Origin of the sequence: Hyphomicrobium nitrativorans NL23, assembly GCF_000503895.1 — a bacterium.
Classification (GTDB): domain Bacteria; phylum Pseudomonadota; class Alphaproteobacteria; order Rhizobiales; family Hyphomicrobiaceae; genus Hyphomicrobium_C; species Hyphomicrobium_C nitrativorans.
This window is the reverse complement of sequence record NC_022997.1, coordinates 3203150-3653837: the sequence shown is the minus strand read 5'-3', so window position 1 is coordinate 3653837 and position 450688 is coordinate 3203150. Positions and strand designations below refer to the sequence as shown.

Sequence of the window (450688 nt, the reverse complement as noted above, 5' to 3'; positions counted from 1 at the left end):
CCCCCATCCTAACCTCCCCCACAAGGGGGGAGGGACTCCAGGAAACGGGGACCGCCGCGAATGACAGCCTTCCTCGCCCAGAACCTCGCGCCGATCATGTTCGCGGCGCTCGTCTTCTTTCTCTTGCTCGGTTATCCGGTCGCGTTCTCGCTCGGTGCGGTAGGCCTGTTTTTCTTCGTCGTCGGCGTCGAGCTTGCGCCTTTTTCGGGCGGCGCGATCACGCTGTCGTGGAATCTCCTGCAGTCGATGCCGGCCCGCGTGTTCGACGTGATGCGCAACGAGACGCTGCTCGCGATTCCCTTTTTTACGTTCATGGGGCTGATCCTCGAACGGTCCGGCATGGCCGAGGATCTGCTCGAAACGGTGGGCCAGCTTTTCGGCGAGATCCGCGGCGGCCTTGCACTTGCGGTGGTGTTCGTCGGCGCGCTGCTGGCAGCGACCACAGGCATCGTCGCGGCCAGCGTGATCGCGATGGGGCTCATCTCGCTGCCCATCATGCTGCGCTACGGCTACGACAGGCGCCTCGCGACCGGCGTCATTGCCGCGTCAGGCACGCTCGCGCAGATCATTCCGCCCTCGCTGGTGCTCATCGTGCTGGCGGATCAGCTCGGCCGCTCCGTGGGCGACATGTACAAGGCGGCTATCGTGCCGGGCCTGACGCTGGCCGCGCTCTATGCCTTCTATGTGATGATGATGGCGCTCATTTTCCCGGCGTCCGCGCCGGGGTTGCCGTCGGAGGACGTGGGGCACCGAGAGCCGGATGGCTCGCGCGGGCTCTTGTCGCTTGGCGTGTTGACACTGCTGTCGGCGGCGTTCGCCGCGTGGGTGCTGTCTGGGTCCCATTACGAAGGGATCGACTACGCGATCCTGTCGATGACGTGGGCGGTCGCCTTCGCGCTTGCCGTAGCGCTTTTGAACCGTGCCCTTCTCACGTTCACCGGCCGCTCGTTCCTTTCGGGGATCGCCGAGCGCGTCACGTTCGTGATGGTGCCACCGCTGCTGCTTATCTTCCTCGTGCTCGGAACCATCCTGATCGGCATCGCCACGCCGACGGAAGGCGGCGCCATGGGCGCCGTCGGTGCGCTCGCTCTCGCCGCGATCAAGCGAATGAGCGACGGCGACGTGCGCCGCTTCAACTTCGACATCGTGCGCCAAGCGACGGAATCGACCGCGAAGCTCGCCGCCTTCGTCATGTTCATTCTCCTCGGCGCGCGGATCTTCACGCTGACGTTCTACGGCGTCAACGGGCACGTCTGGGTGGAACACCTGCTGACATCCACGCCCGGCGGCATGTACGGCTTTCTGATCGTCATCAACATCGCCATCTTCCTGCTCGCCTTTTTCCTGGACTTCTTCGAGCTGTGCTTCATTCTCGTTCCGCTGCTCGTGCCCGCCGCAGAAGCGATTTTTACCTCCGCGCCCGAGGCCGTGGCTCTTGCCAAGAGTTTCGGCATGGAGGTCGTCACCGTCACGGATGCCTCCGGCGTTCCGCGCGAGGCCGTGGCGGACGTGACGCCCTTCATCATCTGGTTCGGCGTGCTTCTGGCCGTCAACATGCAGACGGCCTTCATGCATCCGCCGTTCGGGTTCGCGCTTTACTATTTGCGCTCCGTCGCGCCGCGCCAGAGCTACCGCGATAGGGTAACCGGGCGCGTGATGCCGCCCGTTACGACGGGCGAGATTTACTGGGGCGCGATTCCGTTCCTGTGCATCCAGCTTGTTATGGTTGCGCTTTTGATGCTGCTCCCCTCGATGGCGATCGAGAAGGCGCAGCCGCGGGAAGTGCCGCCCGTCGTCGAGAGAACGCATATGCCACCGAGCGGAGAGGGCGAGCGGGGCTTCGCATTGCCGCCGTCGCCGCCTTCGATCGAGGGGGCACACGATGTCCCGCTGAGCGGGCCCGGCGCGCCGACGCTCGACATGCGGGACTTGCCGAGCTTTTCCGCGCCGGAGCGGGCGGCGCCGCGTGCTGCACCGCCGTGATCGGCGCCGCACGAGAGACGAGCGAAAGATACGCCGCAACACGGATCGGCGTGTCCATCGCGCGCTAAATGAAAGTGGTTCTGAAAAAGCGAATCTCTGCGCTTTATGGGAAGCTTTGCAAGCCATGGGGCCGTTGCGCCACAGTGGCATCATCGGTTACACGTCGTCACAATTTCAGACTGGTGATGCTGTTCACTCTGTTGCTAAGTGAGAAGCGTGATCGGGCTCGGCGCGAGGCGCCATTTCGCACGGCGACGTGGGACAGCGATCAGCTCGCTCGATCATCTTCAGCTCAGCGTACTGCGTCTCACAAGATCAGCGCGTGATCCGAAAGTCATTCATGCGGAAGACAAGAAGGCTCGCGTCCTCGACGCTCAAGACCGAGAACATCGACACCCTCGGAGCTGCCGTTGAAGTCCGCCGTCATCCTGGCGCGCGCCGTTTGACGCTTCGCGTCAGCCGCACGCGGCGCACGGTCATCGTGACGCTGCCGATGCAGTGCGACATCGACGAAGCGGGCACGTTCATCACCCGCAACATCGAGTGGGTGCGCGAACGGCTCGACAGTTTGCCGTCGCCGGTTCCGTTTCGCGATGGCGTTTTCATCCCGCTCAGGGGCGAAGCGCATCGTGTCGTCTTCGCAGGCCCCGGCAAGCGGGGCGTTGTCTCGCGCCGCGTCGCTGAAGATTTCCCCGAACTCTGCATTGCGGGGCACGAGGAACATGCGCCGCGCCGCCTGAAGGACTGGCTCGCGCGCGAAGCCCACCGCGATCTCGAAGACCGCGTCGCCTTTCATGCCAAACGGCTCAACGTCGCTCCGAAGCGCATTGCCGTGCGCGATCAGACGAGCCGCTGGGGATCGTGCTCGACGACGGGCGTGCTCTCCTTCTCCTGGCGGCTAATCCTGGCGCCGCCCGAGATCCTGGACTACGTGGCCGCCCACGAGGTTGCGCATCTGAAGGAGATGAACCACGGGCCGCGCTTCTGGGCGCTCGTCGCCAAAACCATGCCGGCCCTGGAGGACGCCAAGCGCTGGCTGCAGATCTACGGCATGGATCTGCACCGCTACGGCATGCTCGCCGAGGAATAGAGCGGCTGCGCTTGCGCGTCCTGCGTCAGGGAACGGGGATGTCGAAGTGCAGCACGGCTTCACGCGTGCCGAGCTTCGAGTAGAGCGCGATGGCCGCATCGTCTCCGTGGTCCGCCTGGACGAACACCACGTATCCGCCGCGCTCGGCCGCGATCGCTCTCAAGTGGCCGATTAGGTCTGTCGCGATGCCCTGTCTGCGGTTCGTCTCTGCGACTGCGAGGTCGTAGATGTAGAACTCGCTCCGCTCCTGCTCGAACTTGCGTAGCTCATAAGCCGCGAGCCCGCCGACGACGTGTCCGGCCGCCACCTTCACAAGCGCCACGAAACCCGGATCGCCGAGAAGACGGCGCTGATACGCTGCGGAGGGCCGGGCGCGCCCGTACGTATCGCGTTCGCCGAACGCCTCGCCGAACAGTTCCAGAAGGCCGTCCATCAGGCTGAGATCGTCAAGCCCGAGTCTTTGGATCGCCATGCCAACCTCCGCGCTTCTCGCGCCCTGCGCGGCGCTGTCGCCGCGCGTGATGCACGAGGATTGTGTCGTTCAGCGGCCGGCGGGAGGTGAGAAGACGGGCGGTGCGACGACGATCCGTCCGTCCGGCATGACGGTTGTGGTGCCGGAGGGAGAGACGGAGATGGCCCGCGTATCCGAAGGCGCGTCCAGCATCTGTGCGATGAAGTCGTCGTCGATCTGGCCGGCCGGGTGGCGTGGTGTCCCGGCGGTGGCCGGCGGGGCCGGGCGCGCGGCATCGTGCGGCAAGGGCAGCGGACCGCGATCCGCATGAGCCGCCCGCATGACCTCGTGCCAGATCTCGGCGGGCAGCGTGCCGCCGCCAACCCGCTCCATGCGCTTGCCGTCGTCGTTGCCGACCCAGACGCCCGCCGTCAGATGCGCCGTGTAGCCGACGAACCACGCGTCGCGGTAATCCTGCGACGTGCCCGTCTTGCCCGCGACGATGTGCCCGGGGAGCGCGGCGCGCCGGCCCGTGCCGCGCTCCACCACGGCGCGCAACATGTCGTTCATCGCCGCGACGGAGGCCAGCGGGATCGCGGGATCGGAGCGCGCATCGAAGCGCTGAAAAAGCACCCGGCCTTCGGCTGTCCTCACGCGGCGGATCACGTAGGGCTCGTTGACGTAGCCCCCGTTCGCGAACGCTGCGTACGCGCCCGTAAGATCCAGCAGCGACACTTCCGACGTTCCGAGCGCAAGCGACGCGTCGCGTCTGAGTTCCGATTTCATGCCGAGCCGGCGCGCGGTGGCTGCAACCTTGGTCGCTCCGGCGTCGAGGAGCAGGCGCACAGCCACGCTGTTGATCGACTGCGCGAGTGCGTCCCGCAGCGTCACCGGCCCGATAAAGCGGCCGTTTTCATTGCGCGGAGTCCAGCGCCCGGCGGTGATGGGTGCGTCCTCCATCATGCTGTCGGGAGCGAGGCCACGCTCCAGCGCCGTGAGATAGACCACGGGTTTGAACGCCGAGCCCGGCTGGCGGTGGGCCCGCACGGCGCGATTGAACTGGCTGTCTGCATAGGAGCGCCCGCCGACCAGCGCGCGGATGCCCCCGTCGGGTGCGAGCACCACCACCGCTCCCTGGCCCGCCGAGAGCGCCGCACCTCGCGAGGTCAGCGCCGCTTCGACGACTTGGCTGGTCTTGCGCTGTAATTCTCCGTCGAGCGTCGTCTCGATCACGATCTCTTTGGTGTCGGCCCCATCGAATTCGGCCGCGACGTCTAGGACGTAGTCCACGGCATAGGCCATGTCCGCCTGGTTCGGAGCCCGCATCAGAGGAGAGAAATGGATCTCGCTGGAGACGGCCTGTTCGGCGTCCGCGTGGGTGATGAAGCCTGCCGCCGCCATCCGCCCGATCACGACGTGCCCGCGCGCAATGGCCTGCGTGGGGCTCGCGCTCGGCGCATAGCGCGACGGGGCCTTGAGAAGCCCCGCGATAACGGCGCTCTGGCCGAGTGTGAGGTCGCGCGCGGATTTCCCGAAATAGCGCTGGGCCGCCGCCTCGATGCCGTGCGCGCCGCCGCCGAAGTAGACGCGGTTGAGATAGAGTTCGAGGATGTCGCGCTTCGAAAGGCGCAGCTCGATCCAGAGCGCGAGCACCAGTTCCTCGGCCTTGCGCGCGAGCGTGCGGTCGGACGTGAGAAACAGGTTCTTCACGAGCTGCTGCGTGATCGTGGAGCCGCCCTCGACAAGACGGCCCGCCCTCAGGTTCACGAGTGCGGCGCGCGCCATGCCGATGGGATCGACGCCGAAATGGCTGAAGAAGCGTTGGTCCTCGATGGCCACGACGGCGTTGGCGGCCATGGGCGCGAGCATGTCGAGGGGGATATAGGCCCGCGAAACGCCTCTCTCGGCAATCACGCTCCCGTCTGCGTCCACGATGCGGATCGTGGGACCCGTTCCTTTGGGCCGCATCGAAAGCGGATCGGGATAGATCATCGTGTAGACGATGAAGAGCCCGCCCACCGCGACGGCGGCTGCGGACGCGAACACGAGCGGCACCAGGAAAAACAGGCGGATCAGAAGCGGGAGGCGAGAGCGTTTCTTTGCGGGTTCCGGTTCATGCTCGGATTCGTACCCGTACTCGTATTCGTACCCGTCGGGCGGCACCCACGGCGTGTCGTCATGGTAAGTCGGCAGTTCCGGTTCGTACCGGCCCCGCTCGTCTCGACCATCGAAGCCGCCGTTGAACCTCCCGTTGAAGCCCATGCTCCCCAGCCCCGCGTGCGGATTGGCACGGTGATATGCGGCCGGGCGAACGCGCGCGCGGCCGCGTGCATCATGCGGGCACGTCAACTAACGCTGCGTTAACCGATCGGGGCTCAGCGGCGGCTCGTGAATGGCGCAGCGAGGAGGGCCAGGAAGATGCGCGCGCCGATGGTGAAGAACATGAACAGCAACTGGCGCTCTTCGAGCAGGAGTTCGACCCAGATGTTGTATTTAGGTTCGAGGCCGGTGCGTGTGATGAGGCTTTTGAGATCGCGTGCCCATCCGAGCATCATCGAAAGCGTTTCGGGCCAGTTGTAGCCCACCGCGGCCAGCGCGAACGCGCCGAGGATCAGCGACAGGAAGATCGTCCCGGTGCTCAGCAACAGACGCAAAAGCATGTGATCCCCCACCTGCGCCCCCGAACGTGCCGGAAGCACGCTCGAGATCGAGCGTAGGGCCCGCCGAGGTGCGGCACAAGCGCCCGCGTGAGGTGCCTGATTGTTGAGCATTCGGCGCGCGCGAGGCGAGTTATCCACATGCTGTGAAATCCCGGCGCTCAAGTTGCGAAAAACACTGTGGATTCCCCACGGTGGCCATAGTGGAAAAGCCGCGACTCAGCGAAGGGTGAAGGGGAGCCGCCCGTATTGCGGCGAGGTGTTGCGTAGACCAACAGCTCAAGACCCAGGAACGCAATGCTATCGCCTCGCCATGCCCTCCCTCTCGCCGCCGCGCTGCTGCTTCTCGGCGGCTGCTGCAAGGATACGCTGCGCGAGATGACGTCGCTCAAGGATATGGCCCCGCGTGCGCCGCACGCGCAGAAAAGCGCAACGCCCAAGGTCAGCAAGGCAAGCGCCAAGGCGGACACCGCGACTCAAGCCGCTGAGGTCGAAGTCGAGGATAAGAGCGAATCTGCCATCGAAACCGGCTCCGTCCAGAAGCCGGATTCCTGTCAGGGTGCCCACGTCGCCTATCAGGCCACCCGCGAGTACCTTAAGAATTTCGGGCCGAGGCCGGCGGATCGGCCGGGCGAGAAGGGCCCCTGCATGCCGGACGCGCAGTGAGTGCTGGCGGCCATTGAGAATTAGCCCGCCTCGCGGATTTCGCGCGCGGCAACGGCGGCCAGCAGCGCACGCCAGATCTCGACCATCGCCAGCGAATCCCGCTTGCAATACGTGAGCAGGTCCTTGCGCGCCTCCTCCGCTTCGTCGCCTTCGAGATCGCCGGTGACGATGCGGTTCCACGTCTCGCTCGCCGTCGCGCCTTCCTGGATCGCGAGCCCTTGATAGGAAAGCTGCGGAACGAGCGCCGGAAGCACCCACTTGATCGAGGTGCGGCCGCGAAACTTCGGGTGAATGACCATCTGCCCGGTGAAGACGTCCATCAGGTCCACGATGCGCTCGTTCACCGAGTTCAGAAATTCGCGCTCATCCGGCAGCCGCTCCGCAAGTTTCGCGTTGATGCCCCGCTCGAACGGACGATTCCACACCACGATGCTGCCTTCCGCCGGAATCGCATCCTTGAGTGCGCCGATGAAGTACTCGTCTGGGCAGGCGCGGCCGGTGAACAGGAAATCGCGGTGCACCGCCTCGCCGCCGGGGTGCGAGACCACATGCTGCGAAAACTGGAACGGCACGTGGTCGTACGGGCGGAACCTCGCGAAACGCGGCAACGCGCACGGATAGGTCTCGTAGTCGAGAAACGAGATCGGGTATCGCAGCCGGTTGAGGAATTCGCCGAGCGGCGCCACCTCCAGAAAGGCGCGCCCCTGTCGCGCCGCACGCACCTGGTTGGCTTGGTTCACGGTCAGCTCGAAGTCGTCGGGGATGTCGGCGATGTCGAGAATATCTGCGTCGACGAGCGCCCGCAGGCGGCGCGGAGAGGCGCCGATCCGCGTGAGATCGTGCACACTGTATTCGGGCACGTGCCCGTTGATGAAGGAAAAGCTCGTGCAGTGGCTGCTGCGTCCTTTGTAGACGCACGCGCACGGCGCAGGCGGCATGGTATCGAGCGACAATACGTCGTGGGCCGCGTCCATTTCTGCCGCGACCGTCTCCAAAAGCGGCGTCACGCGGTCCGTGAAGTCCTCGCGGGTGAACAGGCGTTGGAGATCGAGCGTGCCATCGGACACGTAGGAGCTATCCAGCCGCACGAGATGAAAGCGTCCGAGCGGCACGCCGCATTCGGTGAGCACGTTCGCCTGAAAGGCGAGGTCGTGGGCGTAGAGGTCGTCCTTCGCTTTACGGTCGTCGCCGCTGGTCGAGGCCTTGACCTCGTAAAGATCGTAGACGCCGCGGTCTTCGCTCCACACCAGCACGTCGCACGCCGTCGTGTAGCGGTCCGTCTCGAACACCGGCTGATAGAGCACACCGTAGCGTTCAGCGACGAGTTGCGCCGTGCCGTCGGCATCTCCGCGCCGGATCAGCACGCCGTCGGGAAAAATATCGCGCGCGCGCGCATCGACATCGTTGCCCGTATCCATGACCGCCTGCTCGAAGACCGACGGAGGGCGGGCGTGGTAAACTTCGGGGCGGTGAATCTTGACCCACGCATTGTGAGCGCAATCGCGGTAGACGAGATAGTTCGTCTTGCTGAGTTTCCGGCTGGTTCGCATGGTTCTGCTCGGCCGCGAAGGCAGCCGCCCCCTCTCCTCCTTGGCCGCACCCCTTGAAAACCGACGCAACCACGCCGAACGTACAGAACGTGGCAAAGTCCGCCAAACCCAGAATGAGGTTTGCCCAGTGCTAATCCGCCAAGCGGATGATATCCGCCCGTACGAAATCACGCCAAAAAGCCTGTATTTGGGCCGCAGGGAGCTGATGACCGGCGGCATCGCAGCCGCGGCACTGGCCATGGCGCCCGGTGATCCGGCGTGGGCTACGGCGCTCGAAGCCCGAAAAGGCCCGTTTTCGACCGACGAGCCGCAAACGCGCCGCGCCGACGTGCTGTCTTACAACAATTTCTATGAATTCGGCTCCGGCAAGGACGATCCCGCCGCGAACGCGGCCTCCCTCACGACGGCGCCGTGGTCGGTCGAGATCGGCGGTCTCGTCGCCAAACCCGCGACGTATGCTCTGGAAGATCTTCTGAAGCCCGCGACGCTCGAAGAGCGCATCTACCGGCTCCGCTGCGTCGAGGGTTGGTCGATGGTGATCCCGTGGATCGGCTTCCCGCTCGCCGATCTCATCTCGCGCGTCGAGCCGCTGGGCAGCGCGAAGTACGTCACGTTCGAAACGCTCGTGCGGCCGGATGAGATGCCCGGCCAGCGCGGCCTTTTCCAGCCGCTCGATTGGCCCTATCGCGAGGGCCTGAGGCTCGACGAAGCGAAGCACCCGCTCACGATCCTCGCGGTCGGCATGTACGGCGAAACGCTGCCCAATCAGAACGGCGCGCCGCTGAGGCTCGTCGTACCGTGGAAGTACGGCTTCAAGAGCATCAAGTCGATCGTGCGCATCGCTTTCGTGGAGGCGCAGCCGAAGACCACTTGGGAAGAGATGGCGTCGCACGAGTATGGCTTCTATTCGAACGTCAACCCGGAGGTGGATCACCCGCGCTGGAGTCAGGCGACGGAGCGGCGCATCGGCGAAGGCAGCGGCTTGCTCGCGAAGCGCCGCCCGACGCTGATGTTCAATGGCTACGGCGACGAGGTCGCCGGGCTTTATGCGGGCATGGATCTCCGTGCCAACTACTGAGCCGCATGGAAATTCCCCTCCCCCCTGTGGGGAGGGGTTAGGGGTGGGGGGACGCCCGACAGCAGACGATCTGCAATCCCCCCCTCCCAACCTCCCCCACAGGGGGGGAGGAGCACGTCTGTCCTGGCTCGGCCCCGGAAGCTGGGCGCTCTACGCGCTGGGGCTCTCGCCCGGCGTTTGGACATTCTATCTCGGCCTCAACGATCAACTCGGCGCCGATCCGCTGAAAGTGCTGGAGCGCACACTCGGCCTTTGGGCGCTGCGCTTTCTCGTGATCGGGCTCGCCGTCACGCCGCTGCGTAAGATCGGCGGGCCGAACCTCATCCGCTATCGTCGCACATTCGGCCTGCTCGCGTTCTTCTACGCGTTGTTCCATGTCGTCGTGTACGTCGTGCTCGACCAGGGCCTCGACGTGAGCGCCATCGTGGCCGACATCGTCAAGCGGCCGTACATCACCATCGGCATGGTGGCTTTTCTCATCCTCGTGCCGCTCGCCGTCACGTCCAACGCGACGATGATCCGCCGCCTCGGCGGACACGCATGGCAGCGCCTTCACCGCTGGGTGTATCTCGCGGCGGCCGCAGGCGCGCTCCATTTCATCATGCTGCTTAAGACGGTGACGTTCGAAGCCGCGTTTTATGCCGCGGCGGTCGCGCTCCTGCTCGCGTTCCGCCTTGTAGGCCGCAGGCCCTTCAACCCACTTCGCCGATGATGAAGTGCTGGATGTTGGCGACACGGGCCGGATCTTCGCCGACCGCCCAATCGCGCACGGACACGCCCGCCTGATGCACGGTGTCGGGATCGCCAGAGACGAGCGGATGCCACCACGCGAGCCCTCGCCCTTCCGCAACGCGCCGGTACGCGCAGCTCTCCGGCAGCCACGCGATGGCCTCGACGTTCTCGGGTCCAAGCGTGATGCAGTCGGACATCACGTTGTGTCGGTTCGTGTAGTCTTTGCAGCGGCAGCGGCCCACGTCGAGCAGGCGGCAGGCGAGACGCGTCAGAAAGACGTCGCCCGTATCCTCATCCTCGATCTTGAGAAGGCAGCACTGCCCGCATCCGTCGCACAGCGATTCCCACTCGCGTTGCGAGAGTTCGTCGATCCGCTTGGTTTCCCAGAACGGCGGCGGTGTCGGATCGGACGCCGCCGAGCCCGCGTCCGCCGCGACCGCAGCCCCGATCAATCGCTCGATCGCCGGGCTCTTCGCGGTGCGACGCGGCTTAGACTTCGCTCTGAGGCGTGACGGGCGTTTGCTCAACGTATGGGCTCATTCTTTGGCATATCGGGTTCGATAGCATGCCATATCGCCCAGATCCTCTGCGGCGTAAACACCGCGCGCAACCGCACGCGCTACGCAATCGGCGGCAATCGAGCCGATGCGCATGAGCTGCATCAGCCGTTCGAGCGGGTCGCCGGGGAGCGCCGCCGTCCCCGTCGCGAGCGTAAAGATCGTGTCGCCATCCACGTGCGAGTGGATCGGGCGGACGGCGCGGGCTAGCCCGTCCTGCGCCATGATCGCGATGCGGCGCGCCTCCGCCTTCGTCAGCGCGGCATTGGTCGCGACGACGCCGATCGTCGTGTTGCCGCCCGGCGCGAGCGGTGAAACGTCGAGCCGTGTGCCCTTCAGCGGATCCCCCGCCGAAGCTGACGGCAAGTCGCCCGGCCATCCGCGTCCGCCGAACTCGCCGTCGAGTTCGAACGGTGCGGCCCAGAAGTGCCCTGTTCCCGGCAGGACGGCCGATCCGAACGGATTGACGGCGATGAGCGCGCCGACCTGGAACGCGCCGTCGATGACGCTGGCCGAGCCGAGCCCGCCCTTGATGTTGCCCGCCATCGCGCCGGTGCCGGCCCCCACGTTGCCGAGCGCGAAGTCGCGGCTCACGGCTTCGCAGGCAAAACGGCCCCACTCGCGGTAAGGCGGCGTCTCGCCCCATTCCTTGTCGCCGCCGTTCGGCAAGTCGAACAGCACCGCGCCGGGCACCACGGGCGAAACGGTCGGCGTCTCGCCAAGCGCGAACCCGCGACCGCGCGCCCCGAGCCACGCGACGACGCCCGACATCGCTTCGAGCCCATAGACCGAGCCGCCGGACAGCACGATGCCGTCCACCGCTTCGACGAGGCAGGTGGGGTCGAGCGCGTCCGTCTCCCGCGTGCCCGGCGCACCACCTCGCACGTCGACGCCCGCGACCGTGCGCCGATCCGGCAGCACGACTGTCACGCCGCTGCGGACATCGAGCGATTGCGCGTTCCCGACGGCAATGCCGTCGACATCGGTGATGAGATTGCGCGGTCCTGGCCGAAGCGACATGGCGTTGTCTCCGATTTTTGCCCGGAGGAGACGGTCTCACGCAGTCGATGAAGAAAACCCGAACGCCCTCGGCCCGTTAACCGTTACGCGTCTTGGCGAAGCCAAGCTTCGCTTGGGTGCGACCCGGCGCGAGCGTCCCCGCTTGGCCCGCAGGGCCCGGGAGCAAGGCGACCCGCGGCAAGTGCCGCGGCCCTCCACAGAGCACCACGCGTTTTGAACGAAGCTTCTCGCAGCTTGCGTACGAGCGCGAAACGCGCCTCTCGGGCGCGTGAGCCACCCCTTCACTTGGCCCGCAGGGCCCGGGAGCAAGCCGATCCGCGGCAAGTGCCGCGGCCATCCACACAGCACCACGCGTTTTGAACGAAGCTTCTCCCAGCTTGCGTACGAGCGCGAAACGCGCCCCTCGGGCGCGTGAGCCTAATAGAGTGGTGCCTCTGGCCCGACTCGAACGGGCACGTTGTTGCCAACAGCAGATTTTGAGTCTGCCGCGTCTACCGGTTCCGCCACAGAGGCAATGTGCGCGTGAGCGCTAGGATGCTGAACGGAGCGTTGTCTTATAAAGCGCGCTCGCCCTGTGTCTACAGCCTCGGTAGCCCCCGAAGGGTGCTGCAGACTCGCAGGCCCTCTCCCTACCCTAAGTAGCGTCCCGCCCGCAACGGCGTTCGCGCGAGCAGCCAAACCATTTGCGTTATCAGGCGTTTGTCAGGTTGAGGCGGCTAAGCAGTCCGCAGTCGAGGCACACGCATGGAGTAAGGTCGATGATGACGATGAACACCACCGACACCGCCACCCCGCAGGCGGACGACCGCACAACCGTCGAGCGGCGCAGCCGGGAGGGCCGCGACGAACTCGTCGTCAGGCTCGATTGGGGCACGCTTGTCGTCGCTGCGGCTACGTTCGCGCTCGGCGTTCTGGTTGGCTTCGCACTTGACTAGGTCGTAGAGCGCCGTTGCACGCTACCGCCAGGAGTACGTCACGCGGCCTGTGCCGTGAACGTGCTCGGCGATGTTTACGACATCCCCGATATGGGGATCGGTCGCCTTTGAGGCCGTCACATGCACATGACGGCCGTCGTGCAGCAGCACATCCACCGCAATGCCGTGCTCGGTCGCGACAGACGATCCGCCGACGAGGGGCCCCACGGCTTCGACGACGCCCGCAACGCGGTGCGTTTCGATAGAGGCGTCGAGGCCGGAGATCCAAAGCCCACCGGCCACGAAAGAGGCAGCCGCGATGCCGAGAGCCGCCTTCTTGAGGCGGGCGATCCTGAGCTGACGGTCGAACTTGAGGCGTATTTCTTCGCGCATGACGGGTTCCCCGGGGACGGCGCCGCAAAGACTGCGGCGTCGAAACGGGAAAGTACTTAGGCAGCGCGGGCTTCCGTATCAACCAGGCGCACGATGTCGGCCATGATATCGTTCAACTGGAAATCCTTCGGCGTATAGACGGCGGCCACGCCGAAGCCCTTGAGCTTCACCTCGTCCTCGGGCGGGATGATGCCGCCGACGACCACGGGGATGTCCGAAAGGCCTTCCTTGCGCATCCTGTCCATGAGTTCCGAGACGAGCGGAACGTGCGATCCCGAGAGGATCGAGAGCCCCACGACGTGGACGCTTTCGTCCAGCGCGGCGCGGACGATCTGGGTCGGCGTCAGGCGGATGCCCTCATAGACGACCTCCATGCCGACGTCGCGGGCGCGAACCGCAATCTGCTCGGCGCCGTTCGAATGGCCGTCGAGGCCCGGCTTGCCGACCAGGAACTTGATGCGCCGTCCGAGACGCTCGGAGGCGGCATCGACAGCCGCACGCACGTCGTCGAGTTCCCCGCTCGCGCGTTCCGGTGCGGCCTGGGCCACGCCTGTGGGTGCGCGGTACTCGCCGAACACGCGCCTGAGCGTCGTGCCCCATTCGCCGGTCGTGACGCCGGCCTTGGCGCACGCGATCGAATATTCCATCACGTTACGGCCTTCCTTGGCCGCGGACTCAAGCTCTGCGAGCGTCTTCTCGACGAGCTTCGCATCGCGCTGCTCGCGCCAGGCCTTGAGGCGGCCGACCTGCTCGGCCTCGACGGCCGGATCGACGACCATGATCGCGCCTTCGCCCGCCGTGAGCGGAGACGGCTCCGTCTCGGTCCACTTGTTCACGCCCACGACGATCAGTTCGCCCGTCTCGATATTGCGCACGCGCGAAGAATTGCTCTCGACGAGACGGCGCTTCATGTAATCGATGGCGGCGATGGCGCCGCCCATGCGCTCGATAGTGGCAAGCTCGGCCTTGGCCTGCTCCTTGAGTTCTTCGACCTTGCGCGTGATCTCGGCCGAGCCGTCGAAGATGTCGCCGTATTCGAGCAGATCCGTTTCGTAAGCCACGATCTGCTGCATCCGGAGCGACCACTGCTGATCCCACGGCCGCGGCAGGCCGAGCGCTTCGTTCCAGGCCGGAAGCTGCACCGCGCGGGCGCGCGCCTTCTTGGAAAGCGTCACCGCCATCATTTCGAGCAGGATGCGGTAGACGTTGTTCTCGGGCTGCGGCTCGGTGAGGCCCAGGCTGTTCACCTGCACGCCGTAGCGGAACATGCGGTGCTTGGGATCCGTCACGCCGTAGCGGTTGACGGTGATCTCTTCCCACAGCTCGTTGAACGCACGCATCTTGCAGATTTCGGTGATGAATCGCATGCCCGCGTTGACGAAGAACGAGACGCGGCCCACGACGCGGCCGAAATCCTCGTCCGGCACTTCGCCCGAAGCCTTCACCTTGTCGAGCACGGCGAGCGCGGTCGCGAGCGCGTAGGAGAGTTCCTGCACCGGCGTCGCGCCCGCTTCCTGCAGGTGATAGGAGCACACGTTCGTCGGGTTCCACTTGGGAACCTCTTTGTACGAAAAGACGATCGTGTCCTGGATCAGCTTGAGCGAGGGCTCCGGCGGGAACACGTAGGTCCCGCGCGACAGATACTCCTTGATGATGTCGTTCTGGATCGTGCCGGTCAGCTTGGTGCGGGAAGCTCCCGTCTTGTCGGCCACCGCGATATAGAGCGAAAGCAGCCAGGCCGCCGTCGCGTTGATCGTCATCGAGGTGTTCATCTGATCGAGCGGGATCCCGTCGAGCAGGTTCATCATGTCGCCGAGATGCGAAACCGGCACGCCGACCTTGCCGACCTCGCCGCGGGCAAGCTCATGATCGGAATCGTAGCCCGTCTGCGTCGGCAGGTCGAAGGCGATGGAAAGGCCCGTCTGGCCCTTGGCCAGGTTCTTCCGGTAGAGCTCGTTCGATTTCGCAGCCGTCGAATGGCCGGCGTACGTGCGAAACAGCCAAGGCTTGTCCCGCTCGGGGCTTTTGCCTGCTGTGGTGCTGTTCGCCTTCTTGTCCGACATGCCGCGCGACCCTCGTAATTTCACGGAATTCCCATAGCGTACCGGCCGCCGGGCGCAAGGCAAAAGTCTAATTCGTCACGGCGGTGAGGGCTTAAGCGGCCAGACGCTCAGACGCGGGCGCGTGCAACCGGATTTGTGGCGGTCTGCCGGGTACGGGTTGCCGCATCCGCGAGCCGCACGAGGCACATCATGAGGAAAAGCGCGGCGATCATGCCGCCTGTCGACACGACGATAGTGTGGACGGCCTCGTCGGGGGTTATGACGATACCGAGCTGGCGCGCGGCATAGAGGCCCGTGAGCCCACCCCAGAAAACGGCCGGTGCGAAAACGAACGCGAGGCTCTTGACGGGCAGCATGGCCCGCATCAGCACGAACGCCACCGCCGTCAGCGTGCCGATCAGCCAATAGCTCATGCTATCGGCCATGGCGATGGAGCGGACAACGTCGAGAATGGGCTCCAGAGACATCGCGTTCGACCTCGTGCTGGCTCTACAAGTCCCTGAGGGGAAGACGTTTCTAACATCCGATCGTTAACTCTTGATGAGGGCTGGGAGCGGCCGAAAACGGCGGCTGGCGGGGGGCCGGACCCCGTGCGGCCTGCGGCGCAAGCGACCCTTTGCTTGCGATCCCGCGACAAGCTCTTTATTGCAGTGCCAAAAAGTGCTTGAAACGGGGCGAAAGGTACGGGAGCCGGGCCCGCGGGGGCAGCAATCGGCCACGCCTTCCGATCCATCTTCTGCGTCAGGGAGAGACGAGAGCATGTCGAGCCAAAGCGCCGCTTCCAAGAGCAGCACCGCCAGTGATCTGGGTGCGCCCGCGGTTGTCGAAGCCAAGAAAGACCTCTACGAGATCGGCGAAATTCCGCCGCTCGGCCATGTGCCGAAGAATATGTACGCCTGGGCCATTCGTGCGGAGCGCCACGGCGAGCCCGACACGGCGATGCAGGTCGAGGTTCTCCCCACCTGGGAACTCGACAGTCACGACGTGCTGGTGCTCGTGATGGCCGCTGGCGTGAACTACAACGGCGTATGGGCCTCGCTCGGCACGCCGATTTCCCCGATCAACGACGTCCACAAGAACCCGTTTCACGTCGCGGGTTCCGACGCGTCGGGCATCGTTTGGGCTGTCGGCTCCAAGGTCAAGCGCTGGAAGGTCGGCGACGAAGTCGTCATCCACTGCAACCAGGACGACGGCGACGACGAGGAGTGCAACGGCGGCGACCCGATGTTCTCCACGAGCCAGCGCATCTGGGGCTACGAGACGCCGGATGGCAGCTTCGCCCAGTTCTGCCGCGTGCAGGATCGCCAGCTTCTGGAGCGTCCCAAGCACCTCACCTGGGAAGAGGCGGCTTGCTATACGCTGACGCTCGCCACCGCCTACCGCATGCTGTTCGGCCATCGTCCGCACGTGCTGCGTCCCGGCCATAACGTCCTCGTGTGGGGCGCTTCGGGCGGTCTCGGATCGTTCGCGGTGCAACTTTGCGCAACGTCCGGTGCCAATGCCATCGGCATCGTCTCCGAGGACGACAAGCGCGACTTCGTCATGCAGCTCGGCGCCAAGGGCGTAATCAACCGCAAAGACTTCAAGTGCTGGGGTCAGCTCCCCAAAGTCGGCAGCCCTGAATACAACGACTGGCTGAAGGAGATGCGCAGCTTCGGCAAGGCCATCTGGGATATCACCGGCAAGGGCGTGAACGTCGACATGGTGTTCGAGCACCCGGGCGAAGCGACGATCCCCGTCTCCGTGCAGGTGGTGAAGCGCGGCGGCATGGTCGTCATCTGCGCCGGCACCACCGGCTACAACCTCACCATGGATGCCCGCTATCTCTGGATGCATCAGAAGCGCGTTCAGGGCTCTCACTTCGCCAACCTCGCTCAGGCGAGCCAGGCCAACAAGCTCGTTGTGGAACGGCGCATCGACCCGTGCATGTCGGAGGTCTTCTCCTGGGCGCAGATCCCTAAGGCCCACATGCGCATGATGCGCAACGAGCACAAGCCGGGCAACATGGCGGTTCTCGTATCGGCTCCCACGACGGGCCTGCGGACGTTCGAGGATGTTCTGGAAGCGAGCCAGTCGCGCTTCGGCGCCGACTGAGCGCAAGCGTCACGACGATCTCATGAAACATGAAAAGCGCGGCACCTGTGCCGCGCTTTTTCATTGCGGCACGCGAAACATGCCGTTTCCGATCTGGCTCCATCGGATCGGAAAACGCTCTACGACACGTCGCCGTCGTGGGTCGGAAGCATGAAGTCGGGATGCGTGCCGTTCGCGAGCTTCTTGAATTCCATGATGCCTCGGTTGAGCTCCGCCCCCAGGATGATGATGACCGCCGTCACCTGGAAGAAGATCATCGCGATCATGAGCTGCGAAAGACCCGCATAGAAGCGCGCGTAATTGCTGATCGAGAGATAGTAGGAATAGAGGCCCGCGATCGTGAGCCACACCACCACCGAGAACACCACGCCCGGGAGCACATCCGACAAGCGGCGCTTGCCGGCTGCGAGCCAGAGATGAAACGCGAGAAGCTGCGCGCCGATCACGATGCCACCGAGCGTGTAGCGTGCGGTCGGTCCCAGCCAGGTGGAATCGAACAGGGTCTTGACCCATGAGGGCTCGATCATCTGCTGGGCGAATGCAGGTCCCACGACCACCGCCCATGTCAGCACCAGCATGGATGCCGCACTGACCAGAACGAGCAGCATGCTGAGGCCGAGGCAGGCGGGATACGAGCGCGTCTCGACGACGCGATAGGCGCCGTTGAGCGCGGCCCTCAGCGTTTCCACCGCGCTCGTGGCGAAGAACAGCGCGAGAAAGCCGCCGAACGTCAAAAGGTCGATGCGCGTGCGGCCCATGATGGCCTCCACCTGCGGCACCAGCGCTTCCGCCACGTCCTGCGGCAGGTTCTGGAACAACTGGTGAATGGCCTCGGCCGCAAGCTCGCGCCCGCCGAACAAGCCTGCGAGCCCGCCGAGAAAGATGCAGAACGGGAAGAGCGAGACCACGAACGCGAACGCCACCGCACCGGCCATGGCGAAGCCCGAGTGCTCGTAGAGCCGGTAAATGGCCGTGAATACGGTGCGAAGACGCTTCATTGGCGGGCGGTTCGGTGGTCGCTTGTGCAAGTCATGAGCGCGCACCCTAGCCATCGAGAGGCGCGAGGTCCATTGCGTCGGCTCAATTGTACGCGCGGAATCGGTTGGAGTTCCCGCATCGGGCTGGCGTTGCAGATGTCCCGAATGGTGCGATGCTGTGGCGCGCATGCCCGACTATGGCTTGACGGAGAGGCCCGGAAATTTGCAGATGACGTCCGGAAACGGCCGAACTGAAGAGGCTGGCGCGCGGACGGAATGTCGCGGAGCGCATCGATCGGAGGAATGGAACCCATGTCGACTGCTGAGCTCAAACCCGAAGGTGGCCTCCTTGCGGCAGGTCCTGCGCAGTTGATCGCGCGGACCGCTGAAGCCGCAGCCGCGGCCGACGGGGTGCTCGCCCTGGCGAAGCAGGGCGTCCGGGCCAGAGTCGCCGAGGCTGGCGGCGTCGATGCCGCGCAGCACGCAGCCCACGGCCTCGCATGGTTCGCCACCACCGTTGAAGCCTTGCGCCAGATGAACCTCTGGGCCGCACGCCTCAACGAAGAGGGCTCGTTCGGCGAGATCGAGCAGCTTCTGCTGCTGGCGGCCTTCGCGGAATATGGTGCACAGATCGCGGGCGGCATCCCGATGAGCCAGCTCGAAATCATTCGCCCGGACGCGCTGGGCATCCCGCGCGCCGCGATCCGCAAGTACGAGGACGAGATTGCCGACATCGTGGCCGAAGGCAGCTCGGAGACGCTCAAGGCCCGCCTCGCGGAATTGATCGAGCACGCGCAAGGCGCGACCACCTTCGGAAACTCCGGCCTCGACGAGACGATGGCCGCCATCCACGAGCAGATGCGCGACTTCTCGGAAGCCGAGGTTGTGCCGCACGCGCATGAGTGGCATCTCGCCAACGCCTACATCCCGATCGAGATCGTCAACAAGGTCGCCGAACTCGGCGTCTTCGGCCTCACGCTGCCGGAGGAGTACGGCGGTCTCGGCCTCGGAAAGCTCGCCATGTGCGTCGTCTCGGAAGAGCTGTCGCGCGGCTACATCGGCGTCGGCTCGCTCGGCACCCGCGCGGAGATCGCGGGCGAACTCATTCACAACAACGGCACGCCGGAGCAGAAGGAGAAGTATCTTCCCAAGATCGCCACCGGCGAATGGCTGCCGACGGCCGTGTTCACCGAGCCGAATACGGGTTCCGACCTTGCGTCCCTCAAGACGCGCGCCGTGAAGGAAGGCGACGTCTACAAGATCACCGGGCAGAAGACGTGGATCACGCATCCCGTGCGCGCCGACATAATGACCGTTCTCACGCGCACCAACCCGGACGAGAAGGGCTACAAGGGCCTCTCGATGTTCATTGCCGAGAAGCCGCGCGGCTCGGACGAGGACCCGTTCCCCGCCCCCGGCATGACGGGCGGCGAGATCGAGGTGCTCGGCTACCGGGGCATGAAGGAGTACGATATTTCTTTCGACGCGTTCGAAGTGCCGACCGAAAACCTGCTCGGCGGCGTCGAGGGGCAGGGCTTCAAGCAGCTCATGAACACCTTCGAAGGCGCGCGCATCCAGACGGCCGCCCGCGCAGTCGGCGTCGCCCAGTGCGCGATGGACCTCGCGCTTAAGTACGCGCTTGAGCGCAACCAGTTCGGCAAGCCGATCTACAAGTTCCCGCGCGTGGCGAACAAGGTCGTGATGATGGCGGTCGAGACCATGATCGCGCGCCAGCTCTCCTATTTCGCGGCTCGCGAGAAGGACGAGGGACACCGCTGCGATCTCGAAGCCGGCATGGCCAAGCTCTTGGGCGCCCGCGTCGCGTGGGCCAACGCGGACAACGCGCTCCAGATCCACGGCGGCAACGGCTTTGCGCTTGAATACCCCGTGAGCCGCGTGCTGTGCGACGCGCGCATCTTGAACATCTTCGAGGGCGCGGCCGAAATCCAGGCGCAGGTCATCGCGCGCCGTCTGCTCGAAGACAAGTAGGAGTGTGGGCGGCGGCTACATCACGAGACGTGGCGTGTTTGCCGAGCGGAGGATCTTGACGAATCCCTCGGCAATCTTGCTGCTGCTGTCGGCCTCGAAGTAGAGGTCGCCCGCGCAGGATTTCAGCACCCGCGAGACATCGTCCGCGCGTGTGCCGGGGTTGCCGAGTTGACTCGGCTGGCCGAGCGTCGCCATGTAGCCCCAGTCGTCCGGCATCGGGATATAAGGCGTGTGCAGAATGCCCACGCGGATGTTCCGGCTCTTCAGCGTCTCGCAGAACGACATATTGATGGGCGCGACCTCGGAACGGTACGACGGCTGATCGACCCAGAAGCGGCCCGGGTCCTGCACGCCGTCGGTTGCGAGAATGACGAGCTTCATGGGGCTTGCCGCGGTCGCGCCGCTTCCGCCCTGTCCGATGGCCGAGAGGACGGAGCCGATACCCTCGTTGAATTTCGTCGCGCCTTCTGTCTTGCCCGACATGGCGGGCGCGGCAGGCAGGTTCCAGCGAAGCTGAGACCGGCTCGCTGTCATCGTTTGCTTGCGGTTGTAGTAGGTATCGAAAGACCAGATCGAAGCCTGAATCGATTTTGCGTCCGGATCGAGTTCGTCGAACTCGTCGATCATCTTCTTGATGCCGGCATTGATCGCATCGTAGCGCAGCGTGATGCCCATGGCCTTCGCGTAAAGATAGGAATTCGCGTAACCTTTTACGGGTGCGTTATCGTGGCAGGCGAACGCGCAGCCGATCTGGCTCTTCAGCAACGCCTGTTCGCGGGCATCGGCCCCGATGGCCATGGAGCCGGACGTGTCGATGAGAAGCGTGACTTCCATAAAGGGCAGGATCGCGGACGAGGCGACGGCATGTCCGTTGATGGTCATTTCGTTGAAGCCGAAAAGGGGCAGCAGGTGGGGGCGAAAGGTCGCCGTATAGGTGACGGAGGACGTAATCTGACCGTTATCGAAGGTCACCGAGACGTTCGCCGCCCCATCGATGCCCGAAAGGCCGGCCATCTGAACGGCGAAGAAATTGGAAGCGCGGTCCTTCGCAGATGCGAGGGCCGTTTCGGCATTGCCACCGCCCGGGCCGCCGTCGAGAAGCGCCAGCCGGGCCGTTGACACACCCGCGAGCGAAGCGGAATCTGTAATGGCGTCGATCTTGGCTTTCGTGCTGTAGGCGCCGCCGGCATCGATGGCCAGGCCGATGAAGAGCAGGAGACCGAGCAACGACGCCGCAAACGGAATCGCCACGCTTCCGTCCCCACGTTCGAGGAAGCGCACGCACAAGGCGCGGGCAGGGACGCGGAAAGAAATCAGCGTGCGGATGAAGTGCGATGGCCCAAAGGTATTCATCATGACGGATATCATTCGTAGACAGATAAACAGCAAACGTATCAATGATGTGAAACGTAGGATGGCAGTCTGAACGTTGCATTAATCGTCCCCCGATCAATCCTTATTCGGAACCCGAAATGAAATCAGTTCACGCCTCGATTGCTGCCGCTTCACTGCTATGCCTTGCGTCCCTTCTCTCGCCCGTCCACGCGTATGAAGACGGACTTCCGGGTGCCGAGGTTTTCGAGGCGGACCCTGGCCGCACGTGGCTCTCCCACTGCGAGTTCCAGCACGATCGCTACATGGTCTGTAAACACGGCGCGAAGCCGGTGATCGATGCGATTTCAAATCCCGAGCAGCCCGGTGCGCCCGGCCCCGCGCTGCAGGAGCACGTGCGCGAGATCTTCGAAAAGAAAGGCTGCACGTTTGCAGCGCCCGCCAATGCCTTCCGCGTGAACGGCATCTTCCTCTCTTTCGATGCGGAAAAGGGTGCAGAGATCAAATGCGAAGGGAAGCCGTCGGCGCTCGTGTTCACACCTCAAGGCGCGAGCTTTCTCGATACGCTCTATTTCTATTTTCAAGGCCCGCCGCAATAGCCGTGCTTTCCTTTCCCGGCCGCTCCCGTTAAATGCGGGAGCATGACCCGTTCGATCCTCATCACCGGCTGCTCGTCCGGTATCGGCCTCGCCTCCGCGCGTCTCATGAAGGAGCGCGGCTGGCGCGTGCTTGCGACGGCCCGCAAAGCGGAGGATCTCGCGATGCTCGAACGCGACGTGGGCGTCACGCCCATTGCGCTCGATCTTGCGGATCCGGTCTCCATTTCCCAGGCTGCGGACGAGGCGTTGCGCATCACGGACGGCCGCCTGACGGCGCTGTTCAACAACGGCGCTTACGGTCAGGTCGGCGCGGTCGAGGACATAACGCCCGAGTGCTTGCGGCGCCAGATCGAGGTCAACGTGATCGGCACGCACGATCTCACGCGGCGCCTCATCCCGGCCATGCGCGCTGAAGGCGAAGGCCGTATCGTGCAATGCTCGTCGGTGCTGGGTTTCGTGTCGGTGCCCTATCGCGGCGCCTACTGCGCGTCGAAGTATGCGCTCGAAGCGCTCAGCGATGCCTTGCGTTACGAGCTTACGGGCAGCGGCATCCGCGTCTCCGTTATTCAGCCGGGGCCGATCCGCACGTGCTTCGTCCCAACCGCGCTCGCAAACTTTCGCGCGAGCGTCGATATCGAGGGTTCGCCTCATCGCGAGACGTACGTCCGGCGCCTTGCCGCGATGGAGCAGGGCGGAAAGTCCACATTCAAGCTGGAGCCGGAAGCGGTGGCCTGGAAGCTCGTCCACGCAGTCGAAAGCGCGCGGCCCAAGCGGCGCTACAAGGTGACGGTGCCGACGTATATCGCCGCTGCCGCGAAGCGCGCGCTTCCCCCGCCGCTCGCCGACTGGCTCATCCAGAGAATTTGAACGGACCGCGCAAGCGCCCTCAGTCGGCGCGCCGGGCCTTGTGCACGAGGCCCGTCTCGCAACCTGCCCGGAACTCTGCGTTCGTAATCTTGCCGTCGCCGTTGACATCGACGGCGGCGAAGTCCGGCACGTAGGGTTGGGCCTGGTCCCGTCCGAGATCGCTCCGCCCCGCGGCCAGATTCCAGATGGCGCGGCAGTCGTCGAGGCTCAGCACGGAGCCCGCCGCACCGCCTTTGTCTGTCGCGTGCGCCGCAAGGCCTCCGAGCACGAGAGCGAACCACACCATAAACATCCGCGTGATCATTGAGCACCTCCCGTAAGAAAACGCGTTTCATTCAAAGAGCTAAGAGCGTTGGCTGCGGCCTGCCGTGATTGCGCCCATCATAAAGAGTCAGCATGTGGCGAATATGCCTCATGTTTGTGCAGTAGCCTCCGTACACGGCCGGAAGACGTCGAAGAACCGATCGGCCGCAACAGGGGAGACTTCCATGGACCTTATCACGGCACTTGCGGTCAGCATCGGCCTGCTTGGCGGTGTTGCGACCTACCTTTTCCTGTCACCGTTCGGCTTCGGCCTTCAGATCTGGGCCGCCTTCATCGCCTGGGCCAGCTTCTATCATGCAGGCGGCGGCACGAGCGGCTTCACGTCGAGCGTTCTCGCAAACCTGTGGGGCGTGCTCTGGGGCGCGATCACGCTCATCGCGATTACGCAGACGGGATACGGGAGCACACTCGGGCTTCCCCTCTGGGCCGCCATTTGCGTTGCGATTGGTGTTGCGCTGATGATCCTCGGCGCAAAAATCTCGCCGTTCTCCGCCATTCCGGCTCAGGTCTACGGCTTTGCTTCGACGGTCGCGTTCACGCTGCTCACGAACACCGCGTTCGCGTTGACGCGTCCCGACTTGTCGAACCCGGCAATCGTCATCGCTTCGTCGATGGTGGTCGGCGCGGTGTTCGGCCTCGTCTCGCAGAAGCTCGCGGGCGCGCTCACGAAGTCCTGAGCCCGGTCTAACTAAAGAGATGGAGCGTTTTCCGATCCGATGATCGGAAAACGCTCCATGTCCCTCACGGCCGGCAGATCGCTCAAGGCCCGATGGGTTTGAACTCCGGCGCCTTGTCCGGGACCACCCACAGATGCACGGCCCGGCCCTCGACGATCTCCGTCCTGTCCGGCGTCCACTCGCCCATGCCGAAATTGTAGGAGAGGATGCGCGTACCGGGCGCGAGCTTCAACAGCTCGGGACGCAGCTTCAAATTGATGGACGTGAGCAGGAACAGCGTGATCACCGTCGCGTCGCCAAGCTCCGTCTCGAACAGGTCCTGCTCCTTGAACACGACCTTGTCGGCGACGCCGGCTTGCTCGGCATTCTCGGTGGCCTTCGCGACCAGGTCTGGATTGATGTCCACGCCTTCCGCCCGGATGCCGTAGCGCTTGGCCGCCGTAATGGGGATGCGACCGTCCCCCGATCCGAGATCGATGAGCACATCGCCCTCTTTGAGATCCGCCATCTCCAGCATGACGTCGACGGCCGCTTGCGGCGTCGGAAAATAGAGCACTTCGGGCGGATGCGCCGTGTTCGCAGGTGCGCTGACGACGGCACCCGCCGCGAGTGCGCAAAAGAGAGCGACTGCTGTGAACGGGGATCGAAACGACACGCGACACTCCTCTGCCGGGAAGCGGGGAGTATAGACCATGATCGCTTCAGGCCCTATCAGCCTGAAGCGTGAATCATCGGTCTGACGAAAGAGACCATGATCGCTTCAGGCCCTATCAGCCTGAAGCGATCATGGTCTCATCGAAAACGTAGAGCGTCCGATTCCATCGGATCGGACGCTCTACGAGACTAATTCGCGAAGCGGAAGTGGAGCACATCCCCGTCGGCGACGACATACTCCTTGCCTTCGAGGCGCATTTTTCCCGCTTCCTTCGCGCCCGTCTCGCCGCCGAGCGTCACGTACTCGTCGTACCCGATGGTTTCGGCGCGAATGAAGCCCTTCTCGAAGTCGGTATGAATGACGCCGGCCGCCTGCGGGGCCTTGGTGCCGCGCACGATGGTCCACGCGCGCGCTTCTTTAGGGCCGACGGTGAAATAGGTCACGAGATCCAGAAGCCGGTAACCCGCGCGGATCAGGCGGTCGAGGCCGGGCTCCGAAAGCCCCATGGACTCGAGGAACTCCGCACGATCCTCAGGCGGAAGACCGGAGAACTCGGATTCGATCTTCGCCGAAATCACGACGGATGCCGCACCCTCCGCTTGCGCCCGCTCCGCGACCTTCGCGGAGTGCGCGTTTCCACTCGCCGCGGACGCTTCGTCGACGTTGCAGACGTAAAGCACCGGCTTCGACGTGATGAGCTGAAGCCCCGTGAAGATCGCGCGCTCTTCCGGCGTGATATCGGCAAAGCGCGCAGGCCGGCCGTCGCGCAGCGGGGCGAGCGCTTTCTCCATCACGGCGAGCTGCGCCTTTGCGTCCTTGTCGCCGCCTTTGGCCTTTTTCTCGACCGTTGCGATGCGCCGTTCGAGGCTCTCCATGTCGGAGAGCATCAGCTCGGTCTCCACCACTTCGGCGTCGGCCAGGGGGTCGATGCGGTTCTCGACATGCGTGATGTCGTCGTCCTCGAAGCAGCGCAACACGTAGGCGATGGCATCCATCTCGCGGATATGCGCGAGAAACTTGTTGCCGAGACCTTCTCCCTTGGAGGCGCCGCGCACGAGGCCCGCGATGTCGACGAAGGTGAGGCGCGTCGGAATGATCTCCTTGGAGCCTGCGATCTCGGCGAGCTTGGCGAGCCGCTCGTCAGGCACGCCGACCTCGCCCACGTTGGGCTCGATGGTGCAGAACGGATAGTTCGCCGCTTCTGCCGCGGCCGTCGCCGTCAACGCGTTGAAGAGGGTGGACTTGCCGACGTTCGGCAGGCCCACGATGCCGCATTTGAAACCCATGGGAGAAAGCCTTCGTGATGGTCGCGAAACCGCGGGCGTGAGCCGTGCTCCGCGAGAGGCCGGCTGGCCTCTTGAGATCGAATACCGTTGCCGGGCGATTACACCGGAGCGCCGCGCCGATCAATGCCGAACGGCGCCGCGGCCAGTGGGCGGGACGTCGAAACGCGCCCAATCGCCCGCAAACCTTCACGTTCAGCGGATCTTTTCCAGCTCGAACGTCGAATAGTTGGCGGGCTTCGGCAGCCTGTCTTGGCCGCTCATGGCGTCCGACAGCGCTTCCGCGAGGATGGCGCCCTCCTCCACGTCCTTCACCGCGATCACCATGAACGGACGCTGCCAGTCGGTCGCGTCCTGGCCGCGCTGGCTTCTCAGTTCGCGATACTGCCCGAGGTTCAAGGCCGAGATCGGAATGGCGGTATCCGGAACGACCTCGGAAACGAACGCGGCCGTACGCTGGGCTCGACGCCCGGCGCGTGCCTTTTCCACGGCCGCGCTGCCCTCCTGCGAGGCCGTGCCCACAGCGATGATCTCGCGCGCGCCCGCAAGCCCGTCGCGCACCTCCTGATCGAGGACGTCACGCGTCACTTCCGCGCCCGAGATCACCCGGCCGTCGCGTTCGAGTTGGTCGGAGCTTCCGCGCACCCACAAATATTGGTTCTTGGCGACGACGACGTCGAAGGTCGCGCGCCGGCCAAACGTGTCATGGCCTTCGATCTCGAAAATCATCGTGCCGCGCGTCTGGCGCACCGGCTCGACGAGCGGCGCCACTTCGACCGGCGTATAGGGTTCCGCATAAGGATCGATGACGACGTTGTGCGCTATCACAGCAGCGGTCGTCACCGCAGCAGTCGCCGTAAGCGCGGTCGCGACGCCCGCATTGGTCTGGAAGAACGAGGCGAACCACGTGTACCAGTCCTGCCAGCTCCGGATGCGGTCGAACCATTTATAGGTTCGCCACGCTCCGCGCGCGCGTCTGCGCCGCTTTTCCTTGGCGTCTTCGATGTCGGCAGTCATGCGGCGCCCCCCTCATGAACTCCAGACCATGATCGCTTCAGGCCCTATCAGCCTGAAGCGTGAATCATCGGTCTAACTCAAGAGACCATGATCGCTTCAGGCCCTATCAGCCTGAAGCGTGAATCATCGGTCTAACTCAAGAGACCATGATCGCTTCAGGCCCTATCAGCCTGAGGCGTGAATCATCGGTCTCCTCAAAGATCCAGAGCGTCTTCCGATCCGATCTCATCGGAAGACGCTTTGGATACGGGTATAGCCCAGATTTCCATTGGAAACGAGACGGCGCTATTCGCTGGGCTTGCGGCCCGCGAGCCATTTCTTGAGGTTTTCCGCCAGCGCGTTTGCGCTTTTTCCCGCCCGTTCGCCGCGAGGATGCGAGCGGGCCTTGGGCTGCGCGGCTGGCGCATCGCCGTCGCCCTTATCGACGTCTTTTCCCGTCTTGCCGTCTTTCCTCGGATCGGCGGGTTCTCCGATCTCGCGCGCCACGTCCGTGAGAAAGCGGGATTGGTCGTCGCGCACGAGGCGCGGCGCGGCTTTCGCGATGGCGCCGAGCAGCGGCTCCAGCCATTCCTGGTCCGCTTTCGCGAAATCGGACAGTACCCAGCGGGCGACGAGTTCGCGCACGCCGGGATGGCCGACGCCGATCCGCACGCGCACATAGTCGTTGCCGATGTGAGCCGACATCGACCTCAAGCCGTTGTGGCCCGCGTTACCGCCGCCCGTCTTGATTTTGAGTTTGCCGGGCGCGAGATCGATCTCGTCGTAGAAAACGACGATGTCCTTTTCGGCGATCTTGAGAAAGCGCGCGGCTTCGCCGACAGCCCGGCCGCTCTCGTTCATATAGGTCTGGGGCTTAAGCAGCAGCACCTTCTCGCCACCGATCTCGCCGTCGGCCGCGAGACCTTGAAACTTGCGCTTCCAAGGGCCGAAGCCATGCGCGTCCGCAATGGCGTCTGCCGCCATGAACCCGACGTTGTGCCGGTTACGGGCGTATTCGTTGCCGGGATTTCCGAGGCCGACGAAAAGCTTCATGGAAGGGCCTCAACAAAAAAGGCCGACACCCCCGTGACGGATGCCGGCCTCTCGCTTCGTGGCTTACTTCTTCGCAGCCGGAGCCTTGGCAGCGGCCGGAGCTGCCTTGCCACCTGCAGCAGGCGCCTTGCCGCCAGCTGCAGCCTTGGCGTCGGCTGCCGGCGCGCCTTCGGTGGCCGACGCGCTTTCGTCTTCCTTCTTGGCGCCCGCAACGGTGGCAACCGTGAAGTCGCGATCCTGGATGACCGGGCTGACACCCTCTGGCATCGCGATCGACGAGATGTGGATCGAGCGGCCGATATCGAACCCGTCGAGATTGACCTCGAACTGCGCGGGAATGCGATCGTAGGGGCAGAACACCTCGATCTCGTGGCGCACGATGTTGAGGACGCCACCGCGCTTGAGGCCCGGTGAAAGCGCGTGGTTCGTGAAGTGCACGGGCACCGCGACGCGAATGATGCCGTCCTTGGCGATGCGCAGGAAATCGACGTGGATCGGGTGATCCTTCACCGGATCGACCTGCACGTCTCGCGGAATGACGAGGATCTCTTTGCTGTCGACGGTGATTTTGATCACGGTCGAGGTGAAATGACCCTTGATATACTGCTTCCACAGATCGTTGCCGTTGATGGCGATGGTCTCGGGGGGCTCCCCGGAACCATAGATGACTGCGGGAACGTTCCCTTCCCGGCGAGCTTGGCGTGCGGCCCCCTTGCCTGCACGCGGGCGCGCCGTGGCTTTGAACTCGATGGTCTCTGCCATGGCATTTTCTCCAATGAAAAAAGGGCCTTGAGCGGCCCATGTCACTGCCTGCGGCCTCCAAGGGTGCCGGACAGGTCTCACGCGTTTGCTTGAGATCGGCGGGTTATAGCCGTGGCGGAGAAGCTTGGCAATCGCCGTTCCGCCGCTGAAGCTGGCCGTCAAGTGGGCCAAATCGTACGTAAAAGTCTGGAATTGGACGGGGAGGGTGCGCCCGCCGCCGTTCGATGGCTATGGGCCAAACGGCGCTTCAATTCGTATTCGAAGCTACATAGGCTACGGTCGGCAAGACTTATGACGATTCCCGAGAACGAGATGACCCGTAAACTGAGCAAGCGCCGTCCGGCGCAGGAGCACGACAAGCTGATCTTCACGGCACTCCGCGAAAGCGCGCGGCCGGTGTCGGCCTACGAGATCATCGACCATCTCCGCGACCGCGCCTCGCTGGCGCCGCAGACGGTCTATCGCTCGCTCGACCGCCTGATCGCGTCTGGCTCGGCGCACCGTCTCGAGTCGCTCAATGCCTTCGTGGCCTGCTGCCATACGTCCGAGCATGAGGGCGCAGCAGTGTTCGCCATCTGCGACGACTGCGGCACCGTTTCCGAGTTTTCCGAACCGCGCGCGGTTGAGGCGCTCGCCGCATGGGCCAAACGCGCCAAATACACGGTGCGCGCCATGACATTGGAACTGCGCGGGCGCTGCTCGGCCTGCTCGGCTAAGGCGTCCTGACCCGCACTCCGCAACAAAAAAGGCGCGTGTCCGGCGTTCGGCCACGCGCCTTTGTCTATCTGCAAGACGGCGAACGGATCAGGCGGCCCGCACCTTGCGCGCCGGTGCGTTGGAACGCGACTTCGATGCCTTGCCGCGCCGGTGCGTCCTGACCACAACCTCGCCCGCCTCGAAGGCCTCCTTGAGCACGGAGACCGTCCGCTGCGGGTCCGCACTGCCGCTCATGAACACGTCGAGCGCAGCATAACCCTCGGCGGGCCAGCTATGGATCGAGATGTGGCTCTCGGCCAGCACGGCAACGCCCGTGATGCCGCCGGTCGGCTCAAGCGGTTGAAGGTGAAGATGGAGAAGTGTCGCGCCCGCGGCTTCCACGCAGCGCTTCAGCGTTCGTTCGACATGCCCGACATCGTCGAGCCGCTTGCCGCCGTAAAGGTCGACAAGCAAATGCTTGCCACCCGCTGGGGCAGTCCCTTGATCCTCACCAGTGCCCATTGTAACGGTGCGCGACACGCGCGCGGGCACACGAAATTCTTCCTTTTGGGCGGGGCTTGAACGAGTCAAGTCCATCCCCAATTGGAAGAGGGTGTCATTAAAGGCCATATGACCCTCCCCAACCAGCAGATAGATGTGACCCGTCCGCTCCTTACCTGGGGGTTTGGGGATCTTGTCCTTGACCTTAAGGGCAGGTGGTCGAACGGAGACAGCTGATATGAGGCAACAGCCCCCCTCCCGCAAGTAGAAAGTGCCCCCTCGACTTCAAAAAATGATGGCCGTGTTGTCGCGGCGTTTGAGCGTGAAGATTTAGGCGTCGAACAACGCGCATGAACCTGGATCGTGACGGCTATCGCGGTCCGAGGAACTGCTCCAGCAGCTTCTTGCCCGTCTGCCGCGCGTTTCCGCGGGCCTCCCCGTCGCTACCCAGCAATCCGTCGACGATCTCGTTCGCGTTCTTGCCCTTGAACTGCTTTCCCAGTTCGCGGATCGCGCCAACGGCTTGATCGGGATCGGCCACCAACCCTGAAAGATCGGGCGCAAACTTCGGATCGTCCCAGGGACCCGTTACGCGAACCGGGATTTCGAGGCCTGACAAGTCTGCCGCGCCGCCTTGCCCCGAGAGGCTGGCGACCAATCGCGGCTTCAGCGTGTAGTCCACCTCGCGCTGAGGCAGGAGCGCACGCCCCGAACCCGTGAGACGCAGAAGGGGGCTCGTGAGCCTGAGATCCTGGTTCTCCGCGACACCGGCGGTCACGGTCCAGGTGGACGTCAACGCGCTGAAGTCCGTCTTGTCGGTCGGGGCCGTTGCGAGCCCGCCGAGATTTCCGCGGCTGAGGTTGCGCAGCATTTCTCCCACGTTGACGCCGAGCACCGCGCCGTCCTCGAAAGCGAACTCGATGCGGCCTGCGAGCGTCTCGACGATCTCGCGCTCGCTCGTCCCGTCGCCTGTCAGGACGACGCCGAGGCGGCCTTTGCCGGTGAGCTTGTCGATGTCGGCTGCATCCTTGAGAAGCGGCAGCGCCTCGATGCCTTCCGTCTTGAGGTCGACGCCGAGGCGCGCCCTGGCTCCGGCCGATCCATCGAGCATCACCGTGCCGCGCCCCACGCCGCCGTAGAGGCGCACCTCGTTGAGCGTCGTCGTCATGACGCGGTTCTTGATCAGCACTGTGAGATCGGACTGGTCGAGCCGGATCGTGTCGACCGTGAGATGGGCAATGGAGAGCTTCGCGTCGGCATCGAGCCGCCCGAGCCCGTCGAGATCGATCGGATCGTTGCTCCACCCCGCACGAGCGGTATAGCCCTGCACGCGCGGCCCGGGAGGCGCCGGCTCGGTGCGTTCGAGAATATCGTCGATCGAGTTCGCGTCCGTTTCGCGCGGGCGCGGCGCCGGTGCCGCCTGCCCGCCCTTGGACCGATAGAGGTTGAGGTCCAGCTCGCTGAGCTTGAGATTGGCTTTGACGAACGGTCTCATGCCGCGCGTGTCGAGGCTCAATTCGCCGTGCGCGGTGGTGCGGTCGAGCACGATCTCCGCGTTTGAGAAGGTGAACTGCTCGCGCGTGCCGCGCAGAAGGCCCTTGGCGGACAGCTGTCCGAAACCATCGGAAGGGCTGAGGTCGGTCCCGAACCACGCGAAAAGATCGCGCGCGGAAGGCGAGGTCGCCGAAAGAATGCCCTCCGTCAGCAGCGCGTCCTGAAGTGTCGCTGAGCCCTCGAACGTGGCCTCGGCCGCATCGGAGGCGAGCGCCACCTTGAGTTTGGCAGGTTGGTTGGCAAGGAACTCGGCAAGCGAGGTCAGCGTGCCGTCGAAGCGCACGGTGCGCCCCTTCCACGCCAGGCTGCCGTCTGCGTTGAGCGGTTGGGTGAGGGCCGCAACCGCGAGCGAAACGTTGATCGCCGAAAGCTCGGCGCCGCCTCCCGTCAGCGCGTTGTGATAGGTGAGCGCGCCGTTGTCGATGCGCACGTCGTCGAGTGCGAGATCTCCAACGCGGAAGTTGGAACCGCGCGGCGTGGTATCGGATACGGGTGCCGCAAAGCCCGGATCGGCGTCCGAGATCGGTGCTCCCGTATTGGCTTGTGCGAAACGGACTGCCGCCGGCGCCCCGTCATGTGCGGCGAACTCCCACGAGCGCCGCCCGTCGGCATCGACTGCGAGGTGGAAGACGGGATCGCGCAGCGCGAGCTTTTGAACGCGCACCTCGCGTTGGAACAGGGGCCACAGCGCGACGCTGACGTCGAGCGCGCTCATTTTGACGAGCGGCGCCGCATCCTCGAAGCCGGGCCCGCCCGAGAGCGATACGTCGCCGAGCGAGATCCCGACCGACGGGAACACCGTAAAGGATGCCGGACCCGCGATCACGAGATCACGTCCCGTCCGCTCTTTGACGGCGACGATAATGCGGTCGCGCACAAAGCCGGCGGGCAGCGTGAACATCGCGATCGCAATGGCGCCGGCGGCCATCGCCATCAGGCCGAGCAGCGCATAGAGCATCATCGTCGCGACGCTGGGGCGTTGAGGCTGGGGCGGCGGTGTGCGCCGCGCCTGGGGGGGAGACGGTCTGTGCTGGCCTTGAGGCGGGTATCCGCCCTGGGGAGCGTAACCGCCCTGCGGCGGAAGCGAACCGGGATGGCCCTGCGGGTGCCCATGATGAGCGTGCGCCGGGCCCCCGGACGCGGCGGCTGGGACATTCCCCCGGGCCGCTCCTCTGCGGGACGATAGCTATCCAGTCTTGGTGGCCGCCCCGGAGGCGGATTTCTGCTCGTCATCGGCTCCTGACTTTCAGGCAGTTGGCCAGCTTTTGTGGCCACGCACGGCCGCAACCTTAAGCCCCTACGCAACAAATGTGTCAGGGCGCGGCCGGTTTTGCGCCCGCTCAGCCACGTTTATCCACGTGTTGCGGGCAGCGGGCCACCACGGACGTGGATCTCGATTTTACGGTCATCTGCAACTTATGCGGGCGGGGGAAGCGGTGAGGGGTCGGTTGGATTTTATGGACTAGGTCAACGAATCGCCAAGTCTTTTTCCAGTTGATGTTTCCCCGTTTCGCCACGTTCGGGTCTGCATTTCGACACCCGACTCAGTCATAAATGCAACCTATGAGTGAAAAAGGTCGTCTTCTTCGTCCTCTCTCGTCCGCCGTTCTGTTTCTGGTCGCGGCGGGCTTGCTCGCGCTTCCCTCGGCGGTTTCCTCCCGCACGGCCGACACCGCTGAAAGCGAAACGTCCGTGGTCAGTGGCCGCGCCAAGGTCCTCGACGGCGATACCATCGAGATCGCGGGCACGCGCATCCGGCTCGAAGGCATCGACGCTCCCGAAAGTGCGCAGATGTGCAGCCGGAAGGGAACGGGGCTCTGGCCGTGCGGCAAGGACGCGACGGAGCACCTGAAGCGCATGACGAGCGGTCGCCATGTCGCGTGCGATGATGTCGGCGAGGATCGCTATGGCCGCACGTTGGGCTGGTGCACCGTGGACGGCCTCGACATCAACGCCGAAATGGTCCGCAGCGGCTTCGCCTGGGCTTTCGTCAGATATTCGACGCGCTATGTGGCCGCTGAGCGGGAAGCGCGCAGCGCCGAAGCCGGAATCTGGCAGGGCGAAGCCGAGCCCGCCTGGGCCTTCCGCGAGCGGCGCCGCAATGCGCGCGTCCGCGATCGGGGTTGAGCCTGCGGCGGTCGATGCCGCTCGTTACTCACGATAACGGACGGATTGACTTCCTCCGGACCCGGAGAGACAGTCGGCCGCGCCGGGAGAATATCCCGCGTGCGTTGCCATTAGTCTTTTCGGTTCGGGTCGAGAGAAGGGAAGCGTCCCCATGGTCCGCCGTTCGGCATTGTCGTCCGTTTTGCTCGCTGCCCTCATCGTCACGGCGTCGGGAACATATGCGTCCGCGGGCGAGAGGTGGGACGAGATCCATGCCGAAGCCTTCGGCGCACGCACGATTCACGACGGCCGCGGCATCGTCGCGCTCACCGCGCCCTATCGCCCCGACGATGTCCGCAGCGTGCCGCTCTCGGCCGAGATCGCGTTGAAGGACGGACGCACCGTTCGCGCGGTCTCGTTCATCGTCGACGAGAACCCGGCACCCGTGGCCGCCGTCTTCCGCCTTGGCGAGGCGCGCAGCGAGATCCGCCTTGCCACCCACATTCGTCTCGATCAGCAGTCGGACGTGCGTGTCGTGGTGGAGGCGAGCGACGGCGCGCTCTACATGGTCGAGCAATTCGTCAAGTTTGCCGGTGGGCAGGCATCGTGTTCCGCGCCGCCGATGGGTGATCCGGACGAGATCGCAGCCAACATGGGGAAGATGAACCTCACGCCCGTCGGCGCGCAGCCCACCGGCTCCCGGCAGGCCGCACGCGCACGCTTTGAGCTCAACCACCCCAACCACACCGGCATGGTGCTCGATCAGATCACGCTGCACTACACGCCGTTGCGGATGGTGTCGCGTATCGAGGTCCGGCAAGGCGACGTGCTGATGTTCGAAATGACCGGCTCGATCACGCTCGCGCAGAACCCGGTTGTCGAGTTCGACTATACGACCGGCAGCGCGGCCGAATTGGTGATCACGGCCGAGGACACGGACGGTGCCGCATGGACGCAGCTCTTTCCGATCGGGCCCGCAGGTTGAACGGCTGATAACGTTATTCGGCCCTTTACCGTGCATCGCGGCACCGCGCGAACGGACATTTCTATTTTCCTGCACGCCCAGAAACGCCAAGGAACCAAAGCTCCGTGGTGTGCGTTCATTCGCCGTCTAAGAAAAACCGTGGAACGTGGGAGTTGGTTCTTTATGGGCAATCTGCTGCACTGGGCCGTGGTTTTTCTCGTGGTTGCACTTGTCGCGGCGTTTCTCGGCTTCGGCGGTGTTGCCGGTACGGCAATGGAAGGTGCGCGTCTCCTCTTCTGGGTCGCGATCGTCTTCCTCGTCGTTTCGCTCGTCCTCGGACTTATCCGTCGCGGAGCGGGCTGACGACGCCTCTAAGCGCCGACACGACAGCTTCGATCTCATGAACCTTGCCGCTCGGCGATGAGCCGGCGCGCACCGGCATGGCTCGAAGCCACAGGAACCACGGTGAAGAACCGATAACAGACAATAACAGACACAGGAGTTCGCCATGAACTGGGACCGTATCGAAGGCAACTGGAAGCAGTTTTCGGGCAAGGTCAAGGAGCGGTGGGGCAAGCTCACCGACGACGATCTGACCGTGGTCAACGGGCGTCGTGAGCAGCTCGAAGGCAAGATCCAGGAGCGCTATGGCTACGGCAAGGATCAGGTCAAGAAGGAGCTCGATGACTGGTCGAACTCGCTCTGATAACAAAAACAGATCCGGCATTAAGCCGGGCGCAAAACAACTTTCAGCCGGTGCGCGGATTGCGCGCCGGCTTTTTGCGGTAAGGCCCCTGCGATGAATGTCGCAATCAGCCGCCGGGGAAGGAAATCAGGATCTTCATGCGCACGAGATCCGGGAAATAAGCTTCGAGCCCTTTGCCGGCGAAATAGAGAATGACGCCGAGAAGGATCAGCGCCGGAATGGCGGCCAGCACGGCCTTGAGAAAGAACGCCGCAAGCTTGACAAACGGCACCTCGAACCGTTGCACGGAAGCCGGGATCGGATCGTCGCCATAGGCAACCGGCGGAATGGAGCGCGCAAGATAGGGGGGCGGCTCGCCCAGCGAGTCGAGCGAGGGGCCATCGCGCTCACGCGTCTCGCGGGCCTTGCGCTCGCGCGCTTCCCGGTCGCGCAACGCGCGCTCACGTCTCAACGTGCGCGGGAGGTCGTCGAAATCGCTGTCCGCCGCCAGCGCAAAGTTTGCATCCGTCATATCGGGTCCTTGACTAGAAAAAGGCCGTGAAAGCCTTGTACGCGGGCCCTTCCCCAGGCGCGTTCTCCTATCCTCTGGCCGAGGTTATTGTTAAGTTGCGCCGCGATTTTGACGGGGAGGTGTTCGTGAGGGGACTTAAAGATTTGATCCGGACGATTCCGGATTATCCGAAGCCGGGCATCATGTTTCGCGACGTGACGACTTTGCTGGGAGACGCCAAGGGCTTGAAGACGGCCGTTGCCGCGATGGCGGAACCGTTCGAAGGAGAACGCGTGGATGCGGTCGCCGGAATAGAGGCGCGGGGCTTCATTCTGGGTGGCGCCATCGCGGACCGGCTCGGCTGCGGGTTTATCCCGATCCGCAAGAAGGGCAAGCTGCCGTGGAAGACGATCGGCCAGGAGTACACGCTCGAATACGGCGTCGACGTGATCGAAATCCACGAGGATGCGCTCGCGCCGGGTCAACGCGTGCTCATCGTCGATGACCTGATCGCGACGGGCGGCACGGCGGACGCGGCCGTGAAGCTTCTGCGCCGCTCGAAGGGCGAGATCGTCGGCGCAACCTTCATCATCGATCTTCCCGAGCTCGGCGGGCTTGAGCTTGTGAAGAGCCATGGCATTCCCTGTCACGCATTGGTTGCGTTCGACGGGCATTGAGCAGAGGCCGCATGGGTTTGACGGCGGACGAGCTTCGCACGTCTCTGGAGGTCATCGCCGCATGGCGGAGCGATCCCGACGCGGCTCACCCCTGCCCCCGGTGCAGCGCGCCTGGCCTGGCTCTGGCCGACCGCTCTGCCCGGCCCTATGCGGAATGGTATCACCTCGCGTGTGCCGGGTGCGGTCTCGACGAGACGATCCATATCCCGCTGGGATCGCCGACGTTGGGCGATGCCGACTGAGACGGAAAATGAGATGATCCTGACATGAAGATCGACGGCGTCCTCTATCGAACCATCTGGCCGAGCGACGACGGCGCATCCGTCGTGATCGTCGACCAGACGCGCCTGCCGCACCGCTTCGAAACGGTGACGCTCGGAACCTTAGAAGAGGCCGCCCACGCCATTCGCGTGATGCAGGTGCGCGGCGCACCGCTGATCGGCGTGACGGCGGCGTACGGCCTGGCGCTTGCGCTGGTCCGCGACGCATCCGATGCGGCCCTCGCGCAGGCGATTGAGCTTCTCGCCGGACAGCGCCCGACAGCCATAAACTTGCGCTGGGCGCTGGAGGAAATGCGAAGCGTGCTTCAGCCTCAACCGCCCGGAGACCGCGCGTGCCGCGCCTTCGCGAAAGCGGCCGAGATGGCGGACGAGGACGTGGAGACCTGCCGCCGCATCGGTGGTCACGGCCTCAAGCTGATCGAGGAGATCGCGAAAACGAAGCCCGCGGGCGAGCCGGTCAATATCCTCACCCATTGCAATGCGGGCTGGCTTGCGTGCGTGGATTGGGGAACGGCCACCTCGCCGATCTATCACGCGCATGACGCGGGCATTCCCGTCCACGTCTGGGTGGATGAAACGCGCCCCCGCAATCAGGGCGCGGCTCTCACCGCATTCGAACTCGGCGCGCACGGCGTTCCGCATACGCTGATCGTCGACAACGCGGGCGGACACCTGATGCAGCACGGGAAGGTGGATCTCTGTATTGTCGGTACGGATCGCGTCGCGGCGAACGGCGATGTCGCAAATAAGATCGGCACCTATCTGAAGGCGCTCGCCGCCCACGATACGGGCGTGCCGTTCTATGTCGCCCTGCCCTATTCCACCATCGACTGGACGCTCTCCTCGGGGCGCGACATTCCCATCGAGGAGCGCGGCGCGGACGAGGTGCTTGTGATGCAGGGGCGCACCGCGGACGGCACGGTCGCCGAGGTTGAGATTGCCGCCCCCGGCTCGCCCGCCGCAAATCCGGCCTTCGACGTCACGCCTGCTCGTCTTGTCACGGGGCTGATCACCGAGCGGGGCATTGCGCTGGCGAGCCGCGAGGGCCTCGCAGCGCTTTACCCGGAGCGTCGGGAGAGCGCAGCATGACGAAAGCCAAGGCAGGCGCGCGCAAATCCGTCGGCGGCGAGGAAAGCCGCCTGCGCGCCGCCGTGATCGAGACCGCGCGCGCGATGAGCAACAGCGGCCTGTCGCCCGGCCGGTCCGGCAACGTATCGGCGCGCTTCGATGGTGGCATGTTGATCACGCCGACAGGCCTCGCGTACGCCGGCATGCGCCCGAAAGATATCGTTTACGTTGCGAGCGATGGCACCGTGCCCGGCAAGCAGAAAACCCCGTCGTCCGAATGGCAGTTTCATCTGTCGGCTTATGCGGCGCGCCCCGACATGTCGGCCGTCGTCCACACGCATTCGCTTCACGCAGTTGTGCTCTCCTGCGCCGGGCGCTCCATCCCGGCGTTTCACTACATGGTGGCCGTGGCGGGCGGCGTAGATATTCCCCTCGTCCCGTATGCAACCTTCGGCAGTGCGGACCTGGCCGCGCATGTCGCGAGCGGCCTCGCCGAGCGGCGCGCGTGTCTGATGGCGCATCACGGCGCGATTGCGATGGGCCGGACGTTGGCCGGCGCGCTCGCGCTCGCGCACGAGGTGGAGGCGCTGGCGGAGCAGTACGTGAAGCTGCTGACGCTGGGTGAGCCGGTCCTGCTTCCCGAGGACGAAATGGCCGTCGTACTCGAACGCTTCAAGACATACGGCCAGCAGCGGGACGGCACCGGCTGACGGGCCTTCGTCTTGGCGGCCTCACTCCGGCGGCAGCATCGTATTTAGGATGTGGTAGACGTTGGCCGGCCCGACGTATCCCGCGATCCGGCCGATCTCGACGCCGTCGCGCACCAGCACGAGCGTCGGCACGACGGTGATCGGGGACGAGAGTTTGAAGCGGTCCGCCGCCCCGTCGTTGAGGTCCATGAAACGTAGCGGTGCCGCTTTCCCGGCGCGGCTGGCCCCATACGAAGGGGCGACGTCACGACGGAAAATGGGACAGTAGGCGCAGCCGGGCGCTTCGAACGCGATCAGTTCCATGCCAGTGGTCCCGGGCGCCGATACAGCCCCTCCGGGGTCCGGCGCGGCGCTGGCCTGCGGCGCGAAGATCGCCAGCAGAAATCCCATTGTGAGACGGGACGAGAACGGGAGACGGGGCCATATCTTGCGCATGAGGCCCCGGCTGCATCTTCGATGCCATGAAGCCCACCTCCGACGCGAGCCTTGCCGTCAAGGTAAAGGACGGCGGTCGCGGCGTCGGTCAGGAACCGGGTCGCGTATGCGCCGATGTGCCATAGGTGCAATCCCGTAAGGGGTGCCTCAACTGGAACCTCGGGTCCAATTCGATGTTAGAATTGTTCGCGCATTTATCATTATTGGTGGTTTTCGGTGCTTCACGACACGATCAGCCTCGCCTTTTTTCCGTCCGGCCGTTCAATTCTGCTCGCGCTTCTCGTGTTGATCGTCTTCTACGTCGGGCGTGCGCTGTGGATCGCGCGGCATGAATGGCGTCACTGCGGCACAGACACCAAGATCCTTTACCTGTTGGTTGCACCCCTCCTGACGCTCGCCGTCGACCTTCTTGCGCTCACCGACCGCCTGTTCTGGCGCAGGCGCGACGAGAAGCGCTCGCGGCATTCCGGCGAGGCCGGCGTTTCTCGCGCGGGCTAGACCATGATCGCTTCAGGCCCTACCAGCCTGAAGCGTGAATCATCGGTCTCGTCAAAGAGATAGAGCGTCCGATCAGATTCCATCGGATCGGAAAACGCTCTAGCTCCAAACTCAAACCGGATAGTATATCGTCTCCGACGGAGGCATGCGGTTTCGCTCGATGCGGCGCGTCACGAGCGCGCCCTCGGGCCTTTTGCCGTATTTCGCCGACCTAGCGTATACGGAGCTAAGTTGAAATCTAGGAACTGATCGCGTGCAGCCCGCAAACGCACCGTACGTCGATCGTATTTCGTCCGGAGCCTGTATGAACGCCGAACCCATCGATAGCCACGCGTTTCGCCGCCTCATGCGAAACGTCGCGGGGCAGGTTTCGATTGTCGCCACGGGAGAGCCGGGGCAGCGCAGCGGTCTGACTGCGAGCGCGGTGTGTTCTCTCACCGATTTACCGCCGATGGTTCTGGTCTGCGTCAATCGAGCGGCGAGCGTCCACGACGTCATCATCGAGAACGGCGTCTTCAGTATCAACGCCCTGGCCTCGGATCAGGAGGCTGTCGCGCGCGTGTTCTCGGGCGTGGAGGGCTTGCGCGGAGAGCAGCGGTTCAGCACGGGCGACTGGTCTGTGGGTGAGAGCGGCGCTCCGATCCTCGCATCGGCAGTCTGCCAACTCGAATGCCGTCTGGCCGATTACAAGCATACGACGTCGCACACCGTATTTTTCGGAGCGGTGATCGCCGGCGCCGCATCGCAAGACGGGAGCCCGCTGCTCTATCATCGCGGTGCATACGTGGAACTCGCCCCCGCGACTCCCTGAAGCCGCGGCAGCGACGCTTCTCGCAGCTTGTGTCCGAACTCACCGAAGCGCGTCAGCGCTCAGGCGCCAAGGGCGCCCGCGGCAAGTGCCGCGGCCCTCCACACAGCACCACGCTGATTGAGCGATGCTTATCTCAGCTTGTGTACGAATTCACCGAAGCGCGTCAGCGCTCAGGCGCCAAGGGCGCCCGCGGCAAGTGCCGCGGCCCTCCACACAGCACCACGCTGATTGAGCGACGCTTCTCGCAGCTTGTGTACGAAGATACCACCACGGCCCGCAGGGCCCGGGAGCAAGGCGACCCGGCGCGAGTGCGCCGGCCATCCACCTGCACTCGGCACGTTACGCGATGCCTATCGCCACTTGTGTACGAAAAAAAATGGTGGAGCCAACCGGGATCGAACCGGTGACCTCTTGCATGCCATGCAAGCGCTCTCCCAGCTGAGCTATGGCCCCTGACCGTTGGGATCCGATGCCTGGGGAGCGAACCGCCCGCCCGAGGCATGGTCTGGAAGACCGGCTCATTAGGCCGATCGCTTCAAAACTGCAAGTGCGAAGTTGGCGGCGGTGCACGGAAATCGGATGCTCGCGCACCGGCTCACCTCGCAATCAGCGTTCCTCGTCGCCTTCCTTGACGGGGCCGCCAATGATGTTCGAGACGTCGCCGCCCTCTTCCTCTTCTTCCTCAAGGAATGTTTCGTCCTCGGTGGCCGAGATCGAATCGTCGTCGTCGCTGTCTTCGACCTCCAGCTCATCGGCGTCGTCGGCGGCCTCTTCGGAAGCGGGTTTGACCGCATAATCGGGCTTGCGGCCGCGGCGGCTGCTGCGCTCCTCGCTGGCTGCGGCAGCGCCGAGCGGAGAGGAGGCCAGCTCATACACCGTGCCACAGATCGGGCATACGATCGGCGAGCGGCCGAGATCATAGAACCGCGCATCGCATTCGCTGCTCTGGCAGGTGCGCTTCGTCCCGCGCGCTTGCTTTGTCGCCATGGCTTTCGTGCTCACAGTAAATTCGGGATAGCGGGGTCTGCCACAGCATCTGGCGGCTGTCAAAACGAAAACCGGCTTGATCCGCAGGGTAGGCGCCGCTGGCATTGACAGGCCCCGCCCGCGGCGGCTCTATGCGAATATTCCCGCATGAAAGATCGATGGCGCGGCGCACGCTTCGGACGTCCGCGCCACGCCAGGAAAAAAGGCCCGTTTCAGCCCGTGACGCATCCCAAGCCCCACGTCGAGCCCGCTGCGCCGCACGGCGACCCTCATCCCCTCGCGGCCCTGAAGTCGGGCCCTCTGAAGGGCGAAATCGCCGTGCCGGGGGACAAATCTATCTCGCATCGTGCGCTCATGCTGGGCGGGCTTGCCACCGGCCGGACACGCATCCGTGGGCTGCTGGAATCCGAAGACGTGATCAATACCGCCCGCGCGATGACGGCGCTGGGTGCTCCGGCCCAGAAAAACGGCGACGTCTGGGAGGTGTTGGGCCGCGGAACCGGCGGCCTCCGCAATCCGGAAGGCCCGATTGATTTTGGCAACTCGGGTACGGGCGCCCGGCTGATGATGGGCGTGATTGCGCCGCACGATGTTACGGTGACGATGGTCGGCGATGCGTCGCTCTCCAAGCGGCCGATGGCCCGTGTTCTGGGGCCTTTGAAGGCGATGGGCGTCAATGTGGAAGGGGAGGGCGACCGGCTGCCGCTCACCGTTCGCGGCTCGTCCAGGCTCGCGCCGATCCATTATGTGCTGCCCGTGCCGTCGGCCCAGGTGAAAAGCGCCGTTCTGCTGGCGGGGCTCGGCACGGCTGGCGAGACGAGCGTCGTCGAGCGCGAAGCGACCCGCGATCATACGGAGCGGATGCTGCGCTATTTCGGCGCCGAGGTTGCCACTGCGCCGGCCCCCGAAGGAACGCGGATTTCCGTGCGCGGCCAGTCAGAGCTGACGGGCCGCGACATCGCGGTTCCGGGCGATCCGTCGTCGGCCGCGTTTCTGGTCGCGGCCGCGCTGATCGTGCCGGGGTCGGAGGTGACCGTCCGTGGCATCCTGGTCAACCCGACGCGGACCGGCCTCTACACGACGCTTCAGGAGATGGGCGGCGACGTGGTCTTCCTCAACCAGCGCGAGGAGGGCGGTGAGCCGGTGGCCGATATCCGGGTGCGCTATTCCGAATTGTCCGGCGTGACGGTGCCTGCGGAACGGGCCCCGTCGATGATCGACGAATATCCGATGCTGGCCGTCGTCGCCGCCTTTGCCCGCGGCGTGACGCGCATGGAGGGGCTCGCGGAACTCAAGGTGAAGGAAAGCGACCGTCTGGCCGCGACCGTGGCCGGGTTGCTTGCGAACGGCGTGACCACCGAGGCATCGGGCGACACTCTCACGGTAGAAGGCAGCGGAAGGGGGGTGCCGGGCGGCGGCCTCGTCGCGACGCACCTGGATCACCGCATGGCGATGGCCTTCCTCGTCATGGGGCTCGCGAGCGACGCGCCCGTGACGGTTGACGACACCGCGATGATCGCGACCAGCTTCCCCACGTTTCAGTCGCTGATGGAAGGGATCGGCGCCCGCTTCGGCGAGGCGACGAAATGATCGTTGCCATCGATGGGCCGGCCGCATCCGGCAAGGGCACCCTGGCCAAGCGGCTGGCCGATCACCTCGGATATGCCTGCCTCGATACCGGCTTGCTCTATCGGGCGGTCGCGCGCGACGTGGCGGCTTGGGGCTTCCGGCTGGAGGATCCCTGGGCTGCCGTTGCCGTAGCGCGCGGGCTCGACCCCGCCCGCTTTGAGGACCCCGAGCTTCGGGGAGCGGCCGCGGGCGACGCGGCCTCGATCGTGGCCCGAATTCCGCAGGTCCGGGCGGCGCTGCTCTCGTATCAGCGCGCCTTTGCCCGCCAGGCGCCGGGGGCCGTGCTGGACGGCCGCGACATCGGCACGGTCGTGTGCCCCGACGCCGACGTTAAGATTTTCGTCACCGCGAGCCCCGAGGTGCGGGCCCGCCGCCGCTTCTCCGAGCTCGACGCCCGTGGTGCGGGCGTTGCCTATGAGACTGTACTGGCGGACATTTTGGCCCGCGATGCCCGCGATGCGGACCGGGCAATTTCTCCCCTCGCGATGGCCGCCGATGCGATGTTGCTTGATACGAGTAACTTGAGTATAGAAGCCGCATTCGACGCCGCCGTCGGATTGATCAAGAGGAAGATCGGCCAATAGAGCCGCATGGCACCCAAAGCGGGCCTCGCGTCTCAATTTTTTACTGGCGGGCTGAGGCCCATCACGGCGGCACCGAGACAAGATCCACATCCCCTGCCGGCAGCAGACTGCCCGAGTGCGCCTTATCGCGCCTTCGGCGCTTCCGCCGTCAGCCCATCGACAAACCCGTCGCACTCTGAAGCCAATGAGGCCGCAGGGTGGGGCGCATCAACATTTCAATCGACCAGGAGCCTTGATGACCACCGAGATCAGCAAAGAGTACACCCCCACGCGCGATGAGTTCGCAGCCCTCCTCACCGAGAGCCTTGCGAAGGACGATGTGTTCGAAGGCAGCGTCGTCAAGGGCAAGGTCGTCGGCATCGAGAAGGACCTCGCCGTCATCGACGTCGGCCTCAAGATGGAAGGCCGCGTGCCGCTCAAGGAGTTCGGCGTCGGCGGCAAGCTGGGTGATCTCAAGGTTGGCGACACGGTGGAAGTCTACCTTGAGCGCATCGAGAACGCGCTGGGTGAAGCCGTCCTCTCGCGCGACAAGGCGCGCCGCGAGGAGAGCTGGACCCGCCTGGAGAAGCTCTCCGAGAAGGGTGAGAAGGTGACGGGCGTCATCTTCAACAAGGTCAAGGGCGGCTTCACGGTCGATCTCGACGGCGCGGTGGCGTTCCTCCCCGGTTCGCAGGTCGACATTCGCCCCGTGCGCGACATCGGCCCCCTCATGCATCAGCCGCAGCAGTTCCAGATCCTCAAGATGGATCGCCGCCGCGGCAACATCGTCGTCTCGCGCCGCTCGGTGCTGGAAGAGACGCGTGCAGAGCAGCGCGCCGACATCGTGGCCCGCCTCGCGGAAGGCCAGATCATCGACGGCCTGGTCAAGAACATCACCGACTACGGCGCGTTCATCGACCTCGGCGGCATCGACGGCCTGCTGCACGTGACCGACATGGCCTGGCGCCGCGTCAATCATCCGTCCGAGATCCTCAACGTCGGCGACACGGTGAAGGTGCAGATCATCCGCATCAACCCCGAGACGCAGCGCATCTCGCTCGGCATGAAGCAGCTCCAGTCCGATCCGTGGTCCACCATCGAGGCCAAGTACCCGATCGGTTCGCGCTTCAACGGCACCGTGACCAACATCGCCGACTACGGCGCGTTCGTTGAGCTTGAGCCGGGCGTCGAAGGCCTGATCCATGTCTCCGAGATGAGCTGGACCAAAAAGAACGTACACCCCGGCAAGATCGTCTCGACCAGCCAGCAGGTCGAAGTCCAGATCCTGGAAGTCGACCCCGGCAAGCGCCGCATCTCGCTCGGTCTCAAGCAGACCCAGGACAACCCGTGGGATGCGTTCCTCGCTCAGCACCCGAAGGGCACCGAGGTCGAAGGCCCGATCCGCAACATCACCGAGTTCGGTCTCTTCATCGGTCTCGAAGGTGGTGTGGACGGCATGGTCCATCTTTCGGACCTCGACTGGCAGAAGGCCGGCGACGAAGTCATCAAGGACTACAAGAAGGGCGACACCGTCAAAGCGGTGGTGCTCGACGTCGACAGCTCGAAGGAGCGCATTTCGCTCGGCATCAAGCAGCTTGGCGGCGACCCGGCCGACGCGCTCGGCAAGTACAAGAAGGGCGACCAAGTTACCTGTGAGGTGATTCAGGTGCAGGAGAACGGCATCGAGGTTCGCATCGCCGACAGCGATCTCACGACCTTCATCAAGCGTTCGGATCTGTCGCGTGATCGCTCCGAGCAGCGCGCCGAGCGCTTCTCGGTCGGCCAGAAGGTCGACGGCGCCGTGCTCTCCGTCGACAAGGCGGCGCGCCGGATTGCCGTCTCGATCAAGGCGCTGGAAATCGCGGAAGAGAAGCAGGCCGTGGCCCAGTATGGATCTTCGGATTCGGGCGCTTCGCTGGGTGACATCTTCAAGGCCGCCATCAACAAGAAGCGTGACGCCGAGGACGGCGAAGGCGACGAGGAAGAATCGGCTTAACGGCCTTCCGAGCCTTGAAAGCACATCATGCGCGGGGTGGAAGCCCCGCGCATTTTTTTACGCCCCGGCTCTAAATGGGGCGGAAACCACCTGTAAGCCCTTTGCCGACGATGGCCGTTGCGTTGGATCGGCGGGTTTCCTAATTTTCGGCCCAACCGGGGCGTCAGGTCGTTAACTCCGCCCGAACCCTCACCGAGGAGCGATCTCCATGTCACTTGAGACCGAAGCCGTCATCGACCGGCGCCGTATGCGCCGGCGGATCAGCTTCTGGCGCACCGCGGCCGTCCTGTTCGTCGGTCTCCTGCTCGGCACCATGATGTTCGGCAGCGAGGACTTCTCGACCATCGGCGGCCCGAACCAGATTGCCCGCGTGGCCATCGAAGGCACCATCACCGACAATCGCGACCAACTCCGCATGCTGGAGCGGATCCGCGACGCGAACCATGTGCGGGCGCTCATCGTGCATGTGAACAGCCCCGGCGGCACCACGACGGGCGGCGAAAGCCTCTATCAGGCGCTGCGCGAGGTCGCGGCGAAGAAGCCGGTGGTGGCGCAGTTCGGCACGGTGGCGGCCTCGGCCGGTTACATCGTGGGCCTTGGCACCGACCGCATCGTCGCGCGCGGCAACACCATCACGGGGTCTGTTGGCGTTCTGGCCCAGTGGCCCGAGGTGAGCGAGATGCTCGACAAGCTCGGCATCAAGTTCAACGAGGTAAAGAGCGGCCGCCTCAAGGCCGAGCCCAACCCCTTCGCGCCCGCCACCGACGATGGGCGCAGGGTGATGCAGGAAACCATCGACGACGGGTTCCGGTGGTTCCTTTCCCTCGTCGAGGAGCGCCGCGGCATCGCGGCCCGCAGCGTCAGCGGCCTGGCCGAAGGCCGCATCTTCTCCGGCCGCCAGGCGCTCGAAGCCAAGCTGATCGACGAGATCGGCGGCGAAGCGGAAGCCGTCCGCTGGCTGCAAACCGAGCGGGGCATCTCGACCGATCTTAACGTTGTGACGTGGCGCCCCCGCGCCGAGAACGCCTGGAGCGCCCTGTCGGGGTCTCAGTCCGGCGCCACCGGAACCGCGCTCGCCGCCCTGGCAGGAAGCCTGTTTAACCTTCCGCGCCTTCCGGCCATGCTGGAGCGAGTTGGCCTTGACGGCCTCGTATCTGTTTGGCAACCTTCCGAAAATTGAAGAAAAACCAATACCTTTTCCGGGAGGCGCGTGCTTTGATCAAATCTGAGCTCATCCAAAAAATTGCAGCATCCAATCCGCATCTCTACCATCGGGACGTGGAGCGCATCGTCAACGTCGTGTTCGACGAGATCGTCGACGCGCTTGCGCAGGGCGATCGCGTCGAGCTCAGAGGTTTCGGGGCGTTCACGGTGAAGCACCGCGCCGCCCGTCAGGGCCGCAACCCGCGCACGGGCGATCCGGTGCCGGTCGCGGAAAAGTTCGTCCCATTCTTCAAGACGGGCAAGGAGCTGCGCGATCGGCTGAACGATGGCGAAGGCTGACCCGGGCAATTGATGTTGCGAGTTGCGTAGCAGACGAGAGGAGCGGGCGTGCTCAAGCGAATTCTTTGGCTGTTGACCGCATTTCCCGCGGCCGCGCTGCTGATCACGCTTGCGGTCGCGAACCGCCATGGCGTTCGTCTCGTGCTCGATCCCTTCCGGCCCGATCAGCCTGCGGTGTCGATCGTGCTGCCGTTCTATGCCTACCTGTTCGGGATGCTCTTGATCGGCGTGCTGCTCGGCGGCGCGGCGACGTGGTTTTCTCAAGGGCGATGGCGCCGCATTGCACGTCAGCGGGCGAGCGAAGCCAAGCGATGGCAGGTCGAGGCCGACCGGCTCATGCGCGAGCGCGACGCGGAAGTGGGCGCCCGCGCCAAGGCCCTCGCCGCACCCGTCAAGCGCGACGCGGCGTAAGCGCTCTCCCGCTGTGCATTTTGGCTTTCCATACGCAAGGCGCGTATGCGAGGTCACGTTCCAATCCGCAATGACACGGCGCTACCGATGTCCACACGCGTAAAAATCTGCGGGATTCGCACAAGCGACGCGCTCGATGCAGCGCTCGACGCCGGTGCCGATCTGATTGGCCTCGTGCTCTATCCGAAAAGCCCACGCAACGTTTCGCTCGACGAGGCCGCAGCACTCACATTGCGCGCGCGCCATCACGGCGGCGCCGACGTCGTGACGCTGCTCGTCGATCCCGACGACGCGCTCGTCGAGGCCGTTGCCGAGAAGATTAAACCCGACCTCATACAACTCCACGGACACGAAATGACCGCACGCGTCGAAGCGGTGCGGGAGCTGAGCGGTCTCCGCATCCTCAAAGCCGTGCCGGTGGGCGATGCCGAGGATGTCGCCGCAGCCTTCGATTATCTGAAGCCCAATGGCACGCGCGCCCAGATGCTCTTGTTCGATGCCAAGCCGCCCGCCGATCCGGGATCGCTTCCTGGCGGCAACGGCTTGACGTTCGACTGGCGCATCCTCGAAGCCGCCAAGGGCCGCGCGCCGTTCGCGCTTGCAGGTGGCCTTACGCCCGAAAATGTCGCCGCCGCCATCGCGCTCACAGGTGCGGCCATTGTCGATGTTTCGTCCGGTGTCGAAAGCCGGCCCGGCGAGAAAGACCCTGAGCGCATCCGCCGCTTCCTTAAGGCCGCAAAGGTCGCTAAGGAGGCATGAATTTTCGCCCCTCCCGGGCGGCTACGCGAGAGGACAGCCTGAGATGGCCTCGAAGGAAGACAAGGCGGCGGACGCCAAGCGCAACACGCTGAGGGCAGGCCCCGATGCGGAAGGCCAGTTCGGCCTGTTCGGCGGGCGGTTCGTTGCCGAGACGCTGATGCCGCTGATCCTGGATCTCGAAACGGCGTATGAAGCCGCCAAGAACGATCCTGCGTTCCAGGCGGAGCTGACGAACCTGCTGCTCCACTACGGCGGCCGCCCGAGCCCGCTCTATTACGCCGAGCGCCTGACCGAACATTTCCGCGACATCGCCAGGGACGCGGGCGGCACCGGCGGCGCCAAGATCTACTTCAAGCGCGACGAGCTCAATCACACCGGCAGCCACAAGATCAACAACTGCCTCGGCCAGATCCAGCTTGCCCGCCGCATGGGCAAGACGCGCATCATCGCCGAGACCGGCGCTGGCCAGCACGGAGTGGCGGTCGCCACCGTGTGCGCGCGCTTCGGCCTTCCTTGCGAGATCTACATGGGCGCGACCGACGTGGCGCGCCAAGCGCCGAACGTTGCGCGCATGCATATGCTCGGCGCCAAAGTCAATCCGGTGACGGCGGGTGCCGGCACCTTGAAAGACGCGATGAATGAAGCGCTGCGCGATTGGGTCACCAACGTGCGCGACACGTATTACCTGATCGGCACCGCAGCCGGTCCGCATCCCTATCCCGCGATGGTGCGCGACTTCCAGGCCATCATCGGCAACGAGGTGCGCGAGCAGATGATGGAGCGCGAGGGCCGTCTGCCCGATACGCTCGTCGCCTGTATCGGCGGCGGCTCGAACGCCATCGGCCTGTTCCACCCGTTCCTCGATGACGAAGGCGTCGCGATCTACGGCGTCGAAGCGGGCGGCCACGGCGTCGAGGTCGAGAACGGCCATGCCGCGTCCATGAGCGGCGGGAGCCCCGGCGTGCTGCACGGCAACCGCACGTATCTGCTGCAGGACGCCGAAGGCCAGATCCTCGAAGGCCATTCCATCTCGGCAGGCTTGGATTATCCGGGCGTGGGCCCCGAGCACGCTTGGCTCAAGGATACAGGCCGCGTGAACTACGTGCCGATCACCGACAAGGAAGCGCTCGAAGCGTTCCAGCTCTCGGCCAAGCTCGAAGGCATCATCCCCGCGCTCGAACCCTCGCACGCGCTGGCCTGGGTCACGAAGCTCGCGCCAACGCTGCCCCAGGACAACATTCTCGTCATGAACATGTGCGGGCGCGGCGACAAAGACGTCTTCGCCGTTGCGGGTTATCTGGGGATCAAGCTTTGACCAAGACAAACGAAACGCGCATCGACCGGCGCTTCGCGGCGTTGAAAGCTGAAGGCCGCGCCGCTCTCGTCACCTTCGTCACCGCAGGCGATCCGGACCTCGAAACCTCGAAGGCTATCCTCGCGGGGCTTCCCGGTGCGGGCGCCGACGTCATCGAGCTCGGCATGCCGTTCTCGGACCCGATGGCCGACGGGCCGGCCATTCAGGCGTCGTCGCTCCGGGCCCTCAAGGCGGGCCACAAGATGCGCGATACCCTCGCCATGGTCCGTGAATTCCGCAAGACCGACAACGACACGCCGATCGTGCTGATGGGCTACTACAATCCGATCTACGTCTACCCGAACGCGGCGTTCCTGGACGAGGCCGCCGAAGCTGGCGTCGATGGCCTGATCGTGGTCGATACGCCGCCGGAGGTCGACGGTGAGCTGTGCCTGCCGGCCATCGAGCGGGGCATCAACTTCATCCGCCTGGTGACCCCGACCACCGACGATAAGCGATTGAAAACGGTACTAAAAAATACGTCGGGCTTCCTCTACTACGTCTCCATCACCGGCATTACGGGTGCCGCCTCGGCCAATCCGGACCATGTCGAAGCCGAGGTTGCGCGCCTGAAACGCGCGACAACGCTTCCCGTGGCGGTTGGTTTCGGCGTAAGAACGCCTGAGCAGGCCCGCGCCATGGCGAAGGGGGCCGATGGCGTCGTGGTGGGGTCCGCCCTGGTGCGGACCATCGAGGACACCTTAACTCAGGATGGCGTCGCGACTGGAAATACGGTCGGCTCCGTCTTAAGTTTGGTCGGTCGCCTGAGCGCGGCACTCCGCGAAGCGTGAGTGCCCGGACGGGATGAGCCGAGGCCCGGTCGCAAGCGGGCGGCTCGCGGCGAACTTTCGAAGACGATGACGGTAGGAATGGCGCTGTCCCAGGAGAGGCGGGACGTGAGGAGCGGTCAAGCGTGAACTGGATTAACAACGTCGTCCGGCCCAAGATCCGCAGCTTCCTCACCACGAAGCGCGAGGTGCCGGAAAATCTCTGGGTGAAATGCCCGGAGACGGGCCAGATGGTCTTCTACAAAGACCTTGAGGCCAATCAATTCGTCGTACCCGGCTCCAACTATCACATGAAGATGGGCGCCCGGCAGCGGCTCGCGCATCTCTTCGACGGTGGCGCGTTCGAACTCGTGCCCATGCCTTCCGTTCCGCAGGATCCGCTCCGCTTCCGCGATGGCCGCCGCTACACCGACCGCATCAAGGATGCGCGCACCAAGACCGGCATGGAGGATGCGGTCCTTGTCGGCGAAGGCACGCTCGACGGCCAGCCCGTCGTCTCCGCCGCGCAGGATTTCGAATTCATGGGCGGCTCGCTCGGTATGGCCGCCGGTGAAGCGGTGATCGCGGGTATGTTGCGCGCCGCCGAGCGCCGCTCGCCGTTCATCCTTTTTGCTGCGTCTGGCGGTGCCCGCATGCAGGAAGGCATCCTTTCGCTCATGCAGATGCCGCGCACGACCATTGCCGTGCAGCGCCTGCGCGAGTTGAAGCTGCCCTACATCGTCGTGCTTACCGATCCGACGACCGGCGGCGTGACGGCCTCGTACGCCATGCTGGGCGACATCCACATCGCGGAACCGGGCGCGCTCATCTGCTTCGCCGGCCCTCGCGTCATTCAGCAGACCATCCGCGAGCAGTTGCCGGATGGCTTCCAGCGCGCCGAATATTTGTTGCAGCACGGCATGATCGACATGGTCGTGCATCGTCATAAGATGCGCGAGACGCTGAGCCGCATTTGCGCGCTGCTGACCGGCAATCCGGCACCGGCCGAGAAAACGGCGTCGTCGCGGCGCGGCAACGGCAGCGCGCAGGCCAACGGAAGCGCGGTCGACGGCAAGCTGATCGAGAGCACGGCGATCGAGCTTGAGCCGGTCGAGGACGCGGAGCGCTTTGGTGCGGCTGCGGAGAGCGCCGAGGACCAACACGACGAGCCGGCGGGAACGGCGAACGCGGAAGACAAAAGGGACGTCCCGAAGACTTGATCGGACCGGCCCGGGCGGGGGGGCGGGGATGTTCCGAGCCGTGGCCCCCGATGTATCCTGACACCTGTGATTTCCAAACGCCCGGTTGACCTCGGCATCACGTCGGGTTTCATGTGGCGAGAAACGCGGCCCTGAGAAGGAGGGGCGTGCCATCCTGACCAGCGACCAGCTTCTCGCTGACCTGAAGTTGTTGCATCCCAAGCTCATCGATTTGTCGTTGGGCCGGGTGGAACGCCTGTTGGCCAAGCTCGGCAACCCGCACAGATCCTTGGCCCCCGTCGTCCACATCGCGGGGACGAACGGCAAGGGTTCGACGACGGCCTATCTCAAGGCGATCCTGTCGGCGGCCGGACTGCGCGTCCACGTCTACACGTCCCCGCACCTCGTGCGTTTTCACGAGCGGATCGCGTTAGCCGGGTCCGATGGCGTCACACGCTCCATCGCCGAAGATGTGCTCGTCGATGTCCTTTCGCGCACGCAGGCCGTCAACGATGGCGACGACATCACCCAGTTCGAGATTACGACCGCAGCAGCCCTCCTGGCTTTTTCGGAGCACCCCGCCGACGTCGTGCTGCTGGAGGTCGGCCTCGGCGGTCGTCTCGACGCGACCAACGTCGTCGAGAAGCCCGTGCTGACGGTGTTGACGCCGATCTCCTACGATCATGCCGACAAGCTCGGAGGCACCGTCGAGCTGATCGCGGCGGAAAAGGCCGGCATCCTGAAGCCGGGCGTGCCGTGCGTGGTCTCGCAGCAGGAAGACGCCGTGCATGAGGTGATCGCGCGCGAGGCGGCGCGCCTCAAGGCGCCCCTTGTCGTATGGGGCAGCGCCTACGATGCCTACGAACAGCGCGGCCGCCTCGTCGTGCAGCGCGCCGATCAGTTGCTCGATCTGCCTTTGCCCGCGCTCATCGGTCCCCATCAGATCATCAACGCGGGCGCGGCCGTTGCCGCCGCTTTGGAACTCGATAGCCTGCTCGAAGGCGTCAAGGTGTCCGAGGACGCGATCGAGCGCGGTTTGACCGAAGCGCGCTGGCCCGCCCGGATGCAGCGCATCGATGGCGGACCTCTGCCGTCGCTTCTCAAGCCCGGCTCGGAATTGTGGCTGGATGGAGGGCACAATCCCGCAGCAGGGCGTTTCCTTGCCGAAACGCTTGCCGATCTCGAAGAGCGCGCACCGAAACCGCTTTATCTCGTGGTCGGAATGCTGGGCTTGAAGGACGCAGCGGGTTTCCTCGGGGCATTCCGCGGTCTTGCGCGCCATGTCGTCGGCGTGCCGATCCCGGGCGCACACGAAAGCCCCTTCCAGCCCAATGAACTCGCAGAAACCGCGCAATCTGTCTCTCTCAATGCGGAAGCGGAAGGCTCCGTCGAGGCAGCGCTGAAGCGTATCGATGCGATTGACCCTGGCCCGAAGCGCATCCTGATCACCGGCTCGCTCTATCTCGCGGGCCACGTGCTCGCGCTGCAGGAAGGCGTCGAGCCGCAAGCTAACTGATCCGCGGCCGGTCCACTTTCAGCCCTGTGCGGGATGAAAGCGTGGTCCCGTCAGTCTATGGTCAGACGCGCGGGTTCGGTCTGCCGGAGCGATCCTGGTGCCAGCGCCCTCAGGACCATCAGGGCCGACACCGTGCCCACGACTTGCGCGAGGAGAAATCCCGGTACGTCGTCAGGTCGTATTCCCGCGAAGCTGTCGGTCAGGGTCCGCGCGATTGTAACCGCAGGATTGGCGAACGAGGTGGAGGCGGTGAACCAGAAGGCGGCCGTGATGTAAAGCCCGACACCGACGGCGACCGCCTGTGGCCTCGCCCGCAGCGTCAGCAGGATCGTGAGCACCAGCCCGAATGTTGCCACGCCTTCCGAGAAGGTCTGCGCAAACCCGCTCCGTGTCGTGGCCGACACCTGCAGGAGCGGCGCGTCGAACATGGCGTGCGCAATCAGGACGCCAGCTACGGCGCCGCCGAGTTGCGCCGCCGCGTAGGCGAGAAACTCCCGGCCGGTCAACTCTCGGCGCAGGAAGAATGCGAGCGACACCGCGGGATTGATGTGCGCGCCCGAGATTGGCGCCAGCATGGTGATCAGAACCACGAGCATCGCGCCCGTCGGCAGCGTGTTTCCGAGGAGCGCGAGGGCCGCGTTTCCGCCCGCCAGCCGCTCGGCCATGAGGCCCGAGCCGACGATAGCCGCCAACAGAAAGCCTGCGCCAAGCGCCTCTGCGACGAACTTCTCCCGCAAGGAAGACGCGCTCAAGTCGTTGGCTCCGATGACATCACCTCGCCTCGCCCGATGTCTTCGAGCCGCCTCTGCAGCGAGAGCTTGTCCAATGTGGCGAGCGGCAGCGAGGTGAAAATGCTGATGCGCTGATACAGCATGCGGTGGGTGTCCGCGAAGGCAAGGCGCCGCTCGCTCTCCGTCCCTTGGGCCGCTGACGGGTCCGGCAATCCCCAATGGGCGCTGATCGGCTGGCCCGGCCAAACGGGGCACACCTCGTGGGCCGCGTTGTCGCAAACGGTGAACACGAAATCCAGCCTCGGGGCGTCCAAGGCCGTGAACACCTCCCACGATTTCGAGCTGAGATCCGACGTGTCGTAGTCGAGCTGCTTCAACAGGTCCATCGCGTAGGGATGCACGCGCCCGCTTGGCTGGCTGCCGGCGCTGAAGCCCCTGAAGCGCCCCGCGCCAAGGCGGTTCATGACGCATTCGGCGATAATCGACCGGGCGGAATTGTGGGTGCACAGGAACAGGACGTTGAGTGGCGTATCGGTCATTGCGGTCCGTCCTTGCTCCTGCAAAGTGACTTGGTGCGCCGGATCGTCTTGCCGCAGAGATCCGGCCGCCCCTGGCAGCAATCCTCGGTCAGGTAGTTCAGAAGCTGGCGCATGGTCTCGACGCTCACGGCGTAGCGGACATAGCGGCCGTCGCGCGTGCCGCGGATGAGGCCGGCGCGGTCGAGTTCCTTCAAGTGGAACGAGGCGCCCGTCGGGCTGGCTTGGACGGCCTCGGCAATCTCCGACGCCGCAAGGCCGTTCGGTCCTTCGAGGACGAGCAGGCGAAAGATGCGAAGGCGCTGCGGATGAGCCAGTGCAGCGAGCGCGGTGACGGCGTGTGTTTCATTCATAAAGAAACGATACAAGGATATTTGAATAATGCAAGTATCTTTATGCGGGGCGACATGGCCGTCCCGATCCGGCTTGCGGAAGGACGCGCTGAAACGATAAGGGCTCCCGCGAGGGAGCCCTTGAACGTTTCGGAATGCATCGTCGCTTAAGCGACGTTGTCGACGTGCTGGCCGAGCCACTCTTCGAGCTTGCGCTTCTGAACGAGCGCGCCGACGTGCTGGCCGGCAACCTCGCCGTTCTTGAAGATGATCAGCGTCGGCATGGCGCGGATGCCGTACTTGGTGGTGATCCCGGGGCTCTGGTCCACGTCGATTTTCACCACCTTGACCTTGCCCTTGAGCTCGGATGCAACCTGCTCGAGCGCTGGCGCCATGGCCTTACATGGACCGCACCATTCGGCGAAAAAGTCCACGAGGACAGGCTCGCTCGACTTCAGGACCTCTTGGTCGAAGGTGTCGTCGGATACGAGTGCGGTCATTTCGGTGTTTCTCCTATTGCGTCATGTGCCGGGGATCTGCGAGCCCGGCTCAAACGGACCGTGAAAGTAGGAATGGGCCCCTCAAGCGTCAAGGCGGAGCCTGTCGACATGCCACAGGTCTTTGGCGTGTGCCTCTAGAATTTCCTCAGGAATTTCCATCAGATGAGGGCTTTCTGTCCAGAGCAGAGCGGCGCGGACCGCTCGGCCGGGAAAGATGTCGCGGACAGCCAGCCGGTAGGCGGCGAGCTGGTAAAGGTAAACGGCGGCGACGGCCGAGTGGTTCACTGGCGCGGCGCGGTTGGTCTTGTAGTCGACGATGAGGATCGCGTCGTCTGTGATTGCGAGTCGGTCGATCTGCCCGGCGATCCGAAGCGGCGGCCCAGGGCTCGCTCCTTCCGGGCGCGGGATGACGGCCACGATCGGAACCTCGGCCCGGCTATCGGGACCGAACACAGGCGCGAACGACGGATCGGAGATCAGGCCGAGCACTTCCGTGGCGATGCTCGCGCGCGTGCGCTCGGGTAGGCCGCGACCCCGCTCCGCGAGGTAAGCTTCCGCCACGCGTGCGCGCGCGTCGGGCGCGATCTGCGGCAGGTGTTCGAGCAGCGCGTGCGTGAGCGTGCCGCGCAGGAAACGGCTCTCGCCGTGAAGGTTGCCCGGACTGAGCGCGGCAGGTTCGTCGCGCGCATCGGGCGATCGCGAGACGCGAAGCGGTTCGCCTTCATCGTCGGTCTCATAAGGCGCAAGCCGTGACGGCGCGAGCGGAACCGTGAGCTGCGGCTCGCGTGGCGCGGGCTGCACGCTCCAGGCCGGCGGTGGAGAAGCATGCGTTTCCGTTTCGGCGGCGTGATCGGGCGCTTTGACCTCCGCCGTCTGCGGCGCTTCGAGCCTGCGCACCTCGCGGCCGCCCTTCAGCGCGATACGCTCCAGACAATCGGCAAGCCCGGCTTCGATGAGATCGTACCAGCAGCCGGTGCCGCGGCCCCGCTTGCCTTCGAAGCCTGCAACGTAAAGCCGGTCGCGCGCGCGCGTCATCGCGACGTAGAGCAGGCGGTTGCGCTCTTCGCGCTCGCGCTGGGCCAATGTCTGGCGCGCACTCTGAATGGCGTCGATCCCGCTCGTGCCCTTCACGGGCCATACGAAGGGTGCTGCCAACCCCGCAGGTCGCGGCATGTCGTCGAGTGTCATCGGTCGCCCACCGCGGCTCGCCGCCGAGCCGACGTTGCACGTATCGGGAAGAAAAACGACAGGCGCTTCGAGGCCCTTCGCGCCGTGAACCGTCATCACGCGCACTTCGTTGCGGCCATGTTCCATGTCGCGTTTGATGTCGCGTTCGCCGTCGCGCATGAAGGCGAGGAAGCCCGCAAGCGACGGCGGCGCGCCGTCGTCGTAGGTGAGCGCGAGATCGAGGAATTCGTCGAGCGGGTCCGCCGCATCGAGTCCCAGCCGCGCGATCAGGCGGCGGCGCACGCCGTCGCGATCCAGGATGTCGGCAAAGAATTCGAACGGCGGGCGGAAGTCGGCCGCCTTGCGCCAGCGCTTGAGCGTTTCGGCAGCCTCCACGAACCGCGGCACATCGCGCGCGGTATCCAAGAGCGCCTTCCACAGCGTGCCCTTGCGCCCGCACGCGAGCGTTTCGAGATCGGTGTCGTCGAGGCCGAAGATCGGGCTTTTAAGCACTTCTGCGAGCGCGAGATCGTCTTCGGGAAGCGTCAGGAAATCGCCGAGCGAGAGCATATCCTGCACCGCGATCTGCTCGGTGAGCCGCATCCGGTCGGCGCCTGCGACTGGAATGCCGCGCGCCTTCAGCGCCTGCACCATCGGCGCGGCGAACGGGTTGCGCTTCTGGACCAGGATCAGGATATCGCCCGGCGTGATCGGCCGGCCGGTGGAGACAAGCGTTTCGCCCGTCGCGATCCAGCTTTTGATCGTGTCCGCGATGCGGTTGGCGAGCCGCACCACGGGCGGTTCCGCCGTCTTGTCTTCGAGCGGAGACCACGCGTCGGCCGGTTCCACGTCCTCGTACTGCTCCGTCTCCCAGAGTTCGACGAGGCCCGCATGGCCGGCGCGTTGCGCAACGTGGGGCGCAGGCGTGACGCCGGGCGTGCGCGACGTATCGGCAAACACGCGATCCACCGCGTCGAGCACGGGCGCCACGGTGCGGAACGACAGCGTGAGCGGGATGCGTTGCCACGTGGCGCCCGCGCTCTCCGTGAGCGTTGCGAAGCGGTCGCCCATGGCCGAGAACATCTCGGGCGCCGCGCCCTGGAACGAATAGATCGACTGCTTCTCGTCGCCGACCGCGAACAGCGTGCGCACGACGTCTTCGCGCGCGCCGGTGCCCGAGAAGAACTCGCCCGCGATGGCTTCGACGACGCGCCATTGCGATGGGCTGGTATCCTGGCTCTCGTCCACGAGAATATGGTCGAGACCGCGGTCGAGCTTGTACAGCACCCATTCGACGGACGAGCTGTTGGCGAGCAGGTTCTGCGCGCGCTGAATGAGATCGTCGAAGTCGAGCGCGGCGCGGCGCACCTTGGCGTTGTGATAGCGCTGCCGCACTGCGTCGGCGAGCCGGATCAGCGCCATCGTCGCTTCGGTCGCGACCGCGCCCTGCCGCTCGCTCCAGAGCGAAAGGAACCGGCTCTGCGCGCGCGCGAGCATAGGTTCGGCTTCCGGGTTCTTTTCCTTCAACGCCTTGGTTAGGAATTTGTCGCGCGGATCGCCGTTGCTCTTGAGAAAGAGCCCGCAAAGCGCCTCCATGCGAGCGCCGTCGCTGGGGGCAGCGAGGGCGGAAGAAATTTTGTCAGCCATCCCCGCGTCGGTTTTCGTGCCGCCCCTCAAAACGTCGCGGAGATGTGCGAACTGCGCACCCGAGAGCAACTCGGCCGCTTCCTTCTCGATGGCAGCCCGCGTGATATCCGAGCGAACGCCGAAGTGACGGCGATAGAGCCGCTCGGCCATGTCGAGGCCCTCTGGTCCTCCCTCTGTATCGGACGGAAGCCGCGCGATCCCTTCGAGCCATTCGCGGCGGCTCACAGCGTCTGTCAGGATGTCGTCGAAGTGATCGTCGGCGGCGTAGGCGATGGCCGCTTCGAGCGCGCGGCCGAGCGTGCTCTTGGGGTCGCGCGCGGCCGCGCCGATGACGTGATCGATCGCGTCCCGCATCAGCTTCTTCGCGGTCGTATCGTCCAGGATCGAGAAGCCCGGCGTGACGCCCGCTTCAAGCGGAAATCTTTGCAACAGGCGCTCTGCAAACGCATGAATAGTGACGATGCCGAGCCCGCCCGGCGTCTCCGTCGCACGCGTGAAAAGCGTACGCGCGAGCAGCATTTCCTCGTCGCTCGGCGCACGGCCGAGGAACTTCGTGAGTGTCTCGCCCAGCTCCGCTTCGGGCAGCATGACCCATTTTGCAAGGCTCTCGAACACGCGCTTCGACATTTCCGCCGCGGCCGCCTTCGTGAAGGTGAGGCACAGGATGCGTTCGGGTGGCGTGCCCGCAAGCAGAAGCCGCAGCACGCGCATTGTGAGCACGTGCGTCTTGCCGGTGCCTGCGTTAGCCGACACCCAGCACGAGGCGAGCGGATCGGCGGCGGCGGCTTGGCGCCGCGTCGTTTCCGCAAGCTCCGCGGCGATGGAAGCGAGAACGGTCATGCCTCACGCCTCCTCTTGCATCGTCGCGCCCGACGACCACTCCGCGACGCGCGCGAGGTGGGCGTAGTCGTCGTAATCGTAGTTGAAACCGGAGCGCCGCAAGGGCCGGTAAGGCGTCGCCGGATCGTCGAAGCGCGCGACATGCCGCTTGAGACCATCGAGTGCCTGCGCGGCGAGAGCGGCCACATCGTCCGCCTTGATGTCGCGTTCCTCGCCCGGCGGTTCGCCGCCCGACGCGCGGATGTAGCGCAACGCGGTGACGGGGAGGTGCGCAATCTTCTCGAAGCCGGGGCCGGTATCGAGCGCGATGGCCGCTTCCAGCGGCAACTGCGGAGACGCACCCGCAAGCACTTTCCTGTCCGTCGGCGGCGCGCCCGTCTTGTAGTCGGAAATCACGAGGCCGTGCGCCGCGATATCGATGCGGTCCGCCCTCGCCGTGAGCTTGAACGGCCCACCCGGCGCGTCGAAAATCAGCTCTCCTGCGACCTCGGCCGTCACCTGCTGCACGCCCTCGCGCCGCGCGGCTTCCGTCTTGGCGAACCACGCGGCGAAGCGTGCGAAGCGCGGCACCCAGAAGGCCGCGATGCGAGGATGCGCGGCATAAGCATCGAGCGTGGCGCGCGCAAAGCGGACGAGTTCGGCTTCCGCATTCTCTGGAAGCGCCGCCGGATACGCTTTTGCGAATTCCGAAAGCGCGTGATGAATGATGCTGCCGCGCAGCGCCGGTCCCGGCTGCTCGCCGAGCGGCGAAAGCGGCTGGAGACCCAGGATCTCGCGCGCAAAAATCGCATACGGGTTCGCGATCCATGTCTCGATCCGTGAGACCGAGAGCTTGCGCGGGCGCGACGCGACCGCCGGGCGGGGCTCGGGCACCGCGAGACGCGGCTCGGGCTTGGCCCGGTCGCGCTCGCGCGCCCAGTGGAGCCAGGGCAGTTTGGGCGTTAGCGCATGCTGGGCGCCCATGCCGTCGAGCAACGCTTTCAGCCGCAGCAGCCAGCGCGACGGCACGGTCGGCACGCCATCCTTCTTCGCAGCGCGCGTCAGCACGACCTCGGGTGCGGCAAGCAGCGTGGCGAAATCGTGCGCGGCTTGCCCGTTCTTTTCCTCCGGCGAGGGTAATCCGAGCGCTTCTCGCATCGGCCGGTTGAGCCACGGCCCGGGATCGGCGGCTTGTGGCCACGTGCCCTCGTTGAGCGAGCCGAGCACGACCACGTCCGTTTGCTGCAAACGCGCTTCGAATGGCCCCCAAATGAACAGCCTGGGATGCACAGGGCCGCGCGGACGCACCGTCTCGGCGGCCGCGAGACTGCGATAGAGATCGGCGTAGTCGGCGGCGGGGAGATCGAGCGGAGGCAGCCCGTCGTCCAGCAGGCTCGCAAAGAAGCGCGCGGCCGTCGCGCCGGCTTCGTCCCGCCAGAGCGGACATTCCGAGGCGGTGTCCATGCCGTCTTCCACCGGAAGCGTCGTCACGGCCTCCGCAACCTTGCAATGCGCATCCGCGAGATCGCGGAGCGTCGCGTCGCCGTCGCGCGCGTAAATCTCGGTGAGCGGCGTGAAAGCGAGGGAGAGACGCCGGATCAGATCGTGTGCGCCTTGCCAGTCTTCGTCCCACAGCCGGTCGACGGCAGGATGCTGACGCACGCCTTGAGCCCGATTGTCGGATGCCCGTTCGAACGCCGCTTCGAGACCTGCGATCCCGTCTCCCAGATAGGGCGTCCGGAACGCCGCGAGTTCGAGCGCACGCGCCGCGCGGCGCACCGCGAACGGGTCGAGACCGAGCCGCGCGAGTGGATGCTTCAAAAGCGAGACAACGGCAGCAGGCGCGAAACGTGTCTCCACCGCATCGATCACGAGATCGAGCAACGCACCAGGCGGCGTCTTGCGGAGCGGGCGCCCGGCGGAATCGTCGACCGTGATGCCCCAGGCTTCGAGCCGCACCGCAACCCGCCGCGCAAGCAGGCGGTCGGGCGAGACGAGAGCCGCCGTACGGCCGGGCGTTTCCGCCGCTTCGCGCAGGATCAGCGCAACCGCCTCCGCTTCGTCCTGCGCCGTCGGCGCTTCGACGAGGCTGAGACCGTGCGGCAGCGCCGTGGCGGGATCGCGGCGCGCTTCGGCGGCGAAGGCTTCCCACAGCGCCGTTGTCCCGGCGGGGCGCATCGCCTCCGAGATCAGCCGCGTCCGCGATCCACCGCTCGACACGTCTCCGAGATGCGCCACGTCGCGCCGGTCGTGTCCAAGCGCGTCGAGCAGCTTCTTGAGGCCGAACTGCGGATGCTCGGGATGCTCGGGCGCGATGCGCGCAAAGCTCGGATCGTCGAGCGCCGTATCGAGCGCCGGCAGCACGATCGCGCCGTTCGGAAGGTCCGCCACCGCGCGCATCAGTTCGACGGTCGCCGGGATAGATCCGGTGACGCCCGCCACGATAACAGGCGCTGTGGGTGGCGCGGTTCGCAGCCGTTCCGCCTCGGCGCGGATCACGGCGTTGCGACGTGCGGCAGCCGACATCAATCCCGTCCCCGCGAGATAACCGGGCCACGCCTGCGTAATTACTTCCAGAAAACGAAGCGTCCGTTGCCAGTGCTCCGAGAAGGTTTCGGGCACGAGTTCGGCAAGACGGTCGAGGTTCACGCCCTCGGTCTCCACCATGTCCATGAGCTGTGCCAGTTCGTGCGCCAGCACCGCGGCCTGGGCAGAGGTGCTGGCGATGACATCGACCGCGAGGCCACCTTCGCCGTCTTGCGCAGCTAACGTCTCCGTCCAGCGCCGGATCAGGCTCGTCAACACGAGGCGCCGTTCCAGTTCGGAAATGGCAGGTGGAATGGCGGCGCTCATCTCGCCGGCCTGCGATGACGCCGCTGCCGTGATGAGCGAAAGATCCTCCTCGCCCTCGGATACGGGCACGACTTTCGGAAGCAGCAGCGCGCGGCCGCCAGCGGCACGCCGAAACGCATCCTGGAGCGCGCGCGTGGCGCGCCGCGTCGGCAGGTAGAGAGTGATGCTCGGGAGATCGAGCACGGACGGTGCGGACCCGCCCGCCCTCGGGAGCGTGCCGTCGAGAATGGCCGCGGCAAGACAGTCGAGAAACGGGCGTCCGGCCTCGACAGTGTAGATGTTGGCGCCTTCCGGCTTGGTCATGGTGATCGGCGTATCCCGAACTTCCGAGCGCGCGAGCCCCTCATGAGCCGCGGGAATCGGAGGCGACCGTACACCCCAACGGTGGGAATCAGACGCCCGCGGCGCGATCTATCCACCGTTCCGCATCATCCACCGCCTGCGGTGTCCCGATGTGCATCCAGGTGCCTTCCAGCCGAAGCCCGAACAGACGCCCGCGTGCCATGGCGCGGTTCCACAACACGTTGAGCGAAAAGGGGGCTTCCGGTGCATCCTCGAACAGCCGCGGATGCGCGATCGAGACGCCCGCGAACACGAACGGTGCTTCCGATCTCTCGCCGCGTCGCGTAAGCGCGCCGTCCGAAGCCATCGCGAAATCGCCGCGGCCGTCATAGCCGAGGCTGTCGGCGCCGAGCGCGAGCAGCAGAAGGCTGTCCATGCGCTCGGGATCGAACGCGCGGACGAGGCGGCGGATGTTCGATCCGATCCCTTCGGCCCAGACGGAATCGGAATTGTGGATCAGGAACGGCGTGTCTCCGAGCAGCGGCAGCGCGCGGGCCACCCCGCCGCCCGTATCCAGCAGCACCCCGCGCTCGTCGGAAATCGTGATCGCGGGAGACGTCCGCCCCGCAACGTGCGCCTCGATCTGGTCGGGCATGTAATGCACGTTGACCACCGCGCGTTGAATGCCATCCGCCGCCAGCCGGTCGAGCACGTGGTCGAGCAGAGGCTTGCCCTTGAGCCGCACAAGCGGCTTCGGCACCGCATCGGTGAGCGGACGCATCCGCGTGCCGAGGCCGGCGGCCAGCACCATTGCAGTCGTCACGGGTTCTTTCATTGAGAGGGGCTTTTCGAATGAGGAAGGTCGGGCACCGCCTGGCGCACCGCTTCCGGAAAATGCCGGTCGAACCATCCGCGGACCGGGGCCAGATCCGGGTGCGCCAGACCGCGCGCAAGATACCCCCATAGGCGCGGGATATGACGCAAATACGAAGGTTTCCCGTCGCGCATCGCGAGGCGTGCGAAAATACCCAGGATCTTGGTGTTGCGCTGGACGCCGAGCGCGGCATAGGCGAAACGGAACGCGTCCGCGTCGAAACCTGGCTGCGTTGCGCGCCGCACGTCGAGGTAGTACGCGAGCAGCGTGTCTGCGAGTGGAGCGGGAACGTCGACGCGCGCGTCCTCCAGCAGCGACACCAGATCGTAGGCGAGCGATCCTGAGAGCGCATCCTGGAAGTCGAGTAGCCCTGCGCGGCGCGCTCCGTCGCGGTCCGGAAGCCAGACGAGGTTCGGCGAATGATAGTCGCGCAGCACCCACCCCTTTGGTTCGGCCGCGAGGCGCGCAAAGACGTCATCCCAAAGGCGCGTGAATTCGTCGTGCGCGCACTCCGGGATCGGCGTGCCGTGGATCGCCGGCCAATACCACTGCGCGAGCAGGTCCGCTTCGATGCCGAGCACTTCGTGGTCCTGCACAGGCACGATGTGAACGCTGCCGTCGGGAAGCGGAATGGCGTTGGGCACGGTCAACGTACTCATCGTGAGCAGCGTATCGACCCCTGCGCGCCAAAGCTCAGCCTGAGACGTTCCTGACACCATCTCGCGCCCGAACACGCGGTCGCCGAAGTCTTCGAGAACGAGAAAGCCGCGATCGAGATCCGCCGCGTAAATCTCGGGCGCGCTGAGGCCTGCCTCGCGTAACGCCGACGCGACCGCCACGAAAGGGCGCACGTCCTCGGCAAGCTGGGCGATGCGGCTGTAAGGCTTTCTGTCCCGGATCGGCGGCCCGTCCGGCTGTCGCGGTTGATCCATGAGGATCGCCGTACGCTCGTCGCTCGATAGTCGCGCGTAAGCGCGCGTCGACGCGTCCCCCTGAAGGTGAAGCGCGCGCGCTGCGTCCCACGGCGGATTGGCGTCGAGGAAATCGGACATCGCCGCGAGGCGGCCGAGGCGAGCCGCCCACGTGCCGTGCCCTTCGAAGCGCGCCGTACGTTCGTCCGCACCCGTGCCTTGAGAGATGTGAATGTCGAGACGGTTCGGCGCCCGAAATCCCGGCGCCCGCTCGGGCCATTCGATCAGAGCAGCGCCCACCGCCAGATGATCGTCGAGGCCGAGTTCCAGAAGCTCGTCCTCGTGCCCGATGCGATAGAGATCGAGATGCATGAGGTCGAGGCGCACCGACGTGTAGGTCTGCACCAGCGAAAAAGTCGGGCTCGGGATTTCGGCATCGGCGTCGGCCAGAACCGCGCGGATGAGCGCGCGCGCGAACGTCGTCTTGCCCGCGCCGAGGTCGCCGTGAAGCGCGAGCACGTCGCCAGCTGCCAGCTTGAGTGCCACATGTTCGGCCAGCCGGTGGACAGCGGACTCCGAGGCGTCAGCCTTCAGCCACGCGTGGTGTGGTGGGGGTTGCGGGGGAACCATCCTGCTCCTGCTCAAGACCGCGTTCCGGGAAGCGTACCGTCACCTTCGTACCCCTTCCAGGCTCGCTGTCGAGCACCATATCGCCGCCGTGCAGATCGACCAGGCTCTTGACGATGGAAAGCCCAAGCCCTGCGCCCCGGTGCTTGCCGCCCTGGCTCATGCTCTCGAAGCGGTTGAAGATGCGCCGCTGCTGTTCCTTCGGGATGCCGACCCCCTGATCCTCCACCGAGAACACCATAGCGCCGGCTTCCCGCCAGCACGAAATGTGGATTACGCCCTCCGGCTTCGAGAAGCCGACGGCGTTCGAGAGCAGGTTGGACAGCACTTGGCGTGTGCGCTCCGGGTCGGCCATGAACGTCGTCGCATCGTCCGCGATGGCGATGTCGAGAGTGAGGCGCGCCCGCGCGGCCCGCTCGCGCACCGCACCGATTGCGCGGTCGATGAGCGCGCGCGCGTCCACGGTTTCGAGCTTGAGCTCGAGTCCGCCCGCATCGATGGTCGCGAGGTCCAGAATGTCGTCGATGATCTGAAGCAGCGTTTTCGACGAGAACGCGATGTCGTCGAGATAGTCTTTCTGGCGCGAGGTAAGATCGCCGAAGATCGGGTTGGCCAAAAGTTCCGAGAAGCCGATGATGTTGGTGAGCGGCGTTCGCAGTTCGTAGGAGATGTGACCGATGAACTGGTTCTTCAGCTTATCGGCCGTCTCCAGCGCCTCGTTGCGTTCGATCAGCGCGCGCTCGTAGCGCTTGGAATCCGTGACATCGACGAACGTGAGCAGCGTGCCGCCGTCCGGCAGCGGCGCGGCCGCATAGTCGATCACGCTGTTGTCCGGCCTCAGCATCTGCCCTTCGACCGGATCGCGCGCATCGAATGACGTCACGATGTGGACGATCTCGGACCATTTTGCAGGCTCGTCGAACAGCACCTTCGCGACACGAACGAACGCGTCGATGTGAGGGTGTTCCGAAAGCTGTTGGGGCGATAGCCGCCAGATGGATGCGAACGCGGAATTGAAGAGCGAAAGCCGCCCGTCGGTCGCGAACACCGCCACGCCCTCTTTGAGCGCGTTCAGCGTCTCCGTCTGCACGTCGATATGCTGCTTGAAATTGCTTTCGAGTTCGAGCCGTTCGGTTTCGTCTTCGTAGAGGTAGGTCACGCCACCGTCCGGACGTTGCGCGGCCATGACGTGCAGCCTGCGCCCGTCGGGCAGATGCCACCAGTCCTCCTGCTCCGTCTCGTCCGTGTAGCAGCGCAGAACCTTCGTTTTCCACTCGCGATAGTTCACGACTTCCGGAAGGCGCCCGAATTCGCGAAGCCGGTCGAGCACCATTCCGTCGGTCGGCCCGCTTTGAAGCCAGTCGGTATCGAGTTCCCAGAGCTTCTGATAGGCCGCGTTGAAGAAGGTGAGCTTGCGGTCCGTATTGAAAATCGCGACCGCCGTCGCAACACGATCCAATGTCTTGTCGTAGGCGGCGACCTGCCGGTCCAACTCGCCCTTCACGCTTTCCACGTCGGCAACGTCGATGGCAGCACCCGCCGTCGCGTCGCCGAGCGGCAGCACGGTCACTTCATGCGACTTGCGCTCCGAGCCGACCACCAGCGGCATACGCTCCTTGAACGTGTCGCCCATTTTCAGCACGCGGGCCACCGCCTTGCGCTGGCGCGTTTCGAGCAGCTCGATTTGCCCGTCCACGACTTCCGCTTCGCTCTCGGCATCCACCGCCTTGATGTAAGCCGCGTTGACCCACGTGAGCCGCCCGGTCTGGTCCCGCAGCCAGGCCGGATGCGGAAGCGCGGAGAGCAGCGCGCGGCTTGCGCGGACGTCCCGCGCCAGGCGCATGTGCTGATCGAGAATGACGGAAAGATCGCGCTTATATCCGGCCACGTCCTTGAAGCGTAGCACCGCCCGTCCACCGGCCGCGCGCCCATCCGCTTCCACGTGTCCGCCCGCAAGTGTCTTCAAAATCAGATTGAACGCTCGGCCCTCGGCCAGGAGACCGTCGAGCGCCGACTTGAGGGCCGTGTGGCTCTTCTGGTCGAGCCAGAAGCCGAACCGGATCAGCTCGATGGTGTTCGCAGGGAAGCCGGGAACGCCCGTCAGGGTATGCGTGACGACGGAAAAGCCCTTGCCCTGCTCCCAGTGCAGCAGCGCCTGCGGCTCGGCCTTGATGAGCGCTTCGGAGGCGGCGAGCGCCCGGCGCAAGCGACGAGCTTCCTCGCGGGAGCGGGCAGCCTGCCGGCGCATGACCGTGAGCGTGCGGAAAAGCAGATAGACGGTGCCCATGCCTGCGACGGCGACGAGCCCGGCCAGCAGCCACGTTCCGCCCGGGAATCCGCCGCCTTCGAGCAGCCGTCGCCCCGATGCGATGGTCGCCGTCAGCACCGTCACGCAGCCAAGACTGGCCGCGGCCAGCATGATGAGCTCGACCCGGGTATTCTGCCGCTCGGGCGTGAGGCTCTTGGTAGGCATGGGTCCCGGGATTCAAGGAAAATGCAGAGGAACGCATGCACGGCACAAAGCGAATCGGTACGGAATTATGGGGAGCTTCGGAGGGGGATGCCAGCCCAAGCGGGGCACAGTCGTGCACCCGAAATGAACACCCGCAAAGAGGCAAAGGGGGGCAGCGCTTTTTTCGCCTCTCCCCGGTGGGGAGAGGCCGCGAGCGGGTGAGGGCGGCGGTCGGTTCTGCCTAGTAGAACAGGCTCGACACGCTTTCCTCGCGCGAGGTCCTGAGGATCGCCTCGCCCAGGAGCGGCGCAATCGACAGCACGCGGATGTTGCGTGCGGCCTGCACGGCTGCCGTCGGCAGGATCGAATCCGTGATGACGAGCGCCTTCAGCCGCGAGTTCTGGATCCGCGACACGGCGCCGCCCGAAAGCACGCCGTGGGTGACGTAGCAGACCACTTCCGTCGCGCCCTTTTCCAGAAGAGCGTCCGCGGCATTCACGATCGTGCCGCCGCTGTCGACGATATCGTCGATGAGGATGCAGCGCTTGCCTTCGACGTCGCCGATCACGTTCATGACCTCGGATTCGCCCGGCCGCTCGCGCCGCTTGTCGCAGATGGCGATCGGAACGTCGATGCGCTTGGCGAGTGCGCGGGCGCGCACCACGCCGCCGACGTCAGGCGAGACGACGACGAGGTTCTCGGTGCCGTATTGGTCTTCGATGTCGCGCACCATGACGGGCGCGGCGAAGAGGTTGTCCGTCGGGATGTCGAAAAAGCCCTGGATCTGCCCGGCGTGGAGATCGACCGTCAGCACGCGGTCGGCGCCGGCGCGCTCGATCAGGTTGGCGACGAGTTTCGCCGAAATGGGGGTGCGCGGGCCGGGTTTGCGATCCTGGCGCGCATAGCCGTAATAGGGGAGCACTGCCGTGATCCGCCGCGCGGACGAGCGCTTCAGCGCATCGATGAGGATCAGCAACTCCATCATGTTGTCGTTCGCGGGGAACGACGTCGACTGAATGACGAACACGTCCTGTCCGCGCACGTTCTCCTGGATCTCGACGAACACTTCCATGTCCGCAAAGCGCTTCACCTGCGAGCGCGCAGGCGGCAGCTTGAGATACTGGGAGATGGCATCCGCCAGAGGCCGGTTACTGTTTCCGGCGACAATCTTCATGGTCTGGCTGCCCCTGGCACTTTCACCACGCGCATCGAATGGCATGGATGCCCTCATGCGACGGTCCGATGACGCGCGTCATAGCGCGCGAGCCCGGGTGTGTAAACCACCCGGGCTCGCCATGTTGAACGGTCTGTGAGGCCAGTGTGGCCAGCGCCCCTCAGCCGACTGCCCCTCAGCCGGGCATGGGGGGCGGAGGGGCCGGAGGGCATCCGCCGGTTAGCCCGGCGCCTGGCCTTGGCCGGGAAGAAGTTTCAGGATGCCTTGCGCTGCGGCGGAGGCCGCGGCGTCTGCGGTCTTGCCCCAGGCCCCGTCGAGCGAGCCTTGCGGGATTTCGTTCTTCTGCGACACCGTGCCCAAGGTCTTGCCCTGCGGGTCCTTGACGTCCCAGTCGATCTGGATCGGCTGCTTCCCGTTCTGGCCCTGGCCGACCACCACCTTGCCCTCGACGCGGTAGGTCTGCGTCGACGGAGCGCCGGTGAGCGCAACGCCGTTCCGGGTCAGCTCGCGCTGAATGGCGTTGGTGAGCGAGACGCCGCCGTCGCCGGGCGCGCCGGAGACGTTGGGGACCAGCGCCGTCACGTTGCCGCGCCCGATGCTTCCGGTTGTCGTGGTTGCGGTTGTGCTCGTCGGAGCGGCAACCGGCGTGTAAGCGCTTCCAGGCTGCGAGTGAGCAACCGATGAAGCGGCGGTCTGCAGGCTACCCGCGACGGCAGGCGAATGCTGCGCCGTGCCCGCCGGCGATCCGCCCATGGCTACCGGCGCCGCGCTTTGCTGCGTCGGAAGCCACGTCGCGAGCGAGCCAACCGTCTTGTTCGAGATCGTGCTCACGACCTGAGGCGTGACGGCCGCCCACGGATCGCTGGAACGCGCACCCGTGATCACCTCTTCGCCCGTGATGCGATTGACGCGCTGTCCGGCAGGATCGGTCACGTCCCAGATGTAGGACACCTTCGTGCGGCCCTGCTCGCGCGCCGACACCACATAGCCGCGCAGCGTGTATTCCGCGGATTCGTTGGCAGACTTGGCGACGGTGATCCGCCGTGCCTCGATATCGGTGGTGAGCTGCGTCTGAAGCTGCTTGGCCACCGCATCCGGCGCGCCGATCACGGGCGCAATGGCGATGCGTGCCGATTGCGAAGCCGTTGCAGCGGGCGGCTGTCCCGCCGCAATGGACGCATTAGGGTCTGAACCGCCTGCAAAAAGGCTGGAGCCCGTCTCGCATCCGGCAAGGCCAAGTCCGATAAAGCCCGTCAGGACTGCAAACGCGACACACCGCTTCCCACGCCATGCCGCAGCAGCATCAATGGTCGTCACGATGACGCCCCCCTATGAATGATCCGCTGTTCTCCGGCGGCCGGCGTACACACTTTGCGGCCCAAGTCTCCTGAACGTTGCCGGTACCCACTCCGAGTCCTGTAGCTATCCCTCCGCCGTGCGTCCAGACGGAATCGAGACGAAAAGGCTGACGTGGCTAATTCTGTCCTCAGGATACACAGCATGGTTGTGGATTTTGCAGTTAGGCCACAACAATGGCGGAGATTTGGCGTCCGTAATCAGGCTCTTTTCGATGTGTCGAGCGCCGGAAGCTGAAGAACATCGATTCGTTCTCGTATGTGCAGTGCGCTTGGCGCTCGATCCCTCTGAGACCGAGCCCGCCGAGTCTTTCGAGAACGAAGGACGGCAAATCGAAGTGCGGCGTCGGGCGGCCCTTCGGTATGGTAAAAAATCGTGCGTTGGCGGCATCGGCCGTCTCGAACTCGGTGACGAACTCCGGCCCCACCTCGTAGGATTTGGGCCCGATTGTCGGTCCGAGCGCCGCGAGAATGCGCGAACGGTCCGCGCCGTTTTCTTCCATCAGCGCCACGGTGGCTTCCAGAATCCCGCCGATGGCCCCGCGCCAGCCAGCGTGGGCGGCGCCCACGACGCCCGCTTCCGCGTCCGCGAACAGCACCGGCGCGCAATCCGCGGTGAGAACGCCGATCACGAGCCCCCGCGTGCGCGTGACGAGCGCGTCGGCCTTGGGCAAGCTGTCGCGCGGTTGAAGGCTGTCGACCGCGTGCGCCGTCCCGCTGTGAATTTGGTAAACGGTTTGAACGTCGTCCATGACGCTGCCCAGATGCTCGGCCACGCGCGATCTGTTTTCGACCACGGCGACGGGATCGTCCTTCGAACCCGCCCCGCAGTTGAGGCTCGTGTAGAGCCCGCGTGAAGCGCCACCCTGCCTCGTGAAAAAGCCGTGGCGGATGCCGGGGAGGATCGAGAGGTTGTCGGCCTCGATGGGGCTCAGCATGGCGTCCTTTGTGTTTCGATGTAGCGTCGCGTTGCGTGAGCCGTATCTAAGCGGTTTCCGTTTCGGATTGAACCGCGAAGCGCCGCCTCATTCAAATCCCGGAAGCACGGGCAGCGCGGCTGAGCGCACGCCGATGGCGAGAAAGCGCGAGCCCATGCCGACAGGCGCCATGAGCCGCTGCACGCCGATCTCGATCGCCCCCGCCTTGTCCGGGTTCGCCGACATGAGACGCGAGGCACGCTCGACGATGCCGAGTTGTCCCAGGAATGCCGCTTGCGGCACGGGTCCATCCACGGCAACGCCCTCCGAGAGCGCGGACGCACGGAAACGCGCGAAATCCACCTGGAACGAGAGATCGGCTTCGCCCGGAGATGCGAGCGGTGAGCATTGTTGCTGGTGCTGTACGGCTTGGAGTGTGTCCGAAGGATGCGAACGCTCCGCCCCGTAATCGATGAAGAGCGCGGCGCCTGGCCGATCCGCCATCAGCCGCTGAAACGGCGCGAAAAAGCTGAAGTCCTGGATCTCGATGCAATCCCCGTCGCATGCGGCGTCTGGGAGTGCGAGATCCGGCGGAGGTGCACGCTCCGGGAGAAGCGTAAAGACAAGATCGCCGTTGCTGTCGAGGCCGACCGCGCGAGGGATCGGTTGGCCATTTTCGACGACGTACTGCTCGGCGGCACAGGTATCGAGAAATTCGTTGGCGATGACGAGGAACGGCGCCGCGCTTTGCGAAAGGGCGAGCGCGGCGTCTCCTGTGCTGCCGTGCCAGACCGCCGCCGCCCCGCTCGGTACGAGGGCCTTCTGCTGAAGCGGAAGGAGCGCGGCGTTGCTTTCGACGAGATGCACCGACAGCGCATCGTGAAACCCCGGCACGATCCGCGTCGCACGAAGCGCGTCGCGCATCAGCGTCCCGCGTCCCGGCCCGAGCTCCACGACATTGAACGAGCGTGGCGCCCCCATCTGCTGCCACACGACCGCGCACCAGAGCCCGATCAATTCGCCGAACACCTGGCTGATCTCCGGCGCCGTGACGAAATCGCCCGCCGCGCCGATGGCGGGCATGCGCCGGTAGTAGCCGTGCTCCGGATCGGAGAGGCACGCCGACGCGAAGTCGGCGACGCTGATCGGCCCCTCGCGGACGATCTTCGCTTTGAGCTTCTGTGCGAGCGGCGTATCGCGTGGCGCGGTCGTCATGGTGCCTGCGGCGCGGCCTCGCGGCGCGCGCGCCAGATCAGATAGAGCCCAAGCGCGAGCATCGGCAGCGAATACATTTGCCCCGCCGTGAACGGCCCGATGTTGAGCGCATGGATGGCATGCGGCTCGCGGAACACTTCGCCGATGGAGCGCGCGATTGCGTATCCCGCGAGGAACGTGCCTGCCACCAGTCCCGGCCTTTTGAGTGCGCCCGCATGATGCGTAAGAACCCTCAGCACGAGGAACAGCACGAGGCCTTCCAGCGCCGCCTGATAGAGCTGGCTCGGATGGCGTGTTGCGGGCTCGACGTCCGGATGCAGCCATTGCGCGCTCGGAAACACCATCGCCCACGGCACGTCGCTGACGCGGCCGAACAGTTCGCCGTTGATGAAGTTCGAGACCCGCCCGAAGAAGATGCCGATCGGCACCGCCGCCGTGCCGAGGTCCATCGTCGAAAGCGCGCTGACGCCGTTCCGCCGCGCAAACGCCCAGGCCGCAACCGCGCAGCCGACGAGCGCGCCGTGGAAGCTCATCCCGCCTTTCCAGATCGCAAGGATCTCCCACGGCTGCGTGAGATAGCTCCCCGGCTCATAAAGAAACACGTAGCCGAGACGCCCGCCGAGCACCACGCCGAGGGTGATGTAAAGCAAGAGGTCGTCGACCTTTTCCACGCCGAACGGCGGCGTCTCGTTGCGCCAGAGGCGCGGCGTGGACAAAAGCCGCCGCACATAGATCCATCCGATGATGAGACCGGCAAGATAGGCGAGGCCGTACCACTTCACGGTGAGCGGTCCGAGCGAAAAGGCAACCGGATCGAACTCCGGAAACGGAAGGGCGAGAGGGGTCATGCGGTGTTCTTCTGGCTCGTTTGGACGGCGCGGTACGACTGCCCAAGGGAGGAGGGCGGCGGGCGAGCGGACGCTGACGGGTCGGGGAAGGCAAGTCAAGCCGAGGCGGCGGCTCGGATGTGGGCAGGTGCGCCGATAATGCCGATGAGGGGCCGCCCCGCTTGAATGGCGGGCGCGAAGTCACCATAGTCCGGGTCGACAGGAGCGGGTTTCGCACCCGCGCACCCGAAGGAACGCCGATGACCCAGACTTCCAATCGCCTGCTGGACGAATTCGCCAAGCTGATGACGGACGCCGCGGGCGCTGCGCAGGGCTTTCGCCGCGAGGCGGAGACCGTCATGCAGACGCAGGCCGAGCGGATGCTCGAAAAGCTGGATGTCGTGAAGCGCGAGGAGTTCGAGGCGGTGCGTGCCATGGCCGAGAAGGCCCGCGCCGAGAACGAGCGTCTATCCGAACTCGTAACGCAAGTCGAAGCGCGTCTCGCCACCCTCGAAGGTCGCGCATAGCGGTTTGATCGGCCGCAGTTGCCAATCGCGGTGTGTCACTCTCCACCCGACATTCGCGCGAGCGTGTCGAGCGCTATCGCGCGCCGTCCACCGGAACGCAGGCTTTTCAACATCGCCTGTGAGTGAACGCCTCAAACATGCCTTATCCCGCGGGAACCCGTGGGTTTCTCCGACATTGCTCGTGGACAATGCCGCCGTCGGCTTGCGACTCGCGCCTCCCTCTGTTTTCGTCGCGACGGCTGAGGAGAAGTCGCGTTTCGCCCCAATCCCGTCATGAGCCGAGCGTGCTGTCGGCGGCGTAATCGAAGCCGCCGGGCGGGGGACGACCGGACCCTTCAAGGGGATCGGCCACAGAGGTTTTAAGGAGCCAGAATGGCATCGTCCGAGAAGAGCCACGAGCGTCTCATTCACCCGATCGATCTCGTGGAGCAGTTGGCCGCAAACTACGATTGGGCGACCGACCGCACCGGCGATGACGAGCTGACGCTCGTGGTCAGCGGCGCCTGGACCGACTATCATGTCTCCCTCAACTGGCGCGACGACTTGGAGGCCCTGCATCTGGCCTGCGCCTTCGACTTCCGGGTCCCCGACGCGCGCTTGAACGAGATGTACCGGCTGATCGCCCAGATCAACGAGCAGCTCTGGCTCGGCCATTTCGATCTCTGGACGCAGGAGGGCTTGGTGATGTTCCGCCATGGCCTCGTGCTCAACGGCGCCGTCGTCACGCCGGGGCAATGCGAAGCGGTCCTCAAGACGGCGCTCGAAGCCTGCGAGCGCTACTATCAGGCCTTCCAGTTCGTCGTTTGGGCGGGTAAGGAGAGCCGGGAGGCGCTCGTGTCGACGATGTTCCAGACCGAGGGCCAAGCCTAAACTGCGCCCCAGGCTTTTCGCGGCTTCGCGGCGCCCGAGCCGGTCAGGAAGCCGATGTCATTCTCATTTGATGGACCGCTCCTTCTCGTCGGAGCTGGCAAGATGGGCGGCGCGCTGCTCGAAGGGCTGATCGCGCGCGGCTTCGATCCCGCCCGCGTGCGCGTGCAGGATCCCTCGCCGCCGAACGACGTGGCCGCCTTGCTCGCCCGTCACGGGATCGCGGCCGAGGCGCGCGTCGAAAACCTGCCGTCGCCGCCGGGGGTCGTCCTTGCGGCCGTGAAACCTCAGATGATGGACGCCGTCTTCCCCGCGGTCGCCGCCCTTGCGGGGCCGGACACGCTGGTGGTGTCGATTGCAGCCGGCCGCACCCTCGAAAGCTTCGAAACCCACCTCGCGCCGGGCGCTGCCGTCGTGCGCGCCATGCCGAACACGCCGGCCGCCGTCGGGCGCGGCATCACCGTGTGTGTCGCGAACGAGAGCGTCACGCCGGCCGGCCGCGCGATCTGCGAGGCGCTGATGTCGGCCGTCGGTGAGGTGGCCTGGGTCGAGGACGAGACCCTGATGGACGCCGTCACCGCCATCTCGGGCTCGGGTCCGGCTTATGTCTTTCTGCTCGCTGAATGCTTGGCGAAGGCCGCTGTCGCAGTGGGCCTCGATGGGGCACTTGCGCGTCAGCTTGCGCGCGCAACCGTCTCCGGCGCGGGTGAGCTTCTCGCGCAGTCCGATCTCGACGCGGCCCAACTCCGCCGCAACGTGACCTCGCCCGGCGGCACGACGGCGGCGGCCCTCGACGTACTGATGGCCAAGGGCGGCATGGAAGACAATTTGCGGGAGGCTGTGGTCTCGGCAGTGGTGCGCAGCCGCGAGCTGGCGAAATGATCATGGCGTGGAACTTCACCACACCCGCGACTGCGTAACCTCTTACCGGATCCGAATGAGCCCGAAGGCCCCGGCGATCGGATCCTCTGGTGCGATCTCGTACGGTGGGGACCGATTCAAGCAAGGAGGATAGCTTGGCGGTCACACGGAGCACTGTGCTTCGATCACGGCCGAGGGCAGGTGGCGGTCCCGCCGTTCGGCTGTTTGGGTATCGACGCCGCTGCAAGTGCAGCATCACCCTCACGACAAGAGTTATGCTATACTGTAACAGTTGCCGCAACAGGGGCTTTTTCCCGATCACGCGTTTGTGTAGTGAAGAGAAAGCGCGCGCGGATAATACGTTTAAGTGATTTGAATTATTATAAAATACGGTATTCGGCCCTGCTCGGTGGCAGGAAGTATTGCCCGAGACGCGACAGATTGGCCGCGCATGCAACTCAGGATATTTGAGATCTAAAGCGGAACGGAGATGATCGCGCGCAGGCCCCCCATGGAGCTTTCGCCGAGCGTGACGTCGCCGCCGTGGCTCTTGGCGATGTCGCGCGCGATGGCAAGCCCGAGGCCGCTGTTGCCGTCGTCCTGATTGCGCGAGCGGTCGATGCGGTAGAACGGCTTGAAGACGTTTTCACGCTCGGAAGCCGGAATGCCCGGCCCGTTGTCGTCCACCTCGATGCGGAGCCATTGCCCCTCGGTGGCGACCCGAATGATGATTTTGTCGCCGTAGCGCACCGCGTTCGAGACGAGGTTGGTGATGGCCCGCTTGAACGCCTGGCGCTTGAGCGGAAGCACGACATCACCGCGCCGTTTGCGGAACTTGAGCTCGATATCCGTTCCGTAAACCTGCGCCTCCTCGTGGATCTCTTCGAGCAGTTCCGTGAGATTGGTGCGTTTGGCCTCCTCGCCCCCGTCGCCGCGCGCGAACGCGAGATAGTCCTCCAGCATGTGCTGCATCTCGTCGACGTCCGCCTTGAGCGACTGGACGTCGGGACTTTCCTCCATGAAGGCGAGTTCGAGCTTGAAACGCGTCAGCACGGTCCTGAGGTCGTGGCTCACACCGGCGAGCATGGTCGTGCGCTGGTCCACGTGCTGGCGGATGCGGTCGCGCATCTCAAGGAAGGCGGCGGCGGCTTGGCGCACCTCGCGCGCGCCGCGCGGTTCGAGGTCGTCGGAGATGGCGCGTCCCTTGCCGAAGTCGTCTGCCGCTTCCGCAAGCCTGAGAATCGGGCGGATCTGATTGCGGAGAAACAGAATGGCGACGGTGAGCAGGATCACCGACGAACCTACCATCCAGAGCAGGAAGATGTGAGAGTTCGAGGCGTACGTCTGCGTGCGCACGGCGAGAAAACGCAGGATCGAATCCGAGTGCTGGACGCGGATTTCCACGTGCCGCGACTGTCCGACCGTATCGATCCAGAACGGACGCTGGACGTGGCGCGAGATCTCGCGCGAAAGGGCGCGGTCGAGCAGGTCGAAGAACGGTTTCGGCCGCGCTTCCGGCAGGTCGCCCGGCGGCATGATCTGCATGGAGAGATTGAGGCGGTCGCGCGCGATGCGGATGATGTCGTCGTACTTGGTGGCGGGCGAGCCGTCGTAGAATTCGATCAGCGCCGCGATGTCGCGCGCCGTCGTCTCCGAAAGACGCCGCGTCACGTTCTGCCAATGCCGCTCCATGAACACGAACGCGATGACGCCTTCGAGCACGACAATGGGGGCGATGATGATGATGAGTGCGCGAGCATAAAGCCCCTTGGGCATCATGTCTGCCAGGAGGCGCACGAACGTGCGGTATCCCGCCCGCAAATGCTTGAGGGCCGGGGCGGAGACCTCCCAGAACGACCTGAAGGCGCGGCCCGCCCGGTCTGACGCGTTCGAGAAGGGGCCCATCAAGTCCACTGGATCAATCCGTGTACAGGATGTAGCCCTTGCCGCGCACGGTCTGAAGATAGACCGGGTTGGAAGGATCGCTTTCGATTTTGCGGCGGAGGCGGTTGATCTGCACGTCCACGGCACGGTCGTTTCCGGTTGCGTCTTCCGTGGCGAGTTCGTGCCGCTGGATCGGCACACCCGGCTTCTGAGCGAACTGCCGCAGCAAGTCGCGCTCACGCTCGGTCAGTTTCACCGTTTCGTTGTTGTTGCGCAACTCGCCCCGCGCGATGTGAAACACGAAAGGCCCCATCTGGATCTCGTCTGCGAGCGTTTGCTGGCTCGGCTGCTGCGTCTGCCCGCGCCGCAGGATGTTGCGCAGGCGGAGCAGCAATTCGCGCGGCTCGAACGGCTTCGGCACATAGTCTTCGACGCCGATTTCGAGCCCTTCGATGCGCTGTTCGGGCTCGGCGCGCGCGGTCAGCATGCAGATCGGGATATCGCGCACGGCTTTGATCTCGCGCGCCAGCTCCAGCCCGCTCTTGCCCGGCATCATGACGTCGAGCAGGACAATGTCGAAATCGAGCCCTCTGAGGGAGGCCTGCGCCGTTTCCGCATCCGACGCGGTCGTGACGCGGAACCCTTGCCCGAACAGATACCGCGCGAGCAAGTCCCGGATCTTGAGGTCGTCGTCCACGATCAACACGTGTGGCGCGTCGTCGGGGAGCGGCTCCGCGCGTTGGCCGGAGAGTGAGGTCATCGGCTGTCCTCCTCGTTCGACTTATCGCCCTCGGGCGCGAACTTGACCAGCGCTTCCACCTGCTGCCGGTCCGCGTCCGCGATCATGGCGAGGAGGAACGCGCGCGTTGCCGCCTCGGCCTCGGGCCCGGCAGCGCTGAGGGCGTCCTCCACCCGCTTCACCTGCAGCGTCGTGAGGCGCTCCGCGAGCCTCGTCCCCTTGACGGTCACGAAAAGCAGCCGTTCCCGGCGATCCTCGGCCCCGGCCTTCTGCACGATGAAACCCTCCCCGATGAGCTGTTTCAGCACGCGCGCCAGAGACTGCTTTGTGATCTTCAGGATGTCGAGAAGGTTGGCAACTCTGAGGCCGGGGTTTCGGTTGACGAAATGCAGGACCCGGTGATGCGCGCGCCCGAAGCCGTATTGCGCGAGAATGGCGTCGGGGTCGCCTGTAAAGTCCCGGTAGGCAAAAAAGAGAAGCTCCACGTGGCTGATGAGATCCGGCCGAGACGCGGTAGCCCCGGCCTCCGAGCGGTTTCGCTGGGGGCCGTTGCGGCGGGAGCGTGGAGGGTCGCGAGTTATGTCAGCCATGTTGACATATTTGAAGGCCATTGATACTCCTGGCAAGTCATTTTCAGGCGGTCGCCGTGCCGAGCGCGAGGGGCGGAAGACCGTTCTTTGCCGTTCTCGCGGCGCCTTGAGCTCCCTGCACAGAGAATGCTGCGGCGAGCCCAGGCCCGCCGTACCTCCTGGGTACGAAGCGTGCAACCTGAACCTGCCCAAACCGAAGAAACGTACCGAGGACGTCACTATGGCCGAGATCGTTCCCTATCATGACCGCGACGGGTTCATCTGGATAGACGGCCGTATGGTCCCCTGGCGCGATGCCTCGATCCATATCCTGACCCACGCTCTGCACTATGGCAGCGCGGTGTTCGAAGGCGAGCGTGCCTACGGCGGCGAGATTTTCAAGCTGACGGAACACTCGCAGCGCTTGATCGACAGCGCCGAGATCCTCGAATTCAAGATCGAGCAGTCGGTCGCCGAGATTGACCAGGCTTGCCGCGATGTTATGGCGGCCAACAATCTCGTCGATTGCTACGTGCGCCCGATTGCCTGGCGCGGCAGCGAGCAGATGGGCATCTCCGCCCAGCAGACGAAGACGCATCTGGCCATCGCCGCTTGGGAATGGGGCTCCTACTTCCCGATGGAGCAGCGCCTCAAGGGCATTCGCATCGGCCACGCGAAGTATCGTAGGCCCGATCCGGCCACCGCCCCGTCCCGCGCCAAGGCAGCTGGCCTCTACATGATCTGCACCGTCGAGAAGCACCGCGCGGAGCGGAACGGCTACGCCGACGCCTTGATGCTCGACTGGCGTGGCCGCGTGGCCGAGTGCACGGGCGCCAATATCTTCCTGATCAAGGACGGCGTGATCCACACGCCCGAAGCTGATTGCTTCCTCGACGGCATCACGCGCCGTACGGTGATCGACCTTGCCAAGCAGCGCGGCTACGAGGTCCAGGAACGCGCAATTCTGCCGGAGGAACTCGGCTCGTTCACGGAATGCTTCATCACCGGCACCGCAGCCGAGGTCACGCCCGTCTCCGAGATCGGACACGTCAAGTATACGCCGGGCCAGATCTCCGAAACTCTTCTCAACGATTACATGGCGCTCGTGCAGCCGAAGCGCAAAGCCGCCGAATAGGCGCTCGCGTGAAATGGCGAAAACGTGAGACCTTCGCGGCCCACTGCGAAGGTCTTTTCGTTTGGAAGGCAGGGTGAGGCGGAAACGCTCGATCGGATCTACCGGACCTCTTGAGCGCCGAGCGGCGTTGCGAAGTTTCTGTCGGACGATGTCGGCATGGGTGGTGCTGGTGCGTCCTTGGCCCAGAACCGGGAGCCGGAGCGGTAGCGCTTGAGAAAGATCTGACGCTGTGACTTGAACCCCTTCGAAAGGATCGCCCATGAAAATCACGGTCGAAACGACAGTCGCCGCCCCCGTCGCCGAAGTCTGGCGGGCCTACACCACGCCCGACGACATCAAGCAATGGAACGCGGCGTCCGACGATTGGCACACGACGGCTGCCGCGGTGGACCTGCGCGAGGGCGGCGCCTTCTCCTCTCGCATGGAGGCGAAGGACGGCAGCATGGGCTTCGACTTTGCCGGCACGTACACGAAAATCGTTGAACACGAGCGCATCGAATACGAGTTCGGCGGACGCAAGGCGGTGGTCGCGTTCGAGCCCGGTCCGGAGGGTGTCACGGTTCGCGTCACATTCGACAGCGAGGAGACGCACTCAGTCGAGCAGCAGCGCGAAGGCTGGCAGGCCATCCTCGACAACTTCGCTCGCCATGTGGAAGGGAAAACGAAAAAAGCGTGATGGCGGTGCGGCGCTCGCCGCGTCAGAAGCGTGCCCCGCGATTGTAGCTGTCCACGAGCTGATTGTAGTCGTGCATCAGCCGTCCGGGAGAGCCTTCGACCATCCACGCGCCGCCGCCGGCATTGAGGATCATTTTCTCGCCCTCCGAATACGGCACCTTGTCTCGCACGCGGCGCATCAATTGCTTCGCGGTGACGAGGAACGACTTCGCGGAGCTGATGAAGCTCGATCCGATTTTGTCGTCCTTGCTCTCGGCGGCGTAGGCGTCGGTCGCCTTGGTGATGGTCTCGTATTCGCCAAGCGTTTCGGTGATTTTCGCGAGGTCGGGCTTGGTCGCGCTTTGCACGCGCATAAGGCGCTTGGCGTGCATCATCAGCGCCTGGATGTGATAGCGCGCCGTGCGGCCCTCGGTGCTTTCGATGTTCGCCAGCTCTTCGACGGCCAACATGTCCTGGACAACGTCGATACCGGAGCGGAGCTTGGTGTCGGCGTCCGCAAATGCGGTCCAGGCGGCGACGAGTTTGGGATGCAGCGCCTTGCCCTTCGCCATCTTGTCGTCCTTGTAGTCCTCCTGCGAATAGTAGTCGTCCGCCTCCTTCAAGAGAGGTTCGAGCGCAACCACTGCCTCCACATAGGCCGACGCTGCGTCCTCCAACTCGCCATTGCGCGGCTCCAGAGTGTTCGCGCGCTCGACGCCGCTTCGGCAGTCGGACGTGTCGTAGATCGTGTACGTGCCGTAGATGATGCGCTCCTTGCCCGTCGGGCCTTTTTTGCCGACCCAGCTGAAGTAGCGTTCCCGGGAATCAAAGGCGCGGCCGGAAAGACGATTGAGGCACCCGACATAAGCGTTGAGCTTTTCGGTGAGCGAGGCGTCGTCGGCGTGGGCAGGCCCAGTTGCGGGCAGGCTGGCCAACAGGGCGGCGCTTGCGGCCAGAGCGAGCAAACGAAAGCGAGGCATGGCGTCTCTCATCGGTAGGGCGTGCGGAAGGATGATGGGGCCAACTGTTTAAATGGGAAATACGCCGGCGGCGTGTGCCGTGCGGCACAGCCGATGCGGGATTGATTAGCCTAATGCCGATGCCTCATTGCCAGCCGCCAAAAAGTGGCAGAAAATTGGCGTTCTCTGCGGGTCGGAGGGCTATGCCCATGAAGATGTTGCGGAAATTGTCGATCGGCGCTGTGAGTGCGCTGCTGCTTTTTGGTGTGGCCGCGTTCCACAGCGGCGCCTTCGCGCAGGAAGGCCCGGGCGGCCTGATCAACCCCGGGCGCGACTGCCAGTCGATCACCACCTGCCGGTTTGCCCCTGGCGGCAGCTATCGCGGCTGCCTCTCGTCCTACAGCTGCCGTGTCTGCCGCTTCGTGCGCTCGGCCTGCACGGCCGGAAACAACCGCGGCCGGAGCTGCCACCGGGTACGCTGTACCTGGGGCTGAGGGGGAAACCGGAGGCGAGCGCCGTTTGACCTCGCGCGCAAGCCCTCTAGTCTGCCCGGCGGCAGCGCATCCGACTGTCGCTTCAAGCGGAAACCGAAACCTTGCATGATGTTGCGATCATAGGCGGTGGCCACAACGGCCTCACCGCCGCTGCGTATCTGGCCGCGGCCGGCCTCGATGTGGTGGTTCTGGAAAAGAATGCGCACGTGGGCGGCGCTGCATTCACGGAAGAGTTTCACCCCGGTTTCCGAAATTCCGTCGCCTCCTACACCGTGAGCCTGCTGAACCCGAAGGTCATCCGCGACCTCGATCTGCATCGCCACGGCCTCCGGATCGTGGAGCGCGCCGTCGCCAACTTCTGGCCTGTCGACGAGCGCCGCGCTCTCGTCATGCCCTATGGCCTTGCGGGCCGTCAGGCCGCCATCGCGGCGTTTTCGGAACGGGATGCCGCGCGCCTCCCCGCCTACGACGAAGCGCTCGACCGCGCGGCCAGTGTGCTGAAAGGGCTGCTGCTCGAAACGCCGCCAAACGCTGGCGGAGGTCTCACCGCATTCTGGAAGAGCGCGCGTCTCTCGCGCGACATCCTCAAGCTGCCACTCGAAGCGCAGCGCGACTTGACGAGCCTCTTCACCGAGAGTGCATCCGATTATCTCGCCCGCTGGTTCGAGAACGAGACGGTGAAAGCCGCCTTCGCGTTCGACGGTATCGTCGGCACCTACGCCGCGCCCTCGACGCCGGGCACCGCCTACGTTCTGCTTCATCACTGCTTCGGTGAGGTGAACGGCAAGGTCGGCGTTTGGGGTCACGCCGTTGGCGGCATGGGCGCAATCAGCGCCGCCATCGCCAGTGCCGCACGCGAAAAAGGCGCAAAAATCCGTATCGACGCCCCCGTCGCCGAAGTCGACGTCGTGAACGGGCGCGCAGTCGGCGTCGTGCTTCAGTCGGGCGAAGTCGTGCGCGCCCGAAGCGTCGCCGCGGCCGTGCCGCCCAAGCTCTTGTTCTCTCGCATGGTGCCGGAAGGCGCGGTCGAGCCTGCGCTGCACGCGCGCCTCGCGAACTTTAAGTCGGGCTCCGGCACCTTCCGCATGAATGTCGCGCTCTCCGAGCTGCCGGACTTCACCTGCCGCCCGAACAGCGGCGGCACCGATCACCTCGCCTCGGGCATCGTCATCGGCCCCACGCTGGACTATCTCGAACGCGCCTGGCTCGACGCGAAGACGACCGGATGGTCGAAAGAGCCGGTCGTCGAGATGCTCATTCCATCCACGCTGGATGACACGCTGGCGCCGCCCGGCCGGCACGTGGCAAGCCTGTTCGTCCAGCACGTCGCGCCGCATCTCCCCGCGCCGCGCAGTTGGAGCGACCCGCGCGAGAAGGAAGCCTTCGCCGATCTCGTCATCGAGACGGTGACGCGCCACGCGCCCAACTTCAAATCCGCCGTCCTTGGCCGCCAGATCCTGTCGCCCCTCGACATGGAGGAACGTTTCGGCATGGTGGATGGCGACATCTTCCACGGCGCGCTGTCGCTCGATCAGCTCTTCTCGTTGCGCCCTGCGCTGGGGCACGCCGACTATCGAATGCCGCTCAAGGGCCTGTACCTCTGCGCCTCGGGTGCGCATCCCGGCGGCGGCGTGACGGGCGTGCCGGGCCATAACGCGGCCCGCGAAATTCTCCGCGACATGCGGGGCTGGTGGCGCACGCCCGCGAAATGAGCCGGGGCACAGGCGTCGCGGCAGGTCCCCTGTAAATCATCAACTATATGATATAGCGATAAAAAATCTCGACGCGCGTTTCAAGTTAACTATTTGCTAACCGAATAAATCGAGCTTTCCAGTCAGGGCAAATCGAAACGCGCAAGGGAATTTCGAGATGGGAAAGCTCGCTGATTTCATGGCCATGAAAAGGGACCTCGCTTTCGAGTTCGAGCGGGAGTTGCGCGCGACGCGCAATCTCATCCTCGGGATCTCGCGGGTGTCGGGGTCTGAGTACACGATCGACTTCGCGAGCGGCGAAGGATTTATCGGCGGCAGCCGCGCCCGTGCGGCGTTCGTCGAAGCGTTCCAAGTGGCCGCGCAGGATGCGTTGCTCAAGTACGCGCAGGATCTCGCACGCGAAGCGCTCAACCACGGCATCGATCAAGACATCGTGAGCAGCGCTCTGAGCGGTGTCTCGCCCTTGGCAGGTGTGGCCGCCGAGAGGGAAGCCTCCGTGCCCGCTGCGGACGGCAACAGTCCGGTTCGTCTCGCCGTCTGCGCCTGAAGATCGGAAAAGAGGGCATTTCAGCCCCGCCGTTCTGACGTGTAGATGACAGCGGGCGTCGTGCTCGGTCTCGGGCATGGCGCCCGGATTTCTTTGCCGCACACCGATCCGACGTGCTTATGCCACGGTCTTCGCGAAATCTGTTAGGATAGCAGCCACAAGGTCGCTGCCATCTTCAGGTCCGAGGGCTCATGCGACTGTTGATTGCCGGCTGGCATGGGCAGGTGGCACGCGCGCTGATCGAAGCCGCGCCGTCTCTGCCGCACATCAAGGCGCTCGCCGCCGGGCGAGCCGCTCTCGACGTCCGCGACCCGCGTTCCATCGAGCGCGCATTCTCCGACATCTCGCCGAACGTCGTCATCAATACCGCCGCTTACACGGCCGTGGACCGCGCCGAGACCGATGAGGAAGCCGCCTTCGCGCTCAATCGCGACGGTGCCCGCCTGCTCGCATGCGCTGCCGCGCGCCGGGATATTCCGGTCCTTCACGTCTCGACACACTACGTCTTCGACGGCACGAAAAAAGAGCCCTATGTCGAGACCGACGCGCCGTCGCCGCAGACGGTGTTCGGCCGCTCGAAAGTCGAAGGCGAAAGGGCCGTCGCGGAAGTAAACCCGCGCCATGTGATTGTTCGCACCGGGTGGGTATTCGGCCCGAGCGGCCGCAACTTCGCGACCAACATCCTCGCGAGCGCCAACGCCAGCGAGCCGTTGCGCGTCGTGGCCGACCAGCACGGAAACCCCACCTATGCGCCGCATCTGGCCGCGCTTCTGCTCGACATTGCCCATCGTCTTGCGGTGGAACGCGCGGATGACGTGTGGGGCACCTACCACGCGGCGGGTTCGGGCGTGACCAGCTGGCACGGCCTCGCGACTGAAATTCTGGCCCGCGCCTGCGTCACGAACGATACCGAGCCGACCGTCGTGCCGATTGCGAGTTCGGACTATCCGACCGCCGCGCCACGTCCGAAAAACTCCACGCTCGATTGCGCCCGGCTTTACGAGCGGTTCGGTCTCCGTCTGCCGCCCTGGCAGGACGGCGTCGCGGCTTGCATTGCCCGTCACCTCGAAAGCTAGCGCCGAGAGAAGTCCGGGCTATACTCGGCGCCGAACTTTTCTCGTCGCCAATCTCCCCAACAGAAAGCCTCATGTTTCCAAGCTCGATCCTGCAACTCGTGCTGGCCTTCTCGGTCATGGCCTTCACGATCCTGGCCTTCGGTGATGGCGCGTCGCCTGCATGGTGGTGGGCCACGATCACGGGCGCGGCGTTGGCGGCGGTCGTCGGTGTCGACGGGTGGGGGGAGCGCAGGAGCCTGCTTGCGCAACCGTTTTCGGGCAAGAGCGCGCTCGGCATCGCGACCCGTCTCGTGCTCCCCGTGCTCGTGCTGGTCGCGGTGGCGGCGGCCTGGGGCACGGGAGACGTGCTCTGGCGCGACGTTGCGGCCGTGCTCGCCGTCGGGCTCGCCATCGCATCGCTTTTATAGAGCGCAGGCTGTCCGAACTCTGCTAAATCCCCGCCATGCTGGAGATCACAGACAAGATTGCGATCGACGAGCGCGAGCTGACGGAGCGGTTCATTCGCGCGTCCGGCCCCGGCGGGCAGAACGTCAACAAGGTCTCGACCGCCGTCGAGCTCAGGTTCGACGTGCGCAGCTCGCCGAGCTTGCCCGAAGCGGTGCGCGAACGGCTCGAACGTCTTGCGGGAAGCCGCATGACGGATGAAGGCGTGCTCATCATCCGCGCCGAACGCTTCCGCACGCAGGAACTGAACCGGGAGGACGCACGCGCGCGCTTGGTCGAACTCGTCGTGAAAGCTCTGTATGTGCCGAAGCGGCGCGTACCCACCAAGCCGAGCCGCGCGGCCAAGGCACGCCGCGTCGATAGCAAGGTGAAGCGCGGCAACGTCAAGAAGTTGCGCCAATCCCGTCCACTTGATTGATGTCCCGTTCGTTCGATTGAACCTCCGCCACGCTACGTCGAGATCGCCATGCCTCGCTTTGCCGCGAATCTGAGCTTCCTGTTCACCGAGCTGCCGTTCCTGGATCGCTTCGAGGCCGCTGCCAATGCGGGCTTCAAGGGCGTCGAATTCATGTTTCCCTACGCGACGCCGGCAGACGAGATCCGCGCGCGGCTCGATGCGAACGGCCTGGAGCTGGTGCTCTTCAACCTGCCGCCCGGTCACTGGGACAAAGGCGAGCGCGGCTTCGCGGCGTTGCCGGGCCGCGAGGATGAGTTCGCCTCCGCCGTCGATCTCGCGCTGACTTATGCGGACGCATTGGGATGTCCGCGCCTTCATGCCATGGCCGGTCTCACGGATCACGGGGCCACGCGCGAAGTCTATGTCGCGAACCTTCGCCTTGCGGCGGCTTGGGCGGCGGAGCAGGGCGTCGACATCCTGATCGAGCCGATCAACACGCGCGACATGCCGGGCTACTTCCTAACACGTACGTGCGACGCAGCCGATGTCATTGCCGAGGTAGGGGCGCCCAATCTCGGCCTGCAATTCGACCTCTACCATCGCCACGTGTCGGAGGGCGGCGTCGAAGCTGCCATCGCGGAGTTCGCCGCGATCACGCGCCATTATCAGTGCGCGGACCCGCCCGACCGGGGCGAGCCCGGCGGATCGGGCGAGTTGGACTATGCAGTCCTGTTCCGCACGGTGGACGCATCGGGCCACACAGGCTGGATCGGCTGCGAATATAAGCCCCGCGGCGACACGCTGGCCGGCCTCGGATGGCCAGCCGCGTGCGGTGTCGCCTTGGCCTGATAGGCCCCGTGACGCCAAGGCCGCACCTTTGCCGTCATGAGCGGCTAAGCCCTCCCGCAGGTTTGTGCCGCGTGGGCAGTTGGTGCAATAATCCGCGCCGGATGGCGCAGGCCCTGAAGGCTGTTCCGCCTAGCTTAGCGTGAGACGAGGGGAGAACCCATGACACGGGGGAACATCGACAGGCGGCAGGTTGTGATGGGTCTTGCTGCCGCGGCCTTCGCCGCGCCATTCGCCGCCCACATCGATCTGTTCACGCCCGCATATGCCCAGATCGTGAGAGACAAGTGGTCGTCCCTCGCTGACCTCTCGGAGGAAGCGCAGCGCCTCGGTCTCTCCGTGCCGCGCATGGGGCTCGCGCCCTCGGCCGCGGGCGAGGATTTCATCGAGCTGCAGACGTCTATCGTGGACTTCATGGATTCGGTCGCGGCATCCGCGCCCGATGCGCCGGGCGCAACGTCGGCCGATGTGGACCGGCTCGTGGAGCGCGCGTCCGATCTTCTCCGTTCGCTGCTCGACGAGGAGCGCGTTCCTCGTGATATCCCGGAGGGCCCGCAGGCACAGCCCATCCAGCGCCCGCCACTCTCGGAGGTGGCCGACGGCTACCGCCAGCTCTTCGCCACATGCCAGATCCGCGCCGACAAGCGCTCCACTGTGCAGTGGTATCTGACGCGCATCACCGATCCCGCGCGCCGCAAGAACTACGAGGCCGTGACCGAGCGCACCTGTGTGCCGTGGTATGTCGTGGCCATCATCCACGGCATGGAATGCGGTTTCGACATGAACTCGCACCTTCACAACGGCGATCCCTTGCGCGCCAAGACGACGCGCGTTCCGGCGGGCCGCCCCGTGCCGTGGCTGCCGCCGTCGGATTGGGTATCGAGCGCGACGGACGCGCTGCGCTACGACAAGCTCGACGAGCAGGCGGATTGGGATCTCGCAAGCACGCTCTACCGCTGGGAATCCTACAACGGCTGGCGCAGCCGTCTGCTCTACAAGATCAACACGCCCTACCTCTGGAGCTTCTCCAACCACTACACCAAGGGCAAGTTCGTCCGCGACAACGTGTGGGACGCGAACGCGGTCTCCAATCAGTGCGGCGCGGCGGTGATGCTGAAAGCGCTTGTCGAAGGCGGCACGATCTCGCCGATCTCGTAGGACGCATTTTTCAAGAATGACGGCTGGGGAGGATCAACCTCTCCGGCCGGTTCTCTTTTCCGCAGGCGCTGCGATCAGCTCGACGGCACGTCGAGACCGACGGCGCGTTGCGCCGCCATCACCTGCTCGCAGTCCGCCGGGACCAGCCCGCCGATCTCGCCGCTCGCAAGCTCGAAGCATCCTTCGACGAACGCATTCGCGGCGTGCGACAGCGTCGAGCTGCGATTGAGTCCGACCGTCATCGCGCGATACGTGATCCGCGCGAGCTTGTAGCGCCCGATGCCGCGCACCGTGACGCCCCGATGCGTGCCGCCCTCGGAGGTGAGGTAGGCCATCTTGTTCAGGATGCCGCTATTGAAGTGCACGCAGCCGTTATCGTTATAGGCGGTGGAGCCGCACATGGTGTCGGCGGGCGTCAGAACTTCGCTGTAATGGTCCGGCTGCCCGCGATTGGCGAGCGAGTACCGCTGCGTCCGGTCGAACATCGATTGGCCCTGCACATTCCGCAAGTTCGGATCGGCGAGGCTGCGCAGCGGCGACGTGACGGAGAAGCCCGGCGTCCGCTCGCCGATCAGCCAGTTCCCGGCCTCTCCCTTGAACTCCAGCTCGATGAGCGCGCCGAAGATGTCGGCAAGAGACTCGTTCACCGCACCCGGCTCGTTGAGATAGAGCAGGTTCTTCTCGTGCACGATGACGCCGTGCGTCATCTCGTGCGCGACGATATCGAGGGCATCCGCATAGCCGGGCCCGTACACCATCACGTTGGCGCCGGGACAGCCATAGGATTTGCCCGTGCACCAGTAGGCGTTTTTTGTCTCTCCGTAGCGGACATAGGCTTCGAGCGGTGCACCACCGCTGCCGTCGTTGTCGTCGAAGCTGTTGCGGCCGAAGGTGATGAAAAAGTAGTCGCGCACGATACCGGCGTTCCGAAACGCAATCAGCGCCTCCGGCGAGAGTTTTTCCGTTCGCCGCCGTTCCTTCTCGTCAATCGCGGTCGCACCCGGGAACGTCGTATTCTGTCCGAGATCGTAGATGCGCCTCAGCATCCCCGATGGCTGATCGCGATAATAGTAAAATGGCTCGCCCGTCTCCGCGTCCACGAAGATGCGGAATGCGTCGATGGAGACCAGCCACGCAAGCCGCGTGCGCCCGCCATCCTGAACTTTTCCGACCAGCGCCGGATCGAACACGATGAGATCGGGCTTTCCGACCTCGACCTTCTCCGGGTTCGGCGCCAGCGGGAATGCACGCGACGCATCCGGCGAGCTGCGCAGCACCTCTGCCAACTTGGCGCGCGCGGCCGCGATGGCCTCGCCTTCCGCAATCTTCGGCGTCGTCGTCTCGATTGCGACGTTGGACGTCGTGCCGCTGTATTTCGTCACCCCGAGCGCGCGCGAGACCGTGAGCTTGGCCTGTGAACCGAACACCGGCACACCGTCGATCCGCTGCTCCACGTCGGCAACGTAGCGATCCGGGAAGTCGGGGTCTTTGCGGCGGCCGAGGTATTCGGAGGTCACGCGCGTGTTCCGCGACGGATGAAGCGAGCCAAGTCCGCCTTGCCCGAAGTAGGCATCGACCGCCCTCTTGACCTCTTCCTCCGTGAGGTCGCCCGTGCGGCCCGCGCCGATGGACGTCGTGCCCGGAAGCGGCGAGATGCCCATGACGGAACTCGGCAGTCCCGTCTTCGGATCGAGCGTAACGCGCAGGTTGGGATGGGTCTTACGCAACTCCGCGATGGCTTTTTCGACGTCGGCGCGAACGGCTTTGGCATCCGCGACGCCGCCTGTCGCGCCACTGGCCGTGGCTGCAAGCGCTGTCGAGGTGCCGGAGCCCGGCGTGACCGGCGTGGCGTCCGCAACTGTGAGATCGGGCCCGATCGTGCGGCGGCACTGCGTGATCGGAGCCGGGTCGAGTTCCGCGACCGTGTAGATCTCGGCTGGCGTCGCAAGGCCGGAAGCGGCGATTGCCGTGCCGAACGGAACTGCCGGATCGGACCAGAAGAGTTCGATCACAGCGAGATCGGTGAGGTCGGCCCCGCCGATTTTCCGCGCATCTCGCGACGCGAGCGCACCATGCCCGCTGCCGTTGAGGTCGATCCTGGGCCAGAAGCACTCGTTGTCGTCGATCACGCCATCGCCGTTGAGGTCCTCGGCAAAGGTGGTGTTGGCCGTTGCTGCCGTCGCGACCTTTTCGAGATGCCGCTGGAACAGCGCGAGATCGTTCGGGCCGACCACGCCGTCGCCGTCGAGGTCGGCTACGAGGCGGGCCTTGTCGGGCGCCAGCGCGACGACGGCGTCGAACGCGTCGATGGTGGGCGCGTTCTCCTCGTCTTCTTCAGGCGGCGTGCCGGTCTCGCGCAGAATGCGCGCAATGTCCGCAGGCGATTTGTCGGGTGCGAGTTCGAAAAGGATGGTGGCGAGCGCGGCCACGTGCGGTGCGGCCTGCGAGGTTCCGCTGCACACGCCGAATGGCATCCGGTTCGCGTCGAGTGTGCTCATGATGTCGACACCAGGCGCCGAGACGTGCCCGCCCGTGTTCGAGAAGTCGGCGCGAAGCCCGTCCCGGTCGATCGCTTCGACGACCAGAATGTTGGACGGCGTTTCGCCGGCCGCCGAGCGCTGTGTGCCGGCCCAGGCGAAGGGAGACGCCCATTTGGCTTCGATGGGGTCCTCGCGGCCGTCGGAATCGTTGCCCGCCGCCACCACGAACAGCACGTTCTCCTGCACCCGGCTCGCCATCAGCCGGATCAGGTTCGCCTGATGCATGATGTGCAACCCGAGCCCCGGCACATCCTGCGGATGCGCGTCGCCGAGCAGGTTCGACGCCACGAAATTGTAGCCCAGGCTGATGTTGATGACGCGCAGGTTGTCGGGTTTCAAAAGGTCCGCATAGACGTAGTCGAGCGTCCGCGCGAGCACATCGTCGAACAGAAGCGCGTGCACCTGCCAGCCCGCGTCGATGCCGACGATGCCCGAATCTCCGACGATGGCGTCGTCGATCGCAATCGCGTCGATGCGCGCGTCCGGAATGATGCCGTCGATGCCCGGCCGCCCGCTCTGGCGTGCGCCGATGATACCGGCGATGTGCATCCCGTGATGCGTGCCGCAACCGGCCTGATGCGTCGCGAGCGGGCGCACGTTCTGCATGGACGCGAATGACACGGCGGGATCGGTCGCGAAACCGCCGTCCACGATGCCGATCTTCGGGCGCAACGCATCCGGATTGGCCTCGCGATGGCGTTTGAGCACGGTCCAGACGGGCGGCACGCGGATCTGTTTCAGTCCCCAGTTTCCGTCCTCGCCAGCCCCTGCGTTCCAGCGCCACGAGAACACTTCGTTATCGACTGTGATCGAAGCCCCGGTCGGGCCGGGAAGATGGCGGGCTTCCATCACCGAGTTGACGAACGCGGCGTCGACGATCTTCTCCTCGCGCAGCTCCTGGATCAGCGGCGGTTCGAGAATGGACTGAAGCTGCGTCTTGGTATCTTGGATCGCAGGCTCCGGCGCGGCACGCGCGGCCTCGCGGCGCACCGCGGCGGGATCGAGTTCGACGGTGAGCACGCCGAGAGGGGCGATCATTTTGGTAACGGTGAGCCCGTATTTCGTGAGCAACGAGTCGATGTCGTCGGCCGCGGCGTCGGGCGCAAGCTGGATGACGTAGCTGTTCGGCTTGGCGACGGGCACGCGGTGGCGGTGACGCTCGCCCGTGCCGCGCTCCGGACGTCGATGATAGCGCCGCCGTTCGCGGTTCCGCTCGGCGCGCCGCTCGCGGGAGCGCTGGCGCACCTCTTCGGTCTTGGAATCCGCTTCGGTCTCTTGCACGGCCTCGGCAGGTTCCGCTCGCGCGGGGCCTTCCGCCACGCGCACGTCGGCCACTTCCGTTTGCCTCGTAGCCCCGCCGAGGCGGGTTGCGAAGAAAGAATAGATCGATTTGCCCCAACTCCCGTCGGAGCTTACGTCGGAGCGCTTCGGGAGAGGCGCGGGCGTCGTCTGCTTCGCCTTGCCGTCGGGCTCGACATAGATGAAATCGCCCGTCGAACCGGACGTGCCGCCGGTGGCGGGCGCTCTCGGCCGTTGCTGCTTCGGCGGCGCGAAGCGCTCTTCGAGCGTGCGCTGCAGCCGGTCGTACTGCGAGGGCGGAAGTTGCGCTTCCGCCGTCGAAAGGATCGGCACAGTAAGCGCCATGAGCATCGCCACGGCGTATCCCGGCGTATGTCTCGGCATCGTTGCGGCTCCTGATACAACGGAAAGGGAAGCGGACAGAGAGGCGAGGCGCTAGTAGCCCAGCCGCTCGCCCCAGTTCTTCTTGATGCGCTCCCACCAGCCGTCTTCGGACGGTTGCGCGGGCGGTGTAGGCTGAACTCCAGAGGCAGGCTCTTGCGAGCCGCCCCACGGCCACCAGCCCTTGATCCAATCCCACCAGCCTTGTTCTTCGGCCGGCGGCGCGGGTTCAGGCTCCGGCGCAGGCGCAGGTGTCGGTTCCGGCTCTGGCTCTGGCGTCGGAGCGGGCTCCGGTTGTGGCTCCGGTTCCGGGGTCGGCTCAGGCTCGGGCTGAGGCTGAGGCTGCGGTTCGGGCTCCGGCTCCGGCGTCGGTGTGGGTTCCGGCTGAGGTTCGGGCTCAGGCGTAGGTCCAGGCTCCGGTGTCGGCTCGGGCTGAGGTTCCGGCTGCGGCGCAGGTTCGGGCGCGGGTTCTGGTTCGGGTGCCGGCTCAGGTTGAGGCGTTGGCTCTGGCTCGGGCGACGGCTCGGGCTGCGGCGTTGGCGGCGGCTTAGGCGCGCCGATTTCGAGCAGGTGGTCGACGGCGAGATTGCCGTCCGCTCCGATCCCCGCTTCGAGTCCCTTCTCGCGCCGGAGCGCCGCGATCAGCGACGTATAGATCGGCACGTAAACCTGCTGCACCTTGCCGCCGACGGAAATCCGCTGACGAACCTGCAAGTGCAGATGCAGGCTCGTGCCGACTTTGCCGCCCATGTAGCGGGAGACCTTGCCGAGCACTTGGCCCTGCTTGACCTTCGCGCCCGTCTTCACGGTGATCGAGCGCGGATGCATGTGGAGATAGTAATAGTCGGTGCCGTCGGGCGCTTTGATCTGCACCGTCGTATTGCTGGTCACGTTGGTGACGGTGCCATCGGTCGCCGCGATGACGTCCCAATGATTGTCCTGCCACGTCGGCGGACGGATGTCCTGGCCCTGATGGCCCGTGCCGCTCGGACACATCGGCATCGCCCACGAGCGCACCTCGCAGAAATTGTCCTGCTGGCGCAGCGGATCGAAGTTGCGCCGGTCGCTTTCCGAGCCGCCCGCCTTGCCTTTGCCGCCCCATCCGCCGCCGCCGTATCCGAAGATCTGCGAGTTCATGTGCGGAAACTGGCCCTGCCCGAGCTTGAGCGGGAACACGATGTTCGGCAGATAGACGTAGCGGTCGCCCACGCGGCCTTGACGCAGATCGTTGTCGTGCATCTTGCCGGGAGGATAGTACGCGAACCCCGCCTGTTCGGGCGTCTGGCCGCCGCTTGAGGGAGGAGGCGTTTCCGGGCCCGTCCCGCCGCCGGGGGGCTCCGGTTCGGATGGCTCTTCGCCCGGCAATGGAAGCAGACTGCAACGCGCAAGCTGCACGCCGTCTGTTCCACCGTTATCGGCAAGACAAGACGGATCGAAAGCGGGTTGACCTTTACGTGTCGCAACACCCGGCATCGTCCCGGCGCCGAGGCCCGGCCCCGCGATGCTCTGGATCAGCGCGTACGTCGCGATATCGCGGCCGATGAGATGAGAGGGCGGTGCGCTGGGCCCTGCCGCATGCGCGCGGTCCTGATGCGTCGGTGCCGAGGCCGCGAGCAACGCGCCGCCGATTGCCACCGGCACGGCGCACAACGCCAGTCCACGAGCTACCCTCACGCCACACCCCCTGTATCCATTGCAGCTTGGCTGTGCATCTGGATCCCCCGCCGGATAATGCCCAAACTGTCTTGCCGTGGCAACGCACGCCCATTTTCGACTGATCTCTAAGGAGACTCTTCAGTCGGATCGTCATTCCTCGGCAGCAGAGAGCGGAGCATATCCCGCGCCTGCGGCGAGAGTTGGTCGGACGGAAGGTTGAGCGCCAGCACACGGCGGATCGCCACTTCGACCTCTGCCGGCGGCGGCTCCGGTGCGGGCTGAAGCGCCTGCGGTCCGCCGAGATCCGGCGCGGCCGAGAACAGGCCCCACCAGTCGATCCCGATGGACGGGCTCGCCCAGCTTCCCGAAATCCGCACGGGGATCGGCAGCGCCGTCGGCGGCGGGATCGCCTTCACGCGGATCTCCTGGTTCAGGCTGCGCGCCGGCACGTTGACCGATCCCGTCGAGTTGATCTCCACCTCCGGGCCGCCCATCGAAAGTCCGGGCCGGCTTTGCATGATGCCGCGGCGGATGTCGTACTGCGCATCGAGCCGTTCGAAGCTCGTGCGTTGCGAGAGATCGAACGTCCAGCTCTTCCACCACTCGAAGATCATGCGCCGCACGTTGAAGCCACGCAACGCGCCCTGCCCCATCTGGAAACGCGCCTTGCCGTCGAGCGTCGCCGTAAGCTGGCTTTGGTTCTGCCCGGCCGCAGTCGCGCTGATCTCGACATTGGACGTGCCGCTGAGCAGCGGATTGCCGGTAAGCTCGATGGCGATCGGTTCGGCCGCCACATTGTTAAGCGTCAGGTTGACGGCGGCTTTCGGCGGCTCTGCGCGCGCGTCGAGATTGAGCGTACCGACCGCGTTGCCCGCACCGACGGCGAGTTCCTCGATTTTCGCGTCGAGCACGCCGTCCGCGATGTCGGCCTTGACCTTGCCGTGCTTCAGGTCGAGTTGGCCGTAGCTCACCTGCATCGCACGGATCGTGACATCGAGATCGACCGCGCGGATCGCCTTGAGATTGAACGGCTGCTCGCTCCACGCTGGCGCGGCCACGGCTGAAGGAGCCGCCTGCGGCGCGGCCTGCGGTCCGGCTTCGAGCGCCTTGAGGTCGGCGAGAAGCTGCTCCCAGCCGGGTGCCACGAGCGGCTCGAATGTCGTCTCGGGTTCGAGCGGCATGAACGAGGTCCGCCGCGTCGTGCCGAGAATGCGGTCGATGTCGATGTGTTCGCTGGCGATGTCGCCCGCGACTTTCGGCCGTTCGCCTGCGAAATAGAGCGTGCCGTTGAAGCGGCTCGCCGTCGTGTTGACCATCACGTCGGTGTCGGTGAACGCGATGTCGCCCGTGGTAGCGACGACGTGCCCTTCGAGCGATGTTTTGAGCGGTTCTCCGCCCGGTGCCGTGTCGGTGCCGACCCAACGCACGAAATCGATGAGCGAGGGCGTCGATGCCGCAAGCCCGCCTATGAATTCGGCGTCCGAGGCGAACGCGGCATCACCGTCGAGCGTAGCTTTGAGGAGACGCGCTTCGAGCGAACCTTTGAGGGACGACGAGCCCCCCGTCAGGGGCGCGTCGTAATCGCCGAGCGCGGCATCGAAAGTCACCGTCTCGCCGCCCGCGTCGAGATTGCCTTTTGCCGTCGCCCCGCCGGTTGCGGGATCGAGCAGCACGGTGCCGTTGATCCGGCTCGCCGCGTGCTGGCTGCTGGCCGCGGCGCTCGCATAAGTGACATGACCGTTTTCCACCGTCGTGACGGAGGGTGGGCGGAACTCCGCAACCGTCGCTGTCGCTGCCTGCGGCGCGACGCCCGGCGCGGTGCCTGGCGATGTCACGACCCAGTTCCGTCTCCCGTCCGCCGCTTCTTCGAGCGAAAGCAGCGGGTTGATCAATGCGAGGCTGTCCAGCCGGACCCGCCCCTTGAGCAGCGGGAAGAACTCGACCGTCGCGCGGGCGGTGTCGGTGCGAAACAGGTCGCGCTCCGCCATTCCGGGTGGGTTCGACACGCGCACGTCTTTGAATTCGAGCGTGAGGAACGGGTTCAGCCGGTAGTCCATCTCGCCGATGGTCACTGTGCGGCCGATTGCGTCGCCCGCGCTCTTGGCGATCTGGTCCTTAATCAGCCCGAGCGGCGGGAAGGCGAGCAGCAATCCCGCCGAGACGACGACGCCGATCAGCACGAGGCGGAAAATCCGCCAGCCTTTGCTGCGCTTTCTGGGTCCCGCTGCCGCCGCCGAGGCGGTTGGCGCTCCGGTATCTTCTACCATGCGGGTCTCCACGCAACGCTTCGTCACGATCGCGCCGAAAGCTGCTGGTACGGCGGAGATCGTGACAGACGACGAGAACTGACGGTGTGCTCCCCCCAATGACGCGAGCCAAGCGGGAGCGGGCCCACGAGAACGCGAGCCTCGATGTCGAGATACTATGCGGGGCTCCACCCTTCAACCCGCCGACGGAACGCGAGCAGCCGAGCGTGGCACGCAAGAGACGATGCCCCTATCGGGCTTGATTGGAAACGGACGGCATGGCTAGACTTCCCGTTGGAAGCGAGCCGGCCGAGGAACTGAGGGAACGAACGCATGTCGATCAAGGGCTTGTGCGCCCGGGTGCAGTCTCTGGCCGCCCCGGCAATCGCCTCGTCAACGCTTGCGATCCTCGCAGGGTCCGCGGCCGCTCTGGCAGCGGGCAAGCTCATCGCGGTCGAGTGGTCCGATCCTGAAATCAAGAGCTTCGTCAGTGCGCATCGCGATGCCGCGGCGCGGTCTCTGGGGCCGACGGCCGACGATCAGCTTGCTAAGCTCAAGCTCCCCGTCCTGGCCTTCGACAGCACGCCAGGCATTGTGGAAAAGACGTTGAACATCGGCCCGCGCCCGGCCGTCGAGCGCGACGTGGTCATGGATGAGGCCGAGCCCGTCTGGTACCAGCTCGTCGAACGTTACGGTGATGTGACGGTTTCGGTCTCCGCCGATCTTCGCGTCCAGCACGAATTCCCGGAAGGCGCCATTGAGCTTTTCACGGACGAGAGCCGAGGCGCGGCGCCGACCGCCGGTCCGGCCGTGTCGGTGTTCGACGAAACCGATTATGGAGGCGAGGAGGGCTTCCTGGCCGAGTACACGATCACGCGCTTCGGCGTACCCTACACGGTGACGGTCGAGTGCTCGGAAGAGGCGAAGGACCAGTGCCGCGACACGACGCAGATTTCGAAGGATAGCGAGCTGCTGACGCTCATCCGCGCCAATCCTCCGGCCCCGGCCGAGCCGCAGGAGTAAAAAGCCGCGCGCTACACCGCAACGTTGCCGCTGACGACGATGCGTGCGGGCGGCTGCGCGTCGGCGGACGCAAGATCCGGCCCGTGCGGAACGGCGTGGTCCATGGTCCTGATCGCGCCATTCTGCGTGCGGGAAATCATGTTGTTGCTGATCAGGCACGCGCCGCCTGCCGCGTCGGACGAGACCGCGATCCCGATACCGGCGTTGCGGATCAGGTTCCCCGTAATGGAAACGTCGCGCAGGTAAGGCCCCCAGCCCGCGCTGATCCCTGCTGATGGCGCGTTCTCGATTACATTGCCGGAGACGACTGTGTCGGCCTCGATCCCGATCCCGATCCCGCGCACGTCCACGATCTCGTGCTCGCGCCGGAACAGGTCGCGGATCAGGTTGCCCTGCACGACAGCGAGGCGGCCCCCCTCGTTGAAGTTGGTCACGGAAATGCCGCTCGCGGCCTTCTCGACGACATTGCCGGAGATCAGCGCGCCCTCGAAGGCGAACTCCGCATAGAGCGCCACCTCGCCGGCCTTCGAGCACGAATTACCGATCATCTGGATGTTGTCCGCGCCGTTGCCGCGGATGGCGGTATAGGCGCAGTCCGTGATGCGGTTGTTCGCGACCAGCACCCCGCCCGCGCGAAAGACGTTGACGCCGTTTCCGTTCTGTCCGGTGCCGCCGCCCTTTGCGGCGATACGTTCGATGCGGTTGCCCGAGATGATGGTGGCATCGTCGCCGGGCGCGCTGCGCCAGACCTGGATGCCGTTGTTCGCGCAATCGGTGACGAAATTGTGCGCGATATCGAGGCCGCGAGCGTCGAGGCTGAGAAGCCCGGCGTCCGACATGCCGGCAATCGTGCAGTCGTTGACGCGGCCGGAGCAGCGCGTAAGCCCGATGCCGTTGAGCAAACCCTCCCGCACGACAACATCCGAGAGCACGAACGCCTCGCAATCGACGAGCGCGATCAGCGAGGTCGCACGCGCCGCGTCCATCGCCAGCCGGTCACCGTCGACGACAAGGCCTTCGAGGCGCACGTCGGGCGCGCCCTCGGCGGCGAGAAACGTTGCGCCGCCGATGAATTGCAGCACGCTCTGGCGCGGCGTCCCGATCAGGTGGCTCCGCGGCCGCAGCGTCAGCGCGCCGACTTGGAACCGCCCCGGCGCGAGAACCACGGGCACGCCGCGTTCGGCCGCTTTGTCGATGGCGGCCTGCACCTCTGCCGTCTGGTCGCCGCTCGTCGGCGCAACGGATAAGACCGATGGAGCCGTCGCCTCAGGGCGCGCACGCGGCCCCGCCCCCGCCGAAGCGGTCGTTGCGGCGAATCCGGTTGCGATAAGTCCGGTCGAAAGAAGCGTGCGCCGATCGAGGGGCATAAGGGTGATCTCCAGACGCGAGATCATGCACCGGAGCCGGTTAAAGGACGTTAACGCGCTTTCGCCCGTGGGTGACGCCTGGGCGGGGGGCGGCCGAGGCAGGTTCGGATGATTTCGAGCCCCCCGGTGAGCGCGGTGCCCCAGTCGAAGCGCAACTCGTTCGTCTTGCCGGGCTTGGCCTGCGCCGCCGGGATGACGCGCGGAATATGGAAGAAGCCGACGACGGGCGGTTCCCGAAGCTGGTTGGCGACGAACAGCGAGCGGTAAAGCAGCGCATTGCAGAGGTAGCCGCCCGCATCGTGGGATGTGACGATGGGCACACGAAGGGCGAGGAGACGCTCGACGATGTCGTCGGCCGGGAGCTTCGCGTCGAGCGTGTCGGAGCCGCCCTGGATGACGACGTCTGCGGGCGGCAACGCCCCGGCCGCGTCTTCTGCCGGCTTGCACGTGTTGCGGGCGATACCTTCGAGAACATACGAACTCGCGTCCGCCGACACGCCGAAATGCAGCACCAGTTTCGGACGTTCCCGCTCGTAGAGCGCTTCCAGCCGTTGCGGCGCGCGCTCCCACTCGGTTGGCAGGACGCGCGCCACCACCCGGTGCGCGCTGAAGCGGCGGGCGGCGAGGTGCGCGAGCTTCGAAACGAAGCGTTCGCTCACGTTCTGCGCTACGCCCGGAAAAGGACCGAATCCCGTCAAGAGGATGGTGTCTCTCTGCCGCATTGGTTTTAGGACCGCTCAGATTAGCTGTGCAAAAAGCGGGCAGGGGAGGTGCCGCGCGCCCGCGCGATCTCGTTGATCTGTCGTGCGTTCGGGCCTAGGCTCCGCCAGCTCTCGATGGTGACCACGCGAAAGACCTGGGAACGCGATGGCAATCCTTCAATAGCGGCGTCGATGAGCAGGGTGTGGAGGGAGTTGTGCGCAGATTTGGGTTGCTGGCTGTATGTCTCGCGGCATTGGCCCTGGCGTCGTGTGGCGAGGCGCCCAATCGCTCTGAAGCCCCGGACCCGCCAACGGCGGGTTCGCCGCCGCCGGATGTGTCCGGCGCGCCCGATAGCGGGGGCATGGACGATACGGACATGATCGCCGAGCCCGCACCCGCGCCCGTCCCGTCGCCGCCGCCCGCGACCGACTATAACCAGCGCCAGCGGTTCGATCCGAAAGGCGGCGGACAGCCCGCACCTTCATTCCGTCCGGCGCCGCCCCCGCGCGCAGGCGCGGCTCCGCCTCCTGCCGGTCGCGTACCTCTGCCGCCCCCGCCGTCTTCGGCCGAGTACCAGCCTCCTGCCGAAGCCGCGCCTCCGCCGCCACCCGAGGTCGCAGGCGCCGCCGTCGGCGAATGGGACGTGGTTCCGGTCTACTACGGTACCGACCGCGCGGAGAGATCCACAAAGGACCGCCTCGATTACGGCACGGATCGCGGCCGCCGCCTCGAACTCGGGCGCGCGCTCGTCACGGTGCCGAAGGCGCACCGCGAGCCGTTGATCGAACGGCCGTGGGCGATCCGCGTTTTCAACATCACGCTGTACGAGGAAGCGGAGGACCCGAACCGCCACTTCACCATGCAGGAGGTGAAGACGCTCTCGGAGGAGGATTTCCTGACGGTGGTGCGCGAACGGCTGGCCGCGTCCAAGCGCTACAAGGACCACGCCTTCATATTCGTACATGGCTACAACACGAGCTTCGATTACGCGATCTATCGCACCGCGCAGATCGCCTACGATCTGAAGTTCGACGGCGCACCGTTCGCCTATAGCTGGCCCTCCGGCGGCGGCATCGCGAGCTACACCTACGACCGCGAAAGTTCCGGCCAGGCCGAGCCCTATCTCCGCGAGTTCATGGAGATGGTCATCAACAAGACCGGCGCGAAGTCGGTCAGCGTCATCGCGCACAGCATGGGCAACCAGCCGACGCTCCAGGTTCTGCGCGAATTGCGCCGCTCCAAGCCGGACGACGTGCGCATCAGCCAGGTGATCCTGGCAGCGCCCGACGTTGACCGCGACAACTTCGAGAACATCGCGCGCGAGCTCAAAGGCCTCGCAAGCGGTGTGACGCTCTACGCGGCCGGCAACGACCGTGCGCTCATCGTATCGCGGAACTTCTACGGCGGCATCCCGCGCGCGGGCGACGTGCCGGTGACGGGGCCGCTCGTCCTGCCGGGCATCGACACCATCGACGTCACCGCCGCCAGCATGGATAGCCTCGGGCTCAACCATTCGGGCTACGCCGAAAACAACGCGTTGCTCGACGACATCGCGGTTCTGATTGAGCGGGGAATTCGCCCGCCCAAGCTGCGCACGCCGCGGCTGGAAGAGGTCACGACCGACCGCGGCGCATACTGGCGCTTTCCCGCCGGGAGCCGCTGAGGCCGGCAGCATTTCGTTAACCCGGCTTTGAGAATGTCCTAAGGCGTGGCGCGAATTGCGCCGGACGACAATCTCAGAGCGGGATGAGACCATGAGAAGCGTTGGGTTGGTGCGTTCGCCGTTCGTGGTTGTGGCAGCCCTTGCGACGCTCGCCATTCTTCCTGCCGGCGCCGGTGCCGTCGAGGAAGCCGAGAAAGCCGCGCCGCCCGCTGCATCGTCGGAAGTGGATTATTACACCCGCCGCGCCAGGTCGGTGCTCGAAGCCGAGAAAGCCTTACTCCCAAAGCCACACGCGCTTTCGGCCTCGTATCCCGGCAAGGAGATCGTTGTCTGCGAAGCGGGCTGCGCCGACACCCGCGCGCCGCAAGTCGTGTTCGTTCGTCCCGAAATCCCGCCCGTGGTGGAAACGAGCGAAAGCATGATGGTCCCAACGTCGACGAGCGACGGCCGCTCCGTGCCGCTCGACGAAGTCGCGTGTGTTGCCGGTTGCTATGGCGCTGTCGCCTCCAAGGTCGCCGCACCGGCTCCGGCGCTCGTACCCCAGCCTGCGGAGCCGGCCGTCTCCGTCGAAGACTGGACGCCCCCGATCCGCCTGCGCGAGAGCATCGACGACAAGCTGTCGCCGGTTCGCTGAATACCGCTTTCAGGCCGTCACGCGCCGAGTGCGGCGCGCACCTTCTCCGCGTTGGCCGCGAGCACGGCCTGGTCTTCCATCGTGTCCGAATGCCGGCCGAGCGGCACGCCCTCGTGACGCGGCACCACATGGATGTGGAGGTGGAAAACGCTCTGCCCGCCCGCCGCTTCGTTGTATTGAAAGATACTGACGCCGTCGGCCGTGAATGCCTCCTTCACCGCGAGCGCGATTTTCTGTACGAGGGGCAGCAGCTTTCCGAGCACGGCAGGATCGGCATCCAGCAGGTTGCGCGACGCGGCTTTGGGCACCACCAGCGTATGCCCAGGTCCCTGAGGCATGACATCCATGAACGCGATCACGTCGTCGTTCTCGAACACCTTGTGACACGGGATCTCGCCGCGCAGGATCTTGGCGAAGATGTTGTCGTTGTCGTAGGCCATCGCGTGTCGCTCTCTCTTGCCTGGATACCGCCTTTCTAAGAGCACCCGCGACCGCGCTCCGCAAGCCCCCAATGCCAAGGGCCGCGCGTGCACCTACGCCGGCTCGTCCTTCTTGTACGGTCCGCGATCCCGCAGCACGGCCTTGACCGTCTGGATCTCGCGCCGCTCCTCCGCGAGATAGCGCGCAACCGCGGCTTCAAGCCTGGGATCCGCGATCCAGTGCAGGGAATAGGTCGTCTCGGGAAGGTAGCCGCGCGCGAGCTTGTGTCCGCCCTGGGCACCGGCTTCCGCGCGAGCCAGACCGTGCGCGATCGCATAGTCGATGGCCCGATAATAGCAAAGCTCGAAATGCAGGAACGGGTGATGCCGCGTTTCGCCCCAATAGCGCCCGTAGAGACAGTCGCCGCCGATGAGATGCAATGCGCCCGCGATGAGGTCTCCACCCTCGCTTGCGAACATGAGCAGGCAGCGGTCGGCGAGCGCCGCGCCAAGGAAAGAGAAAAATTCGCGGTTGAGATAGGGTCGGCCCCACTTCCTCAGGCCGGTATCGATGTAAAAATCGAAAAATGCATCCCAGTGCGCGTCTGTGATGTCGTGTCCCGTGACGCTCACGATCTCGACGCCCGCCTGTGCTTCGGCGCGCTCTTTGCGGATGGCCTTGCGCTTGCGTGAGGAGAGCGTTGCGAGGAAATCGTCGAAAGTCGCGTAGCCCGCGTTCGTCCAGTGAAACTGCTGTCCTGTCCGCTGCAGAAACCCCGTCTCGCCGAGGCGGCGCCACTCGCCCTCGGTGAGAAAGGTCACGTGCACCGACGACGCCTCGACCCGTTCGGAAACCGCGACCGCCGCCGCGGCGAGGATGTGCTCGACCTGCGCTTCGTCCTGCCCAGGCCGCACGAGAATGCGCCGCCCTGGAACAGGCGTAAACGGCACGGAGCACTGAAGCTTCGGATAGTAATGCCCGCCCGCCCGTTCCAGTGCGTCGGCCCACGCGTGATCGAACACGTATTCGCCGTGACTGTCGGTCTTGAGATAGAGCGGCATGACGCCTGCAATCGCGCCGTTCGGCCCTTCGAGCACGAGGTGCTGAGGATGCCACCCCGTGCCGTCGCCGACAGATCCCGACTGTTCGAGCGCGTGAAGAAAGGCATGGGAAACGAACGGATTGTAAGCGAGCGTCTCGGGATTAGCGCACGCGTCCCACGCATCGGCGGCAATCGTCTCGATCCGCCCCGCCACCTTCACGATCATCTGTTCGGCGTCGCCCATGCCAAACTCCGTACCGTCTAACCCCTCACCCGGCGCTCGGGCTCGCGCCGGCGCGTCGACCTCTCCCTATGGGAGAGGTGAAGAGAAGCACGCGCCCGCTTCCGGGTGAGGGGGCACGACGCCAAGCGTGGGGAGCACGCTATGTCTCCGCGGGCTCCCGCGCCGCGATCCACTGCCCGAGATCGGCGAGCGCGCGCCGCGACATGAGGCGCTTCTTTTCCGCGCCGCGGGCTTTCCCTTTGAGCTTCCGACCGTCGGCGTCGGTCGTTGGCGCCTCGTCCAGCGGCGGCAGCAGGCCGTAGTTGATGTTCATCGGCTGGAATGAGGAAGATCCGCCGTCGCTTCCGTCGAGCAAATGGCCGCCGGTGATGTGCGCAAGCAATGCGCCGAGCGCCGTCGTCGCGGGCGGCGGACCGGCATCGCGCCCCGTGCGGTCGGCGGCTGCAAACCGCCCGGCGAGCAGTCCAATGGCGGCGCTCTCCACGTAGCCTTCTACGCCGGTGATCTGTCCCGCAAACCGCAGACGCGGCTCGGCCTTGAGCCTGAGCCCTCCGTCGAGCAGCTTCGGAGAATTGAGGAACGTGTTGCGGTGAAGTCCCCCAAGCCGGGCGAAGTCGGCGTCCTGCAAACCCGGGATCATGCGGAACACGCGCACCTGCTCGCCATGCTTCAGCTTGGTCTGGAACCCGACCATGTTCCACAGTGTCCCGTGCGCGTTATCCTGCCGGAGCTGCACGACGGCATAGGGCCTCCGCCCTGTGCGTGGATCGGTGAGCCCGACGGGTTTCATGGGCCCGAAACGCAGCGTGTCGCGTCCGCGTTCCGCCATCACTTCGACGGGCAAACAGCCGTCGAAGTAGGGCGTGGAGGCTTCCCACTCCTTGAAGACGGTCTTCTCGCCCGCGAGCATGGCATCGATGAAGGCCTCGTACTCGTCCTTCGACATCGGGCAGTTGAGATAGTCGGCACCCGTGCCGCCGGGGCCCGCCTTATCGTAGCGCGACTGCCGCCAGACGATGGTCTGGTCGATGCTGTCGAGATGGATGACGGGCGCGATGGCATCGAAGAATGCAAGTTCGCCTTCGCCCGTGCGCGCGCGGACCGCCTCGCTCAGCGCAGGTGACGTCAGCGGCCCCGTCGCGACGACGACGTTGTCCCAATCGGCAGGCGGCAGCCCGGCGACCTCGCTCCGCACAATGGTCACGAGCGGATGCTCGGAAAGCCGCGCCGTCACGTCCGCCGAAAACGCGTCGCGGTCCACCGCGAGCGCGCCGCCCGCCGGAAGCTTTTGCCGGTCGCCCGCCGCCAGGATGAGCGAATTCATGCGCCGCATTTCTTCGTGCAGCAGCCCGACGGCATTGGTCTCCCAATCGTCAGACCGAAACGAGTTCGAGCAGACGAGTTCGGCAAGCCCGTCGGTCTTGTGCGCGTCCGTCGTGCGAACGGGGCGCATTTCATGGAGAATGACGGGAACGCCCTGATGGGCGATCTGCCAGGCGGCTTCGGATCCGGCAAGACCGCCGCCGATGACGTGAATGGGGCTGTTGATGGTCATGCGCCGGAACCTATCACAACGAGGCGGAAGGCGCGCGAGGCCCGCCGCGTGAAAGCGCCGCGCCGGGGCTCCGAACCGGCCACGCGGCACTCAAGATCCCGTGCAGTGGCCGCCCTCGTTAAGGAAGGTCTTGAGATCGTCTACGCTGTCGAATTCGCCCACGGGGCCGATCTCCTTGCTGCCCGTGCCGTCGAACAGCCAGTACCAATCGAAGCTGCCGCCGAGTTCGAAGTAGCGATGCTGCTCGGCCACGATGGCGCCTGCGAGCTTTTCCGAGGTGCACCAGGAGAGCACGGCATAGGCATTGGCCGGGATGATGTAACGGGTCGACGTGTTTTCGAGTGTCATGGCGTGGAGCGCGGCTGACGTCGTCCATGCGGGCGAGAGGAAGTAGAGCGTGCCGCCGTCGGCCGAGAACTGTTTATCGAAAAAGCCGCAGAGGGCATCGGTCGGCTCGGTGCCGGGTCGCCCCGTCATGAGCAGCGTATCGTCGCCTCCGTCGATCCGGATACGCCTCAACTCGTCTGGTGTGGAAAGCGCCGTGCAATCCGGAAACTCGTCGTCGTCCGTGCGCTTGCCGGCCTCGGCCGTTCGCGTGAAATAGACCCATTGCCCATCTGGCGAGAGCACGGCTTCGCTATCGCGCGCTTGGTCCGTTAGCGGAGTGCGGCTGCCGTCTTTCGTCAACACGATATTGCCGCCCTCGATCTCGACGGCAACTTTGGCCTGCGTATGCGCGGCTGTCGGCAGACCGGCAACGCCGAACGATAACGAAAGGACGGAAGCTGCAACGGTGCGGATCAATGGTAGCCCTCGCCGGCTCGGACTTTTCCCCGGAACGTATAGTAGACGAACACGGTATAGGCCAGAATGATGGGCAGCAGGATCAAGACGCCAACCAGCATGAAGAGCTGAGACGAGGGATGCGCCGCGGCTTGCCAGATGTCGACAGACGGCGGCACGATGAACGGCACGTTCGAGACGCCAAGGCCGAAGAAGCCGAGCAGGAAAAGCCCGATCGTGGAGACGAACGGCCGCTTATCGTCGCCTTTGTGCAGTCCCGACCAGCATGACCACGCGGCGAACGCGGTCAGCAGCGGGATCGGGGCCAGCACCAAGAAGTTCGGCAGCGTGAACCAGCGCTCGAAAATGCGCGGGATGGCGATCGGCGTCCACAAGCTCACGACAGCAAGGGCGATGAGAACCACCGGCAGCAAAAGCTGTGCGTGAACCCGCGCGCGGGCCTGCACTTCGCCGTCCGTCTTCATCACGAGCCACGTCGCGCCGATCAGCGCATACCCCGCAACCACGCCGACGCCCGTCAAGAGAGAGAAGGGCGTCAGCCAATCGAAGGTGCCGCCCGCGTAAGCGTCGCCCTGGACCTGCGGGCCCTGCAAAAGCGCGCCGAGGATGACGCCTTGCATGAACGCGGCAACGATCGAGCCGCCCGCGAACGAGAGATCCCACATCTGATGACGAGGTTTGGCGACCCAGCGGAATTCGAAAGCGACGCCGCGGAACACGAGCGCCAGCAGCATGATCAGGACCGGCAGATAGATTGCGGGCATGATGATGGCGTAGGCCATCGGGAAGGCGACGAAGAGACCGCCGCCGCCGAGCACGAGCCACGTTTCGTTACCGTCCCAGAACGGAGCGACCGAGTTCATCATCTGGTCGCGGTCGGCTTCCGCCGGATTTGCGGGAAACAGGATTCCGATCCCGAGATCGAAGCCGTCGAGCACCACATAAAGCGCGACGGCGACGCCGAGAATGAGAAACCAGATCACGGGCAGCCAATAGGATGTGTCTTCCATGGCTCACCTCGTCCCTTCGATGGCTTCGTGGGTGGCTTCCTCGGCTGCCGACAGCGGCCGCGACGGCACACCGCCCGATGGCTTGACCGCCGCGCCCGTCGGGCCCTTCTCGATGAGCCGGTTGATGTAGTAGATGCCCATCGAAAACACGACGGAGTAGACGATCACAAACAGGATGAGCGTGGTCAGCACCGCGCCCGCCGCCACGGGCGAGGCCGCATCTTTGGTGCGCAGGATGCCGTGCGCGATCCACGGCTGACGCCCCGTTTCCGTGACCCACCAGCCTGCGAGGATAGCGACGAAGCCTGCGGGCCACGAAATGGAAACCGCCTTGAGGAACCATCCCGCCTCGAACAGGCGCCCGCGCCACCAGAGGTACGCGCCGAACAGCCCGCCCGCGATCATCAGCATCCCGAGCCCGACCATCACGCGGAACGCGAAGAACACGGGCGCAACCGGAGGCCGGTCCTCCACCGCAAAATCCTTGAGGCCGGGGAACCGGCCTTCCCAGTCGTGCGTGATGATGTAGCTCGCGACGTTCGGGATCGAGATCTCGTAATGGTTGGTCTCGTCCTTGTCGGAGGGCAGCGCGAACAGCACCAGCGGCGCCGGTTTGCTGCTGTCCCAGTGCGCTTCCATGGCGGCCACCTTGGCCGGCTGATGCTCCGCCGTGTTGAGGCCATGCAGGTCGCCGATGACGAGTTGGAGCGGGGCCAGCAGCGCCACCATGCCGATGCCCATCCGAAGCATGGTCCGCGCTTCTTCGTTGAATCGATTGGTCAGGAGATAGCGCGCGCCTACCGCAGCCACCACGATCGATGTCGTAAGGAACGCGGCCGTGAACATGTGCGAGAAGCGGTAGGGAAAGCTCGGATTGAAGATGATCGCGAGCCAGTCCACCGGGTAGGCGATGCCGTCGCGCACCTCGTGCCCCGTGGGGGTGTGCATCCAGCTGTTGGCCGCCAAAATCCAGAACGCGGAGAGCGACGTGCCGATGGCGACCAGCACCGCCGAGGCCACGTGCAAGTTGGGCGAGACCCGGTTCCAGCCGAACAGCATGATGCCGAGGAACGAGGCTTCGAGAAAAAATGCGGTCAGCACTTCGTAGCCGAGCAGCGGTCCCATCACGTTGCCGACGACGTGCGAGAAGCGGCTCCAGTTGGTGCCGAGTTCGTACGAGAGCACGATGCCCGACACCACGCCCATCGCGAAGCTGACGGCGAAAATCTTCGTCCAGAAGCGGGCGAGCCGGTGCAGATGGTCTTGCCCCGTGATGCGCCAGCGCACGAGCAGTGTCGCGATGAAGGCCGCGAGCCCGATGGTGAAACTGGGAAAGATGATGTGAAACGAGACCGTGAACGCGAACTGGATACGGGCCAGCATTGTTGCGTCGAGTTCCATGGCCCTTCGCCTCAAGAGTTGGGCGCCCAACACGCGCGCGATCACGTAAAGCGCGCGCATTGTGGCGAAAGCCGCTGCCGCCGTCGAGCCCCTAAGGAATGGAAAGGGAGCCGTTCCTGGCTCAAAAGGGGAAAGCGTGCTATGAATCGCGCCCATATTTTTCTGAGCACGGAGGACTACGCCATGGACACGAAAGTTGTCATTGCCGTCGCCGCCGCGATTGCGTTGGCCGTGATCGCCTACGTCGCGTTTACCCCGCAACCCGTAACGGACACGCCGTCGGCGACACCCGAGGCGACGACGCCGAGTGCAGCGCCCGAGCCGACGCCGTCTGATCCTGCACCGGCTCCCGAGCCGACGCCGGCACCCGATGCCGCGCCGGAACCGTCTCCATCGCCGGCAACGCCTTAAGCCGCGACGAAACCTCAAGAAAGAACGCGTAGCGCTGCCCGGGCAAATCCACCCGGGCAGCCTGCATTTTTTGCGCCGGGCATCTCGTGCGAAAGCGCGCGCCTCATCGGCCACGTTCCTGACACAGCCCCCGCGAACACTAAGACCTGGATGATCAGAGTTCAGCGTAAGGCAGGAGCCTCAGCCGCCGCTTCGATGGCTCCGTCAACGACAACACCCCGCAGCAAGGGCCGTCCCCCGCATGAGAAGTTATCGCAAACGTATCGAACGCGATCTCGCGCGATGGCGCGAAGCGGGCTGGGTCACGCCGGAGGGCGAAGCCGCCATCCGTCGAGATGTCGCGAGCGGGGCGCACGGCTTGGGCCTCGCAAACGCGCTCGCCATCCTGGCGGCGGTGTTGATCGGCTTCGCGGCCATGAGCTTCGTCGCAGCGAACTGGCAGGAAATGCCCCGCATTCTGAGAATCGGAATGCTGATCGGCGCGCTGTGGGCATCCTACGCCACCGCGCATGCGATGGCGCAACGCAATATGACGGCCTTCGCCGATGCAGCGATCCTGCTCGGTGTCGCCATCTTCGGCGCGAGCATCATGCTGATCTCGCAGATGTACCACATGGACGGCAGCCCGGCCGACTTCGTGCTGGTCTGGGCGGCGGGCAGCTTCCTCGCAGGCGTCGCCCTGCGCTCCAATCCGGCGCTCGCCTTCACCATGGTCCTGATCGTCGTCTGGGGTGTGATGGAAGCGTTGCGGCTCGAACGCGTGTTCTGGCCCTTCCTGCTTCCGTGGGCGCTGATCTCGGCGGCGTTCTATTGGCAGCGCTGGCGGCCCGGGCTCCACCTTTCTGGGATTGCGCTGTCTGGCTTTCTGATCAGCCTCGGCTATCGGCTCTTTGACGGCCACGCCCACGGCCTCGTCGTTGCGCTGGGCCTCGGCATTGGCGGCATCGGGCTTGTGGGCGAGCAACTGAAGCCGGATCTACGGGCCCTGTGGCACGGCATCCTCAACTACGGTCTCGTGATCGCGTTCGCTGGGCTTCTGGCGCTCCAGTTCGTGGAGAACCCGGATCTCGATGTCTTCATCCTGCTCGCCGTGCTCGCCCTCGCGCTGTCCATCGCGGCGATTGCCTGGGGGCTCCATTCCGGCAACCGCGGCGCTCTCTGGCTGGGCTATATCGCCTTCTCGGTGGAGATCCTTTCGATTTACAGCAAGACCGTCGGCACGCTGCTGGATACGTCCCTGTTCTTCCTGGTTGCGGGCGTCATCGTGGCTGGCCTCGCAGCCCTTGCCTATCGAATCCACGCTCGCCGCGTCGCGCTTGCTGAGGGAGTGTCCGCATGATCCGCATGTCGCCCAAGTCGTGGATCGCGGTCGCGCTCGTCGCCTTGATCCAGACCGCCGTGCTTGTGCACATCATCTACGGCCGCATATCCCTTCTGCGCGACGGCCGCGAGATCGTGGCCGAAGTGATCCCGGTCGATCCGCGCGACATCTTCCGCGGCGATTACGTGATCCTCGGCTATGGCTTCAGCCAAGGCGGCAACGTTCCCGTGCCGAACGAGACGCGGCAGGGCGATACGGTCTACGTGACGCTGATGCCCGGCGAAGGTGAGGGCCGATGGGAAGTTGCGAGCAGCGCTCTCAGCCTCGCCACGCCCGCCAATCCGGAGCACGTCGTCCTGAAAGGCATCGTGAACTCAGTCTACAATAGGCCAGGGCAAGGCCCGATCGCGTCCGTTCGTTATGGCATCGAGAGCTATTTCGTGCCGGAAGGCACGGGCCGCGAGCTTGAGAAGAAGGTGCTGGAAAAGAAGATCTCGGCGGTTTTGGCCGTCGGCACCTCCGGCGAGGTGGCGATCAAGGCCCTCGTCGTCGACGGCGAGCGCGTCGTGGAGGAGCCTCTGCTTTAGCGACGTCATGCCCGGCGGGCCGCCTGCGATTTGATTCGGCCGGGTGCGGCAGGGGCTTCCGCCGGTGTCGCGTTGCCGAGAACGGCCGCACGCGCCAGCTCACGTCGGTGTGCGCCGCGGTAGAGATTTGAAAAGAAAGCGGTATTCCTCACAGACTTTAGAAGCGCTCCAAACGTCTTGTGCTCCTTGTGTCCATGTTGCCACTGAAGGTGTCTTTTGGCATGGTCCCGCGCGAACTCATGTGAGATCGCAGCCAACGAGCTGGCCAGATAGGGGACTGTTTCAATGACAGAGATACTTTGGGGGATCATCGCCTGCGGGGCGTTGGCGATCCTCTATGCCGTCTTCACGATTCAGACGGTCATGAAGGCCGACGCGGGCAACGCGCGGATGCAGGAGATCGCCGGCGCCATCCGTGAAGGTGCGCAGGCCTATCTCAACCGCCAGTATCAGACCATTGGCGTCGTCGGCGTTGTCATCTTCGCGCTTACCTGGGTGCTCCTGGGTCTCCCCGTCGCCGTCGGCTTCCTGGTCGGCGCCGTTCTCTCCGGTCTCGCGGGCTACATCGGCATGCACGTCTCCGTGCGCGCCAACGTTCGCACGGCCCAGGCCGCCACCGTCTCGCTCGGCCGCGGCCTCGACATCGCATTCAAGGCGGGCGCAGTCACCGGCATGCTGGTTGCTGGTCTCGCCCTGCTCGGTGTCGCCATCTACTATTACATCCTCACCGAGATTCTGGCCTACGCCCCGTCCGATCGCACCGTGATTGACGCGCTCGTAGCGCTCGGCTTCGGCGCGTCTCTCATCTCGATCTTCGCCCGTCTCGGCGGCGGCATCTTCACCAAGGGTGCGGACGTCGGCGGCGATCTCGTCGGCAAGGTCGAAGCGGGCATCCCCGAGGACGACCCGCGTAACCCGGCCACCATCGCCGACAACGTGGGCGACAACGTTGGCGACTGCGCCGGCATGGCCGCCGACCTGTTCGAGACCTACGCGGTGACGGTCGTCGCCACGATGGTGCTCGCCGCGATCTTCTTCGCGGGCCAGGCCAACTTCAGCGCGCTGATGGTCTATCCGCTCGCCATTTGCGCCGCCTGTATCGTCACCTCGATCGTCGGCACCTACTTCGTTAAGCTCGGCGCCAACAACTCGATCATGGGCGCGCTCTACAAGGGCGTCATCGCCTCGGGTGTTCTTTCGATTGCCGGTCTCTGGGCGGCGACGCATTACGTTCTCGGCGGGTTCGGTGAAGTCGGCGTCGCCAACGGCGTTTCGATCACCGGCCAGGGCCTGTTCCTGTGTGGCCTCGTCGGCCTTGCGCTGACGGGCCTCATCGTCTGGATCACCGAGTACTACACGGGTATCGGGTATCGCCCCGTGCGCTCGATCAGCCAGTCCTCCGTCACCGGCCACGGCACCAACGTGATCCAGGGCCTCGCGGTGTCTCTCGAAGCGACCGCGCTGCCGACCATCGCCATCGTTGCCGGCATCCTGTTCACCTACAACATTGCGGGCCTCTTCGGCACGGCCATCGCCACCACGACGATGCTCGGCCTCGCGGGCATGATCGTGGCGCTCGACGCCTTCGGTCCCGTGACGGACAATGCTGGCGGTATCGCCGAGATGGCGGGTCTGCCGAAGGAAGTGCGCCGCTCGACGGACGCGCTCGACGCGGTCGGCAACACCACCAAGGCCGTCACCAAGGGCTACGCCATCGGCTCGGCCGGTCTCGGCGCGCTCGTGCTGTTCGCGGCCTACAACTACGATCTCCAGTACTTCATCGCGAAGGCGAACGAGCCGGGCTCGACCGTCTATCAGTTCTTCCGCGGCGTGGAGATCAACTTCGGCCTCGACAACCCGTATGTCGTCGTCGGCCTTCTGCTCGGCGGTCTCATCCCGTATCTGTTCGGCGGCATCGCCATGACCGCGGTCGGCCGTGCGGCGGGCTCCATCGTCGAAGAGGTGCGCCGTCAGTTCAAGGCCAAGCCCGGCATCATGAAGGGCACGGAGCGCCCGGATTATGCCCGCGCTGTCGACCTTCTGACCAAGTCGGCCATCAAGGAGATGGTGATCCCGTCTCTGCTTCCGGTGCTCTCGCCCATCGTTCTGTTCTTCGTCGTGGATGCCATCGGCGGACGCGGCGCTGCGTTCTCGGCGGTCGGCGCAATGCTGCTCGGCGTGATCGTGACGGGCCTCTTCGTCGCCATCTCGATGACGTCCGGCGGCGGCGCCTGGGATAACGCTAAGAAGGCCTTCGAGGACGGCTTCGTCGACAAGGACGGCGTGAAGCACGAGAAGGGCTCGGAGGCCCATAAGGCGTCCGTCACGGGCGATACCGTTGGCGATCCCTACAAGGACACCGCTGGCCCCGCCGTGAACCCGGCCATCAAGATCACCAACATCGTGGCCCTGCTGCTGCTCGCCGTGCTCGCGCACTAAGCGACACGGAAGTCACGAGACGAACGACGAGAGGCCCCGGAGCGATCCGGGGCCTCTTTGTATGAAGAGGGCAATTTGTGGAAGGTGTCGCGTTTTCACGCCTTGGAAGGGTTCACGGCTGCAGAGGGTGCAATGCGTCTTTGCCAGTCGAGCCGCACCGCGATGCGTTTGCCGACCGTCCCGTCCCACTCCGTCTGGAGCCCCGCCGCGTGGAGCGCGCTCACGACGACGCGTCCCACTGCGATGGCATTGACGTCTCCCCCCTCGACATGGCCGTAACTGAGGTAAAGGCCACCGCCTTCCGTGGCGTTGTCTGTGTCCTGTGTGTGATAGAACGTGAAGCCGGTCACATCGATGCCCGCCTTCATGGCCTCGGCGATCTCTTCGCCGATTTCTGCAAAGCCGCAGTTCTGGCAGCACGTGAAGTCGTGGCGTGCGACGATCCCGCCCTCGTTGAGCACGTCGAAGGCGCGGTCGAGCCGGTCGCAATCCGTGATCTTGGGCCACGTCGCCTGCGCGGAGAGATGCTCGGCGAATGCCGCCTCGATTTCGGCCTGCGCCAGACGCTCGACCGTTCCCTGGTCTGCGTCCTCGTGCTCTTCGAGCAGCACCTCGATTGCCTCGTCGAGAATGTCGGCAAACGTCCGGGTGCCGCGCGCCACCTGCGGGCGCACGAACGCACGAATGTCGTCCACGAGATTTGGCCCGGTGTCGTTCGAGCTGGTCATTCGGATCTCTCGTTCAAGCAGGAAACGGCCGCGCGTTTGAAGCGCCTCCGGAAAAGCGGGAGCGGATTTTCCGATAGAAGATCGATAAAACAAAATCTAAGAACCGTTCCGCGGTTCCATCGGATCGGAAAACGCTCTAGTCGCCGAAGATCTGCTTGGTTCCGAGGTTGCGGAAGAGCTGCTTCACGATGCCGTCTTCCTTGCCGCCCGGCGCCGGTGTGGTGCGGGAGACGAAGTCGAACACCTTGCCGTCCTGCATGCCGTATTGCGCCACGCGGTCGACGGTTTGCGTCGGCGTGAAGTAAACCGCGAGCACCTGCCGGTCCACTTCGCTTCCCTTCATGAACGCGACCTGCCGCTCCGTGCTGGAGATGTAGTAATAGGCCGAGCCGTTGCCGATGCTCGTCGTCGTGGTCGGCGTGCCCAGCACGAGGCGCACCTGTTCCTGGCCCATGCCGGGATAGATCTGCGCGACGTCGGATTCGCGGAACTGGTGGCCGCGTTTGATGATTTGCTCGCTGCAGGCGGTGATGAGCACAGTCGACGCGATGAGCAGAGGCATCAGCGCGCGAAGCGCAACCTCTCCCGCCCTGCGGCTCTGCACGCCCTGGCGCGACGCGTCGTGACGGCGCATACTGAAACGACCCCCTGGGAGACTGATGGAAACCCTTAGCGTTCGCCCTTAGCCAAAAGAAGGCCGCGAGGCAACGGTGCGGACCCTGTCATCCCCTGTAGTAAAAACTGGAAAACCGCACGTGCTCGCCTGGTTTAGACGAAGAACTCAAGATCGCCAGACAGCAGTCGACCTTTATGGCGCGGTCGTGGCTGAGGCCCGCCGTCCGCTCATTTTCGAGCGCTTCGGTGTCCAGGATACCCCGGAAGGCCGCGCCGGATTGATCATTTTGGCCCTGTTTCCTGTGCTGGACCGCCTGCAAGCCGGCACCCCACGGGCGCGCCGTGTGGCGCGGCTGCTCACCGAGGCCTACGTGACGGACGTTGACGATTGCCTGCGCGAGATGGGCGTCGGCGATATGGCCGTGCCGAGAAAGGTGAAGAAGGCGGCCCAGGCGCTCGGCGAACGTTGCAAGGCCTATTCCACAGCGGCCCGCGCGTCCGCTCCGGTCCCGGCCCTTGCGGCCGAGCTGGCCTCCACGATCCCGGGCCTTGGCGAAGCGCCCGCCGGCGCCAACGCGCTTGCAGGCTTCGCGCTCGCCACCGTCGAGCGTCTGAAGACAGAGCCGGAAGATGGCCTGCTCGCAGGCCGCATCGCATTCGCGCCCTTATCCGCCGACGATCTTATGGAGACACCCACATGACGGCGCTACGAGACTGGGTCCACGCCCTCGCGGACATCGGCCCGGCTGACGTGAACCAAATTCGTGTGGCCACGGAGGAAGAGCGGACGGAGCTCGCGCGCGAGCTCGATATTCTCTCCTGCGACAGCCTGAAGGCAACATACCGGCTCAAGTCCTTGGGCAGCGGCCGCTACGCTTTTACGGGAGATCTCGATGCCGAGGTCACGCAGGCGTGTGTGGTGAGCCTCGATCCGGTGCCGGCCCATATCCGCGAGGAATTCTCCGTCACGCTCGCCCCCGCGGCTGCGCTCGAAGACGAGCCGGTCGTTGCCGGTGACCGTGAGGTCTCTTCCATTGCCGATATGGCGCCGATCGAGAACGACCGGATCGACGCCGGGAGCCTGATCTATGAGGTTCTGTCGGCGGCCCTCGATCCCTATCCGCGCAAACCGGATGTCGAATTCGATTGGGTCGATCCCAAGATCAAGGAGGACAAGGGGCCGTTTGCCGCACTCGCCCAGCTGAAGCGCGAGACATGAGCCCACGCATCGAGAAAAGGCGCGAGCCAAGACACTGAGCGGCCAGCGTTTCCCCGGTGGCTTCCCGCCCGTCGCCATACGAGACCGGGGCGTTCCGAAAAAAAGTTGTTTCGCAAGCGCAAACGGGTATTTTCCCGTCCGTCCGAACACGGGGTTTGGGACAGGTTTTCCAGGACCACACCGGGCACTTGATCGTCTGGGACGTGAGCGGCATAGCTCATGGTCGGGATGTGGATCGGGTCGGCACGAAGTCGTCTGATCCCGTTCGCAATTCCCGCGATGCGAGTCCCGCCATTTTTCCACGGGCTACGGGAGCCCGGCCGACAAGGTCAGAACGCGCAAGATGGGACAGCAACGAACATTAGCGCTCGACGCTATGGGCGGCGACCATGGTCCCGAGGTCATCGTTCCCGGGGCCGCGATCTCGCTGGAACGTCATCCGGGCTTGAGCTTCATCCTGGTGGGCGACGAGGCGCGTATTGCGCCCGTTCTCGCAGCCCATCCCGCGCTCGCCGCCCGGTCGCGCATCGTCCACACCACGCAGGTCGTGGCCATGAACGAGAAGCCGAGTCAGGCGCTGCGGCGCGGCAAAGGCTCCAGCATGTGGCTCGCGCTCGATGCGGTACGGACAGGCGAGGCGGCTGCGGCCGTCTCCGCCGGCAACACCGGCGCGCTCATGGCCATGGCCAAGCTCATCCTGCGCCCGATGAAGGGAATAGAGCGCCCGGCCATCGCCGCGCTCTGGCCAACGATCAACGCCGAGTGCATCGTGCTCGACGTGGGCGCCAACATCGGCGCCACGAGCCGCCAGCTCACCGATTTCACGCTGATGGGCGCTGCCATGGCGCGCGCACTCTTTCATGTCGAACGCCCCACCGCCAGCCTGCTCAATGTGGGCGTCGAGGAGGTGAAGGGCGCCGAGGAGGTCAAGGAGGCGCACGCGCTTCTGAAGGCGGTGGAGCTGCCGCTCGACTATCGCGGCTTCATCGAAGGCAACGAGATCGGCCAGGGGAAGGTCGATGTGGTTGTTGTCGAAGGCTTTGCCGGAAACATCGCACTCAAGACGGCCGAGGGTACGGCGCGCCAGATCGGCCAGTACGTGAAAGACGCGATGATGCGGACGTGGTTGTCCCGGGCGGGGGCCTTCTTGGCGCGTGGCGGCTTCCGCGTTCTCAAAGAGAAGATCGACCCGCGTCGCATCAACGGCGGCACGTTTTTGGGTCTCAACGGCATCGCGGTGAAGAGTCACGGCGGCACCGACGCCCTCGGCTTTGCGAGCGCCGTCGATCTCGGTTACGAAATGTCGGTAAGCGGGCTGATCGAGCGCCTCGCGGCCGATCTCGAAACCTTCCATCATCGCCTCGACACCGTTTCCGAGGCTCCCCGGCAGGAGGGAACCGCTCCCGCACCTGGGTCCTGATAAGCTCCGGAAAGAAGAAAAGAGGACTTCGTGGCAGTCATTCGATCGGTCATTCGCGGTGTGGGCGCTCATCTGCCGAAGCGCGTGATGACGAATGCGGATTTGTCGAAGATCGTTGACACCTCCGACGAGTGGATCGTCGAGAGAAGCGGCATTCGTCAGCGCCATATCGCGGGCGACGACGAGTTGACCTCGACGCTGGGCGCGGCAGCGGCCCGCCAGGCTCTGGTGCGCGCTGGAATTGATCCCGTCGACATCGACCTCGTCATCTGCGCGACCGCAACGCCCGACCGCACGTTCCCCGCCACCGCCGTCAAGATTCAATCCGAGCTTGGCGTGAAGAAAGGCGCGGCATTCGACGTCCAGGCCGTGTGCTCGGGTTTCGTCTATGCGCTGACGATTGCCGACAACTTCATCAAGGCTGGCCAGTCCAAGCGCGCGGTCGTAATCGGCGCCGAAACGTTTTCGCGAATTCTGGATTGGACGGATCGCTCGACCTGCGTGCTGTTCGGTGACGGCGCAGGCGCCGTCGTTCTCGAAGCGCAGCCCCAGCATGGCGCGCGCGAGGATCGCGGCATTATCTCGACGCTCATCCGTTCCGACGGCCGTTTCGAGGATCAGCTTTACGTCGATGGCGGACCGGGCTCCACCAAGACGGTCGGGCACTTGCGGATGAACGGGCGCGAAGTGTTCCGCCACGCCGTGCAGAAGATCTCGGGCGTCATCGAGGAAACGCTTGTCGCAACAGGTTACGCCGCCGACGAGATCGACCTTTACGTGCCCCATCAGGCGAACATTCGCATTCTGGACGGCATCGCCAAGAAGCTCGGCGTCGCGCCCGAAAAGATCGTTATGACCATCGGGCGGCACGGCAACACCTCCGCCGCGTCGATCCCGCTCGCGCTGAACACGGCGTTCGAAGAACATCGCCTGCGCGAAGGCAGTCTGGTGCTCATGGAAGCCATGGGAGGCGGATTTACGTGGGGCGCGGTGCTGGCGCGCTGGTAAGCCGGCAAACCCGAAAAACCTGCGATAGGCCGAGCAAATCGAGCCTCTGACAAACGCGTCTTTACCAGGATTGCAGGGCTACCCAAATCCTCGTGCGATTTCAGTTGCTTGTTGCGATTCTGGCATTGACCGCCCCTGCGACCCCCGGTAGCATAAGGAAAAATACCTAGCGACGGGAGGCGCGAAACCTATGAGCGGGAAGACGCTGACGAGAGCCGATCTGGCCGAGGCCGTGGTCCGGAAGGTCGGCTTGCCGCGCAACGAGTCGCAGGAACTCGTTGAGCTGGTTTTGAACGAGATCTCCGACAGCTTGGCGCGCGGCGAGCAGGTGAAGCTATCGTCGTTCGGCTCGTTCGGCATTCGCCAGAAGGGCGAACGCATCGGGCGCAATCCCAAGACGGGCAAAGAGGTTCCGATCACGCCGCGCAAGGTGCTGGTCTTCCGCCCGAGCAACATCATGAAGGATCGGATCAACTCCGGCCGCTCGCGCCGCACGAAAGCCGCCGAGTAGCCGCCCGCTTTTCCTATCTTCCAGAGCACAAAGCGATTGAGTGCGCCGCGCTTGAGCGCGGTGCGGGACCGAGAGCAGCACGACGGTCCACCCTCCGCGATTGCGTCGTTTTTTCCTCTCCACCATTGCATCGTCCGGACGTGTGCAGAAGGCGCACGCGCAATTTCGTGCGTGCGTTGAGCACGTTAAAAAAAGCTGTGGCCTTCTCATCGAATTGATCGAGACGCAGACGAGTGTTGGCGGTATCATCAACCCAACTAACTGAAGCGTCGAGTAACCGGTTGGCATCTCTGCAAAGGACGCGAGATGCGAGACGGGCATTTTAATGCCACAGCCGCGAACGAGAATGTGTGGGGCGGGCGGTGCGCATCGGTCATGCAGGAGCCGGCGAAAGCTGGATGATCGAACGACTGGGCCAAGGCATCGAGGGGTAGCGATGAGCAAGGCGGCGGAGGCTTTTCGGACCATCAGTGAGGTCGCGGATGAGCTGGATGTTCAAAAGCATGTTTTGAGATTCTGGGAAGCGCGCTTCCCCCAAGTCCGCCCGATGAAGCGGGGCGGCGGACGCCGCTATTATCGTCCTGAGGATATGGAGCTTCTGCGCGGCATCCGCCATTTGCTGCATGCCGAAGGCTATACCATCAAGGGCGTTCAGAAGATTCTGCGCGAGCAGGGCATCGATTTCGTCAAGCAGCAAGGCCGCTCGGTGACGGAGCGCAACGTTCCCGTTGCCCGCGATCTACCTGCAAATGCGCGCGCATTGCCCGCCAACGTACCGGCTGCCGGTCCGGTGCCGGCAGCGGGACGCGGCCCGGTGGCCGTGGCCGCAACGCGTCGTGGCGGTGGCCGTCAGCGCACGAGCGCGACGGATCAACTGGCAACGATCGAAGCCGCCATCAAGGAGCTCGAAGAGTGCCGCGCAATGCTGCTTGAGACGATCGGGAAAAGCGAGCCGGTGCGCGCGCCGCGCCGCGCCCGGGCCGTCGGAGCCTGATTACAACGCTTGCACAGGTTTCGCTTTTTTCTTTACGCGACGCCGGGCCATGCATTCGTATGGTCCGGCGTCGGCGTTTCGAGCGCGTCCGGTCCGGCGTAGCTTTGAGCTGACAAAGGTGCGACGGAACGGCGATGGCCCACGCGGAACTTTGGTTCGTCGATCTTGAAAAGGCGTCGAGTGCGCTCGACGCGCTGGAATCCGCAACGCCCCGCTTGTCGGATGCCGATAATGCGCGCTTTGCCGCGATGACGGATTCGGCCGCGCGTCGAAACCGCCGGCTTGCGCATATCGCGCTTCGTGCTCTCCTCGAACGCAAATGCGGCCCCGACATTCGGAACACGCCGTTCGTCGTGAGCGAATCGGGAAAGCCTGCGCTGGCGTGCGCGAGCGTAAGCTTCAGCTTGGCGCATACGGCAGCATCGGCTCTGATCGCGTTGTCGGATGTCGGCCCCGTCGGCGTCGATCTTGAGCACGCCCGGAAGGTTAAAATCCCCGCCGCCCGACGCGCGCCCATTGAGCGCGCCGCCGTCGCGCTGGCCGCTGGCGTACCCTTGGCGGAGGGCGATCCGGACACACGGTTTCTCAGGGCATGGGTGCGCATCGAGGCGGTCGCGAAAGCCACGGGGAGCGGCGTAGGGCCCATCCTTGAGCGGCTGAGGCCGCGCCGCGTCCCGGAAGGGGCCGACGGCCTCGCAGTGGCTGCGGGCACCTCCGCGGTCGTCGCCCATGATTTGACGATGACGCCCGGCCTTTTCGCTGCCGTCGCTCTGCCACCTGGGCGTTTGCTGCCCCTGGTGCGCCATCTCCCCGACCGGGTCGCCGCTCTCGCCACATGGATTGCCGAGGGCGAGGCTGCACGTTGACGCGAAACGCGAACGAGACATTGACCAAAGCCGCGATGCCGGACATAAGGGGGGCCGAAGTCGGAGCGTAGCGCAGCCTGGTTAGCGCACCAGTCTGGGGGACGTGGGGGTCGGAGGTTCAAATCCTCTCGCTCCGACCAAAACCCCCACAGCAATCTCAAGTTCTTAGCTGTCTGCCTGTGATGGCGACAGCCACAGAATATCACGATTTAGTATGCGTTTGGTATGCGAAAGCACTCATTCGCATCCAGTCTGGTGCGTCGCTCGGCTGACGCCTCACGACGGTCGCACCCTCGTCGCAGCGAGCAAGCTCGTGCTCCTCGCCCTAGCGGGCTAACGGGTGCTTGCGCTGGCCAGGCTGCGCTACGCTCCGACTTCGGACAGTGATGGACACACATCTCGGTGTTCAGCTTGCCGAGAGGTGGACAACACCAAGGGGTGTGTGGGGGGTGGCCCGCCCCTATCGGGGGAGGAATTACTCGCTCTGATTATCGCGCAGAAATTTTTGAAGATCGATTCTACGAGCAAGAACAAGAGGAGCCAGGGGCTATGCCAAAGCTAGACCCAGCTCTAAGTAGACCAAACACCATCCTGGTCTCGATCAGAGATTTCTCAGCAGCCTAGATGGATCATAAGCAGACTTAGTGGCTATTGCTTCGATTTATTCTTCTCTGTGGTCAAGCCGATCTCAACAAGGCGGCGGATTGCTTCGGCGCGCGTAGGGATGTCTGGCTGCACGCGGCGCCATTCATCAACCTTCCGCCAGAAGCCGGTCGAGAGCCGGATTTGATAAGGTCGTACATCGTCATCCATCGGCGCACTATGCGCCTGTGTCATAGGATGAGGTCAATCCATCATACGCATCAACGATTTAGCATAAATCATTTGTATCATGTATATCGTCAATGTATCTTCCCCGTCTCTGAGGGAGAGGACACATCCTTATGTTTCACGATCACTTCGTGGCCTGTGGCTGGTACACGCCAGATTATACGAAGTGGGTTTCCCCACTTCAGCAACGCCTTGACACCCTCGGTGTCCCTCATGATTTCGTGAAGGTCGACAAGCGGCCCGGTGGCTGGGAAGCGAATACGCTCGCGAAGCCCCTCCATGTCCGGAACGCCATGGAGCGCCACCCCGATAAAACCATCTTGCTCTTGGACGTGGACTGCGACGTCCTATGTACGCGTGACGACTTAGCATCTATCGCCGATATCGAAGGTGACATCGGCCTTTACGCCAAGATCAAGATTCGCCGCAGTGGTAAGCCTGTCTTCGGTGCTCGATCCGGGACGATGGTTCTGCGGCCAACCGAGAACGCTCGCACCTTGGTCACGGAGTGGATGAAGGCTTGCAATGAGGCTACGCCTTTCGCGGTTGACCAAGATATCCTTGTTGCCGCGCTCGGACGGGTACCCCAACTATCAATAACAATCCTCGACATTGCGGCGTGTGCGGTGCCTCAAGACAACGTCGCATCGCCTCTGATCCTTCACGACAGCGCGAGCTTAGGGTCGCGAACGGGGAAGCTGGCCAAACTTGCAAGTCGCGTCTGGGGCTAGCGTCTGCACTCAGCTACGAGACGCCAGAGAGCTTCCTTTGCTCTCCGGTCTTAGTCATCTTTCCTTGTCGTCACGGTGTGGGAGCTGCTTCTGACAGAGACCGAAGGTCGAGACAAAACTCTATGACACAGACAAGACCTCGGCACCCTCACGCTCGGGGCTGGATGCCCCTCGCTCCCGGAGCCTCGTCCTTGTCTGTGTGAGAGGATTTGCAGCTTAAAACGTCACTTTGTATACCACGACCCTTAGGAAGGCTCTTAAGGGTTTTGATATACAAGTTATCTTCTCTTTTGTTTCTTTACCCGGTGCTCGCTTCGCTCGCACTGCTCCCTAACGGGCCCTTCTTTACCCTTCTTTTTTGTGTCTATCACTTCTCTTCACTTGCACCGCAGGTCCACCTTTACGCCGCAAAATCTAAAAGACGAGTTTGAGGAAATGGGTCATCCTCGCTCCCTTCCCCCACTCAACAATCCCGCGCTTCGCCATCTCATCCTGAAATACAAAGTGGTCACGGATGCGGTTCTTATGCATCTGCGGGCTGACTCCAAGCATCTTGCGGTGCTCGGAGAATGACAGTCTGTGATTTAAGTCCGTAGAACCAGCGAAGTACTCATCTATGGCTTCAACGGCCAGCTTGACATGACCGCTTAGTGGCTGTGCCACAGGTTGCCACCGGACAATCTCGCAATCAGGAAAGACGTCGGGCAGTATCTTGGGAATCTGGGTGTTCGCAGAAGCGATGATGTAGGCGTCCATCGGACCGCAACAGTTCTCGGCGCACTTGCGAACCGATCCACGGCAGAGTGCTTGCAGGATTACATGAGCGTATTCGCCCAACTTCAAGTCATCTAGGTCATCATCCCCGATTGGAACATTCACTGGCTTTGCGGCGCACAGCCTATACCGGGCTTCGTAGTCCGAAGGCTGGAAAAACAGCGTACCAGCGAGGATCACGTTCTTGATTTCAACGTACTTGTTTGTTGCGTGATGATCACCCCACGTGATGAACGAGGGCTTTCGGACGGTGTCAGGCAGGAGCGAAGTGATCTCTAAGGCGAGATCGGGGATGTTCCATCCATCTTCTTGATGGAGCACGATCAGCCATTCCTCATTGGGCTTGGTCTTTATCGTTTGAACGATTCCATCGATGAGATCATTCAGTTTGGCCTTCTTGTCACTCCAAGCGCTCTTTCCGCCTCCTGTATCCCAGACATGGATGCGAAGGTTCTTATAGCTCTTAGCTGCCCTAGCGAGCGTCAGGAGGTTTTTTCGGTGCACCTCCCATAGCGCGTACGTCTTGCGAACACGTGCGCTTGCATCGCAGATCAGAACGGGAGCGAAGTCATTAGGCAGGCTCTCTCGATACGTTAGGACAGTCTTGCCCTTCGCATCGTGTGTGATTCTGACGGGCTTTCCAGAGAGCAGACGTAGCGTGCTAGCACTCTCCTTGCTCTTCTTATCTACCTCGTTCTTGTTTCGAGATAGCCATCGCAATGCCTTGCTATGCTCAGCCTCAAAATCCGGTATCTGGTACGTTGATCCGTTGGGGTGACCGTTGACGGCAGCTATCAAATCGAGGAGTCGGTCGGCTAGCCGTCCATCAACCTTGCGAACCATCTCTAGCAGTTTGCCGATGCGATCAAGATTGAGGGTGAGCGCTTCGCCGGGCAGCATCGACTCGTCCCAGATACGAACCGCGCGAGGCTCGTGGCGATAGAAAAACTCATCGAGCACTCGAAAGACATCTACGTTGTGCAAACGGCTATCAACCATTTGCTGTGTCGTGAAGAGAACGCGGGCCTCATTGTGATCTGGGTTGCCCAGACGGATACCCTCCTTCTTCAATCTCGCTTGGCTGTTCTCGCTGACCAATACGCCGTAGGAGCCATCACCCAGCCCCATTTCCTTGACGAGTGATCCGACCTCTTCGATACGAGAAAGGCAAATCAGTACTCCAACATCAGCATCTAGATTGCGGACCGAATGCACTATCGCTTGTGTCTTGCCGACACCAGGATCAAGTGCAGAGACATAGAACATCGGTTTCGCGTTGCCGTTTGCCATCTCAGCAATAGTGCGTACAATGTCTTCAATGGCAGTCCACATGCTAACAGCCGGACGATGACCGTATGTGGAAAATGACTTACGGAGATCGGCTAGTGTTCGGTCGGCGAATGATCCTGTTGTTGGCGGTTTCTTCTCGGTATGAGGAAACCACGAGTCCCAATCGAGACGCTCACTCAGCTGCACCTCCAGCCGTTCGCGCTCTATTCTTTCAAATGTTTTCATGAAAATTATCTCCAATTATTGCGGCTACAAAGATTCGGCCGTTCCTGACTGGCAGAGGAAGCGCGCACAGACCAACCCGTGAGAGCGAGTTCTGCTGCGCACAAGCAGCCAAACGTCGCCCAATCCGTGAGGGCGGGAGCCGTTGTGAACCAACGGGCACCAATCGGATCGGATTGGCCGCTTGCGGCCAGTGGTTGCTGAGAAGGCTTCAGCGACTAGGACTCCGCAAGGCGCTTCGTCCCATTAGCTGCCGCCGCGAGAGGCGCAATCGGCGCCGCGCCTCCCGACGCCGACTGTGTCCGCTCTGAGAGGCATCGCGTCTGCCGATCGAATCCAGATCTTCTCGTGGATCTCAATCGCCTCATAGACCTCGAAGCCAAAGTACCTCACGGTGCTACTAACCCGAGAGGATGAGTATGAGGCATGGATGCACGGCATGACCGATCAGGCATTCGAGGTTGGTGCGGCCCTATCCTGAGAGCTGAAGCGGAAGGTTGAACCAGGCTTGGAGAAGCGTGATATGCGCGTGATCTCTGGTAGAGGCAGAGTGGTTGAGCGTTTTCCAACTCAATTTTATTGCACCGGCAAAACTTCAGCCCTCCGTTCGCGGCTCTCGGTCTCCACCGCTTGGACCCGCTGCCTTTTTGTTCAAGAAGTCGAACGCGGGATGACCAGAGGGGACACGGAATGATGCCGTGCTCTGGGTTCGCCGAAGCTTCAGAAAGCCCGGCCAACGAACATCGTCGATATCAGCGATCTTGCCGTTGCTTTGTGCGCCACTAGCTAGTTTGGCCTTCAGGTCCTGCACCCAAACCGATGGGGGCTCTTGAGTGCGAACCACCGTAGGCAACTGGCCTAGCGCATCGATCAGCCAAACGATATCCCCGCAAAGGGAAAGCATCACCCAATAGCGCTCGCGAGGCCACATAAATGCCGCCGCCGCCAAGTCCAGGTTCTCTCGCTCTTTCGAGAGGACGCGCGGGATACAAGCGCACCAGTGAGAGAATTCCTGTGTCGCCTCGTTGGCCTGCCCGAATACGAGCACAGGTAGGTTCGCCAGCCGATCACCGTACTCAATCTGGGCGCCGTTGGTGTACTCACTGAAGCTCGAAAATGCCTCCGCTATGCCGGGTGGCAGTGCCTCAAAGACGCGAAACTGTGCGGGCCCATCGTCTTGCGCTACCAGATCAAAGGATATGAGCGCCGTACAATCACTTGCTGTGATTGCCGTTCGATCTAAGTAGCCGATCATTAGTTGCCCCGTCGTTTCTGACACCGGCGCCGCGCGTGGCTGCGCTCTATTCGTCTCGTCACGTTGGGGTGGTGAACCAAAGTATTCCGGGACCAGCGTGTTGCCACGGAAATAGTCGGAGACTAACTCTTTCCAGAGTTCCACAGTTAGCCCGCCGTCCACTCTGAAGAGCTTTGTGTAGTCAGCTCGCTTCCCAGCTCGGTCAATGGATTGATCGATACGCGTTACGAAGGCTTCTGTGTCGTACCCTCGGATCGCACCGTCAAAGTGTGTAATCGTCTCTTCGCGAGTGCCGAACTCAGAATGCATGTAGCGACAGCCATAGTAGTCGTTTGAAACACCCAAGCTGGGCGTGTCGCGGATCTCCTCGGCTTCAAACGTTCGTTTGTGCTCGTCCTCTGTCTTCCACCAGAATTGGGTACGATCGATACCCTCGAACTCTTTAAGGCGATCCGATGCCTTGTGTTCGGTGACACCGGCTGGGATTTTGCCGATGTCGTCCGTGAACTTGGGGCCGCGCCAGAACTCTAGCTCTAATGCTGCCCTGGTGTCAGGATAACCCACGATATCGGGATCGAGCCTTAGGCGAAGCGTGACTGATAGTTCACTTTCGGCCAAAGCAGCGAGTCTCGTGAGCAGGTCATTGTTGAGCACGTTGAGACGGGAGAGACTGCGACGCAGATATGGATGGGCGAAAAGCACCACGTCTTTCTCGGGATCGTGGAAGATGCCGGGCCGCATCTCGGGGTATCGACTGCGAAGGTATCGATAATCGACCAAGCCATCCTTATCGACTGTATCGGTACCTACTTCAAATAGGTGAGGATAGAGGGTTCGTGCGAGGTCCGGGCGATATAGTGCGGCACCCCCAGACACATACACGATAGATGCGTTCGCCCCGTCTGTTCCCACTCTCGCGAGCAAATCCGTCCCATACTGTGCTGCTTTCTCGACGCGTAGACGCTCTAAAAACGCTGTTTGAGCGTCCTGACATGCCGCTTTCTCATCGGAAGTTTCGGGCCACCACAATTCACCGATTTGTCTCGCGATGCCTGCCGCCAAGTGTAGCCCTAGCGGAATGTTCCATCCGATTGGTCGCGTCCAGTCGTGCGATATGTACGTCGGAAACCCTCCAAATCCAGTCACGGCGTCAGCCTCGTTAAACGCGCGCTCTATGCTATGCGCAAGGACGTTCGCGGGTATGAGGATGTTCGAGAGATTGATCTGATCGGTGGTTGTTATGCAAATATTGCGCTTCATATCATGCTGTCACCGGATCAAGACTGGTTGCTAAGGCCCGTTCCGCCACACGTTGGGGATCCAGGAAGTCGATCTGATCGGAGATCCACTGCCCGGTTGCGTCCACATCCGCAATCGACGGACGCTGCTTCGTCCACCTTATGTCGAGCGTCGCAGTTAGAGCCACGCGGAAAAGCGGCGGAGCGTAATTCAGCAGGTGACGGCCAGTATCATTGACGAGGAGCCTATCCGGCGGCAACGGGTTCCCGTGCAGGAAATCGTTACGCGCTTGATAGATCTCGCCATACAACAAGCAAGCGAGGTTTCTTTTTGGCGATGTTTTCCTATTGCGATTGTAATAGGCGGCATATACGGCGTTGGAGACCTTCCTGATTTCGTAAGGGGCCTTTTCGAGAAGTTCATAGACCTTGAGAAGATCGGCTTTACCATTTCCGCCGGGGTGCGCCAAGATCTCAAAGGCCGACACCCAAAGGGCCAACGACCGGCCGTAGTCATAGGTAGTCGCATCCATCCCACCAGGAATTGCGCCAGCGCGAAAGGCCATATTAAGCGAACGAAAGAGCGCCGTATGGGCGTGGGTGTCGGCACCAAACAGATGGACCTCATTCCATTTCTGGATGAGGGCGTCGAAAAGCGGTTGATCAAAGTCCCGCGCGCTAAGCGAGCGATCTACGAGCTCCGGTAACATTTGCCCGCGGAAGCGACTGACATCATGCAAGCCACGGATGGCAGGGGTATTACACGCGATGTACTTGTGATCGCGCGTCAGCATCCAGGGGAAGATGCTGAAATAGTCCATCCACTGTGCTGCGGGTGGGTTGCTAGCGATCATCGCGCTGGCTCTAGCGAAAAGCACGTGAGACACGGCAGCCACGTCGCGGAAATTGCATATGGCATCGAACCGCGGGAGGTCGGACTCAGTCGCGGCATTCCAGAGGAGCACGCTCGGTGTGATGGGGTTGTTGTGCGTGTCGTAGAACCGCGACAGAAAGTCTCCGAGCAGCGGATGTTGCTTCACGGCTGCTCCGACGCGTCCATCCTCCGCAGAAGCCATGGCAATCTGCCCGCCCTCGATCGAATTTTCGAGGCGAATGTTGGGCAGCACAGCAATACAAATCCAGGTCAAGACATCCTCGCGGCAAGTCGTTCAAACGTCGGGCTTCGGAACGCGCTCTTTCCAACTGTGGTCCAGGAAATTACCCCATTGGGACAACGTTGCCATCAAGCCCGATCGAACTATCTCAATTCAGTGGTAGGGAGCGCTCGAGTGAGCTGGAACTGATCGCGCAAGCCTGCTGGTTGACGCCGGAAACTGACTCCGTATTCAATCTCTCAAATGCCTTGTGCTACGCTCAGCAGGCTTCGCGCTTGTCCGGTCAGCGCGCCGATCATCGCCTGAAGGGTCGCGCAGACTCGCAGTGGAACGCCCTCTTATGCGGCCTCACTGCCAGCGATGTTGAACTTTGCCACTTCCGCTTCGATCTGCGAGATCGTCTTCTGCCGCTGCTCGATCTCACCAAGCGCTTGGACAGTGCGCGCGCCAGTCCGGTGCTCGATGTAGGCCTGAAGGGGCAACGGCCCCACGAACTGGTTGAGAGCCGGGTACAAGAGCACGGTGAAGCAATCGGTGAATGTCTTGAAGAAGTCGGAAGGGAGCATTTCCGACGCCGGCAAGATCATGCAGCTTGCAAAAATACCGTCCGGCATAAAAGTAGATACCCACGCGCCTTCCGGTGTCCGTGAGAACACAAGCGTGAACGCCGCGGCGTTAGTGAGCAGCTTGCTCAAGCCGGAATCACCAGGTTCAAAGAACGCTTTGCCTTTTATCCTGAGTGGCTCTGTGGAGTTTCCGGGACGGCGCCAAAGGCCCTCGCGAAGGGTTCTCTCGTGCGGCCGCTCCGCGAATGCGGGTCCGAAAAACGCGTGACCAAATCCGACTGCGAGCTTGCAGAGAAAGCGGTTGCCATAGTCCAGATTCCAGGTCTGATTCAGGTGTTGGGTTTGTTTACGCCAACGGGGCAGGAGGTAATGACGCTCGGCGATGGATTGCGATGTCTCGGGCGAAAGGAGCTGAGCGATTTGAGGATCATCGACGGCGGTTAGCAGCCGGATTTCCGCGCCGGGAAACTTCTTCTTGACCGAGAGAACTGCCACCAACAGCCAGTAGGCATTGAGCTTGGTGAGCCCAAAGTACACCCGACCGGGGTCATTCATTTTGCGCCGGATCGGATCCCCGCCGGCATAGGTCTTGAAATCGTCCCGGTCGATCCGATGAATGCAATAGACGGCCTCGCCGCGAGACCCGAGCCAATTCTCGCATATCTCGTCGGCCGAAGGGTTCTCCGTCTGACAACCCATGAAAACCAACGGCAACGCTTGCGGACGCTCAGTGTCGAGGAATGGCATCTCGGCGCTGAGTCGCCACTTGGTTCCAAAGGGCGTGCGCGCGACCTCGGCATCGACGAACTGGCCCATCAGGTGATTGCATTGCTTCGGCTTGCGTGGCTCCCCGCAGCAATCGTTCGTCTTGAACCAATCCGGAGAGGCTCCACCTCCAAAGGTATCCGGCCAAATATGCTCGTAGGATCGGGCGACGGCGGGTTTTTCCCTTCCGCAGTAGATACAGCGAAACGTGTTGCTTTCTTGGGGCATCGACCTTCTCCCGAGATAAAGAAGAAGGTGATCAGCGACGATTCGAGATCGCCCTGCAAGATTGGGGGATGCAACAGGGCAGTGGTGGATGAGATAGGGCCTGAGTGCACTCATTTGCCCGCAGCGCCAGAGGAGCTTCGCCCCCGCTCCCGCGCACCTACACGGAAAACTGACTTGGTTTGGTTAGATTCCCCTGAATCAGCAGGGTGATTATGGGGACACGACGATCATTCTGATTCCTGAATAGGAGTCCTATGCCTTCCTCTGCAGGGAACGGTGGGGCCTTCTTCGGGGAAGTGTCAAGAACACATAGGATTCCTAACCGCCGACCATTAGCGACGGCATAAGCTTGGGATTGCTCCACATAGCCTTGGCAGTCTTGCAGTTGAAGCGTCTTGTCAGTTTCAGCCTTCAGCTCGATAGGCAGCCCCTTAAAGGATAGGTCGGTGATGCCTCCTCCGGCTCGAGGATGTTCCTGAAGGGTTGAACCGACGGAAGGTTCGGACCGCAGATGCCGAAGGGTTTCTGTCTGGAAATCCTTCTCCTTCAGCGGCTGAGGAAAGCGATTGTCTTGCACAGCTTGGCCAGCAAGCTTGCCCAGAGACACGGCAATCTTCAGTGCTTCCGCTATATCGTCCTCGGGAACGCCAGCCATACCCCTCAATTGGTCTCGGATCTGAATAAGTTTGCGATCGATGCTCGTGTACCCGGTCTGAGGGTTGCGCTCCCAGTCAATGGCTTCTAACCGCAATGTCCGCTGCCCAACGACTTCGACTGGCTGTTCTGTTCCTCGAGGTTCAAACTCCGCTGTGTATTTGAATTCGAGAGGCCGGGCGAGAATGGATTGAGCCATCGTCAGGGTGGCGTGCTTATGATCCTGGAACTTGAAGGGCCCATCACCCGAAGGTGCCAGAAATTCAAAGGTTGGAAGTTGGTAAAACGAGGCACTCACGACGCTCACAGGACGCAACACCAGCCGCTCGGCCTTCTCTGGCCAACGAGAAACCCTGACGGTGACATCCAGATCATGGATTTGCATGGGAGCCATGTAGTGCACATCCGCCAAGGGGCGACCATCGACGGTGAACTCCAGAAACGCCACAGCCAGCTTCGCTTTCGCGGATTCGGTATCCGGATCGTGCTTTGTGTGCCGCTCTCTCGGTTCCTCAGGTGCCACATGGTATAGGCCAATCGGAAGAGGCACCTTGGCGAGTTGGGCAACGAAGGCCTTGGCCTGTGCAGTAGTTGAGATTGCTTCGACCAAGTCTGGCAGTTGCTCTAACAAGGGCGGGACCGACTCACCCTTCATAGCCTGGGCACGTTCCTTGGCAGCACGAAGAAAACGGTCGGCCTCAGGAGCTGCATTCAGGACAGCGAGTTGCCACTCACCAAGCAAGCCTGCGATTTCCATAAGTTTTGCGAACGCGTGGTAGATGTCGCCTGTCGGCGCGCTTCCATATCGTGCGGAAGCTTTGGTCAGAGCGTCAGCTGCCGAAGTCAGTGCCGTAACATTGGCAGCCGAAGGTGCCGCCTCTGCGGCGGTCAATGCTTCCACGGCCTCGATTCTAGCCGAGTAGACCTCGGAGAGGATCTCTCCGCTGCTTGTGCGTCGCAAGGTCGACCTCACGTTCCTTGTGGGCTCTCCGCCATCGCTGGCCAACTCCAGCGAGGCCCGCGCTGTCACCAGATGCGATGGCGTGTTCATACTCACACGCAATCATTCTGAGTTCAGCGTCAAGTTTTGCAGGCTTATTCCAAGCCGTGTCTTCAATTGCGGCATAGGCAGCGCGGGCAACATTGAGGACCTTCTCCCCAGCTCCGGCCTCTGAAAGCAAACCAACGATAAAGCCAGAACGTCCTCGGATAACTTGGTTACCCAAGAGCCCGAAGCGCTCAATGGCATTGAGATTGGCTTGAATGACATGGTGAGGCAGTTTTTTCAGTTCCGAATAGAGATTGTCCGCGTGGTATCCGATTGCCTCTCGGTCTTGAAGAAGGTGCAGCAGGAGGTCTCCAAAGCGCGCGTGGTTGCGCAGGCGTCTCCCCCAGAAGCGGATGTCCCGTGACACCTCTGAGGGCTTTGCGCGCTTGAGCAGCGCGAGAACAGTGCTGGCCAATTGTGGCTCAAGTTCCGGACCTGGTTCATAACGACCGCATAGAAGCTCAAGGCAATCGAGGAGAAACCGATCGTTTGAGCGGCTTTGCGCATAGGTCATGACTAAAACGACAAGCGCGTTGCGCGCCTGGGGAGCAAGCGCCTCCGGCAAGGTGAACCGCTCAAGAGCCCTAACTGCGGCTTGGTGAACAATGACAAAAGGATCTGTCAGGAGGGGAACAAAAGCCTCATACACAAGATCAGGAAGGTCGTTGTGACGGCGGCCCGCGAATTCACCAAGGGCAGAGGCAGCCGAAGACCGACATAGCTGGGACCCGCCCACCAATGCGCTATAAAAATCCGGCAGAATCGCGTTGAGCGTTTCATTCCCGCTTATCATTTTGTGCATGTTGCCGATGAAGGCCGCACGCAGATTTTCGCGGTCTTCCGGAAGCTGCCGGAAGAAAGCAAGCACCGTCTCAACGGCAGGCATGCCGCCGGCGCGCGCTGCTTGGCAGGCCCAACGCACGAATGTTTCCTGGAGCCCGCTAAGAGTGCCTTGCCGGTTCCATTGTTCCAGCTCCGCCAATTCCTGCGGCACAGGATCCTGAATCCCTGTGAGAAGCGGCGAGGTTTTTGTGTTCAGCTTGTCGTCCAGCAATGCGGAGGCGCCCAAGAGACTATCGATCTCCTGTGTCGCCAGGGGCGCTAGATCGTAGAGCTCTCCATGGAGCGCGCTCTGGAGGGCTTGCAAAGTTTCCGTACCTTGCATTGATGTCGCTGCCCAGATGAGGCGTTTGAATGCGAGGGCGTGTGCGTTCGTGGGCGGTACTTTCTCCGCACCGAAGCGGCCTCTGCCAAATTGTAAGTCTCGAAAGACCGCATTGTAGATGCTTACAATTGCAGCGCGCCCATCGTCGTCTGCGCCGACTACAAATCCTTGAATGATCTTGTCGACTTCATCGGGACTGTAAGCGAATGCCGCGGCAATCGCTTTACGGATGACGCCGGTCTGCTCAAAATCTCGTTCATCAAGATCTTGTAGTAAGTGATTGGCACGAACGAGTTTGGAAACCAGCGTCGTCGCAAATCCCACTGCAAACGCGGGATCGCTCTCTGAGATAGCCTCAATCCCTCGTGCTGCCGTTTCAACACGGTAGGCCGAGTTGCTATCCAAGATGCGCTCGATGCCTTCCTTAACTGCCTTGGGGTGATGGCGGAACAGCACTTGAAGGGGCCGAGGGTCAACTTGCTGGCGGCCTCCCATGATCGGACAGGGTTTGGGATTTGCCAGGCCAATGAGCGATGACAATGCCTTTGCGATCAACTTCTCATCCGCTGCAGCGGCATGCTTCAAAACCAGAGCGGCCGCCTCGTGAACCGCGTCGTGTGCCCCGAGTGCTTTGAGGGCGGCGTTGCATAGTTTGTCTGCAGGAGCGCCAAGGGCCTCAAGAACCCCAAGGCACGCTTCGCTGCGGTACCACCCGCCTATGTCGAGCAGCTCCATCAAATGGTCCTGTACGGAGGCTGTGAAGTGCTCGGGTGCTACCTTGGCGGTTTCCACCAGTTGAGTAACGCGTTCTGAGGTTGGATTGTGGTCCAGCTCCCGGAGTTGATCGAGCACCGTCGCCTGGACAGGGCTTAATTCTTGGCGAATTGCCTCACGGGCTGCATCACGGCGAGCTAGTTCCGAGGCGACCTTTTCCTGATAGGCCTTGGCCTCCTCTTCTTTTTCCGCCTTCGCCTTGTCTCGCGCCGCTACAAGTTCGAAGATATTGGGAAAGCCGACCGGCTTTCGGTGCGAGCATCCCGCGCAGTTGCGGTCATAGAAATCGACTGCGGCATCAGCCAAATCCCAAGTGGCCATCCCGGCGGCGGCGGCATGTGGGCACTCCAAGGAGTGGTGACCAATAGGCAGTCTGGTCTGCATTTCGATCAGCCCGACGCCTCCCATGCGCCGAACCTTCATATGCGAACACCAGTTGCGGACAAGAAGCATTGTCCTCTGGTTCTTCTGGCCAGCCTCTACCGCTTCCTGGATCCGCTTATCTGTTCTCATGAGCGCGTTTGGGCTTTCCCGCTTCGACGGCCTGCAGGAAACGAGATCCCAATCGCGGCTGAAAAGGCAAGGACATTTCCCCCTTATCCACGAGACCACACCTCCTGCCAGGCGTGGAACTCGTTTGGTGTGATCCTGTACCGCAATGACGAAGGCGACGAGCGCGCGGGGAATGTCTGCATAGAAGATCTAAGCTGACATCGGACTTGAGGCCCTATTCGCCGTTCGCATGCAATCGTACAGGTCAGCTTTCTCGGCCGAGCAACCTACCTAATACGTTGCGTCCCAATTGCGGACATCGGGGGCGCCCAAGGCCCTTCCAAATGTCGCTTTGTCTGGAACTCCGCTCGTAGACGCTGAGCGGACGTTTGAGAATTGCTGTTGATGAAAGCGGATGTACTGGCGGCGAGACTCGCAGCGCGTATGTTCCACCTCCTATCGCAGATCATATTTTTGGGCCACAAGGGCTCAGTGTGAAGCTCAGTCACTGCCATCTACTACAGACACAGACCCGTAAGCTCCCCTGTGAACCGCCGTATCCCCCAAAGGCACTTATGGCTTTCGCGGCAGGGTTGGTTGCGGTAAGTTTTTGTTGCTCGTTGTGATCGAATCCGGATGAGGAATTCGAAGAGATATACGATACTTACGCGCGGTGGGGGGGCGATATGTACACTGCTTTCGTCTGTGTTTTCCCGTTGATCCTGCTCCTGTTTGAGTGGGGCCTTCGCACTATCATGTCGGTTAATACTTTTGAGTTCACGGGCCCTGCGCTGGCCGCCGCCGGTGTCTCGTTCCTTCCGCCGCTAGTCCGTCCGAAGATTATCAACGTCAAGATTCGAAATCGGCCAGACGTCATAGCGGTCTCAAAAGCGGATCATATCCTGACTTCCATAGTATGGATGACTTTGCTGCTCTTCTTGTTCGCCTGGTGTGCGGCCTGCTATGTCTCGATTAAGTTCCCGCAATCAGCTCACCTTTGGATCAATGATCATCTTCTAATCGGTATTGTCGTATACGCGTCGTGTCTGGCCTTCGTATTTGTGAAGGAGAAGGTGTGATGGAGGCAAGTTTTACGCTGTCATTTCTTGCAGGGGTTGTCGCGACGACAGCAGGCCTTTTAGTCTCTTGGATTACATCGAGGGCTTTTGCAGACAAAGTGCTTCGCGAATTGATCGTTTCTAAGCCAGATGGTCGAAAAGAAACCATCAGTGTCCGGTCCTCAGATGATGCCGTCGAGATAGCAAAGAGGATCACCGATGCGCTTGAGTTCGAACAGATGATCAAGGATTCCCTTGAAAGGATCCTGAAGTCAGGTGAACTTCACCGAGGAAACAACGCAGATTTTGTGATTACGCGGGGCGACAAGCATGTCGTTTTAGAAGCGAAGCTTACGCCAGAGAGTCTGACACATGCTGCTATTGAACAATACCTCGCCGATGTGCATGGAGCAGCGCGTTTGCTTCTGGTCACCCCTAAAGAGACTGAAGGCCTTCTATTGCCAAGCGTGATTGAAAGACTTCGGACCGGGGATGTTGTGCATTTGACCGTGTCTGAGGGCAACGTTGACACGCAATTGAAGCAAGCTCTAGCCAAGATCTGAAACAATCTACCTACCGGGGATTTGCATTCTTTCGGCTAGCCCGCTTGTATTCCGCTACGAACTGCGATGCGCCCTCTCGCATCTCGTCTTCCAGATTAGCCCGTTTGAGCTTGTAAATGAATGGGAGGATAGCCGCTTGCTAGTTACGGCGTATGTCGCTTGGCAGGTGCAGAAGAGTTTGGAATCGGTGCCAGCTCACACGAGCTTGTCTAGCAGCTTATCAAACTTCACTTGGTCCAACGGCTCCATGGCGAAGCCATTGCGGACGATGTTGTAAGCGTCCTTCAGGAAGACCATCTCGTCAACCGCGGTCCATTGAGCGTTCTGCGCTGAGTGCTCCATCGACGGTTTGCGAAACTTTTTCTCGGGCCTGCCCGCCCACATGGCATTCTGCGTGCCCACTACACCGACGATAACCTTCCTCAGAGGTGGGGCGCCGAGCCTATCGAGGTTAGCATTGGCGTTCCGGATGGACCGTTGCCACTCCGCGAAGGTCTTGATGGGGTCGAAGAAGGTCTCGTTTTGATATTCGATGACCGACGAACCATCGATAAACCACCATTCGCCGCTGGCCTCGTGGAATGCAGCGACATTCTTGGCGATGTATTGGCCGTCATCCCTCTTGCCTGCGTACCACAGCTTGACGTAGCCGAACTCTACAGCGCCGTAGTTTCCGCTGCCAGTGCCGCCAGACGTAGAGGGCCATAGGTCGTTAGCCAGGCTAGCCACCTCAGTTATGTTAGGAACCTTCCACGGCGCGGGTATAATGCGGACGAAAGACCGCTGGTGGCTGTCAATAATGTGAACCACATCCTCATTCAGGTAGGGGATGGTGAAGTCGAACCTGCGGCCACCCTTCCAGATGGAGGGGTTGGAGGGATCGGCTTCTACCCCTTCAATTTCCGTCGTGGCAGCCTTTACATCTCTGGCGTTGGTAACGATGAGCCTCAGGGCATCGGTCAGCCCGCGAGTTAACCCATCAAGCGCGGACTTCTTTTCCGCTGGCGTTGCGTTGTCGGCAAGCTTGTAGCTCATGACTCGCTTGCCGCGCAGGTCGAACGGCAAGTCGTCGGGCTTGTACTTGGCTTTGTTCACGATGGCGATGATGGCGCCTTGACCCGGCTTGGCATAGGCGTAGCCCAACTCGAAGACAACGTTGGAGTTCGGCATCTTTTTGCCGTTGGGCGCTTCGCATACCGGCGTCAGGTCCGCCACGAAGGCCCTACACTCTCCAATCTTTTTCAACACGGTCGCGGCAATATCGACCATGCCCGGTTCGCCCTTGGTGGCTTCGTCCATCTCGGGACGATCAGCCTCTTCAAGGTCGGGCTCGTTGGACACTTCGGTGATGGCCCGGTCCAATGCGCTGCGGATCAAATGGCGATGCGTGGCGCCCGGCAGGTCGCTCTGCCAAGAATAGAAGACTTTCAAAAGAACCCCCCGTGGGCGAAGTGTGTTGGTACTCTAGACATGGCGGAGTCTGGTGCTATTTTTTCCATAGCAGGCGTGCCGCCACCTTGTACAACGGTCGGTCCCAATGTCGGAAGTTGCGCGCGACTGCGCTTGCTCGGGGACGTGACCGAACATAGTTCTGCTTTGGGTAGTAGCGCGGCCATTGCGTGCCGATGTTTTTGGCCGGTAGGCGCGCAATGCACCGCAGAAACGCGCCGCTCTAGCGCTTGCCGCTCGCGCCGGAAAGAGGTGGTGGACAGTTGCCGTTCCGGTCGCGGCCGTCCTTTCCATTTGCGGCGCGATACACTAGGCTTGTGCTCACATCACACTCTTTCAGCCAGTCATTGCATGACCACAACGCTCGCTCCTCCACGGGTCGATCTGCCGGCAGCGCTGCAGCAATCGGTGCGCAGCCAGCATGTCGTGCTTTTCCTTGGCGCCGGCGCCTCCATGGATGCTCTCGATACGCACGGCCGTCATGGCCCGTCGGCCAAGGAGCTGCGTGCGCAGCTCGGTATACGCTTCTTCAACAATCCGATGGAGGACTACGATCTCACCGTGCTGGCCGAGATGGCGATCCAGGTGCACGGCCAAGCAACGGTTTTCGAGTTCGTTCGCACGCAGCTAGACGCGTTCCAGCCGTCGCCAGCACACAAGCTTCTGCCGGGTTTTCGCTGGCGCGGGCTTGCGACCACTAACTACGACCTACTGGTCGACAAGGCCTATTCGGCGCGCGACCGGCTGCAAACGCTAGTGCCGTTCGTGAAGGACAGCGAACCGGTGGAAGAGCGGCTGCAGCGGGACGCGGCGCCGTTGATGTTCCTCAAGCTGCACGGCTGCTTGAACCACCTGCACGACAAGGACGTGCCGCTGGTACTCTCACCCGAGCATTACAGCCAGTACGAGCGCCACCGCACGCGCCTCTATGACCGGCTGCGCAGTTGGGCTTTTGAAAGCGCCTTCGTGTTCGTCGGCTACCAGCTTGCGGATCCGCATATCCGCAACCTGATCTATGATCTCGCCGCAGACGGCATCAAGCGCCCCGCCTATTACATCGTCACGCCAAAGGCGACCGACTTCGAGGTGCAGTTCTGGGCGAGCCGCAACGTGCACATTATCAAGGCCACCTTCAACGAGTTCATGCAGGCGCTCGACCGCGAAATCCCACCGGCGGCGCGCGCGCTCGCGCCGACACCGAGCACGGTCACCGAACCGGTGCGGCGCCACTTCAAGACCAACCAGCCAACGCCGGCCGCGCTCGCCACCGCGCTCGAGCGGGATCTGACGCTGGTGCACCCGCAGATGCCGCTCGCGGCGCAGGATCCACAGCGCTTCTACCAGGGCTTCGATACGGGCTGGGGTGCGATCGCGCAGCGCCTCGATTTTCCCCGCCGCATCGTCGACAACATCGTGCTTGATGCCGTGCTCGATCCCCCTGCCGGCCCAGAGCTCGACTTCTACGTAGTGACTGGGCCGGCCGGTTCCGGCAAGACCATCGTCTTAAAGCGCGCTGCGTGGGAGGCCGCCGCCGACTATGACGCGCTCGTGCTATGGCTCAACGACAGCGGCGCCATCTCCTTCGACACGCTCGCCGAGTTGCACCGCTTGAGCGGCAAGCGGCTGTTTCTGTTCGTAGACAAGCTCGCACTGCGCGTCGATGTGCTGCACAGCCTCATCACCACCGCTAAGCTGAAGGGTCTCCCCCTCACGCTGATCGGAGCCGAGCGCTTGAACGAATGGAATGTCTACTGCGAAAGCCTGCAACAATCAGGCATGCCTAACGACATGGCCATTCCGATCCTCACCGGGGCCGAGATCGAGGCACTGCTCGACCTGCTGACACGCCACAACGCACTTGGTCTGCTGGCGGGCCAGCAGCGCGACGCGCAGGTGCGAGCTTTCACCGATCGTGCCGAGAGTCAGCTGCTGGTGGCGCTGCACGAAACCACCCTCGGCAAGCCCTTCGAGAAGATCGTGCACGAGGAATACCTCGGCATAGTCCCCGAGCAGGCGCGCCAGCTCTACCTCGATATCTGCACCTTGCACCAGTACGGCGTAGTCGCTCGCGCCGGCACCATATCGCGCATCTCGGGCATCCGCTTTGCCGACTACCAGCAGAATTTCCTGGTGCCCCTGGAGAACGTGGTGCTCAATGACGTCGACCACTATACTGGCGACTGGCACTACATCGCCCGCCACTCCCACATCGCTAAGCTCGTGTTCCAACAAGCCTGCGCCAGCGACGAGGAGCGCGCCGAACAGCTGGCACGAATCGTCGGTGCGCTCGATATTGGCTATAGCTCGGACGCGCGTGCGCTCGACGAGATCACCCGTGGCCGCAAACTCGCCGACGACCTTGCCTCACCCGAAGCGGGGCGCACGATTTATCGGGCGGCGCTTGAAGCCGCGCCTGATCGCGCTTTCCTCTATCAGCAATGGGCAATCTTCGAGCTCAACCACCCGCAGGGCTCGCTCGATGAATCCGACCGCCTGGTGCGCGAAGCCCTGTTGCTTGGTCCCGATGCCAAGCCCATTAAGCACACGCACGCCCTCATCTGCCGCAAGCGGGCCAACCTTGCCACATCGCCGCTCGCCAAGGAGCAATACCGGCGTCTAGCGCGCGAGCGCCTGTCGGAAATGCGCGCCGACCGGGACGCCTATGTACTGTCCACTCGTGTCAACATCACCATAGATGAAATTGCCGACCTTGCGCAGGCCCTCGCCGATCCCCCGAACGAGCGTGACCTCGCCTTCTTCCAAGACAAGATCAAGGATGCCGAGAAACAGCTGGCGCAGTTCCAGCAGCTGTTCCCCGACGACAGCGAGCCGCACAAGGCCGAGGCGCGCCTGCGCGATATCCTCTCCCAGCACAAGCGGACCGTGGCCGCGCTCGAGAAAGCTTGGAAGGCCGGACCGCGCGGCTCCGGCGTGGCGATCCGGCTGGCTCAGTATTATGACGAACACCACGAGCCCGCCCGCTCCGGCGAAGTGTTACGCTCAGCCCTCGAGCGCAACCCCGACGATCGCATGGCACACCTTGAGATGGCGAAGTACCTGCTCGCCAACGAGCCCGACCGCCATCTCGCCATCCAGCAGCACCTCGCCAAGAGCTACGCCAGCAACGACCACAACTACGAAGCACGCTACCTACACGCCCAGTACCTGTTCCTTACCGGATCAGCGCACGAGGCCCAGCAGGTGTTCGTCCAGATAGACCGGCTAGCCCCGTCCCACTTCCGCCAGCGCGCGCCTGCGCGCGACACCATCATCACCAAACGGTTGGGCTGTTACACCGGCACCATCGCCTCGCTCAAAGCCACCATAGCCTTTGTTCAGTCGGCAGCCTACCCGGCCCGCATTTTCACGCATGCCGACAATACCCCGCCGCTGATGTGGAACTCGCTGCGCTCCGGCGATACCGTATCGTTCAAAGTGCGCTTCAACCGCAAGGGCCCGATCGCGTTCGACCTGCTGCATTGACATTCTGGCGCGGAATGCAGAGAGCTTACGTCCGCTTCCAGTCCAGTGTGGCAAGTCGACGGTTCGTCCGCTCAACAGTGAAGTGCGGACGGAGCTGCACAACCCAGTTGCTCACCTCGTCGCCGACGGTCTCATGACCGCTAACTCGGCTAAGCGTTCCGTCAGCTTGACGTGGCCTGAGACTCTCGGACAGTTCCAAAGGCTTCTCGTTGTCTGCCAACCAAGAAGACCTCTGTACGCCTCTCCTAAGTGGCCGGTGTAAGGGTGTTTGGAGCCACTCAGCTTCATGTATACGGATGTGTCTCGGTTCAATCATGGGCGGTCTGACACGCGTCCGGTTCGAAATATCTGCAAACCCAATCCTTAGCGTGGAATGCGCGAGCAAAGAAGTTCTTGGATCGCCACTGATCCTTGGTGGATCGGTATTGGACAATCCATTGCATGCCGTCATGGCAAGACGCGATACGCCACTTGTCGGTGAGGGAGGCAGCCACATATCGATAAGCGTCGTCGCGCTCTCTGTGGCTGGAAACGTGTGGGAACTGACTACTTGGGTAGCTCTCTGCTTCACTATCAATATTTTCTTGTAGCATTTTCTAATCGTCACTTCCTTTCATTTCCAATCGTACTTCTCCGCGATGTTTTCCGCAGTCCACTCTAAGCCGTTCGGGGGAAGGCCCATCTTTGAGACCGCAACGCCTCCCGCATGGAACAGGTCCTTGCGTTGATCCGCCTGTTCCTTGTTGGGTATGAACGCAGGATGCACCTCTCTGCGGCCTGTGCGCGGATCGGGCATGTTAGGGCGCAAAGCGTCTCCGCCCTTACCTCGCACCAATTCTAGGTTCTTACGACGCAGGTCTTTCCGGTCGCTGTTGACGTATCTGACGCGGTGGCCCTTCTTTGCTTCACTGCGCAAGATGATCCGGGCGACAGTCGTGTCGCAGCTTCGGCCGCGGGCGCTTTGACGGTGCCCGGTCACGACGTTTCTGCTGCTATTGAGACGGAGGCGCGGGGAATAGTCGTTGGCAAGGTAACGATCCCAATCGTCTGTTTCGATTATGGCTCGTCCTTGCTTGCCTTCTTTTCCGAGAGGAACGAGAGCGCACATAACGCCCTCAATAGCTTCAAAGTAAGGCTCTCTGCCTTTAGGGGGGCGTTTACGAGGTTCCGTGAAGAGCCCCGCAATAGGTGGCATCTTTACTTTCTTCATCTCCTTCTACCTATGGTTGGATAAAAACAAAATGGCTCTTTGCACCGAGCCGTAAGCCGGTCCGGGCTTTGCTTCACGTTGAGCCGCTACGGCTAGTTTGGATATGGAAACCAGAGACGGATCTGGACTCAAAAATATGCGACAGAAATCTGCCAAGCAGGAGAAGGAGGGGCGGTGCCTCTTCACTGCCAGATTGAGCGGGGGGCTGCTGTGATAGCTATGATCTTTCAGCGTCTTGATTGTGAATCAATTCGCTTGAGACAAGCAATAATGGTGTGTGTTTTTGACGGATTATCTGAGTGACGGCTAGGCATAAAAGGCTGCAAAGCTACTATAGCGCCAAGAGTCCCTTTGCCTTTTCTTTGGTACCATCCCAAAAGTCATCGATATGGGGGCAGGATCGCAGGGCTGGATGCCATGAGCATCAGGGGTTACCTGGATTATGATTTATGCCTTGTGTCTAGCGCGCTGGCCCAGGCCATAATCCCAAGGCGTCCACGCTCTTTCACTCGTGCCGAGCGCCCGACGGATCGACAGACACACAGATACGTACATCCATCGCGGATGCTGCTCAGCCGTAGATCGCCGACTACTCTTGGAGACGGTTAGCTTGCTGACATACAGGCGACCGTGGCCCCCGCTTCAAGGGTCAGCTATGACCATGCATGAACGGCGTTAGCCGCACCTGCCCCATGGTGGATCAGGATTAGAGTTTCAGCATGCCAGTAGGCAATACTTTGCTATCCGCAACGAAGCGGTTTTGCGAGCTATTTCCGCAGCATGCCCACGCGCACATTAAGGGCCGCGTGTTACCCTAAAAACTAGCCGCCAAAAACTCTCCAAAGAGAATTATGAGCGCTATTATAAATAACCGAAATGTCCGGGTTTGTCAATTTGAAAATATTTAAAGCGCCTCCTCCAATCCTACAAGCTGGAGAAAAGCAAAATGGCTCTATTCAACTATTCGAGGCGGCAACCACCCTATCCAAATGATCAGCCCATGCTTGTAGTGCTTCACGTTTATCGTCAGCATACTTGTGCAAATACCAGACTTGATAGGTGCCTTCGAGTGTGCCCGGCGTGTGGTTCAACACCGCTTCGATGATGTGTGGGGGCATCGTCCGGCCTTGGACCTTAATTCCAGACATGAGGCTCGCCCCAGTGCGCCTGAGATCATGGATGCGCCACGGACGTACGACGGCATTAATCTCTGTCGCCCTGGCAAGCATCACCGCGTCTATCTCCTCCTTCGCTTGGGAGAACCCGCTGAGTGGGGAGGTGCCGAACCGACCAAAGATGAAATCAGATTCACCGCTTTTTGGACCTAGAGCCTGTAGCTCGGCCACAGCCTGCCTCGGGAGGGGGACTAGATGCTCCCGCTTATTCTTTGTTCGTGAGCCGGGGATGATCCACTCAGCCCGGTCAAGATCAACTTCCCGCCAGCGAAGGCCGCCGACCTCACAGCGACGTTGCAAGAGCATGAGCAGCAGCCGCCAGTACGCGCCGATTATTGGGAAAGTGTCAGACGCGCACGATGATGCCGACCATAGAGTGACGATCTCCTGGGTATTGAGCTTGTGCAGTCGTCTTGGCGGTGGCGGTGCTTTGAGGTCGGCGCATGGATTGGTAGAGATGTAGTCCTCATGGATGCACCAATCGAAGAATGGACGCAGAGACGCCATGAGAAAGCGGGCTGCACCATAGTGCCCGGCATCGTTGCGCTTCTTGAGCATGGCCTTGATGTCCGCCTTTATCACTGCGTTGAGGCGCGTTGATGCACCTAGCTCGGGGACGTATTGACGATGGAACAGCCCGGCCACCTCGGTCTCGTATCGCGATCCGGGTGTTAGCTTGGGGTTATGCTTCCGGCCATCAAGGTAATCGGCAACAGCTTCTTTGACTGTCGGGCACTGACGGCTTTCGATCTTTGCAACCTTGGCCTGCTTCACCTGCGAGATGACATCCTCACCCTTGGCCAACCGCGCAATGACCTGTCCTGCCTCTATACGAGCTTGATCAAGAGGCATTCCCGGATAGTGGCCTACGACAACGCGCTGTGTGCTTCCTTTGCCCCTGCCGATGGCCTTGCTTGCGATCCAAGTGACACGCCCTGTTGGCGAGATACGAGCGCCGAAACCCCTAAGCTCGCCGTCCCAGATGGCAATGGCCCTTCCGGTCGTCGTAGCTTCTTTGATTCTGGAGAGGATTAACCTATTGGTAATGTTGGAGGATTTGTTGTGAGTAGAGTTGTGGGCAGAGATGGCCATAAGGAATACTCCCCTGAAAGGAGGTTGAAGCATCCTAGGCCGCACTAGAATAACATTATATTTCAGTGGCTTAATGGAGTGGTAGAACCACTGGTATGTGATTCAGACCTACGCCGGGACCACGAAACGGTTCACCCTTGCGAGCCCGTTGGCCTGTCCATCACCTGAAGATCGAAGGGTCAGATTTGGTATGCGCTCGGTATGCGAGAGCAGACTTTCGACCTGTCCAGGCTCAGATGTTGACTCAGCTAAGAGCACGCAAGGGGTTGATATTTCATCTCAGAAAAGACGACATAAGTAATTGATATTACTGGGGGACTGGGGGTCGGAGGTTCAAATCCTCTCGCTCCGACCAATTTATCAAGGACTTAGCGAAAGTCCGTCCTCCCCCAAAAATCCAATAGCTACCACAATCTTACAGTCCCTCGAAAAAAGTTGAGGGAAACTGTGGGTCGGACGTGGTCCCACACATGGGGGTTGTGCCGTTCTCTGTGTTGTGTGCCTGATCTGAGCCCCTTCTCTCATCCAGTCAGAGGGTGAGTCCTGGGCTAAATTTCTGGACCTGATCGTTCGTCACGGCAAGAGCCGGATGGTGCTCGCGGAACTCTTCCGGTGTGCGGTTGGCGAGAGCCGAGCGGGGCCAGAGGCGTGCACATAACCCGCGCAGGTGCAGCCACCACCAGATGGATGATTGAGAGCGCGCGGGCGTGAGGCGATCTCCCCTTGCCTGGCACGGAACGCTTGGCGATTGAGAGTGCCCAATCCTTGAACCAGGAGGCGCGCGACACCTTATTTCTTGACTTTTTTAGTCAAGGTTATAACTAGCCTGCAGTTTCTATGAGGTATTGATCGGTTTTTGCATGGCGGAAGTGCAGCATTTGGGCCGCGGAGAGTTAGTCCAGCTGCCCGCTGAAGCGTCTTGTCATTTTGAACTCGCCCAGTGCGATAGCGGCCTCGTTATGCTCAGCGGCCGCACACAGTTCGACGCCCCGTGCGAATGGACGCACGAGGAAGGCGGCGGCATGTGGTTCGGCGTCGTCCTTCAGGGAGCTGTTGTCGTCGATACCGATGGCACCACCTGTGACTATCTGGCGAGCCTAGACAGCTTTGCGTGGCTTGATACGTCCTCGGTTCCCATGCGCCACATCGTGCCGGAAGCGCAGGATCTGCATACGATCTTCGTCAATGTTCCGGAGGTTATGCGCGGCACGTGCAGCGAGCTGGATGCGTTCTGCGATGCCGCCACGATGTCCCGCCAGCGAAAGGGCGCCATCCCGAACTTCTACAAGTCGCCGGTCGGCACGGACGTTCATGCGATTGCGCGTCAAATCGTGGAATGCCGGCATGAAGGTTCGTTGCGCGGGCTCTATTTGGAGGCAAAGTCGCTTGAACTGCTGGTGGCCATGGTTGATCAGTTCCAGGGCAACGACAGCGGCGCGCAGCAATGCGTGAGTTGCCCACGCGGCGCTACGGGGCGTCGCCTCATGGAAGCCCGCAATATCTTGATCAGCGAGCTTCAGTCGCCGCCGTCGCTTGAGGAACTGGCACGGCGCATCGGCATGAGCACGAGTGCCATGACCGCTGGCTTCCGACGCCTGTTCACGCAGTCGATCTTCGAGTTCGTGCAGGAGCGCCGCCTGGACCACGCCTTCGTCGCGCTACGTGAGGGACATATGACCGTTTCGCAGGCTGCCTATAGTGCTGGCTACAGCCGAGCGCATTTCTCGACGCTCTTTCGCCGTCGCTTCGGGATGACGCCCGGCGAGATCTCGCGCTGCCGGTAGGCTCCCTCACGCGCCTTTTCGCCGCGCGCATGCGTCCAAATCGGCGCCAGTCGAACAAACTTTGGCCGATCTCTAACACCTCCGCGATGGTCTCGTCGCTATTCGAAAACGTAGGTTCCTCCTGAGATTATCCGGTTTTGGGGGACGTCAATGTTCGAACGTAAGCCAGCGCGCGTCGCGCTCGTATCGGCGCTTTTCATCGGCGGGAGCGGAGCGCTGTCGCTGACGGCAACGGCGCAGCAGAGCGCCGACAACGGCGTCGACCTGCCGTCGATTCAGGTGCAGGCACCGGAGCAAGCGGCAGCGAGCGGCGCTCTGGATCTCGACGTCGGCGCACAACCGGCGGCGATCGTGGACGACAACACGGGGCTGGCCGCGGTGAACAAGGCCCAGTCCGCACCCGCCGCGGCAACCGTCGTCTCGCGCCGCAAGATCGACGACAGCGGCGTCTCCTCCCTTGAGGAAGCGACGCGTCTCGCTCCGAACATCCGATTCTCAAGCATTGGCGCACCGCGCTTCACGATCAACACCGTCCGCGGCGTCGGCAACACGATCGCCGACAACTACTTCAACAGCCCGATCGGCATCTACGTCGATGGCGTCCAGATCAGCAACGCGGAGTTCAACCGCAGCCTGGGCGACGCACAGAGCGTCGAACTGCTGCGGGGACCGCAAGGCACGCTCTTCGGACATAACGCGCTCGGCGGCGTGATAAACATCACCTCGCGCGCGCCGACGTTGGAGCCGGAAGGTGAAATCACCGGAACGATCGGCAACAACGGCCAGCGCGGCGGATCGGCCGTCCTCAGCGGGCCGCTCATTGGCGATACCGTAACGGGGCGCGCCTTCTTCGAATACGTGACGCGCGACGGTTTCACCGACTACGCGAACTTCAACGGCAGCATCGACGATCTTGAGAGCTACGTCGGCTCGGGCAGCCTGCGCTTCTCCCCGACCCGGGCTTTTACGGCCACCATCAGAGGTTCCATCGAGCACGTCGACGCGGGCGGCTATGCCTACATGCCGTTCGACGACTACAAGCGCCGCGTTGCCGACCTCATCCCGCCAAACGAGGACGTGCGCGACACGCGGTCGGTAAGCGCGAATGTCAGCTATGACTTCGGTGGCATCGTGCTCACGTCGATTACCGCTGCGCGGGACTACGACGTGAAGTCCAACCAGGATCTCGGCTACAACTGGAATCTTGCCGCCATGGGCGGCGGTCGCGCCATCACCGACGAGGCCGGCCGGCAATTCAGCCAGGAGTTGCGCCTTGCCGGTGGCGAGGGGTCGGCATTCCGCTGGCTCGCAGGCGCGCTCTATCTCACCGAGCGGCACGATTTCGATTACCAGTTCGATGTTCCGGCGTTCGGAGGCGCGAGCCTGCTCGAGTCCGACTACGAGCGCCGCGAGATCGCGGCGTACGGAGAAGGCACGCTCAACGTGACGCGCGGGCTCGAACTGACGGCGGGCGTGCGCGTCTCGGAGGAGCAACACGACTGGGAATCGAGCTACGGCTTTGCGGGCGACGAGTCCTTCACGCTCGTCACGCCTAAGTTCGCCGTCGCCTATCGCTTCGACCCTGACCGGCTGGTCTACGCGTCCGCGACGCGGGGCGCGCGCTCAGGCGGCTTCGACCGTATCGGATCGACGGACGCGGCGTACGACACGGAGTACCTGTGGAGCTACGAGGTCGGATTCAAAAGTGAGTGGATGCAGCGGTCGCTTACCTTCAATGCCGCCGCGTTCTACATCGATTGGACCGACATGCAGATCAAGCAGATGATTGCTCCGGGCATCATCGAAACGACCAACGCCGGCGCGGCCCAGAGCAGGGGCTTCGAGATCGAGGCGAGCTGGCGGCCCGTTTCTGGACTCGAATTCTCGGGCTTCGTCGGCGTGACGCACGGCGAATACGACGACTACCTCTCCGCTTCGGGCGCGAGCTTCGACGGACATAAGCTGATCAATACGCCGGAAATGATGGCGGGGCTGTCGGGGCAGTACCGCTGGCCGGTCGGCGCATTCGGGCTCTACGGCGTGGCGCACATCGACTACGTCTACACCGGCACGCACTACTTCGATCCGGAAAACATCCTAAAGCAGGAGGGCTACGGCCTCGTCAACGCGCGCCTCGGCATCGAGAACGAACGGTTCTCCGCTGCGCTGTTCGCCAAGAACCTGTTCGACCAAGACTACCGCACGTTTGGCTATCGAGACTTTGGTGGAATGGCCGGCCTTTCGACTGAGGTCGCAGCGGCAGGACCGTCCCGCCTGATCGGTGTGACGGTCGGCGTCAAGTTCTGAACGCCAGCGCTGCACGGTGACAAGTTTGGAACGGAATACGGAAAGGGTCGCCGGCGTGGCCGCTTCGGAGGGCTCGGTCGGCGCTGTGTTCGCGGCGCTGCTGCGTCTGATGCGGACCTATCCGGGCCTGCTGGCGCTCTCCATCGCAACAGGGGTTGCGTCCGCTGCCCTCGCGCTCGCTCCACATCTGGCGGTCGCGTACGCAGTGGTCGAGCTTCTTGGGCCAGTGCCGGATTGGCGCAACATTCTAGCCGCGGGCCTCGCCGCGGCTGCTGCCGTCGTCTTGCGCCACGCGCTGTTCGGTGTCTCGACTGCGTCGTCGCACATCGTCGCGTTCTCGTGTCTCTACGATCTCAGGATCGCGATTGCCGAGCGGCTCGCGCGCGTGCCGCTCGGCTTCTTCGATGGCCGGTCAAAAGGACAGATCCGCAGCACGCTGCTGACCGACATCGACTCGCTTGAGGACGGGATAGCCCATCTCGTGCCCGAGACCAGCGCGGCCGTGGTGACGCCGGTGGTCGCTTTCGCCATCATGCTGCTCATCGACTGGAGGCTGGGGATACTGGCACTGCTGCCGACCGTCCTTGGCATTGCGCTCATGGGGCGCCTGATGGCGCAGAGTGAAACTGCGACGCGTCGCCACTTCGCGCTGATGGCCCGGCTCAACGAGGCCGCGACCGAAATGGCCGACGGGCTCACGACGGTGCGCGCCTTCAACCAGGACGGACAAGCCGTGAGGCGAGCCAAGTCCGTATTCCGCGACGAGGTGCGATTATCCGACGAGTGGATCCGCGCCGCCGTCGTGCCCGGCACAACGGCGCAGGTTATTCTGTCTAGTCACCTGCTTTTCGTCGGTCCCGCCGGCCTCCTGATGGTGGCGGGTGGCTTGATCCCGTTTTCGACGCTCGCGGCGTTCCTGTTCGTGGCGGCGGGCATGAACGACCTCTTTGCCGCCATCCAGGGCATCGCCCATCGCGTCGGCCGGCAGGCGCAGATCCTTGAGCGGATCGAGGCCTTGCGCCGCGCCGAGCTGTTGGCCGAGCCGTCTCCGGGAAAGGCCATTTCGGATAGCTCGGTCACCTTCGACAGGGTGAGCTTCTCCTACGGAACACGGTGTGTCATCGACGACGTGTCGTTCAGCGTCGCGCCTGGAAAGAGCGTGGCACTGGTCGGGCCGAGCGGCTCCGGCAAGTCCACGATCGCCAAGCTCGTCGCGCGGTTTCATGATGCCGCTTCGGGCACGGTCTCAATCGGCGGAACGCGTGTCCAGGATTGCGCATCGGACCGCCTGCATGCGCACATCGGCATCGTCTTCCAGGATGTTTTCCTGTTCGGCGGCACCATCGCGGAAAACATCAGGCTCGGGCGCATCGATGCGACCGACGAAGAGGTCAGAGCGGCCGCGAAGGCTGCGCGCGCCGACGTCTTTATCGACCGCCTGCCGCAAGGTTTTCGGACACACGTCGGCGAACGCGGGTACGGCCTCTCGGGCGGCGAGCGTCAGCGGATATCGATCGCGCGGGCCATCCTCAAGAACGCGCCGATCCTGATCCTTGACGAGGCGACATCCTTCGCCGACGCGGAGAACGAGGCGCTGGTTCAGGAGGCCGTCGCGGAGGCGGCACGCGGCAAGACCCTGATTGTCATCGCCCATCGCCTGTACACGATCACCCACGTAGACGAGATCGTCGTGCTCGACCGTGGACGTATCGCCGAGCGTGGTTCCCACGAGGCGCTGCTCGGCTTAGGTGGCCTTTACGCACGCATGTGGCGCGCGCAGGAGAAGACGCGGCATCTGGCCCATGGGCCGAGGGAGGCTGCGCAATGAGGTTGTTTGCGTTCATCGGCTCTCATCTCGTCGGGTATCGCGGGCGCTACCTCGCCGGAACGGCGGCCGTTTTCCTGGAAGGCGCGATGACGGCAGCGCCGATGATTATCGCCGGCCTTGCCCTGGTGGTGCTTACGCGCGCCGATGCGACGCCGGCGGACATATGGCCCTATGGCGCCGCCATCGTTTTGGCCACCCTGTTCCGGATCGTTCTGGTTCGCGTTGCGTGGCTCAACCTGTTCCGTGGCGGCGGTGCTGTGACGTTGAGCGTCCGCGAGCGCGTCGCGGAGCACATGCGACGTGTTCCGCTCGGCATTCTAAGCCGCTGGACGCCGGCACGTCTCGCCAATCTGCTGACCGACGACGCGCGCTGGATCTACGAGGCCTCGACAATTGCCGCCAGCCTGATGCTGGCCGGCATAGTTTCCGGCGTCGCGCTTCTCATCGCGGCTATCGCGTTCAATCTGCCCGTGGGCCTCGCCGCAGCCGGAGCGGCGGCGCTGTCAATTCCGGCCCTCGCATGGGCGGGGCACCTGCTCAGGCGCATGGTACGGCGACGGGTGGCCGACGTGGCTGAGGGAAACCAGCGCATCGGCGAATATGCCGAAGGTATCGCTGTCTTTCGTTCCTTCGGCCGCACGGGGGCCGCGCTTGAGACCTACCGTGCGGCCGCCGCGGACATGCGTGACACCATGATCGGGGGCACGCCGCCGCTCTCTGCGGTGAGCGCGGCTGGCCGCAGCGTGTTGGACATGGGCGTGCCGCTGGCCTTGATCGCTTTGGCGGCACTTCTCGCCTACGGAGAAGGAGCCGTTCCGAAATCGGCTGTTCCCACCATTCTGCTCGTGCTCGCGAGCATCGGCGCATTCTCCGCGGCCCTTGCGCAAGGCGCCCTGATCGGTACGGCGGAGCGCGCGGCACGCGAGCTTGATCGTTTCCTCGCAGAGCCGGTATTGGGCGGTGCGAACGCCCTCGGCCGCACGCAGCACCTGGAGCTCGCCTTCGAGAGTGTGTCGTTCGGCTACGGTGCCGACGAGACCGCTGTGCAAACGCTTGCGGATATCAGTTTCATCGTTCCGCCGGGAACGACGACGGCCATCGTTGGCGCCAGTGGCGCCGGAAAATCTACGATTGCCGCGTTGATCCTCCGCTTCTTCGACGTGACATCCGGGCGTATCACGCTCGACGGCTGCGACATCCGCGACCTGGATCCGTCGGCGTTGCAGGCCGCGATTGCGTTTGTCGGCCAGGATGTGCACCTGTTCCGCGACACGCTCCGCGCAAACATTCTGCTTGGCGATCCCTCGGCGAGCGACGCCCGCCTCCGAGAGGTCGTGGCGGCCGCCCGCCTTGACGAACTCGTCGCGGCGCTGGCGGACGGCCTCGACACCATCGTCGGCGACGGCGGGCGCACGCTGTCGGGCGGCGAGCGCCAGCGCGTCGCTATCGCACGCGCCCTCCTGAAGAACGCCCCGATCATCGTGCTCGACGAGGCGACGTCGGCCATCGATCCCATAACGGAGCTCGCGCTTCAGCGGGCTTTCGCGGTGCTTGCGCGCGGACGCACGCTGATCGTCGTGGCGCACCGCCTGCGCACGATTGCCGGTGCGGACTGCATCGTCGTCCTCGATCGGGGCCGGATCGTCGAAAGCGGCCGGCACGAGCGCTTGCTTGAGGACGGAGGGCTCTATGCGCGGCTCTGGAATGCGCAGGCGCGTGCTGCCGGATGGAGCGTACGATGACCAACGTGACGGACGAACCTGCCGTGGACGAAGAAGCAAAGCGCGAACGAGACGGCCCAATCCTCCTGCTGCTTGGCACGCTCTATGCGGCCCAAGGGCTCCCGATGGGGCTCGCCTTCATTGCACTTCCGGCAATTTTCCGCACGCTCGGCTACTCGCCCGAGGCGATCGGCCTGTTGGCCTTCGTGGCGTTACCGTGGGCGGTCAAGTTCGTCTGGGCTCCGTTTGTCGACCGCACGGGCGGGCGCCGTCTCGGGCGCCGCAGGAGCTGGATCATCCCGGCTCAGGCGCTCACAGCGGCGGTCTATTTCCTGGTCGCGGCCACCTTCGATCAGGCCCGTGACGGGATCTGGCCGATTGTCGTCGGGCTAACGGTCATCAATCTGATTGGCGCAACGCAGGACATCGCCACCGACGGTCTGGCGGTCGAGACATTGCGGGGGCGCGCACTGGTCTGGGCCAACGGGTTACAGATTGGCGCCTTCTCCGTTGGCATGATGATCGGCGGCAGCCTGACGGTTATCCTGTTCGAAAGCGCTGGCTGGAGCGGCAGCTTCACGCTGCTCGGTTTGTTCGTCTTGGCGAGCCTCGCCGTCACGTTGCTGGTGAGCGAAACGCCGCGGCCCGCGAGGGACAGCGCCGACACGCGCGTCGAACAGCCCTCGATCCGCAATCTGTTGCGCCGTCCCGGCGCGATGCTGATGCTCTCCATCGCCGCGCTGTTCCATTTCGCCCACGCGATGACGGGTGCCATGATCGGCCCGTTCCTCGTCGATGCTGGGATGTCGCTCGTGGACATCGGGTTACTCAACGGACTGTCACTGACCGTTATCCCGGTGTGCGGCGCTGCCATCGGCAGCTTGCTTGCGGCGCGCTTCGGCGCTCCTCGCGTTGCGGTCCTCCTCGGGACGCTTGGCGTTGTGGCGCTGCTGCTTTGGGTGATTCCCGCCCGCTCCATGCATACCACGTTCGGGACGGCGCTTGCGATCTCTTGCGCTGTCGGCATCGGGTCGTTCGGCGCCTACGTAGCGTTCTTCACTATCCTCATGCAGTGGTCGTCGGTCAGGCAAGCCGGCACCGATTTCACCGTCCTTCAATGCGCGGAGACGATCGTCGGCATGATGGCCGCGGCCGTGGCCGGGCAGATCGCCGGTAAATTCGGTTTCCTCGCCTTGTTCATCGTTACGCCCGTGATCGGGATAATGGCCATGGCGTGGATATTCGGAGCCCTGCGCCGTCTGAGGTCGATCTGCAATCCAGCTGAGCTGCTCCCCGAAAGACGCGTCGAGCAGGTTCACTCCTGATTGGATCGTATTCGTTCGCTTTCTGGGGCGAACGATCGGCGCGTGAGCTAGCCGCGTCGGCGTTGCAGCGTGAGGCTGTGCGGCGCGACGCCCTTGCGGCGCAGGAAGGCTTTGCTGAAATGGCTGAGGTTGCCATAGCCGCATTCCAGAGCGGCCTCGGTAACGGATCGGCCGTCACCGAGCATCCGCTCGGCATTGTCCATGCGCACGTCGCGCAGATATGCCCGTACGGGCCTGCCGATCACCTCTCGGAAACCCAGTTTGAGTTTGGTTTCGCTCAGGCCCACCGCGCCGGCGAGCCTGCCGATGGTCCAGGGTTCTGCGAACGACAGCTCGATAAGGCGGCGTGCCTCTTCGAGTTTCTCTCGTTCCCTCGAAGACAGTCGTGTTGCGGCAGGCGACGTTCGGCTGAGCAATTCCAGTGTGACGGCGAGCACTTCGAGTGCTTTGCCACGCATGAAGATCTCGCGCAGTTTCTTCTCTTGGATGGCACAGCCGAGGATCGACCGCGCGACATCGAGCAACTCGGCGGACAGCGGAATGGCAAGCAGAAACGCATTGCGGCCCGGGTCGCTGCGGTCGACGGCGAACGCGTTGCGGATTGCGTCGGTCATCGAACCCACGGTGCGGCTGAGATAGTCGGGATGGAAACGGATTTCGACAGTCTCGATCGGATTGCCGCCCCGGATATGATCTCGACCGCTGATGAGGCCGTCACTCCAGAAGAAGATCGCCTTGCCGCTCGTGACATCGAGCCGTTCGCAGCCATCTAAAAGAGTATAGCCCGAACCTTCTACCACGAGCGTGATCGAGAATGCTGCCGGACCGGAGGCGTCGAATGTGATGTCGTCGCCCAGCGTCCCCACGATCGTGGACACGCTCATGTCCGTAGAGCGCAGCTCGGGGCGAATAAGTGTCTGCAGGACTTGCGTCGTGGAAGTCGGCGGCATCTCGATCGGAGCTTGGCACGCCATATCGAGACTGACGAAAGAATCGAGTGTGTCCATTCGGACGCTCCATGGTCGCTGAACGGATTCCGTCAATTTTGAGTCCGACACCGTTAGACGTGATGTTGACTTGAACAGTAAACAATCGGCGTCAAATGGCAACTCGGACCGGAATTTAGAAATGTTCTTAAGATGCAAGCTTGTTCTCGTAGCGGGTGTCGTTTGGGGAGCGTGCTCCGCGCATGCCCAGGACGCAGCGGTCGAGGCCCCCGGCGTTGTCGAGTTGCCGCCGCTCGAAGTGACAACGGCAAACAAGCGCGTGCAGCGAGCCGGGCCCGTGCGAGCTGCTGCTGGTTCCACGGCATCGGGGGCTTCGACAAGCGCCGGAGCGGACGCCGGACTCGGCGACGCGAGTGCGGGGGATGGGAGCGGACAAACGGCCGGTACGGCCGAGGCCAACGTCTCGGTGCGCAGCGCTGCCGAGCTGAAGGATGCGGGCGTCGAGAAGGTTGCGGATCTCGAAAAGGTGTTTCCCGGCCTTACGATCCGCTCGCGCGGGAACCGCGCCTATACGAACTTCACGGTTCGCGGAATTTCGTCCACCGATTCCTACAATCCGTCGGTGCAGATCCTGATCGACGGCGTTCCCCAGGCTGCGGCCGCTTTCACGCAGGATCTCGTGGATGTCGAGCGCGTAGAATTTTTGCGTGGTCCGCAGGGCGTGCTCTATGGCGCCAATGCGTTCGGCGGCGTCATCAATATCGTCACGCGCAAGGCGCGCCAGAACACCGCGACCGTTACGGGGACGGTCGCGAATCTCGAACGGTCCGTCGTCACGACCGGGACGGCGGTGCTCGCGAGGGATGCGCTGTTCCTCGACTGGGGCCTGAAGCGCGGCGTCGATACAGGCGAGATCGACGATATCCTGACAGGCAGGAAAGATATCGACACGGCCGATCTGTGGAGCGGCCGGGCGAGCTTGCGCTACGCCCCATCGCATGGGCGGTTTGACGCGACGCTAACCATCGCCCGTGAGGATCTGGAATCGAAGGAGGAGACCTATATCCGCGATGCGCTTCTCAAACAGCGCGATTTCGATATTCCGATCCCGCAGGGATTTATGAGACGAGAGATCGATACGGCCTCCGCATCGTGGAACTACCGGCTCGGCGACGGCTTCACGTTCACAAGTATTTCCGCCTACCAGAACGTCGACCTTGAGCGCGACACGTTCGGCTTCCCGTTCCCTGAAAGCGAGGAGGCGTTCTCGCAGGAGATACGCCTTGCCTACACGGGGTCGGGGCCGCTCACGGGCGTGGCGGGCTTCTATCTTCGCAACAGCGATTTCACGCGCGAAGGGCCGTCGACTGATCGCAACGAGATCGGCACGGACAGCCTCGCAGGATTTGGCGAGTTGACCTGGCACATGACACACGCGCTGGATCTCACGGCCGGCGTGCGTGTGTCGCAAGATAAATCGACGATCGACTACAGCCTTCCCGCTGCGTTTATCGCGCATCGCGACAGCGAGACGTTCTCTGCGGTGCAGCCCAAGGTCTCGCTCGCTTATCAGGTCGACGACCTGACCCGTGTTTATGCGCTGGTCGCGGAGGGCTACAAGCCCGGCGGCTTCCAGCACGCGGTCAGCAACCCCTTCAATCCGGTCGAGTTCGATCCCTACGACCCTGAGACGGCCTGGAACTATGAGGTCGGGTTCAGCACCCGCCTTTTCCGCACGCTAGATGTGGCGGCAGCGGTGTATCACATCGTCTCGGAGGACAAGCAGATCTACGTTGGCCCGGTCGGCTTGCAGACGATCAAGAACGCGGGCGAGGCGGAAAGCACCGGCGTCGAGATCGAGGCAACTTGGCGTCCGACACGGAATTTCACGGTCTTGACGACCGCAAACTTCGGCCGCTCGAAATTCACCGACTTCGTCGATGCCGGATCCGGCAACGATTACACCGGCAACCGCGTACCGTACGCACCGGACGTCACGGCAACGATGAATGCCCGCTACGCCTTCGATCAAAGCGTGTTCGGTGGCCGGCTCGCGCTGATGGGCAACGTCCGCTATGCGAGCCGCAGCTATTTCGACGAGGCCAACGCGCTGTCCCAGGAAGCGTTCGCCATCTATGACGCCGGGCTCGAACTCGCGTGGGATAACGGGGTCACGGCGAAGCTCTTCGTCGACAACATCTCCGATGAGATCTACCGCGAGTACAGCTTCGAGACTGGCGGAATGCATCTCAGCATCCCGAGCGAAGGCCGTCTTGTCGGCGTATCGCTCACGGCGAAGTATTGAGTATGGCTATTACCGATGTCGGACGCGACGATGAAGCGAAGGTCCTGAGCTTCCCTCGCATCTTCCTCGCCATCGGCGGGATCTATGTGGCGCAGAGCCTGGTATCGGGCCTGACGTTTCAATCGCTTCCCGCGATCCTGCGCCATGCCGGGCTGCCTCTTGAGCAGATCGGCCTGCTCTCGCTCGGCTTGCTGCCGTGGGCGCTGAAGTTCCTTTGGGCGCCGTGGATCGAGCGCTTCCGGATCGGATCGCCCAATGGGTCGCGTGCGATTGTCGCTGTGGGGCAGATCGTCGTCACGGTGGCGCTGCTATCCCTCGCGATTGTTCCGCTGAGCGATTTTCCGATGCTCTTGGCGGTTCTTCTGGTTGCCGCGGCAGCGGCGGCGACGATCGATATCGCCTGCGACGGATTTGCCGTCGACCAGCTTGCCGAGAACCGGCGCGGTTGGGGAAACACCGCCCAGGTTGGCGGCTCCTACCTGGGCTTCATGCTGGGGGGAGGTGCCTATCTGTGGGGCGTGGCGCACGTCGGATTTCCGAAGGCAACTCTGTGGCTCGCCGCGAGCCTGGTGATCCTGAGCCTCCCGTTCGTTCTTCTTGCACGCGATCGGAGGACGGCCCGAGCCCACGCACCGCACATCCCTTCGCTCCGGTTCGCGCTCGTGCGGCCCGAGGTCCGGATCGGGATCCTGCTCGTCCTGATTGGCGGGATTGGTCCTCGCGTGGCCGCGAGCCTTACCGGACCGTTCCTGATCGACCGGGGTGTCGATCTCGGCGTCGTAGGCATCCTCAACGGGACGGCCTCTCTGACGGCGGGGCTGGCGGGAACGGTTGTCGGCGGCGCACTCGTCCACTGGCTCGGCGCCCGCCTCGCTGCCATCGCCGCACTCGGCCTGGACGTGCTGGCCCTCGGCGCTTTGTTTCTCGTGAGCTTCGTCGTCGCGCCGTCTCTTCCGGTTCTGGTCGCCGCTCTCCTCGCCCTGACCACTGCCATGGCGATCGGCTTCGTGGCGCTCTATGCGCTGCTGATGGGAGCGTCTTCGCCCCGCCAGGCCGGTGTCGATTTCACGCTGTTTCAATGCGCCGACGCAACGACGGCAACCATCTCCGGGCTTGCCGGCGGCGTGCTGGCGGCATCGCTCGGCTATTCGGCGGTGTTCGGCCTCGCAGGCGCGATCGCAGCCGCTGTCGCACTCGCCGCCGTCCAACTGACGCGACGCATTGCGAATGTCAATCACGGAGCATGACGTGCAAAAGAAAGCCTTGATCGTCGGAGCTGGCGTTGCGGGCCTTTCTGCCGCCTGGTGGTTGAAAAAAATCGGTTGGCACCCGGTGCTCATCGAGCGCGCGCCGGACCTGCGCAGCGCCGGCCACATGCTGGGCCTTTCCGGGCCAGGGTTCGAGATCGCGCAGCGCATGGGGATCGGACCTCAACTCGATGCCGCCGCCTGCACCGTCAACGAGAACATCTATCGCGACCGCAAAGGACGTGAGCTCCTGCGTCTGCGCTATCGCGAGGTCCTCAAGGATCTTTCCTATGTCGCGCTTCGCCGCACAGATCTTGTCCAAGCGCTTCGGGACGCGTTGCCGGCCGATCTCGATATCCGGTTCGGCGCGGTCGTCGAGAGCATCGACGACGGAGGCGAGGAAATCGCTCTGCGCCTCGCGGACGGCACGGAGATGGCCGGTGATCTTGTGATCGGCGCGGATGGGCTCAGATCCTGGATGAGGAGAACCTGCTTCGGACCCGACGAGGCTTTCTTCAAAGAGCTCGGCTATCGCTTCGCCACCTATGATCTTGAGGACGTGATTGGCCTCGGCAGCGACTTCCTCTCCTACACGGAGCCGGGGCACGTCGCCGAATACTATACGCTCCACGACGGGCGTCTCGCCGCGCTGCATGTCTGGCGAACCGAGGAGACCGGCTTGGTTCCTCCCGAGGCGCGCTGGGAAATGCTGCACCACGTCTCGCGCAACACACATCCGAGCGCCCGGCGGATTTTGGAAGTTGCCGAGCGCGGCCCGGTGCCGCTAATCGACAATCTGACGATGGTCGACATGCCGTCCTGGTCGAAGGGGCGGGTGGTGTTGCTCGGAGATGCCGCCCACTGCTTGACGCTGATCTCGGGACAGGGAGCCGGCATGTCGATCGCGTCGGCTTCGATCTTGGCGCAGGAACTCGCCGAGCGCCCGCTCGCCGACGCGCTCGCCCGTCACGATCAGCGGCTTCGCCCTTCCATTCTCAAGCTGCAGGAGAGAAGCCGCAAGATGGGCTCTCTCTTCATCCCTGCGACACCGCTATCGTTTCACGTGCGAAATTTCATCCTGCGGCATATGCCGCGCGATTGGCTCTCCCGCTATTTTTTGAATGCCGTACAGTCTGAGATCCTTGTCTCTCAGGACATCGTCCAGTCGAAGATTTGAGTCACGGGAGGTCCTTGTTTTGCACACCCATTCGCTCGACCTCTGGCGTCATTCGCACGTCTTTCTCGGCTCAGAACACCACGGCAACGAGCGCCGCGTATGGTTGGTGGTTGCGCTCACGACCGTCACGATGGTGGCGGAGATCGTTGCCGGCAGCATGTTTGGCAGCGTCGCCTTGACGGCCGACGGATGGCATATGGGAACACATGCCGCCGCCCTTTCGATCAGCGGCTTAGCCTACGCGTTCGCACGGCACCAAGCGGGCAATCCGCGCTATTCGTTCGGCACTGGCAAATTCGGCGAGCTGGCAGGGTATACGAGCGCGGTTCTGCTTGCGCTGGCCGCAATAGGCATCGCGTATCAGGCGTTCGGTCGCTTTCTCGATCCGGTAGAGATCCACTATGCTGAAGCTATGCTGGTGGCGGTCGTCGGCTTAGTCGTGAACCTCGCCAGCGCATGGTTGCTCGGCCATGATCATGCCCACCATCCTGGCGATGCCGAGGGACATGTGCACTCCCATCCGCATCACGCCGACGGAAATCGTCGCGCCGCATTCGCTCACGTGATCGCCGATGCGCTGACGTCCGCCCTCGCGATCTTCGCTTTGCTGGCGGCAAGCCTGTTTGGATGGGCATGGATCGATCCGCTTGTCGGCGTCATCGGGGCCGCTCTCATCGCGGTATGGTCGTTTGCTCTCATCCGCGCCACGGCTTCGGTTCTGCTTGACGCGATGCCGAGCGACGAGATTGCGCGCGCTGTACGCACCGAGATCGAGCGGGGAGACGACCGTGTCGTTGATCTGCACCTTTGGCAACTCGGTCCCGGTCACCTCGGCGCAATCGTTTCAATCGTGTCCCACACTCCGCAGCCTGTTTCCGAGTACCGATCCCGATTGGAGAAGATTCGAGGCTTGTCGCATATTACGGTCGAAGTGCAGCAGTGCGGTTAAGTACCTCTCCGGCCGCTCGGCGGCCGTGCGCAGCAGCGTCTTTAGCTTCGAGAACGCCGGATCGATGGGATTGAGGCCGGACAAGCAGGGCGGCAGCCATATTCGGCCACCATGGCATGCGCCCTCGGGCGGGCGCGCGCATTGGCATCGCGCACGTGACTTACAGCTTGTCGATGGATCACTGAGCTGCTGTCTCAGATTTCTGGAACAGGTCCATATTGGCTTCCCCCCAAGCTGAGAGGGAGAGAAGGATCGGGATGAATGTCCGGCCCCGATCGGACAAGCTGTATTCGACCTTGGGTGGCACCTGAGCGTAGACGACGCGATTGATCAGTCCGTCGGCTTCCAATTCCCGCAATTGATTGGTCAGCGTCCGCTGCGTGACCCCAGACATCAAGCGCATCAACTCGTTGAAGCGAACCTCGCCTCTTTCGTGAAGATACCAAAGCGCAACGCTTTTCCACTTTCCATCGATCAGGCTGATCGCGGCCTCTACCGCACAGCCGGGATTGCTATCCAAACTGGTATGGCGCCGCTTGACCATGGCAGTATCCTTTTGTGCACTTAGTGTAATTTTTGTGCGTATTACCGAAACAACATATACGCGCTATCTAGATCTTACCAATACATGGATTGAGAAAAGGTGAGATCATGACCAACTCAATGAAAGCGATCGTCCTCAGCAAATTCGGTGGCTTCGACGCTTTCGAGTTGCGCGATGTTGCCGTACCGGCTGTCGGACCTCGGCAGGTCCGGGTGCGCGTCCACGCCACCGCCATCAATCCTCTGGACTATCAGATCCGTCGTGGCGACTACGCCGACTACGTGCCGCTCCCCGCCATCACCGGTCACGACATTTCCGGCGTCGTGGAAGAGAGGGGGGCGAATGTCACCGAGGTCGACATAGGCGACGAGGTTTACTACACGCCCAAAATCTTCGGCGGCCCCGGCTCATACGCGGAGCAGCACGTGGCCGACGTCGAGCTCGTCGCTCGCAAGCCGCGCAACATCAACCACCTGGAGGCCGCCAGTCTGACGCTGGTTGGCGGCACGGTCTGGGAAGCTTTGGTGAGCCGCGCCCAGCTTGCCGTTCACGAGACCGTTCTGATCCATGGTGGCGCGGGCGGTGTGGGTACGATAGCGATTCAGCTTGCCAAGGCGATGGGTGCGCGGGTCATCACGACGGCGCGCGGCAGCAACCATGACTTCGTACGTTCGCTCGGAGCGGACGAGGTCATCGACCACACCTCCGATGACTATGTCTCAGCCGTGGCGGACCTGACTCGGGGGCAAGGGGTAAACGTCGTCTTCGATACCATCGGCGGCGATACCCTGGCGAGAAGCCCGCTGGCTCTCGCGGATGCCGGACGGGTGGTCAGCATCGTCGACATCGCGCAACCGCAGAACCTGATCGAGGCTTGGGGAAAGAACGCCGCCTACCATTTCGTATTCACCCGCCAGAACCGGGGCAAACTCGATGCGCTGACAAACCTTGTCGAACGCGGCCTGATCAAGCCGGTGATCGGCGCGGTGCTTCCCTTGGCTCGCATGGGCGAAGCGCATGAACTGCTCGAAGGCGGGGGCTCCCGTGGACTTCGAGGTAAGGTGGCGATCGACGTTGTGGACCAGACTGTCGAGCTTCCCACGCCGCGATAGATACATCGATAAGGCAGCGGTATTTCCCCGCGCGGGAGAGCGATGGTGGTGTCGGCAAACAGGTGATTTGCGTCACGTTGGAAGCCATGGCGCAATGCCGACACGAAGAGGAGGTGGCCGCTTCCGCGGTGAGTCCGTTTGCCTGCGGCCACCATCAGGTTCGGCGAGAGGCTTTACGTTTATGATGGAAACGATGCCTCCCCCTCACCCGGCGCGTCATGGCGGAGCCATGCTTCGCATGGCTGGGGAGAGGGACAAGGTGAGGGGGCGCAGCACGCGATTCCATCTAAGTCAGAGCGACTCTAGGTTGGCGGGTCGGACGTGCGTCTCGGCAAGTATCGACCTCAGGGCAGCGCTGTGAAGCGCGTGGTACACTCCGAAATCATTTTCTTTCACCAGCGATAAGCCGCGCGAGGACCATCGTAAGCGCTGGCAACGCCAGCGACGCGGCAACCACCAGCGCAACGCCTTCCGCCCCGCCTGGCCCCGAAACACCGATCGACGCATAAAGCGACGACACACCGATGTTGGCGAGGGTCGACACCCCAAAAACTTTTGCAAACGAAAGCCCTATCGCACCGGATGCGATGACCGACAGCTCGCCCAGGACCGGGATCGGGCGGCAAGCGGCGACGACGATGAGGCCATGGCGAGCGAGGAGATCCGAGACGTAGCCGAAATCCCGTTGCTCGCCTTCATCGTTGGAGAAATCGCGGCCCACAGTCTTGCCGATCCAATATCCCAGCACACACGCAAGGCTCAGCCCCGCGGCCCCGATGATCACGCCGGTGGCCGTTCCGAGCAGATTGCTGAGCAGCGCGATGATCAGCCCGGACGGGATCACGAGAAAGAGATCGGCGACGAGCAGAACGATGCCGATGGCTGCTATAGCCAATCGTGATCGGTCATCGGTGATCGTCTCTTCTGCGATCCGGCCGAAATCGCCGTCGAAAAGAATGTAAGGCAGCGCAGAGATCACTATAAACACTGCAATCCATGACAGATAGACGAGGAACATGCGCACCGACCGCGCGCGTCGTGCCGATTGGGGACGGGCGGGATCATCCCAGGATGAAGGATCTGACTGGTCGCTCACGGGGCGGCTCCGGCATACTTTCATCTCGCGCCCTGGCGCTCGGTAACGGCGCTACGCCACAACGTCACTGAGGCTCTTACTTGCGATGACCGAGCAATGCAAATCTCAGGCGGCCATGGACCCGCGTATCGCGAAAGCCATGCTCATGCTCGAAGAGAGGATGAGCGAAGACCTGCGGATCGAGGACATCGCAAAGATGCTCGGTTTATCGCTCCACCACTTCCATCGCCTGTTTGTGTCCGAGAGCGGAGAAACGCCCGCCGGTTATCTGCGCCGGATTCGCCTCGATTCGGCAGCGCTTCAGCTTCAATGGTCCGATCAGCCGTCCCGATCGATCGGCCATTTACGGGGCTATGCAAGCCAAGCGGCCTTTACGCGCGCGTTTCGAGATCGGTTCGGCGTGACCCCGTTGGAATATCGAAAGGCCTTTAGGCGGCAGCAGCGATGCCATTGCGACACGATCGGCGCGTTCGAAATATCGGTTCGGGAGGTCGAAAGCTTCTTGGTTCTTTCCAGGCGGTTTATCGGGGACATCTCTTCGATCCCGCAGTACTGGGAGAGATTCCTTGAGCAATTGCCGCCAGCGCAGCTCTATCCCGCGTCCGCCGTCTACCTCGGATTGCTGCACGACGATCCTGACGTCACTCCCGAGCATCAGACGAGGTACGATTGCGCGATTACGGTTCCGCAGGATTGGCGAGATCGCGCTTCTTCAGAAAATCTCGGGCTGAACATTACGACAACCAGGGCTGGTCTTTATGCCTGTCTCGATCACGTCGGGCCGCCGGACTCCATTCCAGGGAGCTACGATCTTCTCTGCCGCACGTGGCTCCCGCGAAGCGGATATCACGCCACCGACGATCCCGCGGTCGAATTGCATTATGTGCCGCGCCATCGCCAGAACCCCCAGCAGCGCAGGTTCACGATCCTGTTGCCGATAGAATAGCAACAGTCGCCGATCAAATACCGCCGGACGTACGAATTTTTCGCGCCAATATCAAAAGCGAGCAAACCCCTTCTCGCAATTTTTGTTAGCCGGGACGTGTGCGCCGTTTTTCGGCAAGCGGCGGCTTCGAGAGTGCGAAGGGGAAGACATGGCCACGAAAATCAAACAACGGCCTGCTGGCAGCTCGGCATCCGTTTTAGATGGCCAACGATTTCTTCGGAGCCTGCGCCTAGGCACGGCTGTAGTGACGTGCCTCGCGGCCTACGCGACCCCTGATCGCGCATCGGCGCAGGTCATCGTGACAGGCGACGTCACGCCGGCTGGCGCTCAGTCGCCGGTATGGAACGTGCCCGACGGTATCGATCTCATCGTAGGCGAGGTCGCTGACGGCACGATGTCGATTATCGGAAACGCCCAAGTGCACAGTGAATACGGAATCCTGGGGCGCGCGGCAGGCGCATCGGGCAGCGTGACGATTCAAGGGCTCGGCGCGGCGTGGAACGTTGATTTCCTCACAGTAGGTTGGGAGGGCGAGGGGGTACTGACGGTGGGGCCCGATGGTACGCTGCGGACAGAAGCTGTCGCTGTAGGTTCGGATGCACCCTATCAAGGCATCGTAACAGTCGCCGGCCAAGGCGCCGCTTGGATCAGCAGCGACCGAATCACAGTCGCCTTCAACGGCGGCGAGATACGCGTCGAGAATGGAGGCAGCGTTCGGGCCTATGCTCTGGACATCGCAGATGACGATGATACGCGGGGCTTCGTAAGGGTCGATGGGCCGGGTAGCACGGTAACGATCATCACTGATCTGATAGTTGGTCGGTATGGCGCGGGTCATCTCGTCATTGCCGACGGTGGCGTTCTAACCAGTCAATTTGCGCTTATCGCGAACGAGGATGACAGCGTCGGCTCAATAATCGTATCCGGCGTTGGGTCCAGATGGCAGAACACGACCGAAATGAAAATTGGCGATTTCGGACATGGAACCATGAACGTCGACGAAGGCGGCGTCGTTGTAACGAATATCGGAATCATCGGCGACGATTCTCCGGGCATCGGCGAGGTTGAGGTCACTGGATCGGGCTCGCGTTGGGACAACAGTACGGATCTGACTGTTGGCCGCTTGGGCCGGGGCAATCTAACGGTTTCGCAAGGAGGGCACGTTTCCGCAGCCAGCGTCACGATCGCTTCCATCGCGGGCTCGACGGGCACACTCGCGATCGGCGCGGCCTTGGGCGACGCAGCCACTGCCTCGGGTACGCTCGCCGCTTCCGCGATCAGTTTCGGGGCAGGTACCGGCACATTGGCCTTCAACCACACCGACACCGGCTACGCGTTCGGCGTGGCCATTTCGGGGAGCGGCGCGATCGCGCACGCGAGCGGCGCCACGACATACACCGGAGACGGGTCTGCGTTCTCCGGACTGACCACGGTGTCCGGCGGAACGTTCAACGTCGGCAATGCGACGGGCGGCACACTCGGCGGATCGCTCAATGTCTCGGCCGGTGCGGGACTGGGCGGCATCGGCACCATCGGCAGCGGCGCCGGCAGCCTCGTCACGGTTGCCGCTGGAGGCTTCCACGCTCCGGGGAATTCGATCGGTACGCAGACCATAGATGGCAACTACGTGCTGCGCGGCACGTTCGTGGTCGAGGGCACGCCCTCGGAAACGGACCGGCTGAATGTCACGGGCGCCGCCGACATCGCGGGCGCAACTCTCGAACTCGATCTGTCTCCAGCCACGGCCGGAAGCTGGAGTCCTATCAACGGACCCTTCACCCTGATAAGCGCCGCCTCGCGGACGGGCGAGTTCGCATCCGTAGTTCACAGCCTGCTTTTTCTCGATCACGACATCGAATACCGTGCCGACGGCGTTTTGCTGACTCTCCTTCGCAACGACATCGATTTCGCGTCCGCGGCCGAAACGCCAAACCAGAACGCAGCGGCGAACGCCTTCGACCAACTGGGCGCAGGCCATCCGATCTGGGATCTTATCGCCATCATGACCGACGAAACCGACGCGCGAGCGGCGTTCGATGCGCTCTCCGGAGAGATCCATGCGTCGGCGCTCACCGCCCTCATGCAGAACAGCCATTTTGTTCGTAACGCGATGAACGACCGCCTGCGGGCTGCATTCGGAGGCGGCACGTCGTCCGCGACAACCAATACGGCTGCCATGACGCCGGCCTATAGCCTTGGTGGGCCGGGCCGCGGCACGCGTGGAGACGTGCAGACATCGCGCCCGCCACAGGGCCTCGTCGCATGGTCGACGGCGTTCGGATCATGGGGCGAGCACGATGGCGACGGAAACGCCGCAAGCCTTTCGACGCGCAACGGAGGTGTGCTCTTCGGTCTGGACGGCGACATCGCGAGCGCCCGGGCTGGCCTGTTCGGCGGCTTTAGCCGTACGGACTTCAACTCGCGTGCGCGTGCGTCGTCCGGCGAAAGCGACAACTATCATCTCGGCCTCTACGCCGGACGCATGTGGAGCGCGCTCGCGCTCCGCGCGGGGCTCGCCTATACGTGGCACGAGGTCGAGACGGACCGTACGGTGGCGTTCCCCGGCTTCAACGAGCAGATCGAAGCAAGCTACGATTCTGGCACCTTCCAAGCCTTCGGCGAACTGGGCTACCGGCTTGGCACGCGCGCGTCGTTCCTTGAACCGTTCGCAAATCTCGCGCATGTCAATCTGCGCCGCGACAGCTATGCGGAGACCGGCGGAGCGGCCGCTCTCTCCACAGCAAGCGAGACCCACGATACCACCTTCACGACGATAGGCCTGCGCGCCGAGGCCGTGGTGTGGGCCGGAGCCACGGTTGTGACGGCCCGGGGTCTCGTCGGCTGGCGGCATGCGTTTGGCGACATCGCCCCTTCGGCCACGCACGCTGCGGTCGATGCCGGACCTTTCACAGTGCTGGGCACGCCGCTCGCCGCGAACGCGGCCGTGATCGAAGCCGGGATCGACGCCGTGCTTGCGGACGATGTCACCTTCGGCGTGGCGTACCATGGGCAACTGGCGTCAGATGCGGACGAGCACGGTCTATCGGCTAAGATTGGCGTTCGCTTCTAAACGGACGGCCACGCCCTCCCGAGAGATGGGGCGTGCTCGGCAAGCAAAGCCTTCCGTGTTGAACGGCCGATCCAGCCGATCCGAGCGTTGGGCCTTGTCGTAAACCTCGTAAGCGCCTGGTTGCTCTGCCATGATCATGCCCACCATCCAGGCGATGCTCGGAGGCATGTGGCCTCCCCTGCACATGCGCATCCGCATCACGCCGACGGCAATCGTCGCGCCGCGTTTGCTTGCGTGACGCCCGATGCGCTAACGGCCGCACGCGCGATCTTCCTTTTTTGCTGGCGGCAAGCCTGTTTGGATGGGCATGGATTGATCCGCTTGTCGGCGTCATCGGGGCTTGGATAAGCTGCTGGGCGCGGGGTTCTCTGGTCGGGGCTAAGCCTGCGCGTCGATGCAACTCGTTTTCCCGTGTCGCGGCAAGTAAACTCCCGAGTAGCCGGCGAACGTGTAAGACGCGCGGCGCGGGGAGGGGCTGTGGAAGAGGAAGCGCGCAAAGGCAAAGGCTGGTACGCGACGTTCGCGCTGCTCGTCGTCGTTGCTTTCGTTGCGATCTACGCACTGACCGGCCAGGACGCGCTTGGCGCCGCAGGACGGTTTATCTGGAACGGTCTGGTCGTCGCGGCGAACGGCATCATCCGTGTTGCCGGCAGCCTGGGCCAGATGTTGGCGCGCGGCGTGGGCTGGCGCCGTCTCTCGCGCCTGACGACGGTTTTCACCGGCGTTGGGCTCGGATACGCGGCCAGCGTCATCGTCAGCGACAGCACCGTCGGCAAAGCGCGTGGCTGGCGCGGAAAACTGCAGACGGCCATCAAGATCGTCCGCGAGAAATGGCAGAACCTTCCGCTCGTCGTGAAACTGCTCGTCGTGGTCGGGCTGATCGCCAGCCAGATCTATTTGCACGTCTTCCTGGTCGTCTTTCCGATCGCGTTCCTCGTTCCGGTCGTGCGAAAACTTTGGGTCCGGGTCGCGGATGCCGTCTTCGGAAGCTGGTATTGGAAAACGTTCGGAAGCACCCATCGCTCGACCGTGTCCGCGATGAGGCGGTTGCCGTTCGTACGCCCGATCACGGAAGGTTTCCGGCTTCTTCGCTTGCGCTATCTCTATGCGTGGCGGCTGTGGCGATACCATCCGCGCTATCGCGATCCGGAAAGCAGCACGCGCCGCGTCAGCCTTGTCGAGCCGATACGATTGTGGTGGCGCGGCGAGTTGGATGGCTATGTGGGTCGCCCGCTTCTGTCGGGGCGCAAACGTGCCGTCACGCCCCCCTGACGGTGCGGAGGCGAAGCAATAGGGTTACGGGTAAGCCCGCGACGGCGCGTGAAACGCGCTTTGCAGCTTCAGCGACAGGATGTTGTCGCGACGGCCCGCGAGGGTGCAGTCCGCTTCACGCCGGTCGGCGCTGGAGTAGAGCTTGAGCGGCCCTCTGAGGAGCGCGGGCTTGATGTCGTCGTGCCAAAGCACGATCTCGGCCGTGAGAGGGGAAAGATCGCGGATCGTGCAGGGGCGCGGCATGATGAGGCCGTTGGCCCAAAGGAAGCCCTCTCTCATGCGCGGACTACGACGAAACTGCGCAGGTTCCAGCGATTGGCGATCCGTCTTTCGCTTTTCGGGCGCCTGATCCCGAGAGAGTGTCGAGACCAGTGTTTTCCAGAAGTCCATGATCGCGTCCGTCTGCAAGAGCCATCCGCGACCGACATTCGGCAAAGAGGGTGAAAAATTTCCTAATCGCGGCAGCAGACGGCAGCGCCTCTCCCTTCGCGCAAGGCCGAGACAAAACCCGCTCGTTCAGGGTAACGAATTGAAATCATGCGATCTTATTCGCATCCATTTTTCCTCGCGGAGAGCAAATGCCGGAACTATCGCGATCCCCCGGCGTTCCGAAACGAACGGACGTGGAGGACGAAGCATGGATGACCGCAAGAACATCGATCCGACCGATTCGCGTCAGGCGACGCCCCAACGGATGAACTATCGTGTGCTCACGCGGTCGCTTTTGATCGCGCTCGTCGTGGCCGCCGTTGTCTATGTCTTCTTTTATTCTCAGTCGCCGGGCTGATCGTATCGCAGATCCTAAATCGGCTCTTGTCCCAGCTCGTGTCTCTCAAGCCTGTTCGCGCCGGCTGATCGCAGAAAGTCTTCCGTAGGCTGGCCATCGCACGCGCGTCGTGCGATGAAATTCGTCCGCTCCTTCGTTAGGGCGGATCGCAGCCGCGCGGGAGTGGGATCGCCCGGCGAAGAAAGCCGGACGTGGGGACAATGGACGCGATCGACCTGCTGCTGCGCTTTGTCGGCGCGTTCTACGTTTTCGCAGCCTATGTCGCCGCGCGCGCCAGCCTGATGGCGCTTTTGATCGACCGGGCCATTGCCGCCATTGGCGGAAAGCTGCCGCCGCGTGCGGATCTTCTCAAGGGCTACTGGCTCGTTTGCGCATCCGTTCTTGTGATGATCGGCGGCGCCGCGTTGCTGTTTTTGCTCGATGTGGCCGTGTGGGCCTTCCTCGCGTCCTCGATCGGCCAAGCCGTCTATCTCTTCTATGCCGCGCCGAGATACTTCGATGTCGAGGAACCGCCGGACGAGACGGGCCGCCGCCAAACGTTCAATGCGTTCGTCATTTATCTTCTCGCCACGGCCGTCGTCGTATGGGCGGCCGCAACTGGCCGCCTCGCGGGCATCGCGGAGGTGTCTTGGCCGGTCGTCGTGATACCCGCCACGATGGTCGTGGCGCACGTGGTCTACGTCCTTTGGATGGGCGGGATGCCAAGTGCCGGCAGCGCTGCCGCGTCGCCGTTCGATGCGCCCCTGTTCAGTGGTGCGAACGGTGAACCGCCACGCCCGCTTTCGGAAGCGAAAGCCATCAAGGTCATGACGGACTACTTCACCCACCCGCTCTGGGCGTTGGATCAGGATCTATACGGCGACATTGCGCCCGAAGAGATGGGCCTCTCGGAGGAACTGACGCGCGACCTCAACGATTGGGCGGAGGCATACAACGCGTCGCTCGACAGTGAGGATCCTTCGCAAAGCGTGTGGAGCGAAGAGCGGCATAAGGCGCACGAGGCTATGGCACGGCCGCTCGCGATACGATTGGCGCGCGAGCGGCCGGACCTCACAGTCTACGTACTTGAGCCGGAGGTGGGGTGGTTCCTGTCCGCGCACAGGATGACCTCTGACGAACCCGCATCAGGCGAGCGTCTTGCCGTCCTTTGCGGACGTCACCGCCGCTTCGAGGTGCTGAACCAGCGCATCTTCGAGACCGAGCGTTGCTGCAAGATAACGGAGATAGGCCGTCTCTGCCGGCGTATCGGCTTCGATGGCGATCGACGAGGCGAGATAGACTTCGCTTCGCATTTCGGGCGTAGCGGTGGCGGCGGCAAACTGCTGCGGCGACCAGGGCTGCGCGATCTCACGCTCCAGGAACTGCTGCTCCTCGCCGGATACGCCAAGAGCCGAAAGCCGCCCAAGAATCTGCTGGCGCTCTTGTGCGTCGATGAGCCCGTCCGACAAGGCTGCCGCGATCATCGCCCGCAAGAGCAGCAGCGCATGAGCGTCTTCGGCAGGCGCGCCGGGCAAAGTCGCGCCCGTGCGGGCCGCTTGCAGAAACTCCGCAGCCCGCGTGCCGATCAGAGGCTTGCCGTCGCGATAATTCGAATAGGCCTTGTAGGCGAGCCCGCCGAGCGCTGCGGCCGCGCCGAGCTTGAGCGCATCGCCCGCCAACTCGCGGCTGGATTTGGAGCCGAGCAGCAACGTGGCGAGCGCACCCGCTGCCGCGCCTCCCGCGAGGCCTCCGCCTTGGTTGCGGAGGAAGTCCTTGGCTTGCGAGAGGAGATCCCCGCCTTGCGCCCCCTCCGCCGCGGACGTCACGCCCCGGCCCGCCACCGGCACCGAGCCGGAGCTTTGCGCGGGATCCGACCCGCCGGTTCCATTCAACACCAGATCGAGAAGCCGTGTCGGGTCGATCATCGAGGGTCTCCAAGCCACTTGTCCTGAACGAGGCGTAGATAGGAAGACCAACCCCGACCTCAAGGCCGCGCGGGCGAAATATATCGCCCAAACGTCGGCGGCCTTCACCAGAGATCGCTTATCGATCGGGCAAACTGCCTGCCCCCTGGTCACGGACATCGAAAAAGACAAGGCCGCGTCAAAAACGCCGTCGAGACGCGCTTGTGTGGCCACACGAATATGCGCTTAAACGCCCAGGGGATCGGGGAAAATTCATAGGTCGGGAGTGGGGATGCGGGCGCCCAATGCGATTGATTTCTGGCGGGGTGTCGCGCTGGTGATGATTTTCATCAACCATGTCCCGGGCATGGTCTATTCGCACCTGACGCTTCGCGATTATGCCATTTCGGACGCGGCGGAGCTTTTCGTGTTCCTCGCCGGCTGCTCGCTTGCGTTCGTCGCGGGCGGCAAGGCCGGTACGAAACCGTTGCAGCAGGTGATCGTGCGCCTCCTCTCGCGCGCATTCGAGATCTGGCAGGCGCAGATCGTTATCATCTCCGTCGCCATCGCGATGCTTGCGGCCGGAGCCATTGCGTTCAACGATCCGCTGCTGATCGAGTGGCACGGCGCGGGGCCGGTATTTTCCGACACGGCGCGCGCCTCTATCGGGCTGGTGCTCCTCACCTACCAGATCGGCTATTTCAACATTCTGCCGCTCTATGTTGTCCTCTTGCTGTTGGCGCTCGTGTTCGTCGTCATTGCGCGCCGTTCGCTCGCGGCCGCCCTCGCCGCGTCCTTTGCGCTCTATGCTGCAACACTCACGTGGCAGCTCCAACTGCCGAGCTGGCCCGCCCAAGGCGCGTGGTTCTTCAATCCTCTCTCCTGGCAAGTTCTCGTCGTGCTCGGCTTTGCCGTCATCACGCTGCAACAAACGCATCCCAGTCAGTGGCGGTCCGTTGTCTCGCGCCTATGGCCGGTGTCTCTGGTTGTCGTCGCGATGGGGACGGGTATCGTTTGGATGGACTATCGCCCAGATCCGATGGCCGTTCCCCATCCGCGCTTTTTCTTTCTTTTCGATAAGCAATTTCTCTCGCCCGTCCGCATCTTGAACATCGTGGCCGTCGCGATTGCGTTCTATCCTCTGTTTCCTATACTCGCTCGCTCGACGGCTCCCATGGTGCGTTACTTCAGCAGCTTGGGCCGCAACTCGCTTATCGTGTTCTGTATGGCCTCGTTGCTCGCGCTTGCCGGACAGATCGCGCGTTACGTCGGCGAGCCGGGCTTTCTGTTTGATACGGGGATCGTGATTGTTGGGCTCGTGGTATTGAGAGTGACGGCATGGATCGCCGAATTGCAGCCCTCGTCCTCCTAGCAAGCGGATTTGCAATCGCGCTCGGCTTTCATTTCGGTACCGACAGGGCGACGCCCGAAAGGCAAGCGGCGCCATCCGCGATCTCGCACGGCCCTGCGCCTTTGAGGATCGACGGTGTTGTGGTGGAGGCGCGTGCGCTCTCGGCGCAATGTCGCGTCGCGAGCGCTCCGTTCGAAGGCCACGCGCCGCTTCCTTCCGTGCGTCGGGCGCTCATGGAACAAAGACCGGCCCGCATTGTCTCGCTGGGCCCATCGTCGGTGCTTTCAGCCGACACCTCGTCCCCGATCGCCAGCTATCCGAGCGAACTCGAACGCGACCTTGAAGCGAGCGGCGTTGACGTCGAGATCATTGCGCGCACGCAGGAAGGTGCCGTCGCCGGCGACGCGGCCGAGCGCCTCAAGGCGGAGGTGACCCGGCTGAGGCCGGACCTGCTCGTCTGGCAGGTCGGAACCAACGATGCGGTAGCTCGGCTCGATGCCGATGGCTTCGCCGACCGTCTCCGCGAGACACTGGGCTGGCTCGCCAGCCATAAGATCGACGTCGTGCTCGTCGATCCTCAATACGTGGCGCGCTTATCGGACGACGAAGGATATACCGGCATCGTGGATCGCGTGGCGGCGGTGGCGAGCGAAAAACACGTCCTGCGCGTCAACCGCTACGATGCAATGGCGGATCTCGCGCGCACGCACCCGTCCTGGTCGCATCTCACCGCGGATCGCTTTCGCCTTTCGGACATGGGCTACCGATGCGCGGCCGAATACACGGCCGACGCGATCGTCGCCGGCGTAAACGTGGCAGCAAAGGCAGACGGCGGTTTGACACGATAAGAGTGCCGGGAAGAGCCCGCGCCGCCGCGTGTGGCAGCGGCACGAGCTGCGTCGGTCAGGGCGAGAAGCGCACGACGCTGTCCTCTCCGAGCCGGAAACGCCGCCCGTAGGGCAGGCAAATCCCCGAGCTGACGGACGCGAGATCCTCGATGGGATGCTCGGTGCAATCGCCCGAAGGCCGCGACAGGTAGAACTCCGAGTGGAAGAGCCCCTCCGCTTCCTTGTTCCGGCTGTCGATGCCGAGCGCTTCGAGCTGATGAAGAACTTTGCGGAACTCCTCCTCCGATTGGAAGCGCCGCTGCACGAACGTGACGCCGCTGAGCTTTTCGGTCACGTGTCCGTGCTGATCGAGGAGGCTGGCGAAGCGGTCGTAAGGGAACATGCGAAGCACGAACGACGCGATCCAGGGCCTGGGCTCGCCGATCGCGTCGAGCACGCGTGACAGCGTGCGCTCCGTGACGTAGCCGATGGCGCCTGTCGAGATGATGAGATCGACACCGCGCAACGCATCCCGGCTGGCCTGGGAGAGGTCCTCCTGCTCAAGATTTTGCGTCACGCCGGCATCGATGAGGCCGACCGTGCGCGCGAAGTCGATGGCGGGCTGCGACACGTCGCATCCGACGATCTCGACGTCGTGTTTCGGCCAGGACGCGTAGAAATGGCGATCCAGCGCGATCAGTTCGCGGGTGGAGATTTCCGCGTTCTGAAGATCCATGTAGCGTTGCTGGAGCGAGGCGAATTCCAAGGGAAAACGGATCAGTGCGGCGTTGTTGCCGTAGCTGCATCCGATATCGAGAACCTTGATCGGCCGTCCTTTGAGATCTTCCAGCGCCGCGATCAAGTTACGGAAGATGCCTTTGGCCAAGTCCGGGATGACGTAGTTGAGGCCACCGAGAACGCGATAATACTCCCGCGGGTCCGGATGCGAATAGATGCTGTCGAAGCACGCCTTGGCGCTGTTGGCGGTCCGCACACCGGCGCCGTTTCCGAAATGCTTGACGTTGTTCGTATGCTCCATTGGCCTGTTCTCCCTGCAAGCATATGGGGTGGTGATCGAAGGCGTCTTCGGCCTTCAGGCGAATGCCCTGTCGGGCGACGACCGTCACGAGACGTTCGCAAAAAGTGGGAAGGCGCGGCCGCTCAGGGCCGTTCTGCGATTCCACTAAAATCGGAACGGTTCCAGGTCCGATCAGGGAGGCGCGTAGGAAGGGGACGCGCGGGTGCGCCCGCAGTCTTCACCAGCAGGAGAAGCGCGTGAAAGCTCGCTCCAAACGGAAGGAGGCGGTCGGAGCAGAGAGGGGGGAGTGGGCTCGGTGCCCGGACGTGCGGGGCGCATTTCGAGAGCGTGGTCCAGGAAAAAGTCTACCTGTCCGGCCCCATCGAGCACCACCGTTATCCTTTTAATCTCAAGCTCAACGGGGAGGCCCGGAGGGCCTCCAACCCTGTTCGTCTCAGGATATAAATCCGAACGACAAGATCACAACGGCGGACGCGACGAGAGCGAGATCGAACAGCTTAACTCCGCGAGGCATCGTTCGGCGTCTCCTACCTTAACCGGCGGCAGGCTCGGGGCAACCCGCGATGGACGCGCGACGAAGGCCGTGCGGCCGGGCCGGCGGGACCAGATCGGCCGAGGCCGTGAGCGGTCCCGTGGAATAGGGATCGGAGAACGGCACCACCATGACGTGGGCAAAACCTTGGGATTGGGCCGAAGGCAGGCGATGGTCGGGCACGGCCTCAAGGGGAGCGTGATTCATCGGTTCCTCCGTTGAATAGGTTAATGCCTAAGTTGGTGACGAGGAACTTGGGGGGTTTGGCCCCTGGGCAGCAATTGGCAAGAGTACGTAGATACTCCACGTAGGTATTTTTACGTATTCGTGTGGAGATCTGGCGGGCGGGAAGAGACGTGCGCTGTTCCGTTTGGAGACACGTCAACAATAATCTTTTCATTACAATGAGTTGGTGAAATCATAGCGGATCGGTGCGACACCGGCGCCCGCAATGCGATCCTCAGGCGACGTTTGTGCTCTAAGGGACGGCAACAGGATTCTTGCCTGCGTGCGGGCAAAAAAATGAAGGGAAATTCGGCAGATCCGATGATGGACGCCCGCATTTATCAAAGGCTTCTCATCGGCGTGGCCTTCCTCGCGGCGTACGTGGCGCTCGACTACGTGAGTTTCGTGAAGCCCTATCGCGGGCTCGGGATCACGCCCTGGAACCCGCCTCCCGGCTTGAGTATCGCGGTGATTTTTCTCGGAGGATGGTTTTACGCTCCCTTCGTCCTGATCGCCCCGTTTCTGGCGGATGCCATCGTTCGCGGCTCGGCGCTTGGTGTGGGCCTGGAGCTGGTCCTGTCGCTCGCGCTGGGAGGCACCTACCTCGTGGCCGGGCTTGTCCTGCAGCGTATTACGGCCTTCGACCCCAGATTTCGCTACGTGCGCGACGCGCTGACGTTGAGCGGTGTGGCCGCAGCCGGAGCGACGGTCGCTGCAACTCTTTACGTCCTGATCCTTCTAAGTACTGGGACGATCTTTCAGACTGAGGTGATCGCGGTCGCCTGGCGTGCGGCGCTGGGCGATGTCATCGGCATCCTCGTCATCGCGCCGCTCGTGCTGTTGGCGGTGACGTACCGTCCTTGGCCCACGGTGGGTCCATTGGCCGTGGTCCAGTTTCTCACCCTTTTCCTGATGTTGGCCATCGTCTTCGGCTATCGGGAGGCCACCGCGTTCCAGCTCTTCTATCTGCTCTTCATCCCGTTGCTCTGGATCGCACTGAGCTATGGTCCGCCCGGTTCGTCGGTCGCGCTGCTCTTTATCCAGCTCGGCCTGATCATCGGCGCCGAAATCCGTTTCGGACCCGATCCCGGCCTCGGCGCGCTGCAGGTTTTGATGACGGCGCTCGCGGTTACGGGCCTCATCGTCGGCACCATTGTCGCCGAGCGGGAGGACGCCGCCGCGCGCCTGCGCGACCAGCAGGCCGCGATCAATCGCGCCTTGCGTGTGCGCTCCGCCGGTGAGGTCGCAGCCACCATCGCTCACGAGATCAACCAGCCGCTGACCGCGCTTACCGCGTATTCCGGCATAGCGTCGAAGGCGATGGAGGAGGGCAATCTCGATCTCGCCAAGCGGGCGGTCGGCAAGATCCACGCCGAAAGCGAACGAGCAACCGAAGTTCTGCGCGGCATTCGCGAGCTTCTGAAAAAGGGGACGCTCTCGAAAAATAGCGTCGATCTCGCCGCTAAGCTGGAGGAGCTGGAAACCCTTTTGGGCGAGGATCTGGCGAAGAAGGGCATTCGCCTCTCGTTCGCGATCGCGCCGGGATTCCCGATTATTCGCGCGGACGGGGTTCAACTTCAGCAAGCGACGCACAATTTGATCGTCAACGCGGCAGAGGCCATGCTGGGCGTCGGCCGCGGGGGGACCATCGAGGCAAAAGTCGCGTTGTCGCCGGAGCACGACGTCTTGATCGAAGTCCGGGACGACGGGCCCGGCTTCCCGCCAGGATACGACGTGAACGAGCCGACGCCGTTCACGACGACCAAACCCGAAGGATCGGGCCTCGGCCTTGCCGTGGCCCGTTCCATAGCCGAGGCGCATGGCGGCGGGCTCGCCATTGCGACATCGCCGCGCGGCGCGCGCGTCGTGCTGAGGCTGCCGATGGAAAAGGAGGCCGAGCGTGAAAACAGTAAGCGTCATCGACGATGAGGCGTCCGTGCGCGATGCCGTTTCCATGCTGCTCGAAACGCATGGCCTCGCGGTACGCTGCTACGAAGGGGCCGAGCAGTTCCTTGCTGCCGAGTTCGAGCCGGGCTGCATCGTGAGCGATGTCAGGATGCCGGAGGTCTCGGGCCTCGATCTCCTGCGCACGTTGCAGACGCAGGGCGATCCGCGGCCGGTCTTGCTGCTCACCGGCCATGGCGATGTCGAACTGGCCGTGCAGGCGATCAAGCTCGGCGCCTTCGATTTCGTCGAGAAGCCGTTCAACAACGACCGTTTCGTGGCGAGCGTCCGCAACGCGCTGGTAGCCTCCGAGAGCTCGCTCAAGGAGCGGCTCGAACGCGAGGACCTCCGCAGCCGTTACGAGTCCCTCTCCGAGCGGCAGCGCGATACGATGCGGCTTCTGATTCGGGGGTTGTCCAATAAGGAAATCGGCCAGGAGCTTGGCATCAGTCCGCGGACCGTGGAGATCCACCGCACGTGGGTGATGACGAAAATGAACGCCCGTTCGATTGCCGATTTGGTGCGTATGAGCATGGCGCTCAACATCGAGTGAGTGATTCGCCACTGCTCCAAGTCAGAGGTGTGATGTCTTTACCTCGCGCCGAGGTTTTTCGGCGGGAGACCGTCGAGCGCCGTGCCTGAATCTGTCAGAAATGAGAACATCTACACTGCTTCAGTGGGCACCAGGGAGGCTCGAAAATGAAGACCGGCGCTTATTTCCGCTTCGGTTTTGCAGCGGTCGTGTTGGGCGCGAGTTTTGCGCCGTCGATCGCATACGAGACAGGGTTTTCGAACATGCATTCGCAAGCTCGCGTCGGTAACAAGATGTGCATGACCGATCACACGCACTACGGGAACGGCACCGGCGCGACGCAGGCCGCCGCCCAGCGGGAAGCGATCGCATCTTGGCAGAGCTTCACCGATTTCGAGTACGGCAGCGCGTGGGCGAGCTTTAGAAACGCGGCCGGGCGCGCACAAAGTTGCTCGCGTGGCAGCGGCACTATCAGTTGTTCGGTCGAGGCGCGCCCGTGCCGGCTGATGCGCGCAGCCAGAAAAAGATAGCGAAGGCGTTTTCCGCGCAACCGCAGGCATGGACCCGGGGGATAGCATCCCCCGGACGTGCTTGTTTACGCTTAAACGAGACGGCGGCTGCGATGTCGGCTCTGCCGCTTACGGCGCAAGCAACTTCCCCGGATTGAGAATGCCTTTGGGATCGAGTGCTGTCTTGAGGCGGCGCATGAGTTCGATCTCGACGGGGCTCTTCACACGCACAAGCTCCGCCGCTTTGAGACGGCCGATGCCGTGTTCGGCAGAGATCGATCCGCCGAGCGAGACGGTAACGTCGTGCACGGCGTGCGCCATCGCATCCCAGAGCGCGAGGTAGTCGGCGCGCGCCATGCCGGTCGGCTGCGAAACGTTGTAATGCACGTTGCCATCGCCGAAATGCCCGAAGGGAACCGGACGCGCACCGGGGCAAACGCGCTGAACGGCCTCCCCCGCTTTCACAAGCAACTCCGGCACGCGCGCGATCGGCACCGAGATGTCGTGCTTGATGGAGCCGCCCTCGCCCTTCTGCGCTTCCGACGCGGCTTCCCTGATCTTCCACAGCACCTCGGCCTGGGTCAGCGACTGCGCGACAACGGCATCGCTCACGAGCCCCGCCTCGCTGGCCTCTCCGAGAAGCCGTTCCATCGGCGTCGCCGTGCTGCCCTCCGCGCCCGAAAGCTCCAGCAATACGAACCACGGGGCGTCGTCCGCGAGCGGATGGCGCGTGCCTGGGATGTGCTGTACGACGAACGAAACGATGAGATCGCACATGAACTCGAACGCGGTGAGCGCCGCCCCGGCACGGCGTTCCGCAAGCTGGAAAAATGGGAGCAGGGCGTCGAGGCTCGGCAGCGAGACGAACGCCGTCGTCCGCTCGTCCGGTTCCGGAAAGAGCTTCAGCGTCGCTGCCGTGATGACGCCGAGCGTGCCTTCCGATCCGACGAACAGGTCGCGCAGATCGTAGCCTGTGTTGTCCTTTTTGAGCGTCCGAAGCCCGTCCCACACCTGTCCGTCCGCGAGCACCACTTCGAGCCCGTAGACGAGAGATCGCGTCGGGCCGTACGCCAGCACCTGATGCCCGCCTGCGTTGGTCGCGAGATTGCCGCCGATGGTGGCGCTGCCCTCGGAGGCGAGCCCGAGCGGAAACATCCGTCCGGCCTTGCGCGCGGCATCCTGCACGTCCGCGAGCGTGAGTCCGGCGTCGACCGTCATCGCCGTGCCGGCGGGATCGATGGCTCGAATGCGCCGCATACGCTTCAGCGACAGCACGATGTCGCAGCCGGTCTCGCGCGGGATCTGCCCGCCGACGAGGCCGGTGTTGCCGCCCTGCGGGACGATGCCGACGCCCTCGGCATTAGCAAGCGCCAACACGCGCGAAACCTCGTCCGTAGAGGCGGGCTTAACGATGAGCGGTGTGCGGCCCATATAAAGGTCGCGCCATTCGCTAAGGTAGGGCGCTTGCTCTGCCGGGTCCGCAATGGCGTTGTCGGCTCCGACGATGGCCGTCAGGCGGGAAAGAAAATCGCTTGATGCGGGGCGAACGGAGGACGACATGGACGGACGGTTTCGCGAAAGAACAGATCGCATATTTTATGCCATCTTTCATTTCGATCCCTTTACAGGCTTTGGCCGCCTTCGGCAAAGAGCCGGTCATCTCAGGCATATCGTTCCAGTGATTCTATGCGGGCTCGCGGCCGTTGCCGGCGTCGCCACGCTTGGAGTTGCGACGTCCGCTCCCGCCGAAGCCCAATCGGTCCGCGATCCCATCGTCCCTGGAATTCGCCCCAATCCGCGCCCCGCACCCCCAACTCGGATCACGCCGCGCCCGCAGTTCCTGCCCGCTCCGCGCGTGGAGCCCGGACCTCGCCTTCCGTCCGCGCCCGGCGAGATCAGCCCCGGCGTCGCACGCCCATCCACGATCGGGCGCGACTGCATCGGCCGCTGTGGCAGCCAGTGCCAGTCGGTGTCGTGCGCGGGCCTCAGCGCCTCGCAATGCACCGCCGCCCGTCAACGATGCCGTCTGAGCTGCCGGTCTCAGTGCTAGGCTCCAAACCCAATCAGGATGGCGTCACGATGAGACAAGATTGGCCGAGGGCCAGGAGAAGCGCGAAGAGCGATGCCTACGCATCGGTCGAGCGTTTCGACGCCGCCATCGGCCAATCTTGTCTCACGGCGGAGCCGCGCGGCTCTTTTGCCCGTCTGGTTCATGCCGGAGGCGTGCTTCCAGCACGTCGCAAGGTCTTGCAAACCATAGAGGTTTGCTGCGACCTCGCTCCTGCCAGACGAACAAAAGCCCTCGCGTCGTGATGCCATCCTGATTGGGTTTGGAGCCTAAAGCGAGGCGCAGCCCCGTCTAGCGAGGCGCGGCCGCGCGCCGAAGCCGGTCGTTGATCGCTTCCCCGAGACCGTGATCCGGAATGGGCATCACCGCGATGGCCGCGACGCCCGAGCGGTCGAGTTCGCGCAGGGAAGCGAACAACGCCGCCGCGGCCTCGGCGAGATCGCCCTTCGCGCTGAGATTGATCGCAGCCCCATCCGTCGCCGGAGGGTTCGGTCCGAACGCGAGCAACGCTTCCCCGGGCCGAACGTCGGTCGCGTCGAGCCGCAGCAGCGCATTCGGCGCATAATGGCTCGCGAGCTGGCCGGGGGAGGTCGGGCGTGCCGCGTCCGGCGCATCGTCTTCCGCGAACGGCCCCATCAGCACCGCCTGGAGCGCGCCACGCGTCACCGCACCGGGGCGCAGCAGCCGGATGCCGTCGAAGCGCGACGCATCCACCACCGTGCTTTCGACGCCGTATCCCGTATTGCCGCCGTCGAGGACGAGCCGCACGTCGCTGCCGAAATCGTCCGCCACATGCTGCGCGCTCGTCGGGCTGACGCGCCCGCTGCGATTGGCGGAAGGTGCGGCAAGCGGCTTGCCCGTGGCGGCGAGAAGCGCCTGCGCAACCGGATGGGAGGGCACTCGTACGGCCACCGTGTCGAGCCCCGCCGTCACGAGATCCGACAATCCGCTCTCCGCACGGCGCTTGAGAACCATCGTCAGCGGCCCCGGCCAAAACACCTCCGCCAGAAGGCGCGCGTGCGGCCCCACCACCGCGATCCGCTCGGCGGCCGCGAGATCGGGCACATGCACGATCAGCGGGTTGAACTGCGGCCGCCCCTTGGTCGCGAACACGGCTGCGACGGCGCGTCCGTTGGTGGCATCCGCGCCGAGGCCGTAGACGGTCTCCGTCGGAAAGGCCACAAGCTCACCCTCGTTGAGAAGCCGCGCGGCGTCTTCGATGGCGGTGGGATCGGGTGCTCGCACGGTCATGAGGAATGGGTCGCTGTTGCTCCGTTGCGCGGGCTGGCCTTCCCGACGATGATGCGCCGCACGCCGCAACGGTAAAAAATTCAGGCTCCCCCCGGGAAAGGAGAACCTATGACGTATGAGGCTCCAGTAGACGACATCCTCCTCGCGCTCAAGACGGCGGCGGGCCTTTCCGAAGAGATGGATAAGGGCGCGTATGGCGAGCTCGACGAGGAGACGCTGCGGGCCGTCCTGGAGGAGGCTGGAAAGTTCGCGTCCGAAAAGCTCGCGCCATTGAACGCGGCCGGAGATCGCACACCCTCGCGCTGGGTGGAAGGAAACGTGACGACGCCTCCAGGCTGGAAGGAAGCCTACACGGCGTTTCGCGAGGCGGGCTGGAGCGCACTGCCGTGCCCGGCCGAGTTCGGCGGGCAGGAGCTGCCCGAAACGGTGGCCATGGCCGTCTGCGAGATGTGGAACGGCGCGAACTTGTCGTTCGGCCTCTGCCCGCTGCTCACGCAAGGCGCTATCGACGCGCTCGCAGCCGGCGGATCGGACGAGCTCAAAGCGCTCTATCTGCCACGCATGGTGAGCGGCGAGTGGACGGGCACCATGAACCTGACCGAGCCGCATGCGGGCTCCGACCTCGGCCCCATCTCGACCCGCGCCGAGCGCCGCGACGACGGCACGTACCGCATCTTCGGCACCAAGATTTTCATCACGTATGGCGATCACGACCTGACCGAGAACATCGTCCATCTCGTGCTCGCGCGCTTGCCCGACGCGCCCGAAGGCACGCGCGGCATCTCGCTGTTCGTGGTGCCCAAGCGTCTCGTCGGCGATGACGGATCGCTCGGCGGCGAGAACGACGTCATCTGCGCGGGCCTTGAGCATAAGCTCGGTATTCACGGCAGCCCCACCGCCGTGATGAAGTTCGGAGAGCGGGGCGAGGGCGCCGTTGGCTATCTCGTGGGTGAGGAAAACCGCGGCCTCAACACCATGTTCGTGATGATGAACGCGGCCCGTCTCGCCGTCGGCATCCAGGGCGTGGCGATTGCAGAGCGCGCAACCCAAGCCGCCGAGCGCTATGCCGAAGAACGCCGCCAGGGCCGCGCCTACGGCGTGCGCGCAGGCGGCATGGTGCCGATTGCCGAGCATCCCGACGTGCGCCGCATGGTGCTGACGATGAAGGCGATGACGCGTGCCGCGCGCGCCATCTGTTACGCCACCGCCCGCGAGATCGACACCTCGCACAACGCTTCCGACGAAGCCGCCCGCAGAACCGCCGCCGACCGTGCCGCGCTCTTCACGCCCGTCGCGAAGGCATTCTCCACCGACATCGGCTGCGAGGTGGCATCGCTTGGCATCCAGGTGCACGGAGGCATGGGCTTCATCGAGGAAACGGGCGCGGCCCAGCCCTATCGCGATGCGCGCATCCTGCCGATCTACGAAGGTACCAACGGCATTCAGGCCATCGATCTCGTCACGCGCAAGCTGCCGCTCGGTGAAGGTCGCGTGATCGAAAACGTGATCGCGGAATTCGAAGTGACCGCGCGCCGCCTCAAGGGCGAGAACCGCCCGGAGCTGGGCCGCGCGGGCGAACGCCTCGCCGCGGCTGTCGCGGACCTCGAAGAAGCGACCCGGTGGATGGGCGAGGCGTTGACGAAAACGCCCGCGCTCGCGCTCGCAGGGGCCACGCCCTACCTCCGCTTGTTCGGCGTCGTCGCGGGCGGGCATTTCCTCGCCAAGGCGGCATTGCAGGAACTCGAAGAAAGCGGACACGCCGGCCAGTCGGTCGCGCTCGCCCGCTTTTTCGCGGAGAACATCGCCGTCGGTGCGGGCGGCCTTTCCGCCATCGTAATGTCCGGCGGCCATGCGGTGTTGGGCGCGTCGGCCGATCTAGCGCCCGCCTGACCGCGAAGCGCGAGAGCCGATGAAGCTGGGGTAGGGGAGTGACATGCGCAGTCTGCGATGGGTGATCCTGACCGTTGTGCTCGCCGTCCTCGCCGTCGTGTCCGTCGCGCCGTCCGATGCGCATTGGCTGTCGCGCATCGTTCGCGAGGCGGGCGACGCCGGAGGATCGGCGGGCCTCAAGGCCGGACGGTACGGCCTCGGCGCGCTCGACGAGGCCGTCGCCCACGTCGCCAAGCTGCCGCGCCTTGCGCGCGGCACTGCGCTTGCCGCTCATGTCACGCCCGAGGGCCACTGGCGGTTCGCGACCCGCGAGGGCGAGGTGTTTACGGCCGCGACGCCGGCCGAGATGGCGCGGGTCCGCACGACGCTCGCGCCGAATGCCGCCGCGGACGATCCGCTCGCGCTCTATCTGAGCGCCGACTCCGTCTTTGCGCGGCGCGAACTCTTGCGCGATCTCCCGAGCGCGGATCTCCATCTCGTGGTCGGCAAGGACGCCTATCCGTTGCGCCGCCCAAGCGCGGGTGGCGACCTCATAGCCGAGGTCCGCCCCAACGTGACGGTCGATCTCGGCACGCGCGCCCTGTTCGAGGAAGCCGCGTTTCGCCTCGGCCGGCCTCTCAACAAGACGAGCATCCGCGTGCTCGCGCTGGAGCCCGGCGGCCCGCAGCGCCTCACGACGGCGCCGCGTCGCGACCTCAAGTCCGGCGCAGCCCTCGTCGACCAGATCGATCCTGCATTGCTGCCTGGCGCTCTGTCCGGCCTCAAGGGTCAGACCGCCGTCCTTTCGGGTCGCATCGAGGGAAACCGCATTTCGTTCCGCCCCTCGCGCGGACCCGAGCAGTCGCTCGACATCCAGGATCTGGTGCGCGCTGCTGAAGCCTCCGACGTCAATCTGGTGCTGGTCCACGCCAGCGCCGCGCATCAGCCGGGCGGGCGTAACTGGCTCTGGCAGCGCATCGCGGTCACCGGGCTCGATGAGGCGATGACGCGTGCGACGTTCGCCGATTTTCTCGCAGCCCTCGGCGGGGGCGGCGAACTGGCGGTCCAGGCGTCTCCGGGATCGCTGGGCCGTGTCGTTCTATCGGCTGTTCCCGCACCGGGCATGACAACGCCGATCACGAACACGTTGGGTCCCTGGATCGGCGACATCACCGGCCATGTCGCCGTGCGCGCGGCAACGGTCTACGCCCGCGACGCCACGCACGAGCGCGAGCTGGACGCCCGCATCGTTGCGGGCATTCCGGCCTGGATCCAGTATCTCTATCTCGGCGCGCTTGCGTGCGGCGTGATCGGTCTCGCCGTCACGCGAAGCTGGTGGGCGCGTCTGTGGCCGCCCGAAGACCGCGCCGAATACGCCGGCCGTATCGGGTATTGGGCCGCCCGCACCGCGCGCTTCCTCGCGTTTCTCCTCGTCTTCCTGCCGCTTGCGGGCGTTCCCGCCCTGCTCTGGACCGGCCTGCTCTCGATCTGGGCGCTGATCACGGCCCCGATACGAGGATGGAACTGGCTCCGCGGGCGCAGCGCTTAAATTGAGCCCGATAGCCCTGGTCAGCCTTGGCCTCGTGGCTATCATGGGGGCCAAGAAAAAACGTTTGGAAACGCTCGAAGGCTGATGACACGATGGCGACACTGCTTCTGACCCACCCCGTCTTTGTCGAGCACGATACGGGGCCGGGGCATCCAGAGCGCGCGGACCGGATGCGCGCCATCGACAAAGTGCTGGCGCACGAGAGCTACAACGCGCTCGAACGCGCCGTGGCACCGCTGCGCGACGATGTCGAGGACGCGATCTTAAGAACGCATCCTCCCGATCACATCGCCCGCATTAAGGGCGCGGCCAAGACCGCGGAAACCGAGAGCCGCAACATCCACCTCGACGGCGACACGGTGATGTCGCCCGCGAGCCTCGAAGCCTCGCTCCGCGCCGTCAGTGCGGGTCTCGACGCGGTAGATGCGGTAATGGAAGGCCGCGTCGCCAACGCATTCTGCCAGGTGCGCCCGCCCGGCCACCACGCCGAGAAGAGCCGCCCCATGGGCTTCTGCCTGTTCTCGAACGCGGCCATCGCCGCCCACCACGCACGCGCGAAGCACGGCGCGGAACGCGTCGCGGTGGTCGATTTCGACGTCCACCACGGCAACGGCACGCAAGACATCTTTTGGAGCGACAAGAACCTGTTCTACGGCTCGACGCATCAGATGCCGCTCTTCCCGGGCACCGGCGAGATGAATGAAACAGGCGTCGGCAACATCTGGAACGCCCCCTTGCGGTCCGGCGACGACGGCGAGACGTTCCGCGACGCGTTTTCCTCGCGCATCCTGGCGTCTCTGCACAACTTCGGCCCCGATCTGATCGTGATCTCGGCAGGCTTCGACGCCCACCGCCGCGATCCCCTGGGCGGCCTTCGCCTCGTCGAGGCCGACTTCATGTGGGCGACGGAAGAACTGGGCAAGATCGCGCACAAACACGCCGATGGCCGCGTCGTCTCCATGCTCGAAGGCGGCTACGATCTCGATGCGCTTGCAAAGTCTGTGGCCGTGCATGTCCGCACACTTATGGATCTCGGCAGCTAACCGTTTGATCTGGAAAAGGAAACAAGAGGGGTGCAGATCGGGGCCTGAAGCTCTAAATTCCGCTCCAAAGAATCAGGGGGCCGTATTCGAATGAGCAAACCGGCGAACAAGCATTCCGATATCCGCGAGCTGAGCTTCGAGCGTGCGCTGAAGGAGCTGGAGACCATTGTCAGCCGTCTGGAACGCGGGGACGTGGAGCTTGAGGAAAGCATCACCATTTATGAGCGGGGTGAAGCGCTGCGCGAGCATTGCGACCGCCTCCTGAAGCAGGCCGAGGCGCGCGTCGAAAAGCTCACCGTCGGCACCGACGGCGCCCCGAAGGGCACGGAGCCGTTCGATCCCGAGTAGGGCAGCGCGGAGCGCGTTCTGCCGCATCCTGAGGCGGGAATTGCACGGGATCGGCCTTTCATCTGCCGCCTGTTCGGGGCTAAAGTACCTCGGCGTCCGCCAGGAGACCGTTTCCCGCCTGCGGCATGGCGCCAGGACCTAGGCCATGATCGCTTCGGACCCTATCCGTCCGAAGCGTGATCATCGGCCTCATTAAAGAGTCTGGGTGCCAAGATCGAAGGATGAAGACCTCACCGTGAGCAAGACCCCGCTCCTCGACCGTATCCGCACATCGGCGGACCTCCGCGCGCACCCCGAGTCCGATCTCCGCCAGATCGCCGATGAGCTGCGCCACGAGACCATCGAGGCCGTGTCCGTCACGGGCGGCCATCTGGGCGCCGGGCTCGGCGTCGTGGAGCTGACGGTCGCACTGCACTGGGTGTTCGACACGCCGCGCGACCGCCTGATCTGGGACGTTGGCCACCAGTCCTATCCTCACAAAATTCTGACCGGCCGCCGCGACCGTATCCGCACGCTGCGCCAGGGCGGTGGACTGTCCGGCTTCACCAAGCGCGCCGAGAGCGAATACGACCCGTTCGGCGCGGCCCACTCGTCGACGTCGATCTCCGCCGGTCTCGGCATGGCGGTCGCGCGCGATCTCAAGGGCGAGGCGAACAACGTCATCTGTGTGATCGGCGATGGCGCGATGAGTGCGGGCATGGCCTACGAAGCCATGAACAACGCGGGCGCGCGCGACGAGCGCCTGATCGTGATCCTCAATGACAACGACATGTCGATCGCGCCGCCGACCGGCGCCTTCTCGTCCTATCTCGCACGCGTGACGTCGAGCGACACCTATCTCCAGATCCGCGATTTCGCCAAGCAGCTCGCCAAGCGCCTGCCCAAGAGCTGGGAGCGGCGTGCCGCGCGTATGGAGGAATACACGCGCCACCTCTGGCAGGGCGGCATGTGGTTCGAGGAGCTTGGTTTCTATTACGTGGGCCCCATCGACGGCCACGATCTCGATCAGCTCCTGCCGGTCCTGAAGAATGTGAAGGACGCGACGCAGGGCCCGATCCTCGTGCACGTCGTTACCAAGAAGGGCAAGGGCTACGCGCCGGCCGAAGCGTCCGACGACAAGTATCACGGCGTCGCTAAATTCAACGTCGTCACTGGCGCGCAGGTGAAGCCGAAGCAGAACGCGCCGACCTACACGCGCGTGTTCGCCGACAGCCTGATCGCCGAAGCGAAGAAGGACAAGCGCGTCGTCGCCATCACGGCCGCGATGCCGGACGGAACCGGCCTCGACCTCTTCGGCCGCGAGTTCCCCGACCGCACGTTCGACGTGGGCATCGCCGAGCAGCACGCGGTGACGTTTGCGGCCGGTCTCGCCGCGGAAGGCCTGAAGCCCTTCTGCGCCATTTACTCCACGTTTCTGCAGCGCGCTTACGATCAGGTCGTGCACGACGTTGCCATCCAGCGACTGCCCGTCCGTTTCGCGATCGACCGCGCCGGTCTCGTCGGTGCGGATGGGCCGACGCACGCGGGCTCGTTCGATCTCGCCTATCTCGGCTGCCTGCCGGACTTCGTCATCATGGCCGCCGCGGATGAGGCGGAACTGGTCCATATGGTGGCCACCGCCGCCGCCCTCGACGATCTCCCCTGCGCCTTCCGTTATCCGCGCGGCGAAGGGCTTGGCGTAGAGCGTCCCGAGGAAGGTGTGCCGCTGAAGCTCGGGAAGGGCCGCATCCTCCGCGAGGGCACGGCTGTCGCCATCCTGTCACTTGGCGCCCGCCTCGGCGAAGCGCTGAAGGCAGCCGATCAGCTCGGCGCCATGGGGCTCTCCACCACCGTTGCCGACGCGCGCTTCATGAAGCCGCTCGACCGCGAGCTGATCGCACGTCTCGCCAAGGAGCACGAGGTGCTCATCACCATCGAGGAAGGCGCGGTCGGTGGTTTCGGCAGCCATGTTCTGCAGGAGTTGGCGACGTCGGGCGCGCTCGACCGGGGCCTCAAGGTGCGCACCATGGTGCTACCGGACGAGTTCATCGATCACGATTCTCCCGCGCGCATGTACGAGCAAGCGGGTCTCTCGGCACAGGGGATCGTGACCACCGCACTCGCCGCCCTTGGCCGCGACGCACTCGCGAGCCGCGCGTAGGATCCGCTCTCAGATCGGGCCGACCGCTTCGTCCATCGACACCGCACGATACCCGCACTCCGCATCCGCATCGACCGGAACGCCGATGGCGTCGCTATAGAGCGTTCCCTCGTGAAAGAAGTAGGTGATCGTGGTGCGGTAGAGCCCGATCTGGTCGTGCTCCTCGGTTTTGAGCACGCTCCGTGTCGTCGTGACGAGGCTTTGGATCTCACCGTTCGCAATGGCCTGCTGCAACGGCCGGTCTTCCATGATGTCCGCCAGCACGCCGCACGCAATCGGTGCCAGCTTGTGCCCCACCCAGTTGGCCATGGAGGGGCGCTTGACGAGGGCAGGGCCCGAGAGGCGATGCAGTTCGAGGTTCGACGTGCGCGTCAGCGCGCGTGCCGCCGGGCAATGGGTGATCGACGCATAGAGCGAGCGGACGAGCGAGCCTTCCGGTTCCCACCCGAGATCGCGCAGGCGCTTTTGCTGGGCGACGCTCGGTTTGTCGTCGCCGCGCTCCCAACGCGAAACGGTCCGCTGCGCGACCCCCAGAAGCTCGGCCATGTGCACTTGGCTCAAACCGTGGCGAAGCCGATAGCGCCGCACGAACGTGCGCCAGTCCTCGCTCATAACTCCTCGCTCATGCGCACGGGCCTCCGATAGACGGTCTTAGACGTTGAATGCGCCCCATCGTCTTCCTAGAGATTAATGACGGCGGCAATCGGGCTTGCGCCACAAGCGGGTAAGCGCCGCTCGGTTGAAATAGCACCGTGAGCGCTGAGGCGCTGCCCGATGGCGCCGAAGCGCAAATGCGGGGAGGAACCATCGGCGGCCTGTGCCGCCGGTGGTTCTAAACGCGTTGGATCGGTGAGGGAGCGGCGGAGCCGTCAGCTCATCGCTTCGAGCACGGCGCCGGCGCAAAGAGCGGCAGCCGCCGCCACGGCTGCGGCGGGCTTACCGTAGCGCTCGCCTGCAAGGCGCACTTCCGGCGAGAGCCGCAAGTAAAGCGAGCGCGCGAGCGGACGTACGCGGCGGCGCACTTCGGCGACGCCGCGTCCCAGCACGGTCAGCGCGACGGCGTAATCGTCGATGGCGACGCCCGTCTCCTTGCGCGTCCACTGGCGTTTGTAGTCGTCGGCGGGTGCGAGCAGGTCGTAGCGCGAAAAGCCTTGCTCGAAGCACCACGCGATGGTGCGCAGCATTTGCTCCTGCCCCGGACTTGCCGAGCTGAACTCCGGATCGAACGCCCCGAGATAGGCGATGTAGGTCGCCTCATCCGCAAAGCCGAGTTCGACGGCGACGAGCCGGTCTCCCGCATGAAGCGCCGAGAGGATGCCTTCGCCGGAGAGCACCATGCTGCGCAGAAGCCCTTCCCAGGCACCGCTATCGAACACCGGGCTCGCGATGCCCCGATCCGCCAGCCACGCGCGTTTCCAGTCGAGTGCTTTGTCGAAAGCCGGGAGCGCTTCCTCTCCGCGCAGCACCGCGAACGAGAGCGGCCCGGCGAGGCCTTCGAGCTTCTGCCGGCGCTGGCGGCGATTGCGTCGCGTTGTGCTGGAAAAGGAGGCTTCGTATGCGTCGAGCGTACCGAACGCGGCGAGATCGATGAAGAGCGCGGTCTCGGATGCGCCTTGCGACAGCCCTTTGGCTGAGAGCGCCGCGTGGAGTCCGCTGTCCTCGCGCACTTTGCGCAGAAGCAGCATGTTGACCCCGCGCTGGGCGAGAAGCTGGGTTGCACGCTCGAATTCTTCCGGCGTGAGCGTCGCGCCCGCGGTATCTGCATATTGCGCGAGCGGGTGGACGAGCGCGATGGCGACACGCGCTCCCAGGACACGCTCGGTACGCAATGCGAGCAGCGAGGCGACGTTTCCGTCGCGCCGGAACACGACGACCATGGGCTCGGAGCCGAGGTCGGCCGCAGCCCGCGCCGCATCGCGAACGAGGTCGAACCGCTCGAACGCACCGATGCCGCCATGCACACTCGCCTCGTCCCAGAGAGGGGCAAGCTGTGAAATGGCCGAAGAGCCCGATACGATCTCGATATCGTCCATGAGTATACGGCACCGATGCTGCAGGGTAGCGTCAGCAACACGGGGCAAGGTCGCGGCTGAGAAACTGATACGCAAAGTATCGGCGACGACCGTTGGCATAGGGTTAAGGGACGTCAGTTCCGAAGCAGGGCGACATCGCGCTCCGGTTTAACGCCGAGCAGCGGCGCGATACGGGAAATCAGACGGCCCGCCGTGGGGGCTGCGTTGCGTCCCGCCAGGATTTCTCCGCCCGTTTCCTCCGTGCCTGAAGGCTCGAACAGCAGGATCAGCGTCAGATATTGCGGGTCGTCCATCGGGAATGCGCCGAGGAACGACGAGATCACGGCCTTCTTCTGATAGCCGCCGCGGCCGGGCAGTTCGGCCGTGCCGGTCTTGCCGCCAACCCGGTAGCCCGGAACTTCCGCGCGCCGCCCGGTGCCGTTGGGCTCGCTCACCGTCCGCCGGAGCAGGAGGTTGAGATCGCGGCTCGTCTCCGGCTTCACGACGCGCGCCCGGTCCGTGCCGCTGGTGCGCCCGCTAATGAACGTCGGTGTGACAGCGGTCCCGCCGTTGATGAGGCTCGCCACGGCGGCCGCGAACTGGATCGGTGCCACGGCAAGCCCGTGTCCGTAGGACACGGTGATCTGCTCCACGCGTCCGAGTTTGGGCGGGAGCTGCGGCGGTGCCACCGGCCCCACTTCCGTCCGGATCGTAGCCGTGAGGCCGAGCTTGTCGAGAAACGCCTGTTGTTTCTCGGGCCCTTCTTGCAGCGCGATCAGCCCCGAGCCGACGTTCGATGAGCGGATCAGGATCTCCGATGTGGTGAGCGGACGCCCGGCCGGGTGTGCATCCCGGATCGTGAAGCGGCTCGCGGTCAGCGGCTTCGTCACGTCGAACACGGTATCGAGTTTGGTCTTCCCGCCTTCGAGACCCATCGCGACGGTGACGATCTTGAAGATCGAGCCGAGTTCGTACGTGCCGCCCTGGATCTTGTCGCGCCGCTCGGGATCCATGAGTTCCGCCGGGCTCGACGGATGCAGCCCCGGCAGCGACGAGGACGCCACCATCTCGCCCGTGCGCACATCCATCACAAGCCCCGCCGCGCCTTTCGCCTCGTAGCGGGACATCGCGGATTTGAGTTCTTCTTCCAGTGCGTGCTGCACGCCGAGGTCGATGGTGAGGCGCACCGGCAGGCCGGCATTGAACGGGCGGCCGGTCTGAGGATCGGCGCCGAGGCCCTCGTCGATGAAGCGTTCCACGCCCGCCGCGCCGCGATTGTCGACGTTCACCGCGCCGAGCACGTGACCGCCGAGCCGTTCGAGCGGATACGCCCGGCGCAACTCGGTGCGGAAGGCGAGGCTCGGCAAGCCGAGGTCGTGCACCTCTTGAGCGAGCCTCGGAGAAAGTCCGCGCCGGATCCAGGCAAAGCGGCGGTTGCGGTCGGAAAGAGTGCGCCGGAGTTCGGCCCTGTCGAGATCGGGAAGCACGGTCTGGAGCCGCTCGGTGAGATTGTCGATGCCGCGCACCAGCGAAGGGTCGGCATAGAGCGACGGCATCTCGACGTCGGTTGCGAGCAGCCGCCCGCCGCGATCGACAATGTCCGGCCGCGCGAGGCTGCGCGGCGTCTGCTCGGTGAGCGTCGCGACCATGTCGCCGGTGCCGCTCGCGGCAAGGCGTGCGAGCTGGAAGGTGATGCTGGCGAACGTCATCATCACCGCAAGGATCACGAGACGCGTCCTCATTCCTGCGGTTGCCGAGACGCGAGCATCCGCCGTCATCTGAGGAAGATCCCGCCTCCGCGTTTGCCGGCTACCCCTCGACACGCGCTTCATGTCCGCCCCCACAACGGCCCTATCGGGCGATGGCGCCCGTTTGAATGTCGGCTTCAGCGGCGAAGTCGGCGATTTGGCGGTCGGTGAGCGGTTCGAGCCCCTGTTTGCGCGCCAACGGCGAGATGCGGTCGGGGCGCGCCAGATGGGCCCGTTCCGCCTTCAGCACGGCGATATCGGCGCGCGCCCGGTCGGCTTCGCGCTCCTGTGTGGCGATGCGGGCTTCGAGCTGGCGGGTATCGTAGGAAAGTCCGTAAAGCAGAAAAGCGCTTGAGATGGCGAGAAACGCTGCCGATACCGTAAGCGGATGCATAGTTCTGACCCCAACAGAAAACAAAGGACGTTACGGGTCTGCTCGTGTCTGCCACGCCGGTGCTTCGGTCCGAAGCCCGACGCGGAGCCGGGCAGAGCGCGCCCGTGGATTTGCGTCCGTTTCCTTTTTGTTAGGTGTAACGCCCCGAGTGTTAACAATTCGGAAACTTGAGTCTCGGCGAGGTGCAGTCGGCTCCGGCAAATACCGCGAACCGCCAGCCTGCTTGCCGGATCGATCGTTGAAGAAGCGCTTAACGAGCGCGTCTTCCAGAGAATGGAACGTGACGACCGCGAGCCGCCCGCCGGGCTTCAGAAGCCGTTCGGCCGCCGTCAGCGCCGCTGAAAGCTCGCCAAGCTCGTCGTTCACGTGAATCCGAAGCGCCTGGAACGTTCGCGTCGCGGGGTGCTTGTCGCCCGGGCGGGGCCGGCCGAGCACGCGCTCCACGATGGCCGCGAGCGCGCGCGTCGTGGTGATCGGCGCGTCCGAACGCGCCTTCACGATGGTGCGCGCAATCGCGCGGGAGCGCCGCTCGTCGCCCAATTGGTAAAGAATATCGGCAAGGTCCCCTTCGTCCGTCGTGTTGACCACGTCGGCGGCGGAGAGGCCCTCCTGCGACATGCGCATGTCGAGCGGCCCGTCGCGCAGGAACGAGAAGCCGCGCTCCGCATCGTCGAGCTGCATGGACGAGACGCCGATGTCGAGCACCACGCCGTCCACGGCTTCGCATCCGGCCTGCTGCGCGGCCTCGGCCATGTTCGAAAACGTCGTGGGGACGAGCGTGAGCCGCCCGCCGAACTCCTGCACAAGCGCCTGCCCGGCTGCGAACGCGGAAGGATCGCGCTCGATGGCGATCACCCGGCAATCCGCGGCTTCGAGAATGGCGCGCGTATAGCCTCCGGCGCCGAACGTGCCGTCGATATACGTCTCGCCGTCTCGTGGGCCCAACTGCTCCAGCACCTCTGCAAGAAGCACGGGGACGTGGCGGGCTGCGGTGTTTTCGGGGTCGGAGGATGCCGTCGTCATGGTGACGGCCTTATAGGCCAATTCGGGGCCGGGCGACATTTCGAGCTTGGCCCGGAAATTAAAAAGGCGGCCTCGCGGCCGCCTGAAACGTTCTGGTGTTCCACCGGGCCTCAGTGAAGCCCGGCCTTGCCGGAAAAAAGGTGAAGAGCACGGAACTGGTCACCCGCACGTCCAGGTGCGCCGGTAGACTGGCGCGCCGAGGCGTCAGTCCCGTGCTCCTCCATCACCACCGCCCCCGCGGTGGCCGCTCCCCGCGCCGAAAAGTTTTCTGTGCTCGTGAGCCTTCTCGCGGGCGCGCTCGCGCCGCTCCTCGAAGGCGCGCGGCGCCCAGATCTGAAACTTGTCGCCAAGCCCGACAAATGTGACGTGATCTTCAAGACCGGCGTGGCGGCGAAGGCTTTCAGGAAGGACGATACGCCCGTCGCCATCGATGCCGAGAACCTGGACGTCGCCGTAGAGCGCGACAGAGAGTTCGTCCCGCTCGTCCGAATAGTCCGGCAGGCCCGCGAGTAGCCCGTCGATCTTTTTCGCAAGTCTCTCGCCGCCCGCATCGAGAGCCGGAGCGTCGATTGCGGGGTAGCAGTAAATTCCGCCAAGGCTTCCCTGGCTGTATCCGTCGCGCTCAAGAACGGCGCGGAACGGTGCTGGCACGGAGACGCGCCCTTTGGCGTCGATCTTGTTTGTGAACGTCGAGACAAAGCGGTCCATCCCTTTTTCGAGCTCGCTCTCAAACGCCACAACAACAAAGGAACGCTTCGTTTCACATCGCGCGGGAGCCCTGAGGCTGTCCCGATACCCGTCCGCTCCGGGCTGGGCCGTGGCGGTCGCTCGGCTTCGGCCCTCTCTCGAAGACAAGCGCCACGACCACGGGCCCGTGCCCGGTGCGGTCGGGCTATTATGGGATGACATGGTTCGCTATGGGCGTCAATGGATCGTTAAGGATTCGCAAGGGCCCACGTGCCGCTTTTCCCCACCAACGCGTGGGCGGAGTTATCTGTCGAATGTTCAAAAAGGGAGGGGCTATCGCCAGCCTGCGCGGCACACGATATGGAGCGGAGGAACCGGGATATGGCGAAGGTGGGAGCGAGGTGAGAACACGGGGCCGCCGCTGGAAAGACGTCGCCCTTGGCTTGGTTGCCATTGGTCTTGCGTTTGCGCTTCTGGACCCCGCTATGGCGGCAGCAACCCGCTTGCCGGCGCCTCCGGCGGAAGCGCCGGGCCATCGGATCGAGCTGGCCGTTTCAGGCCATGCGCCCGTGACGCTCTATTACGAAGAGCGGGGAGAGGGTTCGCCGATCCTGCTGCTGCATGGCCTGGGCGAGTCCACCTTTACATGGCACGAGATCGCGCCTCGCCTGGCTGAGGGCCACCGCGTGATCGCGCTCGATCTCAAGGGCTTCGGTCGCTCCGACAAACCCGCCGACGAAGCTTACGGCGCCGACGATCAAGCCGCCTTGGTCGCGGCCTTCCTGCTCGCGCGCGATCTCGACGCCGTCACGCTCGTCGGTCATTCCTTCGGCGGCACGGTGGCCCTCAGGACGGCGCTCGCCGGCGGTATTCGCGGCACCGACCGCATCCGTCGCATCGCGGTCATCGGAGCCCCCGCATTGCCGCGTTCGACGGCGCGCCACCTCGACCTGGTGAAAATGCCGGGTCTCCCCGACATGGTGGCGTCGACCTTGTCGCCCGAGTTGCTCGCGCGCATTCTGTTGAGCGAGGCGATGGGCGGCGAGGCCGCTGTCAGCGATGATATGGTCGAAGGCTACGCCGCCCCCTATCGCGATCCGGATGCGATGCAGTCCTTCCTGGCCACGGCACGCGCCATCGTGAAAGAGGAGGGCGCCAAGGCCATCGTCAAGCGGTATCGCGCCATTCGCCAGCCGGTGCTCGTGGTGTGGTGCCGCAACGATCCGATCGTGCCGCTGCGCGCCGGGCGCCGCTTGGCGGCGGCTCTGCCTTCGGCCACACTCGAAATCCTGGACCGATGCCATCATCTGCCCCAGCACGAGCGGCCGGATGCCTTGCTGGCCGAGCTCGAAAAATTTCTCGCGCGATAGCGGCTTGAGCGACGAGCGGGGATCGAATACCTCTCGCCAACGTTGTGAATGATCGAACGAATTGCGGACAACGGCGAGGAATAGCGAAATGGCGGACGTGCGCTGCATCTGCGCAATTGGTTTGAGCGGTCAGCTCGGTCTCAATGGCGAGCTTCCATGGGAGGGCGATCCGCGCCCGGAGTTTCGCGCCGACGTGGAGCGCTTCTTCGAGATCACGCGCGGGCACGTCCTGATCGCCGGGCCGAAGACCATTTCGGCGGTACCGGACTTCGCGGCGAAGGATCGTACGCTACGCGCGATCCGCTCGCACGAGCGGCCGGAGGATGTGTTGGCCGATTATCCCGATCAGGTGGTTTTCGTCGGCGGCGGGCCGCCGGTGTGGGACGTGTACGCCCCTTACATCATGCACTGGGACATCACGCGCCTGCCCTATGACGGCCCGGCCGACCGCTGGTTCGATCCCAAGTGGCTGCTGACAGGCAAAGGCCGCCCGCCCGTCTGAGCAAGCGGCCTTCGGTCCGAAATCGAACAGTATCTGTGAGCGCAAACCGACGGCTGCGCAGCAGCACGGGAGCGTCTTGGCGGAGCCAAGCTTCGCTTGGACGCGACCCGCGGGTCATGACGAAGCCATGCTCCGCATGGACTGCCGCGGCCATCCACCGTGCACCCGACCCATTATCCGAAGCTCGTCGCCGCTTGTGTCAGGCCAAAATCAAAGGCTGCGCAGCAGCCCGGGAGCAAGGCGACCCGCGGCAAGTGCCGCGGCCATCCACCGTGCACCCGGCCCATTATCCGAAGCTTGTCGCCGCTTGTGTCAGGCCAAAACTAACGCCGCGGACGGCAGCGGATGCTCTCGGAGTAATCGCCGTTCTTGCTCCATTCGCGGCGCACCGTGCAGGGCCCGTCGCGGAAGCGCTCGCGGACATCCTTCCCGTATTGGCTGTAGTGCGCCGAGATGCGGTCGTAGAGGCCGGTCGAGCGCGTTTCCTCGCGGCGCTCATGATCGGCAAGCGCGGGGGCAGCGCCGAGGACCAGGGCGGCGGCAACGGCAGACAGCATCACTCTCATGTCTCATCATCCTTCTTTTTGAAGCGGAGGGCACGTGGGTCAACGCCCAATGCGGCCAAAGGTTGACCATGATGGAATTGTGAAATGCTGAGCGCATGCAAATACCTGGCGGTCCGTGCGTGAAGCAGGACGTCACTTTCGGAATTGCCGTGCCCGTAGCGGGATTTGGGACGCTCGGCCCGCGCAGGGGAGCAAGGCAAACGCGCGCGGCGCGGCGATTCCGCGCGCCGCAGGAAGCGGGCCGTTTGCTGCCGCACGCGGCAACCGGAGAAGGAATTTGTCAGCCGGCCTGTAAGCCGGGTTCTGTCAGGAGGTTTCCCTCCGCGACGGCCATTCATCTGGGACGTCCATCGCTGGACGCCTCAAGCAACCAACCCGGGTGACTGGCGTGAAGACGCGCCTCCGTGCCGGGTTTCCCCGCACGCGGCCACCCCTATTTGGTCTTGCTCCGGGTGGGGTTTGCCATGCCGCTCCTGTTACCAGTCGCGCGGTGCGCTCTTACCGCACCTTTTCACCCTTGCCGCGCTGGGCCGAGGCCCGGCGTTGGCGGTTTGTTTTCTGTGGCACTTTCCCTGGGGTCGCCCCCGGCGGCCGTTAGCCGCCACCCTGTCTCCATGGAGCCCGGACTTTCCTCCACCGCCGTTAGGCGGCAGCGACCGTCCAGCCGGCTGACAGAGGGAATAAGGTATGTTCCGTCCCCTGCGTCAAGGGACGGAATGTACTGCGGCACTCCCAATCAGGTGTTGGGGTGATGAAGCTTCTGGCGGCGGCGCGACAGTTCCACCGCCGCGCGCGTGAGCCCCTGCACGCGCTTTGCACGCATGAACCGCTTCACCGGCTTGTTGGTCTGCGCAATCGGCTGTGCGAAGGGGGCAGCCGAATGTGCTCCGTTAAGCGATCCGGACGCAGGAGCCGCGCCGGCGGCCGCGGGTGCGGCCTCCGTCGGACGCGGCTTCGATGTCGCCTCAGAGGTGTTTCCGGCCATGCGCTGGCCCATTACGATGAGGCGCGCGACGCGCTCGGCCGCATTTTGCAAATACTGACGCGCATTCTGCAACGCGACTTCGAGCGGCATCGGATTGGAGGTCGCCGCCTCGATGGCATCGATGCCGTGATCGAACACGCCGTTCGCGTCGTCGGCAAGTCCGCCGCCGATGGCGATCACCGGCACGCCGTGCCGGCGCGCGACAGTGGCCACGCCCGACGGCGTCTTGCCGAATGCGGTCTGGAAATCGACGCGGCCCTCTCCGGTGAACGCGAGGGACGCGCCCTGCATGTGACGATCCAGGTCGACCGCCTCGATCACGAGTTCGACGCCGCGCTTCATTTCCGCAGACGTAAACGCGAGCAAACCGCCACCGAGACCGCCGCCGGCGCCTGCGCCTGGCGCGTTCGAAATGTCGATGCCGAGGTCCCGCTGAATGATGTCCGCAAGACGTGCAAGGTTCGCATCGAGCTGGGCGACCATGTCGGGCGTTGCGCCCTTCTGCGGGCCGTAAACGGCCGACGCACCCTTGTCTCCGATGTAGGGGTTCGTCACGTCGCACGCGACGCTGATCGAAACGCTAGCGAGCTTTGGATTGATGTAAGTCGTATCGACGGAATGCACCTGATCGAGCTGTCCGCCACCGAGCGGGCTCGTGATCGGCGACCCGTCCGTGTCGAGGAAGCGCACCCCGAGCGCCTGAGCGAAGCCTGCGCCGCCGTCGTTCGTCGCGGAGCCGCCGAGGCCGATGATGATGTTCTGGACGCCGCGATGCACGGCGTCGGCCACGAGTTCGCCGGTGCCGAACGTGGTCGCGCGAAGCGGATCGCGTTCCGAGCGCGGAACGAGCGGCAGGCCGGAGGCCTCGGCCATCTCGATCACGGCCGTCTCGCCGTCGCCCAGGAGACCGTAGGACGCGAGCACCTTCTGCCCGAGCGGGCCCGTGACGGCGCACTTGATAATCCGCCCGCCGGTCGCATCGACAAGCGACTGCACGGTGCCTTCGCCGCCGTCGGCCATGGGCACTTTGACGTAGACCGCATCCGGCCAGACGCGCCGCAACCCCGTCTCGATCTCGTTCGCCACCTCAAGCGAGGTCAGGTTCTCCTTGAAGGAGTCCGGGGCGATGACGATCTTCATGCGGATACTTCCTCTGCTTCCCTGCGCGCGCCGTCCGGTCTCGCGTGTGCCGGTTTTAGGGCGCGCCCCTCCCAAAATGCAACGACAGCCGCCGCGAGGCCAGGGCCGCCCGCCGCGACAGATGATCTTGATAGGGATAAGAGAGAGCCACAAACCAGCACGTTTACGCTTCAAATTCAATTGAAAGCATTAATCACGCGATCCGGTCATCTTTGAGGCTCGCCGCGGCGTGGAGCCTGGTCAGCGTATCGAGCGTGGAGCGGTCGAGACGCCCGTCCGGCCGGGTCTGCCGGAAGTGCAGTTGGAAGGCTTTGACGACGGTCTGCATGTCGGGGTCGAAAGCACCTTCCGGATCGATTTTGTAGCCGTAGGCGGCGAGCAAGGCGCGCGCCCGCATAACGTCCGCACAGCGCGCGCCGAGCGTGAGCCCCGGATCGCTCTCGTCGATTGGAGTTGGTGCAACCCAATGGCCCACGCCGTGCTCGGCAAGCCATGCCCAGCCGAATTTCTCGCCCGGATCGATCTTGCGCCCCGGCGCGACATCGGAATGCGCGAGCACGTGGCGGGCGTCCATCCCGTGGCGCCCGATGATCTCTCGGGCAAGCGCCAGCACCGCCCGCATCTGCGCCGAGGGGAAGTCCCTATAGCCGAGCACGTGGCCTGGGTTCTGGATCTCGATCCCGATGGAGGCCGAATTGATGTCCGTTTCGCCCCCCCAGTAGGAGACGCCCGCGTGCCATGCGCGGGCCTCTTCGGCGACCATCTGGATGATGCGCCCGTCCTCGTCGATGACGTAATGGCACGACACCTTGCAGTCGGGCCGCGAGAGAACGTCGAGCGCGCGGTCGACGGTCGGCAGCCCCGTGTAATGCAGGATTAGCATCGTCGGCCGCATGCCGGGCTTTCGGGGTTCGATATTGGGCGACGGGTGCAGGCCTGAAACGAGGGCGCTGTCGGCGCGTGCGATAAGATCCGTCAAGCACGCTCTCCTTGCAGCTTGCCGCCCACCAACTCGTAAGCCGCGTTGATCGCCGCGAGTTTGACGGTGGCCGCCTTGATGAGTGCGGCCTGTGCCCCGCGCGCGACGAGATGATCGGGGTGAAACCGGCGGACCAGTTCGAGATAGCGCGCGCGGATTTCCTGCTGTGAAGCCGCCGGATCGACGCCAAGCACGTGATAGGGGTCGCTCATATCGCTCACGAAGCGCGCACGGATTTTCCGGAACCGCTCGCAGCTCACGCCGAACGTCTCGCCCACGGTTCTGAGAAACGCCTCCTCGGCCGGATGCAAAACGCCGTCGGCGCAGGCGATCATCAGGAGGCATTCGAGCACATTGATTTTGAGGTCGGGCTCGCCATCCAGCATCCGCGCGATGCTGGCCGCATAAGCTTCGAACCCGGCCGTATCCTGGCTCGCCAGGTTATAGAGGCGCCGGATGCGCGGGAGTTCGTCGGGCGTAGGCTCGAAAAAGCGCTCGAACGTTTCGCATTCGAGCCGGACGGCGACGCCATCGGCTTTCGCCATCTTGGCCGCAAGCGCAATCACCGCGGCGGAGAACGCGGCGGTCTCGTGCGCGGGTTTGGGCCGCAGAATCCGGCTGAGGGCGGGCCACCAGCGCGCGACCCAGTCGGCGAGGCGGGCACGCACGCTCGGACGCAGGTCCGGCGCGAGCAGGTTTGAGAAGCAATCGGACGACATGGAAAGAAATCTACCTGCTTCCTGGCCGCGCTAGAAGCACGTGGACTAAATTTCATGATCCCCTGTTGACGCACCGGCAGGGCGCCGATAGCCACACGGGAAATCGGCTTTTGGGAGCGGTTGGAAGAATGGGGTCGCCCGGGCGCTGGCAATTCTGGATCGACCGGGGCGGTACGTTCACGGATGTTGTCGCCGTCACGCCTGCGGGACGGGTCGAGGCGCTCAAGCTCCTGTCGGAGGCCCCAGGCCAGTACGAAGATGCCGCCATCGCCGGTATCCGCCGCTTCCTGGGGCTCGGCTCCGAGGCTCCCATCCCTGCCGACGCGATAGAAGCCGTCAGGATCGGCACCACAGTCGCGACCAACGCGCTGCTGGAGCGCAAAGGCGCACAGACCGTGCTCGTCATAACCGGCGGCTTTGACGACCAACTCGAAATCGGCACCCAGGCCCGTGCCGACATCTTTGCACGCCGCGTCGTCAAGCCGGACATGCTCTATGCGCGTGTGATCGGTGCCGCCGAGCGCGTGCTCGCAGACGGCACCGTGGAAAAGCCGCTCGACCTGGATCGGCTCAAGCATGATCTCGCAGCAGCCCGTCGCGACGGCATCGAAAGCGCCGCCATCGTCTTCATGCACGGCTACGCTTATCCGACGCACGAGGAGGCCGCAGCCCGCGTGGCGCGCGAAGTGGGGTTCACGCAGGTTTCGGTGAGCCATGAGCTGCCGCTGATCAAGATCGTGCCGCGTGGCGATACGACGGTCGCGGACGCCTACCTCTCGCCCGTGCTCCGGCGCTACACGGACCGTGTGGCCACCGCCTTCACAGGCGACCTCGCGACCCGCCTCATGTTCATGGCGTCCTCCGGCGGGCTCAAGACGAAAGCCAACTTCAACGGCCGCGACGCAATTCTCTCCGGCCCCGCAGGCGGCGTCGTCGGCATGGCCGAGACGGCACAGCGGGCGGGCTTCAGCCGCGTCATCGGCTTCGACATGGGTGGCACGTCGACGGACGTGTCGCATTTCGCGGGCAATTACGAGCGCACCTTCGAGACGGAGGTCGCGGGCGTCAGGCTTCGCGTCCCCATGCTGCGCGTCCATACCGTGGCCGCGGGCGGAGGCTCGATCCTGGATTATGACGGCGCGCGGATGCGCGTCGGCCCCGAAAGCGCGGGCGCCAATCCCGGCCCCATGTGCTACCGCCGCGGCGGCCCCCTCACCGTCACCGACGCCAACGTGATGCTGGGGAAGCTCCACCCGGCATTCCTTCCGGCCGTGTTTGGCGAGAGCGGCGGCGAACCGATTGAACCCGAGCGCGTCCGCGCCGCCTTCACGGATGTCGCGCGCCGCATCGGCGACGGCCGCACGGCGGAAGAGGTCGCCGACGGCTTCATCCGCATTGCCGTCGAGAACATGGCCAAGGCCGTGAAGAAGATCTCTGTCGAGCGCGGCTATGACGTGACGGGCTACGTCCTGAATGCGTTCGGCTCGGCTGCCGGTCAGCACGCCTGCCTGATGGCAGAGACGCTTGGCATGAGCCGGGTGCTGGTTCCGCCCTTGTCCGGCCTGCTGTCCGCCTACGGCATCGGTCTTTCCGCCGTGCGCGCAAGCCGCGAGCGGTCCCTCGAACGCCATCTTGACGACGAGAACCTGGCCGCGGCCCGCGACCTCGCGGAGACGATGGCAAAGGAGACGGCGTCCGAACTCGAAGGCGAAGGCGTTTCGGAGTCCGATATCCAGACCGCTATCCGCCTTCATCTGCGCTATGAGGCGACGGAGGTCGCGCTGCCTGTGCCGCTTGCGTCAATCGCGGAGATGCAGGCGGCCTTCGAAGCAGCCCACCGCCAACGCTTCGGCTTCGTCTCGCCGGAGAAACGCATTGTCATCGCACTGGTGGAAGTCGAAGCGGAAGGCGGTGGCAAACCCGACGCGTTGCCGCCGCCCTCGGTCGGCCGCGTGCCGGGCGAGCCGCACGCACGCACCCGCTTCTATTCGCAAGGCGTGTGGCGCGATGCGGACGTCTGGCGTCGCGACGATCTCGCGCCAGGCCAGAAGGTGGCCGGACCCGCCATCGTCATCGAGCCGAACCAGACGGCAATTGTCGAGACAGGGTGGTCGGCGGCGCTCTCGGAACGCGGCGATCTCATTCTGACACGCGAGGCGGCAAGGCGGGAGATGCACCGAGTTGGACAGCGGGACACTCGTTCGGCCGTGCCCGACCCCGTGCTTCTCGAAGTCTTCTCCAATCTCTTCATGGGCATTGCCGAGGAGATGGGCGAAGCGCTGCGTGCAACGGCCATGTCGGTGAACATCAAGGAGCGGCTCGATTTCTCCTGCGCCATGTTCGATGCGCATGGCAGCTTGATCGCCAACGCTCCGCACGTTCCGGTGCATCTTGGCAGCATGGAGAGCGCGGTCGAAACGGTCATCCGCGCGCGCGGGCCCGCGTTGAAGCCCGGCGACGTTTATATGCTGAACGCGCCCTATTCCGGCGGCACGCATCTGCCGGACATCACGGTCGTCACGCCGGTCTTTTTCGATGGTGCGCGGACGCCTGCCTTCTACGTCGCGAGCCGGGGACACCATGCGGACGTCGGCGGCACCGCACCCGGCTCCATGAGCCCCGATGCAAAGACCATCGAAGAGGAAGGCGTCTACATCGATTGCGTACCCCTGGTGCGCGATGGCCGCTTCCTGGAAGACGAAACGCGCGCGCTTCTGAGCGGCGCGCGGTATCCGGCCCGCAATCCCGATCAGAACGTCGCCGATCTCAAGGCGCAGGTCGCGGCCAACGCGCGTGGCCACGCAGAGCTTCAGCGCCTCGTGGCAGAGTTCGGCGCCGAGACGGTCGCTGCCTACATGGCCCACGTCCAGGACAACGCCGAGGAAGCCGTGCGCCGGCTTATCGGCCGCCTCCGCGACGGGCGCTTCCGCGTGGACACGGACGACGGCTGGGCGGTGGAGGTCTCGGTCACCCTCGATCGCGAGCGGCGCGCTGCAAAAATCGACTTCACCGGCACCTCGCCTCAGCAACCCACGAACGTTAACGCACCCGCACCCGTCGCGCGAGCCGCCGTGCTCTACGTCGTGCGCGTGCTGCTCGACGCGCCCGTCCCACTCAACGCCGGCTGCCTCCGCCCCATCGAGATCGTGATCCCGGAAGGATCGCTCTTGAACCCGCGCTATCCGGCGGCCGTCGTGGCCGGAAACGTCGAGACCAGCCAGGTCATCACCAACGCGCTCTTCGCAGCGCTCGGCGTTCTCGGCTCCGCGCAGGGAACGATGAACAACCTGACGTTCGGCAACGGCCGCGTGCAGTATTATGAGACGATCTGCTCCGGCTCGCCCGCTGGCTTCGATGCAAACGGCGACGGCTTCGACGGCACAGCGGGCGTGCACGTCCACATGACGAACACGCGCCTCACCGATCCGGAAATCCTGGAAAGCCGCTATCCCGTCGTACTGGAGCGTTTCGCGATCCGCCGCGGTTCCGGAGGCAGGGGCCGTTGGACAAGCGGCGACGGCACGATACGCGTCATACGTTTCCTGGACGCCATGCGGGTCTCGATCCTGTCAGGATACCGCAAGGTCGCGCCCTTCGGCCTGCTCGGCGGCGCGCCGGGAGACACGGGTCGCAACACACTTCGCAAACGCGATGGGTCGGAGCGGGATCTCGGCGGCGCCGCAACCGTCCCCGTCGAGCCGGGCGACGCGATTGTCATCGAAACGCCGACCGGCGGCGGTGTCGGCGAGCGGTAGATCCCTATATTGAGATCATGGACGTGGAGCCCGAGAGATTGACGCGAACGCTGCTGGCCGCGATGGCTCTGGTCGCCGTCGCGTCGTCCGCCTGGGCGGAGCCAGCCACCTTGACCGACCGCCGCCGGATGGTCGAGGACATTAAGACCATGACATCCGAAGTCGCCGGCGAGACCGGCATCGCGAGCTTGAGCGCGCGCGTTCTCGACCGGATGGCAGAGGTTCCGCGCCACGAATTCGTACCGTCCGAACAGAAAGCGGCTGCGTATCGAAACCGCCCGCTCGCTCTCGGCCACGGGCAGACGATTTCTCAGCCGTTCGTCGTCGCGCTGATGACCGAGCTTCTCGATGTGAAGAAGGAGCATCGCGTTCTGGAGATCGGCACCGGGTCCGGCTATCAGGCCGCGGTGCTCGCGGGGCTCGTGCGCGATGTCTACACGATAGAGATCGTGGGCCCCCTGGCCGAAACCGCTGCCGCCGCATTCGAACGTCTCGGCTATACGAACATCCACGCAACCGTCGGTGACGGGTATCGGGGCTGGCCCGAGCATGGACCTTACGACGGGATCGTGGTGACGGCGGCGCCCGATCACATCCCGCCGGCGCTGATCGAGCAACTGAAGCCCGGCGGGCGACTCGTCATTCCCGTCGGAGAGATCTGGCAGGATCTGATGGTGCTGACGAAGAACGCCGATGGCACGACGACGAGGACAACGGTCGTCCCGGTCCGTTTCGTGCCGCTCACACGCAAAAAGAATGAGGATGACTAGACCATGATCGCTTCAGGCCCTACCAGCCTGAAGCGTGAATCATCGGTCTAACTAAGGAGACCATGATCGCTTCAGGCCCTATCAGCCTGAAGCGTGAATCATCGGTCTCGCTAAAGTAACCATGATCGCTTCAGGCCCTATCAGCCTGAAGCGTGAATCATCGGTCTGACGAAAGAGACAGAGTGTTTTCCGATCCGATTCCATCGGATCGGAAAACACTCTAGATGCCATTGTCTCAAAGGGGGCGTGCGAGGAGGGTTGCCCATGGCCTGTGTCTCTGCGGTGCTTGCGGTCCCGATGCGGCTCGGGAATGATCGGGGCGCAACCGAAGCGGATGAGCCGCCCGCAGGATGCGGAAACCGGAAGGATCGCAGAACGCCATGATGGCATTGCGCCTGGAGACGAGAGCGATAGTCATCGCAGCGGGTAGTATGACCCTCGGCGTGGCGCTCGCGGCCTCCCACGCGGCCACCGGCGCAAGCAGCGCACCGTGGTCCTCGGCTGTCGCGACGGAGAACGTCTCGCCCGAAGCCGACCTCACTGCGCGCGAGGTCACGCGCATGCTGTTCGAGGCCAAGCCTGGCGAGCGCGTGAACTATGCTGGCCACAAGCTGACTTACCTTGATTTGTCGGGCCTCGACTTCAAGCAGGCCACGCTGACGCGCACCGACCTCTACGGCACAGATTTCACGGGCTCCAGCCTCAAGGGCGCGGACGTGTCCGGGGCGCGTCTCGATCGGGCCGTTCTGATCCGCGCCGACTTCTCCGGCGCCAATCTTCGCGGAGCGACCATTTTCAGGCCGACGGTCTACTCCGACCTACAGAACAGCTTGTCCGATGCGCCACGGTTCGCCGGCGCGAACCTGACGGGCGTGCGCGTCCAGGCGGAGTTATCGGGAGCCGACTTCCGCGGCGCCAATCTCACCCGTGCCGATTTGAGCCCGCTCGAAGCGCGGCCCGGCCAGGGCACGCTCGTCACGCTCGCGCGCAATGTTCTCAAGTCCTGCGATTTCTCTGGCGCCACGCTGCGTCATGCCGATCTGACGCGCACCGTGTTGACGCACGCGCGCCTTGTCGGCGCGGACCTTACCGGCGCGCGTCTCGTTGAGGCCGATCTCGTCCAGGTCGATTTTTCCGGCGCGGATTTCACGGGGGCGGACGTGACGGGCGCGGACTTCGACGGAGCGAACCTCGCGGGCGTCAAGGGCTTGGATACGGCGAAGGGGCTGGATCGGGCCCTCAATCTCGAAAAAGGCGCGCCGCTGATCTCGCCGCTTGCATGCAGCGAGGTCGCGCCCGCGCGCCACCTAAGAGGCTGCGGCATACTCCAGCAGACCGTCCGGAACGATCGGCAGCCGCACGGTGAAGCGTGCCCCGCCTTCGGGAGAGGACGATATCGTCACGTCTCCATGCATTGCACGGGCGATGAGGCGCGCGGTCGCGAGTGTGTCGCCCCGGCCTTCATGGGGTGCAGGACGCGCGAGAAGAACCTCGCGTGCGCAGCGTGGGACGCCCGGACCGTTGTCGTCCACATGAGCGACCATCGCGGAAAGCCCCCGATCCAGCCGAACCGTTGCGCGTGTGCTGCTTCCCACGGCTGTGTCGAGCAGGATTTCGAAAACGCGCGTGAGCACCGGCGGTTTGGCAAGAACGAAAACCGGCCACGGAACGGGAGCGAGCAGCACGCGATCCGCATCGTACCGTCCGACGATCTGCGCGAGGAGCGCGCGCACATCGACCGGCTCTGTCTGCGGTTCCGGGCCCAGCAGGCGGGCCTGTTCCAGCACCTCGTCGAGCACCCACACCAAATGATCGACGCTCGGCAGGGGCACATCGGCCGGCGGAGAGACCTGCACGGAGGCGCATGCAGTATCGCCGAGCGGCCCGAAGACCGTCGTCCTGAACGGATCGAGAATGCGGCCGAGGAAACCCCGCCACCCGTACATCGGGCAACTCCGGAAGATAGTTGCAATCAGAGCGCTGATATTAGTCCCACCACAATGACAAATGCTTACTCCTGAGGATCTTCTCCTGGGAAAATGAGGTGGCTCAGCCTTTCTCGAACCTTAAGCTCAGTCCTGTCTTGGGAATGATCGGAGATCATTCGGAGCTGGCCTTCGCGACGTTGTCGCGCAGCGTCGTGACCTGATCGTGCAGCGTTTCGGCCTCCCTGGCGCCGCATCCGAAGGCCGCGAGCAGGCGCCGCGGCACGTCTGCGAGAGCCGTTTGAAGCGCACGGCCGGCGTCCGTCAGGAAGATGCACACTTGCCGTTCGTCGTCGGCGGCCCGTTCGCGCCGCACGGACCCCGCTTTTTCCATCCGTTTGAGAAGCGGAGTGAGCGTGCTGGATTCGAGGAAGAGACGCTGGCCGATGCTGCCCACCGTCTGGCCGTCGCGTTCCCACAGGATAAGCAGCACGAGATATTGCGGATACGTGAGCCCGTGGGGATCGAGGATCGGCTTATAGGCGCGCGTGACGGCGTGGTTCGCCGAGTAGATTGCGAAGCATAAGGCGTTGTCGAGGTTGAGAGTTTTTTCGGCCATGCGGCGAATCTCCAGGACGTATCGGCGTGCTCCGAATATAATCGCACGCGATTTAATCGCAAGCGCTTGACAGCCGGACAAGGAGGGTCTAAATAAATCGCACACGATTTAATCGTGAGCTATTAATAGGGCTGCGGCCCGCGATCGAAGGAGACACGTCATGACCACCTTCACCACCCGGGACGGCGTTGAGATCTATTACAAGGACTGGGGCAAGGGGCAGCCCGTGGTGTTCAGCCACGGTTGGCCGCTGAGCGCCGACAGCTGGGAATCGCAGATGCTCCATCTCGCGAACAACGGCTTCCGCGTGATCGCCCACGACAGGCGCGGCCATGGCCGTTCGAGCCAGCCGTGGGACGGCAACGACATGGACCATTATGCCGACGATCTCGCCGAGCTGATCGAGCACCTCGATCTTCGCGATGTGATCCTCGTCGGCTTCTCGACCGGCGGCGGAGAGGTGACACGCTACATCGGCCGCCACGGCACGGCGCGCGTGGCCAAGGCCGCGCTCGTTTCCGCCGTGCCGCCGCTGATGGTGAAAACCGCAGATAATCCTGGCGGCCTCCCCATCGAGGTGTTCGACGGCATCCGGGCAGGCTCGATCGCCGACCGCTCTCAGCTCTACCAGGACATCGCCTCCGGGCCGTTTTTCGGCTTCAACCGGCCCGGTGCCAAGGCCTCGCAAGGTGCGATCGACAGCTTCTGGCGCCAGGGAATGCAGGGCGGTCACAAGAACACCTACGACAGCATCAAGGCATTCTCTGAGACAGACTTCCGCGACGACCTGAAGAAGTTCGACGTCCCGACCCTCGTCGTGCACGGCGATGACGACCAGATTGTCCCCATCGACGCGGCGGGACGCGCATCGGCGGAAATCGTGAAACACGCCGAGTTGAAGGTCTATCCCGGCGCGCCGCACGGTATCACCGATACGCACAAGGACCAGCTCAACGCCGATCTCCTTGCGTTCGCGCAGAGTTGACGCAGAGCGATGAAGGATCGAGACCGGCCGGGAGCGGACGCGCGCCCGGCCGTTTCGTTTCCTTAGGTTCCCGATGAGGCTTGCCACGGCGGTCAGGATCCGGGAAAACATCCCATCTCAAGTCGGGAGCCCGATTATCCATGTCGATGTCGCTTCGCACACTCGTCGGACCATCTTGTCAGCGCACCATTGCGGCCGCGTTTGCGCTTCTTGCCTGGGGCGCAATGGCTCAGGCACCCGCTGCTCCGCGCGCTCCGAACCTCGCGGAGGCGTGGAACGGAGCCGAGATCGAATGGCGCGATGTGGGTCCCGGCATCCGGGAAGCGACGCGCACCGGAAAACCGCTCGTGATGGTGTTCCACGCCGAGTGGTGTAAGGCCTGCCGGCGTTACCGCGAGGTTTGGAAAGATCCGGGCGTTGTCGCTGGCTCTCGCAACTTCGTTATGGTGCTCGTCGATGTGGATCGGCGTCCGCAGGATAACGGCGCGTTCGCGCCGGACGGCACGTACATTCCGCGCACGATTTTTTACAGCGCCGAGGGCGAAGTGATGAAGCACGTGCGGGGTAAGGATCCGGAATTTCCGCACACCATCGACATCGAAGACCCCACCGAGCTCAGAACGCTGATGGAACAGGCTTCCGGCGGAACGCCGCCCGCTCCCGCGCCCGAACTCGAACGGCGCGCATCCAACTGACCGGATCGGCCCGGTCCGGCTGGCTTAGCGGCCGATCGCGAGCGCCCGGTCGGCTTGCGTCTCCCAGAAATCCAGCACGTCCTGGCGGATCGTTTCGCGGCAATCGCCCCGACAAGGGATCCACGTCCCGCTCTTGAGTTGGGCTTCGAGGCCGAAACGCGCTTTGCGCACAGGCGCCACAAGGCAACCGTTGCCGTGCTGGCTGCAAGCCTTAACGGATTTGGGAGCGGTATCGCGGCGCGCCTCGGCACCGGGCGCGGACAGCACCGGAAGAAAGCACGCGGCAACGACCATGGCGCATCGCATGGGCTCAGACCTTTGTTATGCTCGCGCGCATCTCACCGCCAGGGGATTGAACGCGCATCCAAACCCGCACATCCTAGGCTCCAAACCCAATCAGGATGGCGTCACGATGAGACAAGATTGCCCGATGGCGGCGTCGCATGGTCTGCCAAACCGTAGAGGTTTGCTGCGACCTTGCTCCTGCCAGCCGAACAAAAGCCCTCGCACCGTGATGCCATCCTGATTGGGTTCACGACCTAAAGCAACCGACCTCACGCACCAACGGAGCAAGCGTGCGAGGCGCGCGCTTTCATCGCCAGAGCCTTTAAACCCGCCGCGTCTTAGCTCCGAGAGCGTTCGTCCATGAGCCTCAGTCAACAGATCTTCATCTACTGCGAGCGCGGACAAGACCCGGCGTTCTGGGCAGAGCCAATGAATGCGTTGACCAATGGCGCGTTCATCGTCGCAGCTGCGGTCGCAACGCGGGATTACTGGGCAGCACCCCCTGAGCGCCGGCATACGTCGGCGGCGTTGCTGATCTTGCTGACGTACACCATAGGCGCCGGCAGCTTCCTTTTTCACACCTATGCAACACGTTGGGCGGCACTCGCGGACACAATCCCGATTGCGCTCTTCATGCTAGCCTACTTCGGATTCGTATTGAGGCGCTTCCTCGGGCTGCACTGGCTGGTGGCGGTGGCTGGTGTCGCCGCCTTCTACGCCACGCTCTGGTACTCCGGCACCATCGAATGCCGATACGATACCCTGCTGCCGATCACCTCGCGAACGGGGGCCCGCTGCTTCAACGGCACCCTGGGTTATGCCCCGGCCTTTTTCGCGCTGATCGGCGCGGCCGCGCTTCTCGCCGCGCTCCGCCATCCCGCTTGGCGGCTCATAGGACTTGCGGGCGTGGTGTTCCTGGCCTCGATGACCTTCCGCACATTGGATCTCGAACTCTGCAACCGCATCCGGCTTGGCGACCTGGTGGTCGGAACGCATTTCCTGTGGCATGTGCTCAACGCCTTGACGCTTTACCTGTTGCTCCGCGCCGCAATCCGCTACGGAAGCTCGGGGGCGAGGCTCAACGGTCCGGCTTGAGCCTGGACGCGGATCGTCGCATAAAGCGGGCCTCCGCGGACGTGGTGGAACTGGTAGACACACAGGACTTAAAATCCTGAGACGGCAACGTCGTGTGGGTTCGATTCCCACCGTCCGCACCAATTCATTTCAATCCAAAAAAAGCTGGCGACCGCTGCGCGGTGATTTGCTGATGACCTTGCCGGGGCCTCTGCCCGGTTGTTGTCGGCGTGGATCTCCTGACAAGGCCGTTCGGCACCGGTTTGCGAAGCTCCGCGCATGAATTTGCGGCAAGGTGGAGTGCCTTCGGGGAACCTAAGCCCGGAGCGTGAGTTAGCGGCTAATCCAGGGGGCGGTGAGAGCGGCCGCTTCTGCGAACCCTGCCAGGATCTGTTTCGTCATTCTTGGCGTTGACAGGCGAGGGTAGGCAGAAGGCGGCGAAGCGTCTTCGGCAAGCTTTGGGTTGCAGCACGGGTTGCGGAGGCTCGTTCAACCGTTATGGAGCGATGGGCACGGCGGTGTGCTGCGCGGCATGTCGGGGAGATTCGCTGCTCGGCGTGAGTTGAAGACAGACGTGCAGGCCCGATAGGCATATCCGCTAAGAGCGTCCATTGCAGAAACCAACATCCGATGCGCACCCATTCCTGACAGGTGGCGGAGAAGTCGCCGACATCATCGCGGCGTTCGATTGGACGGGGACGGCGCTCGGCACGCTTGAAGATTGGCCACTCAGCCAAAAAAGTGCGGTTGGGCTGATCCTCCAATCGCATGTTCCGATCGTGACGCTGTGGGGCGAGGACGGCATCATGATCTACAACGATGCCTATTCGGGATTTGCCGGCGACCGTCATCCCAAACTTTTCGGTTCGAAGGTTCGTGAGGGCTGGCCGGAGGTTGCCGATTTCAACGATAACATCATGAGGACCGGCCTCTCAGGCAAAACGCTCGCCTACCGCGAGTTCCCGCTGACCCTTTACCGCCGTGACGGGAAGCCCGAGCAAGTCTGGTTGGACCTGGATTATTCGCCCCTTCTGAGCGACGAGGGCGTTCCCATCGGCGTCATGGCGATCGTTGTGGAGATCACCGCGAAGATCCAGGCTCAGCGCGCGCTCGAAGCCGAGCGCGAAAGCCTGAAGCGCATGTTCGAGCAGGCACCGGGGTTCCTGTCGGTTTTGAGCGGGCCGGAGCATCGCTTCGTGATGGCCAATCAGGCGTATAAGACGCTCGTGGGTCATCGCGACGTGACGGGAAAAACCGTCAAGGAAGCGCTGCCGGAGATCGTTGAGCAAGGCTTCCTCGATCTTCTGGATCGCGCCTATGAAACAGGCGAGCCATACGTTGGGCGCGGGGTGGCGGTGAAGATCCAGCAGTCGGGCGGCGGATCGAACGAGCGTTTCCTAGATTTTATCTATCAACCGATCGTCTCGGAAGATGGAGAGACGACGGGGATCTTCGTCCAAGGCAACGACGTCACCGAGCAATTTGAGACCGAACGGGCGATCCGTGCCGAATCCCATAAGCTCGCGGTGTTGAACCGCACCGGCGCCGCCGTCGCAGCCGAGCTCGACGTCGACCGTATCGTGGAAATCGTAACGGACGCTGCGACGGATCTCGTCGGCGCCGAATTCGGTGCATTTTTCTACAACGTCGCAAACAAAAAAGGCGAGAGCTACATGCTTTACGCCTTGTCGGGCGTGTCGCGCGACAAGTTCGATAAGTTCCCGATGCCGCGCAACACTGCTGTATTCGCGCCCACGTTCAGCGGATCCGCCATTGTCCGCTCCGACGATATCCCGAACGATCCGCGCTACGGCAAGAGTGCCCCCCATTACGGCATGCCGGAAGGCCACCTTCCCGTCAGAAGCTATCTGGCCGTGCCCGTTGTCTCGCGGACGGGCGAGGTGATCGGCGGGCTCTTCTTCGGCCACGGCGAACCGGCGAAATTCGTTGCAGAGCATGAGGAGCTTCTGGTCGGCATTGCAGGACAGGCGGCGACGGCCATCGACAACGCGCGACTGATCCAGGCTGCCGAGCGCGAAGTTGCGGAGCGGCGCCGGGCCGAAGCGGCGCTCCATACGCTGAATGCCACGCTGGAGCAGCGTGTCCGCGAGGAAGTGGAGGCGCGCTCCAAGATCGAGGAACAGTTGCGCCAGATCCACAAGATGGAGGCGGTGGGCCAGCTCACGGGCGGCATCGCGCATGACTTCAACAACATGCTGGCCATCGTCATCAGCGGATTGAACCTTCTCCAGCGCAGGCTCGCACGCGGCGACACGGATGTCGGCCGCTTCGTTGAGGCGGCGATCGACGGCGCGAACCGTGCGGCGATCCTGACGCAGCGATTGCTCGCCTTTTCCCGCCAGCAGCCGCTTTCCCCGGAGCCGCTGGCCATCAACAGGCTGGTGGCGGGCATGAGCGAGCTCCTGTCCAGAACGCTGGGAGGGAACATCGACGTCGAGACGGTGATCGCAGCGGGGCTGTGGCAGATCAAGGCCGATCCGGCGCAACTGGAAAACGCCATCCTCAACCTTGCAGTCAATGCACGCGATGCGATGCCGAACGGCGGCAAGCTCACGATCGAAGCGCAGAATGTCTTCGTGGACGACGCCTACGCCCAGGAGTACGCGATTGCGCCGGGCCAGTTCGTGATGATCGCCGTTGCCGACACCGGCTGCGGTATGAGCGTGGATCTCATCTCCAAGGCGTTCGAACCGTTCTTCACCACCAAGGAAGTCGGCAAGGGAACGGGCCTCGGTCTGAGTCAGGTTTACGGCTTCGTTCGCCAGTCGGGCGGGCACGTGAAGATTTATTCCGAAGCGAACATCGGAACGACGGTCAAGATCTACCTGCCACGCCACAGTGCCGACGTCGAGGAAGCCGATCCTGTGCCGCCTCTGCCGGTCTACCGTGGCGCAAAAAACGAATCCATTCTCGTGGTCGAGGACGACGACCGGGTCCGCGCCCTGTCCGTCGAGGCGTTGCGAGAGCTTGGCTATACCGTTGCTGAGGCCGCGGGACCTGGGGAGGCGCTTCGCATCTTCGAGCGAGGCGAAAAGTTCTCGCTGCTTTTCACGGACATCGTGATGCCCGAAATGTCCGGCCGGGAGCTTGCCGACCTCGTGCGTAGGCTGCAGACGAACATCAAGGTGCTCTACACGACGGGCTATACGCGCAACGCAATCGTGCACAACGGCATTTTGGATGCGGGCACCGGCCTGCTCACCAAGCCCTTCAGCCTTGAAGATCTCGCGTTCAAGGTGCGAAAAATTCTGGACGAAGGTAAGGGATAAACGAGTTCGCTCCGCCGAGCCGCAATGGTCACGCGAAAGAAAAAGACCCCGGCCGGGGATAGCGGCCGGGGTCGAAGCGCTAAACCTTTGGCGTGCAGCTCATCAGTTGCTCCTGGCCTGCGCCTGCGCCTCGACGATCTGGTCGTAGACACCGCCGTCCTTGAAGTGGTCGTCCTGAGCCTTGGCCCAGCTCTCGAAGTACTGTTCGAGCTTGAACGTCTTGATCGGCGGAAACTGTTCGGCATTGGCCGCAAGAATTGCCTCGCTACGCGGACGGAAGTTGTGCTTGGCAATGATGGCCTGCGCCTCGTCCTCGAAGAGGTAGTCGAGATAGGCCTTCGCGAGTGCGGCCGTGCCGCGATTTGCCGTGACCTTCTCCACCACGGCAACAGGTGGCGCGGCCTCGATGCTGAGCGAGGGATAGACGATGTCGAACTGGTCTCCGAACTCGGCCGCGACGAGCTTGGCCTCGTTCTCGAACGTCACAAGGGCGTCGCCGACATCGCGCTGGGTGAAGGAGGTCGTGGCGCCACGTCCGCCGCCGTCGAGGATCGGCACGTTGGCGATGAGATTGCCGACAAACTCACGCGCCTTGTCGTCGCCCTTGAGGTTCTCCAGCGCGTAACCCCAGGCCGCGAGATACGTGTAGCGCCCGTTGCCTGACGTCTTCGGATTGGGAATGACGACGGAGATGCCGGGCTTCGTCAGGTCGTTCCAGTCCTTGATTCCCTTCGGATTGCCCTTGCGCACGAGAAACACGCTGGTCGAGGTGTACGGAGCCGCGTCGTGCGGGAATTTGCTTTTCCAGTCGGCCGCGATCACGCCCTTTTCGGCGAGATGATCGAGGTCGGTCGGCTGGTTGAGCGTCACCACGTCGGCGTCGAGACCCGATGCGACGGCAAGCGCCTGCTTGGTCGAAGGGCCATGCGACTGGTTGACCGTGACATCGCTCCCCTGCGCCGCTTTCCAATGCGCGGAGAACGCCGGGTTGATCTCTTTATAAAGCTCGCGTGACACGTCGTAGGAGGCGTTGAGCAGCGTTGTGCTATCGGCGTGCGCCGCCAGCGGCGCGACGGCGAGGGCGCCTAGGCCGACGCCGACAAGAGCTTTGCGGAAGAACGTCATCTGTTTGACCCTTTCTCAGACGGAACGGAAAAGAAGAAGCTCGAAAAAGGGGCCGGCTCGTTGAAGCGAGCCGGCCCGAGGCAGAACCGCGGCCGGTGACGACCTGGTCCAGGGAGACACACGGCCATGCAGGATGCGGAGCGACCGTTTGAAGGGAAGAAAAGAAGCAGAAATCCGCGAAATAGGCGGGTCTGGCCTGCATGCCTGGGCAGAGCCATGCAGGCCAGCCCCGAAAGCCGTCATGCAGCCCTCGCCTTCTGCCTAAAGCGGTTTCCGAACTGCGCGATCGCAGCCCGTTCGGCGTCGCGCGGAGCTGAGAAAAGCTTTCCGTCGAGCGGATAGTAGCGGGGCAGGGAGGCATGGAAGCGATAGGTCTTCTCGTTCTCCTGGCGCACCACGATACCGGCGGTCTCGTTGGCGACTTCGATGACATAGGCGTCTGACATAGTCTCGTCCTTTCCCGTTTTCGGCGGGCTAACTCGTGAACGATGTGATGGGTTTCAAATGCCGGATGCGCAGGGTGCATCCAGGCTCATGGCATCAACAACACCGACACGAGAGAGTGCGCGAAAGGCTGGCCGAGAGACGGGCTGCGGCATCTTGGCCGCGAAGGGAAGCGAAGGACGACATGGATGCTCCTTAGCGTTTGATGACGCGGCGCAAGCGAACCTCAAATCACCGCGGCGAGCACGAGGACCGTGTCGCAAGCCCATCAAGCCGTTTCGGGCTTCGAGCGTCAAATAACAAGAAGTGCGAAGGATACAATCCGGAGCGATATAACAAAGGGCAGCGTGAAGCGGGGCGGGGCGCGGCCTGACGCCCCCTCTCTTTTCCGTCACAAAGAGAGAGTTCGCGTTCGTTCATAAGCTCAGCACTTCTTCTTGGTTCGTCGCAAGCAAGCCCACGCCTAGGGTCCTCCCAGTTGATCTCATTGGAGAGGAACCATCACATGTCACTTCTGAAATTTTCCCGCCGAACTGCTCTTGCGCTGGCCGCGTCGGCCGGTGTCGTGGGGCTGGCCGCAGCCTCTTACGCCACCGAGATTTTGAACGTTTCCTACGATCCGACGCGCGAATTCTATCAGGAATACAACGAACTCTTTAAGAAGCATTGGAAAGAGCAGGGCAACACCGAAGACCTCACGATCCGTCAGTCGCACGGCGGCTCCGGCAAGCAGGCGCGCGCCGTGATCGACGGCCTTGAGGCCGATGTCGTCACGCTCGCTCTCGCCCGCGACGTCGACGCGATCCGCCAGCAGCGCCAGCTGCTTCCCGAAGGCTGGCAGTCGCGCCTCAAGGACAACTCAGCGCCTTACACCTCCACCATCGTTTTCCTCGTCCGCACGGGCAACCCGAAGGGCATCAAGGACTGGGACGATCTGGTGAAGGAAGGCGTCGCCGTGATCACGCCGAACCCCAAGACCTCGGGCGGCGCGCAGTGGAACTATCTCGCAGCCTGGCACTACGCCAAGCTGAAGTACGGCAGCGACGAGAAGGCCCAGGAGTTCGTTACGAAGCTCTACAAGAACGTCCCCGTTCTCGACTCGGGCGCCCGCGGCGCACTCACCACCTTCACCGAGCGTGCCATCGGCGACGTGTTCCTCTCCTGGGAGAACGAAGCGCACCTCGCGACCAAGGAGCTTGGCCCGGACAAGTTCGAGATCATTTTGCCTTCGATCTCGATCCTCGCTGAGCCGACGGTCGGTGTCGTTGATGTCAACGTCGACCGCAAAGGCACGCGCAAGGTCGCCGAGGCGTACCTCGAATACCTCTACAGCGACGAGGCCCAGGATCTGGCCGGCAAGCACTATTACCGTCCGCGCAACCAGCAGTTTGCTGAGAAGTACAAGGATCAGCTTTCGCCGATCAATCTGTTCACTATCGACGATGCGTTCGGTGGTTGGGACAAGGCCTTCGAGACGCACTTCAAAGACGGCGCGGTCTTCGATCAGATCTTCGAACAGCGCAGCTAAACACGCCTGAAAGTTAGGGTTCTGCCGCTCCCGCGCTCTCCCATCACTCCTCCCGGAGGAGTTCGGGGGCGGCAGCCCCTGACGATCCCGACACAGAAAGAATGCCCCATGGTCAACGCAACGCCACAGACGAGGAATGCCGCATCGGCACCCTATGTGATGCTCGGTTGGCCGCTCACTTGGGTTTCCCAAGGCAGCCAGTTTTTCCAGGTCGAAATGCTCTGTCGTTCCGTAAAGCCGATCGCCTCGCTCTGTTGACGCTCGCATTGAGTTTGAGCCCTCCAAAGCACCGCAAACGACATTTGGCTTGAAGGATATTCGCCATGACCGCCAGCGACCTTGAACCTACGACCCTTATCGTTCCCGGCTTGAATTCCAGTGGCGCCGCACATTGGCAAACCTGGCTGGAAGAGCAGATCCCCGGCGCAGTCCGCGTCGTACAGCGAGATTGGAAAAGCGCCGACCTCGCAGAATGGTCGAGCCGCGTTCGCCGCGAGATTTCCCGCAGTCCGGGCCGCGTTTTGATCGCGGCGCACAGCTTCGGTGCGCTGGCGGCCGTCCAGGCGGCGGACGACCACCGCCACAGGATCGCGGGTGCGCTTCTCGTTGCTCCGGCAGATCCCGAAAAATTCGGTGTGTCGGACCTGCTGCCGCACGGCCCGCTCGGCTTCCCTGCCGTCGTTGTCGCGTCGTCCAACGACCCGTGGCTGAGCATCGAGCGTGCAGCCCGTCTCGCCGGAGCGTGGGATGCCGATTTCGTGAGCGTGGGAGCGGCCGGCCACATCAATACGGAGAGCGGCTACGGCCCTTGGCCCGGCGGTCTCCGGCTCCTGCAGCGGCTGCTTTTTAACGGGCGCGCGCAAGCAAATCAGTTCACGCTGGGTACGAAGCTGCCCGTTGGCGGCGAGTGGCCGCATGTGCCGTCTGAGCGCGAGGACACCCTCGACCAAGCCCGCTCGCGTCTTATCCATCGTGACCTTTCGACGACCATCGTGGACGCTGTGCGTGTCTGAGCAGCCACCGGCGCATCCAAAATGCAACAGATCTTTGAATTTATGACGGCTGGTGCAGATCAAAGCTTGTGCTTGAAGGAGTGAATCGAGAAAATATCAGTAATATCAATGCGTTATATCAGAATTCGATCTAACATAACGGAGAGTGTCGGATGATTGGGGGTGTGAATTTGAGAAGGGGGTTCGTTGCTGCGACCGCAGCCGGCCTGCTTCTCTCGGTGGGGGCGACGCAAACGTTCGCGGCAGACCTGGGGGGGAATTGCTGCGCCGATCTCGAAGAACGGATCGCCGAGCTCGAAGCCACCACGGCGCGCAAGGGCAACCGCAAGGTGTCGCTGACCGTCTACGGCCAGGTGAACCAGGGCGTTCTGGCCTGGGACGACGGCTTCGAGAGCAACGTTGGTGTCTACACCAACGACAACTCGCGGACGCGCATCGGTTTCCGCGGCAACGCGAAGATCAACAGCGAGTGGTCTGCGGGCTACCGTCTTGAGATCGGCGTCCGGTCGGCAAACTCGAAGCGTTTCACGCAGGACGATCCGACCGGCGAGTCCGGTTTGGATCTGCGTGATTCGCACTGGTACATCGACAACAAGAGCCTCGGCCGGGTGACGGTTGGACGCGGCGGCACTGCGACAGATCAGATCACCGAGATCAACCTGACGCAGACCGCGGACTTCGCGAAGTATTCGGACGTCGAGGACACGGGCCTCGGCCTGAGCCTGCGCAACGGTGCCGGCGCGCTCAGCGGGCGGTATCAGTATCGTCGCCTCATCGGCGTGCACGGCGATCAGCCGGGCGAGGGTGAACGTCGCTTCGATGCCGTCACCTACCGGACGCCGGAACTGGCGGGCTTCACCGCCTCGGCGACGTGGGCCAACGACGACTACTGGGATATCGCCCTGCGGTATGCCGGCGAGCTGGGGCCGTTCAAGGTCGCTGCCGGCATCGGTTACGGCGAGATCACGGACGGCAGCCAGACCCAGACGGCGTGCGCCTTCATCGGCGGCGGCGTGGGCACGAACTCCGACACACGATGCAATCAGTTCGGCGGTTCGGTCAGCATCCTTCACAACCCCACCGGCCTGTTCCTGAACGCGGCTGCTGGCGTGAAGGAAGATGAGTTGGCCTCGCATTCGGCCCTGTTCCAAGGCCCGATCGCGGCGGACGACGAGCAAACGTTCTGGTCGATCCAGGCCGGTATCGAGCGCAAGTGGACGCCGTTCGGCAAGACCACCATCTATGGTGAGTACTACGACTACAGCGGTGGTTCGAACAATCGCACGATCGAGGCGACTTTCGCCGGAACCGGCGCCGCGGGCAACGCCGCCGTCCTTTCGACGGAGCTGAGGTCGGTGGGCTTCGGTGTCGCGCAAGGGTTCGACGCGGCCGCGCTCACGCTTTATCTCTCGTACCGGCATGTCGAGGCGGACCTCACTGCGTCGCAGGTCGTGGGCGGCGTTGCCGCCGGTCCGGCAACCGCTGCGAACCTCGAAGACCTCGATCTCGTCTTCGCCGGCGGTATCATCAAGTTCTGATCCAACCTTCTCCCGGTGATCAGTTGACGGGAAGGGCCGCTCTCCGGGGCGGCCCTTTTTGTTTGCGCGGCACCGCGTCCTTTTCGCGTCCGCGTATAAGAACATCATTTCTTCTTGGTTCGTCCGCTGCCGGTGCTCCGTTACCTTGGCAGCCATGAGAACAATCACAGCATACGCGATGTCACGAACAGAAACCGAAGACGGCGGCCGCCTGGCGGGTGTCTCGCCGGAGGTGCGCCCGCCCGGCGGACCGGCAGGCGCCCGCAATGTCCCGTTCATCGTCGGCGGAAACCTTCGCCGATTGCGCAAGGCGCATGGCTTGTCGCTTGAGCGTCTTGCCGAGCTGTCGGGCGTGAGCCGTGCGATGCTGGGCCAGATCGAGACGGCCAAGAGCGTGCCGACCGTGAGCCTGCTGTGGCGTGTCGCGGACGCCCTCGGCGTCCCCGTTGCAACGCTCGTGGCGAGTGAAAGCGAGCCCCTCGCGGTGGTTCTGAGCCGCAGCGGTGCGAGCCTTCTTGTCGGCAGCGAGGGCCGCTATGCGAGCCGCAGCCTCTTACCCCACGGGCGCGCGGCCTCCACCGGCTTTTTCGAGCTTCACATTGCTGGAAGCCACCGTGAGGCCTGCCCCGCAGCCCCCATCGGCACACGCCATAGCTTGGTCGTGGCGCATGGCAGCCTCACCGTTTCCATCGGTGACGAGACGCCGATTGCGCTCGCCGAAGGGGACGCCGTCGCCTTCGAAGGAGGCACGCCTTACGCGATCGAGAACCCGGCCGGGTCCGAAGCGATCGCCTATCTGGTCGTGGTTTCGCCCACGCCGTGAGCGGCCGCCGCCTTTGCAGAAATTCGAATAACGATCGCAGTTCTTATTAGTTCTGCTTCTAAAGAGGAGACCCTACGGTGCGCGCATACGGTTTGGGGGATGTGACTGTGTCATCGAAACGGATTCAACTGGAGAGGTTCATCTCTTGGACGGCGCTGCTCTGTTCCGTGTCCGTGATCATCGCTCTGACGATTGCACACTGACATAGGAACGGAATCGATGGCATTCGCACGTAAACGCAGCGTTCTGCCTGGATTCGGGCTGTCGCTCGGATTCACGTTGGCATACCTGTCCCTGATCGTTCTCATCCCGCTCTCGGCCGTATTCATCATGGCGGCCGGCATGGGCTGGGACGCTTATCTCGCCGCCGCGACCGCGCCTCGCGTCGTTGCTTCCTACAAGCTGAGCTTCGGCGCTTCGCTCCTTGCCGCCGCCATCAATGTGGTGTTCGGCCTGATCCTGGCGTGGGGCCTGGTGCGCTACACCTTTCCCGGAAAGAAGCTCGTCGACGCTCTCGTAGACCTGCCGTTCGCGCTGCCGACGGCCGTCGCCGGTATCGCGCTGACGGCCATCTACGCTCAGAACGGCTGGATCGGACAGTGGCTCGCGCCCTTCGATATCCGTATCGCCTTCACACCCATCGGCATCGTCATCGCGCTCGTCTTTATCGGTCTCCCGTTCGTTGTGCGGACGGTGCAGCCGGTCCTCGAAGATCTCGATGCCGAGTTCGAGGAGGCCGCTGCGAGCTTGGGTGCGGGGCGTCTCCAGACCTTCATCCGCGTCGTGTTCCCGGCCCTCGTTCCGGCCTTGCTGACCGGCTTCGCACTCGCCTTCGCGCGTGCCGTCGGCGAGTACGGGTCGGTGATCTTCATCGCCGGCAACATGCCGTTCGTTTCCGAGATTACGCCACTCATGATCATCACCAAGCTTGAGCAGTACGACTATGCCGGCGCCACCGCCATCGCATCCGTCATGCTCATTCTCTCGTTCGTCCTGCTGCTCATCATCAACGGTCTGCAGGCTTGGTCGTCGCGCCGTGGAGGGAGGGAAGCCTGATGGCCGGAGCTGTTACACATCTTCACGGGTTCGCCGGTTCCGCGACCCGCTTCGAGAACAACCTCGCCACCCGTGACGAGCGCTGGGTCAAATACCTTGTCCTCGGTACCGGCCTGACGTTCTTCGTGCTCTTCCTTATCCTGCCGTTGATCACGGTCTTCTTCGAGGCATTCCGCAGGGGGTGGGGCGTCTACATCACGTCTCTCTCCGATCCCGATGCGCTGGCCGCCGTAAGGCTCACCTTGCTCGCGGCAGCCATCGCGGTGCCTTTGAACCTGGTGTTCGGCATTTCGGCGGCCTGGGCCATCACCAAGCACAACTTCCGCGGCAAGCAGATCCTCATCAGCTTCATCGATCTGCCGTTCTCGGTATCTCCGGTGGTCGCGGGTCTTGTTTTCGTGCTGCTGTTCGGTGCGCAGGGGTGGTTCGGTCCCTGGCTCCAGGACAACAACATCAAGATCATCTTCGCGGTGCCGGGCATCGTGCTGGCGACGGTGTTCGTGACCTTCCCGTTTATCGCGCGCGAGTTGATCCCGCTGATGCAGGCACAGGGCCGCGACGAGGAAGAAGCCGCCGTCACGCTCGGCGCGTCGGGGCTGCAAACATTCTGGCGCGTCACGCTGCCCAACGTGAAATGGGCGCTCCTCTACGGCGTGATACTCTGTAACGCGCGTGCAATGGGAGAGTTCGGCGCGGTGTCGGTCGTGTCCGGACACATCCGCGGCCAGACCAACACCATGCCGCTGCACGTCGAGATCCTTTATAACGAATATCAATTCGCAGCCGCGTTCGCAGTGGCGTCGCTCTTGGCCTTCCTGGCGATCATTACGCTTGCCGTGAAGACATTCATCGAGTGGCGCGCGAGTGCAGCCTACGCTGAGGAGAAATTGGGATGAGCATTGCGGTCAAAGACATCTCGAAGTCTTTCGGAACGTTCAAAGCGCTCGACAATATCAACCTGACCCTGCCGCCGGGTGAGCTGGTGGCGTTGCTCGGACCCTCGGGCTGCGGCAAGACCACGCTGCTTCGCATCATCGCCGGCCTTGAGCAGGCGGATGAAGGCACCGTCATTCTTTCGGGTGAGGATGCCTCCGCCAAGCACGTCCGCGAGCGACGCGTCGGCTTTGTGTTTCAGCACTACGCCCTGTTCCGGCACCTGACCGTGTTCGAGAACGTCGCTTTCGGTTTGCGTGTCAAACCGCGCAGCCAGCGTCCCTCGAACGCCGAGATCAAGAAGCGCGTCGAGCGCCTGCTTGAACTCGTCCAGCTCGGGTGGCTCGCCGACCGTTTCCCGGCGCAGCTTTCCGGCGGCCAGCGCCAGCGCATCGCGCTGGCGCGCGCTCTCGCCGTCGAGCCGCAGGTGCTGCTGCTCGACGAGCCGTTCGGCGCGCTCGATGCGAAGGTGAGAAAAGAGCTGCGCCGCTGGCTCCGCCGTCTTCACGACGAACTGCACATCTCGTCCGTGTTCGTGACTCACGATCAGGAGGAGGCGCTGGAAGTCTCCGACCGCATCGTGCTCATGAACAAGGGCAAGATCGAGCAGATCGGATCCCCGAAGGAGATCTACAACAATCCGGCGACCTCGTTCGCGTATAGCTTCATCGGCAACGTGAACGAGTTCCGTGGGCATGTCGAAGGTGGCTATGTGCGGGTCGGCAACGATCTGCTTCCGCATGGCCGCACCGATCTTCACGATGGCGCGTCCGTCGTGGCGTTCACCCGCCCGCACGACACGGAAATCGTGAAAACCTCTGACGGAGAGGGCATCGCGGCCCGTGTGAACCGCATCCTCGATAGCAGCGGCGCTGTTACCCGCGTCGAACTGCTTGCAAATGGAGATGCGCGTGGCGGCAAACACGATTATTTTGAGGTCGAAGTGACGGCCGATCATTTGGCATCGCTCGGTCTATCGACAGGCGACAACGTTCGCATCAAGAGCAGGCGCCTGAGCCTGTTCGGAGAAAACGAGAACAGATGAACTTTCAGCAGCTACGCATCATCCGTGAGACTGTAAGGCGAAACTTCAATCTCACGGATGTTGCGAACGCGCTCTATACTTCGCAGTCGGGCGTTTCCAAGCATATCAAGGATCTTGAGGACGAGCTGGGCGTCGAGCTGTTCGTTCGGCGCGGCAAGCGCCTGCTCGGTCTGACCGAGCCGGGGCGCGAGCTCGTGGGCATCGTCGAGCGCATCTTGCTCGACACCCAGAACATCAAGAAGCTTGGCGAGCAATTCGCCAATCGCGACCGCGGCCAGCTCGACGTCGCGACCACGCATACGCAGGCGCGCTATGCCTTGCCGCTCGTGGTCGCAAAGTTTCGGGAGGCCTATCCCAACGTCCATCTCGTGCTTCACCAGGGGAGCCCGGCTGAGATCGCACGCATGTTGGCCGAAGGCGCGGCGGACATCGGCATCGCCACCGAATCCTTGAAGGATGCGCCGGAGCTGGCGTCGTTCCCCTATTACAGTTGGCATCACGGCGTCGTCGTGCGTGCCGGCCACGCGCTGGAAAACGCCGGCAAGCTCACGCTCGAAACGCTCTCCGAATGGCCGCTGATCACCTACAGCGAAGGCTTCACGGGCCGGCCCAAGATCGACAAGGCTTTCGCGGAAGCCGGTATCGTGCCCGACATCGTGCTGTCCGCTCTCGACGCGGACGTCATCAAGTCCTACGTCGAGTTGGGTCTCGGCGTCGGCGTTGTCGCGTCTCAGGCATTCGAGCCTCAGCGCGATCCCGAACTGCGCCTTATCGACGCCACGCATCTGTTCGAGGTAAATACGTCGCAGATCGCGGTACGCCGAGGCGCTTACCTGAGGGGATACGCCTACCGTTTCATCGAATATTGCTCGCCGGCGCTGACGGAATCGGTCGTGCGTGCGAAAATTGAGCAACCCGCCGAGCCACGGGGAGCATAAGGAGGTTTCGGATCCAATTGGTTGGAAGGTTGGATCGCGCGGGCAATCGGGCTCGAACAATTTGGCCAACTGCGCTATTTGAAGCTTCGACGGCGACCGCTCGCATTAAGGTGGAGCGGCCGGATTTCCGCAAGCTTGGGATGCAGCGCCAGGTATGAAACGCTCCTTTTCCGTACGACCGCCCTGGCCCGTTTCCTTTCTCCTGGCCCTATCGATCATAGCCCTCGCGGTACCGCTACTTGCGCTGCTCGCCATGGAGGCGGCCCGTCTCACGGCGTCGGAGCGGGAGCGCCTCGTTGGAGAGGCTGCGAGTTCTGCCGCGCGTATTGCCGCCGACCTCGATCAGACGCTCAATAGCTACATGGCGATCCTCGAGTCCTTGGCCACCACGCCTGCGCTCGCGGAAGATAATTTCGAAACCGTCTATCATCAGGCCGTCGCCGCGCTCAAATCGCGCCGGTTGTTCGCGTTCCTGCGCGACCCAAGCGGGCAGCAGCGCTTCAATACGCGCCTGCCATACGGCGCGCCTCTCCCGAACGCGAAAGGAACGGACGAACCCGTTTTCGAAGACGGGCGTCCGCACGTTTCCGATATCGTCATCGGGCAGGTGGCGAAGAAGCCTGTCATGGCCGTGTCCGTTCCCGTCATGCGAAATGAAGAGATCCGCTACGTCCTCTCGCTCTCGCTGGATCCGGTGCTGATGAAGGAGCTACTCGACCGCCAGAAGCTTCCGCCGGAATGGCGCGGGACGATCACGGATCGCAAAGGCAACGTGATCGCGCGCACGCGTCTCCACGACGAGTTCCTCGGCAAGCCGTTCAAGGAAGAGGCGCTGCGCGACAAGATGGAAGGCGCTCGCCACGGAACGGACCTGGAAGGCCGCGCCGTTATTTGGGGCTCCGCGCCGTCGCGCACCAGCGGTTGGCTGATCTCGGTCTCGGTCCCGGCCGATCTGGTCGAGGCTTCGGCCCGCGAGGCGCTCTTGAGCTACGTTCTGATCGTTGCCGCGTTCACCTGTGCCGGGATCGCCGGCGCGGTCGGCGTTGCGCGCGTCATCACCCGCCCGCTCGGGCTTGCCGAAAAGGCGGCGAAATCGCTCGGCGAGGGCCGGCCTGTCGATTTCCAGCCGACCGTCGTCGAGGAGGCGAACGCGATCGGCACTGCGTTGGTCGAGGCCGCCCGTCTCCGGGAAGAAGCCGAGCAGCAGATCATGCTGTTGATGCGCGAGGTCAATCACCGCTCCAAGAACATGCTGGCCGTTGTGCAGGCCATCGCGCGCCAGATGCCCTCCAAGGAACCCAAGCAGTTCGTTCGCCAGTTCTCGGACCGCATCGTAGGCCTCGCCGCGAGCCAGGATCTTCTCATCGAGAGCAATTGGCAGGGCGTGCGCGTGGCCGACCTCGTGCGGTCTCAGCTTTCGCTCTTTCGCGAGCTGATCGGGACGCGCATCGAGATATCGGGTCCCCTCGTCCGCCTCCAGCCGCCTGCCGCCCAGGCCATCGGCATGGCGCTGCACGAGCTGGCGACGAACGCCAGCAAATACGGTGCATTGTCCGATGAGAATGGGCAGGTCCACGTCTCGTGGGACCTCGTGCCGGGGGCGGAGGAGCGCGAGTTCCGGCTCGAATGGCGGGAACAGGGCGGACCTCCCGTCACGCCGCCCGAGCGGCGCGGGTTCGGGCACACCATCATGGTGGCCATGGTCGAGAAGTCGCTCGATGCCGAGGTCATCGTCGAATATCCGCAGAGCGGGCTCGTCTGGAAGGTCCGCGCACCGGGGCGCTGTACATACGAAGGGCCCGATACGGCAGGCCGTGCCGCAAAGCGCAAAGCAGGCGAGAAGGTCTGAGAGACGCCGCGCGTCTGTCTGGGGGTCGCCCCGCGTTCGCTACTTGCACACCCGGCCGAGCCCGTCGCGCCCGCGCCGCGCCAAGTCCACGTGGAAGTGATCGCGGTGCGCGCGATTGTATTCGGGGCCGAGCACGGTGGTAAAATGCTGGCAGGCCCCGTGATGGGCTGCCCGCAGGAACGCCCGTTGCGCCTGATTGCCGTTCCAGTGGCGCACGAGCGAGACCCGCTCCCCGTTCGAAAGAACGAAGCCGGTGACGTCGAGCGCGTTGGCATAGCCGTGCTCGGAAAGCTTGCCGCCGGACTTGTGGTTGATCGGGCGGCAATTATAGGAGCCCGCCGTCGAGATCTCTTCCACCTCCGCGCCGAAATGATAGAGCGCGGCGGGCGACACATGCTCGCGGATCCACCGCTCGATCTGGGGAATCATGGGGCAGCGAAGAAGGGCGGCCGGTTTGATCCGCACCCGCCCGTCGTCCACGGCCGTGACTTCGTAGGGGCGCTCCGTGCCGCACATGCCGGGTCCGCCGAGGGCGGAGCGGCTCGAAAGGTAGGTCGTGCGCTGGAGCACGCCGGACGCGATGCACGCACTTTCTTCCTGGTCGCGCCAAGGCTCGTATTGGGCAACGAAATTCGGCCCCGAGCTGCACGCCGAGAGCAAGGCCGGAACAAGCACCGGCAACACGAGTACACGACTGAGACGCATGACCTGGGAACACTAAGTCCGTTAGCACTAACGAACGGTGAATGTCCCATCCTCCCTGGCACGGTGTGCCATCACTTTCGGGCGGTTTGCGGCCGGGTCTACGGCTGACCTCGGGCGTATCGGAGGCGTTTTTCCGGCGCCTTTTTCGAGATATCCACAGGGAACGGAGGGGGAGGGCAGAGAATACGTGCACCAATCAATTGAGTGCCTGCTACAATCCGGACTGCCCGGATTTCTGGACGCCGGTCGCTCTCTGACGCAGCATCCAGCCCTCTGAATGGATGGGTCAGGTTCGGCCGAAGCCGGGCAGCGTATGCGTAAGGCGTCACGACTTTTTCGTGCGTCGAGGCCCCGGCCCGTCGTCAGAGTTGCTCGCTCGGCATCCCCCACGATGTTCCCTCGACGAGCAACGGCTGAGACACCGGGGCCTTGTGACTTTCGCGTCGTGCTTCCGGCCTTGCCTAGGGCGCTCGCCCATCCACGCGCGCGAGAAATTCCAGCGCCGCAGCCTTGAACGTCCGATCGCCGACGGCCTTCATATGCTCTCGTCCCGCGATGACGAACGCTTCCGCGCCTGGGATCAATTTGGCGAGATCCGGTGCAGACCCGCCGACGACGTCGTTCTCGCCGACGGCCACCAGCACGGGCGCGCCGATCTGCGCAACGGCGTCTGCCGTGATCGGCGCCCGCGCGGAGCGGATGCAGGCCGCGAGCGCCTTGAGGTCGCTTTTCGTCTGCTCGGCAAACACGCGGAAGGTGCGTGCGGCCTGGCTCTTCACGTCGTCCACGTGAGCGGCTTCGAGTGCATGCGCGATGGGCCCGGTGCCAGCCATTCCCCGCACCATGTTGATGCCGAGCCCGCCGAACACCAGGCTCTGGATGCGCTCGGGATGCGCAAGCGCAAGGAAGGCCGCGATGCGCGAGCCCATCGAATAGCCGATGACGTGTGCACGCGGGATCGCGAGATGATCGAGCAGGCACCGCGCATCTTCGGCCATGAGCGGCGCGCCGTAGTCGTCGAGTTCGTAGAGCTTCTCGCTTGCGCCATGCCCGCGGTTGTCGAACGCGATCACGCGGTATCCGGCGTCGATCAGAGTCCGGACCCAGCCCGTATCGACCCAGTTGGTCGGCACATTCGACGCAAACCCATGGATGAGCAGCACCGGAATGTCGTTCGGCTGCGGCGGGCGCTGGTCGATGTAGGCGATCTCCACGCCTTGGGAGTTGAAGGTCGTCATCGCTGGTCGAGAGGTCACGTCGCTGTCCCGCAAATCGCTTTCACGCTCGTCCGCGCCGAAACGGCGGACGAGGAAGGCAAGGGTGGCAGCAAACGGACATGGATGGCAATGCCTTGCGGCAGGCGGACGCGCCCGCCTTCCGGGACGAACCGTCCTCTGTTCTTTTCGGGAGGCCCCCGCTATGGTCGCCCATCCGAACGAACTGACGCGGAAAGACCACGGCAATGGCCAAGAACGTGACCCCTCATTTCGCAAACGATGTCGGCGCCGAAAAAATCTTTGTCGGTGTCAAGGAGCTGCAGTGCATGGGCGCGCGCGCGCCCTTCGACCATCCGCACGTGTTCCTCGATATGGGCGCCGACAGCCAGGTCCTTTGCCCCTATTGCTCGACGCTTTATGTTTACGATCCGCGCCTTGCCGCGGACGAGAGCGATCCGAGGAATTGCCTTGTCTCCGCGAGCGACCTGGCGGCCTGACGCCATGACGGACGCGCGCCCCCCGCCCGGCCAGATCGTGATCGCAGGCGGCGGTATCGGCGGACTCGCGGCGGCGCTTGCGCTCGCACGGCAAAACATTCCATCCGAAGTGCTGGAGCGCCGCCCCGCGTTCGGCGAAGACGGTGCCGGCATCCAGATCGGCCCCAACGGCACCCGTATCCTGACGGCGCTCGGCGTTGCGCCCATGCTCGAAGCGTCCGTCACGACGCCGGACGCAGTCCACATCCGCGATGCGATGAGCGGCCGGGATCTGGCGCGCTTTCCGCTCGGCCCGTGGATCGCGGAACGTCACGGAGCCCCATACTGGACGCTTCATCGGCGCGATCTTCACAAAGCGCTTCTTGACACGGCCAGGCGCGAGCCTCTGATCCGCATCAGAACCGATGTCGTCGTGACTGCGCTCCGCGAAGAACGAGATGAGAGCGTCACCGCCGTTGCAGCGGATGGCGAAGCCAGCAGGGGGCGGGCGTTGATTGCCGCCGATGGCGCATGGTCCGCCCTTCGCACGGATCCCTTCGGCGGCGGCGCACCGCGCTACACGGGAAAATGCGCCGTGCGTACCGTGCTTCCGGTGTCTGCCGTGCCGGAACCGCTCCGCCGCCCCGAGGTCAATCTTTGGATCGGACCGGATGTCCACGTCGTGCATTATCCCGTTTCGGGCGGGGAAGCCGTTGCGCTCGTGGCGATCTTCGACGACGGCCGCGTCGCGGGGGACTGGAACTCGCCGTGCGACCGGGGCTGGGTAGGCGCGCGCCGGCAGCGCTTCGCACCGCTTCTGAAAGATCTTGTCGGCCGTCCGGACACATGGCGCCGCTGGTCGCTGCTCGCACTTGAAACGTCTCCGCAATTTTCCGTGGGACGCATGGCCCTGCTCGGGGACGCCGCGCACCCGGTGCTTCCCTTCCTCGCGCAGGGCGGCGTCATGGCGCTTGAGGATGCGGTCGTCGTCGCGCGCGCACTTGCTGCCGATCCGCAGGATCCGGCCCGTGCCTTAGAGGCCTATGCGCGCGAGCGCACGCCGCGCGTGCGCCGCGTGGCCGAGGCCTCGCGTGCGAACGGACGCATCTATCACATGGAGGGCGTCATGGCGGCGGGCCGCAACATGGCGCTGCGGCACATTCCGCCCGAGCGTTTCATGAGCCGATACGATTGGCTCTACGGCTGGGCGCTGCCCGCCTGACGATGCGCCTCAGAGAGAGTTGACGAACGCAAGTAAGGCCGCCCGATCCTCCGGCGTCAGCGCCGCATAGGCATCGCGCGCGCGCTGGGCTTCACCGCCGTGCCAGAGGATGGCTTCCTGCACGTCCCGCGCCCGTCCGTCGTGCAGCAGGAAGGTGTGCCCAACGACGGTTTCGGTGAGCCCCACGCCCCAGAGCGGCGCTGTCCGCCATTCGCTTCCGCTAGCATCCCCTTCTGTCCATCCGTCCGCAAGACCTTCGCCCATGTCGTGCAGCAGGAAATCGCTATACGGCCATATTTTTTGACCGCTGAGATGAGGCTGTCCTTCGAACGCGCCGGTCGTAAATGTCGGACGATGACAGGCAGCGCATCCCACATGGTGAAACAGCGCTTTTCCTCTCAGGACGGTCGCATCTTCCGGATCGCGCCGCGCCGGCACGGCAAGGTTCTCCGAATAGAAGACGAGAAGATCGAACAATTCGCCGCCAAGCTCCACGCCGCCCGTATGGTCGGAGTTCCCGTTGGGGGCATCGAGGCAGGCCGTCTGCGCGGGCGTGCAGTCTCCGGATGGGAGCGGCATGAGCGGGTTGGAAAGCCCGATGTCGGTCGCAGCCGCGATGCCGCTTTGGTCGCGCACACTCGCAACCCCCGCCTTCCAGCCGAACCGCCCGAGCGCAACGCGCTGCCCCGAGAGCGACCACACTTCGTTGGTGCGCCCGGAAATGCCGTCTCCATCCGCATCGTCCGGATCGGCGCCCGCGCGGATATCCGCCTCCGGGATCGCTTCGATGAGGCCGAGCCCGATCATCGGCGGCGCCACGCGCGGCGAAAGCCGCACGTCGGGATGCAGCAGGCCATATCCCAGCTGTGTCACGGAATACTCTGGCCGCCTCAGCGTAACCACCTCGCCGCCCGCAAGCGTCACCGGGACGTCCGTATAGGTAACGTGCGGATGGCCCTCTCCCGCGTGCCCCTGAATGGCGACGTTCTGCAGTTGCCGGCCGTAGACGGGTTCTGGAATGAACGTCGCCGTCCTGTCTGCAAGCAGCCGTTTCTGCTCGTCGGTCTCGGGTGGAATGGAAAGCTTGAGGATCATCGAGACGGCCGTGTCGTCCGGCCAGTTCGCTTGGGGTGGCCTCCCGCGCCCGTCCTTGATGTGGCAGTTTTGGCAGCCGCGCGCATTGTAAAGCGGCCCAAGTCCGTCCGAGGCCGTGGTGGAAGACGGTGCGGACACCCACAGCCGCCGGAACACCGAGTTTCCGATGCGGAAGTTCATCTCGCCTTCGAAGCCGATGCCGTGGGAGAAATGCGAGAAGGCATCGCGATTGTCGACGCGCTGCCGTGACGTGGCGCCGCCGCCCGGCCATTCCTCGCCAGCCTCAAGGGTCGCGGGTGTGATCGTGACGGCGGGAGGCGCCTCGTTTCCGGCGAGCACGGCACCGACCGCCAGCGGCACGAGGGCGGCAAGCGCAACGGGAGGCAACATGTCTCTGAGCGTCTTTGCCATCGCCTATGAAGCTCAAAGTCCTGCGCCGATCAAGCGGCGCAGGGTCCCCGTCCCCGGGCACCGAGGACGTCGACGCCGCGCTTTTCCGCGCGAAGCGCCTCTCGCCCACGTCGCGCGCGGGCGTCCGAGAAGGCGAAGACGTGCGCGGCTGAACGCATCGCTCCGCCACGCCGACGACGTCATCTACTGCGCGCCCTCGACGAGATCGGGATTGTCGAGGCTGTCCGACCCCTCGAACGCGATGCCCTTGAGATCGAGCACGGCAATGGCGCGCTCCAGTTCCTTGGCCTGCGCGACCAGAAGGTCGATCGTCTTTTGCACCACGGCGTTGCCCTCCGCGTTGCCGAGCCCGATCATCTGGTCGTAGGCCTCGACGGATTTGGCGCGCTCCACCAGCACGTCCATCTGGCTCATGGTTTTGTCTATGGCGGCTCGCACCGCTTCGTCCGTCTCGGGCGATTTCGCGCGGACGAGGTCGGAGACGGACGGTCCCGAAACCACGCTGCCGTCCGTACGCTTATAGCTGCCGAGGTACACGTTGCGGATGCCGAGCGCGTTGCCGTAGTGAGAATTGTGCGTGTTGTCCGAGAAGCAATCGTGCTCCTCCTCCGGATCGTGGATCATGAGGCCGAGCTTCATGCGCTCGCCCGCAAGCTCGCCGTAGGTGAGGCTGCCGAGCCCCGTGAGCAGGGCGGTGAGCCCGTCCGTCTCGTTCTCGGTAACGGCGGCGCGCGCGTCACCCTCCGGCCCCCACTGTTCGGATATCCAGGCAAGGTCCTCGACGAGCATCCCGGTCACGACGCGGAGATAGGCCGCGCGCCGGTCGCAATTGCCGTTCGAGCAATTCGCGAGGTCGTAGTCGGTATGAGGCCGCTCGCCCGCGCCCGGACCCGTTCCGTTGAGGTCCTGCCCCCATAGCAGGAACTCGATAGCGTGATAGCCGGAGGCCACGTTGGCCTCGATGCCACCCGCTTCATGCAGCGTCTCGCGAATGAGTTGCGGCGTAATCTCCGAGGCGTCGACCGTATTGCCTGCAACCTTGAGTGTGGAATTTGCGATCACGTTCGCGGTGTAGAACTCGTTTTCCGGGTGGTCGCCGCCATAGGCCTCGGCCACGTAGTCGATCAGACCCTCGTCCAGCGGCCACGCATTCACGCGGCCCTCCCAATCGTCGACGATCGGGTTTCCGAAGCGGTAGGCCTCTGTCTGCATGTAAGGGGCGCGGGCGTCGATCCAGGCCTGGCGCGCGGTTGCCAGCGCCTCTGCGCTGGGGCTGTCGAGCAGTGTCCCGATGGTTTTTTGAAGGGCCTTCGCCCGCTCCAGGCTGTCCTCATATCCCGCCTTGGCGATGTCCGCATAGGTGGCGAGCACCGCGTCTGCGGTGGGTGCTTCGGCGTGAACCGTTGCAGAAAAGGCTCCCGCGGCAGGCACAATCGCCGCAAATGCGAGGAAAATCTTTGGAAATCTTAGGGTTGGCTGGGGCAAGGATCGAACTCCTCGGGATCTGGTCAGCGGGCGGACGCGACTGGACTTATTTACGAAAGCAGTCAAGAATGATTGCCGATTTCCGCGCGTAGAGAAACCGGGGCGGCGCCCCTAAGGGCCAAGGGAATATTTTTCCCTGCGCCGGGCGATTTTTTGGTAGTTTGGAATTGATCTAGAATTTTGTTGAGATACAAAACCAAACGGACCCGCGCGAACGGTGGCGCGCACGGGAGGAGAGCTGGATAGACCATGCGCCTAAGCAAGACAACGAACTATGCCATCCGCATTCTGCTGGATTGCGCCGGAGCCGCGCCCGAACTTGTGAAGGTCGCAGAGATCTCCGAGCGGCGTGACATCACGCTCCAGAACACGTTCAAGATCGTTCATCTCCTCTCCCGGGCTGGCTTCATTCAGGCTGTACGCGGCCGCCATGGTGGGGTCCGTTTGGCCCGTCCCGCAGCCGAAATCCGCATCGGCGACGTGGTGCGGTCGATGGAGATCCTGCGCCTTGAGATGGAGACGGAAGACGGTGCCGAAGGGGAGAACCAGGGTCAGCTTGCGGCCCTTGATCAGCTTTTCGACAACGCGCTCGATGCGTTCATCAGCGTATTGGACGAGCACACCCTTGAGCAGATGCTCAAGGTGCAGCGTCCTCAGGCGCCTCGTTCTGTAAAGCCGAAGACACAGCGTCGCACGAAAGCGGTCGCAATTTCGGGTGCCGCCACCCGTCGCTCCCGAGCGCAGCTCTGAAAGCATTTAGCTTTCTGTACTTTGGAACTCTTCAAAACAAAGATTTGAATGATTCCAATAGGCTAGGGCGCGACTGCACCCTTGACTCCAGCCTGAGAAAGAGGCTTGTTTACGCGCAAGGCTGCCCTTGAGCAGCCGGCATACCTATATCCTTTTCGGGGCCTTGAACCTCGACAATAGGAAGGTCGAACGATGCTTCTCGAAACGCACCCCAATTGGGTGTTGCGCGCGGATTGCGTGCCGTTCTCATGCCCGCCTTATGGGCTCGCCTTTCCTTCCTGTCGCTTGAGCGTTCCGGTCCTGTCGCAGATGCGGGAGGTCCTTCATGCGTCGTTCTAGTGCCGCGCGCCCCGTCATTGCCCCGCCCCCGCTGCAGACGCTCTCGGGCGAGCGTGGCGCCGAGCGGCTGATCGGCCTCGGCTTCCGCTACTGGGTCGCCGGATATAAATCCGGCGATATCGACCGCTGGGAAGAAGCCTGGCGCATCTATTCGAGCGCGCTCGGCGCCAATGCCGCCCGCACGGCCGTGTCCGAGCTTTCGGCCTGGGTGCGCGCGGTCAGCGCTGCGGCCCGCCGTGAGATCGAGGTGTGCGCCGGCGACTGCGCGGGCTTCTGTCGCGACGAGTGCCTGGCCGTGTCGATGATCGCGGCCTGCCAGCACAACACCTGCCCTGCGATGCGCGCCTGCGCCTTCGCGCTGATCGAAAGCTCGCTGATCGACGAGGTCGTCCACCACGCCGAGAGCTTCGCCGTCACCATGCGTGGCCTCGATCAGGTGCTCTCGCCGGGTCTGATTGTGAATGCCGCAGCCTATGCGTCGGCCCCGGTGGCCGATCTCAGGCAGTAGCGGCGAGGACGGGAAAAATGATCGTTTGCTCCTGTACGCGCATCTCCGATCACGACATCGAGCTTGCGCTTCTCGACATCCTGAACCAGCCCGAGGCGCCGATCCCGACGCCCGGCGTCGTCTACCGCCACATGCAAAAGCGCATGCAGTGCTGCGGATGCGCGCCGCTGGCCGTCGACGTCATCTACGCGCGCCTCGAAGTGCTGGAGAAGAAGGGCCTCATCTGCCCATACCGCAGCTTCTCGACGCGCGAGCGCCTCATGCGCATGCAGCAGCAGCGCCGCAATCAGAAGGCGAACGTGCCCTTCACGGCGGAAGAAGAGGATTACGTCCTCGCCGAGTGAGGGTGCTTTCGTCCGCCCTCGCGTCGCTCAGCCTTTCGTTTCCTTGCGCCACGGCGTACACATCGGGCCATGGTGTCCCGAAGACCTTTCCGAGTGAATTTCGGCCTGCTCTCAAGAGCAGCAGCGATGGCAGCCGCCGCCGCTGCGTCGGTGATGTTCGTTGGCACAACGGGTAGCTGGGCGGAAAGCGCGCCTCAGCCGAAAACCCAGGCGGCGATGGTTCGCGACGCCGTGGACGAATTTATCTTGCCGCGCATCGACGCTTTCAAGACGCGTGCGAACGTCTTGTCCGAAGCGGTTGGCGAGGCGTGCAGGGTGGAGGCGAAGCCCGCCGCCCTCGCGGTGGCCCAGTCCGCCTTCGTCGAGACGGTGCGCGCGTGGGCGCCGCTCGATTTCGTGCGCTTCGGACCCTCGGCCCGAAACCACCGCCTCGAACGGGTGCTGTTCTGGCCCGACCCTCGCGCCACCGCAGAGCGGCAGTTGAACACGCTGCTCGCCGCGCGCAAGCCGGAGCTTTTGCAGCCCGGCGCGCTCGCCAAGCAAAGCGTTGCCGTCCAAGGCCTGACGGCGCTCGAAGCGCTCCTTTTCAGCGAAAAGCAGCCGCTTGGAAACGGGAATGACGAGGCGGCACGTTATCGCTGCGACATGGCGCGAGCCGTAGCCTCGGCCATCGATACGGTTGCCGGAGAAATCCAAAGCGGCTGGGCGGGCGAAGACGGCTATCGCGCCAAGATCCTGAATCCCGGACCGGAGAACCGCCTCTATCGCGACACGTCCGAGTCGGCCCGCGAGATCGCCAAGGCGCTCGTCGTCGGCTTCGATCTCGTGCGCGACCGCATCGCGTTGCCGGAGCTTCATGCCGTGTCGCGCGATCCTCCCCGTCGCGCACGCCTTCCGTTCGAGAGGTCGAATGCGACGGGCGTCTTCGTCATCGCGACAATCGACGCGCTGAAGGAACTCTATGACGTGTGCGCGTTTGCCGCCCGCATCGGTCCCGATAAGCCGTGGATGGTCGGATTTTTGTCGGCTGGGTGGAACGGGCTCGCGACAGAGTCGCGAAGACTTGACGATGTCCGGGCCGGAGACATCGCCTCGAAGGCTCACAGGCACGTCGCCAACAAGCTGCGCTTCGACATCACCTCTATTCGCCAAATCGTTGTCAGGGAGCTCGCGGCCAATGCCGGCATCATCCTGGGCTTCAACGAACTCGACGGCGATTGATCGCCGCCGGTTTGTTGCGGGTGCGCTGATCGCCCTCACTGCGCCGCGCTGCGTTCTGTCGGCCGAAGCGCGTGCGGCAGGCCATGCCGACACAGCCGTCGTCTACGCCGCCGCCGCTCGCAGACAGGGGAACGGCTACGCGGTGCTTCTCGTCACCGGCGATGGGCGCGTCCTGCGCGAGATCCCGCTCACTGCCCGCGCGCACGACATCGCCATCGACCGCGCACGCCGCCGTGCTGTGGCGTGCGCACGCCGCCCCGGCTACTTCGCGCTTTGCTTCGACATTGACGGCCGCGCCGAACCCGAAGTGTTCGCGCCGCCGCCGGATCGGCATTTCTACGGCCATGGCGCATTCTCGCCGGATGGGCGGCTGATCTACATGACCGAGCACGACGTCGAGACCGGAGAGGGCATCATCGGCGTCTACGAAACGGGAAAAGGCTTCCGCCGCATCGGCGAATTTCCCTCGTACGGCATCGGCCCGCACGAGGCGATCCTGTTGCCCGACGGCAAGACGCTCGTCGCAGCGAACGGAGGGTTCGGCAGCGATCCCGTCACGGGCCGCGAGAGCATCGACGTCGCGGGCATGGAGCCGAACATGTCGTTCATCGATGTGGAGACGGGTGCATTGAAGGCGCAGCACGGCCTGCCGCCCGAGATCAATCTGCTCTCGATCCGCCACCTCGTGGTCGACGCCAGCGGTGCGGTGTGGTTCGGCGGGCAATGGCAGGGTGCAATCGAGGATGCGCCGGAGCTGATCGGCCGCGCGCGCCTCGACCGTCCGATTGCGTTGATCGAGCCGGGCGGTCCGGCGGGAGACGCGCTGCGCGGATACATCGGCTCGGTGGCGGTCTGCGCCGAAGGCCGCCTCCTCGCCGCATCTGCCCCTCGTGCCGGGCGCGTCGTCTACACCGATACTGAAACCGGAAAGATCGTGCGCGAGGTGGCGTTGAAGGATGCTTGCGGCCTCGCCGGAAGCGGTCCCCGTGCCTTCGCAATCAGTTCGGGCCATGGTGTCGTCAGAACCGAGGAGGCGCGAGAAGGCGAAAATGCGCTTGAAACCCGTTTCCCGTCCACAGAGTTTGACAATCACCTCCGCCGCGTTTGATGGCTGTGCGCGACGCGCTTCAAACTGAGGGGGAAGCAGTCTAAAAGCGTCCGAGCATTCGCCTGGCCGGGAACACATGCTTCTTTCCACGCTCATTCCCCACGATGAGGTTGCCGAGGTGCCAGCCGGCGCCTTCAGCATCGCCGTCACCAGTCTGACGGCGGACAGCCGCCGCGTGGAGCCGGGAGCGCTGTTTGCGGCCCTCTCCGGCGCCAAGGCAGATGGCACCGCGTTCATCGCGGACGCGGTGGAAAAGGGCGCCGTTGCCATCCTGACGAGCGAAACCGCCGACGTGCCGGATGGGCTCTCCGTACCCGTCCTTCGCGCGCGCGACCCGCGCCGGGCGCTTGCGCTCATCGCGGCGCGCTTCTTCGAACGCCAGCCCGAAACCATCGTTGCCGTAACGGGCACGAGCGGAAAGACATCGGTTGCGGAATTCACGCGCCAGCTCTTCGCGGCGGCAGGCCGGCGTGCGGCGTCGCTCGGCACCATCGGTGTGGTGAAGCCGGACGGCGCAACCTATGGCTCGCTCACCACACCCGATCCGGTGACGCTCCACGCAACGCTTGCTGCGCTTGCGGGCGAAGGCATTACGCATCTTGCGTTCGAGGCCTCGTCCCACGGTCTCGATCAATATCGTCTCGATGGCGTGCGCGTGAGCGCGGCAGCGTTTACGAACCTCGGGCGCGATCATCTCGATTATCATCCCACGACCGAAGCCTATCTCGCCGCCAAGCTCCGCTTGTTCGAAGAGCTTCTGCCGCTCGGCGCGCCAGCCGTCGTCAATGTCGATGCGGCCGGGGCGGAGACGGTGATCCAGGCCGCGCGCCTGCGCGGGCATCGCATCGTCAGCGTCGGAACGGCAGGCGAAACGTTGCGCCTTGCAGCCCTCGATCGCGATGGCTTCGCGCAGGTCATGACGCTCGTCTATGATGGCCGCACGTACGAAGCCCGCCTGCCGTTGATCGGCACCTATCAGGTCGCGAACGCGCTGGTCGCGCTCGGCCTCGTTCTCGCGATGGGCGAAGACCCCGCCGTCGTCGTTCCCGCGCTTGCCGGGCTGAAAGGCGTGCGCGGACGCCTCGACATCGTCGGCGAGAAGAACGGCGCGCTCGCCGTCGTCGACTACGCCCACAAGCCCGAAGCCCTCGAAGCGGCGCTCGCGGGGCTCAGGCCGTTCGCGACCGGCCGCCTCATCTGCGTCTTCGGCTGCGGCGGCGACCGCGACCGTGGCAAGCGGCCGATCATGGGCGCCATCGCCACTTCGAACGCCGACATCGTCATCGTGACCGACGACAATCCGCGCACCGAGGATCCGGCCGCCATCCGCGCCGAAATCCTGGCCGCCGCGCCCGGCGCGCGAGAGATTGGGGACCGCGCCGAGGCGATCCGCGCGGCCGTGGCGCTCCTGCAACCTGGAGACGTGCTTGTGGTCGCCGGCAAGGGCCACGAAACCGGCCAGATCGTGGGCCAGACGGTCATTCCCTTCTCGGATCATGACTGTCTCGGCCAAGCGTTACAGGCGTCCTGAACGAACAAGACAGCAGCAAGGAGAGGATGTCCGTAAAGGGCGTCCGATACGCGACGTGACCCTTCAAGACACGCTGTGGACATTCGACGATCTCGTGGGCGCGGCTGGCGGCCGGGCGGATAACGCGTCAGGCGCCCCCGTGACGGGCCTCTCGATCGATACGCGCACGCTCGCGCCCGGAGATCTTTTCGTTGCCCTCAAGGATCAGCGTGACGGCCACGAGTTCGTGAGCGCGGCATTTGCGGCAGGTGCAGCGGCGGCGCTCGTCTCCACGTCTTACGAAGCTAAGCCCGGCGACGGTCCGCTGATCCGCGTGCCGGATGTGCAGGCGGCGCTTGAAAACATAGGCCGCGCCGCCCGCGCGCGGTTGTCGCCCGATGCGCGCGTGATCGCGGTCACCGGCAGTGCGGGAAAGACGGGTACGAAAGACATGCTGCGCGCCGCGCTGTCTCGCGTTGGGGCGACGCACGGTGCAGACAAGTCGTTCAACAACCACTGGGGCGTGCCGCTCACCTTGGCGCGCATGCCCGCAGCAAGGCGTTTCGGCGTGTTCGAGATCGGCATGAATCACGCGGGCGAGATCGGGCCTCTGTCGCGCATGGTCCGCCCGCACATCGCCATCGTCACCACCGTCGATGCCGTCCACCTCGCGCAGTTCCCGAACGTCGAGGCCATCGCGGAAGCCAAGGCCGAGATCTTCCAAGGGCTGGAACCCGGCGGCACGGCGATCCTCAACCGCGACAACGTGCATTTCGAAACGCTCCGCCGCCATGCCGAAGAGGTCGGCGCGCGCGTGGTCTCGTTCGGTCAAAGCGCGCGCGCGGACGTGCGCTCCAAGGTGCTCGAAATCGCAGCCGACGGCACGGCGATGCAAATCGACATCGGCGGGCGCGAGATCCATTGCCGGGTGGGCGTGCCGGGCATTCACATCGCGATGAACGCGCTCGCAGTCGCCGCCGCCATCGATGCGGCTGGAGCCGATGTCGAGACGGCGCTCGCGGCCCTCCCAACCGTTCCGCCGCCGCCGGGCCGCGGTGTGCGCACGGAGTTGCCGCTCGGGGATGGCCATATCCTACTGATCGACGAGAGCTACAACGCGAACCCCGCGTCCATGCGTGCGGCGTTCGCGGTCCTGGGCACGGTGCCGCGGGCAGCCTACAAGCGGCGCATCGCCGTGCTCGGCGATATGCTGGAGCTGGGTGCCGAGGAACAATCGCACCACCTGGCGTTGAAGGAAGCGGTTGACGCCGCAGGCACGGATCTGGTCTTTGCGAGTGGTCCGAACATGGAGCATCTTTTCCGCGCGCTGCCGCCGGAGCGCCAGGGGGCATGGGGCTTGCGGTCCGGCGAGATCGAGGACGCGCTCGTCGCGCGGCTCGCACCGGGCGATGTGGTAATGGTCAAGGGGTCGAACGGCAGCCGCATGGGGCCGCTCGCAGACGCACTGAGGAAAAGGCTCGCCGCAGGCTGATTGGGGACGGGGTCGAGGGGGAATGCAATGCTCTACGAGCTGGTGAGCTTCAGCGATCAGATCAACATTCTGAACGTATTTCGCTACATCACCTTCCGCACTGGCGGCGCGATCTTCACCGCGCTCCTGTTCGTACTTCTGTTCGGGCCTGGCATCATCGCGCTGCTCAGGCTGAAGCAGGGCAAGGGCCAGCCCATCCGCGAGGACGGCCCCCAATCGCATTTCTCCAAGAAGGGCACGCCCACCATGGGCGGCCTCATGATTCTCGCTGGCGTGACGGTGGCGACGCTGCTCTGGGCGGATCTTTCGAACGCCTACGTCTGGATCGTGCTCTTCGTTGCGCTCGCCTATGGCGGCATCGGTTTCTACGACGACTATCTGAAGGTGACGAAGCAGCAGTCGAGCGGGTTCGGCGGCCGCGCGCGCCTCGGCCTGGAATTTCTGGTGGCGGCTGTCGCCGTCTACTTCCTCGTGCAGCTTTCGACGCCCGATCTCGCGGGCAAGCTGGCGCTGCCGTTCTTCAAGACGGTGCTGATCGATCTCGGCCTGTTCTTCGTCGTGTTTGGCATGTTCATCATTGTCGGTGCGGGCAATGCGGTGAACTTGACGGACGGCCTCGACGGCCTCGCCATCGTGCCGGTCATGATCGCGGCGGCCACCTTCGGCCTCATCGCCTATCTGATCGGCAACGTAAGGTTCGCGAGCTACCTGCAGATTCACCACGTCGCCGGAACTGGCGAACTCGCCGTCATCTGCGGCGCGCTGATCGGCGCGGGCCTGGGCTTCCTCTGGTTCAACGCGCCGCCCGCCATGATCTTCATGGGCGATACGGGCTCGCTCGCGCTTGGCGGCGCGCTCGGCGCAATCGCGGTGGCAACCAAGCACGAGATCGTGCTCGCCATCGTCGGTGGCCTGTTCGTGCTGGAAACGCTGTCGGTGATCATCCAGGTCGCGTCCTTCAAAATGACGGGACGGCGCGTATTCCGAATGGCGCCGCTCCATCACCACTTTGAGCAAAAGGGATGGCACGAAAGCACGGTCGTCGTGCGTTTCTGGATCATCTCGGTCATCCTCGCGCTGATCGGGCTTGCCACGCTGAAGCTCAGGTAAAGAACACGCGGCGCAGCGCGCGAAGACAAACGCGGTGAAGCCGACACGTCGCTCCGGTGCGGCGCGACGCTCCAAAGACCATTCGCGCTTCAATCTGTTTGGGAAGAACTTTAGCCTCGGGTGCCATGATTCGCGTCTCGACGTTCAACGATCGGACCGTTGCGGTCTTCGGCCTCGGGGCTTCGGGCCTTGCGACCGTGCGCGCCCTCGTGGACGGCGGCGCGCGCGTCGCGGCGTGGGACGATAGCGAGCAGGGCCGAGAGGCTGCAGCACAGGCGGGCGTGCCGCTGGTCGACCTCTCGACCGCCGATTGGTCGGAGTTCGCAGCTCTCGTGCTCGCGCCGGGCGTGCCGCTCACGCATCCCGAGCCGCATTGGACGGTCAAGGCCGCAAATGCTGCGGGCGTTGACGTCATTGGCGACGTCGAGCTGTTCTTCCGCGAGCGCGCCGCCGTGTGCCCGGCCGCACCCGTCATCGCCATCACCGGCACGAACGGAAAATCGACGACATCGGCGTTGATCGCGCACGTGCTGCGCGAACTCGGCGCCGACGTCCAGCTTGGCGGAAACATCGGCCGCGCGCTCCTGACGCTCGAACCGTTTTCCGACAAGCGCGTCTACGTGCTCGAACTGTCGTCCTTCCAGATCGATCTCGCACCCAGCGTCCGTCCCACTGTCGCCGTCCTGCTCAACGTCTCGCCCGATCATATCGATCGCCACGGCACGGTGGAGCACTACGCGGACGTCAAACGCCGACTCGTTGACGCAGCCGAGACGACCGCGGTCATCGGCATCGACGATCCCTGGTCCGCAGACATCGCCCGCACGCTGGAAGCCCGCGGCGGAAGAGTGCGGCGCATCTCGGTTGGCGAGCGTGTCGGAGACGGCATCTCGGCGTCGGACGGCAAGCTCTACGAGAATGCGCCGGACGAGAAGGAAAAGCCGGTTGCTGACCTCGACGGCATCGCGACGCTCCGCGGCCGTCACAACTGGCAGAACGCCGCCGCCGCCGTCGCGGCCGTAAGCGCGCTGCCGAAATCCGTGCGCGGCAAAGGCAACATCGCGGCCGCGCTTCGCACGTTTCCCGGGCTCGCCCATCGCCTGGAAGTCGTCCGTCGCATCGGCGTGGTGGACTTCATCAACGACAGCAAGGCGACCAACGCCGACAGCACCGAAAAGGCGCTCGCGAGCTTCACGGGCGACATCTACTGGATCGCCGGCGGCCGGCCGAAGTCTGGCGGTATCAAATCGCTCGGCTACTATTTCCCGCGTGTCACCCGCGCCTATCTCATCGGCGAGTCCATGCACGAGTTCGGAAACACGCTCATAGGCAAGGTGGACTTCGAGCGCTGCGGCACGCTCGACGTTGCCGTGCGCCGGGCCGCGGCCGACGCGATGGCAGCGGGCCGCGAGGGCAGCGTCGTCCTGCTGTCGCCTGCGTGTGCCTCCTTCGACCAGTTCCGTAATTTCGAAGTGCGTGGAGACGCCTTCAAGGCGCTCGTCGCCGAACTCGCGTCGGAAGGCGCGGCGTCATGAAATTTTCGCGCGCGGACAGGAGCCGGCTCGCGGAATGGTGGTTCACGGTGGACCACGCTTTGATCTTCGCGATCCTGCTTCTTGCCGGTGCAGGCGTCGTGCTTTCGCTTGCGGCAAGCCCCGCAGTCGCCTTGAAGAAGGGCTTCGCCGCCTATCACTTCGTCGAGCGCCACGTGGTGTTCTCGGCAGCGGGCGTCGTGATCATGCTCGCCGTCTCGCTGTTCGGCCCGTCGGGCATTCGCCGATTGAGCCTGGTGGTTCTTGCAGGCGCGCTCATAGGTCTCGTCGCGGTGTACTTCGCGGGCGACGAAATCAACGGCGCGCGCCGTTGGCTCTCCATCCAGGGCCATTCGCTCCAGCCCTCCGAGTTTGCCAAGCCGGCCTTCGTCGTCGTCTCAGCGTGGCTGCTTGCCGAAGCCCGCCGCCGGCCCGATATGCCCGCGCTGCCCATCGCGATCGCGCTGCTCGGGGCCATGGTTGGCCTTCTTGTCGTGCAACCCGACATCGGCCAGACGTTTCTGATCACGCTGGTGTGGATCGCCATGTTGTTCGTGTCGGGTCTTGCGGCAACGGGCGCGGTGATCCTCGCCGCCATCGGCGGGGCCGGCCTGTTCGCGGCGTACATCTATTTTCCGCACGTCGCGTCCCGCATCGATCGCTTCTTCAGCCCGCAAACCGGCGACTTCAGCCAGGGCGACCGCGCCATCCGCTCGTTCGTCGAGGGCGGGTTCCTGGGACGCGGACCGGGGGAAGGCACCATCAAGACGGCCCTTCCCGACGCCCACACCGACTACATCTTCGCCGTCGTGGCCGAGGAGTACGGCGCGCTCGCGTGCTTTGCGGTGCTCGCGCTTTTTACGTTCATCGTCGTGCGCGCGCTTCGCCACGCGGAGACCGAGCCCGAAGCGGCAACGCGTCTTGGGATCGTCGGCTTGGCGCTGATGTTCGGCTTTCAGGCCCTGATCAACATGGGCGTGAACGTCGGCCTTTTGCCCGCCAAGGGCATGACGTTGCCGTTTCTGTCAGCCGGTGGTTCGTCCATCCTGGCGATCTCGCTCACACTCGGTATGTTGCTGGCCTTGACCCGCCGCCGGCCCGATGCCGACCGCTTGAGGAAACCTCCCCTGATGCCGAACCTGCCGAGCCTCGCCACAACGAGCGAGCCGAGATCGTGATGCCCGCCGACCGAGCCCCCATCCTGCTCGCCGCCGGAGGCACGGGCGGCCATCTGTTTCCCGCCTACGCATTGGCCGAGGAACTGGCGCGCCGTGGCCGCGCCGTGGACCTCGTCACCGACATGCGCGGCGACCGATACGGCACCGGCTTTCCCGCGCGCACGGTGTATCGAATTCCCTCCGCCACGCCCGGCAGCAAGAAGAACCCGCTCGCCCTTGCGCGCGTGGCCGTCACGCTTGCCCGCGGCGTCCATCAGGCCCGCAATCTTATCCGCACGCTGAAGCCCGCTGCCGTCGTCGGCTTCGGCGGCTATCCGACCGTCCCGCCGTTGATCGCGGCGCGGTTGCTCGGCGTCCCGGCCATTCTCCACGAGCAGAACGCAGTGCTCGGCCGCGCCAACCGGCTGCTGGCACGCCCGGCCGTCGCCGTCGCCACCTCGTTCCGCGCCACGCGCTATCTGGACGGGGCCCTGGCCGACAAAGCCCGCTTCACCGGAAACCCCGTGCGCGATGTGGTCATCGACGCGGCGAAGACGCCTTACCCGACGCTCACCGCAGACGGGCCGATCCATCTCCTGGTCTTTGGCGGTAGCCAGGGCGCGCGCTTCTTCTCGGAAGCCGTCCCCCAGGCGCTCGCGAACCTCGCCCCCGACCTGCGACATCGTTTGCGCGTGGTGCAGCAGGCGCGGCCGGAGGACGTCGCAGCCGTTGAAGCCGCGACCGCAGCCGCCGAAATCCGGGCCGAGATTGCGCCGTTTTTCAAGAGCTTGCCCGAAATTATGGCATCGAGCCATCTCGTCATCGCCCGCGCCGGGGCCTCCTCCGTTGCGGAGCTTGCCGTCATCGGCCGCCCGTCTATTCTCGTACCTTTGCCGCATTCTCTCGACAGTGATCAGTTGGAGAACGCGGCAAATCTTGCCGAATCGGGGGGCAGTTGGTGTATCGAGCAGAAGGATTTGACGCCGCTTCGGCTCGCGACGGAGCTCGGCAGGCTGTTCGCCGAACCCGGAATGCTTGGCGCCGCTGCGGCCAAGGCGAAGGCCGAGGGGCGGGCGGATGCCGTTCGGTTGTTGGCGGATCTCGTCGAGGAGGTCGCGGCCGCTCGCCTTGCGTAATGGCCGGGCAAGCCACGACGACGACGATAGATCGCTTCAAGGATCGCTCAGGTGAGGCCCTCGTTTCGAGCGCGCTTCCCCGGCGTTGAAATAGGAACGCCTTCCATGCAGATGCCCCGCGACATCGGGCCTTTCCATATCATCGGCATCGGCGGCATTGGCATGAGTGCCATCGCCGAGATCCTTCTCGCCAAAGGCTATCAGGTCCAGGGCAGCGACCAAAAGGAATCCGCCAACGTTCGGCGCTTGCGCACAAAGGGTGTGCGCGTCTTCGTCGGCCATGACGCCGTGAACCTGATCGGCGCCCGCGTCGTCGTGATTTCGACGGCGGTGAAACCCGGCAATCCGGAACTCGAAGCCGCCCGCGCCAAGGGCCTCACCATCGTGCGCCGCGCCGAGATGCTGGCTGAGCTGATGCGCCTCTATGCGACGGTTTCCGTCACCGGCACGCACGGCAAGACGACCACCACCTCCATGATCAGCATGCTGTTCGAGAGCGCGCGTCTCGACCCGACGGTGATCACGGGCGGCATCATCAACGCCTGGGGATCGAACGCCCGTCTCGGCCAGGGCCGCTGGATGATCGTCGAGGCCGACGAGAGCGACGGCACGTTCACGCGCCTGCCGACAGAGATCGGCGTCGTCACCAACATCGATCCCGAGCACCTCGATTACTTCGGCTCCGTCGAGAACATGCATGCCGCCTATGAGCGGTTCCTCCGCAACATTCCCTTCTATGGGCTTGCGGTCGCCTGCATGGATCATCCCGTCGTGCGCGAGATGATCGAGCGGCTGAACCTGGTCCGCGACGGCCGCCGCCTGCTCACCTACGGCACCCGCCACGATTCCGATCTCGTGCTGCGCGCGCTTCGCGTCGAGGGCGGCACAACCGTGATCGACGCCGACTTGAGCGGACACGTGAAGGGCGGCGCGCGCGCGTTGCGCGGCTGGGCTCTGCCGATGCCGGGGCAGCACAACGCCATGAATGCGCTCGCGGCAATCGCCGTCGCGACGGAGGCGGGCATTCCCGACGATGTGATTCGCGCAGGCCTTGCGGCCTTCTCCGGCGTCAAGCGCCGCTTCCAGCTCACCGGAACATGGAACGGCATCCAGATCTACGACGATTACGCGCATCATCCGGCGGAAATATCGGCCGTGCTCGAAGCAGCGCGCACGAGCGCCCGCGGCCGTGTGATCGCCGTTGTCGAGCCGCATCGCTACACGCGCGTCCGCGATCTCTTCCGCGAGTTCTCATCGTGTTTCCGCGCCGCAGACAGCGTGATCGTGGCGCCCCTCTATAGCGCCGGCGAACAGCCCATCGACGGCATAGACCCGCAGACGCTCGCTGAGGGCATCCGCAACATGGGCCACGGGGCCGTTGCCGTTGTCGCCGATCCGCGCGAACTGGTGGGCCTCGTGCGCCGCCACGGCCGCGCGGGCGACATGGTGATCATGCTCGGCGCCGGCAACTCGACCGAATGGGCGCACGCGCTGCCGGAATGGCTGCTTGCGAGCGAGCCGCGCCGCGCGGGCCAAGCGCTGTGATCATTTCTAAACCTGAGCGGGAGAGCCCGTGACGTACCCAGACATCACGCAAGATCTAAAGGCGGCGATGCCAGACCTGCGCGGTCGCCTTGCCGCCAATGCGCCGATGGCCGACATCACCTGGTTCCGCGCCGGTGGACCGGCGCAAGTGCTCTACTTCCCGGCCGACGAAGCCGACCTCGCCTACTTTCTCAAGCGCAAGCCCAAGGACCTGCCGACATTCGTCATCGGCCTCGGCTCGAACCTTCTCGTGCGCGACGGCGGCGTCCCCGGCGTCGTTATCCGGCTCGGACGCGGGTTCGCCGGCATAACAGCGGAAGCCGGGCATCGCATCCGCGTCGGCACTGTGGTTCCGGATGTGAAGGTCGCGCGCGCAGCGGCAGAGGCGGGTATCGCCGGCCTTGCGTTCTATCGCGGCATCCCGGGCTCCATCGGTGGCGCACTGCGTATGAATGCGGGTGCGCACGGGAGCGAAACGAAGGACGTGCTCATCGAAGCCCGCGCTGTCGATCCGGAAGGCAACATCCACGTCCTCTCGCGCGACGACATGGGCTTCACCTATCGCCATTCGAGCGTGCCTGCGGATTGGATCTTCACCGAAGCGCTCTACCAGGGCACGCTGGGCGATCCGGCCGACATCCTGGCCGCCATGGACGAGGTGGCCGAGTACCGCGAGCAGAACCAACCCATCAAGGAGCGCACCGGCGGCTCCACCTTCAAGAACCCGCCCGGCCACAGCGCTTGGAAGCTCGTCGACGCCGCGGGCTGTCGTGGCCTTCGCGTCGGCGGCGCGTCGGTGTCGGAAAAGCACTGCAACTTTCTCATCAACGACCAGGGCGCCACGGGCGAAGACATCGAGCGCCTGGGCGAGACGGTGCGTGCGCGCGTCAAGGCAACGTCCGGCGTGACGCTCGAATGGGAAATCATTCGCCTGGGGCAGCCGCTCGAAGGCCGCCCCGTCGGTGAAGCCTTGGCCGAGACGGTTGTGTCATGACGGATAAGCTGGGGATTGCCCCGCCGCGCACGGTTTCGCATGTCGCCGTGCTGATGGGTGGACTATCCGCCGAGCGCGAAGTCAGCCTGAATTCCGGCAAGGCCGTGGCCGACGCGCTCGAAGGCGAGGGCTATCGCGTGATGCGGATCGACGTGGACCGCGACATCGCAAGCCGGCTGCAGGAACTCCGCCCCGATGTCTGCTTCAACGCGCTGCACGGCCGCTTCGGCGAGGACGGATGCATCCAGGGCATCCTCGAAACGCTCGGCCTTCCCTATACGCACTCGGGCGTTCTGTCCTCGGCGCTCGCCATGCATAAGGAGCAGGCGAAGACGGTGATGCGCGCGGCGGGCGTGCCGGTGGCGAACGCGAAGCTCGTGCCGCGCCGAGACGCGGCAGCGGCGCACGTTTTCCCGCCGCCCTACGTGGTGAAGCCGCCGACGGAAGGTTCGAGCGTCGGCGTCGTCATCGTGCCGCCGGGAACCGCCCGTCCGCCGGAAGCCATCCTGGCGGGCGGTGCGCCGGACGAGATCGTGATGGTGGAGCGCTACATCGCGGGGCGCGAGCTGACGTGCGCCGTCATCGGCGATTTTGTGACCGGCGTGATTGAGATCGTCCCGCGTGCCGATCTCCCCTACTACGATTTCGAGGCAAAATACGCTCCTGGCGGCTCTCATCACGAGCTGCCTGCGCAACTTTTACCGGATGTTTACCAGTTGATCCGGAAATACACGGTTGCAGCCCACGCTTCGCTTGGCTGCCGGGGAGTGTCGCGTGCGGACTTCCGTTTCGATGACACACCGGGTGGCACCGGCGAACTGGTTTGCCTCGAAGTCAATACGCAGCCGGGCATGACCGGAACCTCGCTTGTGCCCGAGCTTGCGGCGTACGCAGGCTGGTCGTTCGGCGAGCTTGTACGATGGATCGTTGAGGACGCGAGTTGTTCGAGATAAGGCAGAGCCGGACACGACGCATCGAGGAGCATGATCCGCTCCACGAAACGCCCGCTTCTAACCTTGTTCTCCCCCTTGGCTCGTCAGCCGAGCCTCGCGCATTCTCCCCGCTGCTCTCGCGCCGTGCGCGCATTCTCGCCATCGCGCTCGTCGCCGGCCTCGGGATCGGCGCGATGGAAGAAGCGGCCCGCCTCTCCGGCACGCCGGAGCTTGAGCGCCTCGCACGTTTCGCCGGCTTCGGCATCGACCAGGTCGTGCTCGAAGGCCATCGCATGAGCTTCGACGGCGAGATCTTCGATGCGATGGATCTCGGCAACGTGCGCACCTTTGCAGCCCTCGACAGCGCGGCCGTCAAGGCACGCATCGAGCGCCTTCCCTGGATCGACACCGCCGAATTGAGCCGCGTCTATCCCGGTCGCCTAGAAGTGCGCGTCACAGAGCGCACGCCGTACGCGTTGTGGTCGCGCGCCGACCGCCGCTATCTCATCGACAAGACCGGCCGTGTGCTTGCCGCCGTGAGCGGCGAAGCGCTGCCCGACCTGCCGCGCTTTGCGGGCGAAGGCGCGGCCAGCGAAGCAGCCAGCCTCATGGAGACCGTCTCTCGCTATCCTGCGATCGCGAGCCGCCTCGCCGAAGCCGAGCGCGTGTCCGAACGCCGCTGGACGCTTCGCCTCGCGAACGGATCGACCTTGGTTCTGCCCGCCGATAACGAGGTGGGCGTGCTCGAAATGCTGTCGCGCGATTCCGAGCTTCTCGCGCTCGTCAATGCGGGCGGCAATTCGCTCGATTTCCGCGGACCGGGACGCGTCGCGGTTCGTCATGAAGAAAACGGCGGCGCAAACGGGCCCGGCGCGGCGCCCGGCGCCGGCTCCTGAGGCGGAGGAATGAAATGAGCCGCGAACGCAGATGGGGCAGCGGAACGCCGAAGAGCGTCAAGGGCGTGCTCGACATCGGCACCAGCAAGGTGGCCTGCCTGATTGCATCCGTTGCGGACGCGAGCGAGAGCGGTGGTGCGCCCGCGTCTCCGCGCATGCGCATCCTCGGTGTCGGCCATCAGCGCGCCGAAGGCATCAAGGGCGGCGTCGTCATCGATCTCGACCGGGCCGAGCAGGCCGTCCGTGCTGCCGTCGCGCAGGCCGAGCGCATGGCGGGTGTAGAACTCACCGAGGTGCACCTTGCCGTGTCGTGTGGGCGGTTGAAGTCGCACAATTTCGCGGCCCGAGCCGAAATCGCAGGCGGTGTCGTGCGTGAGGCGGATCTCGGCCGTATGCTCGATGCTGGCCGCACGTTTGCCGAGCAGGGCGGCAGGTCTCTCGTCGACATGAACGAGGTGGCGCTGCGCATCGACGGCGTTCCCGGTGCGCGCGACCCCCGCGGCCTCGCAGCGCGCGAGATTGCGATCGATCTCCACGCCGTGACGGCCGACGAAGCGCCGCTCCGCAATCTTCTGATGGTGGTCGGGCGCTGCTATCTGGAGGTGGCAAGCCTCGTCGCGGCGCCCTACGCCAGCGCGCTCGCCGTCACCAGCGAGGACGAGCGGCGCCTCGGGGTCACGGCCATCGATATCGGCGCCGGCGCCACGAGTTTCGCCATGTTCGCCGAGGATCGCTTCGTGCATGCGGGGGCTGCCCCCCTTGGCGGCGCCCAGATCACGTTCGATATCGCCCGCTCGTTGCATACACCCCTTGCCGAGGCCGAGCGAATCAAAGCGCTTTATGGCACAGTGATCGGCGCGCCCTCCGATGAGCGCGACGTCTTCTCGTATCCGGCCGCCGGAGAGGAAGACGCCGTGATGCATCAGAGGACGCGAGCCGAGCTTGTCGATGTGATCCGTCCGCGCGTGAAGGCCATCGTGGATCACATTCGTGAGCGGCTTGAGGCCTGCGAGCTTTCGGCCCTGGCGGGCCGCGCACTTGTGCTCACCGGGGGCACGAGCGAGATGACAGGGCTCGCTGATTTTGCGGCGGCGGAACTGGGGAGACCCGTTCGCGTTGCCCGTCCGCAGGTGGTGTCCGGATTGCCGCCTGCAGTGTCGAGTTCTGCGTTTTCGACCGTTGTCGGCCTGCTGCTTGCGGAGACGCAAGCGCGCACGGGCCGGTGGATTTACCAGGGCCGCGATCCCCAATCGGAGAGCTATCTCAAGCGCGTGGGGTCTTGGCTCAGGGAAGGATTTTAGCTCGCTGCCGGCAATGACCGGACGGGCAGTGTCGAAAAGCCGGGGAGCCGCGTCGCGCGGACTGTCTCCCTCGCGCGGAACGGGGGTTAGATGAGCACCAAGAGCGACCTGCCGAGCATGTCGGAACTCAGGCCGAAGCTCACGGTGATCGGCATCGGCGGTGCGGGCTGCAACGCCGTCAACAACATGATCGCCTCGGGGCTGGCCGGTGTCGACTTCATCGTCGCCAACACGGACGCACAGGCGCTCGTGGCAGCCGCGACCGATCTCAGAATTCAGCTTGGCGCAGCCCTCACCGAAGGGCTCGGCGCCGGTTCGCGCCCCGAGATCGGCGAGGCTGCGGCCGAGGAATCGATCGAAGAGATCCGCACCTTCATCAAGGGCTCGCACATGGTGTTCATCGCCGCGGGCATGGGCGGCGGAACGGGCACCGGGGCGGCGTCCGTCATCGCGCGCGTGGCGCGTGAGATGGGCATCCTGACCGTTGGCGTCGTCACCAAGCCGTTCCTGTTCGAAGGCGCACGCCGCATGCGCGTGGCGGAAGCGGGCATCGAGGAACTACGCCCCTACGTCGACACGCTGATTGTCATCCCGAACCAGAACCTGTTCCGCGTCGCGAGCGAGCGCACGACGTTCTCCGAGGCCTTCGTGATGGCCGATCAGGTGCTCTATTCGGGCGTGGCCTGCATCGTCGATCTGATTTTGAAGGAAGGCCTCATCAACCTCGACTTCGCCGACGTGCGCACCGTGATGACGGACATGGGCACCGCCATGATGGGCACGGGCGAGGCGGAAGGTCAGAACCGCGCCACCGTCGCTGCCGAGGAAGCCATCGCCAATCCGCTGCTCGACGACGTGTCGCTGCGCGGTGCCAAAGGGCTTTTGCTGTCGATCACCGGCGGCAAGGATCTCACGCTTTACGAAGTCGACGAAGCGGCCAGCCGCGTGCGCCAGGAAGTGGATCCCGAGGCCAACATCATCGTCGGCGCCACGTACGACGAAAGCCTCGGCGACCGCATCCGCGTGTCCATCGTCGCATCCGGCATGAACCGCGTGGCGGAGGGCGACCGCCATCCGCAGGCGCAGTCCGACGACTGGATGCGCGGCGGACGCAATCCGGCGTCGGCCGAACCCCGCCGCCGCCTGCCGCCGACCGGACATCCGCCCGCTGCGGCGCGTGACGACCGCGCGCCCGCGCCGCAGGATATGCAGCGCCGCCTGACGGAAGCGCTCCAGTATTCGCCGTCGTCGCCTTCATCCGGTGCGCCGAGGTCTGGCGTCCCCGCTTCCGGCCGTGCGCCGGGCCAAGGTCGCTCGGGCGACGCGTGGCACGGTCCCGGCAACGTCACCATCGAGAGCGGACCGCCCCAGCTTCAGGGCGCGTCGCCCCCGCCGTTACCGCACCAGGGTTACGCGTCGGCCCATGGTCAGCCTGGGGCCCATGGTCAGGCCGGCTTCATGCCGGAAGCGCCATCCGAGATCCGCCGCCAGCAGCGCCGCATGCCCGATGTCGGCGATTTCCCCCCTGTTGCCCAGCGGGTTTATCGGGCCATGGAGGAATCGCGCGAGCAGCCGGCTGGCCACGGCGCGGAGCCACGCCGCCGGCTCGGTCTTTTCGAGCGACTCGCCGGAAAAGTCCGTGGTGCGCCTGATTCGGACCCATCGCATCACGCGGAGCCGGCGGGCTATCACCCGTCTGGCTATGCCGACGGCCCGGCCCACCAGAATGGCGGTGTGCAGGATTATGAAAATCATTCAACGGACGAAAATCGGCCCGGCAACCAAGATGCTGAATTGCCAGTTTTTTTTCGGGAGCGCGGTCGCTAGATAGCGATTCCGTTCGACGCGGCCGGAACGTCCGTTGAGGAATGTCCCGGATCGTAACACACCGTAAGAAAGCGTGATTTGTGCCACACGGGCACGGCGACTATCGTTTCACCATAACGACCGGTTCGCACGGAGGATCCGCCTCACCCGCCTGCCCAACATACCTAATAAAACCCTGCAAAATTAAGCAGGCTGGGCAGATGCAGTACGGGGAACGGGGTGAGCGGAGAGCGAACTTTGGCCGGGGGTGACGGACCGCCGAAAAGGCGGAATGTCGGCAACGAGGGACGGCGCAGAATGTCAAATCGATTCATTGGCGCACGACAGACGACGATTGCCCGTGACATCGAAGTCCATGGCACGGGGGTGCATAGCGGAGCGCCGGTTTCGGTGATCCTGCATCCGGCGGCAGCCGATACCGGCCTTCGATTTATCGTCACGAAACGCGGCCGCATCACCGCCGAGATCCCCGCCAAAGTCTGTAACGTCAAGAATCTCACGCTCTGCACGGTCATCGGAAACGACGAAGGCGTTACCGTTTCCACCGTCGAGCACCTCCTCGCCGCGCTGCGCGGCCTCCACATCGACAACTGCGTCATCGAAATCGACAGCAAGGAAGTGCCGATCATGGACGGCAGCTCCAAGCCGTTCGTCGATGCCATTGACGAGGTTGGCGTCCGCGAGCTCGCCGCGCCCCGCCGTTTCCTCAAGGTGTTGAAAACCGTACGTGTCGAAGAGGGCGACTGCTGGGGTGAGCTGGGGCCGCATTCCTCCGGCCTCCACCTCGATGTCGAGATCGATTTCCCATCGCCGATCATTGGCCGCCAGCGCATGGCGTTCGAGATGAGCCCCGGCGTCTTCCGCAACGAAGTGGCCCACGCCCGCACGTTTGGCTTCATGAGCGACGTCGAGCGCCTTTGGAAGGCCGGCCTTGCGCTCGGTGCCAACCTGACCAACACTGTCGCCATCGGCGACGACCGCATCATGAACCGCGAAGGTCTGCGCGATCCGCAGGAGTTCGTCCGCCACAAGATGCTGGATGCCGTGGGCGATCTCGGCCTCGCCGGACATCCGATCATCGGCGCTTACCGCTCGCTGCGTGGCGGCCACCGGCTGAACTCGCTGGTGCTCCAGAAGCTGCTGGAGGACACCACCGCTTGGGCCATCGTGCAGGCGCCCCGCGTCCGCGAGCCCCGCACGCTTCCCTTCGAACCGGCCGTTGTCGCCGCTGCGGGCGAGTAATCGCCGCTTTTCAGCGAAGTAGAACGACTCTCGGGATGTTCGCGCGCGTGAGCGCGTGTCGCTTGCGCGCGACAGTGCAGTCTCTTGATATGTCAGAGACTTTTGCATCGTGGCATGGCGGAAAATTTCGCTCCAAGTCTCAGATCAACCACATTGTGGGGATAGCTTCGCCGCCGGGATAGTTCATGCCCTTGTCGGCTTCAGGCCTGTTTTGAAGTGTGCTACATCGGTCTCGTCAAAGACCTGGATCATGAGGACGATGCGCCCCCAAAGCGCGCACATCGCCGACCGGGGTTGGGGAGTAGGGCATTCGATGCTGAAGACGCCGAAATGGGCCGCCGCCGTCATGTGGTGCGCGATGGCAGGCGCCGGACTGGCCCTCGGCGGCTGCGCGTCCTCGTCCGATGCCACCAGCATCCTCAACGCCGATCCGCCCGAGAAGATGTATGCCGACGCCGACTCGCTCATGAATCGCGGGCGCTTCCAGGACGCGGCCAAGAAATTCGAGGATCTCGATCGGTCGCATCCCTATTCGCCGGAAGCGCGCCGCGCGATGGTGCTTGCAGCCTATGCCTACTACAAGGCCGGCAAAGGACCGGAGGCAGTTGCGTCCGCCGAGCGCTATGTCGTCATGCATCCTGGCACGAAAGATGCGCCGCTCGCCCATCACATCATCGCGTCTTCCTACTTCGACGAAATCAAGACGGCGAACCGCGACCAGAGCGCGACGCGCAAGGCGCTCGAGCAGCTGAAAATTCTGCAGTCGCGCTATCCCGACAGCACCTACGCGCGCCAGGCTGAGAACCGCATCCGCATCGCCGAGGACAGCCTCGCCGCCTCCGAGATGGAGGTTGGCCGCTACTACCAGGGCCAGAAGAACTTCGTGGCGGCCATCAACCGCTTCCGCACGGTCGTGTCCGATTACCAGACGACGGCGCACGTGGAAGAGGCGTTGATGCGCCTCACCGAGTGCTACATGGCGCTCGGCGTGGTGAACGAGGCGCAGACTGCGGTGGCCGTGCTCGGCCACAACTTCCCGGAGTCGAAGTGGTATCGCGACGCCCACGCGCTATTGACTCAAGGCGGCTACACGCCGAACGCGGATAGCGACTCCTGGATGACCAAGGCATGGCGCGCCGTGCCGAAGTTCGGCCTTGGCGGTCCGGGCTGACACCCGTTTGCTTTGAAGGCGTCCTCCGCTATTGATGCTGCCAATCGAGTATTGACGCGCGGCGGCAATGTCCAAGAGCAAGAAAAAGCCCGAACTCCACCCCGTCGAGGAGTTGAGCGAAAGCGACGCCGCGGCAGAACTCGCGCGTCTTGCCGCCGAGATCGCGCAGCACGACCTCCTCTATTATCAGTCCGACGCTCCCGAGATCTCGGATGCCGACTACGATGCGCTCCGCCAGCGCAACGACGCGATAGAGGCTCGCTTCCCTGCGCTCGTGCGCGCAGACAGTCCCTCGCATCGCGTCGGCGCGCCCGCGTCCGAAACCTTCGCCAAGGTTCGCCATCGTGTGCCGATGCTGTCGCTTGGCAATGCCTTCGACGACGTTGACCTCACGGAGTTCGCGGCCCGCGTCCGCCGCTTCCTATCGTTCAAGCCCGAAGACGCGCTCGCCTTCACGGCCGAGCCGAAGATCGACGGTCTCTCGATCTCGATCCGCTACGAGGAGGGCCGCTTGGTCGAAGCCGCGACGCGCGGTGACGGCGCGGAGGGCGAGAACGTCACGGCGAATGTGCGCACCATTGGCGAGATCCCCCACACGCTTCGAGGATCGAACGTCCCGGCCGTCGCGGAAATCCGCGGTGAGATCTATATGAGCCACGCCGACTTTGCGGCGCTCAACAGGGCGCAGGCCGAGGCGGGGGGCAAGGTGTTCGCCAATCCGCGGAATGCTGCTGCCGGCTCGTTGCGCCAGCTCGATTCCAGTATCACGGCATCCCGCCCGCTCTGCTTCTTCGCATACGCATGGGGCGAGATGTCGGACATGCCGGCGGACACGCAGAAGGGCATGGTCGAGGCCTTCGCGAAGTGGGGCCTGCCCGTGAATCCGCTCATGCAACTGTGCGAGAGTGCAGACGAACTCCTGGCGTTTTATGCCGACATCGCGGACCGCCGCGCGTCGCTCGGCTACGACATCGACGGCGTCGTCTACAAGGTGAACCGGCTGGACCTGCAGGAGCGGCTCGGTTTTGTGTCCCGTTCGCCGCGTTGGGCCATCGCGCACAAGTTCCCGGCCGAGCAGGCCGTCACGGTGCTGCGCGACATCGAGATCCAGGTGGGCCGCACGGGTTCGCTCACGCCCGTCGCGAAGCTGGAGCCCGTGACCGTCGGCGGCGTGGTCGTCTCGAACGCGACGCTGCACAACGAAGACGAGATCGCGAGGAAGGACATTCGCATCGGCGACACCGTCGTCGTGCAGCGCGCGGGCGACGTCATCCCGCAGATCGTCCGCGTCATGGTCGAGAAGCGGCCGGCAGGCGCCGAGCCGTACCAGTTTCCGAAGACCTGCCCGATCTGCGGCAGCCACGCCGTGCGCGAAGCCGACGAGAGCCCGGGGGCAGGCGGCGTCGTGCGCCGCTGCACGGGCGGGCTCGTCTGCCCGGCTCAAGCGAAGGAGCGCCTCAAGCATTTCGTCTCGCGCCTGGCCTTCGACATCGAAGGCCTCGGAGAAGAGAAGATCGCGCTCTTCTTCGACGAAGGCTTGATCCGCCGTCCCGCCGACATCTTCACGCTCGAAACGCGCGACAACGCAAGCGAAGTGCCGCTTGCAAAGCGCAAGGGTTTTGGCGCCAAGTCGGTCGAGAAACTGCTCCGCGCCATTGATGCGCGCCGCAAAATGCCGCTCGATCGTGTGATCTTCGCGCTCGGGATCCGCCATGTGGGCGAGACCACAGCCAAGGATCTGGCACGCGCCTATCAGACGTGGGAGGCGTTCCGTTCAGCGGTGGACGCAGCCGTCGCGGGCGGCAAGGACAGCGAAGCCTACGCCGACATCGATGCCATCGAAGGCATCGGCGAGACCGTCGTCGATGCGCTGGTCGACTTCTTCTCCGAGCCCCATAACATCGAAGCGGTCGACGATCTTCTCTCGCATGTGCAAGTGACGCCGTTTGTGCGCCAGACGGTGGTCGAGTCGCCCGTATCGGGAAAGACGGTTGTGTTTACCGGCAAGCTCGAACGTATGGGGCGCAGCGAGGCCAAGGCTCGGGCGGAGCGATTGGGCGCAAAGGTGTCGGGCTCGGTGTCGGCCAAGACAGATTACCTGGTGGCCGGAGCGGATGCCGGCTCGAAGCTCAAAAACGCCCAGGCGCTCGGCGTGGCCGTGCTGACCGAAGACGAATGGCTGGATCTCATCGGCACGTAGCACGCGAGCGGCGAAGGACCCGTCGTCCTCGCCGCCCGTCGCTCTGTGTTCAGTGGCTCAGCGCTTCCGCTCGTAGGTATCCACGTAACGGTGCCAGCCGGCATCGCGGCTCGCACGCGAGGTTTCTGCACGCTCGATGGTCCGGTTGCGGCGCAGGCGCGCAATCGTCTTGGGCGCGTAGGAGGCGGCGACATCGAGTGCCCGCTCGCGCTCGTCGACGTAACGCGCACGCCTCGGAGATATTTTCGAGGTCGGCTTGGCCCGCGAGAGAGCTTCGCGCTTGGAGACGGCATGGGGCTTCGCCGCGGCGGCCCGCGCGCTCGCCGCCCTCCGCGTCTTCGGCCTGGCCTTGGCCTGTTTGCGCCCGCGCTTGACGTCGGCCGGGCTCGACCTGGCCGAATTCGACGCGCTCGCTTGCTTCGTGCTCGGCTTGTCCGCTTTGAGAACGGGCTTCGCGTCGGTCGTGCGCATCGGCTCCTGTGCCTTTGCGACGGCTGACTTGGCAGGCGCTCCACGCTCGTGAGTTGCAGCGATAGCGGGCGACACGGTGGCCGCCGCGCCCGCGATCAGGCTTAGGATCAAAAGAGAAGCTTTCGAAGACATATCCGCCCCTTTCCTGGTTTTCGGATGACGCACGCGCGCTGTCCAGCATGGGGAGCTGCGGACAGGGGCACGGTTCGAGCGGCAGAAGGGCGCGAGAAAATATGTGCGCCGTGCTGCCGATCCTTCGAACGTGACGGGGAATGACCAGGGATGCTGTTCCCGCGGGAACAGGTGGGCCGCGAAGGCGCCGGGTCAGCGGCGCCGTTCGCCTGTCTTCGGTGTCAGGCGCCGAAGCGTCGGATCATTTGTACCAGGCGCTGTAAGGCCACGGCACGTCGCGCAGATTGACGACGTAGGTCGGCGGATGGGTCTGGTCGGCGCGCGCTGCGGCGGCCCGCCTGAACGTATTGCGCCGGGCTGTCCGTTTTCCGGCTTTGCGAGGACGCGGGGCAGCCTTCGCGTCGTCCGTGGCGTTGGCCGCCGTTGTGGCCGGACCCGTTGCGGAGGTTTCGATGTCGTGCGCTCCGCCCGGAGGCGTCGCCGGAACCGCCGTCTGTGCAAACGCTTCGACGGCGGGTGACGGAGCGGCAGGGGGCGGGGCGGCGTCGGCGCGCGCAGCCGTTTGAGCCATCTTGTGCGCCAGGGCTTCGGCTGCGGTGGCTGTGGCGGTCTGGACGGCGAGTTTCTCTTCGCTGATCCGCTTAGCCTCATTCGCGGTATCGAGGGCGATCTGCTGGCGCTCCAGTTCCGCCTTCAGTGTCACGGTTTCCGCTTCAGCCTTGAGGCGCGCACTCCGCGTCTCCGCCAACTCGTCTTGAAGACGCTTCGCTACGAGGCCGGCTTGCTTCGCGTCGGCTTCCTCGCTCTGCCGCTGGGCGCTCGCCGTCTTCGCCGCCACGCGTTCGCGGTCGAGTTCCGCCTTGAGCGCGGCAACCTCCGCTTCGGCATCGCGACGTGCGCTTTCTGCCTTGGCGAGAACGTTCTCTGCCTCGCTCTTTTCGGCTTCAGCCTTTTCGGCACGCGCCATCTCCGCTTGGAGAGCTGCGCTGTCGTCTGCTCGGCGCGCGCCGCTGGCGGCTTCGAGCTTTTGGTTGAGTTCGGCGACTTTCGCGTCCGCCGCGCGCTTTTCGGCCCTCACCTTCGCGAGTTCCGCATAGGCGGCTTCCGCCTCGGCCGTTTGTTCCTGGGCGAAGCGTTGAGCGAGGTCTGTCTTGATACTGTCCGCAAAGAGCCAGGTGCCGGCCCCCACCGCGAGCAACAACGCCGCAGCCGTTGCGAAAGGGGTGCGAAACCGGGATGCGGCGGATGGCGTATCGGCCGAAACGTAGGGCGCGGCATCGCAGGCGACCGCCGCGACCGGCGCGAGCCCCTTGGCCGGATTGTAGGTTCCGAAGTTCCAGATATGCCCCTGCGGATCGCGGCAGGAGTAGCCGCGCCGGCCAAGCCCGTCGCTCTTGATTTCGAGCACGATCTCCGCGCCCGCTTCGACCGCGCGCGCGTAGTGTGCGTCGGCGTCCTCGACGACGATGTAGCAGCTCTGCGTCTCGACATCGCCCACCTCGTCCGGTTGACGCATGAGCTTGTCGAGATCGGTGTCGCGCACAGCCCCCATCATCATGAGGCTGCCGCGATAGGTCATCTGCCCGTAGATGGCCGCTCCGTCGTTATCGGAAACGGCGATCTGCTTCTCGAAGCCGAAGGCCCGCTCAAGCCAGATCATCGCTTCCGCGAGGTCGCGGTAGCGCATGAGCGGCATGAGGTTGGGAGCGGGCAGAGGGCTGCTCGCGTCGGTCATGGGACGGCGCTCCACGGAGTTCGATTGTGTCGTGTCTAACCGGCGCCGTACGCGAGGCGCACGATCGAAATCGTATCTGTGAGCGATGCAGCGCTGGGCCGCGGCATGCCCGAATCACAACTCATAGATGATAATAGAAAATCGACGTGACGCATTGAGAAAAATAGAAAAAATGAGAGTGCTCACGGCGAGTCTTTTATGCCGGGGCCCGTTTCAGACGGTTGCGCAGCCGCGCCTGCAACGACTCGTGCCGGGAGCGTCGCCATCGAAACGTGTCTGTTCGCCAATCCGCGGCGGAGATCAGATCGGTTGCGTCGCTGCGTCGAGCCAGGTCAGCGCGGCCCCTTCGAGATGCGGCCCGATCTCGGCCGCGACGCGCGCGTGATAGCTGTCGAGCCAGCCCACCTCGTCTGGCGTCAGCAACTCTTTCACGACGAGACGCCGGTCGATCGGCACGAGCGTCAACGTCTCGAAAGCCATCACGTCGCGCTCGCCACTTTTGGGCGTTTCGGGCTCGGTCACGAGCACGAGGTTCTCGATGCGGATGCCGTACGCGCCCTCTTTGTAATAGCCCGGCTCGTTCGAGATGATCATGCCGGGTTCGATCACGGCCGTGCCCGCCCGCGAGATCGACTGCGGCCCCTCGTGCACGGAGAGATAGCTGCCGATGCCATGGCCCGTGCCGTGATCGTAGTCGAGGCCGTGGGCCCACAGCGCGCGCCGGGCGAACGGGTCGAGATCCAGCCCGCGCGTGCCTTTGGGAAAGCGCGCGGTAGCGATGGCGATATGCCCCTTGAGCACCAGCGTAAAGCGCTCGCGCATTTCCGCGCTCGGCGTGCCGATGGCGACGGTCCGCGTGATGTCGGTCGTGCCGTCGAGGTACTGCGCGCCCGAGTCGATGAGAAAGAGCTCGTCGGTTCTCAGTTTGCGGTTCGTTGCCTCCGTCACGCGGTAATGCACGATGGCGCCGTTCGGGCCGCTGCCCGAGATCGTATCGAACGAGATCTCCTTGAGTGCGCCGGTCGCCGCGCGCTGTGCTTCGAGCGCGGTGACGGCTTGGATCTCGTCGATGCGCGTGCCGTCCGCAATCGCGCCGTCGAGCCAGGCGAGAAACTGCACCACCGCCGCGCCGTCGCGCACGTGTGCTGCCCGCGCACCTTTGATCTCGGCCGGGTTCTTGATGGCTTTCATGGCGACGCAGGGATCGGCCCCGCGTACCGCGCTCGGCCCGAGCGCGCGCGCCAGTGCCCACGCTGCGCGGTCGTGATCGAGGCGCACGGCCTTTCCGGCTTTGCGCAGCGTCTGAAGACGGCTTTTCAGCGCGTCCGGCGCTTGCGTCTTTACGGCGCCGTCGAGTTGCTGGCGGGCTTCGCGCGTGAGCTTTTCCGGTGCGACGAAGAGTTCAGGCTTACCCTGCGCAGGCACGACCGCGAACGCGAGCACAATCGGATTGTGCGGCACGTCTTGGCCGCGAATGTTGAACAGCCAGCAAACGGAATCCGGGCTTGTCAGCACGACCGCATCCTGGCCGTCTTCTTTCAGAACCTTCTGCACCGCGGCGATCTTGGTCTCCGCCGTGCGGCCCGCATACTTCATCGGATGCGGCAGCACAGGCCCGAGCGGCGGCGCGGGGCGCGCGCGGCCCCACAGCGTGTCGATGGGATTACGTCGTACGGGCTTGAACGTGATGCCGGCAGGCCTCAGCGCGGCGCGCAATCGTTCGATCTCCGACACCGTATGCAGCCAGGGATCGAACCCCACCACGTCGCCGCGCTTCAGCTTCTCCCTGAGCCACGGCACGAGGGCCGTGCGCGCAATACCCGGCAGATCGAACAGCCCGCCGCCGCATTCGCTGCGCGCCTGCACCGTATAGCGCCCGTCCACGAACAGCCCCGCCTGCCGCCGCGCGACCGCAACCAGCCCCGCGCTTCCCGTAAAGCCCGTGAGCCACGCGAGCCGCTCGAACGCGGGCGCGACGTACTCGCTCTGGTGCGGGTCGCCGCGCGGCAGGATGAACGCATCGAGGCCTTTGTCGGCGAGGAGACTGCGCAGTCCCTTGATCCGCTCGGGAACGGCGGTGGCATGAGACGGCGCGGCGAACGTTTGAAACATGGGAGAGCCTTCGAAAGATCAGCCGCGCTTGACGAGCGTCAGCACGGACCAGCCATCGTAACGCCGATGAGAGAGGAGTGCGAAGCCCTGCGCCTGGTAGGCCGCCTGCACGGCCGCGGCCTCGCGGTTCAGAAGCCCCGACAGCACGACGATGCCGCCGGGCGCGTCTGCAACCCGGGCGATGTCGGGCGCAAGCTCGATCAAGGGCGCAGCCAGGATGTTCGCCACGACGAGATCGAACGGCGCCGCGCGGCGTATGGCGGGCGCGTCCACGCCTCCGCAAACGAATTCGATGCGCTCGGCAGCCTTGTTCGTCTGGGCGTTCTCGTCGGCAACCTCCACCGACCGCTCGTCGATGTCGACGCCGAGGATGCGTGCCTTACCCCAGGCCCGCGTGGCGGCAATCGCGAGAATGCCGGAGCCGCAGCCGAGATCCAGGATGCGCTTGAAGCTATGAGTGCGTGCGAGCTGATCGAGCGCCAGAAGGCAGCCATACGTCGTCGCATGATGCGCCGTTCCGAACGCCTCTCCCGCTTCGATCAGGATGGCGCCCGGCCCCTGCGGTACGCGATCCGTGTCGTGCGCCCCATGCACCGTGAAGCGTCCGGCCCGAACAGGCGGCAGCGCCGCTTGCGAAAGTGCCACCCAGTTGACGTCGGGAATGTCGGCCGGCTGGAACGACGGCGAGGCCTCGCCAAGCAGGGCCGCGAGATCGGCTTCCAGCTCGGCTGGCACGCGCGGCTCCGAGAAATACGCTTCGATGCGCCAGCCCCTTACGGTTGGCGCTTCGTCGGCGTCGGCCGTGCCCGGCTCCTCGAACACGGTGAGGGCATCGGGCGGCGGCACCAGCAGATCCTGCAGTGCGCCCGCGATCCGCATGGCGCGCGAACGGTCGGCCACCTCGGCAGTCAATTTGTGAGAAGTCATGGGGTCTCGAATGATCGGGTTTATGGGGTCGGGAACGTTGCGGCAGGGTCCGCACCGTTCGTGAGCAGCCTTTCCTCCTCGTGCCCTTCGCTGTCGTGCGGGTCAATGTCCGGAAGATGATCCAGAAACACGTCCCACTTGGCGTCGAGATGAAGAGCGGCCTCCTTGGGGCCGAGCGTATGGAGCGTCCCGTCCGCGTCTTCGGTCACGAGGCCATCGGCGATCAGGCGGCCGAGCGCGTCTTCGAGATCGAAGTCCACGGAGACGCCGAAACTCGTGGAGAGATATTGCTCGATGGCCGCGTCGATGGCGGGCAGATCGGCATGATTGGCGCGCTCTTTGGCCAGCACGCTGTAAAGCAGCATTTCCTCTTTGACGTCCTCCTCCGCGGCGCGATCGGCGAGCTTGATCAGGACGCCCCGGTTGTCGGCCATGGAGTGGAAGTAGAGGTTCTGCGCCATCACCACCATGTAGCGCTGCTTCTGGTTGAGGAATTTCATGCCCTGGCGGAACGCGAGGCCGCCGAGGCCGAACACGGCGCCCGCGGCCGCGATAGGGTTCGACGCCGCCACCGCGATCTTTCCGGCAGCCCCCATGAGCCCCATGCCGATGCCGCCGCCTGCCGTAATGCCGAGGCGGAGTTTGTCCATCAGCCGGAACTTCACCCGCGTATTGGGAAACACCATCTCGATGTCGGCGCGGGGAATGTTCTTGAACAGCTTGATGTAGATGTTCTCTTCGTTCACGTCCCCCGGCAGCATGGCCCTGAGGTTGCGCACGATCCTCTCCGCTTCCTTGCGCGTGATGCGCTGCTCGGCCATCACCTCGCGCACCCGCTTATCGAACGGCTTGAGCTTGAACAGCAGGAACAGCCGCTGGAAGATCGGAACGTCGAACTCTTCCTTGCGCATGAACTTGCGGAAGGTCCGCCGCTGATCGCGCCGGTTGGAAGCGCCGCGATAATAGACGAGGCACTCCTCGAAGGCGGTGAAGTCCACGTCGAGATCGAGCCCGTAATGGGTTTCTTTGGTCAGGATCAGCTCGACTTCGGCCGGGTCGATGCGCACGTAGTTCGCTTGGCGGAGGATCGCCTCCACATCCGTTACGACGCGCTTCTGCAGCCCTTCGCGCTCGCCCGGCGCGAACGACCGCGTGATGAGGAGGTCGCTGTCGGGGCTGAAGGTCTCGTAGCTCTGAAGCAGGCTGTGAAGCGCGGTGCTGTGTTGTTGGCGGCGCCAATATTCGAGGTATCGGAAGAACCGTCGCGCTGCCCGCGCCTCACCGCCCGGCCAGGCTCTCGCTGCGGCGAGGCGCTCGATCAGCGCATACGTCGTGACGGGAATGAATGTTTCGCGCGCCCGCTCCGCATCCGGGTGCACAATGTCGAAGACCGGCACCGCTTGCGGCACGCCGATGGGGCCGGACGCTGTCTCGGTGGCGTTTGGCATCGGCACCGCTTGCTGAGCCGCCATTCCCCCACCCCTCCCGTACTGAAATCACATCTGAAAACGCATTTTCCCGCCCGGAATGCGGATATTCGGAGGAAACCCGAGGCGGTAAGGGGAGATTGATAGGCCCTGAGACGCCCCCGGTCCAGGGGCCTGCAATCGCCGTGAAGCGTCGCGTCGGCCGGGCAGAGCCGGCGAACCTCAGGCGCGATGATAAGGATGCCCGGCGAGGATGGTCGTGGCCCTGTAGAGCTGCTCCGTCAGGATGATGCGGGCGAGCCCGTGAGGCAGCGTCATGGGCCCGAGCGAGAGCTTGAGCGACGCCTTTTTCAGCACATCGTCGCCGTGTCCGTCCGGGCCGCCGATCAGGAAGGCGACGCTCCGCTCGCCCCCGTCTCGCCGCTCGGCCAGCCACCGGGCAAACGCTTCGCTCGAAAGCGTTTTTCCGCCCCCGTCGAGCGCCACCAGCACGTTCGCATCGCCCGCGCGCTCCAGCATCCGGCTGGCTTCGTCCGCACGCCGTTGCGCAGTCCCGGACGCCCGTCCCTCGGCAAGCTCCGCAAGCGAAAGCGGGCCGAGCGCGAGCGCGCGGCCGGCGTCATCGACCCGTTTGGCATAGGTGAGATAAAGCGCCCGCTCCGGGCCGTCCTTCAACCGTCCGACGGCGACAATGGCAAGACGCATTAATCAACCCCGCTCCGCCGCGATGCGGAAGCGCCTTAAGGCGGATCGCGGCGGGAGGTGCCCCCGGCCGCTCAGCCGCTCAGAGTGCTTCCGGAAAAGTGGGAACCGGTTTTCCGACAAGAAGCACGATAACGCAGAAACTTAGAGCCATTCCGCAATGCCACAAAAAACCGGAATGGCTCTAATGCGACGTCGGCTCGCCCGGCCGCGCGGCGGACCACATCTTTTCGAGATTGTAGAAATCCCGAACCTCGTCCCGGAACACATGGACGAGAATGTCTCCGGCATCGATTAGCACCCAGTCGCAGGTCTCAAGACCTTCGACGCGGACGCCCTCGACACCGCTTTCCTTGAGGTGTTTGCGAAGCTGCTCGGCAACCGCGCCCACGTGGCGGTCGGAGCGCCCGGTGGCGATCACCATATAGTCGCCCAGCGACGACTTGCCCTTGAGATCGATCGTAACGATGTCCTCGGCCTTGGCCTCGTCGATCCAATGAACGACCTGCTTGAGCAGGGTATCCGGGCTCGTGCTCTTATGCACCAGCTCGGTAGGAGAAGCACCCTCGCGGGCCCCCTCGATGGCGGTTCGCATGTTTTAGCGAATGTCCTTTCCGTTCGAGCGCCAAAGGCCATTCTTCCGTTCGGCCGTTGGCTTGCAGCGGAGTGTGACCGGCCGACCCGCGTCACATAGGCCGCCCACTCCACCGCCTGGGAGCCTCATCGCTGCCCAGGCCAGCATAAGATAGCCCCGGCCCCGGTCGTCAGCAATAGGTGGGTTGCCGGATTGTCGCAGGTCCCCAAGGCGTCCGCGCCGTCGTTAGACGGACGGAGGCTGGCGGCCTGCCCGGATCTCCGTGGACGATTCGGATGACAGCCGGATGGGGAGATAAACCCAGGCCGGCGCGCGTTGGTCCGCCAGCACCCCCGCCCGGTCGTCCGGCAGGCGGTAGGGCGCGAGCGCGCGGCCCGCGGGTGACGAGAGCGCCTTGAGCCGCCAGAGCGGACGGTCCGCGATCGCGATCGGCATCTGTCCGGCGATTTGCCGCCATGCCGTCCAGCGGTGGAAGCCCGCGAGATTGTCCCCGCCCATGATCCAGACGAAGCGTGCGCGGGGAAAGCGCCGCTTCAGAAACGCGATGGTGACCGCGGTCAACGCGCTTCCGAGATCGGCTTCGAGCGCTGTGACGTGGATCCTCGGATTGACCGCCAGCGTCCGGCAGGCGGCCAGCCGCTCGCTGAGCGGGGCGAGATCGCCGTGTTCTTTCAGCGGATTGCCGGGCGTGACGAGCCACCAGACCTGATCGAGGCCGAGCCGCTTCATGGCGGCCTCCGAGACAGCCACGTGCGTCCCATGAGGCGGATTGAACGAGCCCCCCAGAAGCCCGATCCGCTGCCCCTGCCCCGCGAGCGGCGCACGCACGGCAAGAGACCCGAAGCTTCGGGCTAGGAGGCGGGAAGGCAGGAGCGAGGCGCGCACGTGATCGTTCGTCCAAAGGTTGAAGGAGGCAGGGGGCGTGTCCGCCCGCGAGATCAGCTCGGCCGGGTAAAAACCAGCCGGCTGCGGATGATATAGAGCGTAACGAACGTAATCAGCATCGCCACCGTCTTGGCAACGATGGGCTCGAAATCCATGAGATAGATGCCCGCCGCCGTGACGGAGGCTGTCAGCGCCAGGCCGAGCAGCCCCGTCGCCATGAACTCCGCAAACAGCCGCTGCTCTCCCTTGTGCTCACCGGCCGTCCCGAACACCAGCTTTCGCGACAGCACATAGTTGAGCGAGAACGCAACGGCATGCCCGATGGTGCTCGCGAGCACCGGCATCCCGATCAGCTTCATGAGCGACAGGAAGATCGTGTAGTCGACCGCCACGGAGGCGACGTTCACCCCCGTGTAGCGGAGAAGCCGCCGCAGCCGATAGGCCCTGTCGTCCGCTTGTGCCGTCTCTCGCTTGGGCTCGTCCGCCGCGTCGCCGCCGTCACGTGGTGTCACTTTTTACTCCTTCCGTGGGCGGACATCTGCCCCCCCCGCGCCACATGCAACCCGATGTAGCTCAAAGCGCATACGAATTAGTAATCGCTCTCGGGAATGGTTGAGATCCCGAAAAACAAAAGCGGGCGGCGAACAGGGGCCATGGACATGCGCGAGAACCTCGAAGTGCTGATTGTCGAGGATCGGCAGGTGATGCTTAAGATCATCCGCCGCCTGTTAGTGCAACTCGGTTATGCGCGCATCGACGAGGCCACCAACGGGGTGGAGGCGCTCGCCCGGCTTGGCGAGAAACGGTACGATCTCATCCTCTCCGACTGGAATATGGAGCCCATGAGCGGCTTCGAGCTCTTGAAGCTCGTGCGCGCCCGGCCCGTCACGCAAAAAACGCCGTTCGTTCTGATTACCGCCGAGGCCAAGCCCGAGAACATCCTCGCGGCCAAGGCTGCTGGCGCCAACGGCTACCTCGTGAAGCCGTTCAAGCTCGATGCGCTGGAGCGCACGCTCGACGGCGTGCTGGCGGCGAAAGGTTTCGTCTCCCTCGCGGTTGCATGACATTGTCCTGAATGCTCATTCGTCCAGCCAGTCCTGAAGATGCCGCTGCAATTTGGTCGATCATGGAGCCGGTCGTCCGCGCGGGCGAGACCTACGCACTCGACCGCGACATGAGCCGGGACGATGCGTTGGCCTACTGGCTCGCACCCGACAAGGAAGCCTTCGTCGCGGAACAGGATGGAGCGGTCCTCGGCACCTACGTCCTGCGTCCCAATCAGGCGGGCGGCGGCCGTCACGTCGCCAACTGCGCCTACATGACGAGTGCGCACGCGATGGGGCGCGGTGTCGCGCGCCGGATGTGCGAGCACTCTCTCGATCATGCGCGGGCTCTGGGCTACAAGGCGATGCAGTTCAACTTCGTGGTCGGCACGAACGAACGCGCCGTTCGCCTGTGGCAGTCGCTCGGGTTCGAAATTGTCGGGCGCTTGCCGGGCGCGTTCGCGCATCCGGCTCACGGCGACGTGGATGCGCTGGTGATGTTCCGGCAGCTTTAGCTGGCCGTTGCTGCGCGTCTTGCGGCGTCTCTCAACCCGGCCGCGTCTGCCCGCTGCCGCGCACCCGATACTTGAAGCTCGTGAGCTGTTCGACGCCGACCGGCCCCCGCGCGTGCATCTTGCCCGTCGCGATGCCGATCTCCGCGCCGAACCCGAACTCGCCGCCATCGGCGAATTGCGTCGAGGCGTTCCACATCACGATGGCGCTGTCGACTTCCGCGAGGAAACGCTCCGCGGCGGCGGCGTCTTCCGTGATGATCGCGTCCGTGTGCTGCGAGCCGTAGCGGGCGATGTGCGCGATGGCCTCGCCCACGCCATCCACCGTCTTCACCGCGATGATCGCGTCCAGGAATTCGTGCCCATAGTCGTCCGCCTGCGCAGGCTTCACGCGCGGATCGGCGGCCACGGCGGCGGCGTCGCCCCGCACTTCGGCCCCGGCATCCAGCAGATCCTTGACGAGCGTCGGCAGGACGCTGGCGGGCGCGTTACGGTCCACGAGCAGGCACTCGGTCGCGCCGCAAACGCCCGTGCGCCGCATCTTGGCGTTGAGGACGACACTTTCGGCCATGCCGAGATCGGCCTTGGCGTCCACGTAGGTGTGGCAGATGCCTTCGAGATGCGCGAACACCGGCACGCGCGCTTCCGTTTGCACGCGCTCGACAAGGCTGCGTCCGCCCCGCGGCACGATCACGTCGATGGCGCCGTTAAGGCCCGTGAGCATCAGCCCGACCGCATCGCGGTCCGTCGTCGTCACGTACTGAACGGCCGCGGCGGGCAATCCGGCCGCTTCCAGTCCTTCTACCAGGCACGCGTGGATGGCCGTGCTCGAATGATGGCTCTCCGAGCCGCCGCGCAGGATCGCGGCGTTTCCGGCCTTGAGGCTTAGCGCGCCTGCGTCCGCCGTCACGTTCGGGCGGCTCTCGTAGATGATGCCGATCACGCCGATGGGAACGCGCACGCGCTGGATGCGAAGCCCGTTCGGGCGCGTCCAGTCGGCAAGCACGGCACCCACCGGATCGGCGAGCGCTGCAATCTCTTCCAGACCTTTCGCGATGGCGTCGACGCGCGCGGGCGTCAGCGCCAGCCGGTCGACGAACGACGCCGGGCGGCCCGCCGCGCGCGCCGCAGCGACGTCGAGAGCGTTCGCTTCGAGGATCTTGGCCGTGTCGCGGCGCAGCGCCTTGGCGGCTTCGCGAAGCGCAAGGTCCTTTGTTTCGGGAGAAGCGAGCGCGAGCGCATGAGCGGCCGTGCGCGCAGCCGTGCCGAGACCGCGCATCAGCGCTTCGGTATTTTTGTCGATGTCTGTCGTTTTCTGCATGGTTCGTAATACGGGCTCGGGCCGTTATGGATCAACCGCTATGAGCGATTGAGAGCCATGTCGTTGCGATGGATGAGTTCCGGGCTGCCCTCGAAGCCCAGAATATCCGCGATTTCGGACGATTTGCGCCCAAGAATGCGCTCCGCGTCGGCCACGGCATAGGCGGCGAGCCCCCGCCCGAGTTCGCGCCCGTCGAGCGCGCGGATGACCACCGCGTCCCCCCGTTCGAAGACGCCCTCCACGCGGCGCACGCCGGCGACGAGCAGGCTCTTGCCCTGGCTGAGCGCCGTCTCCGCGCCCGCATCCACGAATAGCGTTCCCCGCGGCACGAGTTGCCCCGAGATCCAGCGCTTCTTGGCCGTGACCGGGTCCTGCTTGGCCAGGAACCACGTCGCCTTGCAGCCGTCCGTGATGGCGCGCAGCGGATGAGGGATATGCCCCGTCGCGATGACCATGCTCGTCCCGGCGCTGGTCGCGATGCGCGCGGCTTGGATCTTGGTCTTCATACCGCCCTTGGAAAGCTCGGTGCCGGCATCGCCCGCCATGGCCTCGATCTCGGCCGTGATCTCGGGCACGAGTGGGATGTGCTGGGCGTTGGCGTCGTCGTTCGGCGGCGCCGTGTAGAGACCGTCCACATCCGACAGCAGCACGAGGCAATCGGCGGAAACCATGCTGGCCACGCGCGCCGAGAGGCGGTCGTTATCGCCGTACTTGATCTCGGCCGTCGCCACCGTGTCGTTCTCGTTGACGACGGGCAGCGCTTTAAGCCGGAGCAGCGTTTCGATGGTGTGGCGTGCGTTGAGATAGCGCTGCCTTTGTTCCGTGTCGCCGAGCGTGAGCAGGATCTGCGCGGCGGTGAGCCCGAACTTGCCCGCGAGTTCCTGGTAGGCGTGGGCGAGGCCGATCTGCCCGACGGCGGCGGCCGCCTGCGATTCTTCGAGTTCGAGCGCGCGCCCGATGGGAAGCCCGAGCTTATGACGTCCGAGCGCGATGGAGCCCGACGAGACGAGCACCACTTCGCGCCCCTGTTTCGTGAGGTCCGCCACATCTTCGACCAGCGAGGCGAGCCAGTCGGCTTTGAGCGTCCCCGTCTTGCGGTCCGTCAGCAGCGCCGAGCCGATTTTGACCACGATGCGCCGCGCCCGCGCCCACTCGGGGCGGGCGTGGGAGGATTGATCGGCAGCTTGCGAGGTCTCGGACATGGGGTGCGAAGCGGACAGGTTGGCGCCAGGGATTGGCGCCCTCCTAGCACGGCCCGGCCTCACGAGGCGAGATGCCTGTCGTCTCGGCCAGACCATGATCGCTTCGGACCCTATCAGTCCGAAGCGTGAATCATCGGTCTAACTCAAGAGACCATGATCGCTTCGGACCCTATCAGTCCGAAGCGTGAATCATCGGTCTGACTAAAGAAACCATGATCGCTTCGGACCCTAGCCGCTCCGATCGCCGCGCCGCCTACCGGGCGCGGCGTGAATCGGCAGCGCGGAGAAAGTCCGAAGCGTGAATCATCGGTCTCATCAAAAAAATAGAGCGTCCGATTCGATTCCGTCGGATCGGGCGCTTTAGAGCATGTTCATTCGAGATGGACTCGCGTTTTCCCCCTCCCCCTATGTGGGGAGGGGTTAGGGGTGGGGGGAAGCCCGACAGCAGACAGTTTGGAATCCCCCTCCTAACCTCCCCCACAAGGGGGGAGGAATGGCGTCGCGTTCGTTTGAAATGAACAGGCTCTAGTTGTTGCTGGTCCCGCTGGACGAAAGCAGGGCGGCCAGCACATCTGCGGCCGGAACTTGATTGATGTTGTTCTTGGCGAGCCAATCGCCGGCGGCCTGCATCTTGGAGCGCGGATCGGAATCGCCCTTATCCGCGACGCGGGCATGGAAGAAGCCTGCGTAAGTGCGCGTGGCGGCCCAAAGATTGCCGTCCCAGGCGACGTACTTGATCATTTGTCCGGTTTCCGACGCGTCACCCTCGGAGAAAACGAAGTGGGCGGCATCTGTATCCCAGCGAAGCGTGACGCACTTGCCGTCCCAGTTCTGGATTTCGATCGAATCCGAGGGCTCTTCCGGCGATTTTCCGGCTTCGCTGATGGTCAGCTCGGCCTTGAACCAGCGCGCGGTGACGTCCGCATTCTTGCAGTTTTTGAAATTGAGCTTGTTGTCTTCGTAAGCGCGCGGACCGGCCATCACGGGCGAGGCTGAAACAGCGACGAGAGCGGCGGCGGCGAACGCGAGAAGGCTGCGGGTCATAAGCGTCTCCAGGGCACGGGGTGGGGCGCATGTCATGGACCCATCTGACACGAATGAAAGCCTCCCGAAAGACAGCAAGCCGCTGCACGTGCTGACACTTTTGTGAGCGCCCGTGAGGCGGGGGGGCGTATTGCAGCACGAGCGGGAATATCTTCCATGCGGCGGGTCAGATCGCTAGGTACGGAGCGGGAGGAACGTCCACAAAATACGATCCGTGAACATTCCTGGGCCCAACAAAAATCCAGTCAGTTGAGAAATCCGTTGATGCAAAAGCCCTAAGCCGTGCGCACGACGAGCGAAAGGAAGAGTGCGTTATCTCAATGATATTACTTAGAAATATTGCCCCTACGTAGTTGATCTAATGTAGCCCCAAGTTAAACGAAGCAGTATGATGCTTGCGTTGTTTGCATCGCACCAAGCAACGCCCACGTCACTGACATCGCAAACCCCCAGAAAATGGAGTTCTCATGAACCTCCAAGAGCAGAGGATTGCCTGCTTGCGGATGGCGATGGAACTCGGCTGCTCGGCCGATTCGATCGTCCACGTCGCACGGGAGTTGAACGCGTTCATCGAACATGGAACTGAACCTCCGCCGGTTGAGCCCGACGCGGATCTTGATGTCGAGGTCGCGGCCGAGGCGGAAAAATCCCCCGACGCCATTGCGGCTTGCGGCACCGTCCTGGAGGAGCCGCTGACCGTAGCGGACACGGCTGCGGAACCCGAGGCCGCTCCGGAAACGGCGGCTGAGGTCGAAGTGGCGGAAGAAGAGGTTGCAGCGGAAGCGGCCCCGGAAGCCGAAGCCGCGAGCGAGGACGCGCCTGCTGAAGCCGCAGCCGAAGAGCCGGCCGAATCCGCCGAAGCTGAAGCATCGGGCGATGCTGAGCCCGTGACGGAAGAGGCGGCGGCGGAGGACGTGGCTGCTGCTGCGGAAGAGCCCGCCGAAGCGGAAGCGGCGGATGCCGAAGGCGCGCCTGAGGCCGACGCGGCGGCTGCCGCTGCACCGGCCGACAACGCAGCCGCTGCGGAGGCGGTCGAGGCAGCCGACGGTGCCGAAGACGTGCCTGCGGATGCTCCTGCTGAAGAGGCTCCCGCCGAGGAAGCCGTGGCTGAAGCGGAGCCGGTTGCCGAAGCAGCTGCCGAGCCCGCTGCAACCGAGGCTGAAACGGAAGCGGCCCCCGAGGCAAGCGCCGAAGCCGAAGCAGAACAGGACGCCGAACCTGCCGAAGTCGCACCCGAAGTGGCAGCCGCTGTCAATGGTGCGGCAAAGCCGGAGGCGCCTGCGGCTCAGCCTTAGTCTTGCTGCAACGCGAACGACGAACGACACGTCATCGATGCGCACACGTGACGTGAGGGAGTGAAACGAAAGAGGGCGGGCTGGCTGTGTTTTCGCCAGCTCGTCACAGAAGCCGAAGCCTCGACGCCCGCACCGCCACGCGCGGTCAAAACCCTAGATGATGCTCTCGGCGTAGAGGTCCGTCCGCCGGTCGCGGAAGAACCCCCATTCGGCACGGTAGCTCTCGATCAGCGACAGATCGAACGTGTGCACCAGCACACCCTCCTCAGTCGCGCCGAAGCTCTCTACAAGCTCGCCGCGATGATCGGCAATGAACGAATGTCCGTAGAATTTCTGCGTCGCGCCGTCGTTGTCTTCCGTCCCGATGCGGTTCGCGGCAACGATGGGGATCGCGTTCGAGACGGCATGCCCTTGCATCGCGCGCTGCCATTGCAGGTGCGTATCTAGCGAGGTGTCGTAAGGCTCGCTGCCGATGGCCGTCGGATAGAACAGCACTTCCGCGCCCTGAAGCGCCATGGCGCGCGCCGTCTCCGGATACCACTGGTCCCAGCAGATGCCGACGCCCAGGTCGCCGCGCTGTGTCTTCCACGTCTTGAAGCCCGTATCGCCGGGCCGGAAATAATACTTCTCCTGATAGCCGGGCCCGTCCGGGATGTGGCTTTTACGATAGACGCCGAGGATCGTGCCGTCCGCGTCCGCAATCGCGACGCTGTTGTAATAGCGCGGCCCGTCTTTCTCGAAGAACGAAATCGGAATGACGATGCCGAGTTCGCCGGCGAGCTTCTGCATGGCGATGACGCACGGATGCTCGGTCGCGGGCCACGCCGTCTCGAACCATTTGGGCTCCTGGCGCGTGCAGAAATAGATCCCCTGAAACAGCTCCGAGGGCAGCACGACGTCCGCGCCCATCCGCGCGGCCTCGCGCACGAACGCTTCGGTTTTCGCGATGTTGGCATCCATGTCGTGCCCGTAGGACGTCTGGATTGCCGCGACCGTAATGCTGCGATTGGCCATCAGAGAGGTTCCTGCTGCGTGATGCAATGGAAGGAGCCGCCGCCCGCGCCGCCGGAGCCCAAGAGGCCGGACGAGCGGACGCCGTGAACCGTGCGGTCCGGGAACACGGCACGCAACGCATCGAGCGCCGCCGCCTCCGTCGCCGTTCCATAGACCGGCACGACGACAACTTCGTTGGCGATGATGAAGTTCATATGCGAGGCGGGCAAGACCTCGCCCGCCGTGTCCGTTACGCGGCCGGGTCCGGGGATGCGGATCACGTCGAGCCTGCGGCCCGCCGCATCCGTCTGGCGCGCGAGGCCGTCGGCGATTGCATCCAGAATGGCCGCATTCGGATCGGTCGTGTCGGCGGGCGCCTGGCAGGCGACACGCCCCGGCCCCACGAAGCGGGCGATGTTGTCGATGTGCCCGTCGGTGTGGTCGCCGAGAAGACCTTCGTCGACCCAGATCACCTTTTTCGCGCCGAAGGCTCGGTTCAGCGCGGCTTCGGCCGCCTCTTCGGTCCAGCCATTGCGGTTCGGATTGAGCAGCGTCTGCCGGGTAGCGAGCACCGTGCCTTCGCCGTCATGCTCCACGGCGCCACCTTCGAGCACGAAGTCGAACCGCCGGATGTCGGTGCCCGTCAGCTCCGCGATGCGGTCGCCCACGGTCGCGTCGTCTGCGAGATCGTGCTTGCCGCCCCAGCCGTTCACGTCGAACCGGAGCGCGATCGTACCCGCGCCGGTGCGCGCGAAGATCGGCCCCGTATCCCTCAGCCAGATATCGCCGTACTTCGCCGGAACGAGTTCCGCCGCGTCTCCGATGGCGGCCCGCGCCGTGGCTTCGGCCTCGGGGCCGTTCACGAGCACGCGCACGGTGTTCGTCGCAGCCAGTGCGCGCACCAGCGCCGCCACATCGCGGCGCGGCGCATCGAGATCGCCGTTCCATTCGTTCGCGTCCCAGGGCCAGGCCGTCCAGATTGCTTTCTGAGGCGCCCATTCGGCAGGTACGACGATGTCCGTCCCGGTCATTGAACTCTTCGAGCCTCCAGTTTCGTTGCGCCGGTCTTGCCCGCAAGAGCGCGGCAATGCAAGGCGACAGAGGTGTCGGGGACCACTGCGACCGCCTTGTGAACGTCGCGCAAACATTCTAAAAGCAAAGCCGCCCGACCCGGCGCATGGCACCGGATCGGAATGCATAACACATTGAAATAGAATGTGTTTGGCGGGTGTAGTTCAATGGTAGAACGGCAGCTTCCCAAGCTGCATACGAGGGTTCGATTCCCTTCACCCGCTCCAACGCCTGCCCCACAGCCGTCCAGACATGATGTCCCGGTGAGGATCGGTCCTCCGGGATCGGCGCTCGCTCATCCACCCTCGTCCGCGCGCGGAACGAGCGACCGCCGGTCGAGCGCCGCTGCGAGCAGACGGAGCGCGCCGAGGATCGCTTCATCGCGGAGCGTCTCGGGCGCAAGGCCCTCCAGCCGTTGCTCAAGGTGGTCCATGTTGCCAGCGCGCGCGGCGACGGCGCTGTGAACCAGGCCGACAGGGTTGCCGTCCTCGTCGGCCTCGGGGCCGATCACGCCGGTGATGGCAACCGCCAGATCGCAATCCATCCGCTCCCGTGCTCCCCGCGCCATCATCTCGGCGACGCGACGGCTGACCGCCGTGTCCTTGCCGAGGACAACAGGCGAAACGCCGAGCGCCCGCTCCTTTGCGCGCTTCGAATAGCAGACGAATCCGCCCTGGAAGATTTCGCCGGAGCCGGGGATTGTTGCGAAGGTGCAGGCAAGCGCGCCGCCGGTGCAGGATTCGGCGGTCGTAAGCGTCAGGCCGCTCTTTGCGAGCCTTTCCACGATGCGCCGAGCCAGCGTTTCGACGGTTTCGTTGCGGTGAGGGCTCATCTTCGGTCACGGCGCCATTGAAGAACGATAATTGCTCGTGCGGACGAAGTCGCGTGCGCCACCGTTAGTTCCCTGAGCGGAGAGAGGCGGCACGTAGCGCCGGCTGGGGACTTGCGCGTTCGATGTCGAGAATCCATCGCGCGGCGATGAAGATGCCGGTTGCGACGTACGCGAGCGGGCAGATCGCGAGCATGATCACGCCGGCCATCTGCTGATCCGCGATTCCCGTCATCGCGCCGGGGTCGGCGTGATGCGCATGAGCGAGCCCCGCGTAAAGCACGCGCGGCGAGAACACGAGCAGCGCCGCGAAAAGGCAGAAGAGCTTGCCGGTGAGAAGAAGCGCAGCCACGGCCTGCCAGCGGTCGCGCCCGAGGCCGATGATCGCGTGCCAGAAGGCGACGCCGACGGCAAACAGCGAAACGCACATCGCGACATGGAGTGTGTGCCCGCCCTGCGCGGCATGGAGAACCGGCGGCAGATGCCACGTCCAAATGAGCCCGATGTGAAGCGCGACGATCAGAACGAAACCGCGGCGGGATACGGCCGGCAGTTTTGTCCGCAGCAGCCAAGCCGCGACCGGCGCCGCCACGACGAGCAGCGCGATGTGATCGATCATATGCTGGGAAAGTGGACCGAGGCCCAGGTTCAGTCCGAGAGCGTACGCCGCCCACAGTCCGATCGCGACGCTGAGTCCGGAAACGGCGGCGATATCGAGCATGGCCCAAGCCGCGATCTTGATCCGCCTCGACGACGCAGCACTCGGGTGGATCATGGCCTCCGCTCGCATTCTCTTGGGTGCGCGGTCTCTTGGGTGCGCGGTTTCGAGGCGCAACGTCGACGAGAAGAAGATTGTTCCTGATCGCCAGGAAGGGGCGTCGCCCGTAATCGCTTGCCGCCTCACGCGGAAGGAACCGCCGGGGGACGGTCGGGGTTGGATCCCAATATGGATGATCGGCGACGGACTGCGTCCCTAAGGCTTGGCGCCAGTCGCAGAAACGGCCCCGAAGACATGAACCCATAACGACAAAGAAGGAGTGCGCTTGTCATGCGTAAGGCGTTCCTTGTTCTTGCAGCCTCCGCGCTCGCGGCCGGCAGCGCAGTCGCCCAGGAGGTCTATATCGAAGGCGAGGCGGACCTCTATGACGATCCTGTCCTTGAGGAGCCGGCCTACGCCGATGAGATGGTGATCGAACGGGCCGAGCCCGGAGAGCCCATGGATGAGCCGCGCGCGCTCGGACCGCGGGTGTACGGCTGGGAGTACGCCGAGCCGCCCGCGTCCTGCGGCACCTTCAAGTATTGGAACGGGGACTACTGTGCCGATGCGCGGAGCGAGCCCCCCGACACGGATTGAGTGAAAGCTTAAACGCTCAAGCCTTCGAAGGGCTGCGAGACCACGTCTCGTAGCCCTTCGTTTTGCGCCCCCGCGTTAGGCTCCAAACCCAATCAGGATGGCCTCACGACGCGAGTGCTTTTGTTCGGCTGGCAGGAGCAAGGTCGTAGCAAACCTCTATGGTTTGCAAGACCTTGCGACGCACCTGCCGGGCAAAAGAGCCGCGCGGCTCCGCCGTGAGATAAGATTGGCCGATGGCGGCGTCGTGCTGGAAGCACGCCTCCGGCATGAAACGCTCGACCGATGCGTAGGCATCGCTCTTCGCGCTTCTCCTGGCCCTCGGCCAATCTTGTCTCATCGTGACGCCATCCTGATTGGGTTTGGAGCCTAAGGCCGTTCGCGCGTGCCCGGGAGGCGGGCCGAGATCGTGCTTGCCCAATCTCGGCCAAAATGCGCATCATCCGCTGGCGGAGCCTTTTTCGGAGGTCGCGTGACCCACCTGCTGTCGGACCGGACGGTTCTCGATCTCGTCGAGCACATTTATGCCGCCGGTTGCGATCCTGATCAGTGGAAGACGTTCGTCGATCGTGTCCACGAGGCGGTCCCTGGCAGCGCGTTCAGTGTCCACCTTGCGATCGAAGGGACGCATCTGAGCGGATCGGCCGCCGGCATCCCGCCCGAGCAGATCGAGAGCTATTTCGCGCACTATCACACGGTGAATCCCTACAACGACCTGTTTCGGAAAATTCCGGTCGGGCAGGTGCACACCGTGAGCGGCCTCGTGCCGGAAGGATGGCTCGACCGGCACGTTTTCTATCACGAGTGGCTAAAGCCCGCCGGCGATCTCAAGTGCGGAACGGGCATGGTGATCGCGCGCGACTCGCGCCGCCTTCTGCGCCTCAGTTTCGATCTGCCCTATCGCCTCGCACATCTGGAGAAGCCGGCCGCCGAACTGGTCGGCCGCTTGGGGCCGCATCTTGCGCGCGCGTTCGAGGTGAACGAGCGCCTCGGCGCGGCCAGCGCCGCGGAGGCGACGCTCGAAGCGATGATCGGTCGCGTGGATGGCGCGGCGATCCTCGTCTCTGCGGGCGGAAAAGTCGTCATGATGAATGCGCCGGGCGAAGCGCTGGCGAGATCGGGATCCTTGATCAGGATCTCGAAAGGCGAGGGACGGCTGTCGTTTTCGAACCCTGACGACGATGGAGCCTATGCCGGCCTTCTCCAGACGGCCCTCGATTCCGCCGCACGGGGAGGCCCGCTCGTGTTCCGCGCCGCGGGCGATCCGGCCGGTGCCGCCGTCACCGTCTTGCCGCTCCGGGCCGTTTCGTCGTTCGCCGCCAGCCGGGCCAGTGCGATGGCGCTCGTCGTGGTGCGGACCGGAGAAAAAGCCCAGGAGCTGCCCCAGGATGCGATGCGAAGCCTGTACAGGCTGACGGCCGCCGAATCCGATGTCGCGAGCCTCATCGCGTCCGGCCGGAGTGTTGCCGAAATCGCCGAGACGCTTGAGGTGTCGAAAGTGACCGTTCGCAACCAGTTGGCGGCCGCGATGGGCAAGATGGGCGTCAACCGGCAAGCCGAGTTGGTTGCCGCCGTTGCCGCGCTGAGTGTACGGCTGAGGTAACCCAAATCGAACCGGCATGATGAATTTGCATCATGCCCGGCGGTCCGCTCCCCCTTCAATATGGCTTCGCGTGCTCGGCAGGCGCGGAAGCCATGACGTATTTCGAGGCTGAGACCGGCATATTGCGGCAGCGCCGCCGAGTGCGCACGAGCGCCTTTCCGGGCCCTCGTGCGCAGACCCGCGAACGGTTCCGATCCGGTTATGGCGCCCAGTACGTCGGCGCGCCGTAGTGCTGGTGCGTGCGCGTTTCCCACTCGCGATCGGTCCAGGAATCGTCGCTGAATTCCGGCGCGTTTCTGAGTTGCGCTTCGGTAATTCCCGTGCGGTATCCCGCAACTTTCGGATCGTATTTCAGCGCCGACCACGGGATCGGGTAGTGGCTGTGAGCAAGGCCGAGGATGCCGCCGAAGCTCATCACCGCATAAGCGACGCGTCCGCTGTTTTTTTCGATCAGGAGATGGTCGATCTCGCCGATCACTTCCTCCTCCGCACCGATGACGTCGGTGCCGTGTACGTCTTCGCTCGATATGAGCCGGTGATCGGGATGTGCTGTAGCGCGAGCCATGAACGCCTCCAATGTCTCTTGTTGGGCTCGGCTGAATTGCCGAGTTGTCAACTAAAATCCCGGCGTTCTGTTTGGTTTCATTGCCGTCGAAAGTTCCGGCGCACCCGCGCGGGCGGAAAACGCCAGCGCGCCGCAAGCGTTTCCAGGAGGGAACTCGTTCCCGTAGGAGTGGGTTAATCGGGCAGGGAACGTATTTCCCTGAAAATCAATCAGGAGAGCAACAAAAATGACAATGAAAAAGCATGTTGTATCCCTTGCGCTCGCCGCGTCGATGGCGACGGCGGCGTCTGTGGCCGCGATGGCGGACGAGGCCAAGATGCCTGCAGGCGAGCCCGCGATGGGCGACGCCGAGAACCCGACGTCGGGCCCGGGCGTGCAGGGGCATCCTGACACCCGGACGGGTCCGTCGACGCGCGTGCCCGGCGGCGAGGAAGGGGCTGGCGAAGGCGCGGCTGGCGCCGACGAAAGTCTCGGCGGCACGACGCAGCCGAGCCAGGATTCGACAGGCGTGCAGGGCTTCCCCGACACGCGGACAGGCCCCGCAGAGCATCGTCAGGAAGGCGCCACCGGGAACGATACGAAATAACGCGACGCCTTCCGCTGCGGACGCTCGCAACGTGCACGTCGCGAGCCTCCACCCCGCTGCCAGAACAATCCCAAATAACATGCAGCGACAGGACCGGTAGGGCGAACAGCCCTCCGGTCCTTGCGCGTTGCGGACCTCCGGTGCTTGCGTGTTGAGACGCATCTTGACGTCGGTGCTTATGCCGCAGCGTCGGTCCGATTGGACGGGAACCACTCGGCGGTGAGCGTTGTTGAAATCCAGAGCGGAAACAAACAAATCGTAAGAACTGAGTGCCAGCGTCTATGAAGACCGAAATAGAAAGGTCGTTGTCTCATGCAACGCGCGGATGAACCGCAACCCTGACTTTCGCAGATCTGTAACTGTTGGAACTGTGGACGGGCTCGACAATTGGAAAATTGAGAGTCGTCGGGAAGGAGTGGCTGCAAAAGAAGGCTTTGAGCATTATGGAACGGGATTTCGGTTTTGAATTGGCGAAAGCGTTTGGGGCCCGCATGAAGCGGCTCTACGAACTCGACGAGACGGCGCTGCCGACGCAGATCGACCAATGGCTCGAACGGCTCCGCCGCGCAGAGCAGGAACTGGCCCGTAGGTCGCGGGGTAATCGCGCCGAACCCGGATCGGCGCCGGATAGAGCCTGACAATTTTGAGCGGCCGGCGTGGAAAACGCCGGCCCGGATCGCCGTGCGGCGACATCGCGACCTCCCCCCACGCCTCAACTTCGCCAACTTACTGCCGGTACCTCCCGCTTTCTCTCAATTCGAGGATGCGGGGGACGCAGGAGTATGGTCGAGAGAGCACGCGCGTGCCTGTTGGCGGCACTGGCGACAGCGGTCATGTTTGCGCCCGCCCACGCGAGGGACCTCGCAATCTATGGGCCGTTCGGACCGGAAGGCCCGAGAATGCGCGAACAGCTTTGGGTGCTCCCGAGCGGCGAGCCGGGCCATGCGCTCCGCGCCACCGTTTTCCGCCCCGACGACGCTCCGGGCGCCAAGCCTGCTCCGCGTCCTTTGGTAGTCATCAATCATGGAACGTCTGCCGCGACCCGGCTCTCCGTGGCCATGCCGGTGTATTACTGGCTCTCGAAATGGTTCGTGGATCGCGGCTACGTGGTCGCGCTGCCGCAGCGCCGCGGGCACGGCGCGACAGGCGGGCCTCTCGTCGAAGCGGTTGGCAATTGCGCCGATCCGGATCACGCGCGATCAGGCGCGATCGCGGCCGACGACATCGAGGCGGCGGTTGATTTCCTGTCACAGAAGCCGTTCGTTGCCCCGCGTGAGACCATTGTTGTCGGCATTTCGACGGGCGGCTGGGCAGCGCTGGCGCTGGCGGCCCGCAATCCCGAGAACGTGGCCGGGGTGATCAACATCGCGGGCGGCCGTGGCGGCCATGCCGGCGGGTCTCGCAACGCCGTCTGCGCCGAAAGCCGTTTGATCGAAGCTGCCGCCGCTTACGGCAGCACCGCGCGGGTCCCGAGCCTGTGGCTGTATGCGGAGAACGACTCCTACTTCGGCCCCAAGCTTGCGACCGCGATGGTTGAAGCTTGGCGCGGAGCCGGTGCGGAAGCCGAGCTTCACATTGTTCCACCCTATGGCGCGGAGGGGCACGACATCGCCAACGACCGCGCGGGCTGGAACGTATGGGGCGCGTTCGCTGACGGTTTCCTTGGCACGCATCGCCCGCCTCAGATCGCGGCAGGAGCCGTTTCTGAGGTCGCCACCGCGGCCGAGACAGGCTCCGAGTAGCACCGCTCGTATCGTTGTCTGACCTGCATAACGGCGAGGCATCGCACGGCGCGCATTGCGTGACGTCGATTGCACGCGCACGATCGCTATCATGGTCGCTTAGGACCCAATCTGCCGCTCCAGGTGCGGCGGATCGGGCGCGGGGGAACTCCACAGCTGCGGGGGAGTTTTTCGAGCAGGGGAGGCACGTACGTCAAAAACCAACAAAAGGACGGATGCTTCATGACCAAAGCCACATCTCTTCTCGCGGCCCTCACCTTTGCTCTCGGTTCGTCGACCGCGCTTGCGCAGTCCGACAGCCCTGCGGGCATTCCCGCGGATCCGAACACGCAAGAGAACGTGCAGCCGGGACCGGGCGCTGCCAATCCGTCGGACCCGGCCGCTGGCTCCGATCCGGCTGCCCGCGTTCCGACCTCACCGCCGGGCTCTGAGCCGTCTGCGGTTGAGGGCATGGGAACGGGCGAGGCAGGTCTGGAGTCGCCCGCAGGCATTCCGGCCGATCCCAATACGCATGAGAACGTGCAACCCGGACCGGGCGTCGCCAATCCGTCTGACCCGGCGGCCGGCTCCGATCCCGCCGCCCGCATCCCGACGGATGACGCGACCGACTAAGGCGCCGGTCGTCTATGCGGAAGGTGAGTTCGATGATCCCCGGTGTTTGCGCACCGGGGATTTTCAGTGCAGCGGACAGCCGCCGCCGTACCCGTTATCCGCGCCGCCGCTTGACTCGCGACATGCCCGCACTGAAACTCGGCGTCGGCCATGGCTCCACACGAGCACTCATTGAGCCCCCGTCTGTCGGGGCGGATCGGGCCGCCCGCCGCCAAGCGGCGCGCGTTGGCGGCAAGCTCCCGGCCGGCTTTTGTTCAGCTCTGTGCGAGATTTGCGGCGGCGGTCGTAACGCTGCTGTATTTGACGTCCGCCGTCTCTGCTGCGGCATGGACGCCGAAGAAGGCCGCAGAGGCCAATCGCGTCGTCGAGCAGTTTCTCGTCCACCTCAACGCATCGCATCCCGATTTGCCGGAAGCGGCCCTTTCGCTCGCAATCGGCAGCCACGATGAGCTTCTTCTGGCAAAGGGATTTGGCGAGGCCGCGCCCGGCGTCCCCGCAACCGCGCATACGGTTTACCACATCGGCTCCATTGCAAAGCAGTTTACGGCCGCCGCTGTGCTCGATCTCATTGCGCGCCACGCGCATCTGCGCAACGGCACACTTCTGAGCCTCGATCTCGCGCTGGCCGACATCTTCGACGGCGTGGAGCACTGGACGGCGCACGGGCGAGGGCCGCAGAAACATGCCGTAACGCTCCGCAACCTTCTGACCATGACGTCGAACCTGCCGAACTTCACGCGCCGCCCGCCGCCGGCGACAAATCCTTGGGGCCGCATAGGCGCGCCGGAGCTTTTGTCGGAGGTGAAGAAGATGCGGCCGTGGGGTTGGCCCAATACCTTCGAATATTCGAACACAAGCTACTTCCTTCTCGCCGAAGTGATCGAGGAGGCGGTCGCGCCCGGAGAGGCCCGCCCGAGCGCGTACTACGATTATCTGCGGCGGAACATCTTTCCGCGGGCCGGTCTCATCGAGACGGGCTTTATCGGCCACTACGCGCCGGGCTCAGAGGTTGCGATCCCTGTGGGACGCCGTCTGCGCGTCTTCGATCAGCCGAGCTGGCTCAAGGGCAGCGCCGACATGACGAGTTCGGCCGCCGATCTTTTCGCGTGGAACAGCGCGTTCATGGGAGGACGCATACTCCAGCCTGAGTCCGCCGCGCTGATGATCACCGGAACAGGGCGTGTGTCGCCCGAGATTTACTATGGGATGGGTTGGTTTGTGGAATATCGGCGCGATCACGAGGTGTTCAGCCATGCCGGCATCGTGCCGGGCTACACCTCGATCAACATGATCGCCGCCGAAACGGGCGGCGATCGCGGATGGACATCGGTCACCCTGCTGCTCAATACGGACGTCGCGCCCGATGACTTGCAAAACCTCGCCAAGGAGCTGATGCGCCTCGCGCAGGAGCGGTGAGACGCACGACGCGCCCGCGTCAGGACTCGCGCGATTTCGACCGCTCGGCAAACTCGGCGCCCGTCGTATCCGTCGCCTTGACGTCCACCTCCTCGTCGCCCGCAACCCCATAGCTGAAGCGGAAATGCGGGTTCTCTGAGATCGAGATCCCGCCCTCCATGCGGAACAGCATTTTGCCGCCCGTCGAAACTTCGAGGTTGTTGACGAAGCGCGCCGGCACGTAGCCGCGTGAGATCGGGTCCATTTGCAGCCCGGTGAAATTGGGGTGCCGGATCATTACGCGCGTCTCGCGCCACGCGGGCCCGCGTGCGTCCGCCGCCGTCGTGCGGATGTCGATGCGGCCGAGATCGGCAAGCGCCGCTTCCGCATCCTTCGACGGCGCGGCCGAGCATCCGCCCGCCCCGATCACGTACTTGGCCGACATGTGAAGCTTGCCGTCGGCCGTCTCAAGCACCGCGCGCACGTAGGAGAACGAGTCGAGCCGGATGCGGGTCTCGAAGCTGCGTTCGCCGATGTCGGCGCCCTCACGAAAACCGTCACCGAAGGTAAACGTGGCGGCGACGGGAGCAGGGTTGGTGTCCACGATCAGGGTAAGCCCGACCGCATGCGGCACGGTGCCGGCCGGAATCCGGATGCTGACGGGAAGCAGCGCCGCGTCGTGGGCGTTCTCTGGCGCGTAAAGCGTGACCGCGCCCGTGGATGGCGCGATCTCGCGGTCCCCGAAGATCTCGCGCTTGAGATCGGCCCAAAGGGCTTCCTTGTCGTCGGTCGCAAACGCGCCGTGAGGCGCCGTCAGGCCGGCGAGAAGCAGCATCGCAGCCCCGATCAGGCGGAGGAAGCGGCTGGATCGCGCACGGTGCATCGTCGGGTTAAGGGGCATGGGTCTCTCCTGCGTCGGCGTTCTCTGCGCCGCCATCCGATGGCTGCCGTAAGGAATATCGCGGCAGGCACTTGCGCACTATGGCATTTTATAACATAGGAGTTGTTACCTTGTTACACTGGAAGTTTTCATGAAATTCGTGCGCGATCTTTCCCCGCCGGTCAGGGTGCTGATGGCCCTGCTGGCTGTGACGATTCCCGCCGCGCATGCCGATGCGGGGACAGCCGGCCCCGCGGTCGCCCTCGCCGGAGCAACGGACGGTTCGGCGCTGGAAAAGGCCCTGGAGGCCGATCCGGGGACGCGAACCGAGATCGCCGCTCGTGCCGAAGCCTTAGGTTTAGCGCTGATCGAGATCGCGGTCGGCAAGGCCGCCGAATCCCAGAAAGCCCTTCGGATCGCGGGAGGAGGAAAGCCGTTCCGCGATTGCCAGGAGGCGGAGGGCTGCCCCCCGATGGTCGTCGTCCCGGCGTCGCCACCAGGCTTCAAGATCGGCTCGCCCGAGGGTGAGGAAGGCCGCCTGGCCTCCGAAAAGCAGACGGAAGTCAGCGTCGAAGCCTTCGCCATCAGCACGCGTCCGGTCACGGTCGCGGAGTACAAGGCTTGCGTCGCCGCGGGAGGCTGCGATCAGCCCGAATGGCTGGAGCGCGGCGGCCAGCACAACATCGAGACCGGCACGAGCCGCTACTATGCAGTCCTCGGCGAGCATCTCACGAACCCGGGCCAGCCTGTCGTTGGCGTGAGCCACGAGAACGCGCAGCAGTTCGCCCGATGGCTGGCGGAAAACACGGGTCAGCGCTACCGCCTGCCTTCCGAGGCGGAGTGGGAGTTTGCCGCGCGCGCAGGTACGACGACGGCGTATTGGTGGGGCGACGCGCCACCGAGCGCGGGTCGCCCTCAGGCCGTCTGCGAGGACTGCGGCACTGAATGGGACATGAAGGCGGTCGCGCCCGCCCAGTCGTTCGATCCGAATCCCTGGGGCCTCTACAACGTTCACGGCAACGTATGGGAGTGGGTGGCCGACATTTTCTGCGACGATTATGCGTCCGGCCCGCGTGACGGCACCGCGCGTATCGCCGACGACTGCGCGGCCGTGGGCAATCGCCCGCCCATGCGTGGCCTTTACACGATGCGCGGCGGATCGGCATTCTTTCCCGCCAAGTCCATGCGCTCGGCAATGCGCTTGCGCCAAAAACCCGACTTCCGCAACATCAGCGTCGGCTTCCGCGTCGCGCGCGATCTTGCACCCTGACGAGCGGAGTTCGATGTGACAAAGGCTGGGCTCAGAGGTTTCGGTAATCCATTCGGACCGCGTCAGTCCGAATCGCTGTCCGCCGCGCTTATCCGCAACATCTCGATCGTGCTGATCCTCACGCTGGTCCTGAGCGGCGTCCTGACCTATTGGCACGCGGCGACCAAGGTCGAAACCGAGGTCGACGCGGCGTTGGCGATTGCCGAACGCAGCGTGCGCAAGCTCGTGCAGGAATTCGCCCACGACGAAAACCCGCGCCTTCAGCTTGTGCGCCTTGTGCGCGTCTTCGACGGCAACCGTCACGTGCGCGCAACCCTCGTGGAGCCTGAGCCCATCGGTGCGCGCATATCGAGCTTTGCAGCACCCGCCGAGGAACTGCCGGAGTGGTTCTATAATCTGATCGCGCGGGAATCGAAGATCGTCCGCATCGACATGCCGGAAGGGCTCGCGCGCTTCGGCGCTATCGAGCTTGAAACGGAACAGCGCGGCGAGGTCGGCGAGGTATGGGACGACTTCGTGATGCGTCTCGCGATCCTGACCTTCTTCTGCGGTCTCGTTTCGACGCTGATCTACATCACCATCGGGCGCGCGCTTGAGCCTCTGCCCGCGCTCTCGGCGGCCTTCACGCGGCTCGGCGGCGGCGATTACGGCGTGCGCGTCGAGGAAGCGGGCCCGACCGAGCTGGCGCGCCTGTGTACCGGCTTCAACGAGATGGCCGCACGCCTCAGCCAGATGGAAATGCGCAACCGCGACCTCAACGATCAACTCGCGACCGTGCAGGATGAGGAACGCGCCGACCTCGCTCGCGACCTGCATGACGAAGTCAGCCCGTTCCTGTTCTCCGTCGATGTCGATGCGTCGACCATCCGGCAAATGGCCGAGGATCCGGCGAGCCCGCTTGCAGCGCGCGCGGACGCGATCCGCGAGGCCGTCGCTCACATGAAGAAGCATGTGAAGTCGATCCTTGGCCGGCTGAGGCCGGCGGTTCATCTGGAGCTTGGCCTCTCCAACGCCATCGAAACCCTGGTGGCCTCCTGGCAGCTTCGCAATCCCGACGTGACCTTCAACGTCGATGTGACGGATCGAGGCTGCGGGCAGAAGCTCGATACCGTTATTCACGGCATCGTGCGGGAGGCGATCGCGAATGCTTTCAAGCACGGCAAGCCCACCGAGATCGACGTCGAGGTGACGCGCGACGTCTCCGACGACGTCACCGTGTCCATCCGCGACGACGGCGGCGGGTTGCAGCCGGGAAGCCTCACCAGCGGTTTCGGCTTGATCGCCATGCGTGAGCGCGTCACGGCGCTCGGCGGGAAAGTTGATATTGTGAACAGGAAGGATCGGGCGGGCGTCGCGGTCGATGTTCGGATTCCGGTCCGGGAAAGTTACGCCGCATTCGATAGCTCGGCCGAGCCGGAGGTCGCTCCATGAAAATTCTCGTCGTCGACGACCATGCCGTCGTTCGTGAGGGGGTGCGTCGTTTGCTGTCGGCGATTCCGAATGCGGTCGTGCTCGAAGCTGCGACGGCGCACGAGGCGTTGAATCTGGCCCGCAAGGAAGCGCCCGATGTGCTCGTGCTCGACATCAATCTGGAGGGCGCGAGCGGCCTCGAACTCCTGCGGCGTCTGCGCATCGAGAGCCCGAACGTGCGCGTGTTGATGTTCTCGATGCATGCCGAGCCGATTTATGCGAACCGCGCACTCAAGGCCGGTGCCTATGGATACGTGTGCAAGAGCGCGGACGCCTCGGAGCTGACCACGGGCGTTTTGCGCGTGGCGGAGGGCGAGCGCTATCTCGACAGCACGATTGCGGGGGAGCTGGTCATGAGCTCCGTCCGCGCCGAAGATCCTCTGCGCAAGCTCACCAACCGCGAGATCGAGATCTTGCGGATGCTGGGCGAGGGCAAAAGCTTGCAAGGCATCGCGGACGCCATTGGCATTGCCTACAAGACTGTTGCCAACTCGTGCGGGCGCATTAAGGAAAAGCTCGATTTGCCCCGGACCTCGGACCTTATTCGGTTTTCCATCGAGAACCGGCGCAATTAAGCGCCCTTACGACTTTCGTCTCGCTTTTCCAATCCTCCGCCGTTGAAATCCCAGGCGTTATTCCCGTCAATCCGGGACGCGATCACGACTGTGTGATCGGGAAAGTTGGCAATCGACATCGGGAGGTAGTCCCATAGTGCAAGTCATTGCTCTTGCCTAAGGTCCCACTGCTTGCAGAACGGCTGGGGCGCCGAGATAACCGCTCTCCTCCTTGGGTTTTCCCGGCGTCCAGCTTTTTTCGGCAAGCCAATAGATACCTGCCCTTTGCGGAGGTCAGCAAACAACACTGGGATTTTTGAATGTGCAAAGCGGTCGCGGCCAAAAAGGCTGTCGATGCGGTTTTGCGCAACGCGGGATCTCGTTTTCGAGCACATGCCCGAACGCGAGGTGAGTGTGGGTTTCTAGGTGGGCACATCGCCTTTGATGGGCACCGGGAATCTGCCTGGAACTAGGAGAGGAAACCATATGAGACAGAGGTTAGCCTTTGTGGCGGGCGGCGTAGCCGCACTTCTTCTCGGGATGAGCAGCGTGGGCACGCCCGCGTTCGCCAATGCCGAGATCGAAGAGAGAGCCAAAAACGAAAATCTGTGGCCGGCGCCCGGCCGCGACAACAAGCTGACGCGTCACTCTACGCTGTCCGACATCAACAAGGACAACGTGAGCAAGCTCAACCACATCTGGTCGCAGTCCATGGGCGCGCTTCGCGGCCAGGAAGGCCAGCCTGTGGTCGTCGAGCATAACGGCAAGCCGATGATGTACTTCTCGTCGGGCTGTCCGAACATGGCGCAGTGTAACATCCTGCAGGCTCTGGATCTCTCCGATCCGGATAACCCCGTGCAGGTTTGGCACTACGTCAAGAAAACGGATCGTGACGAATCGGCCGTGCCGCGCGCCTGCTGCGACACCATCCATCGCGGTGTGAACTACGCCGCCGGCAAGGTGATCTACCACACGCTCGACGGCTTCGTGATCGCGCTCGACGCCTCGACAGGCGCTGAGAAGTGGGTCGTGAAGCACGCTTACCCGGAAAAGGGTGAGACCCTCACCGGCCCGACCCTCGTTGCCGAAAACCTCGTGATCGCCGGCTTCGGCGGCGACGAGTTCGCGGCGCGCGGCCGTCTGACGGCTTATGACATCGAGACGGGCAAAACCGTCTGGACCTGCCATGCGACCGGCTCGGACAAGGACGTCTGCCTGACGCCCGACTCCAACAAGGCCAACCCGCACTTCGGCAGCTACGGCAAGGACATCGGCATCACGTCGTATCCGGGTCCGATTGGCGAGCATACGGAAGGCGAGTGGCAGATCGGCGGCGGCGCGTACTGGGCATGGGGCAGCTACGATCCCGAGCTCAAGATCGTCTACTGGTCGACCGGCAACCCCGGCCACTGGTCTCCGTCGTATCGCTGCGGCGCCAAGACCCACGACGAGTGCAACACCGGCGAGTGGGACAACAAGTGGTCGATGACCACGTTCGCCCGCAAGGTGGACACCGGCGAGGTCGTCTGGGCTTACCAGATGACGCCGTTCGACCAGTGGGACTATGACGGCGTGAACGAGAACATTCTCGTCGACGACCTTGAGGTCGACGGCAAGAAGCACAAGGCTCTCGTGCACTTCGATCGTAACGGCCACGCCTACGTGCACGACCGCGTCGACGGTTCGCTGCTCCGCGCTCACCCCTTCGTGACCGTGAACTGGGCCGAAAAGATCGACCTCGAAACGGGTCGTCCGATCAAGGTCTACGAGCACTCGCCGTTCGAAGTTGGCCGCAACGTTGCAGTCTGCCCCTCCGCCATGGGCGGCAAGGACCAGCAGCCCTGCTCGGTCGATCCGAAGAACCCGGCACAGTTCTACTGCCCCACCAACAACTGGTGCATGGAGGACGAGCCTCAGGAGCGCACGCACACGCAGCAGGGCACGGTCTACGTGTTCGCCAACGTGTACATGTATCCCGAGAAGCCTGGCATCACCGGCAAGATCAAGAAGTTCGACGTTGTCACGGGTGAGACGGTTTGGGAAATCCCCGATCCTTATCCGAACTGGTCGGGCACGATGGTCACCGACGGTGGTCTGATGTTCTACGGTTCGAAGAGCGGTCATTTCCGCGCTGTCGATCGTGACAACGGCAAGGTGCTGTGGAGCCGCAAGCTTGGCTCGGGCATCATCGGCAACCCGATCACCTACAAGATCCAGGGCAAGCAGTACGTGACCATCTTCTCTGGTCTCGGCGGCTGGATCGGTCTTCCGGTGACGGCTGGCCTCGACATGAACGACAAGTTCGGTGCGATCGGTGCGACGGCCATGGCTAAGGCCACCGGCCTCGACAAGATCCCGCAGGGCGGTGAGGTCTACACCTTCCGCATCGCCGACTAATCAGTCGAAGAAGAAAGGGGCGCCCGGTGTTTTTGCACCGGGCGCTCTTCTGCTTTCAGCCTATGCCGCGCACGCGTCGGGTACAGCCCTTAGGGATATGGATCCCCGATCTATCGCCATGGATTTGCGCGCGAAACTGTGAACGCCCGAGACGTGATCCGGGCTTGCCTCGGCAATGCACGAGGGATAAGTAAGCAACATTATAACGTTTAGAGGTAGAGCGTGAAAAAGCTGCCTGTTGCGCTGATTGTGAGTGCCCTTCTTGCTTGGTCCGGCCCGTCGCTGGCGCGCGAGGCGAGTTCCGCCATGGGCGAGTTGCGCTCCTTCACGAAGAACAAGCTCTTCGACGACCTGACGGCAGCCGAGCACACCGCGACCCGTCAAGCCGCACGGACACGCAAACTCAAAAGCCCGCTGCGCGTCTGCGCCGATCCCGGCAACATGCCGTTGTCCTCTCGTGAGGAGGATGGCTTCCAGAACAAAATTGCAAAGCTTCTCGCAGAGGATCTCGGCACGCACGCAAGCTTCTTCTGGCGGCCCTACCACGAACGCGGATTGACCCGCGAAACGTTCCAGAACGACGAGTGCGATATCCTGATGGATATGCCCATCGAGCTGCAGGATTTGCTGACGACGGAACCCCTCTATCGCACGACCTACGTTTTTGCCCATCGCGAAGACAGGAATATCAAGATCGAGAATCTTGATGACCCCGTCCTGAATGAACTGAAGATCGGCGTCTTTCAGCATTCCGGCATCCGCGAGGCGCTCGTGCGGCGCGGTGTGCGCGGCCTGCATTTGCAGATCATCTCCTACGATACGGACCTGAGGCCCGAAAGCCAGCCGTGGCGCCAGGTTCAGCAGGTGATCGACGGAGAACTCGACGTTGCCGCGGTGTGGGGACCGTTTGCCGGTTGGCTCAAGACGATGAAGAACGAGCCGATCGTGATCCAGCCCGTGAACCTTTGGGAAGATCACGTGCCGATGGAGTTCGAACTCGCCATCGGCATGGAGCAAAATCAGGTCATGTTGAAATACATGCTCGATTGGGCGCTTCATCGGAAACACAAGGAGATCACGGCCATCCTGCAGGAATACGGTGTGCCGCTGATCAAGTGCGCGAAGTGCGCGGCCGACGGCGACCTGCCCGCGCACGGCTCCTATTACGACCGCATCCGCAACGTGTCGCAGGATCGCTTCCTCAAAGAAGCGCCGAAGATTATGCCGACCGAAAAGGCGGCCGCCCATCAGATCGTCACGAAGGAGCGCCTGGAAGGCTGGCTAGCCGATGGCGCAGATATCGATCGCGAGCTGTTCGCGTCGGTCACCGGGAACGACGCGGAACGCTTGAGCTTCCTCATCTCCAAAGGTGGCGATGTCAATAAGCGTCACGCGACCGGCGCAACGCCGCTCGATGCCGCGGCGAGCTCGCGCAGGCCAAGCCTCATCAAGATATTGATCGATGCTGGCGCCGATCCGAATGCGACCGACAACGACGGTTTCTTCCCGCTTCTGCACGCGATCAACCGCAATCACGTTCCGTCCATCGAAGCGTTGGTGAAGGGCGGCGCGGACATCGAGAAGAAGACCAAGGACGGCATCACGCCGCTCTCGTGGGCCATCGGTGACAACAAGTTCTTCGCGGCCAAGGCGCTCATCGATCTCGGCGCCAACGTCGATGCCACATCGGGCTACGAGGAAGTGACGCCTTTGATGGTGCTTGCGACGCAACTCGCCGCGCGGACGCGCTCTGGCCATATCTCGCAAGGCCCGCAGCCGCTCGATCTCGCGCAGGAGCTGATCGACAAGGGCGCGAACGTCAATACGCTTTCGAAGGACGGCATCTCCGCGATCATGATCGCGGCCGGGCATAACAACGCGCCGATCATCGGCCTGCTGGGGAAGGCCGGTGCCGATATCGATGTGAAGTCTCCGATCGGGCAGACCGCGACCGACATTGCCAAGAGCGCGGGCTTCGATTCGGCCGTGGGCGCACTCAACATGATTGCGCGCGGCACGTCCGGCGCATCCGGTCCGCCGGCTGGGCCATCGACGCCGATCCCGAACTGACCTGACTTTGGATTCGATGCAACAGAAGGCCAGCCAATGCTCTTGAGATCCGCCGTACCCGCCGCGTTTCTGCTCTCGCTGATGATCGCCCCGCATCCGGCGCACGCGCTCCGGATCTTCGTGACCAACGAGCGCGACAACACGGTGACGGTGCTCGGAGACGACTTCGAGATCATCAAGACCATCGAGACGGGAATGCGCCCTCGCGGCATCCGCATCACGCCGGACTTCAAAGAGGTGATCGTCTGCGTCGGCGACGACAACCGCCTCGAAGTCATCGACACCGAAACGCTCGAAGTGACGCGCCATCTCGATTCGGGCCCCGATCCCGAGTTGCTCGACATCGATCCCGAAGGTCGCTTGATCTACGTGGCCAACGAGGACGACGGTTTCGTCACCATCATGGAGCGCGAGAGCGGCAAGGTTCTCGCCGAGGTGCCGGTGGGCGTCGAGCCCGAGGGCATGGCCGTTTCGCCCGACAACCGCATTACCGTCGCCACCTCGGAAACCACGAGCATGGCGCACATCATCGACACCAAGACGTTCGAGGTCCTGGAAAACATCATGGTGGACACGCGCCCGCGCGAGGCCGAGTTCATGAAGGATGGCAAGACCGTGTGGGTGTCCGCGGAGATCGGCGGCACCGTGGCCGTGATCGATGCGTTCAGCTACAAGACCGTTCACAAGTTCGGGTTCGAGATCCCGGGCGTCAATGCGGAACTGATCCAGCCGGTCGGCATCGAGCTGTCGAAGGACGGAAAGCTTGCGTTCGTCGCCTTGAGCCACGCCAATCGCGTGGCCGTGGTCGACACTGCAACTTACGAGGTCGTACAGTACATCCTTGTCGGTCAGCGCCCCTGGCATATGGCCGTCCACCCCGATGGCAAAACGCTGTTCGTGGCGAACGGCTTGACCAACGACATGACGATCGTCGATATCGCGAGCCTGAGGCCCGTGAAATCGGTCCCCGTTGGCCGGCTCCCCTGGGGGATCGCCGTGAAGCCGTGAGGACCCGCAGGCGGGGCGGTATTGACCCTGTGATCCGCCTGTATTGGTCGCGGACAAGACGTGTTACTTTATTCGGGTATTAGGAGACCCGTTCCATGAAGATCCTGGTCGTAGACGATCATGCCGTCGTGCGGGAGGGCATTCGCCGCCTGCTCGCGACAATCTCGGGCGCAGAGATCCATGAGGCCGCAACAGCGCAGGATGCGCTGGCCTTATCCCGCTCTGTTTTGCCCGACGTCATCGTGCTCGACATCAACCTCGACGGTTCGAGCGGCCTGGAGCTGCTGCGTCGCCTCAAGGCGGACAATGTCGCGTCCCGCATCGTCATGTTCACCATGCACTCCGAGCCGAGCTACGCCATGCGCGCGCTGAAGGCCGGTGCGGCGGGCTACGTGAGCAAGAGCGCGGAAGCGGGCGAACTGGTGACCGCGGTCAAGAAGATCGCGTCCGGAGATCGCTACCTCGACCGGACGATGGCGAGCGAACTCGTTTTCAGCGCGGCCTTCACGGAAGATCCGCTGCACAAGCTGTCGAACCGCGAGGTCGAGATCCTGCGTCTTCTGGGTGAGGGCAAGAGCCTGGCCGAGATCGCCAGCACATTCGGCATCGCCTACAAGACGGTGGCGAACTCGTGCAGCCGCCTCAAGGAAAAGCTGGGTGTGGAGCGCACGGCCGACCTCATCCGCCTCTCCGTCGAGCGCCGCATCCGGTAGTGCACCGTCGCTGCGTTTCGCTGCGCTCAACTTGGCCGGGATGATAGCACGCGGCGCGGCTCACCGCGCGAGCCGCTCGCGCGTGAGCGTCTTGGCGAGCTCTACCGCAGGCTGATCGAACGGATCCAGCTCCAGAAGCCGTCCGGCCAGGATCGTCTCGATCATGAAGTGCATGAGGAGCGCGCCAATCGCGTGCTCGTCGAGCGTGTCGAGGTCGACAGTGCGCACCGGCCGCCCCGCCTGAACCAGCGCGTCTTCGATCGCATGCGCCTGCGCATCCACGACGTCGCCGATGGTCTTGCCGCCGAGAAAGTCCTGGCCTGCAATGCGCGCCAGTTCCGGGTCCAGCATGTCGCCATGACCCGCGCTCGCGACGCGCACGAGTGTGACATAGATCTCCCGCGGCCCATCCATGAAGAGCTGAAGCTGGCTGTGCTGATCGAGCGGCCCGAGCGCCGGGATTGGGCTCGTGCCTTCGCCGCCCTTGCCGAGGCTTTCGGCCCAGAGCTGCACGAACCACTCGGAAAAGCGCCCGAGCCGGTCGTTGTAGGGCATCATGACAAGCGTGCGGATACCCCGCTCCTTCGAGAGCGCCACGGCGGCAGCGGCGCCGACGGCCGGCGCGAATTCGTCCGGCGTTTTGGCGGCAAGAAGCGCGTCGATCACTTCCCGCGCGCCTTCGCGAATTTTACGGGCGTCGAGCCGGCGCGCGAGCGCCGGGATCAGGCCCACATTGGTGAGGCACGAAAAACGTCCGCCGATCCCGGTGTGATGATCCAGCATCGGCACGCGGAGGCTCGCGAGCAACGTGCGCAGCCCATTCGTCTTGCCGGGCTTGTCCGGCTCCGTGATGCCGAGAAAGAGCTGCGGAATGCGATCTTCGAGGCCGGCCGCGCGCACCGCGTTGAGCGCGACGAGGAGCTGCGCGATCGTCTCCGTCGTGCCGCCCGACTTCGACGTGACGACGAACCGCGTGGCATCGAGGTCGAGACGCTTGAGGCCCGCGGCCAGCGTCAACGGATCGAGGTTGTCGTAAAAGCGCGTCTTGAGCTTGTGCACGCTGTTGGTCGAGCAGCAGGAGACGCCCGGCAGGTTCCAGCCGCCGAACTGGGCGAGCGTCTGCCCGCCGAGCCCCGATCCGCCGGTGCCGAAGAACACGACGGTCTCGGCGCCCTCCACGAGCTTTCGAAGCGCGGCTTCGGCGGCGTCGAGATCGGCAGTGTCCTCCGCGATGCGAAGCACCGGCAACGCGCCGGTTTCGTAATCGTCCTGCAGGGCGGCGAGATGCGGTGCGGCCTTGTCCAGCCAGCGTTTGAAATCCGCGTCGCTCAGCCCGTGCGATCCGATGGCGTCCGAGAGACATCCGTCGATGGACTGGCGATAGGAGGAGGGGGGCGTGGCAGCAGGATGGGTCACGGTCATGGCACCCGGATAACCGGCGGAAGGAACATCGGTTCCGGCAGGGCTAGCCGGTTTCGGAGAATTCGCCAAGGGCGGCCGCCCCGTCTCTCCGCACGCGGAGCGAGGGGACGGTGCGTGGAAGGAGTGTTGTTACCCGCCCTTGCTGTCGCCGGCCGCTCCCTGCGGCTGGCCGACAATGGTGATGATCAGGTCGTCCGCCTTGAGCAGGCGCTTGGCCACGCGCTTGGCGTCGTCGATCGTGAGCGCTTCGATCATCTTGTTGCGGTTCTCGATGTAATCGGGTCCGAAGTCGTCTTCGAGCAGACCGAGAAGCTGCGTCGCGATCTTCGCATTGCTGTCGAAACGCAGCGCATAGGAGCCGACCAGGTAGTCCTTGGCGTTCTTCCATTCCTGCTCGGTCGGTCCGTTCTCGGCCACGTGTTTCAGTTCGCCGCGGATGAGGTCGAGCGATTGATTGATTGCGTCCGCCCGCGTCGCAACACCGCCCGAGAACACCGAAGTGTGCCGGAAGGGCTGGATGTAGCTGTAGACGGAGTAGGCCAGCCCGCGCTTTTCGCGCACCTCTTCCATCAGGCGCGAGGCAAATCCGCCGCCGCCAATGAGTTGATTGAGGACGAACGCCGCGAGGAAGTCCGGATCTTTGCGCGGCATGGCGCCGAAACCGAACACCGCGACCGATTGCGGAACGTCCATATCGATCCACCGCTCCGTGCCGCCTGTCACAGGCTCGGCCATCGGAACGGGGAAGAGATCGGCTTTCTCGGGAAGGTCTCCGAACACCTCGTCGAGCAGCTTGCCGAGCGCCTCTTCGGTGATGTCGCCCACGGCCACGATGCGCAGGTTCGAACGCGCGAAGACGCGCTTGCGGTAGGCTTCGAGATCCTCGCGCGTCACCGCGGCGATGGTCGCGTCCGTGCCGTGCGCCGCCCGTCCGTAGGAGTGGCCGGAGAAGGCGGTAGCAAACCATTCCTTGCTGGCCACCCGCTCCGGATCGCGATCCGAATAGACGAGGTTCGCGCGGATCTGCGCCCGGATGCGCTCCACCGCATCTTCATCGAAGCGCGGCTTGGTGAGCGCGAGTTTCAAAAGATTGACGGCCTGGTCGCGGTATTCGGTCAGCGTCTGGAAGCTGCCGTAGAACGCGTCGCGGCTGTCTTCGAAACGAAGACGCATCGCGATGGTGTCCATCTCTTCCTGGAACACGGCGGATGTGAGGTCTCCCGCGCCCTCGTCGAGCATGGCGGTGAGGAAGTTCGCGACGCCTTCCTTGCCCTCGGGATCCTGCGAGTTGCCGCCCTCGAAGGAAAAGCGCATCGCGAGCAACGGATTTTCGTGCGCTTCGACGAGCCACGCCTTGATGCCGCCGGGGCTGGTGATGACCTTGATTTCCATAGCGTGTGCGGGCCTGAACGGAGCGAGAAGAAGAGGGGCGAGAAGAGCGAAGGCGAAGAAGGCGCCAAGGCGGAACGGACGCGCGCGGGAAGGGAAGAAGCGATCCATTGAGCTGTCCCTGAACGTTAGGAGCGATTGTTGGGGCCGGCCGGCGGGTCGGCGGGCGTGTTCGCCTCCGCGGTGGGCGTGAGATAGCCGGTCACCGAGTGATTGATGTCGAGATAGGTGTTCGCCACCCGCTTGATGTCATCCGCCGTGACCTTCGAGATCTCTTCCGGCCAGGCCTGGATCTGCTCGATCGTGCGCCCGAGTGCGACACCCCAGCCATAACGGCGGGCGAGCGACGACTGATCGTCGTTCTGGTAGACGTAGCGCGCGATGTAGTTCGACTTGGCGCGCTTGAGTTCGTCGTCGGTGACGCCGTTTTCGCGGATCTCCGCCAGAACCTTGTCGAGCGAGGCTTCGATCTTGGGAAGGTTCTCCGGTGCGTCGGCCACCGCATAGAGGCTGATCGTGCCGCTATCGAGCCCCGATCCCGAGTAGCGTCCGCCCGCAGACGACGCGACCTTCTCGTCGACCACGAGCGTGCGATAGACACGGCTCGTTGCGCCGTCGGCGGCGATTTTCATCAGAAGGTCGAGCGCTTCGGCATCGCCCGGCTTCGCCGTCGTGTAGCTCGGCACGATGTAGTCGCGATGGAACGACGCGTTGCCCGCGCGCGGATCGGAATACTTCACGCGTCGTGCGGCGCGCTGTGGCGGCTCGGTCGGCCGCTTGCGTGCAGTCGCGACATCGGGGTTCGAAGGGATCTTGCCGTATGTGGTTTCGGCCAGCGTACGCACCTCGTCCGCGGTGACGTCACCGGCGACCACGAGCACCGCGTTGTTGGGCGCATAGAACAGCTTGTAAAAGTCGAGCGCATCCTCGCGCGACAGCTCAGCCATTTCATGCTCCCAGCCGATGACGGGGATGCCGTAGGGATGCGAGTAATAGAGCGTCGCGCTCATCTGCTCGTCGAGGATCGCGGCCGGATTGTTCTCGATACGCGAGCGGCGTTCTTCGAGGATCACGTCGCGCTCCGTCAGCACTTCAGGTTCCGTGAGGCGCAGGTTGACCATGCGGTCCGCCTCCATCTCCATGACAGTCGGCAGCCGTTCCTTGGCGATGCGCTGGAAGTAGCTCGTGACGTCGTGGCTGGTGAAGGCGTTGTCCTGGCCGCCGAGGCGCGCCACGATCTTCGAAAACTCGCCGAGCGGGATCGTATCCGTCGATTTGAACATCAGGTGTTCGAGGAAGTGCGCGATGCCGGAGACGCCCTTCGGCTCGTCGGCAGCGCCCACCTTGTACCAGACCATGTGCGTCACGACGGGCGCGCGGTGATCGGGGATCACCACGACCTGCAAACCGTTATCGAGTTTGAATTCGCTGATCGCAGGTTGAGCGCTGGCGTGGGTCGGAAGGATGGCGAGCATGATCAGGGTAACCCAGGTAAAGAGGCGCAGACCGCCCGGTGAATGCATCATGAGATCCTCGGCGGAGAGACCGTGGGAGGTATGAATCCGGCCATCCGATGATCGAGTGGGACGGCCGGAAAATGGCTGCATGAGATCTCGGCATTCAAGGCTTGGAAGTCAAATGACAAGCCGTTCATGTCTTGGTGAGTGCGACCCTCCAAGCCGTGCAAATAATTGAAAATGCAGAAAAATAGGCGCGCTCTTGCGCGCGTCGATTGACTGCGCGCATGGACGTCGGGCCAAGGGAGAGAGACGTCGGGCCAAGGGAGAGAAACGAGCGGATAGACGGGGCAGACGCCTGTTATTCGTCGGCGTCTTCGCCCTTGTTCCAGTTCTGGAACGCCGTGAGCGCGGAGCCGCGGCAGAGCCCGAGCGGACCGGCCGCATGGTCGGCATCCTGATCGCCGAGCGCCTTTGCCTGCTCGTAGTGAACCTTGCAGTATTCGGCCTGCTGGCGCTCCAGATCGGCGCGCGACTCCTTGGCGATCTTGTCGGGATCGTTGAGCGATGCGAGGTCGGAGGAGAGCGAATCGGCTGCTTGGCCCGGCTGGGGCAGCCGGTCGAGGCTCGGCGGAACGACGAGGGGCGCCCGCTCTCTCAGCTTCGGTTCCGCGGACCTTTGCGTGGGATTGTTGAGGCCGACGAGGTCGAAGACCTTGCCCTCGAACTGGACGTCGTCGCCCGAGCAACCGGCCGCAAACAGCACCAGCGGAACGAGAGCGATGCGCGCCGCGCACCGAGCCGTCAAACGTCCCGTGAAGCCTGTGGCCATGTTAATCCCCCGCCCAATTCGAGCCGTTCGAGACCTAAGTCTCCTAGAACGTTGGGCTACATTCGGTTTGCGGCGTCATTGCGACTCCCGATGAAGGACTCATACAGGAGGCCCGCAACCCCGGCAACAATGGCCACATCTGCGATGTTGAAGATGTACCAGTAATACCCAAAGGCATGCAGCGAGAAGAAATCGGCCACGCCCCCGATCAGCACCCGATCCACCGCGTTTCCGAGCGCGCCGCCGATGATCAAGCCGAGCGCCCAGGTCATGACGCGCCCGGTCCCGGCGCGCGCGAGCCACACCCACAGGCCGATCGACGCCACCACCGCGAACGTAGCAAGAACGATCTGCCAGCTATAGGCATCGCCGTCGAGCATCGAATAGCTGATGCCGGTGTTTTTCACGAACACGAGGTCAAGGAAAGGCAGCACTTTGACTCGCCCCTTGTCCTGAAGCTCGTACACCAGCAGCACCCACGCCTTGCTGGCCTGATCGAGCACGAACGTGACGGCGGCGATTTTCAAAGCCAGTGCGGAGTACGGCCCCCACAACCAGCGCGCGAGGCGACCTTCTGGGCTCGTCATGCTTGGCGTCTCGCCTCCAACTCGCGCACGGCCGCCGCGTCGCGCGCCGAGAGATCCGGATAATCGGGATCGGACCCGACGTCGTTCGTGATCCGCCACGAGCGGGCGCATTTGCGCCCCTCCGCCCGACGCACGACGACGCCCACGCCCGGCACGTCGGTCAAGGTGAAGGCGCCTTCGGGAGCCTCCTTGGCGGTAAGCGTCACGCCGCTCGTGATGGAGATCTCGGCAAGGTCGATGTCCTGCACCGCATCGCGGAGCGCGGCGTCGGTAATGAACACCTCGGGTGCGGCTTCGAGGCTCGACCCGATGCGCTTTGCCGCCCGCTCGATTTCGAGCGCACCCGTCACCACGCGGCGCACGTCGCGCACGCGCTCCCATTTTTCGGCCAGCGCATCGTCGCGCCACGCTTCCGGCAATTCGGGGAAGACTTCGAGGTGGATGCTGCGCGTCTCGCCGTAGCGGTGGCTCCACGCTTCTTCCGCCGTGAACGAGAGGATCGGCGCGAGCCACGTCGTGACGCATCCGAAGATCTGGTCGATCACGGTCAGTGCCCCGCGCCGCTTCACGCTGGAATGCGGTTCGCAATAAAGCGTGTCTTTGCGAATGTCGAAGTAGAACGACGAAAGATCCGTGTTCATGAACGGCGCGAGCGCCGCAACCACGCCGCGGAAATCGTAAGCGGCATAGGCGGCGCGCACCTCCGCATCGATCTCGGTCAGCCGATGCAGCATCAGCCGTTCGAGCTCCGGCAGCTCCGCGCGCGGCACTGTGAGATCGGGCGTGAAGTAATGCAGCGCGCCCAGCATCCAGCGCAGCGTATTGCGCAGCTTGCGATAGGCCTCCGAAGCCGACTGCACGATGGCAGGCCCGAAACGGATGTCGCCGGTCGTGTCGGCCGACGCCACCCAGAGGCGGAGGATGTCGGCGCCCGCCGTCTTCATCACGTCCTGCGGCGAGAGCACGTTGCCCTTCGACTTCGACATCTTGTCCTCGCCCTTCTCGTCGAGGATGAAGCCGTGCGTCAGCACAACGTCGTAAGGCGCGCGCCCGCGCGTCCCGCAGCTTTCGAGCAGCGAGGAATGGAACCAGCCGCGATGCTGGTCCGAGCCTTCGAGGTACATCACGCGATCCGTGCCGCCGTCGCGTACGCGGTGGATACCCGCAAGGCCCGGGAACTGCTCGGGATCGTCCAGCACGAACGCGTGCGTGGAGCCGGAATCGAACCACACGTCGAGCACGTCTCGCACCTGCTCCCAGTTGGCGGGATCGTATTTGGGCGCAAGGAAGCGTTGTGCCGCGCCTTCTGCAAACCACGCATCCGCGCCTTCCTTGGCGAAAGCGTCCGCGATGGCTGCGTTCACGTCCTCGTCGCGCAGGATGTCGCCTTCCGAAAAGCCGTCGTGATCGCGCTTGGCGACGAACACGGTGATCGGCACGCCCCAGGCGCGCTGGCGCGAAACGACCCAGTCCGGCCGGTTCGCGATCATGCCGTTGATCCGGTTCTCGCCCGTCTCCGGCACCCACTCGGTTGCTTTGATTTCGGACAGCGCCACGTCGCGCAGCGTGCGGTTGCCGCCGACCTCAAAGCCCTTGTCCATCGCGATGAACCACTGCGGTGTGTTGCGGAAGATGACGGGCTTCTTCGAGCGCCACGAGTGCGGATAGGAATGCTTAAGCCGCCCGCGAGCGATGATGTTGCCCGCTTCGCTGAGCGCCTTGATCACGGCGTCGTTGGCGTCGCCCTTGTCGCCGTTCTCTTTCAGCACGCGCTTGCCGGTGAAGCCGGGCGCTTCCTTCGTCAGCACGCCGTCGGCATCCACCGTAAACGGGATCGTCGTGTCGATGCCCCGGTCACGCAGCGCCTTCTGGTTCGCGATCCAGATGATGTAGTCGTCCGCGCCGTGCCCCGGCGCCGTATGCACGAAGCCCGTGCCGGTGTCGTCGGTGACGTGATCGCCGTCGAGCAGCGGCACTTCGAAGTCGTAGCCGAGCGACGTGAGCGGATGGGCGCACACTAGCCCTTCAAAGCCCACGATTAGGTCACCGCCGACGTTCTCCCACTCTTCGATCTTTGCAGCTTTCTTTACGTCTTCAAGGAGCTTTGCAGCGACGATAAGTTTATCGCCAACTTTGGCCCAATTGCCTTCGGGAGCCTTCGTGATCTCCATTTGGACGTAGTCGATCTTCGACGAAAAGCTGATCGCCCGGTTCCCCGGTAACGTCCAAGGTGTGGTTGTCCAGATAACGATGGAGGTGTCTTTAAGGCGATCGCCTAGCGGAACAATTTTGCCGTTTCTTTCGGTGTCGCGACCGATGAGAGGAAACTTCACCCACACCGCATCAGACTGATAATCCTGATACTCGACCTCCGCTTCCGCGAGCGCCGTCTTCTCGACCACGCTCCACATCACCGGCTTCGAACCGCGATACAACAGCCCGTTCGCAGCGAACTTCATGAGCTCGCGCGCAATCGTGGCCTCCGCCGCATACGTCATCGTCAGATACGGGTTGTCCCAGTCGCCGATCACGCCGAGCCGCTTGAACTCCTCGCGCTGCACGTCGACCCATTTGTCGGCGAACTTCCGGCACTCGTCGCGGAAGGCGTTGATGGCGGAGGCGTCCGCGAAGTCCGGCTTCTCATTGCCCTTCGCGCGATACTGCTCCTCGATCTTCCATTCGATGGGAAGCCCGTGGCAGTCCCAGCCCGGCACATAGTTGGAATCGAAGCCCAGCATCTGCTGGCTCTTCACCACCAGATCCTTGAGGATCTTGTTGAGCGCGTGCCCAATGTGGATGTTGCCGTTGGCATACGGAGGCCCGTCGTGCAGCACGAACTTCGGCCGCCCCTTGGAGGCCTCGCGCAACTCGCGGTAGAGATCGCGCGTCCGCCAACGCTTCAGGATCTCCGGCTCCTTCTGCGGCAGCCCCGCACGCATCGGAAATTCGGTCTGCGGCAGGTTGAGCGTCTGGCTCCAGTCGCGGGCCCCGTCACCCGCGTTCCTGTCCGCGTCCGTCTTCGCTCCACCGTCGCCCTTAGCCATTGCAGCCGTCGTCCCTTGCGCCCATTTGCGTGATTTCGAGGCGTTCTAGACGGTTTCGGCCGCCGATTGAAGGGCTGCGTGGCCGATTTAGCCGCCCGCGCGCGCCTCGTCGGCAGCTTTGGCGGCCTGCCTTGCGGGGCGTGCCTCGATCCGCGCCGCGTAATCGACGAATTCCGGCCACTCGGGAATGATCTTGAACCCCAGCATGTAGGCGACACCCGAGCCCATCATGACGTCCGCGGCCGTGAACCGCTCGCCGAGCAACCACGGCCCGGGCTTCAAGGCGGCCGCCAGCGTGCGGAACACGTCGTCGGGCGTGCCCCATCCACCCATGGAGGAAGGCGTTTCTCTGTTGAGCGCCTTGTCGATTGCGGCAGGCTCGAAGCAGCTTCCCGCGAAGAACAGCCAGCGCAAGTAGGCTGCGCGGTCCGGGTCGTCGATAGCCGGCGCCAAACCGGCATCCGGATACCTATCGGCGAGATAGGTGAGAATTGCAGGCGTTTCCGTGACGATCAAATCGCCGTCGAGCAGAACAGGGATCTTGCCCATCGGATTGATCTTCAAAAACGCGTCCGACTTTTGCTCGCCCGCCTTGAGATCTACGGCGACGAGTTCGAACGGCTCCCCGATCTCGTGCAGCATGGTATGCACGGTCGTCGAGCGCGATTGCGGGTTGTGATAGAGCGTGAGCATCGCGGTTCTCCACAGAGTGCGCTAACGCCAGTCTCCGAGCACGGCGTTGACGAGCGCGAGCGCGGCGACGGCGGCTGTGTCGGCCCGCATGATGCGCGGTCCGAGCGAAACGGCCACCGCCTGCGGCACGGCGCGGATCATGGCCCGCTCGTCGGGCGAAAATCCGCCCTCCGGCCCGATCAGAACGGCGAGCGGCCCGGCCGCTCGCGCGGAAAGCGCTGCAATCGGGCTCGCCTGCTCGGCGGCTTCGTCACAGAAAACGAGTGTCCGCGCCGCATCCCATCCGTCGAGCAACTTGGCGAGCTTGATCGGTTCCGCGATCTCAGGCACGCGCAAGATCCCGCATTGTTCCGCCGCTTCGATGACATTCGCGCGCATCCGGTCGAGATTGACGCGCTCGGCCACCGTATGGCGCGTCAACACCGGCACGAGGCGTGCGACGCCCATTTCGGTGGCCTTCTGCACCATGTAGTCGAGCCGCGCGCGTTTGAGCGGAGCGAACAGGTAATGAAGATCCGGGCCGCCCGCCTGCGCGCGCACAAGCTCGACCGCTTCGAGCGCCGCGCCGCGTTTTCCTTCTGCGATGAGCCGTGCGCGCCATTCGCCGTCGCGGCCATTGAAGACGAGGATTTCGTGGCCGTGTGCGAGCCGCAGAACGCTGCGGAGATAGCTCGCCTGCTCCGGCGAGCAGGCGACGCGCGCGCCTTCCGCAAGAGCGGCATCGATGAACAGGCGCTGGGACGTGAAATCGTGAACGGCCATAATCGCTTCCATATCCGATGCCCTAGCTCGATCCAACAGCTATGGCGTGTCCCGCCGCCCGGGTGCGGCCTCGGCTCGTGTTGCTCGCCCCTGCCGCGGCCGTTAACGTCGCCCCAGGATGCCAGATCAGGATGGACCGAGCATGAGGGCACGCGGAGCGGAAAACGGCCTGGAAGACGTACGCGGCGCACCGCCCGTCGCCGACGCGGCGCGCGGCAATTGGGTGGATCGCTATGCGCCGGTATCCTGGCGCCCGTATCTCCGCCTCGCCCGCATGGACCGCCCCATCGGCACCTGGCTGCTGCTGTTTCCCTGCTGGTGGTCGGTGACGCTCGCGGAAGTCTCGATCGGAAATCCCTATCCGGATCCCTGGATGTTGTTCCTGTTCGCCGTCGGCGCGCTCGTCATGCGCGGTGCGGGCTGCGCCTACAACGACTATATCGACCGCGACTACGACGCCCGCGTCGCCCGCACGGCGAACCGGCCGATCCCGTCCGGGCAGGTCACGCCCGAAGCCGCCCTCGCGTTCGTCGTCGCGCTGTCGCTGATCGGCTTCCTGGTGCTGATCTGGTTCAACCTGTTCACCATTCTGCTCGGCATCACGTCGCTCGCACTCGTTGCGATCTACCCGTTCATGAAACGCTTCACCTACTGGCCGCAGGTGGTGCTGGGGCTCGCGTTCAATTGGGGCGCGCTGATGGGCTGGGCGGCGGTGCGCGGCTCGCTCGATTGGGCGCCGGTGCTGCTCTATGCGGGCTCGGTGCTCTGGACCATCGGCTACGACACGATCTACGCCCACCAGGACACCGAGGACGATCTGATGCTGGGCCTGAAGTCGACGGCGTTGACCTTCGGCTCCGACACGCCGTTCTGGGTCGGCAGCTTTTATGTCGGCGCGCTGCTGCTCTGGATCGCGGCCGGGTTTCTCGCCGGCACGCATCTCGTGTTCTTCTTCGGCGTCGCGCTCGTCGGTCTTCAGATGGCCTGGCAGGTCTCGACGCTCGACATCAAGGACGGCAACAACTGTTTGCGCCGCTTCCTCGCCAATCGGGATGTCGGCGTCGCGATCTTCCTCGCCCTCGTTGCCGACACGCTGATCTCGTGGTGGGCTGGCCTGAGCTGAGAACGCCGTGAATTAAAACGACAAACCCTCCGGGCTGAGAACGCCCGGAGGGTTTGTCGTGGAAGCATTATTGAAGTGAGGCTGCGTTACGCGCGCTCGCTGTCGTCCTCGGTCTCGGATTCGTCGACACCTGCGTCGTCTCCGGCCTCGGCCTCGTCTGCAGCACCGTCCTCGGCCTCGATGTCATCGCCGCCCGCCTCGTCACCGCTCTCGTCGTCCTCGTCCTCATCTTGAGGCTCGGCCGATTTCATCTCCTTGAGCTTGGCGAACATGCGGGCTTCTTCTTCGGCCGGCGTCTCCTCGCGCGTTTCCACGTCGCGCGGCTGCACGATCTCGGCCGTCGGGCGGAACTCGTCGTCCGAGCCCAGCGGCCCGGTCGTCTCTTCCGTCGGCAGCAGCGTACCGGCCTTGATGGCTTCGCGCCGCGCCTCGCGCTGCTCGCGCTCGATGCGCTTGGCGGCCTTCTTCACTTCGGTGTCGAGATCGGTCTGCGAGCAGAGGCCGAGCGTCACGGGATCCTGCGGCACGAGGTTCGCGGAGTTCCAGTGCGTGCGATCCTTGATCTGCGCGATCGTGGGCTTGGTTGTGCCGACGAGGCGCATGAGCTGGCTGGTCTTCAGCTCGGGGTGGTTGCGCAAAAGCCAGAGCACCGCGTTCGGGCGGTCGTGGCGGCGCGACACCGGCGTATAGCGCGGGCCCTTCTTCGTCGTGGTTTCGGGGATCTGGACCTTGGCCTCCGCGAGCCGCAGCTTGTGGCTTGCGTCTTTCTCGGCCGTCGCGATCTCTTCGCGCGTGAGCTGGTTCGACGTGATGGGGTCGAGGCCCTTGATGCCCTGGGCCACGTCGCCGTCGGCGATGCCTTTGACCTCAAGCACGTGCAACCCGCAGAATTCGGCGATCTGCTCGAAGGAGAGCGAGGTATTCTCGACGAGCCACACGGCGGTGGCCTTCGGCATCAGGGGCTTGCGGTCGCTCATAAGGGCTTCTCCGGGCTCCCGCGGAGGACAGTCCGCGAAAGCCAATAGAGTGAATGAAAGTTTGGGGATCGGGCCTTATACCGCGATCGGAGGGGCGCCTGCAAGCGCCGCCGCAAGTGCACGCGCCTGGAAACATTGGCCGCGCGAGTTGCGCCAGGGAAGGCACGCCGCTAGACCAGGGGACCCGAACAGAGGCGAGCGACCGGAAAGATCAACCATGACAGCAAATAAGATCACTTACTTCGAAGACCTTGCCGTCGGCCAGGAGGCGTCGCTGTCGAACACTGTGACCGAGAAGGACATCGCCCTCTTCGCCGAGGTTTCCGGTGATCGGAACCCCGTCCATGTCGATGCCGACTATGCCGCGGGCACGATCTTCGGCGAGCGAATCGCACACGGAATGCTGTCGGCAGCCTATATTTCGGCCGTGTTCGGGATGGAGCTGCCCGGTCCCGGCGCGATCTACATCTCCCAGACGATGGCCTTCAAGGCCCCGGTCAAGATCGGCGACACGGTCGTGACCACGGTGACGCTGGTGGAACTGCTGCCCGAGAAGAAGCGGGCGCGCTTCGAGACTGTCTGCGCCGTGAACGGCAAGCCGGTGCTGACCGGCGAGGCCGTGCTTATGGTGCCGAACCGCCCGGAATAAAATCTGCGCCACTGGCCGCCTTCGCAATCACCGTCTGCACCAAAGAGCCTCTCATGCTCATCGTTCACGGCTATGACTCCGTGCCGCCTGAAGCGAAGGGCGCCGTGTTGGCCCTCGGCAACTTCGACGGCGTGCATCGCGGCCATCAGGCGTTGATCGGCCAGGCAGTGGCCGAGGCGCAGGGCAGGGGCTGTTCTGCGGGCGCGCTGGTGTTCGATCCGCATCCGAGCGCGTTCTTCCGCCCCGGCGAGCCGCACTTCCGGCTGACGCCGCTCGACGAGAAACTCGCGCTGTTCGCGGAGCTGGGGCTCGACGTGGCCGTCGTGCTTGCCTTCGACGCCGCGCTCGCGAGCCTCGACGCCGAACGCTTCATCGAGGCCGTGCTGGTCGATGCCCTGGCCGTCTCGCACGTTGTTGTCGGCTATCACTTCTTCTTCGGCCGTAACCGCGGCGGCTCGGCGGAAACGTTGCGTCGTTTCGGATATACGCACGGTTTCGGAGTTACGGTCGTCGATCCGATAGCCGATCGCGGCGAACCGTTTTCGTCGACGGACATCCGGTTGCTGCTTGCCGAGGGTAACGTGCGCAGCGCGGCGGCGGCGCTCGGCCGGCCATGGAGCGTCAAGGGTCCGGTGATCGGCGGCGCCAAGCGCGGCACCGGCCTCGGCTTTCCAACCGCAAACGTGGCGATGCCGAAGGGCACCGCGCTGGGGCACGGCATCTTCGCCGTCCGCGTGGCGCTCGATGGCGTGTCGCTGGACGGCGCCGCCTACCTCGGCACGCGCCCGACCTTCGACGACGGGATGCCGGTGCTCGAAGTTTTTCTGTTCGACTTCGATGGCGACATCTATGGCCGCGAGATCGAGGTGATCTTCATCGACAAGGTGCGCGACGACCGCCGTTTCGCGAGCGCAGAGGAACTCGTGACGCAGATGAACGCCGACTGCGCCAAAGCCCGCGAGATCCTGGCGGCCACATCGCCTTAGCGCCAGCCGAAGCGGCCCGTGAGCGAGTCTCACTTGAGACCGCACGGCTCCGGGAGCGTCTTAGCGAAGCCAAGCTCCTCCTTGGATGCGAGCGCGACACACACTTCGAGCCCGCAGGGCTCCGGGAGCAAAGCGACCCGGCGCAAGTGCGCCGCCCGCGCGGAGGGCCAGGCTGGCGCGGAAGCGCCAGCCGAAGCGGCCCGTGAGCGCAAACAGACTACATACTTCTGGGCCGCGGATCGCCCGGCTTGCGCCCCTCCACGCCGAGCGTCATTTTTTGGCGCGTGCCGTCGGGCAGCACCAGCGTCACGAACTCGCAGCGCTTATCCAGCGCCAGGATGTCGCGAAGAATGCGGTGTCCCGCGGGCGCACCCTGATCGATCAGCTCGGCATCCATCGGGCCCGCGTGGTACGTGCACGCTTCGGACCCGCCGGCCAGCTTCTTGCGCTCGAGCGGCTTCGTCCCGTCGAGTGTGAATGCCGCAATCGTAATCCCGGCGACGATGATACCGCCGGCAATGAGAGCTTCGTACTTCATCGTGCGACCTCCATTGGCTGGGCCCGCGCGCACCCGGACGAGAGAGCAAGACAGCCCTCCGCCCAGGGAGTGATTCGTTTACGACCTGACTTCTATCATCGGGAGATGGAGTGGAACCTGTCTTGCTCATGCACCCGGCAGGATGCCCCACGTTGCGTTAAGAATTTGCGAGCCTCCAAGAATGGCTGAGCGTCTCCCGATCCTTGCTTTGTGCGTTGCGGCTCTGCTGGCCGTGAGCGGGAGCCCGCTTGGCGCCGAGGGCGGTCGTGGCAACAGCAACTCATGGGGCGACCGCAACCCGGGGTCCAATTCCGGTCATCGTCCGGGGCGCGAGCGCGGGGGGCTCGTCATCGAGCCCTACATCGACCTCGACCTTTCTCGTCCGCGCCAGCCGGACCGCAACGCGCCGGAAACCATGATGGCCAACATCGAGGGATGTGCTGCCGATGGCGTCCGCCTGTTCGTGGACTGTCTCCGGGGGCGTGCAAGCCCCGTGGCCATTCGCCGCCTCGAAGCGTGCCTCCGCTCCGAGAGCATCCCGGACGATCTCCGCCGGGTCTCGGCCTGCCTGCCGCGCTGACCGCGGCGCGCGCGCCTACCCCTTGTTTCAGCGCTCCCGGGCCGCCATAACACGAACAAATCATCCCGATTGCTGCACTGTCAGAGGCCCCACGCATGTCGACCCGCCAGGATGGGGCCCAGGATGGGGCCAAGCGCCCACGAGTGCGCTCCGAAACCGACCTCGTCGCCTGGATAGCGGCAGGCGAAAAGCCGAAAGCGGACTGGCGCATCGGCACCGAGCACGAAAAGTTCGTCTTCCATACCGACACGCTCACGCCAGTTCCCTATGAGGGCGAGCGGGGCATCCGCGCGCTCATGGAGCAGCTCATGGCGCGTTACGACTGGGAGCCGATCAAGGAAGGCGAGAACATCATCGCGCTGAAGCGGCCTGACGCGGCGCCCGGCGGCACCATCAGCCTGGAGCCCGGCGGTCAGTTTGAGCTGTCGGGAGCGCCGCTCCGTTCCTTGCATGAAACCTGCGCCGAAACGCAAGAGCATCTCTTCGAGGTGCTGAGCGTGGGCGAGGATCTCGGCATCGGCTTTCTCGGCGTCGGCTTTTCGCCCAAATGGACGCTCGACGAGACGCCACGCATGCCGAAGGCGCGTTACCAGGTCATGACGCGCTATATGCCGGAGGTCGGCAGGCGCGGCCTCGACATGATGTATCGCACGACCACGATCCAGGTGAACCTGGACTTCGCGACCGAAGCCGACATGGTCAAGAAGCTGCGCGTGAGCCTCGCGCTGCAGCCCATCGCCACCGCGATCTTCGCGTCCTCGCCCTTCACCGAAGGCCGGCCGAACGGCTTCAAGTCGCTCCGGAGCGAAGTCTGGCGCGAAACCGATAAGCGCCGCACCGGCATGCTGCCGTTCGTGTTCGAGGACGGCATGGGCTACGCCCGCTACGTCGACTATGCGCTCGACGTGCCGATGTACTTCGTCTACCGCGACGGCCGCTACATCGACGTGGCCGGTGCGTCGTTCCGCGATTTTCTGGCGGGCAAGCTCGCGGCGATGCCAGGCGAGTATCCGACGCTCGACGATTGGTCCGACCACCTGACGACGCTTTTCCCCGAGGTGCGTTTGAAGCGCTTCCTCGAAATGCGCGGCGCGGACGGCGGCCGTTGGCGGCGCATCTGCGCGCTGCCTGCGTTCTGGGTCGGCCTCCTTTACGACGAGACGTCGCTCGATGCCGCGTGGGATCTCGTGAAGTCCTGGACGGAGGAGGAGCGCGAGGCGTTGCGCAACGCCGTCCCGCGCGAGGCACTTGCCACCCGCTTCCGCGAGACCACGGTGCAGGAGCTCGCGCGCGAGGTGCTGCGGATCTCGCATGCGGGGCTGAGGCGCCGACAGCAGCTCAACCGGAAGAGCCAGGACGAGACGATATTTCTCAGCCCCCTCGAAGCCGCCGTCGCATCCGGTCGGACGGTTGCGGATGAGCTTTTGGAGCGCTTCCACGGCCCCTGGAACGGCCGGATCGACCACGTCTTTGCGGAATTCGCCTTCTAACGTACGGATTCGGCAACCAAAAAACGAGCGGGAACCTTGACGTCCGGGTTCAGGTGACGTTCATCGTTGGCGCGATAGAAGTGCATCGCACATGAAATTTGCCGAACACGATGCGTGAGTGCGGCAAGCACAGCCCCCGTGAAGCAGCATGAGAGAGAGGAGGTCGATTGTGAGCCGCATCGTTCGATACGCGATCCTCCTCGCCTGCCTCGGGACACTCCCCGCCGTAGCCGTCTCGACGGTGGCCGGAGCGAACCAGTGCGCAGCCAAGTGCTACGCCGAGGAAAACGCCTGCCGCCGCGCCACCAAAGACAGCCCGAGCTGCGGCGCAGCACTCACGCGCTGCCTCCAGTCCTGCCGCGCGCAGCGTTAGACCATGATCGCTTCGGACCCTATCAGTCCGAAGCGTGAATCATCGGTCTCATCAAAAAGCGAGAGCGTCCGATCCGATTCCATCGGATCGGAAAACGCTCTGGCCGCGCCCTCAAGCAAGGCCTTGCGCGGATAGTCGTGCGAGCGCCCGCTCGGCGGCGGCGATCTCTTCCGGCGAAAAAGCAAAGAACCCGCTGCGTTTCTTCCGTCGCGCCTCAAGCGCCTGCGCTCTGAGCCCGAGGAACTCCGTGGGCTCGTCGATCTCGGCATATGAGGCCGACTTGCCCAGCACCTCGAAGCCGCACATGGCCTGATAGAACGGCGAAACTTTTTTGTGAACCGCAACCACCGCCATGTCGACGCGTGATGCGATCGTCAACATCACGCCCGCCCGCACAAGGGAAGCGTAGAGCGTCGTCCGGAACGATCTGTTCGAAAGTGTGGGCTCCACGGCCATGCGCGAGAATTCGACCAGGCGCTGGCAATTCTGCGCAATGAGCGCGCGCACCTCGTCGGGAAACGCATCCTCGCAGGGCATGGAATGCGGCAGAGCATGTGCGCCGCCGAACGCGAGCCGCAACGCGCCGATGCAGGCGCCCTTGTGAAACGCGCCGACCGCAACTGTGGTATCGAGTGCGTCGAACCGATCGCTGAGCATGCCGGCATCGTTTTCCCGGATCCAACCCGCAGCGAGAAACGCCCGGTATCTCAAGCGGTGGAGATCGGTCTTGTCGGAATGCGAGGAATAGATTTCGAGAGAGATCGGAAAGTTCTTGGCCGTATCGCCATTGTTGTTGTCGAGCACAAGGGGAGGCTGAAACATCATGCTGGCGCCCACGGAAATCTCCTTTTGCTTGCAGACGCCGAACTCCGGTCGGTTCCTGCGCGTCGACGGCTCGCCCGAAAAGAGATCGATGGCCAATAACTTTGACCGCAGCGATTTCGTTCCGGGCATAGATGAGCCGAAGCCGGAGAGCGCTTATCCGAGCCGCCGCCGGAACTCCTCGTAACCGAAGCTGCGCACGACCTCGTAACGCCCATCCTCGTGCAGGATCGCGAGATCGGGGAGCGGCGTGCCGTTGAATGTGGTGTTCTTCACGAACGAGTATTGCATCATGTCCGTGAACACGAGGCGGTCGCCGGGCTTCAGGGGAGCGTCGAACGAATATTCGCCGATCACGTCGCCCGTCATGCAGGTCTTGCCGCCCAGGATGTACGTGAAGGGATGCACGCCGGGCTTGTCCGCGCCGATGATCGTCGGCGTATAGGGAACTTCAAGCACATCCGGCATGTGCGTCGAGGCCGACGCGTCGAGGATCGCGATCTCGCCGACGTTGCGGTGAATGCCGATGACCGAGGAAACGAGATAGCCCGCATCGACGACGAGGCCCGCGCCGGGCTCAAGATAAACCTCGATGCCGAATTCCGCGCGGAACGCCTTGAGCGCCGCGATCAGCTTGCCGACGTCGTAACCCGGCTTGTTGATGAAATGTCCGCCGCCGAAGTTGACCGCTTTGACGCGCCGGAGGTAGGGCTCGAACGTGCGCGCGACGTGGTCGATGAGCCCGACCGATCCGTCCGCGAGCGATTCGCAGAGTGCGTGCGCGTGGAAGATGTCGATGTCGTCCCACGGTAGCCGGTCGATCTCTTCCGCCGTCGTGCCGAAGCGCGAGTTCGGCGCACACGGATCGTAAAGCGCGCCGCCGAGCGTGGCGTTCGAATAGCCGGGGTTGATGCGGGCGCCGACGTGAATGTTCGTGCGCCCGGATTCGCGCACAGCCTTCAGCACGCGCGCCATCTCGTCCGGCGAGTTGGCATAGATGTGATCCGCGATGTCGATCAGGCGCTCGATCTCGCCCGGCCCGTAAGCCGGCGCATAGACGTGGACCTCGCGGCCGAATTCCTCGCGCCCGAGGCGAGCTTCGTATTCGCCCGACGCGGTCGTGCCGGCGAGCGTGTCGTCGAGCAGGGGGAACGCGGCCGGCATCGCCCAGGCCTTGGTGGCGAGCAGGATCTTGACCCCGGCTTCGCGCTTGATGCGGGCTGCGGTTTCGAGATTCCGCTTGAGCGCCGCGACGTCGAGGACGTAAGCGGGCGTGCGGATGTCGTCAGGGAGTTTCGGAAGCATGGCGCGGCCCTTAACCTCTCATGGCGCAAAGGAGAGACGCCCCGGCGCGGATCATGGAGACGAACGTTGAGGGCGCTATATGGCATTGCCGGATGGCGACTTCCAGAGCCGAAGCGCCCCCGCGCCAAAGGGGCCCGGCCCGGATGTCGGGATTGGGATGCTCTGGAAGAGCGTCAGGGGACATGCGCGGGGATCGTCCGCCTTCGTCGCAGCTAAAATGAAGAAAGGGCCGGCGCTGGATGCCGCCCTCTCCCTCATGTCCGCGCGCGTCCCGTAAGCGAGCCGCAACCGGCCGCGATCAATGGCTCGCAGGTGCCGCGGGGCCGTCGGTGAAGAAGTCGAGATCGTCGTCCTCGACATTCTGCGCCGCAATCCGCCAGTTCCCCGGCGCGTGCGTATGCCCGTTGAGGTGCTCGCCGTTGAGATGGCCGCCGTCGGCATACCCGCCTTCGAGGGCCGGCCGACGCTCGGCGGGCGGAGCGGGAAACGCGCAAAGCCGCGTGGCCAGAAGCTGGAGTTCGTTCATGATCGCGGAACGCCGCGCCTCGTGCTGTACGGTGACGTGACGGATTTCCGCGAGCAGCTTTTCATCGACGTGATTGAGCGCGGCGTTGAGCGCCCGGACGAGCGCTTGCTCTTCCTGAGCGTCCTCCGCGATCCGGCGATGCATTTCGGCGAGTTTTTCGGAAAGATGAGCCATGACTGGTGCCCCCATCGCTGATGCAAACGAATCGAGTTCGGGGGCGAACGTGTGCGATTCTTGTGTTCAATTATGGAAGGCGCCGCCTCAATTCTTTCGATTTCGCGAAGAGATAGCCCTGATTTTTATTCCCGTTCGTGAGCATAAATTTTGCGCCTTAGCGCGCAGGCAACAGTGTCATGCCGTCTGCCGCCACGTTGCCGCGATATGCTCGGCCACGGTCTCGATCACGTTGTCGTCGCGCATGTAGGCGTTGTGATAGAGCGCATCGGAGAGCCGCTTCCACATCGCATCGGGGTTGGCGATTCCGCCGTCAGGCCCGTCGTTGGCTACGACGCTGTTGTAAAGGCTCTGCGCGGCGACGAAGAGCGCGGCGTCGTCGATGCCGCCGAGGTCGATGGCCTCGATCCGCTCCTCGCGCCCTTGGACGAGATACGGCGGCAGCCGCGTCACGCCGACGAGTTTGAAGGCGTCGTCGCCGCCGAAGGCTGCACCCACGACGCCGCCGTGAATCGCGGAGGTCAGAAATTTCGCATAGGCCCAGGCGCCGCCCGCGCGCGCGGCGAGCCAGATCGCGAAGAACACCGCGCCGTAGATCACGGGAACCAGCAGCAGGAACGTGAGATCGGCGCCGAGCGCGAGGCCGTAGGTGCCCTCCCGCACCTTTTCGAGGATCGGCGTCAGGAAGTAGCTGCCCGTCCAGACGAAGAACGCGACGGTTGCGATCACGCCCGCAAGCGAGGCGAACGCGGTGAGCGAGCGCATCGCGGACGCGGTCGTCACATACTCCGGATTGATTTCCGCCGCCGTCTCCAGAAGCTGCATTGCCTCGTCCCGAGGGCTGTGCACGACAAGCCATTGCGACGGCGAGAGGGAGCGCGCGAACCGTCGTTCGGCAAGATGGCGCCGTGCGAGTTTGCGCACACCCGCGATCAGGCTCCACACGCCGAGCGCAAAAAGCCCGCTGAAAAGAACGACGGCCTCGATCTTCTTGTTGCTGTCGCCGGGCAGGACCTCGATGAGATACCACAGCATGATCGGTGGAATGACGAGCCCGAGAACGAGCTGAAACAGCGCGATCAGGCGCGGCACCGTCTTGAGCTTGCGGACGAAGAACGGCGTGCCGAAGGAAATGATCGCGCCGCGCTGCGCCGAGGGCCGTGCGCGCGCAAGTCCCTCGACAGCGACGTTGCCGCCATGGCTATGCGCCAGCACCGCATGCTGCCGCCCTTCCCGGTGGAGACCCCGCAGCGTGCGCGCGAGCGCCTCCGCGCCCTTCAGCCGATCGTGATCCGAATTCTTTCCCGACCAGTGCACGGGCACGATCTCGGGTTGTGGGATGCCGCGTGCGGCGAGCCGCTCCGCAAGCCGGTTGGTGAACGTCGAGCCGGTCTGCCACCACCGCTCGCCGGTGTCGTCGAGAGCCGCATCGTTCGTGCCATGCACGGTCACGATGACGGGCGCCTTGCCTGCGCTTGCAGCAGGGCGAGGCGTCGCGCCCGTCCCGCTCGGTTCCGCACTGTCCAGCATGATCGTCCCCACAGAATATGGTGCCGCGCCCTCGCGGCATCTGAGCGGGAAAGCTCAGCGAAGGGAACAAAAAAATGCCCGGAGCTGCAAGCCGCTCCGGGCACGAAAAATCAGACTATGTCAGCCGATCAACTCTTAACCGCGAACAGCTCCGCCTGATCGTCGGGCGTGATCTCTTTCACGTGCCAGGGCAGCCCCTGCTTGGCGAGTTCGTCGAGGAACGGCTTCGAGGGAAGCTGTTCCACGTTCAATACGCCGTTGCCGGTCCATGCGCCCTGGAACATCTGGATCGCGCCCACCACCGGCGGCACGCCCGTCGTGTAGGACACGGCCTGCGCGCCTGTCTCCTTGTAACTCTCGGCGTGGTCGCAGACGTTATAGATCAGCACTGTCTTGCGCTTGCCGTCCTTCGTGCCGTCGATCACGCAGCCGATGGAGGTGCGGCCCGTGTAGTTCTCGCCGAGCGATGACGGCGGCGGCAGCAGCTCCTTCAGGAACTCCATCGGGATCACCGGCGTGCCCTTGTACATGACGGGGTCGATGCGCGTCATGCCCACGCTCTGCAGCACGTCGAGGTGCTTGATGTAGTTCTCGGAGAACGTCATCCAGAAGCGGATCTGCTTGAGGCCCTTGATGTTGCGGACGAGGCTTTCCTCCTCCTCGTGATAGATGAGGTAGCTCTTGCGCGGGCCGACCTCCGGGTAGTCGATCATGGTCGAGATCGAAAGCGGATCGATGTCGATCCACTCGCCATTCTTCCAGTATTTGCCGCGCTGCGTCACCTCGCGGAGGTTGATCTCCGGATTGAAGTTGGTCGCGAACGACTTGCCGTGGCTGCCGTCGTTGCAGTCGATGATGTCGATGGTCTCGATGGTGTCGAACAGGTGCTCCTGCGCGTAGGCGCAGAAGATGTTCGAGACGCCCGGATCGAAGCCGCAGCCGAGCACGCCCAGGATGCCGCGCTCCGCATAGCGATCGTGATAGGCCCACTGCCACGAATATTCGAACTTCGCGACGTCGCGCGGCTCGTAGTTGGCCGTGTCCATATAATGCACGCCGGTCTTGAGGCACGCATCCATGATCGGAAGATCCTGGTACGGCAGCGCCATGTTGATCACGAGATCGGGCTTCACCCGCTCGATCAGGGCCACCGTCTCGTCGACGTTGTCGGCGTCCACCTGACTGATTTCGATGGGGCTGACGCAGCGCGCCGCCACCTTCTCGCAGCTTTCGAGGCGGCGCGAAGCGAGATGCACCTTTTTGAAGACGTCGCGGTTCATCGCGCACTTCTGCGCGGTGACAGACCCGGCCGCACCGGCCCCAATGATCAAGACGCTGTCCAAAATGAAGCTCCCTTCCGAATGCTGTGAGCCCGAACGCCGTAAAGCATGACAAAGCGTCCGGGTGCGGCTGCACGCCGGACAGGCGCTCGCAGATAGGGCACAACGGCAAGATTTTCAACAGCGCGTCGCGGCGCGAGGTCCGGCGCGCGTAAAGAATTTTTCTAGGGAAAGGCGCGGATTGTCAAAAAAGCTTCAAACCGGGCGGCAAGGGCAGCCCGCCGGTCATCTCGCTCATTTTTTCCTGGAGCGTCGCCTCGACCTTGGCCTTGGCGTCCGCCGCGGCTGCGATGATGAGGTCTTCGACGATTTCGGCTTCCTCAGGCTTCATCAGCGACGGGTCGATTTTGACTCGCTGGAAATCGCCTTTGCCGTTCAGTGTGACGGACACGAGGCCGCCGCCCGCCGCGCCTGTCACTTCCATGGAGGCGAGTTCGTCCTGCAGGCGCTGCATCCGCTCCTGCATGTCCTTGACCTGCTTCATCATGCCCATCAGGTCTTTCATGCCTGCTCGTCTCCCTTTTTGCGTTTGCCGGGAGTCTAAAGGAATTTACCCGCTGGCGCATCGCGTTATCGCCGCACCGCTGGGCGAGGAGCGATCAAAGGCGATGATATCGTATACGCTTGCTTCCAGCCGAAGCTGCACCGGCAGCTTCGGCTCGGGGCGCGACTGCGCCCCCGGCGCCAATGCGCAGGCCCTCCACGAGTTCCAACGCCCCTTATCTGAAGCTTCCCGCAGCTTGCGTACGAAACAAAAAAGGCCGGGTTTTGAGCCCGGCCTAATTGATCAGTCTTTCTTCTTCTTGTCGGTGATCTTGAAATCGGTGTCGACGGTGACGTCGTACGTGCCGTCGGCGCATGTCGAGCCCGCGATGGTGTAGAAGCCGTCGCCGGAGTGGATCTCGCCGAGCTTGCAGCCGTCCGCTTCGAGCGACTTTGTGATGCCGTTCACGGTGGCTTGCGAGAACTTGCCTTCCGAGGCGGCGAACGCGGCGCCGGATACGAACGCCAGCGCGACGGCAGAAAGTGCGAGTGAGCGCATATGTGTCTCCCTGGATGCTCTTCCGCCGGCCCTTCGAGGAGCGGCGGGATGAAAGGCTATAACATCGCGGGTTGAAGCAGCGGAACGGCAACGGAAGGGTTCGGCGAAAATCGGGAGCCGTTCCCGATTGTGCTCAAAGCGTGAGCGAAATGCTTGATGTTTGGGCGGATCTAGAGTGTGCGCCCGTCTCAGCCCGTTGCGCTGTCGTCGTCGGGAATGCTGTCGAGCGGCCACACGGTGATCTCGGCGTCGGGAAACGCTTCGAGCACGGCCGCGACCGCCGGGTGATTGCGCAGGGCTTCGCGTTCGAGGGCTTCACGCTCGCGGCGCACTTCGCCGAGCGGACGCTCGCCCGGCGTCTTGGAGAGCATGGTGACCCACCGCCGCCCGGTCCACTTGTTCAGCTTCTCGCGCAGGTCGTTGGCGAGGCCCGCCGGAGCGCCGGGCAGAAGATAGAGATCGATCGCACCCGTGGCGCCATCGAAGCGCACGAGACTGACCTCTTCTTCGAGCGCGAGCGTCAGCTTGGCATCGCGCTTGTCGCGCGCGAGCGCGACGATGTCGGTGAATGTGTTGAGCGGCCGGAGCGGCACGCCCGGTACGGTGCTGAGATCTTCCCCGCCGTCGTCGTCGGCCGTTTCGAACCCTTCGAAGCTTTCGGGCTCCGGTCCTTCGCCGCTCTCCAGTCCTTCGAATGTGAAGCGGTCGTCGTTCGGTTCGTCGTCGTAAGAGGCGACGGGCGCGTTCGTCCGTGTCGCAACCGGCGCCGGGGCGGCCTGCGAGGGAGCGGGAGCACCGCTGCGGCGCACGTCAGGTGCACCGCCGAGCGCGCGGATCACCTCGTCGGGCGGCGGCAGGTCTGCGGTGTGCGCGATGCGGATCAACACCATCTGCGCGGCGGCCACCGGGTTGGGCGCCTTGCCGGCTTCCTCCAGGCCCTTGAGCAGCATCTGCCAAAGCCGCGAGAGGAAGCCCATCGAGAGCTGACCGCCGAGCGCGCCCGCGCGCTGCTTCTCCGCAAGCGCGAGCCCCTCGCCGGCGGCGTCCGGCCCCACGGCCTTGATGCGCGCCGTGATGTGCACGGCTTCGGAGAGATCGGCCAGCACCTGCGCGGCGTCGGCTCCGTCGTGGATCAGCCCGTCGAGAGATTTGAGCGCGGTGGCGATGTCGCCGGCGGCCAACGTTTCGAGCAGATCGAAAACGCGTCCCCGGTCAGCCAAGCCGAGAAGGCCGCGGACGGCGTCCGCGCTGACCGTGCTGGCGTCACCCGGCGTGGGCCCGAGCGCGGTTGCGATGGCCTGGTCCAGCATGGACAGCGCGTCGCGCACCGACCCCTCGGCCGCGCGCGCGATGAGCGTCAGCGCGTCGTCGTCGGCTGCGGCGCCTTCGTTGGCGACGATGTTTTTGAGGTGCTGCACCAGGCGCGGCACGTCCACCCGCCTGAGGTCGAAGCGCTGGCAGCGCGACAGCACCGTCACCGGCACCTTGCGCACTTCCGTCGTCGCGAAAATGAACTTCACATGCCCCGGCGGCTCTTCGAGCGTCTTCAGGAGCGCGTTGAACGCGCCCTTCGAGAGCATGTGCACCTCGTCGATGATGAAGACTTTGGTGCGCGCCGCGAGCGGCCGGTAGCGGGCGCTCTCGATGATTTCGCGGATGTTGTCGACGCCGGTGTTGGAGGCGGCGTCCATCTCGATCACGTCGGGATGCCGGCTCTCCATGATCTCGATGCAGTGCCGCCCGGGTGACGGCATGTCGATGGTCGGCTTGTCGACGGTGTCGGTCTCGTAGTTGAGCGCGCGAGCGAGAATGCGCGCCGTCGTGGTCTTGCCCACGCCGCGCACGCCCGTCAGCATGAACCCGTGCGCGATCCGCCCCGCCGCAAACGCGTTGCGCAGCGTCTGCACCATCGTTTCCTGGCCGATCAGATCGTCGAAGGTCTGCGGGCGATATTTGCGCGCGAGCACAACATAGGGCTTCGCCGCCGCGGCGCTGCCCTCAACCTGACTCGTGTCCTCGGATTTCTTCTTCGCCATCGCCCGCCTCTTTCGCTCTACTTAGGCCCCGAAGGGGCCCGGGAGCAAGGCGACACGCGGCCAGTGCCGCCGAACAAACAGCCCCCGAAGGGGCTCGGGAGCAAGGCGACCCGGCGCAAATGCACCGCCCCCGTGGAGGGCGCCGGATTGCCTGTTGGCAATCCGATCAGCGCCCGTGAGCGAATATAGAGACTGACGAACGACCCGTGCACCTGTCGTTAGGGCTGCTTCCTTCCGGACCTGACCCGGTTGGCGACGTACTCGTCCGCCGCCAGCCTCCGGGGCGGAATATGGCGTCTCTCCAAAGGGGTGGCAAGGCTTCAGGTGCCGCATGCGCAAAATGCCTGGGGGAAGCCCGCTTTGCCTTTAACCGGCTTCTTAACTTAGGCTGGTGAACGGACAGAAATATTGCAACAATCCGCACAACAGACTGAGGGAGGGGAACCCGCGTTATGTTCGACAATCTGTTTTTATTGGCCGTCGCCGCGCTTGGATGGGGCCTCTCGCTTGCGACGTATAGCTACTTTGCCCACCGTCACGGGTGGCCGATGGGCGCTCTACAGATCGATTTCCCCGCCGTGCCGGTGCTCTTCGGTCTCGCATCCGCCGGAATTGCGGTATGGTTCGCGACGAGCCGCGGTCTCGACGACGGCGGCGGCTGGGTGATCGTGCTGTTCGGCGTGCTGCTCGCCGTTTTTTGGACCGGCTTTCTGCGCGTCGGCTCGCAGATCTCGCTGTTTCTCGCGCCGATTGCGGCCGTCCTCCTCGTTTCCGGTTGGCTAAGCGCGCCTCTCACCTGACGAAGGTCAAGCGATGTGACTTTTTGAGGCCTGCCTTGGTGGGGAGCGCTGCCGTGCGCGCTTGCTTTCGCGCTGCGATAGACGTAGTGGAACAGGACGACCAGAGCGGGGGTGTAGCATGGAGAGGCCGCGGATGATCGGGCCATAGCCGGCTCAGATCTTATCCGTGCTGCTTCCTGTATCCCCGCGGGTCTCGCCGCTCAGGGAGCCATGCTATGGCCGTCCGTCGCCTTCATCCAGACCAGCCGCACGATTTCGCGTTCACGCCTGAAAATATGGCCTGGGCGACCGAGACGATCGCGAAGTATCCGGAAGATAAGCAGGCATCTGCAATTATACCGCTGCTCTGGCGCGCACAGGAGCAGTCGAACGGCTGGCTGCCCGAGCCCGCGCTTCGCTACGTGGCGGACATGCTGGGCGTTGCCTATATCCGTGCGTATGAGGTCGCGACCTTCTACACGATGTTCCAGCTTTCGCCCGTCGGGTCCAAGGCGCACATCCAGGTTTGCGGCACGACGCCGTGCATGCTGCGCGGCGCGGAAGCCCTGGTCGAGGTCTGCAAACGCCGCATTTCCGAAGAGCCTCATGGGCTCTCGGAGGACGGCTCCCTGTCTTGGGAAGAGGTGGAGTGCCTGGGCTGCTGCGCGAACGCGCCGATGGTGCAGGTCTGGAAGGACACGTACGAGGATCTGGCGCCGGAAGCGCTGGAAAAACTGATCTCCGCCTTCGAGCGGGGCAGCAAGCCGCAACCGGGATCGCAGGCGGGCCGGGTGAGTTCGTCTCCCGAGGGCCCGCCGACGACGCTGGTCGATCCCACTCTCTATGACGGATCGGCGATCGGAAGCTGGCGCGACCGCTTCCCGGAACTCGCAGAAGGCGGCAGCGCCGCCTCCGGCCAGAGCGACAAATCTAAGGGATAGCCCGTCCATGCTGCTTGAGGACAAGGATCGGATCTTCCGCAATCTCTACGGTGTCCACGATTCCGGGCTCGACGGAGCACGCAAGCGGGGCGCCTGGGATGGCACGAAGTTCTTCATCGACAAGGGCCACGACTGGATCATCTCCGAGGTCAAGACGTCGGGCCTGCGCGGGCGCGGCGGGGCGGGCTTTCCCACGGGGCTCAAGTGGAGCTTCATGCCGAAGGCCGATCCGCGCCCCTCTTATCTCGTCATCAACGCCGATGAGAGCGAGCCCGGCTCCTGCAAGGACCGGGAGATCATGCGCCACGATCCCCATCTCCTGATCGAAGGCGCACTGCTCGCCGGCTTCGCGATGCGCGCGCATACGAGCTACATCTATATCCGCGGCGAGTTCATCCGCGAGCGCGAGCGCCTGCAGCGCGCCATCGACGAGGCGTATGCGGCCAAGCTCATCGGCAAGAACAACGTCCACGGATGGGACTTCGACCTCTACATCGCGCACGGCGCGGGCGCCTACATCTGTGGCGAGGAAACGGCCCTGCTCGAAAGCCTGGAAGGGCGAAAGGGCCAGCCGCGCCTGAAGCCGCCGTTCCCTGCAAACGTCGGCCTCTATGGCGCGCCGACGACGGTCAATAACGTCGAGAGCATCGCCGTCGTGGGCGACATCCTCCGCCGCGGCGGCCATTGGTTTGCTTCGCTCGGCCTGCCCAACAACACCGGCACCAAGCTGTTCCAGATCTCGGGCCACGTGAACCGCCCCTGCGTCGTGGAAGAGGAAATGGGCATCCCCCTTCGCCAGCTCATCGACGAGCATTGCGGCGGCGTGCGCGGCGGCTGGAACAACCTGCTCGCCGTGATTCCGGGTGGATCTTCCATGCCGCTCATTCCTGCCGAGGAATGCGAAACGCTGAGCATGGACTTCGACAGTTTGACGAAGCTCAAGTCCGGCCTCGGCACGGCGGCCATTATCGTGCTGGATAAATCCGCCGATGTCGTAAAGGCGATTGCGCGTATCGCGTATTTCTACAAGCACGAGAGCTGCGGTCAGTGTACGCCCTGTCGCGAGGGCACCGGGTGGATGTGGCGTGTCCTGGAGCGCATGGCCCGCGGCGAAGCGCAAAAGAGCGAGATCGACAAGTTGTTCGATGTATCGAAGCAGATCGAAGGCCACACCATCTGCGCGCTGGGCGATGCGGCGGCGTGGCCCGTGCAGGGTCTCATCCGCCATTTCCGCCCTGAGATCGAGCGGCGCATCGATGCCTATCAGGCGGCGCACCGGGAGGCCGCGGAATGACACGGCAACTCATCATCGACGGCAAGCTGATCGAAGCCGAGGACGGCCTCACGCTGCTTCAGGCGTGCGAGCAGGCGGGCGCAGAGATCCCGCGCTTCTGCTATCACGAGCGCCTATCGATCGCTGGCAACTGCCGCATGTGTCTCGTCGAGGTGCAGGGCAGCCCCAAGCCCATCGCCTCCTGCGCCATGGGCGTTGCCGACCTTCCGCCCAACCGTGACAACTCGCCCAAGGTGATCTCCACCCGCAGCGAGACGGTGAAAAAGGCGCGCGAAGGCGTGATGGAGTTCCTGCTCATCAATCACCCGCTCGATTGCCCCATCTGCGATCAGGGCGGCGAGTGCGACCTGCAGGACCAGGCCATCGCCTACGGCTCGGGCGGCTCGCGCTTCGTGGAGAACAAGCGCGCGGTCGAGGAAAAATACATCGGCCCGCTAATCAAGACGGCGATGACGCGCTGCATCCATTGCACGCGCTGTGTGCGCTTCATGACCGAGGTCGCGGGCGTGGAGGAACTCGGCGCCATCGGCCGCGGCGAGGATATGGAGATCACGACCTACCTCGAACGCGGCATCCTCTCCGAGATGAGCGCGAACGTGAACGACCTCTGCCCCGTTGGTGCGCTCACGCATCGTCCCTGGGCACACAACGCGCGTCCGTGGGAACTCCGCAAGACCGAGACTTTCGACGTGATGGACGCGGTCGGCTCCGCGATCCGCGTCGATGCGCGTGGCCGCGAGGTGATGCGCATCCTGCCCCGCAACAACGACGCCGTGAACGAGGAGTGGATCTCCGACAAGACGCGCCACGTCGCGGATGGCCTCCGCACGCAGCGGCTCGATCAGCCCTACATCCGCAAGGACGGCCGCCTCGTGCCTGCATCGTGGGACGAGGCGCTCGCCGCCGTCGCCGCGAAACTCAAGGCCGCGAACCCCGACCGCATCGCGGCGGTGGCGGGACCCCTCGCGGGTGCTGAGGAAATGTTCGCGCTCAAGGATCTGTTCGCGCGCCTCGGGGCCACCAACGTCGATTGCCGCGAGGACGGCGTCAGGCTCGATCCCGCGCTTGGCCGCGCAAGCTACGTCTTCAATTCCACCATCGAAGGCATCGAGAACGCCGATGCCATTCTGCTGATCGGCACCAACCCGCGCCTTGAAGCCGCCGTCCTCAATGCCCGCATCCGGAAGCGCTGGCGCAAAGGCGGCCTGACGGTCGGGCTCGTCGGCGAACGCGTGGACCTCACCTACGCGTATGAGCACCTGGGTTCGGGCGGGCGCACGCTGGCAGAGCTCGCAGACGGCAAGCACGCTTTCGCCGATGTGCTGAAGAATGCGGCTGCTCCGCTCGTCATCGTCGGAACGTCGGCTCTCGCACGCGAAGACGGCCGCGCGGTTCTCGCCGCAGCGGCGCGCATCGCGTCTGCTGCGACGGCGGGCAAGGACGCGGACTGGAACGGGTTCAACGTGCTGCACACGGCGGCTTCGCGCGTCGCGGGTCTCGATCTCGGCTTCGTACCCGAAAAGCCTGCGTCGACGAATGTCGAGAGCTTCGTTGCGGCTGCAGGCAAGGGCGAACTTTCCGTCCTGTTCCTGCTCGGTGCCGACGACATCGACACGAACGCGCTGGGCTCCGCGTTCGTCGTCTACCAAGGCAGCCACGGCGACGCCGGGGCCCATCGGGCCGACGTCATCTTCCCCGGCGCGGCCTACACGGAAAAGAGCGCGACCTACGTCAACACCGAAGGCCGCGCGCAGGTGACGGCACGCGCCGTGTTCCCGCCGGGCCTGGCGCGGGAGGACTGGACCATCGTTCGCGCCCTCTCGGCGCTCACGGGCCACACGCTGCCTTATGACACGCTCGAAGCGCTACGCGCCGCGATGTACAAGGCCGCGCCAGCGCTGGCAGCCCTCGACCGCGTGGCGCATGCGCCGGCCGATGCGCTCGCCGCGCTGGCGGGTGACAAAGCCGCCATCAAGGACGAACCGTTCCGGACGGCCGTCCGGGATTTCTATCTGACGAATCCGATTGCGCGCGCGTCGGCCGTGATGGCGGAGATGAGCGCGCTGACCAAGCAAGCGGGCAGGCCCGCCAGCTTGGCGGCGGCGGAATAGGGAAGGGGCAGAGGGCACGATGTCGGACGAGACGATCTCGACCTTCTTGGATTACGCGCTTTGGCTTGCCATTGCCGTGGGGCTGTCGCTCCTGGTGATCGTGGGCCTGCTCGTGTGTATTGCCTTCCTGCTGCTCATGGACCGCAAGGTCTGGGCTGCCGTCCAGATGCGCAAGGGGCCCAACGTCGTGGGCCCCTTCGGTCTGTTCCAGTCCTTCGCCGACCTGTTGAAATTCGTCTTCAAGGAGCCGGTGATCCCCGCCGGTGCCGACAAGGGCGTCTTCCTGCTGGCGCCGGTGGTGATGTCGCTGTGCGCGCTCGCGGCCTGGGCCGTGATTCCGATGAATCAGAACAGTTGGGGGACGTGGGTCATTGCCGACCTCAACGTGGGCGTCCTCTACATTCTCGCCATCTCCTCGCTCGGCGTCTACGGCGTCATCATGGGCGGTTGGGCGTCGAACTCGAAGTATCCGTTCATGTCGAGCCTCCGCTCGGCGGCGCAGATGATCTCCTACGAGGTCTCGCTCGGCTTCGTCGTCATCACGGTGCTGTTGCTCGTGGGTTCGCTCAACCTCGCGGCCATTGTGACGGCGCAGAACACGGGCCTCGGCACGTGGGTGGGCCTTCCCGCCTCCGCGCTCGATTGGCATTGGCTGCCGCTGCTGCCGATGTTCGTGATGTTCTTCATCTCCGCACTGGCCGAGACGAACCGCCCGCCTTTCGATCTCGTGGAGGCCGAGAGCGAACTCGTCGCGGGCTTCATGGTCGAGTATTCCTCGACGCCCTATCTCCTTTTCATGTTGGGCGAGTACGTGGCCATCGTCACGATGTGCGCGCTCGCGACGATCCTGTTTCTCGGCGGCTGGCTGCCGCCGCTCGACATCTGGCCGCTCAATCTCGTGCCCGGCATCTTCTGGTTCGGGATCAAGGTCGTGTTCATGTTCTTCATGTTCGCGATGGTCAAAGCCATGGTGCCGCGCTATCGCTACGACCAGTTGATGCGCCTCGGCTGGAAGGTGTTTTTGCCGCTCTCGCTGGCGATGGTCGTCGCCGTCGCGGGCGTTCTCGAAATCCTGAGATCGGCATAGGAGCAAGAGACCCCATGCGCGTCGCCCAGGGATTGAAATCGCTGTTCCTCGCGGAGTTCGTGTCCGCGTTCTTCCTCGCCATGCGCTATTTCTTCGCGCCGAAGAAGACGCTGAACTACCCGTTCGAGAAGGGCCCGCTCTCGCCCCGCTTCCGCGGCGAGCATGCGCTGCGCCGCTATCCGAACGGCGAGGAACGCTGCATCGCCTGCAAGCTGTGCGAGGCCATCTGTCCGGCCCAGGCGATCACCATCGAGGCCGGTCCGCGCCGCAACGACGGCACGCGCCGCACGACGCGTTACGACATCGACATGGTGAAGTGCATCTATTGCGGCTTGTGCCAGGAGGCGTGCCCGGTGGACGCCATCGTGGAGGGGCCGAACTTCGAATTTGCGACCGAGACGCGCGAGGAGCTCTACTACGACAAGGAGCGCCTGCTCGCGAACGGCGACCGCTGGGAGCGTGAGATCGCGAGGAACCTCGCACTCGACGCGCCTTATAGATGAGGGCGCCGCGCAAAACTGACAGTTCCCCTCCCCCTTGTGGGGAGGGGTTAGGGGTGGGGGGAAGCTCAACGGTAGACGTTCTGCGATCCCCCCTCCCGACCTCCCCCACAAGGGGGGAGGAGGAGAAGCGAGGGGCGAATGGCACTGACGGCGATCTTTTTCTATCTGTTCGCGACGCTTGCGCTGGCGTCGGCGGCGATGGTGATCGTCGCCCGCAACCCCGTGCACGCCGTGCTGTTCCTGATCCTCACGTTCTTCAACGCGGCCGGCCTGTTCATTCTGCTCGGGGCCGAGTTTCTGGCGATGCTGCTCGTGATCGTCTACGTGGGCGCGGTCGCGGTGCTGTTCCTGTTTGTCGTCATGATGCTGGACGTGGACTTTGCGGAGCTGCGCGCGGGTTTCATCAAGAACGCCCCCGTCGGCCTGCTTGTCGGTGGCGTGGTACTGGCGGAACTGGTGCTTCTCGTGCTCGCCCGTGGTGTTGCGCACGCGCCTGCCGGTAAGGGCGCAGTGCCGATCACAGGCGCCGTCACCAACACCGAGGCGCTGGGGCAGGTCCTCTATACGAAGTACGTCTACTTCTTCCAGGGCGCGGGCCTCGTGCTCCTTGTCGCGATGATCGGCGCCATCGTGCTGACGCTGCGGCACAAGGAAGGCGTGAAGCGCCAGTCGGTTCCGGACCAGAACGCACGGTCGCCCAAGACGGCAGTCGAGATGGTCAAAGTCGCCCCCGGCGGCAGCGCCATTCCCGAAGCCACGGCGAAACGGTAGCGCGAGCGGGATAGAGGAGAGGAACATCGCCATGGAGATCGGGCTCGGACATTACCTCACGCTCGCTGCGTGCCTGTTCACGCTCGGCATGTTCGGCATCTTCCTCAACCGGAAGAACGTGATCGTCATCCTGATGTCTGTCGAGCTGATGCTGCTCGCCGTGAACATCAATTTCGTCGCCTTTTCGCACTTTAACGCCGATCTCGTCGGCCAGGTCTTCGCGCTCTTCGTGCTGACGGTCGCCGCCGCCGAAGCCGCCATCGGTCTTGCGATCATCGTCGTTTACTTCCGCAACCGCGGCTCGATCTCGGTCGACGACGTCTCCATGATGAAGGGTTAGCGGCACTCATGATCTATACCCTCATCGTCCTCCTGCCGTTGGCTGGCGCGCTCATCGCGGGCCTGTTCGGCCGCATCCTCGGCCCGCGTCCGTCCGAGATCGTCACCACCGCGCTGCTCATGATTGCGGCGCTTCTTTCGTGGGTGGTGTTCGTGCAGGTCGGCTTCTCGGGCGAGACGGCCCGCGTGCCGCTGTTCCGCTGGATCACGTCGGGCGACCTCGACACGGCCTGGTCGCTCCGGATCGACACGCTCACGGCCGTCATGCTGGTGGTCGTCACGACGGTGTCCGCCCTCGTGCACCTCTACTCCATCGGTTACATGCATGAGGACGACAGCCGCCCGCGCTTCTTCGCCTACCTCTCGCTCTTCACCTTCGCGATGCTGGCCCTCGTCACCAGCGACAACCTCGTCCAGATGTTCTTTGGTTGGGAAGGCGTGGGCCTCGCGTCCTACCTGCTCATCGGCTTCTGGTACAAGAAGCCGTCGGCCAATGCGGCGGCCATCAAGGCCTTCGTCGTCAACCGCGTGGGTGATTTCGGCTTCGCCCTCGGCATCTTCGCGCTGTTCGCCGTCTTCGGCACCATCAGCTTCGACGCGATCTTCGCCGCCGCGCCCGGCGAGGTCGGCAACACGATCGAGTTCGTCGGCTATCGGGTCGATACGCTGACGCTGATCGCGCTGCTGCTGTTCATGGGCGCCATGGGCAAGTCCGCCCAGTTCCTGCTGCACACCTGGTTGCCGGATGCGATGGAGGGCCCCACGCCCGTCTCGGCCCTCATTCACGCGGCCACCATGGTGACGGCCGGCGTGTTCATGGTCGCGCGCCTTTCGCCGGTGTTCGAGCTGGCGCCGGCCGCGCTCAACGTCGTCGTCTTCATCGGCGCGCTGACGGCGTTCTTCGCCGCCACCGTCGGCCTCGTTCAGAACGACATCAAGCGCGTCATCGCTTATTCCACGTGCTCGCAGCTCGGCTACATGTTCGTCGCGCTGGGCGTCGGCGCCTATTCGGCCGGCATCTTCCACCTCTTCACGCACGCCTTCTTCAAGGCGCTTCTGTTCCTCGGCGCGGGCTCGGTCATTCATGGCCTGCATCACGAGCAGGACATGCGCCGCATGGGCGGCCTTTCGAAGAAGCTGCCGTTCACGTGGGCGATGATGCTGATCGGCACGCTGGCGCTGACCGGTGTCGGCATCCCGCATCTCGTCGGTTTCGCAGGTTTCCATTCCAAGGACGCCATCATCGAAGCCGCCTACGCGGCCCACACGCCGAGCAACTATGCGTTCTGGGCGCTCATCGTGGCCGCCTTCATGACGTCGTTCTACTCCTGGCGTCTGATGTTCCTCACCTTCCACGGGGAAACCCGCGCCGATCATCACGCCTACGACGAGGCGCACGAAGGCCCCTGGGTCATGCGCATCCCGCTCATCGTGCTGTCCGTGGGCGCGGTCTTCGCCGGCGTCGTGTTCTACCCGTACTTCATGGGCAGCGGCTACGAGGGCTTCTGGCGCGAGGCGCTTTACGAGCTGCCGGGCAAGGACATTCGCCATCACATGCACGAGGTGCCGGAATGGGTGTTCTGGGCGCCCGCCATCGCGATGCTCGCGGGTCTCGGACTGGCGACGCTCTATTACATCGTAAAGCCGGGTCTGCCGGAAGCGACGGCCCGCGCGTTCCGCCCCGTCTATCTGTTCCTGCTCAACAAGTGGTACATCGACGAGCTCTATGACCGCATCTTCGTGCGTCCAGCCTTTGCCATCGGTCGCTTCCTCTGGAAGGGCATCGACGGGGCGGTCATTGACGGCGCCATCGACCGCGTCACGCGCGGCGTGCTCTGGGGCACCGGCTTCGTCAACCGCTTCCAGACGGGCTACCTTTACCACTACGCATTCGCCATGCTGATCGGCGTCGCGGGTCTCCTGACTTACTTCATTCTGACGGGAGGCCGGTAAACCCCCATGGACATTTCCGCCGCTCCCATCCTCTCCATCGTCACGTTCCTGCCGCTCGTGGGTGCGCTGTTCATCGCGCTTCTCTCGCGCGAGGCGGTGCAGAACATTCGTTACACCGCGCTCTGGACGACGCTGATCACGTTCGCGCTCTCGCTGCTCATCTGGATCAACTTCGACGCATCGAGCGCTGGCTTCCAGTTCGTCGAGGAGCGCGACTGGCTCGGACCCATCAAGTACAAGATGGGCGTCGACGGCATCTCCATGCTGTTCGTCATCCTGACGACGTTCCTGATGCCGCTGTGCATCCTCGCGTCATGGGAGTCGATCGGGAAGCGCGTCAAGGAATACATGATCGCCTTCCTCGTGCTGGAAACGCTCGTCATCGGCGTCTTCTGCGCGTTGGATCTCGTGCTCTTCTACGTGTTCTTCGAAGGCGGCCTCATCCCGATGTTCCTCATCATCGGCGTGTGGGGCGGTGCGCGGCGCGTCTACGCGAGCTTCAAGTTCTTCCTCTACACGTTCCTCGGGTCGGTGCTGATGCTGGTCGCCATGATGGCAATGTACTGGCATGCGGGCACGACCGACATCCCGACGCTTCTGACGACGACGTTCCCGTCCGACATGCAATTCTGGCTATGGCTTGCGTTCTTCGCGTCCTTCGCGGTCAAGATGCCGATGTGGCCGGTGCATACGTGGTTGCCGGATGCGCACGTCGAGGCGCCGACCGCCGGCTCCGTCATCCTCGCCGGTATCCTCTTGAAGCTCGGCGGCTACGGCTTCCTGCGCTTTTCGCTGCCCATGTTCCCCGAGGCGAGCGAGACGTTCGCGCCGCTCGTCTTCGGCCTCTCCGTCATCGCTATCGTCGCCACGTCGCTGATCGCCCTCGTGCAGGAGGATATGAAGAAGCTGATCGCCTATTCGTCCGTCGCCCACATGGGCTTCGTGACGATGGGCATCTTCACCTTCTCGCGGCAGGGCATCGACGGCGCCATCTTCCAGATGCTGTCGCACGGGCTCATCTCGTCCGCGCTCTTTCTCTGCGTCGGCGTGGTGTACGACCGCCTCCACACGCGCGAGATCAAGGCTTATGGCGGCATCGTCGAGCGGATGCCGATCTACGCCGCGATCTTCCTCGTCTTCACGATGGGCAACGTCGGCCTGCCCGGCACGTCCGGCTTCGTCGGCGAATTCCTGACGCTGCTCGCAGCCTTCAAGGCCAACACGCTCGTCGCCGTGATTGCCACATCCGGCGTCATCTTCTCGGCGGCCTATGCCCTCTATCTCTATCGTCAGGTGGTCTTCGGCCCGCTCGAAAAGCCGTCGCTGAAAGCCCTTGCCGACGTCACGCCGCGCGAGATCGCGATCCTCGCACCGCTCTTGCTGCTGACCATCTTCTTCGGTTTCTATCCGGCGCCGATCCTCGACGTGACGGGCGCGTCCGTCGAAGCGCTCGCCCAGCAGATTGCAGGCGCGACCGGGACGGCCGTCGACGCCGCAGCCGGTGCGGCAAGCGAAGCAGCGGGTGAGGTCGCCCCGGCCTCGCCGCCCGCCGAACCAACGCCTTAAAGGAGGCCATGGCCCAATGCCCATGTCCGAGAGCTTCGCCGCCGTTCTTCCCGAGATCGTGCTCGCCGTGGGTGCGATGGCGCTCCTCATGCTCGGCGCCTTTGGCCGCCCGGATGGCAACGGCAGCATGCAGCGCATTGGCGGCTTCGCGATCCTGCTCATGATCCTGACCGGCATCGCAGTCGTCGGCGGCGGCAACGCGCAAGCCTTCGACGGCGTCTTTATCACCGACGCGTTCGCGCGGTTTCTGAAGCTTCTCATTCTGGCTGGCTCAGGCGTGGCTATCCTGCTTGCGCTCGACGACTTCAAGCGTTCCGGCACGGATCGCTTCGAGGTGCCGGTTCTCGTCGTGCTCGCCACCGTCGGCATGATGATGATGGTATCGGCCAACGACCTGATCGCGCTCTACATCGGCCTGGAATTGCAGAGCCTCGCGCTCTACGTGCTCGCCGCCATCCGCCGAGACGACGTGCGGTCGAGCGAAGCCGGCCTCAAATATTTCGTGCTCGGCGCGCTCTCGTCGGGAATGCTGCTCTACGGCGCATCGCTCCTCTATGGCTTCACGGGCACCACGTCGTTTGCAGGGCTCGCCGAGGCCGCCGCCGCGCCGGGCGCTGCAACCAACATCGGCCTCATCGCCGGTCTCGTGTTCCTGCTCGTCGGCTTGGCGTTCAAGGTGTCGGCCGTCCCGTTCCACATGTGGACGCCGGACGTCTACGAAGGCGCCCCTACGCCCATCACGGCCTTCTTCGCCGCCGCGCCGAAGCTTGCCGCCATGGCGCTGCTGGTACGCGTGCTCTACGACGGCTTTGGCGGCATGTTCGTTCAGTGGCAGAAGATCGTCGTCTTCCTTGCCATCGCGTCCATGCTGCTCGGCGCGTTCGCGGCCATCGGCCAGACCAACATCAAGCGGCTCATGGCCTATTCGTCGATCGGCCACGTCGGTTTCGCGCTCGTCGGCTTGGCGGCTGGCTCCGCGGAAGGCGTGCAGAGCTTGCTTGTCTACCTCGCGATCTACCTCGTGATGACGCTCGGCTCCTTCGCCGTCATTCTTTCAATGCGCCGCGACGAAGGCCCGGTCGAAGACATCGACGAGCTTGCGGGCCTCGCGCAGACGAATCTGCCGATGGCGTTCGTTCTCGCGATGCTGCTCTTTTCGCTCGCGGGCGTGCCGCCGCTCGCGGGCTTCTTCGCCAAGTTCTACGTGCTCGCCGCGGCCGTGAAGGCGGAGCTCTACGGGCTTGCCATCGTCGGCGTGCTCGCGAGCGTCGTGGGCGCGTTTTATTATCTCCGCATCATCAAGATCATGTTCTTCGACGAGGCCCGCCCGGCGTTTGCTCCCGCCGCGCCTTATGTGCACTACGTGATGATGGCAGCCGGACTGTTCGTGCTGTTCTACGCCGTCTATCCCGCGCCGCTTGTCGACGCAGCGGCCGCCGCCGCCCAATCGCTCCGGCCCTAACCCGCAGGCGCTATTCGAACTTCACGCCGATGTCGTTGCCGCGCCGCCAAACGACGTGGCAATCGGCATCGATCTTCTCCAGCGGCGCCGAAAATCTGAAACGTTCCGGAAGCTCCACGCTTCTGAGCAGCCGCAGCCGCGCACCCACGGAAGAAGCGTCCCGAAGCACGACGGTATAGTCCTTGCCGTCGGCATGAATGACACCGGCTTTATTAGTCGGCCGGCGTGTCGCTTGGCGGTTTTGCAGGGTCATAAGCGTCGTCTCGCAATATAAAGCGGAGGAGGTCCAGCCCAGCCTCGTATCGATGCTGGCGCCGCAGGCGAACAAATCAGCCGTCGGATGTAATTTATACGGTTAAGGTCTTTAACCCTTGCTTACTGCCGTTCAATAACGTGAGTGTCAGGTGGTCGCAGGCTAGGTCGTGAACTCATAAATGGACGGGACAGTGATGAGCCAAGCAAGCCCAAGGGCCAGGAAAAGCGCGTCACGCCGGAGGCGTGCTTCCAGCACGACGCGCGATGCCTACGCATCGGGCAAGCGGTTTGACGCCGCCATTGGGCTTGCTTGGCTCACCCCGCAGGGGCGCGGTCCTTTCGCACTGCCGATGCGTCGCAAAAGCTTGCAAACCATGAGGTTTGCTGCGCTTCCGCTCCTGCCGGTCATGTCGGAGACATGCTTCCAGCATGATACGAAAGTCATCGCGTCAATGCCCATCCATTTATGAGTTCACGACCTAGGTCCGCGTCCGTAAGCTCTCATCGCCCGCCGAGGTGAACCCTTTGTCAGATATGGATCTTTTTCGTCAGAATGGCCGTCGCCTGCTCCGGCTGCCGTCCGTCGACTCGACCAATGCCGAAGCGCTTCGGCGCGCGGCAGCGGGTGAGCGCGGGCCGCTCTGGATCCTGGCCGACGTGCAGACGGCAGGCCGCGGCCGGGCGGGGCGGAGCTGGGTCTCGGCGCCCGGAAACCTGCATGCGAGCCTTCTGGTCACGCTCGCAGCCCCGGCGCCCAAGGCCTATCAGCTCTCGCTCGTCACTGGCGTGGCCGTATACGACGCCATTCGGATCGCCATGCAACCCGCACCTGCGGGGCTCTGTCTCAAATGGCCCAACGACATCCTGATTGGAACGGAAAAAGCGGGCGGCATTCTGATCGAGAGCACGACCTCATCGGCCGGGCTCTCCGCCGTCATCGGGATCGGCATCGACATCGCCTCCGTCCCCCCGGACTTGGGCCGCCCGGTCACGCATCTTGCCGCCCACGGCATCTGCCCACGCCCCGAGGGGTTGCTCGCCTGCATTGCTGCGGCGACCGAGGATTGGCTCGCCGTCTGGAAGGAGGGACATGGTTTCGCAGCGATAAGGAACGCTTGGCTAAATCGCGCCCATCCTATAGGGGAACGGATGAGCATCGACACCGGCGCCGAGCGGATCGGGGGCGCATTCCACGGGCTCGACGACGACGGCGCGCTGATCCTCGACACGGACACCGGCGCGCGAAGGTTCACCTTTGGCGACGTTTCGCTTGCGCGCTGAGCACGATCACGAGCGACCAAGACAAACAACAAAAGGGCGCAAGGCGGAGTATGCCAGAAGAGCGGACGAAGCGGGGCCGGTCTCGCCAGGAGGACGAACTGGTCTTCCTTGCACTGGGCGGCCTGGGCGAGATCGGCATGAATGCCTATCTCTATGGGATCGGCCCGCCGGATGCCCGCAAATGGCTGATGGTCGACCTCGGCATCACCTTCCCCGAGGGTGAGGACGACCCTGGCATCGACGTCATTTTCCCCGATCTGCGCTTCATCGAAGAGGAGCGCGGCGCGCTCGCGGGGCTCGTCATCACCCACGCGCACGAAGACCACATCGGCGCCGTCATAGAACTCTGGCCACGCCTCGGCGTGCCCGTTTACGCGACGCCGTTCACGGCGGGGATGCTGAAGGCGAAGCTCGCCGAGTTCGGGGGCCGCCTGCAGATTCCGATCCGCGAAATTCCGCTCAACGGCCGCTTCGATGTCGGCCCGTTCGACATCGAACTTTTCGAGATGTCCCATTCGATCCCGGAGAGCAGCGCGCTCGCGATCCGCACCCCGCTCGGCGCCGTCCTGCACACCGGCGACTGGAAGAACGATCCGACGCCCGTCCTCGGCGGCAAGCCCGATGCGGCGCGCCTTACAGCACTCGGAGACGAGGGCTTGCTCGCGCTCATGGGCGACTCCACCAACGCGACGCGTGAGGGGCGGTCGCCGTCCGAGCGCGAAGTGGCGAAGACGTTGACGGAGATCATCAAGGCCGCGCCCCATCGCGTGGCCGTCACCACGTTCGCCTCGAACGTCGCGCGCATCAAAGCCGTCGCCGACGCCGCGCGCGCGGCAGGACGCGAGTTGGTCGTTGCCGGGCGCGCCATGCACCGCGCGATTTCGGTCGCGATCGACACCGGCTATCTGCCCGAGAGCTTCCGTTATCACGACCAGCAGCGGTTCAGTGAGTTGAAGCGGTCGGACGTCGTCTGCCTGTGTACGGGGAGCCAGGGCGAGCCGCGCGCCGCGATGGCTCGCATGGCCGAGAACGAGCATCCGGAGATCGGCCTCGACAGGGGCGACCTCGTGATCTTTTCCTCGCGCACCATTCCAGGCAACGAGAAGGCCGTCGGCTACATCCAGAACGCGCTCGTCCGCATGGGCGTGAACGTCCTCACCGACAACGACGCGCTGGTGCACGTCACCGGCCATCCCCGCCGCGACGAGCTGCGCGAGCTCTACGCATGGACGCGGCCGAAAATCCTCGTGCCCATGCACGGTGAGGCGATGCATCTTAAGGCTCACGCCGAACTCGCGCGCGAAGTGGGCATCCCCGAAGTGCAGATCGCCTACAACGGCGAGATGGTGCGCCTCGCGCCAGGACCTGTCCGCATCGTGGACGATGCCCCCGTGGGACGTCTGTTCCGCGACGGCCGTCTCATCGTGCCGTCGGGCGACGGTCCTGTCCGCGAACGCCGCAAGCTCGCGAACGTCGGCATCGTTGTGGTCGCGCTCACGCTGTCGCGCAAGGGCGCGGTGATGGCCGAGCCGCGCGTGGTGCTCGACGGCGTGCCCTACGAGGACGAGGACGGCGAGCCGATGGACGAGATCGTCCTTTCGGCCATCGAAGGCACGCTGAGAAGCATCCCCGCAGACCGCCGCCGCGACACCGAGATGGTGGGCGAGGCGACGCGCCGCGCGGTGCGCTCGGCCGTGTCCGAGGCCTGGGGCAAGAAGACAGTTGTCAAGGTGCTCGTGAGCGTGGTCGAAGGGAAGAGTTGAGCGACGCCGCCGACTGGCGAGTGATGAAGACGGGAGTGAAGTGGAACGATGATTGGACGCCTGAACCACGTGGCCATTGCGGTCAAAGACTTGGCTGCCGCGACCGCGGTGTACAAAAACGCGCTCGGTGCTGAGGTGACGGAACCCACGCCCCAGCCCGACCACGGCGTCACGGTCGTCTTCGTTACGCTCCCGAACACGAAAATCGAATTCCTCGAACCCCTTGGCGAGAATTCGCCCATCGCCAAGTTCCTGGAGAAGAACCCGGACGGTGGCATCCATCACCTCTGCTACGAGGTGGACGACATCCTCGCGGCCCGCGATAAGCTCAAGGCCGAAGGCGCCCGCGTTCTGGGCGACGGCAACCCGAAGATCGGCGCGCACGGCAAGCCCGTGCTGTTCCTGCATCCGAAGGATTTCTGCGGCACGCTGACGGAGCTGGAGCAGGCCTGAGCCCGAGCGCTCTCGTTGCACGACGCCGCTATCGGTCCATGCCCTTCGCGGAAACGCGCGGCGGGCGTCACGCGCCCAAGGAGAAGCGAATGAGCATCACCCTCGGCATCGCGCTCTATTTCGTGATTTGGTGGTTGACCCTGTTCACCGTGCTGCCGTTTGGCGTGCGCACCCAGGGCGAAGCCGGGAAAGTCGTGGCCGGCACGCCGGAGAGTGCGCCGGTAACACCGCGCATCCTTCGCACGCTGCTGATCAACACCGTCGTTGCCGCGTTCGTGTTCGTGTTCGTCTGGATGGCGCTGGAGAACGACTGGCTCGGACTGAAGTCCGCTATGGACTACGATTTCAACACCCCCGCCGAAACGCGCTGATAACGCGGCCAGCGCGTCCCCAAAATGCAAAGAGCAAGGCGATGCGCCTTGCTCTTGCCAACTCTTGGTCTGTGTTGGCGGCGCTTTTGCACCGTCCGATCTTAGCGGCTCAGCCTCGGGAGACTAGCTCCGGTACTCAGCCTTTTCTCTCCCTAGACCTGGGCCCCGAGCCGTCTGAATCATCTGGCTTCGCCCCTGTCACGTGAACGGCCGCACCTTACCCGAACGGCGGCGCTATGTCACGGGTCCAGACCGAAAAAAACGCATGTGCTTAAGCCTGATGCAGCAGGCTGCTAACGGGCCGGGCAGGCCTCTCGTCTGACCGCAGAATGTGCATACGAAGCACCTTCCGGCGAAGCTCGATTGCTCTTGGCCGCAATCCTGGCTATTCACGGGGCCCGGAGCTTACTCGAAGCCCCGCTTGCGGCTGCCGGGTGCCCGCGTTCGCTGGCCGCCTAGGTCATAAACTCATTATTCCATGGGACATTGATGAGCCAAGGCAAGCCAAGGGCCAGGAAAAGCGCGCAGCGCGATGCCTATGCATCGGGCAAGCGGGTCATGCCGAAGGCGTGCCTCCGGCACGACGACGCCGCAATTGGCTTGCCTTGGCTCACCCCGCAGGGGCGCGGTCCTTTCGCTCCTGCCGGCCGCGCGAAAGTCCTCGCGTCAATGCCCATGGAATAATGAGTTCATGACCTTGCGCCGCAACACGAAGACATAGGGCCCCATGCATCTTTCCCGCTATTTCCTTCCCGTCCTGCGCGAGACACCGAGCGACGCGGAAATCGTCTCCCATAAACTGATGTTGCGGGCCGGCATGGTCCGTCAGTCGGCGGCCGGCATCTATTCCTGGTTGCCGCTTGGCCTCAAGGTTCTGCGCAAGATCGAAGCCATCGTCCGCGAGGAGCAGAACCGCGCGGGCGCGGTCGAGGTCCTGATGCCGACCATCCAGTCCGCCGATCTCTGGCGCGAGAGCGGACGCTACGATGCCTACGGCAAGGAAATGCTGCGCATCAAGGATCGCCACAACCGCGACGTGCTCTACGGGCCGACGGCCGAGGAGGTGATCACCACCATCTTCCGGGACTCGGTGAGAAGCTACAAGGATCTGCCGAAGAACCTCTACAACATCCAGTGGAAGTTCCGCGACGAGGTGCGTCCGCGCTTCGGCGTGATGCGCGGCCGCGAGTTCCTGATGAAGGACGCCTACTCGTTCGACCTGACGAAGGACGCCGCCCGCGAAGCGTACCGGCGCATGTTCGTCTCCTATTTGCGCACGTTCGCCCGCATGGGCCTGCGCGCGGTGCCGATGCGTGCCGACACGGGCCCCATCGGCGGCGATCTCAGCCACGAGTTCATCATTCTGGCCGAAACCGGCGAAAGCCAGGTCTTCTGTCACAAGGACTTGATAGAGGGAGAGATTCCCGCATCCGATACGGATTTCCGGGGCGATCTGACGCCCATTTTCGACCGCTGGACCTCGCTCTACGCCGCCACCAGCGAGGAGCACGACGCCGAGCGTTTCGCCCGCGAAGTCCCGGCCGATAAGCAAGTCTCCGCACGCGGCATCGAGGTCGGCCACATTTTCTACTTCGGCACCAAATATTCCGAACCCATGGGGGCTCGCGTCCAGGGCCCCGACGGACAGCAGGTCACGCTCGAAATGGGGTCTTACGGCATCGGCGTTTCGCGGCTCGTAGGCGCGATCATCGAAGCGAGCCACGACGAGGCCGGCATCGTTTGGCCCGTCCCGGTGGCCCCCTTCGAGGTGGCTGTCGTGAACCTGAAGGCGGGCGATGCCGACACCGACAAGGCCGCCCTCGACGTCAAGGCGCGCCTCGAAGCCGCCGGCATCGATGTGCTTCTGGACGACACCGACGAGCGCGCCGGTGCCAAATTCGCGACGATGGACCTGATCGGGATTCCCTATCAGGTCATCGTCGGGCCCAAAGGCGTGAAGGCGGGCGAGATCGAGGTCAAGGAGCGCAAAACCGGCACCCGCGATACGCTGCCTCTGGAGGCAGGACTCGAACGCACGATCACCCGGATCCTCGACCAGCGCGTACTGGTCTGATCGCGGACAGGACAGAAAAGAAAAGGGGAGGCGTCATGGCAGCGTCGGTCGACACGAAGCCTTTTGCGCCGTTCGAGTGGCTGCTCGCCTCCCGCTATCTGCGCGCGCGGCGCAAGGAAGGCTTCATCTCCGTCACCGCCGTCGTGTCGTTTCTCGGCATTATGCTGGGCGTCGCGACGCTCATCATCGTCATGGCGGTGATGAACGGCTTCCGCAAGGATCTCTTCGCCAAGATCCTCGGTCTCAACGGCCACATCGTCGTCTACAAGGTCGGTGCGCCGTTCGATGATTATCTGTCCATGGCCGAGATCGTGGCGCGCGCTCAAGGGGTAGAGCGGGCCATCCCGCTCATCGAAGGCCAGGTCATGGTCTCCTCGCCCGTGCAAGCGCTGGGCGCGGCCGTGCGCGGCATCGCCGAGAACGATCTCAAGTCGCTGCCGCTCGTGGCCGACAACATCCGTTACGGCACGCTAGACGGCTTCGACAATTCGGGCGGCATCGCGGTCGGGATACGGCTCGCAAACATGCTGCGTCTCAACGAAGGCGACATGATCACCATCATCTCGCCGCGCGGCGCCGCCACGCCCTTCGGAACCGCACCACGCTCGAAATCCTATCCCATCACCGCGATCTTCGAACTCGGCATGGCCGAGTACGACAAGACGATGATGTTCCTGCCCCTGGAAGAGGCGCAACGCTACTTCTCGAAGGTGGGCGAGGTGGACATCCTGGAGGTGATCGTCTCCGATCCGGAAGCGGTGGATGCCGCTTCCGCGGCCATACGTGCGGAAGCGGGCCAAACCATCAACGTGACCGATTGGCGACAACGCAACGAGACGTTCTTCACGGTGCTCGAAGTCGAACGGAACGTGATGTTCATCATCCTGTCGCTGATCGTGCTCGTGGCGGCATTGAACATCATCTCCGGCATGATGATGCTCGTGAAGGAAAAGGGCCGCGACATCGCGATACTGCGAACCATGGGCGCCACGAAAGGCGCGGTGATGCGCGTGTTCCTGATCACGGGCGCATCGATCGGCATTGTCGGAACGCTCGCGGGCCTCGTGCTCGGCGTGGTGTTTTGCATGCACATCGAGGAGATCCGCCAGTTCGTGACTTGGATCGCCGGCACCAAGGTTTTCGACCCGAACGTCTACTACCTCACGCGCCTGCCCGCCGAAATCAATCCGGTGGAGACCGGCTCCATCGTGGCCATGGCGCTCGCGCTTTCGGTGCTGGCCACGCTCTATCCCTCCTGGCGCGCGTCGCGGCTCGATCCCGTCGAAGCGCTGCGCTACGAATAGGGGGGCAGGCCAAGTGCTGGACAACGAGGCGCACATTCCCGTTCTGAGGCTCGTCGAGCTGCGCCGCACGTTCCGGCAAGGAACGCGTGAGATCAGCGTGCTTTCGGGCGCCTCCGTCGACGTTTGGCCGGGGCAGTGCGTCGCCCTTGTCGGGCCGTCGGGCGCAGGAAAGTCGACGCTGCTTCACGTTGCGGGCCTGCTGGAGACGCCCGACTCAGGGCAGGTCATCGTCGCAGGCCGCGATTGCGCTACCCTCGACGACCATGCCCGCACGCGCATTCGCCGCACCGACATGGGCTTCATCTATCAGTTCCACCAGCTTCTGCCGGAGTTCTCGGCGCTGGAGAATGTCGCCATCCCGCAAATGCTCATGGGGCGGTCACGGCGCGAGGGCGAAGATCGCGCGCGCAAGCTGTTGACGTCGCTGGGCCTTGCCGAGCGTCTCCACCACCGCCCGGCCGAGCTCTCGGGCGGCGAGCAGCAGCGCACGGCGATCTGCCGCGCCTTGGCCAACCGGCCGCGCCTTATCCTCGCGGACGAGCCAACCGGAAATCTCGATCCGAAAACCTCGGAACTCGTGTTCCATGAACTGCTTACGCTGTTCCGGAGCGAGGGCGTGGCGGCCCTGATCGCAACCCATAATCTCGATCTTGCGAGCCGGATGGACCGCGTTGTGGTGCTGGACGGCGGCCATCTGGTCGAAATTTCGCCGCAGGCCGTGTAACAATCGCCTCCTCAGACCCTATGTTTCCCTGGGAACAGCGTGGAAATGCGCGCCGTGGGACATCAGGCACCGAGAGGAGTAACTGCGGGAGACATCGCGGTTGCCCCATTGGAGCCGAACCGAGTTTTGAGGAGTAAGCCATGCCGTTCGAGAGAAAAGGCCTCCGCGCCGCCGCGATCGCAGCGGCCGTCCTCGTGACCTCCCCCGCGCTCGCTGCCGATGCGCCGCTCGGCGTCTGGGTGAACGATACCGGCCGCGGCGCCATCGAAATCAAGCAATGCGGCGACAAGCTTTGCGGCCACGTCGTCTGGGTCAAGGACACGGCGGATGTGGAAGGCTGCGGCCGCCAGATCATCGGCGACGTCACCAGTTCCGGCGGCGGCGTCTGGGGCGACGGCTGGATCTACAGCCCCGAGCGCAAGCGCAATTACAACGTCGAGCTGACCCCGCAGAAAGACGGCACGCTCAAAGTCAAAGGGTTTGCCGGCGTGAGCTTCCTCTCGCGCACCATGGTCTGGACCAAGGCGCCCGCGGATCTCGTGCGCTGCGGCACCGAGCAGATCGAGGCGGCCGTGCCGCCGCCCCAAAGCGACGGACCCGGCCCCTGCCGCTCGCGCCGCCCCGCCCACCGGGACGCCGCCACCCGCGGCCGCTCCGGCAGGACCGGGCAAGCAAGCCATTCCCGCGCCGGAAGCCGCACCTCCGCCTGCCGATGGGCCGGACATCGCCGCCCGCGAAGAAGCGGACCGCGACGGTGCGGATCTCAGCGCCCTTGCGGAAGAGTTCGGCGACGTCTTCACGCGCAAGGACGGCAAGTGCAAGGTCGACACCCCATGGGTGAAACTCGACTTCGATTGCGGCGAGAGATAAGCGCGCGACGGTCTTCGCGGTGTTGAAAAAAGGCGGCGGCCACCCGGCCCGCCGCCTTTCGCATAATCTGGAGCGACGCTTAAATCAGCCCGACGTACTTTGCCGTCAGCGCCGCAAGGCTTGCCGCAATGATCCACAGCGCAAAGCGCCCCGTCCGTTCCTTGCGCGCGGTTCTCTCAGCGATCCCCTCGATGGTCTCCGCGTCGAGCCGCACGCCGCCCCGCGCCATCTCTGCAAAGCCCGAAGCCGCGCGCTCCGCGTGCGCAAGCACATCCGGCACATCCGCGAGCACGCGCCCGAGCGTCAGCGCACCCTCGCCCGCCTTGCGCATCGCGCCGCGTGGTCCGGTGTTCGCTTCAACCCAGTCCTTCGCGACAGGCTCCGCCGCCACCCACATGTTGAGCGACGGATCGAGACTGCGCGCCACGCCTTCCACGATCACCATGCTCTTCTGCAGCAGGATCAGCTCCGGCCGCGTCTGCATGTCGAAAACTTCGGTGTAGGCGAAGAGCTGGCCGAGCAGATCCGCCATCGAGATCTCGTCGGCCGTGCGCCCGTGGATCGGCTCGCCGATCGCGCGCAGCGCCTGCGCGAAAACCTCGACGGGATGATGCGGCGGCACGTAGCCTGCCCAGAAATGCACTTCCGCCGCGCGCGTGTAGTCGCGGGTAATGAGCCCGTGCAGGATCTCGGCGAGGAACCGGCGCTCTTTATGGCCGAGCCGCCCCATGATGCCGAAGTCCACCGCGACGACGTTCCCCGCCGCGTCCACGAACAGGTTCCCTTGATGCATGTCGGCGTGAAAAAAGCCGTCGCCCATCGCATGTGTCAGGAAGCTCCGGAGCACGACGAGGCCGAGCGCCTTGAGATCGTGACCTTGCGCCGCGAGCCGTGCGTGATCGGAGATCGGTATACCGTCGATCCAGTCCGTCACCAGCACGCGCCGCGCCGTGCGGTTCCAGTCGACGGAGGGCACGCGGAAGTGCGCGTTGGCGTCGATGTTCTCCGCCATCTCCGAGATCGCGGCCCCTTCGAGCCTCAGATCCATTTCGAGCTCGGTCGTGCGCGCGAGGTTCTTCACCACCGCGACCGGCTTCAGCCGCCGGGACGGCGCATGGAAGCGCTCGATCAGGCCCGCGGCGAAGAAATAGCTGTCGAGGTCGCGGCGGAAGCGCTTCTCCACGTCCGGCCGCAGGATCTTCACGGCCACGTCGCGCAACCGCCCGTCTTTGTCGCGGATCTTGGCCTTGTGCACCTGCGCGATGGAAGCCGCCGCGACGGGCGGCCCGAACTCCACGAAATGATCTTCGAGCTTGCCGCCGAGCGCCTCTTCGACGGCGCGACGCGCCTCCTTCATGCTGAAGGGCGGCATCTTGTCCTGGAGGTGGGCGAGATCGCTCGCAAGCTCTGGCCCGATCACATCTTGCCGCGTCGCGAGAAACTGCCCGAGCTTGATGTAGGACGGCCCGAGCGCCGCGAGCGCGCTTGAGATGCGCCGCTCCTTGGGCTTGCCGATGTTGAACGGGGCGGCGACGAGCGCGACGGGCAGCGCCGCGAGCCGCGCGAGGCGGAGCGCCAGCGGCACCGGCTGGCCCTTCGGCACAAAGCGGACCCCGTGCTGCGCGAGCACGATCCCCGCGCGCGAAAGCCGCCACAGATTGGTGAAAGCGTTTGCCATGTCCGAGAAGCGGTACTTGGCCCGCCCGTTCCTGGCAAGCCGGGACATTCCAAAGGGTTGCCGATGTCCCACCTGTGGATCGCGGGGATCATACAACTCACCCCTGTTGCCCCGCCAGGTGCATCGAAGAATCGGGCTACAAAAATTCACCGGCGGTGAACTTTTCTGTCCGGTGAAGAAGGACCGTGATGACCACTCAGCCGACACTCCCAAAGTATGTCCACCTCAAGGTGCACTCGTCCTACTCGCTGCTGGAGGGCGCGCTGCCGATCGGCACCCTCGCGAAGCTCGCGGAGAAGGCCGGGATGCCCGCGCTCGGCCTCACCGACACCAACAATCTGTTCGGCGCACTTGAGTTCTCGGAGAAGCTGTCGGGTGCAGGCATTCAGCCCATTGTCGGCTGCGCGCTCGACACCGACTTCGCGGACGCCGGGGCCGAGCAGAACGGCATGCCGCGGCTCGGGCAGAACGCACCGCCCGTGCGTCCGGCGGGGGGCCTCGCGCTCTTTGCGTCGAGCGAGACCGGGTATGCCAACCTCATCAAGCTTGCGAGCCAGGCGTTCATGCTGCCTGACCCAGCCGACCCGACCCACATCCGCTTCGACGAACTGGAAACTCACCACGCGGGTCTCGTCGTCCTGACCGGCGGCCCGGAAGGCCCCATTGGCCGCGCGCTCGCCGCAGGTCAATCGGACCTCGCGCGCACCCGCCTCGAACGCCTGCATCGTATCTTCGGCGACCGCCTCTACGTCGAGCTGCAACGCCACGGCCTCAAGTCGGAAGAAGAGATTGAGCGCGAGCTGATCGCGTTGGCTTACGAACTCGGCCTGCCGCTCGTCGCCACCAACGAGGTCTACTTCGCAAAGACGGACGACTACGAGGCCCACGACGCGCTGATCTGCATTGCCGAAGGCCGCATGGTGGTGGAGGACGACCGCCGCCGCGTCACGCCCGAACACTATTTCAAAAGCGCCGACGACATGGCGAAGCTCTTCGCGGATATTCCCGAAGCGCTCGACAACACCGTCGAGATCGCCCGCCGCTGCGCCTATCGTCCGCTCAAACGCAAACCCATCCTGCCGCGCTTCGTGACCGCCACAGACGGCATGAGCGACGAGGACATGCTGGCCGAAGAGGCCGCCGAGCTGAAGCGCCAGGCGGAAGAAGGTCTCGCCGCACGCCTTGCCGCGAACCCGTTGGCCGAAGGCTTCACCCGCGAGGATTACGAAAAGCGCCTCGCGTTCGAGCTGGACGTCATCGCCCGCATGAAATTCCCGGGCTACTTCCTGATCGTGGCCGACTTCATCAAGTGGTCGAAGTCGAACGGCGTGCCGGTCGGCCCCGGCCGCGGTTCGGGCGCTGGCTCGCTCGTCGCCTGGTCTCTCACCATCACCGACCTCGATCCGCTCCGCTTCGGTCTGCTGTTCGAGCGCTTCCTCAATCCGGAACGCGTCTCGATGCCGGACTTCGACATCGACTTCTGTCAGGAGCGGCGCGACCGCACCATCCGCTACGTGCAGGAGAAGTACGGCAAGGACCGCGTCGCGCAGATCATCACGCACGGAAAGCTTCAGGCGCGCGCCGTGCTGCGCGACGTGGGCCGCGTGCTTCAGATGCCGTACGGCCAGGTAGACCGGCTCTGCAAGCTGGTGCCCAACAACCCGGCCAATCCGGTCACGCTGCCCGAAGCCATCGACGGCGAGCCGAAGCTTCAGGAGGAACGCGACGCCGATCCGATGGTCGCCCGCCTGCTCGAAGTCGCGCAAAAGCTCGAAGGTCTCTATCGCCACGCCTCCACCCACGCCGCCGGCATGGTGATCGGTGACCGTCCGCTCGACGAGCTGGTGCCGCTCTACCGCGATCCCAAGTCGAACATGCCCGTCACGCAGTTCAACTGGAAGATGGTGGAAGCGGCGGGCCTCGTGAAGTTCGACTTCTTGGGTCTGAAGACGCTGACGGTGCTCACTAAGGCCATCGAGCTCGTCAAGCGCGGACGCGGCATCGACATCGATCTGCTGTCGCTCCCGTTCGACGACAAGAAATCCTACGAGCTGCTTGCGAAAGCCGATACGGCCGGCGTGTTCCAGCTCGAAAGCACCGGCATGCGCGAGAGCTTGAAGCGCCTCAAGCCCGACCGCTTCGAGGACATCATCGCCATGGTGGCGCTCTATCGCCCCGGCCCGATGGACAACATCCCGACCTACATCAACCGCAAGCACGGCGAGGAGCCGGTCGATTGCCTGCATCCGATGCTGGAAGGCATTCTGCGCGAGACCTACGGCGTCATCATCTACCAGGAGCAGGTGATGCAGATCGCCCAGGTGATGGCGGGCTACTCGCTCGGCGAAGCCGACCTTCTGCGCCGTGCGATGGGCAAAAAAGACAAGAACGAGATGGCGAAGCAGCAGGCCGGCTTCGTCGCGGGCGCGGTGAAGAACGGCGTCAAGAAGGAGGATGCCGCCTACATCTTCGAGCTGGTCGACAAGTTCGCGGGCTACGGCTTCAACAAGTCTCATGCGGCTGCCTACGCGCTGGTCAGCTATCACACGGCCTACATGAAGGCGAACTTCCGCGAGGAGTTCATCGCGGCCTCGATGACGCTCGACGCGGGCAACACCGACAAGCTCGCGATGTTCGCGGCCGAAGCGCGGAAGAGTGGCATCCGCGTGCTTCCGCCGTGCGTGAATGCCTCCGCTGTCGAGTTTCTGGCCGAACCGCCGAAGAAGGAGGGCGAGCACGGCGCGATCCGCTATGCTCTCGCGGCCCTCAAGAACATCGGCGAAGCCGCCGTCGAAACTATTGTCGAAAGCCGTAACGCGAAAGGGCCTTATGCGTCGCTGGCCGATTTCGCTTCGCGCATCAACACCAAAGCTGTCAACAAGCGCGCACTCGAAACGCTGGCAGCCGGCGGCGCCTTCGATGCGCTCGAACCCAATCGTGCGCTCGTGTACGCCAACGCCGATCAGATGATGCGCGAAGCGGGCCTCAAAGCCGACGACGAGCAGACGGGACAGATCAACCTGCTCGGCGACATGGAATCGAGCGCCGCCTCCGTCGTCTTGAAGTTAAAGCCCGCCGAAGGCTGGACTCCGATGGAGAAGCTCCAGAAGGAGTTCGACGCCATCGGCTTCTATCTCTCCGGCCATCCGCTCGACCAGTACCAGCGCGTGCTGAAAAAACTTGGGGTCACACGCTACGTGGATTTCGAAGCTGCCACCGCGCGCGGCGCATCCGCTGGCCGCTTAGCAGGCATTGTGATTTCCGCGCGCGAACGCCGCTCGCAGAAAGGCAACAAATTCGCGTTCGCGATGTTTTCGGATTCGAGCGGACAGTTCGAAGCCGTGATCTTTTCTGACACGCTGGCCCAGGCGCGCGACCTCCTGAACTCCGGCACCGCCGTACTGGTCGGCGTTGAAGGAGAACGCGACGGCGACACCCTCAAACTGCGCGTGCAGTCCGTCGAAGCGCTGGATGCGGCCGCGGGGATGGTGGAGCAGGGGCTGCGCATTACGCTCGATCCAGCCGCTATTGCCTCGCGTCGCGCCCGGATCGCAGACATCAAGGCTCACCTCAAGCCCGGACCGGACGGCCGCAAAGGCGGGGAAGTTCTATTCGTGCTGCCGCTGCTCGATCGAGGCCGGACGATCGAAATTCCGGTGCCGGGCCGATACGACGTTTCGCCGCGTGTCGCGGGGCGCTTGTCGACATTGCCGGGCGTTGTAGAAATTACGGAAACCTGACCGTCCGGAACTCCCGCCCCGCTCGCCGCGTTAGCAGCGGGCTATGCTTCTGGGTCACGCATTTTTCAAAGAACAGCCGGACGTCGATGACACATCGACAGAGTTCCGCCGTATCGACGGCGATCCCGCCGGCACGACGATCTGCTGCCTGCCGTGGCGCATGCCGTTCAAGCTCGCGACGGCGGCTGGGCTGGTGCCGCGCCGCCAGTTGCTCGCGTGCTACGAGATGCCTCAGGCTATCGTGAGTTCCGAGCCGGAGCTATGCATTCGCGCTTTGAATGCCGTCGTGGATGATGCGATCCGCGTGATGTGGCGCGCGCGCTTGGCGCCCGAGCAAGCGCTCGTCGTCGGTCTCAGCATCGGCAACGCCGCAGCGACCGTGCTGGCAAACCGGATCGGCGCACGGCTGTGCTCGATCGCCTCTGCCGACCGTGGTGACCTCACGCTTTGGGAAAGCCCGGCCGCGCGTCACATCAAGGAGAAGGCGGAGGCGAAAGGATTTGCGCTGGCGGATTTCACGCAAGCCCTGATTGGACACCACACGGTCGAGAACCTCGAAAATCTCGGCGCCGGAAGCCGGTTCATCGTGGGTTTGCGGGATGAATTCATTCCCGAAGCGCGGCGCGCCGGCCTCGTCGACGCCGTGACGCGCACGCTGCCCGCTGCCGAGATCGCCTATGTGGATGCCGGCCATATCGGAACCATGATGGAGACGATGCGCCGGGGCTTGGTCGAACCGCAGGATGTTCATCTGGCGCGGGTGTCGGCGCTAAGGCCATAGCGCTGCTTCTTCAGACGGTGAAAGTGCTGTGCCCGTTCCGCCGCATCCTGTGGCGAAAATAGCAGGCCTCCCTTATCGCACCGGCTGAATCGTGATCCACTTTCGACAAGGCCGGCATGACTTGGTTCGGTCTCGAAAGCGGGGAAAAACATGTTCCCGATCGGCGACGACAACAGCGCCCGGCGCACCTTTCCGGTGGTGACCGTCACGCTGATTGCCATCAATGTGGCCGTGTTCCTGTTGGAACTTCAGCGCGGCGAGACCTTCATCCGCGATTGGGCGTTCATCCCCGCCCGCTTTTCCGAAAACCCTCCCGCCGATGCTATCACGCTTCTGTCCGCCATGTTCATGCACGGCGGCTGGCTGCATCTCGGCGGCAACATGCTCTACCTCTGGATCTTCGGCGACAACGTCGAGGATCGCTTTGGGTCCGTCCGCTTTCTGCTGTTCTACTTGGCGGCGGGCTTCGCCGCGACGTTCGCCCAGTATGCCGTGAACCCCGGATCCGCGATCCCGAACGTCGGCGCGTCGGGTGCGATCGCGGGCGTTCTGGGCGCCTACCTTCTGATGTTTCCGCGCGCCCGTGTCGACGTGTTGCTTGGCCGCCAGGTGGTCGCCATGCCCGCGTTTCTCGTCCTGGGCTTCTGGGTCGTGCTTCAGCTTGTCAGTGGCGTCGGGTCGATTGCAGACACGGCCCAGACCGAAACCGGAGGCGTCGCATACATGGCGCACGTCGGCGGTTTTGTCGCCGGACTTGCGCTTGCCGTAGTGATGGGCGGTCGCCGCTCCCATCCCGACAGAATTGCGTGACGGCGGGTCGCATTGTGTGTTGCGATGCAGCATTACATTCTGCAATGCAGCATAGGGTTCAACCTGCGAACCTGAGTTTAGGACGTTGGTTTGTTGCAAAAGCATCCCTTGTGACATTGCAAAGTTTCACGTAGCCTAACGGGAAGAATAAGAAGAAACGGCCTGCAAAGGGGCGGACACGTCGAGGAAGGGCACACGGGCAACCGGCCGTGATCCGTCTCGAACCCTTGGAGGTCCAAATGCCTGAAGGCTTCGTTTCCACCGCTTTAACCTTGAAAAAGTTGGGTCTTGTCGCTGTCGCCGGTGCGGTCTGCTTGGCGCAGGGCGCCTCTGCGGGCGGCGATACCACAGAACGTGTCCGCGGGTACTTCTGCGACGCCAAGGCCGATCAGATCGCCTTCCTGAACGCCAAGGCGCGCGGCGAGAGCGAGATCATGGCCGCCAATAGGGTCAACAAACGCCTCGCCAGGATGTCATGCGCGCCCTATCTGCCCGCGACCGCGGTGCCCACCGGGGACCACACGATCATGGACGGCGGTCTCGTCTATAAGCTTCAGAGCTACGTGTTCCTGCCGGAGAAGGTGGAGCGCTGGAGCGGCACCGTGCTGGGATCGCTGCAGGTTGTCGCCAAGGAGCAGGATATCTAGAGCGTTTTCCGATCCGATTGAATCGGATCGGACGCTCTATCTCTTTGATGAGACCGATGCGTCACGTTTCGGACCGATAGGGTCCGAAGCGATCATGGTCTAGGTCGTGAACTCATCAATGTCCTATCCATTTATGAGTTCACGACCTAGTCCCGCCCCTTCGAGAAACGCATGAAAAAACCCCCGGCGGCTCGCATGAGCGCCGGGGTTTTTTGTTTGTCTCAAGCGTTCGAGTGTCTACCAGACGCCGCGATTGGAGGCGGACGCAGGCTGGCGATGGCGCGGACCTGCACGGCGGCGCTCGCGCGGCGGAGGCGGGCTGCCCCACCAGAAGAAGCTGCCGGAATCCTGCACCGTTTCCTGACGAACCGGGCGCGGTGTCGGCCTCGTGATCTTCGCGACCACTTCCGGCATCTGCACGATGAAGTCCGTCCCGCGATACCGCGTTTCGCTGCGTGCCTTGTCGTAGTCCGAGACGATGAGCGCGGAGCCGGGCTTGACCACTTCCGCGATCCGCTCGGCGGCTTCCTTCGAAATGGTGATCCGGTCGAGCGTCCGCGTTGCGCGGTCCGCGTTGGTCTCCGGCGGAAGTTCGGCAACCTCACGTCCGCGGCGACGCTGCCGGATCTCCTCGCCCGTCGCGTCGGAGTTCTCGGAAACCTCGACCGCCATCCACGTGAGATGGGTCTTCGAAGCGTCGGCCCAATCGATCGCCGTGAAAACGAACGTGTTGAGCGGAACCTCGGGGTTCGCAATCTCGACATCGGCTTCCAGCACGGATTCGAAGCCCTGACGGATCATGATTTTGCCGGTCTTGCTGCTAATGAACACCGACACCGGAAGATCGCGGTTGGCTTCCTGACGGTCGAAGTCGGCAACGGCCGTCTTCGCGTCGCTCTCGGCGGAGGCCGCGTCTCGGCCCTCGGCACGGGCTGTCTTAACGGCATCCTGCGCAGACTTGATTGCAGCGTCCGCCGCCTCGGCCTTCTCGGCGGCCTTGCTGGAGGCATCCGCCGAACGCTTGGCGTCCGCCGCGGTCTCGGCCACGCGCGCCTCCTCCTGCTTCACGCCGTCTTGCAATTCCGCAAGACGGTCGGCGCGCACGCGCTGGGTGTTCTTCGGCACGCGCGACTGCGCCCGCTTGAGCGCACGCTCACGCTGGCGGAGCGCGTTGCGGGCCTGCGCTGCGGCGCGTGAAAGCTTGCTGGATTCGGTTTTGGCGATGCGTGCGGCAGCGCGCGCGTCGGTCACGGCCTGCTGCGCGGATTTCTCCGCCTCGGCTGCGGCAGCGCGTCTTTCGGCGGCGCGTGTCACCGCGGCCATCAGCCGGTCACGCTTGGCGACGCGGGCTTCGGCGGCGCTCTCAAGCGTGCGCCCGGCAGGCTCGGTGGCGGCATGGGCAGGGCTGATGCCGAGCAAGGTCTCGGCAACGTCGATGCCCGATTTCCGCGGCGCCGATCCCTCGCGGATGACGGAGCGCGAAGCCGACGGCAACTGCGAGAAGAGGGTCGGGTGCGAGAAAGCAACAGGCGCGCGCACGTCGGGCGCAATGACGACGCGCTCGTTGATGGAGGTATGCTCGAAGATGCGGCGCGCAAAGTCGAACGGCAGGCGGACGCAGCCGCCGGACGCTGGATGGCCCGGAATGACGCCGCCGTGGAGCGCAATGCCGGTCTGCGTGAGGCGCTGCATATGGGGCATCTTGGCGTCGAGATAGATGTTCGACGTGTGATCGACCTTCTTCTCAAGAATGCTGTAGATGCCGACCGGCGTGTCGTGTCCGGGCCGGCCCGAGGAAATCCGCGTCTGCGTCACCAGCCCATTGCGGTCGTAGACGTACATGCGCTGGTCATTGAGCGAGACCTGGAGCAGCAACGGCCCTTCGCTCGAAATCGGGGCAACCGGCGCCTGGCGCTTCTTTTGTGCCTGTTTCTGCTGCCTACGCTCGGATTGGGCCTCGGCAGGAGGTGCGGCGACATGGGCGAACACGGCAAGCGCAAGCGATGCCGAGACGGCGCGCAGAAGAGCATTCTTCACACCATTGGGATGGAACGGCTTCTCGTAGAGCACAGGTAGACCCCCTAAAAACACGCGAGAACCATGGTCGGGCAGCTCCGAGCCCCCTCGAGCAATGGCCGATTAGTGAAACACGGTGAGTTCGACTTCAATAGGTTACATGCCACTGGTTAGCGAAATCTCTCCACTTGTTCCGGAAGTTTCCTCCGAATGGGCTCGTATCGGCAACACGTTGTTTGCAAAAAGCGCACGCCGATCCCGCGAGGGCGCGGGAAAGGGCAGCGTCCCAGCAAAATTTGGCGCGTTGAAGGACGGTTTCGATCCGTTGGAAGATCAACGAGATGGCGCGCCTTGCACGGATCGAATTGCGCCCGTGCTCCGGCATTGAAAGTCCGCGGGTGCCGAAATCAGGGGCGCCACGGGTCGGACGGAGCGGTTCCCTCGGCCTCGTCGCGCCGAAGCCGGCCGATTTCGCGGGCAAGAGCGTAAAGCGCCTCTTTGACACCCGCCCCCGTCACCGCCGACAGCACGAGCGGCGTCTTCCGCGCCACTTTTTTGAGGTCCGCGAAGCGGGCTTCGAGCGTTTCCGCATCGAGAGCGTCGGCCTTCGAGAGCGCCACAATCTCCTTCTTCGTCTCCAGCCCGCCGCCGTAGGCCTTGAGTTCGCGCCGGACCGTGCGGTAGACGCCCGCCACGTCCTCCTCAGTCGCGTCCACGAGATGGAGGAGCACCTTCGTCCGCTCAAGATGGCCGAGGAACCGCGTGCCGAGCCCTGCGCCCTCGTGCGCGCCTTCGATGAGGCCGGGAATGTCGGCCAGCACGAAATCGCTGTCGCCCGCGCGCACGACGCCGAGCCCCGGATTGAGCGTCGTGAACGGGTACGCCCCGATCTTCGGCTTCGCGCCGGAAACGGCGGCAAGGAATGTCGATTTGCCCGCATTGGGCAAGCCGACGAGGCCGGCGTCTGCGATCAGCTTGAGCCTGAGCCAGATCGTGAGTTCGTCGCCCGGAAGCCCGGGGTTGGCGTGGCGCGGCGCCTGGTTCGTGGGGCTTTTGAAGTGGGCGTTGCCGAAGCCGCCGTTGCCGCCCTTGGCAGCGAGGTAGCGCTCGCCGGGCTCGGTCAGCTCCGCGAGCACCGTCTCCTGGTCCTCGGCCAGCACCACCGTCCCCGGCGGCACCTTGACGATACAGTCGGAGCCGTTCGCACCCGCCCGGTTCCGGCCCATGCCGTTGATCCCGCGCTGGGCCTTGAAGTGCTGCTGATAGCGGTAGTCGATCAGCGTGTTGAGATTGGCGACGCATTCGACCACGACGTTGCCGCCGCGTCCGCCGTCTCCGCCGTCCGGGCCGCCGAACTCGATAAACTTCTCGCGCCGGAAGGACAGCCCGCCGTCGCCGCCGTCACCGGCCTTGATGTAAATTTTCGCAAGGTCGAGAAATTTCATGACCGGCGTCTCCAGAGCACGCCCATCAAGGGGCGCTTAAGCTCATACCATTGGGTTTCCACCTCGGCTTGGCGGGCGTCGCACCAAACGGGGCTCGTCTCTTCGAGGGGCGTGAAACCCAGCTTGCGGATAACGCGCGCCGATCCGGGGTTGTCGACGAAATGTGCGCACGTAAGCTGCGCGTATCCGCCCTTGCCGAAGCAGTAGCGGACGAGCGCGCGCGCGGCTTCCGTCGCATAGCCGTTTCCCCACCAGGGCTTGCCGATCCAGTAGCCGATTTCGGCGGTCCCATCGGGTTGGGGCATGTAGCCCACCGCGCCGATCAGTTCACCGCCCAGCGTGATGACGCGCACGTCCTCGCCGGGCTCCAGGCTATCCATCCATTGCTCGGCGAGCGCTTCCGAATAGGGATAGGGGATGCGCGCCGTCATGCGCGCCACGTCCCAGTCGCCTGCGTAAAGCGCCATCTCGCGCGCATCGCCTGGCACAAGCGCACGCAGCACCAGCCGACGCGTCTTGATCGGCTTGGGTGTGGAGGTGCGCGACTTTGAAGTCCAGAGCATGCCGACCGAGCTTAGAAAGAAGAAAGGGGGGATGCTACCCATCCCCCCTTATCAAATAGGTACCGCCAAGCCGATGATCGCATCATCGGTCTGATCCAAGAGACTTACTCAGCCGCCTCGGCCTTCTCGGCGCGCACCGAGATGTAAACGCGGCCGTTAGCCTTGGTGCGGAATTCGACCTTGCCCTCTTCGACGGCGTAGATCGTGTGGTCCGTGCCGATTCCGACGCCCGTGCCGGGGTGCCACTGCGTCCCGCGCTGGCGGGCGAGGATGTTGCCGGGGATGACGTGTTCGCCGCCGTAGCGCTTGATGCCAAGGCGCTTGGAGTGCGAGTCGCGGCCGTTCTTGGTCGAGCCGCCAGCTTTCTTTTGTGCCATGAGGAGTGTCCTTCTATTTGGAGCAGCGGGCCGTCCTTGAACAGCGGGGGCGCGCTCCGGTCAATCTCAGCCTGTGATGCCGGTGATGCGGATCTGCGTCAGGTCCTGACGGTGACCGCGCTTGCGGCGCGAATTCTTACGGCGGCGCTTCTTGAACGCGATGATGTGGGGGCCGCGCGTCTGCTTGACGAGTTCGGCCGTCACGACCGCGCCGTCGATGAGCGGCGCGCCGAACTTGAAGGTGTCGCCGTTGCCGACGAGGAGCACTTCCTTGAATTCGATCTTGCCCCCGGCGTCTCCGGGAAGGCGCTCGATGTTCAGAACGTCGTCTTTGGCGACGCGGTACTGCTTGCCGCCCGTCTTGATGACAGCGTACATGTGTTTGCCTCTTTCCGCGCTTCTAAGCGCACTAGGGTCTCTGCCGCGCCCTGTGGCGGTGCAAATTCATGCACACTTTCAAAGGGTTGCTAAAATATGCAACCGGAGCCTCGGGCAGCGCTCTCGTCGCGGCGGGCACAATGCCAACCACGCCCGCCGGGTTATGATGGAAAGCCCGTTGAAAGTCAATCTGTTGGCCGCTGGGTGCCCGCAAGCGGCAGTCGCCGGGTTGACGCGGCCCAAATCCGGTCTACGTCTACCTAAGGGATGTCTTAGGGTTTGCAATCGTGGCCGAGGCGGTCGACCAAGCACGAGGCGAGGGCAATGGAGCAGCCTCGGGAAGCCCGCCGCGACCGCCCACCGCGCTCGTTCCCGAACGCTTGGAGCCGATCCCGGTTATCGAAACCGGCCCGTCGTTCGCCATGGAGACGCTTCTGGCCGAGGAGAGGCGCGCCCACGAACTGCTCGAACTGGCCACCAGTCCGGTGCCGTCGGCGGCGTTGCGCCAGCTCGATAAAGTCTCCCGGCGCTGGCTCGCCAAATGGGAAAACGAGCATCTGGCCGAGATCGACGCCATCGCCGCCCGCCTCGAACGTCCTGGCGCCTATTTTCTCTCCGTCAATTATGAGTGGGCCTGCACCTGCCGGGTTGCCCCTGCGCCGGACGGGCGCAGCGCTCGCCTAGTGCGCGTGCTGGACTGGCGTCCGCCTGGCCTCGGCCGCCACTTGCTGGCGGCGCGCGTGGCGGGACGTCACGGCCGCTTCGTGACGCTCACCTGGCCGGGCTACACCGGCGTGCTGACGGCCGTGGCCCCCGGCCGCTTCTCGGCAGCCCTCAATCAGGCGCCGATGCGCAAGGCCCTGGGCTTTTATGCGCTCGATTGGGCCGTGAGCCGCAGGCGGGTCTGGACGATGCCGCACCCTACGCCTGCGCATCTCTTGCGCTCCGTCTTCGAGAACGCGGCCGATTTTGCCGACGCTAAAGAGCAACTCACCAAATCGCCGATCTCGACACCCGCCATCTTCTCGCTCGCAGGCGTCAAGGCGGGCCAGACCGCCGTCATCGAACGGACCGAAACGGAAGCCCGCGTCCACCTCGGCGCGCACGTTGCGGCGAACCACTGGGAGGCGCCGGGATGGCGTGGCCGCGCGCGGGGCCAGCAAAGCGCCGAGCGCGCCGCCATGATGCATGGCATTCTGCCCGACCTTGCTCCCGATTTTTCCTGGCTCGCACCGCCTATCCTGAATGCGCGCACGCGTGTCGCGATGGTGGCCGACGCCGCCGAGGGACGCCTCGTTGCCCAAGGCTTCGAAGGCATGCAGCCGGCCACGTTGCCGCTCGATCTCGCGGATTGATCGAAGTCAGTTCTGTGCGAGACATTTCACGCGCGCAGAATGGGTGTAGAGTGTCGCCCGTATACGGACCGTAAGACAGGAGGGCCGCCGTGGACGACCTCTTCGAGCACCAGATGCAGAGCGAGCGGGATAAGGCGATCAATGCCTTCTACACGCATTTCACGAGCTATCTCGCCATCATGGCGGCGCTTGCGATCGTGGCCCTCGTCAGCGGCGACACGGAATGGATTCCCTGGGTCGTGCTAGGTTGGGGCGCGGTGATTGGTCTGCACGCCTACGAGGTGTTCGTGCGCCGCCCGAAGCGCGACCACGAGGCGCGCGAGAAGCGCTTGCTGGCGGAAGAGGCGGCGGCAGAGCGCGCCGCGTCGGACGAGAAGACCGGAACATCGGGCTGACGTGCGGGTGCCGAGTGGCCGCATCCCCTCCCCCTGTCATCCCGGCCAAGTGAAGCGTCATGCCGGCGGCATGCTTCCAGCATGACGAAACGCAGAGCCGGGATCCAGGAGAAGCTCCTACCGCAATATATCGCGTCTTCGACTGGCTTGCGCTGGGTCCCGGGCCGGTGCTCGCGCACCGCCCGGGATGACAGCTCGGGCCAAGCGAGGCGCCTGTAGCCTATAGCATGTTCATTTTAAACGAACTCGACGCTGTCCCTCCCCCCTTGTGGGGGAGGTTAGGAGGGGGGATTGCAGACCGTTTGCTGTCGGGCTTCCCCCCACCCCTAACCCCTCCCCACAAGGGGGAGGGGAACTGGCGCGATTCCATCTAACCTGAGCGTGTTCTAGAACAGACCTTCGATCTGCCCTTCTTCGTTGAGGCGGATCGTATCGGCGGCCGGCACGCGCGGCAGGCCCGGCATGGTCATGATCTCGCCCGTGATCACGACCACGAACTCGGCGCCTGCCGAAAGGCGCAGTTCGCGGATCGGCACGATGTGCCCTTCGGGCGCGCCGCGCTTCGTCGGATCGGTCGAGAACGAATACTGCGTCTTCGCCATGCAGACCGGCAGGTGCCCGAAGCCCATTTCTTCGAGCTCCTTGAAGCGCTTTTCGATCGTGCCGTCGCAGGAGATGTCGGCCGCGCGGTAGATCTCGGTGGCGATCGTGCGCACCTTGTCGCGCAGCGGCATGGAATCCGGATAAAGCGGCTTGAACGCAGCCTTTCCGGAGTTCGCAACCTCGACGACGTGTGCGGCGAGCGCTTCCGTGCCCTTGCCGCCGTCGGCCCAGTGCGTGCACAGGAACGCGCGCGTGCCCATCTCCTCGGCCGCCTTCATCACTTCCTGGATCTCGGCGTCCGTATCGGTGATGAAGCGGTTGATCGCGACCACCGCCGGCACGCCGAACTTGCCCACGTTCTCGATGTGCCGCTTGAGGTTCGCGCAGCCCTTGGCCACGGCATCCGCATTCTCGGTCTTGAGATCGTCCTTCGCCACGCCGCCGTGCATCTTGAGCGCGCGCACGGTCGCGACGATCACACAGGCATCGGGCGAAAGGCCCGCCTTGCGGCACTTGATGTCGAAGAACTTCTCGGCGCCGAGGTCCGCCCCGAAGCCCGCTTCCGTCACCACGTAGTCCGCAACCTTGAGCGCGCTCTTCGTCGCGAGCACCGAGTTGCAGCCATGCGCGATGTTCGCGAACGGGCCGCCGTGAAGGAAGGCCGGATTGTTTTCAAGCGTCTGCACCATGTTCGGCATCAGCGCGTCCTTGAGCAGCACGGTCATCGCGCCGTCCGCGTTGAGGTCGCGGGCCCGGATCGGCGCCTTGTCGCGCGTGTAGGCGACGATGATGTTGCCGAGGCGGTTCTGCAGATCCTTGAGGTCGGAGGCGAGGCAAAGAATCGCCATCACTTCCGAAGCGACCGTAATGTCGAAGCCGTCCTGGCGCGGATAGCCGTTCGAGACGCCGCCGAGCGAGTTCAGGATCGAGCGCAGCGCGCGGTCGTTCATGTCGAGCACGCGGCGCCATTCGACGCGGCGGCTGTCGATGCCGAGCTTGTTGCCCCAGTAGATGTGATTGTCGATCAGCGCCGACAGCAGGTTATGCGCGCTGGTGATGGCGTGGAAGTCGCCGGTGAAGTGGAGGTTGATGTCCTCCATCGGCACGACCTGTGCGTAACCGCCACCGGCCGCGCCGCCCTTCATGCCGAAGCTCGGCCCGAGCGAAGGCTCGCGCAGAGCGCACATCGCCTTCTGGCCGATGCGGTTAAGGCCGTCGGTGAGGCCGACGGTCGTCGTCGTCTTGCCTTCGCCGGCTGGCGTCGGGCTGATGGCCGTCACCAGGATCAGCTTGCCGTTAGGCCGCGTATTGAGCGCGTTGATGAAATCGAACGATAGCTTGGCCTTCGTGGTGCCGTAGGGGATGATTGCATCCGCCGGAATTCCCAGCTTGGCCGCCACCTCCGAGATCGGTTTCGACTTGGCTTCACGTGCGATCTCGATGTCAGATTTCACCGTCACAGGGCTCCCTCCGCTTTGGACGTTTCTCTGATCCACGGCCGATTTTGTTGTTCCTCGACCGAAGCTGGCGGGATATTGGCGTTTTGCGCGCGCTTCGCCAAGCGGGTCGCATAAAAATGGACACGATGACGCGATGCGATATGAGATTTCGCAGGTGCCGCAAATCGCGGAATACCGCTTCGCAAACGTTCGCAACAAGGTGAACGGCAGCAACGGCGGCGCCTGACCCACGTCAACCGTCGGGTCTCGCCAAAGAAGCAAAGCCTTCCATCATCGTCGGAGACCGGAGCGCAATGGAGAAGACGCCGCAATTGGCCGATATCGAGGATCTTCTGACGATCCGCGACTGGCTGCGATATGCCACAAGCCGTTTCACGGAGGCGGGGCTCGTGTTTGGGCACGGCACGGAAACGGCGCTGGACGAGGCAGCCTTCCTGATTCTCACAGCACTTCACCTCCCGATCGATCAGCTTGAGCCGTGGCTGGAGGCCCGCCTCACGATCTCGGAACGCCGCCGGCTTTGGGAAATCGTGACCGCCCGCATCGAGACCCGCAAACCCGCGCCCTATCTGGTGGGTGCGGCGTGGATTCGCGGCCATCGGTTCGCCGTGGACGAGCGCGTGATCGTGCCGCGATCCTACATCGGCGAGTTGTTGGACGGCGGCCTCTCGGCCGTGGTGGCCGATCCCGACGGGGTGGAGCGGGTGCTTGACCTCTGCACCGGATCCGGATGCTTGGCGGTTCTCATGGCCCTGACGTTCCCGGATGCATCGGTGGACGCCGCCGACATATCGGCGGGTGCGCTTGAGGTCGCCGCGAAAAACGTCTCCGATTACGGCCTGGAAGACCGCGTCACGCTCCACCGCTCCGACCTGTTTCAAGGGCTTCAGGGCGCGACCTACGATCTGATCGTCTCGAACCCGCCCTACGTGACGGCGGCAGCCGTGGCGGCCTTCCCGCCGGAATATGCGGCCGAGCCGGAGCTTGCCCACTTCGGCGGTGCGGACGGCCTCGATCTCGTGCGCCGTATCCTGAGGGACGCCCCGGCTCATCTGGCGCCGGGCGGCGTTTTGATCGTCGAGGTCGGGATGGCGCGCGATCTCCTTGAAACCGAATACCCCGATCTGCCGTTTCTTTGGCTGGACACGGAGCAAAGCGACGGCGAAGTGTTTGCGCTGTCCGCCGAGGCTCTCACCGCCCGCTGACGAAACCCGGAGAACGGAATGCCAGGCCCCCCGAGATATAGCGTTACCCAACGCCGTGAGCTCATGTATCGCGTTGCACGCAATCCGGAATTTTCCTGTTGCTGCATCAGGCTTTCGCGGGAGGACCGCTTCCGGGCAAAGCGGGTGTTTCGCATCTCGCGGGGTGCCGTCCGCTCGTGGGAGCGGGAGCGGAAAGATCGGGAAGAAGCGCAGCCGAGCGCTCTGCCGAGACCGTAGGGGCCCATAGAGCTTGACTCGGGCAGCCCCGCCCGCCACGCAGAGGCGACCTTGAACCGGGAAGGGCGGACTGACATGCGCGCTTTTCTACTGGCTGCGGCTATGCTCGCGTGCGGTGTGTGGCAGGGTGCATCTGCGCGCGCCGCGGAGCAGCCCATCGTCATCAAGTTCAGCCACGTCGCAGCCCCTCAGGCGCATAAGAGCGTCGCGGCCGAGCATTTCAAAAAGCTCGCCGAGGCGTACACGAATGGCCGCGTCCGGATCGAGCTTTATCCGAATTCCCAGCTCTACAAGGACCGCGAGGAACTGGAAGCGCTTCAACTCGGCGCCGTGCACATGCTGGCGCCCTCGGTCTCGAAGTTCGGACCGATGGGTGTGCGCGCATTCGAGGTGTTCGACCTGCCTTACATCTTCCAGGATTACGAAGCGCTCGCTGCCGTGACGGAAGGCGAGATTGGGCGCGAACTCTTGGACAAGCTCGAAGACAAGGGGCTCATTGGCCTCGCCTACTGGAACAACGGCTTCAAGATCCTCTCGGCCAACGCGCCGCTCCACACGCCCGACGACGTTCTCGGCTACAAGATGCGCATTCAGTCCTCGAAGGTGATCGAGGCGCAGATGTGGGCGCTGGGCGCGTTGCCCCAGTCCATGGCGTTCTCCGAAGCTTATCACGCGCTCTCGACGGGCGTCGTGGACGGGACCGAGAACACGCCCGCGAACATGTTCAATCAGAAGATGTTTGAGGTCCAGCGCCACGCGACGCTCACCGATCACGGCTATCTCGGATACGCCGTGATCTCGAACGTGCAGTTCTGGAAAGGCCTGCCGGCCGACATTCGCGAGGCCTTGGAGCGCGCGATTTCAGATACGACGCCGGTGGCCAACGCGCTCGCTCGGAAAGAGAACGACGAGGCGATGGAGACGATGGAAAATTCCGGCCGCGTGACGTTTTACACGCCGACCGCCGAAGAGCGCGCGGCGTGGATTTCAGCTCTCACGCCCGTCCATGAGGAGATGGCGCACCGTGTCGGCCGCGATCTGATCGAGCGGATCTACACCGCAACGGGGCGCGCCGCCCAGCATTGAAGGCTGGCTACACCACCCAGGGAATGAAGCGTTTCGTGCGCGCCGCATAGGCTTGATAGGACGCGCCGAGGCGCGCCGCGAGCTGGCGCTCTTCTCCAAGTGCCGCGCCGACATACGTCGCAAGCATCACCGCGAAAATCGCGATCGCGACCCAGTGACCGCCCATCAGCGGTACCCAGGCCAGCCAGTAGATGAGATAGCTCGTGTAGAGCGGATTGCGCACGTAGGCATAGGGCCCGGCGTCGACGAGCGTTCCCGGCGTATGATCGCTGAATGCGCGCCCGAGCAGGCGGCTGGGGGCAGACTTCTGCGCAGACCAGAACACGGCGGCCGCGAGCAGCCCGAGCGCAAGCGCAAGCAACGTTGCATTCTGCGCGACGGGCTCCGTGAGCCGCCGCCAGACCATGAAATTGACGATCGTGCCCGCAGGCGTCATGGCCGTGACGAAGAGCGTCCCGCGAGAGGGCGGGGTGTTGCGTTCGAAATGGCTGAAAGACGCCATCGAAAACCAGACGACGGTTCCGAGCAGCACGAGCACCGCCACGATTTCGAGCATTGGAGAGCATCCGTGCGTTGTTTCAGTGAACAGAGAATAGCACGATGCCTTGGCGTGCGAATGTCGGCAAGCGGACGCCTCGAACCCGGACGGGATTATGCCTAAGGTGAGGGCGGCCAAGGGAGCGCGATGACCCCGAGACGGGAACCGGAAAGCATAAAGCCGTTGTCGTCGCCTTTCGGCCGGTCCCATCTTCATTCTCCCTCAGGATATCGGCCCCCGGCGCGGGCCGCACCCAAAACTTCGATGACGCGGAACGCGCGCCGTGCGATAGCGGGTGGAAAGAAACAAAGGCAGATTGCCCGAGATAAGAAGGGGGGACATTGGAGGAGCGGCGGAACAGATTTCTGCGCGTCCTCGACAGGTTCGAGGAGACCATCGTCTCGGTGCTCCTGGCTGGCGCGACGTTCGTCATCTTCGTCGCGGTGACGCAGCGCTATGGCCTGTCCGGCATTGCCTCCGTCTATCGGTGGTCGCGCGCCGAAGACATTCCTTGGCTCACCGAGGCCACCCGCAGCCTCTTCTTCGCCATCGCCTATGTGCGGATGACCTGGGCGCAGGAGCTGTGCATCTTCATGGTGGTGTGGATGGCGAAGTTCGGTGCCGCCTATGGCGTGCGCACCGGCATCCACGTGGGCGTCGACATCCTCGTCAATCGCCTTGTCGGAACGCCCCGGCGCGTCCTGGTCATTGCCGGGATGGCGGCCGGCGCGTTTTTCACGGCGATTGCCGGAACGCTGGGCGCTCACCTCGTGTGGCACATCGCAGGCACCGGCCAGATCTCGCCGGATCTCGAAGTGCCGATGTGGATCGTGTACCTCGCGCTCCCGCTCGGCTCTTTCCTCATGTGCTACCGCTTTCTCGAAGTGGCCTGGCAATTCTGGCGGACCGGGGAGCTGCCGCATCACGATCCGGGTCTGGTCGAAGGCGTTGAGCCTGTCGCCGGTCCAGGAGGCGCGCGATGACCGGCCTCGTCATCCTTTTCCTCCTCGTAATCCTGCTTCTTGTCGGGATGCCGGTCTCGATCGCGCTCGGCCTCACCGTGCTCACGTTCCTGTTCGCGATGACGAACGTGCCGCTCGACGCCATTGCGCTCAAGCTCTTCACCGGCATCGAGAAGTTCGAGCTGATGTGCATCCCGTTCTTCGTGCTGGCGGGCATGTTCATGACGCACGGCGGCGTCGCCAAGCGCATGATCCGTTTCGCGACCGCCATGACAGGCCACTGGCCGGGCGGGCTTGCGCTTGCCTCCGTCGTGGCGTGCGCGATCTTCGCCGCGGTCTCGGGATCTTCGCCCGCGACGGTTGTGGCGATTGGCGCGATCATGATCCCGGCCATGGTGGCGCAAGGCTTGCCGAAGCCGTTCGCGGCCGGCGTCGTGGCCTCCGGCGGTGTCCTCGGCATCCTCATTCCCCCGTCGATCGTGATGGTGCTCTATTCCGTCGCGACCTCCGGCATGATCGCGGAGGGTCCGGACGGCGAGCGCGTGCACGGCGCCTCCGTCGGCGATCTCTTCATGGCGGGCGTCGTTCCCGGCATCATGCTGGCGGCGCTGCTTGCACTCACGACGGTGTGGATCGCGTGGCGGCGCGACTATCCGCGCGGCGAGCGCCAGCCTTGGAGCGAGCGCCTCAGCTCCTTCGTCGATTGCTTTTGGGGCTTGGCGCTGATCGTCATCGTGATGGGCGGTATCTACGGCGGCGTGTTCACGCCGACGGAAGCCGCGGCCGTCAGCGCGGTCTATGCCTTCTTCGTCGCGGTTTACGTCTACAAGGACTTGACGCTGAAAGAGGTGCCTCGCGTTCTGCTGGCCTCCGCCAGCATGAGCGCCATGCTGCTCTACATCATCACCAACGCGGTGCTGTTTACGTTCCTCTTGACGCACGAGCAGATCCCGCAGGCCATCGCCGCATGGATCATCGAGCAGGGCTTCGGCCGCATCGAGTTTTTGCTGGTCGTGAACATCATCCTGATGATCGCGGGCTGCGTGATGGAGCCGGCATCCGTCATGCTGATCCTCGCGCCGATCCTGTTTCCGGTGGCGATGGCGCTGGGTGTGGATCCCGTGCACTTCGGCATCATCCTGGTCGTCAACATGGAGATCGGGATGCTGACGCCGCCCGTCGGGCTCAATCTCTATGTCGCGAGCGGCATTTCGCGGCTGGGATTGATGACGCTCTCGCGCGCCGTTCTGCCGTGGCTCGGCACCATGGTCGCGTTCCTGATGCTGGTCACCTACTGGCCCGACCTCTCGCTCGGCTTTCCGCGCTGGCTCGGGATGATGCCATAAGCCGTTTCACCAAAAGGAAAGGGCCGGCGCGCATGGCACCGGCCCTTGGCAACGCCCCCTGATAAACGCGCCTTAACCGAACGCGCCCCAGTGATGCGAGATGCCCGTGCCGATCTCGCGGACCAGCTCGTAGGCTTGCTCCATGGGATCGAGAATCTCGGTCTCGATACGCCCGTAATCGTCGATGCCCTTCGGCAGGTATGTCGCCTGCTCGGCGAAGGCATCGTCGTCGCGCGTGTCGTCGACGCGACGCGGGAACGCCTGGCGCACGACCTGGAGCACGGCGGGAATTTCGAGCCCGAGCGCCTTGTTCACGATCTCCTCGTGCGTCACCTCGTTGGTGGGCGTAAAGCGCGGGAGCTGCGCGGTGAGGATGAAGATGCGCATGATCAGCGTCGCGCGGATCGCCTGCAGGAGATCGAGTTCAAGGCGGTGATCGTCGGGGATCTTCCCGCCTTCGAGCCCGATCTCTTCGAGAATGCTGTGCAGCTCGATGGCGTCGAGACGGAGAAAATGCGCAAGTCCGATGATCTGACCGGCCCGATCGTCTTCGAGCAGGTGCTCGGCGAGGAACTTGAACGCGCCGTCGAGATGCGTCTCGCGCCCCCACGAGGCACGCTGTGCCCAGAACCCGGGATCGAAGATGACCGCGTTGGCGCCGACGCCATAGAGGCTCGAAAGCTGCTTCGCGCGTGCAATCATCTCGATCAGCGAGCGCAGCCGCTGCGATTGCTTCGCAAGCTCGATGAACCGCTCGCGTTCGCTGCCGACGCCTGCGCCAAGCCCCGCCACGACGTTCGCGACATATCCGAACTGCTGCAGGATCGCGTTGTTCGGAATAGCCCGCATGCGCGCAGGGTCGCCGCGGTCGGAATGGTGATCGCCCTGTCGTTTGACGGGCCGGGAGCCCGTCTTGAACAGCAGGTTCGCGCCGAATGCACCGAGAAGAGCGCGGTATCCGGGATGCGCGAAGAGCTGCTGTTGGTAGTCGCGCAGCCGGAGCTGGAAGTCGAGCGCCAGATTGGTGTCGGTATAGAACGGGTCCTCGCCCGCGCCAGGATCCTTGCCGCTCATCACGATGGTGGCGAGCGCCCGCTTCGCGAAGGACGTGTTCGCGAAATAGAGATAGCCGTCGCCGCCCTGGAAGCTCGTCTCGTGTTTCACCGGCAGTCCGGCACGGAAGAAGCGCCACCGGGATTCGCCGGGCAACACGTAACGCAGGCGCCGCCGGAGATTGCCCGGATGGGCGCCGCGCCCCATGCTTTCGCCGTGCGTGGAAAAAATCAGCGTCTCCACGTCCTTGAGGCCGGACCTGCGCACGACCTCGGCGAGCCCGTGATGCAGCCGCTCGTGCGCGAGCCCGGCGGCGATCTGGCCGATAAATCGGCCGGCATCCGAATAGCCCGTCTGCACCGCAATGCGTCCGCGCTTCGTCACGTGGTCGCGATACGCCTGCACGGTGAGCAGGCGCTCGACGAGGCGCTGCCCCGTTTCGAGTGCGGCCGGCGTCTCGAACAGCGGCGAGATGTCGACGATGTCGGACACGCCGAACAGCTTGGCGAAGTAAAGCGCGATCAGGATCGTGTGCGGGCTTTCGCATTCCGCGATCAGGTAGCGGATCGGCGTGTCGCAATCGACATGCTTCATGATCTGCGCAACGAGCGCAAACTGGCGGATGGCCGTCGCGTTTTCGAGATCCAGCGTCTCGAAGTTGACCGTCTCCGGCGTCACGTTGTCGATCATCTCGACGATCCGCGCCTGCGCCTGCCGCTCGGTCAGATCGCGCGTCCAGCTCTCGTGCACGAAGGCGCGGAACGCGTTGTTGATCTGCACGGCGTTGACGCGCACATGAATGTGGCTCATGCCGAGCCCGGTGGCGCGCAGGAGCCCCGCCACCGAAAGCACCGCGACCTTCGCTTTCACATCGCTGGTGGTTTCGACAACCTGGTCGAACAGCGCGAGCAACGGCTCGACACTCGTGAGATTGTGCTGGTCGGACTGCGAAATGACGTTGGCGGCATCGGCCAGGGTCTTGCCTTCGGGGCCGACCGCTTCGAGCGCCTTGATGTGCGATTCGACTGCCGCGATCGCGAGATCGAGCTTGCCGGTGACCTGGCGCTGAAGCCGCACCATCTCCGGCTCGTCGCCGAGAGCCTCCTTGAGCGCGAGGAACCGCTCGCGGATGTCCGCAAGCGCATCGGCCTTTTCCCTGAGCCTGACGGTGAACGAGAACGCCCAGTTAATGTCGGTTCGTCCATCGAGGTCGTAACCCACCCACGACGCGAACGTCGCGAGCTGTGGCTTCAGCTTGAATGCCCGCTCGCCATACGCAGCGTGCGCCGTGGTGAAAAAGTCGCCCAGCACGTCCGTATAAGCGTCGCGCAGATTGCGGATCGCGCTCTGTACGCGGCCGCGCTCGTAATCGAGCGTAAGATTGGGATCGGGACGGTGCGGGATGCCGAGCGGCTTGCCGTCGCAAGAGCCGGAGACGGCAATTTCCGCGATCCGGTTCGACAGTTCCTCCGAGAGGCCGAAAGTGGGATGCGCCGTGAACACGATGCCGTTTCGCGCACGCCCGAAGCGCTTCTGAAACGCCTCGAAGCCCGCATCGCTCGTATCCTTCGCGTGGTTTGCGATGAAGCCCGAGAATTCCTCGTCGGTCTCCTCGTCGCTTTCGAGGCCGATCTGCTCCTTGAGCACGAGCGCGCGGTGCACGCAGGCGCTGTCCATGAGGCGCGTTGCAAGATCCTTCAGATCGTCGAAGCTGATGTCGCCGGCTTCGAGCTGCCGCGACAGCCTGAAGGCCAGATGCGCGATCGGGTTTAGTGCAGGCCGATCGGGGATCTGTGCCCGTAGCTCTTTCAGTTCGCTGCGAAGGGCCTGTTCGTCCAGTGTAGCGCTGCCCGCGGACCGCGTCTTCGACATCGTAATCTCCTCAACCGCCCCGGATCTCGCGGGGCCCGCATCCTGTGAGAGTCCCAAGCCAGGGAAGCGAGGGGCCCGGCGGCGGTGGTTCTCGCCGCCGGGCCGTCGAAGCCGGCCCTTCCATCGGGTAGAGGGCCGGCTCGGACTTTAGGCTGCCTGTTTGGCAGCGAGCACTTTCTGCACGGTCACACCCATCTCGGACGGCGTCGGCGCAATCGCGACGCCGCATTCCTTCAGGATCTCGACCTTTTCCGCCGCCGCTTCGCCGAAAGCCGACACGATGGCCCCGGCGTGCCCCATGCGGCGGCCCTTCGGCGCCGAGAGACCGGCGATGTAGGCCACGACGGGCTTCTTGAAATGGTCGCGGATATAGTAGCCGGCTTCGGCTTCCTGCGGTCCGCCGATTTCGCCGATCATCATCACGGCGTCCGTATCGGGATCCTCGGCGAAGTGTTCGAGAACGTCCTTGAACGATGAGCCGTTGATGGGATCGCCGCCGATGCCGACCGATGTCGAGACGCCGATGCCGAGCTCCTTGAGCTGGGAGGCGGCCTCATAGCCGAGGGTCCCGGAGCGGCCCACGATGCCGACGCGGCCGGGCATGTAGATGTGGCCGGGCATGATGCCGAGCATCGCCTTGCCGGGCGAGATGGTGCCCGCGCAGTTCGGCCCGGTGAGAACCATGCGGTTCTCTTTCTTGTAGCGGCGCATATAGCGCTTCACCCGGATCATATCCTGCGTCGGAATACCGTCCGTGATGCAAACGCAGTATTTAATGCCGGCGTCCGCCGCTTCCATGATCGCATCCGCCGCGAACGGCGGCGGCACGAACACGATGGAAGCTTCCGCCTTGGTTTCGTCCACCGCGCCCTTGACGGTGTTGAACACCGGGCGGCCGAGGTGGGAGGAGCCGCCCTTGCCGGGCGTCACGCCGCCGACCACGTTGGTGCCGTAGTCGATCATTTCCTGAGCGTGGAAGGTGCCAATGCGCCCCGTGAAGCCCTGGACGAGGATCGGCGTGTTCTCGTTGATGAAGATGGCCATTCTCGATTCCTCCTGACGCGCTTACGCGGCGTTCTTGGCTGCTGAGACGGCCTTCTGGGCCGCGTCGGCGAGCGTTTCGGCGCTGATCATGGTGAGGCCGCTCTGATCGATGATCTTGCGGCCTTCCTCCACGTTGGTGCCTGCAAGGCGCACGACGATCGGAACCTTGATTTCGAGTTCCTTGATCGCATCGACGACGCCTTTGGCCACCCAGTCGCAGCGATTGATGCCCGCGAACACGTTGACGAGGATCGCCTTCACGTTCTTGTCGCGCAGGACGGCCTTGAACGACTTGGTGACGCGCTCGGGAGAGGCGCCGCCGCCGATGTCGAGGAAGTTCGCCGGCTCTCCGCCCGCGAGTTTGATCATGTCGAGGGTCGCCATGGCGAGGCCCGCGCCGTTCACGATGCACCCGATATCGCCGTCGAGGCCGACGTACGAGAGACCGCGGTCGTTCGCATAGGTTTCGCGCGCGTCTTCCTGGCTCTTGTCGCGCAGCTCCGCGATCTGCGGGCGGCGGAACAGGGCGTTCTCGTCGAAGCTCATCTTCGCATCGAGCGCGATCACGCCCTTCTGCTTGGTGATGACGAGCGGGTTGATTTCGAGCATGTTCGCGTCGAGATCACGGAACGCGCGGTAGCAGCCGAGGATCACGCGCTCCATCTTGCCGACGATGTCAGGATCGACGCCTAGGCCGAATGCGACCTCGCGGGCCTGGAAGCCCTGCATGCCCACGGCCGGATCGACGACCACCTTGATGATCGTGTCGGGCTGGCTGTGCGAGATCTCTTCGATGTCCATGCCCCCCGCCGCCGACGAGACGACGACGATGCGCTCGGCCGCGCGATCCATCACGAAGGAGAGATAGATCTCCTTGTCGATGTCGGTCGCTTCCTCGATGTAGAGACGCGAAACGAGTTTTCCGGCCGGGCCGGTCTGGATCGTGACCAGCTTCTTGCCGAGCAGACCTTGGGCGGCCTGCTCGATCTCGTGCTCGTTGGAACAGACTTTGATGCCGCCGGCCTTGCCGCGGGCACCCGAGTGGATCTGTGCTTTGACCACCCACTTCGGCCCACCGATTTCGTGGGCACGGTAGACGGCCTGCTCAGGGCTGTAAGCGAGCCCGCCACGCGGGACGGGCACGCCGAACTTCGAGAGAAGTTCTTTCGCCTGATACTCGTGAATGTCCATCCTCGATCTCCTTGGGGGGAACCGTTTCCGAGATCATGATCGCTTCGGACCCTGCCAGTCCGAAGCGATCACGTTCTAATGCCGTCTTGTTGTTACGCTTTCGCGCGGGCGGCTTCGGCGGCCTTGATCGCGTCTGCGGTCGCGAGCATGTGGCGAGCCATCTTCTCCGATGCGGCGTCGATCATCTTGCCGTCGAGCGAAGCGGCGCCCTTGCCCTGAGCTTCGGCTTCCTTGAGAGCGACGAGGATGCGTTCCGCGCGGTCGATTTCCTTTGCGGTCGGCGAGTAGATCTCGTTGGCGAGCTCGATCTGCGAGGGATGGATGGCCCACTTGCCTTCCATGCCGAGCGCGGCGCCGCGGCGGCAGGCATCCTTGAAGCCTTCCGGATCGTCGATGCCGCCGAACGGGCCGTCGATCGGCCTGAGGCCGAATGCGCGGCAGGCAACCGTCATGCGCGACAGCGGGAAGTGCCACTGGTCGCCCGGATAGTCGGGGTTGAGGCCGCCGATGACGACGGTGCGGGCCTTGTTGAAGGCGGAGTAGTCGGCGACGCCGAAGTGCATCGACTCGAGGCGGCTGTTGGCCGAAGCGATGGCTTCGACGTTCGCCATGCCGAGCGGGGTCTCGATCAGGGCTTCCATGCCGATCTGGTGCGGCAGGCCCTTCGCGACTTCGATCTGGCTCACGAAGCTTTCGATGGCGTAGACGTCGGCAGGAACGCCGACCTTCGGAACCAGGATGGTGTCGAGCTTCGCACCGGCCTGCTCGACGATGTCGACGACGTCGCGATAGCAATAGTGCGTGTCGAGACCGTTGATGCGCACGGAGACGCTCTTGCCTGCGGCCTTCCAATCGAGGTCGTTAAGGGCCTGGATGATGTTCTTGCGCGCCTGCTCCTTCTCGGGCGGAGCAACGGCGTCCTCGCAATCGAGGAACACGTAGTCGGCGGCGCTCTTGTGAGCGCGCTCGATCATCGACGGGTTCGAGCCCGGAACGGCAAGGTACGACCTCTGAAGACGGTTCTTGCGGTTGGGATAGAGAGTGTAGCTCATAGGACGTTTCCTTGTGCTTACGAAGTTTCTTGAAGAGTTCTGGCAGTCCCGCAGTCAGGGGGGCGCGGAACGCACCGGGATCCGGGCATGAGAAGGGCGGCGCTCTTTCGAGCGCCGCCCGAAAAATCAGGCCTTCTTGTCGGCAGGCTTGACGGGGTTGTTCACGAAGTACTCGGCGGCAGCACCCGTGCCCGAGCCGAGCTTGACGGGAACACCGCAATCCTTGAGCGCCATCTCGACGGAGAACAGCACGCCGCCGATCATGTACTCGTCGAGCGCACCGAGGTGGCCGATGCGGAACACCTTGCCGGCAACCTTGTTGAGGCCGACGCCGAGTGACGTGTTGTAACGGTAGTAAGCCGTCTTCACGACATTCGCGCTGTCGATGCCCTCAGGCACGAGGATCGCGGACACCGTGTCGGAGTGCCACTTCGGTTCCTTTGCGCAAAGCTTGAGGCCCCACGCATCGACGGCAGCGCGTACGCCGCTGGCGAGGCGCGTATGGCGGGCGAACACGTTGTCGATCCCCTCGGCGAACAGCAGGTCGAGCGAGGTGCGCAGGCCGCGAATGAGCTGCGTGGCCGGCGTGTAGGGGAAGAAGCCCTGATCGTTGGTCTTGATCATGTCTTCCCAGGAGAAGAAGCAACGGTTCATGCGGCCGTTGAGGCTCTTGTTGGCGTCGAGCGCCTTCTGGGAGACGGCGAGAATGCCGAGGCCCGTCGGAAGCATGAAGCCCTTCTGCGAGCCGGAGACGCAGCAGTCGACGCCCCACTCGCCCATGCGCATGTCGAGCGAGCCGACGCCGGACACGCTGTCGACGAACAGCATCGCCGGATGCTTGGCGGCATCGAGTGCCTTGCGCACGCCCGCGATGTCGGAGGAAACGCCGGTCGCCGTTTCGTTATGCGTGGCGAACACGGCCTTGATCTCGTGCGCCGTGTCCTTTGCGAGGATGTCGGCATACTTTTCGAGCGGCACGCCCGTGCCCCACTCTTCGTCGCAGAGAACGACGTTGAGGCCGAGGCGCTCGGCCATGTCGACCCAGAGCAGCGAGAACTGACCGAAGCGGCTCATCAGAACCTTGTCGCCGACGGCGAGCGTGTTCTCGATCGCCGATTCCCAGGCGCCCGTGCCCGACGACGGGAAAATGAAGACGCGTCCGTCCTTCATCTTGAAGGCCTTCTTCAGGTCTTCGAAGATCGGAAGCGTGAACTTCGGAAATTCGGGGCTGCGCATGTCTTCCATGGGCAGGTTCATAGCCATGCGGACGGCGTCAGGAACGTTGGTCGGGCCTGGGATGAAAAGGTGTGGCGTCACCATTGCGGTCATTAGGCGTCTCCTCCAGTGTCGAGCTTCGCGTTTTTTGGCCCCAACATTAGCGTCTCGACCGCGAAGCGTCAGCCGAAACTACGGTGCTCATCGCAAAAGGGTTCTGACCTCGATTGCGTGAGCCTCGTACTCATGTCCGTCGTGGAAGGCGCTCAACACTTATCAGTGTCGAGAGTGTGCACAAGACCCGTAAGGGCGACGGCGGAAAATCCGTTGGGTAGGCTTATGGGCGGTGAGAGCTCGGCTGGGAATTCCCCAGTTGGGTAGTTTCCGCCTACCCACCCTGCGGCCTTACGTCTGACGACGTTCAACGCTCGTCGCGCTGGTGTTCGTTGGCCATGTAAAGCGCAACCGCCATCGCGCGGTTGTTGACGTCGAGTTTGTCGTAGAGATTCTTGAGATGATACTTAACGGTATTGCGGGAAATACCGATGCGGGCCGCAATTTGAAGGTTTGTCCAGCCGGCCGCAAGTGCTGTCAGCAATTCGCGCTCGCGCACGGTGAGCACATCGAGCGGATCGTGCCGCGCCGCTTCGATATCGACATACGGAAACGACACGCGCCCGTGCGAGACGGTCGAAATGATTTCGAGCAGCACCTCGGGTTCGTCGCTCTTCGACATGAAGCCCCACGCGCCCGCTTTGATGGTGCGCCGCAACACCGACTGACCCGGCTCGCCGGTGTAGACGATGGTGCGCGTTGCGATGCCTCGGCGCTTGAGTTCGCCCAGCACATCGCCTCCGGTCATGTCGGGCAAGGCCCAGCCGATGATGGCGATGTCGGCGGGCTCCGCCTCGACGGCGTCGAGAAACGCGCCGCCGGTCGCAACGGCAACCTTGACCTCGAAGCGGCCGTCGCGAGAAATCACGTCGATAAGCCCCGTGCGGACCACGGGGTTTTTATCGGCGATGGCGATGGTGGCGCGGGTCGAATTCGGCATGATGACCGCATTGTACCTGCGCCGGTCGGCCTCGGACCAGCGTGAAAGGAGCGCATGGCGAATGTGACGCCGCGCGAAAGGGCCGCGATCCCGCGCCGCGCAGCCGATGTGTCAGGCTTTGTCGCGAAACTCGGCAGTGGCGCGCACGAGTTCATGGATAATGCCGGGTTCCGTCATGGCATGTCCTGCGTCGGGGACGATACGCAACTCGGCGGTTGGCCAAGCCTGCTTAAGATCCCACGCGCTGCGGACCGGCGTCACCGCATCGTAGCGTCCATGCACGATCGCGCCGCCGATGCCGGCGATCCGGTGCGCCTGGCTAAGCAGGGCGCCGTCGTTGGCGAAGAACCCTTTGTTGACGAAATAATGACACTCGATACGCGCGAACGCGAGCGCGTAGCCGGGATTGGAAAACGCGCGCACGCGCGCCGCATCCTCGGCCAGCGAAAGCGTCGTGCCTTCCCATACGCTCCACGCCGCAGCCGCCGGCATGTGCACGCGAGGATCGGGATCGATGAGGCGTGTGTAATAGGCGCGGATCATGTCGCCGCGCTCGGCCTCCGGAATATGGCATGCGAACGCGTCCCACGCCTCCGGGAACAGGGCGCGCGCGCCGTCCTTATAGAACCAGTCGAGCTCGCTCTGGCGCAAAAGAAAGATGCCGCGGAGAAGCAGCGCGGAGACGCGCTCCGGATGCGTGATGGCGTAGGCGAGGGCCAGCGTCGAGCCCCAGGATCCGCCGAATAGCTGCCAGCGCTCGACACCGAGATGCGCGCGCAACCGCTCCATGTCTTCTATCAGATGCCACGTGGTGTTGTTCTCGATGGAAGCGTTGGGAAGCGACCGCCCGCACCCGCGCTGGTCGAAGAGAATGATGCGGGTGTGTTTGGGATCATGAAAGCGGCGCATGGTGGGATTCGAGCCGCCGCCGGGGCCGCCGTGCACGACGAGCGCGGGCGCGCCATTCGGGTTTCCGCATTCGGCATAATACAGCGTGTGCCCGTCGCCGGTGTCGAGAAACCCCTCGTTGAAGAGATCGAGAGGAGGATAGAGCGTAAGCCGGTCTCGAACTGACATGGGCGACGATCCACAGAAGGTGAGCGGGCTTGAGACCGAGCGGTGCAGTGATTGCGCCGGAGCTTAGGCGCGCTGGGCCTTCTTGCGCTTCTGATAGCGCATTTCGCGGTCATAGAGGATTTCGCCGCCCGGAACGCGAATGTCGAGCACGAGTTCGAGCACGCTCCGTGACGGTGCGGGCGTCGCAAGCGCGACAGCGATCGCCGCCACCGCGCCCGCGGGCAAACCTATGGCCGCCGCAAGCGCGCTATCGGTGCCCGTGATCCCGGCTTCTCCCGCGATGATCGCAAGCACCGTCACGCCGAAGCCGGTTGAGATGCCGGCCACCGCGCCAAACGCATTGAGCCGCTTCCACCAGATTGAAAGCACAAGCACCGGGAACGCCGCCGCGCCCGTCAGCGCCAACGCCCACAGCATCAGTTTCAGCGGATCGGTTGGAGCGGCGAGTGCGATGAGCCCGCCGAGCGCAGCCGCCGTTCCGAGCGCGAGCCGCGCGACGATGAGCCGTGCGCCGGGCCCGACCGGCGACCACGAGAGGCCATACACGACGTCCTCCGCCAGAATGTTTCCGAGCGCGAGCGCAATGGCCGCCGCTGTCGCGAGCGCTGCGGCCAGCACGCCGCCGGCCGCGAGATAGAGCACGATGGCCGGCATCTCGGCCGCGATGGGGAGCGCGAGAAGCACGTCGTCGCGCGAGACGCTGAAGCTCGAAAGCGTAGGACGGCCCTCGCCGCCGACCGTGAGGATGCCCCGCGCGACGAGATCCTCGAACCACGGCGGAAAGCGAACCTGGCCGGCGACGGTCACGATGTCGGTCAGGTAGTCGCGCATGAATATCGCGACCGACGCGATGGTCAGCATCGAGATACCGAACAGCAGTGTGGCCCAGCCGAGCGACTTGCGCGCTTCGTAGACGCCGGGCGTACCCGCCACGCGCGGAAGCAGCCACGGCGCGCTCGCCACGCCCGCGAGCACCGAAAGCGTGGTGATCACGAACGCGAGCGGGCCGATGTTGCCGAACGCATCCGAATAGCGTTTGGCGATGAGCCCCAATCCTTCGCCCGGCATGTCGAAGGCAAGCGCGGGTGGAAGAATGATCGGCAGCCCCTGGGCGGCTTCTGCGCGTCCGATTGTGCGCAGGATCGGGCCCGCAGAAAGCTGCGGCAAAGGCAGGTTCGTCACGATCACGGCGACGACGCCGACCGGCACGAGAAGCGCGAGCAGGGCTGCGAGGCTCTGCGCGCTGGACGACCATGCGAGAGACCGCATGCCTCCCGCCGCAATGGTAAGGACGACCACGAAGGTGAGGCCCAGCACCACGAGCGACGATGGCGCGTAAGGGTAGAACCATGCGATGGCGTGCGCCCCGATACGCAGCTCCGCGGCCAGCATCAGCAGCATCGGCACCGAGAGAACGCCGCCCGCGACGAGGCGCAACGTGCGGCTCTCGAAACGCCGGCCGAGATAGCTCGGGATCGTGTAGGCGCCGAACTTTCGGAAGAACGGCGCAAGCAGCACCGCCATCACGACGAACCCAGCAAGCCCTCCGATGACGAGGCACAGCGCGTCGAAGCCGATCAAAAAGAAAATGCCCGTAAGCACCACGAGCCCTGTCGCGCCGAGGGCCGTCTGCGCGAGCACAAGCCCCGTATAGAACGCGGGAACGCGCCGGCCGGCGGCGAAATAGTCGATGGGCTCGTTGTTGAACGCAGCGATGCCGATGAAGACGAAGAACACGATTGGCCCAAGCAGCATCGCGGCCTTGAGCGCGCCGTCTTCCACGCCGAGCCCTTCCAGGATCAGCGCCATGAGGCCGAGCGCCACGAAAGCGCTTATGAAAATTCCGAAGTACGTCCCGAGGCGGGGATTGACGTAACGTGTCCGGTGGGTGAACGACATTCCTCAGCGCTCCCGCCGGAGCGGGCTGCCGGGCGAACGCATCATCGCATCACGCATCCTCGTGGGCTCCGTGCCAGTGGTCGATGGCATCCTGCCGGTTGACGAAGCTTGCCACCGTCACGACTGCGATCAGGATCATGCCGTGCAGCGAGAGGAAGTAGCCCAGCGGGAATCCCATGAAGCGGCTGCGGTTGAGGTCGGCGGCATAGAGCGGCAGCACGATCATGACGATGAGAAACGGCACGAGGCTCGCAAGCATCTGCCATTTCGTATGCCGCCAGTAGGGCTTCCGCTCGCGCCGCTCGATCATGACGACCTCCGAACTTCTGTCTCAAATTCTGTCATGAGGCGTCGTGCGCCTCCCAGGGACGATATCCCGGTTCCGGGCAAGGCTCGTGACCGAACCATGAGGTGCGGCGCAGTTATGGTTCCAATGAGGCGAGCCGCATCCCCGTGCCCTGATCCCCCGGAGCCCGGCCCCGGCGCAATTGCTTGCCAACGTTGGCTCACCTAGCATCGCCGCGCCGGCTCGGATGAGTCGGGCTTACGGAATGACCAGGGGAATCCTACCATGTCGATACTGACCGAGTTCAGAGAATTTGCAATGCGTGGCAATGTGATAGATCTCGCCGTTGGCGTGATCATCGGTGCCGCATTCTCACCCATCGTCGCGACGCTGGTCGATAACATCATCATGCCGCCGATCGGCTATGTGCTCGCGGGCGTGGATTTCAGCGCGCTCGCAATCACGTTGCCGACCCCAACCGGCGACGGCGTGGAAATCAAGTATGGCCTCTTCCTGAACGCGGTCTTCACGTTCCTGATCACGGCAGCGGCTATTTTCCTTCTGATCCGCGTCATCAACAAGCTGCACAAGCCGAAGGCCGTCGAGGCTGCGCCGCCCCCGCCGTCCGAAGTCTATCTGCGCGAGATCCGCGACGCGCTGGTCAAGAAATAGCGCCGGCGACGGAATGGCGCCGCGGCGCGGCGGAACCCGAAACCGCGCTGCGGAACGCCATATAGCTCTGATCGATGCGCGCGCTGCGCGTATCGTATCCAGCTACGTGTGCGACGGTGGCTTCCGCAACCCGATCGAGCGCGCCAGCAATGTCAGCAGGCCACGCCGCGAACGTGACGCCGAACGCCGTTTCGAGCGTCTGCCGAGCGAGACGTTCGTGAGCGCGGTCTTCCGCAACCGAAGCGTGGAACTCTTGCTCCGCCGCGGCTGCGAGAATGGCCTGGTCTTCGGGGGCAATGCGGTCCCAGACATCGAGGCGCACGTGAAGACCGAGAGCCGTCCCGCGACCTGTGAGACCGTGGCCCGTCGCATGTTTGGCGACGCGCGCCACGCCGAGCCCGAGGCTGGTCAGCAGACCGCCGGTCTCTGCGGCGTGGACCGTACCGTCTCCGAGCGCGCGGATCGCGGCGTCCGGGCCGAGCGGCTGAACCTCCGCACCCAGGGCCCGCGCGGCGTCAGCACCGAGGCCGGCGACGGCGAGAGGCGCGCCGGCAATGTCGGAAAGGCGCGTGATGGGAGCCCGCGACCACAGCGGAGGCGCATCTCCCAGATGCCCCGCGAGCAGCGGCTTCCAGCCATAGTCCGCCGCAAGGTCGTCCCAGAGCATCTGTCCCCCGCCCACTGTCAGCCAATGAGCGAAATCGCTGGCCGCGAGGCCGGCTGACCCTGGGAGGCCCGCAAAATACGAGAACGCGGGGTGATGATGGGCGATGTCGTGGGGGCTTGCGTGAAGGAGATCCGCGTCGCCGGCCGAGGCGGCGATTTGGAGATGATAACGCCCGCCTGTCATCGCCTGGAACCGCTGCGCGAGACGTCGCGCGCTTTCGGCAGGGCCTTGCGGACGGTCTTTCCAGGGCATCGCGAGCCGGAGCACGATGGCCCCCTCGGGCACGGGACCCGGGCTCGAAATCCACGCAGCCGCCTCTGCGCCGGCTGTTGAGGCAGCTGCTGCAACCGCAACGCCGCCCGTCGAGATCAGAAACTTGCGCCGGTCCATGTGTCTGAGCCCCCTCGCCCCTCGTCTTTGGGGCATCAAAGCCCAAACCGTGGCCGAAAACAACGGTGCCGCCCAGCCTCAGAGCAATGTTTAAGATCTCTTCAAGCAAAATATGACGGATTAACCACGTCTTATTTATTGAGCTCTACTGTTGCAGCCAAGTAGAGGTTTCAGCGTTAATCCACCATGCGTACTGACGGCCTTGGTACGAGTAAAACGAACACGCTCATGCAGGAGTATGCGACGCTGATCGGCGATGCGGTGCTCCGGCAGCGTACGCGCGTCGCCGAACGCAAGGCACGCGTCGAGGCCGAGCTTGCCACGCGCGTCAAATCCGAGTTCGTCTCGAACATGAGCCATGAGCTGCGCACGCCGCTCAATACGGTGCTCGGCTTCTCCAAGTTGTTGAAAGAGCATGGCGAGCGCAGGCTGTCGGACGAGGATATCGTCCAGTACGCCGGCCTCATCCAGGATTCCGCGCGTCATCTGCTGGCGGTCATCAACGGCATTCTCGATATTTCGAAGATCCAGAGCGGCACCTATGCGCTCGATGCGTTCGAGATCGATGTCGCGGCCGTGCTCCGCGATTGCGTTGCCGAGGCCGAGGCTGCTGCCGAAGCAGCGGGCGTCACGATCTCGCTGAAGCTGGCCTTTTCGCTCCCCCTCGTGCGCGGCGACGATACGAAGCTCGCGCAGGTCTTTTCCAACCTGATCTCCAATGCCGTGAAGTTCACGCCCCGCGGTGGGGCCGTCACCATCGAAGCGCTCGAACGTGGCGACTCGGGCGTCATGATCGTCATCCGTGACACGGGCGTCGGCATGACGGAGGACGAGATCCGTGTCTCCGTCGAGCCTTTCGGCCAGGTGGATGGCGCGCGCACGCGCTGGCGCGAAGGCACCGGCTTGGGTCTTCCCATCGCCAAATCGCTCGTCGAGCTTCACGGCGGCGAATTCCACATCACCAGCGTCAAGCAGAAGGGGACCGACGTGACGATCCTCCTCCCGCCGGCGCACCAGATGTCTCCGGTGGAAGCTCGCGACGCCGTTTTCGGGCAGGGCGCGGCAATCCACCCGGCAAATTACTAGGCCAGAGTCATGCAGTCGGCAGTCGTCCCTAAAGAGCCTCAGTACCACGTGCTGCCACGATCCATTGGCCGCATCGCGTCCGTAACGGGCTCGAAGGCCATCCTTTTGCTCGATGTCACGCACGAGAACGATCCGAAAAACCAGGCCGATCGCCCGGAGATGGGCACGCTGCTGGCCATCGACACCGGCCGCACCACGGTCCTCGCCACCGTCTCGGCGCTGAGCGTGCCCGTACCCGCGCACGGCACCGAGCAGGAAATCCGCATCGCCGAGCTTGGCCTCGTCGGCGAGTTGACCAAGGGCCCGGACGGGCGTCCGCTGACCTTTCATCGCGGAACGACGACCTATCCGACGCTGGGCGACCGCGTGCGCTTTGCGACGCAGTTCGAGCTCAAGCTCACATATGCCGGCAACAACGAGAATTGTGTGCGTGTCGGCACGATCCGCCAGGATAGCTCGATCCCGGCAATGATCCGCGTCGACGATCTGCTCGGAAAGCACTTCGCGATCCTGGGCACGACGGGCACCGGAAAATCCTGCTCCACGGCACTGATTTTGCGCGCCATCCTGGAGAAAAATCCGAACGCACATATCGTGCTGCTCGATCCTCACAACGAATATGCGACGGCCTTCGGTGATCGCGCAGAGGTGATCTCGCCGCGCACGCTCCAGCTTCCGCTATGGCTGTTGAACTTCGAGGAAGCCGTCGAGGTGCTCGTCGGCGATAGCGACCGCAAGGTGGAGATCGAGATTCTCCAGGATCTGATTCCCCTTGCCAAAGCCCGCTATAACGCAGGCCGCAACAACGATCAGCAGAAAATCCGCAAGACGGGCCTCGACGGCAGCAAGTTCACGGTCGACACCCCGTTCCCTATCGTATCTCCGATCTCACGAACCTCATCGACGAGCGCATGGGAAAGCTCGAAAACCGTCGCGATCTCGCGCCCTATCGCCAGCTCAAGACGCGCATCGAGACGTTTTCGCAGGACGGCCGCTACGCGTTCATGTTCGGCTCCGTCACCGTGTACGACGGCATGGCGCAGATCCTGTCGCGCGTATTCCGCGTGCCGGTGAACGGCAAACCCATCACCATCCTCGAACTCACGGGCCTGCCGCCCGAAGTCGTCAATGTCGTCGTGTCCGTGCTTTGCCGCATGGCTTTCGATTTCGCACTCTGGGGCGACGGAAAGATCCCCGTGACCGTCGTCTGCGAAGAGGCGCATCGCTACGTGCCGCTCAATCCGGAAATGGGCTTCGAGCCATGCAAGCGGGCGTTGGCGAAGATTGCAAAGGAAGGCCGCAAGTACGGATGCTCGCTGTGCATCGTGACGCAGCGCCCGGCCGAAATCGACCCGACCATCCTGTCCCAGTGCAACACCGTTTTCGCGCTCCGCATGTCGAACGATCGCGACCAGGAGATCGTGACATCGGCCGTGTCCGATACCGGCACGGGCCTTATCGAGTTTCTGCCCGCCCTCGGCGCGCGTGAAGCCATTGCGTTCGGCGACGGCGTGCCGATCCCTGTCCGCATCCGCTTCGACGAACTGCCGCCGCATGCTCTGCCCCGCTCCACCACGGCGCGCTTCTCGGAGAAGTGGCAGGAGTCGCTCGGCGACGAAGCCTTCCTCGATGCCGTCGTCGAGCGCTGGCGCGCCGCCGGTGTGTGCGGCCAGCTCGATCCCGCGTTCCAAGCTCAACTCTTTGCCGAAGCCGTCAATTTCGCCCCGTCGTCAGGGCTGGTCCGCCGTCAGGACGGTGCCCTCGAACGGCCGGGTCCAGAAGGGTCGGCCCCGCAACGCCCGGCCTCTGACGATGCTTATAGTGCCGAGAGCTATGGCGAGCCGCCGATGGCGGAGCCGGATCACCGTCGTGCGCGGTCGCCCGAACGGAGCACGCCCGCCGAGGCGTCCCCTCCTCAACGCGAGCCTCTTGTGCGCCGGCCGCTGCCGCAAGGCGATATTCCGCGCCGTGCCTACGGAACCGAGCCGCATCCGCCGATGCAGCCGCCGCCGCTCCATCCGTCTCCGCTTCAGCCGCGCCGAGACGCACCGCCGGCATCGGGCGCAGCCGGCACGCCCCCGCCGCTGCCACCGTCGGATCCGGCGCCGGCCAATCCGCGCCACGCCCTGCGTGAACGCCTGTTGAGGCCTCTCAACCGCTGACGTTCGGCGCCTCGCCGCTATCGTTGTCGTTGAGCACGCCAAGGATCGGCGTCAGCCCCTCCGTATCGACAAGGCGATAGACCTCGATGTCGCGCCGCGCGGATTCGCTCCACCCCGCGATTTCGAGTGCGCGCTCCGCCTTCGAGAAAAGCCCGTGATTGCGCAACGGATCGGCCGTCTCGAACGCCGCATCTTTTTCGCTCAGCACGAGATCCGCGTTCTTCGCGCGGCGCTTCGCGATCCAGCTCTTCCGGATCTCGGAGAGATCCGTATCGCTGCCTTCGGTCTCTTCGTCGCGCAGTTTTTTGAGATCGCCTTTGATGAGCTGCCTGTCCCAGGATTTGGGCCAGCCCGGCGACGGCCACTCGATGAGATCGAGATCGTCGAGCACGCCCGCGAGCTGGTTCATCGCCAGCGCCTTGGCGGATTCGACATGGTCTTTCGGATCGGCCCCGTAGAGGTTTGGAATGACCAGATACGATGCCGTCCGGTGATAGATGAAGTGACGGCGCACCCATTCGATATCTTCGCTTGGCGCGCGCGCGATGGCCGTGTCGACGGCGGACCGGATCTGCCGCCGCAAGTCGCGCGGCATCTCGGGGCGCGCGAGCGGCGGATTGAGGATCGCAAGCACGAGAATGCCGAGATCGATACCGATGGAGGCGAGCAGCGCGATCAGGTCGCGCCCGGTGATCGGTTGACCCGTGTCGGTCGTGCTCTCGCCGGGGTTGCCCCACGTGAACACGAAGCGGACGAGGCTTCCCGTATACGTGCCGATGTTCGTCCAGAGGTTCTTGACGGCATTGGCGACGCCGGCTGGGCCTTCGCTGAACGCCGCATCGCGCAGCATGACCTCGGCGGGTTGATCGGCCTGGCCCGCCGCCTGCGTGAGCCGCTGGGCGAGTGTCGGATCGTAACAGGAGAAGCCGGGCTGCCCGGGCGAGACCGACACCGTCTCCGCCAATGCCCGCATCTCTGCGGCTGTCGCCTTGCCGAGTTCGTTCGAGCGGGCTGCGATGTTGCGCGCCGAGCCGCGGATTTCGGAGGCGCGCGCCTCGAACGCGCGCTGCCGCTCCTCGACAGTGCCGCCTTCGAGCAGCGAAGCGCTGGCACGAAGCTGCTCGACTTCCGCCTGCACGGGTTCGAGCCATGAGCGGGTCATGCCGTCGCGCAATGTCGCCACGCCGTCGCGCACGCTGCGCCGCGCGTTGTAGAGCGGCCCCCGGCCTGCGCCCGAAGGGGTGCCGCAGCTTCCCCCGCTCGTTTCCTCCCGCGCCATTTGGCTCTCGGACCAGGAAACGACGCTGTCGAGCTGGGACCGCACGGCATCGAGCCGCGCAGCGATCACCGCGCTGGCGTCGCGCGCGTCCTCCTGCAGGCCGGCAAGGCCCGTGCGGGTGGCTTCTTCGCCCGAGATCAGCGCCCACCAGAAGCCGTAGCCGAAGCCGATCGACCAGATCGCGAGGAAGACGTAGAGAATGAAGGTGATGACGCGATTTCGGAATTCGCGCCAGCCGCCGAAGGTCTCGCGCAGCATCAGCCACATGAGGAACGTGAGCGTCACCACGACGGCGATCACGAGCGCGTCGGTGGAGATGGTGAGCGGCGCGGTTGTGGGCTGCGTGGGCGTTGCCGAGACGCCGATGATGAAGTCGCGCATCCCGTGCCAGGTCGCATAGCCGGAAATGGCGAGCAGCGCGAGCGACGCGATACCGATCAGCGTGTTGCGCCCGAGAATGTATTCGATCCCGCGCCTGAAGCTCCCGGACGCTCTCGATACGGCTTCGGCCATGACGCATGCCCCCTCAATCTACGCACTACACATGTCGAGCGGGGCGGACTTTAAGCGAAAACGGCGGAGCTGTCCCGGCGTTTTGGGCGCGGCTGTACAAGGAGCGATCGGCCGGTGCAGGCTTGCCACGAATGCCGCGTCGCCGTGATAACGTCAGGTCCCAAACCAACTGGAAGCGTTCAGCGTTTCTGCTCGCTCGGCCGGATTTCGATCACGCGCGACGGCTCCGCATTCGATGTGTCCGGCGTATCGGCCGCGTTCGCCGGTTCGGCGTCTGCGCTGGGTGGAGCGGCAGGCATTGACGGCGCGTGAAGGCGTTCGAGCTGCCGATAGCGTTGAAGCGTCCACGGAATGAAACCGAGATAGACGATCGAGGCGATGGCGAGCGTCGCGTAAGGGTAGGTCACGAGGCAGGCCAGCGCCAGCATGACGAGAATGAAGATCGGCAGCACCCATTCACGCCCGATCCGCTCGCCGAGCAGCTTGCCCGAATAGGTCGGAATGTTCGACACCATCATGACACCGATCACCATCGTGTAGGCGAGCACGAGGTTCAGCAGGAGCGGCGACTCTCTGAGATCAAGCCCGAGCTGAGCGAGGTAGATCGGAAGCAGCACCACGATAGCCGCGGCCGGAGTGGGCATGCCGGAGAAAAAGTCGCCCTGCCATTTGGGCTTGTCGTCTTCGAGCGAGGCATTGAAGCGTGCGAGACGCAGCGCGGAGGCGAGCGCGAACAGCATCACCGCGATCCACCCCAGGCTGCGATGCCCGCCAAGCCCCCACGTAAAAATCATGATGGCGGGTGCGACGCCGAAATTGACGAAGTCCGCGAGGCTGTCGAGCTCGGCGCCGAAACGAGACGAGGCTTTCAGCAGGCGTGCAACGCGTCCGTCGAGGCCGTCGAGGAGAGCTGCGAACACGATGGCCGCAAGCGCGAAGTCGTAGCGGCCCTCGATCGACATGCGAATGGAGGTGAGGCCCGCACAAAGCCCGACGAGCGTGAACAGGTTGGGCACCATCATGCGCACGGGGATGCGGGCATGATCGAACATGCGCCGCCTGCGCCTGCGCCGCGTCTCTTTTTCGAGCTGCGGAACGATGGGGTCCATGCCACGCCTCCTGTTCAGGGCTGCACTTTTCTTAGCCCGGCGCCGTCGCGCAAATCGCCCCTATTAGTGACGGCGCGCTTCCCGCTCGGGCTCCACAGACCGGAGATCGGCCAGCACGGTCTCTCCGCCGATGGCACGCTGGCCGACGGCAACCGCCGGGAAAGCGCCGGGCGGCAGGTACGTGTCGACCCGCGATCCGAACCGGATAAGACCGAACCGCTCGCCGACACCGATGCTGTCGCCTTCGGCAACGAACGTCACGATGCGCCGCGCCACCAGGCCCGCGATCTGGACGACCGCGACGGATAGACCCGAGGCCGTCTCGATGACGATGGTGCGCCGCTCGTTTTCCTCGGACGCCTTGTCCAGTTCGGCATTGAGGAACGCGCCCGGCACGTAGATCGAGCGTGCGATGCGGCCCGCGAGCGGGGCGCGCTGGATGTGAACGTCGAAAACAGAGAGGAAGATGGAGACGCGCACCCGCTCTTCCTCGCCAAGCCCGAGTTCGATGGGCGGACGCACCTTTTCGATCAGCGAAACCCTGCCGTCGGCGGGCGCCACGATCAAACCGTCGCGAAGCGGCGTCACGCGGTCGGGATCGCGGAAGAAGTAGATGATCCAAGCCGTGATCAGCGCGCCGATCCAGCCGAGGGGTGGCCAGACGAAGAAGAACACGAGCGTGGCGATGAGCCCGATGGCGACGAACTTGTGCCCGTCGCGATGGACGGGCGCGAGCGTGTCGGTGATCGTATCGAGCAAAGAATGGCGATCGGACACAGTGTCCTCCTCAAAGACCCTAGACCATGATCACTTCAGGCCCCATCAGGCGTCCAGCGTCCCAGTCCTCGGATGAACCTGTAGCACGATGCCAAGCACACCGCGCCAATCCTGCTGAAATTTATCGGCAAGTCCTCGCCGTAGAGCCGTGGCACAATGAAGCGTGAATCCACTGACGCCGCCCGAAACGCTCCTAGAACGGAATGGCGACGAAGCGCGTATCTCCCTTGGAATCCTCCACCAGCAGAAGCACGCTCTTTCCACCGGCCTTCTTCACGCGCTCGACGGCGGCTTCCACATGGGCAGGCTCCACCACCGGCTGCTGCTGCGCTTCCGTGATAACGTCGCCAACGCGGATGTTTTTGGTCGCCGCCTGGCTCTCGGGATCGATCTCGGTGATGATCGCGCCGCTGATCTTGGGATCGAAACCGAAACGCGTACGCATGTCGTCGGAGAGCGGCAGCAGCGTAAGGCCGAGCACCGAGGTGGTCGGCGGAGGCGGTGCCTCGGGCATGGTTTCCGTCGCCGCCGGTGCAGACGCGCTTTGCCCTTCGTCGAGCAGTCCCACCGCGACTTTCAGCGTCTGCCGCTGGCCTTGGCGCAGGACTTCCACATCGACGGACTTTCCGATCTGCGTCTGAGCGACGATCCGCGGCAGTCCGCGCATGGTGGTGATGTCCTGTCCGTCGAAGCGCACGATCACGTCGCCGGGCTCGATACCGCCTTGGGCGGCCGGGCTCTCCGGCGTGACGCCGGCAACCAGCGCGCCCGTGTTTTCGGGAAGGCCGAGGCTCTCGCCGATGTCTTCGCTGATCGACTGGATCTTGACGCCGAGCCAGCCGCGGCGCACCTCGCCGTATTCCTTGAGCTGGTTGATCACGGTGGTGACGGTGTCGGAGGGGACTGCGAACCCGATGCCGATGGAGCCGCCCGTCGGCGAGAAGATCGCCGTGTTCACGCCAACGACTTCGCCCTCCATGTTGAACAGCGGCCCGCCCGAATTGCCCTTGTTAATCGAGGCGTCCGTCTGCAGGAAATCGTCGTAGGGGCCCGCGTTGATGTCGCGCTGCTTGGCCGAAATGACGCCGACCGTCACCGAGCCGCCGAGGCCGAACGGATTGCCGATGGCCATCACCCAGTCTCCGACGCGCAAATTGGCGGACGATCCGAAGCCCACCGCCACGAGCGGCTTCTTCGGCGTCACTTTGAGGAGCGCGAGATCGGTCTTGGTGTCGCGGCCGAGCACCTTGTCGACCTTGAGCTTCGAGCCGTCATGGAAATTGACGACGATCTCGTCCGCTCCCTCGATGACGTGGTTGTTGGTGACGACGAGCCCCTCGACGCCGTCGATCACGAAGCCCGACCCGAGCGACGAGACTTTCCGTTCCGAAGGTGACGGCCGCCCGCCACGCTTGTTGAAGAAGTCCTCGAAGAAATCCTCGAACGGCGATCCCTTTGGCACCTGCGGCAGCGGCACGCCTTCCGGGCCTTTCGCGACCTGGCTCGTCGAGATGTTGACGACGGCGTCGATCAGCTTCTCGGCAACGGGCGCGACCGACTGGGGCCCCCGCTGGGCTGCTGCCGGTCCTGCGTAAGCGATCAGTGCCGCGAGAAGCAGCCCGGTGGCGATCAGGAGGCGGGCAAATGCAGCGTGAGGGAGCTGTCGAAAAGCGGCCACGGCGGACGCCCCGGGGGTCGTGGTCATCGAAGAAAGCTCCTTACCTTGCGGGCGGCCGACCGGCCGGGATGAGATCCGCACGCCGGACCTGTCAGTCTTCCAAGGTGTGAGATCGCAGGAAGGCTGTCAACGCGGGCGGCAGGCGGCGCGTTCCGTCTCCGGACGACGCGCTACCCCCTAACGAGCCACACGACGATAGCGCCCAAAGTAACGGCCACCCAGCCGGCCCGCCGGAGCTGTGTGTCCGGCGTGGCGGCTGCGGTGGCCATAAGCGTACGTCCCAAGCCGGGAGCGAGGGCCCAAAGCAGGCCCTCGATCACGAGCACCAATCCCAACGCAACGGCGAGATCGCTCATGGCGTCGGAACGGCAGCTCCCGTCGTTGCGGGCGTGGTCTGCCTCTGAGCCGGAGCGTTCGCCGCCGGCCGCGGCGCACCCATCGGATCGGCGAAGTAGCGGAAGAAGTCGCTATCCGGCGAGATGACGAGGCGCGTGTCGCCGGACTTGAGACCCTGCTCGTACGCCTGCATCGAGCGATAGAAGGCGAAGAAGTCTTCGTCGCGTCCGAACGCTTCGGCGAAGATGCGGTTACGCTCGGCCTCGCCTTCACCGCGCAGCTCTTCGCCCTTGCGCGTCGCCTCGGCCATCAGGATCGTCACCTCGCGGTCGGCATTGGAGCGGATGCGGTTCGCTTCGCCCACGCCCTCGGCGCGGAACTCGGCAGCCTCGCGCTGACGCTCGGCCCGCATGCGGTCGAAGATGCTCTTCTGGTTCTGCTCGGGCAGATCCGCGCGCTTGATGCGCACGTCCACGACCTCTAGACCGAAGTCGGCGCCCTCCTGGTTCACGTTGGCTGCGATCCGCTTCATAAGCTCGTCACGGCGGTCACGCACGACGTCCTGGAACGTCGTCGAGCCGAGCGCGCGGCGCAGGGCCGATTCTACGATCGGTCCGAGACGCGAGCGTACGGCACCCTCGAAACGGAGCGTCTGGTAGAACTTGAGCGGATCGACGATCCGGTAGCGCGCAAACGCGTCCACGATGAGACGCTTCTGGTCGGACGCGGTGACTTCTTGCGTCGCCGTGTCGAGGTCGAGGATGCGCTTGTCGAAGATTTCGACCGTTTCGACGACGGGCAGCTTCCAATGCAGGCCAGGCTGCTGCACGACGCGCTTCGGCTTACCGAATTCGAGCACGAGAGCCTGCTGGTTCTGATGCACGATATAGGCCGACGCATAGACACCGGCCGCGGCGATGCCCAGCACGACGAGAAGAAAGATCAGGAAAGTCCGCATGGCTCAGTTACCCCCTTCGGCCTGGGCCGGCTGGCGGCGCTGAAGCTGATCGAGCGGCAGGTAAGGCACGACGCCCTGTCCGCTTGAGCTGTCGATGATGACTTTGTCGGTACCGCCGAAAACGCGTTCCATGGTTTCGAGGAAGATGCGCTTGCGGGTAACCTCCGGGGCCTTCGTGTACTGGTCGTAGACGGAGATGAAGCGCGCCGTCTGACCTTGCGCTTCCGCGACCGTCTGTTGCTTGAAGCCTTCCGCGCCTTGGAGAATGCGCTCGGCCTCGCCTCGGGCCTCCGGCACGACCTTGTTGGCGTAGGCGAACGCTTCGTTCTGGAGGCGCTCCTGGTCTGCGCGTGCGGCCTGCACGTCGCGGAATGCGTCGATGACCTCGCCGGGAGGGTCGACCTTCTGCAGCGTGACCTGGTCGATCTGGATTCCGGCCTTATAGCTGTCGAGCGTCTGCTGGATCAGCGCCAGCACGTCCGCTTCCGTCTTCTGACGGGCTTCGGTCAGGATCGGTTGAATTCTCGACTTGCCGACGATCTCGCGCATCGCGCTCTCGGCGACTTCCTTCACCGTATTGTCGGGGTTCTGGATATTGAACAGATACTCGGCAGCATCGCGGATGCGCCAATAGACGACGAAGTCGATGTCGACCGTATTCTCGTCGCCCGTGAGCATCAGGCTCTCTTCGGGGACATCCTGGATCACGACGCCGCCGAAGCCGCGGTCGGTACCCGAGCGCATTCCGACCTCGATGATATTCTGCCGGGTCACCTTCGGCTTGATGATCTCTTCGATGGGGTAGGGCAGGCGGAAGTGAAGTCCCGGAGGCCTCTGATCCACGTATTCGCCGAAGCGCATCACGACACCGAGTTCGTCAGGATCTACCCGGAAGGTAAAAGCGTACCAACCGATGACGGCCACAGCCACGGCGGCCGCAAGGAACGCGAGCGGCCCTGGGACACCGCCGCCATGCATGACCTGCTTCATGCGATCCTGGCTGCGTTTCAGCATTTCTTCGAGATCGGGAGGCTGAGAGCCGGGACCCTGGCCCCACGGACCGCCGCCTCCGCCGCCCCCGCTGCCGCCTTTCCAGCCGCCGCCGTTACCGCCGCCGCTGCTACCTCCGCCGCTCTGGTTGCTCCAAGGCATATGATCGGGCCCTTTTTACGATTGATGGGTGAATCCGGGGACAAGGCGCGCAAAAACGGGGGCCTGCTTCGCGTTGGTCCCGTGGGAAAATCGTGCCTCGCTTATAGGGGAGGAGCCCTGACGACGCAAACCGCTGGCTGGAAATTGGTTTGTGTCCTGCCATGCGTCAAGGAGGAGCCCCTCGTTTTGGGGCGCGGGCGCAAAAATTATCGCCGTTCGATCACGCGAAGCGTCGCCGTGACGGTGTCTTTCTCGCTGTGTGGCAGGGCCTCGCGAGAGACGTCTTGCCAGTCTGCAAGGTCGATTTCTGGGAAGTAGACGTCCCCCTCGGGCGTGGCGTGGATCTCTGTCCAGTAGATGCGGTCTGCGCGCGGAAGAGCGGCCCGGAACACGTCCGCTCCGCCGATGACCATGATCTCGTCCGCTCCGCGCGCGGCCCCCAGCGTGCGCGCAAGAGTGAGTGCGTCGGCCATGCTGTTGACGATGCTGATCCCTTCGGCTTCGAAATAGGGATCGCCCGTCAGCACGATGTTGTCGCGCCCGTCGAGCGGGCCTTTGAGCGACTGGAACGTCTTCCGGCCCATGATGAGGGGCTTGCCCATCGTAAGCCGCCGGAACGTCTTGAGGTCGGACGACATTTTCCAGGGCATCGTGCCCTTGGCGCCGATCACGCCGTTCTCGGCCACGGCGACAAAGAGAGAGATTTTCATATTCAAACCGCCACAGGTGCCGCGATGTGCGGATGGGGATCGTAGCCTTCGAGCGCGAAATCCTCGTAGCGGAAGGCGAAGATCGATTGGACGTCGGGGTTGATAGCCATCCGCGGCAGCGGCCGCGGCGTGCGCGCGAGCTGCAGATCGGCCTGCTCGAAATGGTTCACATAGAGGTGCGCGTCGCCGAACGTATGCACGAAGTCGCCGGGCTTGAGGCCGGTCACCTGCGCCACCATCATCGTGAGTAGCGCGTAGCTCGCGATGTTGAACGGCGCGCCGAGGAATACGTCCGCCGAGCGTTGATAAAGCTGGCACGAAAGCCGTCCATCGGCCACGTAGAACTGAAACAGACAGTGGCACGGCGCGAGCGCCATCTCCGGGATGTCGGCCGGGTTCCAGGCAGACACGATGATGCGCCGGCTGTCGGGATCGGTCTTGATCGTATGCACGGCCTCGCTGATCTGGTCGATGGTGCGCCCATCGGGTGCCATCCAGCTCCGCCACTGCTTGCCGTAGACGGGGCCGAGGCTGCCGTCCTCGCGCGCCCACTCGTCCCAGATTCGCACCCCGTGGGCCTTGAGGTATCCGATGTTGGTATCGCCCGCGAGAAACCAGATCAACTCGTGGATGATCGACTTCACGTGCAATTTCTTGGTCGTGAGCAGCGGGAATCCTTCGGCCAGGTCGAAGCGCATCTGATGGCCGAAGACAGCACGTGTGCCCGTGCCTGTGCGGTCGGATTTGGCGGCGCCTTCCGTGCGCACGCGCCGAAGAAGATCGAGATACTGCTGCATAACGTGGATCCTACCCCGATTCCGCGCTCTCGCGCCTCGATGACGCGGTTCGCCCTTAGGCGAACGTCGAGATCACGGTGAGCGCAAACGCATTGATGACAGCGTGCGCAATGACGACCGCGCGCATGGATCCCGTCCGCTTCATGATCCAAGATAGCCCAAGGCCAGCAAGGAACACACTGACCAGCCCCGGCCAGGAATAGCCGGCGTGGAGTGCCGTCCAGAGCGCTGCCGAGATCGCGGCAGCGGGCCAGAAGCCGAGCCGCGTTTTCGCGAGCGCCGAGAGCAGGAAGCCGCGGAAGGTCACCTCTTCCCAGAGCGGCGCCAGCACGACGGCGGCTATCACGACGCCCCACCAGTACGGAGAGCGCAGCCCTTCGAGCAGCCACCGCCCGTCCGTAAAGAGGTCGATGTCTGCCAGCCTGTACAGCAGCACCTCGATCGGGCCGATGGCGACGATGAGAAGAAGGCCGAGCCCGACCGCCGTCAGCACGCTCGTCTCCCGCTCAGGCGAGAGCTGAAGCACTTGGGCACGCTGGCCTTTTCGGCCCGCCGCCCACCAAATAATGAGGAGGGAAAGGATCTGCCCCGCGATCATCTGGCCGAGCAGCATCGGGGACGCGAGAGAACCGGCGTTTTCGAGGGACGCCATGTCCGCCTCGAAGAGCCCGGCGATGAAGGCAATGCCGATAAGCGCCGGCGCAAGACTGGCCACGATCGCGATGGCGACGGCAGCGCCCGGTCCCCAGGGGCCCTGGGCGCGGTAGGGCGAGCGCGTACTGTCCGGGCTTGCGATCTCGGTCATCGTGATGAAGGTCCTCGAAACTGGCGCTGAGAAGGCCGGGAGGGGGACAGGGGCGGTGCCAAGAGCTTAGCTCATAAGCCTGCGCGTTGGTCGCAGGATGGGCTTTGACCAAACTCTTTCAATTCTTAACCTCCCCGCCTATATTCCAGGGTGCCGGATTCGTCCGGCTATGGCGATAAATGGACGTCGTAATAAGCCGTTCGGACCCGGGGGCAGTACCCGGCGCCTCCACCATCAGCCCATTCGGCGTTTGGGGCAATCGGCCCTGAAAGTCCAGTGGGTTGCTGATGGGGGCGAACTAGGATCGACGAGGGTGTAAAGGGCGCGCTTTTGCTCGGCATGATACCGCCGTCATCGGGTCATTCAGAATAGTTGCCAATGACAACTATGCTGAGGCTGCTCTCGCTGCGTAATGCGGCGCGAAATGCCTAAACGGAACTCCTTACCCCTAGCCGGGTAAGGCGCGGTTCGGGAGGCACCGGGCAACAGAAGCCTCCCACTCATCTGCGCAGCTGCGAGTGAGACGAGGCCTGATCGGGGACGAAGCAAGACGGCATGACGGGTGAGTCGACGATCGACTATGAGGGTTTGGCCCAGGAGGCGATGCGCGGGGTTGTCCGCAAGGTGCTCGCCCGCGTCGCCAAATCTGGCCTCATCGGTGATCATCATTTCTATGTTTCCTTCGAGACCGAAGCCCCTGGCGTGACGCTGTCGAAGCGTCTGCGCGAGAAGTATCCGCGCGAGATGACGATCGTGCTTCAGCATCGGTTTTGGGATCTTATCGTGAGCGAAGATCGCTTCGAGGTGAAGCTGACCTTCGACGGCATTCCCGAGCGCCTTGTCGTTCCGTTTTCGGCTCTGAAGGTGTTCTTCGACCCCTCCGTGCGGTTCGGCCTTCAGTTCGAGGATCAGGAAACGCGTTCGGAAGAGGCGGACGCCTTCGAAAGCCTCACGCCGCGCACGGGGACGGCGCGCTCGGGCGCAGCCCGCAAGCCGGCTCGCCGTAAGCCTCAGGTCGTGGACACCGCTGGTGACCGGCCCGCTGCCGACGGGGAGAGCGACGGTGCGAACGAGGCGGTCGAGACGCCGCCGGTGCCGGCAAACGTCGAGCGCACGGCCAGCATCGCCGGAAAGCGGTCCAAGGCTGCGGCCGAGGACGCAAGCGAGCCCGCCCCCGATAAAGCATCTACGGACGAAGCCGCAAATGCCGACGAGAAGCCGGCCGGCGCCGAGATCGTCAGCCTCGACAAGTTCCGCAAGAAATAGCGCAGCCGTTCATCGCCGCCCGAGCGGGTGCTCGAAGCGTTCGCGAACCCACGCGCGCGAGTGCCGCCGGTACGGCCGCTCGTAATAAACGTAGTCGTCGTAATAGGAGCGGCGCGGCGCGTAGTAGTAATAGCCCGGGTACCCATAATCGTACGCCGAATAGCGCGGGACGATGTACACGGGCGGTGCGTAGAACTCGTACACGCCAGCCCCATACCATCCGCGATGCCGCCATCTGCGATGGCGCACCTGCTGCACGGTGTCCGAGGACACGGCAGCCGCGTCGCCGGCTGCCAGTCGCGCGGAGGGAAGCGGGGCCGCGCTTGCGCTGGTGGCGACCACGGCGGCGCCGGCGACAAGAACTGCGAGGGTGAGGGCGGTGATGCGTGGGCGCGATGTCGTCATGACACGTCTCCCAAAAGCTGACGCCGGAAAGCTGACGCCTGTGCGCGCCAGGGACCCATACGAGGAGGTCCGACAATAAGAGACCGGCTTTGGCCAAAGTTCCGATCTCTGCTGTTCTGCCTAACGATTGCCTAAAATCAGGATGAACGGCGGTTCAGGAAGATGAACCGTAAGTGACTGAAATTTTTTATCTTTTTATGGACGGAAAGCGCTTCGTCTCCGCGTTCTCCTCTGTGCAGGCCCGAGAAACACCGCTTCCCCTGAGCGGCCGGGCAACCAACAAAGTGGAGACGAAAGCTCATGAAGATGACCACCATTCTCAGCGCCGCTGCCGCCGCAATCGTGCTGACCTCGGGCGCCGCGATGGCGCACCCCGGCAAGGGTCACGGCGGTCCGGGATACAAGTCCGGTTACAGCCAGCAGCAGATCAAGCATCACCGCGGCGCGGGCCCGGCACAGCGCGCGGCCATCGCACGCAGCGCCGCTAACCTGGCTGCCCTGAAGCGCCGCGCCTGGCGCGACGGAAGGCTCTCGATGATCGAGAAGGCTCAGATCCGCAACGCCGAGCGTCGTCACGCGGCTCTCGTCCAGCGTGTTCATCGCTTCCGTTAATGGCGGGCATCCCACACGCCAGACGCCTCTAACCGGAAGGGCCGCTCATGCGGCCCTTCTTGGCGTGTCATGCGGGAAAATCGGCGCTCACGCGGCGGCCTGTGTCGGCGGCTTGAAAGCGTCGGGCTTGTGGGCTTTGAGAAACGCTGCGAACTGGTCGATCGAGACCGGACGCGAGATGAGGTAGCCCTGTACTTTTCCGACGCATCCTGATTTGACGAGCAGGTCGAGCCGCTCCTGCGTCTCAACGCCCTCGACGACGATCTCCCGCCCCAGGGACGCGATCATGTCGAGCGCATGAACCAGCATCTTGGCCATCAGGCTCTCGCTCGGCGCCATGGCGAACGAGCGGTCGAGCTTGACGCCGTGAATGGCGAGCGAGGCCACGCGGTGGATGCTCGAATATCCGCTGCCGAAGTCGTCGATGTAGGTCCGGATACCCTTCTCGGCCAGAGCCTCGATTTCGTGCTGGGCTTGGTCGACGGCGAGCGCGTCGCTTTCGATGATTTCGAGCGCCAGCGGAAAGCGATCGCTCTCGGCGGTGAAGGCGCTGAAAACGTTCGCGAGCTTCTCGCAGTCGAGATCGCGGGGAAACACGTTGAAATTGACCTGGAGCTGCGTGTCCGCGGGAAGCACCTGGGAAAGCTCGGCGTGGGCGCATTCCGCCACCATCCTGGTGAATGCGAGCGTATTGTCCGAGCGCGCCACGATATCGATGAACTTGTCCGGGAACACGAGCGAGCCGTCGACGTCGCGCCAGCGCACGAGCACTTCGCACCCGGAGATTTTTCCGCTTCCGAGGTCGAGGATGGGTTGGTAGGCGCAGACGATGGACTCTGGGTTCAGGTTCCGGCGGAAGCGCGCTTCGAGCGACCAGTATCTCTTGATTGCGCGATGCGCGGCAGATGCAGGCCAGATCGCATAGAACGCGATGAGGCCGAACGCGAGCGCGATCTCCATGCGCCAGTTCAGCAGGGCGTCGCTGAAGCGCGCACCGACCGCGACGCAGTAGGCGTGATCCTCTCCGCAAACGACCTGGCGCAAGGCAGAGTTCGAGCGCTGGTCGGCGACATCTGCCTCCGGCTGATGGGAGAAAAGTCCGCGCGCGCCATCGAGGTGCCAGACGCGCCCGTCGGGAGCCCGGAGCACGAGCTCTTTTTCCACCCACGAAGAGACTTCGACTTTCATATCCTGCCGCGGGACGACGATCGCGAACGGCTCTTGCGCCACGATGGTCGCGTTGATGTCGGGCAACCCGACGTCGTCGAGGCGCTTCGTGACCCACACCGAGATCTCGTCGTCGGAGGGGAGCATGAAGTCGGGAGGGCCGAGGGAGCGGCTGGTCGTGATGTCCGAGAGGCTCGTCGAGCAGGTCACGGTGCCGCCCGGCGCATACATGAACTTGTTGAGGCCGTCAGGCAGGAAGGCGACGCGGCGCAGCTGCTGCATGAAAGGCCTGCTGCACGGCGAAGCCGTCACGGTGGCCTGCAGCTCTTTGAAGGCATTCGTAATGTTGCTTTGAACCGTGTCGAGGTGCGCGAGTTCCGCAATCGCATCGCGCCGAAGCGAGTCGTGAAACTCCGCCCGCGCAAACCAGAGCGCGGCAGCGAGCAGCGCGAGCGTGGTCGCGAGCCAAAGCATAAAGCCCACGAGCCGCTCGTGCTGGTTGGAGACGAAGAGATTAACGAAGCCTGACATCTGAACTCAAGTTGACGCGGTGGCCGCCTCTTGCACGATTTCTGCGCAATATGAGCACGATCGCGTAAACATTCAGAGAAGATACGAAGTGTTAGACCATGATCGCTTCGGACCCTACCCGCTCCGATCGGCGCGCCGCCTACCCGGCGCGGCGTGAATCGGCAGCGTGGAGAAAGTCCGAAGCGTGAATCATCGGTCTCATCAAAGATCTAGAGCGTCCGATCCGATTCTATCGGATCGGAAGACGCTCTAGGATATCGGTGGCGCCGGCTGCGACAAGGCCGCCGCGCCTTCGCCGGGCCATCGCTCTTGGTCCATGGCGGGCCCCCGTGCTAAGGCGACGCCCAACGAGAGCAATTCAAGCTGGGGCCCGCCATGACCGACAAGACCTCCGCCGCCAAGCCCGCGGTTCGCATCGAATCCGACACCTTCGGGGAGATCGAGGTCGCCGCCGACCGTTATTGGGGCGCTCAAGCCGAGCGGAGCCTCGGCAACTTTAAGATCGGCTGGGAAAAGCAGCCCGCACCCGTGATCCGCGCGCTCGGCATCGTGAAGCGTGCCGCCGCTGAAACCAACATGGCTCTCGGCAAGCTCGACCCGAAAGTGGGCAACGTCATCGTCAAGGCGGCTCAGGAGGTGATCGACGGCAAGCTCGACGATCATTTCCCGCTCGTTGTCTGGCAGACGGGCTCGGGCACGCAATCGAACATGAATGCCAACGAGGTGATCTCGAACCGCGCCATCGAGATGCTGGGCGGTGAGATGGGCTCGAAGAAGCCTGTCCACCCGAACGATCACGTCAACATGAGCCAGTCGTCGAACGACACGTTCCCGACCGCCATGCACATCGCCTGCGCTGAAGAGGTGGCGCACCGGCTGATCCCGGCGCTCGGAAAGCTGCACGGCGCGCTTGCCGATAAGGCGAAGGCTTGGAGCCACATCATCAAGATCGGCCGCACGCACACACAGGACGCGACGCCGCTGACGCTCGGTCAGGAATTCTCCGGCTACGCGCAGCAGATCGAGAACGGCATCAGGCGCATCGAGATGACGCTCCCCGCTCTCATGGAGCTGGCGCAAGGCGGCACCGCCGTCGGCACCGGCCTCGCGTCGCCCAAGGGCTTTGCGGAGAAGGTGGCCGAGCGGATTGCGGACATCACCAGGCTCCCCTTCACCTCGGCGCCCAACAAGTTCGAAGCGCTCGCAGCCCACGACGCGATGGTGATGACGCACGGCGCCATCGCGACGGTGGCCATGAGCTGCTTCAAGATCGCCAACGACATCCGCTTCCTCGGCTCCGGTCCCCGCGCAGGTCTCGGCGAACTGTCGCTGCCCGAAAACGAGCCCGGCTCGTCCATCATGCCGGGCAAGGTGAACCCGACGCAGTGCGAGGCGCTGACGCAGGTCGCGGCCCACATCCACGGCAACAACGCCGCCATCGGCTTCGCAGGTAGCCAGGGCCACTTCGAGCTCAACGTCTTCAACCCGATGATGGCCTACAACTTCCTGCAATCCGTCCGGCTCCTGGCCGACGCGGCCGTGTCGTTTACCGACAACTGCGTGGTCGGCATCGAGCCGCGTCTCGATAACATCGCCGAGGGGCTTGCCAACTCGCTGATGCTGGTGACGCCGCTCAAGGAGAAGTACGGCTATGATCGCGCGGCCAGGATCGCAAAGACCGCGCACAAGAACGGCACGACGTTGCGGGAGGAAGCCATCAAGGATGGCATCCCGGCCGAGGACTTCGATGCCATCGTACGTCCCGAAAAGATGATCGCCCCCGAGTAACGCGCTATACTGGCTGCCTCGCATCCGGGAAGCGCCCACGACATGACCGCAGAGATCGTCAATCTCAGGAAAGCGCGCAAGGCGCGCGACCGCGTCGCCAAGGAGCAGCGCGCCACCGAAAACCGCGTGAAGTTCGGCCGCACCAAGACGGAGCGCCAGCAGGCGAAAGCCGAGGATGCGCTTCACGTCCGCCGCCTCGAAGCCCAAAAGCGCGACGGCGGAAAGTATGGGGGCGGTAACGATGAGAGCGGGGCGTCCTCCTGATGTCCGGCGCGGCTCGCCCGGTGAAGCGGTCGTTCTCGATCCGCGGCCACCGCACGTCGATCTCGCTCGAAGCGCCCTTTTGGGACGCCCTCAAGCAGGCAGCTGCTCGCGAAGGGGTCTCGCTCGCGTCCCTCATCGCGCGCATCGACGAGGCCCGTGGCACCGCCGGCCTGTCGAGCGCCGTGCGGGTGTGGATCCTCGACGACGTGCGCACTGTGGCCAGCGTCACGCAATATGACGGTGGCAATCGCGATTAGGTCCTACAAGCCGCCCGCGGTCTCCGCCGTCAGAACGGCGACGACTGGAACGGGCGCCATTCCTCTTCGACGGCCCGCTTGCGGCGGCGCGGCGGCGGCCGGTGGGAGGTCGGCGCCGGCATCGCTTGCTGCGGGTCGGCGTTTTGAGGCATCCCAGCCGCGGCGCCGGAACTTTCTGCTCCGTTGTCGGTGACCCCCGGTGCGCCGCCTGGCGCGCCATTCGATGCGCCAGGATCGAGAGAGCGCTGATCCGGCTCCCAGGGGTTGGGATCGTTAAGGTAGGTATCGTCTTCGAGTGCGCGCCGCGCTTCCTCTCGGGCGCGCTCTTCCTCTAATTGCCGCTGCCGCTCGGCCTCTTGCCGCGCACGCTCTGCCTCGAAGGCGCGCCGCCGTTCCGCGTCTTTCCGCGCGCGTTCCTCGTCGAGCTTGCGCAAGCGTTCGAGTTCGCCGACATCGAACTCCATCTTCCGCACCACGAGCTCGCGTTCCAATGCACCCGCCGAGACGACCGGCGCGAGCGCATCGAGCTGGCTGAGCTTGCCGGTGTAGACCACGGTCACCGGCGGCAAGGCCGCTTGCGGGGCTGCGCCCTCCGCCGCATCTTCGAGGCGCGGCTCGATCTGCCATTCGCTGTCCATGCGCATGGTCGCGAGTTCGACGATGGTCGCGAACGTCGAGCGCCCTTCGCCCATGTCGATCCGCACCTTGTCGAGCTTCAGCGCACCGTCCTCGATCTGGGCGGGGATTGTCAGCTTGCCGAGCCGAACCTCGCCATCCTTCAGTGCCTCCGCGATGGCTTGCGCGAATTCCTCGCCACCCGCGGGCCCTTGTCCTGTCAGCGCGGCGCGGGCGACGGCGGACACCGCCGCTGGCGAATTGCCGTTCAACGTCGCGTCCCCGACGGTCAGCTCGCCTTTTCCGCTCAGCGTCGCGACGGCGGCGGCCGGGCTGAAGGCGCGGCTCGTAAAGTCGGCGGAAAACTGTACCGCGTCGCTGGCCGTGCTGCTGCTGTCGTCGCCAATCGAGATGTTGACGTTGCCGGTGAGGCCGATCCCCGCTGGTGCCCGTTCGATGTCGAACGACGACCTCAGACGCCCGCCGACTGCACCGCCTTCGAGGCGTGAAATCTTAATCGCGTCCTGCGCAAGCACGATGTCGAGAGTTGCGTCCGAGATGGTGAGCCCAGGCTCCAGCGCAAGCGCGCCGATGGTCGCCGTGATCCTGCCGTCCAGGCGTCCGAGCGGGCTGACGTCGAACGGCTGGTCGGGCCAGATGACGGATGCGCCGACGGTCTCGGCTTCACGCGCGCCGTCTTCAGGCGCCGCCTCGGCTTTGCGCGTGAGTGGCGCGAGCAGCGCGGCGACGGACGCCTTGTCCGCTTTGAGTGTCGCGGTGAGCGCCTTGCGGCCGTCTGCGTCCGGCGCCACGCTTGCTTGACCTGAGACGATGCTGTCGCCGAGGCGCAGACCCTGTCCGCTGAAATCGATGCGCTCTGCCTCTCGGCGAATTTTCACGGTGCCGACGAACGGTGTTCCGTCGACGCCGCTCGCGACATCGAGACCAGCGAGCGCGAGCGGCAGACGCACGTCGGCCGCCCGGATGAGAAGATCGCCGTCGAGTGCTTTCTCGCCCGGCGCCTTGAGCGCGATCTCGCCGCGATAGCCGAGGACCAGCCCCTCCGCCGTGACGTCCGCAAGCGCCAGCAAGCCGTCGTACGGCACGCCCGCCACCTTGATCACGGCGCGCCCGCTGCCTGGGCGCTCCGCCGCGTCAGTCGCGATCTCGACACCGAGAAGGGTGGCCGTGAGGCGTGCGATGTTGGGATTTTCGAGGTTGGCTTTAAGGTCGAGCGGCTGCGTTCGCCATTGGCCACGCCCGCGGTCGAGCTTCAGCGTCGCGGCCATGCGCCCGCCCGAGAGCGTGCCGTCGAGCGAGAGATTGGTCGCTTGGGTTTCGCCGCCGGCGAGATCGAGCGTCCAGGCAAGTCGAAGTGGAGCAAGTCCGGCGATACGGTCGAAGTCCCGGCCGAGGGTGCCGTCGTCGCCATCGATCAATTCGAGGAAGCCTCGCGCGGCACGCGCGTTCGGTGCCGCGATGAGCCCGCGAAGCGTGCCCTGCGGTCGGGTCCGAACCTCTTTGGCGGCACCTTCGGCTTCGACCGCGAGCCCATCGGGTGTGGAGAATTTCAGCCGCGAGATCGAAAGCGCTCCCTTTTCGAGTCGCACGGCGGCATCGACGTCGCGGAGGATGCGGCGGCCGTCGACCAGTTCCGCAACCTTCAGATCGATTGAGAAGTCTGCGCCGTCTGCGGCGGCCGCATCGTCGGAGACGGCGTCGCTTGCGGCGTCCTCGCCCATCAGCAGGTCACGGATCAGAGCGAGGCTGACGGTGCCGGACCCGAACTGCGCGACGTCGAGGCGCGGCCCCTCCATGGCCACATCGAGTTTCCTGCGATCTCCGAGATCGAGCTTGATGTCGCCGGTGAGCGGCGTTCCCGCGAATTCGAACGCGGCGTTCGTGAGCGCGAGCGTGCCGTCCCCGAGCGCGAACTTCCCGTCGAGCGAGAACGGCCCGTCGGTGCGGTCGCGCCCGACATCCGGATTGTCGAGGCCCCAGGCCAGAAAACGCATGAGGCTCTTGCCGGAGACGAACAGCGAGCCGTCGAGCCGCGGGACGGTTTCGGTCGGCGTCAGGATGCCGTCGAGTTCGAGACGGACGCCGCCGGGAAGATCGGCGCGCACGGCCTCGATTTCCAGCGGACCGCCGGCGCGGCGCGCGGCGAGACGCACATTGCCGATAGGTTCTCCGCCGAGTGTCAGTTGGTCGAATTCAAGCCGCGCGTTGGTGTCGGCTTCGGCCGGAAGCGCGGATGCGAGCGCCTCGAAATATGTGCGGCCCGCCTCAAGCGGCATTTCCTTGGTCGTGACCTCGGCAATCTGGTCGAGATCGATCCATCGCGAGGAAAGCGCCACGTCGAGACGCATCTTCTCCGTCCAGTCGATGCGCGCCTCGCCTTCGATGAGCTGCGGCGTCGCGCCCGCTTCGAGCGAAATGGCGATCTCATCGAGCGCCACCCCCGACGTCGTGCCGTGAACCTTGGACTTGAGTTCGAAGCTGCGCGGTCCGTCCTGCGGTGTGCTGGGAGCGGACGCGACCGGAGATGGGAGCGTGCCGTTGCCATCGAGCTCGAAATCGAGCGGCTCGTCGATATTCGGCGTGTCCTCGTTGGACGCTTCCGTCGATGACGCATGTGCCCTCGTGCGAGCCGCACCGCGCGCCAACGCGAGCCGGGCACTCAAAGCCCCGTCGAGAGAGGGCTGGCCCTTAAGGTCGCGCAGCCGCCCGTCGAGCATGTAGGAGTTCTTGCTGTCGGTGACGTCAACGGCAGCCTTGAACCGCAAATCGCCGTTCGCATCGGCCTGCGCCGTAGCGATCCGCACCTGACGCGGCGTATTCTGCCAGTTCACCGTGCCGCGGTATTTGAACGGGCCTTCGAGCGCTTCGGCGGTGAGTTCGCCGTTGATGGCATCGAAGCGGGCAAGCTCGCGATTCCCAGCCGTATTCACAACGATGGCGCCGTCTTCGATCATGACGGATTGCAGCGTCACGTCCTTCGGCACGAATGGAAGTGCACCCGGCGCGAATGCGAGCGATTGCCAGTTGCCCCCACCCGCCTCGTTGATCACGAGGTTGAGCACGGGACGGCGCATCTCCACGCGGTGCGCCTCGATCATGCCCTTCAGAAGAGGGGGCACGGAAAGCCGCATCGTAAAGCTCTCGACGCGGATGATGGAGCTGGCGCCTTGGTCGCTGGTGTCGGCAATCCTGAGCCGTTCGAAGCTGACGTAGGGTGCCGGGAGCAGGCTGAGGTTCACCGCCCCGCCCACCCGCACTTCGCGGCCGAGGATGCGCGAGGCTTCTTCCTCGAACACGCCCCTGTAGCTGTTCCAGTCGATGAAACGGGGGGCTGCAAAAAGAAGCGCGAGGGCCGCGATCAGAAGGCCGCCGAGATAGAGAAGGGCGTTGTTCATCCGCGTGTGATCTGCTCTAGAAGGCTGCCCGAACCCGCGCTTTCACGAGGCGTTCGGCCGCCGCAGGGAGGGCGCCACGGCTCCCCTGGGTAAGAGGGCCACCGGCACGACGCAAAAGCGCCCGAAGCGGCGAGGCTCGGCGCTGAACGACGCACCATACCCCATCAACGCCGAAAAGTGTGCCCCCCAATTGGGGCATTTTCCCGGGGAATGAGGTGCGGGGCGCTCGCAGAACTTCAGACATTGCCTATATTTTCGTCATGAAGGTCTTGATTCCCGGACCGTTGACGCCCTCAAGCCCACGATCATGTGGACGCAGGTGGGAGCGGGCGGCCAGATCATGAGATCCACCCAAACCGCATGCTATAGAGCGGACCATGCCGCACGATGACAAAAACGCTGCCCGGCGATATCCGCCCGTAGGCGCGGAGGACGATCTTCCGCCGTTCGATCTGCCCCAAGTCCCCGGAACCGGGGTTCAGGGCGCGGAGGGATCGGCGTCGCCTGTTCAGCGCGCGTCCATTTCCGAGCGCGCGCGGGCCGCCGCCTTGCCGCCCTATCTGACGGGCCTCAACCCCGAGCAGCGCGAAGCCGTCGAAGCGCTCGACGGCCCCGTGCTCGTGCTCGCGGGCGCAGGCACCGGCAAGACGCGCGTCCTCACCACGCGCATCGCCCACATCCTGGCCACGGGCCGCGCCTACGGCTCGCAGATCCTCGCCGTGACCTTCACCAACAAGGCCGCCCGCGAGATGAAGCACCGCATCGGCGGTCTCGTCGGTGGCGCGGTGGAAGCCATGCCCTGGCTCGGCACCTTCCACTCCATCGGCGTCAAGATCCTGCGCCGCCACGCGGAGCTTGTGGATCTCAAGTCTGGCTTCACGATCCTCGACACCGACGATCAGTTGCGCCTCCTGAAACAGGTCATCGAGGCCGAAGGGCTCGACAAGGACCGCTGGCCCGCGCGTCAGCTCGCGGGTCTCATCGACGGCTGGAAGAATCGCGGCCTGACGCCGTCGAAGGTTCCGCCCGGCGAAGGGTTCGCATTCGGCAACGGCAAGGGCGCCGCGCTTTACGCTGCCTATCAGAAGCGCTTGAAGGAACTCAACGCCGCCGACTTCGGCGACCTGCTGCTTGAGACGCTCCGCCTCTTCATGGAGCACCCCGACGTGCTCGCCGATTATCACCGCCGCTTCCGCTACATCCTGGTGGACGAGTATCAGGACACCAACGTCGTCCAATACCTGTGGCTGCGCCTCATCGCGCAAGGCTCGCCGAATATCTGCTGCGTGGGCGACGACGACCAGTCGATCTACGGCTGGCGCGGCGCAGAGGTCGACAACATCCTCCGCTTCGAGAAGGACTTTCCGGGCGCGCGCATCATCCGCCTCGAACGCAACTATCGCTCGACCGGCAACATCCTCGCCGCGGCGTCCGGCCTCATCGCGCAGAACAAGGGCCGCCTCGGCAAGACGCTCTTCACCGACGGCGAGACGGGCGACAAGGTCACCGTCATGGGCGTGTGGGACGACGAGGAGGAGGCCCGCTCCGTCGTCCGCGAGATCGAGGAGCAGGGCAAGGCCGGCCAGCGCCTCAACGGCATCGCGATCCTGGTCCGCGCGTCCTTCCAGATGCGCGCCTTCGAAGACCGCTTCGTCACCACCGGCATTCCCTACCGCGTCATCGGCGGCCCGCGCTTCTACGAGCGTGCCGAGGTCAAGGACGCGCTCGCCTATCTCGGCGTGACCCTCAACCCCGCCAACGATCTCAAGTTCGAGCGCATCGTCAACGTGCCGAAGCGCGGCCTGGGCGACACCAGCGTCGAGCGCATCCACGCGTTGGCGCGCGCCCGCGACATTCCGCTGTTCCGCGCCGCGCGCGAAATCGTGGAGACGGAAGAGCTTGGCGGCAAAGCGCGCAAATCGCTCCGCGACTTGGTCACGGCCTTCGAGCGCTGGCGCAGCCTCATCGACACCATGAAGCACACCGAGCTTGCCGAGCTGATTCTCGACGAGAGCGGCTACACGGCCCACTGGCAAAACGACAAGAGCCCGCAGGCGCAGTCGCGTCTCGAAAACCTGAAGGAGCTCGTGCGCTTCATGCACGAGTTCGAGACGCTCGAAGCGTTCCTCGAACACGTGAGCCTCGTCATGGATACCGAGCAGGGCGACGACGGCGAGCGCGTGAGCCTGATGACGCTGCACGCGGCCAAGGGCCTGGAGTTCGACACCGTGTTCCTGCCCGGCTGGGAGGAGGGATTGTTCCCGCACCAGCGCGCGCTCGACGAAAGCGGCGAGAAGGGCCTCGAAGAGGAACGCCGCCTCGCCTATGTCGGCCTCACGCGCGCCCGCCGCCAGGCCAAGGTCTCGTTCGCCCAGAACCGCCGCACGCGCGGGCTGTACCAATCGGCGTTGCCCTCGCGCTTCGTGGACGACCTCCCCGAAGCCAATGTCGAGGTCCTGGAAACGAAAAGCCCGTTCGGCGGCGCGTACCAGAACTTCGGCAATCCCTTCGAAGGCGGTTTCGGCCGCGGCGGCTACGGCAAGAGCCGGTTCGACAACGCGGAACCGCGCTTCGGCGCCACCTACGACACGCCGGGCTGGCAGCGTGCGCAATCCTACGAGAAAACGAAATCGCGAGACGAGAACTGGTCGCGCGATGCCGAGCAGCGCCGGCGCTCGGCCATGCGCCCCACGATCACCATCGAGGGCGAACTGATCGCCTCCTCGGCTGCCGCGGGAGCGGGTTACGCGGTCGGCACCCGCGTGCGCCACCAGAAGTTCGGCCTCGGCACGGTGACCGACGTGGACGGCAACAAGCTCACCATCGAGTTCGATCGTGCGGGGCGAAAACGCGTGGTCGACAGCTTCGTGACGCCAGCCTGACAACGTAGACGATGCGACGCTGCGGGGTCAGTCTTTCGTCGGCTCGACCACGGCAATGATGTTCGTCTGCACCACGCCTTCGACGCCGGTGATGTCTTCCACCACGACGCGTGTGGCGGCGGCACCGTTTTCGCAATCCACATGCGCAACGAGCTTGTCGTCGGCAAGCTGCACGACATTGCGGATGTCGCAGCTCTCCACGTCGAGCGCTTTGATTTCGTTGAGCACGGCCGTCGGATTGGCCGCACCGAGCAATTCGATGAAGAGATAGAGGTTGAGCATGGGGCAGGGCCTCGACGGACGATCACAGGATGGGCGTGAAACGTCCGTTGTCGGCGCAATGTTCCCGCGGCCCGTTTTCTACTCTGCCGCGTTGAGATCGTAGACGCCGGGCGCAATCTCCGCGTTTTCGACGAACGCCTGCATCGCGCCGAGCATCTGCCAATGCAACCTTTGAAGGTGGGCGGCAAGAGCGGGCTCCGGCTCGAACACCCCATCGGGCGGCGCGGGGGGCAGGCGGCCCAGGATGCGCGCCATATCGATCTCGATGAAGGTCATATCGCCATAAGGCCGTTTGGAGTCCATCGCCGCAGCCGGATAGGCGCCCTCGTCGAGCCTCTCCTCGCAGTCCCACTCCGACGGCCACCGGATCTGAGTATCGCGCATCAGTTTGAGATGCTCGTCTCCAACGGTGACCGCCCCATCCGCATCGAGGCCGATATCAGCGTCGCTGAGCTCGTCGTCGCCGCCATAGCCCCGAAGCGCGGCGCGCAGGTCGTCAGGTTCGATGTTCCGCAGAATGTACCGCCCCGACGAAAGCCTCCCATGCACGAGGACGCGCGCCAGCACGAAGAACATCTCGACATGACGCTGTGCAAGCGTGGGTGCGTCTTCGCCGGGAAAAACCTCCGCAAGCTGCGCCATCAGATCCCTACGCCCGTAAGGTCGCGCCGGATCGAGCATCGGCGCGCCCCGCTCTGCGCCATCCCACGAAAACCGCATCTGCCGGAGCAGGACGAGATGCGCCGGCGTGATCTCGAACGGCGCGTATCCGAAACCGTTGCCGCCCGCGTCCTCGGATGCGAACGCCGGCTCGGGATCGCGCCAAAGCTCCGCGACACCGGCGGGCAACTCGGCAATTTCGGCATCCTCGATGTCGAACCCCAGCCTGTCCCCGATCATGGTTCGCGCGGCCGCAAGCTGCGCATCCTCCCGGCTCGCTCCAGCCTTGCGCGCAGCACGATAGGCACGGCCGAAGCCGAGCATGAACTTCAGGCGGTCGAGCATCGAAGGTGGCCCTTATGCGAGTGTCGTGCGGGTGACGAAATGACAGGGCCGGTATTTGCGCGTTTCGACGTGGATGCGTGTCCCCACGGGAACCGGCTGCTGTCCGTGCGTATCGAGAAACAGAACGACACCACTATCGGTGACCAATTCGGCTGTGTTGCCAATCCACGCGCGCACGGTCCCGCTAAAAGAATGAGGTCCCGGCTCGAAGCGGTCCAACTCGTCCATGCAGTCCTCTCCGTCAATAAAGCGCCGAGACCCCGCCCGGTCATGCGGACCCGGCGCTGTCGTCTTTCATCAGCGGAACGAACGAGACCGGAATGATCTCGCTCCGGTGGGAAGATTGATCGCTCCCCTTTTCGACGACAATGAGTTTTTGTGTCCGCCCCCCGACGGGAATGACAAGCCGCCCGCCGGGTTTGAGTTGGGCGATGAGCGCTTCGGGGATCTCGCCAGGCGCCGCGGCCACCACGATGGCATCGAAGGGGGCTTCCTCCGGCCACCCGCGGTGCCCGTCGCCCACGCGCATCGTGATGTTGTGAAGCCCGAGGTCTTTGAACGTCTTCGCAGCCCGCGCGGCCAGGGGTGCGCAAAGCTCGATCGTGAACACATGCGAGACGAGCCCGGCCAGAATGGCGGCCTGGTATCCCGAGCCTGTCCCGATGTCGAGCACCCTGTCGCCGGGCTTCAGGGCGGCAAGGTCGGTCATCAGCGCCACGATGAAGGGCTGCGAAATGGTCTGGCCGAAGCCGATGGGGAGCGGCCCGTTGCGATAGGCGTCGGACAAATGCTCGGGCAGAACGAAAGCGTGCCGCGGAACGTCGCCCATCGCCGCGAGCACGCGAGGGCTGAGGGAAAAACGCGGGACGAGACCGGCGGCAGTCTGCTCGATCTCTCGCACCATCGCCGCGCGTCGCGCCGCCATGTCATCGTCGATTGCTGTCATGGTCTCATGTCTCTCCTGCCGGAGACCATCGAACGCGCCACGACCTTTCAGGTCAACAAGGACCCGTCTCGTCAACGAGGGTGCCTCGGGTCAATCGCCGCGCGTGACATCAATTCGACGAACTCCGGGCCCATTCACAATGCGTGTGCGGATCCACGCTCAGCGTCAGGGAGAGTAGAGTTATGGTGTTCAGTCGCAAGGCCGAGCCTGTTCCAGCCGAAGCCCCAGCCCCGCAACTTCGCCGGATGGATCGCATGGGAGGTGTCGAAAAGCAGCATCTTCACGCCGTCGAAAACGCCGGCCCCACCACGCAATCCGTGATCGGCAACGATCTGTCGATCGAAGGCGAGACGATCACCATCCGCTGCAAGGGCTCGCTCAAGGTGCTCGGCAACATCCAGGCCGATCTGCACAGCAAGGAGCTTGAAGTCGGTAAGGAGGCGGTCATTCAGGGCGCGATTGCCGCCGAGACGGTGGACGTCTTCGGGCGCGTCAACGGCGCTATCATGGGCGCGCACGTCGTGCTTCATGCGGGGGCCGAGGTCGAGGGCGACATCCACAGCCACCTTCTGTCCATCGAGCAGGGCGCGAGTTTCGACGGCCGTTCGCGCCGCGTGAAGGATCCCTCCGAGATCGCGCCGCAGCTTGAGCGGACATCGCTGGCGCCGGCCCCGCGCCTTGCGGAGCCGCAAAGCCGTTCGCCGGAACCCATGGTTCCGACCTACACCAACACTATGGGCGGCTGAGACCGCAACGAGATCGTCCCGCGATCTTGTGCGGGTGTGCTATCAGGAGCCGGGGGATGGCCGTGGCGGGAGCCGGGCCGTCCCCCGCCTTCGTTTCGAGCTTGAGCACGCCCACCATGAACTATCGCCACGTCTATCACGCCGGAAATTTCGCCGACGTCCTCAAACATGCCGCACTCGCCCACATCATTGCGTATCTGAAGCGCAAGCCGCAGCCGTTCCGTGTGATCGACACCCACGCCGGAACGGGCGTCTACGATCTTGGGTCCGCGGAAGCGCAGAAAACCGGCGAGTGGCGGGACGGCATCGGCCGCATTCTGGCCGACACGCCGCCGGGTGACGTGGCGGAGATCCTCGCGCCCTATCTCGATGTCGTCCGTAACGAGAACGAAAATGCCGAAAGCGGCGATGAGGCGCTTATGCGCTATCCGGGCAGCCCGCTGCTCGCGCGACGTCTGCTGCGCCCAGGCGACAAGCTCGTCGTCAACGAAGCTCATCCCGAGGACGGCGTGCGTTTAAGGACGCTGTTCAATAAAGATCGGGCCGTGAAAGTGCTCACCCTAGACGGATGGATGGCGCTCAAATCCCTGCTGCCGCCACCGGAACGGCGCGGCGTCGTTCTCATCGATCCGCCGTTCGAGGAAGCGGGTGAGTTTCATCGCCTCGTGCAAGCCTTGACGGAGGCGCATCGGCGCTTTGCCACCGGCACCGTTGTGGTCTGGTATCCGATCAAGGACCCGCGCCGCGTCCGTGCCTTTCACCGCGACGTCGCGGCGCTGTCCATACCCAAACTGCTCCTTGCCGAGCTTTGCGTGCGCGCGCCGTTGAGCGAAGGCGCCCTCGCCGGAACGGGTCTCTTGATCCTCAATCCGCCGTTCACGCTCGAAGCAACCCTCAAGACGCTATTGCCCTATCTGGTGCGCACGCTCGGGCAGGCGCGAGATGCCGAAAGCCGCCTCGAATGGCTCACGGGCGAACGCATGACAGCCCGGTGAAGCCGGAAAATCCTGTCTGGTCCGGGATTCCACGGGGTTGCGCAAAAGGCGCCGTTTCGGAATACTTCGCCTTGTCCGGCCGGCAAAACCGCCGCAAGAGGAAACGTCCCTGAATATCGAGTTGGACTGTTGGCGCATGATCGTCCGTTGGAACGATCCTGTAACTCTCAAGCTTAGCAGGCGATGACGGCCGGTCGGCTGGAGCATCGCCCGCTCTCCTGCCGGCCCTTCCCTGAAACGATGCGGGCCCTTGGAGAAGTGACGATGCGCCAAGTAGGGACCGTGAAGTTCTATAACGATCAGAAGGGTTACGGCTTCATCACCCCGGATAACGGTGGCAACGACGTTTTCGTTCATGTAACAGCCATTGAGAACTCCGGAGTGGGGCCGCTGGCCGAGGGCACGCGGATCTCTTTCGATACGGAGCCCGACAAGCGCGGCAAGGGCCCCAAGGCGGTGAACCTGCAGGAAGCCGGGTGACCGTGTTCGGATGCTTTTAGTCGGGTGCGTGAAACATTGGTCTCATCAAAGAGATAGAGCGCAATCCTATTCATTTGGAAAATGATTGCGCTCTGATTTCCGCCGTTGTTGCCACGCAACGACAAACCGAAAAACGTATTTAGCCACTGCTTTCCTGTGAGAGATGGATGGTGAGCGCGCGCCAAGTCGGGCAGAGTCCCGGCTCGGTTCGGCCACGCGCGCGAACTACTGCGCTCATTTTTCCAGGGAGACTGATCAAATGCGGAAAGCCGTGCAAATGACGATGGCGCTTGTCGCCGTCGCGGGAATGACGGCCATGGCCGGAGTTGCCGAGGCGAGCTGCGTCAAGAAGGGTGCGATCGGTTCTGCCGGCGACGAAGCCGGCGCCAAGCTGCAGGTCGACGAAGCGCTCCTTCAGGCTGTCGATTGGGGTGCATGGGCAGCCTGGATGGGCTCCAGCAACAAGGTCGGCGCTGCGGCCAAGGTCGGCGGCTATTCGTTCGGCAAGCGCACCTATCGCTGCAACAAGGGCGGTTCGTGGGGCTGGACGTGTCGCGGTCAGGCGACGATCTGCAAGCTCTAAATCCCGTCGGACCCTGTCCGTTGGACGAGACGTGTGGCGCCGCGCTTCGAAAGGGCGCGGCGTTATTCGCAAGATTTGCCCGTTTGATCGCGGTTAGCGATCGCCGTTAATAGTGAAATATGCTTTCGGACCAAGGACCAAAGCTCTGCATAATGTTGCCAAGCGGTCTAGGCATGATGGTCTGACGTCGCTATAGGTCACGATGACTTAACGATTTTTCGCCCCCTGACGGAGAAACTTGATGCGTTTCGTCTCCAAGCTCGCGCTCGCTGCCATGTTCACGGCAGCGCTGTCCCTGATGAACCCTGCCATGGCGGGATGCCGTCGCATGGGCTTCACGGTCAACGACTACGGCCTCGAAGGCCCGAAACGCGACGCGCAGAACCTGCTCGACAAGCACATTTCCGAGTGGGCCGCGGAGCAGGGCATCGAGAAGTTCAACGTCGGCAAGAAGGATGTGAGCTGCGAGCTCTATCTGAACTTGATCGTGTTCGACGAGCACACCTGCACGGCGACGGCGACGGTCTGCTGGGGCGATAGCATCAACCGCGCGCAGCCGCAGACCGCGAGCACCAAGTCCAAATCGACGCCTGCGAAGAAGGAAGCGACGGCAAAGTCGAAGTCTTCCGAGACCAAGCAGCCCGCCGCCGAGGAAAAGAAAGCCGCTGACGCAGCGCCGTCCGACGACGAAGCCACGGAGAGCACGACGACGGCGCAGTCCGACGCCGACGCCAAGTCGGAAACCGAGCGCGAGTCCGCCGCAGCATCCAGGGCTGACGACGAAGATGCATCGGATGACGCCACGCTCGAAACGGCAACCGCCGTCGAAGCCGATGCGGATAAACCTGAGGTCGAGACGGGTGCGATCCCCGTTCCGAACACGGCTGCCGGTGCCGCCGCTGCCGTGTCTCCGCTGACCGCAGACAAGACGTCGGACGATACTGTCGCGGCCGATACCTCGTCTTCCGCGGGTTCGAGCACCACGGACGATGCGTCGGCGGCAGCCAACAGCGCGGCCGCTGCCGCGGCTGAAGCCGCCGCTGCCGCCGCCGAGCGCGCAGCAAGTGCGGCGGAACGTGCGGCGAAGGCCGCCGAGCGCGCCGCTGCAGCCCTCGCCGATATGCCGAAGCCGACGTCCTCGTCGGCTGCTGCTCCGGCTCGGGCGAACGATGCACCGTCCTCGCCGACATCGTCGTCCTCGCCCTCGACGGGCTCTCCGGTCGCGCCGGTGAAGCCCACGCCGTAAGCCATGCCGCCCCAAACGGCGGCAGACACATCGAAATAGCGAAGGCCCGGGAACGAGACGTCCCGGGCCTTTTTTCGTGTTTACTTCGGCGTCAGCCGGTCGAGCCTGAGTCTGTGCCGCTCGTCGGTCAGCAGCAGCACCGATCCGAGCCCGGCCGCGACCACGGCGAGGCCGGTGGAGCCGGCCACCAGGAACAGGATCATCACCTGATATTTGGCGGCCTCGACAGGCTCGACGCCCGCGAGGATCTGGCCCGTCATCATGCCGGGCAGCGCAACGATGCCGGTGGTTGCCATGGCCGTGAGGATCGGCATCAGCCCCGTCGTCAGCGCGCGCCGAAGAACGGTGTCGAGCGCTTCGAAACGCGTCGCGCCAAGCGCAATGCGCGCTTCGATGGCCGCCCGCTCCGTCTCCGCGCCCGTTGTCATGGCGTTGAGCACGAGGCTGGTGCCCGCAAGCGCGTTGCCGAGCATCATGCCGAAGATCGGCAGCACGTAGCGCGGCGCGTACCAGGGGTCGGGACCGATCACCACGACGGCCGCGAACATCGTCGCGATCAGACCGGCCAGGAACGGCGCGCCCGCGCCGAGCGCCAGCGTCAGCGATCCGGCGACTCGCCGTTCCTGCCGCGAGAACACCTCATACGCGGCTGCCGCCGTCATGAAGAGCGCGAACAGCGCCGTCCAAAGCGGATTGTCGAGCCCGAAGATGACTTTGAGCGCCAGCGCAACCAGTGCGAGCTGCACCACCATGCGCAGCGATGAAATGGCGAGCGTGCGTTCAAGCCCGAGCCTGAACCAGATCGAGATGACGCCGTTCGCGATCAGCAACAGCGCTGCGAGCGAGAGGTCGAAAAGATCGAGCGGCAGGTAGGTCATGCGGGCGCTCGTCCTTGGGGCGCGACGCCTGCCGGAAGGGCGCGGGATGGCGGCGCAAGTTGAAGGCGAACATGCGCGAGGCGGTCGAGCAGATCCGTATCGTGGCTTGCGATCAGAACGCTGCGGCGCGCGTGAAGCTGAAAGCGGATGACCTCTTCGACCATCTCCGTCGCGCTGGCATCGAGGGCCGCTGTCGGCTCGTCGAGCAGGAGCACGCGCGGTTCGTCCAGAAGGGCCCGCGCGAGGGCAAGGCGCTGACGCTCGCCGGTCGAGAGCAGGCTGATCTGCCGGTCAACGAGCGTTTCGTCGAGACCGAGCGCGGTGAGCAGCCGAAGCGTCCTCGCATCTGCAAATTCCGTCGCGGGCAGCGTCTGTCTCGGCGTGTCGGCCCACCAGCCGGGTTCTGCCGCAGCGTAGCGGACATGCTTGCGCCAGTCCGTCGCCGGCATTTCTCGCCGCTCGACGCCGTCGAGAAAGAGCTGGCCGTCGTTCGGATCGAGGTCCGCGATGGCGCGCAGGATGCGCGTCTTTCCCGATCCGGAAGGCCCTTCGACAGCCAGGCATTCCCCGTCCGCGACGGCGAACGAGAGCGAGGGCAGCGAACCGATTCGGAGTTTCTCCACGCGCAGCACGGACGTGTCCCTGTAATCCGGAAAAGGATAGAGGGACGCTTATCAAGTGACGAGGGGCGAGGCCAGCCTTCTGCGGACTTGTCCCAGACCGGATGGAGGTGCCGTTAGGCCGCGACGCCTGCGTTCGCCATGCTTTCCATGAACGAACTCTGGTCGAACGGCTTCATGAGATAGCTGTTCGCGCCGGCGGCGAACGCCCTTGAAAGATCGGCCGGGTCGTTTTCGGTGGTCGCATAGATCACGAGCGGACGCTTCGCCTTGTCTCCGAAACGGAGCGCCGACAGGATCTCGATCGTGGTTTTTCCGGGCAGACGCCAGTCGAGGATCACCGCATCCGTGCCCTTGTCGCGGATGAGAGCGAGAGCGGCGTCGGCGGAATCGGCTTCGAGCACTTCCACCTGCGCTTGCTCAAGATAATGCCGTGCGACCGTGCGGATAATCTCGGATTTGTCGGCGATCAGACACCGCTTCATGGCAGGACGAGGCTCCGACATGCGAAAGACAAAAGGACTATAGTGCCCCTCGAAACGAAACAGCGGTTTCCCGCTCCCACGTTAAAATGGGCTTTATCCTTTGTCCTTTAAAGGAGTTAATGACTGGTTAGAAAACGGACGACAGCGGCGTTCTGGCGCGGGCCGAAAGGTCCGCACGCGCGCGAAAATCCTGTGCCGAAGACGGTGGGACTTCAGTCGAGTGCGGACAGCAGGATGTCCGCCCCGTCCTTGACGATGGCGAGCGTCATGTTCGCGTTCCGCGCCAGCCGCCATGTGTAGTACGCCTGGATCGTCAAGGCATCCAATGGCGGCACGTTCTCGCCGGAGATGAACTCGCCGAGGTGCTGCGGCGGACGGGCGGCCGTGCCCTGGCAGCGCACCACGAAATTCGGCGCTTCCATCGTGCCCGACATGCGGACCTCGATTTCCCCGCCACGCGGGAGCGCCGTGATCGCGACCGCCACGAGGTTGAGCAGCAGCTTCACTTTATCCTTGCCCATGTGGCCGGGCTGCACATGCCAGACGAGCTTGTGCTTAGCGTCTCCCACGAAGCCGCGCGAGATCTGCTCGGCCGTGCCGAGATCGATCAGCGAGCCGGCAGACCCGGCTGCCCCGAAGGCGAAGCGCGCGAACTGCAGGCGCGCAGACGCCTGCTCGGTGACGTTGCGGATCACGCTCAACGCATAGGATTGAGCTTCTGCGTCGTCGTCCTCGCTCAGGATTTCGAGGCCGTTATAAATGGCGCCGACAGGGCCGATCACGTCATGGCAGATCTTGCTAGAGATCAGCGCGGCAAGCTCCAGGTCCGTGGGATGGACCCACTCGGTCTGCTCGGTCATGGAAAGTGCCCCCCGAAACCGTCGAATGATCAACCGTCGAACGATCGGCATTGCGGCGCTGGGCGCGCGCCGTTCGCGGCCTCGGCGCTGCCCCCTTGTTTGGGCGCCGTTGATGGACTCTGATACACGGGCCTCGCGCGTCTGCAAAGGCTGGCGGCCCCTGGGCGTCAAAGCGCTGGTTTTTTGGGCTTAGAATGAGTCTTGACCGCCACCCCGGACAACGGTGTGTGCAACCCGAGAGGGTCGAAAGGGCGAATCAGAGCGCAATGACGACGAACGATTTTCCGTCACTGGCGGAAGCACTTTTGCCCTGGGTCCTTGCCGCGGGTGCGGTCGAGATGCGCCACCGCGCGGCCGGGGTGGCCGTGGAGACGAAACCCGATTCCTCCCCCGTGACGGTGGCGGATCGCGAAGCCGAAGCCCTCTTGCTCGAAGGCCTCCGCATTGCCGCGCCGGGCGTGCCGGTGGTGGCCGAGGAGTGTGCCGCGGCAGGCGATGTGCCGGTGAAGGGTTCGGCCTACTTTCTCGTCGATCCCCTCGACGGCACGCGCGAGTTTATCAAGGGCTCGGGCGAGTTCACGGTCAACATCGGCCTCGTGGTCGATGGCGTGCCTGTGTTCGGCATCATCTACGCGCCCGTCGTCGGCGCCCTGTTCGTGACGCTCGGCGCCGGACGGGCGGTCGAGACCGCGATCTCTGTCGACGAGCACGCCCCCAGCCTCGCGACCCGGACGCTCTCCGAACTCGCCACGCGCGCCCCTGATCTCGATGCGCTGACCGTCGTCACCAGCCGCTCGCATCGCGCGGGAAGCGTCGAGGCGTTTCTTGCGGGATATGCCGTCGCCGAAATCAGGCGCGGCGGATCTTCGCTCAAGTTTTGTCAGGTCGCGCGCGGAGACGCGGACTTTTATGTCCGCCTCGGGCCAACCAACGAGTGGGATACGGCGGCCGGTCAGGCCATCCTCGCGGCGGCCGGAGGGTGCGTGACGGCATTGGACGGAACGCCCCTGACTTACGGCAACACGCAGGACATGATCAATCCGCCGTTTGTCGCCTGGGGCCGCGCACCCATCGCGCCATCGAAACGCTGATCGCTCCCGCTCTCGCGCGCGCGAAAACGAAATCGATCCGCCGATCGTGCGAACGCGCGAAAAATCCTTCATCGGAGATTTCGCGAATCATCTCTGCGGTTTGCTCGCGTTTCGCGCGTCGGAGCATCCCGCATCCCGTCGCCCGGCCACACTTTTGTAACACTTTGCGGGAAGAGTCTGGCGGGGTTCGGTTCGCAATTTCACGCACGCATTCGTCTTGCGAGATCCTAAGGATATCGAAAGCCCATGACCGCCTTGTTCTGCCTGCGCCGCTGGACCGTATTCGCCGGCGCGGCACTCGTGCTTCTGGCTGCCCCGCCCGTCACCGCGCAGTATGCCGGCGAAAGCTATGGAGGCTCGGCAGGAGAAGGGCAGCGCGGCTACGGCAGCGGCGAGAACGTCTATGTTCCGCGCGGCGATAAGCAGCCCCCGCCGGGCGGATACAACAACCCGTACCAGTCGCAGCACTATGCCCCGCCGGGCGAGAGCCACGGCGCGGCGCGCGAAACTTATTCGCGCGAGAGCAATCCCGGCCGCAACGAAGCCTATTCCGCGCGTGGCAGCGAATCGTACGGCGGCAACGAGAGCTATTCGCCGCGCGGCGGCGATGCTTATGGCGGAAACGAAGCCTATTCGCCGCGTGGCGGTGGTTCGTACGGCAACGAGAGCTATTCTCCGCCCGGCAGCGACGCTTACGGCGGAAACGACGCCTACTCCCCGCGGCAAAGAGCGTATGGCGGCGAGCCGCGCAACCATAGCTACAGCGATCAGGGCCAGCCGTATGACGGCGGCGGCTACGGCGAGCCCTATGCGCCGCCGCCCGCAGGCGCGGGCGATGCGCCGCCTTACGACGTTGCGGCGCCGCAGGGCCAGGGCGGGACTTACTCCGAAAACGAGATCGTCTCCGCAGGCCACGGCTTTTTCGGCGCCATCAGCCAGAATCTGGCGTCCGCCGTCGAGTACGCGTTCAAGAGCCAGGGCCGGCCGAACGGCTACATCCTCGGCGAAGACGCGGGCGGTGCGTTCGTCCTTGGCCTGCGCTATGGCGAGGGCCGCCTCTACACGAAGGACGCTGGCGATCACAAGGTGTTCTGGCAGGGCCCGTCGGTCGGCTACGATGCCGGTGCCGAAGGCTCGAAGACCATGGTGCTAGTTTACAACATGCGCGATCCCTCGGAAATCTATCAAAGATTCGGAGGCGTGCAGGGGTCGGTGTACGTCATCGGCGGTCTCAGCGTGCAATTCCAGAAGTATGGCGACGTCACGCTCGCGCTCATTCGTTCCGGCGTCGGCCTGCGCCTCGGCGCCAACGTCGGCTACTTGAAGTATACCCGCACGCCGACGTGGAATCCGCTATAACGAGCACGGTCGGCGTGAGGTCGGCGCAAGACAGTTGCGTCATGCTCGGGAGACGGCTTTAGTCGCTCGCGGGGACGTCGCCTGCGGCGCCACGGACCGGTAGCCGGCCCGAGGCGCCGGTAAAGGCCCAGGTTCGTCGAGGGCTCAAAGAGGCCAATGACCAAGCGTCGGAAACGGAACGTCAGAGGAGTGGCCCGGGGGATGCGTCGGTGATCACCATCCAGGCGGCCATGCTGGTTGCGCTCGGATTTTTCACGGCGGGGCTGATCGGCTTCCTGCTGGCGCCGCTCTATGGCCGGCGGTCGGCGCGCATCGCGATGGACAAGATGCGGGCCACCATGCCGCTGACATCGGCGGAAATCGCCGCCGACAAGGACCGCCTGCGGGCCAAGTATGCGCTCACCATCCACAAGCTGGAGCAGAAGCTCGAAAAGGGCGCCTTCGCCGCGGCCCGCCAGCGCGTAGAGATCAACCGCCGTGACGCGGGCATCAGCGAGCTTGAAGGGGAGGTGGAGCGGCTGCGCTCAACCCTTGAGGAGCACGAGAACGCGCGCCGGGTGCTTGAGCAGACCATTGCCGACCGGATGCCGAAGGTCGAGGTGCGTTTGAACGAAGCGAAAAAGCTCCTGTTCCAGCGCGACCGCGAGATCTCGACCCTGACGCAATCCTCCGAGCGCCAGAAACACGCACTGGAAGAAGCGACGCAGATCAATACCCAGCAGCGGGACGACCTTCATCGCCTGAATGCGACGCTGGCCGCTCGTGCCGCACGCAATCGCGAAACGCTGGCGGATCCGCGCTTCGACGGTGAGGTGGCGCTGAGATCGGAGATCGAAGCCCTGCGCGCCAAAACCCGCGATCAGGCGGTCGTGATCGGTCGCTTGCAAGGAGAGGTGTCCAAGGCGGGAGCCCAGTCCGAGCGGCTTCCGGGGTTCATTCCGCGCGCCGCCGACACGTCTCGGAGTGCGCCTTCGCCGGAAGCGGAGCGCGCACCCATTGCTGCCGGTGTCGATCCGACCGCCGAGATCAATCGTCTTCGCAAGAGCCTCATCGAAGCCGAGAGTGCGCTCCGGTCGGCCCGTGGCATGGCCGAAGCCGGGCATGCCGGCCAAGCCGCGCTGGAGGCGGAGGTCCGTCAGATGAAGACGGCCAATCAGGATCAGACGGCCGAGATCGCGCGCTTGAAGGCCGCGCTTGCAACGTACGAGGCGGAGGACGCCGGAGACCGTGCCGTGAAGGAAAGCAAGGTCGCCATGCGCGCGCGCCTGAGTGCGCTCGAAGCGGAGGCGGCCGAGCACGGGAATACGATCCAGAGATTGCGCGCCGAGATTGCCGCCGCGAACGAGAAGCTCGCTCGCCAAGCCGCGCACTTTATGGACGAGATGCGCCGCCTCGGCGCAGGCACGCTGCCGACGGGCCCGCGCCGTGAGGCGACCGTGCGTCCCAAGGCGCCGCTCGTCGAGCGCATCAACGCGCCCCGCCCGCCACGCGGCGAGGCCGCAGCTTTTGGGCAGGCGTCTGCGGATACGCGCGACCCCGGAGACCGGACGCGCGTCAACGGGTTCCTCAGGGCTCTGGACGGCAATGCGGCCCCGGCCGCACCGCTTGAGGTGCGCAATGGCGCGAAACCGGAGGCGGCGGCAGCCTCCGCGGACGCCCCCCAGAAGCCTCAGCGGCGGCCGAGCTTGCTTGAGCGCATCACGCGTGCGGAGAAGCCGGTCGCTTGACCCGCTGGGTTCTTGACTCCCCTCGGGGAGGCTCTCATTGTACCTATGATCGGTACGATGACGGGCCAGTCCGTGCCGGCAAAAAAAGAACAAAGGCCCAAGTCTAGGGAGGAGTTTCGGGGCGGCACGCCTGTGGTGCCGCTCCGAATTTCGTTTGTGGCGCCGTTGCCGAAAACGGCGCGCGCGCCCCGCGGTCCACGCGCGCTCTGGTCGCGTCACGGATCCGCCCCACTCCTCGTCCACGTGCCCAAATAGATTGCGTGACGCCCGCTTCAAGACAGATAGTGAGCCCGCGCGTGAAGGCTTTGGGGGCGGACGTGATCGAAATCGGACTCGGATTTCTGCTGGTGGCGGGTGCTCTCGCGCTTGCCGCCGGAGCCTTCGGCATCGTCGTCGCGCCCGCAGGCGTGGATCTGTATCCGCTCTTCGGTGCCATCGGCACGGGGCTCGTGCTGGCGGCGGGCGTTCTTCTGGTCGCGGCAGGGCGAACGCGGCGCGCCATTGCGCATCGTCCCGAGCGCCGGCACGCCTTGAGGTCGGCCCGCCTGACGAGTGTCGCGCTTCTCTTGGTCGCCGGTCTCACGATCGGCCTGTTCCTCTCGCCGGGTCCGTTCAATCTCGTTCGCGTCGGCGGTTTCCCGATGGGCTACTATTTCGCCGCGCAAGGCGCGTTGGTCGCGCTCGTCATCCTCGCGTTCTGGTGGGCGGGACGCCAGAACCGGATCGACGCCGAGGAGCGACGCTCATGAACGGCACCGTTTTTCCCGGCCTGTCGGCCGCAGGCCGTGCGCTGCCGGTAGCGCTTCTCGCGGCCCTTCCGGGTCTCGTGTTCGCCGCCGGCTACGATCATCTGGCTTACGGCGTCGGGCTTTTGGCTGGGGTCGTGCTTGCCGGGCTTTTGATCGCACCCCGTCTCGCAGAGGCCGCCGCGCCGACGATCTCATCAGCCATTCGCGAAAAATTCGGCGCGGTCGCTGCACGCCTTGCGTCCGCTCTCGTCGCCCTCGTCGCGATGCCGCTTCTCGCGGCGGATTTCGCGTTGGCCGGCCTCGTGTTTGAACGTGGGCTCGGCATCGCGCCGGTTTTTGCAGTGCTGGCGATGCTCGCGCTCGTCGTCCTGCTCGGCCTGATGCGAGATGCGCGCACGCTCGCTGTTCTGTCCGCGGCCGCATGGCTGCTCCTCGCCGCGAGCATCTTCGTGCCCCTGGTTCTGATCGCGTTCGTTGCGGAGGGCGGCGCAACCCTCCCCGTCACGGCCTACGGCCTCCTCATGCAGGATCTCCAAGGCGTCGAGGAAACGTTGATCGAGCGTGGCCTGGTCGATTTCGACACGTTCAGCGCCCACGCCGCCCCGTTTATCCGCCTCATCGAGCGTGACGTGTTTGCGCTCGTCGTGACGCTCACGCTTGGGATCGCCGCGCTGCCCCATCTCGCAAGCACGTTGGCGCAAACGCGTAACCCCGCCGTAACGCGCTTCGCGGGCGCCTGGGCAGCGCTCTTCGTCATGATCCTTATGCTCGGCATGCCCGCGCTTGCCGTGTATGCGAAGCACGCGATCTACAGCGCGATCGCGAACGACACGCCGCTCGCGTCTCTGCCTCATTGGCTCGAAGCGCCGCTCGCGGCGGGCGTCGCTCATGTTCACGGTACGTCGCTTCATCTGTTCGAGCAGGTCGCATCGGCCGCGCAGGCGGGAAGCCGAACCGCGGCAGCCGTGGCAGACGCAATCTCCGCTGGTGCCGGAAGCCAGTGGCAAGCGCTCGATCCGGACGTGCAGCAGGTAATGTTCGCGGCGGCAACCCAGCATGCCCTCGATCCGCAGGCCTTCTCCGCATGGGAGGTGTATCGAGGTACGGTTCTCCCCGCGGCCGCGGCAGTGGCAGGAAACGACGGCGCGATCCTCATGCAATCCGGCCTCGTCATCGAGCCGCTGGGCTTCCTGCTCATCGTCGCCGGTCTCACCGGATTTCCCGCGGCCGTCTTGGGCCTGATGGCGCTCGCGTTCGCGACCGCAGCTCTTGCGGTTTCGGCAAGCCTCGTTCGGGCGGTGGCGAACGCTGTGCCGGATCGTGCGGACGGCCGAGTGCTGACGTTTCCGGGCATTATGCTGGCGCTCGCGGTGAGCGTCATCGCCGTGGGAGCGGCCGTTTTCGTAACGATGGATCTCGTGACGCTCGTCGTCTCCGCCCTGGCAATTGCTGCAGCCGGCCTCTTTCCCGCGCTCGCGCTCGGCCTCGCGTGGCGGCGCGCCACAGCCGCAGGCGTGATCGCGGCGATGATCGCAGGCGCGGGCGTCAGCGGCTATTACACGGCCGCAACCCAGCTTTTTCCGGTCGCTTTCTACACCACCTGGCCAACGCTTTCGAATGCGAGCGAGTACGCCATCGAGGAATTCGAAACGCTGACCGTCGAAGCGCGTGAAGCGGAAACAGGAGCGGAGCGCACGCAAGCCGCCGCCGCGCTCGAAGACCTTGCGCGCGGCAGCGCCACACGTGCGGGTCTCGCCAACTGGGCTGGCATCGACAGCCCGTCGTCAGGCATCTTCGGCGTGCTGGCCGGACTTGTGGCTTTAATCCTGGTGAGCCTGGTTACGCCGTCCCGCCGCGGACGCGCTCAACCATAGGCGAGCCGTGGCTGCCACGCGTTCGCTTCCGTCGCCGAGAGGAACTCGGCGATAGCGCCGATCGTTTCGTCGTCGCGCAGCAGGGGCGCATGGCCCTGCGCCGGCACCGTGAGGGACGAAAGCGCCGGGTGGCGCCGTGCCATCTCCGCCACCGTCGCCTCCGCGAGAATGTCCGAGGTCTCGCCCCGCAGCACAAGCACCGGCACGCGCTTCAGCGCGTCGAACTGCGGCCAGAGCGCTGGGATCGGCCCGTCGAGCACCGAAAGCGCGTTGGAAAGCGCCGGGTCGTAACCCGGCGCCGGGCGCCCCTTGTGCTCGTTGAACCATTGCTTCGCAACTTCGACGCACTCCTCCTGCGAGATGTTCGGGAATGCGCGCTTGCCCATGTCGTGGACAAGCTGGCCAGCCTCCGTCCACGAGGCCGGCAGCGGAATACGCCCGACATAGGCCGAGATGCGCTGAAGCCCTTTCGCATCGATAACGGGCCCGATGTCGTTGAGCACCACCGGCCCTAAGGATTTCGGCTGCATGGCCGCCATCACCATGGCGATGATGCCGCCGCGAGAGGTGCCGAGAATGGCCGCGCCGTGAAGGCCCGTGACGGTCAGGAAGTCGAGCACGTCCATTGCCTCGAACGGCACATTGTAGTTGCGCCATTCGGGGTCGGATTGGGAAAGCCCGCGCCCGCGATAGTCGAGCGTATAGACGTCGCGCGGAGTGTTGACGCGCTGCGAGAGCGCGTCCGCGATCACGTGGAAATCCCGGCTGTTGCGCGTCAGCCCCGGGAGGCACACGAGCGGTCGCCGCGGTGTGCCGTCGCGCGCGGCAGCGGCCGGATAATGGCGGCCATAAAGCCGGAGGCCGTCGCGGGCCGTGAAGTGGATCTCCCGGAAAGTTTCGACGGAACGCGTCATACTTTAAACCCCCAACTGTTGATCTCCGCCGAGGCGCCCACCTCGCCGAAGCCGAAACGCAAAACCCATTTACCCGTCAGAGCGCGTGGTCGACGCGCGTCCCGCCACGCTGGCGCGATTGAGATCCTCTTCGAGCCGGAGCGCGGCCTCTTCTTCGCCGAGCCGCGCGCGATAGATCTGAATGTTGGCCAGCACCTTGCCGACATACTCGCGCGTTTCCTGGATCGGAATGCGCTCGATCCAGTCGATGGGATCGATGCCCGGCTCCCGCGGATCGCCGAACTCGCGGATCCACTGCCGTGTCCGCCCAGGCCCCGCGTTATAGCTCGTCAGCGTGAGAATGTATGAGCCGCGCACGTCGCGCATCCGGTCGCCCACGTAAGCGGACGCCAGCATCGTGTTGTACGACGGGTCCTTCAGCAGACGGTCGAGGTCGCACTTGATCTTGTAGTCGCGACAAACGTGCTTCGCCGTCACCGCCATCACCTGCAGGATGCCTTTGGCGCCCGCGCCCGACACGATCTGTGTGTTGAACTCCGTCTCCTGGCGCGCGAGCCCGAGCAGGAACGCCGTCTCCGGCGGCTTGCGCAGTGGCGTATAGGCCGGGAACGGGTGCACCGGATAGCTGTAATAATAAAGGTTCTGCCCGCGCGCGATGGCGGTCTTGGCCGTGCGCACGGCCGACTGCGTATCGCCGATGGCTTCCGCGAGATGCGCAATCATCGCAGCTTCGCGCTCGGTCCTGAGGTGCTGCCGTAGCGACAGCAGAAACAGCCGTGGGATGCTCGCGTCGAGCCCGGCCTTGTGCGCGATCACGACGGCGCGCGCCGCGTCCAGCTCGATGAAGGCACGCGCTTCTGCGTCCGTCGGTGCCTGCGGCGGCGCAATGGTGACGGCAAGTGTCCCCGGTTCCAGCTTCTGGCGCGCGAGCAGCGCATGGAAGGTATCGGGATCGGCGGTCGCTTCCCTGTAGAAGCGTTGAGCTTCCGCCGCGTCTCCGCGCGCGTCCGCATTCCGCCCCATCCAGTAGCGTGCGCGCGCGCGGCTCAGGGGACCGTCAGCCGACTTGTAGAGCGCGCGGAAATGCGGCTCGGCCGCCTTCGGATCGTTAAGGTTCTGTTGCGCGATCCATCCGGCCATGAAGGCCTGATCCTTGACTGCGTTCTCGCCGAGCGGACCCGCTTCCCGCACCAGTTCATAGGCGAGCTTCGGCTTTCCGATTCTCAACGCGGCGTAAGCGGTGGTGCGCCGTTCCGTCCACCAAACGTCGGGCACGACGGTAAGCGCTTCCTCGGTCGGTGCCGAAAGCATCATGCGGGCAGCCTCTTCGACCTTGCCCGCGCGCCTCAGCGTCTGGATGCGATGGAACACGAGGCCCCAGTCCGGCACGCTCTCGGCCGGCAGCGCATCGACGGCGGCCCTCGCAGTCTTGTTGCCGAACAGCACGGAAATCCGCGCTTCGGCCTTCTTGCGCTCAGCGGCCGGCAACAGAGGCAGCACACGCCGTGCTATTGTCGCCCGCGCCTCTTTCTCGTTCTTCCAGCGCACGTCGCTGATGATGAGACGGTCGAGGCGCCACTTGTGGTCGGCCTGCGTCAGTAGCGAACCGAAGCGGTCGAGAAAGCCCGCTTCGAGCCGCGCGGGCAGATCGTGGTTCCGCCAGGCGTGCACGGCAAGGCGCCGGGCTTCGTCGGTATTTCCTTCCGCGAGGTGGGCGGAGGCGAGTGCTGCAAGCCCCGCTGCCGTTTCGGGCGCGCTGCCCTCGAAATGCCCTTTGATGTCTGAGGAGGTTCCGCCCGCCGTAAAAAGCGTTTCGTCGCGCCGTTGCGTCAGCATGTTGCGGTTGGCCCAGGCCGGGTTGGCGTCGAGGAAGGCGCGGTATTCTTCCGGCGTCCCATGTCCTCGGCGCAGCCGCCACCAGTGAACGAGCTTCCGTGCGACCGGGTCGGAGATCTCCTGCTTCAGCGCGCGGGCCTTTTCCACATCGTCCTGACCCGCGCCGAGCGCGCGAAACGCAGCCTTGATCCGATCCTTGTCGGCATCGCTGAGATCGCGCGTGACGAGCGGCTTGATGGCCGCGTCCATACGCGCCATGAAGTCTCGCTCGGCCCTGGTCGGGTTGGCGGGCGCGGGCAGCTCCGGAAACTTCTGAGCCCGCGCCGCGATGGGCGCGAGCGCCAACGCCATCAAAAGGGCGAGGGCGCCGGCCGCGAAGGCGAGGCGCTGGCGGGGCCAAAGGGCGTTCGGCGTCTGTCCTGTCACGCGCATCCTCGAAAAGCGCCGGATCGCCGGCACTGGTTCCTGAACGGCCGCCTCGTCCGCGATCCGCGCTCGGGGGCTGCCGGACATATGTCGTGAAGCGGGCTGGATACCACGTCGTGTTCTTGCAGGCTGCCGCCTGACCGCATAATGTCCACGTTCCCAGCCGCATCTGAGGCCGTGAACGGGCGAACGCAACGCCAAGAGGGTACAAACTCGAACGCAGGCATTCAAGGTGCCTGTCGGCGCGGAAGGGACGGCAGGCGCACTTCGCCGCCGGAAAATGCAGAGTTTAAGCGGGAGAGGGCATGTTCAGAGGCTCCATTACGGCGCTCGTGACGCCGTTCAAGAACGGCCTGCTGGACGAGGAGGCGCTGCGCCGCCTGGTCGAGTGGCAGATTACCGAAGGCACGCACGGCCTCGTTCCGACCGGAACGACGGGCGAAAGCCCGACTTTGAATTTCGACGAGCATAAGCGCGTCATCGAGGTCGTGATCGAGGCGGCGCGCGGACGCGTGCCCGTCATTGCAGGCACCGGCTCGAACGCCACCGACGAGGCGATCGAACTCTCGCAGCACGCCGAAAAGGCGGGCGCGAATGGCCTGCTGATCGTGAACCCCTATTACAACAAGCCATCGCAGGACGGCCTCTTCCAGCACTTCAAGGCCATCGACGACAAGGTCGGCATCCCCATCGTCATCTACAACATTCCCGGCCGCACCAACGTCGATATGTCGGTCGAGACGATGGCCCGCATCTTCGAACTGAAGAACGTGACGAGCGTGAAGGACGCCACCGCCAATCTCGCCCGCGTCTCCCAGCAGCGCGCCGCCATGGGTCCTGAGTTCAATCAGCTCTCCGGCGAGGACGCGACGGCGCTGGCCTTCATGGCGCACGGCGGACATGGCTGCATCTCGGTCGCTTCGAACGTCGCACCGCGCCTGTGCGCGGAGTTCCAGAACGCGTGCATGAAGGGCGATTTCGCCGCCGCCCTCAAGCTTCAGGACCGCCTGATGCCGCTGTTCGACGCGCTCTTCGTCGAGACCAATCCCGGCCCCGTGAAGTATGCCGCCTCGCGCCTGGGGCTCTGCTCGGCTGAGATGCGCTTGCCGATGGTGCCGGTGACCGACGCGGGCAAGAAGGTCGTGGACGCAGCACTCGCCAAGGTGGGCCTGCTGCAAGCTGCGGCCGCCGAATAGAAGAAAGCAAGAAGAGCCATGTCGGCCAAGAAGAACGACGGCCGCCGGCTCGTTGCCGAGAACCGGAAGGCACGCCACGAGTATTTCGTCACCGACGATTACGAAGCCGGCCTCGAATTGAAGGGCACGGAGGTGAAGAGCCTGCGCCGCGGCCAGGCCAACATCGCCGAAAGCTATGCGTCCTTCGAGGATGACGGCAGCTTCTGTCTGGTCAACGCCTACATCCCGGAATACCAGGATGCGGGCTCCTTCTTCCAGCACGAGCCGCGCCGCAAGCGTCGCCTGCTGCTGCACAAGAGCGAGCTTGCAAAGCTGTTCCAGGCCGTCACCCGCAAGGGCATGACGATCGTGCCGCTGGAGCTTTATTTCAACGCGCGCGGCCGCGCGAAACTCAAGATCGCGCTCGCGGAAGGCAAGAAGCTGCACGACAAGCGCGAGACCGCCGCCAAGCGCGACTGGAACCGCCAGAAACAGCGCATCCTGCGGGATAAGGGCTGAGGCGATGGTCGACGGCCGTAGTCTGCAGGACGTGGATTGGTCCACGTTGCCCGTGCCGGAGGACGACGGCGCCGTAGACCATCTCGTAGGTGCGCGTCTCACCGACGTCGCGCTGCCCTCGACGGCGGGGGAAAGCGTATCGCTCGCGACGCTCTCGGGCCGCACCGTGCTTTTCGTCTACCCGATGACCGGCACGCCCGGCGTCGCCTTGCCGGACGGGTGGGACGCCATTCCCGGCGCGCGAGGCTGCACGCCGCATGCGTGCGCCTTCCGCGATCTTCATGCCGACTTGACCGGTGCCGGCGCCTCCGCCGTGTTCGGCTTGTCGACGCAGACGCTCGAAGAGCAAAGATCCACCGTCGAGCGCCTCCATCTCCCGTTCCCGCTTCTGTCCGACGCCGATCTCGCGTTCGCGCACGCCATGTCGCTGCCCGAGATGGAGGTGTCGGGAAAGGCGATGATCAAGCGCATGGCCTTGATCGTCGACGAGGGAACAGTCACCCACGTGTTCTATCCTGTATTTCCGCCCGACCGGAACGCTGCCGACGTGCTGGCGTGGCTGAAAGCCAACCCGCTGTGACCGCGCCGTGGCCCTGGTCCGCGCCGGAAGACGATGGCGGCGCGCGCCATCTCGTGCCAGGTCTCGCGCTGCCCGATGTTCCACTCATGGCAATCGATGGCGAAACGCTCTCATTGGCGCGCCTTCCCGGCCGCTGGGTCGTGTTCGTCTATCCGTGGACGGGCAGGCCCGGCCTGCCAAATCCTCCGAACTGGGACGACATTCCGGGCGCCCACGGCTCCACGCCGGAGGCCGAAGGCTTTCACGACGCCTATGTCGCCTATCGCGTGATGGGGATCGATGTCGTCGGTATCAGCGGCCAGCCGACGGCGGACCAGCAGGAGTTCGCCGCCCGCATCGGCTTGCGGTTTCCGCTGGCCTCGGACGCCGAGGGGAAACTGCGCGACGCGCTCGGCCTCCCGACGTTCGAGACTGGCGGCGAGAGGTATCTCAAGCGCCTGACGCTCGTGATGCGCGACGGCGTGATCGCGCGCGTCGTCTATCCGGTCCATCCCCCTCATACGCATGCGGGCGCGCTTCTCGCAACGCTTCGGACTGAGTCCTAAAGCACGTCGCTTTCGATATCGCCGGCCGAGTAGCCGAGCTTTTCGAGCCCTTCTTCCAGATAGTCCGAGAGCAGCGGCTGCCCGAGCAGATAGCTCGCGGTGGAGTTCGTTTGCTCGGCCTTTGCCGTCTCGACGGCTTCTTCGAGTTCTTCGGGTTCGAAGGTCCCGCGCCCGATCCAAAGCAGGGCCACCAGATGGGCCTGTTCGTCGTCGTTCAGCGCGTCGACGAAACCGACGATCTCGGCCACCGTGGGATCGTTGGCGAAATCTTCCAGGATGGAGCTGGGATCCTCGTCGGCATCGCCTTCCTGCGGTGATGAGTTCCACGCGCCGACCTTCGCGTCGTACTCGCGCGCCTTGATGATGACGTGCGCCACCTTTTCCGGCGCGATTTCAAGAGCTGTCCTCGGCGACATGGAACTCTCCCGACGATCGAGACGTGGTCCGGACGAACGTGCAGAGATGATAGGCGCCAAACGGCCGGCGTTGAAGGGCCCATGAAAATGTCAGCGGCGAGGTGTGCCGTGATCCTGATCAAGAAACGCCCGCACGTCGCGAAACACGTCGTGGAACATCGCCGTGGTGAGACGGCCCGTGTTGGTGTTGAGGCGTGAGCAATGAAGGCTATCGAAAAGCACGACCTGACCGATCTCGTGGCGAGCGCCGTGCTTGAACGGATAAAGCGCCTTCCGGACCCCGAGAGTCGCCAGCGTTTGATCGTGGGCGACGCGCCCGAGCGCGACCATCGCGCGAAGGCGCGGCAAGTGTGCGAGCCGCGAGGAGAAATAGGCGCGGCAGCTCGTGATCTCTTGGGGCAGCGGCTTGTTGCCGGGCGGCACGCAACGCACGGCGTTGGTAATCATGCAGTCGACGAGTTGCAACCCGTCCTTAGGATCGGCGCGATAGGTGCCGCGCGCGAAGCCGAAAGCGAGGAGCGTCGAGTAAAGGAGGTCGCCCGCGTAGTCTCCGGTGAACGGACGCCCCGTGCGGTTGGCGCCCTTGAGGCCCGGCGCGAGGCCGACAATGAGAAGGCGCGCGGCGTCTGCGCCGAACGAGGGAACCGCGCCGTTGAACCAGCCGGGATTGGCCGCGGCCGAAGCGTCACGAAATGCGACAAGCCGCGTACACCGCGGACAATCCCTCGGTGCCTCGGGCGGACAGTCCGGAACGGATGAGATGAGTGTGTTCGCCATCGTGCGAGAGGGAAGCGCCGGTGCGGGCTAGGCGCAAGCCCTTTCGTCTCGTCCGGCACGTTCCATTGGGTCCAGAACTGCCCTATGCGTCCTGCGACACATCGTCGTTGTCATGATAGGAATGGGGGTCCCGCGGACCCTGACGGGTGGAGCGGGCCACCCGGGCCGAGGCATCGCGTCCGATGATCTGCTCAAGATCGGCGAGATCGATGAACTGGTCGGCCTGGCGCCGAAGCTCGTCCGCGACCATGGCGGGCTGGGTCTGGAGCGTCGAGACGACGCTGACCCGCTTGCCCTTCTGCTGAAGGGCGGCCACGAGGCCGCGAAAATCCCCGTCCCCCGAAAACAGCACGATGTGGTCGAGTGTATCGGCGAGCCGCATGGCGTCCACCGCCAGCTCGATATCCATGTTGCCCTTCACCTTGCGGCGGCCGGAGGCGTCGGTGAATTCCTTGGTGGGCTTGGTCACCATGGTAAAGCCATTGTAATCGAGCCAGTCGATAAGGGGCCGGATGGACGAATACTCCTGGTCCTCCGAAAGAGCCGTATAGTAAAGCGCGCGGACCAAATGGGATTTCTGACGGAACAAAGCGAGTAATCGCTTGTAATCAACATCAAATCCCAGAGCCTTCGAGGTGGCGTAAAGATTGGCGCCATCAATAAAGAGAGCGATGCGCTCGCCTTGGTAGAAGTGCATTCTTGTGTTCCTTAAACGAAACGGCGATCAGGCGTCAGGCAATCCGCCGGCAAACAATATAAGCCCAAGCCGGGTACATATAGGATATATCTTCTAACGATGGGCCTTAGATAAGCGCACATTTTCATAAATTGAAATCGCTGAAGTGTGAAAATTCGTTCGGCCGTCCTCAGAAGATCGCCACGTCAAAGCGCCAACTTTAATAACGAGTGTTCGACAGTCGGCATATAAGACGAGATGCAGTCTTTTCAATTGGCTCGGCTTTTTTGTCTTTACGGCCTGATAACTGCGGCGGCCCGCCTCGCGCCGGATCGCTTGCCCGGCAGCCCGATCCATGCCACTTAGAGGGCAAGAGGCGGCACGCTGCGCCAGCTCCGGCTGCGGCGGCAAAATGATTCCGCATCATCATCGAGACGAGAGAGGGGTGCTGGCAAATGGCACGCGTCACAGTCGAAGATTGCGTCGACAAGGTCCCGAACCGCTTTGAGCTGGTTTTGCTCGCGGCCCATCGCGCGCGGTCGATCGCCAACGGCAGTGCGATCACGATCGACCCGGACAACGACAAGAACCCGGTCGTCGCCCTGCGCGAGATCGCCGAGCGGACCATTCCGCCGGAGGATATGCGCGAGAGCTTGATTCACTCGATCCAGAAGAACGTCGAGGTGGATGAGCCCGAGGCTGCCGCGGCGCCGTCCCTGCCGCAGGAGCGCCGGAGCCCTGTGCTGGGCCGCGACGACCAGTCGTCCGACACCGAAGTCGATGTGCTGACCGAGGAGCAGCTTCTGCGCGGCCTCGAAAGCATGACGCCGTCGGAGCCGTCCTCCAACGGCGCTGGCGGCCCGCGCGAACGTGGCCGCTAGACCGTAGCCTCCAGGCAGGCGCCCTCTGGCCTGCCACCTCCCGGTGGGATCTGGTTCGAACGGCGCTTCCATCTGATCGGCCGCTCCGAAGGCGCCGTGCGGAGTGTGCGGCTTTGCCGGCGCCGGAGTGAATGCGGCCCATGATGCGTCAGTACGAGCTCGTCGAGCGAGTACAGAAATACGACCCCACGGCGGACGAGGCGCTTCTGAACCGCGCCTACGTTTACGCGATGCGCGCGCACGGAAATCAGAAGCGTGCGTCCGGCGCGCCCTATTTTTCGCACCCCCTTGAGGTCGCCGCGATCCTGACCGAGCTTCGGCTCGACGACGCCACCATCGCCACCGCGCTCCTCCACGACGTGATCGAGGATACCGACGCCACCCGCGCCGAGATCGATCAACTCTTCGGGCCCGAGATCGGCGCCCTGGTGGACGGCCTCACCAAGATCAAGAAGCTCGATCTGGTGACGAAAAAGGCGGAGCAGGCCGAAAACTTCCGCAAGCTTCTGATCGCGATTTCGAGCGACATCCGCGTGCTTCTCGTGAAGCTCGCGGACCGCCTGCACAACATGCGCACGCTTGAGCACATGAAGCCTGCGAGCCGCAAGCGCGTCTCGGAGGAAACGCTTGAAATCTATGCTCCGCTTGCCGGCCGCATGGGGATGCAGGCGCTGCGCGACGAGTTGGAGGAGCACGCTTTCCGCTGGCTCAATCCCGAAGCCTATCAGACGGTCACCGACAAGCTCGACGAGCTTCGCGCCAAGAACGAAGGCCTCGTCGACGACATCGCCTTGGCCCTGGAGCAGAAGCTCGCGGCCGTGGGGATCAAGGCTGAGGTCAACGGGCGCGAGAAGAAGCCCTATTCGATCTGGAGCAAGATGGCCAATCGGCAGATCGGCCTCGAACAGCTCTCCGACATTTATGCCTTCCGGGTGATCGTCGACACCATCGACGATTGCTATCGCGTGCTGGGCGTCGCGCACACGACGTGGCGCACCGTGCCCGGCCGCTTCAAGGATTACATCTCGACGCCCAAGCAGAACAACTACCAGTCGATCCACACGACGGTGGTGGGACCGCGCCATCAGCGCGTGGAGCTTCAGATCCGCACGCGCGCCATGCACGATGTCGCGGAGTACGGCGTCGCCGCGCATGCGTTCTACAAGGATGCGCGCCATGTCGAGACGCAGAATGCGCAGAAGATGAATGGTGCCTCGCAAAGCCTCGTCTTCTCCGACAAGGAAAGCGGGCCGTATCAGTGGCTCCGCCGTCTCGTCGAAACTCTGCTGGAAGGCGCCAACCCCGAGGAGTTCCTGGAGCACACCAAGCTTGAGCTGTTCCAGGATCAGGTGTTCTGCTTCTCGCCCAAGGGCCGCTTGATCGCGCTCCCGCGCGGTGCGACGCCGCTCGATTTCGCCTACGCCGTGCACACCGATATCGGCAACCGCGCCGTCGGAGCTTACGTCAACGGCCGCCACGTTCCGATCGATACGCGCCTGCGCAACGGCGACGAGGTGGAAATCCAGACCTCGAAAACGCACACGCCGCCCGCCGCATGGGAAAGCCTGGCGGTGACGGGCCGCGCCCGCTCCGCCATCCGCCGTGCGGCACGCGACGCGATCCGCCGCCAGTACGCCGAACTGGGCCGGCGTCTCCTGATCTCGGCCTTCGATCGTATTGGCGAAACCTACACGGACGAAAGTCTTCGCAAGGCCCTGCCGCGCCTCTCGCAGAAATCGGTGGACGACGTGCTCGCCGCTGTCGCCCGCAACGAGCTGAAGGTCGAGGACGTGGTGCGCGCCGTCGCCCCGGAGGTCGCGGCCGCCGCCCGCGCCGCCCCGCCCGCCCGCGTCGAGGAGCAGCCCTCGAAGACCATGAAGGGCTGGTTGCGGCTCACGCGTGCTGCGAGCAACAAGCTCAGGATCGGCGGCGCGTCGTCGTCCTTGCCGCAGAGTGCCGATCCTCAGCCGGAAACCACGACGGGCCGCGTGCGTGGCGTGCCGATCCGTGGCGTCAAGGACGACATGCCCGTTCTGTTCGAGGAGGGCGGCGCGGTGCCGGGCGACCGCATCGTGGGCGTTCTGGCTCCGGGCGAGGGCATCCGTGTTTTCCAGATCCACTCGCCGCGCCTGCAGGAATTCGAGCACGAGCGCTGGATCGACGTCGCCTGGGACGTGGACCCTGACAACCCGCAACGCTTCCCCGCCCTCATCGTCGTGACGACGCCCAATCGGCCGGGCGCGCTCGCCGAGATCGCCGACGTCATCGGCCAGGCGGCCGGCAATATCAACAATATCAAGATGATCCGCCGCGCGTCCGACTTCATGGACATGCGGATCGGGCTCGACGTGTGGGACTTGGCGCACCTCAATCAGATCGTTAATGGTCTGAAATCGAAAGCGGTGGTCACCAAGGTTGAACGTGTGTTTGAATAATTGGCCCGAGGCTCCCGGAAGCCCCGCTAACGACAGGTGAAAGAAGATATGACGCCGGCCTCTCAAAGCACCATTCGGCTCGGTGTAAACATCGATCACGTGGCCACGATCCGCAACGCACGCGGCGGCCGCCATCCCGATCCGCTGCGTGCAGCGCATCTCGCGGTCGAGGCAGGCGCCGACGGCATCACGGCGCACCTGAGAGAAGATCGCCGCCACATCTCGGACACCGACATCGCGCGCCTCAAAAGCGAGCTGACGCGCCCGCTGAATCTCGAAATGGCCGCGACCGATGAGATGCTGCGCATCGCGCTTCGTCACGTGCCGAACGCGTGCTGTCTTGTGCCGGAGCGGCGCGAGGAGCGCACGACGGAAGGCGGTCTCGACGTGGTCGGCCAGCGCGCTGCGCTCCAACCTGTCGTGGGCGAACTCAAGCAGGCCGGCATCCGCGTGTCGCTTTTCATCGAGCCCGACCTTGCCGCCATCGATGTGGCTGCCGCCTTGCAGGCCGATATCGTCGAGCTGCACACGGGCCGGTACTGCGAATATGCCGCCGATGACGACGCCAAGGGTGCCGCCGCCGAAGTGGAGCGCCTGCGCACGGCGGCGATGGAAGCCGCTCTCCGCGGCCTTGAGGTTCACGCAGGCCACGGCCTGACGTTCAACACGGTCGCGCCCCTCGCCCGCATGCCGGAAGTGGTCGAGCTCAACATCGGCCATTTCCTGATCGGCGAGGCCATCTTCGGCGGCCTTCACGGCGCGGTGCGGCGGATGCGTGCGCTGATGGACGAGGCCCGCCGCAAGGTCACGGGTCAGGTCAGCGCGTGATCATCGGGATCGGGAACGACCTCATCGACATCCGGCGCATCGAGGCGACGCTGCTGCGCTTCGGGGATCGCTTCCTGGACCGCGTCTTCACCGACGTCGAGCGGGCGAAATCGGACCGCCGCCGTCAACGCGCCGCCTCGTACGCAAAGCGCTTTGCGGCCAAGGAGGCGTGCGCCAAGGCGCTGGGAACCGGGTTCGGTCAGGGCGTGTACTGGCGGGACATGGGGGTCGTCAATCTGCCGTCGGGCCGTCCCACGCTGGCGCTCACGGGCGGTGCGGCCGAGCATCTGGCAAGCCTCGTGCCGGCCGGTTACATGCCCCGCATCGACCTGACCCTCACGGACGATTATCCGCTGGCCGAAGCTGTGGTGATCATCTCGGCTGTCCCGGCAGGTGGTCCGGTGAGCTGAACCGCCCGCTTTCGGTCTTCACGGGTTTGCACCCGGCCCGCTTAATGGCTATAGCGGGCGTGCTGTGTTGAACACGCCCCCGGCCGGCCCGGACGGGCCCAAGGAGCAGGAGAATGAGCCTGGAAACGAACTCCAAGGCTGCGGGGTCGAGTTGGACCGAAACCGCGAAGATCGTCATCCAGGCGCTGGCCATCGCAATGGTGGTGCGCGTGTTCTTCTATCAGCCGTTCAATATCCCGTCGGGCTCGATGAAATCGACGCTGCTGATCGGAGATTACCTCTTCGTCTCGAAGCTGTCCTACGGCTACAGCCGCTTCTCGTTCCCCTTCAGCCCGAACCTGTTCTCCGGCCGCATCTTCGGTGCCGAGCCCGAGCGTGGCGACGTCGCCGTCTTCCGCCTGCCGCAGGATGAATCCATCGATTACATCAAGCGTGTGGTCGGCCTGCCCGGCGACACGGTGCAGATGACCGACGGCGTGCTGCACATCAACGGCGAAGCGGTGAAGCTCGAATACAAGGACGAGTTCGCCAATGTCGAATGCGATCCGTATTTCCGACACTGCCGGCGCGTGGTCTACAAGCGCTTCACCGAAACGCTGCCGAACGGCGTGAGCTATTCCGTGCTCGATCTGGAGCCGAACGGCGACTACGACAACACCGATATTTTTAAGGTGCCTGAGGGGCACTATTTCATGATGGGCGACAACCGGGACAATTCCTCCGATAGCCGCGCATCCGTTGGCTTCGTGCCGTATGAGAACCTGGTCGGCCGGGCGGAGATCATTTTCTTCTCCGCTGCCGTGGACGAGCCCGACGGCATGCGCTGGGTCTCGCCCTGGACGTGGCCGTTCGACATTCGCTGGACCCGCTTCTTCAATCTGGTCCGCTAAGGGCGAAGAGGCGAGAAGCGCGGAGCTTTCTGGAAGATCGGCGCGATGTTCAAGGCTCGCAAATACAAGGAGCTCGAAAAGAAGCTCGGGTATCGCTTCCGCAACGAAGCGCTACTCGCCCGTGCGCTCACGCATTCGAGCCTCAGGGGCACGCGCAAGGTGCGCGAGGACAACGAGCGGCTCGAATTCGTGGGCGACCGTGTCCTTGGCCTCGCCGTCGTAGAGATGCTCGAACAGATCTATCCCGACGCAACCGAGGGAGAGCTTGCGCGCCACCTCAATCGCCTCGTGCGTGGCGAAGCCTGTGCGAAAGTAGGACGCGACCTTGGCCTCGGCGATCACCTGATGCTCTCGGAGAGCGAGGCCGGAAGCGGCGGACGCCTCAAGTCCACGATCCTCGCAGATGCCGTGGAAGCCGTCCTCGGCGCCATCTTCCTCGAAGCGGGTTTCAACAAGGCGCGCGACGTGGTGCGCCATCTCTGGCAGAGTGACGCGGGCGCGCTGGGCCAGGCGGCTGCCGATCCCAAATCCGCTTTGCAGGAATGGGCCCAGGGACGTGGCCTCGCCCTGCCGTCCTATGTGGAGATCGCGCGCACCGGCCCCGACCACGCGCCGCACTTCACCGCAGAGGTTCGCATTCGCGGCAAAGCGCCCGCGCAGGGCGAGGGGGCCTCGAAACGTGCCGCCGAGCAGGCAGCCGCCATCGCACTTCTTGAACGCGAGGGTGTGTTCGCCAAAGGAGATATCAAGGTCTGATGGACACTCCGAACGAAGAGAGCCCATCGGGCGCGCCATCCGCGACGCGCTGCGGTGTCATCGCCATCATCGGCACGCCCAATGCAGGCAAGTCGACGCTCGTGAACGCGCTGGTTGGCGCCAAGGTGACCATCGTCTCGCGCAAGGTGCAAACCACACGCGTGCAGATCCGCGGCATCGCCATGGAAGGTGTGAGCCAGCTCGTTCTGATCGACACGCCGGGCATCTTCGCGCCGAAGCGCCGTCTCGACAGGGCGATGGTGGCGAGCGCGTGGGCTGGCGCGACCGACGCCGACCGCGTGCTGCTGCTCGTCGACGCAGCAAAGGGCGTCGATGAAGAGGTGGAAAGCCTCGTCACGCGCCTCGCCGATCACGTGAAGAATTGCATCCTGGTGCTGAACAAGGTGGACCGCGTCGAGGACAAGAGCCGCCTTCTGGCGCTCGTGGAAATCCTCTCGAAGCGTCTGACGCTGGAGCGCGTGTTCATGGTCTCGGCGCTGACCGGCGACGGCGTGGCCGAGCTCAAGCGCTATCTGGCCGAGCGCGTGCCCGAAGGCCCGTGGCTCTATCCCGAGGACGAGCTTTCCGACATCCCGCTGCGCCAGCTTGCCGCCGAAGTGACGCGCGAGAAGCTCTACAACCTGATGCACGACGAACTGCCCTACCAGATGACGGTCGAGACCGAATCCTGGAAGGAGCTGCGGGACAAATCCGTGCGCGTCGAGCAGACGATCTACGTCACCCGCGACAGCCACAAGGCCATGGTGCTCGGCAAGGGCGGGCAGACGGTGAAACGCATCTCGCAGGACTCGCGCAAGGAGCTGATGGATATCGTCGGCGTACCGATTCATCTCTTCTTGTTCGTGAAGGTGCGCGAAGGCTGGGAGCGCGATCCGGCCCGCTATCGTGAGATGGGTCTTGAGTTTCCGAAGGATTGAGACATGGGCGGTTCGCTCAAGCGAGCGTTTGCGGCGGCCGCTCTTGCGTTGGGCCTGATGGTGCACGGCGTGTCGGCCACCGCGGCCGAGCGCATATGCGAAGCCCCGATGCCGAGCGGCTCATCCGTGGGCACGACAGAAGCCGATGCCCGCGTCGGTGCCATCACGTCCTGGCGCATGAAAACCATGAAGAAGTACGGTCCACGCCATGCGGACTGGGGCCTTGCCGCGGAAAAGGTCACGAAATGCGCGCCCCGCAGCAATGGCGGCTTCGAATGCGCCACCACCGCGCGCCCCTGCACCATCCGCGATAGCGATGGCAATACCGAAATCTAGAGCAAGTTTATTTTAAACGAACTCGACGTTGTCCCTCCCCCCTTGTGGGGGAGGTTAGGAGGGGGGGATTCCAGACCGTCTGCTGTTGGGCTTCCCCCCACCCCTAACCCCTCCCCACAAGGGGGAGGGGGACCGGAACGATTCCGTCTGACCTTGAACGTACTCTAGCCGTCGTGAGCTGCCTGCGGCGGTCGCCACGGCCCCCGAAGCGCTCTAATCTCCAGCCATGAACTGGTCCGACGAAGGCATTGTCCTGTCCGTGCGTCCGCATGGCGAAACGGCGTCCGTGGTCGAGCTGCTGACGCGCGCGCACGGCCGCCACCTCGGGCTCGTGCACGGCGGGCGCTCGCGCAAGGCGCGCCCCGTCCTTCAGATCGGCAATCACGTTGCCATCACCTGGAAAGCGCGCCTCGCCGATCATCTGGGCCACATGCAGGTGGAGCTGATCCGCGGCTATGCGGCGACCGCAATGGACGAGCCAGCCGCACTCTCCGGCCTCACGTCGCTGACAGCCATGGCGCGGCTGCTGCCCGAACGCGACCCGCATCCCAATCTCTATGAGGTAACGCTGTTCGTCCTCGCCTATCTGGACGACGCGAGCGTTTGGCCGGCGCTGCTCGTACGCTGGGAACTTGCGCTGATCGGAGAGCTTGGCTTCGGCCTCGACCTCACCGAGTGCGCGTCGACAGGCGCGAACGATGGTCTCATCTATGTGTCTCCCAAGAGCGGCCGCGCCGTTTCCGCCTCCGCGGGCGAGCCCTATCGCGAGCGGCTGTTGTCGCTGCCGTCGTTCCTTCTGCCGGGCCGCAAGGCGCCGCTCGCCCCCGGAGATATCGAAGCGGGTTTCGCGTTGACCGGCCATTTCCTGGAGACGCGCGTGCTGCAGCCCCGTGGCGAGGAACTGCCGGAGGCGCGCGCAAGAATGCTCACCTACTTGGGCCGCATGGACGAGCCGCTGCGCACTACCTGATGCGTTCCAGCGGCTGGACCTCGATGCGCACGGCCTTATCCGCGTCCGGCTTCAGCATGTAGACGAGCCCGTCCTGCGCTTCGTAGCGCGCACGAAATCTTTCGAAGGCAATTTCGCCCGGATTGCACGACGTGTGCGTGATCGCGGACGAGGGCCGCACCTCATGCGTTTCGCCGCCGAACGAATAGGAGACGGCCTGCCGCGTCGTGTTCGAAATCTGGAACGCGTATTGGAGCGATTTCGGCCGCGCGAACAGTTGCACCGAGATAAATTTCGGATCGCGTCCCGGCGCGCTCGCAACGCCGACGCCGATCTCCGTCATGTGCGGGGCCACGATGTTGGCGCGGTGTCCGGGCGAATTGATCCAGCCCTCCACCGCCTTCTCGGCGAGCGACTGCGCCGCGAACCCGCGGCTGTCGGCGTGCATCGCGAGGTTCTCGCCCACCTGGCACCACGTGTAGCCGCTCGCAGCGATACGGTCGCCCGCGCCTCGCCCGTCGGCCGTGTGCGAGAACTGCCCGCTCTTGGCGAGGAACACCGCGTACGCCCGCGCCGCGGCGGCCAGCGCGTCGTTGGGTTTCAGCCCGCCGAGCTGCTGGCGCCCTCTGTAGACGTTGGTCATCTCGATGATGGCGGCTTCGACGGTCGGGATGTCGGGGAGAACGGCGGGCATGGGCTCGGCTGGCGTGAGGTTGCGTTCCCCCGAACGTCGCCGCCCACGGCGGCAAAGACAAGGCGGCCCGCAGGCCCTCCAACACGAAATACCTGAGGAAAACGGGTGCCCAGCGTCTTTCGAGCGGCGCGCGAACAGGCGCGTGAGCCCCTAAATCCGGTGTGCGCAGCGTGGGAGCGTCTTGGCGGAGCCACGCTTCGCTTGGACGCGACCCGGCGCGAGCGCCGCCCCGGCGGAGCGCCAGCGCGCTGACAAGCGCGCGAACAGGCGCGTGAGCCATCATATGCAACCTGTGTCGTCCCGGCACTTGAGAGGGGCCGCCCTGAGGGGGTACGAAGCGGTCATGAGCAAGCAATCGATTCTGCCCCCCACCGACCCCGTGCCCGTGAACCTCAAGGATGCGCTTGAGGAACGCTATCTGGCCTATGCGCTGTCCACGATCATGCACCGCGCGCTGCCCGATGTGCGCGACGGCTTGAAGCCCGTGCACCGGCGCATCCTCTACGCCATGCGCGAACTGGGCCTCGGCCCCGATAAGGGCTATCGCAAGTGCGCCAAGATCGTCGGCGAGACGATGGGCAACTATCACCCCCACGGCAACCAGGCGATCTACGACGCGCTCGCCCGCCTCGCGCAGGATTTCGCCGTGCGCTATCCGCTGGTGGACGGGCAGGGCAACTTCGGCAACATCGACGGCGATAACCCCGCCGCCGACCGCTACACCGAAGCCCGCCTCACCACCGTCGCCGCAGAACTGCTCGACGGCATCGACGAGGACACCGTTGCGTTCCGCCCGAACTACGATGGTCGCGAGCAGGAACCGTCCGTGCTTCCCGCTGCGTTCCCGAACCTTCTCGCCAACGGTTCGGCCGGCATCGCCGTCGGCATGGCGACCAACATTCCCCCGCACAACGTCGACGAGCTGTGCGCGGCACTCCTCCATCTCATCAAGCATCCGAACGCGTCGATCGAGAAGCTGGTCGAGATGGTGCCGGGCCCCGACTTCCCGACCGGCGGCGTACTCGTCGAGCCGCGCGAGCAGATCCTCGAAGCCTATCGCACCGGCCGCGGCGGCTTCCGCTTGCGCGCCAAGTGGGAAAAGGAAGACACCGGCCGCGGCGGCTATCAGATCGTCGTCACCGAGATTCCCTATCAGGTGCAGAAGGCGAAGCTTGTCGAAAAAATTGCGGAGCTGCTGATCGAGAAGAAGTTGCCCCTGCTCGGCGATATCCGCGACGAGTCGGCCGACGAAGTGCGCCTCATCCTCGAACCTAAGACGCGCACCGTCGAACCCTTGATCCTCATGGAGAGCCTGTTCCGCCTGACGGAGCTCGAAGTGCGCTTCGGCCTCAACATGAACGTACTCTCGGCCGGGCAGATTCCGAACGTGCTCTCGCTGCGCGACGTGCTGAGCCAGTGGCTGGAGCATCGCATCGAGGTGCTCGTGCGCCGTTCCCAATACCGGCTGCGCAAGATCGAGCATCGCCTCGAAGTGCTCGACGGCTATTTGATCGCCTACCTCAACATCGACGAGGTGATCCGCATCGTCCGCTTCGAGGACGATCCGAAAGCGAAGCTCATCGAGCGCTTCAAGCTGTCCGAAGTGCAGGCCGACGCGATCCTGAACCTGCGCTTGAAGGCGTTGTCGAAGCTCGAAGAGGTCGAGATCAAGGCCGAGCACGACCGCCTCTCGAAGGAGCGTCGCGGCCTGAAGGAGCTTCTGGCCTCGGACGATCTTCAGTGGGAGCGCATCTCCGAAGAAGTGCGCGCCACGCGCGAGCGCTATTCGAAGAAGACCGCACTCGGCCGCCGCCGCACGACCTTTGCCGATGCGCCCGAGATCGACGTCGATCTCGATGCCGCGCTCGTCGAGAAGGAGCCGATCACCATCATCCTGTCGGACAAGGGATGGGTGCGCGCGCTCAAAGGCCATCAGGACGACCTGTCGCGTCTCGACTTCAAGCAGGGCGACAGCCTGCGCTATGCCGTCAAGGCGCAGACGACCGACAAGCTCATTCTGTTCGCGACCAACGGCCGTTTCTTCACGCTGGAAGCGAACCAGCTTCCGGGCGGGCGCGGCCACGGCGAGCCGGTACGCCTCATGGTCGACCTGGAGCAGAACCAAGACTTCGCGGCCTGCTTCGTGCACGATCCCGAGCGGCGTCTGCTTGTCGCGAGCACGGGCGGTTATGGCTTTGTCGTGCCGGAGAGCGAGGTGATAGCCTCCACGCGCAAGGGCAAGCAGGTGCTCAACGTCGCGGCCGACGAGGAGGCGCGCGTCTGCGTGCCGGTCGATGGCGACCACGTCGCAACCGTCGGAGAAAACCGCAAGATGCTCGTCTTCCCGTTGTCGGAAGTGAACGAGATGACGCGCGGCAAGGGCACGATCTTGCAGCGCTTCAAGGACGGCGCGCTGATCGACGCGCGCGTCTTCCACAAGAAGGAAGGCCTCACCTGGCTGGACGCGGCGGGCCGCACCTTCACGCTTGGATGGTCGGACTTGCGCGAATGGGCCGGCGCCCGCGCGCAGGCCGGAAAGACGGTGCCGAAGGGCTTCCCCCGGTCGAACAAGTTCGGCCCGGCCTTCCGCTGATCGCATGGTCCCACCGGCGCACGCACGAGTGTCATTAAGTGTGATCCGCGCGCGTCTTGCCTCGCTGGCTTCACGCCGCTACGACAGATCCATGGGGCGAGACGACAGACGATCGGGGACTTCGGTGGCGGGAGCGCGCGGGCTCATGCTTGTGGTGGCGGGGGTTGGGATGGCGGCGGTGCTCGCGAGCCCGGCGACCGTCGGGCCATCGTGGGCGCAGGAACCCGCCGTCTGCGATAAAGCCGAATTCGAGAATGCGGTCGACGAGGCCGCCATGGCGCTCCGGGATCTCAACAACCGCAATCGGCCCGCGTTCCAGACGCGCCTGGGCGCCCTTAAGGAAAAGCGCGGCTGGAGCGACGATCAGTTCCTGAAGGAAGCCGCTCCCATGGTCCAGGACGACCGGATCGCGGAGTTCGAGGAGGAATCGAACAAGCTCCTCGCGTCGATTGCCACCATGGGCACCGAAGGCGCGAGCGCGAAGGTGCCGGACTGTGCCATGCTCGAAGAGCTGCGCCGCCTCATGGGCGTGCTGATCGAAACCCAGGCGTCGAAGTGGGCCTACATGTTCGAAAAGCTCGACACCGAACTCGCGAAGTAGCGCACATTAGCGTTTTTTGCGCGCCTCATCCGGCGAGGCCGAGGCTTTCGCTGCTGTGACGTGGGCGCTCAGCACCAACTCGATATACGCCGAGAGCTTCCGCGCATCCGCGTTAGCGAGTTTCTGCAGCGCGGCCTTCAGTTCGGACGTGAGCCGGACGTTTACCGAGGTGTCCTTTTTCATAAATCCCGCCTACGGCAGCGGGATTGACCTAACAAGGTTCGACAAAGTACAACTTTGCTTCACATTGTGAAGCAATATGGTTGTGCCATGACCCTCGCAAAGTCCGCTACGCGCCTCACGATGACCGTGGTCCGCGGCCTCGGCTTGGCTATTCTTCTGCTGGCTGCGGTTCCGATAATGCTGGCCGCGGCACCTATGCTGCTGTTCGGGATGCTCCGCTCACTTTGGCGCAGGGCCGATCTGTGGGCCTTTTACGAGGGCGACGAGGAAAAGCGGCGAAAAGCGGAATGGGATATGGGACGTTGACAGACCCGCAGGGGTTCCCGCCCATCGTTTTCGCGGCGGGGGATTACGCCGCTACCGCCCGCCCGGCACGCGCACCCACCCGCTGGAGCCGAGATGCTCCTGCGGCTGATAGCGCGTTTTGTAGCTCATCTTGCGCGAGCCCTCGATCCAGTAGCCGAGGTAGAGGTACGGCAACCCGAGCCGGCGCGCATAGTCGATGTGCTCCAGGATCATGTAGGTGCCGAGGCTGCGCGCCTCCTCGAACGGCTCGTAGAAGCTGTACACCATCGAAATGCCGTCGGAGAGCCGGTCGCACAGCGCAACCGCTGTGAGCGGCCACGTCTCCTCGCGCGTGTCGAGCGCATAATCGGGCTTCGCGCGGTATTCGGTGAGGAAGGTGCGCACCACGCTGTCCTCCACCATCATCGCGTAGTCGAGCACCGTCATGTCGGCCATGCCGCCATCCGAGTGGCGCGCGTCGATGTAATTGCGGAACAGGCTGAATTGTTCTGATGTCGGGATCGCGGAGACACGCCGGCTCACGAGATCGCGATTGCGTTCGAGCGTGCGGCGCATGGAGCGGCCCGGCGCGAATTCGTCCACGACGATCCGCACGGAGACGCACGCGTGGCAGCCCTCGCAATAGGGCATGTAGGCGATGTTCTGGCTGCGCCGGAAACCGCCCTTGAGGAGGTTGTCGATGAGCGCCAGCGGTTTATCGTTGGTCAGGTGGGTAAAGAGCTTGCGCTCGAGTCTGCCCGGCAAATAGGGGCACGGCTGCGAAGTGGTGACGTAGAACTCCGGAAAGTGCTTTTGCTGTTCCGTCATTCCATTCCATCCTCGCCGCTCGGAGTTGCCCACCAGTGCTGCGCTGAAAGTGCTGCGCTGATCGAGCGGCGGTGAGCCCGGCGGGTGCGGGGGCCGATCTCAATCGAACGATCAGGATAGTCGAGCGGACCAATCCCGATCAAGCACAACGCCAGCCGGGTCGTCATCACGGTGCCGACGACGGTAAAGGGCGGGCCTTAGCCCTTCTGACCCTTGGTTTCTGTCGCGCCATGAGCGGCGGAGGCTTCGATGAAGGCGATGATCTCGCCGGCCACGTCCACATTCGTCGCCCGTTCGATGCCCTTGAGGCCTGGAGAGGCGTTCACCTCGACCACCATCGGCCCGCGGTTCGAGCGCAGCATGTCGACGCCAGCCACGTTGAGGCCCAGGACGGACGCCGCATGCACGGCGGTCGATTGCTCCTCCTCCGTAATGTTGGCCTCCGCCGTGATGCCGCCGCGGTGCAAGTTCGAGCGGAACTCGCCGGTCTTGCCGACGCGCTCCATCGCCGCCACCACCCGTCCGCCGACCACGAGCGCGCGCACGTCGCGGCCCTCCGCTTCGGCGATGTATTCCTGCACCAGGATGTTGATGTTGGCGGCGCTGAACGCTTCCACGATCGATTTGGCGGACGCTTCGGTCTCGGCCAGGATCACGCCCATGCCTTGGGTTCCCTCGACGAGCTTGATGACCACCGGCGTGCCGCCCACCTCCTTGATGACATCCTCCGCCTTGCGCGGCCCGTGCGCGAACGCCGTCACCGGAAGCCCGATACCGGCTCGCGCCAGGAGCTGTAACGCGCGAAGTTTGTCGCGAGCCCGCCCGATGGCGACGCTCTCGTTGAGCGGAAACACGCCCTGCATCTCGAACTGCCGGAGCACGGCCAGGCCGTAATGGGTGATCGAAGCCCCGATGCGCGGGATCACGGCGTCATAGAGCGGCAGCGACTTGCCGCCATAGCGCAGCACCGGCCGGTTGGAGGTGATGTTCATGTGGACGTGAAGCGTGTTGATCACGTCCAAGGTATGCCCACGCGCTTCCGCCGCCTCGACGAGGCGCTGATGCGAGTAGAGGCCCGCATTCCGGGCCAGCATGGCAAGACGCATGGAAAGGCCTGTCGGATGGCTCTCGCGCCGTTACGGCGCGAGCGAACGCTGACGGCGAAATTCGGTCTTATTTTTGGCTGCCGCCCGGCTTTTCCGCCGAGCCCCGTCCCATCAATCCGGCAATGGCGGGAGGCGGCGTCGTCGAGCGGCGCGGCGGCGTGCGCGCGCCCGTACCGGAAGACGCAGGCGGAGGTGCACCGCGCGGACGCGACGGTGCGGATGGCTCTTCCGCATACCTGTCCTCGGGCCCCGGCAGCGGGGAGCCGAAATCGCGCGCGCGTGGCGCGCCGCGTTCCGCGAGCGCCTGGAAGCGGCCGATGAAATATCCCGCAGCGAACGCCGCGGCTCCGATAAGAATGAGGGGAACGAGATCCACAAGAGACATCGGCGCTATCCTGTCGACGGCCGCGGCGGCTGGTCCGCACCCGCGCGCAGTTGAAGTACGGATGGAATCCTAATGCAGCCGATAGGTCTTCGGCAACCGTGCCCCGATCTGCTGCGGCGGCCCCGATTTGCTGCGGCGGAACGTCAGAGGTCGATGGGGATCAGCCGGGCCGGTGCGTCCAGCGGCATGTTGGCCGTCGCCGGCGAGGCGTCCAGGTCGGGGTCGATTGAAGCGTAGGTCAGCCAGGCAAGACTGCCCATCGCCACCATCAGAATGGCGATCCCGACGAGCGTGCGCTTGAGAAACCAGCCGAGCGTGACCGGCGGCAAAGAATCATGCTGCACCGGCTGTGCGTCGTCGGCACCGATTGCCATCAATATCCCCCAGGATGCGGCTCGGGGGAGATCGCCCGGCACGCGCGGTATACACAATAAAAACCTTGCGGGAGAACCGTCCGGTCCCCACCGTCCCATATTTACCATCATGGGAAGAGGTTCGGCTTTGGGTCAAGAGGCCGATTCGGGTTTGCCGACATTACCCGCCCGGGCGTGCTGTCGAAGCCACTGTCAGGGTATCCGAAGCGCATTCGAGCCCCGCGTTCACGTGCCCTGGCGCGGCACGCGCCCCTTTCTCGTATGATGGCGCGCATGAGCAACACCGACAGTCGGCCGCCCTCGGCGGGACGCATGAGCCGTCTGACCGCCGCCCTGGCGGTCGGTCTTGTCGTGGCCTTGGCGGCCGGAGGGGGGCTGTCTTTCCGCGACGCGACCGCAACGGCCGGACCCGCCGCAAGCCCAGGCCGCGATGCCGTCTGGCGGACGATCTTTGCGCGGCCGGCATCCGCTCCGCAATCCGCCCCGTCCACGCCAGCGCAGATTGCGCTCGGCCATGACCTGTTCCACGACCCACGCCTGTCCGGGAACGGTTCGGCGTCCTGCGCGACCTGCCACCAACCCGAGCGCGCCTTCACCGACGGCCGGCCGAAGGGGCAGGGCCTGGACGGCAGCACGCTGCCGCGAAACGTACCGGGGCTTTACGATCTGGCGTGGGGGACGTCGTTCTTCTGGGATGGCCGCGCGCCGACACTGGCCGCCCAGGCACGTTTTCCGATCCTGGCTGAAGACGAGATGGCCGGCGATTTCCCGACCATCCTCCAGCGGCTCGGCGCGGACGCGGATATGACCTCGCGCATTGCGGCGGCCTTCCCAGGTTCGGGTGGCGTCACGGAAGAGGCGATCCTGGCCGCGCTCGCAACCTACGTCGGCTCGCTGGCATCGCCCGCCGCCCGCTTCGACCGCTGGATCGAAGGCGACGACGGCGCGCTCGATGCTGAGGAACGCCAGGGCTTCGCCCTCTTCGTCGGAAAAGCGGGTTGCGTGTCGTGCCACGGCGGCTGGCGCTTGACCGACGACGGCTTCCACGACATCGGCCTTGCGGGCGACGATCTCGGACGCGACGGCCGCCGCCAGTTCAAGACACCGTCGCTGCGAGAAGCCGTCCACACCGCGCCGTATATGCACGACGGATCGCTCGCGACGCTGGATGACGTCGTAGAGCATTACACGGGACGCTTGATCGTTCGCCCCTCGCTCGCGCCGACCGTCGTACGCGATCTCACGCTGTCGGAGAGCGAGAAAGCCGCCCTCGTTGCGTTTCTTCGAACGCTTTCCAGCGAAAAAACGATCACGACCCCGTGAATTCTGTGAGGCAACTCGTCCCATGATCGAAAACGCGCGGGCCCGGACGTTTGGCCCACATAGTTCGTGGAGGCTTTGTTTTTGTTTCGTTTCGTCCAAATTCGTTCGTTTCGCATTCGGCGATAAAAACGGCGATGGCTAAAATAGTGGCGTTTCGTGCTCAATATCGCAACTTGCGGCGGCGTGATTCGCCGCATACCGTTAGACCAACTACAAGAATAAAAATGGGATGACGCGACCTCAGGGCTTATCGGCCGCGAAAGCGGTGTACTCGATCGCAGGGGTTCGCAATGCTGGAGCTGGTCATCTCCGTTTGTCTTTTGGACGATCCCAATCGCTGCAAAGACGTTTCTCTCACCTACATGGCCGATGGCGCCAGTTCGCGCCAATGCATGATGATGAGCCCCGTCGAAATTTCGAAATGGAATGAAGCGAACCCGAAGTGGTACGCGAAAAAGTGGACGTGCCGTCCCGCAGGCCGTTTCGTAAACATCTGATGCGATCCGCGTGAAAAGGTCGAGCGGGAGAGTGCCCGCGCGACGTGCTCTTCGCGTGCCGACGCCGTGCGGAGTTCGCTCCGATTCCATCGGATCGGAAAACGCTCTAAACTGCGGCCTTCGTTCCTACGGTTGGGGGCTGCTTCATGCGCACCATTTGCTGCCTGACTTTCTTCTTGCTCGGCGCCGTTGGCATGACGGTGCCCGCCATGAGCCAGCAGATCGTGAAACCCGAGCTCGGGTCCGCTCTTCGCGCCGAGATCCTCGACGCGGCCCGCCCCGTCTTCGAGCGCGAAACCGGCGGACCCGTGGAGTTCGTGATCAATACCTTGAACGTGCTCGACACCTGGGCCTACGGCAACGTCCGGCTGCAACGGCCGGGTGGCGGACGGATCGACTGGAGCCGCACGAAGTACGCCGAGGCCGATGCGGAAGGCATGTTCGATCCAGCAGGAAACCAATTCCTGCTGCGCAAAAGCGATGCGGGGGAATGGATGCTCGTCGAGTATGCCCTCGGCCCCACGGATGTCGCGTGGGATTGGTGGCGCCAGCAGCTCAATCTGCCCGAAGCGCTCTTCACGAACTGAGCGCCCGAACCTCGCGTCCTATCTGTTGGTGAGCTTTAGCTCGATGCGCCGGTTGCGGCGCAGGCTGTCCTCGTCGACCCCGGATTCGAGCGGCTGGAATTCGCCGTGGCCCGCCGCGACGAGGTTTTCCGCCGGCACGCCCCGCTGCACCAGATACTTGACGACGGAGACGGCGCGCGCGGTCGAAAGCTCCCAGTTGGAGGGGAACTGCGCGCTCGCAATGGGGCGGATGTCGGTGTGGCCGTCCACCTGCAGCGCCCATTTGATCTCGGGCGGAATGGTCTTCGCGAGATCGCGAATGGCGGCCGCGAGTTGATCCATGGCGCCGAAGCCCTCGGCCGTCAGCATCGCCTGGCCGGACGGAAACAGCACCTCGGATTCGAACACGAAGCGGTCGCCGACGACGCGGATGTCCTTCCGGTCCTGCAACAGTTCGCGCAGCCGCCCGAAGAAGTCGGAACGGTAGCGCTGCAACTCCTGCACCTGCCGCGCGAGTGCCGCGTTGAGCCGCGCGCCGAGGTCCTTGATCCGGTCCTGACTGTCCTGGTCCTTCTTCTCGGAGGCTTCGAGCGCATCGTTGAGCGCCGCAATCTGCCGCCTCAGTGCCAGCATCTGTTGATTGAGGAGATCGACCTTTGCCAGCGCCTCGTTGCTGATCTCCTTCTGCTGGTCGAGTTCGACGGTAAGAGTTTGAATGCGTCCCTCGGCCGTCTTGGCCTTCTCGTCGCCTGAGAGCGCAAAGCCCGATAGCTTTTGATGCTCGTCCTTGAGATCCGAGAGCGTGGCCTGCAACGAGGCAAGCTCGTCCTCGGCCGAGCGCGACTTGCCCTTTTCGAGCGAGAGCAGATTGGTCAGTTCCGCGATCTGCCGGTTGAGGCGCTGAAGCGCGGTGTCTTTTCCGCTCGCTTCCTGCATGGCGAAATACTGCGACAGCATGAAGATCGACATGAGGAACATGACGACGAGCAGCAGCGTGGAGAGCACATCCACATACGCTGGCCAGAACTCGCCGTACTCGCTGTTGTGCCGCCGCGAACGCCCGCCCGCCATTCTAATTGCCTCGCTTCAGCATGTTCGTCGCGAGTTCGCGCAGCACGCTCGTCACTTCCGCCTGCTGAGAGGCCTGCTCGTCCACCCACTCGCGCACGACCTTTTGCTCGGCGCGCATTTGGGTGACGAGCTGGTTCACGCCACGGGCGAGGTCGCGCACCGGCGCGTCTCCTTCGGGTGAGTACGAGCCGCCTGAAAGCGCAGCACCTCCCTTGAGCTGCGTCGAAAGATCCTCCACCGCGCGCTGCATCTCGTACACCGCCGAAATGAGCTGCTGGCTGGCTTTCTCCGTCGCGCTCGACGAGCCGGGCGTGAGCTCCGTCATGCCGGACAGCCATTCTTCGAGCTCGTTGTAGAAACGGTTGTTGGCGTGTCCCGCCTGAAGCTGCAGGAAACCGAGAATGAGCGAGCCCGCGAGGCCGAGCAGCGAGGACGAGAACGCCGTGCCCATGCCGCGCAGCGGCGCGGCCAAACCGGCCTTGAGTTCGTCGAACACGGCAACCGTTTCCGTCGAGGTATCGAGCGAGCCGATCACGCGCCCCACCGATTGGATCGTGTCGAGAAGGCCCCAGAACGTGCCGAGCAGGCCGAGGAACACGAGCAGGCCCACCATGTAGCGGCCGGTGTCGCGCGCTTCGTCGAGGCGCGAGCCGAGGCTGTCCATGATGGTCCGCATCGAGACCGTGGAAAGCGAGAGCGCACCCGTCCTGTCGCGCAGCATGGTCGCCATCGGCGCGAGCAGCACCGGCTGATGGTCGCCCGATATGCCGGGATCGGAAATACGGAACGCGTTGATGAAGCGGATTTCCGGATAGAGACGGATCACCTGCCGGAACGAATAGATGATGCCGAGAAAGAGTACGCCGAGGATGAGACCGTTGAGCCCGGGGTTCGTCATCGCGGCCACGATGAGCATTTCGTGCAGGATGGCGGCGAGGAAGGCGACGAGCGTCAGGAAGACGAGCATACGGATCAGGAAGATGCCCGGCGCCGTCATCTTCTTGTGCATTGGGGCCAACGTGGGGTCGGGTCTCTTGCGTGCCATTCCAGGTCTCCGGCCGTGCGGTCGATGAGGCCACGTCCTCGCGCGAGAGCGTCGTCGAATGCGCGAGGTGCGGCCGGGCGCCCGACCATAACCGAACCCCATGCCAGCGGAAACCGGCAACATCGTGCTTGGCGCGTTTGGAATGGGGCGGATTTGCGGCACACGGAGACGCGGCGCCCGACAAGTGCTCCGGCGGTATTCGTCAGAACTCAGACGAGGCGGCCGAGTGCGGCACGCAACTCGGGGCCGAGGTCCTCGCGTTCGAGTGCATAGGCCACGTTCGCGAGCAGAAAACCGATCTTCGATCCGCAGTCGTAGATCGCTCCGTCGAAGCGCACGGCGCGAAACGCGCCCGGCTTCTCCCGCTGAAGGGCAATCATGGCATCGGTGAGCTGAATTTCTCCCCCCGCGCCGGCCTCCTGTTTGGCGAGCAGCGAGAAAATTTCAGGTTCGAGCACATAGCGTCCTGTGACGTGCAGGTTCGAGGGGGCGGCGCCCTTCGGCGGCTTCTCGACCATCTCCGTGATCGGGCTCACTTTCGCGCTGCGGTCCTCGACACCCACAATGCCATAGAGATGCGTCTGGTCATCCGGTACCGGCGAGACGGCCACGAGGTTTCCGCCTGTTTCCTCGTAAGCGTCGATCATCTCCTTAAGGCACGGCACGGGCCCGTGATGCAGCATGTCGGGCAGGAGCACCGCAAACGGCTCGTCGCCCACGATCTCGCGCGCGCACCACACGGCATGACCGAGGCCGCGCGGCGCCTGTTGGCGCGTGAAGCTCGTTTGCCCGGCGCCCGGAAGCTCGGCGAGCAATTCGTCGAGCGCTTCCGTCTTCTTCTTGTCGGAGAGCGTGCGTTCGAGTTCGAACTGGTGGTCGAAGTGATCTTCGATGGCGCTCTTGCCCCGTCCCGTCACGAACACGAAGTGCTCGATGCCCGCCGCGCGCGCTTCGTTGACGACGTGTTGGATGACGGGCCGGTCCACGACCGTCAGCATCTCCTTCGGCACCGCCTTCGTTGCGGGCAAAAAGCGGGTTCCGAGCCCGGCGACGGGAAACACGGCTTTACGGATGCGCTTCGGCTTGGACATGGAGACCCCAGGAACGTTTCGAGTGACGTTTGCGATGTGGATGCGACGCAGGAAGGAGAGGAGAGCAGGCAAGGGTTGAAATACTGAGAATTTGGCAGAGTTCGGACGAAATGGGTGAATGAGGACGAATTTGACGCCGGATGATCGGCGTGCAGGCGCTCCCGGCTCCCGCTTTCGCGGCCGGGGGCAAAACCCGGGGCGTGAGAAAGGGTTCCATGCCGCGCGCCAATCCCGTAAAGCCTTTTCCGTAATGAACGGGGTCGTAAAAAAGCCCCGAATCCACGTGAGGGGGGAAACGGATTTCGGCTGTCGCAACAGCGCGCGTCATCGAAAGCTGGCGACGCTCATCTGAAAGGCAATTTCCGCGGCATGGTCCTGACGTCTGACGCACGCGCCCCATCGGGTTCCTCTGTCATCGTACGGAGCATGGTTTGCGCGCTGATGCTCGTCGTCGCGCTCGCGATGCCGAGAGCTGCCAAGGCAGACGCCAATCTCGAAGCCTGGCTCGCCGCGCTGAGAACGGAAGCCGAGGCCGCGGGCGTCTCGCGCGCGACGTTCGATGCCGCGATGAAAGGCTTCAAGCCCGACCTCAAGCTTCCCGATCTCGTTCTGCCGGGCCGCCCCAAGAACGACGCACGCGGCCAGGCGGAATTCACGCGCGCACCCTCGGAATACCTGGATCGCGCCTATCTCATGCGCCTCGCGAAGCAGGGTCAGGAGCTGCTTCGTCAGCATGAGAAGACGCTCGAAAAGATCGAGCGCGACATCGGCGTCGACCGCTACTCCGTGCTCGCCATCTGGGGCCGCGAAACGTCGTTCGGCCGCCACAAGCTCGGCCATGACGCGATCACCGCGCTCGCGACGCAAGCCTATCTCGGCCGTCGCAAGGAGATGTTCCGCGACGAGCTGATCGCAGCGCTGCGGATGCTGGAATCCGGCGTGCCGCGCTCCCTCATGCGCTCGTCGTGGGCGGGCGCGGTGGGGCTCACGCAATTCATGCCGACCGAATATTTCATCCACGCCTACGACCTCGACGGCGACGGAAAGACAGATATCTGGCACTCGGTGCCGGATGCGCTTGCCTCCGCCGCCATGCAGCTCAAGGGCAAAGGCTGGGTGCCCGGCCAGACGTGGGGCTATGAGGTGAAACTTACGGGGGCCGCCGATTGCGCCTATGAAGGCCCGACGCAGGCGCGCACCATCGCCGAATGGAACGAGCTCGGCTTCAAGCGCGCCAACGGCAAGCCGTGGACCGAAAAGCAGCTCACGCTCCAAGCGTATGTGATGAGCCCGGCCGGCGGATACGGTCCGACCTTCCTCGCGCTCGAAAACTTCCAGGTGATCCGCCGTTACAACATGTCGGATCTCTATGCGGTGTTCGTCGGCCATCTGGCGGACCGCATCGCCGGCGGAGGGGATTTCGTGACCCCCTGGGGCGGCATCGCGGCCCAGAAAACCTCGCATATCGAGGAAATTCAGACCCGCCTCAAGGCGGCGGGCTACGAGATTTCCATCGTCGACGGCAAGATCGGCTCCAACACCCGCAAGAATGTGGGGCTCTACGAGCGCGCCAACAATCTGAAGGTTGACTGTTGGCCGTCCGATGCCGTTCTTAAGCACATGCGTTCGTCTGCTTCGCGCTGAGGCCGCATCCGCGCGCCTGGAGCACAACGATTGCCGGAAAAGGCTATGCTCTTTCGTTTCAGGCCCGTTCGTCTCGCGCCAGTTCTGGTCGCTCTTTGCGCTGTGGTCCTGGCCGTGGCCGCGCCTGCTGCCGCCCAGGACGAGCCCACCGGCACGAGCTTTATCAATCCCTTCCCGCCGGGCGACGTCTACAACCTTGTGATCGTGGGCGACGACCTTGCGGACGGACTGCTGGGTGGCGCGCGCGAAGTATTTCAGCGCGATGCCCGCGTCTCGGTCCGCCAAGCCCCGTTGCCGATGAACGGCCTCATGCGGCCGAGCTATCACAATCTGATCGTGCAGGTCGAAGAGGATCTGAAGGCGGCCGCTCCCCAGATCGCGGTCCTGATGATGGGCTCGTGGGACCGTGTCTCCGTCCGCGATGCCTCTGGAAGGCGCCACCGCGTCGGCTCCGATGGCTGGCGCGCCGAATATACGGCCCGTGTCGACCGGCTGCTCAAACTGCTTCGCCGCTACAACGTGGCGGTGTATTGGGCCGGTCTTCCGCCCGCGCGCCGCTACGACTTCAACGAAGACGTGCAGATGATGAACAACATCCTGCGCGAACGGGCCTATCTCAACGGCGCAAAGTACATCGACGTCTACGCCGCCTTCGCCACCGAATCCGGCGGGTACAGTGCCTATGGCCCCGACGTCACCGGCAAAAACCGCCTCCTGCGCTCGGGAGACGGCGTCTATTTCACCTGGGAGGGCAATCGCAAGCTCGCCTACTTCGTGGATCGCGAGGTGCGCCGCGATCTGGCCCAGGCGCAGGCCGACCGCGCCATTCCCCTCGACGGCGGCGAGGCCGAGCAAGCCAAGATCAACCCCGACGCGGTGAAGTTCCAGGATCCGAAGTCCGGGGCATCGGGCGACGGCAACGAGACCGCGGACGCATCCAAGGCGCGTCAGGCGCAGGCGGCGGACGGTGCTGGCGAGCAGAAAGCCGATACGAGCCGGATCAATCTGCGCATCGTAAGCGAGGAGAAGGGCACGGAGGAGGTCGTCACCGTCGAACTGGTGCGCCCGGCCATCCCCGCGTCCGTCATCGCGCTGGTGACGCGTCGTGAAAGCGCCGACCGTCTGTCGCAGATCGGAGAAGCGGTTCTCGACCAGATTCCGGGCGGTCTCACGGTGATGAGCACGGTGGCCCTCGCCGCTGCCCCCGGCACGCCGGGCGCTGCCCGCCGCCGTCTCGCGCCGTCCCAGGCCCCCTATTTTCGCGTGCTTTTCAAAGGCGAGCGTCTAACACCGCAGCCGGGGCGCGCCGACGATACGTCCTGGCCTCGCCCTGAGCCGCCGCCTGCCGCGGCGTACCTCAACGAAGATCCTGTCGAGACGGGCGCGACGACCGCGGCGGAGGTTGCTGAGCCGGCAGCCAAAGCCAAATCGACAAGGCGCCGGTAGACAGCTCTCGTCGGGCACAAAAAAAGCGTGCAGAGCCGTTGGCCCTGCACGCGTCGCCTCGTTGGAATGACTTAATCCAGATCCGTCGGCTTCTGCGGGCGCCGTCTGTTGCGCTCGGCGCGGGAGGCGGTGTTCTTCTTGTCGACGATCTCGTGGAGCCTGCGGTCGGCCGCGTCGAAAGCGTCCCGGAGCGCGATCTTGAGATCCTCCTGCGCCTGCCCGACGGCCGACTCGTGCGTCACGATCAGTGGCGCGCCTCCGGGAATGCCGATGTCGATCTTGATCTCGTACGTCTTGCCTTTGTGATGATGCTTGTTCGGGGCCGCCACCACCACCCGGCAGTGGGTCATGCGGTCGAAGTGCTTTTCGAGCTTGGCCGTGCGTTCGGCGATCTTGGCTTCGATGACGGGACTCTTATCCAAACCTTTAAACGAGATTTCGAGCGGAGTGTTCATATGCTTCCCCGTGATGGTTGGTCCACAAAGCTCCACTTATCAAGCTGGGTATGACCGCGCCCCGGGTCAAGGGTAGAATAGAGGGTCGGACAACCGTCCGATCACGGTCAATACGACCTTTAGGCGAGGTCCGGGACACAGGAAATCAATCCCCGCAGGCGCCGACCTGATCCCCGTCCTGGCATGTGCATTCGAGCGGATCGCTACCCGGTTCGAGTTTTTCGCAAATCTCTTTCGCGCGCTCCCACTCGCTTTTGCTCAAGCACAGGGAATTGGCACCGTCCCGCTCGTCCGGGACAGGAACTTCGTCGGCTTTACACTCGGAGGTGTCGCGCGGCGGCTCCGCCGCCCCGCCCATAAGGGCCAGCGCGATCAGAACGGCTCCCATCGTGCGCATCGTCATTGCCAGACCTCATCGTCTGGGAACGCGCCTCACCGCGGCAGCGTGGTCGTCCCCATCAGGAACGTGTCGATGGCACTCGCCGCCTGCCGACCTTCGCGGATCGCCCACACGACGAGCGACTGCCCGCGCCGCACATCGCCGGCCGCGAACAGCTTGCCGCCGCCTGGCAGCTTATAGTCCTGCTCGTTGGCATCAAGGCCCTTGAAGCGCCCACGTGCGACCGGCTCCAGCCCGAGCGCGGAGAACACGCCGCCGTCCGTCGGTCCCGAGAAGCCCATGGCGAACAGCACGAGGTCCGCATCGAGCTTCGTCTCCGTGCCGGGCACTGGCTGGAGCTTGTTGTCCACGTGGACGTAGTTGATCGCCGTCACGCGGCCGTTCTCGCCGGAGAAGCCGGTCGTGGAGACAGAGTATTCGACGTCCGCGCCTTCGGCCTGCGAGGTCGAGACCCTGAGCTTGAGCGGCCAGTTGGGCCACGACAGCGCCTTGTTCTCGCGCACAGGCGGCTTCGGCATGATCTCGAACTGCGTGACCGACTTCGCACCCTGCCGGATCGACGTGCCGATGCAGTCGGAGCCCGTGTCGCCGCCGCCGATGACGATGACATTCTTGCCCTTGGCCGAGATCTCCTTGGTGCCGGGAAGCTGCGCTTCTCCCGCCACGCGCCGGTTCTGCTGCGTGAGGAAATCCATCGCGTAATGGATGCCGTCGAGATCGCGCCCCGGGGCGTTCGCGAAAAAGTCGAACGGGGTCTCCGATCCCATGGCCAGCAGCACGGCGTCATATTTGGCATCGAGATCGGCAGCCGAGATATCGCGCCCGACCGCCACGTTGAGATGGAAGACCACGCCTTCCGCTTCCATCTGCGCCTGTCGGCGCGCGATGATCTGCTTTTCCATCTTGAAGTCGGGAATGCCGTAGGTGAGGAGCCCGCCCGGACGCGCGTTCTTCTCGTAGACGTGCACATCATGACCCGCGCGTGCGAGCTGTTGGGCAGCCGCGAGGCCTGCAGGACCCGAGCCCACGATGGCCACGCTCTTCCCCGTCTTCTTCTCGGGCGGCAGCGCCGTGATCCAGCCCGCGTCCAGCGCCTTGTCCGCGATCGTGCATTCGATGGTTTTGATGGTCACCGGCACGTCGTCGATGTTGAGCGTGCAGGCGGCCTCGCACGGCGCCGGGCAGATGCGCCCCGTCACCTCGGGAAAGTTGTTGGTCGAGTGCAGATTGAGCGCGGCCGTCTTCCAGTCGCCCTGAAAGACGAGATCGTTCCAGTCGGGAATCTGGTTGTTGACCGGGCAGCCCGTATGGCAGAACGGGATGCCGCAATCCATGCAGCGCGAGGCTTGCGTTTTGACCTTCGGCTCGCCGAGCGGAACGACGAACTCGTGCCAATGCTTGATGCGCTTTTCCACCGGCTCGTACATGCGGTCGGCGCGCTCGAATTCCAGAAACCCCGTTGGCTTTCCCATACCCAGCTCTTCTTTCCGTCGTCCCTCTTGCCAATGGGAAGAGAGTTTTTCCTGCTTCGCTTCGCCCGTATCTAAGGCTGTATT

At 64.3% G+C, this 450688-nt stretch carries 402 protein-coding genes, 5 tRNA genes, 3 other RNA genes and 3 pseudogenes; 225 read left to right on the top strand and 188 right to left on the bottom strand.

The features are described 5' to 3' along the window. The first annotated feature begins 60 nt into the window (after positions 1 to 60). On the top strand, positions 61 to 1983 hold the full coding sequence (locus W911_RS16995) for a TRAP transporter large permease (RefSeq protein ID WP_023788783.1): 1923 nt from the start codon (positions 61 to 63) through the stop codon (positions 1981 to 1983). 340 nt (positions 1984 to 2323) lie between these two features. Further along, on the top strand, positions 2324 to 3073 hold the full coding sequence (locus W911_RS16990) for a M48 family metallopeptidase (protein ID WP_023788782.1): 750 nt from the start codon (positions 2324 to 2326) through the stop codon (positions 3071 to 3073). Between the two features lie 25 nt (positions 3074 to 3098). On the opposite strand, the gene W911_RS16985 is transcribed toward W911_RS16990, so the two are convergent. The 3 genes from W911_RS16985 to W911_RS16975 form a co-directional block, all read right to left on the bottom strand. Then, positions 3099 to 3545: an AAC(3)-I family aminoglycoside N-acetyltransferase gene (locus W911_RS16985; RefSeq protein ID WP_023788781.1), complete on the bottom strand. Its 447-nt coding sequence runs from the start codon at positions 3543 to 3545 to the stop codon at positions 3099 to 3101. A 69-nt stretch (positions 3546 to 3614) separates the two neighbouring features. Beyond that, positions 3615 to 5786 carry a transglycosylase domain-containing protein gene (locus W911_RS16980; protein ID WP_023788780.1) on the bottom strand — a complete coding sequence of 724 codons (2172 nt, stop codon included), beginning with the start codon at positions 5784 to 5786 and terminating at the stop codon, positions 3615 to 3617. A 113-nt stretch (positions 5787 to 5899) separates the two neighbouring features. Further along, a complete protein-coding gene (locus W911_RS16975) occupies positions 5900 to 6184 on the bottom strand; it encodes a hypothetical protein (RefSeq protein ID WP_023788779.1) in 285 nt (94 codons plus the stop codon). Between the two features lie 294 nt (positions 6185 to 6478). Here W911_RS16975 and W911_RS16970 point away from each other — a divergent pair, with 294 nt between their 5' ends. After that, a complete protein-coding gene (locus W911_RS16970) occupies positions 6479 to 6847 on the top strand; it encodes a hypothetical protein (protein WP_023788778.1) in 369 nt (122 codons plus the stop codon). Positions 6848 to 6867: 20 nt separating this feature from the next. Here the strand turns inward: W911_RS16970 and W911_RS16965 are convergent, their stop codons facing one another. Beyond that, positions 6868 to 8397 (bottom strand): DUF2779 domain-containing protein, encoded by a 1530-nt coding sequence (locus W911_RS16965; protein WP_023788777.1) that lies wholly within the window; start codon positions 8395 to 8397, stop codon positions 6868 to 6870. Positions 8398 to 8524: 127 nt separating this feature from the next. Here W911_RS16965 and msrP point away from each other — a divergent pair, with 127 nt between their 5' ends. Beyond that, positions 8525 to 9475: a protein-methionine-sulfoxide reductase catalytic subunit MsrP gene (gene msrP, locus W911_RS16960; RefSeq protein ID WP_051388902.1), complete on the top strand. Its 951-nt coding sequence runs from the start codon at positions 8525 to 8527 to the stop codon at positions 9473 to 9475. Positions 9476 to 9518: 43 nt separating this feature from the next. Then, positions 9519 to 10187, top strand: a complete 669-nt coding sequence (msrQ, locus tag W911_RS16955; RefSeq protein WP_023788775.1) for a protein-methionine-sulfoxide reductase heme-binding subunit MsrQ — start codon at positions 9519 to 9521, stop codon at positions 10185 to 10187. Here msrQ and W911_RS16950 read toward each other — a convergent pair. The 3 genes from W911_RS16950 to W911_RS16940 all read right to left on the bottom strand — a co-directional run bounded on the left by W911_RS16950 (position 10168) and on the right by W911_RS16940 (position 12297). Further along, on the bottom strand, positions 10168 to 10656 hold the full coding sequence (locus W911_RS16950) for a YcgN family cysteine cluster protein (RefSeq protein ID WP_051388900.1): 489 nt from the start codon (positions 10654 to 10656) through the stop codon (positions 10168 to 10170). The genes msrQ and W911_RS16950 overlap by 20 nt on opposite strands. 87 nt (positions 10657 to 10743) lie before the next feature. Next, on the bottom strand, positions 10744 to 11784 hold the full coding sequence (locus W911_RS16945; protein WP_023788773.1) for a P1 family peptidase: 1041 nt from the start codon (positions 11782 to 11784) through the stop codon (positions 10744 to 10746). 426 nt (positions 11785 to 12210) lie between these two features. Continuing rightward, a tRNA-Leu gene (locus tag W911_RS16940) sits at positions 12211 to 12297 on the bottom strand. A gap of 245 nt (positions 12298 to 12542) precedes the next feature. On the opposite strand from W911_RS16940, the gene W911_RS18410 reads away from it, so the two are divergent. Further along, a complete protein-coding gene (locus W911_RS18410; protein WP_023788772.1) occupies positions 12543 to 12719 on the top strand; it encodes a hypothetical protein in 177 nt (58 codons plus the stop codon). A 21-nt stretch (positions 12720 to 12740) separates the two neighbouring features. On the opposite strand, the gene W911_RS16935 is transcribed toward W911_RS18410, so the two are convergent. The 3 genes from W911_RS16935 to W911_RS16925 all read right to left on the bottom strand — a co-directional run bounded on the left by W911_RS16935 (position 12741) and on the right by W911_RS16925 (position 15621). Continuing rightward, a complete protein-coding gene (locus W911_RS16935; RefSeq protein ID WP_023788771.1) occupies positions 12741 to 13091 on the bottom strand; it encodes a hypothetical protein in 351 nt (116 codons plus the stop codon). Between the two features lie 56 nt (positions 13092 to 13147). Continuing rightward, entirely contained in the window at positions 13148 to 15154 is a 2007-nt protein-coding gene (locus W911_RS16930) for a protein meaA (RefSeq protein ID WP_023788770.1), read from the bottom strand. Between the two features lie 107 nt (positions 15155 to 15261). Beyond that, on the bottom strand, positions 15262 to 15621 hold the full coding sequence (locus W911_RS16925; RefSeq protein ID WP_023788769.1) for a hypothetical protein: 360 nt from the start codon (positions 15619 to 15621) through the stop codon (positions 15262 to 15264). A 292-nt stretch (positions 15622 to 15913) separates the two neighbouring features. Between W911_RS16925 and ccrA the strand changes: the two genes are divergently transcribed. Continuing rightward, positions 15914 to 17248, top strand: coding sequence for a crotonyl-CoA carboxylase/reductase (gene ccrA, locus W911_RS16920; protein ID WP_023788768.1), 1335 nt, complete (start codon positions 15914 to 15916; stop codon positions 17246 to 17248). 119 nt (positions 17249 to 17367) lie between these two features. Here the strand turns inward: ccrA and W911_RS16915 are convergent, their stop codons facing one another. After that, positions 17368 to 18246: a YihY/virulence factor BrkB family protein gene (locus W911_RS16915; protein WP_023788767.1), complete on the bottom strand. Its 879-nt coding sequence runs from the start codon at positions 18244 to 18246 to the stop codon at positions 17368 to 17370. 291 nt (positions 18247 to 18537) lie between these two features. Between W911_RS16915 and W911_RS16910 the strand changes: the two genes are divergently transcribed. Further along, entirely contained in the window at positions 18538 to 20214 is a 1677-nt protein-coding gene (locus W911_RS16910; protein ID WP_041316736.1) for an acyl-CoA dehydrogenase family protein, read from the top strand. Positions 20215 to 20229: 15 nt separating this feature from the next. Here the strand turns inward: W911_RS16910 and W911_RS16905 are convergent, their stop codons facing one another. Continuing rightward, positions 20230 to 21570 carry a pilus assembly protein TadG-related protein gene (locus W911_RS16905; RefSeq protein ID WP_158412883.1) on the bottom strand — a complete coding sequence of 447 codons (1341 nt, stop codon included), beginning with the start codon at positions 21568 to 21570 and terminating at the stop codon, positions 20230 to 20232. Between the two features lie 116 nt (positions 21571 to 21686). Between W911_RS16905 and W911_RS16900 the strand changes: the two genes are divergently transcribed. Both W911_RS16900 and W911_RS16895 read left to right on the top strand, forming a co-directional pair. Continuing rightward, positions 21687 to 22145, top strand: coding sequence for a hypothetical protein (locus W911_RS16900; protein ID WP_023788764.1), 459 nt, complete (start codon positions 21687 to 21689; stop codon positions 22143 to 22145). A 42-nt stretch (positions 22146 to 22187) separates the two neighbouring features. Further along, positions 22188 to 23012 carry an SDR family NAD(P)-dependent oxidoreductase gene (locus tag W911_RS16895; protein WP_023788763.1) on the top strand — a complete coding sequence of 275 codons (825 nt, stop codon included), beginning with the start codon at positions 22188 to 22190 and terminating at the stop codon, positions 23010 to 23012. A 19-nt stretch (positions 23013 to 23031) separates the two neighbouring features. Here the strand turns inward: W911_RS16895 and W911_RS16890 are convergent, their stop codons facing one another. Further along, the gene (locus W911_RS16890; RefSeq protein WP_023788762.1) at positions 23032 to 23316 is read right to left on the bottom strand and encodes an EF-hand domain-containing protein; all 285 of its coding nucleotides are present in this window, start codon (positions 23314 to 23316) and stop codon (positions 23032 to 23034) included. 184 nt (positions 23317 to 23500) lie between these two features. Between W911_RS16890 and W911_RS16885 the strand changes: the two genes are divergently transcribed. Next, complete coding sequence (locus W911_RS16885) at positions 23501 to 24013, top strand: DUF1097 domain-containing protein (protein ID WP_023788761.1); 513 nt, start codon at positions 23501 to 23503, stop codon at positions 24011 to 24013. An 82-nt stretch (positions 24014 to 24095) separates the two neighbouring features. On the opposite strand, the gene W911_RS16880 is transcribed toward W911_RS16885, so the two are convergent. The 5 genes from W911_RS16880 to W911_RS16860 all read right to left on the bottom strand — a co-directional run bounded on the left by W911_RS16880 (position 24096) and on the right by W911_RS16860 (position 28762). Beyond that, positions 24096 to 24668: an SAM-dependent methyltransferase gene (locus tag W911_RS16880; protein ID WP_041316733.1), complete on the bottom strand. Its 573-nt coding sequence runs from the start codon at positions 24666 to 24668 to the stop codon at positions 24096 to 24098. Positions 24669 to 24856: 188 nt separating this feature from the next. Next, on the bottom strand, positions 24857 to 25954 hold the full coding sequence (gene ychF / locus W911_RS16875) for a redox-regulated ATPase YchF (protein WP_023788759.1): 1098 nt from the start codon (positions 25952 to 25954) through the stop codon (positions 24857 to 24859). A gap of 192 nt (positions 25955 to 26146) precedes the next feature. Next, positions 26147 to 26968 carry a hypothetical protein gene (locus W911_RS16870; protein WP_023788758.1) on the bottom strand — a complete coding sequence of 274 codons (822 nt, stop codon included), beginning with the start codon at positions 26966 to 26968 and terminating at the stop codon, positions 26147 to 26149. Positions 26969 to 27253: 285 nt separating this feature from the next. After that, positions 27254 to 28000 (bottom strand): aminoacyl-tRNA hydrolase, encoded by a 747-nt coding sequence (pth, locus tag W911_RS16865; protein WP_023788757.1) that lies wholly within the window; start codon positions 27998 to 28000, stop codon positions 27254 to 27256. 63 nt (positions 28001 to 28063) lie between these two features. Continuing rightward, positions 28064 to 28762, bottom strand: coding sequence for a 50S ribosomal protein L25/general stress protein Ctc (locus W911_RS16860; protein ID WP_023788756.1), 699 nt, complete (start codon positions 28760 to 28762; stop codon positions 28064 to 28066). Positions 28763 to 29074: 312 nt separating this feature from the next. Between W911_RS16860 and W911_RS16855 the strand changes: the two genes are divergently transcribed. Then, positions 29075 to 29488, top strand: a complete 414-nt coding sequence (locus tag W911_RS16855; RefSeq protein WP_041319285.1) for a Fur family transcriptional regulator — start codon at positions 29075 to 29077, stop codon at positions 29486 to 29488. A gap of 78 nt (positions 29489 to 29566) precedes the next feature. On the opposite strand, the gene speD is transcribed toward W911_RS16855, so the two are convergent. Together speD and W911_RS16845 are read right to left on the bottom strand one after the other, a co-directional pair. Then, a complete protein-coding gene (gene speD / locus W911_RS16850) occupies positions 29567 to 29932 on the bottom strand; it encodes an adenosylmethionine decarboxylase (RefSeq protein WP_341872099.1) in 366 nt (121 codons plus the stop codon). A 397-nt stretch (positions 29933 to 30329) separates the two neighbouring features. Further along, a complete protein-coding gene (locus W911_RS16845; protein WP_210163469.1) occupies positions 30330 to 32471 on the bottom strand; it encodes an AsmA family protein in 2142 nt (713 codons plus the stop codon). Between the two features lie 605 nt (positions 32472 to 33076). On the opposite strand from W911_RS16845, the gene W911_RS16840 reads away from it, so the two are divergent. From W911_RS16840 to W911_RS16825, 4 genes are all read left to right on the top strand, one after another. Continuing rightward, positions 33077 to 33640 carry a thermonuclease family protein gene (locus tag W911_RS16840; RefSeq protein WP_051388575.1) on the top strand — a complete coding sequence of 188 codons (564 nt, stop codon included), beginning with the start codon at positions 33077 to 33079 and terminating at the stop codon, positions 33638 to 33640. A gap of 151 nt (positions 33641 to 33791) precedes the next feature. Beyond that, positions 33792 to 34604 carry a quinoprotein dehydrogenase-associated SoxYZ-like carrier gene (locus tag W911_RS16835; protein WP_023788751.1) on the top strand — a complete coding sequence of 271 codons (813 nt, stop codon included), beginning with the start codon at positions 33792 to 33794 and terminating at the stop codon, positions 34602 to 34604. A 162-nt stretch (positions 34605 to 34766) separates the two neighbouring features. After that, positions 34767 to 34946, top strand: coding sequence for a DUF1328 domain-containing protein (locus tag W911_RS16830; protein WP_023788750.1), 180 nt, complete (start codon positions 34767 to 34769; stop codon positions 34944 to 34946). A gap of 145 nt (positions 34947 to 35091) precedes the next feature. Further along, the gene (locus tag W911_RS16825) at positions 35092 to 35289 is read left to right on the top strand and encodes a CsbD family protein (protein WP_023788749.1); all 198 of its coding nucleotides are present in this window, start codon (positions 35092 to 35094) and stop codon (positions 35287 to 35289) included. A 106-nt stretch (positions 35290 to 35395) separates the two neighbouring features. Here the strand turns inward: W911_RS16825 and W911_RS16820 are convergent, their stop codons facing one another. Next, positions 35396 to 35800, bottom strand: a complete 405-nt coding sequence (locus W911_RS16820; protein ID WP_023788748.1) for a hypothetical protein — start codon at positions 35798 to 35800, stop codon at positions 35396 to 35398. A gap of 119 nt (positions 35801 to 35919) precedes the next feature. Here W911_RS16820 and W911_RS16815 point away from each other — a divergent pair, with 119 nt between their 5' ends. The 4 genes from W911_RS16815 to W911_RS16800 are packed head-to-tail and all read left to right on the top strand — an operon-like array spanning position 35920 to position 38515. Further along, entirely contained in the window at positions 35920 to 36456 is a 537-nt protein-coding gene (locus tag W911_RS16815; RefSeq protein ID WP_425277594.1) for an adenine phosphoribosyltransferase, read from the top strand. An 11-nt stretch (positions 36457 to 36467) separates the two neighbouring features. Next, complete coding sequence (locus W911_RS16810; protein WP_023788746.1) at positions 36468 to 36698, top strand: hypothetical protein; 231 nt, start codon at positions 36468 to 36470, stop codon at positions 36696 to 36698. A gap of 24 nt (positions 36699 to 36722) precedes the next feature. Continuing rightward, entirely contained in the window at positions 36723 to 37826 is a 1104-nt protein-coding gene (gene mtnA / locus W911_RS16805) for an S-methyl-5-thioribose-1-phosphate isomerase (protein ID WP_023788745.1), read from the top strand. After that, on the top strand, positions 37823 to 38515 hold the full coding sequence (locus W911_RS16800) for a class II aldolase/adducin family protein (RefSeq protein WP_023788744.1): 693 nt from the start codon (positions 37823 to 37825) through the stop codon (positions 38513 to 38515). The genes mtnA and W911_RS16800 overlap by 4 nt, the downstream gene beginning before the upstream one ends. Positions 38516 to 38536: 21 nt before the next feature. Here the strand turns inward: W911_RS16800 and W911_RS16795 are convergent, their stop codons facing one another. Next, the gene (locus W911_RS16795) at positions 38537 to 38818 is read right to left on the bottom strand and encodes a YbbN family protein (RefSeq protein ID WP_144083644.1); all 282 of its coding nucleotides are present in this window, start codon (positions 38816 to 38818) and stop codon (positions 38537 to 38539) included. Positions 38819 to 39166: 348 nt separating this feature from the next. Between W911_RS16795 and W911_RS16790 the strand changes: the two genes are divergently transcribed. Together W911_RS16790 and W911_RS16785 are read left to right on the top strand one after the other, a co-directional pair. Continuing rightward, positions 39167 to 39448 (top strand): hypothetical protein, encoded by a 282-nt coding sequence (locus tag W911_RS16790; protein WP_023788742.1) that lies wholly within the window; start codon positions 39167 to 39169, stop codon positions 39446 to 39448. 304 nt (positions 39449 to 39752) lie between these two features. After that, entirely contained in the window at positions 39753 to 40259 is a 507-nt protein-coding gene (locus W911_RS16785; RefSeq protein ID WP_023788741.1) for a flavin reductase family protein, read from the top strand. 377 nt (positions 40260 to 40636) lie between these two features. Here W911_RS16785 and W911_RS16780 read toward each other — a convergent pair. Both W911_RS16780 and W911_RS16775 read right to left on the bottom strand, forming a co-directional pair. Then, positions 40637 to 40712, bottom strand: a tRNA-Ala gene (locus W911_RS16780). Between the two features lie 153 nt (positions 40713 to 40865). Then, positions 40866 to 41246 carry a TIGR02300 family protein gene (locus W911_RS16775; protein WP_023788740.1) on the bottom strand — a complete coding sequence of 127 codons (381 nt, stop codon included), beginning with the start codon at positions 41244 to 41246 and terminating at the stop codon, positions 40866 to 40868. 147 nt (positions 41247 to 41393) lie between these two features. Between W911_RS16775 and aroA the strand changes: the two genes are divergently transcribed. The 11 genes from aroA (at position 41394) to W911_RS16720 (ending at position 52943) form a co-directional block, all read left to right on the top strand. After that, a complete protein-coding gene (aroA, locus tag W911_RS16770; RefSeq protein ID WP_023788739.1) occupies positions 41394 to 42836 on the top strand; it encodes a 3-phosphoshikimate 1-carboxyvinyltransferase in 1443 nt (480 codons plus the stop codon). Beyond that, positions 42833 to 43459 carry a (d)CMP kinase gene (gene cmk / locus W911_RS16765; protein ID WP_023788738.1) on the top strand — a complete coding sequence of 209 codons (627 nt, stop codon included), beginning with the start codon at positions 42833 to 42835 and terminating at the stop codon, positions 43457 to 43459. Before aroA ends, cmk begins: the two co-directional genes overlap by 4 nt. Positions 43460 to 43694: 235 nt before the next feature. Next, positions 43695 to 45434: a 30S ribosomal protein S1 gene (gene rpsA / locus W911_RS16760; protein ID WP_023788737.1), complete on the top strand. Its 1740-nt coding sequence runs from the start codon at positions 43695 to 43697 to the stop codon at positions 45432 to 45434. A 208-nt stretch (positions 45435 to 45642) separates the two neighbouring features. After that, a complete protein-coding gene (sppA, locus tag W911_RS16755; protein WP_023788736.1) occupies positions 45643 to 46614 on the top strand; it encodes a signal peptide peptidase SppA in 972 nt (323 codons plus the stop codon). 35 nt (positions 46615 to 46649) lie between these two features. Further along, entirely contained in the window at positions 46650 to 46937 is a 288-nt protein-coding gene (gene ihfB, locus W911_RS16750; protein ID WP_041319260.1) for an integration host factor subunit beta, read from the top strand. A gap of 48 nt (positions 46938 to 46985) precedes the next feature. Beyond that, the gene (locus W911_RS16745; RefSeq protein WP_023788734.1) at positions 46986 to 47348 is read left to right on the top strand and encodes a membrane protein; all 363 of its coding nucleotides are present in this window, start codon (positions 46986 to 46988) and stop codon (positions 47346 to 47348) included. A gap of 87 nt (positions 47349 to 47435) precedes the next feature. After that, complete coding sequence (locus W911_RS16740; protein ID WP_023788733.1) at positions 47436 to 48107, top strand: phosphoribosylanthranilate isomerase; 672 nt, start codon at positions 47436 to 47438, stop codon at positions 48105 to 48107. 43 nt (positions 48108 to 48150) lie between these two features. Next, complete coding sequence (gene trpB, locus W911_RS16735; RefSeq protein WP_023788732.1) at positions 48151 to 49422, top strand: tryptophan synthase subunit beta; 1272 nt, start codon at positions 48151 to 48153, stop codon at positions 49420 to 49422. Next, positions 49419 to 50252, top strand: a complete 834-nt coding sequence (gene trpA / locus W911_RS16730; RefSeq protein ID WP_023788731.1) for a tryptophan synthase subunit alpha — start codon at positions 49419 to 49421, stop codon at positions 50250 to 50252. Before trpB ends, trpA begins: the two co-directional genes overlap by 4 nt. 122 nt (positions 50253 to 50374) lie before the next feature. After that, positions 50375 to 51448, top strand: coding sequence for an acetyl-CoA carboxylase, carboxyltransferase subunit beta (accD, locus tag W911_RS16725; RefSeq protein ID WP_023788730.1), 1074 nt, complete (start codon positions 50375 to 50377; stop codon positions 51446 to 51448). A 181-nt stretch (positions 51449 to 51629) separates the two neighbouring features. After that, complete coding sequence (locus tag W911_RS16720) at positions 51630 to 52943, top strand: bifunctional folylpolyglutamate synthase/dihydrofolate synthase (RefSeq protein WP_081717876.1); 1314 nt, start codon at positions 51630 to 51632, stop codon at positions 52941 to 52943. Between the two features lie 50 nt (positions 52944 to 52993). Here the strand turns inward: W911_RS16720 and W911_RS16715 are convergent, their stop codons facing one another. From W911_RS16715 to lgt, 14 genes are all read right to left on the bottom strand, one after another. Beyond that, complete coding sequence (locus tag W911_RS16715) at positions 52994 to 53695, bottom strand: aquaporin (protein WP_023788728.1); 702 nt, start codon at positions 53693 to 53695, stop codon at positions 52994 to 52996. Further along, entirely contained in the window at positions 53692 to 54213 is a 522-nt protein-coding gene (locus W911_RS16710) for an arsenate reductase ArsC (protein ID WP_023788727.1), read from the bottom strand. The genes W911_RS16715 and W911_RS16710 overlap by 4 nt, the downstream gene beginning before the upstream one ends. Then, entirely contained in the window at positions 54210 to 54563 is a 354-nt protein-coding gene (locus tag W911_RS16705; RefSeq protein ID WP_023788726.1) for an ArsR/SmtB family transcription factor, read from the bottom strand. The genes W911_RS16710 and W911_RS16705 overlap by 4 nt, the downstream gene beginning before the upstream one ends. 146 nt (positions 54564 to 54709) lie before the next feature. Further along, on the bottom strand, positions 54710 to 55042 hold the full coding sequence (gene trxA, locus W911_RS16700) for a thioredoxin (RefSeq protein ID WP_023788725.1): 333 nt from the start codon (positions 55040 to 55042) through the stop codon (positions 54710 to 54712). Between the two features lie 81 nt (positions 55043 to 55123). Beyond that, entirely contained in the window at positions 55124 to 58696 is a 3573-nt protein-coding gene (gene addA, locus W911_RS16695; RefSeq protein ID WP_023788724.1) for a double-strand break repair helicase AddA, read from the bottom strand. A 3-nt stretch (positions 58697 to 58699) separates the two neighbouring features. After that, entirely contained in the window at positions 58700 to 61831 is a 3132-nt protein-coding gene (addB, locus tag W911_RS16690; RefSeq protein ID WP_023788723.1) for a double-strand break repair protein AddB, read from the bottom strand. Between the two features lie 88 nt (positions 61832 to 61919). Continuing rightward, a complete protein-coding gene (locus W911_RS16685) occupies positions 61920 to 62645 on the bottom strand; it encodes a nucleotidyltransferase family protein (RefSeq protein ID WP_041316727.1) in 726 nt (241 codons plus the stop codon). Then, on the bottom strand, positions 62642 to 64225 hold the full coding sequence (tsaE, locus tag W911_RS16680) for a tRNA (adenosine(37)-N6)-threonylcarbamoyltransferase complex ATPase subunit type 1 TsaE (protein ID WP_023788721.1): 1584 nt from the start codon (positions 64223 to 64225) through the stop codon (positions 62642 to 62644). The genes W911_RS16685 and tsaE overlap by 4 nt, the downstream gene beginning before the upstream one ends. Continuing rightward, positions 64179 to 66695, bottom strand: a complete 2517-nt coding sequence (locus tag W911_RS16675; protein WP_023788720.1) for a sensor histidine kinase — start codon at positions 66693 to 66695, stop codon at positions 64179 to 64181. Before W911_RS16675 ends, tsaE begins: the two co-directional genes overlap by 47 nt. Before the next feature lie 220 nt (positions 66696 to 66915). Further along, a complete protein-coding gene (locus W911_RS16670) occupies positions 66916 to 67848 on the bottom strand; it encodes a ribose-phosphate pyrophosphokinase (protein WP_023788719.1) in 933 nt (310 codons plus the stop codon). Between the two features lie 219 nt (positions 67849 to 68067). Beyond that, positions 68068 to 69165, bottom strand: coding sequence for a hypothetical protein (locus W911_RS16665; protein WP_023788718.1), 1098 nt, complete (start codon positions 69163 to 69165; stop codon positions 68068 to 68070). Between the two features lie 202 nt (positions 69166 to 69367). Continuing rightward, positions 69368 to 70141: a peptidoglycan editing factor PgeF gene (gene pgeF, locus W911_RS16660; RefSeq protein ID WP_023788717.1), complete on the bottom strand. Its 774-nt coding sequence runs from the start codon at positions 70139 to 70141 to the stop codon at positions 69368 to 69370. Positions 70142 to 70228: 87 nt separating this feature from the next. Next, complete coding sequence (locus W911_RS16655) at positions 70229 to 71335, bottom strand: class I SAM-dependent methyltransferase (protein ID WP_023788716.1); 1107 nt, start codon at positions 71333 to 71335, stop codon at positions 70229 to 70231. Beyond that, positions 71332 to 72183, bottom strand: a complete 852-nt coding sequence (gene lgt / locus W911_RS16650; protein WP_023788715.1) for a prolipoprotein diacylglyceryl transferase — start codon at positions 72181 to 72183, stop codon at positions 71332 to 71334. The genes W911_RS16655 and lgt overlap by 4 nt, the downstream gene beginning before the upstream one ends. A 239-nt stretch (positions 72184 to 72422) precedes the next feature. Here lgt and W911_RS16645 point away from each other — a divergent pair, with 239 nt between their 5' ends. From W911_RS16645 to proC, 3 genes are all read left to right on the top strand, one after another. Further along, complete coding sequence (locus W911_RS16645) at positions 72423 to 72689, top strand: accessory factor UbiK family protein (RefSeq protein WP_023788714.1); 267 nt, start codon at positions 72423 to 72425, stop codon at positions 72687 to 72689. Positions 72690 to 73061: 372 nt separating this feature from the next. Beyond that, positions 73062 to 73559 carry a type III secretion system chaperone family protein gene (locus tag W911_RS16640; protein ID WP_023788713.1) on the top strand — a complete coding sequence of 166 codons (498 nt, stop codon included), beginning with the start codon at positions 73062 to 73064 and terminating at the stop codon, positions 73557 to 73559. Between the two features lie 54 nt (positions 73560 to 73613). Beyond that, positions 73614 to 74438 carry a pyrroline-5-carboxylate reductase gene (proC, locus tag W911_RS16635; protein WP_023788712.1) on the top strand — a complete coding sequence of 275 codons (825 nt, stop codon included), beginning with the start codon at positions 73614 to 73616 and terminating at the stop codon, positions 74436 to 74438. Between the two features lie 453 nt (positions 74439 to 74891). Here proC and W911_RS16630 read toward each other — a convergent pair whose 3' ends face one another. The 3 genes from W911_RS16630 to W911_RS16620 are packed head-to-tail and all read right to left on the bottom strand — an operon-like array spanning position 74892 to position 77651. Continuing rightward, positions 74892 to 76331, bottom strand: a complete 1440-nt coding sequence (locus W911_RS16630) for an ATP-binding protein (protein WP_041316723.1) — start codon at positions 76329 to 76331, stop codon at positions 74892 to 74894. Between the two features lie 4 nt (positions 76332 to 76335). Then, the gene (locus W911_RS16625) at positions 76336 to 77061 is read right to left on the bottom strand and encodes a response regulator (RefSeq protein ID WP_023788710.1); all 726 of its coding nucleotides are present in this window, start codon (positions 77059 to 77061) and stop codon (positions 76336 to 76338) included. Then, positions 77058 to 77651, bottom strand: a complete 594-nt coding sequence (locus W911_RS16620; RefSeq protein ID WP_023788709.1) for a MarR family winged helix-turn-helix transcriptional regulator — start codon at positions 77649 to 77651, stop codon at positions 77058 to 77060. The genes W911_RS16625 and W911_RS16620 overlap by 4 nt, the downstream gene beginning before the upstream one ends. A gap of 199 nt (positions 77652 to 77850) precedes the next feature. Between W911_RS16620 and W911_RS16615 the strand changes: the two genes are divergently transcribed. Continuing rightward, a complete protein-coding gene (locus tag W911_RS16615) occupies positions 77851 to 78744 on the top strand; it encodes a branched-chain amino acid aminotransferase (RefSeq protein WP_023788708.1) in 894 nt (297 codons plus the stop codon). Between the two features lie 259 nt (positions 78745 to 79003). Then, positions 79004 to 79420 carry an SRPBCC family protein gene (locus W911_RS16610; protein ID WP_023788707.1) on the top strand — a complete coding sequence of 139 codons (417 nt, stop codon included), beginning with the start codon at positions 79004 to 79006 and terminating at the stop codon, positions 79418 to 79420. A gap of 22 nt (positions 79421 to 79442) precedes the next feature. On the opposite strand, the gene W911_RS16605 is transcribed toward W911_RS16610, so the two are convergent. Continuing rightward, a complete protein-coding gene (locus W911_RS16605; RefSeq protein WP_023788706.1) occupies positions 79443 to 80378 on the bottom strand; it encodes a YiiG family protein in 936 nt (311 codons plus the stop codon). Between the two features lie 188 nt (positions 80379 to 80566). Here W911_RS16605 and W911_RS16600 point away from each other — a divergent pair, with 188 nt between their 5' ends. The 8 genes from W911_RS16600 (at position 80567) to W911_RS16565 (ending at position 87031) form a co-directional block, all read left to right on the top strand. Next, positions 80567 to 80851: a hypothetical protein gene (locus W911_RS16600; RefSeq protein WP_023788705.1), complete on the top strand. Its 285-nt coding sequence runs from the start codon at positions 80567 to 80569 to the stop codon at positions 80849 to 80851. A gap of 101 nt (positions 80852 to 80952) precedes the next feature. Then, complete coding sequence (locus W911_RS16595; RefSeq protein WP_023788704.1) at positions 80953 to 82563, top strand: phytoene desaturase family protein; 1611 nt, start codon at positions 80953 to 80955, stop codon at positions 82561 to 82563. Between the two features lie 178 nt (positions 82564 to 82741). Further along, a complete protein-coding gene (locus tag W911_RS16590) occupies positions 82742 to 83110 on the top strand; it encodes a hypothetical protein (protein WP_144083643.1) in 369 nt (122 codons plus the stop codon). A gap of 191 nt (positions 83111 to 83301) precedes the next feature. Next, positions 83302 to 84186: a dTDP-4-dehydrorhamnose reductase gene (gene rfbD, locus W911_RS16585; protein WP_023788702.1), complete on the top strand. Its 885-nt coding sequence runs from the start codon at positions 83302 to 83304 to the stop codon at positions 84184 to 84186. 71 nt (positions 84187 to 84257) lie between these two features. Further along, complete coding sequence (locus tag W911_RS16580) at positions 84258 to 84593, top strand: hypothetical protein (RefSeq protein ID WP_023788701.1); 336 nt, start codon at positions 84258 to 84260, stop codon at positions 84591 to 84593. Between the two features lie 35 nt (positions 84594 to 84628). Then, complete coding sequence (gene arfB, locus W911_RS16575; protein ID WP_023788700.1) at positions 84629 to 85048, top strand: alternative ribosome rescue aminoacyl-tRNA hydrolase ArfB; 420 nt, start codon at positions 84629 to 84631, stop codon at positions 85046 to 85048. A 48-nt stretch (positions 85049 to 85096) separates the two neighbouring features. Continuing rightward, complete coding sequence (otnI, locus tag W911_RS16570; protein WP_023788699.1) at positions 85097 to 85876, top strand: 2-oxo-tetronate isomerase; 780 nt, start codon at positions 85097 to 85099, stop codon at positions 85874 to 85876. 159 nt (positions 85877 to 86035) lie between these two features. Continuing rightward, positions 86036 to 87031, top strand: coding sequence for a hypothetical protein (locus W911_RS16565; RefSeq protein ID WP_023788698.1), 996 nt, complete (start codon positions 86036 to 86038; stop codon positions 87029 to 87031). 74 nt (positions 87032 to 87105) lie between these two features. Here the strand turns inward: W911_RS16565 and W911_RS16560 are convergent, their stop codons facing one another. The 3 genes from W911_RS16560 to W911_RS16550 form a co-directional block, all read right to left on the bottom strand. Continuing rightward, on the bottom strand, positions 87106 to 91254 hold the full coding sequence (locus W911_RS16560) for a M4 family metallopeptidase (RefSeq protein ID WP_081717786.1): 4149 nt from the start codon (positions 91252 to 91254) through the stop codon (positions 87106 to 87108). A gap of 51 nt (positions 91255 to 91305) precedes the next feature. Then, on the bottom strand, positions 91306 to 92925 hold the full coding sequence (locus tag W911_RS17965; protein WP_144083642.1) for a M23 family metallopeptidase: 1620 nt from the start codon (positions 92923 to 92925) through the stop codon (positions 91306 to 91308). Positions 92926 to 93032: 107 nt separating this feature from the next. Further along, positions 93033 to 95174 carry an AsmA family protein gene (locus W911_RS16550; RefSeq protein ID WP_023788695.1) on the bottom strand — a complete coding sequence of 714 codons (2142 nt, stop codon included), beginning with the start codon at positions 95172 to 95174 and terminating at the stop codon, positions 93033 to 93035. 312 nt (positions 95175 to 95486) lie between these two features. On the opposite strand from W911_RS16550, the gene W911_RS16545 reads away from it, so the two are divergent. After that, on the top strand, positions 95487 to 96176 hold the full coding sequence (locus tag W911_RS16545; RefSeq protein WP_023788694.1) for a hypothetical protein: 690 nt from the start codon (positions 95487 to 95489) through the stop codon (positions 96174 to 96176). A gap of 11 nt (positions 96177 to 96187) precedes the next feature. On the opposite strand, the gene W911_RS16540 is transcribed toward W911_RS16545, so the two are convergent. Next, positions 96188 to 97543: a TIGR03808 family TAT-translocated repetitive protein gene (locus tag W911_RS16540; protein WP_041319237.1), complete on the bottom strand. Its 1356-nt coding sequence runs from the start codon at positions 97541 to 97543 to the stop codon at positions 96188 to 96190. Positions 97544 to 97593: 50 nt separating this feature from the next. Then, on the bottom strand, positions 97594 to 98241 hold the full coding sequence (locus tag W911_RS16535; RefSeq protein WP_158412882.1) for a pyroglutamyl-peptidase I: 648 nt from the start codon (positions 98239 to 98241) through the stop codon (positions 97594 to 97596). Between the two features lie 365 nt (positions 98242 to 98606). Between W911_RS16535 and W911_RS16530 the strand changes: the two genes are divergently transcribed. Together W911_RS16530 and W911_RS16525 are read left to right on the top strand one after the other, a co-directional pair. After that, positions 98607 to 99908, top strand: coding sequence for an alpha/beta hydrolase (locus W911_RS16530; protein ID WP_023788691.1), 1302 nt, complete (start codon positions 98607 to 98609; stop codon positions 99906 to 99908). Positions 99909 to 99999: 91 nt separating this feature from the next. Beyond that, complete coding sequence (locus W911_RS16525) at positions 100000 to 100542, top strand: hypothetical protein (protein ID WP_144083641.1); 543 nt, start codon at positions 100000 to 100002, stop codon at positions 100540 to 100542. Between the two features lie 17 nt (positions 100543 to 100559). Here W911_RS16525 and W911_RS16520 read toward each other — a convergent pair whose 3' ends face one another. The 6 genes from W911_RS16520 to W911_RS16495 all read right to left on the bottom strand — a co-directional run bounded on the left by W911_RS16520 (position 100560) and on the right by W911_RS16495 (position 107018). Continuing rightward, entirely contained in the window at positions 100560 to 100982 is a 423-nt protein-coding gene (locus tag W911_RS16520) for an HIT family protein (protein WP_023788689.1), read from the bottom strand. A gap of 93 nt (positions 100983 to 101075) precedes the next feature. Further along, positions 101076 to 102248 carry a GNAT family N-acetyltransferase gene (locus W911_RS16515; RefSeq protein WP_023788688.1) on the bottom strand — a complete coding sequence of 391 codons (1173 nt, stop codon included), beginning with the start codon at positions 102246 to 102248 and terminating at the stop codon, positions 101076 to 101078. Between the two features lie 139 nt (positions 102249 to 102387). Next, positions 102388 to 103803, bottom strand: a complete 1416-nt coding sequence (gene trmFO, locus W911_RS16510) for a methylenetetrahydrofolate--tRNA-(uracil(54)-C(5))-methyltransferase (FADH(2)-oxidizing) TrmFO (RefSeq protein WP_023788687.1) — start codon at positions 103801 to 103803, stop codon at positions 102388 to 102390. A 90-nt stretch (positions 103804 to 103893) separates the two neighbouring features. Continuing rightward, a complete protein-coding gene (locus W911_RS16505) occupies positions 103894 to 104607 on the bottom strand; it encodes a TolB-like translocation protein (protein ID WP_023788686.1) in 714 nt (237 codons plus the stop codon). Continuing rightward, positions 104604 to 105617 carry a cytochrome d ubiquinol oxidase subunit II gene (gene cydB, locus W911_RS16500; RefSeq protein ID WP_023788685.1) on the bottom strand — a complete coding sequence of 338 codons (1014 nt, stop codon included), beginning with the start codon at positions 105615 to 105617 and terminating at the stop codon, positions 104604 to 104606. Before cydB ends, W911_RS16505 begins: the two co-directional genes overlap by 4 nt. 3 nt (positions 105618 to 105620) lie before the next feature. Beyond that, entirely contained in the window at positions 105621 to 107018 is a 1398-nt protein-coding gene (locus W911_RS16495; protein WP_023788684.1) for a cytochrome ubiquinol oxidase subunit I, read from the bottom strand. A gap of 183 nt (positions 107019 to 107201) precedes the next feature. On the opposite strand from W911_RS16495, the gene W911_RS16490 reads away from it, so the two are divergent. From W911_RS16490 to W911_RS16475, 4 genes are all read left to right on the top strand, one after another. Then, the gene (locus tag W911_RS16490; RefSeq protein ID WP_179944417.1) at positions 107202 to 107429 is read left to right on the top strand and encodes a hypothetical protein; all 228 of its coding nucleotides are present in this window, start codon (positions 107202 to 107204) and stop codon (positions 107427 to 107429) included. Between the two features lie 241 nt (positions 107430 to 107670). Then, entirely contained in the window at positions 107671 to 108768 is a 1098-nt protein-coding gene (locus tag W911_RS16485; RefSeq protein WP_023788682.1) for a DUF2157 domain-containing protein, read from the top strand. Then, the gene (locus W911_RS16480; protein ID WP_023788681.1) at positions 108765 to 109337 is read left to right on the top strand and encodes a GDYXXLXY domain-containing protein; all 573 of its coding nucleotides are present in this window, start codon (positions 108765 to 108767) and stop codon (positions 109335 to 109337) included. The genes W911_RS16485 and W911_RS16480 overlap by 4 nt, the downstream gene beginning before the upstream one ends. A 285-nt stretch (positions 109338 to 109622) precedes the next feature. Further along, complete coding sequence (locus W911_RS16475; RefSeq protein ID WP_023788680.1) at positions 109623 to 111776, top strand: sodium-translocating pyrophosphatase; 2154 nt, start codon at positions 109623 to 109625, stop codon at positions 111774 to 111776. Between the two features lie 95 nt (positions 111777 to 111871). Here the strand turns inward: W911_RS16475 and W911_RS16470 are convergent, their stop codons facing one another. Together W911_RS16470 and W911_RS16465 are read right to left on the bottom strand one after the other, a co-directional pair. After that, positions 111872 to 112504, bottom strand: a complete 633-nt coding sequence (locus tag W911_RS16470) for a DUF6891 domain-containing protein (protein WP_023788679.1) — start codon at positions 112502 to 112504, stop codon at positions 111872 to 111874. Between the two features lie 136 nt (positions 112505 to 112640). Then, the gene (locus W911_RS16465) at positions 112641 to 113138 is read right to left on the bottom strand and encodes an outer membrane protein assembly factor BamE (RefSeq protein WP_041316713.1); all 498 of its coding nucleotides are present in this window, start codon (positions 113136 to 113138) and stop codon (positions 112641 to 112643) included. A gap of 187 nt (positions 113139 to 113325) precedes the next feature. Between W911_RS16465 and W911_RS16460 the strand changes: the two genes are divergently transcribed. The 9 genes from W911_RS16460 to W911_RS16420 all read left to right on the top strand — a co-directional run bounded on the left by W911_RS16460 (position 113326) and on the right by W911_RS16420 (position 120699). Then, positions 113326 to 113820, top strand: a complete 495-nt coding sequence (locus tag W911_RS16460) for a ubiquinol-cytochrome C chaperone family protein (protein ID WP_210163468.1) — start codon at positions 113326 to 113328, stop codon at positions 113818 to 113820. After that, on the top strand, positions 113817 to 114338 hold the full coding sequence (locus W911_RS16455; RefSeq protein WP_023788677.1) for a YceD family protein: 522 nt from the start codon (positions 113817 to 113819) through the stop codon (positions 114336 to 114338). Before W911_RS16460 ends, W911_RS16455 begins: the two co-directional genes overlap by 4 nt. A gap of 343 nt (positions 114339 to 114681) precedes the next feature. Then, entirely contained in the window at positions 114682 to 115758 is a 1077-nt protein-coding gene (gene plsX / locus W911_RS16450; protein ID WP_023788676.1) for a phosphate acyltransferase PlsX, read from the top strand. Between the two features lie 30 nt (positions 115759 to 115788). Further along, positions 115789 to 116766, top strand: coding sequence for a beta-ketoacyl-ACP synthase III (locus W911_RS16445; protein ID WP_023788675.1), 978 nt, complete (start codon positions 115789 to 115791; stop codon positions 116764 to 116766). A 190-nt stretch (positions 116767 to 116956) separates the two neighbouring features. Then, complete coding sequence (locus W911_RS16440) at positions 116957 to 117277, top strand: integration host factor subunit alpha (protein ID WP_023788674.1); 321 nt, start codon at positions 116957 to 116959, stop codon at positions 117275 to 117277. Between the two features lie 436 nt (positions 117278 to 117713). Then, positions 117714 to 118271 (top strand): MerR family transcriptional regulator, encoded by a 558-nt coding sequence (locus W911_RS16435; protein ID WP_023788673.1) that lies wholly within the window; start codon positions 117714 to 117716, stop codon positions 118269 to 118271. Positions 118272 to 118405: 134 nt separating this feature from the next. Then, on the top strand, positions 118406 to 119137 hold the full coding sequence (locus tag W911_RS17605) for a 4'-phosphopantetheinyl transferase family protein (RefSeq protein WP_023788672.1): 732 nt from the start codon (positions 118406 to 118408) through the stop codon (positions 119135 to 119137). A gap of 61 nt (positions 119138 to 119198) precedes the next feature. Further along, a tRNA-Pro gene (locus W911_RS16425) sits at positions 119199 to 119277 on the top strand. An 804-nt stretch (positions 119278 to 120081) separates the two neighbouring features. Beyond that, positions 120082 to 120699 carry a hypothetical protein gene (locus W911_RS16420; protein WP_023788670.1) on the top strand — a complete coding sequence of 206 codons (618 nt, stop codon included), beginning with the start codon at positions 120082 to 120084 and terminating at the stop codon, positions 120697 to 120699. Positions 120700 to 121113: 414 nt separating this feature from the next. On the opposite strand, the gene W911_RS16415 is transcribed toward W911_RS16420, so the two are convergent. The 6 genes from W911_RS16415 to W911_RS17600 all read right to left on the bottom strand — a co-directional run bounded on the left by W911_RS16415 (position 121114) and on the right by W911_RS17600 (position 132306). Beyond that, positions 121114 to 122988, bottom strand: coding sequence for a hypothetical protein (locus W911_RS16415; protein ID WP_144083639.1), 1875 nt, complete (start codon positions 122986 to 122988; stop codon positions 121114 to 121116). A gap of 592 nt (positions 122989 to 123580) precedes the next feature. Further along, a complete protein-coding gene (locus W911_RS16405) occupies positions 123581 to 125500 on the bottom strand; it encodes a hypothetical protein (protein WP_041316710.1) in 1920 nt (639 codons plus the stop codon). A 1-nt stretch (position 125501) separates the two neighbouring features. Next, positions 125502 to 126626: a hypothetical protein gene (locus tag W911_RS16400; RefSeq protein ID WP_023788666.1), complete on the bottom strand. Its 1125-nt coding sequence runs from the start codon at positions 126624 to 126626 to the stop codon at positions 125502 to 125504. 305 nt (positions 126627 to 126931) lie between these two features. Then, entirely contained in the window at positions 126932 to 128152 is a 1221-nt protein-coding gene (locus tag W911_RS16395; protein WP_041316707.1) for an HNH endonuclease, read from the bottom strand. Between the two features lie 157 nt (positions 128153 to 128309). After that, positions 128310 to 129707: a hypothetical protein gene (locus W911_RS16390; RefSeq protein WP_144083638.1), complete on the bottom strand. Its 1398-nt coding sequence runs from the start codon at positions 129705 to 129707 to the stop codon at positions 128310 to 128312. Positions 129708 to 129717: 10 nt separating this feature from the next. Continuing rightward, positions 129718 to 132306: a hypothetical protein gene (locus tag W911_RS17600; RefSeq protein WP_023788663.1), complete on the bottom strand. Its 2589-nt coding sequence runs from the start codon at positions 132304 to 132306 to the stop codon at positions 129718 to 129720. Positions 132307 to 132971: 665 nt separating this feature from the next. Here W911_RS17600 and W911_RS16380 point away from each other — a divergent pair. Together W911_RS16380 and W911_RS16375 are read left to right on the top strand one after the other, a co-directional pair. After that, on the top strand, positions 132972 to 133364 hold the full coding sequence (locus W911_RS16380; protein WP_023788661.1) for a hypothetical protein: 393 nt from the start codon (positions 132972 to 132974) through the stop codon (positions 133362 to 133364). Then, positions 133364 to 133906: a hypothetical protein gene (locus W911_RS16375; protein ID WP_023788660.1), complete on the top strand. Its 543-nt coding sequence runs from the start codon at positions 133364 to 133366 to the stop codon at positions 133904 to 133906. Before W911_RS16380 ends, W911_RS16375 begins: the two co-directional genes overlap by 1 nt. Before the next feature lie 195 nt (positions 133907 to 134101). Here the strand turns inward: W911_RS16375 and W911_RS17595 are convergent, their stop codons facing one another. Next, entirely contained in the window at positions 134102 to 135337 is a 1236-nt protein-coding gene (locus tag W911_RS17595) for a hypothetical protein (RefSeq protein WP_144083637.1), read from the bottom strand. A 369-nt stretch (positions 135338 to 135706) separates the two neighbouring features. Here W911_RS17595 and W911_RS16365 point away from each other — a divergent pair, with 369 nt between their 5' ends. Next, positions 135707 to 138838, top strand: coding sequence for a P-loop NTPase (locus tag W911_RS16365; RefSeq protein WP_023788658.1), 3132 nt, complete (start codon positions 135707 to 135709; stop codon positions 138836 to 138838). 613 nt (positions 138839 to 139451) lie between these two features. Here the strand turns inward: W911_RS16365 and W911_RS18235 are convergent. Together W911_RS18235 and W911_RS16355 are read right to left on the bottom strand one after the other, a co-directional pair. Next, complete coding sequence (locus tag W911_RS18235; RefSeq protein WP_144083636.1) at positions 139452 to 140048, bottom strand: hypothetical protein; 597 nt, start codon at positions 140046 to 140048, stop codon at positions 139452 to 139454. A gap of 956 nt (positions 140049 to 141004) precedes the next feature. After that, positions 141005 to 142315, bottom strand: coding sequence for a tyrosine-type recombinase/integrase (locus tag W911_RS16355; protein ID WP_023788656.1), 1311 nt, complete (start codon positions 142313 to 142315; stop codon positions 141005 to 141007). An 860-nt stretch (positions 142316 to 143175) separates the two neighbouring features. Here W911_RS16355 and W911_RS17590 point away from each other — a divergent pair. The 5 genes from W911_RS17590 (at position 143176) to W911_RS16330 (ending at position 151280) form a co-directional block, all read left to right on the top strand. Next, positions 143176 to 144099, top strand: coding sequence for a helix-turn-helix domain-containing protein (locus W911_RS17590; protein ID WP_081717781.1), 924 nt, complete (start codon positions 143176 to 143178; stop codon positions 144097 to 144099). Positions 144100 to 144249: 150 nt separating this feature from the next. Next, complete coding sequence (locus W911_RS16345; protein ID WP_023788654.1) at positions 144250 to 146406, top strand: TonB-dependent receptor; 2157 nt, start codon at positions 144250 to 144252, stop codon at positions 146404 to 146406. 55 nt (positions 146407 to 146461) lie between these two features. Then, complete coding sequence (locus W911_RS16340; RefSeq protein ID WP_023788653.1) at positions 146462 to 148234, top strand: ABC transporter ATP-binding protein; 1773 nt, start codon at positions 146462 to 146464, stop codon at positions 148232 to 148234. After that, positions 148231 to 149976 (top strand): ABC transporter ATP-binding protein, encoded by a 1746-nt coding sequence (locus W911_RS17585; RefSeq protein WP_023788652.1) that lies wholly within the window; start codon positions 148231 to 148233, stop codon positions 149974 to 149976. Before W911_RS16340 ends, W911_RS17585 begins: the two co-directional genes overlap by 4 nt. After that, positions 149973 to 151280 (top strand): MFS transporter, encoded by a 1308-nt coding sequence (locus W911_RS16330; RefSeq protein ID WP_023788651.1) that lies wholly within the window; start codon positions 149973 to 149975, stop codon positions 151278 to 151280. The genes W911_RS17585 and W911_RS16330 overlap by 4 nt, the downstream gene beginning before the upstream one ends. A gap of 47 nt (positions 151281 to 151327) precedes the next feature. On the opposite strand, the gene W911_RS16325 is transcribed toward W911_RS16330, so the two are convergent. Then, positions 151328 to 152425: a helix-turn-helix transcriptional regulator gene (locus W911_RS16325; RefSeq protein ID WP_144083635.1), complete on the bottom strand. Its 1098-nt coding sequence runs from the start codon at positions 152423 to 152425 to the stop codon at positions 151328 to 151330. On the opposite strand from W911_RS16325, the gene W911_RS16320 reads away from it, so the two are divergent. Genes W911_RS16320 through dmeF form a run of 4 tightly spaced genes read left to right on the top strand, consistent with a single transcriptional unit; the run spans position 152409 to position 157905 of the window. Next, positions 152409 to 154532 (top strand): TonB-dependent receptor, encoded by a 2124-nt coding sequence (locus W911_RS16320; RefSeq protein ID WP_023788649.1) that lies wholly within the window; start codon positions 152409 to 152411, stop codon positions 154530 to 154532. The genes W911_RS16325 and W911_RS16320 overlap by 17 nt on opposite strands. Before the next feature lie 2 nt (positions 154533 to 154534). After that, positions 154535 to 155779 (top strand): MFS transporter, encoded by a 1245-nt coding sequence (locus tag W911_RS16315; protein ID WP_023788648.1) that lies wholly within the window; start codon positions 154535 to 154537, stop codon positions 155777 to 155779. Position 155780: 1 nt separating this feature from the next. Next, on the top strand, positions 155781 to 156956 hold the full coding sequence (locus tag W911_RS16310) for an FAD-dependent monooxygenase (RefSeq protein WP_244438549.1): 1176 nt from the start codon (positions 155781 to 155783) through the stop codon (positions 156954 to 156956). Continuing rightward, positions 156922 to 157905, top strand: coding sequence for a CDF family Co(II)/Ni(II) efflux transporter DmeF (gene dmeF, locus W911_RS16305; RefSeq protein WP_341872098.1), 984 nt, complete (start codon positions 156922 to 156924; stop codon positions 157903 to 157905). Before W911_RS16310 ends, dmeF begins: the two co-directional genes overlap by 35 nt. A 178-nt stretch (positions 157906 to 158083) precedes the next feature. Here the strand turns inward: dmeF and W911_RS16300 are convergent, their stop codons facing one another. Continuing rightward, positions 158084 to 158449, bottom strand: coding sequence for a winged helix-turn-helix transcriptional regulator (locus tag W911_RS16300; RefSeq protein WP_023788645.1), 366 nt, complete (start codon positions 158447 to 158449; stop codon positions 158084 to 158086). Between the two features lie 107 nt (positions 158450 to 158556). Between W911_RS16300 and W911_RS16295 the strand changes: the two genes are divergently transcribed. Continuing rightward, positions 158557 to 159561: a zinc-dependent alcohol dehydrogenase family protein gene (locus W911_RS16295; protein WP_023788644.1), complete on the top strand. Its 1005-nt coding sequence runs from the start codon at positions 158557 to 158559 to the stop codon at positions 159559 to 159561. A 382-nt stretch (positions 159562 to 159943) separates the two neighbouring features. Here W911_RS16295 and W911_RS16290 read toward each other — a convergent pair whose 3' ends face one another. Beyond that, positions 159944 to 160657, bottom strand: coding sequence for a VTT domain-containing protein (locus W911_RS16290; protein ID WP_158412881.1), 714 nt, complete (start codon positions 160655 to 160657; stop codon positions 159944 to 159946). Positions 160658 to 160742: 85 nt separating this feature from the next. Here W911_RS16290 and W911_RS17580 point away from each other — a divergent pair, with 85 nt between their 5' ends. The 3 genes from W911_RS17580 (at position 160743) to W911_RS16275 (ending at position 165945) form a co-directional block, all read left to right on the top strand. Further along, positions 160743 to 161603 carry an AraC family transcriptional regulator gene (locus W911_RS17580; RefSeq protein ID WP_051388573.1) on the top strand — a complete coding sequence of 287 codons (861 nt, stop codon included), beginning with the start codon at positions 160743 to 160745 and terminating at the stop codon, positions 161601 to 161603. Between the two features lie 298 nt (positions 161604 to 161901). Continuing rightward, the gene (locus W911_RS17575) at positions 161902 to 164673 is read left to right on the top strand and encodes an autotransporter outer membrane beta-barrel domain-containing protein (protein ID WP_158412880.1); all 2772 of its coding nucleotides are present in this window, start codon (positions 161902 to 161904) and stop codon (positions 164671 to 164673) included. A 477-nt stretch (positions 164674 to 165150) separates the two neighbouring features. Continuing rightward, positions 165151 to 165945 carry a hypothetical protein gene (locus tag W911_RS16275; RefSeq protein ID WP_023788639.1) on the top strand — a complete coding sequence of 265 codons (795 nt, stop codon included), beginning with the start codon at positions 165151 to 165153 and terminating at the stop codon, positions 165943 to 165945. 24 nt (positions 165946 to 165969) lie between these two features. Here W911_RS16275 and W911_RS16270 read toward each other — a convergent pair whose 3' ends face one another. Beyond that, entirely contained in the window at positions 165970 to 166335 is a 366-nt protein-coding gene (locus W911_RS16270) for a hypothetical protein (RefSeq protein ID WP_144083634.1), read from the bottom strand. A gap of 247 nt (positions 166336 to 166582) precedes the next feature. Here W911_RS16270 and W911_RS18405 point away from each other — a divergent pair, with 247 nt between their 5' ends. Then, complete coding sequence (locus W911_RS18405) at positions 166583 to 166732, top strand: hypothetical protein (protein WP_023788637.1); 150 nt, start codon at positions 166583 to 166585, stop codon at positions 166730 to 166732. Between the two features lie 14 nt (positions 166733 to 166746). On the opposite strand, the gene W911_RS17960 is transcribed toward W911_RS18405, so the two are convergent. Together W911_RS17960 and W911_RS17955 are read right to left on the bottom strand one after the other, a co-directional pair. Next, positions 166747 to 167403, bottom strand: a complete 657-nt coding sequence (locus W911_RS17960) for a hypothetical protein (protein WP_144083633.1) — start codon at positions 167401 to 167403, stop codon at positions 166747 to 166749. A 453-nt stretch (positions 167404 to 167856) separates the two neighbouring features. Further along, complete coding sequence (locus W911_RS17955; protein ID WP_158412879.1) at positions 167857 to 168636, bottom strand: tellurite resistance TerB family protein; 780 nt, start codon at positions 168634 to 168636, stop codon at positions 167857 to 167859. Between the two features lie 271 nt (positions 168637 to 168907). On the opposite strand from W911_RS17955, the gene W911_RS16260 reads away from it, so the two are divergent. Next, positions 168908 to 169987, top strand: coding sequence for an OpgC family protein (locus W911_RS16260; RefSeq protein WP_023788635.1), 1080 nt, complete (start codon positions 168908 to 168910; stop codon positions 169985 to 169987). Then, complete coding sequence (locus W911_RS16255) at positions 169954 to 170814, top strand: SGNH/GDSL hydrolase family protein (protein WP_023788634.1); 861 nt, start codon at positions 169954 to 169956, stop codon at positions 170812 to 170814. The genes W911_RS16260 and W911_RS16255 overlap by 34 nt, the downstream gene beginning before the upstream one ends. A 55-nt stretch (positions 170815 to 170869) precedes the next feature. Here the strand turns inward: W911_RS16255 and W911_RS16250 are convergent, their stop codons facing one another. Both W911_RS16250 and W911_RS16245 read right to left on the bottom strand, forming a co-directional pair. Beyond that, positions 170870 to 171832: a class I SAM-dependent methyltransferase gene (locus W911_RS16250; RefSeq protein WP_023788633.1), complete on the bottom strand. Its 963-nt coding sequence runs from the start codon at positions 171830 to 171832 to the stop codon at positions 170870 to 170872. A 532-nt stretch (positions 171833 to 172364) separates the two neighbouring features. Further along, positions 172365 to 172571, bottom strand: coding sequence for a hypothetical protein (locus W911_RS16245; RefSeq protein WP_023788631.1), 207 nt, complete (start codon positions 172569 to 172571; stop codon positions 172365 to 172367). Positions 172572 to 172886: 315 nt separating this feature from the next. Between W911_RS16245 and W911_RS16240 the strand changes: the two genes are divergently transcribed. The 3 genes from W911_RS16240 to W911_RS16230 all read left to right on the top strand — a co-directional run bounded on the left by W911_RS16240 (position 172887) and on the right by W911_RS16230 (position 175595). Then, on the top strand, positions 172887 to 174518 hold the full coding sequence (locus tag W911_RS16240) for an ATP-binding protein (protein WP_023788630.1): 1632 nt from the start codon (positions 172887 to 172889) through the stop codon (positions 174516 to 174518). Next, the gene (locus W911_RS16235; protein ID WP_023788629.1) at positions 174490 to 175086 is read left to right on the top strand and encodes a response regulator transcription factor; all 597 of its coding nucleotides are present in this window, start codon (positions 174490 to 174492) and stop codon (positions 175084 to 175086) included. The genes W911_RS16240 and W911_RS16235 overlap by 29 nt, the downstream gene beginning before the upstream one ends. A 146-nt stretch (positions 175087 to 175232) precedes the next feature. Beyond that, positions 175233 to 175595: a hypothetical protein gene (locus tag W911_RS16230; protein ID WP_023788628.1), complete on the top strand. Its 363-nt coding sequence runs from the start codon at positions 175233 to 175235 to the stop codon at positions 175593 to 175595. A gap of 108 nt (positions 175596 to 175703) precedes the next feature. On the opposite strand, the gene W911_RS16225 is transcribed toward W911_RS16230, so the two are convergent. Both W911_RS16225 and W911_RS16220 read right to left on the bottom strand, forming a co-directional pair. After that, positions 175704 to 177134 carry an FAD-binding oxidoreductase gene (locus tag W911_RS16225; protein WP_023788627.1) on the bottom strand — a complete coding sequence of 477 codons (1431 nt, stop codon included), beginning with the start codon at positions 177132 to 177134 and terminating at the stop codon, positions 175704 to 175706. Between the two features lie 799 nt (positions 177135 to 177933). Then, on the bottom strand, positions 177934 to 178893 hold the full coding sequence (locus W911_RS16220) for an L-threonylcarbamoyladenylate synthase (RefSeq protein ID WP_023788626.1): 960 nt from the start codon (positions 178891 to 178893) through the stop codon (positions 177934 to 177936). A 108-nt stretch (positions 178894 to 179001) separates the two neighbouring features. On the opposite strand from W911_RS16220, the gene W911_RS16215 reads away from it, so the two are divergent. The 5 genes from W911_RS16215 (at position 179002) to dxs (ending at position 185842) form a co-directional block, all read left to right on the top strand. Beyond that, positions 179002 to 180783 carry an acyl-CoA dehydrogenase family protein gene (locus W911_RS16215; RefSeq protein ID WP_023788625.1) on the top strand — a complete coding sequence of 594 codons (1782 nt, stop codon included), beginning with the start codon at positions 179002 to 179004 and terminating at the stop codon, positions 180781 to 180783. Positions 180784 to 180826: 43 nt separating this feature from the next. Beyond that, the gene (locus tag W911_RS16210) at positions 180827 to 182311 is read left to right on the top strand and encodes a hypothetical protein (protein WP_023788624.1); all 1485 of its coding nucleotides are present in this window, start codon (positions 180827 to 180829) and stop codon (positions 182309 to 182311) included. Between the two features lie 92 nt (positions 182312 to 182403). Then, positions 182404 to 183354, top strand: a complete 951-nt coding sequence (locus W911_RS16205) for a histone deacetylase family protein (RefSeq protein WP_023788623.1) — start codon at positions 182404 to 182406, stop codon at positions 183352 to 183354. Between the two features lie 90 nt (positions 183355 to 183444). Then, on the top strand, positions 183445 to 183702 hold the full coding sequence (locus W911_RS16200) for an exodeoxyribonuclease VII small subunit (RefSeq protein WP_023788622.1): 258 nt from the start codon (positions 183445 to 183447) through the stop codon (positions 183700 to 183702). Between the two features lie 235 nt (positions 183703 to 183937). Further along, positions 183938 to 185842, top strand: coding sequence for a 1-deoxy-D-xylulose-5-phosphate synthase (gene dxs / locus W911_RS16195; RefSeq protein ID WP_023788621.1), 1905 nt, complete (start codon positions 183938 to 183940; stop codon positions 185840 to 185842). 9 nt (positions 185843 to 185851) lie between these two features. On the opposite strand, the gene W911_RS16190 is transcribed toward dxs, so the two are convergent. The 6 genes from W911_RS16190 to W911_RS16165 all read right to left on the bottom strand — a co-directional run bounded on the left by W911_RS16190 (position 185852) and on the right by W911_RS16165 (position 191727). Beyond that, a complete protein-coding gene (locus tag W911_RS16190; protein WP_023788620.1) occupies positions 185852 to 186454 on the bottom strand; it encodes a helix-turn-helix transcriptional regulator in 603 nt (200 codons plus the stop codon). Between the two features lie 257 nt (positions 186455 to 186711). Next, positions 186712 to 187875 (bottom strand): GNAT family N-acetyltransferase, encoded by a 1164-nt coding sequence (locus W911_RS16185; RefSeq protein ID WP_023788619.1) that lies wholly within the window; start codon positions 187873 to 187875, stop codon positions 186712 to 186714. Positions 187876 to 187988: 113 nt separating this feature from the next. Continuing rightward, complete coding sequence (locus W911_RS16180; protein WP_244438548.1) at positions 187989 to 189596, bottom strand: peptidoglycan D,D-transpeptidase FtsI family protein; 1608 nt, start codon at positions 189594 to 189596, stop codon at positions 187989 to 187991. Positions 189597 to 189705: 109 nt separating this feature from the next. After that, entirely contained in the window at positions 189706 to 189996 is a 291-nt protein-coding gene (gene ftsL, locus W911_RS16175; protein ID WP_023788617.1) for a cell division protein FtsL, read from the bottom strand. Between the two features lie 30 nt (positions 189997 to 190026). After that, the gene (rsmH, locus tag W911_RS16170) at positions 190027 to 191058 is read right to left on the bottom strand and encodes a 16S rRNA (cytosine(1402)-N(4))-methyltransferase RsmH (RefSeq protein WP_023788616.1); all 1032 of its coding nucleotides are present in this window, start codon (positions 191056 to 191058) and stop codon (positions 190027 to 190029) included. Between the two features lie 165 nt (positions 191059 to 191223). Beyond that, a complete protein-coding gene (locus tag W911_RS16165; RefSeq protein ID WP_023788615.1) occupies positions 191224 to 191727 on the bottom strand; it encodes a division/cell wall cluster transcriptional repressor MraZ in 504 nt (167 codons plus the stop codon). Between the two features lie 293 nt (positions 191728 to 192020). Between W911_RS16165 and W911_RS16160 the strand changes: the two genes are divergently transcribed. Both W911_RS16160 and W911_RS16155 read left to right on the top strand, forming a co-directional pair. Continuing rightward, positions 192021 to 193076, top strand: coding sequence for an alpha/beta fold hydrolase (locus W911_RS16160; RefSeq protein ID WP_158412878.1), 1056 nt, complete (start codon positions 192021 to 192023; stop codon positions 193074 to 193076). Between the two features lie 88 nt (positions 193077 to 193164). Continuing rightward, a complete protein-coding gene (locus tag W911_RS16155; RefSeq protein ID WP_023788613.1) occupies positions 193165 to 193578 on the top strand; it encodes a dihydrofolate reductase in 414 nt (137 codons plus the stop codon). A 323-nt stretch (positions 193579 to 193901) separates the two neighbouring features. On the opposite strand, the gene W911_RS16150 is transcribed toward W911_RS16155, so the two are convergent. From W911_RS16150 to W911_RS16135, 5 genes are all read right to left on the bottom strand, one after another. Further along, complete coding sequence (locus tag W911_RS16150) at positions 193902 to 194144, bottom strand: hypothetical protein (RefSeq protein WP_144083631.1); 243 nt, start codon at positions 194142 to 194144, stop codon at positions 193902 to 193904. 276 nt (positions 194145 to 194420) lie between these two features. Then, an RNA gene (gene rnpB / locus W911_RS17610) (RNase P RNA component class A) lies at positions 194421 to 194816 on the bottom strand. 64 nt (positions 194817 to 194880) lie between these two features. Then, the gene (locus tag W911_RS16145; protein WP_023788611.1) at positions 194881 to 196269 is read right to left on the bottom strand and encodes a glycerate kinase; all 1389 of its coding nucleotides are present in this window, start codon (positions 196267 to 196269) and stop codon (positions 194881 to 194883) included. Between the two features lie 193 nt (positions 196270 to 196462). Beyond that, positions 196463 to 197248 (bottom strand): N-acetylmuramoyl-L-alanine amidase, encoded by a 786-nt coding sequence (locus W911_RS16140; protein WP_041316699.1) that lies wholly within the window; start codon positions 197246 to 197248, stop codon positions 196463 to 196465. Next, positions 197245 to 197967: a TerB family tellurite resistance protein gene (locus W911_RS16135; protein WP_051388572.1), complete on the bottom strand. Its 723-nt coding sequence runs from the start codon at positions 197965 to 197967 to the stop codon at positions 197245 to 197247. The genes W911_RS16140 and W911_RS16135 overlap by 4 nt, the downstream gene beginning before the upstream one ends. A 128-nt stretch (positions 197968 to 198095) precedes the next feature. Here W911_RS16135 and W911_RS16130 point away from each other — a divergent pair, with 128 nt between their 5' ends. The 3 genes and pseudogenes from W911_RS16130 to W911_RS19055 all read left to right on the top strand — a co-directional run. Then, complete coding sequence (locus W911_RS16130; RefSeq protein WP_041316697.1) at positions 198096 to 201722, top strand: hydantoinase B/oxoprolinase family protein; 3627 nt, start codon at positions 198096 to 198098, stop codon at positions 201720 to 201722. Between the two features lie 38 nt (positions 201723 to 201760). Next, positions 201761 to 202492 carry a protein-L-isoaspartate(D-aspartate) O-methyltransferase gene (locus W911_RS16125; RefSeq protein ID WP_244438547.1) on the top strand — a complete coding sequence of 244 codons (732 nt, stop codon included), beginning with the start codon at positions 201761 to 201763 and terminating at the stop codon, positions 202490 to 202492. A 350-nt stretch (positions 202493 to 202842) separates the two neighbouring features. Next, positions 202843 to 203673, top strand: a pseudogene (locus tag W911_RS19055) (pentapeptide repeat-containing protein); the annotation flags it as partial. A gap of 126 nt (positions 203674 to 203799) precedes the next feature. Here W911_RS19055 and W911_RS19050 read toward each other — a convergent pair. Together W911_RS19050 and W911_RS16115 are read right to left on the bottom strand one after the other, a co-directional pair. Continuing rightward, positions 203800 to 204438, bottom strand: coding sequence for a sensor histidine kinase (locus W911_RS19050; RefSeq protein WP_081717871.1), 639 nt, complete (start codon positions 204436 to 204438; stop codon positions 203800 to 203802). A 154-nt stretch (positions 204439 to 204592) separates the two neighbouring features. Continuing rightward, positions 204593 to 205036 carry a MarR family winged helix-turn-helix transcriptional regulator gene (locus W911_RS16115; protein ID WP_023788607.1) on the bottom strand — a complete coding sequence of 148 codons (444 nt, stop codon included), beginning with the start codon at positions 205034 to 205036 and terminating at the stop codon, positions 204593 to 204595. 160 nt (positions 205037 to 205196) lie between these two features. Here W911_RS16115 and W911_RS16110 point away from each other — a divergent pair, with 160 nt between their 5' ends. Both W911_RS16110 and W911_RS16105 read left to right on the top strand, forming a co-directional pair. Beyond that, a complete protein-coding gene (locus tag W911_RS16110) occupies positions 205197 to 206021 on the top strand; it encodes an alpha/beta fold hydrolase (RefSeq protein ID WP_023788606.1) in 825 nt (274 codons plus the stop codon). A gap of 140 nt (positions 206022 to 206161) precedes the next feature. Next, positions 206162 to 206716 carry a thioredoxin family protein gene (locus W911_RS16105; RefSeq protein ID WP_023788605.1) on the top strand — a complete coding sequence of 185 codons (555 nt, stop codon included), beginning with the start codon at positions 206162 to 206164 and terminating at the stop codon, positions 206714 to 206716. Between the two features lie 24 nt (positions 206717 to 206740). On the opposite strand, the gene W911_RS16100 is transcribed toward W911_RS16105, so the two are convergent. Then, positions 206741 to 207010 carry a hypothetical protein gene (locus W911_RS16100; protein ID WP_023788604.1) on the bottom strand — a complete coding sequence of 90 codons (270 nt, stop codon included), beginning with the start codon at positions 207008 to 207010 and terminating at the stop codon, positions 206741 to 206743. A 351-nt stretch (positions 207011 to 207361) separates the two neighbouring features. Between W911_RS16100 and W911_RS16095 the strand changes: the two genes are divergently transcribed. The 4 genes and pseudogenes from W911_RS16095 to W911_RS16085 all read left to right on the top strand — a co-directional run bounded on the left by W911_RS16095 (position 207362) and on the right by W911_RS16085 (position 211365). Next, on the top strand, positions 207362 to 208096 hold the full coding sequence (locus W911_RS16095) for a ceramidase domain-containing protein (RefSeq protein WP_023788603.1): 735 nt from the start codon (positions 207362 to 207364) through the stop codon (positions 208094 to 208096). A 35-nt stretch (positions 208097 to 208131) separates the two neighbouring features. Continuing rightward, positions 208132 to 208218, top strand: a tRNA-Leu gene (locus tag W911_RS16090). A gap of 468 nt (positions 208219 to 208686) precedes the next feature. After that, positions 208687 to 209175 (top strand): annotated as a pseudogene (locus tag W911_RS19045) (PAS domain-containing protein); the annotation flags it as partial. Next, on the top strand, positions 209149 to 211365 hold the full coding sequence (locus W911_RS16085) for a GAF domain-containing hybrid sensor histidine kinase/response regulator (RefSeq protein WP_425277593.1): 2217 nt from the start codon (positions 209149 to 209151) through the stop codon (positions 211363 to 211365). The pseudogene W911_RS19045 and the gene W911_RS16085, both read left to right, overlap by 27 nt. Before the next feature lie 102 nt (positions 211366 to 211467). Here the strand turns inward: W911_RS16085 and W911_RS16080 are convergent, their stop codons facing one another. Beyond that, the gene (locus W911_RS16080; RefSeq protein WP_041316695.1) at positions 211468 to 212490 is read right to left on the bottom strand and encodes a sulfate ABC transporter substrate-binding protein; all 1023 of its coding nucleotides are present in this window, start codon (positions 212488 to 212490) and stop codon (positions 211468 to 211470) included. Positions 212491 to 212729: 239 nt separating this feature from the next. After that, entirely contained in the window at positions 212730 to 212936 is a 207-nt protein-coding gene (locus tag W911_RS16075; protein WP_041316692.1) for a hypothetical protein, read from the bottom strand. 503 nt (positions 212937 to 213439) lie between these two features. Here W911_RS16075 and W911_RS16070 point away from each other — a divergent pair. From W911_RS16070 to W911_RS16030, 9 genes are all read left to right on the top strand, one after another. Then, a complete protein-coding gene (locus W911_RS16070; protein WP_023788600.1) occupies positions 213440 to 214462 on the top strand; it encodes a sulfate ABC transporter substrate-binding protein in 1023 nt (340 codons plus the stop codon). Positions 214463 to 214785: 323 nt separating this feature from the next. Beyond that, complete coding sequence (locus W911_RS16065) at positions 214786 to 215475, top strand: RBBP9/YdeN family alpha/beta hydrolase (protein ID WP_023788599.1); 690 nt, start codon at positions 214786 to 214788, stop codon at positions 215473 to 215475. Positions 215476 to 215627: 152 nt separating this feature from the next. Next, on the top strand, positions 215628 to 217013 hold the full coding sequence (locus W911_RS16060) for a porin (protein ID WP_023788598.1): 1386 nt from the start codon (positions 215628 to 215630) through the stop codon (positions 217011 to 217013). A gap of 178 nt (positions 217014 to 217191) precedes the next feature. Beyond that, positions 217192 to 217836 carry a helix-turn-helix transcriptional regulator gene (locus W911_RS16055; protein ID WP_023788597.1) on the top strand — a complete coding sequence of 215 codons (645 nt, stop codon included), beginning with the start codon at positions 217192 to 217194 and terminating at the stop codon, positions 217834 to 217836. A gap of 219 nt (positions 217837 to 218055) precedes the next feature. Continuing rightward, entirely contained in the window at positions 218056 to 218892 is an 837-nt protein-coding gene (gene cysT, locus W911_RS16050; protein ID WP_023788596.1) for a sulfate ABC transporter permease subunit CysT, read from the top strand. Beyond that, positions 218892 to 219788: a sulfate ABC transporter permease subunit CysW gene (cysW, locus tag W911_RS16045; protein WP_023788595.1), complete on the top strand. Its 897-nt coding sequence runs from the start codon at positions 218892 to 218894 to the stop codon at positions 219786 to 219788. Before cysT ends, cysW begins: the two co-directional genes overlap by 1 nt. Beyond that, positions 219785 to 220870, top strand: a complete 1086-nt coding sequence (locus tag W911_RS16040; protein ID WP_023788594.1) for a sulfate/molybdate ABC transporter ATP-binding protein — start codon at positions 219785 to 219787, stop codon at positions 220868 to 220870. The genes cysW and W911_RS16040 overlap by 4 nt, the downstream gene beginning before the upstream one ends. Continuing rightward, positions 220867 to 221808 (top strand): CysB family HTH-type transcriptional regulator, encoded by a 942-nt coding sequence (locus W911_RS16035; RefSeq protein ID WP_023788593.1) that lies wholly within the window; start codon positions 220867 to 220869, stop codon positions 221806 to 221808. The genes W911_RS16040 and W911_RS16035 overlap by 4 nt, the downstream gene beginning before the upstream one ends. Positions 221809 to 221962: 154 nt before the next feature. Next, on the top strand, positions 221963 to 223657 hold the full coding sequence (locus W911_RS16030; protein WP_023788592.1) for a sensor histidine kinase: 1695 nt from the start codon (positions 221963 to 221965) through the stop codon (positions 223655 to 223657). Between the two features lie 39 nt (positions 223658 to 223696). Here W911_RS16030 and W911_RS16025 read toward each other — a convergent pair whose 3' ends face one another. Both W911_RS16025 and W911_RS16020 read right to left on the bottom strand, forming a co-directional pair. After that, a complete protein-coding gene (locus tag W911_RS16025; protein ID WP_023788591.1) occupies positions 223697 to 224362 on the bottom strand; it encodes an extensin-like domain-containing protein in 666 nt (221 codons plus the stop codon). 461 nt (positions 224363 to 224823) lie between these two features. Continuing rightward, positions 224824 to 225600 (bottom strand): alpha/beta fold hydrolase, encoded by a 777-nt coding sequence (locus tag W911_RS16020; protein WP_023788590.1) that lies wholly within the window; start codon positions 225598 to 225600, stop codon positions 224824 to 224826. A 224-nt stretch (positions 225601 to 225824) separates the two neighbouring features. On the opposite strand from W911_RS16020, the gene W911_RS16015 reads away from it, so the two are divergent. Together W911_RS16015 and W911_RS16010 are read left to right on the top strand one after the other, a co-directional pair. Continuing rightward, a complete protein-coding gene (locus W911_RS16015; protein WP_023788589.1) occupies positions 225825 to 226076 on the top strand; it encodes a zinc-finger domain-containing protein in 252 nt (83 codons plus the stop codon). 4 nt (positions 226077 to 226080) lie between these two features. Beyond that, positions 226081 to 227277 (top strand): FAD-dependent monooxygenase, encoded by a 1197-nt coding sequence (locus W911_RS16010; protein ID WP_023788588.1) that lies wholly within the window; start codon positions 226081 to 226083, stop codon positions 227275 to 227277. 9 nt (positions 227278 to 227286) lie between these two features. Here W911_RS16010 and W911_RS16005 read toward each other — a convergent pair whose 3' ends face one another. Next, a complete protein-coding gene (locus W911_RS16005; RefSeq protein WP_023788587.1) occupies positions 227287 to 228783 on the bottom strand; it encodes a di-heme oxidoreductase family protein in 1497 nt (498 codons plus the stop codon). A 183-nt stretch (positions 228784 to 228966) separates the two neighbouring features. Continuing rightward, on the bottom strand, positions 228967 to 230268 hold the full coding sequence (locus tag W911_RS16000) for an imelysin family protein (RefSeq protein ID WP_023788585.1): 1302 nt from the start codon (positions 230266 to 230268) through the stop codon (positions 228967 to 228969). A gap of 249 nt (positions 230269 to 230517) precedes the next feature. Here W911_RS16000 and W911_RS15995 point away from each other — a divergent pair, with 249 nt between their 5' ends. The 20 genes from W911_RS15995 (at position 230518) to ligA (ending at position 254583) form a co-directional block, all read left to right on the top strand. Continuing rightward, the gene (locus W911_RS15995) at positions 230518 to 231018 is read left to right on the top strand and encodes an RrF2 family transcriptional regulator (protein ID WP_023788584.1); all 501 of its coding nucleotides are present in this window, start codon (positions 230518 to 230520) and stop codon (positions 231016 to 231018) included. Positions 231019 to 231343: 325 nt separating this feature from the next. Next, a complete protein-coding gene (locus W911_RS15990) occupies positions 231344 to 231865 on the top strand; it encodes a hypothetical protein (protein WP_023788583.1) in 522 nt (173 codons plus the stop codon). A gap of 17 nt (positions 231866 to 231882) precedes the next feature. After that, on the top strand, positions 231883 to 232209 hold the full coding sequence (locus W911_RS15985; protein WP_023788582.1) for a (2Fe-2S)-binding protein: 327 nt from the start codon (positions 231883 to 231885) through the stop codon (positions 232207 to 232209). Positions 232210 to 232335: 126 nt separating this feature from the next. Then, on the top strand, positions 232336 to 233430 hold the full coding sequence (locus W911_RS15980) for an imelysin family protein (RefSeq protein WP_023788581.1): 1095 nt from the start codon (positions 232336 to 232338) through the stop codon (positions 233428 to 233430). After that, on the top strand, positions 233387 to 234538 hold the full coding sequence (locus W911_RS15975) for a DUF1513 domain-containing protein (protein WP_023788580.1): 1152 nt from the start codon (positions 233387 to 233389) through the stop codon (positions 234536 to 234538). Before W911_RS15980 ends, W911_RS15975 begins: the two co-directional genes overlap by 44 nt. A 76-nt stretch (positions 234539 to 234614) precedes the next feature. Then, complete coding sequence (locus W911_RS15970) at positions 234615 to 236069, top strand: UDP-N-acetylmuramoyl-L-alanyl-D-glutamate--2,6-diaminopimelate ligase (protein ID WP_023788579.1); 1455 nt, start codon at positions 234615 to 234617, stop codon at positions 236067 to 236069. Between the two features lie 55 nt (positions 236070 to 236124). Further along, positions 236125 to 237540 (top strand): UDP-N-acetylmuramoylalanyl-D-glutamyl-2,6-diaminopimelate--D-alanyl-D-alanine ligase, encoded by a 1416-nt coding sequence (locus W911_RS15965; RefSeq protein ID WP_023788578.1) that lies wholly within the window; start codon positions 236125 to 236127, stop codon positions 237538 to 237540. Positions 237541 to 237567: 27 nt separating this feature from the next. Further along, a complete protein-coding gene (mraY, locus tag W911_RS15960; protein ID WP_023788577.1) occupies positions 237568 to 238650 on the top strand; it encodes a phospho-N-acetylmuramoyl-pentapeptide-transferase in 1083 nt (360 codons plus the stop codon). A gap of 125 nt (positions 238651 to 238775) precedes the next feature. Then, the gene (murD, locus tag W911_RS15955) at positions 238776 to 240185 is read left to right on the top strand and encodes a UDP-N-acetylmuramoyl-L-alanine--D-glutamate ligase (protein ID WP_023788576.1); all 1410 of its coding nucleotides are present in this window, start codon (positions 238776 to 238778) and stop codon (positions 240183 to 240185) included. Continuing rightward, a complete protein-coding gene (locus tag W911_RS15950; protein ID WP_023788575.1) occupies positions 240182 to 241360 on the top strand; it encodes an FtsW/RodA/SpoVE family cell cycle protein in 1179 nt (392 codons plus the stop codon). Before murD ends, W911_RS15950 begins: the two co-directional genes overlap by 4 nt. Then, positions 241360 to 242475 (top strand): undecaprenyldiphospho-muramoylpentapeptide beta-N-acetylglucosaminyltransferase, encoded by a 1116-nt coding sequence (gene murG, locus W911_RS15945; protein ID WP_023788574.1) that lies wholly within the window; start codon positions 241360 to 241362, stop codon positions 242473 to 242475. The genes W911_RS15950 and murG overlap by 1 nt, the downstream gene beginning before the upstream one ends. A 105-nt stretch (positions 242476 to 242580) precedes the next feature. Continuing rightward, positions 242581 to 244020 (top strand): UDP-N-acetylmuramate--L-alanine ligase, encoded by a 1440-nt coding sequence (gene murC, locus W911_RS15940; RefSeq protein WP_023788573.1) that lies wholly within the window; start codon positions 242581 to 242583, stop codon positions 244018 to 244020. Positions 244021 to 244048: 28 nt separating this feature from the next. Then, positions 244049 to 245014 (top strand): UDP-N-acetylmuramate dehydrogenase, encoded by a 966-nt coding sequence (gene murB, locus W911_RS15935; RefSeq protein WP_023788572.1) that lies wholly within the window; start codon positions 244049 to 244051, stop codon positions 245012 to 245014. Beyond that, complete coding sequence (locus W911_RS15930) at positions 245011 to 245967, top strand: D-alanine--D-alanine ligase (RefSeq protein ID WP_023788571.1); 957 nt, start codon at positions 245011 to 245013, stop codon at positions 245965 to 245967. The genes murB and W911_RS15930 overlap by 4 nt, the downstream gene beginning before the upstream one ends. Continuing rightward, positions 245955 to 246842 (top strand): cell division protein FtsQ/DivIB, encoded by an 888-nt coding sequence (locus tag W911_RS15925; RefSeq protein ID WP_023788570.1) that lies wholly within the window; start codon positions 245955 to 245957, stop codon positions 246840 to 246842. The genes W911_RS15930 and W911_RS15925 overlap by 13 nt, the downstream gene beginning before the upstream one ends. A 14-nt stretch (positions 246843 to 246856) precedes the next feature. Beyond that, entirely contained in the window at positions 246857 to 248143 is a 1287-nt protein-coding gene (gene ftsA, locus W911_RS15920; protein WP_023788569.1) for a cell division protein FtsA, read from the top strand. Between the two features lie 90 nt (positions 248144 to 248233). Further along, a complete protein-coding gene (gene ftsZ / locus W911_RS15915) occupies positions 248234 to 249970 on the top strand; it encodes a cell division protein FtsZ (RefSeq protein WP_023788568.1) in 1737 nt (578 codons plus the stop codon). A 297-nt stretch (positions 249971 to 250267) separates the two neighbouring features. Next, positions 250268 to 251212: a UDP-3-O-acyl-N-acetylglucosamine deacetylase gene (gene lpxC, locus W911_RS15910; RefSeq protein ID WP_023788567.1), complete on the top strand. Its 945-nt coding sequence runs from the start codon at positions 250268 to 250270 to the stop codon at positions 251210 to 251212. Between the two features lie 313 nt (positions 251213 to 251525). Then, positions 251526 to 252383 (top strand): outer membrane protein assembly factor BamD, encoded by an 858-nt coding sequence (locus tag W911_RS15905; protein ID WP_023788566.1) that lies wholly within the window; start codon positions 251526 to 251528, stop codon positions 252381 to 252383. Positions 252384 to 252450: 67 nt separating this feature from the next. After that, on the top strand, positions 252451 to 254583 hold the full coding sequence (ligA, locus tag W911_RS15900) for an NAD-dependent DNA ligase LigA (RefSeq protein ID WP_023788565.1): 2133 nt from the start codon (positions 252451 to 252453) through the stop codon (positions 254581 to 254583). A 57-nt stretch (positions 254584 to 254640) separates the two neighbouring features. On the opposite strand, the gene W911_RS15895 is transcribed toward ligA, so the two are convergent. The 9 genes from W911_RS15895 to W911_RS15855 all read right to left on the bottom strand — a co-directional run bounded on the left by W911_RS15895 (position 254641) and on the right by W911_RS15855 (position 264081). Further along, a complete protein-coding gene (locus W911_RS15895; protein WP_023788564.1) occupies positions 254641 to 255186 on the bottom strand; it encodes a hypothetical protein in 546 nt (181 codons plus the stop codon). 241 nt (positions 255187 to 255427) lie between these two features. Further along, positions 255428 to 256921, bottom strand: coding sequence for a VOC family protein (locus W911_RS18500; protein WP_023788563.1), 1494 nt, complete (start codon positions 256919 to 256921; stop codon positions 255428 to 255430). Positions 256922 to 257221: 300 nt separating this feature from the next. Continuing rightward, positions 257222 to 259033, bottom strand: a complete 1812-nt coding sequence (locus W911_RS15885; RefSeq protein WP_023788562.1) for an aminopeptidase P family protein — start codon at positions 259031 to 259033, stop codon at positions 257222 to 257224. 18 nt (positions 259034 to 259051) lie between these two features. Beyond that, a complete protein-coding gene (locus W911_RS15880) occupies positions 259052 to 259960 on the bottom strand; it encodes a 50S ribosomal protein L11 methyltransferase (RefSeq protein ID WP_023788561.1) in 909 nt (302 codons plus the stop codon). A 20-nt stretch (positions 259961 to 259980) separates the two neighbouring features. Beyond that, a complete protein-coding gene (locus W911_RS15875; RefSeq protein WP_023788560.1) occupies positions 259981 to 261432 on the bottom strand; it encodes a TMEM143 family protein in 1452 nt (483 codons plus the stop codon). 177 nt (positions 261433 to 261609) lie between these two features. Continuing rightward, entirely contained in the window at positions 261610 to 262092 is a 483-nt protein-coding gene (rlmH, locus tag W911_RS15870) for a 23S rRNA (pseudouridine(1915)-N(3))-methyltransferase RlmH (RefSeq protein ID WP_023788559.1), read from the bottom strand. 181 nt (positions 262093 to 262273) lie between these two features. Next, entirely contained in the window at positions 262274 to 262684 is a 411-nt protein-coding gene (rsfS, locus tag W911_RS15865; protein WP_023788558.1) for a ribosome silencing factor, read from the bottom strand. Between the two features lie 225 nt (positions 262685 to 262909). Next, entirely contained in the window at positions 262910 to 263569 is a 660-nt protein-coding gene (locus tag W911_RS15860; protein WP_425277571.1) for a nicotinate-nucleotide adenylyltransferase, read from the bottom strand. Positions 263570 to 263622: 53 nt separating this feature from the next. After that, on the bottom strand, positions 263623 to 264081 hold the full coding sequence (locus W911_RS15855) for a GtrA family protein (protein ID WP_081717771.1): 459 nt from the start codon (positions 264079 to 264081) through the stop codon (positions 263623 to 263625). A 141-nt stretch (positions 264082 to 264222) separates the two neighbouring features. Here W911_RS15855 and W911_RS15850 point away from each other — a divergent pair, with 141 nt between their 5' ends. Both W911_RS15850 and W911_RS15845 read left to right on the top strand, forming a co-directional pair. Next, a complete protein-coding gene (locus tag W911_RS15850) occupies positions 264223 to 264633 on the top strand; it encodes a response regulator (RefSeq protein ID WP_023788556.1) in 411 nt (136 codons plus the stop codon). 11 nt (positions 264634 to 264644) lie between these two features. Further along, positions 264645 to 265127, top strand: coding sequence for a GNAT family N-acetyltransferase (locus W911_RS15845; RefSeq protein ID WP_023788555.1), 483 nt, complete (start codon positions 264645 to 264647; stop codon positions 265125 to 265127). Positions 265128 to 265158: 31 nt separating this feature from the next. Here the strand turns inward: W911_RS15845 and W911_RS15840 are convergent, their stop codons facing one another. From W911_RS15840 to W911_RS15830, 3 genes are all read right to left on the bottom strand, one after another. Then, complete coding sequence (locus W911_RS15840) at positions 265159 to 266445, bottom strand: glutamate-5-semialdehyde dehydrogenase (protein WP_023788554.1); 1287 nt, start codon at positions 266443 to 266445, stop codon at positions 265159 to 265161. A gap of 38 nt (positions 266446 to 266483) precedes the next feature. Further along, positions 266484 to 267647, bottom strand: a complete 1164-nt coding sequence (gene proB / locus W911_RS15835) for a glutamate 5-kinase (protein WP_023788553.1) — start codon at positions 267645 to 267647, stop codon at positions 266484 to 266486. Between the two features lie 525 nt (positions 267648 to 268172). Beyond that, positions 268173 to 268691, bottom strand: a complete 519-nt coding sequence (locus W911_RS15830) for a hypothetical protein (RefSeq protein ID WP_023788552.1) — start codon at positions 268689 to 268691, stop codon at positions 268173 to 268175. Between the two features lie 467 nt (positions 268692 to 269158). On the opposite strand from W911_RS15830, the gene W911_RS15825 reads away from it, so the two are divergent. Continuing rightward, positions 269159 to 269986: a hypothetical protein gene (locus W911_RS15825; RefSeq protein ID WP_144083630.1), complete on the top strand. Its 828-nt coding sequence runs from the start codon at positions 269159 to 269161 to the stop codon at positions 269984 to 269986. Positions 269987 to 270139: 153 nt separating this feature from the next. On the opposite strand, the gene aguB is transcribed toward W911_RS15825, so the two are convergent. Together aguB and W911_RS15815 are read right to left on the bottom strand one after the other, a co-directional pair. Continuing rightward, complete coding sequence (gene aguB, locus W911_RS15820; RefSeq protein WP_023788550.1) at positions 270140 to 271000, bottom strand: N-carbamoylputrescine amidase; 861 nt, start codon at positions 270998 to 271000, stop codon at positions 270140 to 270142. After that, on the bottom strand, positions 271000 to 272010 hold the full coding sequence (locus W911_RS15815; RefSeq protein ID WP_023788549.1) for an agmatine deiminase family protein: 1011 nt from the start codon (positions 272008 to 272010) through the stop codon (positions 271000 to 271002). Before W911_RS15815 ends, aguB begins: the two co-directional genes overlap by 1 nt. A 193-nt stretch (positions 272011 to 272203) precedes the next feature. Here W911_RS15815 and W911_RS15810 point away from each other — a divergent pair. Beyond that, a tRNA-Gly gene (locus W911_RS15810) sits at positions 272204 to 272277 on the top strand. A 68-nt stretch (positions 272278 to 272345) separates the two neighbouring features. Here W911_RS15810 and W911_RS15805 read toward each other — a convergent pair. Beyond that, complete coding sequence (locus W911_RS15805; RefSeq protein ID WP_023788548.1) at positions 272346 to 272882, bottom strand: CinA family protein; 537 nt, start codon at positions 272880 to 272882, stop codon at positions 272346 to 272348. A gap of 64 nt (positions 272883 to 272946) precedes the next feature. Next, positions 272947 to 273654 carry a cytochrome c oxidase assembly protein gene (locus W911_RS15800; protein ID WP_158412877.1) on the bottom strand — a complete coding sequence of 236 codons (708 nt, stop codon included), beginning with the start codon at positions 273652 to 273654 and terminating at the stop codon, positions 272947 to 272949. A 273-nt stretch (positions 273655 to 273927) separates the two neighbouring features. Between W911_RS15800 and W911_RS15790 the strand changes: the two genes are divergently transcribed. Together W911_RS15790 and W911_RS15780 are read left to right on the top strand one after the other, a co-directional pair. After that, positions 273928 to 274233 carry a hypothetical protein gene (locus W911_RS15790; RefSeq protein ID WP_023788545.1) on the top strand — a complete coding sequence of 102 codons (306 nt, stop codon included), beginning with the start codon at positions 273928 to 273930 and terminating at the stop codon, positions 274231 to 274233. Positions 274234 to 274702: 469 nt separating this feature from the next. Next, positions 274703 to 275833 (top strand): helix-turn-helix transcriptional regulator, encoded by a 1131-nt coding sequence (locus W911_RS15780; protein ID WP_023788543.1) that lies wholly within the window; start codon positions 274703 to 274705, stop codon positions 275831 to 275833. A gap of 199 nt (positions 275834 to 276032) precedes the next feature. Here the strand turns inward: W911_RS15780 and W911_RS15775 are convergent, their stop codons facing one another. Next, positions 276033 to 276398 carry a PRC-barrel domain-containing protein gene (locus W911_RS15775; RefSeq protein WP_023788542.1) on the bottom strand — a complete coding sequence of 122 codons (366 nt, stop codon included), beginning with the start codon at positions 276396 to 276398 and terminating at the stop codon, positions 276033 to 276035. Positions 276399 to 276624: 226 nt separating this feature from the next. Between W911_RS15775 and W911_RS15770 the strand changes: the two genes are divergently transcribed. The 5 genes from W911_RS15770 to W911_RS15750 all read left to right on the top strand — a co-directional run bounded on the left by W911_RS15770 (position 276625) and on the right by W911_RS15750 (position 280754). Continuing rightward, the gene (locus tag W911_RS15770) at positions 276625 to 276984 is read left to right on the top strand and encodes a hypothetical protein (RefSeq protein WP_041316678.1); all 360 of its coding nucleotides are present in this window, start codon (positions 276625 to 276627) and stop codon (positions 276982 to 276984) included. Positions 276985 to 277346: 362 nt separating this feature from the next. After that, positions 277347 to 277622, top strand: coding sequence for a hypothetical protein (locus W911_RS15765; protein ID WP_144083629.1), 276 nt, complete (start codon positions 277347 to 277349; stop codon positions 277620 to 277622). A 261-nt stretch (positions 277623 to 277883) separates the two neighbouring features. Beyond that, positions 277884 to 278726, top strand: a complete 843-nt coding sequence (locus W911_RS15760) for an alpha/beta hydrolase family protein (protein WP_244438545.1) — start codon at positions 277884 to 277886, stop codon at positions 278724 to 278726. Between the two features lie 222 nt (positions 278727 to 278948). After that, positions 278949 to 279338 carry a hypothetical protein gene (locus W911_RS17560; protein ID WP_023788538.1) on the top strand — a complete coding sequence of 130 codons (390 nt, stop codon included), beginning with the start codon at positions 278949 to 278951 and terminating at the stop codon, positions 279336 to 279338. A 171-nt stretch (positions 279339 to 279509) separates the two neighbouring features. Beyond that, positions 279510 to 280754, top strand: a complete 1245-nt coding sequence (locus W911_RS15750; RefSeq protein WP_023788537.1) for a serine hydrolase domain-containing protein — start codon at positions 279510 to 279512, stop codon at positions 280752 to 280754. A 19-nt stretch (positions 280755 to 280773) separates the two neighbouring features. Here the strand turns inward: W911_RS15750 and W911_RS15745 are convergent, their stop codons facing one another. Continuing rightward, a complete protein-coding gene (locus W911_RS15745; protein ID WP_023788536.1) occupies positions 280774 to 281634 on the bottom strand; it encodes a quinoprotein dehydrogenase-associated SoxYZ-like carrier in 861 nt (286 codons plus the stop codon). Between the two features lie 130 nt (positions 281635 to 281764). Here W911_RS15745 and W911_RS17555 point away from each other — a divergent pair, with 130 nt between their 5' ends. The 7 genes from W911_RS17555 to W911_RS15710 all read left to right on the top strand — a co-directional run bounded on the left by W911_RS17555 (position 281765) and on the right by W911_RS15710 (position 291095). Further along, positions 281765 to 282883: a formylglycine-generating enzyme family protein gene (locus W911_RS17555; protein WP_023788535.1), complete on the top strand. Its 1119-nt coding sequence runs from the start codon at positions 281765 to 281767 to the stop codon at positions 282881 to 282883. A gap of 15 nt (positions 282884 to 282898) precedes the next feature. Continuing rightward, the gene (locus tag W911_RS15735) at positions 282899 to 284314 is read left to right on the top strand and encodes a histidine kinase (protein WP_023788534.1); all 1416 of its coding nucleotides are present in this window, start codon (positions 282899 to 282901) and stop codon (positions 284312 to 284314) included. Further along, on the top strand, positions 284311 to 284928 hold the full coding sequence (locus W911_RS15730) for a response regulator transcription factor (protein ID WP_023788533.1): 618 nt from the start codon (positions 284311 to 284313) through the stop codon (positions 284926 to 284928). Before W911_RS15735 ends, W911_RS15730 begins: the two co-directional genes overlap by 4 nt. A gap of 465 nt (positions 284929 to 285393) precedes the next feature. Continuing rightward, a complete protein-coding gene (locus W911_RS15725) occupies positions 285394 to 287304 on the top strand; it encodes a PQQ-dependent dehydrogenase, methanol/ethanol family (RefSeq protein WP_041316675.1) in 1911 nt (636 codons plus the stop codon). Positions 287305 to 287526: 222 nt separating this feature from the next. After that, the gene (locus tag W911_RS15720) at positions 287527 to 289374 is read left to right on the top strand and encodes a quinoprotein dehydrogenase-associated putative ABC transporter substrate-binding protein (protein ID WP_023788531.1); all 1848 of its coding nucleotides are present in this window, start codon (positions 287527 to 287529) and stop codon (positions 289372 to 289374) included. Between the two features lie 36 nt (positions 289375 to 289410). Then, positions 289411 to 290382 carry a PQQ-dependent catabolism-associated beta-propeller protein gene (locus tag W911_RS15715; RefSeq protein WP_023788530.1) on the top strand — a complete coding sequence of 324 codons (972 nt, stop codon included), beginning with the start codon at positions 289411 to 289413 and terminating at the stop codon, positions 290380 to 290382. A gap of 95 nt (positions 290383 to 290477) precedes the next feature. Continuing rightward, a complete protein-coding gene (locus tag W911_RS15710) occupies positions 290478 to 291095 on the top strand; it encodes a response regulator transcription factor (RefSeq protein WP_023788529.1) in 618 nt (205 codons plus the stop codon). Between the two features lie 60 nt (positions 291096 to 291155). Here W911_RS15710 and W911_RS15705 read toward each other — a convergent pair whose 3' ends face one another. From W911_RS15705 to W911_RS15670, 8 genes are all read right to left on the bottom strand, one after another. Further along, a complete protein-coding gene (locus W911_RS15705) occupies positions 291156 to 292517 on the bottom strand; it encodes a glucose-6-phosphate isomerase (RefSeq protein WP_023788528.1) in 1362 nt (453 codons plus the stop codon). Positions 292518 to 292646: 129 nt separating this feature from the next. Continuing rightward, the gene (locus W911_RS15700) at positions 292647 to 294017 is read right to left on the bottom strand and encodes a M16 family metallopeptidase (protein WP_023788527.1); all 1371 of its coding nucleotides are present in this window, start codon (positions 294015 to 294017) and stop codon (positions 292647 to 292649) included. 17 nt (positions 294018 to 294034) lie between these two features. Beyond that, a complete protein-coding gene (locus W911_RS15695) occupies positions 294035 to 295432 on the bottom strand; it encodes a M16 family metallopeptidase (RefSeq protein WP_023788526.1) in 1398 nt (465 codons plus the stop codon). 292 nt (positions 295433 to 295724) lie between these two features. Then, a complete protein-coding gene (locus W911_RS15690; protein WP_023788525.1) occupies positions 295725 to 296195 on the bottom strand; it encodes a hypothetical protein in 471 nt (156 codons plus the stop codon). Positions 296196 to 296251: 56 nt separating this feature from the next. After that, complete coding sequence (gene lspA, locus W911_RS15685) at positions 296252 to 296782, bottom strand: signal peptidase II (RefSeq protein ID WP_023788524.1); 531 nt, start codon at positions 296780 to 296782, stop codon at positions 296252 to 296254. Continuing rightward, positions 296779 to 299826 (bottom strand): isoleucine--tRNA ligase, encoded by a 3048-nt coding sequence (gene ileS / locus W911_RS15680; RefSeq protein WP_023788523.1) that lies wholly within the window; start codon positions 299824 to 299826, stop codon positions 296779 to 296781. Before ileS ends, lspA begins: the two co-directional genes overlap by 4 nt. Before the next feature lie 87 nt (positions 299827 to 299913). Beyond that, entirely contained in the window at positions 299914 to 300519 is a 606-nt protein-coding gene (locus W911_RS15675; RefSeq protein WP_023788522.1) for a glutathione S-transferase family protein, read from the bottom strand. A gap of 21 nt (positions 300520 to 300540) precedes the next feature. Beyond that, complete coding sequence (locus W911_RS15670) at positions 300541 to 301281, bottom strand: 16S rRNA (uracil(1498)-N(3))-methyltransferase (protein WP_041319094.1); 741 nt, start codon at positions 301279 to 301281, stop codon at positions 300541 to 300543. Positions 301282 to 301423: 142 nt separating this feature from the next. Here W911_RS15670 and ubiA point away from each other — a divergent pair, with 142 nt between their 5' ends. Next, a complete protein-coding gene (gene ubiA, locus W911_RS15665; protein ID WP_023788520.1) occupies positions 301424 to 302404 on the top strand; it encodes a 4-hydroxybenzoate octaprenyltransferase in 981 nt (326 codons plus the stop codon). A gap of 212 nt (positions 302405 to 302616) precedes the next feature. On the opposite strand, the pseudogene W911_RS15660 reads toward ubiA, so the two are convergent. Continuing rightward, a pseudogene (locus W911_RS15660) lies at positions 302617 to 303381 on the bottom strand (DUF1013 domain-containing protein); the annotation flags it as partial. Between the two features lie 217 nt (positions 303382 to 303598). Here W911_RS15660 and W911_RS15655 point away from each other — a divergent pair. Further along, entirely contained in the window at positions 303599 to 304030 is a 432-nt protein-coding gene (locus tag W911_RS15655; RefSeq protein ID WP_023788518.1) for a MaoC family dehydratase, read from the top strand. Between the two features lie 53 nt (positions 304031 to 304083). Further along, the gene (locus tag W911_RS15650; RefSeq protein WP_023788517.1) at positions 304084 to 305016 is read left to right on the top strand and encodes a bifunctional riboflavin kinase/FAD synthetase; all 933 of its coding nucleotides are present in this window, start codon (positions 304084 to 304086) and stop codon (positions 305014 to 305016) included. A 217-nt stretch (positions 305017 to 305233) separates the two neighbouring features. Here the strand turns inward: W911_RS15650 and W911_RS15645 are convergent, their stop codons facing one another. Then, positions 305234 to 305554: a hypothetical protein gene (locus W911_RS15645; protein ID WP_023788516.1), complete on the bottom strand. Its 321-nt coding sequence runs from the start codon at positions 305552 to 305554 to the stop codon at positions 305234 to 305236. Between the two features lie 181 nt (positions 305555 to 305735). On the opposite strand from W911_RS15645, the gene W911_RS15640 reads away from it, so the two are divergent. From W911_RS15640 to W911_RS18230, 3 genes are all read left to right on the top strand, one after another. Further along, positions 305736 to 306134: a hypothetical protein gene (locus W911_RS15640; RefSeq protein ID WP_023788515.1), complete on the top strand. Its 399-nt coding sequence runs from the start codon at positions 305736 to 305738 to the stop codon at positions 306132 to 306134. Between the two features lie 95 nt (positions 306135 to 306229). Beyond that, a complete protein-coding gene (locus W911_RS15635) occupies positions 306230 to 307624 on the top strand; it encodes a glutamate--cysteine ligase (protein WP_081717766.1) in 1395 nt (464 codons plus the stop codon). 169 nt (positions 307625 to 307793) lie between these two features. Then, a complete protein-coding gene (locus W911_RS18230) occupies positions 307794 to 307997 on the top strand; it encodes a hypothetical protein (protein ID WP_144083628.1) in 204 nt (67 codons plus the stop codon). Positions 307998 to 308108: 111 nt separating this feature from the next. On the opposite strand, the gene W911_RS15630 is transcribed toward W911_RS18230, so the two are convergent. From W911_RS15630 to ffs, 9 genes are all read right to left on the bottom strand, one after another. Continuing rightward, positions 308109 to 308834, bottom strand: a complete 726-nt coding sequence (locus W911_RS15630; RefSeq protein ID WP_158412876.1) for an N-acyl amino acid synthase FeeM domain-containing protein — start codon at positions 308832 to 308834, stop codon at positions 308109 to 308111. Positions 308835 to 308975: 141 nt separating this feature from the next. Then, the gene (gene nspC / locus W911_RS15625; protein ID WP_023788511.1) at positions 308976 to 310124 is read right to left on the bottom strand and encodes a carboxynorspermidine decarboxylase; all 1149 of its coding nucleotides are present in this window, start codon (positions 310122 to 310124) and stop codon (positions 308976 to 308978) included. Positions 310125 to 310422: 298 nt separating this feature from the next. Continuing rightward, on the bottom strand, positions 310423 to 310824 hold the full coding sequence (locus W911_RS15615) for a hypothetical protein (protein ID WP_023788509.1): 402 nt from the start codon (positions 310822 to 310824) through the stop codon (positions 310423 to 310425). Between the two features lie 177 nt (positions 310825 to 311001). Then, positions 311002 to 312354: a lipase family protein gene (locus tag W911_RS15610; protein ID WP_023788508.1), complete on the bottom strand. Its 1353-nt coding sequence runs from the start codon at positions 312352 to 312354 to the stop codon at positions 311002 to 311004. Between the two features lie 128 nt (positions 312355 to 312482). Next, complete coding sequence (locus tag W911_RS15605; protein ID WP_280113265.1) at positions 312483 to 313685, bottom strand: saccharopine dehydrogenase family protein; 1203 nt, start codon at positions 313683 to 313685, stop codon at positions 312483 to 312485. 193 nt (positions 313686 to 313878) lie between these two features. After that, positions 313879 to 314199, bottom strand: a complete 321-nt coding sequence (locus W911_RS15600; protein ID WP_023788506.1) for a YbaB/EbfC family nucleoid-associated protein — start codon at positions 314197 to 314199, stop codon at positions 313879 to 313881. Positions 314200 to 314481: 282 nt separating this feature from the next. After that, positions 314482 to 314736, bottom strand: coding sequence for a hypothetical protein (locus W911_RS15595; protein ID WP_023788505.1), 255 nt, complete (start codon positions 314734 to 314736; stop codon positions 314482 to 314484). Positions 314737 to 314924: 188 nt separating this feature from the next. After that, positions 314925 to 316772 (bottom strand): DNA polymerase III subunit gamma/tau, encoded by a 1848-nt coding sequence (locus W911_RS15590; RefSeq protein ID WP_023788504.1) that lies wholly within the window; start codon positions 316770 to 316772, stop codon positions 314925 to 314927. A 184-nt stretch (positions 316773 to 316956) separates the two neighbouring features. Continuing rightward, positions 316957 to 317052: signal recognition particle sRNA small type (gene ffs / locus W911_RS17940), an RNA gene on the bottom strand. A 172-nt stretch (positions 317053 to 317224) separates the two neighbouring features. Here ffs and W911_RS15585 point away from each other — a divergent pair. The 11 genes from W911_RS15585 (at position 317225) to nuoN (ending at position 329578) form a co-directional block, all read left to right on the top strand. Then, positions 317225 to 317572: a hypothetical protein gene (locus W911_RS15585; RefSeq protein WP_023788503.1), complete on the top strand. Its 348-nt coding sequence runs from the start codon at positions 317225 to 317227 to the stop codon at positions 317570 to 317572. Positions 317573 to 317787: 215 nt separating this feature from the next. Next, positions 317788 to 318492 (top strand): NADH-quinone oxidoreductase subunit NuoE, encoded by a 705-nt coding sequence (gene nuoE / locus W911_RS15580; protein WP_023788502.1) that lies wholly within the window; start codon positions 317788 to 317790, stop codon positions 318490 to 318492. Between the two features lie 10 nt (positions 318493 to 318502). After that, the gene (gene nuoF / locus W911_RS15575) at positions 318503 to 319786 is read left to right on the top strand and encodes an NADH-quinone oxidoreductase subunit NuoF (protein ID WP_041319081.1); all 1284 of its coding nucleotides are present in this window, start codon (positions 318503 to 318505) and stop codon (positions 319784 to 319786) included. After that, the gene (gene nuoG, locus W911_RS15570; protein ID WP_023788500.1) at positions 319783 to 321897 is read left to right on the top strand and encodes an NADH-quinone oxidoreductase subunit NuoG; all 2115 of its coding nucleotides are present in this window, start codon (positions 319783 to 319785) and stop codon (positions 321895 to 321897) included. The genes nuoF and nuoG overlap by 4 nt, the downstream gene beginning before the upstream one ends. A gap of 19 nt (positions 321898 to 321916) precedes the next feature. Further along, the gene (nuoH, locus tag W911_RS15565; RefSeq protein WP_023788499.1) at positions 321917 to 322984 is read left to right on the top strand and encodes an NADH-quinone oxidoreductase subunit NuoH; all 1068 of its coding nucleotides are present in this window, start codon (positions 321917 to 321919) and stop codon (positions 322982 to 322984) included. 14 nt (positions 322985 to 322998) lie between these two features. After that, a complete protein-coding gene (gene nuoI / locus W911_RS15560; RefSeq protein ID WP_023788498.1) occupies positions 322999 to 323487 on the top strand; it encodes an NADH-quinone oxidoreductase subunit NuoI in 489 nt (162 codons plus the stop codon). A 138-nt stretch (positions 323488 to 323625) separates the two neighbouring features. Continuing rightward, positions 323626 to 324258 carry an NADH-quinone oxidoreductase subunit J gene (locus W911_RS15555; RefSeq protein WP_023788497.1) on the top strand — a complete coding sequence of 211 codons (633 nt, stop codon included), beginning with the start codon at positions 323626 to 323628 and terminating at the stop codon, positions 324256 to 324258. Positions 324259 to 324289: 31 nt separating this feature from the next. After that, a complete protein-coding gene (gene nuoK / locus W911_RS15550; RefSeq protein ID WP_023788496.1) occupies positions 324290 to 324598 on the top strand; it encodes an NADH-quinone oxidoreductase subunit NuoK in 309 nt (102 codons plus the stop codon). Positions 324599 to 324609: 11 nt separating this feature from the next. Beyond that, positions 324610 to 326550, top strand: coding sequence for an NADH-quinone oxidoreductase subunit L (nuoL, locus tag W911_RS15545; protein ID WP_041319075.1), 1941 nt, complete (start codon positions 324610 to 324612; stop codon positions 326548 to 326550). A 12-nt stretch (positions 326551 to 326562) separates the two neighbouring features. Continuing rightward, positions 326563 to 328116, top strand: coding sequence for an NADH-quinone oxidoreductase subunit M (locus W911_RS15540; RefSeq protein ID WP_051388878.1), 1554 nt, complete (start codon positions 326563 to 326565; stop codon positions 328114 to 328116). A gap of 16 nt (positions 328117 to 328132) precedes the next feature. Then, complete coding sequence (gene nuoN / locus W911_RS15535; RefSeq protein WP_023788493.1) at positions 328133 to 329578, top strand: NADH-quinone oxidoreductase subunit NuoN; 1446 nt, start codon at positions 328133 to 328135, stop codon at positions 329576 to 329578. A gap of 10 nt (positions 329579 to 329588) precedes the next feature. Here nuoN and W911_RS15530 read toward each other — a convergent pair whose 3' ends face one another. After that, entirely contained in the window at positions 329589 to 329831 is a 243-nt protein-coding gene (locus W911_RS15530; RefSeq protein WP_023788492.1) for a PilZ domain-containing protein, read from the bottom strand. Between the two features lie 536 nt (positions 329832 to 330367). Between W911_RS15530 and W911_RS15525 the strand changes: the two genes are divergently transcribed. The 8 genes from W911_RS15525 to W911_RS15490 all read left to right on the top strand — a co-directional run bounded on the left by W911_RS15525 (position 330368) and on the right by W911_RS15490 (position 338699). Continuing rightward, positions 330368 to 331114: a biotin--[acetyl-CoA-carboxylase] ligase gene (locus W911_RS15525; RefSeq protein ID WP_023788491.1), complete on the top strand. Its 747-nt coding sequence runs from the start codon at positions 330368 to 330370 to the stop codon at positions 331112 to 331114. A gap of 50 nt (positions 331115 to 331164) precedes the next feature. After that, entirely contained in the window at positions 331165 to 332877 is a 1713-nt protein-coding gene (locus tag W911_RS15520; protein WP_023788490.1) for a ribonuclease J, read from the top strand. Positions 332878 to 332925: 48 nt separating this feature from the next. Then, complete coding sequence (gene mce, locus W911_RS15515; protein WP_023788489.1) at positions 332926 to 333330, top strand: methylmalonyl-CoA epimerase; 405 nt, start codon at positions 332926 to 332928, stop codon at positions 333328 to 333330. Between the two features lie 89 nt (positions 333331 to 333419). Next, positions 333420 to 333701 (top strand): DUF1467 family protein, encoded by a 282-nt coding sequence (locus W911_RS15510; RefSeq protein WP_051388875.1) that lies wholly within the window; start codon positions 333420 to 333422, stop codon positions 333699 to 333701. 727 nt (positions 333702 to 334428) lie between these two features. Next, positions 334429 to 335775 (top strand): proline--tRNA ligase, encoded by a 1347-nt coding sequence (proS, locus tag W911_RS15505; protein ID WP_023788487.1) that lies wholly within the window; start codon positions 334429 to 334431, stop codon positions 335773 to 335775. 35 nt (positions 335776 to 335810) lie between these two features. Further along, on the top strand, positions 335811 to 337079 hold the full coding sequence (locus W911_RS15500; protein WP_023788486.1) for a lipoprotein-releasing ABC transporter permease subunit: 1269 nt from the start codon (positions 335811 to 335813) through the stop codon (positions 337077 to 337079). A gap of 13 nt (positions 337080 to 337092) precedes the next feature. Continuing rightward, positions 337093 to 337803, top strand: a complete 711-nt coding sequence (locus tag W911_RS15495; protein WP_023788485.1) for an ABC transporter ATP-binding protein — start codon at positions 337093 to 337095, stop codon at positions 337801 to 337803. A gap of 140 nt (positions 337804 to 337943) precedes the next feature. Continuing rightward, entirely contained in the window at positions 337944 to 338699 is a 756-nt protein-coding gene (locus tag W911_RS15490) for a DUF2147 domain-containing protein (protein WP_041316662.1), read from the top strand. 53 nt (positions 338700 to 338752) lie between these two features. Here W911_RS15490 and ubiB read toward each other — a convergent pair whose 3' ends face one another. After that, positions 338753 to 340351 carry a 2-polyprenylphenol 6-hydroxylase gene (ubiB, locus tag W911_RS15485; RefSeq protein ID WP_023788484.1) on the bottom strand — a complete coding sequence of 533 codons (1599 nt, stop codon included), beginning with the start codon at positions 340349 to 340351 and terminating at the stop codon, positions 338753 to 338755. Between the two features lie 188 nt (positions 340352 to 340539). On the opposite strand from ubiB, the gene dnaE reads away from it, so the two are divergent. The 4 genes from dnaE to W911_RS15465 all read left to right on the top strand — a co-directional run bounded on the left by dnaE (position 340540) and on the right by W911_RS15465 (position 346329). Beyond that, complete coding sequence (dnaE, locus tag W911_RS15480) at positions 340540 to 344091, top strand: DNA polymerase III subunit alpha (RefSeq protein ID WP_023788483.1); 3552 nt, start codon at positions 340540 to 340542, stop codon at positions 344089 to 344091. Between the two features lie 43 nt (positions 344092 to 344134). Beyond that, positions 344135 to 344872 (top strand): alpha/beta fold hydrolase, encoded by a 738-nt coding sequence (locus W911_RS15475; protein ID WP_023788482.1) that lies wholly within the window; start codon positions 344135 to 344137, stop codon positions 344870 to 344872. A gap of 150 nt (positions 344873 to 345022) precedes the next feature. Beyond that, the gene (locus W911_RS15470) at positions 345023 to 345682 is read left to right on the top strand and encodes a rhomboid family intramembrane serine protease (protein ID WP_023788481.1); all 660 of its coding nucleotides are present in this window, start codon (positions 345023 to 345025) and stop codon (positions 345680 to 345682) included. Positions 345683 to 345921: 239 nt separating this feature from the next. Beyond that, positions 345922 to 346329: a hypothetical protein gene (locus tag W911_RS15465; protein WP_041316660.1), complete on the top strand. Its 408-nt coding sequence runs from the start codon at positions 345922 to 345924 to the stop codon at positions 346327 to 346329. A 237-nt stretch (positions 346330 to 346566) separates the two neighbouring features. On the opposite strand, the gene W911_RS15460 is transcribed toward W911_RS15465, so the two are convergent. From W911_RS15460 to rplU, 5 genes are all read right to left on the bottom strand, one after another. Continuing rightward, positions 346567 to 348399, bottom strand: coding sequence for a L,D-transpeptidase family protein (locus W911_RS15460; RefSeq protein ID WP_158412875.1), 1833 nt, complete (start codon positions 348397 to 348399; stop codon positions 346567 to 346569). Positions 348400 to 348752: 353 nt separating this feature from the next. Next, positions 348753 to 349790, bottom strand: coding sequence for a GTPase ObgE (gene obgE, locus W911_RS15455; protein ID WP_023788478.1), 1038 nt, complete (start codon positions 349788 to 349790; stop codon positions 348753 to 348755). After that, the gene (locus tag W911_RS15450) at positions 349787 to 350353 is read right to left on the bottom strand and encodes a GNAT family N-acetyltransferase (protein ID WP_244438543.1); all 567 of its coding nucleotides are present in this window, start codon (positions 350351 to 350353) and stop codon (positions 349787 to 349789) included. Before W911_RS15450 ends, obgE begins: the two co-directional genes overlap by 4 nt. A 104-nt stretch (positions 350354 to 350457) precedes the next feature. Continuing rightward, positions 350458 to 350730, bottom strand: a complete 273-nt coding sequence (rpmA, locus tag W911_RS15445; protein WP_023788476.1) for a 50S ribosomal protein L27 — start codon at positions 350728 to 350730, stop codon at positions 350458 to 350460. A gap of 66 nt (positions 350731 to 350796) precedes the next feature. Then, positions 350797 to 351108 (bottom strand): 50S ribosomal protein L21, encoded by a 312-nt coding sequence (gene rplU / locus W911_RS15440; RefSeq protein ID WP_023788475.1) that lies wholly within the window; start codon positions 351106 to 351108, stop codon positions 350797 to 350799. 287 nt (positions 351109 to 351395) lie between these two features. Here rplU and W911_RS15435 point away from each other — a divergent pair, with 287 nt between their 5' ends. Then, positions 351396 to 352463 carry a hypothetical protein gene (locus W911_RS15435; RefSeq protein WP_023788474.1) on the top strand — a complete coding sequence of 356 codons (1068 nt, stop codon included), beginning with the start codon at positions 351396 to 351398 and terminating at the stop codon, positions 352461 to 352463. A gap of 89 nt (positions 352464 to 352552) precedes the next feature. Beyond that, positions 352553 to 352858, top strand: coding sequence for a 2TM domain-containing protein (locus W911_RS15430; RefSeq protein WP_023788473.1), 306 nt, complete (start codon positions 352553 to 352555; stop codon positions 352856 to 352858). A gap of 386 nt (positions 352859 to 353244) precedes the next feature. On the opposite strand, the gene W911_RS15425 is transcribed toward W911_RS15430, so the two are convergent. Further along, entirely contained in the window at positions 353245 to 354921 is a 1677-nt protein-coding gene (locus W911_RS15425) for a formate--tetrahydrofolate ligase (protein WP_023788472.1), read from the bottom strand. A gap of 293 nt (positions 354922 to 355214) precedes the next feature. Between W911_RS15425 and prmB the strand changes: the two genes are divergently transcribed. Both prmB and W911_RS15415 read left to right on the top strand, forming a co-directional pair. Continuing rightward, positions 355215 to 356126, top strand: coding sequence for a 50S ribosomal protein L3 N(5)-glutamine methyltransferase (gene prmB / locus W911_RS15420; protein ID WP_023788470.1), 912 nt, complete (start codon positions 355215 to 355217; stop codon positions 356124 to 356126). Between the two features lie 312 nt (positions 356127 to 356438). After that, positions 356439 to 357449 carry a TRAP transporter substrate-binding protein gene (locus W911_RS15415; RefSeq protein WP_023788469.1) on the top strand — a complete coding sequence of 337 codons (1011 nt, stop codon included), beginning with the start codon at positions 356439 to 356441 and terminating at the stop codon, positions 357447 to 357449. Between the two features lie 7 nt (positions 357450 to 357456). Here W911_RS15415 and W911_RS15410 read toward each other — a convergent pair whose 3' ends face one another. Beyond that, positions 357457 to 358005: a methyltransferase family protein gene (locus W911_RS15410; RefSeq protein WP_023788468.1), complete on the bottom strand. Its 549-nt coding sequence runs from the start codon at positions 358003 to 358005 to the stop codon at positions 357457 to 357459. Between the two features lie 323 nt (positions 358006 to 358328). On the opposite strand from W911_RS15410, the gene W911_RS15405 reads away from it, so the two are divergent. Further along, a complete protein-coding gene (locus tag W911_RS15405; protein ID WP_023788467.1) occupies positions 358329 to 358970 on the top strand; it encodes a TRAP transporter small permease in 642 nt (213 codons plus the stop codon). After that, positions 358967 to 360295, top strand: a complete 1329-nt coding sequence (locus W911_RS15400) for a TRAP transporter large permease (protein WP_023788466.1) — start codon at positions 358967 to 358969, stop codon at positions 360293 to 360295. The genes W911_RS15405 and W911_RS15400 overlap by 4 nt, the downstream gene beginning before the upstream one ends. Positions 360296 to 360367: 72 nt before the next feature. Here W911_RS15400 and W911_RS15395 read toward each other — a convergent pair whose 3' ends face one another. The 9 genes from W911_RS15395 to W911_RS15355 all read right to left on the bottom strand — a co-directional run bounded on the left by W911_RS15395 (position 360368) and on the right by W911_RS15355 (position 372062). Beyond that, positions 360368 to 363220 carry a phosphoenolpyruvate carboxylase gene (locus tag W911_RS15395; protein WP_023788465.1) on the bottom strand — a complete coding sequence of 951 codons (2853 nt, stop codon included), beginning with the start codon at positions 363218 to 363220 and terminating at the stop codon, positions 360368 to 360370. Between the two features lie 147 nt (positions 363221 to 363367). Then, positions 363368 to 364264, bottom strand: a complete 897-nt coding sequence (gene sucD, locus W911_RS15390) for a succinate--CoA ligase subunit alpha (protein WP_023788464.1) — start codon at positions 364262 to 364264, stop codon at positions 363368 to 363370. Positions 364265 to 364285: 21 nt separating this feature from the next. Next, positions 364286 to 365455 (bottom strand): malate--CoA ligase subunit beta, encoded by a 1170-nt coding sequence (locus W911_RS15385; RefSeq protein WP_023788463.1) that lies wholly within the window; start codon positions 365453 to 365455, stop codon positions 364286 to 364288. Between the two features lie 92 nt (positions 365456 to 365547). Continuing rightward, positions 365548 to 366507 carry an HpcH/HpaI aldolase/citrate lyase family protein gene (locus W911_RS15380; protein WP_023788462.1) on the bottom strand — a complete coding sequence of 320 codons (960 nt, stop codon included), beginning with the start codon at positions 366505 to 366507 and terminating at the stop codon, positions 365548 to 365550. Between the two features lie 126 nt (positions 366508 to 366633). Beyond that, positions 366634 to 367827 carry an aminotransferase class V-fold PLP-dependent enzyme gene (locus tag W911_RS15375; protein ID WP_041319044.1) on the bottom strand — a complete coding sequence of 398 codons (1194 nt, stop codon included), beginning with the start codon at positions 367825 to 367827 and terminating at the stop codon, positions 366634 to 366636. Positions 367828 to 368143: 316 nt separating this feature from the next. Further along, a complete protein-coding gene (locus W911_RS15370) occupies positions 368144 to 368776 on the bottom strand; it encodes a response regulator transcription factor (RefSeq protein ID WP_023788460.1) in 633 nt (210 codons plus the stop codon). A gap of 111 nt (positions 368777 to 368887) precedes the next feature. Then, entirely contained in the window at positions 368888 to 369853 is a 966-nt protein-coding gene (gene pip, locus W911_RS15365; protein ID WP_023788459.1) for a prolyl aminopeptidase, read from the bottom strand. A 63-nt stretch (positions 369854 to 369916) separates the two neighbouring features. Continuing rightward, positions 369917 to 371752 carry a solute symporter family protein gene (locus tag W911_RS15360; protein WP_023788458.1) on the bottom strand — a complete coding sequence of 612 codons (1836 nt, stop codon included), beginning with the start codon at positions 371750 to 371752 and terminating at the stop codon, positions 369917 to 369919. 49 nt (positions 371753 to 371801) lie between these two features. Then, positions 371802 to 372062, bottom strand: coding sequence for a DUF4212 domain-containing protein (locus W911_RS15355; RefSeq protein ID WP_023788457.1), 261 nt, complete (start codon positions 372060 to 372062; stop codon positions 371802 to 371804). Positions 372063 to 372323: 261 nt separating this feature from the next. Between W911_RS15355 and mscL the strand changes: the two genes are divergently transcribed. Then, positions 372324 to 372710, top strand: coding sequence for a large-conductance mechanosensitive channel protein MscL (mscL, locus tag W911_RS15350; protein ID WP_023788456.1), 387 nt, complete (start codon positions 372324 to 372326; stop codon positions 372708 to 372710). Here the strand turns inward: mscL and W911_RS15345 are convergent. Next, positions 372700 to 373767, bottom strand: a complete 1068-nt coding sequence (locus W911_RS15345) for a type 2 periplasmic-binding domain-containing protein (RefSeq protein ID WP_023788455.1) — start codon at positions 373765 to 373767, stop codon at positions 372700 to 372702. The genes mscL and W911_RS15345 overlap by 11 nt on opposite strands. Before the next feature lie 186 nt (positions 373768 to 373953). Here W911_RS15345 and W911_RS15340 point away from each other — a divergent pair, with 186 nt between their 5' ends. Then, positions 373954 to 374853: a sensor histidine kinase gene (locus W911_RS15340; protein WP_023788454.1), complete on the top strand. Its 900-nt coding sequence runs from the start codon at positions 373954 to 373956 to the stop codon at positions 374851 to 374853. Positions 374854 to 374862: 9 nt separating this feature from the next. Further along, entirely contained in the window at positions 374863 to 375927 is a 1065-nt protein-coding gene (locus W911_RS18955) for an ATP-binding protein (protein ID WP_341872097.1), read from the top strand. 1077 nt (positions 375928 to 377004) lie between these two features. Here the strand turns inward: W911_RS18955 and W911_RS15330 are convergent. From W911_RS15330 to W911_RS17550, 10 genes are all read right to left on the bottom strand, one after another. Further along, entirely contained in the window at positions 377005 to 378807 is a 1803-nt protein-coding gene (locus W911_RS15330; RefSeq protein WP_023788453.1) for a hypothetical protein, read from the bottom strand. A 179-nt stretch (positions 378808 to 378986) separates the two neighbouring features. After that, positions 378987 to 379916 (bottom strand): CDP-diacylglycerol--serine O-phosphatidyltransferase, encoded by a 930-nt coding sequence (gene pssA / locus W911_RS15325; RefSeq protein WP_023788452.1) that lies wholly within the window; start codon positions 379914 to 379916, stop codon positions 378987 to 378989. A 63-nt stretch (positions 379917 to 379979) separates the two neighbouring features. Beyond that, complete coding sequence (locus tag W911_RS15320) at positions 379980 to 380693, bottom strand: phosphatidylserine decarboxylase (protein ID WP_023788451.1); 714 nt, start codon at positions 380691 to 380693, stop codon at positions 379980 to 379982. 193 nt (positions 380694 to 380886) lie between these two features. Continuing rightward, positions 380887 to 382398: a Do family serine endopeptidase gene (locus tag W911_RS15315; protein ID WP_023788450.1), complete on the bottom strand. Its 1512-nt coding sequence runs from the start codon at positions 382396 to 382398 to the stop codon at positions 380887 to 380889. 143 nt (positions 382399 to 382541) lie between these two features. Beyond that, positions 382542 to 382727 carry a DUF2065 domain-containing protein gene (locus tag W911_RS15310; protein ID WP_023788449.1) on the bottom strand — a complete coding sequence of 62 codons (186 nt, stop codon included), beginning with the start codon at positions 382725 to 382727 and terminating at the stop codon, positions 382542 to 382544. Continuing rightward, complete coding sequence (gene hflC, locus W911_RS15305) at positions 382724 to 383665, bottom strand: protease modulator HflC (protein WP_023788448.1); 942 nt, start codon at positions 383663 to 383665, stop codon at positions 382724 to 382726. Before hflC ends, W911_RS15310 begins: the two co-directional genes overlap by 4 nt. A 3-nt stretch (positions 383666 to 383668) precedes the next feature. Continuing rightward, a complete protein-coding gene (gene hflK, locus W911_RS15300; protein WP_023788447.1) occupies positions 383669 to 384817 on the bottom strand; it encodes an FtsH protease activity modulator HflK in 1149 nt (382 codons plus the stop codon). Between the two features lie 206 nt (positions 384818 to 385023). Further along, positions 385024 to 385527: a dihydrofolate reductase gene (locus tag W911_RS15295; RefSeq protein WP_023788446.1), complete on the bottom strand. Its 504-nt coding sequence runs from the start codon at positions 385525 to 385527 to the stop codon at positions 385024 to 385026. 2 nt (positions 385528 to 385529) lie between these two features. Further along, complete coding sequence (locus W911_RS15290; RefSeq protein WP_023788445.1) at positions 385530 to 386324, bottom strand: thymidylate synthase; 795 nt, start codon at positions 386322 to 386324, stop codon at positions 385530 to 385532. Between the two features lie 55 nt (positions 386325 to 386379). After that, positions 386380 to 387129, bottom strand: coding sequence for a CPBP family intramembrane glutamic endopeptidase (locus W911_RS17550; RefSeq protein WP_023788444.1), 750 nt, complete (start codon positions 387127 to 387129; stop codon positions 386380 to 386382). A gap of 112 nt (positions 387130 to 387241) precedes the next feature. Here W911_RS17550 and ssrA point away from each other — a divergent pair. Beyond that, positions 387242 to 387630: a transfer-messenger RNA gene (ssrA, locus tag W911_RS17935) on the top strand. 54 nt (positions 387631 to 387684) lie between these two features. Then, complete coding sequence (locus W911_RS17930; RefSeq protein WP_023788443.1) at positions 387685 to 388395, top strand: SspB family protein; 711 nt, start codon at positions 387685 to 387687, stop codon at positions 388393 to 388395. A gap of 9 nt (positions 388396 to 388404) precedes the next feature. On the opposite strand, the gene W911_RS15275 is transcribed toward W911_RS17930, so the two are convergent. After that, positions 388405 to 388800 carry a hypothetical protein gene (locus tag W911_RS15275; protein ID WP_023788442.1) on the bottom strand — a complete coding sequence of 132 codons (396 nt, stop codon included), beginning with the start codon at positions 388798 to 388800 and terminating at the stop codon, positions 388405 to 388407. A gap of 300 nt (positions 388801 to 389100) precedes the next feature. Here W911_RS15275 and W911_RS15270 point away from each other — a divergent pair, with 300 nt between their 5' ends. After that, positions 389101 to 389412: a hypothetical protein gene (locus tag W911_RS15270; protein ID WP_023788441.1), complete on the top strand. Its 312-nt coding sequence runs from the start codon at positions 389101 to 389103 to the stop codon at positions 389410 to 389412. 87 nt (positions 389413 to 389499) lie between these two features. Here the strand turns inward: W911_RS15270 and W911_RS15265 are convergent, their stop codons facing one another. Continuing rightward, complete coding sequence (locus W911_RS15265) at positions 389500 to 391110, bottom strand: EAL domain-containing protein (protein WP_023788440.1); 1611 nt, start codon at positions 391108 to 391110, stop codon at positions 389500 to 389502. Between the two features lie 375 nt (positions 391111 to 391485). Here W911_RS15265 and fumC point away from each other — a divergent pair, with 375 nt between their 5' ends. From fumC to W911_RS15250, 3 genes are read left to right on the top strand one after another with little or no spacing between them, the layout of a single operon-like run. Then, entirely contained in the window at positions 391486 to 392898 is a 1413-nt protein-coding gene (gene fumC, locus W911_RS15260) for a class II fumarate hydratase (RefSeq protein ID WP_023788439.1), read from the top strand. Between the two features lie 42 nt (positions 392899 to 392940). Continuing rightward, on the top strand, positions 392941 to 393162 hold the full coding sequence (locus W911_RS15255; RefSeq protein WP_023788438.1) for a DUF4169 family protein: 222 nt from the start codon (positions 392941 to 392943) through the stop codon (positions 393160 to 393162). After that, on the top strand, positions 393162 to 393419 hold the full coding sequence (locus tag W911_RS15250; protein ID WP_023788437.1) for a ribbon-helix-helix domain-containing protein: 258 nt from the start codon (positions 393162 to 393164) through the stop codon (positions 393417 to 393419). The genes W911_RS15255 and W911_RS15250 overlap by 1 nt, the downstream gene beginning before the upstream one ends. 29 nt (positions 393420 to 393448) lie before the next feature. Here the strand turns inward: W911_RS15250 and W911_RS15245 are convergent, their stop codons facing one another. Then, positions 393449 to 397450 (bottom strand): AsmA family protein, encoded by a 4002-nt coding sequence (locus W911_RS15245; protein ID WP_023788436.1) that lies wholly within the window; start codon positions 397448 to 397450, stop codon positions 393449 to 393451. Between the two features lie 377 nt (positions 397451 to 397827). On the opposite strand from W911_RS15245, the gene W911_RS15240 reads away from it, so the two are divergent. Continuing rightward, a complete protein-coding gene (locus W911_RS15240) occupies positions 397828 to 400332 on the top strand; it encodes an ATP-dependent helicase (RefSeq protein ID WP_023788435.1) in 2505 nt (834 codons plus the stop codon). A 27-nt stretch (positions 400333 to 400359) separates the two neighbouring features. On the opposite strand, the gene W911_RS15235 is transcribed toward W911_RS15240, so the two are convergent. From W911_RS15235 to W911_RS15220, 4 genes are all read right to left on the bottom strand, one after another. Beyond that, positions 400360 to 400614 carry a hypothetical protein gene (locus W911_RS15235; protein ID WP_023788434.1) on the bottom strand — a complete coding sequence of 85 codons (255 nt, stop codon included), beginning with the start codon at positions 400612 to 400614 and terminating at the stop codon, positions 400360 to 400362. 78 nt (positions 400615 to 400692) lie between these two features. After that, a complete protein-coding gene (locus W911_RS15230; RefSeq protein ID WP_023788433.1) occupies positions 400693 to 401619 on the bottom strand; it encodes a hypothetical protein in 927 nt (308 codons plus the stop codon). Positions 401620 to 401631: 12 nt separating this feature from the next. Continuing rightward, the gene (locus tag W911_RS15225) at positions 401632 to 401847 is read right to left on the bottom strand and encodes a hypothetical protein (RefSeq protein ID WP_023788432.1); all 216 of its coding nucleotides are present in this window, start codon (positions 401845 to 401847) and stop codon (positions 401632 to 401634) included. A 40-nt stretch (positions 401848 to 401887) separates the two neighbouring features. Further along, on the bottom strand, positions 401888 to 402565 hold the full coding sequence (locus W911_RS15220; protein ID WP_023788431.1) for a protein-L-isoaspartate(D-aspartate) O-methyltransferase: 678 nt from the start codon (positions 402563 to 402565) through the stop codon (positions 401888 to 401890). A gap of 182 nt (positions 402566 to 402747) precedes the next feature. Between W911_RS15220 and W911_RS17540 the strand changes: the two genes are divergently transcribed. From W911_RS17540 to W911_RS17535, 5 genes are all read left to right on the top strand, one after another. Continuing rightward, complete coding sequence (locus tag W911_RS17540) at positions 402748 to 403311, top strand: bactofilin family protein (RefSeq protein WP_023788430.1); 564 nt, start codon at positions 402748 to 402750, stop codon at positions 403309 to 403311. A gap of 116 nt (positions 403312 to 403427) precedes the next feature. Further along, positions 403428 to 404306: a 23S rRNA (adenine(2030)-N(6))-methyltransferase RlmJ gene (locus W911_RS15210; protein WP_041319022.1), complete on the top strand. Its 879-nt coding sequence runs from the start codon at positions 403428 to 403430 to the stop codon at positions 404304 to 404306. Between the two features lie 264 nt (positions 404307 to 404570). Further along, positions 404571 to 404786 carry a cold-shock protein gene (locus W911_RS15205; RefSeq protein ID WP_023788428.1) on the top strand — a complete coding sequence of 72 codons (216 nt, stop codon included), beginning with the start codon at positions 404571 to 404573 and terminating at the stop codon, positions 404784 to 404786. A 259-nt stretch (positions 404787 to 405045) separates the two neighbouring features. Further along, entirely contained in the window at positions 405046 to 405369 is a 324-nt protein-coding gene (locus W911_RS15200) for a hypothetical protein (protein ID WP_023788427.1), read from the top strand. 241 nt (positions 405370 to 405610) lie between these two features. Next, positions 405611 to 406615, top strand: coding sequence for a hypothetical protein (locus tag W911_RS17535; RefSeq protein ID WP_023788426.1), 1005 nt, complete (start codon positions 405611 to 405613; stop codon positions 406613 to 406615). Positions 406616 to 406695: 80 nt separating this feature from the next. Here the strand turns inward: W911_RS17535 and W911_RS15190 are convergent, their stop codons facing one another. From W911_RS15190 to chpT, 4 genes are all read right to left on the bottom strand, one after another. After that, on the bottom strand, positions 406696 to 407493 hold the full coding sequence (locus W911_RS15190; RefSeq protein WP_023788425.1) for an ABC transporter permease: 798 nt from the start codon (positions 407491 to 407493) through the stop codon (positions 406696 to 406698). Beyond that, complete coding sequence (locus tag W911_RS15185) at positions 407490 to 408116, bottom strand: ABC transporter ATP-binding protein (RefSeq protein WP_158412874.1); 627 nt, start codon at positions 408114 to 408116, stop codon at positions 407490 to 407492. Before W911_RS15185 ends, W911_RS15190 begins: the two co-directional genes overlap by 4 nt. 113 nt (positions 408117 to 408229) lie before the next feature. Continuing rightward, positions 408230 to 408598 (bottom strand): response regulator, encoded by a 369-nt coding sequence (locus tag W911_RS15180; protein WP_023788423.1) that lies wholly within the window; start codon positions 408596 to 408598, stop codon positions 408230 to 408232. Positions 408599 to 408810: 212 nt separating this feature from the next. After that, a complete protein-coding gene (gene chpT / locus W911_RS15175) occupies positions 408811 to 409458 on the bottom strand; it encodes a histidine phosphotransferase ChpT (RefSeq protein WP_023788422.1) in 648 nt (215 codons plus the stop codon). Between the two features lie 266 nt (positions 409459 to 409724). Between chpT and cysQ the strand changes: the two genes are divergently transcribed. The 5 genes from cysQ (at position 409725) to W911_RS18825 (ending at position 416258) form a co-directional block, all read left to right on the top strand. Beyond that, entirely contained in the window at positions 409725 to 410549 is an 825-nt protein-coding gene (gene cysQ / locus W911_RS15170) for a 3'(2'),5'-bisphosphate nucleotidase CysQ (RefSeq protein WP_041316653.1), read from the top strand. A gap of 246 nt (positions 410550 to 410795) precedes the next feature. After that, the gene (locus W911_RS17925; RefSeq protein WP_023788419.1) at positions 410796 to 411908 is read left to right on the top strand and encodes a DUF1134 domain-containing protein; all 1113 of its coding nucleotides are present in this window, start codon (positions 410796 to 410798) and stop codon (positions 411906 to 411908) included. Positions 411909 to 412117: 209 nt separating this feature from the next. Continuing rightward, positions 412118 to 413635, top strand: a complete 1518-nt coding sequence (locus W911_RS15160) for a coiled-coil domain-containing protein (RefSeq protein WP_023788418.1) — start codon at positions 412118 to 412120, stop codon at positions 413633 to 413635. Between the two features lie 317 nt (positions 413636 to 413952). Beyond that, a complete protein-coding gene (locus W911_RS17530) occupies positions 413953 to 414384 on the top strand; it encodes a DUF4212 domain-containing protein (RefSeq protein ID WP_158412873.1) in 432 nt (143 codons plus the stop codon). Continuing rightward, positions 414381 to 416258, top strand: a complete 1878-nt coding sequence (locus tag W911_RS18825; protein ID WP_023788416.1) for a sodium:solute symporter family transporter — start codon at positions 414381 to 414383, stop codon at positions 416256 to 416258. Before W911_RS17530 ends, W911_RS18825 begins: the two co-directional genes overlap by 4 nt. Here W911_RS18825 and W911_RS15145 read toward each other — a convergent pair. Both W911_RS15145 and W911_RS15140 read right to left on the bottom strand, forming a co-directional pair. Beyond that, the gene (locus W911_RS15145; protein WP_041316651.1) at positions 416249 to 417172 is read right to left on the bottom strand and encodes an alpha/beta fold hydrolase; all 924 of its coding nucleotides are present in this window, start codon (positions 417170 to 417172) and stop codon (positions 416249 to 416251) included. The genes W911_RS18825 and W911_RS15145 overlap by 10 nt on opposite strands. 69 nt (positions 417173 to 417241) lie before the next feature. Then, positions 417242 to 419434, bottom strand: a complete 2193-nt coding sequence (locus W911_RS15140) for a lytic transglycosylase domain-containing protein (protein WP_244438542.1) — start codon at positions 419432 to 419434, stop codon at positions 417242 to 417244. Positions 419435 to 419739: 305 nt separating this feature from the next. Here W911_RS15140 and dapA point away from each other — a divergent pair, with 305 nt between their 5' ends. Genes dapA through W911_RS15120 form a run of 4 tightly spaced genes read left to right on the top strand, consistent with a single transcriptional unit; the run spans position 419740 to position 422253 of the window. Further along, a complete protein-coding gene (gene dapA / locus W911_RS15135; RefSeq protein WP_023788414.1) occupies positions 419740 to 420630 on the top strand; it encodes a 4-hydroxy-tetrahydrodipicolinate synthase in 891 nt (296 codons plus the stop codon). 18 nt (positions 420631 to 420648) lie between these two features. Then, a complete protein-coding gene (gene smpB / locus W911_RS15130) occupies positions 420649 to 421128 on the top strand; it encodes an SsrA-binding protein SmpB (protein ID WP_023788413.1) in 480 nt (159 codons plus the stop codon). 4 nt (positions 421129 to 421132) lie between these two features. After that, the gene (locus tag W911_RS15125; RefSeq protein ID WP_023788412.1) at positions 421133 to 421708 is read left to right on the top strand and encodes a peroxiredoxin; all 576 of its coding nucleotides are present in this window, start codon (positions 421133 to 421135) and stop codon (positions 421706 to 421708) included. Then, a complete protein-coding gene (locus W911_RS15120) occupies positions 421684 to 422253 on the top strand; it encodes a peroxiredoxin (RefSeq protein ID WP_244438541.1) in 570 nt (189 codons plus the stop codon). Before W911_RS15125 ends, W911_RS15120 begins: the two co-directional genes overlap by 25 nt. On the opposite strand, the gene W911_RS15115 is transcribed toward W911_RS15120, so the two are convergent. The 3 genes from W911_RS15115 to W911_RS15105 form a co-directional block, all read right to left on the bottom strand. Further along, positions 422250 to 422669, bottom strand: coding sequence for a DUF3775 domain-containing protein (locus W911_RS15115; RefSeq protein ID WP_023788410.1), 420 nt, complete (start codon positions 422667 to 422669; stop codon positions 422250 to 422252). The two genes, W911_RS15120 and W911_RS15115, sit on opposite strands and share 4 nt — an antisense overlap. Before the next feature lie 90 nt (positions 422670 to 422759). Further along, positions 422760 to 423446, bottom strand: coding sequence for a uracil-DNA glycosylase (locus W911_RS15110; RefSeq protein ID WP_023788409.1), 687 nt, complete (start codon positions 423444 to 423446; stop codon positions 422760 to 422762). 82 nt (positions 423447 to 423528) lie between these two features. Beyond that, positions 423529 to 424143, bottom strand: coding sequence for a LabA-like NYN domain-containing protein (locus W911_RS15105; protein WP_023788408.1), 615 nt, complete (start codon positions 424141 to 424143; stop codon positions 423529 to 423531). Between the two features lie 434 nt (positions 424144 to 424577). Here W911_RS15105 and rpoZ point away from each other — a divergent pair, with 434 nt between their 5' ends. The 9 genes from rpoZ (at position 424578) to recO (ending at position 432566) form a co-directional block, all read left to right on the top strand. Next, a complete protein-coding gene (rpoZ, locus tag W911_RS15100; RefSeq protein ID WP_023788407.1) occupies positions 424578 to 425003 on the top strand; it encodes a DNA-directed RNA polymerase subunit omega in 426 nt (141 codons plus the stop codon). A gap of 140 nt (positions 425004 to 425143) precedes the next feature. Next, positions 425144 to 427438, top strand: a complete 2295-nt coding sequence (locus W911_RS15095; protein ID WP_023788406.1) for a RelA/SpoT family protein — start codon at positions 425144 to 425146, stop codon at positions 427436 to 427438. A gap of 48 nt (positions 427439 to 427486) precedes the next feature. Beyond that, complete coding sequence (locus tag W911_RS15090; protein ID WP_023788405.1) at positions 427487 to 428266, top strand: pyridoxine 5'-phosphate synthase; 780 nt, start codon at positions 427487 to 427489, stop codon at positions 428264 to 428266. Further along, positions 428263 to 428676, top strand: a complete 414-nt coding sequence (gene acpS / locus W911_RS15085; protein ID WP_023788404.1) for a holo-ACP synthase — start codon at positions 428263 to 428265, stop codon at positions 428674 to 428676. Before W911_RS15090 ends, acpS begins: the two co-directional genes overlap by 4 nt. Positions 428677 to 428789: 113 nt before the next feature. Next, the gene (gene lepB, locus W911_RS15080) at positions 428790 to 429566 is read left to right on the top strand and encodes a signal peptidase I (RefSeq protein WP_023788403.1); all 777 of its coding nucleotides are present in this window, start codon (positions 428790 to 428792) and stop codon (positions 429564 to 429566) included. A 45-nt stretch (positions 429567 to 429611) separates the two neighbouring features. Further along, positions 429612 to 430322: a ribonuclease III gene (gene rnc / locus W911_RS15075; RefSeq protein WP_023788402.1), complete on the top strand. Its 711-nt coding sequence runs from the start codon at positions 429612 to 429614 to the stop codon at positions 430320 to 430322. Beyond that, positions 430322 to 431260 carry a GTPase Era gene (gene era / locus W911_RS15070; protein WP_023788401.1) on the top strand — a complete coding sequence of 313 codons (939 nt, stop codon included), beginning with the start codon at positions 430322 to 430324 and terminating at the stop codon, positions 431258 to 431260. The genes rnc and era overlap by 1 nt, the downstream gene beginning before the upstream one ends. Before the next feature lie 3 nt (positions 431261 to 431263). Then, the gene (locus tag W911_RS15065; protein ID WP_023788400.1) at positions 431264 to 431596 is read left to right on the top strand and encodes a hypothetical protein; all 333 of its coding nucleotides are present in this window, start codon (positions 431264 to 431266) and stop codon (positions 431594 to 431596) included. A 226-nt stretch (positions 431597 to 431822) separates the two neighbouring features. Next, positions 431823 to 432566, top strand: coding sequence for a DNA repair protein RecO (recO, locus tag W911_RS15060; RefSeq protein ID WP_023788399.1), 744 nt, complete (start codon positions 431823 to 431825; stop codon positions 432564 to 432566). On the opposite strand, the gene W911_RS15055 is transcribed toward recO, so the two are convergent. Then, the gene (locus W911_RS15055; RefSeq protein WP_023788398.1) at positions 432559 to 433239 is read right to left on the bottom strand and encodes a CAP domain-containing protein; all 681 of its coding nucleotides are present in this window, start codon (positions 433237 to 433239) and stop codon (positions 432559 to 432561) included. The genes recO and W911_RS15055 overlap by 8 nt on opposite strands. Before the next feature lie 343 nt (positions 433240 to 433582). Here W911_RS15055 and parC point away from each other — a divergent pair, with 343 nt between their 5' ends. Both parC and W911_RS15045 read left to right on the top strand, forming a co-directional pair. Further along, the gene (gene parC, locus W911_RS15050) at positions 433583 to 435832 is read left to right on the top strand and encodes a DNA topoisomerase IV subunit A (protein WP_023788397.1); all 2250 of its coding nucleotides are present in this window, start codon (positions 433583 to 433585) and stop codon (positions 435830 to 435832) included. A 145-nt stretch (positions 435833 to 435977) separates the two neighbouring features. Beyond that, positions 435978 to 436433 (top strand): hypothetical protein, encoded by a 456-nt coding sequence (locus tag W911_RS15045; protein WP_244438540.1) that lies wholly within the window; start codon positions 435978 to 435980, stop codon positions 436431 to 436433. A gap of 6 nt (positions 436434 to 436439) precedes the next feature. On the opposite strand, the gene W911_RS18400 is transcribed toward W911_RS15045, so the two are convergent. Continuing rightward, entirely contained in the window at positions 436440 to 436616 is a 177-nt protein-coding gene (locus tag W911_RS18400) for a hypothetical protein (protein WP_023788395.1), read from the bottom strand. Positions 436617 to 436703: 87 nt separating this feature from the next. Here W911_RS18400 and W911_RS15040 point away from each other — a divergent pair, with 87 nt between their 5' ends. Further along, positions 436704 to 436922 (top strand): hypothetical protein, encoded by a 219-nt coding sequence (locus W911_RS15040; RefSeq protein WP_023788394.1) that lies wholly within the window; start codon positions 436704 to 436706, stop codon positions 436920 to 436922. Between the two features lie 51 nt (positions 436923 to 436973). On the opposite strand, the gene W911_RS15035 is transcribed toward W911_RS15040, so the two are convergent. The 4 genes from W911_RS15035 to W911_RS15020 all read right to left on the bottom strand — a co-directional run bounded on the left by W911_RS15035 (position 436974) and on the right by W911_RS15020 (position 439594). Then, a complete protein-coding gene (locus tag W911_RS15035; protein WP_023788393.1) occupies positions 436974 to 437729 on the bottom strand; it encodes an arginyltransferase in 756 nt (251 codons plus the stop codon). A 197-nt stretch (positions 437730 to 437926) separates the two neighbouring features. Beyond that, positions 437927 to 438835 (bottom strand): 30S ribosomal protein S6--L-glutamate ligase, encoded by a 909-nt coding sequence (rimK, locus tag W911_RS15030; protein ID WP_023788392.1) that lies wholly within the window; start codon positions 438833 to 438835, stop codon positions 437927 to 437929. 67 nt (positions 438836 to 438902) lie between these two features. Next, on the bottom strand, positions 438903 to 439220 hold the full coding sequence (locus W911_RS15025; protein ID WP_023788391.1) for a hypothetical protein: 318 nt from the start codon (positions 439218 to 439220) through the stop codon (positions 438903 to 438905). 143 nt (positions 439221 to 439363) lie between these two features. Continuing rightward, positions 439364 to 439594: a hypothetical protein gene (locus tag W911_RS15020; protein WP_023788390.1), complete on the bottom strand. Its 231-nt coding sequence runs from the start codon at positions 439592 to 439594 to the stop codon at positions 439364 to 439366. Between the two features lie 312 nt (positions 439595 to 439906). On the opposite strand from W911_RS15020, the gene W911_RS15015 reads away from it, so the two are divergent. The 3 genes from W911_RS15015 to W911_RS15005 all read left to right on the top strand — a co-directional run bounded on the left by W911_RS15015 (position 439907) and on the right by W911_RS15005 (position 442001). Then, the gene (locus W911_RS15015; protein ID WP_158412872.1) at positions 439907 to 440917 is read left to right on the top strand and encodes a cytochrome-c peroxidase; all 1011 of its coding nucleotides are present in this window, start codon (positions 439907 to 439909) and stop codon (positions 440915 to 440917) included. A gap of 290 nt (positions 440918 to 441207) precedes the next feature. Further along, on the top strand, positions 441208 to 441414 hold the full coding sequence (locus W911_RS15010) for a hypothetical protein (protein WP_023788389.1): 207 nt from the start codon (positions 441208 to 441210) through the stop codon (positions 441412 to 441414). Between the two features lie 146 nt (positions 441415 to 441560). Then, complete coding sequence (locus tag W911_RS15005) at positions 441561 to 442001, top strand: hypothetical protein (RefSeq protein ID WP_023788388.1); 441 nt, start codon at positions 441561 to 441563, stop codon at positions 441999 to 442001. Between the two features lie 18 nt (positions 442002 to 442019). On the opposite strand, the gene W911_RS15000 is transcribed toward W911_RS15005, so the two are convergent. The 3 genes from W911_RS15000 to galU all read right to left on the bottom strand — a co-directional run bounded on the left by W911_RS15000 (position 442020) and on the right by galU (position 445187). Then, entirely contained in the window at positions 442020 to 443051 is a 1032-nt protein-coding gene (locus W911_RS15000; RefSeq protein WP_023788387.1) for a peptidoglycan -binding protein, read from the bottom strand. 1 nt (position 443052) lies between these two features. Continuing rightward, on the bottom strand, positions 443053 to 444096 hold the full coding sequence (locus W911_RS14995; protein ID WP_041316644.1) for a hypothetical protein: 1044 nt from the start codon (positions 444094 to 444096) through the stop codon (positions 443053 to 443055). 209 nt (positions 444097 to 444305) lie between these two features. Further along, positions 444306 to 445187 carry a UTP--glucose-1-phosphate uridylyltransferase GalU gene (gene galU / locus W911_RS14990; RefSeq protein ID WP_023788385.1) on the bottom strand — a complete coding sequence of 294 codons (882 nt, stop codon included), beginning with the start codon at positions 445185 to 445187 and terminating at the stop codon, positions 444306 to 444308. A 369-nt stretch (positions 445188 to 445556) separates the two neighbouring features. Here galU and W911_RS14985 point away from each other — a divergent pair, with 369 nt between their 5' ends. Together W911_RS14985 and W911_RS14980 are read left to right on the top strand one after the other, a co-directional pair. Beyond that, the gene (locus tag W911_RS14985; RefSeq protein WP_081717760.1) at positions 445557 to 446831 is read left to right on the top strand and encodes a lytic murein transglycosylase; all 1275 of its coding nucleotides are present in this window, start codon (positions 445557 to 445559) and stop codon (positions 446829 to 446831) included. 45 nt (positions 446832 to 446876) lie between these two features. Beyond that, positions 446877 to 448277, top strand: a complete 1401-nt coding sequence (locus W911_RS14980; protein ID WP_023788383.1) for an SGNH/GDSL hydrolase family protein — start codon at positions 446877 to 446879, stop codon at positions 448275 to 448277. A gap of 71 nt (positions 448278 to 448348) precedes the next feature. On the opposite strand, the gene W911_RS14975 is transcribed toward W911_RS14980, so the two are convergent. The 3 genes from W911_RS14975 to W911_RS14965 form a co-directional block, all read right to left on the bottom strand. Further along, positions 448349 to 448732, bottom strand: a complete 384-nt coding sequence (locus W911_RS14975) for an HPF/RaiA family ribosome-associated protein (protein ID WP_023788382.1) — start codon at positions 448730 to 448732, stop codon at positions 448349 to 448351. Positions 448733 to 448877: 145 nt separating this feature from the next. Then, positions 448878 to 449135 (bottom strand): hypothetical protein, encoded by a 258-nt coding sequence (locus tag W911_RS14970; protein ID WP_023788381.1) that lies wholly within the window; start codon positions 449133 to 449135, stop codon positions 448878 to 448880. A 29-nt stretch (positions 449136 to 449164) separates the two neighbouring features. Beyond that, the gene (locus tag W911_RS14965) at positions 449165 to 450604 is read right to left on the bottom strand and encodes a glutamate synthase subunit beta (protein WP_023788380.1); all 1440 of its coding nucleotides are present in this window, start codon (positions 450602 to 450604) and stop codon (positions 449165 to 449167) included. Between the last annotated feature and the right edge of the window lie 84 nt (positions 450605 to 450688).

Excerpts from the sequence above, each read along its gene's own strand:
- W911_RS16820 (WP_023788748.1), bottom strand. The coding sequence starts at position 35,800 with ATGACGGATGCAAACTTTGCGCTGGCGGCGGACAGCGATTTCGACGAC.
- mtnA (WP_023788745.1), top strand. The coding sequence starts at position 36,723 with ATGAAGATCGACGGCGTCCTCTATCGAACCATCTGGCCGAGCGACGAC.
- W911_RS16225 (WP_023788627.1), bottom strand. The coding sequence starts at position 177,134 with ATGTCGTCCTCCGTTCGCCCCGCATCAAGCGATTTTCTTTCCCGCCTG.
- W911_RS15210 (WP_041319022.1), top strand. The coding sequence starts at position 403,428 with ATGAACTATCGCCACGTCTATCACGCCGGAAATTTCGCCGACGTCCTC.
- W911_RS18405 (WP_023788637.1), top strand. The coding sequence starts at position 166,583 with ATGGATGACCGCAAGAACATCGATCCGACCGATTCGCGTCAGGCGACG.
- W911_RS15645 (WP_023788516.1), bottom strand. The coding sequence starts at position 305,554 with ATGAAGTACGAAGCTCTCATTGCCGGCGGTATCATCGTCGCCGGGATT.
- W911_RS16180 (WP_244438548.1), bottom strand. The coding sequence starts at position 189,596 with ATGAGGACGCGTCTCGTGATCCTTGCGGTGATGATGACGTTCGCCAGC.
- W911_RS16345 (WP_023788654.1), top strand. The coding sequence starts at position 144,250 with ATGTTCGAACGTAAGCCAGCGCGCGTCGCGCTCGTATCGGCGCTTTTC.
- rpmA (WP_023788476.1), bottom strand. The coding sequence starts at position 350,730 with ATGGCACAAAAGAAAGCTGGCGGCTCGACCAAGAACGGCCGCGACTCG.
- fumC (WP_023788439.1), top strand. The coding sequence starts at position 391,486 with ATGACCGACAAGACCTCCGCCGCCAAGCCCGCGGTTCGCATCGAATCC.
- tsaE (WP_023788721.1), bottom strand. The coding sequence starts at position 64,225 with ATGGTTCCCCCGCAACCCCCACCACACCACGCGTGGCTGAAGGCTGAC.
- ubiA (WP_023788520.1), top strand. The coding sequence starts at position 301,424 with ATGAGGGCACGCGGAGCGGAAAACGGCCTGGAAGACGTACGCGGCGCA.
- W911_RS17550 (WP_023788444.1), bottom strand. The coding sequence starts at position 387,129 with ATGACCGAGATCGCAAGCCCGGACAGTACGCGCTCGCCCTACCGCGCC.
- W911_RS16330 (WP_023788651.1), top strand. The coding sequence starts at position 149,973 with ATGACCAACGTGACGGACGAACCTGCCGTGGACGAAGAAGCAAAGCGC.
- W911_RS15745 (WP_023788536.1), bottom strand. The coding sequence starts at position 281,634 with ATGCCCCTTAACCCGACGATGCACCGTGCGCGATCCAGCCGCTTCCTC.
- W911_RS16165 (WP_023788615.1), bottom strand. The coding sequence starts at position 191,727 with ATGGACCGCTTTGTCTCGACGTTCACAAACAAGATCGACGCCAAAGGG.
- W911_RS15315 (WP_023788450.1), bottom strand. The coding sequence starts at position 382,398 with ATGACCACGACCCCCGGGGCGTCCGCCGTGGCCGCTTTTCGACAGCTC.
- dnaE (WP_023788483.1), top strand. The coding sequence starts at position 340,540 with ATGACCACTCAGCCGACACTCCCAAAGTATGTCCACCTCAAGGTGCAC.
- W911_RS15615 (WP_023788509.1), bottom strand. The coding sequence starts at position 310,824 with ATGGCTCATCTTTCCGAAAAACTCGCCGAAATGCATCGCCGGATCGCG.
- W911_RS16105 (WP_023788605.1), top strand. The coding sequence starts at position 206,162 with ATGTCGATGTCGCTTCGCACACTCGTCGGACCATCTTGTCAGCGCACC.
- rnc (WP_023788402.1), top strand. The coding sequence starts at position 429,612 with ATGTTCAAGGCTCGCAAATACAAGGAGCTCGAAAAGAAGCTCGGGTAT.
- W911_RS16895 (WP_023788763.1), top strand. The coding sequence starts at position 22,188 with ATGACCCGTTCGATCCTCATCACCGGCTGCTCGTCCGGTATCGGCCTC.
- W911_RS15235 (WP_023788434.1), bottom strand. The coding sequence starts at position 400,614 with ATGCTCAACCTCTATCTCTTCATCGAATTGCTCGGTGCGGCCAATCCG.
- ftsZ (WP_023788568.1), top strand. The coding sequence starts at position 248,234 with ATGAGCACCAAGAGCGACCTGCCGAGCATGTCGGAACTCAGGCCGAAG.
- W911_RS16215 (WP_023788625.1), top strand. The coding sequence starts at position 179,002 with ATGACGTATGAGGCTCCAGTAGACGACATCCTCCTCGCGCTCAAGACG.
- galU (WP_023788385.1), bottom strand. The coding sequence starts at position 445,187 with ATGTCCAAGCCGAAGCGCATCCGTAAAGCCGTGTTTCCCGTCGCCGGG.
- W911_RS17925 (WP_023788419.1), top strand. The coding sequence starts at position 410,796 with ATGACCGCCTTGTTCTGCCTGCGCCGCTGGACCGTATTCGCCGGCGCG.
- nuoH (WP_023788499.1), top strand. The coding sequence starts at position 321,917 with ATGTCGGACGAGACGATCTCGACCTTCTTGGATTACGCGCTTTGGCTT.
- W911_RS18825 (WP_023788416.1), top strand. The coding sequence starts at position 414,381 with ATGAACGGCACCGTTTTTCCCGGCCTGTCGGCCGCAGGCCGTGCGCTG.
- W911_RS15895 (WP_023788564.1), bottom strand. The coding sequence starts at position 255,186 with ATGTCTTCGAAAGCTTCTCTTTTGATCCTAAGCCTGATCGCGGGCGCG.
- W911_RS15875 (WP_023788560.1), bottom strand. The coding sequence starts at position 261,432 with ATGGCGGCTCAGCAAGCGGTGCCGATGCCAAACGCCACCGAGACAGCG.
- W911_RS17585 (WP_023788652.1), top strand. The coding sequence starts at position 148,231 with ATGAGGTTGTTTGCGTTCATCGGCTCTCATCTCGTCGGGTATCGCGGG.
- pgeF (WP_023788717.1), bottom strand. The coding sequence starts at position 70,141 with ATGCTGAGCCCCATCGAGGCCGACAACCTCTCGATCCTCCCCGGCATC.
- W911_RS15850 (WP_023788556.1), top strand. The coding sequence starts at position 264,223 with ATGGACATGCGCGAGAACCTCGAAGTGCTGATTGTCGAGGATCGGCAG.
- W911_RS15055 (WP_023788398.1), bottom strand. The coding sequence starts at position 433,239 with ATGCCCGCCGTTCTCCCCGACATCCCGACCGTCGAAGCCGCCATCATC.
- W911_RS16030 (WP_023788592.1), top strand. The coding sequence starts at position 221,963 with ATGAAACGCTCCTTTTCCGTACGACCGCCCTGGCCCGTTTCCTTTCTC.
- lepB (WP_023788403.1), top strand. The coding sequence starts at position 428,790 with ATGAGCCTGGAAACGAACTCCAAGGCTGCGGGGTCGAGTTGGACCGAA.
- W911_RS16440 (WP_023788674.1), top strand. The coding sequence starts at position 116,957 with ATGAGCGGGAAGACGCTGACGAGAGCCGATCTGGCCGAGGCCGTGGTC.
- W911_RS16080 (WP_041316695.1), bottom strand. The coding sequence starts at position 212,490 with ATGACGTTCTTCCGCAAAGCTCTTGTCGGCGTCGGCCTAGGCGCCCTC.
- W911_RS16100 (WP_023788604.1), bottom strand. The coding sequence starts at position 207,010 with ATGGTCGTTGCCGCGTGCTTTCTTCCGGTGCTGTCCGCGCCCGGTGCC.
- W911_RS17555 (WP_023788535.1), top strand. The coding sequence starts at position 281,765 with ATGAAATTCGTGCGCGATCTTTCCCCGCCGGTCAGGGTGCTGATGGCC.
- mraY (WP_023788577.1), top strand. The coding sequence starts at position 237,568 with ATGCTCTACGAGCTGGTGAGCTTCAGCGATCAGATCAACATTCTGAAC.
- W911_RS15090 (WP_023788405.1), top strand. The coding sequence starts at position 427,487 with ATGACGCCGGCCTCTCAAAGCACCATTCGGCTCGGTGTAAACATCGAT.
- W911_RS15045 (WP_244438540.1), top strand. The coding sequence starts at position 435,978 with ATGCTTGTGGTGGCGGGGGTTGGGATGGCGGCGGTGCTCGCGAGCCCG.
- W911_RS15805 (WP_023788548.1), bottom strand. The coding sequence starts at position 272,882 with ATGAGCCCTCACCGCAACGAAACCGTCGAAACGCTGGCTCGGCGCATC.
- dapA (WP_023788414.1), top strand. The coding sequence starts at position 419,740 with ATGTTCAGAGGCTCCATTACGGCGCTCGTGACGCCGTTCAAGAACGGC.
- W911_RS16890 (WP_023788762.1), bottom strand. The coding sequence starts at position 23,316 with ATGATCACGCGGATGTTTATGGTGTGGTTCGCTCTCGTGCTCGGAGGC.
- proB (WP_023788553.1), bottom strand. The coding sequence starts at position 267,647 with ATGTCCGAGACCTCGCAAGCTGCCGATCAATCCTCCCACGCCCGCCCC.
- nuoN (WP_023788493.1), top strand. The coding sequence starts at position 328,133 with ATGCCCATGTCCGAGAGCTTCGCCGCCGTTCTTCCCGAGATCGTGCTC.
- W911_RS15775 (WP_023788542.1), bottom strand. The coding sequence starts at position 276,398 with ATGGCTCGCGCTACAGCACATCCCGATCACCGGCTCATATCGAGCGAA.
- W911_RS16380 (WP_023788661.1), top strand. The coding sequence starts at position 132,972 with ATGTACACTGCTTTCGTCTGTGTTTTCCCGTTGATCCTGCTCCTGTTT.
- W911_RS16810 (WP_023788746.1), top strand. The coding sequence starts at position 36,468 with ATGGGTTTGACGGCGGACGAGCTTCGCACGTCTCTGGAGGTCATCGCC.
- W911_RS16035 (WP_023788593.1), top strand. The coding sequence starts at position 220,867 with ATGAACTTTCAGCAGCTACGCATCATCCGTGAGACTGTAAGGCGAAAC.
- W911_RS14980 (WP_023788383.1), top strand. The coding sequence starts at position 446,877 with ATGCTCTTTCGTTTCAGGCCCGTTCGTCTCGCGCCAGTTCTGGTCGCT.
- W911_RS16935 (WP_023788771.1), bottom strand. The coding sequence starts at position 13,091 with ATGCGCGAAGAAATACGCCTCAAGTTCGACCGTCAGCTCAGGATCGCC.
- W911_RS16655 (WP_023788716.1), bottom strand. The coding sequence starts at position 71,335 with ATGACGACCGCGCCACGCGATACGCCGCTCGCACAGAAGCTCAAAGCG.
- aroA (WP_023788739.1), top strand. The coding sequence starts at position 41,394 with ATGAAAGATCGATGGCGCGGCGCACGCTTCGGACGTCCGCGCCACGCC.
- W911_RS15040 (WP_023788394.1), top strand. The coding sequence starts at position 436,704 with ATGACCCTCGCAAAGTCCGCTACGCGCCTCACGATGACCGTGGTCCGC.
- W911_RS16985 (WP_023788781.1), bottom strand. The coding sequence starts at position 3,545 with ATGGCGATCCAAAGACTCGGGCTTGACGATCTCAGCCTGATGGACGGC.
- W911_RS17605 (WP_023788672.1), top strand. The coding sequence starts at position 118,406 with ATGGCCCACGCGGAACTTTGGTTCGTCGATCTTGAAAAGGCGTCGAGT.
- W911_RS16025 (WP_023788591.1), bottom strand. The coding sequence starts at position 224,362 with ATGCGTCTCAGTCGTGTACTCGTGTTGCCGGTGCTTGTTCCGGCCTTG.
- W911_RS15270 (WP_023788441.1), top strand. The coding sequence starts at position 389,101 with ATGAAGATGACCACCATTCTCAGCGCCGCTGCCGCCGCAATCGTGCTG.
- pip (WP_023788459.1), bottom strand. The coding sequence starts at position 369,853 with ATGTCAGTTCGAGACCGGCTTACGCTCTATCCTCCTCTCGATCTCTTC.
- W911_RS15145 (WP_041316651.1), bottom strand. The coding sequence starts at position 417,172 with ATGACGCGTTCCGTCGAAACTTTCCGGGAGATCCACTTCACGGCCCGC.
- W911_RS16220 (WP_023788626.1), bottom strand. The coding sequence starts at position 178,893 with ATGACCGTGCGAGCACCCGATCCCACCGCCATCGAAGACGCCGCGCGG.
- W911_RS15465 (WP_041316660.1), top strand. The coding sequence starts at position 345,922 with ATGCCTGAAGGCTTCGTTTCCACCGCTTTAACCTTGAAAAAGTTGGGT.
- W911_RS15180 (WP_023788423.1), bottom strand. The coding sequence starts at position 408,598 with ATGAAGCGGTGTCTGATCGCCGACAAATCCGAGATTATCCGCACGGTC.
- W911_RS14965 (WP_023788380.1), bottom strand. The coding sequence starts at position 450,604 with ATGGGAAAGCCAACGGGGTTTCTGGAATTCGAGCGCGCCGACCGCATG.
- recO (WP_023788399.1), top strand. The coding sequence starts at position 431,823 with ATGAACTGGTCCGACGAAGGCATTGTCCTGTCCGTGCGTCCGCATGGC.
- mscL (WP_023788456.1), top strand. The coding sequence starts at position 372,324 with ATGTCGATACTGACCGAGTTCAGAGAATTTGCAATGCGTGGCAATGTG.
- W911_RS16060 (WP_023788598.1), top strand. The coding sequence starts at position 215,628 with ATGATTGGGGGTGTGAATTTGAGAAGGGGGTTCGTTGCTGCGACCGCA.
- W911_RS15640 (WP_023788515.1), top strand. The coding sequence starts at position 305,736 with ATGGCTGAGCGTCTCCCGATCCTTGCTTTGTGCGTTGCGGCTCTGCTG.
- W911_RS15355 (WP_023788457.1), bottom strand. The coding sequence starts at position 372,062 with ATGATCGAGCGGCGCGAGCGGAAGCCCTACTGGCGGCATACGAAATGG.
- otnI (WP_023788699.1), top strand. The coding sequence starts at position 85,097 with ATGCCTCGCTTTGCCGCGAATCTGAGCTTCCTGTTCACCGAGCTGCCG.
- W911_RS16115 (WP_023788607.1), bottom strand. The coding sequence starts at position 205,036 with ATGGCCGAAAAAACTCTCAACCTCGACAACGCCTTATGCTTCGCAATC.
- W911_RS16915 (WP_023788767.1), bottom strand. The coding sequence starts at position 18,246 with ATGAAGCGTCTTCGCACCGTATTCACGGCCATTTACCGGCTCTACGAG.
- W911_RS16800 (WP_023788744.1), top strand. The coding sequence starts at position 37,823 with ATGACGAAAGCCAAGGCAGGCGCGCGCAAATCCGTCGGCGGCGAGGAA.
- sppA (WP_023788736.1), top strand. The coding sequence starts at position 45,643 with ATGTCACTTGAGACCGAAGCCGTCATCGACCGGCGCCGTATGCGCCGG.
- W911_RS15225 (WP_023788432.1), bottom strand. The coding sequence starts at position 401,847 with ATGGACGAGTTGGACCGCTTCGAGCCGGGACCTCATTCTTTTAGCGGG.
- W911_RS16870 (WP_023788758.1), bottom strand. The coding sequence starts at position 26,968 with ATGACTGCCGACATCGAAGACGCCAAGGAAAAGCGGCGCAGACGCGCG.
- W911_RS16825 (WP_023788749.1), top strand. The coding sequence starts at position 35,092 with ATGAACTGGGACCGTATCGAAGGCAACTGGAAGCAGTTTTCGGGCAAG.
- W911_RS15520 (WP_023788490.1), top strand. The coding sequence starts at position 331,165 with ATGCCAGAAGAGCGGACGAAGCGGGGCCGGTCTCGCCAGGAGGACGAA.
- W911_RS15105 (WP_023788408.1), bottom strand. The coding sequence starts at position 424,143 with ATGCACTTCTACCAAGGCGAGCGCATCGCTCTCTTTATTGATGGCGCC.
- W911_RS15295 (WP_023788446.1), bottom strand. The coding sequence starts at position 385,527 with ATGAAAATCTCTCTCTTTGTCGCCGTGGCCGAGAACGGCGTGATCGGC.
- W911_RS16250 (WP_023788633.1), bottom strand. The coding sequence starts at position 171,832 with ATGGAGCATACGAACAACGTCAAGCATTTCGGAAACGGCGCCGGTGTG.
- W911_RS16480 (WP_023788681.1), top strand. The coding sequence starts at position 108,765 with ATGATCCGCATGTCGCCCAAGTCGTGGATCGCGGTCGCGCTCGTCGCC.
- rpoZ (WP_023788407.1), top strand. The coding sequence starts at position 424,578 with ATGGCACGCGTCACAGTCGAAGATTGCGTCGACAAGGTCCCGAACCGC.
- W911_RS16355 (WP_023788656.1), bottom strand. The coding sequence starts at position 142,315 with ATGGCCATCTCTGCCCACAACTCTACTCACAACAAATCCTCCAACATT.
- parC (WP_023788397.1), top strand. The coding sequence starts at position 433,583 with ATGAGCAAGCAATCGATTCTGCCCCCCACCGACCCCGTGCCCGTGAAC.
- W911_RS15985 (WP_023788582.1), top strand. The coding sequence starts at position 231,883 with ATGATCGTTTGCTCCTGTACGCGCATCTCCGATCACGACATCGAGCTT.
- W911_RS16640 (WP_023788713.1), top strand. The coding sequence starts at position 73,062 with ATGGCATCGTCCGAGAAGAGCCACGAGCGTCTCATTCACCCGATCGAT.
- W911_RS15730 (WP_023788533.1), top strand. The coding sequence starts at position 284,311 with ATGAAAATTCTCGTCGTCGACGACCATGCCGTCGTTCGTGAGGGGGTG.
- addB (WP_023788723.1), bottom strand. The coding sequence starts at position 61,831 with ATGACCAAGCCGGAAGGCGCCAACATCTACACTGTCGAGGCCGGACGC.
- W911_RS16470 (WP_023788679.1), bottom strand. The coding sequence starts at position 112,504 with ATGACCAGCTCGAACGACACCGGGCCAAATCTCGTGGACGACATTCGT.
- W911_RS15980 (WP_023788581.1), top strand. The coding sequence starts at position 232,336 with ATGGCAGCCGCCGCCGCTGCGTCGGTGATGTTCGTTGGCACAACGGGT.
- smpB (WP_023788413.1), top strand. The coding sequence starts at position 420,649 with ATGTCGGCCAAGAAGAACGACGGCCGCCGGCTCGTTGCCGAGAACCGG.
- W911_RS15220 (WP_023788431.1), bottom strand. The coding sequence starts at position 402,565 with ATGACAGCAATCGACGATGACATGGCGGCGCGACGCGCGGCGATGGTG.
- ftsL (WP_023788617.1), bottom strand. The coding sequence starts at position 189,996 with ATGCATCCGCTTACGGTATCGGCAGCGTTTCTCGCCATCTCAAGCGCT.
- W911_RS16155 (WP_023788613.1), top strand. The coding sequence starts at position 193,165 with ATGGCGGACGTGCGCTGCATCTGCGCAATTGGTTTGAGCGGTCAGCTC.
- W911_RS15340 (WP_023788454.1), top strand. The coding sequence starts at position 373,954 with ATGCGTACTGACGGCCTTGGTACGAGTAAAACGAACACGCTCATGCAG.
- lspA (WP_023788524.1), bottom strand. The coding sequence starts at position 296,782 with ATGACGAGCCCAGAAGGTCGCCTCGCGCGCTGGTTGTGGGGGCCGTAC.
- W911_RS15725 (WP_041316675.1), top strand. The coding sequence starts at position 285,394 with ATGAGACAGAGGTTAGCCTTTGTGGCGGGCGGCGTAGCCGCACTTCTT.
- W911_RS15250 (WP_023788437.1), top strand. The coding sequence starts at position 393,162 with ATGTCCGGCGCGGCTCGCCCGGTGAAGCGGTCGTTCTCGATCCGCGGC.
- W911_RS15690 (WP_023788525.1), bottom strand. The coding sequence starts at position 296,195 with ATGGCCACAGGCTTCACGGGACGTTTGACGGCTCGGTGCGCGGCGCGC.
- W911_RS15240 (WP_023788435.1), top strand. The coding sequence starts at position 397,828 with ATGCCGCACGATGACAAAAACGCTGCCCGGCGATATCCGCCCGTAGGC.
- W911_RS16645 (WP_023788714.1), top strand. The coding sequence starts at position 72,423 with ATGACCCAGACTTCCAATCGCCTGCTGGACGAATTCGCCAAGCTGATG.
- W911_RS16395 (WP_041316707.1), bottom strand. The coding sequence starts at position 128,152 with ATGCCCCAAGAAAGCAACACGTTTCGCTGTATCTACTGCGGAAGGGAA.
- proC (WP_023788712.1), top strand. The coding sequence starts at position 73,614 with ATGTCATTCTCATTTGATGGACCGCTCCTTCTCGTCGGAGCTGGCAAG.
- hflC (WP_023788448.1), bottom strand. The coding sequence starts at position 383,665 with ATGCGGACTTTCCTGATCTTTCTTCTCGTCGTGCTGGGCATCGCCGCG.
- W911_RS16590 (WP_144083643.1), top strand. The coding sequence starts at position 82,742 with ATGGCCATGAAAAGGGACCTCGCTTTCGAGTTCGAGCGGGAGTTGCGC.
- W911_RS17600 (WP_023788663.1), bottom strand. The coding sequence starts at position 132,306 with ATGAGAACAGATAAGCGGATCCAGGAAGCGGTAGAGGCTGGCCAGAAG.
- W911_RS15590 (WP_023788504.1), bottom strand. The coding sequence starts at position 316,772 with ATGGCGAAGAAGAAATCCGAGGACACGAGTCAGGTTGAGGGCAGCGCC.
- W911_RS15415 (WP_023788469.1), top strand. The coding sequence starts at position 356,439 with ATGCGCGCTTTTCTACTGGCTGCGGCTATGCTCGCGTGCGGTGTGTGG.
- W911_RS15000 (WP_023788387.1), bottom strand. The coding sequence starts at position 443,051 with ATGGCGGGCGGGCGTTCGCGGCGGCACAACAGCGAGTACGGCGAGTTC.
- ychF (WP_023788759.1), bottom strand. The coding sequence starts at position 25,954 with ATGGGTTTCAAATGCGGCATCGTGGGCCTGCCGAACGTCGGCAAGTCC.
- W911_RS15655 (WP_023788518.1), top strand. The coding sequence starts at position 303,599 with ATGACAGCAAATAAGATCACTTACTTCGAAGACCTTGCCGTCGGCCAG.
- rimK (WP_023788392.1), bottom strand. The coding sequence starts at position 438,835 with ATGCGTCTTGCCATGCTGGCCCGGAATGCGGGCCTCTACTCGCATCAG.
- W911_RS15345 (WP_023788455.1), bottom strand. The coding sequence starts at position 373,767 with ATGGACCGGCGCAAGTTTCTGATCTCGACGGGCGGCGTTGCGGTTGCA.
- W911_RS16300 (WP_023788645.1), bottom strand. The coding sequence starts at position 158,449 with ATGGTCAAGCGGCGCCATACCAGTTTGGATAGCAATCCCGGCTGTGCG.
- W911_RS15450 (WP_244438543.1), bottom strand. The coding sequence starts at position 350,353 with ATGCTCTGGACTTCAAAGTCGCGCACCTCCACACCCAAGCCGATCAAG.
- W911_RS16315 (WP_023788648.1), top strand. The coding sequence starts at position 154,535 with ATGGCTATTACCGATGTCGGACGCGACGATGAAGCGAAGGTCCTGAGC.
- W911_RS16740 (WP_023788733.1), top strand. The coding sequence starts at position 47,436 with ATGTCCACACGCGTAAAAATCTGCGGGATTCGCACAAGCGACGCGCTC.
- W911_RS16160 (WP_158412878.1), top strand. The coding sequence starts at position 192,021 with ATGTTCAAAAAGGGAGGGGCTATCGCCAGCCTGCGCGGCACACGATAT.
- W911_RS16375 (WP_023788660.1), top strand. The coding sequence starts at position 133,364 with ATGGAGGCAAGTTTTACGCTGTCATTTCTTGCAGGGGTTGTCGCGACG.
- W911_RS16705 (WP_023788726.1), bottom strand. The coding sequence starts at position 54,563 with ATGAATGAAACACACGCCGTCACCGCGCTCGCTGCACTGGCTCATCCG.
- W911_RS16975 (WP_023788779.1), bottom strand. The coding sequence starts at position 6,184 with ATGCTTTTGCGTCTGTTGCTGAGCACCGGGACGATCTTCCTGTCGCTG.
- W911_RS15595 (WP_023788505.1), bottom strand. The coding sequence starts at position 314,736 with ATGCGCTCACTCGCACTTTCTGCCGTCGCGCTGGCGTTCGTATCCGGC.
- W911_RS16095 (WP_023788603.1), top strand. The coding sequence starts at position 207,362 with ATGAGCCTCAGTCAACAGATCTTCATCTACTGCGAGCGCGGACAAGAC.
- W911_RS15880 (WP_023788561.1), bottom strand. The coding sequence starts at position 259,960 with ATGACTTCTCACAAATTGACTGCCGAGGTGGCCGACCGTTCGCGCGCC.
- W911_RS16525 (WP_144083641.1), top strand. The coding sequence starts at position 100,000 with ATGAGAAGCGTTGGGTTGGTGCGTTCGCCGTTCGTGGTTGTGGCAGCC.
- W911_RS18500 (WP_023788563.1), bottom strand. The coding sequence starts at position 256,921 with ATGACCGACGCGAGCAGCCCTCTGCCCGCTCCCAACCTCATGCCGCTC.
- W911_RS15310 (WP_023788449.1), bottom strand. The coding sequence starts at position 382,727 with ATGAGCGATCTCGCCGTTGCGTTGGGATTGGTGCTCGTGATCGAGGGC.
- W911_RS16580 (WP_023788701.1), top strand. The coding sequence starts at position 84,258 with ATGTTTCCAAGCTCGATCCTGCAACTCGTGCTGGCCTTCTCGGTCATG.
- era (WP_023788401.1), top strand. The coding sequence starts at position 430,322 with ATGGACACTCCGAACGAAGAGAGCCCATCGGGCGCGCCATCCGCGACG.
- W911_RS16075 (WP_041316692.1), bottom strand. The coding sequence starts at position 212,936 with ATGTCAGACGCCTATGTCATCGAAGTCGCCAACGAGACCGCCGGTATC.
- cysT (WP_023788596.1), top strand. The coding sequence starts at position 218,056 with ATGGCATTCGCACGTAAACGCAGCGTTCTGCCTGGATTCGGGCTGTCG.
- W911_RS16520 (WP_023788689.1), bottom strand. The coding sequence starts at position 100,982 with ATGGCCTACGACAACGACAACATCTTCGCCAAGATCCTGCGCGGCGAG.
- arfB (WP_023788700.1), top strand. The coding sequence starts at position 84,629 with ATGCTGGAGATCACAGACAAGATTGCGATCGACGAGCGCGAGCTGACG.
- W911_RS15200 (WP_023788427.1), top strand. The coding sequence starts at position 405,046 with ATGCGGAAAGCCGTGCAAATGACGATGGCGCTTGTCGCCGTCGCGGGA.
- W911_RS15470 (WP_023788481.1), top strand. The coding sequence starts at position 345,023 with ATGTTCCCGATCGGCGACGACAACAGCGCCCGGCGCACCTTTCCGGTG.
- addA (WP_023788724.1), bottom strand. The coding sequence starts at position 58,696 with ATGACCGTTCTCGCTTCCATCGCCGCGGAGCTTGCGGAAACGACGCGG.
- W911_RS15525 (WP_023788491.1), top strand. The coding sequence starts at position 330,368 with ATGGATCTTTTTCGTCAGAATGGCCGTCGCCTGCTCCGGCTGCCGTCC.
- W911_RS15385 (WP_023788463.1), bottom strand. The coding sequence starts at position 365,455 with ATGGACATTCACGAGTATCAGGCGAAAGAACTTCTCTCGAAGTTCGGC.
- W911_RS15025 (WP_023788391.1), bottom strand. The coding sequence starts at position 439,220 with ATGTCTCTTGTGGATCTCGTTCCCCTCATTCTTATCGGAGCCGCGGCG.
- W911_RS16245 (WP_023788631.1), bottom strand. The coding sequence starts at position 172,571 with ATGAATCACGCTCCCCTTGAGGCCGTGCCCGACCATCGCCTGCCTTCG.
- W911_RS15035 (WP_023788393.1), bottom strand. The coding sequence starts at position 437,729 with ATGACGGAACAGCAAAAGCACTTTCCGGAGTTCTACGTCACCACTTCG.
- W911_RS15800 (WP_158412877.1), bottom strand. The coding sequence starts at position 273,654 with ATGATCCACCCGAGTGCTGCGTCGTCGAGGCGGATCAAGATCGCGGCT.
- W911_RS18410 (WP_023788772.1), top strand. The coding sequence starts at position 12,543 with ATGATGACGATGAACACCACCGACACCGCCACCCCGCAGGCGGACGAC.
- W911_RS19050 (WP_081717871.1), bottom strand. The coding sequence starts at position 204,438 with ATGTACGGGTGGCGGGGTTTCCTCGGCCGCATTCTCGATCCGTTCAGG.
- W911_RS17590 (WP_081717781.1), top strand. The coding sequence starts at position 143,176 with ATGGCGGAAGTGCAGCATTTGGGCCGCGGAGAGTTAGTCCAGCTGCCC.
- W911_RS16320 (WP_023788649.1), top strand. The coding sequence starts at position 152,409 with ATGTTCTTAAGATGCAAGCTTGTTCTCGTAGCGGGTGTCGTTTGGGGA.
- W911_RS17580 (WP_051388573.1), top strand. The coding sequence starts at position 160,743 with ATGACCGAGCAATGCAAATCTCAGGCGGCCATGGACCCGCGTATCGCG.
- W911_RS16900 (WP_023788764.1), top strand. The coding sequence starts at position 21,687 with ATGAAATCAGTTCACGCCTCGATTGCTGCCGCTTCACTGCTATGCCTT.
- W911_RS16530 (WP_023788691.1), top strand. The coding sequence starts at position 98,607 with ATGGACGATACGGACATGATCGCCGAGCCCGCACCCGCGCCCGTCCCG.
- W911_RS16995 (WP_023788783.1), top strand. The coding sequence starts at position 61 with ATGACAGCCTTCCTCGCCCAGAACCTCGCGCCGATCATGTTCGCGGCG.
- W911_RS15125 (WP_023788412.1), top strand. The coding sequence starts at position 421,133 with ATGGTCGACGGCCGTAGTCTGCAGGACGTGGATTGGTCCACGTTGCCC.
- W911_RS16065 (WP_023788599.1), top strand. The coding sequence starts at position 214,786 with ATGACCGCCAGCGACCTTGAACCTACGACCCTTATCGTTCCCGGCTTG.
- W911_RS16240 (WP_023788630.1), top strand. The coding sequence starts at position 172,887 with ATGAAGGGAAATTCGGCAGATCCGATGATGGACGCCCGCATTTATCAA.
- cysQ (WP_041316653.1), top strand. The coding sequence starts at position 409,725 with ATGACGACGAACGATTTTCCGTCACTGGCGGAAGCACTTTTGCCCTGG.
- W911_RS16980 (WP_023788780.1), bottom strand. The coding sequence starts at position 5,786 with ATGGGCTTCAACGGGAGGTTCAACGGCGGCTTCGATGGTCGAGACGAG.
- W911_RS16675 (WP_023788720.1), bottom strand. The coding sequence starts at position 66,695 with ATGCCTACCAAGAGCCTCACGCCCGAGCGGCAGAATACCCGGGTCGAG.
- murD (WP_023788576.1), top strand. The coding sequence starts at position 238,776 with ATGATTCGCGTCTCGACGTTCAACGATCGGACCGTTGCGGTCTTCGGC.
- W911_RS16965 (WP_023788777.1), bottom strand. The coding sequence starts at position 8,397 with ATGCGAACCAGCCGGAAACTCAGCAAGACGAACTATCTCGTCTACCGC.
- W911_RS17930 (WP_023788443.1), top strand. The coding sequence starts at position 387,685 with ATGACGGGTGAGTCGACGATCGACTATGAGGGTTTGGCCCAGGAGGCG.
- rpsA (WP_023788737.1), top strand. The coding sequence starts at position 43,695 with ATGACCACCGAGATCAGCAAAGAGTACACCCCCACGCGCGATGAGTTC.
- W911_RS16130 (WP_041316697.1), top strand. The coding sequence starts at position 198,096 with ATGGGGTCGCCCGGGCGCTGGCAATTCTGGATCGACCGGGGCGGTACG.
- cmk (WP_023788738.1), top strand. The coding sequence starts at position 42,833 with ATGATCGTTGCCATCGATGGGCCGGCCGCATCCGGCAAGGGCACCCTG.
- W911_RS15760 (WP_244438545.1), top strand. The coding sequence starts at position 277,884 with ATGCGCGAACAGCTTTGGGTGCTCCCGAGCGGCGAGCCGGGCCATGCG.
- W911_RS15065 (WP_023788400.1), top strand. The coding sequence starts at position 431,264 with ATGGGCGGTTCGCTCAAGCGAGCGTTTGCGGCGGCCGCTCTTGCGTTG.
- W911_RS16620 (WP_023788709.1), bottom strand. The coding sequence starts at position 77,651 with ATGGCCTTCAAATATGTCAACATGGCTGACATAACTCGCGACCCTCCA.
- W911_RS16545 (WP_023788694.1), top strand. The coding sequence starts at position 95,487 with ATGTCGATCAAGGGCTTGTGCGCCCGGGTGCAGTCTCTGGCCGCCCCG.
- W911_RS15370 (WP_023788460.1), bottom strand. The coding sequence starts at position 368,776 with ATGCCGAATTCGACCCGCGCCACCATCGCCATCGCCGATAAAAACCCC.
- W911_RS16420 (WP_023788670.1), top strand. The coding sequence starts at position 120,082 with ATGTTTCACGATCACTTCGTGGCCTGTGGCTGGTACACGCCAGATTAT.
- W911_RS15205 (WP_023788428.1), top strand. The coding sequence starts at position 404,571 with ATGCGCCAAGTAGGGACCGTGAAGTTCTATAACGATCAGAAGGGTTAC.
- W911_RS15885 (WP_023788562.1), bottom strand. The coding sequence starts at position 259,033 with ATGTTTCAAACGTTCGCCGCGCCGTCTCATGCCACCGCCGTTCCCGAG.
- W911_RS16150 (WP_144083631.1), bottom strand. The coding sequence starts at position 194,144 with ATGAGAGTGATGCTGTCTGCCGTTGCCGCCGCCCTGGTCCTCGGCGCT.
- W911_RS16945 (WP_023788773.1), bottom strand. The coding sequence starts at position 11,784 with ATGTCGCTTCGGCCAGGACCGCGCAATCTCATCACCGATGTCGACGGC.
- W911_RS15950 (WP_023788575.1), top strand. The coding sequence starts at position 240,182 with ATGAAATTTTCGCGCGCGGACAGGAGCCGGCTCGCGGAATGGTGGTTC.
- W911_RS16845 (WP_210163469.1), bottom strand. The coding sequence starts at position 32,471 with ATGCTCTATGCGCTGCTCGGCCTGATGGCGATGGCCGCCGGCGCCATT.
- W911_RS16190 (WP_023788620.1), bottom strand. The coding sequence starts at position 186,454 with ATGAGCGAGGACTGGCGCACGTTCGTGCGGCGCTATCGGCTTCGCCAC.
- W911_RS16110 (WP_023788606.1), top strand. The coding sequence starts at position 205,197 with ATGACCACCTTCACCACCCGGGACGGCGTTGAGATCTATTACAAGGAC.
- W911_RS16260 (WP_023788635.1), top strand. The coding sequence starts at position 168,908 with ATGCGGGCGCCCAATGCGATTGATTTCTGGCGGGGTGTCGCGCTGGTG.
- W911_RS16775 (WP_023788740.1), bottom strand. The coding sequence starts at position 41,246 with ATGGCGACAAAGCAAGCGCGCGGGACGAAGCGCACCTGCCAGAGCAGC.
- W911_RS16135 (WP_051388572.1), bottom strand. The coding sequence starts at position 197,967 with ATGTCGTCCGATTGCTTCTCAAACCTGCTCGCGCCGGACCTGCGTCCG.
- nuoI (WP_023788498.1), top strand. The coding sequence starts at position 322,999 with ATGCGCGTCGCCCAGGGATTGAAATCGCTGTTCCTCGCGGAGTTCGTG.
- murG (WP_023788574.1), top strand. The coding sequence starts at position 241,360 with ATGCCCGCCGACCGAGCCCCCATCCTGCTCGCCGCCGGAGGCACGGGC.
- W911_RS16210 (WP_023788624.1), top strand. The coding sequence starts at position 180,827 with ATGCGCAGTCTGCGATGGGTGATCCTGACCGTTGTGCTCGCCGTCCTC.
- W911_RS16070 (WP_023788600.1), top strand. The coding sequence starts at position 213,440 with ATGTCACTTCTGAAATTTTCCCGCCGAACTGCTCTTGCGCTGGCCGCG.
- W911_RS15675 (WP_023788522.1), bottom strand. The coding sequence starts at position 300,519 with ATGCTCACGCTCTATCACAACCCGCAATCGCGCTCGACGACCGTGCAT.
- W911_RS16270 (WP_144083634.1), bottom strand. The coding sequence starts at position 166,335 with ATGGACTTCTGGAAAACACTGGTCTCGACACTCTCTCGGGATCAGGCG.
- cydB (WP_023788685.1), bottom strand. The coding sequence starts at position 105,617 with ATGGAAGACACATCCTATTGGCTGCCCGTGATCTGGTTTCTCATTCTC.
- W911_RS16495 (WP_023788684.1), bottom strand. The coding sequence starts at position 107,018 with ATGGAACTCGACGCAACAATGCTGGCCCGTATCCAGTTCGCGTTCACG.
- W911_RS15715 (WP_023788530.1), top strand. The coding sequence starts at position 289,411 with ATGCTCTTGAGATCCGCCGTACCCGCCGCGTTTCTGCTCTCGCTGATG.
- W911_RS16405 (WP_041316710.1), bottom strand. The coding sequence starts at position 125,500 with ATGAAGCGCAATATTTGCATAACAACCACCGATCAGATCAATCTCTCG.
- W911_RS16465 (WP_041316713.1), bottom strand. The coding sequence starts at position 113,138 with ATGCGCCGTCACGACGCGTCGCGCCAGGGCGTGCAGAGCCGCAGGGCG.
- sucD (WP_023788464.1), bottom strand. The coding sequence starts at position 364,264 with ATGGCCATCTTCATCAACGAGAACACGCCGATCCTCGTCCAGGGCTTC.
- lgt (WP_023788715.1), bottom strand. The coding sequence starts at position 72,183 with ATGACCCCTCTCGCCCTTCCGTTTCCGGAGTTCGATCCGGTTGCCTTT.
- W911_RS16515 (WP_023788688.1), bottom strand. The coding sequence starts at position 102,248 with ATGGGCGACGCCGAACAGATGATCGTGAAGGTGGCGGGGCGGATCGAG.
- W911_RS16625 (WP_023788710.1), bottom strand. The coding sequence starts at position 77,061 with ATGACCTCACTCTCCGGCCAACGCGCGGAGCCGCTCCCCGACGACGCG.
- W911_RS18235 (WP_144083636.1), bottom strand. The coding sequence starts at position 140,048 with ATGAAGAAAGTAAAGATGCCACCTATTGCGGGGCTCTTCACGGAACCT.
- W911_RS16840 (WP_051388575.1), top strand. The coding sequence starts at position 33,077 with ATGAGTGAAAAAGGTCGTCTTCTTCGTCCTCTCTCGTCCGCCGTTCTG.
- W911_RS14985 (WP_081717760.1), top strand. The coding sequence starts at position 445,557 with ATGGTCCTGACGTCTGACGCACGCGCCCCATCGGGTTCCTCTGTCATC.
- W911_RS15115 (WP_023788410.1), bottom strand. The coding sequence starts at position 422,669 with ATGTCGCCGAGGACAGCTCTTGAAATCGCGCCGGAAAAGGTGGCGCAC.
- W911_RS15245 (WP_023788436.1), bottom strand. The coding sequence starts at position 397,450 with ATGAACAACGCCCTTCTCTATCTCGGCGGCCTTCTGATCGCGGCCCTC.
- W911_RS15815 (WP_023788549.1), bottom strand. The coding sequence starts at position 272,010 with ATGACCGGGACGGACATCGTCGTACCTGCCGAATGGGCGCCTCAGAAA.
- W911_RS15930 (WP_023788571.1), top strand. The coding sequence starts at position 245,011 with ATGACGGATAAGCTGGGGATTGCCCCGCCGCGCACGGTTTCGCATGTC.
- W911_RS16040 (WP_023788594.1), top strand. The coding sequence starts at position 219,785 with ATGAGCATTGCGGTCAAAGACATCTCGAAGTCTTTCGGAACGTTCAAA.
- W911_RS16455 (WP_023788677.1), top strand. The coding sequence starts at position 113,817 with ATGACGGCGCTACGAGACTGGGTCCACGCCCTCGCGGACATCGGCCCG.
- W911_RS16795 (WP_144083644.1), bottom strand. The coding sequence starts at position 38,818 with ATGGAACTGATCGCGTTCGAAGCGCCCGGCTGCGCCTACTGTCCCATT.
- W911_RS15360 (WP_023788458.1), bottom strand. The coding sequence starts at position 371,752 with ATGTCGTTCACCCACCGGACACGTTACGTCAATCCCCGCCTCGGGACG.
- W911_RS15330 (WP_023788453.1), bottom strand. The coding sequence starts at position 378,807 with ATGGCCGAAGCCGTATCGAGAGCGTCCGGGAGCTTCAGGCGCGGGATC.
- W911_RS15265 (WP_023788440.1), bottom strand. The coding sequence starts at position 391,110 with ATGTCAGGCTTCGTTAATCTCTTCGTCTCCAACCAGCACGAGCGGCTC.
- W911_RS16295 (WP_023788644.1), top strand. The coding sequence starts at position 158,557 with ATGACCAACTCAATGAAAGCGATCGTCCTCAGCAAATTCGGTGGCTTC.
- W911_RS16685 (WP_041316727.1), bottom strand. The coding sequence starts at position 62,645 with ATGAAAGAACCCGTGACGACTGCAATGGTGCTGGCCGCCGGCCTCGGC.
- W911_RS15410 (WP_023788468.1), bottom strand. The coding sequence starts at position 358,005 with ATGCTCGAAATCGTGGCGGTGCTCGTGCTGCTCGGAACCGTCGTCTGG.
- W911_RS16835 (WP_023788751.1), top strand. The coding sequence starts at position 33,792 with ATGGTCCGCCGTTCGGCATTGTCGTCCGTTTTGCTCGCTGCCCTCATC.
- W911_RS16145 (WP_023788611.1), bottom strand. The coding sequence starts at position 196,269 with ATGAAGATCGTCATCGCCCCGGACTCCTTCAAGGAGAACCTGACCTCG.
- W911_RS16885 (WP_023788761.1), top strand. The coding sequence starts at position 23,501 with ATGGACCTTATCACGGCACTTGCGGTCAGCATCGGCCTGCTTGGCGGT.
- W911_RS16205 (WP_023788623.1), top strand. The coding sequence starts at position 182,404 with ATGGCGACACTGCTTCTGACCCACCCCGTCTTTGTCGAGCACGATACG.
- W911_RS15970 (WP_023788579.1), top strand. The coding sequence starts at position 234,615 with ATGCTTCTTTCCACGCTCATTCCCCACGATGAGGTTGCCGAGGTGCCA.
- W911_RS15990 (WP_023788583.1), top strand. The coding sequence starts at position 231,344 with ATGCGTCGTTCTAGTGCCGCGCGCCCCGTCATTGCCCCGCCCCCGCTG.
- ligA (WP_023788565.1), top strand. The coding sequence starts at position 252,451 with ATGTCCAAGAGCAAGAAAAAGCCCGAACTCCACCCCGTCGAGGAGTTG.
- W911_RS15510 (WP_051388875.1), top strand. The coding sequence starts at position 333,420 with ATGAGCATCACCCTCGGCATCGCGCTCTATTTCGTGATTTGGTGGTTG.
- W911_RS15635 (WP_081717766.1), top strand. The coding sequence starts at position 306,230 with ATGTCGACCCGCCAGGATGGGGCCCAGGATGGGGCCAAGCGCCCACGA.
- murC (WP_023788573.1), top strand. The coding sequence starts at position 242,581 with ATGCAGATGCCCCGCGACATCGGGCCTTTCCATATCATCGGCATCGGC.
- W911_RS15095 (WP_023788406.1), top strand. The coding sequence starts at position 425,144 with ATGATGCGTCAGTACGAGCTCGTCGAGCGAGTACAGAAATACGACCCC.
- W911_RS16710 (WP_023788727.1), bottom strand. The coding sequence starts at position 54,213 with ATGACCGATACGCCACTCAACGTCCTGTTCCTGTGCACCCACAATTCC.
- W911_RS16670 (WP_023788719.1), bottom strand. The coding sequence starts at position 67,848 with ATGAAGATTGTCGCCGGAAACAGTAACCGGCCTCTGGCGGATGCCATC.
- W911_RS16550 (WP_023788695.1), bottom strand. The coding sequence starts at position 95,174 with ATGGTAGAAGATACCGGAGCGCCAACCGCCTCGGCGGCGGCAGCGGGA.
- W911_RS16005 (WP_023788587.1), bottom strand. The coding sequence starts at position 228,783 with ATGGCAAAGACGCTCAGAGACATGTTGCCTCCCGTTGCGCTTGCCGCC.
- W911_RS15770 (WP_041316678.1), top strand. The coding sequence starts at position 276,625 with ATGACAATGAAAAAGCATGTTGTATCCCTTGCGCTCGCCGCGTCGATG.
- W911_RS16200 (WP_023788622.1), top strand. The coding sequence starts at position 183,445 with ATGAGCAAACCGGCGAACAAGCATTCCGATATCCGCGAGCTGAGCTTC.
- W911_RS15395 (WP_023788465.1), bottom strand. The coding sequence starts at position 363,220 with ATGTCGAAGACGCGGTCCGCGGGCAGCGCTACACTGGACGAACAGGCC.
- W911_RS16435 (WP_023788673.1), top strand. The coding sequence starts at position 117,714 with ATGAGCAAGGCGGCGGAGGCTTTTCGGACCATCAGTGAGGTCGCGGAT.
- W911_RS15905 (WP_023788566.1), top strand. The coding sequence starts at position 251,526 with ATGCTGAAGACGCCGAAATGGGCCGCCGCCGTCATGTGGTGCGCGATG.
- W911_RS15490 (WP_041316662.1), top strand. The coding sequence starts at position 337,944 with ATGCCGTTCGAGAGAAAAGGCCTCCGCGCCGCCGCGATCGCAGCGGCC.
- W911_RS16055 (WP_023788597.1), top strand. The coding sequence starts at position 217,192 with ATGTCACGAACAGAAACCGAAGACGGCGGCCGCCTGGCGGGTGTCTCG.
- W911_RS17535 (WP_023788426.1), top strand. The coding sequence starts at position 405,611 with ATGCGTTTCGTCTCCAAGCTCGCGCTCGCTGCCATGTTCACGGCAGCG.
- W911_RS15975 (WP_023788580.1), top strand. The coding sequence starts at position 233,387 with ATGCCGGCATCATCCTGGGCTTCAACGAACTCGACGGCGATTGATCGC.
- plsX (WP_023788676.1), top strand. The coding sequence starts at position 114,682 with ATGGGACAGCAACGAACATTAGCGCTCGACGCTATGGGCGGCGACCAT.
- W911_RS15705 (WP_023788528.1), bottom strand. The coding sequence starts at position 292,517 with ATGACCGTGACCCATCCTGCTGCCACGCCCCCCTCCTCCTATCGCCAG.
- W911_RS16855 (WP_041319285.1), top strand. The coding sequence starts at position 29,075 with ATGACCCGTAAACTGAGCAAGCGCCGTCCGGCGCAGGAGCACGACAAG.
- nuoK (WP_023788496.1), top strand. The coding sequence starts at position 324,290 with ATGGAGATCGGGCTCGGACATTACCTCACGCTCGCTGCGTGCCTGTTC.
- W911_RS16230 (WP_023788628.1), top strand. The coding sequence starts at position 175,233 with ATGAAGACCGGCGCTTATTTCCGCTTCGGTTTTGCAGCGGTCGTGTTG.
- W911_RS15255 (WP_023788438.1), top strand. The coding sequence starts at position 392,941 with ATGACCGCAGAGATCGTCAATCTCAGGAAAGCGCGCAAGGCGCGCGAC.
- W911_RS14995 (WP_041316644.1), bottom strand. The coding sequence starts at position 444,096 with ATGGCACGCAAGAGACCCGACCCCACGTTGGCCCCAATGCACAAGAAG.
- nspC (WP_023788511.1), bottom strand. The coding sequence starts at position 310,124 with ATGCTTCCGAAACTCCCTGACGACATCCGCACGCCCGCTTACGTCCTC.
- rfbD (WP_023788702.1), top strand. The coding sequence starts at position 83,302 with ATGCGACTGTTGATTGCCGGCTGGCATGGGCAGGTGGCACGCGCGCTG.
- ileS (WP_023788523.1), bottom strand. The coding sequence starts at position 299,826 with ATGGCTAAGGGCGACGGTGGAGCGAAGACGGACGCGGACAGGAACGCG.
- chpT (WP_023788422.1), bottom strand. The coding sequence starts at position 409,458 with ATGACCGAGCAGACCGAGTGGGTCCATCCCACGGACCTGGAGCTTGCC.
- W911_RS14970 (WP_023788381.1), bottom strand. The coding sequence starts at position 449,135 with ATGACGATGCGCACGATGGGAGCCGTTCTGATCGCGCTGGCCCTTATG.
- W911_RS16490 (WP_179944417.1), top strand. The coding sequence starts at position 107,202 with ATGGACACGAAAGTTGTCATTGCCGTCGCCGCCGCGATTGCGTTGGCC.
- ccrA (WP_023788768.1), top strand. The coding sequence starts at position 15,914 with ATGTCGAGCCAAAGCGCCGCTTCCAAGAGCAGCACCGCCAGTGATCTG.
- W911_RS16600 (WP_023788705.1), top strand. The coding sequence starts at position 80,567 with ATGAAGATGTTGCGGAAATTGTCGATCGGCGCTGTGAGTGCGCTGCTG.
- W911_RS15380 (WP_023788462.1), bottom strand. The coding sequence starts at position 366,507 with ATGAGCTACACTCTCTATCCCAACCGCAAGAACCGTCTTCAGAGGTCG.
- W911_RS16185 (WP_023788619.1), bottom strand. The coding sequence starts at position 187,875 with ATGGACGATATCGAGATCGTATCGGGCTCTTCGGCCATTTCACAGCTT.
- W911_RS15995 (WP_023788584.1), top strand. The coding sequence starts at position 230,518 with ATGCGCCTAAGCAAGACAACGAACTATGCCATCCGCATTCTGCTGGAT.
- W911_RS15710 (WP_023788529.1), top strand. The coding sequence starts at position 290,478 with ATGAAGATCCTGGTCGTAGACGATCATGCCGTCGTGCGGGAGGGCATT.
- W911_RS16565 (WP_023788698.1), top strand. The coding sequence starts at position 86,036 with ATGACACGGGGGAACATCGACAGGCGGCAGGTTGTGATGGGTCTTGCT.
- W911_RS15670 (WP_041319094.1), bottom strand. The coding sequence starts at position 301,281 with ATGGCCGTTCACGATTTCACGTCCCAGCGCCTGTTCATCGATGCCGCT.
- W911_RS18400 (WP_023788395.1), bottom strand. The coding sequence starts at position 436,616 with ATGAAAAAGGACACCTCGGTAAACGTCCGGCTCACGTCCGAACTGAAG.
- W911_RS15275 (WP_023788442.1), bottom strand. The coding sequence starts at position 388,800 with ATGACGACATCGCGCCCACGCATCACCGCCCTCACCCTCGCAGTTCTT.
- W911_RS15230 (WP_023788433.1), bottom strand. The coding sequence starts at position 401,619 with ATGCTCGACCGCCTGAAGTTCATGCTCGGCTTCGGCCGTGCCTATCGT.
- pth (WP_023788757.1), bottom strand. The coding sequence starts at position 28,000 with ATGAAGCTTTTCGTCGGCCTCGGAAATCCCGGCAACGAATACGCCCGT.
- W911_RS16905 (WP_158412883.1), bottom strand. The coding sequence starts at position 21,570 with ATGATGAATACCTTTGGGCCATCGCACTTCATCCGCACGCTGATTTCT.
- aguB (WP_023788550.1), bottom strand. The coding sequence starts at position 271,000 with ATGGCCAATCGCAGCATTACGGTCGCGGCAATCCAGACGTCCTACGGG.
- W911_RS16610 (WP_023788707.1), top strand. The coding sequence starts at position 79,004 with ATGAAAATCACGGTCGAAACGACAGTCGCCGCCCCCGTCGCCGAAGTC.
- rplU (WP_023788475.1), bottom strand. The coding sequence starts at position 351,108 with ATGTACGCTGTCATCAAGACGGGCGGCAAGCAGTACCGCGTCGCCAAA.
- W911_RS16990 (WP_023788782.1), top strand. The coding sequence starts at position 2,324 with ATGCGGAAGACAAGAAGGCTCGCGTCCTCGACGCTCAAGACCGAGAAC.
- W911_RS15110 (WP_023788409.1), bottom strand. The coding sequence starts at position 423,446 with ATGGCGAACACACTCATCTCATCCGTTCCGGACTGTCCGCCCGAGGCA.
- lpxC (WP_023788567.1), top strand. The coding sequence starts at position 250,268 with ATGTCAAATCGATTCATTGGCGCACGACAGACGACGATTGCCCGTGAC.
- ftsA (WP_023788569.1), top strand. The coding sequence starts at position 246,857 with ATGAGCCGCGAACGCAGATGGGGCAGCGGAACGCCGAAGAGCGTCAAG.
- W911_RS17540 (WP_023788430.1), top strand. The coding sequence starts at position 402,748 with ATGGTGTTCAGTCGCAAGGCCGAGCCTGTTCCAGCCGAAGCCCCAGCC.
- W911_RS15700 (WP_023788527.1), bottom strand. The coding sequence starts at position 294,017 with ATGGATCGCTTCTTCCCTTCCCGCGCGCGTCCGTTCCGCCTTGGCGCC.
- mce (WP_023788489.1), top strand. The coding sequence starts at position 332,926 with ATGATTGGACGCCTGAACCACGTGGCCATTGCGGTCAAAGACTTGGCT.
- W911_RS16925 (WP_023788769.1), bottom strand. The coding sequence starts at position 15,621 with ATGTCTCTGGAGCCCATTCTCGACGTTGTCCGCTCCATCGCCATGGCC.
- W911_RS15600 (WP_023788506.1), bottom strand. The coding sequence starts at position 314,199 with ATGAAAGACCTGATGGGCATGATGAAGCAGGTCAAGGACATGCAGGAG.
- W911_RS15585 (WP_023788503.1), top strand. The coding sequence starts at position 317,225 with ATGTTCGACAATCTGTTTTTATTGGCCGTCGCCGCGCTTGGATGGGGC.
- W911_RS15840 (WP_023788554.1), bottom strand. The coding sequence starts at position 266,445 with ATGCAGAAAACGACAGACATCGACAAAAATACCGAAGCGCTGATGCGC.
- W911_RS15530 (WP_023788492.1), bottom strand. The coding sequence starts at position 329,831 with ATGACCCTGCAAAACCGCCAAGCGACACGCCGGCCGACTAATAAAGCC.
- W911_RS15830 (WP_023788552.1), bottom strand. The coding sequence starts at position 268,691 with ATGACCCGCAGCCTTCTCGCGTTCGCCGCCGCCGCTCTCGTCGCTGTT.
- W911_RS16365 (WP_023788658.1), top strand. The coding sequence starts at position 135,707 with ATGACCACAACGCTCGCTCCTCCACGGGTCGATCTGCCGGCAGCGCTG.
- W911_RS15790 (WP_023788545.1), top strand. The coding sequence starts at position 273,928 with ATGCGTAAGGCGTTCCTTGTTCTTGCAGCCTCCGCGCTCGCGGCCGGC.
- proS (WP_023788487.1), top strand. The coding sequence starts at position 334,429 with ATGCATCTTTCCCGCTATTTCCTTCCCGTCCTGCGCGAGACACCGAGC.
- W911_RS16020 (WP_023788590.1), bottom strand. The coding sequence starts at position 225,600 with ATGACGACCTTCAACTCCCAAGGCGTGGAGATCGCCTACATCGACCAG.
- W911_RS16910 (WP_041316736.1), top strand. The coding sequence starts at position 18,538 with ATGTCGACTGCTGAGCTCAAACCCGAAGGTGGCCTCCTTGCGGCAGGT.
- W911_RS15400 (WP_023788466.1), top strand. The coding sequence starts at position 358,967 with ATGACCGGCCTCGTCATCCTTTTCCTCCTCGTAATCCTGCTTCTTGTC.
- ubiB (WP_023788484.1), bottom strand. The coding sequence starts at position 340,351 with ATGGCAAACGCTTTCACCAATCTGTGGCGGCTTTCGCGCGCGGGGATC.
- W911_RS16255 (WP_023788634.1), top strand. The coding sequence starts at position 169,954 with ATGGATCGCCGAATTGCAGCCCTCGTCCTCCTAGCAAGCGGATTTGCA.
- obgE (WP_023788478.1), bottom strand. The coding sequence starts at position 349,790 with ATGAAATTTCTCGACCTTGCGAAAATTTACATCAAGGCCGGTGACGGC.
- W911_RS15190 (WP_023788425.1), bottom strand. The coding sequence starts at position 407,493 with ATGACCTACCTGCCGCTCGATCTTTTCGACCTCTCGCTCGCAGCGCTG.
- trxA (WP_023788725.1), bottom strand. The coding sequence starts at position 55,042 with ATGACCGCACTCGTATCCGACGACACCTTCGACCAAGAGGTCCTGAAG.
- rsfS (WP_023788558.1), bottom strand. The coding sequence starts at position 262,684 with ATGCGAACCGCCATCGAGGGGGCCCGCGAGGGTGCTTCTCCTACCGAG.
- trpB (WP_023788732.1), top strand. The coding sequence starts at position 48,151 with ATGGCCTCGAAGGAAGACAAGGCGGCGGACGCCAAGCGCAACACGCTG.
- W911_RS17560 (WP_023788538.1), top strand. The coding sequence starts at position 278,949 with ATGACCAAAGCCACATCTCTTCTCGCGGCCCTCACCTTTGCTCTCGGT.
- W911_RS16930 (WP_023788770.1), bottom strand. The coding sequence starts at position 15,154 with ATGTCGGACAAGAAGGCGAACAGCACCACAGCAGGCAAAAGCCCCGAG.
- W911_RS15475 (WP_023788482.1), top strand. The coding sequence starts at position 344,135 with ATGCTTCTGGGTCACGCATTTTTCAAAGAACAGCCGGACGTCGATGAC.
- W911_RS15020 (WP_023788390.1), bottom strand. The coding sequence starts at position 439,594 with ATGGCAATCGGTGCCGACGACGCACAGCCGGTGCAGCATGATTCTTTG.
- W911_RS18955 (WP_341872097.1), top strand. The coding sequence starts at position 374,863 with ATGCAGTCGGCAGTCGTCCCTAAAGAGCCTCAGTACCACGTGCTGCCA.
- W911_RS15500 (WP_023788486.1), top strand. The coding sequence starts at position 335,811 with ATGGCAGCGTCGGTCGACACGAAGCCTTTTGCGCCGTTCGAGTGGCTG.
- W911_RS15290 (WP_023788445.1), bottom strand. The coding sequence starts at position 386,324 with ATGCAGCAGTATCTCGATCTTCTTCGGCGCGTGCGCACGGAAGGCGCC.
- W911_RS16415 (WP_144083639.1), bottom strand. The coding sequence starts at position 122,988 with ATGAAAACATTTGAAAGAATAGAGCGCGAACGGCTGGAGGTGCAGCTG.
- hflK (WP_023788447.1), bottom strand. The coding sequence starts at position 384,817 with ATGCCTTGGAGCAACCAGAGCGGCGGAGGTAGCAGCGGCGGCGGTAAC.
- trmFO (WP_023788687.1), bottom strand. The coding sequence starts at position 103,803 with ATGACCATCAACAGCCCCATTCACGTCATCGGCGGCGGTCTTGCCGGA.
- W911_RS15375 (WP_041319044.1), bottom strand. The coding sequence starts at position 367,827 with ATGGTGACGCCACACCTTTTCATCCCAGGCCCGACCAACGTTCCTGAC.
- W911_RS16785 (WP_023788741.1), top strand. The coding sequence starts at position 39,753 with ATGAACGCCGAACCCATCGATAGCCACGCGTTTCGCCGCCTCATGCGA.
- W911_RS16970 (WP_023788778.1), top strand. The coding sequence starts at position 6,479 with ATGCTATCGCCTCGCCATGCCCTCCCTCTCGCCGCCGCGCTGCTGCTT.
- W911_RS15010 (WP_023788389.1), top strand. The coding sequence starts at position 441,208 with ATGCTGGAGCTGGTCATCTCCGTTTGTCTTTTGGACGATCCCAATCGC.
- W911_RS15695 (WP_023788526.1), bottom strand. The coding sequence starts at position 295,432 with ATGATGCATTCACCGGGCGGTCTGCGCCTCTTTACCTGGGTTACCCTG.
- W911_RS17955 (WP_158412879.1), bottom strand. The coding sequence starts at position 168,636 with ATGATCGACCCGACACGGCTTCTCGATCTGGTGTTGAATGGAACCGGC.
- W911_RS16605 (WP_023788706.1), bottom strand. The coding sequence starts at position 80,378 with ATGCCTCGCTTTCGTTTGCTCGCTCTGGCCGCAAGCGCCGCCCTGTTG.
- pssA (WP_023788452.1), bottom strand. The coding sequence starts at position 379,916 with ATGGACCCCATCGTTCCGCAGCTCGAAAAAGAGACGCGGCGCAGGCGC.
- W911_RS15015 (WP_158412872.1), top strand. The coding sequence starts at position 439,907 with ATGAGCCGTCTGACCGCCGCCCTGGCGGTCGGTCTTGTCGTGGCCTTG.
- W911_RS15845 (WP_023788555.1), top strand. The coding sequence starts at position 264,645 with ATGCTCATTCGTCCAGCCAGTCCTGAAGATGCCGCTGCAATTTGGTCG.
- W911_RS16830 (WP_023788750.1), top strand. The coding sequence starts at position 34,767 with ATGGGCAATCTGCTGCACTGGGCCGTGGTTTTTCTCGTGGTTGCACTT.
- W911_RS15825 (WP_144083630.1), top strand. The coding sequence starts at position 269,159 with ATGAACCTCCAAGAGCAGAGGATTGCCTGCTTGCGGATGGCGATGGAA.
- W911_RS14975 (WP_023788382.1), bottom strand. The coding sequence starts at position 448,732 with ATGAACACTCCGCTCGAAATCTCGTTTAAAGGTTTGGATAAGAGTCCC.
- W911_RS16485 (WP_023788682.1), top strand. The coding sequence starts at position 107,671 with ATGAGAAGTTATCGCAAACGTATCGAACGCGATCTCGCGCGATGGCGC.
- cysW (WP_023788595.1), top strand. The coding sequence starts at position 218,892 with ATGGCCGGAGCTGTTACACATCTTCACGGGTTCGCCGGTTCCGCGACC.
- rsmH (WP_023788616.1), bottom strand. The coding sequence starts at position 191,058 with ATGTCGCCCGGCCCCGAATTGGCCTATAAGGCCGTCACCATGACGACG.
- W911_RS15555 (WP_023788497.1), top strand. The coding sequence starts at position 323,626 with ATGGCACTGACGGCGATCTTTTTCTATCTGTTCGCGACGCTTGCGCTG.
- W911_RS16475 (WP_023788680.1), top strand. The coding sequence starts at position 109,623 with ATGACAGAGATACTTTGGGGGATCATCGCCTGCGGGGCGTTGGCGATC.
- W911_RS15650 (WP_023788517.1), top strand. The coding sequence starts at position 304,084 with ATGCTCATCGTTCACGGCTATGACTCCGTGCCGCCTGAAGCGAAGGGC.
- W911_RS16560 (WP_081717786.1), bottom strand. The coding sequence starts at position 91,254 with ATGCCGAGACATACGCCGGGATACGCCGTGGCGATGCTCATGGCGCTT.
- prmB (WP_023788470.1), top strand. The coding sequence starts at position 355,215 with ATGGAGAAGACGCCGCAATTGGCCGATATCGAGGATCTTCTGACGATC.
- nuoG (WP_023788500.1), top strand. The coding sequence starts at position 319,783 with ATGACACGGCAACTCATCATCGACGGCAAGCTGATCGAAGCCGAGGAC.
- W911_RS16540 (WP_041319237.1), bottom strand. The coding sequence starts at position 97,543 with ATGCCCCTCGATCGGCGCACGCTTCTTTCGACCGGACTTATCGCAACC.
- W911_RS16010 (WP_023788588.1), top strand. The coding sequence starts at position 226,081 with ATGACGGACGCGCGCCCCCCGCCCGGCCAGATCGTGATCGCAGGCGGC.
- rlmH (WP_023788559.1), bottom strand. The coding sequence starts at position 262,092 with ATGCGTCTTGCCATTGTCGCCGTCGGACGGTTGAAGGACGGCCCGGAG.
- nuoE (WP_023788502.1), top strand. The coding sequence starts at position 317,788 with ATGGCCGTCCGTCGCCTTCATCCAGACCAGCCGCACGATTTCGCGTTC.
- W911_RS16860 (WP_023788756.1), bottom strand. The coding sequence starts at position 28,762 with ATGGCAGAGACCATCGAGTTCAAAGCCACGGCGCGCCCGCGTGCAGGC.
- W911_RS15005 (WP_023788388.1), top strand. The coding sequence starts at position 441,561 with ATGCGCACCATTTGCTGCCTGACTTTCTTCTTGCTCGGCGCCGTTGGC.
- W911_RS16015 (WP_023788589.1), top strand. The coding sequence starts at position 225,825 with ATGGCCAAGAACGTGACCCCTCATTTCGCAAACGATGTCGGCGCCGAA.
- W911_RS16615 (WP_023788708.1), top strand. The coding sequence starts at position 77,851 with ATGGCCGAGATCGTTCCCTATCATGACCGCGACGGGTTCATCTGGATA.
- W911_RS15610 (WP_023788508.1), bottom strand. The coding sequence starts at position 312,354 with ATGCTGGACAGTGCGGAACCGAGCGGGACGGGCGCGACGCCTCGCCCT.